At 41.9% G+C, this 461,373-nt stretch carries 373 protein-coding genes, 4 tRNA genes, 8 pseudogenes and 1 CRISPR repeat array (2 of these 386 only partly in view); of the genes and pseudogenes, 167 read left to right on the top strand and 218 right to left on the bottom strand.

Annotation, left to right across the window (positions count from 1 at the left end):
* From BN8908_RS03820 to tssD, 7 genes are all read right to left on the bottom strand, one after another.
* A protein-coding gene (locus BN8908_RS03820; RefSeq protein WP_021988561.1) for a cupin domain-containing protein crosses the window boundary here: on the bottom strand, window positions 1-41 show its start. Its footprint begins 286 nt before the window's first position; only the first 41 of its 327 coding nucleotides appear in the window; the start codon lies at window positions 39-41; the stop codon falls past the left edge of the window.
* Window positions 42-216: 175 nt separating this feature from the next.
* Window positions 217-753, bottom strand: coding sequence for a hypothetical protein (locus tag BN8908_RS03815; RefSeq protein ID WP_068689192.1), 537 nt, complete (start codon window positions 751-753; stop codon window positions 217-219).
* A 71-nt stretch (window positions 754-824) separates the two neighbouring features.
* Entirely contained in the window at window positions 825-1,385 is a 561-nt protein-coding gene (locus BN8908_RS03810; protein WP_068689190.1) for a hypothetical protein, read from the bottom strand.
* A gap of 71 nt (window positions 1,386-1,456) precedes the next feature.
* Complete coding sequence (locus tag BN8908_RS03805) at window positions 1,457-1,993, bottom strand: hypothetical protein (protein WP_068689188.1); 537 nt, start codon at window positions 1,991-1,993, stop codon at window positions 1,457-1,459.
* Between the two features lie 71 nt (window positions 1,994-2,064).
* Complete coding sequence (locus tag BN8908_RS03800) at window positions 2,065-2,631, bottom strand: hypothetical protein (protein ID WP_068689186.1); 567 nt, start codon at window positions 2,629-2,631, stop codon at window positions 2,065-2,067.
* 71 nt (window positions 2,632-2,702) lie between these two features.
* Window positions 2,703-3,263 carry a hypothetical protein gene (locus BN8908_RS03795; protein WP_068689184.1) on the bottom strand — a complete coding sequence of 187 codons (561 nt, stop codon included), beginning with the start codon at window positions 3,261-3,263 and terminating at the stop codon, window positions 2,703-2,705.
* Complete coding sequence (gene tssD / locus BN8908_RS03790) at window positions 3,260-4,966, bottom strand: type VI secretion system tube protein TssD (protein ID WP_068689179.1); 1,707 nt, start codon at window positions 4,964-4,966, stop codon at window positions 3,260-3,262. The genes BN8908_RS03795 and tssD overlap by 4 nt, the downstream gene beginning before the upstream one ends.
* Window positions 4,967-5,302: 336 nt before the next feature.
* On the opposite strand from tssD, the gene BN8908_RS03785 reads away from it, so the two are divergent.
* On the top strand, window positions 5,303-5,986 hold the full coding sequence (locus tag BN8908_RS03785) for an RluA family pseudouridine synthase (RefSeq protein ID WP_068692086.1): 684 nt from the start codon (window positions 5,303-5,305) through the stop codon (window positions 5,984-5,986).
* A 2-nt stretch (window positions 5,987-5,988) separates the two neighbouring features.
* Here BN8908_RS03785 and BN8908_RS03780 read toward each other — a convergent pair whose 3' ends face one another.
* The gene (locus BN8908_RS03780; protein WP_068689177.1) at window positions 5,989-6,981 is read right to left on the bottom strand and encodes a glycosyltransferase; all 993 of its coding nucleotides are present in this window, start codon (window positions 6,979-6,981) and stop codon (window positions 5,989-5,991) included.
* A 165-nt stretch (window positions 6,982-7,146) separates the two neighbouring features.
* Here BN8908_RS03780 and BN8908_RS03775 point away from each other — a divergent pair, with 165 nt between their 5' ends.
* Window positions 7,147-8,106 carry a glycosyltransferase family 2 protein gene (locus tag BN8908_RS03775; RefSeq protein WP_068689175.1) on the top strand — a complete coding sequence of 320 codons (960 nt, stop codon included), beginning with the start codon at window positions 7,147-7,149 and terminating at the stop codon, window positions 8,104-8,106.
* Window positions 8,107-8,170: 64 nt separating this feature from the next.
* On the opposite strand, the gene BN8908_RS03770 is transcribed toward BN8908_RS03775, so the two are convergent.
* The 9 genes from BN8908_RS03770 to cas6 form a co-directional block, all read right to left on the bottom strand.
* On the bottom strand, window positions 8,171-8,947 hold the full coding sequence (locus BN8908_RS03770) for a class I SAM-dependent methyltransferase (protein ID WP_068689173.1): 777 nt from the start codon (window positions 8,945-8,947) through the stop codon (window positions 8,171-8,173).
* 110 nt (window positions 8,948-9,057) lie between these two features.
* Window positions 9,058-11,518: direct repeats of the CRISPR family, unit length 30 nt; unit sequence GTTTCAATTCTACCTTAGTTCAATTAAAAG.
* Between the two features lie 219 nt (window positions 11,519-11,737).
* A complete protein-coding gene (cas2, locus tag BN8908_RS03765; RefSeq protein ID WP_021988552.1) occupies window positions 11,738-11,998 on the bottom strand; it encodes a CRISPR-associated endonuclease Cas2 in 261 nt (86 codons plus the stop codon).
* A gap of 1 nt (window position 11,999) precedes the next feature.
* On the bottom strand, window positions 12,000-13,004 hold the full coding sequence (gene cas1b, locus BN8908_RS03760) for a type I-B CRISPR-associated endonuclease Cas1b (RefSeq protein WP_068689171.1): 1,005 nt from the start codon (window positions 13,002-13,004) through the stop codon (window positions 12,000-12,002).
* 57 nt (window positions 13,005-13,061) lie between these two features.
* The gene (gene cas4, locus BN8908_RS03755) at window positions 13,062-13,571 is read right to left on the bottom strand and encodes a CRISPR-associated protein Cas4 (protein ID WP_068692084.1); all 510 of its coding nucleotides are present in this window, start codon (window positions 13,569-13,571) and stop codon (window positions 13,062-13,064) included.
* Window positions 13,571-16,261, bottom strand: a complete 2,691-nt coding sequence (locus BN8908_RS03750; protein ID WP_021988549.1) for a CRISPR-associated helicase/endonuclease Cas3 — start codon at window positions 16,259-16,261, stop codon at window positions 13,571-13,573. Before BN8908_RS03750 ends, cas4 begins: the two co-directional genes overlap by 1 nt.
* 36 nt (window positions 16,262-16,297) lie before the next feature.
* A complete protein-coding gene (gene cas5b, locus BN8908_RS03745) occupies window positions 16,298-17,083 on the bottom strand; it encodes a type I-B CRISPR-associated protein Cas5b (protein ID WP_068689163.1) in 786 nt (261 codons plus the stop codon).
* A gap of 2 nt (window positions 17,084-17,085) precedes the next feature.
* Entirely contained in the window at window positions 17,086-18,018 is a 933-nt protein-coding gene (locus BN8908_RS03740) for a type I CRISPR-associated protein Cas7 (protein ID WP_068689158.1), read from the bottom strand.
* A gap of 16 nt (window positions 18,019-18,034) precedes the next feature.
* Window positions 18,035-19,870: a hypothetical protein gene (locus BN8908_RS03735; protein WP_068689157.1), complete on the bottom strand. Its 1,836-nt coding sequence runs from the start codon at window positions 19,868-19,870 to the stop codon at window positions 18,035-18,037.
* A gap of 140 nt (window positions 19,871-20,010) precedes the next feature.
* Complete coding sequence (cas6, locus tag BN8908_RS03730; protein WP_068689155.1) at window positions 20,011-20,781, bottom strand: CRISPR-associated endoribonuclease Cas6; 771 nt, start codon at window positions 20,779-20,781, stop codon at window positions 20,011-20,013.
* 651 nt (window positions 20,782-21,432) lie between these two features.
* Between cas6 and eptA the strand changes: the two genes are divergently transcribed.
* A complete protein-coding gene (gene eptA, locus BN8908_RS03725; protein WP_068689153.1) occupies window positions 21,433-22,971 on the top strand; it encodes a phosphoethanolamine--lipid A transferase EptA in 1,539 nt (512 codons plus the stop codon).
* A 93-nt stretch (window positions 22,972-23,064) separates the two neighbouring features.
* Window positions 23,065-23,727 carry a phosphatase PAP2 family protein gene (locus BN8908_RS03720; protein WP_068689151.1) on the top strand — a complete coding sequence of 221 codons (663 nt, stop codon included), beginning with the start codon at window positions 23,065-23,067 and terminating at the stop codon, window positions 23,725-23,727.
* 460 nt (window positions 23,728-24,187) lie between these two features.
* On the opposite strand, the gene BN8908_RS03710 is transcribed toward BN8908_RS03720, so the two are convergent.
* From BN8908_RS03710 to BN8908_RS03665, 10 genes are all read right to left on the bottom strand, one after another.
* Entirely contained in the window at window positions 24,188-24,787 is a 600-nt protein-coding gene (locus BN8908_RS03710; protein WP_068689149.1) for a DUF1287 domain-containing protein, read from the bottom strand.
* A gap of 47 nt (window positions 24,788-24,834) precedes the next feature.
* Window positions 24,835-25,296, bottom strand: coding sequence for a hypothetical protein (locus tag BN8908_RS03705; RefSeq protein WP_068689148.1), 462 nt, complete (start codon window positions 25,294-25,296; stop codon window positions 24,835-24,837).
* A 227-nt stretch (window positions 25,297-25,523) separates the two neighbouring features.
* Complete coding sequence (locus tag BN8908_RS03700) at window positions 25,524-27,107, bottom strand: AsmA family protein (protein WP_068689147.1); 1,584 nt, start codon at window positions 27,105-27,107, stop codon at window positions 25,524-25,526.
* An 82-nt stretch (window positions 27,108-27,189) separates the two neighbouring features.
* A complete protein-coding gene (locus BN8908_RS03695) occupies window positions 27,190-28,188 on the bottom strand; it encodes a DUF362 domain-containing protein (protein ID WP_021988537.1) in 999 nt (332 codons plus the stop codon).
* Window positions 28,189-28,204: 16 nt separating this feature from the next.
* Window positions 28,205-28,744, bottom strand: coding sequence for a flavodoxin family protein (locus tag BN8908_RS03690; protein WP_021988536.1), 540 nt, complete (start codon window positions 28,742-28,744; stop codon window positions 28,205-28,207).
* 332 nt (window positions 28,745-29,076) lie between these two features.
* Window positions 29,077-29,589, bottom strand: coding sequence for an ECF transporter S component (locus BN8908_RS03685; protein WP_068689145.1), 513 nt, complete (start codon window positions 29,587-29,589; stop codon window positions 29,077-29,079).
* Window positions 29,590-29,598: 9 nt separating this feature from the next.
* Window positions 29,599-30,054, bottom strand: coding sequence for a DUF1893 domain-containing protein (locus BN8908_RS03680; RefSeq protein WP_392389375.1), 456 nt, complete (start codon window positions 30,052-30,054; stop codon window positions 29,599-29,601).
* Window positions 30,055-30,066: 12 nt separating this feature from the next.
* Complete coding sequence (locus BN8908_RS03675) at window positions 30,067-31,470, bottom strand: aldo/keto reductase (protein WP_021988533.1); 1,404 nt, start codon at window positions 31,468-31,470, stop codon at window positions 30,067-30,069.
* Between the two features lie 11 nt (window positions 31,471-31,481).
* Window positions 31,482-32,984 (bottom strand): 4Fe-4S binding protein, encoded by a 1,503-nt coding sequence (locus BN8908_RS03670; protein WP_068689143.1) that lies wholly within the window; start codon window positions 32,982-32,984, stop codon window positions 31,482-31,484.
* Between the two features lie 9 nt (window positions 32,985-32,993).
* The gene (locus BN8908_RS03665) at window positions 32,994-33,677 is read right to left on the bottom strand and encodes a flavodoxin (protein WP_021988531.1); all 684 of its coding nucleotides are present in this window, start codon (window positions 33,675-33,677) and stop codon (window positions 32,994-32,996) included.
* 481 nt (window positions 33,678-34,158) lie between these two features.
* Here BN8908_RS03665 and BN8908_RS03655 point away from each other — a divergent pair, with 481 nt between their 5' ends.
* The 6 genes from BN8908_RS03655 to BN8908_RS03630 all read left to right on the top strand — a co-directional run bounded on the left by BN8908_RS03655 (window position 34,159) and on the right by BN8908_RS03630 (window position 39,841).
* The gene (locus tag BN8908_RS03655; protein WP_068689136.1) at window positions 34,159-34,725 is read left to right on the top strand and encodes a sugar O-acetyltransferase; all 567 of its coding nucleotides are present in this window, start codon (window positions 34,159-34,161) and stop codon (window positions 34,723-34,725) included.
* A 313-nt stretch (window positions 34,726-35,038) separates the two neighbouring features.
* Complete coding sequence (locus BN8908_RS03650; protein WP_235837464.1) at window positions 35,039-36,823, top strand: TonB-dependent receptor; 1,785 nt, start codon at window positions 35,039-35,041, stop codon at window positions 36,821-36,823.
* 115 nt (window positions 36,824-36,938) lie between these two features.
* Window positions 36,939-37,703 (top strand): DUF5131 family protein, encoded by a 765-nt coding sequence (locus BN8908_RS03645; protein ID WP_021988528.1) that lies wholly within the window; start codon window positions 36,939-36,941, stop codon window positions 37,701-37,703.
* Window positions 37,704-37,782: 79 nt separating this feature from the next.
* Window positions 37,783-38,232, top strand: coding sequence for a GNAT family N-acetyltransferase (locus BN8908_RS03640; RefSeq protein WP_068689132.1), 450 nt, complete (start codon window positions 37,783-37,785; stop codon window positions 38,230-38,232).
* A 2-nt stretch (window positions 38,233-38,234) separates the two neighbouring features.
* Window positions 38,235-38,807, top strand: a complete 573-nt coding sequence (locus BN8908_RS03635; protein WP_068692078.1) for a DNA-3-methyladenine glycosylase I — start codon at window positions 38,235-38,237, stop codon at window positions 38,805-38,807.
* Window positions 38,808-39,064: 257 nt separating this feature from the next.
* Window positions 39,065-39,841 (top strand): class I SAM-dependent methyltransferase, encoded by a 777-nt coding sequence (locus tag BN8908_RS03630; RefSeq protein WP_068689129.1) that lies wholly within the window; start codon window positions 39,065-39,067, stop codon window positions 39,839-39,841.
* An 83-nt stretch (window positions 39,842-39,924) separates the two neighbouring features.
* On the opposite strand, the gene BN8908_RS03625 is transcribed toward BN8908_RS03630, so the two are convergent.
* Both BN8908_RS03625 and BN8908_RS18875 read right to left on the bottom strand, forming a co-directional pair.
* Complete coding sequence (locus tag BN8908_RS03625) at window positions 39,925-40,707, bottom strand: hypothetical protein (protein WP_148453170.1); 783 nt, start codon at window positions 40,705-40,707, stop codon at window positions 39,925-39,927.
* Between the two features lie 715 nt (window positions 40,708-41,422).
* Window positions 41,423-41,516 (bottom strand): annotated as a pseudogene (locus BN8908_RS18875) (DUF5712 family protein); the annotation flags it as partial.
* A 173-nt stretch (window positions 41,517-41,689) separates the two neighbouring features.
* On the opposite strand from BN8908_RS18875, the gene BN8908_RS03620 reads away from it, so the two are divergent.
* From BN8908_RS03620 to BN8908_RS03600, 5 genes are all read left to right on the top strand, one after another.
* Entirely contained in the window at window positions 41,690-42,016 is a 327-nt protein-coding gene (locus tag BN8908_RS03620; RefSeq protein WP_021988523.1) for an ArsR/SmtB family transcription factor, read from the top strand.
* 148 nt (window positions 42,017-42,164) lie between these two features.
* Window positions 42,165-42,599, top strand: coding sequence for a nitrophenyl compound nitroreductase subunit ArsF family protein (locus BN8908_RS03615; RefSeq protein WP_021988522.1), 435 nt, complete (start codon window positions 42,165-42,167; stop codon window positions 42,597-42,599).
* Between the two features lie 4 nt (window positions 42,600-42,603).
* Window positions 42,604-43,311, top strand: coding sequence for an aromatic aminobenezylarsenical efflux permease ArsG family transporter (locus tag BN8908_RS03610; RefSeq protein WP_021988521.1), 708 nt, complete (start codon window positions 42,604-42,606; stop codon window positions 43,309-43,311).
* A gap of 11 nt (window positions 43,312-43,322) precedes the next feature.
* Window positions 43,323-43,556 carry a thioredoxin family protein gene (locus tag BN8908_RS03605; RefSeq protein WP_021988520.1) on the top strand — a complete coding sequence of 78 codons (234 nt, stop codon included), beginning with the start codon at window positions 43,323-43,325 and terminating at the stop codon, window positions 43,554-43,556.
* 10 nt (window positions 43,557-43,566) lie between these two features.
* A complete protein-coding gene (locus BN8908_RS03600) occupies window positions 43,567-44,907 on the top strand; it encodes a permease (protein ID WP_021988519.1) in 1,341 nt (446 codons plus the stop codon).
* Window positions 44,908-45,206: 299 nt separating this feature from the next.
* Here the strand turns inward: BN8908_RS03600 and BN8908_RS03590 are convergent, their stop codons facing one another.
* Genes BN8908_RS03590 through BN8908_RS03580 form a run of 3 tightly spaced genes read right to left on the bottom strand, consistent with a single transcriptional unit; the run spans window position 45,207 to window position 46,980 of the window.
* A complete protein-coding gene (locus BN8908_RS03590) occupies window positions 45,207-45,857 on the bottom strand; it encodes an HAD family hydrolase (RefSeq protein WP_068689122.1) in 651 nt (216 codons plus the stop codon).
* Entirely contained in the window at window positions 45,851-46,459 is a 609-nt protein-coding gene (locus tag BN8908_RS03585; RefSeq protein ID WP_068689120.1) for a sugar O-acetyltransferase, read from the bottom strand. Before BN8908_RS03585 ends, BN8908_RS03590 begins: the two co-directional genes overlap by 7 nt.
* Before the next feature lie 11 nt (window positions 46,460-46,470).
* Window positions 46,471-46,980: a nitroreductase family protein gene (locus BN8908_RS03580; RefSeq protein ID WP_068689118.1), complete on the bottom strand. Its 510-nt coding sequence runs from the start codon at window positions 46,978-46,980 to the stop codon at window positions 46,471-46,473.
* Between the two features lie 109 nt (window positions 46,981-47,089).
* On the opposite strand from BN8908_RS03580, the gene BN8908_RS03575 reads away from it, so the two are divergent.
* Entirely contained in the window at window positions 47,090-47,932 is an 843-nt protein-coding gene (locus BN8908_RS03575; protein ID WP_068689116.1) for a helix-turn-helix domain-containing protein, read from the top strand.
* A 341-nt stretch (window positions 47,933-48,273) separates the two neighbouring features.
* On the opposite strand, the pseudogene BN8908_RS18870 reads toward BN8908_RS03575, so the two are convergent.
* From BN8908_RS18870 to BN8908_RS03555, 5 genes and pseudogenes are all read right to left on the bottom strand, one after another.
* A pseudogene (locus tag BN8908_RS18870) lies at window positions 48,274-48,495 on the bottom strand (Arm DNA-binding domain-containing protein); the annotation flags it as partial.
* A gap of 509 nt (window positions 48,496-49,004) precedes the next feature.
* Entirely contained in the window at window positions 49,005-49,913 is a 909-nt protein-coding gene (locus BN8908_RS03570) for an Abi family protein (protein ID WP_068689114.1), read from the bottom strand.
* A gap of 197 nt (window positions 49,914-50,110) precedes the next feature.
* A pseudogene (locus BN8908_RS19130) lies at window positions 50,111-50,432 on the bottom strand (transposase); the annotation flags it as partial.
* Window positions 50,433-50,875: 443 nt separating this feature from the next.
* The gene (locus BN8908_RS03560) at window positions 50,876-52,618 is read right to left on the bottom strand and encodes a DUF4365 domain-containing protein (RefSeq protein WP_068689110.1); all 1,743 of its coding nucleotides are present in this window, start codon (window positions 52,616-52,618) and stop codon (window positions 50,876-50,878) included.
* A gap of 940 nt (window positions 52,619-53,558) precedes the next feature.
* Entirely contained in the window at window positions 53,559-53,789 is a 231-nt protein-coding gene (locus tag BN8908_RS03555; protein ID WP_068689108.1) for a helix-turn-helix domain-containing protein, read from the bottom strand.
* A 392-nt stretch (window positions 53,790-54,181) separates the two neighbouring features.
* Here BN8908_RS03555 and BN8908_RS03550 point away from each other — a divergent pair, with 392 nt between their 5' ends.
* The gene (locus BN8908_RS03550; RefSeq protein ID WP_068689106.1) at window positions 54,182-54,589 is read left to right on the top strand and encodes an ATP-binding protein; all 408 of its coding nucleotides are present in this window, start codon (window positions 54,182-54,184) and stop codon (window positions 54,587-54,589) included.
* Between the two features lie 2 nt (window positions 54,590-54,591).
* Complete coding sequence (locus tag BN8908_RS03545; protein ID WP_068689103.1) at window positions 54,592-54,816, top strand: hypothetical protein; 225 nt, start codon at window positions 54,592-54,594, stop codon at window positions 54,814-54,816.
* On the opposite strand, the gene BN8908_RS03540 is transcribed toward BN8908_RS03545, so the two are convergent.
* The 3 genes and pseudogenes from BN8908_RS03540 to BN8908_RS03530 form a co-directional block, all read right to left on the bottom strand.
* Window positions 54,786-55,196 carry a virulence RhuM family protein gene (locus tag BN8908_RS03540; protein ID WP_068689101.1) on the bottom strand — a complete coding sequence of 137 codons (411 nt, stop codon included), beginning with the start codon at window positions 55,194-55,196 and terminating at the stop codon, window positions 54,786-54,788. The genes BN8908_RS03545 and BN8908_RS03540 overlap by 31 nt on opposite strands.
* Before the next feature lie 11 nt (window positions 55,197-55,207).
* Window positions 55,208-56,458: pseudogene (locus BN8908_RS03535) on the bottom strand (site-specific integrase).
* A gap of 271 nt (window positions 56,459-56,729) precedes the next feature.
* Window positions 56,730-56,802: transfer RNA gene (locus tag BN8908_RS03530), tRNA-Lys, on the bottom strand.
* A 218-nt stretch (window positions 56,803-57,020) separates the two neighbouring features.
* On the opposite strand from BN8908_RS03530, the gene BN8908_RS03525 reads away from it, so the two are divergent.
* Complete coding sequence (locus BN8908_RS03525) at window positions 57,021-57,575, top strand: ComEA family DNA-binding protein (RefSeq protein ID WP_068689099.1); 555 nt, start codon at window positions 57,021-57,023, stop codon at window positions 57,573-57,575.
* 53 nt (window positions 57,576-57,628) lie between these two features.
* Window positions 57,629-60,112 (top strand): AsmA-like C-terminal region-containing protein, encoded by a 2,484-nt coding sequence (locus BN8908_RS03520; RefSeq protein WP_068689097.1) that lies wholly within the window; start codon window positions 57,629-57,631, stop codon window positions 60,110-60,112.
* Here BN8908_RS03520 and BN8908_RS03515 read toward each other — a convergent pair.
* Both BN8908_RS03515 and BN8908_RS03510 read right to left on the bottom strand, forming a co-directional pair.
* Entirely contained in the window at window positions 60,105-60,911 is an 807-nt protein-coding gene (locus BN8908_RS03515; RefSeq protein ID WP_068689095.1) for a hypothetical protein, read from the bottom strand. The genes BN8908_RS03520 and BN8908_RS03515 overlap by 8 nt on opposite strands.
* Before the next feature lie 223 nt (window positions 60,912-61,134).
* Window positions 61,135-63,270, bottom strand: a complete 2,136-nt coding sequence (locus BN8908_RS03510; protein WP_021987296.1) for a Tex family protein — start codon at window positions 63,268-63,270, stop codon at window positions 61,135-61,137.
* Window positions 63,271-63,443: 173 nt separating this feature from the next.
* Between BN8908_RS03510 and BN8908_RS03505 the strand changes: the two genes are divergently transcribed.
* The 4 genes from BN8908_RS03505 (at window position 63,444) to BN8908_RS03490 (ending at window position 66,116) form a co-directional block, all read left to right on the top strand.
* Window positions 63,444-64,094 (top strand): ABC transporter ATP-binding protein, encoded by a 651-nt coding sequence (locus BN8908_RS03505; RefSeq protein ID WP_021987295.1) that lies wholly within the window; start codon window positions 63,444-63,446, stop codon window positions 64,092-64,094.
* A gap of 146 nt (window positions 64,095-64,240) precedes the next feature.
* Window positions 64,241-64,843, top strand: a complete 603-nt coding sequence (locus tag BN8908_RS03500) for a BamJ family beta-barrel-assembly machinery protein (RefSeq protein ID WP_021987294.1) — start codon at window positions 64,241-64,243, stop codon at window positions 64,841-64,843.
* An 80-nt stretch (window positions 64,844-64,923) separates the two neighbouring features.
* Entirely contained in the window at window positions 64,924-65,649 is a 726-nt protein-coding gene (locus BN8908_RS03495; protein ID WP_082989208.1) for a BamJ family beta-barrel-assembly machinery protein, read from the top strand.
* A gap of 89 nt (window positions 65,650-65,738) precedes the next feature.
* Window positions 65,739-66,116: a DUF3127 domain-containing protein gene (locus BN8908_RS03490; protein ID WP_021987292.1), complete on the top strand. Its 378-nt coding sequence runs from the start codon at window positions 65,739-65,741 to the stop codon at window positions 66,114-66,116.
* A gap of 50 nt (window positions 66,117-66,166) precedes the next feature.
* On the opposite strand, the gene BN8908_RS03485 is transcribed toward BN8908_RS03490, so the two are convergent.
* The 4 genes from BN8908_RS03485 to mazG all read right to left on the bottom strand — a co-directional run bounded on the left by BN8908_RS03485 (window position 66,167) and on the right by mazG (window position 71,599).
* Window positions 66,167-67,000, bottom strand: a complete 834-nt coding sequence (locus BN8908_RS03485; RefSeq protein ID WP_021987291.1) for a CvfB family protein — start codon at window positions 66,998-67,000, stop codon at window positions 66,167-66,169.
* A 72-nt stretch (window positions 67,001-67,072) separates the two neighbouring features.
* Window positions 67,073-70,303 (bottom strand): FAD-dependent oxidoreductase, encoded by a 3,231-nt coding sequence (locus BN8908_RS03480; RefSeq protein WP_021987290.1) that lies wholly within the window; start codon window positions 70,301-70,303, stop codon window positions 67,073-67,075.
* Window positions 70,304-70,440: 137 nt separating this feature from the next.
* A complete protein-coding gene (locus BN8908_RS03475) occupies window positions 70,441-70,788 on the bottom strand; it encodes a hypothetical protein (protein ID WP_068689094.1) in 348 nt (115 codons plus the stop codon).
* Window positions 70,789-70,813: 25 nt separating this feature from the next.
* Window positions 70,814-71,599: a nucleoside triphosphate pyrophosphohydrolase gene (gene mazG / locus BN8908_RS03470; protein WP_068689092.1), complete on the bottom strand. Its 786-nt coding sequence runs from the start codon at window positions 71,597-71,599 to the stop codon at window positions 70,814-70,816.
* A gap of 131 nt (window positions 71,600-71,730) precedes the next feature.
* On the opposite strand from mazG, the gene BN8908_RS03465 reads away from it, so the two are divergent.
* Entirely contained in the window at window positions 71,731-72,702 is a 972-nt protein-coding gene (locus tag BN8908_RS03465; RefSeq protein WP_068689090.1) for a PhoH family protein, read from the top strand.
* A 145-nt stretch (window positions 72,703-72,847) separates the two neighbouring features.
* Window positions 72,848-73,792, top strand: a complete 945-nt coding sequence (locus BN8908_RS03460; RefSeq protein WP_021987286.1) for a phosphoribosylaminoimidazolesuccinocarboxamide synthase — start codon at window positions 72,848-72,850, stop codon at window positions 73,790-73,792.
* A gap of 95 nt (window positions 73,793-73,887) precedes the next feature.
* Here the strand turns inward: BN8908_RS03460 and BN8908_RS03455 are convergent, their stop codons facing one another.
* The 5 genes from BN8908_RS03455 to BN8908_RS03435 all read right to left on the bottom strand — a co-directional run bounded on the left by BN8908_RS03455 (window position 73,888) and on the right by BN8908_RS03435 (window position 78,165).
* Window positions 73,888-74,526, bottom strand: a complete 639-nt coding sequence (locus tag BN8908_RS03455) for a hypothetical protein (RefSeq protein ID WP_068689088.1) — start codon at window positions 74,524-74,526, stop codon at window positions 73,888-73,890.
* A 28-nt stretch (window positions 74,527-74,554) separates the two neighbouring features.
* Window positions 74,555-75,307, bottom strand: coding sequence for a hypothetical protein (locus BN8908_RS03450; RefSeq protein WP_148453167.1), 753 nt, complete (start codon window positions 75,305-75,307; stop codon window positions 74,555-74,557).
* Between the two features lie 147 nt (window positions 75,308-75,454).
* Entirely contained in the window at window positions 75,455-76,306 is an 852-nt protein-coding gene (locus BN8908_RS03445; RefSeq protein WP_082989207.1) for a TIGR01777 family oxidoreductase, read from the bottom strand.
* 123 nt (window positions 76,307-76,429) lie between these two features.
* Window positions 76,430-77,218, bottom strand: a complete 789-nt coding sequence (gene cdaA, locus BN8908_RS03440) for a diadenylate cyclase CdaA (protein WP_021987283.1) — start codon at window positions 77,216-77,218, stop codon at window positions 76,430-76,432.
* Window positions 77,219-77,262: 44 nt separating this feature from the next.
* On the bottom strand, window positions 77,263-78,165 hold the full coding sequence (locus BN8908_RS03435; protein WP_068689082.1) for a DMT family transporter: 903 nt from the start codon (window positions 78,163-78,165) through the stop codon (window positions 77,263-77,265).
* Window positions 78,166-78,387: 222 nt separating this feature from the next.
* On the opposite strand from BN8908_RS03435, the gene lolA1 reads away from it, so the two are divergent.
* Entirely contained in the window at window positions 78,388-79,017 is a 630-nt protein-coding gene (lolA1, locus tag BN8908_RS03430; RefSeq protein ID WP_021987281.1) for an outer membrane lipoprotein periplasmic chaperone LolA1, read from the top strand.
* An 87-nt stretch (window positions 79,018-79,104) separates the two neighbouring features.
* Here lolA1 and ychF read toward each other — a convergent pair whose 3' ends face one another.
* From ychF to BN8908_RS03385, 9 genes are all read right to left on the bottom strand, one after another.
* A complete protein-coding gene (gene ychF, locus BN8908_RS03425; RefSeq protein WP_068689080.1) occupies window positions 79,105-80,205 on the bottom strand; it encodes a redox-regulated ATPase YchF in 1,101 nt (366 codons plus the stop codon).
* Between the two features lie 273 nt (window positions 80,206-80,478).
* On the bottom strand, window positions 80,479-81,099 hold the full coding sequence (locus tag BN8908_RS03420; RefSeq protein ID WP_068689078.1) for a DUF5715 family protein: 621 nt from the start codon (window positions 81,097-81,099) through the stop codon (window positions 80,479-80,481).
* A 35-nt stretch (window positions 81,100-81,134) separates the two neighbouring features.
* Entirely contained in the window at window positions 81,135-81,614 is a 480-nt protein-coding gene (locus BN8908_RS03415) for a DUF4252 domain-containing protein (RefSeq protein ID WP_068689076.1), read from the bottom strand.
* Window positions 81,615-81,620: 6 nt separating this feature from the next.
* Complete coding sequence (locus tag BN8908_RS03410; protein WP_021987277.1) at window positions 81,621-82,181, bottom strand: DUF4252 domain-containing protein; 561 nt, start codon at window positions 82,179-82,181, stop codon at window positions 81,621-81,623.
* Between the two features lie 20 nt (window positions 82,182-82,201).
* Entirely contained in the window at window positions 82,202-82,681 is a 480-nt protein-coding gene (locus BN8908_RS03405; RefSeq protein ID WP_021987276.1) for a hypothetical protein, read from the bottom strand.
* Complete coding sequence (locus BN8908_RS03400; RefSeq protein ID WP_068689074.1) at window positions 82,662-83,180, bottom strand: RNA polymerase sigma factor; 519 nt, start codon at window positions 83,178-83,180, stop codon at window positions 82,662-82,664. Before BN8908_RS03400 ends, BN8908_RS03405 begins: the two co-directional genes overlap by 20 nt.
* A gap of 254 nt (window positions 83,181-83,434) precedes the next feature.
* The gene (locus BN8908_RS03395) at window positions 83,435-85,471 is read right to left on the bottom strand and encodes a protein-disulfide reductase DsbD family protein (RefSeq protein WP_068689072.1); all 2,037 of its coding nucleotides are present in this window, start codon (window positions 85,469-85,471) and stop codon (window positions 83,435-83,437) included.
* A 178-nt stretch (window positions 85,472-85,649) separates the two neighbouring features.
* Window positions 85,650-87,194 carry an Rne/Rng family ribonuclease gene (locus tag BN8908_RS03390; protein ID WP_021987273.1) on the bottom strand — a complete coding sequence of 515 codons (1,545 nt, stop codon included), beginning with the start codon at window positions 87,192-87,194 and terminating at the stop codon, window positions 85,650-85,652.
* Between the two features lie 180 nt (window positions 87,195-87,374).
* The gene (locus BN8908_RS03385; protein WP_021987272.1) at window positions 87,375-87,662 is read right to left on the bottom strand and encodes an HU family DNA-binding protein; all 288 of its coding nucleotides are present in this window, start codon (window positions 87,660-87,662) and stop codon (window positions 87,375-87,377) included.
* Between the two features lie 550 nt (window positions 87,663-88,212).
* Here BN8908_RS03385 and BN8908_RS03380 point away from each other — a divergent pair.
* The 3 genes from BN8908_RS03380 (at window position 88,213) to gldD (ending at window position 90,643) form a co-directional block, all read left to right on the top strand.
* A complete protein-coding gene (locus BN8908_RS03380; protein ID WP_021987271.1) occupies window positions 88,213-88,647 on the top strand; it encodes a single-stranded DNA-binding protein in 435 nt (144 codons plus the stop codon).
* A 78-nt stretch (window positions 88,648-88,725) separates the two neighbouring features.
* Window positions 88,726-90,036 (top strand): gliding motility-associated protein GldE, encoded by a 1,311-nt coding sequence (gene gldE / locus BN8908_RS03375; protein WP_068689070.1) that lies wholly within the window; start codon window positions 88,726-88,728, stop codon window positions 90,034-90,036.
* 1 nt (window position 90,037) lies between these two features.
* Window positions 90,038-90,643 carry a gliding motility lipoprotein GldD gene (gene gldD / locus BN8908_RS03370; RefSeq protein ID WP_068689068.1) on the top strand — a complete coding sequence of 202 codons (606 nt, stop codon included), beginning with the start codon at window positions 90,038-90,040 and terminating at the stop codon, window positions 90,641-90,643.
* Between the two features lie 2 nt (window positions 90,644-90,645).
* On the opposite strand, the gene BN8908_RS03365 is transcribed toward gldD, so the two are convergent.
* The gene (locus BN8908_RS03365; RefSeq protein ID WP_068689066.1) at window positions 90,646-92,229 is read right to left on the bottom strand and encodes an alkaline phosphatase family protein; all 1,584 of its coding nucleotides are present in this window, start codon (window positions 92,227-92,229) and stop codon (window positions 90,646-90,648) included.
* Window positions 92,230-92,509: 280 nt separating this feature from the next.
* Here BN8908_RS03365 and BN8908_RS03360 point away from each other — a divergent pair, with 280 nt between their 5' ends.
* Entirely contained in the window at window positions 92,510-93,133 is a 624-nt protein-coding gene (locus BN8908_RS03360; protein WP_068689064.1) for a hypothetical protein, read from the top strand.
* A gap of 31 nt (window positions 93,134-93,164) precedes the next feature.
* Window positions 93,165-93,638: an Lrp/AsnC family transcriptional regulator gene (locus BN8908_RS03355; RefSeq protein ID WP_021987266.1), complete on the top strand. Its 474-nt coding sequence runs from the start codon at window positions 93,165-93,167 to the stop codon at window positions 93,636-93,638.
* Window positions 93,639-93,665: 27 nt separating this feature from the next.
* Here the strand turns inward: BN8908_RS03355 and BN8908_RS03350 are convergent, their stop codons facing one another.
* Together BN8908_RS03350 and ligA are read right to left on the bottom strand one after the other, a co-directional pair.
* Entirely contained in the window at window positions 93,666-96,113 is a 2,448-nt protein-coding gene (locus BN8908_RS03350; RefSeq protein WP_021987265.1) for an ATP-dependent Clp protease ATP-binding subunit, read from the bottom strand.
* Window positions 96,114-96,254: 141 nt separating this feature from the next.
* The gene (ligA, locus tag BN8908_RS03345; RefSeq protein ID WP_068689060.1) at window positions 96,255-98,762 is read right to left on the bottom strand and encodes an NAD-dependent DNA ligase LigA; all 2,508 of its coding nucleotides are present in this window, start codon (window positions 98,760-98,762) and stop codon (window positions 96,255-96,257) included.
* 210 nt (window positions 98,763-98,972) lie between these two features.
* On the opposite strand from ligA, the gene BN8908_RS03340 reads away from it, so the two are divergent.
* From BN8908_RS03340 to nuoE, 12 genes are all read left to right on the top strand, one after another.
* Complete coding sequence (locus BN8908_RS03340) at window positions 98,973-101,924, top strand: hypothetical protein (RefSeq protein WP_068689058.1); 2,952 nt, start codon at window positions 98,973-98,975, stop codon at window positions 101,922-101,924.
* 56 nt (window positions 101,925-101,980) lie between these two features.
* Window positions 101,981-102,652: a hypothetical protein gene (locus BN8908_RS03335; protein WP_021987262.1), complete on the top strand. Its 672-nt coding sequence runs from the start codon at window positions 101,981-101,983 to the stop codon at window positions 102,650-102,652.
* Between the two features lie 186 nt (window positions 102,653-102,838).
* Window positions 102,839-103,183, top strand: a complete 345-nt coding sequence (locus BN8908_RS03330; protein ID WP_021987261.1) for a DRTGG domain-containing protein — start codon at window positions 102,839-102,841, stop codon at window positions 103,181-103,183.
* 9 nt (window positions 103,184-103,192) lie between these two features.
* Window positions 103,193-103,606 carry an ATP-binding protein gene (locus BN8908_RS03325; RefSeq protein WP_021987260.1) on the top strand — a complete coding sequence of 138 codons (414 nt, stop codon included), beginning with the start codon at window positions 103,193-103,195 and terminating at the stop codon, window positions 103,604-103,606.
* Between the two features lie 53 nt (window positions 103,607-103,659).
* Complete coding sequence (locus BN8908_RS03320) at window positions 103,660-105,009, top strand: [Fe-Fe] hydrogenase large subunit C-terminal domain-containing protein (RefSeq protein WP_021987259.1); 1,350 nt, start codon at window positions 103,660-103,662, stop codon at window positions 105,007-105,009.
* Between the two features lie 35 nt (window positions 105,010-105,044).
* Window positions 105,045-105,383 carry a DRTGG domain-containing protein gene (locus BN8908_RS03315; protein ID WP_021987258.1) on the top strand — a complete coding sequence of 113 codons (339 nt, stop codon included), beginning with the start codon at window positions 105,045-105,047 and terminating at the stop codon, window positions 105,381-105,383.
* A gap of 46 nt (window positions 105,384-105,429) precedes the next feature.
* On the top strand, window positions 105,430-106,152 hold the full coding sequence (locus BN8908_RS03310) for a PHP domain-containing protein (RefSeq protein WP_021987257.1): 723 nt from the start codon (window positions 105,430-105,432) through the stop codon (window positions 106,150-106,152).
* Window positions 106,153-106,346: 194 nt separating this feature from the next.
* Window positions 106,347-106,889, top strand: coding sequence for an ATP-binding protein (locus BN8908_RS03305; RefSeq protein ID WP_021987256.1), 543 nt, complete (start codon window positions 106,347-106,349; stop codon window positions 106,887-106,889).
* A 42-nt stretch (window positions 106,890-106,931) separates the two neighbouring features.
* The gene (locus BN8908_RS03300) at window positions 106,932-107,327 is read left to right on the top strand and encodes a (2Fe-2S) ferredoxin domain-containing protein (RefSeq protein WP_021987255.1); all 396 of its coding nucleotides are present in this window, start codon (window positions 106,932-106,934) and stop codon (window positions 107,325-107,327) included.
* Window positions 107,328-107,346: 19 nt separating this feature from the next.
* A complete protein-coding gene (locus BN8908_RS03295) occupies window positions 107,347-109,137 on the top strand; it encodes an NADH-quinone oxidoreductase subunit NuoF (RefSeq protein WP_021987254.1) in 1,791 nt (596 codons plus the stop codon).
* Between the two features lie 37 nt (window positions 109,138-109,174).
* On the top strand, window positions 109,175-110,932 hold the full coding sequence (locus BN8908_RS03290; protein WP_021987253.1) for an NADH-dependent [FeFe] hydrogenase, group A6: 1,758 nt from the start codon (window positions 109,175-109,177) through the stop codon (window positions 110,930-110,932).
* Between the two features lie 58 nt (window positions 110,933-110,990).
* Window positions 110,991-111,467, top strand: coding sequence for an NADH-quinone oxidoreductase subunit NuoE (nuoE, locus tag BN8908_RS03285; protein WP_021987252.1), 477 nt, complete (start codon window positions 110,991-110,993; stop codon window positions 111,465-111,467).
* Between the two features lie 207 nt (window positions 111,468-111,674).
* Here nuoE and BN8908_RS03280 read toward each other — a convergent pair whose 3' ends face one another.
* On the bottom strand, window positions 111,675-113,228 hold the full coding sequence (locus BN8908_RS03280; RefSeq protein WP_068689056.1) for a lipopolysaccharide biosynthesis protein: 1,554 nt from the start codon (window positions 113,226-113,228) through the stop codon (window positions 111,675-111,677).
* A gap of 42 nt (window positions 113,229-113,270) precedes the next feature.
* Here BN8908_RS03280 and BN8908_RS03275 point away from each other — a divergent pair, with 42 nt between their 5' ends.
* The 7 genes from BN8908_RS03275 to BN8908_RS03245 all read left to right on the top strand — a co-directional run bounded on the left by BN8908_RS03275 (window position 113,271) and on the right by BN8908_RS03245 (window position 124,137).
* The gene (locus BN8908_RS03275; RefSeq protein WP_068689054.1) at window positions 113,271-114,383 is read left to right on the top strand and encodes a glycosyltransferase family protein; all 1,113 of its coding nucleotides are present in this window, start codon (window positions 113,271-113,273) and stop codon (window positions 114,381-114,383) included.
* Between the two features lie 145 nt (window positions 114,384-114,528).
* Entirely contained in the window at window positions 114,529-115,620 is a 1,092-nt protein-coding gene (locus BN8908_RS03270; protein WP_082989206.1) for an endonuclease/exonuclease/phosphatase family protein, read from the top strand.
* A gap of 107 nt (window positions 115,621-115,727) precedes the next feature.
* Window positions 115,728-117,875, top strand: a complete 2,148-nt coding sequence (locus BN8908_RS03265; RefSeq protein ID WP_068689050.1) for an LruC domain-containing protein — start codon at window positions 115,728-115,730, stop codon at window positions 117,873-117,875.
* Window positions 117,876-117,887: 12 nt separating this feature from the next.
* Complete coding sequence (locus tag BN8908_RS03260; RefSeq protein ID WP_068689048.1) at window positions 117,888-119,072, top strand: glycosyltransferase family 2 protein; 1,185 nt, start codon at window positions 117,888-117,890, stop codon at window positions 119,070-119,072.
* 83 nt (window positions 119,073-119,155) lie between these two features.
* Complete coding sequence (locus tag BN8908_RS03255; protein ID WP_068689046.1) at window positions 119,156-121,513, top strand: PAS domain-containing sensor histidine kinase; 2,358 nt, start codon at window positions 119,156-119,158, stop codon at window positions 121,511-121,513.
* An 89-nt stretch (window positions 121,514-121,602) separates the two neighbouring features.
* Window positions 121,603-123,099, top strand: coding sequence for a hypothetical protein (locus tag BN8908_RS03250; RefSeq protein ID WP_148453164.1), 1,497 nt, complete (start codon window positions 121,603-121,605; stop codon window positions 123,097-123,099).
* A 60-nt stretch (window positions 123,100-123,159) separates the two neighbouring features.
* Complete coding sequence (locus BN8908_RS03245) at window positions 123,160-124,137, top strand: DUF3667 domain-containing protein (RefSeq protein WP_068689042.1); 978 nt, start codon at window positions 123,160-123,162, stop codon at window positions 124,135-124,137.
* A 71-nt stretch (window positions 124,138-124,208) separates the two neighbouring features.
* On the opposite strand, the gene BN8908_RS03240 is transcribed toward BN8908_RS03245, so the two are convergent.
* The 9 genes from BN8908_RS03240 to BN8908_RS03200 all read right to left on the bottom strand — a co-directional run bounded on the left by BN8908_RS03240 (window position 124,209) and on the right by BN8908_RS03200 (window position 137,056).
* Entirely contained in the window at window positions 124,209-125,147 is a 939-nt protein-coding gene (locus tag BN8908_RS03240) for a ribonuclease Z (protein WP_068689040.1), read from the bottom strand.
* 106 nt (window positions 125,148-125,253) lie between these two features.
* Window positions 125,254-127,161 (bottom strand): 30S ribosomal protein S1, encoded by a 1,908-nt coding sequence (rpsA, locus tag BN8908_RS03235; protein WP_021987242.1) that lies wholly within the window; start codon window positions 127,159-127,161, stop codon window positions 125,254-125,256.
* Window positions 127,162-127,408: 247 nt separating this feature from the next.
* On the bottom strand, window positions 127,409-128,650 hold the full coding sequence (locus tag BN8908_RS03230; protein WP_068689035.1) for a mechanosensitive ion channel family protein: 1,242 nt from the start codon (window positions 128,648-128,650) through the stop codon (window positions 127,409-127,411).
* A gap of 74 nt (window positions 128,651-128,724) precedes the next feature.
* Entirely contained in the window at window positions 128,725-129,402 is a 678-nt protein-coding gene (gene trmD / locus BN8908_RS03225; protein WP_021987240.1) for a tRNA (guanosine(37)-N1)-methyltransferase TrmD, read from the bottom strand.
* Between the two features lie 252 nt (window positions 129,403-129,654).
* A complete protein-coding gene (locus tag BN8908_RS03220) occupies window positions 129,655-131,772 on the bottom strand; it encodes a S9 family peptidase (protein WP_068689033.1) in 2,118 nt (705 codons plus the stop codon).
* Between the two features lie 147 nt (window positions 131,773-131,919).
* Complete coding sequence (locus tag BN8908_RS03215; RefSeq protein ID WP_021987238.1) at window positions 131,920-132,735, bottom strand: amidohydrolase; 816 nt, start codon at window positions 132,733-132,735, stop codon at window positions 131,920-131,922.
* A 134-nt stretch (window positions 132,736-132,869) separates the two neighbouring features.
* Window positions 132,870-133,631, bottom strand: a complete 762-nt coding sequence (locus BN8908_RS03210; RefSeq protein ID WP_235837403.1) for a M15 family metallopeptidase — start codon at window positions 133,629-133,631, stop codon at window positions 132,870-132,872.
* A 93-nt stretch (window positions 133,632-133,724) separates the two neighbouring features.
* Window positions 133,725-134,273 (bottom strand): 1-acyl-sn-glycerol-3-phosphate acyltransferase, encoded by a 549-nt coding sequence (locus BN8908_RS03205; RefSeq protein ID WP_021987236.1) that lies wholly within the window; start codon window positions 134,271-134,273, stop codon window positions 133,725-133,727.
* A gap of 173 nt (window positions 134,274-134,446) precedes the next feature.
* Window positions 134,447-137,056, bottom strand: coding sequence for a DUF5686 and carboxypeptidase regulatory-like domain-containing protein (locus tag BN8908_RS03200; RefSeq protein ID WP_068689031.1), 2,610 nt, complete (start codon window positions 137,054-137,056; stop codon window positions 134,447-134,449).
* 275 nt (window positions 137,057-137,331) lie between these two features.
* Between BN8908_RS03200 and rplU the strand changes: the two genes are divergently transcribed.
* The 8 genes from rplU (at window position 137,332) to BN8908_RS03160 (ending at window position 144,736) form a co-directional block, all read left to right on the top strand.
* Window positions 137,332-137,643: a 50S ribosomal protein L21 gene (gene rplU, locus BN8908_RS03195; protein WP_068689029.1), complete on the top strand. Its 312-nt coding sequence runs from the start codon at window positions 137,332-137,334 to the stop codon at window positions 137,641-137,643.
* Between the two features lie 44 nt (window positions 137,644-137,687).
* Window positions 137,688-137,963: a 50S ribosomal protein L27 gene (rpmA, locus tag BN8908_RS03190; protein ID WP_021987233.1), complete on the top strand. Its 276-nt coding sequence runs from the start codon at window positions 137,688-137,690 to the stop codon at window positions 137,961-137,963.
* Between the two features lie 254 nt (window positions 137,964-138,217).
* On the top strand, window positions 138,218-139,492 hold the full coding sequence (serS, locus tag BN8908_RS03185; RefSeq protein WP_068689027.1) for a serine--tRNA ligase: 1,275 nt from the start codon (window positions 138,218-138,220) through the stop codon (window positions 139,490-139,492).
* Window positions 139,493-139,556: 64 nt separating this feature from the next.
* Window positions 139,557-141,383 (top strand): tetratricopeptide repeat protein, encoded by a 1,827-nt coding sequence (locus BN8908_RS03180; RefSeq protein WP_021987231.1) that lies wholly within the window; start codon window positions 139,557-139,559, stop codon window positions 141,381-141,383.
* A gap of 49 nt (window positions 141,384-141,432) precedes the next feature.
* Window positions 141,433-141,735, top strand: coding sequence for a DUF4286 family protein (locus BN8908_RS03175; protein ID WP_021987230.1), 303 nt, complete (start codon window positions 141,433-141,435; stop codon window positions 141,733-141,735).
* Between the two features lie 25 nt (window positions 141,736-141,760).
* Window positions 141,761-142,315 (top strand): crossover junction endodeoxyribonuclease RuvC, encoded by a 555-nt coding sequence (gene ruvC, locus BN8908_RS03170; RefSeq protein WP_068689025.1) that lies wholly within the window; start codon window positions 141,761-141,763, stop codon window positions 142,313-142,315.
* Between the two features lies 1 nt (window position 142,316).
* Entirely contained in the window at window positions 142,317-143,093 is a 777-nt protein-coding gene (locus BN8908_RS03165) for an ABC transporter ATP-binding protein (RefSeq protein ID WP_021987228.1), read from the top strand.
* A 5-nt stretch (window positions 143,094-143,098) separates the two neighbouring features.
* On the top strand, window positions 143,099-144,736 hold the full coding sequence (locus BN8908_RS03160; RefSeq protein WP_068689023.1) for a hypothetical protein: 1,638 nt from the start codon (window positions 143,099-143,101) through the stop codon (window positions 144,734-144,736).
* Window positions 144,737-144,901: 165 nt separating this feature from the next.
* On the opposite strand, the gene BN8908_RS03155 is transcribed toward BN8908_RS03160, so the two are convergent.
* Both BN8908_RS03155 and BN8908_RS03150 read right to left on the bottom strand, forming a co-directional pair.
* The gene (locus tag BN8908_RS03155) at window positions 144,902-146,221 is read right to left on the bottom strand and encodes a DUF5036 family protein (protein WP_082989205.1); all 1,320 of its coding nucleotides are present in this window, start codon (window positions 146,219-146,221) and stop codon (window positions 144,902-144,904) included.
* Between the two features lie 154 nt (window positions 146,222-146,375).
* On the bottom strand, window positions 146,376-148,058 hold the full coding sequence (locus tag BN8908_RS03150; protein ID WP_068689020.1) for a tetratricopeptide repeat protein: 1,683 nt from the start codon (window positions 148,056-148,058) through the stop codon (window positions 146,376-146,378).
* A gap of 312 nt (window positions 148,059-148,370) precedes the next feature.
* Between BN8908_RS03150 and glsA the strand changes: the two genes are divergently transcribed.
* The gene (gene glsA / locus BN8908_RS03145; protein ID WP_068689018.1) at window positions 148,371-149,207 is read left to right on the top strand and encodes a lyso-glycine lipid O-acyltransferase GlsA; all 837 of its coding nucleotides are present in this window, start codon (window positions 148,371-148,373) and stop codon (window positions 149,205-149,207) included.
* A 217-nt stretch (window positions 149,208-149,424) separates the two neighbouring features.
* Window positions 149,425-150,396, top strand: coding sequence for a glycine N(alpha)-acyltransferase GlsB (gene glsB / locus BN8908_RS03135; protein WP_021987223.1), 972 nt, complete (start codon window positions 149,425-149,427; stop codon window positions 150,394-150,396).
* Between the two features lie 600 nt (window positions 150,397-150,996).
* Here the strand turns inward: glsB and BN8908_RS03130 are convergent.
* The 10 genes and pseudogenes from BN8908_RS03130 to BN8908_RS03085 form a co-directional block, all read right to left on the bottom strand.
* Window positions 150,997-151,698 carry a hypothetical protein gene (locus BN8908_RS03130; protein WP_148453161.1) on the bottom strand — a complete coding sequence of 234 codons (702 nt, stop codon included), beginning with the start codon at window positions 151,696-151,698 and terminating at the stop codon, window positions 150,997-150,999.
* Window positions 151,699-151,706: 8 nt separating this feature from the next.
* On the bottom strand, window positions 151,707-153,044 hold the full coding sequence (locus BN8908_RS03125; RefSeq protein WP_068689005.1) for a PhoH family protein: 1,338 nt from the start codon (window positions 153,042-153,044) through the stop codon (window positions 151,707-151,709).
* 222 nt (window positions 153,045-153,266) lie between these two features.
* Window positions 153,267-153,914 (bottom strand): porin family protein, encoded by a 648-nt coding sequence (locus BN8908_RS03120; RefSeq protein ID WP_068689003.1) that lies wholly within the window; start codon window positions 153,912-153,914, stop codon window positions 153,267-153,269.
* A gap of 445 nt (window positions 153,915-154,359) precedes the next feature.
* Window positions 154,360-155,748, bottom strand: coding sequence for a signal peptidase I (gene lepB, locus BN8908_RS03115; protein ID WP_068689001.1), 1,389 nt, complete (start codon window positions 155,746-155,748; stop codon window positions 154,360-154,362).
* A gap of 86 nt (window positions 155,749-155,834) precedes the next feature.
* Window positions 155,835-156,563 carry a 4-hydroxy-tetrahydrodipicolinate reductase gene (gene dapB / locus BN8908_RS03110; protein WP_021987306.1) on the bottom strand — a complete coding sequence of 243 codons (729 nt, stop codon included), beginning with the start codon at window positions 156,561-156,563 and terminating at the stop codon, window positions 155,835-155,837.
* Window positions 156,564-156,718: 155 nt separating this feature from the next.
* Window positions 156,719-157,075 (bottom strand): 50S ribosomal protein L20, encoded by a 357-nt coding sequence (rplT, locus tag BN8908_RS03105; RefSeq protein WP_021987307.1) that lies wholly within the window; start codon window positions 157,073-157,075, stop codon window positions 156,719-156,721.
* 83 nt (window positions 157,076-157,158) lie between these two features.
* The gene (gene rpmI / locus BN8908_RS03100; RefSeq protein WP_021987308.1) at window positions 157,159-157,353 is read right to left on the bottom strand and encodes a 50S ribosomal protein L35; all 195 of its coding nucleotides are present in this window, start codon (window positions 157,351-157,353) and stop codon (window positions 157,159-157,161) included.
* Window positions 157,354-157,497: 144 nt separating this feature from the next.
* Window positions 157,498-158,037, bottom strand: a pseudogene (gene infC, locus BN8908_RS03095) (translation initiation factor IF-3); the annotation flags it as partial.
* A 70-nt stretch (window positions 158,038-158,107) separates the two neighbouring features.
* Window positions 158,108-160,060 (bottom strand): threonine--tRNA ligase, encoded by a 1,953-nt coding sequence (gene thrS, locus BN8908_RS03090; RefSeq protein ID WP_021987310.1) that lies wholly within the window; start codon window positions 160,058-160,060, stop codon window positions 158,108-158,110.
* A gap of 279 nt (window positions 160,061-160,339) precedes the next feature.
* Window positions 160,340-160,972, bottom strand: a complete 633-nt coding sequence (locus BN8908_RS03085) for a redox-sensing transcriptional repressor Rex (protein ID WP_021987311.1) — start codon at window positions 160,970-160,972, stop codon at window positions 160,340-160,342.
* Between the two features lie 381 nt (window positions 160,973-161,353).
* Between BN8908_RS03085 and BN8908_RS03080 the strand changes: the two genes are divergently transcribed.
* Window positions 161,354-162,628 (top strand): bifunctional folylpolyglutamate synthase/dihydrofolate synthase, encoded by a 1,275-nt coding sequence (locus BN8908_RS03080; protein ID WP_068688999.1) that lies wholly within the window; start codon window positions 161,354-161,356, stop codon window positions 162,626-162,628.
* A 63-nt stretch (window positions 162,629-162,691) separates the two neighbouring features.
* Here BN8908_RS03080 and BN8908_RS03075 read toward each other — a convergent pair whose 3' ends face one another.
* The 4 genes and pseudogenes from BN8908_RS03075 to BN8908_RS03060 all read right to left on the bottom strand — a co-directional run bounded on the left by BN8908_RS03075 (window position 162,692) and on the right by BN8908_RS03060 (window position 169,262).
* Window positions 162,692-165,031, bottom strand: coding sequence for an ABC transporter permease (locus BN8908_RS03075; protein WP_068688997.1), 2,340 nt, complete (start codon window positions 165,029-165,031; stop codon window positions 162,692-162,694).
* A gap of 181 nt (window positions 165,032-165,212) precedes the next feature.
* Window positions 165,213-166,526 (bottom strand): annotated as a pseudogene (locus BN8908_RS03070) (Gfo/Idh/MocA family protein); the annotation flags it as partial.
* A gap of 241 nt (window positions 166,527-166,767) precedes the next feature.
* Window positions 166,768-166,959 carry a hypothetical protein gene (locus BN8908_RS03065; RefSeq protein ID WP_021987316.1) on the bottom strand — a complete coding sequence of 64 codons (192 nt, stop codon included), beginning with the start codon at window positions 166,957-166,959 and terminating at the stop codon, window positions 166,768-166,770.
* A gap of 92 nt (window positions 166,960-167,051) precedes the next feature.
* Window positions 167,052-169,262, bottom strand: a complete 2,211-nt coding sequence (locus BN8908_RS03060) for a heavy metal translocating P-type ATPase (protein WP_068688995.1) — start codon at window positions 169,260-169,262, stop codon at window positions 167,052-167,054.
* 413 nt (window positions 169,263-169,675) lie between these two features.
* Here BN8908_RS03060 and ahpC point away from each other — a divergent pair, with 413 nt between their 5' ends.
* Together ahpC and ahpF are read left to right on the top strand one after the other, a co-directional pair.
* A complete protein-coding gene (gene ahpC / locus BN8908_RS03055; protein ID WP_021987318.1) occupies window positions 169,676-170,242 on the top strand; it encodes an alkyl hydroperoxide reductase subunit C in 567 nt (188 codons plus the stop codon).
* Window positions 170,243-170,296: 54 nt separating this feature from the next.
* Window positions 170,297-171,844: an alkyl hydroperoxide reductase subunit F gene (gene ahpF / locus BN8908_RS03050; protein WP_068688993.1), complete on the top strand. Its 1,548-nt coding sequence runs from the start codon at window positions 170,297-170,299 to the stop codon at window positions 171,842-171,844.
* 55 nt (window positions 171,845-171,899) lie between these two features.
* Here the strand turns inward: ahpF and BN8908_RS03045 are convergent, their stop codons facing one another.
* From BN8908_RS03045 to BN8908_RS02970, 16 genes are all read right to left on the bottom strand, one after another.
* Window positions 171,900-172,454, bottom strand: a complete 555-nt coding sequence (locus BN8908_RS03045) for a DJ-1 family glyoxalase III (RefSeq protein ID WP_021987320.1) — start codon at window positions 172,452-172,454, stop codon at window positions 171,900-171,902.
* 114 nt (window positions 172,455-172,568) lie between these two features.
* The gene (locus BN8908_RS03040; protein ID WP_068688991.1) at window positions 172,569-172,886 is read right to left on the bottom strand and encodes a chaperone modulator CbpM; all 318 of its coding nucleotides are present in this window, start codon (window positions 172,884-172,886) and stop codon (window positions 172,569-172,571) included.
* 270 nt (window positions 172,887-173,156) lie between these two features.
* The gene (locus BN8908_RS03035; protein ID WP_021987323.1) at window positions 173,157-174,062 is read right to left on the bottom strand and encodes a DnaJ C-terminal domain-containing protein; all 906 of its coding nucleotides are present in this window, start codon (window positions 174,060-174,062) and stop codon (window positions 173,157-173,159) included.
* Between the two features lie 228 nt (window positions 174,063-174,290).
* Window positions 174,291-174,857: a xanthine phosphoribosyltransferase gene (gene xpt / locus BN8908_RS03030; protein ID WP_021987324.1), complete on the bottom strand. Its 567-nt coding sequence runs from the start codon at window positions 174,855-174,857 to the stop codon at window positions 174,291-174,293.
* A 75-nt stretch (window positions 174,858-174,932) separates the two neighbouring features.
* Complete coding sequence (locus BN8908_RS03025; RefSeq protein WP_021987325.1) at window positions 174,933-175,811, bottom strand: tetratricopeptide repeat protein; 879 nt, start codon at window positions 175,809-175,811, stop codon at window positions 174,933-174,935.
* Window positions 175,812-175,921: 110 nt separating this feature from the next.
* The gene (locus BN8908_RS03020; protein ID WP_021987326.1) at window positions 175,922-176,614 is read right to left on the bottom strand and encodes an SIMPL domain-containing protein; all 693 of its coding nucleotides are present in this window, start codon (window positions 176,612-176,614) and stop codon (window positions 175,922-175,924) included.
* 121 nt (window positions 176,615-176,735) lie between these two features.
* Complete coding sequence (locus BN8908_RS03015; protein ID WP_161945852.1) at window positions 176,736-178,208, bottom strand: sialate O-acetylesterase; 1,473 nt, start codon at window positions 178,206-178,208, stop codon at window positions 176,736-176,738.
* Between the two features lie 212 nt (window positions 178,209-178,420).
* On the bottom strand, window positions 178,421-179,899 hold the full coding sequence (locus BN8908_RS03010; RefSeq protein WP_068688987.1) for a RagB/SusD family nutrient uptake outer membrane protein: 1,479 nt from the start codon (window positions 179,897-179,899) through the stop codon (window positions 178,421-178,423).
* Window positions 179,900-179,924: 25 nt separating this feature from the next.
* Window positions 179,925-183,011: a SusC/RagA family TonB-linked outer membrane protein gene (locus BN8908_RS03005; protein WP_222860026.1), complete on the bottom strand. Its 3,087-nt coding sequence runs from the start codon at window positions 183,009-183,011 to the stop codon at window positions 179,925-179,927.
* A 218-nt stretch (window positions 183,012-183,229) separates the two neighbouring features.
* Window positions 183,230-184,867 (bottom strand): FAD-dependent oxidoreductase, encoded by a 1,638-nt coding sequence (locus tag BN8908_RS03000; RefSeq protein WP_021987330.1) that lies wholly within the window; start codon window positions 184,865-184,867, stop codon window positions 183,230-183,232.
* A 122-nt stretch (window positions 184,868-184,989) separates the two neighbouring features.
* Entirely contained in the window at window positions 184,990-186,627 is a 1,638-nt protein-coding gene (locus BN8908_RS02995; protein ID WP_021987331.1) for an FAD-dependent oxidoreductase, read from the bottom strand.
* A 64-nt stretch (window positions 186,628-186,691) separates the two neighbouring features.
* Window positions 186,692-189,547: a glycoside hydrolase family 2 protein gene (locus BN8908_RS02990; protein ID WP_021987332.1), complete on the bottom strand. Its 2,856-nt coding sequence runs from the start codon at window positions 189,545-189,547 to the stop codon at window positions 186,692-186,694.
* 304 nt (window positions 189,548-189,851) lie between these two features.
* Window positions 189,852-191,069, bottom strand: coding sequence for a hypothetical protein (locus BN8908_RS02985; RefSeq protein ID WP_148453158.1), 1,218 nt, complete (start codon window positions 191,067-191,069; stop codon window positions 189,852-189,854).
* Window positions 191,070-191,073: 4 nt separating this feature from the next.
* Window positions 191,074-192,672 (bottom strand): FAD-dependent oxidoreductase, encoded by a 1,599-nt coding sequence (locus BN8908_RS02980; protein WP_021987334.1) that lies wholly within the window; start codon window positions 192,670-192,672, stop codon window positions 191,074-191,076.
* Window positions 192,673-192,744: 72 nt separating this feature from the next.
* Window positions 192,745-193,773 (bottom strand): glycoside hydrolase family 130 protein, encoded by a 1,029-nt coding sequence (locus BN8908_RS02975; RefSeq protein ID WP_021987335.1) that lies wholly within the window; start codon window positions 193,771-193,773, stop codon window positions 192,745-192,747.
* Between the two features lie 33 nt (window positions 193,774-193,806).
* Window positions 193,807-195,384: a sodium:solute symporter family transporter gene (locus BN8908_RS02970; RefSeq protein ID WP_021987336.1), complete on the bottom strand. Its 1,578-nt coding sequence runs from the start codon at window positions 195,382-195,384 to the stop codon at window positions 193,807-193,809.
* Between the two features lie 134 nt (window positions 195,385-195,518).
* Between BN8908_RS02970 and BN8908_RS02965 the strand changes: the two genes are divergently transcribed.
* Window positions 195,519-196,385, top strand: a complete 867-nt coding sequence (locus tag BN8908_RS02965) for an AraC family transcriptional regulator (RefSeq protein ID WP_021987337.1) — start codon at window positions 195,519-195,521, stop codon at window positions 196,383-196,385.
* A gap of 169 nt (window positions 196,386-196,554) precedes the next feature.
* On the opposite strand, the gene BN8908_RS02960 is transcribed toward BN8908_RS02965, so the two are convergent.
* A complete protein-coding gene (locus BN8908_RS02960; RefSeq protein WP_021987338.1) occupies window positions 196,555-197,595 on the bottom strand; it encodes a YeiH family protein in 1,041 nt (346 codons plus the stop codon).
* A 302-nt stretch (window positions 197,596-197,897) separates the two neighbouring features.
* Window positions 197,898-200,192: an amylo-alpha-1,6-glucosidase gene (locus tag BN8908_RS02955; protein ID WP_021987339.1), complete on the bottom strand. Its 2,295-nt coding sequence runs from the start codon at window positions 200,190-200,192 to the stop codon at window positions 197,898-197,900.
* 292 nt (window positions 200,193-200,484) lie between these two features.
* Here BN8908_RS02955 and BN8908_RS02950 point away from each other — a divergent pair, with 292 nt between their 5' ends.
* The 3 genes from BN8908_RS02950 (at window position 200,485) to creD (ending at window position 202,900) form a co-directional block, all read left to right on the top strand.
* Window positions 200,485-201,135 (top strand): hypothetical protein, encoded by a 651-nt coding sequence (locus BN8908_RS02950; RefSeq protein WP_021987340.1) that lies wholly within the window; start codon window positions 200,485-200,487, stop codon window positions 201,133-201,135.
* 11 nt (window positions 201,136-201,146) lie between these two features.
* A complete protein-coding gene (locus tag BN8908_RS02945; RefSeq protein WP_021987341.1) occupies window positions 201,147-201,452 on the top strand; it encodes a winged helix-turn-helix domain-containing protein in 306 nt (101 codons plus the stop codon).
* Between the two features lie 122 nt (window positions 201,453-201,574).
* Window positions 201,575-202,900 carry a cell envelope integrity protein CreD gene (gene creD / locus BN8908_RS02940; protein ID WP_235837402.1) on the top strand — a complete coding sequence of 442 codons (1,326 nt, stop codon included), beginning with the start codon at window positions 201,575-201,577 and terminating at the stop codon, window positions 202,898-202,900.
* A 100-nt stretch (window positions 202,901-203,000) separates the two neighbouring features.
* Here the strand turns inward: creD and BN8908_RS02935 are convergent, their stop codons facing one another.
* A complete protein-coding gene (locus BN8908_RS02935) occupies window positions 203,001-203,900 on the bottom strand; it encodes an NAD(P)-dependent oxidoreductase (RefSeq protein ID WP_021987343.1) in 900 nt (299 codons plus the stop codon).
* 274 nt (window positions 203,901-204,174) lie between these two features.
* Between BN8908_RS02935 and BN8908_RS02930 the strand changes: the two genes are divergently transcribed.
* Window positions 204,175-204,600, top strand: coding sequence for a SecDF P1 head subdomain-containing protein (locus BN8908_RS02930; protein ID WP_082989204.1), 426 nt, complete (start codon window positions 204,175-204,177; stop codon window positions 204,598-204,600).
* 338 nt (window positions 204,601-204,938) lie between these two features.
* Here the strand turns inward: BN8908_RS02930 and BN8908_RS02925 are convergent, their stop codons facing one another.
* Complete coding sequence (locus BN8908_RS02925; protein WP_068688981.1) at window positions 204,939-206,078, bottom strand: acyltransferase family protein; 1,140 nt, start codon at window positions 206,076-206,078, stop codon at window positions 204,939-204,941.
* A gap of 439 nt (window positions 206,079-206,517) precedes the next feature.
* Between BN8908_RS02925 and BN8908_RS18410 the strand changes: the two genes are divergently transcribed.
* Window positions 206,518-206,724, top strand: a complete 207-nt coding sequence (locus BN8908_RS18410) for a hypothetical protein (protein WP_148453155.1) — start codon at window positions 206,518-206,520, stop codon at window positions 206,722-206,724.
* 201 nt (window positions 206,725-206,925) lie between these two features.
* On the opposite strand, the gene BN8908_RS02920 is transcribed toward BN8908_RS18410, so the two are convergent.
* Window positions 206,926-207,825 (bottom strand): helix-turn-helix domain-containing protein, encoded by a 900-nt coding sequence (locus BN8908_RS02920; RefSeq protein ID WP_118773786.1) that lies wholly within the window; start codon window positions 207,823-207,825, stop codon window positions 206,926-206,928.
* 11 nt (window positions 207,826-207,836) lie between these two features.
* Complete coding sequence (locus BN8908_RS02915; RefSeq protein ID WP_068688978.1) at window positions 207,837-208,736, bottom strand: helix-turn-helix domain-containing protein; 900 nt, start codon at window positions 208,734-208,736, stop codon at window positions 207,837-207,839.
* Between the two features lie 844 nt (window positions 208,737-209,580).
* Between BN8908_RS02915 and BN8908_RS18680 the strand changes: the two genes are divergently transcribed.
* The 6 genes from BN8908_RS18680 (at window position 209,581) to BN8908_RS02885 (ending at window position 213,344) form a co-directional block, all read left to right on the top strand.
* Window positions 209,581-209,853 (top strand): hypothetical protein, encoded by a 273-nt coding sequence (locus BN8908_RS18680; RefSeq protein ID WP_161945851.1) that lies wholly within the window; start codon window positions 209,581-209,583, stop codon window positions 209,851-209,853.
* Window positions 209,854-209,897: 44 nt separating this feature from the next.
* A complete protein-coding gene (locus tag BN8908_RS02905; protein WP_068688975.1) occupies window positions 209,898-211,103 on the top strand; it encodes a fibrobacter succinogenes major paralogous domain-containing protein in 1,206 nt (401 codons plus the stop codon).
* Between the two features lie 31 nt (window positions 211,104-211,134).
* Window positions 211,135-212,139, top strand: coding sequence for a Kelch repeat-containing protein (locus BN8908_RS02900; protein WP_068688974.1), 1,005 nt, complete (start codon window positions 211,135-211,137; stop codon window positions 212,137-212,139).
* Window positions 212,140-212,222: 83 nt separating this feature from the next.
* The gene (locus BN8908_RS19070; RefSeq protein WP_068688973.1) at window positions 212,223-212,459 is read left to right on the top strand and encodes an aldo/keto reductase; all 237 of its coding nucleotides are present in this window, start codon (window positions 212,223-212,225) and stop codon (window positions 212,457-212,459) included.
* 124 nt (window positions 212,460-212,583) lie between these two features.
* Complete coding sequence (locus BN8908_RS02890) at window positions 212,584-212,958, top strand: hypothetical protein (RefSeq protein WP_068688971.1); 375 nt, start codon at window positions 212,584-212,586, stop codon at window positions 212,956-212,958.
* A gap of 59 nt (window positions 212,959-213,017) precedes the next feature.
* On the top strand, window positions 213,018-213,344 hold the full coding sequence (locus tag BN8908_RS02885; protein WP_068688969.1) for a beta C-S lyase family protein: 327 nt from the start codon (window positions 213,018-213,020) through the stop codon (window positions 213,342-213,344).
* 372 nt (window positions 213,345-213,716) lie between these two features.
* On the opposite strand, the gene rhuM is transcribed toward BN8908_RS02885, so the two are convergent.
* The 8 genes from rhuM to BN8908_RS02845 form a co-directional block, all read right to left on the bottom strand.
* Window positions 213,717-213,860, bottom strand: coding sequence for a RhuM family protein (rhuM, locus tag BN8908_RS18750; protein WP_202668890.1), 144 nt, complete (start codon window positions 213,858-213,860; stop codon window positions 213,717-213,719).
* Between the two features lie 655 nt (window positions 213,861-214,515).
* On the bottom strand, window positions 214,516-215,370 hold the full coding sequence (locus BN8908_RS02875; protein WP_068688967.1) for a hypothetical protein: 855 nt from the start codon (window positions 215,368-215,370) through the stop codon (window positions 214,516-214,518).
* A gap of 122 nt (window positions 215,371-215,492) precedes the next feature.
* The gene (locus BN8908_RS02870; RefSeq protein WP_068688965.1) at window positions 215,493-215,912 is read right to left on the bottom strand and encodes an ASCH domain-containing protein; all 420 of its coding nucleotides are present in this window, start codon (window positions 215,910-215,912) and stop codon (window positions 215,493-215,495) included.
* Window positions 215,878-217,383 carry a GNAT family N-acetyltransferase gene (locus BN8908_RS02865; protein WP_068688963.1) on the bottom strand — a complete coding sequence of 502 codons (1,506 nt, stop codon included), beginning with the start codon at window positions 217,381-217,383 and terminating at the stop codon, window positions 215,878-215,880. Before BN8908_RS02865 ends, BN8908_RS02870 begins: the two co-directional genes overlap by 35 nt.
* Before the next feature lie 546 nt (window positions 217,384-217,929).
* Entirely contained in the window at window positions 217,930-218,178 is a 249-nt protein-coding gene (locus BN8908_RS02860) for a hypothetical protein (RefSeq protein WP_068688962.1), read from the bottom strand.
* A 58-nt stretch (window positions 218,179-218,236) separates the two neighbouring features.
* A complete protein-coding gene (locus BN8908_RS02855; RefSeq protein WP_235837463.1) occupies window positions 218,237-219,031 on the bottom strand; it encodes a relaxase/mobilization nuclease domain-containing protein in 795 nt (264 codons plus the stop codon).
* Between the two features lie 397 nt (window positions 219,032-219,428).
* A complete protein-coding gene (locus tag BN8908_RS02850) occupies window positions 219,429-221,735 on the bottom strand; it encodes a hypothetical protein (RefSeq protein WP_068688960.1) in 2,307 nt (768 codons plus the stop codon).
* A gap of 207 nt (window positions 221,736-221,942) precedes the next feature.
* Window positions 221,943-222,380: a phage integrase SAM-like domain-containing protein gene (locus BN8908_RS02845; protein WP_187373426.1), complete on the bottom strand. Its 438-nt coding sequence runs from the start codon at window positions 222,378-222,380 to the stop codon at window positions 221,943-221,945.
* Window positions 222,381-222,421: 41 nt separating this feature from the next.
* On the opposite strand from BN8908_RS02845, the pseudogene BN8908_RS02840 reads away from it, so the two are divergent.
* The 5 genes and pseudogenes from BN8908_RS02840 to BN8908_RS02820 form a co-directional block, all read left to right on the top strand.
* Window positions 222,422-222,691, top strand: a pseudogene (locus BN8908_RS02840) (transposase); the annotation flags it as partial.
* A gap of 590 nt (window positions 222,692-223,281) precedes the next feature.
* Window positions 223,282-223,842 (top strand): RteC domain-containing protein, encoded by a 561-nt coding sequence (locus tag BN8908_RS02835; protein ID WP_082989200.1) that lies wholly within the window; start codon window positions 223,282-223,284, stop codon window positions 223,840-223,842.
* 84 nt (window positions 223,843-223,926) lie between these two features.
* Window positions 223,927-224,268, top strand: coding sequence for a helix-turn-helix domain-containing protein (locus BN8908_RS02830; protein WP_068688953.1), 342 nt, complete (start codon window positions 223,927-223,929; stop codon window positions 224,266-224,268).
* On the top strand, window positions 224,265-224,567 hold the full coding sequence (locus BN8908_RS02825; protein ID WP_068688950.1) for a helix-turn-helix domain-containing protein: 303 nt from the start codon (window positions 224,265-224,267) through the stop codon (window positions 224,565-224,567). Before BN8908_RS02830 ends, BN8908_RS02825 begins: the two co-directional genes overlap by 4 nt.
* Window positions 224,568-224,662: 95 nt before the next feature.
* A complete protein-coding gene (locus BN8908_RS02820; RefSeq protein ID WP_068688949.1) occupies window positions 224,663-225,574 on the top strand; it encodes a hypothetical protein in 912 nt (303 codons plus the stop codon).
* Window positions 225,575-225,801: 227 nt separating this feature from the next.
* On the opposite strand, the gene BN8908_RS02815 is transcribed toward BN8908_RS02820, so the two are convergent.
* The 5 genes from BN8908_RS02815 to BN8908_RS02795 all read right to left on the bottom strand — a co-directional run bounded on the left by BN8908_RS02815 (window position 225,802) and on the right by BN8908_RS02795 (window position 233,094).
* Window positions 225,802-227,904: a type IA DNA topoisomerase gene (locus BN8908_RS02815; RefSeq protein ID WP_068688945.1), complete on the bottom strand. Its 2,103-nt coding sequence runs from the start codon at window positions 227,902-227,904 to the stop codon at window positions 225,802-225,804.
* A 27-nt stretch (window positions 227,905-227,931) separates the two neighbouring features.
* On the bottom strand, window positions 227,932-229,239 hold the full coding sequence (locus BN8908_RS02810) for a DUF3945 domain-containing protein (RefSeq protein ID WP_068688943.1): 1,308 nt from the start codon (window positions 229,237-229,239) through the stop codon (window positions 227,932-227,934).
* A 176-nt stretch (window positions 229,240-229,415) separates the two neighbouring features.
* Window positions 229,416-231,428 (bottom strand): conjugal transfer protein MobC, encoded by a 2,013-nt coding sequence (gene mobC, locus BN8908_RS02805; protein WP_068688941.1) that lies wholly within the window; start codon window positions 231,426-231,428, stop codon window positions 229,416-229,418.
* 89 nt (window positions 231,429-231,517) lie between these two features.
* Window positions 231,518-232,720: a conjugal transfer protein MobB gene (mobB, locus tag BN8908_RS02800; protein ID WP_068688939.1), complete on the bottom strand. Its 1,203-nt coding sequence runs from the start codon at window positions 232,718-232,720 to the stop codon at window positions 231,518-231,520.
* Window positions 232,705-233,094: a plasmid mobilization protein gene (locus BN8908_RS02795; protein ID WP_068688937.1), complete on the bottom strand. Its 390-nt coding sequence runs from the start codon at window positions 233,092-233,094 to the stop codon at window positions 232,705-232,707. The genes mobB and BN8908_RS02795 overlap by 16 nt, the downstream gene beginning before the upstream one ends.
* 849 nt (window positions 233,095-233,943) lie before the next feature.
* Between BN8908_RS02795 and BN8908_RS02790 the strand changes: the two genes are divergently transcribed.
* The 18 genes from BN8908_RS02790 (at window position 233,944) to BN8908_RS02705 (ending at window position 248,353) form a co-directional block, all read left to right on the top strand.
* Window positions 233,944-234,681, top strand: a complete 738-nt coding sequence (locus BN8908_RS02790; protein ID WP_068692065.1) for a ParA family protein — start codon at window positions 233,944-233,946, stop codon at window positions 234,679-234,681.
* Window positions 234,682-234,691: 10 nt separating this feature from the next.
* Complete coding sequence (locus BN8908_RS02785) at window positions 234,692-235,069, top strand: DUF3408 domain-containing protein (protein WP_068688936.1); 378 nt, start codon at window positions 234,692-234,694, stop codon at window positions 235,067-235,069.
* 1 nt (window position 235,070) lies between these two features.
* Window positions 235,071-235,733, top strand: a complete 663-nt coding sequence (locus tag BN8908_RS02780; protein ID WP_068688935.1) for a hypothetical protein — start codon at window positions 235,071-235,073, stop codon at window positions 235,731-235,733.
* Window positions 235,734-235,814: 81 nt separating this feature from the next.
* Window positions 235,815-236,111, top strand: a complete 297-nt coding sequence (locus BN8908_RS02775) for a DUF4134 domain-containing protein (RefSeq protein ID WP_068688934.1) — start codon at window positions 235,815-235,817, stop codon at window positions 236,109-236,111.
* A gap of 3 nt (window positions 236,112-236,114) precedes the next feature.
* Complete coding sequence (locus BN8908_RS02770) at window positions 236,115-236,471, top strand: DUF4133 domain-containing protein (protein WP_068688932.1); 357 nt, start codon at window positions 236,115-236,117, stop codon at window positions 236,469-236,471.
* Window positions 236,434-238,911 (top strand): TraG family conjugative transposon ATPase, encoded by a 2,478-nt coding sequence (locus BN8908_RS02765; RefSeq protein ID WP_068688931.1) that lies wholly within the window; start codon window positions 236,434-236,436, stop codon window positions 238,909-238,911. Before BN8908_RS02770 ends, BN8908_RS02765 begins: the two co-directional genes overlap by 38 nt.
* A gap of 40 nt (window positions 238,912-238,951) precedes the next feature.
* Entirely contained in the window at window positions 238,952-239,287 is a 336-nt protein-coding gene (locus BN8908_RS02760) for a hypothetical protein (protein ID WP_148453152.1), read from the top strand.
* Window positions 239,287-239,913 (top strand): DUF4141 domain-containing protein, encoded by a 627-nt coding sequence (locus BN8908_RS02755; RefSeq protein ID WP_068688928.1) that lies wholly within the window; start codon window positions 239,287-239,289, stop codon window positions 239,911-239,913. Before BN8908_RS02760 ends, BN8908_RS02755 begins: the two co-directional genes overlap by 1 nt.
* A gap of 21 nt (window positions 239,914-239,934) precedes the next feature.
* On the top strand, window positions 239,935-240,936 hold the full coding sequence (traJ, locus tag BN8908_RS02750) for a conjugative transposon protein TraJ (protein ID WP_068688927.1): 1,002 nt from the start codon (window positions 239,935-239,937) through the stop codon (window positions 240,934-240,936).
* 11 nt (window positions 240,937-240,947) lie between these two features.
* Window positions 240,948-241,571 (top strand): conjugative transposon protein TraK, encoded by a 624-nt coding sequence (gene traK / locus BN8908_RS02745; RefSeq protein WP_068688925.1) that lies wholly within the window; start codon window positions 240,948-240,950, stop codon window positions 241,569-241,571.
* The gene (locus tag BN8908_RS02740) at window positions 241,568-241,825 is read left to right on the top strand and encodes a TraL conjugative transposon family protein (protein WP_068688923.1); all 258 of its coding nucleotides are present in this window, start codon (window positions 241,568-241,570) and stop codon (window positions 241,823-241,825) included. Before traK ends, BN8908_RS02740 begins: the two co-directional genes overlap by 4 nt.
* Window positions 241,809-243,119 carry a conjugative transposon protein TraM gene (gene traM / locus BN8908_RS02735; protein ID WP_068688921.1) on the top strand — a complete coding sequence of 437 codons (1,311 nt, stop codon included), beginning with the start codon at window positions 241,809-241,811 and terminating at the stop codon, window positions 243,117-243,119. Before BN8908_RS02740 ends, traM begins: the two co-directional genes overlap by 17 nt.
* An 8-nt stretch (window positions 243,120-243,127) precedes the next feature.
* The gene (gene traN, locus BN8908_RS02730; protein ID WP_068688919.1) at window positions 243,128-244,033 is read left to right on the top strand and encodes a conjugative transposon protein TraN; all 906 of its coding nucleotides are present in this window, start codon (window positions 243,128-243,130) and stop codon (window positions 244,031-244,033) included.
* Between the two features lie 312 nt (window positions 244,034-244,345).
* A complete protein-coding gene (locus BN8908_RS02725) occupies window positions 244,346-244,918 on the top strand; it encodes a conjugal transfer protein TraO (protein ID WP_068692063.1) in 573 nt (190 codons plus the stop codon).
* A gap of 7 nt (window positions 244,919-244,925) precedes the next feature.
* Window positions 244,926-245,792, top strand: a complete 867-nt coding sequence (locus BN8908_RS02720; RefSeq protein WP_068688917.1) for a DUF5119 domain-containing protein — start codon at window positions 244,926-244,928, stop codon at window positions 245,790-245,792.
* Window positions 245,793-245,913: 121 nt separating this feature from the next.
* A complete protein-coding gene (locus tag BN8908_RS02715; RefSeq protein WP_068688916.1) occupies window positions 245,914-246,846 on the top strand; it encodes a fimbrillin family protein in 933 nt (310 codons plus the stop codon).
* A gap of 44 nt (window positions 246,847-246,890) precedes the next feature.
* Window positions 246,891-247,955, top strand: a complete 1,065-nt coding sequence (locus BN8908_RS02710; RefSeq protein WP_068688915.1) for a fimbrillin family protein — start codon at window positions 246,891-246,893, stop codon at window positions 247,953-247,955.
* Window positions 247,952-248,353, top strand: a complete 402-nt coding sequence (locus BN8908_RS02705; protein ID WP_068688910.1) for a TraQ conjugal transfer family protein — start codon at window positions 247,952-247,954, stop codon at window positions 248,351-248,353. The genes BN8908_RS02710 and BN8908_RS02705 overlap by 4 nt, the downstream gene beginning before the upstream one ends.
* A 189-nt stretch (window positions 248,354-248,542) precedes the next feature.
* Here the strand turns inward: BN8908_RS02705 and BN8908_RS02700 are convergent, their stop codons facing one another.
* The 7 genes from BN8908_RS02700 to BN8908_RS02665 form a co-directional block, all read right to left on the bottom strand.
* Window positions 248,543-248,836 carry a hypothetical protein gene (locus BN8908_RS02700; protein WP_068688899.1) on the bottom strand — a complete coding sequence of 98 codons (294 nt, stop codon included), beginning with the start codon at window positions 248,834-248,836 and terminating at the stop codon, window positions 248,543-248,545.
* Between the two features lie 138 nt (window positions 248,837-248,974).
* Window positions 248,975-249,424 carry a JAB domain-containing protein gene (locus BN8908_RS02695; RefSeq protein ID WP_068688894.1) on the bottom strand — a complete coding sequence of 150 codons (450 nt, stop codon included), beginning with the start codon at window positions 249,422-249,424 and terminating at the stop codon, window positions 248,975-248,977.
* 267 nt (window positions 249,425-249,691) lie between these two features.
* Window positions 249,692-250,819 carry a competence protein CoiA family protein gene (locus BN8908_RS02690; protein ID WP_068688892.1) on the bottom strand — a complete coding sequence of 376 codons (1,128 nt, stop codon included), beginning with the start codon at window positions 250,817-250,819 and terminating at the stop codon, window positions 249,692-249,694.
* 294 nt (window positions 250,820-251,113) lie between these two features.
* Window positions 251,114-251,452 carry a hypothetical protein gene (locus tag BN8908_RS02685; RefSeq protein WP_187373439.1) on the bottom strand — a complete coding sequence of 113 codons (339 nt, stop codon included), beginning with the start codon at window positions 251,450-251,452 and terminating at the stop codon, window positions 251,114-251,116.
* On the bottom strand, window positions 251,364-251,702 hold the full coding sequence (locus BN8908_RS19125; protein ID WP_082989199.1) for a DUF3873 family protein: 339 nt from the start codon (window positions 251,700-251,702) through the stop codon (window positions 251,364-251,366). Before BN8908_RS19125 ends, BN8908_RS02685 begins: the two co-directional genes overlap by 89 nt.
* A 54-nt stretch (window positions 251,703-251,756) precedes the next feature.
* Window positions 251,757-253,439: a ParB/RepB/Spo0J family partition protein gene (locus BN8908_RS02675; protein ID WP_068688882.1), complete on the bottom strand. Its 1,683-nt coding sequence runs from the start codon at window positions 253,437-253,439 to the stop codon at window positions 251,757-251,759.
* A 328-nt stretch (window positions 253,440-253,767) separates the two neighbouring features.
* On the bottom strand, window positions 253,768-254,295 hold the full coding sequence (locus BN8908_RS02665; protein ID WP_068688874.1) for an antirestriction protein ArdA: 528 nt from the start codon (window positions 254,293-254,295) through the stop codon (window positions 253,768-253,770).
* 577 nt (window positions 254,296-254,872) lie between these two features.
* On the opposite strand from BN8908_RS02665, the gene BN8908_RS02660 reads away from it, so the two are divergent.
* From BN8908_RS02660 to BN8908_RS18405, 3 genes are all read left to right on the top strand, one after another.
* Window positions 254,873-256,165, top strand: a complete 1,293-nt coding sequence (locus tag BN8908_RS02660) for a C10 family peptidase (RefSeq protein ID WP_082989198.1) — start codon at window positions 254,873-254,875, stop codon at window positions 256,163-256,165.
* A gap of 76 nt (window positions 256,166-256,241) precedes the next feature.
* Complete coding sequence (locus tag BN8908_RS02655) at window positions 256,242-256,778, top strand: hypothetical protein (RefSeq protein WP_148453149.1); 537 nt, start codon at window positions 256,242-256,244, stop codon at window positions 256,776-256,778.
* A gap of 123 nt (window positions 256,779-256,901) precedes the next feature.
* On the top strand, window positions 256,902-257,219 hold the full coding sequence (locus BN8908_RS18405; RefSeq protein WP_148453146.1) for a carboxypeptidase-like regulatory domain-containing protein: 318 nt from the start codon (window positions 256,902-256,904) through the stop codon (window positions 257,217-257,219).
* A gap of 92 nt (window positions 257,220-257,311) precedes the next feature.
* On the opposite strand, the gene BN8908_RS02650 is transcribed toward BN8908_RS18405, so the two are convergent.
* The 7 genes from BN8908_RS02650 to BN8908_RS02610 all read right to left on the bottom strand — a co-directional run bounded on the left by BN8908_RS02650 (window position 257,312) and on the right by BN8908_RS02610 (window position 268,172).
* Window positions 257,312-261,370, bottom strand: a complete 4,059-nt coding sequence (locus BN8908_RS02650; RefSeq protein ID WP_068688857.1) for an NACHT domain-containing protein — start codon at window positions 261,368-261,370, stop codon at window positions 257,312-257,314.
* A 628-nt stretch (window positions 261,371-261,998) separates the two neighbouring features.
* Window positions 261,999-262,307 carry a helix-turn-helix domain-containing protein gene (locus BN8908_RS02640; protein WP_068688854.1) on the bottom strand — a complete coding sequence of 103 codons (309 nt, stop codon included), beginning with the start codon at window positions 262,305-262,307 and terminating at the stop codon, window positions 261,999-262,001.
* Window positions 262,308-263,125: 818 nt separating this feature from the next.
* Window positions 263,126-263,401, bottom strand: coding sequence for a helix-turn-helix domain-containing protein (locus tag BN8908_RS02635; RefSeq protein ID WP_068688850.1), 276 nt, complete (start codon window positions 263,399-263,401; stop codon window positions 263,126-263,128).
* A gap of 1,241 nt (window positions 263,402-264,642) precedes the next feature.
* On the bottom strand, window positions 264,643-265,890 hold the full coding sequence (locus BN8908_RS02625) for a Y-family DNA polymerase (protein ID WP_068688844.1): 1,248 nt from the start codon (window positions 265,888-265,890) through the stop codon (window positions 264,643-264,645).
* A 2-nt stretch (window positions 265,891-265,892) separates the two neighbouring features.
* The gene (locus tag BN8908_RS02620; RefSeq protein WP_068688843.1) at window positions 265,893-266,345 is read right to left on the bottom strand and encodes a LexA family protein; all 453 of its coding nucleotides are present in this window, start codon (window positions 266,343-266,345) and stop codon (window positions 265,893-265,895) included.
* A 120-nt stretch (window positions 266,346-266,465) separates the two neighbouring features.
* Entirely contained in the window at window positions 266,466-267,806 is a 1,341-nt protein-coding gene (locus tag BN8908_RS02615; protein ID WP_068688839.1) for a site-specific integrase, read from the bottom strand.
* 293 nt (window positions 267,807-268,099) lie between these two features.
* Window positions 268,100-268,172: transfer RNA gene (locus BN8908_RS02610), tRNA-Lys, on the bottom strand.
* A 206-nt stretch (window positions 268,173-268,378) separates the two neighbouring features.
* Between BN8908_RS02610 and BN8908_RS02605 the strand changes: the two genes are divergently transcribed.
* Entirely contained in the window at window positions 268,379-268,990 is a 612-nt protein-coding gene (locus BN8908_RS02605) for a thymidine kinase (protein WP_021987355.1), read from the top strand.
* Here the strand turns inward: BN8908_RS02605 and BN8908_RS02600 are convergent.
* The 4 genes from BN8908_RS02600 to BN8908_RS02585 all read right to left on the bottom strand — a co-directional run bounded on the left by BN8908_RS02600 (window position 268,974) and on the right by BN8908_RS02585 (window position 273,775).
* Complete coding sequence (locus BN8908_RS02600) at window positions 268,974-269,570, bottom strand: IMPACT family protein (RefSeq protein WP_068688837.1); 597 nt, start codon at window positions 269,568-269,570, stop codon at window positions 268,974-268,976. The two genes, BN8908_RS02605 and BN8908_RS02600, sit on opposite strands and share 17 nt — an antisense overlap.
* A 74-nt stretch (window positions 269,571-269,644) precedes the next feature.
* Entirely contained in the window at window positions 269,645-271,069 is a 1,425-nt protein-coding gene (gene dnaA, locus BN8908_RS02595; RefSeq protein ID WP_068688836.1) for a chromosomal replication initiator protein DnaA, read from the bottom strand.
* Between the two features lie 380 nt (window positions 271,070-271,449).
* Window positions 271,450-272,640 carry an MlaD family protein gene (locus tag BN8908_RS02590; RefSeq protein ID WP_068688835.1) on the bottom strand — a complete coding sequence of 397 codons (1,191 nt, stop codon included), beginning with the start codon at window positions 272,638-272,640 and terminating at the stop codon, window positions 271,450-271,452.
* Between the two features lies 1 nt (window position 272,641).
* Window positions 272,642-273,775: an N-acetylmuramoyl-L-alanine amidase family protein gene (locus BN8908_RS02585; protein ID WP_068688834.1), complete on the bottom strand. Its 1,134-nt coding sequence runs from the start codon at window positions 273,773-273,775 to the stop codon at window positions 272,642-272,644.
* 173 nt (window positions 273,776-273,948) lie between these two features.
* On the opposite strand from BN8908_RS02585, the gene BN8908_RS02580 reads away from it, so the two are divergent.
* Window positions 273,949-276,549: a putative LPS assembly protein LptD gene (locus BN8908_RS02580; RefSeq protein ID WP_068688833.1), complete on the top strand. Its 2,601-nt coding sequence runs from the start codon at window positions 273,949-273,951 to the stop codon at window positions 276,547-276,549.
* Window positions 276,550-276,669: 120 nt separating this feature from the next.
* Here the strand turns inward: BN8908_RS02580 and rlmB are convergent, their stop codons facing one another.
* Window positions 276,670-277,413: a 23S rRNA (guanosine(2251)-2'-O)-methyltransferase RlmB gene (gene rlmB / locus BN8908_RS02575; RefSeq protein WP_068688832.1), complete on the bottom strand. Its 744-nt coding sequence runs from the start codon at window positions 277,411-277,413 to the stop codon at window positions 276,670-276,672.
* 71 nt (window positions 277,414-277,484) lie between these two features.
* The gene (locus BN8908_RS02570; RefSeq protein WP_068692059.1) at window positions 277,485-279,425 is read right to left on the bottom strand and encodes an ABC-F family ATP-binding cassette domain-containing protein; all 1,941 of its coding nucleotides are present in this window, start codon (window positions 279,423-279,425) and stop codon (window positions 277,485-277,487) included.
* A gap of 347 nt (window positions 279,426-279,772) precedes the next feature.
* Between BN8908_RS02570 and pruA the strand changes: the two genes are divergently transcribed.
* A complete protein-coding gene (pruA, locus tag BN8908_RS02565) occupies window positions 279,773-281,404 on the top strand; it encodes an L-glutamate gamma-semialdehyde dehydrogenase (protein WP_021987363.1) in 1,632 nt (543 codons plus the stop codon).
* Window positions 281,405-281,777: 373 nt separating this feature from the next.
* Window positions 281,778-284,285: a beta-N-acetylglucosaminidase gene (locus BN8908_RS02560; RefSeq protein ID WP_068688830.1), complete on the top strand. Its 2,508-nt coding sequence runs from the start codon at window positions 281,778-281,780 to the stop codon at window positions 284,283-284,285.
* Between the two features lies 1 nt (window position 284,286).
* Here BN8908_RS02560 and BN8908_RS02555 read toward each other — a convergent pair whose 3' ends face one another.
* Window positions 284,287-284,841 carry a cob(I)yrinic acid a,c-diamide adenosyltransferase gene (locus BN8908_RS02555; protein WP_021987366.1) on the bottom strand — a complete coding sequence of 185 codons (555 nt, stop codon included), beginning with the start codon at window positions 284,839-284,841 and terminating at the stop codon, window positions 284,287-284,289.
* A gap of 129 nt (window positions 284,842-284,970) precedes the next feature.
* A complete protein-coding gene (locus BN8908_RS02550; RefSeq protein ID WP_068688829.1) occupies window positions 284,971-285,543 on the bottom strand; it encodes a hypothetical protein in 573 nt (190 codons plus the stop codon).
* A gap of 158 nt (window positions 285,544-285,701) precedes the next feature.
* On the opposite strand from BN8908_RS02550, the gene recG reads away from it, so the two are divergent.
* Window positions 285,702-287,801, top strand: a complete 2,100-nt coding sequence (gene recG, locus BN8908_RS02545; RefSeq protein ID WP_068688828.1) for an ATP-dependent DNA helicase RecG — start codon at window positions 285,702-285,704, stop codon at window positions 287,799-287,801.
* Window positions 287,802-287,952: 151 nt separating this feature from the next.
* On the opposite strand, the gene aspA is transcribed toward recG, so the two are convergent.
* From aspA to BN8908_RS02525, 4 genes are all read right to left on the bottom strand, one after another.
* Window positions 287,953-289,365 carry an aspartate ammonia-lyase gene (gene aspA, locus BN8908_RS02540; RefSeq protein WP_021987369.1) on the bottom strand — a complete coding sequence of 471 codons (1,413 nt, stop codon included), beginning with the start codon at window positions 289,363-289,365 and terminating at the stop codon, window positions 287,953-287,955.
* A gap of 294 nt (window positions 289,366-289,659) precedes the next feature.
* Entirely contained in the window at window positions 289,660-290,145 is a 486-nt protein-coding gene (locus tag BN8908_RS02535) for a DUF4494 domain-containing protein (RefSeq protein ID WP_021987370.1), read from the bottom strand.
* Between the two features lie 77 nt (window positions 290,146-290,222).
* On the bottom strand, window positions 290,223-291,359 hold the full coding sequence (locus tag BN8908_RS02530; protein WP_068692057.1) for an acyltransferase: 1,137 nt from the start codon (window positions 291,357-291,359) through the stop codon (window positions 290,223-290,225).
* Between the two features lie 179 nt (window positions 291,360-291,538).
* A complete protein-coding gene (locus BN8908_RS02525; RefSeq protein WP_068688821.1) occupies window positions 291,539-292,741 on the bottom strand; it encodes a hypothetical protein in 1,203 nt (400 codons plus the stop codon).
* 252 nt (window positions 292,742-292,993) lie between these two features.
* On the opposite strand from BN8908_RS02525, the gene BN8908_RS02520 reads away from it, so the two are divergent.
* Window positions 292,994-294,391, top strand: a complete 1,398-nt coding sequence (locus BN8908_RS02520; protein ID WP_068688819.1) for an MFS transporter — start codon at window positions 292,994-292,996, stop codon at window positions 294,389-294,391.
* Between the two features lie 188 nt (window positions 294,392-294,579).
* A complete protein-coding gene (locus BN8908_RS02515) occupies window positions 294,580-295,221 on the top strand; it encodes a flavodoxin family protein (RefSeq protein ID WP_021987374.1) in 642 nt (213 codons plus the stop codon).
* Between the two features lie 28 nt (window positions 295,222-295,249).
* On the opposite strand, the gene BN8908_RS02510 is transcribed toward BN8908_RS02515, so the two are convergent.
* Entirely contained in the window at window positions 295,250-297,394 is a 2,145-nt protein-coding gene (locus BN8908_RS02510; RefSeq protein WP_068688817.1) for a KamA family radical SAM protein, read from the bottom strand.
* 562 nt (window positions 297,395-297,956) lie between these two features.
* Between BN8908_RS02510 and BN8908_RS02505 the strand changes: the two genes are divergently transcribed.
* The 12 genes from BN8908_RS02505 to BN8908_RS02445 all read left to right on the top strand — a co-directional run bounded on the left by BN8908_RS02505 (window position 297,957) and on the right by BN8908_RS02445 (window position 315,088).
* Window positions 297,957-299,126 (top strand): PP2C family protein-serine/threonine phosphatase, encoded by a 1,170-nt coding sequence (locus BN8908_RS02505; RefSeq protein ID WP_021986917.1) that lies wholly within the window; start codon window positions 297,957-297,959, stop codon window positions 299,124-299,126.
* A 15-nt stretch (window positions 299,127-299,141) separates the two neighbouring features.
* The gene (locus tag BN8908_RS02500) at window positions 299,142-299,456 is read left to right on the top strand and encodes an STAS domain-containing protein (RefSeq protein WP_021986918.1); all 315 of its coding nucleotides are present in this window, start codon (window positions 299,142-299,144) and stop codon (window positions 299,454-299,456) included.
* A 13-nt stretch (window positions 299,457-299,469) separates the two neighbouring features.
* Window positions 299,470-299,874, top strand: a complete 405-nt coding sequence (locus BN8908_RS02495; RefSeq protein ID WP_068688810.1) for an ATP-binding protein — start codon at window positions 299,470-299,472, stop codon at window positions 299,872-299,874.
* A 13-nt stretch (window positions 299,875-299,887) separates the two neighbouring features.
* On the top strand, window positions 299,888-301,486 hold the full coding sequence (locus BN8908_RS02490) for a hypothetical protein (protein ID WP_068692053.1): 1,599 nt from the start codon (window positions 299,888-299,890) through the stop codon (window positions 301,484-301,486).
* On the top strand, window positions 301,483-304,305 hold the full coding sequence (locus tag BN8908_RS02485) for an ATP-binding protein (RefSeq protein WP_068688808.1): 2,823 nt from the start codon (window positions 301,483-301,485) through the stop codon (window positions 304,303-304,305). The genes BN8908_RS02490 and BN8908_RS02485 overlap by 4 nt, the downstream gene beginning before the upstream one ends.
* Before the next feature lie 25 nt (window positions 304,306-304,330).
* The gene (locus BN8908_RS02480; RefSeq protein ID WP_068688806.1) at window positions 304,331-305,167 is read left to right on the top strand and encodes a sensor histidine kinase; all 837 of its coding nucleotides are present in this window, start codon (window positions 304,331-304,333) and stop codon (window positions 305,165-305,167) included.
* On the top strand, window positions 305,164-307,527 hold the full coding sequence (locus BN8908_RS02475; protein ID WP_068688804.1) for a TonB-dependent receptor plug domain-containing protein: 2,364 nt from the start codon (window positions 305,164-305,166) through the stop codon (window positions 307,525-307,527). Before BN8908_RS02480 ends, BN8908_RS02475 begins: the two co-directional genes overlap by 4 nt.
* A gap of 11 nt (window positions 307,528-307,538) precedes the next feature.
* A complete protein-coding gene (locus BN8908_RS02470; protein ID WP_068688801.1) occupies window positions 307,539-309,968 on the top strand; it encodes an amino acid adenylation domain-containing protein in 2,430 nt (809 codons plus the stop codon).
* 4 nt (window positions 309,969-309,972) lie between these two features.
* Window positions 309,973-310,848: a hypothetical protein gene (locus BN8908_RS02465; protein ID WP_068688800.1), complete on the top strand. Its 876-nt coding sequence runs from the start codon at window positions 309,973-309,975 to the stop codon at window positions 310,846-310,848.
* A 226-nt stretch (window positions 310,849-311,074) separates the two neighbouring features.
* On the top strand, window positions 311,075-312,928 hold the full coding sequence (locus BN8908_RS02460) for a radical SAM/SPASM domain-containing protein (protein WP_068688793.1): 1,854 nt from the start codon (window positions 311,075-311,077) through the stop codon (window positions 312,926-312,928).
* Between the two features lie 364 nt (window positions 312,929-313,292).
* Complete coding sequence (locus tag BN8908_RS02450; RefSeq protein ID WP_147379467.1) at window positions 313,293-314,111, top strand: hypothetical protein; 819 nt, start codon at window positions 313,293-313,295, stop codon at window positions 314,109-314,111.
* Window positions 314,112-314,269: 158 nt separating this feature from the next.
* Window positions 314,270-315,088, top strand: coding sequence for a WG repeat-containing protein (locus BN8908_RS02445; RefSeq protein WP_021986927.1), 819 nt, complete (start codon window positions 314,270-314,272; stop codon window positions 315,086-315,088).
* Between the two features lie 190 nt (window positions 315,089-315,278).
* On the opposite strand, the gene BN8908_RS02440 is transcribed toward BN8908_RS02445, so the two are convergent.
* A tRNA-Arg gene (locus tag BN8908_RS02440) sits at window positions 315,279-315,352 on the bottom strand.
* 147 nt (window positions 315,353-315,499) lie between these two features.
* On the opposite strand from BN8908_RS02440, the gene BN8908_RS02435 reads away from it, so the two are divergent.
* Window positions 315,500-316,786: a Na+/H+ antiporter NhaC family protein gene (locus tag BN8908_RS02435; protein WP_148453143.1), complete on the top strand. Its 1,287-nt coding sequence runs from the start codon at window positions 315,500-315,502 to the stop codon at window positions 316,784-316,786.
* A 1-nt stretch (window position 316,787) separates the two neighbouring features.
* On the opposite strand, the gene BN8908_RS02430 is transcribed toward BN8908_RS02435, so the two are convergent.
* The 8 genes from BN8908_RS02430 to BN8908_RS02395 all read right to left on the bottom strand — a co-directional run bounded on the left by BN8908_RS02430 (window position 316,788) and on the right by BN8908_RS02395 (window position 330,696).
* Window positions 316,788-318,050 carry a TolC family protein gene (locus tag BN8908_RS02430; protein ID WP_068688785.1) on the bottom strand — a complete coding sequence of 421 codons (1,263 nt, stop codon included), beginning with the start codon at window positions 318,048-318,050 and terminating at the stop codon, window positions 316,788-316,790.
* 73 nt (window positions 318,051-318,123) lie between these two features.
* Complete coding sequence (locus tag BN8908_RS02425) at window positions 318,124-321,183, bottom strand: efflux RND transporter permease subunit (RefSeq protein WP_068688783.1); 3,060 nt, start codon at window positions 321,181-321,183, stop codon at window positions 318,124-318,126.
* Window positions 321,184-321,199: 16 nt separating this feature from the next.
* Complete coding sequence (locus tag BN8908_RS02420; RefSeq protein WP_148453140.1) at window positions 321,200-322,282, bottom strand: efflux RND transporter periplasmic adaptor subunit; 1,083 nt, start codon at window positions 322,280-322,282, stop codon at window positions 321,200-321,202.
* A 103-nt stretch (window positions 322,283-322,385) separates the two neighbouring features.
* Window positions 322,386-324,779, bottom strand: coding sequence for a gliding motility-associated ABC transporter substrate-binding protein GldG (gldG, locus tag BN8908_RS02415; protein ID WP_068688780.1), 2,394 nt, complete (start codon window positions 324,777-324,779; stop codon window positions 322,386-322,388).
* 9 nt (window positions 324,780-324,788) lie between these two features.
* Window positions 324,789-325,568: a 3'-5' exonuclease gene (locus BN8908_RS02410; protein WP_021986933.1), complete on the bottom strand. Its 780-nt coding sequence runs from the start codon at window positions 325,566-325,568 to the stop codon at window positions 324,789-324,791.
* A gap of 181 nt (window positions 325,569-325,749) precedes the next feature.
* Window positions 325,750-326,874, bottom strand: a complete 1,125-nt coding sequence (gene dnaN, locus BN8908_RS02405; RefSeq protein WP_068688779.1) for a DNA polymerase III subunit beta — start codon at window positions 326,872-326,874, stop codon at window positions 325,750-325,752.
* 90 nt (window positions 326,875-326,964) lie between these two features.
* Window positions 326,965-328,353, bottom strand: a complete 1,389-nt coding sequence (locus tag BN8908_RS02400; protein WP_021986935.1) for an aminopeptidase P family protein — start codon at window positions 328,351-328,353, stop codon at window positions 326,965-326,967.
* A 276-nt stretch (window positions 328,354-328,629) separates the two neighbouring features.
* Entirely contained in the window at window positions 328,630-330,696 is a 2,067-nt protein-coding gene (locus tag BN8908_RS02395; protein WP_068688778.1) for an alpha-L-fucosidase, read from the bottom strand.
* A 505-nt stretch (window positions 330,697-331,201) separates the two neighbouring features.
* Here BN8908_RS02395 and mce point away from each other — a divergent pair.
* From mce to BN8908_RS02370, 5 genes are all read left to right on the top strand, one after another.
* Window positions 331,202-331,606, top strand: a complete 405-nt coding sequence (mce, locus tag BN8908_RS02390; protein ID WP_021986937.1) for a methylmalonyl-CoA epimerase — start codon at window positions 331,202-331,204, stop codon at window positions 331,604-331,606.
* A 114-nt stretch (window positions 331,607-331,720) separates the two neighbouring features.
* On the top strand, window positions 331,721-333,280 hold the full coding sequence (locus BN8908_RS02385; protein ID WP_021986938.1) for an acyl-CoA carboxylase subunit beta: 1,560 nt from the start codon (window positions 331,721-331,723) through the stop codon (window positions 333,278-333,280).
* A 12-nt stretch (window positions 333,281-333,292) separates the two neighbouring features.
* Window positions 333,293-333,658 carry an OadG family protein gene (locus BN8908_RS02380; protein ID WP_068688777.1) on the top strand — a complete coding sequence of 122 codons (366 nt, stop codon included), beginning with the start codon at window positions 333,293-333,295 and terminating at the stop codon, window positions 333,656-333,658.
* Window positions 333,659-333,738: 80 nt separating this feature from the next.
* On the top strand, window positions 333,739-334,167 hold the full coding sequence (locus BN8908_RS02375; RefSeq protein ID WP_021986939.1) for a biotin/lipoyl-containing protein: 429 nt from the start codon (window positions 333,739-333,741) through the stop codon (window positions 334,165-334,167).
* A 488-nt stretch (window positions 334,168-334,655) separates the two neighbouring features.
* Window positions 334,656-335,834 carry a sodium ion-translocating decarboxylase subunit beta gene (locus BN8908_RS02370; protein ID WP_068692051.1) on the top strand — a complete coding sequence of 393 codons (1,179 nt, stop codon included), beginning with the start codon at window positions 334,656-334,658 and terminating at the stop codon, window positions 335,832-335,834.
* Window positions 335,835-335,882: 48 nt separating this feature from the next.
* On the opposite strand, the gene BN8908_RS02365 is transcribed toward BN8908_RS02370, so the two are convergent.
* A complete protein-coding gene (locus BN8908_RS02365; protein ID WP_068688776.1) occupies window positions 335,883-336,314 on the bottom strand; it encodes a DoxX family protein in 432 nt (143 codons plus the stop codon).
* A 220-nt stretch (window positions 336,315-336,534) separates the two neighbouring features.
* Between BN8908_RS02365 and BN8908_RS02360 the strand changes: the two genes are divergently transcribed.
* The 3 genes from BN8908_RS02360 (at window position 336,535) to BN8908_RS02350 (ending at window position 339,107) form a co-directional block, all read left to right on the top strand.
* A complete protein-coding gene (locus BN8908_RS02360) occupies window positions 336,535-337,557 on the top strand; it encodes a threonine aldolase family protein (protein WP_316245217.1) in 1,023 nt (340 codons plus the stop codon).
* Window positions 337,558-337,566: 9 nt separating this feature from the next.
* Complete coding sequence (gene mnmC2 / locus BN8908_RS02355) at window positions 337,567-338,253, top strand: tRNA (5-methylaminomethyl-2-thiouridine)(34)-methyltransferase MnmC2 (protein ID WP_068688771.1); 687 nt, start codon at window positions 337,567-337,569, stop codon at window positions 338,251-338,253.
* 77 nt (window positions 338,254-338,330) lie between these two features.
* Window positions 338,331-339,107: a TIGR02757 family protein gene (locus BN8908_RS02350; RefSeq protein WP_021986944.1), complete on the top strand. Its 777-nt coding sequence runs from the start codon at window positions 338,331-338,333 to the stop codon at window positions 339,105-339,107.
* Window positions 339,108-339,148: 41 nt separating this feature from the next.
* Here BN8908_RS02350 and BN8908_RS02345 read toward each other — a convergent pair whose 3' ends face one another.
* Entirely contained in the window at window positions 339,149-339,703 is a 555-nt protein-coding gene (locus BN8908_RS02345; protein ID WP_287050506.1) for a nitroreductase family protein, read from the bottom strand.
* Window positions 339,704-340,187: 484 nt separating this feature from the next.
* Here BN8908_RS02345 and BN8908_RS02340 point away from each other — a divergent pair, with 484 nt between their 5' ends.
* From BN8908_RS02340 to BN8908_RS02330, 3 genes are read left to right on the top strand one after another with little or no spacing between them, the layout of a single operon-like run.
* A complete protein-coding gene (locus BN8908_RS02340; protein ID WP_068688764.1) occupies window positions 340,188-340,544 on the top strand; it encodes an ankyrin repeat domain-containing protein in 357 nt (118 codons plus the stop codon).
* A gap of 22 nt (window positions 340,545-340,566) precedes the next feature.
* Window positions 340,567-341,913: a hypothetical protein gene (locus BN8908_RS02335; RefSeq protein WP_068688763.1), complete on the top strand. Its 1,347-nt coding sequence runs from the start codon at window positions 340,567-340,569 to the stop codon at window positions 341,911-341,913.
* Between the two features lie 36 nt (window positions 341,914-341,949).
* Window positions 341,950-342,369 carry a beta-N-acetylhexosaminidase family protein gene (locus BN8908_RS02330; RefSeq protein WP_235837401.1) on the top strand — a complete coding sequence of 140 codons (420 nt, stop codon included), beginning with the start codon at window positions 341,950-341,952 and terminating at the stop codon, window positions 342,367-342,369.
* A 145-nt stretch (window positions 342,370-342,514) separates the two neighbouring features.
* Here the strand turns inward: BN8908_RS02330 and BN8908_RS02325 are convergent, their stop codons facing one another.
* The 3 genes from BN8908_RS02325 to BN8908_RS02315 are packed head-to-tail and all read right to left on the bottom strand — an operon-like array spanning window position 342,515 to window position 347,590.
* Window positions 342,515-342,973: a shikimate kinase gene (locus BN8908_RS02325; protein WP_021986948.1), complete on the bottom strand. Its 459-nt coding sequence runs from the start codon at window positions 342,971-342,973 to the stop codon at window positions 342,515-342,517.
* Window positions 342,973-345,723 carry a DNA gyrase/topoisomerase IV subunit A gene (locus tag BN8908_RS02320; protein WP_021986949.1) on the bottom strand — a complete coding sequence of 917 codons (2,751 nt, stop codon included), beginning with the start codon at window positions 345,721-345,723 and terminating at the stop codon, window positions 342,973-342,975. The genes BN8908_RS02325 and BN8908_RS02320 overlap by 1 nt, the downstream gene beginning before the upstream one ends.
* Window positions 345,724-345,754: 31 nt before the next feature.
* Window positions 345,755-347,590, bottom strand: a complete 1,836-nt coding sequence (locus tag BN8908_RS02315; RefSeq protein WP_021986950.1) for a DNA topoisomerase IV subunit B — start codon at window positions 347,588-347,590, stop codon at window positions 345,755-345,757.
* Window positions 347,591-347,744: 154 nt separating this feature from the next.
* On the opposite strand from BN8908_RS02315, the gene BN8908_RS02310 reads away from it, so the two are divergent.
* Window positions 347,745-349,799 carry a family 20 glycosylhydrolase gene (locus tag BN8908_RS02310; RefSeq protein ID WP_082989316.1) on the top strand — a complete coding sequence of 685 codons (2,055 nt, stop codon included), beginning with the start codon at window positions 347,745-347,747 and terminating at the stop codon, window positions 349,797-349,799.
* Between the two features lie 74 nt (window positions 349,800-349,873).
* A complete protein-coding gene (locus BN8908_RS02305) occupies window positions 349,874-351,937 on the top strand; it encodes a GDSL-type esterase/lipase family protein (RefSeq protein WP_068688755.1) in 2,064 nt (687 codons plus the stop codon).
* Between the two features lie 39 nt (window positions 351,938-351,976).
* Here BN8908_RS02305 and BN8908_RS02300 read toward each other — a convergent pair whose 3' ends face one another.
* Window positions 351,977-353,419 carry a TlpA family protein disulfide reductase gene (locus tag BN8908_RS02300; protein ID WP_068688753.1) on the bottom strand — a complete coding sequence of 481 codons (1,443 nt, stop codon included), beginning with the start codon at window positions 353,417-353,419 and terminating at the stop codon, window positions 351,977-351,979.
* A gap of 229 nt (window positions 353,420-353,648) precedes the next feature.
* Here BN8908_RS02300 and BN8908_RS02295 point away from each other — a divergent pair, with 229 nt between their 5' ends.
* Window positions 353,649-354,422, top strand: coding sequence for a fimbrillin family protein (locus tag BN8908_RS02295; RefSeq protein WP_148453137.1), 774 nt, complete (start codon window positions 353,649-353,651; stop codon window positions 354,420-354,422).
* A 135-nt stretch (window positions 354,423-354,557) separates the two neighbouring features.
* On the opposite strand, the gene BN8908_RS02290 is transcribed toward BN8908_RS02295, so the two are convergent.
* The 17 genes from BN8908_RS02290 to BN8908_RS02205 form a co-directional block, all read right to left on the bottom strand.
* Window positions 354,558-355,085 carry a DUF4252 domain-containing protein gene (locus tag BN8908_RS02290; RefSeq protein WP_021986955.1) on the bottom strand — a complete coding sequence of 176 codons (528 nt, stop codon included), beginning with the start codon at window positions 355,083-355,085 and terminating at the stop codon, window positions 354,558-354,560.
* A 78-nt stretch (window positions 355,086-355,163) separates the two neighbouring features.
* Complete coding sequence (locus BN8908_RS02285) at window positions 355,164-356,183, bottom strand: PorP/SprF family type IX secretion system membrane protein (RefSeq protein WP_068688749.1); 1,020 nt, start codon at window positions 356,181-356,183, stop codon at window positions 355,164-355,166.
* The gene (locus BN8908_RS02280) at window positions 356,176-356,523 is read right to left on the bottom strand and encodes a bactofilin family protein (protein ID WP_068688748.1); all 348 of its coding nucleotides are present in this window, start codon (window positions 356,521-356,523) and stop codon (window positions 356,176-356,178) included. The genes BN8908_RS02285 and BN8908_RS02280 overlap by 8 nt, the downstream gene beginning before the upstream one ends.
* 169 nt (window positions 356,524-356,692) lie before the next feature.
* On the bottom strand, window positions 356,693-357,535 hold the full coding sequence (locus tag BN8908_RS02275; RefSeq protein WP_161945850.1) for a helix-turn-helix transcriptional regulator: 843 nt from the start codon (window positions 357,533-357,535) through the stop codon (window positions 356,693-356,695).
* 31 nt (window positions 357,536-357,566) lie between these two features.
* The gene (locus BN8908_RS02270) at window positions 357,567-357,881 is read right to left on the bottom strand and encodes a hypothetical protein (RefSeq protein WP_021986959.1); all 315 of its coding nucleotides are present in this window, start codon (window positions 357,879-357,881) and stop codon (window positions 357,567-357,569) included.
* 95 nt (window positions 357,882-357,976) lie between these two features.
* A complete protein-coding gene (locus BN8908_RS02265) occupies window positions 357,977-358,852 on the bottom strand; it encodes a helix-turn-helix domain-containing protein (RefSeq protein WP_068688746.1) in 876 nt (291 codons plus the stop codon).
* A gap of 16 nt (window positions 358,853-358,868) precedes the next feature.
* A complete protein-coding gene (locus BN8908_RS02260) occupies window positions 358,869-360,350 on the bottom strand; it encodes an SUMF1/EgtB/PvdO family nonheme iron enzyme (RefSeq protein ID WP_021986961.1) in 1,482 nt (493 codons plus the stop codon).
* Window position 360,351: 1 nt separating this feature from the next.
* The gene (locus BN8908_RS02255; protein ID WP_161945849.1) at window positions 360,352-361,323 is read right to left on the bottom strand and encodes a glycoside hydrolase family 16 protein; all 972 of its coding nucleotides are present in this window, start codon (window positions 361,321-361,323) and stop codon (window positions 360,352-360,354) included.
* Between the two features lie 173 nt (window positions 361,324-361,496).
* Window positions 361,497-362,336: a type IX secretion system ring subunit PorN/GldN gene (porN, locus tag BN8908_RS02250; protein ID WP_161945848.1), complete on the bottom strand. Its 840-nt coding sequence runs from the start codon at window positions 362,334-362,336 to the stop codon at window positions 361,497-361,499.
* Between the two features lie 14 nt (window positions 362,337-362,350).
* Complete coding sequence (porM, locus tag BN8908_RS02245; RefSeq protein ID WP_021988516.1) at window positions 362,351-363,889, bottom strand: type IX secretion system motor protein PorM/GldM; 1,539 nt, start codon at window positions 363,887-363,889, stop codon at window positions 362,351-362,353.
* Window positions 363,890-363,902: 13 nt separating this feature from the next.
* A complete protein-coding gene (gene porL / locus BN8908_RS02240; RefSeq protein WP_068688734.1) occupies window positions 363,903-364,856 on the bottom strand; it encodes a type IX secretion system motor protein PorL/GldL in 954 nt (317 codons plus the stop codon).
* A 13-nt stretch (window positions 364,857-364,869) separates the two neighbouring features.
* On the bottom strand, window positions 364,870-366,189 hold the full coding sequence (gene porK, locus BN8908_RS02235) for a T9SS ring complex lipoprotein PorK/GldK (RefSeq protein ID WP_068688733.1): 1,320 nt from the start codon (window positions 366,187-366,189) through the stop codon (window positions 364,870-364,872).
* A gap of 444 nt (window positions 366,190-366,633) precedes the next feature.
* Window positions 366,634-368,208, bottom strand: coding sequence for a hypothetical protein (locus BN8908_RS02230; protein WP_068688732.1), 1,575 nt, complete (start codon window positions 368,206-368,208; stop codon window positions 366,634-366,636).
* A 4-nt stretch (window positions 368,209-368,212) separates the two neighbouring features.
* On the bottom strand, window positions 368,213-369,745 hold the full coding sequence (locus BN8908_RS02225; RefSeq protein ID WP_021987152.1) for a hypothetical protein: 1,533 nt from the start codon (window positions 369,743-369,745) through the stop codon (window positions 368,213-368,215).
* 4 nt (window positions 369,746-369,749) lie between these two features.
* On the bottom strand, window positions 369,750-376,802 hold the full coding sequence (locus tag BN8908_RS02220; protein ID WP_068688731.1) for a T9SS type B sorting domain-containing protein: 7,053 nt from the start codon (window positions 376,800-376,802) through the stop codon (window positions 369,750-369,752).
* A 579-nt stretch (window positions 376,803-377,381) separates the two neighbouring features.
* Window positions 377,382-377,455 (bottom strand) — tRNA-Pro (locus tag BN8908_RS02210).
* Between the two features lie 54 nt (window positions 377,456-377,509).
* Window positions 377,510-378,097: a TetR/AcrR family transcriptional regulator gene (locus tag BN8908_RS02205; RefSeq protein WP_161945847.1), complete on the bottom strand. Its 588-nt coding sequence runs from the start codon at window positions 378,095-378,097 to the stop codon at window positions 377,510-377,512.
* A gap of 103 nt (window positions 378,098-378,200) precedes the next feature.
* Here BN8908_RS02205 and BN8908_RS02200 point away from each other — a divergent pair, with 103 nt between their 5' ends.
* Window positions 378,201-379,604 (top strand): alanine/glycine:cation symporter family protein, encoded by a 1,404-nt coding sequence (locus BN8908_RS02200; protein WP_068688725.1) that lies wholly within the window; start codon window positions 378,201-378,203, stop codon window positions 379,602-379,604.
* Between the two features lie 188 nt (window positions 379,605-379,792).
* Complete coding sequence (locus BN8908_RS02195) at window positions 379,793-380,170, top strand: RidA family protein (protein ID WP_021987156.1); 378 nt, start codon at window positions 379,793-379,795, stop codon at window positions 380,168-380,170.
* 69 nt (window positions 380,171-380,239) lie between these two features.
* Here BN8908_RS02195 and BN8908_RS02190 read toward each other — a convergent pair whose 3' ends face one another.
* Together BN8908_RS02190 and BN8908_RS02185 are read right to left on the bottom strand one after the other, a co-directional pair.
* Window positions 380,240-380,599 (bottom strand): HsmA family protein, encoded by a 360-nt coding sequence (locus BN8908_RS02190; RefSeq protein ID WP_068688723.1) that lies wholly within the window; start codon window positions 380,597-380,599, stop codon window positions 380,240-380,242.
* Window positions 380,600-380,651: 52 nt separating this feature from the next.
* On the bottom strand, window positions 380,652-381,032 hold the full coding sequence (locus tag BN8908_RS02185; protein ID WP_021987158.1) for a hypothetical protein: 381 nt from the start codon (window positions 381,030-381,032) through the stop codon (window positions 380,652-380,654).
* 359 nt (window positions 381,033-381,391) lie between these two features.
* Here BN8908_RS02185 and BN8908_RS02180 point away from each other — a divergent pair, with 359 nt between their 5' ends.
* The 8 genes from BN8908_RS02180 to BN8908_RS02140 all read left to right on the top strand — a co-directional run bounded on the left by BN8908_RS02180 (window position 381,392) and on the right by BN8908_RS02140 (window position 390,240).
* Window positions 381,392-383,041 (top strand): RluA family pseudouridine synthase, encoded by a 1,650-nt coding sequence (locus BN8908_RS02180; protein WP_068688717.1) that lies wholly within the window; start codon window positions 381,392-381,394, stop codon window positions 383,039-383,041.
* Between the two features lie 209 nt (window positions 383,042-383,250).
* Window positions 383,251-383,823, top strand: a complete 573-nt coding sequence (rbr, locus tag BN8908_RS02175) for a rubrerythrin (protein WP_021987160.1) — start codon at window positions 383,251-383,253, stop codon at window positions 383,821-383,823.
* 284 nt (window positions 383,824-384,107) lie between these two features.
* Window positions 384,108-385,526, top strand: coding sequence for an MFS transporter (locus BN8908_RS02165; protein WP_021987161.1), 1,419 nt, complete (start codon window positions 384,108-384,110; stop codon window positions 385,524-385,526).
* A 107-nt stretch (window positions 385,527-385,633) separates the two neighbouring features.
* Window positions 385,634-386,587, top strand: a complete 954-nt coding sequence (locus BN8908_RS02160; protein ID WP_021987162.1) for an NAD(P)H-dependent flavin oxidoreductase — start codon at window positions 385,634-385,636, stop codon at window positions 386,585-386,587.
* A 51-nt stretch (window positions 386,588-386,638) separates the two neighbouring features.
* A complete protein-coding gene (locus BN8908_RS02155; RefSeq protein ID WP_021987163.1) occupies window positions 386,639-387,877 on the top strand; it encodes a M16 family metallopeptidase in 1,239 nt (412 codons plus the stop codon).
* Window positions 387,878-387,909: 32 nt separating this feature from the next.
* Complete coding sequence (locus tag BN8908_RS02150; protein WP_021987164.1) at window positions 387,910-389,193, top strand: M16 family metallopeptidase; 1,284 nt, start codon at window positions 387,910-387,912, stop codon at window positions 389,191-389,193.
* Window positions 389,194-389,208: 15 nt separating this feature from the next.
* The gene (locus BN8908_RS02145; RefSeq protein ID WP_068688712.1) at window positions 389,209-389,712 is read left to right on the top strand and encodes a DUF4251 domain-containing protein; all 504 of its coding nucleotides are present in this window, start codon (window positions 389,209-389,211) and stop codon (window positions 389,710-389,712) included.
* Between the two features lie 39 nt (window positions 389,713-389,751).
* Complete coding sequence (locus BN8908_RS02140) at window positions 389,752-390,240, top strand: DUF4251 domain-containing protein (RefSeq protein ID WP_068688710.1); 489 nt, start codon at window positions 389,752-389,754, stop codon at window positions 390,238-390,240.
* 78 nt (window positions 390,241-390,318) lie between these two features.
* Here the strand turns inward: BN8908_RS02140 and gltA are convergent.
* Window positions 390,319-391,761: pseudogene (gene gltA / locus BN8908_RS02135) on the bottom strand (NADPH-dependent glutamate synthase); the annotation flags it as partial.
* Between the two features lie 74 nt (window positions 391,762-391,835).
* Complete coding sequence (locus BN8908_RS02130) at window positions 391,836-392,648, bottom strand: sulfide/dihydroorotate dehydrogenase-like FAD/NAD-binding protein (protein ID WP_021987168.1); 813 nt, start codon at window positions 392,646-392,648, stop codon at window positions 391,836-391,838.
* 454 nt (window positions 392,649-393,102) lie between these two features.
* Between BN8908_RS02130 and BN8908_RS02125 the strand changes: the two genes are divergently transcribed.
* A complete protein-coding gene (locus BN8908_RS02125) occupies window positions 393,103-393,432 on the top strand; it encodes a translation initiation factor (protein WP_068692049.1) in 330 nt (109 codons plus the stop codon).
* Window positions 393,433-393,815: 383 nt separating this feature from the next.
* Here the strand turns inward: BN8908_RS02125 and BN8908_RS02120 are convergent, their stop codons facing one another.
* From BN8908_RS02120 to BN8908_RS02095, 7 genes are all read right to left on the bottom strand, one after another.
* Entirely contained in the window at window positions 393,816-394,346 is a 531-nt protein-coding gene (locus BN8908_RS02120) for an outer membrane beta-barrel protein (protein ID WP_161945846.1), read from the bottom strand.
* Between the two features lie 13 nt (window positions 394,347-394,359).
* Entirely contained in the window at window positions 394,360-394,710 is a 351-nt protein-coding gene (locus BN8908_RS18400) for a hypothetical protein (protein ID WP_148453131.1), read from the bottom strand.
* 275 nt (window positions 394,711-394,985) lie between these two features.
* Window positions 394,986-399,230 (bottom strand): alpha-glucan family phosphorylase, encoded by a 4,245-nt coding sequence (gene glgP / locus BN8908_RS02115; protein WP_021987170.1) that lies wholly within the window; start codon window positions 399,228-399,230, stop codon window positions 394,986-394,988.
* A gap of 161 nt (window positions 399,231-399,391) precedes the next feature.
* Window positions 399,392-400,750, bottom strand: coding sequence for a glycoside hydrolase family 57 protein (locus tag BN8908_RS02110; protein WP_021987171.1), 1,359 nt, complete (start codon window positions 400,748-400,750; stop codon window positions 399,392-399,394).
* A gap of 67 nt (window positions 400,751-400,817) precedes the next feature.
* The gene (locus BN8908_RS02105; RefSeq protein ID WP_068688704.1) at window positions 400,818-402,104 is read right to left on the bottom strand and encodes a glycosyltransferase family 4 protein; all 1,287 of its coding nucleotides are present in this window, start codon (window positions 402,102-402,104) and stop codon (window positions 400,818-400,820) included.
* A 30-nt stretch (window positions 402,105-402,134) separates the two neighbouring features.
* On the bottom strand, window positions 402,135-404,105 hold the full coding sequence (locus BN8908_RS02100) for an amylo-alpha-1,6-glucosidase (protein WP_068688703.1): 1,971 nt from the start codon (window positions 404,103-404,105) through the stop codon (window positions 402,135-402,137).
* 39 nt (window positions 404,106-404,144) lie between these two features.
* On the bottom strand, window positions 404,145-406,130 hold the full coding sequence (locus tag BN8908_RS02095; protein ID WP_068688702.1) for an alpha amylase C-terminal domain-containing protein: 1,986 nt from the start codon (window positions 406,128-406,130) through the stop codon (window positions 404,145-404,147).
* Window positions 406,131-407,007: 877 nt separating this feature from the next.
* On the opposite strand from BN8908_RS02095, the gene BN8908_RS02090 reads away from it, so the two are divergent.
* The 6 genes from BN8908_RS02090 to BN8908_RS02065 all read left to right on the top strand — a co-directional run bounded on the left by BN8908_RS02090 (window position 407,008) and on the right by BN8908_RS02065 (window position 415,766).
* A complete protein-coding gene (locus tag BN8908_RS02090) occupies window positions 407,008-409,779 on the top strand; it encodes a TonB-dependent receptor (protein WP_068688697.1) in 2,772 nt (923 codons plus the stop codon).
* Between the two features lie 58 nt (window positions 409,780-409,837).
* Complete coding sequence (locus BN8908_RS02085; RefSeq protein ID WP_021987177.1) at window positions 409,838-411,118, top strand: DUF4876 domain-containing protein; 1,281 nt, start codon at window positions 409,838-409,840, stop codon at window positions 411,116-411,118.
* 5 nt (window positions 411,119-411,123) lie between these two features.
* Window positions 411,124-412,650, top strand: a complete 1,527-nt coding sequence (locus tag BN8908_RS02080; protein ID WP_068688695.1) for a DUF6850 family outer membrane beta-barrel protein — start codon at window positions 411,124-411,126, stop codon at window positions 412,648-412,650.
* A 187-nt stretch (window positions 412,651-412,837) separates the two neighbouring features.
* Window positions 412,838-413,719, top strand: coding sequence for an ABC transporter ATP-binding protein (locus BN8908_RS02075; RefSeq protein ID WP_021987180.1), 882 nt, complete (start codon window positions 412,838-412,840; stop codon window positions 413,717-413,719).
* 21 nt (window positions 413,720-413,740) lie between these two features.
* Window positions 413,741-414,412: a hypothetical protein gene (locus tag BN8908_RS02070; RefSeq protein ID WP_068688692.1), complete on the top strand. Its 672-nt coding sequence runs from the start codon at window positions 413,741-413,743 to the stop codon at window positions 414,410-414,412.
* Window positions 414,413-414,557: 145 nt separating this feature from the next.
* A complete protein-coding gene (locus BN8908_RS02065; protein WP_068688691.1) occupies window positions 414,558-415,766 on the top strand; it encodes a DUF4857 domain-containing protein in 1,209 nt (402 codons plus the stop codon).
* A 109-nt stretch (window positions 415,767-415,875) separates the two neighbouring features.
* Here the strand turns inward: BN8908_RS02065 and BN8908_RS02060 are convergent, their stop codons facing one another.
* From BN8908_RS02060 to nrfH, 9 genes are all read right to left on the bottom strand, one after another.
* Window positions 415,876-416,649: a LytR/AlgR family response regulator transcription factor gene (locus tag BN8908_RS02060; RefSeq protein ID WP_068688690.1), complete on the bottom strand. Its 774-nt coding sequence runs from the start codon at window positions 416,647-416,649 to the stop codon at window positions 415,876-415,878.
* Complete coding sequence (locus tag BN8908_RS02055; RefSeq protein ID WP_021987184.1) at window positions 416,646-417,698, bottom strand: sensor histidine kinase; 1,053 nt, start codon at window positions 417,696-417,698, stop codon at window positions 416,646-416,648. The genes BN8908_RS02060 and BN8908_RS02055 overlap by 4 nt, the downstream gene beginning before the upstream one ends.
* Before the next feature lie 89 nt (window positions 417,699-417,787).
* Window positions 417,788-418,684: an efflux RND transporter periplasmic adaptor subunit gene (locus BN8908_RS02050; RefSeq protein WP_068688689.1), complete on the bottom strand. Its 897-nt coding sequence runs from the start codon at window positions 418,682-418,684 to the stop codon at window positions 417,788-417,790.
* A gap of 198 nt (window positions 418,685-418,882) precedes the next feature.
* Window positions 418,883-423,205, bottom strand: coding sequence for a CusA/CzcA family heavy metal efflux RND transporter (locus BN8908_RS02045; RefSeq protein WP_068692047.1), 4,323 nt, complete (start codon window positions 423,203-423,205; stop codon window positions 418,883-418,885).
* Between the two features lie 260 nt (window positions 423,206-423,465).
* The gene (locus tag BN8908_RS02040) at window positions 423,466-424,749 is read right to left on the bottom strand and encodes an alginate export family protein (RefSeq protein ID WP_068688687.1); all 1,284 of its coding nucleotides are present in this window, start codon (window positions 424,747-424,749) and stop codon (window positions 423,466-423,468) included.
* A 55-nt stretch (window positions 424,750-424,804) separates the two neighbouring features.
* Window positions 424,805-425,596, bottom strand: a complete 792-nt coding sequence (ccsA, locus tag BN8908_RS02035) for a cytochrome c biogenesis protein CcsA (protein ID WP_068688685.1) — start codon at window positions 425,594-425,596, stop codon at window positions 424,805-424,807.
* Window positions 425,593-426,831, bottom strand: a complete 1,239-nt coding sequence (locus BN8908_RS02030; RefSeq protein WP_068688683.1) for a cytochrome c biogenesis ResB family protein — start codon at window positions 426,829-426,831, stop codon at window positions 425,593-425,595. Before BN8908_RS02030 ends, ccsA begins: the two co-directional genes overlap by 4 nt.
* Before the next feature lie 4 nt (window positions 426,832-426,835).
* A complete protein-coding gene (gene nrfA / locus BN8908_RS02025; protein WP_068688681.1) occupies window positions 426,836-428,320 on the bottom strand; it encodes an ammonia-forming cytochrome c nitrite reductase in 1,485 nt (494 codons plus the stop codon).
* A gap of 20 nt (window positions 428,321-428,340) precedes the next feature.
* A complete protein-coding gene (gene nrfH / locus BN8908_RS02020; RefSeq protein ID WP_021987191.1) occupies window positions 428,341-428,931 on the bottom strand; it encodes a cytochrome c nitrite reductase small subunit in 591 nt (196 codons plus the stop codon).
* Between the two features lie 120 nt (window positions 428,932-429,051).
* On the opposite strand from nrfH, the gene BN8908_RS02015 reads away from it, so the two are divergent.
* The 3 genes from BN8908_RS02015 (at window position 429,052) to BN8908_RS02005 (ending at window position 431,824) form a co-directional block, all read left to right on the top strand.
* Window positions 429,052-429,741: a Crp/Fnr family transcriptional regulator gene (locus BN8908_RS02015; RefSeq protein ID WP_068688678.1), complete on the top strand. Its 690-nt coding sequence runs from the start codon at window positions 429,052-429,054 to the stop codon at window positions 429,739-429,741.
* A 117-nt stretch (window positions 429,742-429,858) separates the two neighbouring features.
* On the top strand, window positions 429,859-430,854 hold the full coding sequence (locus BN8908_RS02010; protein ID WP_068688676.1) for a fimbrillin family protein: 996 nt from the start codon (window positions 429,859-429,861) through the stop codon (window positions 430,852-430,854).
* A gap of 22 nt (window positions 430,855-430,876) precedes the next feature.
* Window positions 430,877-431,824, top strand: coding sequence for a fimbrillin family protein (locus tag BN8908_RS02005; RefSeq protein ID WP_068688674.1), 948 nt, complete (start codon window positions 430,877-430,879; stop codon window positions 431,822-431,824).
* A gap of 157 nt (window positions 431,825-431,981) precedes the next feature.
* Here the strand turns inward: BN8908_RS02005 and BN8908_RS02000 are convergent, their stop codons facing one another.
* A complete protein-coding gene (locus tag BN8908_RS02000; RefSeq protein ID WP_068688672.1) occupies window positions 431,982-432,626 on the bottom strand; it encodes a Crp/Fnr family transcriptional regulator in 645 nt (214 codons plus the stop codon).
* 238 nt (window positions 432,627-432,864) lie between these two features.
* Between BN8908_RS02000 and hcp the strand changes: the two genes are divergently transcribed.
* Window positions 432,865-434,517: a hydroxylamine reductase gene (gene hcp, locus BN8908_RS01995; protein WP_068688670.1), complete on the top strand. Its 1,653-nt coding sequence runs from the start codon at window positions 432,865-432,867 to the stop codon at window positions 434,515-434,517.
* A gap of 45 nt (window positions 434,518-434,562) precedes the next feature.
* On the opposite strand, the gene BN8908_RS01990 is transcribed toward hcp, so the two are convergent.
* From BN8908_RS01990 to BN8908_RS01950, 8 genes are all read right to left on the bottom strand, one after another.
* Window positions 434,563-435,192, bottom strand: coding sequence for a CatA-like O-acetyltransferase (locus BN8908_RS01990; protein ID WP_068688668.1), 630 nt, complete (start codon window positions 435,190-435,192; stop codon window positions 434,563-434,565).
* Window positions 435,193-435,373: 181 nt separating this feature from the next.
* Complete coding sequence (locus BN8908_RS01985; RefSeq protein WP_161945845.1) at window positions 435,374-436,621, bottom strand: site-specific integrase; 1,248 nt, start codon at window positions 436,619-436,621, stop codon at window positions 435,374-435,376.
* A 1,132-nt stretch (window positions 436,622-437,753) separates the two neighbouring features.
* Window positions 437,754-438,224: a hypothetical protein gene (locus BN8908_RS01975; RefSeq protein ID WP_068688663.1), complete on the bottom strand. Its 471-nt coding sequence runs from the start codon at window positions 438,222-438,224 to the stop codon at window positions 437,754-437,756.
* Window positions 438,225-438,636: 412 nt separating this feature from the next.
* Window positions 438,637-439,572 carry a hypothetical protein gene (locus BN8908_RS01970; RefSeq protein ID WP_068688662.1) on the bottom strand — a complete coding sequence of 312 codons (936 nt, stop codon included), beginning with the start codon at window positions 439,570-439,572 and terminating at the stop codon, window positions 438,637-438,639.
* A 48-nt stretch (window positions 439,573-439,620) separates the two neighbouring features.
* Window positions 439,621-440,145, bottom strand: a complete 525-nt coding sequence (locus tag BN8908_RS01965) for a hypothetical protein (protein ID WP_068688661.1) — start codon at window positions 440,143-440,145, stop codon at window positions 439,621-439,623.
* Window positions 440,142-440,426, bottom strand: coding sequence for a helix-turn-helix transcriptional regulator (locus BN8908_RS01960; RefSeq protein ID WP_068688660.1), 285 nt, complete (start codon window positions 440,424-440,426; stop codon window positions 440,142-440,144). Before BN8908_RS01960 ends, BN8908_RS01965 begins: the two co-directional genes overlap by 4 nt.
* Window positions 440,427-440,640: 214 nt before the next feature.
* Complete coding sequence (locus BN8908_RS01955) at window positions 440,641-441,312, bottom strand: hypothetical protein (protein WP_148453129.1); 672 nt, start codon at window positions 441,310-441,312, stop codon at window positions 440,641-440,643.
* A 10-nt stretch (window positions 441,313-441,322) separates the two neighbouring features.
* Window positions 441,323-442,474, bottom strand: coding sequence for a site-specific integrase (locus BN8908_RS01950; protein ID WP_068688658.1), 1,152 nt, complete (start codon window positions 442,472-442,474; stop codon window positions 441,323-441,325).
* Window positions 442,475-442,792: 318 nt separating this feature from the next.
* Between BN8908_RS01950 and BN8908_RS01945 the strand changes: the two genes are divergently transcribed.
* Window positions 442,793-443,275, top strand: coding sequence for a hypothetical protein (locus BN8908_RS01945; protein WP_148453126.1), 483 nt, complete (start codon window positions 442,793-442,795; stop codon window positions 443,273-443,275).
* A gap of 11 nt (window positions 443,276-443,286) precedes the next feature.
* On the top strand, window positions 443,287-443,874 hold the full coding sequence (locus BN8908_RS01940) for a hypothetical protein (protein WP_068688654.1): 588 nt from the start codon (window positions 443,287-443,289) through the stop codon (window positions 443,872-443,874).
* 59 nt (window positions 443,875-443,933) lie between these two features.
* Here the strand turns inward: BN8908_RS01940 and BN8908_RS01935 are convergent, their stop codons facing one another.
* Window positions 443,934-444,554: a WbqC family protein gene (locus BN8908_RS01935; protein WP_068688653.1), complete on the bottom strand. Its 621-nt coding sequence runs from the start codon at window positions 444,552-444,554 to the stop codon at window positions 443,934-443,936.
* 251 nt (window positions 444,555-444,805) lie between these two features.
* On the opposite strand from BN8908_RS01935, the gene BN8908_RS01930 reads away from it, so the two are divergent.
* Window positions 444,806-447,277 carry an endonuclease MutS2 gene (locus BN8908_RS01930; RefSeq protein WP_068688651.1) on the top strand — a complete coding sequence of 824 codons (2,472 nt, stop codon included), beginning with the start codon at window positions 444,806-444,808 and terminating at the stop codon, window positions 447,275-447,277.
* Window positions 447,278-447,491: 214 nt separating this feature from the next.
* Here BN8908_RS01930 and BN8908_RS01925 read toward each other — a convergent pair whose 3' ends face one another.
* Together BN8908_RS01925 and BN8908_RS01920 are read right to left on the bottom strand one after the other, a co-directional pair.
* The gene (locus tag BN8908_RS01925) at window positions 447,492-449,363 is read right to left on the bottom strand and encodes a M56 family metallopeptidase (RefSeq protein WP_068688649.1); all 1,872 of its coding nucleotides are present in this window, start codon (window positions 449,361-449,363) and stop codon (window positions 447,492-447,494) included.
* 2 nt (window positions 449,364-449,365) lie between these two features.
* The gene (locus BN8908_RS01920) at window positions 449,366-449,731 is read right to left on the bottom strand and encodes a BlaI/MecI/CopY family transcriptional regulator (protein ID WP_021987205.1); all 366 of its coding nucleotides are present in this window, start codon (window positions 449,729-449,731) and stop codon (window positions 449,366-449,368) included.
* Window positions 449,732-450,160: 429 nt separating this feature from the next.
* Here BN8908_RS01920 and BN8908_RS01915 point away from each other — a divergent pair, with 429 nt between their 5' ends.
* Window positions 450,161-451,390: an IS4 family transposase gene (locus BN8908_RS01915; protein ID WP_068688501.1), complete on the top strand. Its 1,230-nt coding sequence runs from the start codon at window positions 450,161-450,163 to the stop codon at window positions 451,388-451,390.
* A 559-nt stretch (window positions 451,391-451,949) separates the two neighbouring features.
* On the opposite strand, the gene kdsA is transcribed toward BN8908_RS01915, so the two are convergent.
* The 3 genes from kdsA to BN8908_RS01900 all read right to left on the bottom strand — a co-directional run bounded on the left by kdsA (window position 451,950) and on the right by BN8908_RS01900 (window position 455,295).
* On the bottom strand, window positions 451,950-452,756 hold the full coding sequence (gene kdsA / locus BN8908_RS01910) for a 3-deoxy-8-phosphooctulonate synthase (RefSeq protein WP_021986724.1): 807 nt from the start codon (window positions 452,754-452,756) through the stop codon (window positions 451,950-451,952).
* 151 nt (window positions 452,757-452,907) lie between these two features.
* Window positions 452,908-454,182 (bottom strand): replication-associated recombination protein A, encoded by a 1,275-nt coding sequence (locus BN8908_RS01905; protein ID WP_021986723.1) that lies wholly within the window; start codon window positions 454,180-454,182, stop codon window positions 452,908-452,910.
* Between the two features lie 66 nt (window positions 454,183-454,248).
* Complete coding sequence (locus BN8908_RS01900; protein ID WP_068692045.1) at window positions 454,249-455,295, bottom strand: DUF2776 domain-containing protein; 1,047 nt, start codon at window positions 455,293-455,295, stop codon at window positions 454,249-454,251.
* Between the two features lie 167 nt (window positions 455,296-455,462).
* On the opposite strand from BN8908_RS01900, the gene BN8908_RS01895 reads away from it, so the two are divergent.
* The 6 genes from BN8908_RS01895 to BN8908_RS01870 form a co-directional block, all read left to right on the top strand.
* A complete protein-coding gene (locus BN8908_RS01895; protein ID WP_068688646.1) occupies window positions 455,463-455,774 on the top strand; it encodes an FtsB family cell division protein in 312 nt (103 codons plus the stop codon).
* Between the two features lie 4 nt (window positions 455,775-455,778).
* Window positions 455,779-456,207 (top strand): Holliday junction resolvase RuvX, encoded by a 429-nt coding sequence (ruvX, locus tag BN8908_RS01890; protein WP_021986720.1) that lies wholly within the window; start codon window positions 455,779-455,781, stop codon window positions 456,205-456,207.
* 13 nt (window positions 456,208-456,220) lie between these two features.
* Window positions 456,221-456,775 carry a peptide deformylase gene (gene def, locus BN8908_RS01885; protein WP_021986719.1) on the top strand — a complete coding sequence of 185 codons (555 nt, stop codon included), beginning with the start codon at window positions 456,221-456,223 and terminating at the stop codon, window positions 456,773-456,775.
* 308 nt (window positions 456,776-457,083) lie between these two features.
* Window positions 457,084-458,979: a ComEC/Rec2 family competence protein gene (locus tag BN8908_RS01880; RefSeq protein WP_068688645.1), complete on the top strand. Its 1,896-nt coding sequence runs from the start codon at window positions 457,084-457,086 to the stop codon at window positions 458,977-458,979.
* A 142-nt stretch (window positions 458,980-459,121) separates the two neighbouring features.
* A complete protein-coding gene (gene trkA / locus BN8908_RS01875; RefSeq protein ID WP_021986717.1) occupies window positions 459,122-460,465 on the top strand; it encodes a Trk system potassium transporter TrkA in 1,344 nt (447 codons plus the stop codon).
* A protein-coding gene (locus BN8908_RS01870; protein WP_021986716.1) for a TrkH family potassium uptake protein crosses the window boundary here: on the top strand, window positions 460,465-461,373 show its 5' portion. Its footprint extends 540 nt past the window's final position; 909 of the gene's 1,449 nt are visible here — the first part of the coding sequence; the start codon lies at window positions 460,465-460,467; its stop codon lies off the right edge, out of view. The genes trkA and BN8908_RS01870 overlap by 1 nt, the downstream gene beginning before the upstream one ends.

The raw sequence follows: 461,373 nt of genomic DNA, 5'->3' as shown, positions 1-461,373 counted from the left end.
AAAGCAATGCCCTGGAATATATTTTTGATCTCTAAATCCATATAAATAATAAATTATAACGCAAATGTAATAAAATTCTTTCATTTTTAAACAATAACCACCCAAAAAGTTCCATTCCTTAATATCTTTCTCCTTATCTGCATTATCCTCTGCCTTCTATCAAAAGCGAATAAAATAGTCATGATTTATAACCATCACAATTATATTTTAACAAAACTAGTCCTCAATTCCATATTCCTTTTTCTTAGCGCAATAAAGGGAATCCAGATTATAAAATACAATCTCAACTTCATTATCATACTTTGCGTCAATATTGTTCCAATAATTCCAATACAACCAGTATCTATAATAACAATCCCCATCACCTACAGGGTTTATACTATACGATGTCGTCATTAAAATATCCTTAAAATGATTTCTATAGTCCTGGGTGTTATCCCACGAACTGTATTCCGGATCATAAGGATCACCCTCCTTAAAATGGCGGGTCATGTATTTCGTTTCACGATAAAACAAACGCCCTCCGCCACCATATTTTTTTAACGAATCGATTGACCAGGTTTCCAGATTAAATTTCTCAATTACTTTTTTTATTTCTAAAGTATCATAAGGTGCATTATGCACTACAAAAATCCCGTCTTCTATTTCATAAAATTCTGTCGGTTTACCTCTATCGTAATCATCCGAAAATAACCACCAGATCACTGCTCCGATCGACACAACCCCCAACAGCCAAATAACCTTTTTCTTCATATGCTAAACGTTAAAGTTTCCTCTGTTTCCATAATCGTCACAAAAGGCTTATAACCACTCAGACATTAAAACTAATTCTCAATTCCATATTCCTTTTTCTTAGCGCAATAAAGGGAATCCAGATTGTAAAATATAATTCGCATTCTGTTATCATACATCGCACTGATGTTTTTTCCATAATTCCAATAAAGCCAATAGTAATAATAACATTTCCCATTGCCTGCTGGATTTATTGAATAGCCAGTTGTCATTAAAATATCATCGTCGTGATTTCTATAATCCTGGGTGTTATCCCACGAACTATATTCAGGATCGTAGGGAACACCCTCTTTAAAATGGCGGGTCATGTATTTCGTTTCACGATAAAACAAACGCCCTCCACCACCATATTTTTTTAACGAATCGATTGACCAGGTTTCCAGATTAAATTTCTCAATTACTTTTTTTATCTCCAAAGTATCGTAAGGTGCATTATGTACAACATAAATTTCGTAAGAAACTCTATCTGTCTTATTTTCTTCTATTTTATAAAATTCTGTCGGTTTACCACTATCGTAATCATCCGAAAATAACCACCAGATCACTGCTCCGATCGACACAATCCCCAACAGCCAAATTACATTTTTCTTCATATGCTAAACGTTAAAGTTTCCTCTGTTTCCATAATCGTCACAAAAGGCTTATAACCACGCAGACATTAAAACTACTCCTCAATTCCATATTCCTTTTTCTTAGCGCGATAAAGAGAATCCAGATTGTAAAATACAATCTTAACTTTATTATCATACTTTGCGTCAATATTGTTCCAATAATTCCAATAAAGCCAATAGTAATAATAACATTTCCCATTGCCGGCAGGGTTTATACTATACGATGTCGTCATTAAAATATCCTTAAAGTGATTTCTGAAATCCTGAGTATTATCCCACGAACTATATTCCGGATCATAAGGATCACCCTCCTTAAAATGACGAGTCATGTATTTCGTTTCACGATAAAACAAACGCCCTCCGCCACCATATTTTTTTAACGAATCGATTGACCAGGTTTCCAAATTAAATTTCTCAATTACTTTTTTTATTTCTAAAGTATCATAAGGTGCATTATGCACTACAAAAATCCCGTCTTCTATTTCATAAAATTCTGTCGGTTTACCTCTATCGTAATCATCCGAAAATAACCACCAGATCACTGCTCCGATCGACACAATCCCTAACAGCCAAATTACATTTTTCTTCATATGCTAAACGTTAAAGTTTCCTCTGTTTCCATAGTCGTCACAAAAGGTTTATAACCACACAGACATTAAAACTACTCCTCAATTCCATATTCCTTTTTCTTAGCGCAATAAAGGGAATCCAGATTGTAAAATACAATTTTAACTTTATTATCATACTTTGCGTCAATATTGTTCCAATAATTCCAATAAAGCCAATAGTAATAATAACATTTCCCATTGCCGGTAGGGTTTATACTATACGATGTCGTCATTAAAATATCCTTAAAGTGATTTCTGAAATCCTGAGTATTATCCCACGAACTGTATTCCGGATCATAAGGATCACCCTCCTTAAAATGACGAGTCATGTATTTCGTTTCACGATAAAAAATACGACCATATCCCCTATATTTTTTCAATGAATCTACAGGCAATGTTTCCAGGTTAAATTTTTCAATGACTTTTTTTATTTCTAAAGTATCGTAAGGTGCATTATGCACTACAAAAATCTCATGTCCGGATTTCTTTATTCTATCCATATTATCAACTATCATATAAAATTCTGTCGGTTTACCACTATCGTAATCATCCGAAAATAACCACCAGATCACTGCTCCGATCGACACAACCCCCAACAGCCAAATTACCTTTTTCTTCATATGCTAAACGTTAAAGTTTCCTCTGTTTCCATAATCGTCACAAAAGATTTGTAACCATACAGATATTAAAACTACTCCTCAATTCCATATTCCTTTTTCTTAGCGCGATAAAGGGAATCCAGATCACGGAATAAAATATGGACTTTATTATCATACTTTGCGTCAATATTGTTCCAATAATTCCAATACAACCAGTATCTATAATAACAGTCCCCATCACCTGCAGGGTTTATACTATACGATGTCGTCATTAAAATATCCTTAAAATGATTTCTGTAATCCTGTGTGTTATCCCACGAACTGTATTTAGGATCGTAAGGTGCACCCTCCTTAAAATGACGGGTCATGTATTTCGTTTCACGATAAAACAAACGCCCTCCGCCACCATACTTTTTTAACGAATCGATTGACCAGGTTTCCAAATTAAATTTCTCAATTACTTTTTTTATCTCCAAAGTATCGTAAGGTGCATTATGTACAACATAAATTTCGTAAGAAACCCTATCCGTCTTACTTTCTTCTATTTTATAAAATTCGGTCGGTTTACCACTATCGTAATCATCCGAATATAACCACCAGATCAGTGCTCCGATCAACACGCACGCCAACAGCCGGATTACATTTTTCTTCATATGCTAAACGTTAAAGTTTCCTCTGTTTCCATAATCGTCACAAAAGGCTTATAACCACGCAAATGTTGTAAAATAAACCAGGCACAAAATCCGTTGGCAATCTCTTCAGCTACCGACCTGGCCACACTTTGCTGTATCAGCGGATTACCCCTCTCGTCGCGAGGCATCGTCATATGATCGGCAATCGTACCGAGACCGCCTGATTTTTTCATCACTTTTTCCTTGGTGCCGTAACTTTCGATATCGTCTGTATCCAATCCGAAATGATCGAAAATTCTATACCTGAGGACGGCAGTACACTCTTTCGTATCCGCATTTAACGAATATCGGGTAATTGTCACCCTGAATCCCCATGTATCATTAAGAGCTATGGTCAAACCTTTCAATCGATCCATTTTACCGGAAAAAGAGGGACGTTTCGGAAAACTTGTATCTTCAAAAGCTTTCAGTATATGAGCCTTATTGAGATTACCTTCACTTTCTGATATTGCATATTTAAATGCATCTGTTATTGTTTTAACAAATTTCATTGTACTCTCATGCCCGAATACCGCCTCGGTAAGTCTTCGGTCTTTATGCTGCATTTGAGGATTTTGATAGGTTTGCTTTTGAACATGGCCGACCATTTCTAAATTATGAGATTCGAGGGAACCCATCGACGTGTAGCGGATAAGCTCCCTGAATAAGTTAAACAATTCCGAATCATTGTACCGTAGATTGAGTTCGTTAATATTTTGCAAAACATTTGCATCTTTGATACTCCCCAACGTGAAATGACCGGTATGTGTCTTTCCATCCCCATAGTGCATATCGACAGCGATCTGAGCACTTACGGGGGTTAGTCCTTTTCCTTCACAGTCCTCATATTCCAATTGCGACCGCTCACTCTTCGTCCCGAATCCCTCTTTTGTCCGGGTCTGGACCAGGACGCGGGGCAAAAACCATCTCTCTACCCTGGTTTTTACACTCACACTCTCTACCGGTTTTTTCAGATATGCCATCACGGTAATTTCTTTGCCCACCCATGCTTCTGCCATGGTTATTCTAATTTTTTCCCCTTGTCCGGTTTGTACATATCTTTTACCGCCGGTCTCTACCACCCATTTGATCCGGAGCTTATTGTGAGAACTTACTTCCCTGATGCTATAATCCGTTACCTCATATTCGGCTTCCGAACCGACCAAAGCCATTTCAGGCCCTTTGATTTTCCTCACCAAAACAGTAACAGGCTTTTTCTCCTCTGTCACTTCCTTTTTTGCGCATTTCATATTTTCCGGCCTATACACCTGCCACCAGAAACCATAAGTTTCAGGCCAGCGACGATCAAGCCGTACCTTGCCGTCAATGTCAAGGCGGACGGGACTGATTACCACTGTGGTCAACATAGGATATACGGAACCGGCAAACATATTTTCCTCCTGCGAACAAATATATGCCGTTTCGAATTCGATGTACCTCATCCGTTGACCATCCTGCCCAGTCACCACCTCGATGCAGCCCCTGACAGGAGGTACATCTTCCAGTAACATTTGCTGAAGAACAGCATTATCTCTTCCCGATTCAAACTGTACACAAAGGCTCCCTCCGCGGACCCCCGAGCCCGGACGCCCCTTACGATCTATTTTCCGATAGAAACCATAATTCATCCGGAGAATATCGTATTCCGAACCGTTGATCTTTAATTTAGCACCCGTAATAAGCATAACTTAAACTTTACTTTTTATCAATGCAACAAAATTACAAATTATATATAGATAATTAATTAACAAAATGTGTCAAACAATTATCATTTCGTCCCATTTTTTCTTTTTACAGATACTCAATTGTTCTGAATGTAGGACAGCTATCCAACAAATACATTCTGATCGATTCAATTTGCCGGATTCAATTAAAAGCGGTTTACTACTGCATTTACTGCCGTTTAGTGAAATATTTCAATTCTATAAAACAAACAAAACGGCTGATTCATGCAGTCAAAAATCGGAAATAGCAAAAGAATTTCGTACTTTTGCACCGATTTCATAAAACTAAATCCAATGCTGGAAATTTTATACGAGGACAACCATATCATTGCTGTCAACAAAAAGAACTCCGACATCGTGCAGGGAGACAAAACCGGAGACACGCCTCTGAGTGAAGAAGTAAAGAGTTACATCAAAAAAAAATACAACAAACCGGGAGACGTATTTCTGGGAGTGCCCCATCGCATCGACCGCCCGGTAAGCGGTGTCGTATTGTTTGCCCGTACCAGCAAAGCCCTGGCCCGACTGAATAAAATGTTTCAGGAACACGACGAGGAAATCTCCAAAAAATACTGGGCCATTGTCGGCAACCTGCCGCCTCAGGACAACGGGACATTGATACATTACATGATCAAAGACTCCGAAAAGAATAAATCCTACGCCTACGAAAAGGAAAAAAAGGGGAGTAAAAAAGCCATTCTGGAATACAAACTGATCGGCCATTCCCAAAGATACTACCTGTTGGAAATCAAATTGTGCACCGGCCGCCACCACCAGATACGCTGCCAGTTGGCCAAGATCGGCTGCCCTATCAAAGGCGACCTGAAATACGGTTTCCCGCGCTCAAATGAAAACGGAGGTATCAGCCTGCACGCCCGCGAAATCAGTTTTATCCATCCCGTCAGTAAAGAGCGTGTCACCATCGCGGCCACACCGCCCTTAAACGACACCTTGTGGAAGGAATTTTACAGCAATCTGTAAATTTATTTCCTTACTTTTTCGAGGATGCGCCTGTAAAAACAATACCAACGGGGCGGTAACAGCAATAACAGGCTAATCCCCAACCGGGACATTCCCCAATAATTCCGTTGTGCAATCACCTGTCGGCGGTTTTCCCGCAAATAACGCATCATATACGAAAAATAGGGTTCTGACAAACGATAGCCGGTCTGTATAATCCTGCCGATCATCATTATGTGGTAACGGATTGTCTGCCGTTTGGCCAAAGAAAGCAATTCCGGATACTCCCTGCGTATCCCAGACTCGATCTTATAAGTACGATACAAGGTGTTGTGCAGGTAACGCCGTAAATCCTTCCTATAAAACATCCGGCATTCCGAATCATCCCGCACATTGTAGGTATACAGGGCCCGGTCGGTAAATACAGTCTGTCCTGCCCGCCGGAAAGCGGCATAATTGAACAAAAAATCCTCATCGTTCCTCCCTTGTTCGAAACGGATACCGTGGGCCTCCAGAAATGTCCGCCTGTATATCTTCGTCCACACATAAATATCCATCTTCTCCCGTGAAAGAAATTGCTCCATCCCTCCCCGGTTCGACAGATAGAGTGTCTCCCCCGAATGCCGGTCGTGCGACACCTTCCCCCGCATATCCCTTTCGTTATACGAACAAGCCGAAATATCGGCCCCGGCTGCGCCGGCATTTTCAAGCAACACCCGGAAAATAGAAGGATGCAGAATATCGTCATTATCACAAAAACCGACATAATCGCCTACGGCAGCATCGATTCCCCGGTTACGGGCCGCTGCCTGTCCGCCGTTAGACTGATGAATCACCCTGATCCGCGGATCACGTACGGCATATTCGTCGCATATCCTCCCCGATCCGTCTGCCGATCCGTCGTCCACCAACACCAGTTCATAATCTGTAAACTCCTGAGCTGCTACCGAATCCAGGCAGGGTTTCAGATAATTTTCCGCATTATAAACCGGTATAACAATAGTCAGTAAAGGCATATTTCAAAGCTAAATTATAAATTAACGACAATTACCGTATCCTCCGATCCTGCTTATCTGAAAAAATAACAAACATTCCAAACAAACCGGCCGACTTATTTACAGCAAAATTAAAGAAATATCGGCGTAGAAAAACTATATTCGCATAAATAAAAAAACGGCGCAATGAACACACCCCTGCTCAGCATCATCATTCCTGTTTACAACGTATCGCCTTACATCGGCGAATGTCTGGACAGTTTACAGGCACAAACTTTCCGTGACTTCGAAGCATTGCTTGTCGACGACGGCTCGACAGACGGTTCGGGCCTGATCTGCGACCGTTATGCCGCAGCCGACTCCCGTTTTAAGGTGATCCGTAAAACCAACGGCGGTGTCAGCAGTGCCCGCAACGCAGCCCTGGACAAATGCACCGGCAAATACCTCACCATGCTCGACCCCGACGACTCCGTTTCACCCGACACTTACGAAAACGTCCGCTATCTCGAAGCTCATCCTGACATAGACATCCTGCAATTTCCCTACATCAATTGCTACGAAAACGGACGGCAGGAAAAGTTGGAAGTACGCCCGCAACTCATCGAGGGGAAAGACCGGATACTGCTTAACTGGTGGGAAGGCAACATCCTCCATTTCGCCAACCTGAACAAAATATTCCGGCGCACCGTATTCGAAGGACTCCGCTACCGGGAAGGCCATGTATCCGAAGACACCTACCTTGTCGCCGACTTCGTCGAACGGGTAAACCGGGTCTGTATCTCCGGCCAGGGCCGTTATTATTACCGCATACGCAACAACTCCCTAACATCCGCCTACACTTTTCCGAAACACATCGACCTGTTTGAAGCCCACCTGCGCACCTATGCCAAAATGACCGAATACCCCCTTCTGCGTCCCGCCCGGGTCACCGCTTTCACCCGGCTTTTCCGCCGCCTGATTTCCGCCCGGCTCAGTTCTCCGCAAACAGACATCCATCCTTACCTGACAGCCGTAAAACCATACGTACCTCGTTGGTCGGACATCACAGCCCATCCTACCGCCTGGATCATCGCCCTGAAAATACTGGGTCCCAAACGTTTTATGCACCTCCTTTGCCGGCGCATTCAAAAAAACGGTAAAAATTAAAAACCGATGCTACCGGAATAAAATACAATTTCTTTTAACCGTCAAACACCTTACCATCTCCAGACTAAGACCGTTGCCGTTCCATATATTCTGCCAGTGTCAAAAGCGGGGGACGTTTGGAAAATTTCTGACGTAGCTTTTGTTTCAAAAGATAATTTAATGCGCCGAGCGTCTTACGCACTTCCTTCGAAGCGGAACGTCTGGGATAGAGCTTTTCCACCATTTCCCGGCTCCACGGCTGTGTAAAAAAAGAAAGGTAATAAGGATCCTGCGGATTAACAACCACCTCGATATTATCCCGCCACTCATAACGATTGAGCATGATATCCCCCTCCGTAAGCCACAAAAGCTTATAGGGTAAAGATTGAAAAGGCAGATAATTCAAAAACAGTTCCCCGTAATTATGGGCATAATTCCCGGGCATCAGCGACTTTTCATACATAACCAGCTTATTATCGATATCCAGGATAACCCATTTATGCGACAACTTGGGAAACAAAAATTCTCCCAACAAACTCGGCGTTTCGATATACCCCCGTTTAGCCACCCGGCATTGCTCGGCAATAAACTTTTCCGGCGATTCCACATGCTCGAGTACTTGGTTACAAATGACATAATCAAACTCCTTATCCTTAAACGGAAGATTTTCACCGTCTGCCTCGATAAATGTCTGGTGAGGATAGATTTTCATATCCCCGCAACGGTGATAATTCGAATCGACAAACTTTTCGGCAATCACATCAGAGCGCACGGAAGGATTGTGCCCCGGCCCAATCTCCAGCACCCTGTCACGTTTCTTGATATGCAAATCACCCCTATCGTATGGAGAACGTATTTTCATAAACACTACCTACTTTTCAGAATATCAAAGATATTATTTTTTCCATAGATAATCACCTATCGACTCAATTAAAAACCGCTTACAAAACAAAAATACACATTAGATCAAAAATCTTAATTCTACCTTAGTTCAATTAAAAGTGATAATGCCAGGAAATTAGGGGATTTGTTGCTAGTTTCAATTCTACCTTAGTTCAATTAAAAGATATACGGAATTTGTTTATCGCACAAATTTTAAAAAGTTTCAATTCTACCTTAGTTCAATTAAAAGAGGAAAGGCAATAGCGATGATGACTTTAAACAGGTGTTTCAATTCTACCTTAGTTCAATTAAAAGGTTGTGTAAAGAAAATGTACAAGTGAATGTACAGGAGTTTCAATTCTACCTTAGTTCAATTAAAAGTAAAGGTGATATGTTTTTAGATAAAAAATATACACCGTTTCAATTCTACCTTAGTTCAATTAAAAGTTTTATTTCCATCTACAAAAGCACATTTTACATCTTGTTTCAATTCTACCTTAGTTCAATTAAAAGTTGTAAGCGTGCCGAAATAAATACTCCTGTTGTTATGTTTCAATTCTACCTTAGTTCAATTAAAAGTGAAGGTGGCAGCCACCGCAATTATTGTTCCCAGAGTTTCAATTCTACCTTAGTTCAATTAAAAGCGAGTTAACTTTGGATCTGTTTAGGAAGGAAATCGAGTTTCAATTCTACCTTAGTTCAATTAAAAGACATAGCCATGCTCTTCGAAAAACTTCCGAAAAGTAGTTTCAATTCTACCTTAGTTCAATTAAAAGCGGATCAGGCAACAATAAAAGCCCTGCTGGAGTGGTTTCAATTCTACCTTAGTTCAATTAAAAGAATAGCCTTTTTATCTGCTTTCATATTTCAAATTGTGTTTCAATTCTACCTTAGTTCAATTAAAAGCCATCAAATTACCGTTAGTCAGGCATTGGAAAGCATGTTTCAATTCTACCTTAGTTCAATTAAAAGAAACGGCGCGTATCCGTTCTACCTCGTGTTTAAACGTTTCAATTCTACCTTAGTTCAATTAAAAGGGAAATGCCGGCCGGATGCAACGCCGTTTGAACCCAGTTTCAATTCTACCTTAGTTCAATTAAAAGCTTGAAAGGGGGGTGTATGAAACCTACGGCGATAAGTTTCAATTCTACCTTAGTTCAATTAAAAGCGGATTTTTTTGTCCTTGGTCTGCAATTGCAAATCATGTTTCAATTCTACCTTAGTTCAATTAAAAGTCCGTATTCGTAGTTCTGGCGGACAACAAATCTCCGTTTCAATTCTACCTTAGTTCAATTAAAAGGAGGAACGGTTACGGGTGTAGCGAATTGGAAACCCGTTTCAATTCTACCTTAGTTCAATTAAAAGATGGGTAAAGGCTGATGGAAAAGGGGATCAGAATATGTTTCAATTCTACCTTAGTTCAATTAAAAGTGGCTTCCATTACCTGTTTCACAGTTTTAGAAGCTTGTTTCAATTCTACCTTAGTTCAATTAAAAGTGACAAAGCCCCTAAAAAGGAATCGAAGGGTGATGTGTTTCAATTCTACCTTAGTTCAATTAAAAGGAATAGGAACCATCCTTAACCCTGTCGTATATCATCGTTTCAATTCTACCTTAGTTCAATTAAAAGTATAGCAACTTACAGTCTGTAACCTATGCGTTCTAAGTTTCAATTCTACCTTAGTTCAATTAAAAGCAATATGTTCCTTACCTAACTTCTCCGTATTAGTAAGTTTCAATTCTACCTTAGTTCAATTAAAAGTTAACCAAGTCAACCTGTGTTTTCCTAAGCTCACTTTGTTTCAATTCTACCTTAGTTCAATTAAAAGATGATTTGCGTGCTGCACAGAAGTTGCAGGAGTGGTGTTTCAATTCTACCTTAGTTCAATTAAAAGATCCTGCTGACCCTTCGGAGCAGGTTAAATATTATGTTTCAATTCTACCTTAGTTCAATTAAAAGTAATCCTGCTGACCCTTCGGAGCAGGTTAAATATTATGTTTCAATTCTACCTTAGTTCAATTAAAAGTTATGTTTCGGCCTTGCCTTTCAGGGCTTACCAGCGTTTCAATTCTACCTTAGTTCAATTAAAAGGGGTTCGACTGGTAATGCTTCATCTGCTCCTCGGTAGTTTCAATTCTACCTTAGTTCAATTAAAAGTTGGAACCATTCGAAACCAAAGTACCCGAAGAAACGTTTCAATTCTACCTTAGTTCAATTAAAAGTCAAACATTTAACAGTTAACATAATATTGACAAAAGTTTCAATTCTACCTTAGTTCAATTAAAAGAAACTTATTCGAACACTGTTATTCGTAAAAGAGCTTGTTTCAATTCTACCTTAGTTCAATTAAAAGATTTATACGGTGTCTATATTTAACATTTTTTAACTGTTTCAATTCTACCTTAGTTCAATTAAAAGTTAAAAAACCTAGACGAAATTTGTTTAATCTTAGTTTGTTTCAATTCTACCTTAGTTCAATTAAAAGATTATGTTTCGGCCTTGCCTTTCAGGGCTTACCAGCGTTTCAATTCTACCTTAGTTCAATTAAAAGCCGTTAAATACTGCCTGGAATATACATGAAAATCAACATCTTATCAACTAAGCAACCGTTAATTTTTACAGTTATTTGCAGTCGACCTCCAATTCTTAGATTTTCCCCGACTTTCGACGACTATTTATAACTTGCTTATTTTCAATATGTCAAAGGACTTTTTTCCCAAGTATCTAATAAATCGGTTTCGAATAGCCAATATCTCTAAATAGGTTGACGCTACAAAAAATTCGAGACACTGGCTTTTTCATCCCCAACAATTTCCTTTTCCAACCATTTTTCATCCCTGCTTTTAAATAAAATCAGACTATCTTTTTCTTTCATTATTTCTTTAGCTTCAACGACCAAATACTTTAATTGAACTTCAGAAATCTCCCCTTCAAATACACTATTCTGAATCCAGGAAAGATAACGTCGACACAACTTCAACATTTTTGCCGTCCTTTTCTGATCCACATCATATACCAAAATCACATACATTTCACCACCATATTTTTAAGGGTTTATACTCTTCCATTCCTAATAAATGCTTTGTCAGTTTATAACATTCCAACTTAATCAGATGCTTATAACTCACACTTCTTCCCAGTTTTCTATGCTTGATCGTCTCTTTTGTCCTTTCCTCCCATTCCTGTGCCACTTTTTTCATGGAAGACGGCTTTAATAAACAACGATTCAAGTTCTGATCGAAATCGGATTCGCGTAACTGTTTCCGGTTAAACATTGAAAACAACAACCGATCCGCCAATATCGGTTTAAAAATCTCGGCAATATCCAAAGCTAATGAATAACGCCGCTCTCCCGGCTCATGCAAAAAACTGATGGTCGGATTCAATTGCGTATGATATATCGCATCCAAACATACCGAATAACACATACTATTGGCAAAAGAAATCATCGCATTTACCTCATTCGAAGGTGGTAATTTTGTCCGGTTGCCCATCGTAAAGCCATCGATTATCGTATCAAACGCCTCATAATACGTTTGCCGGATATTTCCTTCTATCCCCATTAACATGGGAATATCAGTCGCAGTAGAAATCAGAGGTACGTATGCCTCAATACGTTCAATCTGCTGGGTGACATCTTTTCCACGATTTGTATAATACCTCAAATTTTTCAACATATTAAAGGCTGCTCCGTCAATAAAACGCCTGGCAATAAGCATTCGTTTTTCCTGACGAATATGATGTTTCATCTGAGCAATCTGCATTTTCCCCGATAACAGATAATCCTTCGGCATAAACGAACCGGTATAATGCTCGTAATAATCGAAAAAATGCACAGCAACCTGATTTTTCCCCAGAAAATTATACATCATACTATTGGCATCCAGACTTCCGAAAACAAACAGATTATCTACCGTTTCAATCGGAATATAACGCGGTTGTCCTTCACGCCCCTCCTCATCCACGGGCGTAAACTTCAAAGTATTGTCCTTCCGGCTCAATCGCCCCGGATTAAACAGATAGTAAGTCCTTTTCATTGTTTTAAAGTTTCAGTTTCATCTGCTTATTTCATAATTCTCAAAGCTTTCATAATTTTACTCTTCTTCCCCCGAATAACAAAACTCATAATACGAACACTTCCCACATTTTCCCTTCGATAAGACAGGCGGACATATCTCATAACCAATAATCTTCCGGATTTCATCTTCCATATTCCGAAGGGTTTCCCGGTCATTTTCCTCCAATTCTACCCGTACAGTTTCCCGCAACAACGGATATTCCAATAACCCGATAACACCTTCAATCCCTTCCTGCTCAAACAGATACAGGTAATATTTCACTTGCCAGATATAAGCCTCTTCTTTCGACTCCGACTTTTTTATTTCATGAATGACTTTTTCATGCGGATCGTAAAAATCAATCACCGAACCGCCTATCCGTATTTCCTCATAACGTGCAGCCCGATTCGGATAGGATGTTTCATGTACCAGTTTCCCTTCTGTAACAACATCCGAAGTATGTTCCATCCTTATATTATTGGCATGCAACCACATTTCGCGTTTACACACATGATAAAGATTTATCAAAGTACCAGTTACATTCATCATATAAACGGAATATCTTTTAACGCATTTGTATTTAATCCCATATTATAATCATATACCACTCCGTTTCCTCTGTCTTCATCCCAATGTGACAAATAGAAATACCCGTACCGGTCTTCTCCAAAACCACATTTCAATTCACTCAAATCTTTGGATTGATATATCAAAGAAAACGTAAACCATGACATAATTCTCTGGAGCACCTTAAAATGAATCTTTCTATCCAGATTAAAACTCTTTTGATCAGAATGAGAAACAAATTGTTCATATATCTCCCAAACATCACGACCATCTAATTTCCCATCTTTCAGCACAACTCCCAGATTATTTAAAAAATCCAATTCCATTTCTGAGATCAATCTCTCTTTTATTCCTTTATCCTTTGAAGCTATTTCGACAGGTATTTTCAAAGGTACAAAAATGGTCTCATTTTTCTGTTCTATAATCTGGAAACCTTTATCTATGTCAGCAAAATCCAATCTTTCTATACTCTTTAAAAATTCCGAATGAAAATTTTGCACAAGTGTCTCCCGATTGGTTGCATCTATTTTTTCAAAAACCAATTCATACAATCGGGCAAAATTTTTATCAATCAGCATTCGCTCATACTCCTCCGGAGTAATATATTTCTGCACCAGCTTATACCGCTCATCCTTACCATACAAAACCTTGGCCTCATCCAACCGGAATAAATACACCTCGCACCCCGACTTTCGGGCATTGCGGTTTACACGTCCGGCCAATTGCTCATCACTATCCAGCAGTGAACTGTTTTTAAATCCCAGATCCATATCGATATCTACGCCGGCTTCTACTACCTGTGTTGTAATCAGCAGAACATTTCTCTTCCGGTTAGCCGGATTTTTCAAATAATTAATCACTTCCCGCCGTCTCGGCTCCAACACAGTTCCGGACAACACCAATACCTCATCAAAAAAAGAAGCCATATCCCCTATTTGCCTGTAAAATTCAGAAGCTGTCTTTTTATAAATAAATTCAATAATCGTATGAACCGTACCATCCAGAGAATTTTTCAGCGCATACTCCTTAGACTTTTCAAGGACAATCTCTGCCAAACAAACACAATCTGTTTTCTCCTGAAACAGATCGAAACGGAACTTTACACGTCCTGCAAAATTCGGATTGACAATATATTCTCTGGCACGAGGAAGTAAATCCACGAATTCTGTTTTTTGCGTCAACGGAACATTCAGTTTTCCGATCTTAGGCAACGTAGCCGACATTAAAATGAAGCGTACATTGAAAAAACGGGCATATTGTTCAATCAGATAATACATTTTATCCCATAATAAAGGATTGTAGGTCTGCAACTCATCTATAACAACCACAGAGTTTGCCAAACGGTGAAACAAATAATTCATTTCCTTCCGGTTACCTTTGAGCATATCGAAAAACTTCACATGTGACAAAACACAAACCGGATATAAGGCAAACAAACGGTCGATATAATCCTGAGTTTTATCTCCATATATTCCATCCTCATTTTCCTCTTTCTTCACATTGAATGCCGCCTTTGAATGTAATTCAGCCAGCTCTGACGAAGTCAACCCCAAGGCCTTTTGTAAAGTCTGATAAGTCTGCGTTATCAAAGTCGTAAACGGAAAAACATAGAATATTTTCTGAATATCGGAATGTTTTTCCATCAACTCCGTAACTGCAATCATTGATAAATTAGTTTTACCCCCACCTGTCGGTGCTTCTATATAAAATAAGCGGTCATCCGGATGTGCACGGATGGTCTGTATAACTTCCACAGCCATTTCCGTCCGTAAACAATTCAGATGATCTCCGGATTTCTCAACCGGATATTTAAAGGTAAAACCGTTCAGATTTTTATATATCTCCTGATTATGTTTATAATTTTTCAAATGGCCGATCATCTCTTCTACCCGGCTACGATCTTCAAATATACCCAAACTGTCGATTGCACTGGCATTCATATATTCGTGGGTAGCCAGATAGTCGGCAGCAGTCAGTAACGAAGAATTCAATTTAAGCAAAGAAAACAGAGAAAAAGAAGACGATCTGTATTTTTGGGTCTCCTGCTGAATACCTACAATACATTTAAACACACTCTCTATCCTCTGTCCATCGGCTTTATATCCCCAAACCGTTAAGTAATCCCGGAATTCTTCATAACATCCGGCAAATGAATTCAAAAAATACTCTTCACCAGCACAATGAAGACCCGCACTATGATGTTGACGGATCACATAAGAAAAGAAAAAAGCGTAAACAAACAGACACTTTTTCTCTTCATCCGTCATTTGAGAATCATCCCATACACCATCCAGTATAAAAGCAAGAAATAACCAGCTTCCTAAAAAAGAATGTCCATAGGAAGGTTCTAATACTTCAGTTTTGCGTACTGCAAAAATCCGGTTCATCATCCGAAGCCGCTGAAAATTCTCATTCACTTTACCGGTATCATGGAAAACAATAACAGCTGCAAACATCCGTTTCAACCAATTCCGGCTTTTCTGACTATACTCACCAGCCATATCTTCCACCAACCTATCCACAACCCCATCCAGCCTGTGCTTCTTTACTAACAGACAAGCATATTCAGCAACCTTCTCCAAATGTTCCTTCAAAGACTCTGATTTTTTCCCGGCACAAATATGAGCCAGATAAGAGTTGTCATTCAGGCATCCTGATAATAACTCCATCTGACTGTTGATTATTTCTTCAAAACGATCCACTCTTTAAAACAATTGAATAACCTTCTTTTCTCCTTCAACAACAAGATAAAATAAACCGGTTATTTGAGAATCAGCCTGCATCAGCCAATCTGTGTAAGCAAAATCAGCCAATTCGTATTGCATCAGTTCCGGATGAAAACCTATCGGTAAACGCTCGAAATAAACAAAGCTACTCTCATTTTCCATTCCCATGGCTGACAGAGAAAAACTGGCTTCCACCTTTTTCCCCCGAATCACCCCTTCCTTTATAAACAGAGAAGATATCCGGAAAATAGCAGCAGGCTGAAAAACAGAGAACTCATACTCCCGGAATGTATCCCCAAACCAACAGGGATATTCATTTTTGCCCAGATAGGGAATATATTCCGACCAGCCGTTTTTCAGGTAGTCATACAGCTTATGATGATCCTGGTTATCTAAATCCAATAACAGGTAGCAACGATATCCGGGCCGGATCAGCATACTTTCCTCAATCAGCAAATTACCGTCTTGATTAGCATAACCTACCGTATTGGTATACTTTACTACCGACTTCCTGAAATTTCCTTTTTCATGCCGTTTTTCCAATGGCTCGATCCCGACAGATAGCTCTTCCAGACGCTGATAATATTCAGGCAATTCACCCTTTCTCCTATATCCTTGCAGTCCGATCACCGCCCCCAACAAACCCAACAATGCCGGTTTATGCAACATATTGTATGTCAGCAATATTCCATCATTATAATCCGGTTTCTTGAAAAAGCCGAAATCGGCCTGCAAATCAAACGAAATCAGTCGTTGACCACTCATAACTAATTCAATTCAAGTTCGACAGTTCCTTCGGGAAGATTAATCACTTTCGTTATTCCTATATTATAATACAGTTCAATCCGCAAAATTTCATTCTTTACATTTTCTTTCTGCAAAAGAATACGTACCCGCTCGAAATCTATCTCCCGCTCTGCATTTACATTTACTAATTCTACTAACGAGGGTAAAACCAATTTGGAACCTTCTTTTAATTCCACCCACAATAAAGCTTCATTCTCTGTTCCCACTTTAGAAGCAGAATCATAGAACGTAGCCCCACAGCGCAATGCTTCTTTCAATTTGTGAATATCCTCCACTGTAACTCCGTCACAATCGACAAACTCCGTTATATCCGATAAATTTCCGGGATTTACCGAAAAATGGTGCACATAATGTCCTTCTTTTAATTTAAATTGAGTACCCAAGGTAGTCTGCATCGAATCACTACTTTTGTCATTCGAATTCCGGAAAGGCGAGGCAATCTGCTCGGAATAAATAATACTTTCCACAAAACGGTTTACTCCATGGGTTGGTTGTACAACTCCATGTATGGACAAATTAGCATTCTTACTGGCAAAAGTACCCCCGAATAAACGAACATCCAGACAACTCAACAAATTCTCCAAAATAACTTTCCGGGCTTTCGATTCATCTTTTTTATCTGATTTCGGAAATTCCCCGAAATGCCGGACATAATTCTGATCCAAATCCCTCGGTTGCATATCCTCATTCAGGCTTTTAAAGTAAAAGATTTTCTCTTGAGGCCAATTTTTATCCATATAATTCCGGATGGTATATTTCAGGGCTTTATCGGTCGCGTATACAGTCCCATCAGGCAATGTACGGGGTTGATGGGAAAAATCCGCATTATAATTTGAATTGACCGACTTGATAATAGCACAACCAAATACTCTGTTTTTAAATAAATTGCTCATAATCTTTATATTTTAGTTAGTTTTCTTCATCTGATTTATCAGCAGCAAAAAGCTGATTTCCGGAAAAGATTCCGGCAAGCATCATGGGTAAATATTCCCGCAGGTTCGCGCTCGTTTGATATGCCATGACTGAAGCAAATGGATTCCGGAAATTCTTTGAAAAATTTTCATGTTTATAAGTATCAAAAAGCCGGGCAATGGCTTTATTCAATTCAGAAGCATGTACCTGTTGTAAAAAAGGTTCCAGCCGTTTATAACTTTTATCAGCAGTCTTACTTTTGTGTAACAGATAATATATTACCTGTCCGGCAGTAAAAGCGTATTGTTCATCATTTTCCAACTCGGCTTTTTCCTGTGCCAATGCGATAATAAATTCTCTGAGTTCATTCAATTTACTAGCCATAATATCTGTATTTTTAAGTTGTAGATCAAAATTTTCCGACAAACTGAACCAAACGTTCATTTTCACCAATATCCCCCAGCGATGGGAATGTTGACCACCCTTGATTTCATCCTGCCGAATGTCTTCTAAAATTCCAGTCAATAGAATATCATCGAACATTTGCCGGGTAATTGCCTGCTCCCGGGATTTATAGATATAATCATAGAAAGCTTTCCGGTATTTTAAGATCAATAGATAGTTATTTTCCGATTTACAGTATTTCGCATCCAGTTCATCGAAATATTTACGCTGAATCCCACCTGCCTGAGTCTCGACAACAAGCGAATTATTAAAGATAATCTTCAAAACCTTACCTTCCAATTCAAATACATTGTGTATTTTCTCTCCTTTTGCAATATTGAAGTAATCTTTAATCTCCCAGTAATCTTTATTTCCATACTTTAAATTATAGCGGAATTTAGAAACGAAATCAAAATCACAGACCTTTCCTCCATAAAAATACAACAGGTAGTAATCACCCAGATCCTCCTTGTATTTTTCATAGAGTTCCCGGATGATATCCTGATACCCTATCCGTTCTCCTTCATCAAAATACTTTGATAAAACTGCAAACATCCTCTCCTTCAATTCTTCCCTGTATATAAACAAAGGTAATGGACGAGGAAATACATTCCGGGCCATCAAATCCTGAAATTCATATAAATCCCGGGCCATTTGTCCGGATATCCGTCCTGCAATATCGAAAGTTGCCGACTGATGGGATAAAAAAGGTTTCTTCGTGGGAAATCCATTCAGAAAATCACTCGTTCCGTACACCTCATCTCCAATCCCGACATTAAACTCATTGGTATTAAATAATTTATCCGATAAATAGCATTCATTTACCTGACAATATTTTTCTATATCCTCGTCCAGATACAGTATAATGTATTCTTTATCTTTTACCTCATCAAATTCCTGCTGAAAACAACCCAACAGATCATCCAGTTTTTCTTTGGAATTGATAAAATACTGAAATACCTTTATTCTTTCCTTCTCTGCATCTCCCTTCACTAAAGCCAAAGCATTCGCAAAATAAGAATTAATACGATCGTATATTTTAGTCTTGTCTTTTGCGTACTTCCCACCTCCCTCCAGAGATTCACGTTTCAACGCCACACAATAGGGTGAGCAGGAATGTATACCTTTAGCCGGTAAGTCGAAACATTTATTGGTATTCACACACCAACTAACTTGTGTCAATTCAGCACATCGCTGCAAAAAAGGATAGTCGAATTCCGTTGCCTTCCGGGTCAGACAAAACTGAGCAACAGAATTCCGGTCTAAACAGACCGTTCCATCTTTCTCCTGAAACCTTAACAGCACATGCAATCCCTCTTTGGGTTTAAGTCCTGCCTGCTTTAATCCAGCAGGAAGAACATTCATAAAATTATCAATTTCCTGAAGCATTATATTGGGTTATAAAAATTCATTAATATTTAACAACTCCACATCAGCGACATCTGTTATTCGCATTTTACCACCTTCAGCAAGCACTTCCAACTGGCTACAATTTGTAGTCGTTTAATCTCCTTCCATGATAAGCTGAATTATATCCGTATGATCTCCGTACAACCAAATCCCTGGCTGTTCAAACGCCCGAAGCCACCGTAATACCCCAGACGCAATAATTCAGGCTCTCCTTGCAACTCAAAATTGAAAAGATACCCTTTCATTTTCGTTTCCTGGGGAGTTCCTGCCCTCAAAGCAATAGTCTTTGCTTTTGGGGCTGATAATACTTTCAAACGGGTCACAGGCCACTGCGGATCAGGTTCCTGCTGATGAAATGCCCTGTACTTTTCCAGTAAATTCAGATGAAGTAATTCTGCAAACCGGGGATCTCCCGGAGTAAGATGGACTGTCCGGGACGTATCCGGAAACTGCTCTTCCACAAAAACCGGGGAAATAGCTTTAAAAGTCATCTTCGGTGTGAATTCCGGTTCGGGCAAACGTTCCACCGTCATGACTTCAAATGCTACCCGTGATTTACGGTCTCCGATCTCCATCCGCCTGTTCCTGAATACTCCCATTACAAAAGCTTCAATCGCTTCGATCGGATAGAAAGAAACAATCAACTGCACCGTATCTGTCAGAATCCCCAACCGATCCCCCTCGATTTTAAAACGGGGAATGTATAAATTGGAAAAAGTGAATAATTTGAAAGATTTCTTCTCCTTGCAATACCCTTTATCGTGCAGCCAGGTTGTAAAATCAGTATTCCCCTCATTCAAAACTTTATACAAAGCACTCGATAACTCGTACATATAATTACAAGGTAAACAATTACCATCCAATAACTTCAATATCAATTTCAGGCGCATAACAAAAAATTAATTGTTAAAATTAAAAAATCCAATCACAACATCCTAATATTTCGTTGTAAATATTAGAATTCAAAAAAACAAAACAATTGTAAACCGAAATAGCACCCGGGGACGGGGCTAAAGTGCTAATAATTGTGACTTAATCAGACAATTATTTTGAGGCAATTCCCCCTTTATCAGGGTGCAGACTTGACATGAACAAGTCCATGTAGTATAGTGGATTTAACAATATAAAGACAAGAAATAATTCACGGTAAACTTGTATATAAATGCCTTAATTATTCGTCACGGAAAACCCAATTAACTAATTTTAACCTATAGCCATTAAGTTTTTAAACGCAAATTTCTTAGTTTTACGCACAAATTAATTGTCTGTTGGCTACTGGTTAAAAAACACTATTTTAAAATTCGAATTGTAATATACCTCTACGCGTGCCGGAGTAATCTCGGCTTTTATTCTTACAGTGCTTGGCGCTGCACTTTTTCGGCACCAAAAATGCAAAGAGGTATGAATCCGATAATTGCCGCATAGATTTCAAATATTGTTTTGATTGCCATTCCGTTTTTCTTGTACAAAAAGCGTCCAATTGAAAGGCGACAACTTACTCTAATTTATTTATCACTAATTCACATAAAATCTATTGCTGCATGAAGTTATTGTTTCCCCAATTGACAAAAAGTATAAAAATTACTCATTTCGCCTTGTTGATGAGTCTGTTCAACCTTTTGTTTTTCCACTATTCGTTTCTTGCTTTTGTTTTCAATAACCTCAATTATAAAAGTTTCAACGGCATATTACTGGTTATCAGTCTCTTTGTTTTATTATTACTGTTTAATGCTTTTACTTTTTATCTATTTCTTTTCCTGTCGCGTTTTGTAGGGAAGTTTCTGATGGTTGTAACCTTTATAATAAGCTCAATTGCCACCTATTTTGTAAATACTTACAACATTATCATAGACAAGGGAATGATAGGCAACGTTATCAATACAAATTATGATGAAGCAAGCAGTTTTTTCTCGGTAAAGTTACTGCTATACATCTTATTGTTCGGCATATTTCCCTCGATCTACATCATCAAGGCTAAAATAATAACCGTAAAGCTAAAAAAGTTTTTGGTAACGACTTCACTGACACTGCTGTTTTTCGCCGCATTGATATTTGTCAACGCCACGAACTGGCTATGGATTGACAAACACGACACCACTCTGGGCGGGCTTGTAATGCCATGGTCTTACACGGTAAATATCGCACGCTTTTATATCCATAAGCACCAAAGCAACAGAAAAGAAATTCTGTTGCCCGACGCCATCCTAAAAGACAATAAAAAATCGGTATTGGTTCTGGTAATAGGCGAATCGGCAAGAAGTAAAAACTTTTCGCTCTATGGTTACGAAAAGAATACCAACCCCTTGTTGTCCGAAACGCCCAACCTGTTTTATTTCCCGGCGGTATCTTGTGCCACCTACACCACTGCCGGCATGAAATGTATTTTAACACACAAAAAGTCCAATGATTTATACGAGATACTGCCCAACTATTTGTTTCGCAACAATGTGTCGGTTGTGTGGCGAACAACCAACTGGGGAGAACCGCCGGTTCATATAAAGACCTATCAAAACAGAGCGGCCCTGATGCCTGGCTATAAAGGAGAAAACGGCAATTACGACGAAATCCTTTTAAGCGGACTGAAAGAGCAGATATCGGAAAGCGAACACAATAAAGTGTTAATCATTCTGCACACAAGCACAAGCCACGGTCCGACATACAGCAAAAAATATCCTCCTCGTTTCGAAATTTTCACCCCCGTATGCAACAGCGTTGAACTGGCAGACTGTTCGCAAGAGGAGTTGATAAACGCTTACGATAATACCATTGTTTATACCGACTATTTGTTGCACAGCCTGATTGAACTACTGAAAGAACTGAAAGAGTATGACAGCTCGATGATATTTGTTTCGGATCACGGCGAGTCGCTGGGCGAAAAAAATCTCTATATGCATGGCCTACCTATGAGTATTGCTCCGCGGGAGCAGTACGAAATTCCCTTTATCGTTTGGGTATCCGACAGTTTGAGACAACTCAAACCGAATGAATCGTTGACACAAAATCACGTATTTCACAGCGTGCTGAATTTCCTGGGAGTGGAAAGTCCGATTTATAAAGAAGAATTGAATATTTATAACTGACGCATTGCACGTTATCCGGTTATGCCGTTTTACACACTCTCCGTTTGCGTTGTTCGTGCTTTGCACGTAATTACTGAATAACAATTAAGAAAAATGAATAAAAAAACTTTCATCTGCTTTCTTGTTCCATACGCCGTTTTTGCAATAATCTGGTTTTTACTGATTGTAATTTACGAAAAGGGCGAACTACACTTGATGCTCAATGTCTATCGCTCGTCTTTTCTGGATTTTTTTTTCACCTATTTTACCCACCTGGGTGCCAGCATCCCCTTCGTTATTGTTATGGTTTATCTTTTCCTCCGAATAAACCAATCGTTTTACCTGCTGATCACTCTGCTTGTGAACGCTTTGCTTACCAAAGGACTGAAATGGTTCTTCGGTGTGCCGCGCCCCAAAATATTTTTCGAAGAGAACTTCCCTGACGTGGCTTTGCAGTTTGTGGAGGGAATGAAGATACATACCGCCAACAGTTTTCCGTCAGGGCACACCTCCGCCGTTTTTGCCACCATGACCTGTATCACCCTTTTGTCACAAAACCGATACATATCGTTCTTTTGTCTTATGCTGGCGATTGTGGCAGCTTACTCGCGCATTTACCTATCGCAACATTTTGCCGAAGACATTATGTTGGGTTCAATCGTGGGAATGACAACCGCCCTGACAATGTATCCGCTCTACCTGACATCGAAAAACATAGCATGGACGAATAAATCACTTATATCCATCCTTAAAATAAAAAACAAACAAAGTCCGTAGTAGCACCCGGGGACGGGGATAAAGTGCTATGTTCCCCGTATGAGATCAACCGGAGATTCGCCGGGGATTCGCCTTATTAACTCCGGTACAACTCCGGTACAACTCCGGCGGGGACCGTTCATATACCGCAGCTATACCGTTCCTGTACCGTCGTATATGTAGCCATAGGTATACGCAGAGCAAACGTCGTTTATACCCCCGATACCCCAAGGATGTTCTATTATTCTCCTGGTTTTGGATAATTTTAAATTACCGCAAGATCAGATTTTCGGAAGTAATTAGCGGATCTCGGTATTCTCCCGGAATCGGCAAAAACCGAATTTTTCACATTCAATCTTCTGGAATCGGCCGAACTTATCATCCCCTTGGCTTTGAATACATTGACCAAAGACGATAAAGCCGACTTTAAACACAAAACAATCTGCCCAATTTAAGAGCACACTTCTGTAGCGCACTTCCTTCATTCGACTTCTCCGAAATACCTGTAATGACCTATTATTTTCCAGTCAAACAGACAATCTTCCAATACCTGACCGGCGCCGATGTTGTGCATCATCAAAAGACGGTTGTTAGAATCAGGAACCTGCTCCTTTGAAGCGACATTCGAAACGATCCCGATGTGTAATATTCCACGTCCCAAATCCCAGCAAACGATATCTCCCTGTTTATAATCCTCCGGACGATCTGTAATCTCAAGCACTTCACCGTATCTCGAAAAGAATGTCATTAAATTAGGCACTCGCCGATGGTCTATATTCGGATCGGGTCGGGTAAGTCCCCAGTTTTTAGGATACCTGCCAAAGTTAGCTTTCATATCTTCATGGACATTTTTCTGTAAATCAATTCCTAATTTCCGGTAAGCCCTGATCACGACATCTGTACATACACCTTTATCTACCGGCACATCCCCGTTAGGGTAGGAAATCCTAAAATAAGAAGGGTCGTATTGAATCGCAGGATTTTCTATCTGACAAGCAGCTTCTGCCAAGGCCGGATTCTGACCGAATACGGTCTCCAATGTCCAAAAACTGACCAATAGGAATAAAAATAGGCTTTTCATTTCATTACATCGTTTAATATCCGGACAGAAACAGACTACCTATTGTTTTATCCGTCGATAAGTATTTCTTTTGCCTCAAAGTCTGACATAGTTAATGTGAAGGTATGATTTCCGTCATGTTCCGATTCAAAAGCAATTTCCCAAATAACAGGCTGGGTTTCACATCGCGGTAAACTCAAATAGACTGCCTCGAATTCCTTTTGAAAATCAAGTATTCTGAACCCTTCTTTCCAACTCCCGAATTCCTTCTCAATCAAAGGAGCAACCGTTTGGCATATTTTGGAATAATTGTCCTCTATACGCCTAAAAAACCCGATTTGCTCTTTGGTTACTCCTGCCTTATCTCCGTCGATGCCGATTTCTATTATTTTGTCGGTCGGTTTAAAATGACGACTACATTCGAAATAATTTTTATGAGGTTCTCTCTTAAACTCAAAAAAAGTCATTGTTCCGAAAAACTCATTTTCCATTTTATTCGATTTACCGAATATAAAATTTAATAACCCCATTGTATTTACTGTTTCGGTTGAATTTATACAAATATATATTTTTTTGCCATACAGAAATCTATTTTCAGGTTATTTGACAGAGTATCATTACGGAAACCGAAATACGAAAGACACTATCAACCACTACTACTATCGAAGAAATCCATTACTGATGTTTAAAAAGAGCATGAAAATAAAAAGGAAGAGCTTCCGAATCTTTCTTACCCCAATCCTATTTTCCGGCAAAATTAGAGTCCGACAGATTTTTTCAGTCCCTCGAGCATTATTTTCCAAAGGTAATTGAACTGGGAACGATAGGGATCTCTTTCGGCCCAGCCCTCTCCTTTTCGTATTCCCCGGTGATCCGGGTTATTTTCCTTTACAATCATTCCATTAGCCAAAGTTGTAAGAAACGAACTGGTCTCAAGCTTTCCGTCCTTTTCTTTCATTATACGAATCCGGAGCCTCTCATACAAAAACACCATATCTACCCGGGCTTTTTGCGAATTCCCTTTTATTTCAAATGTCATTTTCTCCAAATGTCCGGATGTGACCTTAATTTTTGCCAAAGGTTCCAGTATCGGATTTAAAACAGCTAAATTCAGAGGTCCCATCTCTCCGGCAATTTCAAAAGCCGGTTTTACAGAATCGGCCGGTAAACGGAAAACAGCCTGTATTTTCCCTTGATCCATCAGTCTACCTTCGGCCCTTAAGGTATAAAAAGACTGTCCGGATGGAGGTCTGTTTGTCAGATCGTAAAATATTCCCCGCAAATCACCGAAAGCAATTCTTCCCGGTGAAAGTCCGTGTTTAGCCAACTCCAGGTATTCGACATCGACACGGTTCAGGGCAACCCTCCGGACAGCAAAAGGAAGAGAGAATTCCTGTACCGATTCGTAAAACAAACGTTTTACCCGAGCTTTCTGCTCAATCTGCCGATTTTTAAAACTACTGACAGAAGCCTTTTCCAAAGAAATACTATCGATAAATATAAACCGTTCAGACATCAGTTTTTGTAAACTGAACCCTTCCCCCCGCAATCCGGAGGCCTTGATTCGGATCCAATCCGCATGTCCCGGGGCCTTTTCTGCAAATTCGTACATGCCATACCGGGGCATCAACCGGATATTTCCGACAGCAAAGCGGCCCTTTGCTCCTTGCAGTTTTAATGAATCGATTTCCAATACCTGTGAATTCTCTCCAAACGAATAGTGAAAGGAGGACAAAGCCATTTGTAAATCCCGGCAGGAAAAAGGTAAACCGGTGTTCCGGGAAAGCGTATTCATCTCCCAATCGTTTACTTCCCCGTTAAAATCCTGCAAACGGAATTCGGCGGAATCACGTCCTTCGATTTCACAGCAGTGGATATGACCGAGCCGGACAGCTATTTTTTGTATTTGTAACTGCAAGCGCGGTATATTCCGATCCATAGCCGAGATATCCCGGCTTTTCTTCAATATATCGGCCGACAGCCGCGAAACGTCCAATTCAACCCCCTTTGCCCGTAAGTAAATTACGGAATCTTTTTTTTTAAAACGAATGCCGCGTATCCCCACTTTTTTAAGGTACCCCTCAGCAGTTATCAGAGGCAGACCGTTTTGAAGGCCGGCTCCTGTATCTGAACTGATTTTCACCTCTTTCAGCCATAACGAGCGACTGATCAACCGCAAAGAAACCGAACCGACTTCAGCCTTTACAGTCCCCCGGGTCACTTCATATATCTTTTTTTCAACGAGGTTCCTGATTTTACTTTCCAGTATCCATTGTACTCCGAAATATACAATGACAAGTGCAAAAATGACATAAACAACTATCCTGATTTTCTTTTTCATTCCTTCCGCCTGTTTCTATCCATAGAAACGGAAAAAAGGAAAAGAGGTTACTGTAGCGCGACAATGATAAAATCAATGATTTTCATTTCAACTCCACCAATTCATACTTTTGGCTACCCAATCCGATCCGTTCGGCATAATCCAGCGTATGCATACCATGACGGGAATCTATGCGTTCAATCAGATGTATCTTTCCATGATCTTCCGATGCCCGAACCAAATCGGTGCATGCCTTATCGAGTGCCACCGGGTCAAGTGAGGCCAAAATACCAATATCCCCCATCTGCGGATCGGCCGGATTGGAATCACAATCGCAGTCTACCGACAAATTATTGGCCACACTAATGTATAGGATATTGTCGCCGCAATGCTGAATGACAGCTTGTGCCGCCTCGGCCATAGACTCCAAAAAATCATCCTGGGCGGGATTTCCCCAATCGGTTGTACTTGTCCCAGCCGAATGAATCAGGCGTTTCCCGTCAGAAGAAGCGATTCCGATTGAAATATTCTTGATCGCGCCTCCGAAACCGCCCATAGCATGTCCCTTAAAGTGGGAAAGCACCACCGTAAAATCATAATTCAGATAATGAGAACCGACAATATCTTCCTTCAGATGTTTTCCGTTTTTAACCGGAAGCCTGACTTCTCCGTCAGCATCCATAATATCCACCGGAGCTATGGCTGTAAAACCATGATCTTCGGCTGCCTTAAAGTGAGATTCGGTATCCGAACGTCCGCCCCCGTAAGCGGTATTGCATTCCACAATCGTACCGTTGACCTTTTTTACCAGGTCTTTAATTAAAGCCGGTTGCAGAAAATTATGGCCTCCCGGCTCTCCCGTACTGAGTTTTACGGCTACTTTACCTTTTACCGGACGTCCCAGTGCTTCATAAATCCGGACCAGATTTCCGGCAGTGATGTCTTTACACAAGTATACTTTGGGAAATCCGGAAGTAACGCTATCCTCTCCTGTCTGTTCCGGGTCATTATTTATTACTTTTACCTGAGCAGGATGACAGGCATACATACCGAACGGCAACATAAAAACAAGTATTAATATATTCAACAAATTCCGTTTCATGATCTCATAAATTAAATCAGACCTGTTTTCCCATTTCATACGCTTCGTACATAGCAGGCTTATCTTTTATTTCCCCGACATGCCACACCCCCGTACCCAATACTACCCCTCTGACGAGAGGTTTTTTCAGACAATCGAGAAATCCCTGAAAGGTGTCGACGGTACGTTCCAGCAAGCGGGTATCTTCTTCTGCCGCAGTAACGATAAAATAAAATTCCTTGTTGCTCATCTCCGTATAAAGTCCGCAGCAACGGTCTATCAGCGTTTTCATCTGAGCGCTCATGGTATAGAAATAAACCGGGGTGGCCATGACAATCACGTCGGCTGTCAACATTTTCCCAATAATCCCGGCTGCATCGTCTTTCTGCGGACAAGGCTTTTTATGCAAACTACAAACACTGCATCCCGTACAATAATGAACGGTTTTATCACCCAGAAAAATCTTTTCCGCTTCATTTCCCGCTTCAACAGTTCCCCGCATAAATTCATCGCAAAGGGTGTCGGAATTTCCGCCACGGCGCGGACTAGACGATAAAATCAATACTCTTTTTGCCATAATCGTTTATTTTATAAGTTTAAATTATTTTCTACAGATCAGTAACGGCTACTCTTTAAAATTATCAAGCAGCTTTCAGAATCATTTTACACAACAAAATTACGTTGTCCCGAGAAAAGTTTTAGTAGATGAATTACAGGTATTATAACCCCGATTACAGATTTTCGAAAAAGACCGGATAATATACCGAAAGTTATCAGAAATATATCCGGAAATGTAATTTCCGGATATATCGATTTCGGTTAATTCAGGCAGTAAGCCCGTAAGTGCATTGTTGGAGGAGACCGGTATTTCCTGTATACCGGTAATCTCCCATCAACAACGATACCTTATCATTTACGAATAAAAAATTTAACAACGGCCCAACCGCCGAACACCTGCAACAACATGCCCGGTAATCCGATGCGGAAATCCTGTACGGCCAGGAAAAAATCACCTTTTATCCCCCATTCGCCCAATGTACCTATCGTCTGATAGATACCCACGACTGCGGCAAACAAAAGTAATGAAACTCTTTTGAAACGCATGGCAGCCAAGCCAGCAAGCAATGCCAATAACACCGACTTGAACAAAATAGCCGGTAATACCGCCACAGCAGGCATTCCGAAGAGAATGGAATTGAGCAGAGGGGAAACGACCGCTGTCAGCAATCCGACCCTCCAGCCGTATTTGTATGCTCCGATCAACGTAAAAAAATAAATAGGCAACCACTGTGCTCCTCCCTGCGGTACGAGGTGGCACAATTGCGGCAGTACGATATTCCCCGCCATAAACAAGGCGGCTGTCAGGTATGTTTTCGCATCCGTATACTCCAGCGAATAGAGTTTTACTGTTGTTGTCTGCATAATTTCCGATTATTGATTTTTAAATTGTATATTTATAAATTCTTCAATTTTTATCCGGCATTCCTCCGGCGTTTCCAGGTTTTTACAACGAATTTCCAAAGGACACCAACCTGTCTGCATACGGTTGACGATATAGGGTACTTCGTGTATGCAACCGACCCGCAGGCCGGTTTTCCGGCAAAGCTCAAGAGCCGGAAAGCTGGCCACCCCTGCAAACAGCTCTTTCACCCCGCCCAGTATCATCAATGCCGCAGCCGCCTTACCGACAACCTTATCCGCAACAAAAGCCCCTTTCAAAAATTCCGGTTCCTCTTTCAACAGCCGGTACAAATCTTTCACGCCCCGTTCACGGAACACCCGAATGTCCTTGCCGTTACGGATCACACACGAACACTTTTCAGTAAACAGATATCCAATCAGGCTCTGCCGTTCTTCTTCCGTCATAAACCCCATCTCCTGTCCCATTGTATTCTGCTTTCAGAATTCACGCCCTTGTTTCAAGTCTTCCACAAACCTGTCGATACGTTGCATTTCCTCGGGTATACGGATGTTCTGCGGACAATGATGTACACATTGGTTGCATCCGATACAATGATCGGCCTGCCGCAAACGCGGTACCGAACGGTCGTATCCTACGAGGAAAGCCCGGCGTGCCTTCCGGTAACCGGCATCCTGAGCCGAAGAAGGCATATTACCTTCGTTGATACATTTGTTGAAATGCAGCAATATTCCCGGAATATCCAGTCCATAAGGACAGGGCATACAGTATTTGCAATCATTACAGGGAATCGTCGGGTAGCGCAGCAGAGCCTGAGCTGTTTCTTCCAAAAATTCCATGTCTGCTTCAGTCAGCGGGTCCAAGGGCGCAAAAGTACGCAGATTATCCTGCAGATGTTCCATATAAGTCATACCGCTCAACACAGTCAACACCCCGGGAAACGATCCGGCAAACCGGAATGCCCATGAAGCCACACTTTCGTCGGGACGCCGCTGCTTAAGCTTGGCAGCTATGTGATCGTGTACATTTGAAAGCCGCCCGCCCAGCAAAGGTTCCATGATAACCGCCGGAATATTCAGTTTGGCAAGTTCACCGTAAAGATATTCGGCATCGGTGTTACGCGTATTGACTTCCTTCGCATGTTTCCAGTCGACGTAATTAAGCTGTATTTGCACGAAGTCCCACTTGTATTTTTCGTGCTGCGACAGCAAATAGTCGAATACCCGTATATCACCGTGGTAGGAAAAACCGAGATTACGGATACGTCCCGCCTCACGTTCGGTCATCAGAAAGTCGAGTATTCCGTTATCGATATAACGCGCCTCCAATTCAGCCATGCCATTTCCCATCCCTACGCCGTGCAGCAACATATAGTCGATATAATCGACCTGCAATTCCCTGAATGAATTGTGATACATTTTCAGGGACTCCTCCCGGGTCCAGGTCGATGGAGCAAAATTCGACAACTTGGTAGCAATGAAAAATTTATCGCGCGGATACCGTTTGAGCGCTATCCCGGTTGCCCGTTCCGACCGTCCTTTGCAATAAGCCGGCGACGTATCGAAATAATTCACACCGTGTCCGATGGCAAAATCCACCAAACGGTTCACCGTTTCCTGATCAATAGGCTCATCTCCTCCGGGAAGAGTAGGCCAGCGCATACAGCCGTACCCCAATAACGATACTTTTTCTCCCGTCTTCGGATTGGTGCGGAAAGTCATCCTATCGACCGGAATATCACCCAAAGCCGAACGATCACCCGAAACCGAATTCTTTCCAGAGTTACAGCCGGTCAACGCAACGGTCGAAACAGCCGCCCCTATGCCAAGACGTTTGAGAAACTCCCGGCGGTCTATTTGATTTTTCTTATTTTTCTCTTCCATTACCTGTAATTTTAAATCACTCTGTGACATTCATGACCTTCGACATAAATAGCACTGAACGGACGTGCCGGACAAAGATTCTCACAGGCACCGCACCCGATACAACGCTCGACATTCACAACCGGTATTTTAGGCGAATCCGGCACATCCGGATCGGATGCGACCATCGTAATGGCCCCGACAGAACAATGACGTGCACAATTTCCACAATCCACACCATCAGTCAGAGACACGCAATTTTCTTTTATCCACACGGCATGTCCAACCTGAATAGCCGATTTATCGGCAGTCGTAATTTTCAGAATAGCTCCTGCGGGACAAACTTCACCACACTTCACACATTCGGGCCGGCAATAGCCCCGCTCATACGAAGCCTCTGGCTGCATCAGCGTTCCCGGTTTACCCGACGGACGCAATACCTGATTGGGACATACCGAAACGCAAAGCTGACAACCCGTGCAATGAGCTGCCATATTACGAAGCCCCTGTGCACCGGGCGGTACAACCGGTGTCGTCCGGTTCGGGATCTTCTTTGCAGTAATAACAGCCAATCCGCCATCCACCTTTTTTTCCTGTGCCCGGACAAGCGATGTCGTGCTGAACAATGCGGCAATAGCAAGAAAACCGCGACGCGAAATTCCATCCGCCTCTATCTCCGCAGTTGTCTGTTTTCTTTTTTTTATGCTGTGGCACAAAGCATAAGAAATCGCACCTCTATGACACTTACCGATGCAATCCATACAAACGACACAACGGCTGTAATCAATCACATGCGTTTTGGTATCAATACACGCCGCTTTACAATTCCGGGCACAAAGAGTACAGCCGTTACACTTCGACTGATCGATTACGGGCCGGAAAAGTGAGAAACGGGCCAAAAAACCCAAGACAGTACCTACGGGACAGATCGTATTACAATACGTACGACCGTTACGCCATGCCAAAACCGCCAGGACAACGAAAGAAACGATAGCGACAACAAGCGTTGCCGTGTTCTTTATCCATACGTCAACCGAATAAAAAGCATAGCTATTGACCCGTTCGGCAATATAAGCCAAACCATTATTTCCCCATTGCCAGAACGGAGCAAACAAATCAGACGCTATTCGTCCGTAAGCACTATAAGGGGCCAGCAAAGCCACCAGTGAGCCGATACCGGCAATCAAGGCAACGACAAAAATTCCCAATACCCCATACCGTAACCACGATAAAGCAGGAGAATAGGTATAACGGTTTTTTTTACGTCTTTTTCCCAACCGACCCCAGATATCCTGCATTACCCCCAACGGACAGATCACTGAACAATATACCCGGCCAAACAGCAAGGTCAGTATCACCAGCGCAACCACTACACCGATATTTACGGCCAGCACGGCAGGTAAAAACTGTACTTTCGCCAACCAGCCGAACCAAACATGTATCGTTCCTGTAAAATCCAGAAAAAGTAACGTAATCAGTAGAAAACAGACAATAGCAAGCGCTATTCTTATTTTTCGTAATACATTCGATTTCATCGTTATATTTTAATGTTTCAATAAATTCTGCTTTTCCAGCCAATTCCGCACGGTCTGCCGGGCCTCGGGCACATCCCGTCCGGCAACTGACAACCCGCGCACCACACGGGCGTTTTTCTCCATTCCGGTGATTGTCTCCACGGAACGCGAAAAGCGGCTGCCGCCGTGAGTACAGAATGGAATCACTGTCTTTCCGCTAAAATCATACTCTTCGAAAAAGGTATAAATCGCCATCGGCATATCATACCACCAGTTGGGATACCCCACAAAAATGACATCATAATCTTTTAAATTTTCAATATGCGTGACCAACCGGGGATGTTCTCCGGCTTCGGCTTCCCGTTTAGCCTCGTCGATCAATTCCTTGTGCGAACCCGGATAATTTCTTTCGGTTTTGATGGCAAACAGGTCTCCGCCCGTAGCCTCAGCTATCATTCCGGCGATATACTCCGTGTTGCCGTACACCTTACCGTGGGCGACAACCCGGCTTGCCCCCGACGAAGCATCAACACCGTCCGTTTCAGGCCAGGTGAAATAAGCGACAAGCACCTTACTGTCCGTCGAAGAAGCGGAAGTCTCTGCTGCTTTTAAAGCAGAAGCTTCCACCGTTTCTGCTTTCCCTCCCTTCGGGACACACAACGAGGTTACTGCAGCCAGTCCCGCTATACCGATAATTAAACAAACTTTTTTCATATCTTTGATTTTATTGTTTATTTTCAACAAAAATACCTGTATTCTATCAATATCATGGTATACAAATTACAGATTATTATACCCATATTACAGGTATAAATCCGTATGTAATACGTCTATCGCCCCTCCAATATCTCCCGGTAACGATTCGCCGATCTGTGCAACCGCACCAATCAAAGTTATCAGAACCATAATACCATACAAACCAACCGGAAAACATCCAAGTTAGCGACGAATGCACAAAATCTGTAATTCGGGTAAAATCATCCGTAATCCGTCTACAAAGGAAACGAATCGATCTCTTTATTTTTGCAATACGAAAATCAGAAACTGTTCGGCCGGTTAAAAATTAAAAACAAGAATTACAAAGAATATAATATACAGGGTTTGACTGAAACCAATCCGTTTAATGCTCATGCCATACAAAACAATAATAGTATAAAACAAAACACTTTCGTTTCCTCAATTAAAATAATACATTATGAAAAAGAATATCTTTGAACGCTCACTTGCAGGAGAACCCATCTCTCTGAACGACCCCGAAAATGATAAAATGCAGGAAGCCCTGGAACATGCCCGAATCGTAACGAGCGAACTCAACACCTCTTACCACGAACCGGAGGAAGCTCTGAACCTCATCCGTTTGCTGGGTGCCGAAATCGATAAAACCGCTATGATCCGTCTGCCGTTCTATACCGATTTCGGTAAGTTTATCAGAATAGGTAAACACGTATTCATAAATCAGGCCTGTATTTTCATGGACCGGGGCGGCATTACGATTGAAGAAAATACTAAAATCGGACCGCGTGTAAATCTGATTACGGAAAATCACGGTTTGAAATCTTCCGAAAGGCATATCCTCACTTCCCGTCCTATCTTTATTGGCCGAAACGTATGGATCGGTGCTGCTGCAACCGTTTTACCGGGAGTAACCATCGGAGAAAACTCCGTTGTTGCGGCGGGAGCCGTCGTCAGCCGGGACGTTCCTCCCAATACGGTTGTCGCCGGTGTACCTGCCGAAATAGTAAAAGAGATTCCCGGAGAATAAACGGGAACACTTCAGAAAACTCTGTCCGGCAATTGCCGGTACAAAAGGCTTTTCGAGTCCTTCCAAACGGAATACGGCAGCTTATAATAACAAATGATGTTTTTCCCAAAAAAGACAAATTACACTTATCTTTACACGGCGTATAGGTTTACTGAACAGCTAAAATAAAATTCACCCCATGATTCGAAATTTTACAAGCAAAATAAGGATAAAGAAAAAACGGACTGTTGTTTTAATGTTCTGCACACTTATCGGAACGGCAGTGCATGTAAAAGCCGAAAGCGATACTTCCCGTATTGTCCGTAATCTTACCATGGAAGAAGTAGTCGTAACGGGCACCCGTAATGAGACGGATATCCGTCATCTGCCGATGACGGTTTCTGTCGTAAACCGTTCCCAGATAGAAAAACGTTACGAGCCCTCGTTACTCCCGATACTTACGGAGCAAATCCCGGGACTTTTCACGACCAGCCGGGGCATAATGGGTTACGGAGTATCTACGGGAGCCGCCGGAGGCATAAGCCTGCGCGGCATCGGTGGCAGCCCGACTACCGGATTATTGGTATTGATCGACGGACATCCCCAATACATGGGATTGATGGGACATCCCATTGCCGACGCCTACCAATCGATGCTGGCCGAACGGGTTGAAGTACTGCGCGGTCCGGCCTCCGTACTTTATGGCTCAAATGCGATGGGCGGGGTTATCAATATCGTCACCCGGAAACAACAGCAGGACGGAATAAAAACCGGTGTCAATATAAGTGCCGGTTCGTACGGAACATTACAAAGCGAACTGTCCAACCGCATCAGAAAAGGCCGTTTCAGCAGTGTCGTGACAGGTTCTTACAACCGGACCGACGGACACCGGCCGGATATGGGTTTCGAACAATACGGCGGATACGCCAAAGCGGGATACGACTTTACCTCCCACTGGAAATTGTGGGGCGATGTAAATATTACTCATTTCAACGCTTCCAATCCGGGGACTACCGATGCTCCGTATATTGACAACGACTCGCGCATCACCCGTGGTATGACTTCGTTCGCTTTAGAAAATCATTATGCAAAAACTTCCGGAACATTGAGCTTTTTTTATAACTGGGGACGTCATAAAATAAATGACGGTTATCATCCTGGAGAAGAGCCGCAAAAATCGCATTTCAACTCCAAAGATCAAATGTACGGCATTTCCTGGTACCAGAGCGCGACATTGTTCAGCGGCAATCGCCTGACAACGGGTTTCGATTACCAGCATTTCGGAGGAGAATCATGGAATAAGGTTTTAGCTTCGGGAGAACGTGAACCCGGTGTCGACAAGCAAATGGACGAATTCGCCGGATATGTCGATTTTCGCCAGGATATCGGAAAGCGATTATCGCTGAACGCCGGCGTGCGTATAGATCACCATTCACACGTAGGTACAGAAATTATTCCGCAAGGCGGTCTGGCCGTTCATCTCCCCCGGAACGCAGAACTGAAAGCCATGGCAAGTAAAGGGTTCCGGAACCCGACCATCCGGGAAATGTATATGTTTCCGCCACAAAATCCGGATTTGCGTCCCGAGCGTTTGATGAATTACGAACTCTCGTTCTCGCAGAAACTATTGAAAAATACTTTTTATTACGGTATAAATCTGTATTATATCGACGGAGATAATATGATTACGGTAGACCGTACTTCAGGCAAACCGTTGAATGTAAATACCGGGGAGATCGAAAACTGGGGAGTTGAGATCAATTTTTCCTACCGCCTCCATCCGCAATGGAACCTGTCCGCCAATTACAGTTGGCTGAATATGGAAAATCCGGTGATAGCAGCCCCGGAACACAAGTTATTTGCCGGAGCCGATTTCACCAAAGGCCGCTGGAGCGCATCGACAGGCCTGCAATATGTGAAAAACCTGTATACTGCGGTAACACCAAAGGAAATCACGGAAGATTTCGTACTTTGGAACATCAGGGCAAATTACCGACTGACCCGCCATGCCCATTTGTTCGTCAAAGGTGAAAACCTGCTGGCCCAACATTACGAAGTCAACGCCGGCTTTCCCATGCCCAAAGCAACATTCATGGGTGGCATAAATATTAATTTTTAATCACCGGATAAAGTAAAAAGATTATCCGTACATTTGACGACCGGATCATTTACGAATAGCCCAAAAACGGAACAGTTTACGAAATTACCGGATCAATTGCAAAATAAGAATCCTGATGCCAACGAATGCCATTGCCTCAAAATCTGTCATGTGGAACCTGTGGCACGGTTGCCACAAGGTAAGTCCCGGTTGCCAGCATTGCTACGTTTATCGCGGCGATGCCAAACGAGACGTAAACAGTTCGGTGGTAACACAAACGAAAAATTTCGATCTGCCCATACGAAAAAAACGCAACGGAGAGTACAAAATCCCTCCCGGGACACTCGTATATACCTGTTTTACCTCCGATTTTTTCGTCGAAGATGCCGATGTGTGGCGTTCCCAAGCCTGGGAAATGATACGACTGCGCAATGATCTCAATTTCTTGATGATCACCAAACGGATAGACCGCTTTTCCCGTTGTCTGCCTGCAGACTGGGGAGACGGATACGACAATGTCACCATTTGCTGTACAATCGAAAACCAAGCCTGTGCCGATTACCGTCTGCCAATCTACCAGACCGCCCCCATCAGGCATAAAATCATCATCTGCGAACCGCTTCTGGAACGGATCGACCTGCACCCTTACCGCATCGGCGAATGGATCGAACAGGTCGTTGCAGGCGGCGAATCCGGCTATAACTCCCGTCCCTGTGATTTCGACTGGGTAATGGAACTCCGGAACATCTGCATAAAAAACAACATCGCTTTCTGGTTCAAACAAACCGGGGCAAAATTCATCAAAGACGGCCAACTCTACCACATCAAGCGCCAATTTCAACACTCCCAAGCCCGCAAAGCCGGTATCAACTTCGAACACCACCCCCAAACCTTACAGTAAAAAGCACCCGGGGGACGGGGAAAATGTGCTACTTGAAGACAGAGTAATTTTGCAACATAGTTTATTAATATACAGTAACATGAGCTTTTGCATTAATCAAATAACTAACAATAAGAAACAATACATCGACCTGCTGTTGCTTGCCGACGAACAGGAATCTATGATAGATCGTTATCTGGAACGGGGAGATATGTTTGCACTTGAGGATAATGGTATTAAAGCGGTTTGTGTGGTTACGAATGAGAAGGATGGTGTTTGTGAACTCAAGAATATTGCAGTTACCTCCGAATTCCAAAGGCAGGGATACGGCAAGAAGTTGATAAATCACCTTCTTGTCCACTATGCGGGAAAATATACCCAAATGTTGGTCGGAACAGGTGATGTGCCGAGCACAATCGGATTCTACAACAGTTGTGGGTTTAAGTACTCCCATCGGATCGAAAATTTTTTCACCGACAATTACGACCATCCGATACTTGAGGATGGTGTGTTACTTAAAGATATGATTTATCTGAAACGAAGGATATGATTATGCAAGATATTGTAAACGGACGCTGCGGTTGGTGCGGAACCGACGAGCTTTATGTGAAATACCACGACGAAGAATGGGGACGATTAGTTACCGATGATAAAACGCTTTTTGAATTTCTTGTACTGGAAAGTGCCCAAGCCGGACTGAGTTGGATAACTATTCTCAGAAAAAGAGAAGGCTACCGCAAAGCATTTTGCGACTTTGATGCCGAGAAGGTGGCACAAATGACCGACGAAGATGTGGAACGGTTGATGCAATTCGACGGCATTGTAAAAAACCGCCTGAAAATCAAGGCAACCATTACCAACGCAAGGCTGTTCCTCGCAGTGCAGAAAGAATTCGGCAATTTTTATGATTACACGCTCTCTTTCTTTCCCGACAGGAAACCGATAGTCAATACTTTTAGCTCATTGAACAAGATCCCGGTATCTTCTCCCGAATCGGACGCGATGAGCAAGGATATGAAAAAGCGTGGATTCAAATTCTTCGGCTCGACGATTTGTTATGCACATTTACAGGCCGCAGGGTTTATTAACGATCACCTGACCGATTGTATTTGCCGAAAAAAATAATCTTGCAATACAACTTGTTGTTTGTTAGCGAATTATTTTGCAAACTGAGAAATGTACGCTATCTTTGTAGCGATGACAAAAACATTCTATTGGGATATTGTTTAATAAGCAGTCTGTGTTTTGACACGGATTGTTCTTTTGTTTGCATTCGGATACTCTTCCGATAGCAGTTTTCTATTATAATAATTCAAGTTTAATTTGTGCACAGTAAGCAGGTATTGTTATGCTTTTGCCTGTGCGCAAAACACATTAAAACAATGAGTAACGAAAATAAAACAATCAGCCAATTCGAATTGAATCTAATCTGCGAATATTTTTCCAATCTCGAACGACAAGGGCCAGGTAGTCCCGAAGCAACACTTAAAGCATTGAGTTTTATCGACAATCTGACCGAAAATTCCCGCATTGCCGATATTGGTTGCGGAACGGGAGGTCAGACAATGGTGCTGGCTCAAAATATTCCGGGCCATATTACAGGACTCGATCTGTTTCCCGATTTTATCACCCTTTTCAACCGCAATGCCGGAAGGCTCAGTCTGCAAGAACGGGTAAAAGGCATTGTCGGGTCGATGGAAGAAGCTCTTCCCTTCAAGAAAGAATCATTGGACCTCATCTGGTCGGAAGGAGCTATCTGTAATATCGGTTTCGAGCAGGGGTTGCGTCAGTGGTATGAATACCTCAAACAAGGAGGCTACATTGCCGTTACCGAACCATCGTGGTTTACCGGCGAACGTCCTTCTGAGATTAACAATTTCTGGATGGCGGCAGAACCCGGCATAGATACGATTCCCCGAAAGGTTTCTCAAATGCAGAGAGCCGGATACGTTCCGGTGGCAACCTTTATTCTACCCGAAAACTGCTGGACGGAACACTATTTTGCTCCGCAAGCCGCAGTGCGCGAGAAGATTTTAAAAAAGTACGCAGGTAATCAGGCGGTTGCAGACTTCATTGCTTTCAGCCGACAGGAAGAAGAGCTATACCGCAAATATAAAGCCTTTTACGGATATGTTTTCTATATCGGCAAGAAGATTTAGAGTTACCGGATAACCAATTTCGCTCCCTGTTTTTTACAAAGAGACGGGGAGCGTTTGTTATTGATTATTCGTTCATAATCAGATTATTCCGTATATTTTATGGTTCGTTTCGTCAAAATTTTGAAGCGGCCGTCTACTTGAGTTTTGCTTTCTGTCCAGTTACCACGGTCATCATAACCGGAATAAGAATTAGTATATACCGTGGTATCACCATCCTCAATATGTATCTCTTCTATTACATGGTCATAAGAGTCATATTTATACATACGAAGCACACTGAAGGTATTTGAACTGTCTTTCGTCACGCTCTTGAATTCATCACTCACACTCAATAATTTCCATTTTGTAATGTTGTTATTCTTGTCGGCCCATGCCTCTTTTTTTTCGTATCCCCACTCCCCCTTCCCGGAATAACAACGATATTTTCCCGAAGTTCTGACTTGTTCTTCCCAAATCTCGCTGCCATTATCTATTTTGTATTTCACGGTGTTGTTGTTCCGGGAAACAAATTCATAAACAAGAGCGGCATAAGTTCCATCTGACTGGCGTATTCGGGAACTACTCCACAAAAGCGTATCGCCACTATATAGATACTCTTCTATCTGGAAAGGAACAGAATCCATTCCCAAATACTCATATTGGCTCGTGATATTTCCCCAATCATCAAAACCGATGATTGTGATATGACCGATTTTGTCCGGGGTTCTCAGGGTGTCATAAGAGTACTTGAAACGATATACCGTATCCCGCAAACTCGTGACCTTTCCTTTCAGACCCATATACTTCCGGGGTGTATAGTTTTCACTACACGCTGTTAACATTAAAAGCAATATCCATCCGGAAAGGATAACTATTGTCGTTCTCATATTTTTTCTGTTCCAGGTAATTTTTAATTTCGGAATTCGCTTGGCGGCAATGAGAAAGCGCAGATATAAAACCTGCTTATTTTAATCTCATCCCTATTGTTTACATATTTCAAATTGGTACCATTGCGTTACTTTGTATTAGAGTGTATCTCCGAATGATTCGTAAACCTACTTTCAAAAAACCTGAAATGAAATCATCCTTTCAATAGCCAATCGGTGATAGCGAAATCTTGCCGATTTTCCGGTTTACACATTTGAATCAGTGCAATTATGATAATATTAAATCATCGAATATTGCCAAATATTACTTTCAGCAAAGATAATCAACATTGTCAGCAAAAACTTATCATACAGGATGCAATTTATATTATGAATTGTTTTAAATCAATATTCTTAATTTAAACAAATTTATCTCACTTCTTTTCAACTGTTTCAATATAATTAATCAATCTCTAAAGTCGGTTGATTTTCTTCTGCAAGAGTACAAGGATTTCGAGTGACCCGAAATATTTTAAGTACGCTGAAAACAAGGAATGTAAAAAGAGAAAAATTACGGTAATTTTCTTTTTTTCTCTGATAAACATCTTTTATATGGAGAAAATAAATAAGGCAACGCTTTGAAGAAATTTACTCTTTTTGTGGAATCCAAAGAAAGAAATTTTTCCAAATTCACAGGGCTTAGCATTGACGTTTCAGCCCCGGGATATACCTTTGTATTAAAACCACTTGTTACTATTCCTTTTCTGGTGTTCTTATGATTAGTAAGCAGTGATAGCTTCTTTTTATTCGCGGTCTTTCCGGCTCACTATCTGATCTAAGGAATAAATTAAAATACACACGTAGCGGAATTTTAAATTCGGGCAGGCTGACCGATACAGACACAACGAAAGAAGGGAAATAAAATTCTAAAAAGAAATTCAACATATTATTTTGCTATATAAAATATTGTTCGTTATTTTGCGAACAACAAATAAGAATAGACATGGAAAACAAAGAATATACAACGAAGCAAGAACAAATAGCCCGCTTTGCAAAAGCGATGGGACATCCGGCACGAATTGCAATACTTAACTTTTTGGCCAAACAAGATTGTTGTTTTTTCGGCGATATACACGAAGTATTGCCTATTTCCAAAGCAACGGTATCGCAACATTTGAAAGAGTTGAAAGACGCAGGCCTGATACAAGGAGAGATAGAAACACCGAAAGTGAAATATTGCATCAATCGTGAAAATTGGAAAATTGCCTCTATACTTTTTGCCGAGTTTTTCGGGCAATGTGTATGCAAGAAAGAAAGTTGTTGCGAATAGCGGCAATTTTTTTAGTTCGAATGTTCGTAGTTTGGCGAAATACAAACATCTAAAATACAATGAAAAAAGCAATCTATTTATCAATGAGCAGAGCATTATTTTGATGAATTGATAACCCAAATAACAAAAACCCATTAAATCAAGTGAAATGAAAAATGTAATTTTATTGATGGCCATGTACCTCGGACTGTTTGCATGTGGCAATGGTAATGCAAAAGGAAATAAAGCAACAGAAGAGCAATCTAAAAAAGACCGTGTGGAAGTATTGTATTTTCACGGCAAACAACGGTGTGCCACTTGCATGGCGATAGAAAAGCATGCCAAAGAAGCGATCGAAATGACATTTGCCGATGAATTGAAAAACGGAACGGTAGTTTTCAAATCAATCGACATTTCAAAAGCAGAGAATGAAAAGATTGCCGAAAAATACGAGGTTACCTGGTCGTCTCTGTTCGTCAGCAAATGGAAAGACGGCAAAGAGAGTTACGAGAATCTGACCGAGTACGCTTTTGCCAATGCCCGAACTACTCCCGACGCATTTAAAAGCAAAGTAATCGAGCAAGTCAGAGCCTTACTGAAATAGAGCTATGGAGTGGTTACAGACATTATTGGATAGCAGCACAACACCTGTATTGACGGCTTTTCTGCTGGGACTGCTGACGGCAATTTCTCCGTGTCCGCTGGCAACGAATATCGCCGCAATCGGATTTATCGGCAAAAACATTGAAAATCGCCGCCGGATTTTCCTGAACGGCTTGCTGTACACGCTCGGTCGTGTGCTCGCTTACACGGTGTTGGGTATCGTATTGATACTGATACTCAAAGAGGGTTCCAGCTTATTCGGTATTCAAAAGTTCATCGGGAAATACGGAGAGCTTATTCTCGGACCGGCATTGTTGATTATCGGTTTATTCATGCTGGCCGGCAGCAAACTCAAACTGCCCTCTTTCGGTTTCAAAGGCAACGGCGAGGGCTTGGCACGCAAAGGCAACTGGGGTGGGCTCCTGCTCGGAGTGTTGTTCGCAATGGCATTCTGCCCCACAAGCGGAGTTTTCTACTTCGGAATGCTGATCCCGATGTCGGCCACGGCGACCGCAGGGTATCTTCTCCCCGTGCTTTTCGCCGTGGCTACCGCACTGCCTGTTTTGGCCGTCGCTTGGATCCTGGCATTCAGCGTACAACATATCAGCAATTTTTACGGTAAGATGCAGATCATTCAAAAATGGCTGAATTGGATCGTAGGAGGTCTGTTCGTAATTATCGGTATGTATTATTGTGTAATGATGTATTTATAAAAAATAGAAATATGGAAATCAGAGTTTTGGGAACAGGTTGCGCCAAATGCAAGACAACCTATCAGGCAATCGAAAAAGTAATCAACGAGAATAATCTCGATGTGAAACTTATGAAAGTAGAGGATATTGTGGAGATCCTCAATTCCGGCGTGATGGCTACTCCGGCTGTCATGGTGGACGGTGTGATTAAAATCAAAGGGTACGTCCCCTCCGAAAGCGAAATAAAACAGCTACTCGGCATTTAACAATGTGGCTATGGATACGAAAAAAGAACTGAAAATCCTCTTGTGGGTTGTCATCGTCTTTGCAGCCGTGTTCTTCATGCCGCTCGGTAGTGAGCGGTTTATGACAGCCGTGGATGCCACACTCGACCTTACAAAATGGTATGCGCAGGAACATGTCGTATTGTGTCTGCTGCCTGCCTTCTTCATTGCTGGTGTAATTGCCGTATTCGTCAGTCAGGGTTCGGTACTCAAATATTTCGGTGCGAATGCGAAAAAGTGGCTCTCCTACACGGTGGCTGCCGTTTCGGGAGGTATTCTTGCCGTATGTTCGTGTACGATTCTGCCTCTCTTTACAAGCATCTATAAACGGGGTGCAGGCTTGGGGCCAGCTATTGCATTCCTCTATTCCGGTCCGGCAATCAGTATTCTGTCGATTATTCTGACCTCCCGGATTCTAGGTATGGAGATGGGTATTGCCCGTATAATCGGTGCTGTGCTTTTTTCCGTCGTTATCGGATTGCTGATGTCTTTTATTTTCCGCAAGGAAGAGAAAGCCAAGAAAGAGGAGCAGATGAACATCGTTCCCCCCCCCGAAAAACGACCGATGTGGCAAACCTCCTTCCACTTTTTTACATTGGTGCTTATTCTCGTATTTACAAATTGGGGTGCACCTGCCGCATCCGATACAGGACTATGGTATACTATCTTTGCTTATAAGTGGTATATCACCGGAGCGTTATCGCTTCTGTTGTGCTGGTCGCTAATCAGGATATTGAAATTGTGTACCCTGTGGGTGTTGCTCGGAGCTATGGTGACGGCCGTTTCCATAATTCCCGCCAGCCTGTTCATCGACAATGCTAAATTGGTTCCGCTCGTGCCGATGATAGTGGCTATCACCGCACTCTCCATAATCCTGCTTTTCGACAAACGGGACGAAGAAAATCGAGAATGGGTTTTCTCTTCCTGGGGTTTTGCCAAACAGATATTACCGTTGTTGGCTATCGGCGTGGTTACGGCGGGTTTCCTTTTAGGTTCTACGCATGACAATACGGCTATCGCAGGTATTATCCCGAATAGCTGGATCGAATGGGCGGTCGGCGGAAATTCGTTGCTATCCAACTTTTTCGCAAGTTTTACGGGGGCATTCATGTACTTCGCCACCCTGACTGAAGTACCTATCATTCAGGGATTACTAGCTTCCGGCATGGGTAAAGGCCCTGCTTTGGCTTTGTTGTTAGCCGGACCATCGCTCTCTCTGCCGAATATGCTGGTTATTCGTGGTGTGTTAGGAACAAAGAAAACCGTCGTTTATGTGGCACTCGTCATCTTAATGGCAACGATTTCGGGGTTTGTATTTGGAAATATCTTTTAGGATACAATGAAAAGGACATTCTCCTTAACCATAGGTCTGTTGCTTGGTATTCAAGTTTGTTCCGCCTTTTGAGCGGAACAAACTTTCCAGATTACAGGGAAATCCATATCATTATTAGTTACTTCTTGTGAGGTTTCAGAAAATAGTCCGAACATCCTCATGTTTAACAATACATTCATAAGCATAATTTTAATGGTAAGTATTATATAGAAAGACTTAACGTCTGATTTCATACTTTTATATTACCAATAAATATCCATTATGCCAGAAAATACTAAAATCAATCAACGAATATGAATCTAAACTAAATGAGCTTCTTTCTTTAGAAAAGAATGAAGTGATTTGATAGAACTAAACACATATCCTTGATTTTCCTTTTCTAATTTCTTCATTTTTGAGAGTGAGGCTATCCATGCAGCAGATAAGCATTGTATTCCAACTTTAATACAAGCGGTAATATCGGAAAATTCATCTCCAACATATACCATTTCTGCTGGTTGGATATTATATTTTGACATTAGTTCCGTCATTGATTCCGCTTTTGTGTTTCTATCTGGCGATCCGATTGAAATACTATCAAAAAGAGCTTCCATTTTAAAATGGTGAAGTGTAATATCACAACTCCTTTGCCCTTTACCTGTTATTAAAGATACAATAATTGAGTTCTCCTTCAACTCTGTTATCAATTCTCTTATCCCCACAAATGGTTGAATGTAGACTGTGTGCATTTCTTTGTATATCACATAAAAATCAATCAGAGCTTTTTCCCAATCTTCTGAAACGACCTCTTTAATCATTCCCTCTTCATTAAGTCCGAATGTTTTCACAATATCATCTTCTGACAATATTTTTGATGCATAGGGAGATACTGCCTGCTTAAAGGCTTCGATACACATTGGGATTGTATCGGCAATTGTACCATCCAAATCAAAAGCTACCAGTTTTACCATAGTTTCTTAGTTTGATTGATTTGACGTATTACTTTACATGGATTTCCAACAGCCAAACTATTTGCCGGAATATCTTTTGTAACAACACTACCTGCTCCAATTACACTACCGTAACCAATTGTAATTCCGGGAAGGATTACTACACCGCCACCAATCCAGCATCCGTCCTCAATCGTAATAGGCAAAGCGTAAGTACGGCGAATTCGTTTTATTCCATCTTCTGTTTCAACAGGTGCTAACCGTTCATCTAAATCAATAGGGTGAGTTGCTGTATAAAGCTGAACATTTGGAGCAATAAGAACATTGCTTCCGATAGTGATTTTATTACAATCCACAAAGGTACAACCGGTATTTACAGTAACATTATCTCCTATATGTACATTGCAACCATAATCACAGATAAACGGGCTGGCAACCGAAACTTTCATTCCGATACTACCTAGCATCTTTTTTAGCAAGCTGTGTTTTTCTTCTTTATCCTCATAAGGTAATGAATTATATTTCATCAATAACTTATGTGTTCGGGTTTTTAAATCCAAGAAAACTTGGTTGTGGCAATCATACCATTCACCAGCCAGACATTTTTCCATTTCTGTTTTCATAATTGTTGCGTTTATAAGATTGAAACTATTTCGGTAATATCTTTTCTCTTAGATGATTTTTCGGGTGGTTGTTTTACATAACCTAATGAAATAATTGCCACAGGGTACATATTGGGAGATAAATGAAGATTATTCTTTAGCATATCAGGATCGAAATTACATACCCAGCAGCTACCTAATCCTTGTTCTGCTGCGGCTAAACAAATATGTTCAGTTGCAATTGCCGCATCAATATCGCAATGGTTCTTATTGTCTGATTTTCTTACCCAAGAAATTGAACTGTCAGCGCAAACTACAATATAGAGTGGAGCTTCGGTAAACCATTCACGTGGATAAGATTGTTGAATCAGTCGTTTTTGTTTATTACTTTTTACGACAAAGAAGTGCCAAGGTTGATAGTTTACAGCAGAAGGAGCAAAACGGGCACATTCCAAAATGTAGTCGAGTTTTTCTTGCTCAATCATATCAGAAGAATAGTTTCTTGCAGAATAACGTTGTTTTGATAGTTCTAAAAAGTTCATAAGTAATCTAATTTTGATTTATGGCAAAGTTATACCTATTTTATTTCAAATATAGGTATATATTTTCGCTATATTGGTATAATTCCGCTTTATGTATTATATTTGAAGTATGAAAAAAGAAAATCTTCATCAACCATTTGAGATCAGCTTTAACGAGCATAATGAATCGTTATTGACTGAGCATGAGCATACTTTTTTTGAACTGGTCTACATTTTAACAGGAACAGGTATTCAATGGATTAACAATAATATGTTCCCATATCATGATGGACACTTGTTCTTGATAACTCCAAATGATTCTCATTCCTTTGAGATTCATACAACTACAAAATTCATTAACATCAAGTTTAATGACATCTATATACATTCAGCCATATTTGGTTCAGAGAATATCCAGAGATTAGAATTTATTTTGCAACATGCAAATCATCAACCGGGTTGCATCCTTAGAAATAAGGTGGATAAGTTATTAGTGAAACCAATGATTGAAGCAATTATTCGGGAGTATGTAAATAGGAATCTGTATAGCAAAGAGATTATCACGCAGTTGGTAAATACTATAATTATTGTTGTGGCAAGAAATATAGCTATGTTTTTACCTCAACAAGTCGATGAATGTTCAGATGATAAGTCTCTCGATATTCTTCAATATATTCAAGCAAATATCTATCAAACAGGTAAAATTAGAGCAAAAGAAATCAGTCAGCATTTTGGTATATCTGAAAGTTACTTGGGACGTTATATAAAAAAGCATACCAACGAAACAATGCAGCAATACATATTAAACTATAAACTAAAATTGGTCGAAAGCAGATTGTTACATAGTCAAATGAGAATAAATGAGATTGCCGAAGAACTAGGATTTACTGATGAAAGCCATTTGAGTAAATTCTTTAAGAAAAACAAAGGATGTAGTCCTTCAAGTTTCAGAAAAAGTAATAAGGCAATATGATGCGTATCTATTCTTAATCTAATATGTTTCAGCGATAACATATATACTATTTCCTCTAACATAAATAAAATTAAACGGTTACGGGTACATAGATAACGACCGTAGGTTACATGCGTTAATTCTCCCGCTTCCACTTCCTTTCTCCGAGAGTCTATGTATGTGTCGAAATATTCTAATAAAGTTATTCCGATTTCTTCCAATTCCTTACGTTCCCGTTCTTCTTCAATTTTTCTCTGTTCCTCTTCCTCTTTTGCCTTTTTTATAGCTTCCTCCTTTGCTCTCTTTTCGGGTGTTTTGCTAAGCTCGACATAAGCATCCCGGACAGTAACAGCAGATACGAAACCGTCTTTTAATAATAAGTTGACTTTTAAGTTTTCTATAATCTCTCTTATCTTTATTAACGAAATATTTATCCTTTGCGCTTCCGGGCTGTGTCTTTTAGCTTGGTTACATTTGGCATCCCATATTTTTTCAGATATACGTAAGCCGGTACTGAATTTCCTCCGATCTCCGTTAATAACGATATTTCCGCGAATTGATCTTTTACCTTCCGTATCGAGCATTTAACGGTTAATAAAAAATGTAACTCCGTTGTCTGTGCTTTTTCCCATAAGTTTACATTTAAAGGTTACAAAAATACGTTTACATCCTGATTTTTGATGTTTTAACCCTTAGACAATGTGGGAGTTATGCAGTCATATCGTCTTTTCCCGTCCACGCCATTTTAGGCAAAAAAGGCGAAAAGTACGTGGACGGATAGGATAGTGGACGGATAAGTGACCTTTTTAGGCTTAAATTGTCAATATGCAAAGACGGCGACGGTTTGACAAAAGACACAAAAAAACTGTAATGTCTTAATATTACAGGTTTTACAATAAGTATTGACCGACTTTGACACGGTTTTTGTGATCCAGCTGGGGTTTTATACCCAGTGGTATATCTTACATTTTCAATAAGTTACAAAAACGGTTTTGCAAACCCCACCTATTTCGCAGCAGATAGATTTCTGTTGGTTGCTGCCGTTTACATCATTTGATAATCAAAAGTAGAAAGATTTACTTGAATATGCAAGTTAATTGTTGTCAGATTGCCAAAGTGGATCATTTTCCCAATTAACCGGAAATCCCATGGCTTTTACATCAATGTTCGGATATTCTACAAGCAATTTCTTAAACCTGACAATGAAAGAGTGTTTCGGATTGACTGTGTTTAACATATAGATAACCATACAAAGAATAAAGTATGTTCTCTTATTACTAACTGTCTTATCCTGTATAAATTGTTTTTTAGGAGATCGGGGCATTAAAGGACGTATACTCAACACCCTATTCCATAACCGACAATGATGGGCACAGATATTGCGCAGATATACAATACTATGAAGCCATGATTCCAATACCGTATCAGGTAAACCAAAGTAATTTGCGATTTCTCTTTTTGTCTTTCCCGGTTTCAAATTGCTATATAAAATAGAGAGCGAACCAAAAGAGGTTATTTCCATCGTCATCCAGCTTGGAGGAAATGGATTTGAATATTTATTCTTAAATGCTGTAACAAACTCTTCATCACTACGGTTATATTCCTCGGCAATTTTTATTAAAGCTTTAGCGTGTTTTGTAGGGCTTGTAAAAAGTGCCGCATTCGTAAACCAATAACCGTCATATCGTTGAGATAGAATATGCACAATCTGTGTTCTTACAGCAACTTCTATTTTTTCTAATTCTGTTATAATCAGTTTACGAAGTTTACTATCAAATTTATAGATGGCAAATACAGTATCGAAAGTTGCCCCAGGTTTAAAAACATGATTTTCTTTATCTTCCAAAAGCGGATACCAATATCCACTCAATCTGTAATAACTTACGTTTTGCAAGATATGAACTGCCTTATCTTCATTCTCAACTGACATTCCCCTATCTTTTAATAGATCGACCTGTTCTTCAAATGAAATCAACTGTTTAGTATACGGAATCGTACTCATAGCACTAAAAATAAAAAGCTTACCCTAAGCGCGCTGTTCTAACGGGAAGCGGGGTAAGCATGTTAGTACAAAGATAATAATTATTTTATAAACATCCTATTGTTTCATTAAATCTTCTTTGAACTCTTGATAAATTTTAGACTTTAGATTATCCATAACATCCAACAGTTGTTTCTTCAATTTATTTTTAAATGGTATTGTTCCGTGGTTAAACCGATACAATAAAGACTGCTCACTAGCTTTTGGGCCTCTTCTTCCTGATCTTTCAACACGCCTAGTAACATCGGGTAAAAATTACTCTTACGACTACGAGGGACCCGTAATTCGAATACCTTACCTCCATGACATACCCGACGGCCTCAGAAACCGTTACTCACATCAGATAAAGCTTCATTATGAAGACTTCGTTTCCGAGAGCATTAAACTCTCTAAACCTTGTTTGACTAAACCCGGAAGACCGGATGCTCCATTTGTGATTTCCGAAATTATTTCCGTAATTTGTTCCTGTGTAAATTCCATAATAATTCATTTTTGATGTGCAATTACAAAAATAATCAAAATGGGATTTACACACTTTTTGAAACACTATCACACTTTTCGGGACACTATCCCTATTTCACCAGATTTTCTTACCGGAATCTGTTGTTTTTTGAGGGTTTGCCTGAAAACAAAAACTCCCGAAATTCGTTGAATTTCAGGAGTTTGCTTCGTTTTTTCATCTTGAAAAGTGATCCGCCTGGGATTTTAACCACCAGCGTTTATCTTGCTAATCTTCAAACCTTTTCTAAACTGTTACCCTTGTACCGTAATGATTTAGTAACGTTTTATTGGCATCAACTGGCAGTAAATTGACTTCCGGTTTCTGCTTTGTTTCGTGACCAAATATAGGAAAAAGATTTGAACAGTATTAATATTTCCATTAAATCTTCTATTATATAAAAATAACTTCCACTCTATTCCTTTTATTTCATAAACGAATAAATAGGATAACAATTAAAATCATTCTTATTCTCAATCTGTTCATAATATTGTTTTGCCTTATCTTTTTCATCTAATAACAAATATACGGCTGCAAGTATATTAGGCTTCTTACAATCCTGAGTAATTTCTCTCAAACCAATTATTTCTTTAGCATTTAAAGAACGAAGTCTCCTTATAGCTTGTAATTTGTTTAGTAATCTTATTTCAATTGGTAACGAATCTCCCATCACAAATAACCATTCAGACAATGAAATAGACAAATCTAATAGTTCTTTACTATGTATCTTATCATAAGCCAAAAGCATCGAAAGCATTGAAAGGTTTATCCTTTCTATTAATAGAGCTTCATTTCCATAACTAGTAAGTGATTTAAAAATATGCTTGTAGTATAAATTGGATATTGATTGGTAATCTTTCTGACCCAACAATATACATTGCGGTGCAGGAATTATTTTCCCATTTTCAAAACTTAAAGTTATATCAATATCTGAAGTTAATATATTTATAAATGTATCTGGTTCACCATTTTTACCTTTTACAAATATCAATGGTAAATAGATATTATATATTTTCATATCTACACGTTGGATATCACCCCATTTACTATTGTTATATGGTTCTTTATTTACAAGTACCTTTATTAGTATTTCTAACAAATAATGATTATCATTATACTTACCATATTCAATAATTAAATCCTCTTGAACCTTCAGAATATCAAGTACGACCTGAATACTCTGTAAGCCCTTCAAACGTCTTTCGTAAGTCTTTATATCAAAATTAGCCTTATTACTCAAATGCAATTTTTTATTACCTAAATTAAAACTGGACTTTTTGCATAATTCAATAATAAACTTCAATGCGACAATCTGTTCTTTTAGAGTATGGTTAAGATTTATATTAAATTTACACGGTTTATTATCGAAATAATCTATTATAATACACTTTCCAAGGTTAAAGCTAAACTTTCCCTTAGCTTGTTGTATTACAAACTCATCAAAATAGACGATATTATCTATTGTTACCTTTTTATTAACTACACCTTCAATTTGCTGAATCAAAACTTTGTCAATAGGTTTATTGGGATAACCCTCTACGGGCGATTTGGCATATAGAAACACTTCATTCGTAAACATATAATCAAATACAACCGATAAATCTTTCCCAGAACAAGAAATACTGAATTCTATTGGTAATTGTTCTTCTTTAATAGAGTTAAGGTCAAGCACTTTAAAAGAAGGATTCTTAACAAAAGAAATCTGCTTATGACAATTATCATTAAAATTAATAAGAATTGATGTAATATCCTCATAAGAAGGAACAGCTTTAAATTCTATGTTAGTTCCTTTTTGATTACCTACTCTTGAAATAATACGTTTAATATCAATAGGATGAAACAAATTATAATATATGAATGTATCCTTTTTTTCATTTATTAAAACCACAAAGTATGCTGTTCCATATAATTCATAATTACGTAGATCGGATATATCAACATGGTATTTGTACTTTGATTTATCAATTAGTTTTTTTAAATATTTTCCTTTCACTTGCACAGAAACTCTACCTATAAAATCATCTTTTCTTTTTTGACTACTTCCAAAAAGATAGATATTACCATCCCATGAAGGTTCTTTATCTCCTTCGCTAATAAAAGGAGATAAACAATCTGTTTTTGAGATATATGTTGTTACTGCAGCCGTAGCCAATTTTTCTATGTCCATTATTCTCCGATAATAAATTATTCAAATATTAATGAAATAATATAACACCTCCCTTTTCCTAATGAGGTCATATTTTTGGAATGTTTATACCATACATTTTATACTTATCGCGAATATATATAAAAACATTATCTATGTTGTTCAAATTTAAATTGTTTATTCATTAAATATAGATATATATCTAACTTTAATTTTCTTATGTTCTATTGAAAATTGAATTTTACATATCGTTAGTCATTTTAATCGGCCGACTTTGGAGGTTGATTTTCCCCCTGCAAGGGGCAAGATTTTCGGGTAACCGAAATGTTCCGGGTTACTCGGAACACATCTTGCTGTTAGCTGATGCTAACAAGGTTTACTTTCAGATGATAAAGTATTTCCTTAGATTTTAAGAAGAAGTTAGTTAGATGATACTGCTCAATACTGTGTAGTAAGTATAAATCATTAGCTAACTGTATTACAGATGGATATTCTTCTGTTGGAGCGTCTGGACATCTGGACGTATTGACGTTGGAACGTCTGGACGTCTGGACAGCTATAAGAATGTAATTACAGAGAAATTATATTTTGATAACTTTTGGGGGTATTCAAAGAGTTTTCTACCTTTGTAATCAAAGTCAAGCCTTTATGTAAGAAGGTCTGCGAAATATTATTTATGCTATAATTGAGATATTTATAAACTAAAGAGAGAAAGACATAAAAAATAAAAAACCATTCCTAAATTATCGGAATGGTTCTGTAAACTAAATGGAAATCTTGGCCTAAGAATCTGCAACATTCAAAAGTCCAACCAGATAGACAATTAGTTTCATGTTTCATACGTGGAATTATTGTACTGTTTGTTGGACGGGCTTGTTGCAGAGCCTTTAGGCGGATAGTTAACAATATTCCACGTTTTTAATATGGATAGTCTAAATACCTTTATTGCCTTATATTCTGTTCAAAACGGATGGTCAGGCAAGAAATCTTTAGGAGAGCATTTAAACACTTTAGCAAAGATATTGACGTGTTTAAAGTTGTACTTTTTCCCTCTTTTCCCGGATTCGATATCACCGATAAAACCTTGTGACAACCCGGAGGCAGCAGATAAATCTTCCTGCGTCCAGTCCAGTTCAAGCCTTTTAGCTCTTACTTTATCAATCACATATTGTTCTATATCAGCTAACGCCATTTAAGTTTAAAATTTATGCAATTAAGGCATTTTTCATGGGTCACTTAAACGCCAATAGGCGATAAACGAAACGTAATTTTATTCCTTATGTTTCAATACCATCTTTATAAATATCTGATAATAAAAAACAAAACAAATAATCAAATCATGAAAAGAAACATACCCTATATAAAACGACTTCTCCTCTTACTTGCAGCGTTTGTGCGGCGGAGGAAATTGTTGTAAAAGCCGGAAATAACCCGTCAGGGTTATTCTGACTTTTTCAATGATTTCGGGCGAGGACGGGAAGCTGCGGAGCCCCTCAATCAGGCTCAGGTCAGCTTCCCGGACAGGAGTAAAAGCGAAAATAACAGTAAACCACTTAAATATCAAATCCTATATTCTGAAACCAAATGAACAAATTATCCCTTACCATCCCGTCGGATATGAACAGCACACACCAGGTCGATAACTTTATCGAATTCCTACTCGACCGTTTCGAGTTACCTCAATCCCTTAACGGAAGGATCACCTTATCCATCATTGAGGCTGTACATAATTCGATCCTCTATGGAAACAAACGCGACCCGAAAAAGAAAATCACCATTACGGCCATAAAAAACCCCATAAAAGTGAGCATCACGGTAGAGGACGAAGGTGAAGGTTTCGACCTTAGCAAAATTCCCGATTTCAGCAGGCCGGAAACATTTATGCAATGTACCGGAAGAGGGCTTTACCTGATGATTACCCTTGCGGATAAACTACTCTTTGCTAAAAGAGGAGCCAAAGTGATTATGACCTTTTTTTTAAACTTAAACTAACCATGAAAACGTTCATTGCCATTATTGCCTCTTTCGTTTCAGGTATCCTCATCGGTTATTACTACCGGGAAGCAAGCGTAGAAGAAGAAATCCGGGAAAAACTGTATGAGCAGGAACGGCAGGAAAGCGAGAGGAGAAAACAAGAAAATGGCCGCGCAAAAGCCACCCTGTTTTATTCAGAGTGGCTTTTTCTTTATCAGTTTAGGGCAGAACCCGGACTGAGCTGAATGATAAGCGGTCTTGGAGCAGTGTTATTATTTTCCGGTTGCTTTATCCGGTTATAAACCCATTGCCGGAACGAACGGCAAATCCCCCCTTTCATATAAAAACCTAACGCTATGACCGCATCCAGATTATAAAGTTCCAACGAACATACCCGGCCTTTTGCGTTTATGAACCGATGCATTCGCATTACCTTCGTTTCAAACAACACTCCCCGCTGAAAGAGAGCTTTCAATCCGGCTCTTACCGTCTGAATATATACATCGAACAAATCAGCAATTTCCTCCTTTGTAAGCCAAACCGTTCCATCTTCGGATAACTGAATGTGAACGGATAGCTCCTGTAACGACTCTGAAAAATGAATATCCATTTTACCTCTTTCCATGATGATGGTGTTTATAAGTTTACCACTACGGTTTCCTGTTGTCTTTTACGGCTGTTGATTTTGCGTTCCAATACGCTCATATCATGGCTCACCTTCCGGTCTACCACACGGGCATAAATCTAGGTAGTCTTAATATTGGTATGCCCTAACATTTTCGATACGCTTTCAATGGGCACACCCTGCGTAATGCAGATTTCAGTGGCAAAAGTATGACGGGCAAGGTGGAAAGTAATATGTTTATCTATCCCACAAAGCGCGGCTATTTCACTCAAATAGTCGTTCATCTTTTGATTACTGATTACCGGAAGAAGTTTTCCGTCTTTCAGTTTCCCTTCATATTTTTGAAGTATCTGACGGGGTATTTCAAGCAAAGGGATATCAGAATCTATTCCCGTCTTCTCCCGTTTAGTCATAATCCAGAGCTTTCCGTCGAATCCGGTTCTGATGTTTTCCGCCGTCAGGTTACAAAGGTCAATATAAGATAATCCGGTATAGCAGCTGAAGATAAACATATCCCTTACCTGCTCCAGCCGTTTGGAAGCAAATGCCTTGTTGTAAATCTTATCTATTTCAGCCTGCTCTAAATACCCTCTGTCTACCCGGTCAAAGTTGAATTTATAATTGGCAAAAGGGTCTATAAAATCAAGCCCGGTATTTCTGTCATAACCAAGGACTGTGCGGAAACGCTGCACAAACTTCATGGCGGTGTTGTTATTGATGCCGCACGCATTCCGCAAATAGAGATAGAAGTTTTCAATGAATACCGTATTGAGTTCACGCACGGGCATATCGGATACATGATACTTTTCCTTCATAAAATCAATCAGCCGTTGTTTTGTCAGCTCGTAACGGGAATAAGTCTTTTGTGTGGCGGTTGTTCCTACTTTCTGTTTATACTGCTCGTTAAACTGGGAAAAGTAGGTAATCAGCGTTTTTTCCTTTTCCTCCAACCCTAAGAAAGCGTTGCGGATCTGTTCGGGAAGGGCATAGCCTTTAACGTTCAACAGACGGTTGTAATGAACGGTAAGTTCTGATTTTATGCTTTCCAACAGTCGGTTTAAAGCGGAGTTCTTTGCTCTGTATCCTTTACCTGTTTTGGCTTGTCCCTTGGATACGTCCCAATCATCGGGATGAATATCGAGTTTGCTGCTGAATTGGGTGTTGGAGCCGTCTACGGTTACCCGTATCATGATCGTAACGTGTCCGTTCTTCTTTGGCTCGTTCTTTTTGAGGTAGAACAGAATCCTGAATGTACTTTTCATAGTGTCTTTTCTTTTGTTCACAAAACTATTTTGATTTGGTGAAACAAGAGCAGACATCTGAAAGACAAACAACGCCAAATCAATGACTTATCATTAAAATCGTTACGATTTTGACTTTCCGTTTTTACCGTAACGATTTAGTAACGATTTTCTGTCTTTAGGTGGCTTTTTCGTGGCTCCGGCCTGACTTGCCGGAAAAGAAAAAACCTTTCTAAAACAGTAGTTTAGAAAGGTTTGACTTAGTTTGACCGCCATTTAGCGTATCTTTCCGTGATCCGCCTGGGATTCGAACCCAGGACCCCAACATTAAAAGTGTTGTGCTCTACCTACTGAGCTAGCGAATCAGTCTATTTGCCTAATTGCGGGTGCAAATTTAGACAGATTTCCGAAGAATGCAAATAATACGTTCGTTTTTTATAAGATATTTTATGAGGATAAATTACAATTTACTCATAATCTGAATCCTATATCCAACCATTTTTTACGGTTTTGCTCATGAAAGTGTTTGCTCTTTCCTGAAAATGTCGTAACTTATATTCCGAAACTTCTAAATTCCGGTGTGATGTTACTTTATTACTATGAAAAAAAGGGGTTACTGGTGTTGTTGCTGCTTATCGTCGCTTTTATCGTCATTCCCCGCCAGATCAAACACAAAAAAACGGATGCCTTTTTGCTTCAAACTCCCCATTCGATAGCAGATTCTATCCGGATGACCTTCCCTGCAGAGCAAGAACCGATTGAACTGAATAGTGCCGATAGCACAACGTTGGTAGAAATCCGGGGTATCGGCCCTTATTACGCCGCCAAAATCATCCGCTATCGGGAACGGCTCGGCGGATATTACCGGACCGAACAATTGAAAGAGCTCCGGATGACCTACTTTAATGTCGATTCCTCCGCACACCTGTTTACTGTAAATCCCGGGCTTATCCGTAAAAAGGACTTAAATACACTGACATTCAAAGAAGTATTGAGACATCCGTATCTCGAATACGAAGATGTCAAGCTTATTTTCAATGCCAAAAACAAATACAAAAAAATAAGTATGGATACTTTGGAAAAAAGAAAAATACTACCCGTGTATAAACTAAAAAAAATAAAACCTTATTTCATGTAATTTCTTATCTTTGTCCGAAGTCCGTATAAAACGTATTGAAAATCTTCAACGCTATGAAAAAAATCCTTATTATTTTCTCTGTCATCATCGGTATTTTTATTGTATTTTTATTACTGCTTCCCCTTTTCTTGCAAGGCAATATTTCAGAAATTATAGAAAAACAATCGGCAAAATACCTGAATGCAGAATTGCAAATCGAGGACATGCGTTTGAGTATGTTCAAAAGCTTTCCCGATTTGAATGTCCGGGTAAAAAATATCGTTCTATGCGGCAAAGGGGAATTTGAAGGCGATACGGTAGCGGCCATCAATACGTTCAATGCTTCTGTAAATGTAATGTCGCTCATAAAAGGCGAAGAAATTATCGTTAAAAAGATATACCTGAAAGATGCCCGGCTGAATCCGGAAATCGGGACATCCGGACAAAACAACTGGGACATTCTGATCCGTAAGACCACCGACACAACCAGTATAAAGAAAGCAGAATCTCCCAAAGAAAAGAAAGGCAAAAACGAAATACTTCATTTCAACGACATTCAAATCGAAAACCTTTCACTGAATTACACCGATATTCCGGGCGCGATACAAACGACTGTCGGACAATTGAATCTCAACCTGTCCGGAAATTTGAGTGCTGCCGAAACAATTTTAAAAATCGATTTACAAGTCAAGGATATTTTCTTCCGGCAGCAAAATACGGTATGGATCAGTCATTCCGATTTGCAATGGCAGGCTGAATTGGCTGCCGCATTGCAAGAACGGTCTTTCGACATCCAAAAGAATACGCTTGTTCTCAATGACCTCCGTCTGGATTTAAACGGTAAGGTAGCCCAGGCCGGAGACAAAACTCTGCTCGACTTACGTTTGAATACGCCGGACACCCGTTTTGAAAGCTTATTGGCGTTACTTCCCAAGACATATAAAGAGCAATTGTCAAAACTACAGACCAGCGGCAATTTCACCTTCGAACTGACCGCCAAAGGTGAATATTATAAAGATCATCTCCCGGCATTCGATCTGCATTTCAATATCGACAATGCCCGTGCCAAATATGAAGACTTACCGGAAGCGATAGAAAACATCAATATGGCACTGAATGTAAAAAATCCGGGAGGTCCTTCCGACTCTACGGATATCGATCTCCAAAAACTTTCTTTCACCCTCGGAGGCAATCCGTTTGACGTCCACCTGCAAATATCCGAATTAAACGATCCTCTGCTCAATGGAGGAGCGAAAGGCAGTATCGATTTCAACGATCTCAAAAAGGTTTTACCGCTACAAGGCGTAACCCTGGAAGGCTCGCTTCAGACCAGTCTGACCTTCCAAGGCCGGTATAAATACATCGAGCAAAAGCAATACGAAAAATTTACGGCCAAAGGAGATATACAAGTCAAAGATATATTTTATGCAAATACCGATTTCCCGAAAGGAATACATATTCCGACAGGAACGCTCCGGGTAACCCCGGCTGAATTGCACATCACCGATTTACAAGCCAAGGTTAACTCTTCGGACCTGAAACTCAAAGGTTATGTTTCAGGCTACCTCCCCTATATCTTAAAAAAAGAAACATTAAAAGGGAATTTCACCCTGTCTTCCGACCGCCTGGATCTGAATGAGTTTATAACCCCCAATACGCCGGTAAAAGACACGACGAATACCCAAGCGAAAGGAGATGTCAAAAATGAGGCCCCGATTATTCCGGCGAATCTACAGTTGCAAATCAATACCGACATAAATACCATACTTTTCGATAAGCTGAAAATCAGTAAAGTCAGAGGAAAAGTAAGTCTGGCCAATGCTTCTGCCATACTCGACAGATTGAGTATGAATCTGCTGGAAGGGAATATGGAAGTAAGCGGAAAATACACAACCGAAAAATACAGTTTTCCTCATTTCGACCTGCGGTTGAATGTCTCGGATCTCGACATACATTCTGCTTCCGAATCCTTTTCATTTGTCCGGAATAATTTGCCGATAACCATGAACTGTGAAGGAAAAATATCTTCCGTTCTCAACTTGTCTTCGGATTTGAGTATGGATATGTCCGTGCGTACCAATACCTTGAACGGATCGGGCTATATCGATTCCAAAGGTATTCTGATCAATGAGAATCCGGCTATGCTTAAGCTGGCCTCTGTGGTGAAAAATGACGAATTGAGCCGCTTATCCATCAGTTCTTTGAAAGTCGATTTTAAAATCGACCAGGGGAATATTACCATCGCGCCTTTCACGACCCGTTTAGCCGGTAACCCGGCCACGATTTGGGGTAGCCAAACAGTAGACGGGAAAATCGACTATACGATTTCCATGAATATCGACCGCAAATTTTTCGGCCAAGATATTGAAAATTTATTACGTTCGATACCGGGTTCCAAAAACATACAGAATCTGGATATAGACGCCAAAATCACAGGTACCTTAAACCGGCCACAGGTGCAACCCGATTTGTCGAAAGCCATCAACAAAGTAAGAAAAGCAGCTGAAAAAGATCTGAAAAATAAAGCTCTGAAAGGCTTGGAGAAATTATTTAAATAGTATCGAAACCCGGGCGCAGGAACGTCCGGGCATAAGGAAACTGATAATCGACTTCTTTTTCCAATTGCTCCAATACGACCTTGATGTGTTGAATGTCAACTGCCAGGGGATGACAATATTTTTCAAGCACATTCCAGGCATCTACCGAGCGTATCACACAAATCAGGGCCACTTTAGCCGAACCGTTATATTCTTTCCCGGGCATTGCTTCAGCCACGGCATTGTCTTTCCGAAGGCAATCGAACAAAGCTTCCCGTATCTTCGGCTGGATCGTATCCAAATACCAATTGATAACCTCCAACGCTTCCTCCGTAATTTTCACTTCCTCGCTTCCTTCCTTCCAATCCTGCTCGTCCAGGAAACCGAAGATTTCATCCAGACATTCTTCTGCCAACACCTCATATAACTGACAAATGTTGACAATATCGAAGGTCTCTATATAACTGTATTCATCTTCATCATCGCTGATCTCCGTCCCGAATTTATGCCACAAGCCTTCTTCTCTCAGCGGTTCCGCCAAATAAATATCCTCAATGCCGACACCCCGTTCCTTGGCTATATCTTGTACGACATCATAAGCTGAACGACATATATATTCCCAATAATTCCAAAAACTATCCCTCAAATGCATTACATTCCGTTCCGAATCCTCCCCCTCCCTTTCCTTGAATTTTTTTTCCATCGTATAACTGAGGCAATTCGCCTTATAACTGCATTTCTCACACCAACGATCGCAAAAATTATAAATTCCAGGAATAAAGCCGGAAACCGGATGATTATGTAATTTTTTTTTGGGCACAGTATATAAGATTTCGGTTAGGCAAAATGTAATAAATATCCCAATCTGTTTAGTTTTTATTTACATCTTAAAATTCAGTACAAAGATAGTCTATATGTGTATACGAACAAATTATAGCTATGCTTCTTTTACTAACCCCGATCTTTATGTATAAAAGGAATTGTAATATATTTACACGAATAAGGTTAACCGACATAAATTAATTTACCGCTAAAATACATTTTCAAGCCTGTTTTATCGACAGGCTGATTCTCTTGCGGTCTTTATCTGCCTGTAATACTTTTACGGTTACATGCTGATGAAGGGTTATCACATCTGCCGGATTAGCGATATAACGATCGGCAATCTCCGATATATGTACCAAACCGTCCTGTTTCACACCGACATCTACAAACACCCCGAAATTTGTTATATTCGTCACAATTCCGGGCAAAACCATCCCTTCCTGCAAATCCTCTATTTTCGTGATTCCCTCGGCAAAACTGAAAACCCGGGCCACCGAACGGGGATCGCGTCCCGGCTTTTTCAACTCGTCCAATATATCCTGTAAAGTCGGTAATCCGATTCGTTCATCCACATAACGTTTCAAATCAATCTTATCACACAATACACTATTACCGACCAGTTGTCCGACATTCACATTCAAATCACGGGCCATCTTTTCGACAACGGCATAAGACTCCGGATGCACAGAGGAATTATCCAACGGATTGGCGGCTCCTTCGATACGCAGGAAACCGGCACACTGTTCATAAGCCTTAGCTCCCATACGTTTCACTTTTTTTAATTCATTGCGACTACGGATAGCTCCGTTTTCCCGGATATAATTATCGATATTTTCAGCCAATACAGGTCCCAATCCGGAAATATGCATCAACAGGTATTTCCCTGCGGTGTTCACATTGACTCCGACCCGGTTTACACAGGATTCGACTACCCGGTTCAAACTCTCTTTCAATTTCGTCTGGTCGACATCGTGCTGATACTGACCGACACCTATCGATTTGGGGTCGATTTTCACCAACTCAGCCAAGGGATCCATCAGGCGGCGTCCGATAGATACGGCTCCCCTCACGGTAACGTCATATTCCGGAAATTCTTCCCGTGCAATGGAAGAAGCTGAATATACCGAGGCTCCGCTTTCACTCACCACAAATACCTGCAATTTACGATCGAACCGCAAACTCTGAATAAAAGTTTCCGTTTCCCGCCCTGCAGTACCGTTTCCAATCGCTATCGCCTGTATATCGTAAGTTTCCACCATATTGGTAATTTTCGCTGCCGCTTGTTTGTATTCTCCCCGGGGCGGATGAGGATATATGTTTTCATTATGCAGCAGGTGTCCTGTCTCATCCAGACAGACCACTTTACACCCGGTACGAAATCCGGGGTCTATGGCCAGAATACGCTTATTTCCCAAAGGCGGCGCCAACAATAATTGTCTCAGATTTTCTGCAAATACCCGGATCGCTTCTTCATCGGCTTTCTGCTTCGAAAGGCTCAGGTATTCCGACTCGATGGAAGGAAAAAGTAAACGCTTATACCCGTCTTTCACAGCATCGGATACCTGTACAGCACTATCGTTACGGCCTTTTACAAACAACCGGCCGATCGTATCGAGCAAAATTTCGTCATCTACAATCAAAGTCACTTTCAGTATCCCCTCGTTTTCCCCTCTCCGCATCGCCAGCATCCGGTGAGAAGGGCAACGCCTCAGCAATTCCGTATAATCGAAATAGTCACTGTATTTCTCTCCTTCACTCTCTTTTCCTTTTACCACTTTCGAACGGATATACGCCTCACGTTCTACTTGCCGGCGGGTAATGTTGCGGGCCCGCTCGTGTTCACTGACCCACTCTGCAATGATATCGCGGGCACCCTGTAAAGCCTCCGTTTCGGTTTTTACCTCTCCTTTTACAAAACGGCCGGCTTTCGCCACGACATCCCCGTTTTCCTGGCGCATCAGAATAGCGGCCAAAGGCTCCAGTCCCAAAGCCTTCGCTTTCGACGCCCGGGTTTGCTTTTTCGGCTTATAGGGTAAATAAATATCCTCTAACGTCCGCAATTCCCGGCATTCTTTAATCTGCTTTTCAAGTTGGGACGTCAGTTTTTCCTGCTGCCCGATCGTTTCCAAAACCGAAGTTTTCCGTTTTTCCAACTCCTTGTACTGTACATACCTCTCTTCTATCTCCCCGATACGAACCTCATCCATACTTCCTGTTCTTTCCTTACGATACCGGGCAATAAAAGGGATGGTAGCCCCTTCGTCCAGAAGCGCAAGTAAGTTACGGATATATTTAGCCTCCACACTTGTTTCCTCTGCAATAAAAATAACCGGGTCTATATAAAATTCTGCCATTTTAAATCGTTTTGCTATTGTTGTGATATCTGTGATCAAAGGGATCGTACTTTTCCAATAAAAATGTGTACAAAGATACAAGTTCTACGGTTTATTGCCTATCTTTACAGGGCTTAAAGTTCAGGCCGGCCTAAGAAGACCCCGGAAACAAAATTAAAATTTGCGCAGATCTTATGATCCGGATAAAAAATATCACTAAAAATTACGGAGACCTCCAGGTATTGAAAGGGATAGACCTCACTGTCAATGAAAAAGAGATTGTTACGATTGTCGGCGCCAGCGGAGCTGGGAAAAGCACCCTACTACATATTATCGGAACACTGGATCTTCCGGACTCCGGTGAGCTATGGTTCGGTGAAACAAATATAGCTACCCTTTCTCCTGTCAGACTGGCTGCTTTCCGAAACCACAATATCGGTTTCGTATTTCAATTCCATCACTTACTTCCGGAGTTCACTGCCCTTGAGAATGTCTGTATTCCGGCCTGGATAAAAGGAACGGCCAAAAAGGAAGCTGAAAAAAAAGCCGGGGAATTATTGGAACTTATGGGGCTAAAAGATCGTATTGCACATAAACCCAACGAACTGTCGGGAGGAGAGCAACAACGGGTGTCCGTTGCCAGAGCCCTGATCAACAATCCGCAGGTGATCCTGGCCGACGAACCATCCGGTAATCTGGACTCGCAAACGAAAAACGACCTGCACCGGTTATTTTTTTCACTGAGGGATCAATTGGGTCAGACTTTTGTTATCGTAACCCACGACACGGGATTGGCAGAGATGTCCGACAGACAAATACGGCTGAAGGACGGCAAAATTGCATAAAGTTGAAAACATATTTAAAAAGCTAAAAATACGACTTGTACAACTATATTTTTAACCTTTATATTTTTAGTTTTTAGTTTTCCTTTTATCTTTGCGTGATTTTAAAGAATTTATTACAAAAAAATAGGAATTAAAAAAGAAAATTCATGAAGTATTCAAATGATCTTGATAAGGTAAGTTATTGCCTTGGGCTGAGCATCGCCAGCAACCTGATTTCTTCAGGAGTAGACACCATTAACGCAGAAGCATTCAACGATGCTATGTCTACGGTATTTGCAGGAAAAATGCCGGAAATCATTCCGGACGAAGCAAATAAAATTCTGCAGGATTATTTTGATAAACTTCAGAATAAAAAAGGAGAGGCAGCCCTGAAAGCCGGAGAAAAATTCCTGTCGGAGAACAAATCCAAAGAAGGAGTTGTAACCCTACCCAGCGGCTTGCAATACAAAATATTAAAAGAGGGCAACGGTCCGAAACCCAAAGCTTCGGATACGGTAAAATGCCATTATGAAGGCCGTTTGATAAACGGAGCTGTTTTCGATTCATCGATCCGGAGAGGCGAACCGGCAGAATTCCCGGTAAACGGCGTTATTGCCGGTTGGGTGGAAGCTTTACAACTGATGAATACAGGTTCCAAATGGCAATTGTATATTCCCTCCGAACTGGCTTACGGTGCCCGCGGAGCAGGACAGTCTATCGGTCCGAACGAAACGCTGGTTTTCGATGTCGAACTGTTGGACATCGTTTAACCGGGAAAGCAGAGATCTTTCCCAAAGCGGAAATTACCGAATAAAATAACCTATAATTTATAGTCTTAAATTTTTAAACAATGAATGCAAAAAATTTACTATTAGTACTTGCAGTAGGTACATGCATTTTATCGGGCTGTAACAGCGGCTCTATGACATCTACCACTGCTACTTTAAAGACAGAAGCTGATACGGCTTGCTACTATATCGGTTACATGTACGGAACCGGTATTACACGTTCCGGTATTAAAGAACCAAACATGCAGGCTATCGTTGCCGGTATGAATACAGCTATCGAGAAAAAAGAGACCGGTGCCGATCAAATGCAAATGCAAATGTTTGTCAGCACATATCTGCAAAAAATGGCACAAAAAGTGGCTGAAGAAAACCTGACAAAAGGAGCTGAATTCATGAAGGAAAATGCCAAAAAATCAGGTGTAGATACCTTATCCGACGGCATTCAATACAAAGTGGTTAAAGAAGGCAACGGCCCGAAACCGGTAGCTACCGATATGGTAAAAGTACACTATAAGGGCACTTTGATCGACGGTACTGAATTCGATTCTTCCATCAAACGTAACGAACCGGCAGAATTCCGTCTGAATCAGGTTATCCCGGGCTGGACGAAAGCAATTCAGCAGATGCCTGTAGGATCTAAATGGATTCTTTATATTCCTTCGGATCAGGCTTACGGCCCAAGAGGTGCAGGCGGCGCTATCGGCCCGAACGAAACTCTGATTTTCGAAGTTGAATTACTTGATATCGTAAACCCGGATGCACAACAACCGGCTGCCGACAAAAAGTAATCTGACTACCAAATAAATAGCAGAGCTTGGGGGCAACCCCAGGCTTTGTTATTACATAAAACATCATTTACAGCATTTATTTTTTCCTTATGAATTACGAAATCAAGGGTAAACTCATTTTCAAAGAAGATACACAGCATATCAGTGAAAGATTCCAGAAAAGGGAATTTGTGATTGAGGTGGAAAATGAGAAAAATCCGCAATGGAACGACTTTATCAAAATCCAACTCATCCAGGACAGATGCGATCTATTGGAAAATATCGCTCTGAATGAAAATATAAAAGTATATTTCAATGTCCGCGGACGCAAGTGGGAAAATAAAGGTCAGGTCAGTTATTTCACAAATCTGGAAGGCTGGCGTATCGAAAAACTCCAGGAACAGACATCTGAAATGATGCCCCCGGTTCCGGAATATGCCGTCGAAGATATTCCGCCTATGCCGGAAGCCGACGACCTGCCATTTTAAAAAAATAAAAATTGAAAGTGGAAAATTAATATTTCCCATTTTCAATTTCTTTACTGTTTCAGGCGGATTTCATCTTCGGCAATCTCGATTATCCCCTGCTTATAGAGTGCTCCGATAGCTTTCTTATAATTTTTCTTACTGCATCCGAAAAGATTGTAAATAATTTCCGGAGCACTTTTATCGGAAACATCCAACACACCGCCGTTGTCTTTTATCTTTTCCAGTATCTTAGCCGTCAGCTCATCACTTTGCCCGTAACCGGCCCGCTGTAAAGAGACATCGATTTTACCGTCCGGACGCATCTCTTTAATGTATCCTTTCACTTTCTGACCGACACGTACCGGCTGAAAAATCTCATTACGGTATATCAAGCCCCAATGGGCATTATTAACAATTACACTGTATCCCAAATCGGAAGGGCGGGCGATCAGTAAATCAACTTCCTGTCCGACTTCATAAGCAGCCGGAGTGCGGTCCAGATATTTCTCAATCTTAGCCGTAGCAGCGATGCGATCACTTTCTTCATCGACATAAGCGTATACCAGATAGGTATTACCTTCCTTCATCCGTTCCCGCTGTTCCCGGAAAGGTACCAGCAAATCCTTCCGCAGTCCCCAATCCAGAAAAGCTCCGACAGAACTTGTCGCCACCACTTTCATGCAGGCAAATTCCCCGACAACGATATTCGGTATTTCCGTTGTCGCGATAACCCGGTCTTCGGAATCGAAATATATAAAAACTTTCAATTCGTCGTTCGGGAAACACTTTTCCGGCACATATTCCTTCGGCAACAGTATTTCGCCCCTATCCTCTCCATCCAGGTAGACTCCGAAATCAACAGCTTTGATCACTGTAAGTGTATTGTATTTTCCGATCTCAATCATAAATATTTATTTTATTCACAAAAGTAGTTCAAAAAATAGTTTTACACTTACAGTTCTCCTGCTAATTTCAAATTATTTAAAGGCTTTTTCCGACAAACCGGGTCCGTGAAGCTTCAATTTCTCGAAATACTCCGGCACCGGCCGTCCCATCAATTTGTCGACATACATCTTCGCAATGTACTGGGCAAGCATAAAACCGTGTCCGCGCATACCGACAAACAGCCCCAGTTCCGGATCTACAATATAACGCGGTTCGGTATAATAACCGGCCCATACGGCCTGTATCCCGACACCGGCCAAATCCGGAATCCATTCCACAAACATTTCGCTCACGATTTCCAGAAACGCTTTTGTATTCAGTTTTAAGTTCTTATCGATACGCATAGCATCCAGCTTCGGGGAAGCACAACCGATGATCTGTCCCGTATGGGCAATCTGTTGTCCGTATACGGCAGAAAATCCCTTATAATCCTGACGATCGATGAGCATATCCAGATTAGCTCCGTTCTTCCCCAGCATCGGCAGACGGCGGGTAATAAAAGCCTGATGGCGCACCGGATATAAGCCAGCATCTATTCCCATGCTATCGCACAATTTTCCGGCTCCTCCTCCCAAGGCATTCACAAAATGCTCCGTACGGTATTCCACATATTTTTTATCATGTGTCAATACCAATACACTGGTGTATTTCCCTTCTTTCACCGCCTCTATCACCCGGCAATCCTCCATCACCGTACCTCCGGCCGCGATACCTATATTCCGGACCAGATCGACTACCTTACCGGGCGTCGCCTGCCAGCAATCATCGGTAATCAAAGCCGCCAGGTATTTTTTAGACCTGGGATTAAAATAAGGCGAGATCTCCTCCCGGAATTGCTTGGGAGCGACCATTTCTGCCTTAGACCAGGCTTTACTTGCCTCCAATGCCTTGTACGTTGCTTCATCGTGAGCAAAATTGATATATTTGATCGGACGATAATCGATATTCGACAGGTATTGCAACTCTTTGAAAATAGTGTGATTACGGGTGGCAATCTCAGCCAGTTCCGGAATAGAAAATGCCGTGCGTCCACCGCCGATATTACGCCAGGAAGACCCCCGGTCGGCATTTACCAATACCGGATTCATACCGGCTTCCGCCATATACCTGAACAAAGCACTTCCGGCAATACCGCCGCCGGCAATCAAAGCCCCGACTTCTATTTTTTTAAAACCTTCCCGGTTGGCCACCAGATAAACATTTCCTTTCTTAGCCGGGTGCAATTCCCCCAATGTCAACTGATTGGAAAGCGGTGCACGCGGCGTTGCATCTCCGGTCAACTCGATTCCCCGGCTTCTTAACGCCTGGCGCAAACGCGGAATACACCGTTTTCCGCGGCAAGGTCCCATTCCCAGATGAGTCGTATGCTTCACCTCGTCGATCGAAATAAACTTACGGTCGCCTATCATCTGCAATACTTCTTCCAGTTTCACATCATCACAATGGCAAATATAGGTTTCTCCCTTATCGTCCCGCAACAGAGGTTTTAAATCCAGCGGTTCCGGATAAGAAGTTTTAACGATAAAGCCCCGTACCAGGGTCAGTTCTTCTCCGTGTATCGATAAAGCCCTCACCCGGGCCACATTCGTCTTGTTCGGTTTGGATAATATTTTCTCAATGACTCCTTCTCCCAGTTTCTCTCCGTTATTGTTTACCAGAAATACTTCCTGTCCTTCCTGTGCTTCATACTCTATCGGCAAAAACAGCATATCTTTCTTTACATTGTATCCGAAGATCGCCAGTCCGGGACATTGATATACACATTCCATACAACCGATACACCGGTCGTAATCAACGATCGGCACCGCAGAAGTAGACGACTTGGTAATCGCTCCGTGCGGACACGCAAAGGAACAGGGGTTGCAGGCAAAGCCATAGAGACAGTCAGCCTGTACAAATCCCCGGGCAAACATGCGTTCCGGCTCCGGTAAACGCGGCTCATCCAATATCCTGACAGGATGCTGCTGGGAATCGATGTATTCTTTGGAAAGCAACAAATAATCGTCGTAATTTACCCTCACTCCCAATTCCATCATGATCTGCATGGCCGTATGCCGGCCTTTCAACACGGCACTCGTCCCTTCCCCGATCCGGATGGCATCTCCGGCAGCAAAACATTGTCCGCCGAAAACTTCTTTCCCTTTTGCCCACAACTGATTATCCGGAATCAGCCCGGTACATATATTGATGACATCGATACCCCCTATGATTTTTTCTGTCCCCGGTACCGGTTTAAAATTCTCACAACGGGCAATCACAGCCCCTGTAATACCATTGCGTGCCTTATTCGGAATGGCTTTTAAAAGAATATGGGAAGTCATAACCGGTATGGCCAGGCGACGTACCCGATTGGCCTGCACCGGAAAACCGCCTTCCTGCGGCATTGCTTCAACAATGGCTTTGACATGGGCGCCGGCCTGCATCAACTGGTAGGAGGTCAGATATCCGATATTTCCGGCCCCCACCGTCAACACATTTTTCCCCAACAGGGTCATTTCATTGTTCATCATCTTCTGGACAACGGCAGCCGTGTATACGCCGGGCAGGTCGTCATTCTCAAAAGCCGGCATAAAAGGTACGGCTCCCGTAGCAACAACCAGGTAATCGGCATCGACAAAAAACACCTCCTCCGTATGCACATTCTTTACAGCCACTCTCTTCCCCTCCAACAAATCCCAAACGGTGGAGTTCAGATAAATACCTTCGGCATTGTCACCGGCCAGGGTTTTCGCAATATCGAATCCCCGCATCCCTCCGAATCTCTTTTCTTTTTCAAAAAAGAAAAACTGATGGGTTTGCATCGTAAACTGTCCGCCGATTTTATCATTGTTATCGATAACGATGTTGTCGACACCGTATTTATTGAATTCTTCCCGAACGGCCAGACCGGCAGGACCGGCCCCGACAATTACAACCGTCGTACGCAATATTTTCTTTTTTTCCGGCAATTCACGCTCCTTTTCTTTAGGCATAAAACGATCGGTAATCTCTTCTACTTCTTTCACCCCATCGACCTTCGTAATACATATCCGCCGGATTTTTCCGTCAACGAGCATTTCACACGCTCCGCATTTACCGATACCGCATTCCAGGGAACGCTCACGTCCGTCAAGACTATGACTATGCACAGGATAACCGGCCTGATGGAGAGCCGCTGCTATTGTATAGCCACTTTCAGCTTCAATTTTTTTGCCACGATATACAAAAGTGACTTTACTCCGGACAGGTACGTCCAATATCGGATGATGTTGTATTTTAGACATAAGTTCGTATTTTATTAAGGTTATTTAGATTTGGGTAAACTTATATATTAAAAACAAAAAAAAAGCTGACAATTGTCAACTTTTCATTTTCCGGAATATGCTCTTCAGCATTTCCTGCCCCGATTTCTACACCGGGATCAAATCATCCGCTCAAATACAAAACTTCCTTCTATGCCTTGCAAATCTACACTGATCCCTTTTACCGTACAATCGTCAACCAATAAGCCAAACCACGAGTCGAGCTTGTACTCGATAACCGTATTGGCATGAATAATATCCACTTCTACAGCTTGTAGCTTAACCTTACGGTCTTCGATCTCACCGATCAGGAACTCCTGCACCATCAGTTCATCTTCTTCACTCGTATTATCCATAAAAACGATACGGCCCGAAAGCTTTTCTTCCTCCTGTTTGAGGACAACCTCCCCTTCTGCCGTCCCATAGCCGTAATTTTCCCTGTATCTCCATTTACCGGTTAAATCCATATATCTTCCTGCTATTATCGGTATATTATTCTTCTGTCCGTTTGGCTTCCTGCCAATACGCCTCCATTTCCTCCAGATTCATATCGGCCAGTTTTTTTCCGGCTGCATTGGCTTTATCTTCTACATAAGAGAAGCGTTTGATAAACTTACGATTTGTCTTTTCCAGCGCATTTTCGGGATTAAGGCCGTACAAACGGGCGGCATTGATCACCGCAAACATAAAATCTCCCAGTTCCTCCTCCATTTTCTCCTTGTCTCCTTTCCGAAGCTCTTCTTCAAACTCTCCCAGTTCTTCCCGAACCTTGTCCCACACATCTTCTTTCTGTTTCCAGTCGAATCCGACACCCCTGACCTTATCCTGTATCCGGTAAGCTTTGACCAAAGCCGGTAAAGAAACCGGTACGCCCTCCAATACTTTGTGCTTCCGTCCCTTTTCCTTCAACTTCAACTGTTCCCAATTCCGCAATACGTCCTGCTCGTCTTCTACCTGAATATCTCCGTATATATGCGGATGACGGTAGCGCAATTTATCACAGATCGCCGTCAATACGCCGGCCATGTCAAACTCCCCCTGCTCTTCTGCCAAACGGGCATAAAATACAAGGTGCATAATCAAATCCCCCAATTCTTTTTTTACCTCCTGCATATCCTTGGCCAAAATAGCATCCCCCAACTCGTAAACTTCTTCTATCGTCAGGCTACGCAAAGATTCCAACGTCTGTTTTTTATCCCAGGGGCACTTCTCCCGCAAGGTCTCTATGATTTCTATCAAATCGGCAAAAGCCGCTTTTTTCTGCTCTAAATTATTCATAAACCTAACATTCTCCATCAGTTAGCCGGTCAATACAACAAAGCACGGAAATCTTTATCCCTCAATCGACAATCCTATATTGATTTTTATTAATTTGCACCTGCAAAAATAAAGGTTTTATCTGAAGTTTCATGATCGAGCAAAGAATAAGTATCGGAAATATAGATCCCATTGATTTTTATGGTGTTGGCAATACAAAATTCAATTTACTGAAAGAATTTTTTCCAAAATTAAAAATTACGGCAAGAGGGGACGAGATCATCATACAGGGAGAAGAGAGCGATATAGAAATTCTTCATTCCAAAATTACGGCACTTCTGGAGCATTACCACCGGTACAATATGTTGACGGTGGCAAACTTAAAACGCATTTTACTGGAAGACAACGTACTGGAAAATCCGGAAGACCTGGCATCCGTTATCCTGTTCGGGAATTCAGGCAAAGCCATACGGGCCCGCACTCCCAACCAACGCAAATTAGTTGAATTGGCCCGGGACAACGACCTGCTGTTCGCAACCGGACCGGCAGGTTCCGGAAAGACATATACGGCCATAGCACTGGCAGTAAAGGCATTGCGCAACCGGGAAGTAAAACGTATCATACTCAGCCGGCCGGCAGTGGAAGCCGGCGAAAGCCTGGGCTTTTTACCGGGAGACCTGAAAGAAAAAGTAGATCCGTATCTGCAACCCTTATACGATGCGCTCTCGGATATGATCCCACCGAAGAAACTGGAAGATTATCTGGCGACAGACATTATACAGATCGCCCCTCTGGCTTATATGCGGGGACGGACACTAAACGATGCCTTCGTTATCCTGGACGAAGCACAGAATACCACCCGCAACCAATTGAAAATGTTCCTGACCCGTATGGGTGTCAGTGCCAAATTCGTCATCACCGGCGATATGAGTCAGATCGACCTGCCCCGAAAAAGCGATTCAGGCCTGACACATGCTTTTAAAATCCTGCATAAAATCAGAGGAATTGCTTTTGTAGAGTTCGATGCAGGAGATATCATACGCCACCGTCTGGTCAAGGACATCGTAAAAGCATACGAAAAAGAAGGCGAGAAAGAGGAAAAGAAAAAAGAAAGACAGGGTTGAACGCTGGATTACTGAAACATCACATTTTCAACATCTTGTATTAAACATACCGGTTGAAGAAAAAACCGCAATTCCGGAAACCGAAGTAAAGAATTTTACTTAATTTTGTCTCAATTATATCATTAACAATAATCAGCAAATAAGCATGGAAGCTATTGTAAAAACCGATTTTCACTTTCCCGGCCAAAAAAGCGTTTACAAAGGGAAGGTACGCGATGTGTATAACATCAAGGACGAATATTTAGTCATGTTGGTTTCCGACCGGATATCGGCATTCGACGTCGTTCTTCCGAAAGGTATTCCTTACAAAGGTCAGGTATTGAATCAGATTGCCTCCAAATTTCTGGATGCAACGGCCGATATCGTTCCGAACTGGAAAATCGCAACGCCCGACCCGATGGTTACAATAGGTCACAAATGCGAACCGTTCAAAGTAGAAATGGTTATCCGGGGTTATCTGACCGGTAGTTCCTGGCGCTTGTACAAAGAAGGCGGACGCGACCTTTGCGGGCATCCCCTGCCGGAAGGAATGAAAGAGAATCAGAAGTTCCCGGTTCCGCTGATCACCCCGACGACAAAAGCTGACGAAGGTCACGACGAAAATATATCCAAAGAAGAAATCATCGCCCAGGGATTGGTCAGCCGTGAAGATTACGAATTATTGGAAAAATATACGATGGCCTTATTTGAGAGAGGTACTCAGATGGCTGCCGAAAAAGGACTGATCTTAGTCGATACCAAATACGAATTCGGTAAAAAAGACGGTAAAATTTACCTGATCGACGAAATTCATACACCGGATTCCTCCCGTTATTTCTATGCCGAAGGTTATGAAGCACGGTTTGAAAAAGGAGAAAAGCAAAAACAACTCTCCAAAGAGTTCGTACGTGAATGGCTGATGGACAACGGATTCCAGGGCAAAGAAGGTCAGCAAGTGCCTGAAATGACCCCCGAAATCATCGCCGGTATCACCGACCGCTACATCGAACTGTACGAAAACATCACCGGGGAAAAATTCGTCAAAGGCGAAGGCACCAACGTCCTCCAACGCATCGAAACCAACGTCGACAATTACCTGAAAAGCTTATAATACAGATGTATATTTTAAAATACTCCGTATCGTTTTCAAACGGTACGGAGATTTTTATTCGTTTGTTTTTCCATTCTCCGATTTAAAGCTTATCTCTATCCGTCATAAAGGTATAAGCCGTTTGTTCCCGGAGCCTGCCAAACATTTACATTACCTGTCGGACTTACGGCTGCCGGATCCAGATTGGCAACAGGAAAAGTAGCAGCAGCAGCCCACGCAGGATCATTTATAACCGGATGTACGGCATTCAAACCATTAGCCGGCATATTCGCCAGGTGGGTTGCTATTTGCGCCGCCCCAGCCACCACCTGCCCTGCCGGTTTTATTTCCCCGACAGACCTGATAAATCCTAATCCCGGAGTTCTCAGACTTAAATCGGGAATTTGTCCTGTCGGTGTAGGTATCTCAACTCCTTTAATCCATGTCGGATGAGCCGGATTCGGATGTCCATTCACCAGATAATCAGCCTCCAATATCCCATGAATATGAGTACCGATAGCCATCGCACTCCCAATATTCGGACAATTTATATTCCCAAGTACAGCTCTTTGGATAGCACGATTGTCCAAAGAATTATTTACTCCAAAATTTTTAGCCGGCTCATTCACCTCTTTAAGCTGAGCCAAAACAATAGCAGGGGAAAGCTTATTCACTGATTGCGCACTACGACTACCAACATGTAACCGTTGAATAGTACGAGAAACTTTTTTCCGATACACTTTTTCCGCTTTCATGACCTGAAATATTTACTATTACTATTTTTTACTGAACACTTAATTTTTGTTCTATCGATTCTATTAAGGCAACTATAGTTGGATGCGGAGTACTTGCAGTATGTATATCAATAAAAATTATTGACCCGGTATCTTCTAAAAAACCTTGCGGGTCAGATAATTTTGCATCTCTAGCAGCTACCAGTGCTATTAATCCCAAATTAAGTTTAGTCTCATCGGTAAGTCCACCTACATAACTCTTAAGTTTACCTCCTTTACTTAATTGAAAAAATTCACCTTTTAACTCTGTAGATTCAAAAACACCTACCTCCTTCCCAGGAGTATCAACTATTGTCGCCGGATAATAGTCAACAGGAGCTGCTATCGGCACTTTAAAATTAGAATTTACATTAGTAGTTTCATTATACTCTTTTTGGGCTGTAGCAGTTTTTCCGAATATTTTATAAACACGTCCAGCTTTGATATATATACCACGACTTGCTTCCCGGGATTTTACTTTAGATATCCCGGTAAAGTCAATCACTTCTCTTGATGAACTCCTTTTAAGCTTTAATCTCTGTATAATTTCAGATGAAGCACCTCCCTTTTGATGCACCTTATCCATAAAACAGCCCCATACATTTTTTAGAATTACTCCAGATTGGTCAAGCGTATTTTCTTTTCTTTGAGTAATCTGGCTAAGCAGAGATAAGGGCCGGTTATCCACAAACTGTGCCGTACCACCGCGTACCAATTGAGGGGTACGGTCGTTTTTTTCCTGGTGTACTTTTTCCGCTTCCATAGACTGCATAAAAACAGAGTGATAAAACAAAAATAAGTGTCCGGATTCCACGCAGGAAATTTATTTTTCGAATGACAGGCAAATTTTTCTAAAACGGCATTTCGGATACCCAAACGGCTGTCAACCGTTTCCCGGTTCAGAGGTAGTTTAGTGTACGATCTCCCTCACCGTCCGGTATTTCAGCTCATAACCGGAGGTCATCATACGCATCGGGATAACGTGGGCCGAACGGGTGAGGGTGTAGGCGGATTCCCCCATCAGCAACCACAGCAGCCATTCCGGTAAAACAACCGTAAACAGAGGCTTGCGAATAACAGCCAGGGATCGGACAAACTCCCGGTAAGTAACGGCATTGGGAATAACCAGGTTGTAAACGCCTTCCATATCTCTGTGGTCCAGCACATACATTACGAACCCTGCCACATCTTCCACATGTATCAGCGGGAATTCCTGTTTTCCGTTTCCCATAATCACGGCTACACGTGATTTGATCATCGGCTTTAGTTTATGCAACACCCCTCCGTTTTGTCCGATGACAATACCGAATCTCAGAATAACTTTACGTACCTGCTCCAACTGAGCGACCTCTCCTTCCCATACCTTTATCACTCCGGCCAGAAAATGATGTCCCAGATCGGCAGAATATTCGTCACAAAAGGTATCGGGTTTGTAAACACCGACAGCAGAAGCATTGATCCACAATAGCGGCTTTTTTTCCGATCCCTGTATACACCTGACCAGATTACGGGTGATACAACGTCTGGATTCAACGATTTCAATCATCTTCTCATCGGTCCAACGTCCGGCAATGCTCTCCCCTGCCAGATTTACGACAATATCGGCTCTCCGGGCTGCATCCTTCAATTCCTCATTCCCGGTAAGCAATGCCTCCCTGGAAGCGGTAAATACATGATGTCCGTTCTTTTCAAACGTCTCCTTCAAGACCTGTCCGATAAATCCGTGTAATCCAGTTACCAGTATCTCCATAAGTTCTAACATTCGTAAAACTTATAAACGACTACCGATCTGAAAAGTTCTAAACCGCAACAGATTTTAAACGTATTTTCCCGATTTAATCCGGTCTGTAACCGGTAAGAAAAGTGGTCCGCTTTCCGGCTTCCGTCATTTTACAATAAAAGTTTTGAAATCGCCGTGCAGGAAATTGCGCAACTCGTCGGCCGTAATGCGCACTTTGTAATTGCCGTCTTTGACAAAAGTTATATTACCGGTTTCTTCACTCACCACAATAATAAGCGCATCGCTTACAGCACTCAATCCGAGGGCAGCCCGGTGACGCAACCCCATACTCCCCGGCAGGTCCGTTTTATCCGATACCGGCAGGATACAACGGGCCGCCAAAATTTTATTTTCTGCAATAATAACGGCACCATCGTGTAAGGGAGTATTTTTAAAGAAAATATTCTCGATCAGATCGCTGGTTACCTTCGCCTTCAACATTACCCCGGTCTGGGCATAATTGTACAACTCCGTATTCTGGGCGAAAACAATCAATGCTCCCGTTTTGGTTTGCGAAAAATAGACACACGACTGTACGATGGCTTCGGATACATCGTCCTTGATCACCGGTTTAGCAAAAAGACTTTCAAAATTGAAGATATTCTGTAAATTGTATTTACTACCCACCAGCAACAGGAAACGCCTTACTTCCTGCTGAAATACGATCAGCAAAGCGATTACCCCCATCCCGATAAACTGTCCCAGAATTGAAGAGATCAACTCCATATTGAAAGCCCGTACCAGCAACCATGCGAGGTAAAATATGAAAATCCCGATAAAAATATTGATTGCAGCCGTTCCTTTTACCAATCTGTACACCTGATAAAAAATAAAAGCAACAATCAGTATATCCAATACATCAAATACCCCGAACTTGATAAACAACGATATCATACTGCTGGTCTTTTCAATTCATTATACAAATCTACAATTAATTTTTAATTATTGGCCGTCCTTTCCTTCGATTTCCGATGGCGTTCGTTCATACTTAGTATAACGATCAATACGGACATCAATACCAATAACAGACCGACGAAGTTTTTGATACCCAATTCCTCGTGAAAAGCGTAAACGCCGACAATAATTGCGGTAATCGGTTCCAGGGTTCCCAACACCGAAGTCGCAACAGAACCGATACGCGCTACCGCCGCCACTAACAAGCGGGCAGAAATCACCGTACTCAATATGCCGAGCATCGACATATCGAAGAGAAAATGAGGCGTATAATTTAAAGTAAACGTACCTTTAACCCCGGCAGCAATCCAATAGAACAAAGCGGTAAACAGCAATACATAAAATGTAAGTACGTCAGGGTTCATCGACCGCAGTAACGGACGATTCAAAGCCACAATGTACGTACCGTAAGTAAAGGTCGTCAATATGGCAAACACCAATCCGGCCCATTTGATTTCTCCCCCACTCCACAACATAAAGTAAACCCCGACAATTGCCAGCCCGATAGCTCCTTTCACCAGCAACGACAAATGCTGCCTATAAAATAAAGACATAAAAATAGCCACGACTACCGGATAAAGATAATGAATCGAAGTCGCAATCCCAGTCGGCATATACCGATAGGAAAGGAAAAGAAAATAAGCTGTAATCCCGTATCCCCCGACACCTGCCCATAGCAGCTCGACACAAGCTTTTTTACCGATCCTCAGGTCGGTTTTCCGAAACAGAAGGTATATGCCGTATACGATGGCCGCTATCATATAGCGGTAAACCAATATGGTATCGTTGTTGACTCCTTCCTGCATAGCCGTATTGGCAAATAAAGGTATCATACCAAATGTGGCAGCCGACAAACAGGCATATATTATCCCCCGTATTTTTCCCATTCTTCTATTTTTAGCTCTGCAAAATTAAACAATCCTTGTAAATTCCTTTTTTTTCAACGTAAAAAAGAAAAACAGGCTATAAAATCACTACCTTTGTCATTCGTTTTAAGTCTATTGACTTATTAAAATTTACGTTTCAATTGTATTTTTGTAACTTTATCCGTTGAAGCTTATTATATTCTTAAATATTGCATTTTTTGAGCACTTAAAAACACGACATCTATGCACTACATCATTACACTACTTTCATTTATCGCATTTTGTTTACCCACACTAGGTCAAAATGAAGCGAAAACGATTTTGGATAAATCGGCAGCTAAAATAAAAGCTCTTCCGGCTGTGGAAATCCAATTTACATTGACGATGGAAAACAAAGCCGAAAACATCAATGAGGAGCATGAAGGCAAAGCTTGGATGAAAGGTAATCTGTATAAATTAAACGTCATGGACGTAGAAAACTACTATGATGGAACCAATATTTACACCTATATGCCTGAAGTTCAGGAAGTAAACATTAAAAACCCATCTGACGAAGAAGAGGACATGCTGAATCCGACAAAGATTTTTGACATCCACAACACCGGTTTCAAGCAACAATTGATTTCAACGACAAACGGGATTGCCTATATCGAGCTCTACCCCATCGACCTGAAAAAGAATTTCGTCAAAATAGGCATACGGGTAAAAACAGCCGATTCTTCCATCCAGGAAGTTACCTCTTTCGGTAAAGACGGTAATAATCTAATTATTACCATCAACAGTATAAAACAACCTTCCCCCATTCCTGCCGATTCTTTTTTCAAATTCGATACGGCAAAACATGCTGATGTGGAAGTTGTCGATATGAGATAATAAATTTCTTTCAAAAATAAATACCGGGAGTTGACGATGGTCAGTTCCCGGTATTTTTTATATCGCTTGTCAGGCTATCGCCCGGAATTAAACATTAAAACGGAAATTCATCATATCTCCATCCTGTACCACATAATCCTTGCCTTCTACCGACATTTTTCCGGCTTCTTTGCACTTGGCTTCCGAACCGTAAGTAATAAAATCATTGTATTTGATTACTTCCGCGCGGATAAACCCTTTTTCGAAATCGGTATGTATAATTCCGGCTGTCTGGGGTGCCTTCATTCCTTTGCGGAAAGTCCATGCCCGGACTTCCTTCGGACCGGCAGTGAAATAAGTCTGCAAATTCAACAAATGATAAGCTGTACGGATCAGTTTATTTACCCCTGCTTCTTTCAAACCCAAATCTTCCAGAAACAGCTGTTTTTCCTCGTAGGTCTCCAATTCCGCAATATCGGCTTCGATAGCGGCTCCGATCACCAGTACTTCTGCCCGTTCGTCTTTAACAGCCTCTCTGACAGCTTCCACATATTTATTACCATTGACAACCGAAGCTTCATCCACATTACACACATACAATACCGGTTTGTTGGTCAGCAACTGTAAATCCTTAGCGACATCCTGCTGTAAATCGTCCAGCACAACCGTCCGGGCCGACAACCCTTTTTCCAGGGCATCCTTATACATATGCAACACTTCAACCAAGCGCTTCGCATTGGCATCGCCTCCGGTCATTGCCCTCTTTTCTTCTTTCTGAAGCCGGTTTTCGACCGTTTCCAAATCTTTCAGTTGCAATTCGACATCGATAATTTCTTTATCCCCTACAGGATTTACACGTCCATCCACATGCACAATATTATCGTCATCGAAACAACGTAATACATGGATAATCGCATCCGTTTCCCGGATGTTCGACAGAAATTTATTTCCCAGCCCTTCTCCTTTACTGGCCCCTTTTACCAGGCCGGCAATATCCACAATCTCCACGACAGCCGGTACGACATTCGCGGGCTTCACCAATTCCACCAACTTATTCAATCGCTCATCGGGCACTGTAATCACACCCACATTCGGTTCGATCGTGCAGAACGGGAAATTGGCAGACTGTGCCTTGGCGTTACTCAAACAATTAAACAAGGTCGACTTTCCGACATTCGGCAGTCCGACAATACCACATTGTAAACCCATAAATTTACATTAAATATTTAATATCAATTATTTATATCACTACTCTATTCTTTCCGGAAATATCCGCAGACATAAACGACAGGCCACGGGAATATTCCAGAATTTTCCGTCCGCAAAGATAGCCAAACTTTCGAATAGTCGGTTTTAATTGCGGATTTTAGATTTACGATTTTAAATCCGGCCCATAACCTTTCCCTGAAAAAGAAGAATCAAAAATGTAAAGTTAAATCCTGAAATTAAATTGTCCGATTTACCTACAGATAATTTTATACCTTACCTCACTGTGATATGAAAACATCCTTGTTTATACTCATAGCGGACATAACATTGTTTTGCTTTACGCAAATCCTGCAAAACTTCTGCCAATACCGACTTCAGTTTATCGTTTTCCGTCTTTCCGAAACCGGTTTTCTTAAAACGTGCATAAGCCACATCGAAAGTCGTACCGAAAACATGTGCTGAATTGGCACTGGCATTTATATTTCTTTTCCGGAGTTTCTTTACCGACTCATCTGTCCGCAACACACTGGTCACAATAATCCGGTAAGAAGGTAAGTCTTTAGCCGATAAAGAATCCCGGAAATTCCGCCCTATCGCTTGCAATAAGCCGACGGCCCTGGGCACCAGATAAGGCTGCGAATGGGTCAGTTCGTCTACTTCATACAGCCGGCAAGACCGGATTTCTTCGACCTGCCCTTTCATCCGTTTCAACTCATTCACCGACCCGACCGGTTGTATCCCCCATTTTCGGGCTCCCTGCAGATGTTTGTCATTCAAATCATTGAATGTGCGCGAATAATTCCGGAAATAGGAAAAACGATCGTTTTTTTTATCTCCGCTACATCCACACCACAGAAATATCCCCAATATAACCGCAATTTTAATAATTTGCATCCCTCTCTCATTTTGAGAATGCAAATATAACCAAATTAACGGTTCACTTTAGCCAAATCCTGTATCATCTTCATGGAATATTTTCCTTTCACTTGCAGAAAAACCGCCTCCTTCCCTCCGTCGACAACCGAAATAAACAATTGCCGGATCACTTTTTTATCGTCCAGGGTATAGATCTTTATTTCGTCTTTTTTATCCTTTACATTCAATAATTCTTCCAACTGATCCTTTTTTATATAATTCTTTATCTCTTTCGTAACATCCCTGACGATTTCTCCTTCTGTAACCAAAAGTTGAAAGGAAGAACTGTGACGTATAAAATTACGGACAACCTCACTCTCTTTTCCTGCCGGCATAAACAAGGAGAGAAAAAAACACCCGAACCGATTTACCCGCAAACTTACGACATCTTCGTGCTCTTTGTACTTATCACATATCTCCTGAAATTCCCGGGTCTGCCCCATCCCTGTTAAAGCCACTATGACCAGCAGAGATACCAAAAGAAACCGTTTCATATCCTATCATTTATTTTCATCGATTTTTTTCAACTGTTCAGCCCCTTTCACATTGACCATTTCAGCTATACCGGAAATCTGTTTCAGATCGATTTCTCCCGTAAATCCGATTAAAACAAACTCATTCTCATCGAGAATAACCATCACTAACTCCGAAACCGTCCCTTTCTTCTCCCGCGTATATATCCGGACCCACTCCTTTTTTTCCTTTACGTTCATCAGTTCCTCATATACAGACCCGCTTTTTGTAAGATCTTTCACAGCAGCATCATAATATTTCCGGGCATCCACTTCCGAGGTCAACACTTTCATACCCTTCAATTTCGAAACCATTTTCTGTACCTCCAACTCCCCATCGGCAGAAATCTGATACCTTATCTTCGTCTCCGAATCCGTTTTCTTTTCATCCGCCATCATCGCAATCAACTCAAACATCTTGGAAGAAATATTTACGACCGAAAAATTCTCATTATCGGCATAACGCATCTCGAATTCTTCTACAAAATTTTGTGCGAAGCCACCCCATCCCAGGCAAACAAGCACCACTAGCAATGTTATCTTTTTCATCTTTCTAAGTTTTAAAGTTTTTACTTGATATATTTAATCAGAGTCTCTGTTTTCTCTATATTCCGTTCAGCTTTCTTTTGTCCCTGCATCATTTTATCCGAAACGAGCATTAAAGTCTTCTCAACCTGTGCTAAAGCTTCCGCCGGATTTTGATAGGTATCTGCCGGTTCCGGTTTTTGCATCCGGTCCATATGCCGGTACAACAGTCCCATGCCGATAAACAATACAAATACGGCAGCCAGGCGCATGCCCAACGTCAGCCACATCCTTGCCCCACCCTGTTTCCGGTCGATCTGCCGCAAAATCCTTTCATCAAACGAATCATTCAATCCCACTTTCCGTTCTGTCCGCTGGAATACAAACAGGGAGGTATAGCGGGATAAATGCTCCGGCATCTCTTCTTCTCTGGTAAAAAAAAGACGTAATTCTTCCTCCTCTTCCACTGTTGTTTCACAGCTCCAGTATTTTTCCAACAATTTTTCAATTCTTCCGTAATCCATAACCGTCAATTTTTAAAAACATTTCCCTGATTTCTTTTCTCGCTCTGAACAGATTTACTTTCACCTGTTCTTCCGAAACAGCCATACAAGCGGCAATTTCCCGGTAACTCATACCTTCAATGTCTCTCAACTGTATAACCGTTCTTTGCTTTTCCGGAAGACGGCCGATCAACTCATGCAACCATCTCAGATTATCGTCTTTTTCGATTCTCTCATCCGGCCTCTCTTCCTCCAGCCTCAATTCCCAATGTTCATCCAATGTTTCATTTCCATATTCTTTCAGCCCAATCTTTCCCAACGAAATATTCCGTACCATCCTGCAACAATAGGCCTCTTTGTTCCCGATCCTCTCCCAATCCTCCCGTATATCCCACATTTTAAGCATGACCTCCTGTACAACATCTTCCGCATCTTCCGTACTCCGCATTATTCGTAAAGCCAAGCGAAACAACTTATCCCGTAAAGGCAAAATCTTATTTTTAAATTCTTCTATCTTCATCGTATATACCAGACAGATCAGTCAATCAAAAGTTACATCAATATACAAGAAATTTAAAAATAATAAATCCGGTTTGCCCCGTCCTGCCTTCCAAGCTAAATAAGGATGCAATACATGGATTCCGGTAGCCACAACTTCACACACTCTCTTTTTGTTTTAAAACCGGTTTTCCGGGTATCCTGAACAACCGATAAATAAAAAAGCTCCCAAATAAATCTGATATTTGGGAGCCTTTGAAATACCGAATGAATTTCTTATTGGTTTCTCTGTTTAAACTTTTCCAGTCCTTCTTTGAGAAAATTGTAGAAAGCATCCCGGTTCAGATCATATCCGCGGGCAGGCATCAACATATACTTTTCCAGATCCTTTCCTTCAACATGACTGTCCAATAGAATATAATTGGGTTGAGCATTGGAATTAAAATATTTAATCTGAAAATCGGCATTTTTCTTTCCGAGAGTCTTTTTCTTCTTTCCATCATAGTCAGAAATATACCATTCATTTTCAGGCAAAGTCTTTTTATCGTCCACATGCAAAGCCACAACGACATAATCATTTCTGAGCATATCCAAAATACGGGGATCGGACCATACGGATTGTTCCATTTCCCGGCAATTCACACATCCATGTCCCGTAAAAGCGATAAACAGTGGTTTATTCTGTGCCCGGGCACATTTTAATGCCTGTTCATAATCGAAATATCCGTCGATTCCATGAGGCAAATGTAAGAAGTCTGCATATTTGGGAGATTCACAGGCTTCCTGATTCCTGGATACGGCCGCCGGATTACCGAGAGCCACACCACTCTTCATAATTTCTTTGGCATTGTCGCGTACAATACGGTTAATATCGAAATCGATCGTCTCCTGTGGCGGGAAATAACCGGCCAATGCTTTCAAAGGAGCTCCGAACATACCCGGAATCAGATAAATAACAAAAGCAAAGGTAGCAATAATAAATGCCAGCCGGGTTACACCGATATATTGTAAATCACTGTCATTTCTAAATTTCAGTTTACCCATCAGATACAAGCCCTGTAAAGTGAAAACAGCTACCCAGATGGCGATATATACCTCCCGGTCGAGTAATCCCCAATGATATGTCTGGTCGGCTACCATCAGGAATTTAAAGCCTAAAGCGACTTCAATAAAACCCAAAACCACTTTTACCGAATTCAGCCATCCTCCTGATTTGGGCAAATTTCCCAATTTAGAAGGGAAAAAAGCAAAAAAACCGAAAGGCAAAGCCACTGCTAGCGAAAAACCCAGCATACCGATAACCGGTCTCAATACCGATCCCCGGGCAGCTTCAACGAGCACTGTACCGACAATCGGTGCCGTACACGAGAATGACACCAATACCAAAGTAAAAGCCATAAAAAAAGCACCGATATAACCGCCTTTATCAGCCTGCTTATCGGACTTATTTACAAGCCAGGAAGGAAGTACGATTTCAAAAGCTCCGAAAAACGAAGCAGCAAAGATCATAAAAATGATAAAGAAGAATACATTAGGAACCCAGTTCGTACTCAGCCAATTGATAAAATCCGGTCCAAGCACAACCGAAATAATCAATCCCAGCACCGTGTAAATAGCAATGATCGAGAAAGAAAAAAACAATGCTTTCGCTTTGGCTTTGGCCTTATTAGAATCTCCGTGCATAAAGAAAGATACCGTCATCGGAATCATCGGAAATACACAAGGCATCACGACAGCTGCTAACCCCGCTACAAAAGCAAGCCAGAAAAACATCCACAAAGACTCGTCTTTCTGCGTATCAGATGCCTGCAGATCTCCCGACGGTACCTCCGCTGTTTTTTCGACAACATTTCCCGCCCCCTTCAAAGGAATCGTAAACTCTTCGTCGAACATGACACACTGTCCTTCCTGACATACCTGATATTCCAACGTTCCTTTTACCGAAGTCAATGCCGGATCGGTCACTTTGATTTTCTGGGTAATTACAAATTCCCCTGCAAAATGCCATACATCCACCTCAAATATCGGATCATACTCTTTATGCGGTTCGTTTTCGGTAGCTTTCCCCAGCAATTCGATTCCTTTCCCCGCAGCCTCGAAATTCAAAGAGGTTTGCATCGGTCCGCCTTCGGGAGTATACATGGAATATATCGTCCAACCGGGTTTCAATTCAGCTTTTAATGTCAATTCGTATTCCCCGTTTCCCAAACTCTTCTCGCTATATGACCATGTCGCCGGATTTTCTACCTGAGCAAAGGCTGTTAATATACCTATTGTCCAAAACAATAAAAAAGTAAATAATTTTTTTCTCATAAGTTTCAATTATGCATATGAATGTATAACTACAAATATTTAACTCAAAGACAAAAATAGAATTATTTTATCACGGAATACTATGAATTTGTTAAATTTAACATATAATTAAAACGGCGGAAAAATTCCGCCGTTTTTACATTTTATCATTTGTTTCCCTAAGATACTCCCCGGTTTCTCAATCCACAATTTCCCGCTTATAGGAATTATAAAAATGATATTCATAAATATAATACGACGGGACATCCACGATACGAAGAGATATCTTATACCGGAAAGCCCAGCGACGGCGCATGGAAATAAAACCTTTTTTCAAATAAGCGCCGATAAACGGATGTACTTTCAATACGATATTCCGGCATCTCTTTTCCCGGGCAATGTGTTCCAACTGGTCTTCAATCCGGTCGATAACCAAAATAGCAGGTTCCGCTTTTCCCGTCCCGTGACATACGGGACAAGTTTCCATCGTATCGACAGTCATTTCCGGCCGTACCCGCTGACGGGTGATCTGCATCAATCCGAATTTACTCAACGGCAAAATCGTATGTTTCGCCCGGTCGATTTCCATACAGGCTTTCATTTTATCATACAATTTCTGCCGGTTTTCGGCCAATTGCATATCGATAAAATCAATAACGATGATGCCTCCCATATCCCTCAACTGCAATTGCCGGGCCACCTCTTCTGCGGCCGCCAGATTAACTTCCAGGGCATTTGACTCCTGATCGTCACCCAATTTTGCCCGATTGCCACTGTTCACATCGATGACATGAAAAGCTTCCGTATGTTCGATAATCAAATAAGCCCCGTTCTTAAAGGAAACTGTTTTCCCCAACGAAGATTTTATCTGCTTATCCACACCGAAATGGTCGAGTATCGGTATTTCAGGAGATACATATTTTACGATATCTTCTTTCTCGGGCGCTATCGAGCTAAGATAATGCCGTATTTCCTTACTTAAAGTAATGTCATTGACATATATATTCTCGAAAGAAGAATTCAGAATGTCACGTAAAATAACACTTGTCCGGTCGATTTCCCCTAAAATAAGCTTAGGCGGCTCGATATCCCGGATATGTTTAAATGCACTCTCAAATCTATCCACCAATTCCTTGAGTTCATTGTCGAACTGCGCCACCTTTTTCCCTTCGGCCACCGTCCGCACTATTACCCCGTAGTTTTTAGGCTTGATGCTCTCAATAAGCCGTTTCAACCTTTTCCGTTCTTCAGGAGATTTTATCTTCTGCGAAACGGATACCTTATCCGCAAAGGGCATCAAGACGAGATTACGTCCGGCAATACTCAACTCTGAAGTCAAACGCGGCCCTTTCGTGGAAATAGGCTCTTTGGCCACCTGTACGGCAACCCATTGTCCAACGGTAAGAATATCAGAAATCTTTCCGTTCTTACTGATCTCCGGTTCCAGCTTCAGTTTAGCCAACGGCAGTCCTTTACGGGCAATACACTGTTTGATATAGGTATCCAGAGAATGGAATTGAGGACTCAAATCCAGGTAATGAAGAAATGCATCTTTCTCGTATCCCACATTTACAAATGCCGCATTCAATCCGGGCATGATCTTTTTTACTTTTCCCAGATAAATATCCCCCACGGCAAACTGGACGCTCGTTTTTTCTTTCGTCAACTCCACCAACTTCTTTTCCCGCAGCAAAGCGATAATAACCTCATCTGCCCTGACATCAATAACTAGCTCACTGTTCATGTGTATACATTTTTCTTTTATAATTAAATAAACCTAAAGAACACCGGTTCTTTAGGTTTATCTTCAACTCACAAACTTATTTCTTCTTATGACGATTTTTTCTCAGTCTTTTTTTACGTTTGTGAGTAGCCATCTTATGTCTTTTTCTCTTTTTTCCGCTTGGCATAATCTACTCCTTTCTTATTTTTTAACTTTACCTTTAACTTCCGTTACAAAACTTTTGGAAGGTTTGAATGAAGGAATGAAATGTTCGGGTATTTTGATAGTTACGTTCTTTGAAATGTTACGGGCTGTTTTTTCTGCTCTCTTTTTCACGATAAAACTACCGAATCCTCTCAAATACACGTTCTTACCACCAACCACGGAATTCTTTATTGACTCCATAAAAGCCTCTACTGTAGCCTGAACCGCTACTTTCTCAATCCCGGTTGTTCTCGAAATTTCGTTAACAATATCCGCTTTAGTCATTTTCTATAAATATTTAATATTCAATAATTTATTTCTTCTGATCTGTTTTCAGTCTGCAAATATAAGTGTTTTCCTGGAACAATGAAACAAACCTTTCGATTTTTTCTGAAAAAATATCAGATAGTTGCTTTTCCCACACCCTGTTTCCCCTTCCGCCTTTCACTTTTCACTTTATAATAATATCAAAATTTTTAACCGAAACATATCCTGTTAAGTATAAGATCCATCTTTGCGGTCTGTTTCTACATCCCCGACAGACAGAATCGTTACTATATAAATAAATACGCTTTTCACAATTCACCGAAATTTTCAGTTTAATATCTTCCCTCCGCCAGAATCCAGACCCGGGTAATTCTGCCGGACACTGCGTTTCACCACTCAAACAGAGTACGAAAACAAGGATTTATATCTCCTGAAATAAAAACTTAATATCCGGTCTTTTGTTTCCCACAATTTATTTTTAAATTCGCAATTCGATATTTAATAAGAATAGGGTTTTAAAATTGCCGTCTTTTTCGTAACTTGTGTGAAAATTTAAAGGGTAAGAAGTATGGTTAACAAAGTGATTTTAATCGGAAATGTAGGTGCCGATCCGGAAGTAAGGTACCTCGATGGTGGTGTTGCAGTTGCGAATTTACGGCTGGCAACGACAGAAAGCTACAAAAACAAAAACGGAGAAAAAGTCGATCAAACGGAATGGCATAATATCGTATTATGGCGGGGTTTAGCGGAAATTGTCGAAAAATACGTTAAAAAAGGTATGCGGCTTTATATCGAAGGCCGAATCCGTACCCGTTCCTGGGACGATCAAAACGGAGTAAAACGGTACACCACTGAAATTTACGCCGACAACATGCAAATGTTGTCATTCAACCGCGGAGACAATGCCGATGTTGCGCCTCGCAGTAATTTTTCAGCAGCCCCCTCTGCTCCGGTTCAGAATATTTCTCCGGCTACTGATGAAAGCGACGATCTGCCGTTCTGATACCGAATAAAGAACAGAGATTAAAGAAAGAAGGTAAGGCAAGAGGAGGGTGAAATTGTTTAACTAATAATATAAATTTTGGAAACTGAGCTAATAAGTGCCGTATCGGATGTTGCATATGGACCGTTTAACTTAACCGATGTCATCTTCATTATTATTTTACTGCTGCTGCTTTTTTCTTCGGCCGTCATTTCAGGCTCGGAAGTAGCTTATTTTTCTTTGAGTCCGGGCCAGTTAGAAGAAATCCGGCAAAAAGGTTATGAAAAGGTATGTCACCTCCATCGCAAACCGGAAAAGCTATTAGCGACAATTTTGATATCCAACAATTTCGTCAATGTCGCAATTGTCATATTATCCTCTTATCTGGTAGATTCGTTGTTCGATTTTTCCGGAAACCCTTTATTGGGCTTTGTCATCCAGGTTATCGTCGTCACATTCATCATATTACTATTCGGCGAGATCATTCCCAAACTGTATGCCAACCGCTCCCCGATAAAGATGGCGATATTTATGGCATCGCCCTTAACCGTGTTGAGCTACCTGTTTCGTCCGCTTTCAGCCTTATTAATCAATTCGACTTCGATTATCAGTAAAAAAGTGGCTAAAAAAGACAGTATCTCCATCGACCAGTTGTCAAAAGCCCTGGAATTGACCAAAGATTCCGAAATCAATGAAGAAAAGGACATTCTGGAAGGTATTGTGCGTTTCAGTAATATTTATGCGATCGATATTATTCAGCCCCGTATCAATATTATTGCCATCGACGAAGAAGATTCTTTCAAACACATCCGCGAGCTGATTATCGAACACGGATATTCCCGGCTCCCGGTATATAAAGACAATCTTGATACGATCGTAGGTATATTATATATAAAAGACCTGCTGGCACATTTACAGGAAGACGATCATTTTCAGTGGCAAAGCTTGATACGGCCAGCCTATTTTGTCCCGGAGACCAAAAAAATTAACGACCTGCTGGAAGAATTCCAGACCAAGAAGGTACATCTGGCTATTGTCGTAGATGAATACGGGGGCACGTCGGGTATTGTCACCATGGAAGACATTCTGGAAGAAATCGTAGGAGAAATCAATGACGAAACCGATGAAAAAGAAAAGACATATATCAAAATCAAAAACAACGCCTATATTTTCGAAGGCCATACATTACTGAACGATTTTGAAAAGATTGCAGATATTAAAGACGATTATTTCAAAGACATAGAAGGTGAAGCGGACACGTTAGCCGGTTTAATTCTCGAAATCAAAGGAGAGCTGCCCCGAAAAAATGAAGTCATTACCTACCGGCAGCATAAATTCACCATTCTGGATGTCGATAAGCGAAGAATCAAGAAGATCAAATACGAAGACCTGGACCAAGAGACAGAATAAAATGAAGATAAACACCGGATTTTCAGGAAAAATAATTTTCACGGCCTGCTTATTATCTATTGCCATACTACCGATGAGCTGCCGGGAAAATTACTCTCCGCGTCCTTACGGTTACTACCGGATCGATTTTCCGGAGAAAGCATACTCACCGATGACTGCTCCCGGTTTACCTTACACATTCAATATATCGGACCAGGCCGTAATCGAACCCGATAAATCGCCGGATGCAGAAGCCTACTGGATAAACATCCGTTATCCGGCATACAACGCTATAATCAATCTGTCCTACAAAACCATTGCGAATGATTCTTCTCTCCTTAGTTACGAACAGGATTGTCATCGGCTGGCTTATGCTCATACAGTAAAAGCAGAATCGATAAAAGAACAGTATTTCAGCCGGGACAAAGGATTACACGGTTTGCTTTACCTGATTGAAGGCAATACAGCTTCATCGACACAATTTTATATCACTGATTCCACCCGGCATTTCCTCAGAGGGTCCCTGTATTTTCATACACATCCCAACAAAGATTCCCTGGCCCCGGTCATCGAATATTTACGGAAAGACATCGTCGAACTTATGGAGTCGGCCGAATTTAGCCGGTAAGATCACCGGAAAAGAATTTCCCCTTTAGCCGTATAAGGTACCGGTATCCCTGCCAAATAACACAAGGTCGGCAATAGGTCCGTCATCTTACATTCCGGAGCCAGAGAATGCCCGATACCTGCACCGTAAAAGAATACAGGCACTTTATTACGTTTACTGTAACGAAAATAATTGTCTTCCCTGTCCTTCAATTCCGGAATCCAGGTGGGCTGCAAACAAAACATCACATCTCCGCTCCTCTTCTGGGAAAAAGCATTCTGCATCAACATCTCCTGTCCGTGAGAAAATGCATTCCGGGACAAAGAATAAGCCGTCAATACTTTGGATATTCCCTCGAATTCAACCATAAAATCAGCTACTTTATCCTGTATTTCCTCCAATGACAGTTTGTTTTTCTCTATCAATCCCCGGTTTAAATAAATTTGTCCGGCATCGTAATCAGCTACCCATTCTCCGTCCCCATACACCAGGTTCAGATAAGATTTCAATAAGGCCACAGACTTAAAAATACTGAAATACCCACTCTCTATCCGCATTTTATCCAATTCTTCGGGCAACAACTCCCGGGCTTCCGTATAAGTCAGCACCACCGTATACCCCTCTTTCCCGACCTTACTATCCAAGAATTCCAGCAAACGCTGTATGTCTTTGTCCATACGCAGCACCATATCCTGAAATTCCCGGGCATAAACCCCAAAATCCCGGTTCATATAATCAAGGCTCGAAAAGCCGAGAGCCAGCAAATCCACATCATTGTCTTTGCCCAATCCCTCCGAATTTACCAATTGCTCGGCCAGATCCACCACCATCGTATTAGCATAAGGTGTGGCTTTCAACACCCGGTAAGTATTAAATTTCTTTTTAGCCTGGGCGATATCATAAAAAAAACTATTTCCCATGCCCAACTTATTTTTCATTTTCAACGAAAGTGAATTACTCTGTTCTTCTGCCAAAGGCATCCATCCCCGGCGAATGAGGAAATCACTTTCGATTTTTCCGTTATAAGCCGTCAGCCAGGCCGGGAGAGAATCAGCGTAAAAACCGGAAGAAACCCATTTGCCGCTTTTTTCACTCAGCCACAACGACAGATTGGCACAACTACCACCTCCCAGCACCGCCACTTCCGGATTAACAGCCACACTGTATACCTTGGAAAATACATCATTCATTTTCAATACACAGCCCAGAGTCAACGCCTCCAATCCTTCAGGACTATATCCTTTCAGCGAATCACCGTAACCGATTTCCGGATAATTCACAGTGGCCACATTATTTATCCGGCAGCGTCTCAATCTGTCATACCAGTCATGAGCCACAATCCCGTGAATAATAGGCAGTACACCTGTATATATCGTAGCCTGGTCGACTCCGGTCTGGGAATACAAATAATTGTAATCGGCAACACTCCTTTTTCCCTGATTCATAATCCTTTTGAATCCTCCTTCTTCCAAATCCCCGGCATAAACGGATAACCATTCCGGATAAAACTGATCAATCGTAATAGTGACGATCAGCCTGGTCTTATTTTCCGAAGCATATCCTTTCAACACACAACAAAACAGCAGAAAAACATATATATATTTCATAACCGATTCTATCTGATGACGACAATTTTCTCAAAGCAACAAAGGTAAAAACAATTAAAAACCGAAAAATGAAAATCAAAAAATATTTTAATCGTTACAACAAGATTACCGTGATTTTAATGATGTTTAACACCTCGGATTCCGCATATTATCAACAAAGGATGTCGGAGTTTCGGTTTTAAAGAAAAAGGGAGCAAAATATTATAATTTATAAGTAAGCTTGTGTAGTTTTCCTATTTGTTTACTATATTTACCACTTCAATTAAACCTGAATTAAATTATGGAGGACAAGAAATTTCAGCTGGCAGAAAAACTCAGGACCTATATCAGTCGCTACGGGATCAACGATTTCAGCGAAGAGCATCTACAAAAAGTAGGCTTATCCACAAATGAACTGAAAGAATACTTTACAGATCGTAAAGACATGGTTAATACGATTTTAGCTCATGAAAGAAGGTGTTTCGAAGAAATTTTCAATGAATACAACTTTGAAGGGTGGAATGCAATTGACATCTTACTGATTGTAAGTAACGAGATTAACAATCGTTTTTTCAACGTAACCCCCTCGGTAACAATGGCTTTATCAAAAGCCTATCCGGATCTTTACGAAGAACATAAGAATCTCCGTTCGGATTATATATACGAAAAGATAAAAATCAACATCGAAAAAGGCATGGAACAGGGAATTTATAAACAGGATGCTTCCAGCGAAATGATTGCCCGCATGTTTATTGCCAAATTGAATGATATCCACAATCCGGAAATCTATCCGCCTGAAGGATTTACATTTACGACAATTTTCAACAATCTGATCGACAGCATTATCAAATCAATCACAAATGAGGAAGGAAAAAGATACTACAAGCAACGCAAACAGCTTTACAGTGTTTTAAACTTCCGGTAATTTCCGGTCAATCAGTTTAAAATAAACAACTATGAAATATCAAATAGACGACATAGATAGAAAAATCCTTTCCTATCTGGTAAAAAATGCAAGGGTACCTTTCCTTGAAATAGCGAGAGAATGCGGAATATCCGGAGCTGCCATCCATCAACGTGTAAAAAAAATGGAAGATGCAGGAATTATTGAAGGTTCCCGTTTTATTGTAAAACCCAGAGCCTTAGGGCTTAAGATATGTGCTTTTATCGGTGTTGTTCTTGACAATGCCCATCAATACAAATCTGTGGTTAAAGAGTTAGAAAAAATTCCGGAAATCACGGAATGCCATTTTATTACAGGCCATTATGCCTTTCTTTTGAAGCTTCGGTGTAACAATCATCAGCATCTGATGGATGTTTTGATCAATACCCTTCAGAATATACCGGGGATCGCTAAAACGGAATCTTTTATATCTTTGGATACCATTATCGAAAAACAAGTCGATCTGCTTACAGAAGATCCCAAATAAAAAAAGAGCTTTTTCAAGCTCTTTTTTTTATATAACGATTACTCTGTCGTGTTCCTTGTCACAGTCGACTTTCAACACGCCTCCTTCCGGAACCGTACCTTTAATAATCACCTCTGCCAATTCATCTTCCAGATACTTCTGAATGGCTCGTTTCAAAGGACGCGCCCCATATTGCGGATCATATCCTTTCTCTGTCAGGAATTCCCGGGCTTCCTCCGAAATCTCGACAACATATCCCAAATCGCCGACCCGTTTCATCAGTCCTTTTAATTCGATATCGATAATCTTATGAATATCCTCTTTCGTCAATGCATTGAAGACAATTACATCATCGATACGGTTCAGAAATTCGGGAGCAAATGCATTTTTCAACGCCTTTTGTACTACACCCCGGGCATAATCCTTATCATTCACCCGGTCTTCCCGGCTAAATCCGATGCCTCTGCCGAAATCCTTCAATTGCCGGCTTCCGATATTGGACGTCATGATTATTATGGTATTCTTAAAATCCACCCGCCGTCCAAGGCTATCCGTCAACTGCCCGTCGTCCAGCAACTGCAGCAAAATATTGAAAACATCCGGATGGGCTTTCTCGATCTCATCCAACAGCACCACCGAATAAGGTTTTCTTCTTACCTTTTCCGTCAATTGTCCGCCTTCCTCATATCCGACATATCCGGGAGGTGCTCCGACCAGCCGGGATACGGCAAATTTTTCCATATATTCGCTCATGTCGATACGAATCAAAGCATCGTCTGTATCGAACAGATATTTTGCCAGAACTTTAGCCAACTGGGTTTTTCCGACCCCTGTAGGTCCCAGGAATATAAAAGAACCAATCGGGCGGTTGGGATCTTTCAGACCGGCCCGGTTCCGATGAATCGATTTCACAATCTTTTCAATCGCCTCTTCCTGACCGACAACACTACCCGCCAGCTCGTCCCGCATTTGCAGCAACTTTATACCTTCCGTGCGTGCAATCCGTTTTACAGGCACACCGGTCATCATAGCCACCACTTCGGCAACCTGCTCCTCATCGACAAGAATCGGATTCTCATTCAATTCTTTTTGCCATGACTCGTTTTCCCGCTCCAACAATGAAGTCAGATGACGCTCTTTATCCCGAAAAGCTGCAGCGACCTCGAAGTTCTGTTGTTTTACAGCCTCCTTCTTCTGATACTTTACCTCTTCGATATTCTTTTCCAGGTCCTCAATTACAGCCGGAACGTTGATGTTCGTAATATGCACCCTGGACCCCGCTTCATCCAAAGCATCGATTGCCTTATCAGGCAATGCCCTGTCCGAAATGTAACGCATGGTAAGCTTTACACACGCTTTAATAGCTGCCGGCGTATATTTTACATTATGATGCTCTTCATAACGCGACTTTATATTATTCAGAATCTCTACCGTTTCTTCAAAAGTTGTCGGCTCTACCAATACTTTCTGAAAACGACGTTCCAAAGCACCGTCTTTCTCTATATTCTGACGATATTCGTCCAATGTCGTCGCGCCGATACATTGAATCTCTCCTCTGGCCAGTGCCGGTTTCAGCATATTGGCAGCATCAAGGCTTCCCCCCGATCCTCCGGCTCCGACAATGGTATGAATCTCATCTATAAATAAAATAACGTTTTTATTCTTGGCCAATTCATTCAAAATCGCTTTCAAACGCTCTTCAAACTGTCCCCGGTATTTTGTTCCCGCCACGATAGCAGCAATATCCAAAGCCACAACCCGCTTATCAAACAACACCCGGGACACCTTACGTTGCGTGATACGAATAGCCAACCCCTCTGCTATGGCCGATTTGCCGACACCGGGTTCACCTATCAATACCGGATTATTTTTTTTGCGGCGGCTCAATATCTGTGCCAAACGCTCGATTTCCCGTTCACGACCGACAATCGGGTCCAATGTACCTTCTTCCGCAGCTTTTGTAATATCGATTCCGAAATTATCCAGTACCGGAGTATCTGATTTAGACATTCCCTGCTGACGGTAAGGATTATACAACGGATCTTCATCCTCCATGTCCTCATCCTCGGAATCCTCCTTATAATCCGATTGCATCCGGGCCCGCTCTTTCAGCAACTGCTCCCTGAACACCTCGTAATCGACCCCCATGGATTTGAATAGTTTGGATACAAATACAGCTTCACTTCGCAGTATAGCCAACATGACATGTTCCGAATCCACCTGCTCATCGCCTAATTTCAAAGCTTCCTCCATCACCCGTTTCAAAATACTGTTGGCGGCCAATGTAAAATCCAACTCTGTCAAAGATTCTATTTTTTCTTTTTTCTTTGCCAGTTTTTCTTCTATCCGATCCTTCACCTCATAGAAATCCACCCCCAGAGCCATCAGCACATCTATTGCCCGGCCCCGACTCAACCTCAACAGCCCCAAAAACAAATGTTCGGGATAAATCTTCGAATTACCCAAACGTTTAGCTTCCTCTCCTGCAGAGGTCATTATCTGTTTTAATCTTTTTGTATCGCTTTTACCCATTTTTATTTAATAAGCAACTCTTACTTAAAATCTGAAAAGTCGCATTTGACATCATAAAAATAATACATTCCAATGAAAATCACTATTGAAAAAAAGAAATTATTATTACTTATCGTTAATCATCTCCTTAAATTCATTTTCTCCGATAATCCGGATTCCCAATTTTTCAGCTTTTTTCAATTTACTTCCGGCATTTTCTCCCGCCAGCAAAAAAGTGGTTTTTGAAGATACCGAATCACTGACCTTGCCGCCGGCACTCAATATGATATCTTTAAAATATTCCCGCGGCCGGCTCAATGTCCCTGTTATTACGAAAATCTGTCCTTCAAGGATATTGTTTTCTTCAGCTTGTTCCTCCATCTCTCCGGCAACCCCATATTTCAGCAAACGTTCGATCAGTATCCGATTCTCTATCCGTGCAAAATATTTCAATAAACTATTCGCCATCTGCTCTCCGATATCCTCCACCTCTATCAGTTGTTCATAGTCGGCAGCCATCAATTTCTCCATACTCCGGAAACTTCTGGCCAGATTACGGGAAGCCGTTTCACCGATATAACGAATCCCCAAACCATATAATAAGGCAGGAAATCCGGCGGTTTTCGATTTTTCAATACCGGTGATCAAGTTATCCACTGACTTTTCCTGCATCCGGTATACGTTTAAGGTATTCAATTTCCGTACCATTTTTTCATTACGCAGGAAAAAATTCCGGATATTGACGGCATCCGTATCTGTCATTCCCTCTACCGTTGCTATTTCCGATTCAGAAGCCGTTGCCAATTCATAAATATAATCGTAAGAAGCTGCCAATAATTCCGCTTTATACCTGTCAACCCCGGGTATACAAAAGGCAAAAATGACATCATCCGAAGGAATATCCGCCACCTCTCCGGCTGCTTTCAAACGCTCTAAAGGCTCATTGAAAGGAGTCCGGAAATAATCCAGAATCCGGTTTACGTTCTTCTCTATATCTTTACTCTCTCCCCAAGGCAAGGCCATCAACTCTTCCTTACCGGCCTCGGCTAATGCCTTCAGGCTGGAAAAACGCCCTGCCAGCATCGTTGCCAGACGAGCCGATATGTTTTTCAATCCGATTTCAAAGCCGTAAATCACCTTAGCCAACGGAATACTCGTCATCTCAAAACTTTGAGAATAAATGATTTTCTCCAATCCGATCAATTCGGCCCGCCGTTCCGGTAAAGTATATATATCGGCCACATTTTGTATAAAGTGCCGGCTCAACAATAAATCTATCGTCTCTTCCCCCATACCTTCTATATCCATGGCCCGGCGACTGACAAAATGTTCGATTTTACCGGCAATCTGCGGGGGACAATGTTCTTCATTCGGACAATAATGGTTGGCCTCGCCTTCTATCCGCACCAATTCCGTTCCACATTCGGGACAATGTGTAATAAATTGCACCGGTAACGCATCCGGTTTTCTACGGCTCACATCCACTCCTACAATCTTCGGAATGATTTCTCCCCCTTTCTCGACATACACCGTATCATGCTCATGCAAATCCAAATCGGCTATAATATCCGCATTGTGTAAAGAAGCCCGTTTCACCACCGTTCCGGCCAGATGCACCGGTTCCAGATTAGCAACAGGGGTTATACTCCCCGTTCTGCCTACCTGGTAACTGACCGAAATCAACGGAGTAGCTTCCCGTTCTGCCTTAAACTTGTAAGCGATCGCCCAGCGGGGAGATTTTGCCGTATAGCCTAATAAATGTTGTTTTTCAAGATCATTGACTTTTACGACGATACCATCGATAGGTACCGGCAAATCCACCCTCTTTTTATCCCATTCTTTCACAAAATCCCATACTTCCCCGATGGTATTACAAAGCCGGAGATAAGGCGGTATATAAAATCCCCACTCCTTTGCCTTCATCAGGCTACCGTAATGCGTATCTGCCGGCGTATTCTCTCCGGGTAAATAATAAAGAAAACAATCCAAATGCCGTTTGGCCACCAAAGCCGAATTTTGTAATTTCAACGTACCGGCAGCAGCATTCCGGGGATTGGCAAACAGCGCTTCCCCTGCTTCCGCTTTCTCCTGATTTAAACGGTTGAAAACAGCAAAAGGCATTAAAATTTCACCCCGTATCTCAAATTCGGCAGGATAATCTCCCTGAAGTTTTAAAGGGACCATACGAATGGTCCGGACATTAGCCGTCACATCATCGCCTCTCACCCCGTCCCCACGGGTAACGGCCTGTGTCAATTCCCCACCGGTATAAGTCAGACTGATCGAAGTTCCATCGTATTTCAACTCGCATACATATTGTACTTCACCTGCCGTTTTACGTACCCGGGTATCAAAGTCCCGGATTTCTTCCTCGCTGTATGTATTACTGAGCGAAAGCATCGGATATTTATGCTCCACCTGGGTAAATTCCCGGTTTATATCCTGACCGACCCGCTGTGTCGGAGAATTCGGATCATACCATTCCGGATGAGCTTCTTCCAAAGCTTCCAGCTCATGCATCAAACGATCGAATTCGATATCCGAAATCTCCGGTGCATTATCGATATAGTACTTATTATTATGATATTCCAGTAATTTACGCAACGCCAATAGCCGTTCCTCTGCTTTTTCCATAGTTTCCGTATAAATCTTTACGACAAAGTTACGGAAAAATAATCATTTTCTTTCCTTCTGAAAGAGTTCGAAAAATGCAGGAAAATCCTGAAAAAAAGGTATTTTTCAAACCGGCTTACAGTTATTTTATCAAAATATATTGATGAATTATACAATATTTCAAATCTAAACTATATTTTTAGACACTTAAATAAGACTACAACGTAAACTATGAAGATCAAATTATCCGTCTTTTTTTTACTGTTACTATTTTCCGCAAAAGCTCAGTTTGTCGATTTAGGGCAAGATCCGGCAGGTTTACGCTGGAAACAAATTAAAACAGAAGATTTTCAGATCATTTACCCGGACTATTTCGAAGAAAATGCCCAAAAAATTGCGAATATATACGCAGCCTTGTACCGCCACTCGAATTCTCTGGCACATAAACCCGTAAAAATATCGATGGTCATTCACGCCAGCGGAGGTATTGCCAATGGTAACGTTGCCTGGGCCCCCCGTAAAACCGATCTGTATACGATGCCTCCCCAGGAACCATCCGATACCTGGCTGGAACACCTCTGTGTACATGAATTCCGTCATGTCGTACAAATCGACAAAGTGAACCAGGGACTGACGAAACTGCTATATTACATTTTCGGAGAAGAAATTACGATTGCCGTTACCGGCTTATATCTTCCCCTGTGGTTCCTCGAAGGCGACGCCGTGACATTCGAAACCGCCGTCGGACATATCGGCAGAGGACGTTCTCCTGAATTTCTCAATGAAATGAAAGCACAAATCGTTGAAAAAGGTATATACACCTATTATAAGGCAACCCTCGGATCGGATAAAGACTTTGTCCCCAATCGCTATAACATGGGCTATTTTATGGTGGGCAATGCCCGGGTAAACTACGGTAACGAAATCTGGACCGACGCCTTGAACCGCATCGGCCGCCGTCCTTTTAGCCTGGCCCCTTTTGCCCGCAGCCTGCGTAAAACCCTGGCGCAAAAACGGGACAGCCTGTGGCGGGATTCCACCTTCCGGTCCCTCTTTATCAATGCAGACAGTGTAAAAAAAGCCAATACTTACCGGGATGCCAAACGCACCCTATACCGGGATAATTTTACGGAATTACAACGCATCTGGCAAAAAGAAGTTATACACGATTCCAGTAAATTCGATACCGTTTCCACACACAACCGAACCTATACCCATTACCTTTACCCCATCCGTTTACAGGATGGACGGCTCATTGCTTACAAAAAAGGGTTGCGGGAAACCGGTGCTTTCGTAAGCATCGGCTCAGACAAAGACAAACTACTGACACGCACGGGAGTCATGGACGACAACCGATATGCCATAAACGACGACCGTATCGTCTGGACGGAATACCGGCCGGATATCCGTTGGGAGCACGGCGGCCGCAACACGCTTGTAAGTTACGATCTGCACAGACACAAATACCGTTATCACAAAAGTCGTCACAACCGGTTTTCTCCTTTCTCTGTCGGTGAAAACTGGGGTGTTGTCGAAGTAAACGACAATAACCAGGCCTCACTGGTCATTCTCGACCCGGAAATGAAAAAAGAATTGCAACGCATCAAGGCATCCAAAGATGAGTTATTTATTCACCCGCATTACGATGGTAAAAAGATAACAACCGTCGTTCAGGGTCGGCAAGGCATACATCTGGAATCGATCGACCTGCACAGCGGTACAAGAGAAAAAATCACCGTCCCCGTCTGGTATGAACTGGATAACCCGGTTGTACAGGACAGCCTGCTGCTGTTCCGGGCTTCTTTCAATGCCAATAATTCATTTTATGCCAGAAACAGCCGGACAGGTCACATCGACAATGTCCTGAATGCTCCCTACGGAGTGCGTTTCCCTTCTTTATATACCGATTCCCTGTATTTCTCGTTCTATACTTCCGACGGTTATAAACCCGGACGTATAGCCTTAAAGGACTTAAAAAATATCCCTTTAGACAAAGAACATTTCCGTCTGGCCGACTCTCTCGTTAGAAGAGAAAACTGGAAGATGTCCTGGGATAACGATTCCATATATCCGACCCGGAAATACCGGAAACTTACCCACCTGTTCAATTTCCACAGTTGGGGCCCTTTGTACATAGATCCCAGCAGACAGGAAATCACAGCCGGCATCGTTGCCTATTCCCAAAACAAATTGAGCACGTTGTCCTTATCTGCCGGATATATTCTGGATTCGGACTACGATCACGGCGCCTGGATGCTTAACGCCAGCTACAAAGGAATATGGCCGGTATTCTCCGTCGACATCCGTAGCGGAAGATACGACTATTATACCTTCAACACAAAGGCCGAAAACCTGCACACCGGAACAAAAGATACCCTCTACCTGAAAAACCGGTCGAATTATACCCAGGGTGAATTTACCGTTCAACTCCCCTTCAACATATCCAGAAAAAATTACAACCGTTATATCACCCCTTACGCCCGTTACAAAATCGAGGCCATACACAACAATAAAGTCCGCGAAACCTACCTATTGACAAAAAAGGGCGATATTGGCTACATTCTGCCGGTAAACCCTTCCGACTTCCGTTTCTCGACCCCTTCCAACTATTACCAGATGTTGGAGTACGGCCTGCTGTTAGGCAGCCAAACCCGTATGACGCCACAGGAAATCAACCCCCGCTGGGGGCAATCAATACAAATAGGCTACGCACATACACCCTGGAAAAAACTGGATCTGGGACATGAATGGTGGGTATCCGGCACATTCTATTTTCCCGGCTTTGCAGTCAACAACTCCATTTCTTTATACGGAGGATACCAGGAACGCCCCGATAACAGAGCCTACGGAAAAAAAATACTCCAACCCCGGGGTATTCATTTTTACGGTTCAGAATTGACAACTCTACGGACAAATTATAAATTACCTCTGCTTTTTCCCGACCAGCACATCACTTCCCTCTTTTATATAAAACGTCTGGATGGAGGACTTTTCTTCGATATGGGACATGAAAAATTCCGCCGGGCGGAAAAAAACTATTACTCTTACGGAGCAGAATTGACAGCAGGATTCCATTTTTTGAGATTACCGTTTCCCCTGACCATGGGAATCCGGACAGGTTACGAAACACAAACCAAATCGATGTTTGCAGAGTTTTTATTCAATATTAGTTTTAGTATCTAAATATTTGTTTATTATTTGTTTTTTAGCTTACTTTGAAAAACTAATAAAAAAATGCCATGGCAAATTACGAAATCATTGCATTTTATAAGGACAGTGAGGAAGAAATCACGGTTCTGGCAAACAAAATAGGGATACTATACAACCTGAATGTCAGATTCGAAAAGCTTCCGGCAACTGCGGCCTCCATTGTTACACTCCTTTCCGAAAAAACAGTATTGTGCATACTTAACCGGGATACGTTGAAATTCGGTAAGTTGTTGAAATATGCCTACGAGATCAACAAACCGATGTTGCTTGTCCGGGCGTCTTATCCCGAGGATTCCTACAATCATTTCAATATTCCGGTAGGTTACCTGCAGGAAAACAAAGAAAAAGTAGTCTGGGCGAACTTTTTCCAAAGATACAATACAAAAGCAACGATCGAGTTGACGATTCCGCAGGAAAAAGACGAAGGTATAGCTCATTTGGTTGATAACAACGTCAGCTTTATCGAAAATATTTTCAACAATTCCAATGCCCGGTACACCAAATCCTTCTTCAAAGGGAGTTTCGAGCATATTTTAAAAAATACGTTCATACAAACAGACAATTCCATTGTGTTTATCATGCGGCCTTTCCGTCTGTTTCCATTCTATACACCGCTGAATCTGCGCTTATTCAAACGTTATTCGCACACCCCTACGTTATTAATTCCCAGAGATGATGCCTTGTATATCCCTTGTCATTAATAACAGTTTCCTTTAAGATACGATCCACTTCACAATGAATTAAAATTTACATATACCATCTGATATCAATACCATACATTCCGTCTTTTTCAGTTCCGGACAATGTCTGAAATTCAATCTTTCCTTAAAAAAATTTTTTTAAAACGATTGCAATTGTTATATTCGTAACCATCTAAATTCCGAAAGATGGTATTAAATGATATTGTGCAACTGTTAAAAGCCTCCGTTATATGCGGAGACCAACATCTCGAATGCGAAATAAAACGGGCATTTGCAGCCGATCTTATGAGTGATGTCCTGCGTCTGAATACGGAAGAAATGCTTTTGATCACCGGACTCGCTAATCTTCAGGTGATCCGGACAGCCGAAATGTCCGACATCAATTTCATTCTCTTTGTCCGGGACAAAAAAGTCAGTCCGGATATGCTGGAACTGGCCCGGGAAAACGGTATCGCCGTTTTACAATGTTCCCAAAGTATGTTTAAAGTCTGTGGCGAACTCTATAAAGCCGGACTGGAACCCGTATATTAAAACAGAATTATGGAATTTAATTTCAACATAGAAGGCGGTAACTTTTCACGTGCCGGTACAGCTTCCAGCGAAATAAAAAAAATACTCAAACAACTGAATGTCGACAGCAATTTGATCAAACGTATCGTCGTCGCATTGTACGAAGCCGAAGTCAATGTCGTTGCCCACGCCTGGGAAGGTTCTGTCAAATTACAAATTACGCCGGAAGCGATCCAACTTACCGTAGCTGACAAGGGACCGGGTATTCCGGATATCGGTTTGGCCATGCAGGAAGGATATTCCACGGCTACCCCCGAAGTCAGGGAAATGGGATTCGGAGCGGGAATGGGATTACCCAATATGCAGAAAAACTGTGACAAGCTGGACATTCAATCCGAAATCAACGTGGGTACGACTGTCCGCATGATCACCTATTTAAAGTAAGAACGAAATAACAAATACCCCGTACAAATAAGGGAAATATAAAATAACGAGTAATGAGCGGAGGGGAATTTTATCATGCATTAAAAATCGTGGACGCCGTCTGTACAGGCTGCACCCATTGTATGCATATATGCCCTACCTCCGCCATACGAATCCGGAACGGAAAGGCGTCCTTAAATGAAGCGGCCTGTACAGATTGCGGAATGTGTCTGAAAACCTGTCCTCAACACGCTATTATTGTCGAACAGGACGATTTCAGCCAAATATTCAAGTTCTCTTACCGGATCATTTTGCTCCCCACTGTGCTGATCGGACAATTCCCGGAAGATATCAGCGAAGAGCAAATCTTTTCCGAACTACATAATATGGGTTTTAACTATGTGATGGAAGTGGACAAAGCCACCGGCATTCTGGCAGAAGAAACCCGGAAATACATGGAGAAAAACGCCCACCTGAAACCTTTTATCTCGAATTCCTGTCCGGCTGTCATCCGGCTGATACAAGTCCGGTTCCCGTCCTTGATCGACCACATTATCCGATTGAAGCAAGTCATGGATACGGCAGCCATATATGTACGGAAAAAATTCATCGACAAAGGGATTCCGGAAGAAGAGATCGGTGTATTTTTCGTAACCCAATGTGCCGCAAAAATTGCCGCCATCAAATGCCCGGTAGGAGAAGAAAAATCTTCCGTCGACGGGGTAATCAACATGGATTTCATATACAATAAAATCCTTTTGGCCATTAACAAAAACAAAGACAAACCCATTACCAAAGTACCCGAACAATACCATCTGACTCCGGAATCTATCAACTGGACGCTGACAGGAGGCGAAGCCGCCCATTATACCGGTCGCTGTCTGGCCATCGATGAAATACACAACGTCATCGAAATTCTGGAAAAGCTGGAAAACGATGAAATTACGGACATCGATTTTCTGGAACTACGGGCCTGTGATCATTCCTGTGCCGGAGGAGCCCTCACTATCAACAACCGTTTTTTAACCATCGAACGCCTGCAAAAAAGGATGACAAACTACATCCGGAACAATTACACATCAACCAACAAAATGCCCCAATACCGGGAATTTCTGAATGAACAAATCCGGCTGACGGGAGAGATTCGCCCCCGCTCCATCGAGAAACTGGACGAAAACATGCTGATCGCTATGGAAAAGATGGAAAAGATCAACCGGGTCATGAAGGTGTTGCCGCAAATCGATTGCGGCGCCTGCGGAGCCCCTTCCTGTCAGGCGCTGGCTCAAGATGTCGCACAGGGAAAAGCCAAACTGAACCAATGTGTATTCATGCAGAAAATACTGACAAAAGAAGGTTTGATTACGCCGGAAGAATCCATGGAACTCTCCTGCAAAATCTGGGGAGAGGAAAAATTCGACAAATAAATAACCTGAATCATCAATACAAATAAAATACCATCATGAAAGTCGCAGATATCGTCGAAAAATTAGGACTGGAAATATGTTGCGGAACAGCCGGAATAAACCGCGAAATCAAAGGCGGATACACATCCGATCTGTTGAGTGACGTCATGGGAAACGCCCAGGAAGGAAACTTGTGGATCACCTTGCAGACACATAAAAACGTAATGGCCATCGCTTCGCTGAAAGAACTATCGGCCGTTATTCTGGTGAAAGGTTACAAGCCGGAAGAGGATACCGTCACCGAAAGTGAAGCCGAAGGCATCCCGATACTTTCCACTACAAAACAGACCTTTGAAATTACAGGCGAGATATACGAACTGCTGAAACAAAAATAACGGCTTACGCCATCCTTACACGAAACGGAGTTTTCCGAAACGGTTTATGAAAACACGATATGCCGATTTACATATACACACAGTCCTTTCTCCCTGCGGGGATTTGGAAATGAGTCCGGCAAACATATTGCGAACTGCCCGCCAAAAAGGACTGGATATTATCGGCATAACCGATCATAATTCGACACGGGAAGCAAAAATCATCCGCGATGCAGCTGAAAATACGGGACTATTTGTACTCGCCGGAGCCGAAGTGACCACTCGCGAAGAAGTGCATTGTCTTGCATTCTTTGAAGAAGACGGGCAACTGACAGACTTTCAGACATACCTGGATACATATCTTCCCGATATTCCGAACAATCCGGAAAAATTCGGCTATCAGGTCGTCGCCGATATTCAGGACAATATTATATATGAAGAACCTAAATTATTGATCTCTGCCATCACCCCGGGTTTGGAAGAAATCGAAAAAAAAGTACACAGCCTGCAAGGTATTTTCATTCCCGCTCACATCGACAAAAGTCATTTCAGCATATTGTCACAATTGGGGTTTATTCCTCCCTCTCTACAATGCGATGCGCTGGAATTAAGTCCCCACACAACGTACACATCCTTTATACACAATTACGATTACCTGAAAAACTATCCTTTCATCCGGTCCTCCGATGCACATTATCTGCCGGATATCGGAAAGGTATCGACTCCTTTCGAACTGGACGAAATATCGTTCTCCACTATCCGGGAAGCCATACACAATAGCAGGTTTTAATTTTTGATAAATCAAAAACAGTAAAATGCCCGTTCCGGTAAAAATCCGGAATCAAATTCAACATCTTTTTTCATTTTTAAAAATTCTTTTTCATGCAATCGTTGTAAGTATTCAAATTTAAATTAAATTTGAGGCGTTTTATTACAGATTCATTTCAAAATAAGGCTAAATAAAATAGATCGAAAGAATCACGCGTGAAAGACCTGGCTTCCCATATCATGGATATTGTCCAGAACTCAGTTCGGGCCAATGCACAAAATATAGAAATTACCGTAGAGGAACATTGGTCCGATGATTTATTGACGATCACAGTGAAAGACGATGGAGACGGGATGGACGAAGAAACCCTGCAACGGGTGCGGGATCCTTTTTTTACCAGCCGTACAGTCCGTAAAGTCGGACTCGGCATCCCGCTATTTCAACAAAACGCAGAGCGTACAGGGGGTTCATTAAGTATTACTTCACAGCAAGGGAAAGGGACAATCGTGGAAGCCCGGTTTATGCATTCTCACATAGACCGCCCTCCACTCGGTAACATGGCGGAAACCATCAGTTTACTGATCGCTGCCAACCCTGAAAGAGAATTTTTATATACCCATTGCTCCGATCGCGGTACATTCAGCATCGATACCCGTGAACTGAAAAACATGCTGGAAGGCATTCCGGTCAACCACCCGGAAATCATCATGGGAATACAGGAAATGATAAAAGAAAATGAAAAAGAAATTACAGAATAGTTAACCTGAAACGTCGCCGGGGCGACACAACATTAGAGACTTATGGAAAAAATAAAAACACTCGCCGACCTGAAAAAAATCAGGGACAATGTTCAGGCTAAAATAGACCTGCGCGAAAAAAGCGAACATCCCGAAAACATGATACAGATAAAAGTAGCTATGGCTACCTGCGGTATCGCATCCGGGAGTAAGGAAACAATGAACTATTTCCTTTCTCATCTGGAAGAAAACGGGATTGCAGCCGTGGTGACACAGACGGGTTGTATGGGCTATTGTTTTGCAGAGCCGACAGTAGAAATTACAAAACCCGGAAAAGAACCGATCGTCTTCGGTCATGTCAACTGTGAAAAAGCAGAAGAAATCATCCAGAAATATCTGAAACACGATGAACTGGTAGAAGGAATTATTCCGGTAAATTACGACACTATTGAACATTGAAATCTGAAAACTAAGAATTATGAGTTATAAAATGCATATTCTTGTATGTGGGGGTACCGGATGCCGCGCTTCCTCCAGCAAGAACATCATCAGCAGAATGGAAGATTACCTCAAAGAAAAAAATCTGGAGGATGAAGTACAAGTTATTGCTACCGGTTGTTTCGGTTTCTGCGAAAAAGGGCCGATTGTAAAGATCATGCCCGACAATACGTTTTACACCCAGGTAAAACCGGAAGATGCGGAAGAAATCATCAATGAGCATATCATAAAAGGCCGGAAAGTAGAACGCCTGCTCTACAAAGATCCGGAAAAGAAAGCGGCCGTAAGCGACTCCAAACACATGGGGTTTTATAAAAAGCAATTGCGTATTGCATTGCGTAATTGCGGGTTCATCGATCCGGAAAATATTGAAGAATACATCGGACGGGACGGTTATGCTGCATTGGCAAAATGCCTTTCCGAAATGACGCCGGAGGAAGTCATCAATGAAATTAAACTTTCCGGACTACGCGGACGCGGGGGCGGCGGTTTCCCTACCGGATTGAAATGGGAATTTGCCCGCAAATACCAGTCTGATTGCAAATACGTCGTATGCAATGCCGACGAAGGCGATCCGGGAGCTTTTATGGACCGTTCGATTATGGAGGGCGACCCGCATTCGGTCATCGAAGCGATGGCCATTTGCGGATACAGTATCGGAGCCGACAAAGGTTTGGTATACATCCGGGCCGAATACCCATTGGCCATTGAACGCCTGCGGATAGCCATCCGCCAGGCGGAAGAATTCGGTTTGCTCGGTAAAAATATTATGGGTACCGGCTTCTGTTTCAATATTGAAATCCGGTATGGAGCCGGAGCTTTTGTATGCGGGGAAGAAACCGCCCTGATCCATTCCATGGAAGGAAAACGCGGTGAACCGACAACAAAACCTCCCTTCCCTGCCGAATCGGGTTATTTGAACAAACCGACAAATGTAAACAATGTTGAAACCCTGGCCAATATTCCGGTAATCCTTACCAAAGGAGCCAATTGGTTCAATAAGATCGGTACCGAAAAGTCCAAAGGAACCAAAGTTTTTGCTTTGGCCGGCAAGATCAACAATGTCGGACTTATTGAAGTGCCTATGGGAACAACTTTACGTGAAGTCATTTACGAAATCGGAGGAGGCATCAAAAACGGTAAGAAATTCAAAGCTGTCCAAACCGGAGGCCCTTCCGGCGGATGCCTGACAGAAAAGCACCTGGATACTCCGATCGATTTCGACAATCTGATTGCCGCCGGCTCGATGATGGGCTCCGGAGGTATGATCGTTATGGACGAAGACGACTGTATGGTAGCTGTTGCCAAATTCTATCTGGAATTCATTGTGGAAGAATCCTGCGGAAAATGTTCCCCCTGCCGTATCGGCAATAAACGGTTACTTGAAATCTTAACCCGGATTACGGAAGGCAAAGGCAGCATGGACGACCTGGATATGCTCCGCAACCTCAGTCATGTCATCAAAGACACAGCCCTTTGCGGTCTTGGACAAACTTCTCCTAACCCGGTACTTTCTACCTTGGAAAATTTCTACGATGAATACATTGCTCACATTCAGGATAAGAAGTGTCCTTCCGGAAAATGTAAAGCACTGCTTTCTTTCCGTATCGATCCGCAACTGTGCGTAGGCTGTACCCTTTGCTCCCGCAATTGTCCGGTTGACGCTATCATCGGAGAACGCAAGGAAGCCCACTTTATTGATACCTCCAAATGTATCAAATGCGGTACCTGCATGGAAAAATGTAAATTTAAGGCAATCAGTGCCGTCTAAGAAAAACTATGTACATTGCTTTGAGAAATAGAAAATTATGGAACCTACTATAACATTACAAATAGATCACCACACCGTCGAAGTTGCCAGAGGCACAACTATCCTTGAAGCGGCACGGGGTGTTGGGATCAATATTCCTTCACTTTGTTACATGAACCTGAAGGACATGTGCATCACCAACCTTCCGGCTTCATGCAGAATTTGTGTCGTAGAAGTTGAAGGTCGTCGTAACCTGGCTCCGGCCTGTGCAACCCGCTGTGAAAACGGTATGCAGGTACACACCAGTACGTTACGGGTATTGAATGCCCGCAAAACGGTATTGGAACTGATCCTTTCAGACCATCCCAACGACTGCCTGATCTGTCCGAAATCCGGAAACTGTGAATTACAGAATCTGGCCATAAAATTGAAGATCAGAGAAATGCCGTTTGCCGGCGAACAGTGTTCTTACAAGGTAGAAAGCTCACCTTCCCTGATCCGGGATATGAACAAATGTATCTATTGCCGGAGATGTGAAATGATGTGTAACGAAGTACAGACTGTCGGTGCACTGGGTGCTGTAAACCGGGGCTTTGCCTCCATCATATCCCCGGCATTCGAGCAACCGCTGAGTGAATCCGAATGTACCTTCTGCGGACAATGCGTTGCCGTATGTCCGGTGGGTGCATTGACGGAAATGGACCACACCAACCGTCTTATCAACGACCTCAATAATCCGAAAAAAACTGTGATCGTACAAACGGCTCCCGCCGTACGCGCTGCACTCGGAGAAGAATTCGGCCTGGCATCCGGCACTTCCGTAACCGGAAAAATGGTTGCCGCACTCCGGCAACTGGGTTTTTCGAAAGTATTCGACACCGATTTTGCTGCCGACCTGACCATTATGGAAGAAGGCTCTGAATTACTGGGACGTCTGACAAAATACCTGGAAGGAGACAAAAGCGTACGCCTTCCGATCCTGACATCCTGTTGTCCGGCATGGGTCAATTTCTTCGAACACCAGTTCCCGGATATGCTCGACATCCCCTCTACTGCCCGTTCACCCCAGCAAATGTTCGGCTCTATTGCCAAAACCTTCTGGGCTGAAAAGATGAATATTCCGCGCGAAAACCTGATCGTGGTTTCCATCATGCCGTGTCTGGCTAAGAAATACGAATGCAATCGCGACGAATTCAAGGTAGACGGCGATCCGGATGTAAACTACTCCATCTCCACCCGCGAATTGGCATCGCTTATCAAACGGGCCAACATCGACTTCAACAGTCTGCCTGACGAAGATTTCGATCATCCGTTGGGAGAATCTACCGGAGCGGGTGTTATCTTCGGAGCTTCCGGCGGCGTGATGGAAGCAGCATTACGTACAGCCTACGAATTGTATACGCAAAAGAAACTGGATAAAGTAGACTTCGAAGCCGTACGCGGACTCGAAAACATCAAAAAAGCAACGATAGAACTGAACGGAGTGAAATTGAATGTCGGTATTGCTCACGGTCTGGGAAATGCAAGACGGTTACTGGAAGAAATCCGCGAAGGTAAATCCGAATACCACGCCATCGAAATTATGGCCTGTCCGGGCGGATGCATCGGTGGCGGCGGACAACCTCTGCACCACGGCAATTCAGAATTGCTTAAAGCCCGTACCCGGGCTCTTTATGAGGAAGACCGTAACAAACCGCTTCGCAAATCACACGAGAATCCCGATATTATCAAATTATATGAGGAATTTCTGGGTAAACCGATGAGTGAAAAAGCACACCATCTGTTACATACCCACTATTTCAACAAAAGTAATTAAAACATCTGTCAGACCGGTATGCAAATGCCGGTCTGCAGACAGTCAAATCCGATAAGTTATGTCAGAAATAAAATTATCCGAAAATAAAGTCAAAGAGTTGGTGCAGATCTGTGAATCATTCGGTAACCAACCCGGCGAACTGATCAACATACTTCACAAAGCACAGGATAAATTCGGTTATCTGCCCCGTGAAGTACAGGAAATCATAGCCCGCCAACTGTCTATTCCGGTTTCCAAAGTATACGGTGTCGTTACCTTCTATTCATTCTTTACAATGACCCCCAAAGGCGAACATCCCATTTCCGTATGTATGGGAACCGCCTGTTACGTACGAGGAGCAGAAAAAGTACTCGACGAATTCAAACGTGTACTGGGAATCAACGTCGGCGAAACCACTGCCGACGGTAAATACTCACTCACCAGTCTCCGTTGCGTCGGTGCATGCGGTCTGGCGCCGGTTGTACTCATCGGCGAAAAAGTATTCGGCCGTGTCGTTCCCGGAGATGTCGAAAAAATCGTAAAAGAACTCGAGTAACAATTGTAATTCTTATAAAAAATAGCCCCCGGTCTGTTCACACACATTGACCGGGGGTATTTTTACCGGCATACCTGAAGCCCGGATTGTAAATTGACTGACAATCCGGACAAATACAGAATTATTTCGACTCCTGTAAAGCGATAACAGTTTAGGTTGAGCTAAAATCGTAAATCAAAAATCGTAAATCGTAAATCGTAAATCCTATCAGGCTTTGATTTTAAATTTCAGTTTCAAGCGTTCCTTCACACGTTTCAAAAAATAACGGAATCCTGCACTGAATAAACAAAAGAAGGTAAACAACACTCCCCCCAGAATACCGACGATCACAAGGGCAAACTGTATCCAGTTCCAATAACTCCGGTAAGGATCGATGGAAACATAACGGATAATTCCGGACGTTATGATCCAGGCAACCAAGATCAAAAGAATATACCTGACGATACCCCACCAGTATTCCCGAAGTTTGTCCTGAAAGCCTCTCCGGTATAAAAAATAGGGTTTCCATAAAACCACAATAAAAAACATACTTATCACACTTCCCAACAATACGCCTTCCAACCCCCAATAATATCCTCCGGCCAAAGATATGGAAATACTGACGACCGTCTCCACAATCGGAGCCCATATATCATGAAAAAGACTGTAGGCATATAAAAACTGATCATTCGTACCCCGGGTCTGCATAATAAACATATTCCCCAACAAAATAATCAATACCCAACGACTCAATACATACTCCGGCCCTACCCACAATACAATAAAAGGCTGTATCAGGTGATAAACGGCAAATACAAACAAACCCGCAATAAAATAATTCAAAGCCGTCAATTCCCAATATATTTTCCGGATTTTTACTTTATCCCCTTCCGCCACCAGATTACCCACCCCGGCCCCTGTGCTTCCCAGCATATTTTTGATAAGCAAAATCACCTTATCGATAATCAACGAATAGTTTCCGTAAAAGGCAACAACCTGTAAAGATACAAAACTATAGATCAATAAAGGCTTGATCTGAAATTGTACCAAAGAACCTATTTTGTGTACAAATAATTGCCTCGAATAAGTCATAATCAACGGATAGCGCTTACGCAGCAACCTGCCGTTGCGAATCTCTGAACGCAGCCAGGGATATACTTTCCGAATTTTCCAATTCAATATAATACTATAGATCACCCCGAAACACAACTCAACCGCTACCCAGTAATAATAATTCCGGGTATAATAAGCCAAAGCAATCTGAATGAAAGTCTTAATGAGATTCGAAGTCTGAAAATAGGCGATTACAACATAATTCCGCTGGTCGGCTCCCAGTAATACTTGCTTATAATTTGCAAAATAGCCGATCAATGCCGAAGTCAGAAAAGCATAAAAAGCAAAATAAATCAAAGCCAAGTCAAATTCCGTCTTTGCAAAAATAAGGGGTAAGAAAGCAGATAAAGCAATCCCGCCTCCGGCAATAACAAATCCCACTTTCCGATAAAAATAGCCGAACACCGAGATAATCTCATTGATTTTCTCCCGGTCGCAATCAAAAATCGGCTTATACAATACCGTACCGATAGCAGCCCCGATCCCCAATTCGGCCAGATTCAGAAAATTCAGCAAATTACCCAATGTTCCGGTCAACCCCACAAAATCATCCCCCAGGCAATCTAAAAATATTTTCCGGGAAAAGAACGACAAAAATAAAGTAATAAAATAGAATATTAGATTTACTTTTGCATTCTGGATACTCTTTTGAACTCTTGACTCCGCCATAAATTAAAAAATATCGGCAAAGGTATAAAAACGCGACGACAGATGAAAGCACTTTTTCTCACATTCCACGGTTTCGACGCAGCCAACGGCATCAGCAAAAAGATTCATTATCAAGTCCGTGCATTGGAAGCCAACGGTTTAGAAACTTACCTGTGCTATCTGTCCGAAGAACACGGCCGGAAACAACGCATGGCCGGCAAGCAAGTCATTGCCGATTACGGCACAGGCTGGAGAAGCAAAATAAGCAAACGGATCGAATTCGATTCCATCGTTCGCTTTGTCGTCCGGGAAAAAATAAAATTGGTATATATGCGCTCCGCCCACAATGCCAATCCTTTTACCATCCGACTGGTGCGGCGGCTGAAACAGGAGGGGTGCCGGGTAATCATGGAAATCCCCACCTATCCCTACGACCAGGAATACGTGACCTTCCGCATGAAAATCGGTTTATACCTCGACCGTTATTACCGTAAAAAACTGGCCCGTTGCCTCGACGGTATCGTTACCTTTTCCGACTATAAAACAATCTTCGGTATCCCGACCATACAAATTTCCAATGGTATAGATTTCGAAGCAATCCCCTTGAAACACGCCCTCAATACACCGGAGCGTGAACTGCATCTCATCGGAGTAGCAGAAATCCATTACTGGCACGGATACGACCGCCTGATAAAAGGAATGGCAGAATACTACGCCACGCAACCTGACTATAAAGTATATTTCCACCTTATAGGCGACTTTTTCAGTGCCCGCGAGCGTAATGAAATTGTCCCCCTTATCGGACAATCCGGGCTCGGGCCCTATGTCATTCTCCACGGAGCATTACACGGCAAGGCACTGGATAACCTGTTCGACCGCTGCGATATGGGAATCGGTAGTCTGGGACGCCATCGCAGCGGCATACAGCACATCAAAACCCTGAAAAACAGAGAATATGCAGCCAGAGGTATTCCTTTTATCTACTCGGAAACGGATACTGATTTTGAAAACCGTCCTTACATCCTAAAAGTCCCGGCAAACGAAGCCCCCGTCAACATCGGCCGGCTCATCGCTTTCTACCGGCAACTCTCCGTCTCACCTTCCGGAATCAGAGCTTCCATTCAGGAACTCTCCTGGGAAAGACAGATAAAAAAAGTATTGGAACGAATATTTTAAGATTTTAATATTCTATAAATAATCTTAACTTTGCCAATCCGATCATTAACCTCAATTCAAGCGTAGGAGAGAAAGATTGTGTCAAAAGCACAATCGGTTATTGTGAGTTATTTCACCATGTCAGATAACAATAAGAACGAATAAGATGGCTGCCTTAAGGTTTTTCTTTTACCTTTTAATGAAACCTATAGCCATAGGTATGGCCGTCTTGGGATTAACCGGCATACTGGCACCGTATATTGACCCTAATACATGGTGGGTACCTGCATTTTCCGGATTATTTATGCCTGTCATTCTTATCGGCAACTTCTTTTTACTGATATTCTGGGGATTTCACAAAAAAATATGGCTGGTTTTGCCTTTAATTACAATCTTATTAAATTACAATTACCTTTTTTCCATCTTCCAGAATCCCTGGAAAAAATTACCTGAAATTTCAGATGCGGGAAAAGTTTTGCACATTGCCAGCTACAATGTCGAAGGATTTTACGAAATCAGCCATTCTCCGAAAGGCTATGCACTGCTTCGCAAACTGTCTCTTGAAAATATAGACATTCTCTGTGTACAGGAACATTGCGAAGAAGTCAATCTGGATTCAGCCACCATCCGTGAAAGAATCCCTCTCCCGTTTCGTTGTACGTTTTTCAATCGCCGGACTTCGTGGGCCAATTTCGGTATCAGCGTATACAGCCGTCATCCTATAATACGGCATACCGATATCGACTTTCACTCCGAAACGAATGCTGCCATGTGGGTAGATATCCTGGTAGGCCAGGATACCATACGGGTTTTTAACAACCACCTGCAAACCACGAATGTCAGTCTGAACAAAAAGAAATATTACGAGTACAAAAGTGTAAAAAACTGGAAAGGCCAGGCCCACACCCTCGTCAACCTATTGGAACAACTGAAAGAAAACTTTCAGATCCGTGCCCGCCAATCTCAACTTGTCCGGCAAATAATAGATACGACGAAATACCCCGTGATTGTCTGCGGAGATTTTAACGACACCCCGGTCTCCTATGCTTTCAACCACATCCGCAATCACGACCTTACCGACGGCTTCCGGGCCTGTGGCAAAGGCTACGGCCACTCGTTCAAAGGCATCAAAGGCTTGTTGCGAATCGACTTCATTGCCTATGATTCCCACTTCGTCGGTTTGACATACGACTCTCCCAGCCTTCCGGGAAGCGACCACAATCCGATAGTAATGAAATTACTTAAAAAAAAAGAGTAATATTCTTGAAATGAATCAATAAGAATTGTATATTTGTTACATAATTAAGTAGATTGGGTAGCATGTAAATTCCCAAACACAACCGTCCGGATTTTAATCAAGATACCATGAAACGAATACACAGCAGTATTTTATGCATACTTTGTGGACTATTTCTATTGTGTAGTTGCCACGAAGAAATATATGACCCGGAAGCACTGGGCAAGGATTATTTTATCCAGAATATTCCAAGTGATTTTACCTGGTCGACGACCTCTTCCGTTCAGACGTCCGTAATTCCTTATGACCGGTACGAAGGACAATACCTCTACACGATTGAAATTTTCGATAAAAACCCGCTTACCGATCCGTCGGCTGTATTGTATACTACGGGCTGGTGTACCGGAAAACAACCTCTACAAAAAACGATAACCGTTCCGGCTGTTCAAAAAACCTTGTATATCCGTCAAACGACTCCCGGCGGAAGAAAAAGCATCAAAGAAGCGGAAATCAAAAACAACAAACTCGATTGCAGCTTCTACCCGGAAAAAAATACAAGCAGCGCCCCGGCAACCACCCGGGCATATGCCGATGAAAGAATACCGGAAAATGTACCCGCAGACGCAAACGAAATCAAAGAAGGCCCCAATAACGTAACCTTGGAAGCCAATAAAAATTACGTTATCCGGGAAACGTATACCGGTAAAATTACATTCCCCGGCAGTGGCAACAGTTCTCTGTACATTACGGGTACGTGGATCAACCCGAATAACATGACGGTCCTTAACAAAGGCTCGGATATCTACATTATGGGAACGGGAAAACTGTTATCTTCTGCGGCTTCCTGTACATTTAAATGGAATTCGGCAGGAGGTGTTATGGGTATCGCCCCCGGCGGACAATTGGGTACCCCCGAGCAAAACAATATCGGTCTGGAATTTCATAATCCGGGAGCCGTCATCAATGAAGGAAATTTTTACGGAGATTGGATCACGGCCAATGCTGCCGGCATGTTATTTGTCAACAAGGGAAAATTCTATGCAAACGGACTGACGACATCCGACGTTGCATTTCTATTCCGGAATGAATGTTATGCCCATATCAAAAAATTTAAGCTGAACAACCAAAGTATACTGACCGTTTCTCCGGACTGCTCTTTCGTCAGCGAAGATTTTTCCATGGCAAACTCTTCGGTATATCTGGGCAACTCTGCTATGCTGGAAGTAGGTACACTCACCACAGCCAATTGGGGAAGCCCATTCATCCAGGGAAACGGAAATGACTATGCTTTAGTCCGGATCGACAAAATGATCTGCCCTTCACGGTACGCGCCGTTAAACTTTATTTCTAACCTTTACATCAGTTGCAATCAATATCCGGCAGATCCATGGACTTATAATATTCTGTTTAATTGTATGCTGGAAGATGTTTCTACGGGTGCGACCATCGAGATCAAGCCCAGCGAATGCAGCCAGGGAAACGACTATGTTCCGGAGCAACCGGAAGAACCGGAATTTCCCAAAACGGTAACCTATACCCAGACCTACACATTCGCTTCCGAAGATAACTATCCGAATCCGGGAGATTACGACATGAATGACATCGTTTTAAGTCTGGATTCAACAAGTTATTACTATCCGCAGAAAAACGGAATAGACCGGGTGACTTTGCATTTTACCTTGAGAGCAGTAGGTGCAACCAGACAATTGGGTGCTGCCTTGCAATTAGACCGTCTTGGAAAAGAGAGCGTAAAATCGGTAAGCTATTCCACAGAATTGCCGCTGGATAACTTTTACAGAAACGGTAACTCTACGGAACAAAAACAGAAACAAGCGGTTATTCCGTTATTTGACAATGCCCATCAGATACTGGGGTATAGCAACACGACCACGATCGTCAATACAATCCAGGGAGGCGCAACGGCCAAGCCGGTTTCTTTCGATGTAACGATAGAATTTTCCTCACTGATTCAGGAAGAAGACATTCAATTGGATGCCATAAACTATTTTACAATCGTAGGCACCCGGCTGCCTCGTACAGAAATCCATTTACCCCGGTACAAGCATACGAATTTGAGTGTTACTCCGGCCAAATTACAGGAAGTTACCCAGCAATACATGTGGAGTATCCGCGTTCCGGGCATTTTCCGTTATCCGCAGGAATGGAGAAAAATAACCGATGTATATCCTCAATTTGAAGCATGGGTAAAAAGCAGCGGGAAAGACAATGCAGACTGGTATATCTTTCCCGAAGAACATCTTATATACCGGAATTGAGTCTAAAGTTTCATGTGGCAGTCGTTTTTTGAAATTTTATTCTGGATTTGTCTGGTTATTGTCTTCTATACTTACGTAGGGTATGGCATGCTACTCTATTTATTCGTACGAATAAAAGAGTTCTTTCACCCATATTGTAAACCTGAATGGCAAGAGGAACTTCCCGAAGTGACTCTTCTCATTGCAGCTTATAACGAAGAAAAGATTGTAGAGGAAAAAATGAGGAACTGCAAAGCCCTGAATTATCCTCCCCAAAAATTGACTATCGCCTGGATTACGGACGGCAGCAATGACAATACAAACTCTCTACTGGCCCAATATCCGGAAATAAAACTCTATTTCCATCCGGAAAGAAAAGGGAAAACAGCTGCCCTCAACCGGGCAGTGCCATTTGTTACGACTCCCTATACGATCTTAACCGACGCAAATACCATGCTCAATCCGGAGGCCGTCCGGGAAATTGTCAATGCTTTTGCCGATAAGCAAACAGGTTGTGTTGCCGGTGAAAAACGCATTGAAAACAATACAAAAGACAACGCTGCATCAGGAGGGGAAGGGTTTTACTGGCGTTATGAATCCAAACTAAAGGCATGGGATTCACGGCTGTATTCCACAGTAGGAGCAGCCGGAGAACTTTTTGCAATACAAACCACCCTATTTGAACCCATGCCCGCCGATACCTTATTGGATGACTTCATGATCTCGCTGAGAATTGCTGAAAAGGGGTATAAAATTACATATTGTGCTTCTGCCTATGCTATTGAAAAAGGATCGGCAGATATCAGAAACGAACAAAAAAGAAAAATCCGGATTGCAGCCGGAGGATTGCAAGCCATCTGTAGATTGCGCTCACTTCTGAACCTTTTCAAATACAAGACTCTGAGTTTCCAATACATTTCACACCGGGTGTTACGCTGGTCCGTCACACCCGTAGCCCTTTTATTGCTACTCCCGTTAAATACCGGACTCGCCATTTGCTCACCCTCGCTTATTTACCGGATTATTCTTCTGTTGCAACTGTTATTTTACATCCTGGCCTCAACAGGAGCTTATTTTCAAAGCAAACAAATCAAAATTAAAATTCTTTTCATTCCTTACTACTTTCTATTTATGAACCTGAATGTTATAAAAGCATTCTTTTATTACAAAAAATTCAAAGGGAAAGGTACGTGGGAAAAAGCAAAACGGGCGGAATAAAACATAGAAATTTCATTAATTATGCTACTTTTGTATAATAACAACCGGTCGATCAAAAGACGTATTAACCAATTCCGATAACTATGGAAGTCTACGAACATCTATCGCGTCAGGACTTACTAAATAGAATAGCAGACCTGGAAAAACAAATCGAAAATCTTTCCGGCAAACAAGATTCTTCCATTTGTGCCCGGTCTGTAACTACTGAAAACAAGCGCAACCTGGAAAAACAATTCGGTTCCAAAGCGCTGGAAGCCCTGCCCGATATGCTTTCCGTTCTGGACTACGAAGGAAATTATGTCGAACTTGTGTCTTCTGAGAAAACCGTACACGTAGGTAACAGTTCAGCAGCCATGCTGGGTAAAAATATACGGGATATACTCCCGAAAGATGCCTACGAAATTATCAAGACGAATCTGGATCAGGTAATCCATACGCAAACAACGGGTATTGCCTGCCATTCCCTGCCCTTAAACGGAGAAAAACATTTCTTCGAAAACCGGATCATTCCATTGGATGACAACCATGTACTCTGTATCTGCCGTGATAAGACAGAAGCTATTCAAACACAACAGAAATTAGAAATGGTAAAATCGGCTGTCAATAATTCCATTGAAGAAATATATGCCTGCACGATTGAAGGAAATCTGATTTTTGCCAATGCCCAGTTTTATAACAATTATCATTTAAGCGGCGATATCCGGGAACAAAAAATATACGACATATATCCGGATATCACCCGGGATTCATGGCAGACTCAAATCCAAAATCTCAGGGAAGCAAACGGAACCTTAAAATACACGACAAGCCACAAAAACGCCGACGGCACTTCCATAACTCTCGAAATAACGACTTATATCGTAAAAGAGTATGACGAAGAAAAAGAAATTGTCTGGACCTTCGGACGCAATATTTCAGAAAGACTCCAACAACAGAGAAAAATACGGGAACTCAATTTTATTATGGATACCATACTGAATAATGTTCCGGTATATCTATTCGTTAAAGATACGGGGAATGAATTTCGTTACCTGTATTGGAACAAAGCTTTCGAAGAACATTCCGGTATTCTCGCCGACCATGCATTGGGACACACGGACTACGAAATTTTCCCGAATCCGGAAGATGCCCGCAAATTCAGAGAAGACGATTTACGCCTCTTAACAAACGGAGAAAAAATAGAATACCAGGAAGATTATATGACAACCAGCGGAGAAATCCGGACAGTCAATACCATAAAAACCCTGGTACCCTTTGAAGACAATAAACCCCCTTTTATCATCGGTATTGCCTGGGATATCACTGAATTAAAAAATACGGAAACGGCTTTAATCGAAGCCCGTATAAAAGCAGAACAATCCGACAAATTAAAATCTGCTTTTCTGGCCAATATGAGCCATGAAATCCGGACCCCCTTAAATGCAATCGTCGGTTTTTCCAGATTGATAGCAGAAACACAGGACCCGGAAGAACTCCGGCAATACGACGATATCATCAATTTAAATGCTGAACTATTATTACAATTGATCAACGACATTCTGGATCTCTCCAAAATTGAAGCCGGGACATTGGAATTTGTAATGAAACCCGTAGATTTAAAAGAACTGTGCCAAAGCCTTTACAACACTCACCTCCATAAAACACAGTCAAATGTACGGCTCATATTGGACACCGATGCGCCGGATATGACAATTACCAGTGATAACAACCGGTTGGCTCAGGTTATCTCCAACCTGATAACCAATGCGCAAAAATTTACAACCGAAGGAGAGATTCGTTTCGGATACAAACAGAAAGACAAAAACATCGAATTTTTCGTACAAGATACAGGTATCGGTATTGCACCCCAAAATCTCGAAAGTATATTCAACCGCTTTGTAAAATTGAATAACTTCGCACAAGGTTCCGGACTCGGCCTGTCTATCTGCCAAATGATCATCAACAATCTGGGCGGATATATCGAAGTAGAATCTGCTGTCGGGAAAGGCTCCACATTCCGCTTTACCATTCCGATAGACGGAAAAGAAAAAAACGGAAAGACACCGGAAAGAATAACAAGTATACAAAATAAAGAAAAACATATGGATCAGCACAAAGTAATCTTAATTGCTGAAGATGTAAACAGCAACTTTCTATTGCTAAAAGCAATGATCGGTAAAGAATACGATTTAGTCAGAGCTGTAAACGGGAAAGAGGCTATCGAACTGAACAAAACCGTACATCCGGATTTAATTCTTATGGATATAAAAATGCCGGAAATGGACGGTTTGGAGGCCACCCGTATAATCCGCCAAGAGGACAAAAACATTCCCATCATAGCACTTACAGCCTTTGCCTTTGAATCCGATAAGGCAGAAGCTTTTGCAGCAGGTTGCAATGATTTTTTAACAAAACCCGTTTCTATCGAGCAATTGAAAAAAGCATTGGGAAAATATATCTGACGGCCAAAGAAAAAGAAACCGACAAATCGGAGTCATCCCGAAGACATTGTCATTCTGAATCGTAAGTTCACAATTATCCGTATATTCCGATGAGACATTTCTTACTAATTTGCCTTTTCTTTTCAGGGACTTGTTCATTACAAGCCCAATATCTGACTGTCAGCGATACAACCACATTACGAATAAAAATTACAGATACTCAAAACCGACCGATATTCGGTGTATATGTCATCAATAAAAACAAAAGCTTCCTGATTACCTCCTCGGATATTGACGGCGAATGTATCATCCACAACCGCCTGCTTCATCCGAATGACTCCATTCAATTTCAGGGAATGGGGTACAAACTCGTAACGTATACTCCGGCAGCTTTACAAAAAATCGACCGCATCCAACTCGAAGAATTGAGCTACCAACTGGAAGAAACCATCGTCCAAAGTATCTCAACCGAAGAATTGCTGAATAAAGTAAGTGCTAAATTAAAGAAGTTCCCGCGTAGTACCCTGCCCTATTGCAACTTCTACGGCAATGCTCAATATGAAAAAATTACGAACTACCGGGATACGACTCTAGAATACCGGCGTGAATACGGCTATTACTTTACTTCCGGAGACATCCGTCCTAAAAATATATGGGACCAGAGTTTTCGCTCCTACTTTCTACCTGTATACACGCAAAGAAGTTATAACCTAACCAATAACGGCAGCGATACCCTTTCGCCGCTGTATATTACGACGGAAGACAACCGTTTCGATGCCGGAACGAGAAAGATATTCACATTACTGCGTGCCGTTCAATTATACGGTCCTCTTTTCTCCGGAACACATACATACGAATTTAAACCGGTCGATACCGACAGTCTCGACTACGTTTATTCCTTCCATACCCGTTCCCAGGATTATCCGGACCAAACCCGAATCTCCTGCAAAGGCACCCTCGTCATAGACTTCCATCGTCACATTCTAAAAAGAATGACTTTCGAATACATCGATTACCAATTGCTCCGGCAAGTTTTGCTGACAAACCGCAGAAAGACCAGTTCCCCCTATTCCACCCGGGCGGACCTTACTTTCGGATACGACAAAAACAATCAGATCTACATCCGCTCTTGCCAGACGACCACTCAATGGAAATACGATCTGGGAAATGATTTTCTGGTTTTAGAGCAACCTTCCCGCATGCTTCCCTCTGCCGGAAACCTGATTGAAAAAGAAGCCTTCTGTTGCTACGATTACAAACCTGTTAAAAAAGAGTTTCGCACACATTCAGTCGCTGTAAAAATTCACGTCGCCCAACGCAACCCGCTCGGTACATACGATTCTCTGCTATTCAGCCGGCTTCCCTTATTGTTGGAAAAGGGACGGAGTTTTGACGACCTGAACAGATATGCCGATATCGAACAACAATTCCAACGCAACAATAATAAAACCTATTATCCGGACAATTTCCTCAACGGATTCAATGGATTTGTCGGCGTTGGCAGAGATGACAAGGCATTCCGCGAAAATACATACCAGGTGCGTAAAAAAATTCTGGAACTATTCGGCACCCCGGCCTTACCCGATCAAATAACCGGGCAAAAGTAACCCCACAAAATGATAAATTTAAATAATTAAATTAAATTTGTAGGCAGGAAAGTTAAATTTATGCCTCATATCTGTAAAAACTGCGGTGCCCGATACAAAGGGAATTACTGTAACCAATGCGGTCAAAGAGCTAAAGTCGGGAGACTGACATTACGCTCGGTAATCGATAATTGGGCTTACGGATTGACCAATTGCGACAGAGGGATTTTATTCACATTCAAAGAACTGTTTATCCGCCCCGGACACATGCTGGCCGACTATGTCAGCGGTAAACGCATTATCCATTTCCAACCGTTCCCGATGTTATTCATCACCGCCGGATTCTACGGCTTAATGTCACAGATCCTTTTACCGGCAAAACCGGTTGAAGCAGTCCAGACCGTCACTGATTTAACTTTTTGGGAAAGGTTTTTCAATTTACTGGAACAATGGATCGATTCCAGTATGTCGCTGACGGCTATTGTAACCTTGCCGTTCTTTGCCTGGGCATCACGCCTCGCCTTTTACACCCCTCCTTTTCATCCATACGGACCGGGAACCAGAAAAGGCCTCTCCGCCTGGATGTATTACTATACCCTGCCTCCAAGGAAACGCTCTTACAACTATACCCTTTCGGATTACCGGTTTATTGCCACCTATCATGCACGCTACCGTTACCAAATCCGGAAAAAATATACCTACAATTTCACAGAATATATATTCATATTTGCTTACATAGCATGCCAACGGTTGATTTTAGCTTTATTCATAGCCTTACCGATTATGGTCTGCACCCATACAACGGAACTGACAGATAATTCCTTTCAGATCGTATACAGTCTTTATTTCGCCGTTACCGTTTGGGATCTAAAACAATTATTCAAAATAGGTTTCTGGAAAGCCCTGCGAAAAACAGCACTTATGTTTCTCTACTCAGGATTACTCATCCTGCTCTTTACAATATTGATTACAGCAATTATCATCGGTGTGATTTACATATTGGGCCTTCTGGATCTCCTATCTCCGGATATTTTAAAAGTTATAGAAGAGGACCTTTAATACCGGTATTTCACAGTGTACAGACCGGTACCCCTAGGAAGCCGATCAGAAATTGCAAACAACGGATCAAATCAACCTTCTTTTCTCTTGAGGGCCGGAATATCAAAAACATCCCCATCCGTACAAACGAACGTATCCGGAAAAATAGCCCGGGCCTCCGGCAACATACAAGAGGGATCCGGATAACGGGCTGAGAAATGCCCCAACAACAATTTTTTTGCACCGGCCAAAAGAGCCATCCGGGCCGCTTGCTCTGCCGTGCTATGGTAGGTTTCTTTGGCCAATTGTTCCAGCGTGCGGTCATAAGTCGCCTCATGATACAACAGATCGACCCCTTTAACATAGGCAGCAAAACGTTCCCGGAACAAAGTATCGGTCATATAGGCATAAGAACGGGAAGGCGGAGCGGCAATCGTTAACCGGTCGTTAGCAATCACCTGCCCCTCCGGCGTTACAAAATCAGCTCCTTTTTTAAGGTGTTGCATAAAAGCGACCGGCACATCCCAGGCCAGAGCCATATCTTTGCGTATGGTTCTTTCCCGCTCTCTTTCCCGGAACAGAAAGCCGCACACCGGAGCATCATAACGATGGGACAACGGAAAGGAAGTCACGGTAACCGCTTTATCTTCATAAACAACCTCTTCCTCCCGGCTCAAATGATGGAAAACAAGTGCAAACCCCAAACGGCTGTTCATTACCTTCAATTGAAATTCAATGATCTCCTGCAATCGTCTGTCTGCATAAACATGTACCTCCCCTTTACGTCCCTGGAGCGCCAGACTGGACAATAAGCCGATCAAACCGAAAAAATGATCCCCATGCAAATGGGAAATAAAAATATGACCGATTTTATTATAGGGGATATGAAAACGACGCAATTGATGTTGAGTAGCTTCCGCACAATCAATCAGGAAATAACGTTCCTGAATATTCAATACCTGTGCCGAAGAGTTCCTTCGGGCTGTCGGAACAGCAGAGCCGGCACCGAGAATCGTCAATTCGAATTTCATCCTTTTTTATTTCCGGGTTAATGCTAAAAGAGCCTGAACAGCTAACCGTTCAGACTCTTTTATTATATTCTAAGGTCTGCTATGCAGACCCTAGTTCTTTGACTCATTAAGCTTCTGCCGGAGCTTCTTCTGCTTTGTCTTCAGCAGCTTTAGCTTTCGGAGCTTTTTCAGCCTGTTCTGCTTTAGCAGTCATCTGTTCTTTTAAAGCAGCCAACTCGGTGATATCACCCAAAGTCGTTTTTTCCAGTTTATCTTTTACCTGTTTAACGGCTTTTTTGGTTGTTTTTTCTTCGGCCGATTTCTTAGCTCTCTCATCCGATTTCTGTGCATCTTCGAAAATACGGGAATGAGAAAGAATGATCCGTTTAGCGGCTTTATTGAATTCAATTACCTTGAAGTCCAATTTCTCTTCAACTTTAGCCTGTGATCCGTCTTCTTTTACCAAATGACGCGGAGTAGCAAATCCTTCAACACCATAAGGCAATGCAATCACAGCACCCTTATCGAAAATTTCGGTAATCGTACCTTCGTGAACTGAATCTACAGTGAAAATCGTTTCAAATACATCCCACGGATTTTCTTCCAATTGTTTGTGACCTAAGCTCAAACGACGGTTTTCTTTATCGATTTCCAATACAACAACGTCGATTTCAGCACCGATCTGAGTGAATTCTGCCGGATGTTTTACTTTCTTCGTCCAGGAAAGATCGGAAATATGAATCAATCCGTCAACACCTTCTTCTATTTCAACAAATACACCGAAGTTTGTGAAATTACGTACAGTAGCTTTGTGTTTGCTGCCAACACCATATTTCTCTTCGATATTCTGCCACGGATCAGCTTTCAACTGTTTGATACCCAATGACATTTTTCTTTCGTCACGATCCAAAGTCAGGATAACAGCTTCTACTTCATCCCCTACTTTCATGAAATCCTGAGCAGAACGCAAATGCTGTGACCATGACATCTCAGATACGTGGATCAAACCTTCTACCCCCGGTGCAATTTCAACGAATGCACCGTAGTCAGCCATAACCACAACCTTACCCTTCACTTTGTCACCGACCTTCAAATCTGCATCCAAAGCATCCCACGGATGCGGAGTCAATTGTTTCAGACCTAAAGCAATACGTTTTTTCTCATCATCGAAATCCAAAATAACCACATTCAGTTTCTGATCCAACTGAACGATTTCGTTCGGATGATTTACACGACCCCAAGACAGGTCGGTGATGTGAATCAATCCGTCTACACCGCCCAAATCGATGAATACACCGTAAGAGGTAATATTTTTAACCGTACCTTCAAGTACCTGACCTTTCTCCAGCTTGGAAATAATGTCTTTCTTCTGCTGTTCAAGCTCTGCTTCAATAAGAGCTTTATGAGATACAACCACATTTTTGAATTCCTGGTTAATCTTAACCACCTTGAATTCCATGGTTTTACCTACATAAATATCGTAATCACGGATCGGCTTAACATCGATCTGAGAACCCGGCAAGAACGCTTCGATACCGAATACGTCAACGATCATACCGCCTTTCGTACGACATTTAACAAATCCTTTGATAATTTCGTCTTTTTCCAATGCTTCGTTCACACGATCCCAGCTACGCATTGCACGCGCTTTCTTATGTGACAAAGTCAACTGACCTTTTTTGTCTTCCTGTGTTTCCACATAGACCTCAACCGTATCACCTACTTTCAAATCCGGATTGTAACGGAATTCGTTCAAAGAAATGATACCGTCTGATTTGTAGCCGATATTTACAACGACTTCTCTCTTGTTCATAGAGATTACTTTACCGTCTACCACTTCACGCTCTGCAATCTGCGAAAGTGTACCGGCATACTTTTCTTCCAGTTCTTGTTTCTGGGAAACGGGAGTTACAACATCATTAGCATAAGCATCCCAATCAAAATTTTCATCAGCTTCTGCTGTTGTAACAGGAGCCGTTTTTTTGGTTTCTTTTTCTGCAGCTATAGCCTGCAAATCTTTTTGTTCTTCTGACATAAAAATTAATTCTTTCTTAACTAATAAGTTAGACATTATTTTGAATACGGGCGCAAAGGTAAGAATAATAATCTGTTTCACAATTATTTTCTCAAATAAAAATAAAAAACAGAACTCCTTTAGCCTCCGGAATATACAGAATGAGCCCCGAACCGGAACTGGGCGTAGCAGATTCCTTTCGATTTTCAATCCATTACCAATCTGCGGAACCAATCAAAAATCGTAATCGTAAATCAAAAATCGTAAATCAAAAATTATCCCCCTCTGCTACCCATTTATCGGAAGGATACTGGAATAAGCGAAGATTAAAAAGCGGAACCACAGCATACAAATGGTCGAAAAGATCGGATTGTACTTTCTCATACTCCACCCACTTCTGCCTGGCCGAAAAACAATAAATTTCCAACGGTACGCCGGTCGGACCGGGCTGCAATTGTCTTACCATATGCGTCATATTCTGAGCGATATTAGGATTCTGCGCAATCCAAAGCTCCATATATTCCCGGAAAGTACCGATATTTGTCATCCGAATTCCGTCTAAAGGTGTACTGGCATCTGCATAATTTATATCCAGCTCGGCCTTTTTCGTCAATATATAATCTTTCAACAATTCGGATTTTGCCAATTGTTCTATTTCTCCGGGCGTGAGATAATGAATGGATTGCACATCGATATTTACAGAACGTTTTATACGCCGCCCGTTCGACTCTTCCATTCCCCGCCAATTTGTAAAAGATTCGGATACCATCTTATAAGTCGGTATCGTAGAAATAGTCTTATCCCAATTCTGTACTTTTACGGTCGTCAAATTGATCTCCAGCACTTCTCCGTCGGCATTTGCAGAAGGCATCACGATCCAGTCGCCCAGATTAACCATCTTATTGGCTATCAACTGCACTCCGGCTACAAATCCCAGTATCGCATCTTTGAAAATCAACATCAAAACCGCGGCAAAAGCACTCAAACCGACCAACAATGCTTCCGGATCTTTTCCCAGGATAATGCTGAAAACAATAACCGTCACCACACAATATACAAATATCTTAATCACCTGTATAAACACCTTGATCGGACGATTACGCGCAACGGGATAACTGTTATAAATCCGGTTTACCCCATCCATTACCACAGACAACAGAAATGCCACCGCAAAAACAATCCAGATATCGATAACTTTATTGATAACCACCAGATACTCCAAACCGATCTGAAAAGATACCATCCGGATAACGATAGGGGTAATGAAAAAAGCAAAATAATTGAAAAAACGCTGGTCAAACATCAGATCATCCCAACGTGTATCGGTCCGGCCGGCCAATTTGACAACGATCTTTGCCAACCATTTCCGGGCAATAAAATAAGTAAGCCAAGCTACTATGGCTATAAACAATATCCGGATCGTGAATTCAAGGGTACTCAACAACCAGGAGGAGTGGATACCCAGGCGTTGCAACAAATCGTTTAAAGTTATTCCTTCGATAATTTCCATATCCCTGACAGATTTCTATATACACATCATAAAAACGAATTTACAGAACCAAAATTCTGCCCCATCCGGTAATTTTACTCATCCAATAAATCCGGCCGCAATGCCTTTGTCCGCTCATAAGCCACCTTCTCCTGCCATTCCCGGATTTTAGCGTGATTACCGGACAACAAAATTTCCGGAACCTGCCAACCGTTAAATTCCGCCGGACGGGTATACACGGGTGCCGCCAGCAAATTATCCTGAAATGAATCACTCAATGCAGAACTCTCGTCACTCATCGCACCCGGAATCAAACGTACGATAGCATCCGTCATAATACAAGCCGGCAACTCTCCTCCTGTCAATACGTAATCCCCGACAGATATTTCCCGGGTAACCAGATGTTCCCGGATACGCTGGTCAATTCCTTTATAGTGTCCGCACAATAAAATGATATTCTCTTTCAAAGACAATTCATTCGCCACCCGTTGATTAAACACGGGCGCATCCGGAGAAGTATAGATAATCTCATCGTAATCACGCTGGGATTTCAATTCGTTAATGCAATCGAATACAGGCTGAATCATCATCACCATGCCCGCCTCTCCGCCGAAAGGATAATCATCTACCTTACGGTATTTATCTTTCGACCAGTCCCGGATATTGTGAATGTATATTTCGACAATCCCTTTATCCCGGGCACGCTTTACAATCGAATGATTCAACGGACTCTCCAACAATTCCGGCACAACACTCAGTATATCTATACGCATAATCTTGATTTCTTCGTTTTCCGGTGGTAAAGATAACTATTTTCATCCATTTTCCCCAAAGACAAAGGGAAACAGAAAAATCAGGCAATGCACAGAATGATTTTATAAAATTTCAGCCGATTTCCCACACGCTTCAATAGGAACTTTCTATTTTACCGAAAGCAGGGAAACGTTATTAAATAAAAATGCGGAACCAGGTTTTAAAAGTCCCGGTTCCGCATTATTATGCTATTCCGAACCTCCCCGGAATACCTATTTCAGATAATCGTCGAAATAATCGGTTACTTTCTGCATCAGATGGATACGGTCGCGTCCGAAAACATTGTGTTCTGCACAAGGATAAGGAAAATAATCCACCTGTACCTGATTCTTTATACATTCCCTTATAAAATTCAGGCTATGCTGCCACAGCACCGTATTATCGATAGCTCCCTGGCAAATCAACAGCTTGCCTTTCAAATCTTTCGCCCTATTCATCAGACTTACCTTAGCATATCCCTCGGCATTGCGCTGGGGAGTATCCATATAACGCTCGCCATACATCACCTCATACCATTTCCAATCGATTACAGGTCCGCCTGCAACCCCCACCTTAAACACCTCCGGATAATTCGTAATCAAAGAAATCGTCATAAAACCACCGTAGCTCCATCCATGTACCCCGATACGGCCGGCATCCACCCAAGGCTGAGATTTCAGGAACTCGATGCCTTTCATCTGATCGGCCATTTCAGCCTGACCGCACAAGCCGTATATCGCTTTCTCAAAGTCGGCACCCCGATTGGAAGTTCCGCGGTTATCCATTACATACACGACATATCCTTGCTGTGTCATATACATCTCCCAACGACGCAATTCCGCCTGCCAGGTATTTTTAACCATTTGCGAATGAGGACCTCCGTATACATACACAATGACCGGATATTTCTTCGAAGGATCGAACCCCACCGGTTTGATCAAACGATAATAATTATCAAACCTGCCGTCGGCACTCTTTACCGTTCCCATACTTATCTCTCCGAAATTGTAATCTTTTGTGGGATTTTCCGCCCGCATCAGTTCCCGTACGATTTTACCGTCGGTCTGCCGTACAGCCATAACCCGGGGAACATTCAGACTGCTATAACTATCGACGAAATAATGTCCACCAGGACTTACAGCCGGCGAATGCCATCCTTCTGCATCCGTCAGACGGCTTTTTTTACCGGATTTCAAATCCACCCGGAACAAATGATTTTCGACAGGACTAACCTCTGCCGAAGTATAATATACAAAACGACCGTCCTGAGCCACATATTCTACATCAGCATCCGTATCGGTAAGCCGGCGGACAGATTTACCTTCCGTATCACATAGGTATAAATTACGGAAACCGTCCCGGTTATCCGTGCGGTAAATAAACTTAGACGGATCATTCTTCAAAAACACCAAAGCATTCGACGGCTCTACCCAACGATCGTTTTTCTCTTCCAAAACCGTCCCCAGGTATTTACCTGTCACAGCATTGTATTTGTTCAAACGGACATGCTTCTGATCCCGGTCGACAACCTGTATATAAATTACGTCGGATGCCGGATTCCAGGTAATATTGGTCAGGTATTGCTCCCGTCCGAAATCAGTTACATCCATAAACACCGTCCGTTCTGAAGCCAAATCATATACGCCGAGACTTACCTGCTCTGAAGGCATACCGGCCATCGGATACTTAATCTCACGTAAACTTCCGGTACGGGTCGTTATATCCAACAACGGAAAACTACTCACAGCACTTTCGTCTTTCCGGTAAAAAGCCAACTTTTTGCCATCCGGAGACCAGAAAATACCGTTGGAAATACCCATTTCACTCCGGCTTACAGTCTGACCGTTTACAATATTCGGATCTGAATCCTTCGTCACGGCGTATTCATTTCCCCTTTCGTCCGAATAATACAAATTATTGTCACGCGTAAAAGCAAAAGCATTGTATCCGTTATAGGTTACATTTCCACCTTTTTTCGGCAAGGGAAGCGTACGAAGAACCCGTTTCCCCACGATATCAATCTCGTATCTGTTTCCCTTCCTTACGATTACCAACGTTTCGGCATCCGCCCAGCCATACATAGGCCATCCTTTCAAATCCGCAGTTAATAACCGATTCAGTTCCTCTACGGTCATCAACACCTTTTTCTCTCCTTTCAATACATCCTCCGCAACCAAATCCGTCCCTTCCGTATAGGTCATTATATCCCGGTCGCCCTGCCATTGAATATAACGCGTCTTCGGCCGCAATTCATAACCCAAAACGGCATCTTCCATCGTCAGCATCTTATCCTGTGCCTTTGAACTAAACATCATAGCCATTCCGATACATGTAAGTAATAAATATCTCATATATTTTAAATTTAAGTAAATTAAAGCGATTCAAAACAAATACAGGATTAAAACACAAAGTTTAATAAAACCGAGTTTATAAATTCCGACCACGTTTGCAAAGATATAAAAATTGCCTATTAACCCACCTATCCCCACACGATCTTATCACTCTACTTCCAGCCCGTCAATACCTTTAATTTCAAAAACATCTCTGTCTTCCGACACGGCAAATTTATTCCTGAACCGACGCAATTCTTCCATATCAATCCCGATAATCTTAATTTCCTCTTTATATTCCCGGCATGCTCCCACGACATTTCCTTTAGCATCAATAACGGCAGAATCTCCCGCATACGTCAAGCCGGCAGTGTCGGTACCCACACAATTCACACCCGCCACAAAAGCCTGATTTTCTATTGCCCGGGCCTGTAACAACAACTGCCAAACCTTACGCCTGGATGCCGGCCAATTGGCCACATACACCGCCAGATCATAATTATCGGTATTCCGGCTCCATACCGGGAAGCGCAAATCATAACAGATAAAGGTCGCTATCCGAACTCCCCGGAAATCAAAAAACAGATGCCGCCTACCGGCAGTAAAATGTTCATTTTCTCCCCCCATCCGAAAGCAATGCCGCTTGTCGTAATACAAATTCTTTCCATCCGGAAATGCCACAATCATACGGTTATAATACGACTCTCCTTCGTTATATACCGTAGACCCCATAACCAGCGCATCCCGCTTTTCTGCCCATTCCGACATCAGTCGCCTGACCCGCTCATAACAAGCTGCCGTTTTGTTTTTCTCCGCATCCGCCACCCTTTTATCCTGCTTCACCAACATACTCCCTGACGTAAACATTTCCGGCAACAAAATGACATCACACGCCCCTATCCCGGCTAATTTCCGGTCAAAAAGCGCCAAATTTTTTTCTATATCTCCCCATACCAGAGAAGACTGGACCAATGCTATTTTCATTCAAACCTTCTATTTCAAACCTTAATTACCCCCATCTCCCTCAATCCAAATCATAAACAATGCAATAACTCCGCCCCATTTCTCCTCAATCTAAATCGACAATCTAAAATTTTAAATCTATAATAATATACTCCTCACTCTATTCTTTCCCATTTACCGATCACCTCTCTTCGCGGAAGAGCATTGAAATGCCACCATTCACTCCCGAGCGCAATAAAACCGGCTTCCGTCATTACCTTACGTAACAACTGCCGGTTTTCAAAAGCTTCCGGCGTAATTTTTCCCCGTATAACCAATTCTTCCTCTTTATCTCCCCGGGCTTCCTCTCCGAAATAATCGAATGCCGACCCCATATCCGGGAATCCCCCGGAAGAGTCACATAAAGTTACATCCACTGCCAGTCCGTAATTATGCAATCCGCCTCCCCGACCCGGATTACTGACAAATATATGTCTGGGAGTTCCTTTTACCAACTCCCACATTTCCCGCTGAACCGACATCGGACGCGCGGCATCATACACGACAATTTGCCAACCTGTCCGAATATTTTCCAGTAAATCCTGTGCCCGGATCAACTTTTCCGCTACCAAAGGCCGCATATATGCCTTTCTCAATTCCCGGTACAAAACTTTTCCGGTAAAATTATCCGGTGTGGCATAAACCAACTTCACTTTTATCCGCCGATCCAATTTCCCGATATCCACCAATCCCATACTCAGCATCCTCTTTTCTGTTTCCGTTTCAGAACAGAACATCCGTTCATCCAGTATGAGGGAATCATCCACCTCCACCATCCACCCCGGTTCCACAGCAATTTCAACCGTTTTATTCCGACCTGTACAAGCCAGCAGAAATAAAACAAAAACAAAAATTAAAATGCTTCGCTTATTGGTCATTCCGTTTGATTATTACAAACCGGATACATCATCATCCGGCGAAAACGTTTCCCGACGCCTACATGAATCGCAACGCTCTTTCTCTCTTTTCATTCACTCCCCCCAGGAAAATTTCTCCGGATGTCGCGGATTAGCATCTTTATAAGTACTCATAATGTATTGCAAGTCCGCATCTACATCATCCGTCGGATTAAATAAAGGACCGATTTCACAATACTTTCCTTTATAATCGATTCGTCCCAGATATACGGGGACACCCGCAGCCTTTGCAATGACCAAAAAGCCCTTTTTCCACTTTTTCCGCTTACTCCGGCTTCCTTCGGGTGTGATACACAAATACATGGAATCCCGCTTCTTAAACTCTGTAATCATCTGATCCACCAAATGACTGTCCTTTTTCCCCCGGTCGACCGGAATCACCCGCAATGCCCGTAAAATCATTCCCAGCGGAAAAAAGAAAAATTCTTTTTTCATCAAAATAAAAGCCGGAATACGCTGACTTAAAAAAGCCAATTCCCCCCATACAAAATCCCAATTGGAAGTATGGGGCACAGAAATAATGACAGCCTTTTTCACTTCCGGTAATTCCCCCTTGTACTTCCATCCCCCCAACCACATTATAAATCGTGCTATATATTTCATAACCTATAAATTTATTTCCTGAATACTCTTTAAGAGCTACCTTAATCCTGTATATAAATTGTAAATTTTAGATTGTAAATTTTAAATTACCCGACAAGCCGATTCGTCATCGGATTTATTTAATCTAAAATCGTAAATATACAATTTTAATATGTACATTGTAAATATACAACTTATTTCCAATCCAACGGCAATACAACCCGTACTCCGACACCCCGGTACCCCTCCCGGTCAAACCCGAAAAATACACCTCCCCGGATTTCATCCTCGAATCCCAGCGAATATCCGCACTCCGTATAACTTTTAGTTTCCGGCATCCAGACATACCGGACATGCACAGCCTCATTGAATAAGAAACGTTGCATAAAAGACAATCGCTTGATCAACAAATAAGAAGAAGTATAATTCAGAGCTCCCTGAAACCACTTTTCAGCCGTTGCCAACTCATAGTAGTCCGTCAGGTAAAAGTCGCTGAAAAACATTTCTTTGCTAAAAACCCATCCTGTAGCGCCGAACTGCTTATAATCCGGGAAATACAACTCTTTTACCGAAAAAAACTTACCCGCCTGAACTTTATAAGAAATTTTGTCAAAAAGCCCCAGAGATTTTTTTTGCTGCACTCCGATTGCAATCCGGTTGTAAGCACTGCTCAATCCGGAACCGACGGAAATTCCCCGGTCATAACGCACGGAAAAAGTAGGCCAGTCGGAACGTACATACCGCTTATAGCCGTTTCTGAGCCGGTAAAACGAACGGGGCGTATAATCCAGTTGCCCGTAAACATGCAAAGCCGTGTTGTCGGGCATATCGACTCCCCCTTCGGAAGAAGGCGTATTGGGTTTCGGATCCTTCTTATAAATATTATAAGAGATATGATTCTCCAACACCCGTCTCTTTTCGTAATTTCCACCGACAGACAACACCAAACCGTTACTGATATCGATCCGGTTTTCTAAAGCGACATAACGCTTCCCGTAAAATTTCATAAAATTATCGGCACACACAAGCGAGGTCAACGTATTTTCCAGCCGCCATGCCCCGGCATTCCCTTTATAATCTGCAGAAACATCTCCGAAACGAACCTTTAATAATCCCCGTTTCAAAGGAGCATAAGTATAAGAAGAATAGACCTGCCAGATCCAGGATTTACGGGCCGTTGCATAATAAACCGAAGGTTCTACATACAAACGCTGTCCCGGTGCTACGGCAAGCGACACACCGAACCGTTGCCCTATCCAGAAACCATCCACAAAATTATATTCGGGAAAAGCCTTTACCAGTCCGTCGAACTCAAACCGTCCCTGTTTTCCTAATTTATAAGAACTTCCCCACAATATCTGTCCGAAAACATCCCGATGCGCACGGCGGGTCGTATCCGTTTCTCCCTCCGACTTCTTCACAACAGCCCGCAAACTATCCCTCATCTGATATCCCTTTACCTCTTCCTGTTTCAAGGGTATCGTACGCATCTGTAACCAATAAGCCGAATCGCGCCGCACAGCCATCGAATCGACCGATACCTTTTCCGTAACGACCTCTTCCCGGATCTCAAGCGGAGGTATCGTATCCGGTCGTTCGGGAGTCATCAATTGCTGGGACAAACGGGCCATCCGGTAAGCATCCCGGGTTGTCAGCTCCTCTTTCTCCAGTAAAGCTTCCAGCTTACGTTCCGCCTTTTCCCGTTTCGGAGATTTAGCCGGCTCGGGCAATGCTTTATTTTCAGCAACAACAGACACAGGCTTCACGACAACTCCATTGGTCGTATCCGCCTCCACCTCTTTATATTTGACAGAAGCATAATACTTTCCACCGGCCTTTACTCCGAAAATTTTTACGTCCACATCAATATCGTAAGAAGTCGGAAGAAAAACGGAAGGTTTTACGTCATGAAATACCCCTTTGATGTGCAGGGTCACCCCGGTAAGTTTTGCCGAAAAATCAAAATTCACCACACTCCAGTCATTTTCGACAATATAAATATAACCATCCAGCAATTGACTGTTCTTTTTCCGGGGTTCGACCCGGATTTTATTGATCGTTTTTCCGTCTTCCAGATAACATTCTGCAAAACGGAAACGGTAATACGAAAACGCTCCGGGTGCCAGAGGCGACACCATACCCATCACATCCGGATCGTAAACCGAAGCGGTGACGATCCCCAAAGCTTCATCCGGGCTCAGATCATCCGGGATAGAACTGGAAAAAGCCACTATCTTCCGCTCGTAAGTGTCGGGAGCTTCAAAAGCAACTTCCATCACCGATTCCAGGGTAAATACTTTTCCCAGATAAGGCGTCACCTCTTTCCGTATTTCTTTCGACAACATAAGTAATTTAGGTATCTTTTCCAACTGCATCGTACCTTTTGTATATACCTCCGACAGATAACGCTTCACCTGATGCCGGTGATAAGGTGCCCGGGCAATCGCATGCCGCATAATATAAAAAGCCGGATCTTCCCCTCTGGCATTTACTTTTGCCTCTTGCAACATATACACCATCGGTTTCAGAACCACCCGCAATACATCCCGTTTCTCTCCTACTCCGACCTGCAATGTCTGTTTTTCATATCCCAAAGCGCTCACCTCACATACATAAGTTCCGGAGGGCAGCGCAATCCGAAAATTCCCGTTTTCATCGGCCACACATCCTTGTGCCGTTTCCCGTACATAAACCGTAGCCCCTTCTACCGCCTGTCCCTCGGCATCGGAAACCACCCCCTCCAGTACCTGACACTTCACAACGGAAGCTATAAAAATGCCTAACAGTAATAAAACAACCTTCATATTTTAAATTTTAAGGCACAAATTTAATAAATACATACTTTAATTTTCAATTTAAAATTTAAAATCCAAAATTTAAAATAAACCTCTTCTTTTCCAAAATACACAAACACATCCCCCTCTCTCCCAATCGTAAATCTTAAATCGTAAATCTAAATCCAAATCTCTTTTGCATTTTCAAAACAATTTGTATCTTTGCACCACAAAAATTTTTCCTCAGGGGTTCAATAAGCAGATAAGTATCTCACCCCATGGTAGTAACATTAAAACAATTTACAATGTACGCAATTGTTGAAATTCAAGGACAGCAGTTCAAAGTAGAAAAAGACCGCAAAGTGTATGTCCATCGTCTGGCTGCAGAAGAAGGCACTCAGGTAGAATTTGATAATGTACTTCTCGTTGAAGACGGAAGCAACATTAAAATCGGTACGCCGAAAGTGGAAGGCGCTAAAGTTACCGCAAAAGTATTGGCTCATGTAAAAGCTGACAAAGTTCTTATCTTCAAGAAAAGAAGAAGAAAAACGTATCAGAAATTGAACGGACATCGTCAGTCTATGACACAAATCCAGATCGAAGCGATCAACGCTTAATCTGAAAGAAAAATTATTTAGTAAACTCTAAAATTCAATAAGATATGGCACATAAGAAAGGTGTCGGTAGTTCCAAGAACGGCCGCGAATCCGAAAGCAAACGATTAGGAGTTAAAATATGGGGCGGACAATTTGCCAAAGCCGGTAATATTATCGTTCGTCAGAGAGGTACAGTACACAACCCGGGATTAAACGTGGGTATAGGTAAAGATCACACCTTATTCGCATTGGTTGACGGTGAAGTTGTTTTCACCAAAAAACAAAAAAACAGATCTTATGTATCTGTTAAACCGGCAACTGTAGAAAACGCAGCAGAATAAGCCTGAAATAAAAATTTAAAACTCCTGTATTGTAAGCGATACAGGAGTTTTTTTGTATATTTACCGCTCGGAAAATAATTTATGACTTAAGTCTGTTGACTTATTGACTATTTCAGTAGCTGCCTTGAACAAAGGGAAGTAAACTTTAATAGTTCATTCATTATTTCAGCTTATTTAGAATCGGCTGCCTTACGATATGAAAACAACGTATCGTATGACAACCGGCAATCTGAAAATCCAAACTTATTACGATCATGCTAAATTTAAAATTCATTCAGGAAAACAAAGAAACGGTCATCGAACGTTTAGCTGTAAAAAATTTTGATGCCCGGGAAAGCGTTGAAAAAATCATATATCTGGACGGAGAACGCCGGAAATTACAACAAGATTCCGAAAATAAGCAAGCACGGATGAACGCCATCGCCAAGGAAATCGGAAACCTGATGAAAGCCGGAAAAAAAGAAGAAGCGGAAAAAGCCCGTCAGGAAACGACCCAATTAAAAGAAGAAATAGCAGCATTGGTCCCGCAGGTAAACAACCTGAATGCGGAGGTAACAGAAATTCTGTTGCGTTTACCGAATATGCCGCATACAAGTGTACCCCGCGGTAAATCGGATGCAGACAACGAAATTATCAAAATCGTCAGCGACATCCCTCATCGTCACGAAGACGATGTTCCGCATTGGGAACTGACTAAAAAATACGATCTGATCGATTTCGAAACGGGAGTAAAGATCACAGGAGCCGGATTTCCGGTATACAAAGGCCTCGGAGCCCGCTTGCAAAGAGCTCTGATCAATTTCTTCCTGGATGAAAACATCAAGGCCGGCTATCAGGAAGTAATGCCTCCCCTGATGGTAAATGCAGATTCAGGATACGGCACGGGACAGTTACCCGATAAAGACGGCCAGATGTATTACGTCAACGAAGATAAATTATACCTGATTCCGACAGCCGAAGTCCCGGTTACCAACATTTACCGGGACATGATCGTAGAAGGAGAAAAATTACCGATTAAAAATACGGCTTATACGGCATGTTTCCGCCGCGAAGCGGGTTCCTACGGAAAAGACGTTCGCGGCTTGAACCGGCTTCATCAATTCGACAAGGTAGAAATCGTACAGATCACCAAGCCGGAAATCTCTTACGAAGCCCTCGAAGGCATGGTAGCTCACGTAGAAAGCCTGCTGATCAAACTGGGACTTCCCTACCGCATCGTCCGTCTCTGTGGAGGAGATATCAGCTTCACCTCGGCTCTGACTTATGACTTTGAAGTATTTTCCAAAGCCCAGGAAAAATGGCTGGAAGTCAGCTCGGTATCAAACTTCGAAGATTTCCAGGCCAATCGTCTGAAACTCCGCTACCGGAACAAAGGCGATAAAAAAACGACGATGGTACACACCCTGAACGGAAGCTCCCTGGCATTACCGCGTATCGTGGCCGCATTACTGGAAAACAATCAATGCGCTGAAGGTATACGTCTGCCGGAAGTATTACAACCGTTTATGGGAACCGATATGATCCGATAAAAATTAAGGAGATTTGGAAAGGAGAACATCTTCGGATTTCCAAATCTCCAAATCTTTAAATTCTATGAGATTCATCCTCATTCTGATTTTATTCTGCTTTTCAAACATCGTATTCGCCCAGCAAAGCGATTCCAAACTGGCATATACCTACTACCAGAACAAGGAATATGTAAAAGCGGCAGAAATGTTTTTGCAACTTTACGAACGTACCCGGGCCTCTTACTACCTCGATTATCACATCATCAGCCTGATCAACGCTAAAGAATACGATAGTGCAGAAAAGACATTGAAAAAATACCTGAAAACGGACGATAACAACAAAGATTTTTTAGTGAATCTCGGTTACATTTATACCCAACAAGGCAAAACCAACAAAGCCGAGGAATATTTCAACCGGGCCGTCAAAAAATTGATCCCATACGAAAACGATATCCACAGCCTGGCCAATAAATTCCGGAATATCCGGGAATACAACTGGGCCAACAAAACTTACCTCAAAGGGCGGGAACTGTTAAACCGCCCGTTGGCCTTTACGGCCGAAATGGGCGACAACTATATGATGGACAGGGATTACGACAATATGTTCGCACTCTTTGTAGAAGCCTTGCTTCAAAATCCGGAAAAACTCAGCACCATCACCTCCAAACTCAGTTTTGCGCGTTCTTATGACGTAAACGGCAATGCCGATAAAGTTATCGCCTCCCAGCTGGAAAAAATATTCCGGCAAAAAGATTACCCTTCCGTATTTGACGAACTGGGTGTATGGTATTCCCTGCAAACGGGTGATTATACGCAAGCCTTCAATCACGCTGTAAAGCTCAACGCAAAAAACACGGATAAATTATACATCTACATCGATATTGCCCACGAAGCCGCAAATGCCCGAAAATACGATATCGCCAGACAAGCCTATCAGCGGGTTATTCAAAAAGGGAAAGAAGAAAATCCTTATTATTACACGGCACGCAAAGAAATCCTCAATTGCAAATACCGGCAATACGACCAAGCCCAGCCCCCGGTAGAAAATTACCGCAACCTGGTTTCCGAATGTAAAGATTTTTTACAAGAAACGGGGTATAGCAATGCAAACGCCGATATCATTGTCCTGACAAGTGATCTGTATGCCTACCATCTAAGCCTTCCGGACTCAGCCGATCAGATTTTACAAAAAGGAATCGGTATAAAACGATTGAATACCCTGACCTTAGATATTTTTAAATCGAAACGGGCCGATTTACTGACTTATATGAATAATCCCTGGGAAGCCGTGATTCTCTATACTCAAATTGAAAAAGCGAATCCCAACAACGATATCGGATACGAAGCCAAACTCAAGAAAGCCCGTCTGGCTTACTTCGAAGGAGACTTACTATGGGCAAAAGCCCAATACGATGTTCTGAAAGGTTCTACCAGTAAGCTGATATCCAACGATGCGCTGCAAATGAGTCATTTCCTGAACATGAACTACGAAGAAGAAGGCGATAACAGTGATTTAGAACGACTGGCCACCACAGAATATGCCGTTTACCGCCACCAAAGCGAAGAAGCTCTACCCGTTTTGGATAGCCTGATCCAAAATTCCGCCGCCGGAATTGCCGATTATGCCGCCCTGGTAAAATCCGGGGTTTTACTATCGCAACACCAAGACCAAGAAGCCGCTCTGATATTGGAAAAACTGGCGAAAGCATCCGGACAAACGTATATCCGGGCAAAGGCAATATTCGAACTTGCCAATCTCAAAAATCGTACAGATCAAAAACAGCAGGCCCTCGATTTATATCAGCAACTGGTTTCCGACTATTCCGGCAGCGTATACAGTGTCGAAGCCGGAAAAATATACCGGGAACTGGAAAAGACAATCAAAAACGAAAAAATAACACCCGTCAACTGAATACTACAATAAAATCTGCAATTTCAATCATAAATCGTAAATCAAAAACATGCGCCTTATTTTCAACACCACCTATATCGTCGAAGAAAACATTGAAACCGAATGGCAGGATTTTATGCGCGAACAATATATCGCCTATCTCCGCCGGCAACAATTCGTACAAGACGTGCTCTTTACAAAAGTATCCATCGATCAACCCGACGGTAAAACCTATTCGTTGCAAGTCGTTTTTGATACCCCTGAATCCCTGGAACATTTCACACAACATCATTTACCGCTATTGGAAGAAAAAATAACCGATAAATATAAAAATCGTTATCTTTGTTTCAGCAGTACTTTAACCGAAATCTGATCGGCCGGCCTTCCGGCGTCCGTATATGGAAAAACTAATCATGGGGATCGACCCCGGAACAAACTTTATGGGCTATGCCATTATCCGCACCTTCGGCAAATCTAAAAAACCGCAGTTGGTGATATCCGGTGTATTGGATATGGACAAAATATCCGATCCTTACATTAAATTACAACGGATATTCAAACGGACATTACAGGTCATTGACTCCTATCATCCGGATGAATTGGCAATCGAAGCCCAGTTCTACGGTAAAAACATACAGTCAATGCTCAAACTCGGCCGGGCACAGGGAGTTGCTATCGCCGCCGCCCTGCAACGGGAAATTCCCATCTTCGAGTATGCGCCTAAAAAAATTAAAATGAGCGTAACGGGAAGCGGTACGGCTTCCAAAGAACAAATTGCCCTGCTGCTGGGTAAATTTATGGAAATCCATACGACCTCCGAGAACCTGGACGAAACGGATGCCATTGCCATCGCCTATTGCCACCACTTACAAGGTTCACTCCCGACCACCGGTAGCCCGAAATGCAAAGACTGGGGGGACTATATCAAAAAAAATCCGGATAAAATCGTATAAAATGACAGACAACTGTATTGAAATCAAGAACCTGAAAAAAAGTTTTCGCAAAAACGAAGTACTTAAAGGCATCGACCTTAACATATCGGCCGGAGAAGTCATAGGCTACCTCGGTAGCAACGGAGCCGGCAAATCCACGACGGTAAAAATATTATGCGGACTCATCCGCCAATTCGAAGGCGAAGTTTCCATCCTCGGACACAACCTGCGTACCGACGATCTGGAAATCAAAAAACGCATCGGATATATTCCTGAAAACGCCGTCGTTTACGAACAACTCACACCGGTCGAATACCTTGAATTCGTCAGCACCCTTTACGGTATGCAGCCCGACATCGCCCACCGGAAAATTACGGAATTGCTCGAACTGTTTGAAATGAAATCCCATAACAACGAGCGGATCATTAGTTTTTCAAAAGGTATGAAGCAGAAAATCCATATCATTTCCGGACTGCTCCACAATCCGGACATACTGTTTATGGACGAGCCCCTGAACGGTCTGGATGCCAACGCTGTCATCATTGTCAAAGAAATCATCACGCAACTGGCCAGAGAAGGCAAAACCATTTTCTATTGCTCCCACCTTATGGATATCGTAGAAAAAATATCCAGCAGGATCGTCCTTATCGACGGCGGCCGTATCATCGCCAACGGTACTGTAGAGCAATTAAAACAAGACTCCGGCAGTACTTCGCTGGAAGAACTGTTTTCGAAATTGACCGGGAAAAACGACCATTCGGAAAAAGCCGGACAAATTATAGACGTATTTGAAAAATAATTTTTATGATTCGCTTTTTACTTTTTATATTGCGGCCTTTTCGTCTCCTGTTCTACAAATCCGGGGTCGATTTCGATAAAATGATCACTATCATCCGGACCAAACTGACCATTGACAACCGGACGTCCAAAAACATCAACTCCAACAAAACGAAACAGATCAATTCCGCTTTGTTGCAGCAAGGTTTCAGCATGCTCGTTATGGGTACCTTCGCTCTTCTGATGACCTGGTCTAAAAGCGGACTTACGACAGCTATTCTACTGTACCACAGCATGATATTAGTTATGTTGATCCTTTCCCTGTTATCGGAATACACCCAAATGCTGTTCGACAGCAGAGACACGCATATATTGTTACGTTTACCCGTCGATTCCCGTACCATCTCTACAGCCAAATTGATAACTATCGGATATTACATGCTGTTCCTAAGCTTTTGTTCGGCACTCATCCCTACACTGGTATTTATCTTCACCAAAGGAGTCGCGACCGGCCTGCTGTTATTGTCGGCAACCCTACTCAACACCTTATTTGCCCTGCTATTAACCAATCTGGTCTATATGGGATGTATGCGGTTTGCTTCGGGCGAGAATTTCAGAAATATACTCAGCTATATCCAGATCCTTATGATTGTACTTGTCGTTTGCAGCTATCAATTGGTAGCCAATATCCCCGACAACCTCATACTGGAACTGACAGCATCCGATCCCTGGTGGTTTTATCTCCTGCCTCCGGTATGGTTCACGGCGCTGACCGAACTGTTTCTGGCTCCTTCTGCCACAGTATACCTATATGCAGCCATCGGAATCGTCCTGCCTTTTATTTCGGCCTATGTTACGATCAAATGGTTCGCTCCTTATTTCGCCGCTCACCTCAATCCGGCAAACGAAGCTCCGGTAAAAACCGCCCGGGCGGGCAAGGAAAAAACGGCCCGTTTCCTGGCTGCCTTATTTACCCGGTCGGCCATGCAAAAATCCGGATTTATGCTGAGTTGGCGTCTCGCCGCCGGCAACCGGAAATACAAAGAAGCCATACTCCCTTCAATCGCTTACATCATCGTGCTCATCGGTCTTCAAATCTTTTCCATCTGGAAAAAAGGAGATTTTAATGTCAGCGACTTTATGGGTTTTTTCCCACTTTATCTTACTTTATTAATCGGTTACACGATTATAGACAATATGAAATACAACGAACTCGGAGATTATTTCTGGCTCTACCGCACCAAGCCGCTCTACCGGCCGGGCAGCATTCTGCTGGGCGCTTTCAAAGCCCTCTACCTGAAATATTTCGTTCCGACCTTCCTGTTCGTTTCCATACCCCTGATATACATCGGCGGCATCGCTATTCTCCCGGATATATTGTTTATCTTTACGGCCATCACCATCACCACCCTGGTCGCCACCCTGGGAATATCCCCCGCTTTCCCGTTTTCCCGGGAAAGAAGTACATACAATTCCGGCAAAGTATTGGTATTCATACTTATCACCATGCTCGTCACCGCTGTTTTCAGTGCCATTCACATGGGCTTGCGTTACATTCCCTACGGCATTCCGGCCGGCATCCTCCTGCTATGGAGTATCCTGTTCCTGATCGCCCATAAAATCAGCCGGACCTCCTGGACCCGGCTGGAGAAAATAGCCGGATGACGATTAGAATAAAGTGCCTAATGCTACACCGATTTACAAAATCAAAAATGGGAAATCGAATTTACAAATTATATGTATCTTCAATTTCCCATCCGCTTGAATCAATTACAAAACAGCCTTCTCCTTCTCACTCTAACCCAATTGATTTAGAACAATTACAGCTATTTAAAACGGCCGAACGGCACGGATAATATAATATTTGTAAGAATTATCGGTCTTATTACCATTTGTCACTAAACCATCATAAAATCGTACTCCATTAAAATAGGATGAATTAATTTCAGTAGAACTCATATAGATTAAAGAAGGCACATAAGGTTCTATTACAGTATTGAGCATACCATAACCTCCTTTTTTCCTCAAAGTAGCCTCAAAATTATATCGGGCCTCTCCATATCGTACCGAAGCCTCAGCCTCATACCCCGGATATTCGTCAAGTCCGCAAAAACCGGCGTAAAGTTCTTTCAACTCGTTAATAGACGGCAAATACCAACCACTAACCCCATTCCGATTAAGATCGTCACACCATTTAAAAGCAGGATAGCGGCTTTCCCAATCTGTCAATTGTTTAATTACATCCGTATTATTCATTCCATCATTTTGATCCAAGGCATTAGTAAGAGTTCCTGAAACGGCCCATACAGTACTCGTATTCTTTAACGATGTAATCATCCCATGCATTCCACTATCATTAATTTTGTAAACCATACCAACCACTCCGTTCTCATTATAAAAGTCTCCTATTTTATATGGAGCCTGCGTTTGCCTGCCATCCCTTTCTTGTATGACCCAGAGGTATTCCTGTTTCTCATTAGCATTAATACCAATAAACGCTTCACGGACATTAACAGATTCATTTTCTTCTACTGATACTTTGAGTTGATTTTTTTCTTGCGAAATTTTAAGCCAGGGAACCAAATTGGTTATAATCGTATAATTCCAGGAATCAGCATCAGTGGAAACTACAACCGTAAGATTTCCACCTTCTCGAGGAAAAAGTAAAGAATCCGGCGATACCTCGAGTTTGGTCGGCTCAAACGGGTATTGATATTTCACTTCAGCACCGATAACTCCGTTAGTACCGGCCGCCAGCAACTCCTGTACCACATAAAGACGACAATATCTATTACCCCATTTTGCAACATAACCGTATGCGGGTTTTACAGCTACACTCGATTGCCAACCGGTTTCCGGTATTTTTGTAACGTTACCCAATCCTTTCATCTTACCCAAAGAGACAAACTCAGTCCCATCAATAGATTCAAAATTATCACTATGATTGATCCAGATTCCGGGCCAATTTTCTATACGCAAATAGGTTACTCCATTATTTTCATTCCGCATATTCAGCACCATGGTACCTTCCGGATCGGGTACCTTGCTGCCCGGATCGTCCGGATCACCATCTCCGTCTTTACTGCAAGCCACAAAAGCTGCCGACACGACCAGCATCGCCATCAGCCACATAAATCTATACATTTTCATAATCTCTTTATTTTAGGTTTTAAAATATTTTAAAATTAGAGAGATTTTATGAATTACAGATCAACGATTTAGGTTCAAATTGGTTCAAAACGGTAAAATAAAAAGGGTAAAGCCCAACGCTTTACCCTTTCCCTTGATCTATATGTCTATTCTCTTACTTCACCAACTGCTGATACATTGCATTATTGGCATACGGTTGAAATTCCACATCGGTAGCGGCCCAGGCTTTCAACTTCGGATTCAGTTGAAGCGCCTTTTGCAAAGCCATTGCCATCGTATTGACATCCTTTACCCGGGCAGCTGCTACGGCCATCATATAATAATCGGTTCCGGTTGTCAGCTTCAACTGCTTAAACGTATTGAGAGCGGCATTATTATCACCGGCCATCAACTGTGCATAACCTAAATTGATTCCCGGGGTATCTTTCAAATAAGAAACGGCTTTCCGGTAATCTCCCTGTTGCAACAACATCAATCCCATATTATAACGGGCTTCCTTCTTTACCTGTGCTTTGTTCAGCATCTCCATGGCTTTCGAATTATTCCCTTGTTTGGCATACACAATACCCAGGTTATTCTGAATAGCAGCATCCTGTTTTAATACAATAGCAGATTCCAGTAACTTCTGGGCTTTCTTGTATTCCTTATTCTGAATAGCGATGGCGGCCAAATCGTTCAGTAATTGCCAGTTCCATTGAGTACCCACCGTCGGCGTCTTTTCATCTGCCTGCGGAATGAAATAAGTCATCTGCATTTCTTCCTGTACCATTTCGGGAGTTGTATAGAATACGAAGAAATCAGCGCGGCGTAACCAAGGCAGAATATCGTTCTTTAATTCCGGAATCCGCTTGATATACGATTCGAGTATCGCTTCCCGTTTGTTGTTATTCGGAGCAGCCTTGATTTCACTGATAATCTGTGCTTTATTCTTGATATTGGAATCGTTCAGTAACAAATAAAGTCCGTCCCAGTTTTCCGTTACCATCTGCGGCACGACAAACTTGGCATTCTTTACGATAGGCAAACCCGACAGTCCCAGATCTTTTTCAAAAAAAGTCTTCGCTGCTTTGAAACGGTTATTGGTCAGATTCTTATTCAGGCGTTCGGCGCCTTCCGGAGAACTGGAAGCATATAGCAACATATTGGTTACCGTAGCTCCTTTATCGGCCAATACTTTTTTCATGGCTTCCACAGCTTTATTCATAACGGCAGAATGTTGCTGGGTTTCCGAAATTTTAGACTGTGCCAGCGGGAATAAAACATAACCGCTTACCACTCCTACCTGAGCCACCGGTACATCTTCAACGAAAGTTTCGGTCATAACCGGTACATAATCGGTATCCCCGATACGCAAGGTATAGTTCTGCCATACCCGTACGCCGTTCTGGTTGAGGATAACCGGAGACATTGCAAAAGCTTTATCACCGTGTATCGCCTCAATATCCGCCCAAAGTACGCCGTTTTGCATACCTTCCCGGAAATTCATCGTCATCTTCTGGGTAATTGTCGTAGCACTCTTATAAGCGACAACCGGGTAATTACTACCCTTTACCTTTTCTCCCTGTAAAAATACAGGAGGTAATTTTTCCACGTTATTCCCGTACTGCATGCGAGGCGTTATCTTCAATATCATCTTTTTACCGAACTCTTTCGGTGCAAATTTTACGGTATATTCGAAATTAATTTTACCGTTCACGGACTCGAGCTGGGCCGGAGTTACCTGCCCCATAACAGCCGTCTGGATAACATCCTGTTGTAACTTCTTCATTGAGTTACATCCCGCCAACAGCCCAACTGCCAGAAAAGCCAGCATTGTTATAAAAAAAGTACGCTTCATAATTTTTGATTTTAGTTGAACATATTTGTTTTCATTCAATTATTGCATTGTTTGCTGTCCTGTTTAACGGGAGTTTCCGCAGAACAGTTGTGTTTTATTTATTAAAATAAGTTAGAGAAAGAACGATAGGAAAGAATACGTCAGTTCCCGCATACAATTTCCTCCGGTCCCGATTAAAAATCGTAAATCAAAATTCGTAAATCAAAAATCCAAATAGTTATCTTTGCGGCGGTAAGATGCGTCCCGGCGCAGTTCGAAGAAATATAACCGCATTCCCCCCGGCGTTATCTTTGCCCTATAAAATCAAATACCATGAATCAGACAGCGGAAACAGGAAACGAAACATTAAGCCCCATATACCTGAAAGAAGTATTCAAAAGTAAAAATCCGGCCCTGGCCCGTTGGATTCCGGGTTTTGTCTACTCCTGGCTCAACCGTATCATCTGTATCGACGATATCAACGATTTTATCCGGAAACACGGAGACCGCAAAGGCATCGATTTTGCTGATGCCATTGTCGAATACCTGAATCTCACCTTCCAGACCGAAGGAATCACGAACCTGCCATCCCCCCAGGGACGCTATATTTTTGTCTCCAATCATCCGCTGGGAGGACCGGACGGTATTGCGCTGATCTCCTTTCTAGGTAAATATTATCCGGATTTAAAATTCCCGGTCAACGATATCCTGCTGAACCTGAAAAACCTGAATAATATTTTCCTGCCGGTCAACAAGCACGGAGGCATGTCCCGGGAAGCCGTCAAAGCAATCACATCAGCCTATACATCTGATAATCAGATTATCATGTTCCCTGCCGGTTTATGCAGCCGTAAAATCAAAGGCAAAATAGAGGATCTCGAATGGCAGAAAAATTTTATCGTAGAAGCAGTAAAACACCATCGGGACATCGTACCGATCTACATCAGCGGACAGAATTCGAATTTTTTCTACAACCTTTCTAATTTCCGCAAAAGAATAGGACTCAAAGCCAATATAGAAATGCTTTGGTTACCCAAAGAGGCCTTCAAGAAAAAAAATGAAACCCTGACATTAAAAATCGGTAAACCGATTTCCTGGCAATCGTTCGATAAAAGCAAAAAACCGAAAGAATGGGCCAAAGAAGTGCGTGAAATCTTATACCGATTGTAAAAAAATCCCCATACCGCCAGAGTTTCTGTAGAAAATAGTATATTTGCATAAATATTCAGATGTATAGCACAACACCTGAAAACATACAGTACAGGAATTCAAAGAAATCCTTTGACATATCAAACTGTACATTTCGGTTTCGTTTTTGTAATCTTTATGAATAAAGGTTATCAGAACAATTGAATATATCATTAATTATTAGAGCACTTATAAGCAGATGCAACCTGTAATTTATCCCGTCGAAAAAGAAAAACTTCTTGCCGAACTCACAGAAGAAAAATTTTTACGGAAAACCAACAAAGCGGGGAATGAGATATACACATTCAACGCTTTCAACGCACCGAACCTGATGCGTGAAGTGGGACGTATCCGCGAATTGACATTTCGTACGGCAGGAGGCGGTACCGGAAAAGAGATCGACATCGACGAATTCGACATCACTCCCGATACTCCGTATCAGCAACTGATCGTCTGGGATCCCAAAGAACAGGAAATCATCGGCGGATACCGTTATATTCTGTGTGATCATCTCTCATTAAATGCAGAGGGAGAACCCAATTTAGCCACTACCGAGTTGTTTCGCTTTTCAGAACAGTTCAAAAAACAATACCTGAGTCAGATGATCGAGTTAGGCCGTTCATTCGTCCATCCCCTCTACCAGTCTACCCGTATGGGACGGAAATCCCTGTTCGCCCTTGACAACCTTTGGGACGGCTTGGGAGCGCTTACCGTCGATAATCCCGAAATCAAATACTTTTTCGGAAAAGTGACGATGTATACCAGCTTTAACATGCACGCCCGGGATATGATTCTTTATTTTATGAAAAAATATTTCCGGGATACTGAAAATCTCGTATATCCGATACATCCGTTGGAAATCCACATCGACGAAAATTATATGCAATCGGTTTTCAACGGGGGAAATTACGACGAAGACTACAGAATTCTCTCCCGTAACGTACGCGATCTGGGAGAAAACATTCCTCCGCTGGTAAATGCCTACATGAGCCTCTCTCCTTCTATGCGCACATTCGGCACGGCTACCAATCCCGGATTCGGAGGCGTAGAAGAAACGGCAATATTGATCAATATTGCCGACGTATACGAAGCTAAAAAGTTACGCCACATTGCTACCTACATACCCCGCTTGCTCGGTTTGAAAAAAGGACGAAGTGGCAAAAAAGATTAATACATCTGCTGTGATTTACGAATTTTGATTTACGATAAAGACCCGATAAGACAGGACATCGCCTATTTCAATCAGTAAAACTGACATTGGCTCCCCCACTACCGACCTTATTCCTCACTCAAAAATCGTAAATCAAAAATCGTAAATCGTAAATCAAAAATTACACAACAAGTCCGTCCTGCTGTGTACTATTGTCATGCACATCTCTCAATTTGAGATCTAAAATTACTCCTTACTTTTCCTAAATACACAAACACACCTATCCACCTCCCAATCGTAAATCAAAAATCGTAAATCGTAAATCAAAAATTACACAACAAGTCCGTCCTGCTGTGTACTATTGTCATGCCCATCTCTCAATTTGAAATCTAAAATTACTCCTTACTTTTCCCAAATTCACAAACACACCTATCCACCTCCCAATCGTAAATCATAAATCGTAAATTAAAAATTACACAACAAGTCCATCCTGCTGCGTACTATCGTTATGCCCATCTCTCAATTTGAAATCTAAAATTACTCCTTATTTTTCCCAAATTCACAAACACACCTATCCACCTCCCAATCGTAAATCATAAATCGTAAATCGTAAATCGTAAATCAAAAATCATCAATCCCTTTCTTCTTCACCCGATATACATTATACTTTCCCTCGCTGATCAGAGTATCTGCAGCCTGAACCTCTATCTGGGATTTTTCGGCCTTAATCTGAAGAAAAGAAGCTTTATCGATATCCACGGAAGAATAAGAAGAACGGATCAGGGCTTTCGAACAGCAGTCCACCAATAATTTACCATAGGATACATTCAGATAAATCTCCCTGTCATTCACGGACTGTAAAGAATCGATCCGTATGTCTCCGTATATAGCCGTTAAACTCGTATGTTCACACACGACAAAAGCAGGCACATAAATAAAACTATAACGGCCTACCAAATCCATCACCATCCCCTTCGGCACCCACAACACAGTCTCGACAAGCAGGCTCCCCGCCTGCTCGAATTCCTCTGCTACCTGCGTACGGATATTAATCGTTCCGGGCCACGTTTCCACAAGCAAATCCAACTGTCCGGCCAGCTCTTCCTTTTCCCAATCCTCCGCCCGTTCCACCTGAAACGAAGCCTCCACCAAAACGGAATCTTTCTCCCATTGGTGCAAAGTAATATGTCCGTATATGCTCTCCATATAGAAATCGGTTCCTTCCGCAACAGGAAGAAGCTTCCGGACATACTTTACATATCCGTCGGCATATACGGCACACAGCGTCCCGAAAAAAATCAGAAATGCGCAGAATAATCTCATCGGCCAGATCATAACAAACTACTTGCCAAGTCCGCCAAATGACTACGCTCGCCTTTTTCCAGATGCACATGGGCAAAAATATCCTGTCCCTGCATCTTATCGATCAAGTGGGAAAGTCCGTTGGATTTTTTATCCAGATACGGTGAGTCAATCTGATCGATGTCACCCGTAAAAACCATTTTTGTACCTTCTCCGGCACGGGTGATAATCGTTTTCACCTCATGAGGCGTCAAATTCTGGGCTTCGTCTACAATAAAATAAATATCTGAAAGACTGCGCCCGCGTATAAATGCCAAAGCCGAAATCAACAACTTCTCTTCCTTTTGTAAATCCTCGATCAAACGGTTTTCCTGGCTGTGTATATTAAAACGACGTTTGATAAAGCCTAAATTATCATACAAGGGCTGCATATAAGGGTCAACCTTCTCATTCATATCTCCGGGCAAATACCCCAAATCCCGGTTAGACAAAGCGACAATCGGACGTGCCAGGTAAATCTGTTCGTATAATTTGGCTTGCTGGAGTGCCGAAGCCAGGGCCAACAAAGTTTTTCCGGTACCGGCCTTACCGCTGATCGCCACTAATTGTATATTGGGATTCATCAAGGCATCGATAGCAAACGCCTGTTCTGCATTGCGGGGATATATCCCGAAAATATTGGGTTTATCCACCTTGCGGATCAGTTGTTTCATCGGATCATAAGCAGCCAAAGCAGAAGCATTATCATTTTTCAGGATATAATAATTGTTCCCTCTGATCGCTTCCCGGGGAAACACTTTTTTCACCTCAAGACCTCCGGGATTTTCATGTATAGCCTTAATTATTTCCGGTGCCACACCGTTTATTTCCCTCACACTCCGGTTTATCGCAAAATCCGGGTCTTCTACCTGATCGTTTTTATAATCCTCTGCCAATAGCCCCAATGCCCGTGCTTTCATCCGCATATTCAAATCCTTCGTCACCAGAATCACTTTTTCCTTATCTTCCAGTTCCTGAGCCTTACAGGCTGTAACAGCCAAAATCCGGTGGTCGGGAATATCCTCGTGAAAAAAAGCCCGCACATCCTGCGGAATTTTATTCCCGACCTCGATAAACAAACGTCCCAATTTAGGCCCCAGTTTTCCTCCTTTTTTAAAAAAATCGAGATCGGAAATTTTATCCAACTCCCGCATAAATTCCCGGGCATGATAATTGATCAGATCATTTCCCTTCTTAAACCGGTCCAATTCTTCCAAAACCACGATCGGAATAATAATATCATTATCCTTAAAATTATATATCGCTCTATAATCATGCAAAATCACATTTGTATCCAAAATAAAAGTCTTCTTATTTTTCCCTGCCATACTCCGAATTTTAAATATTATTTCTCAGATTTTAAAATGAACATATTCATTTAAACCGCACAGGCGTCCGCAGAATCCAACCCCTTCAGATAGTCACTTCTTTTAGGTCAGTCTGCCGAAAGAATCCTGTTTAATTATTAATTGTCTCAAATTTACGAACAATTCACAAAAAAAAAGTGGCTTTCGCCACTTTTTAAAACAATCCGTTTACCCCAAAAACAGTTAAAATGTATATCCAACTGATACAGAGAAATTACGGTTATGAATTTTCATATCAGCTTCGTCATAAGAATCTCCGGCAATATTAGAAAATCCAAGGTCATATTTCAAGCCGACATAAACAGCACTGAAATTAACCCCGGCACCGAAACTCCAACCGAAATCAAAACGCTTCAAATCACCTTCATCCTCGTCAAATGCTTTCACATCACCATCCATTAGTTCTTCAAATTCACTCGGCTCGAATTTAAATTTACCACCCAATCCGTATGCCAGATAAGGACCGGTATTGATATGCAATTTCATGTTATCCGACAATTTGAAACGATAAGAAGCCAGAATCGGAATTTCCAGATAACTCAAATTTACTTTTATTTTATAATCGCTGTTTTCATCGGCTTCAAGCTTCATACCTTTGTTACTATAATAAAGTCCCGGTTGAACGTAAAAGTTTTCAGTAATTCCAAGATCGACAAAAGCACCGATATGAAACCCGATTTTCGTCTTCTGATCAAAACCGTCTATAAGATCTTTAAAATCCGACCCCAAACTGGTCATATTCATTCCGGCTTTCACTCCGAATTTAACTTCCTGGGCGTACCCGCCGAATACCCATCCGGCCAATAATACAATTAAAATAATTTTTTTCATAGCATTTAATTTAGCACACTTCTTTGGTTCAAAAGTGTAAGTTTATAATAGATAATTAGGGGTTCAAATCCTATTTCAACATCCGAAAAAATAACATTCGGAAATCAAAATTAACATATATATTCACAAATATATAGATTATTTATTTACATACAAGTCCTAAAGGAATAATTATTTGTTACATTTTAAACAATCAGGAAAGAAACAAACACACAAAATTACACACTGGGACGGACTCATTGTGTAATTTATGATTAGTAAAAAAAAGATTATAAGAACTTTAGGAGGACAGAGATAAATTTTGGTTAATCAGTAATCCCCCCCCAAGTCTATCCAAACCTCCCTTCTGCCATCCCTATTTTTCAATTTTACTCTGACATTCAGAATTAATCCATAGGGACAACAAAATCTGCGGGTCCGATCCGAAATCAAAATTCTATTCCGATCAATGTACAAACCGGAACATCCGGTTCCATCTGATCTTTCCTAAGAAAGATTTATCCTTATCCAAAGACAACCAGATAAAATAGGCTTTCCCGACAATATGGTCTTCCGGTACAAACCCCCAAAAACGGGAATCTGCCGAACGATGACGGTTATCTCCCATCATCCAATAATAATTCATTTGAAAAGTATAGTCATCGGCAGGTTGTCCATTAACATAAATAACCGAATCTTTCACTTCCAGCTTATTGCCTTCAAACACTCCGATAATACGTTCATACAAAGGTAATGTCTTCATATTCAATTCGACTTTATCCCCCTTTTTCGGTATATACAACGGACCGAAATTATCGATATTCCAGGGGTAATCCGCACTAAACGGAAAAATATCCGGATTCACACCGCTATCGTGTACCCGGTTGATTTCAGTGACGTTCGGGAATGCTTTCAATTTCGTAACCATTTCCGCCGTTAACGGGAAATTGTATTCAGCATTGGAAAGCATCCGTATATCTTCATAGGAAATTCCGACATTATCCTTTAATTTCGTTCGATTCAGCGGTGTTCCGTTGGTTTTTACGATATAGTCGAATTGCAGATTTTCAGGACTTTCGGCTGCCACTCCGTTTACATACAGCAAGCCGTCTTTCAATTGTAGCGTATCTCCGGGCATTCCGACCCCACGCTTGATATAGTTTTCCCGCTTATCGACAGGACGGGAAATGATCTCCATACGCTGCTTCATCAACCCCCTTATTTTATCTTCCGCCTCCCGGAAAGAGAGCTCATTTCCCCGGCTCAATTCAACCTGCTGATAATTCCGGGCATTTGCACGCACCTGCGAATAATAATCCGGATTCTCACTGCCTACAATCACAGTATCTCCCGCCGGAAAATTAAAAACAATGATGTCGTTTCGTTTGATTTCCGACGTCCCGGCTATCCGTTTATAGGGCCACTGCACTGCTTCCGAATAGGCTTTCGTACTTGTCGTAAAAGGCAGGGTATGATGAGTGAAAGGTACAGCCAGGGGTGTATTGGGCAACTTCGGCCCGTAAGCCACCTTACTGACAAAAAGATAATCCCCCACCAACATTGATTTTTCCATAGAAGGAGTCGGTATCGTATAGGCTTCAAAAAGAAACATCCGGATCAGGGTGGCTGCAACCACGGCAAAGATCAAAGCATCGATCCATTCGACCAGCTTCGTCTGTTTTTTTACCCCTTTTTTCTTCCAAAAAGCCCAATGCACTTTGCGGGTAATATACACATCCACAATAACCGGAACACCCAGCAATAACCACCAACTGCCGACCCACAATGTCCACAACAGATAAACGATCAATACTACGGTAACCTTAAACCATTTATTACGCAATATATCCCTCATAATCCAAATATTTCCTCTTAATTACTAATGTCTATTTACTCAAAACCATTATCCAACCGGACAAATAAAAATAAAGGCGTATCATCTCAATTCCGGATTTTCAACATATCCTTCATACCGAACACTCCTTTTTTTCCCTGCATAAATTCAGCCGCTAATACGGCACCATGTGCAAACCCTTCCCGGGAAAAAGCCGAATGAGAAATCTCGATCTGATCGACGGCTGATTTATAGGTCACCACATGTATACCGGGCACTTCATCTATCCGTTTAGCCGTAACCGGGATGACATCTGCAGGTAAGACCACACCGTGCTCCAATTCCCAGGACTTATAAGAAGGATGATTTTCCAGAATTCCCTGGGCAATGCTGATCGCCGTTCCGCTGGGGGCATCCAGTTTATGAATATGATGAGTCTCTTCAATATACACCTTATAATCATCAAAACCGCTCATCATCCGGGCCAATGTCGCATTCAACTGAAAAAACAAATTCACCCCGATGCTAAAATTAGAAGCATAAAAGAATCCGCCTGCTTTCGCCTGACAATAATCCGTCACCTCCTGCCAACGTTCCAACCAACCGGTAGTACCCGATACAACAGGTATTCCGTTATCGAAACACCATTTATAATTATCGACAGCAATGACCGGAGTTGAAAAATCAATAGCGATATCAGCTGTCTTCAACTGTTCGTCCGTACATTCCTCCCGGTTATCCAAATCCACTTTCAACACAATCCGGTGTCCACGCTCCAACGCAATCCGTTCAATAGCCTTACCCATCCGGCCGTATCCTAATAATGCAATCTTCATTATCAATCTCCTGCTTTACATGTTAAAGACAAAGTTAATACTAATTTTGGTACAAGTGCAGAATATAGTCCATAAAGTTACAATACCCGCAAACAATCCCGCCTTGAAATAAAAAAAGGCTGCTTCACAGCAGCCTTTCCTTCGATTTTTTATAATTACTTTGCTAATTCTTTTACTTTCGCAACAACAGCTTTGAAAGCCTCCTGGTGGTTCATCGCCAAATCGGCAAGTACTTTACGGTTGATATCGATATCAGCCTTATGTACCAGACCCATAAATTTAGAATAAGACAAACCTTCCATTCTTACAGCAGCGTTAATTCTCTGAATCCACAATGCGCGGAATTCCGACTTTTTCTTACGTCTGTCACGGAACGCATACAATAAACCTTTTTCGTATGTGTTTTTAGCAACCGTCCAAACATTCTTTCTTGCACCAAAGTTACCTTTGGTCTGTTTTAAAACCTTTTTTCTACGTGCTCTTGAAGCAACGGCATTTTTAGCTCTTGGCATAATTCTTGTTTTTTAAATGTCAGCGTTCCGTTCAGCCGGAAACTTAAGGCATAACATTCAGGTTAATAACTCTTTAATTAATCTTACATCAATAACATCTTCTTCACAGACTTCATATTGGCATCATCGACAATCGTGCTGTGAGTAAGATTTCTTTTCTGTTTGGTTGTTTTCTTGGTCAAAATATGACTTTTGAAAGCATGTTTTCTTTTGATCTTTCCGGTAGCGGTCAAAGTAAATCTCTTTTTCGCGCTACTTACTGATTTCATCTTTGGCATTTCTCTTAATTTAATTGTGTTTCAGAAAATATGTAATTATAAAAATCGTTCGTTTTAATTGTAGATTTTAGGTCTACGATTTCAGATTGTATTCACAATCCTTCCCCTGCAAAAAAGAGAAGAATTGTAAATCAAAAACATTTATTTTTTCGGAGCCAATACCACAATCATTTTTTTACCTTCCAATTTCGGTGCAGCTTCCACTTTCCCATACTCTTCAAGCTCTGCAATAAAACGATCCAGGATATTCGTACCTTGCTCTTTAAAAAGGATCGAACGGCCTTTGAAAAATACATAAGCCCGCACTTTCGCCCCTTCCTCAAGGAAGCCTTTCGCATGTTTCACTTTAAAGTTAAAGTCATGCTCATCGGTCTGAGGACCGAAACGGATTTCTTTAATCACCACCTTTACACTCTTGGCTTTGATCTCCTTTTGCTTTTTCTTCAACTGATACAAAAACTTACTGTATTCGATAATACGGCATACAGGCGGTTCTGCATTAGGAGAAATTTCGACCAAATCGGCTCCGGCAGCTTCAGCCATAGCCAGTGCTTCACGCAAAGGATAAACCCCCGGTTCAATATTTTCACCGACCACCCTTACTGTCGGTGCTTTGATTAACTCATTGATTTTGTGTTGTGGTTCTCTGTTAATCTGCCGGTTTCTCGGACCTCTGAATTCCATTCTTGTTGCGATATTAAATCCTCCTTAATTATTAGTTACTACATTATAAAGACTGCCTTCCGGCACAACCTTATTCGTTATAAATAGCGTGCAACTGCTTGTCGACTTCGCTATGTATCATTTCGATAAATTCATCTACCGTCATCGACCCCAAGTCACCTTGCCCCTGCCTGCGGACCGATACTTTGTTTTCACGGGCTTCATTCTCCCCGACAACCAATAGATACGGAATTTTCTTCAATTCGTTATCCCGGATTTTACGCCCGATCTTTTCATTACGATCGTCTAAAACGGTGCGAATATCGGAATTATTTAACAATTCTGAAAGTTTCCGGGCATAATCGTTTGATTTTTCGCTCACTGTCAGGATGACGGCCTGATCCGGAGCCAGCCACAACGGGAATTTACCTCCCGTATGCTCAATCAATACAGCTACGAAACGCTCCATACTTCCAAAAGGAGCCCGGTGAATCATAACAGGACGATGCTTTTGGTTATCGGCTCCGGTATATTCCAACTGAAAGCGTTCCGGCAGGTTATAATCCACCTGAATCGTACCCAATTGCCACTTACGCCCGATTGCATCTTTTATCATAAAATCGAGCTTCGGACCATAGAATGCAGCTTCGCCTAGTTCAACCGTAGTTTTCAAACCTTTTTCAGCAGCAGCTTCTATAATGGCACGTTCTGCCTTTTCCCAATTCTCATCGGTTCCGATATATTTTTCCCGGTCTTTCGGATCACGCAAAGAAACCTGTGCGGTAAACTCCGTAAAATTCAAAGCTTTGAAAATAATAAAAATAATATCTATTACCTTCATAAATTCTTCCTTCAACTGATCGGGAGTACAGAACAAGTGCGCATCATCCTGCGTAAAACCGCGAACCCGCGTCAATCCGTGCAACTCACCGCTCTGCTCGTAACGATAAACCGTACCGAATTCAGCAAAACGTATAGGTAAATCCTTATACGACCGAGGTTTCGTTTTGTAAATCTCACAGTGATGGGGGCAATTCATCGGTTTCAACATAAACTCTTCTCCCTCTTGCGGAGTCGTGATTACCTGAAAACTATCCTTTCCGTACTTCTGATAATGACCGGATGTCTTATACAGATTCACATTTCCGATATGCGGGGTAATCACCTGCTGATAACCGTATTTCTTCTGCACTTTCCGTAAAAAAGTCTCCAGACGGTCTCTCAACATAGCCCCTTTGGGCAACCACAAAGGCAAACCGGCCCCTACTTCCTGCGAAAAAGCAAACAATTCCATTTCCCTACCGATCTTACGATGATCGCGCTGTTTGGCTTCCTCCATCATGACCAACCATTCGTCCAGCATTTTCTGCTTCGGGAAAGTGATACCGTATACACGGGTCAGCATCTTATTGTGTTCGTTACCTCTCCAATAAGCCCCGGCCAAGCTCGTCAGCTTGATTGCCTTAATATAGGATGTATCGGGTAAATGCGGACCGCGGCAAAGGTCTGTAAAAGTACCTTGTTTGTAATATGTGATCTTACCGTCTTCGAGATCGTTGATCAACTCAACCTTATAATTCTCATCTATAGCCGAAAAATGATCCAAGGCTTCCTGTTTGCTGACATTGATACGGCAATATTCCTGCTTCTCCCGGGCCAGTTCGAGCATTTTTTTCTCGATTACTTCCAAATCCTTATCTGTCAATACAACTCCTTCTCCCGGATCAACATCGTAATAAAATCCGTTCTCAATAGCCGGTCCGATACCGAACTTCGTATTCGGATACAATTGCTGCAAAGCCTCTGCCATTAAATGCGCAGACGAATGCCAAAACGCATGACGTCCTTCTTCGTCCTCCCAGGTAAATAATTTCACATCGGCATCATCGGTAATACCACGGGTCAAATCCCAGATCTCACCGTTGACAGATATCGACAACACTTCCTTCGCTAACTTTGGGCTAATCGACTTAGCTATATCAAGGCCGGTCACTCCCGGCTCGAATTCCTTGACACTTTCGTCAGGAAACTTAATCTTTACCATGATATTTTTCTATAAATTAATGATTCTGCATTTTTGCAATGTGCAAAGATAGTAAATAAAAAGCGAAAAGCAAAAGGCCTGCCGGCAATAAAAAACAAGGACTAAAGAAGCAAAAAAGAATTGAAAATCGTAGGCTTTGAATTACAAATTGCAAGACGGGACGACAAGACAACAAAGCGATTCCTGTTTTTAACCGATAATGCATAAAACGACCTTAAAAAATCCGGGTTGTATCGAACAAAATAACTGCCTTCGACCTGGACAAAGGCGTATCCACCCCTATCCCTGGTTATACAACTTATTGAAAAGAATCGCCAGATTCATGTAAATCGTCGTATTCTGCACAACGATATGAGAAGGCACCTTGATTCGGGCCGGTGTAAAATTCCAGATTGCTTTTATCCCCCAGGCAACCATCAAATCCGCCACATTCTGCGCATGCTCAGCCGGTACCGTAATAATTCCGATCACCACATTCCGTTCTGCTGCCATTGCCCGGAATTCGTCGATATGATAAATTTCAATATCGTTTACCTTCGTCCCGACCTTGGCATCATCCACATCAAACGCCGCCTCTATATTCAAACCGAATGCGGCCAATCCCTTGTCCTGCAATAAAGCCGAACCGAGCGACCCCGCCCCCACCAGGAAAGCATTATCCACCTTACTGAATCCCAAAAAATCTTCGAGTACACGCACAAAACTATCCACTTCATATCCGACCCTCGTCTTCCCGGTAAGTCCTGTATGGGATAAATCTTTCGTCACCTGTGTCGAATCTATATCCATATACTCAGCTATACGCGTCGACGACACGTATTTCTCTCCCCGCTTCTGTAAGGTCTTCACAAATGCCAAATAAGAAGGCATTCGTCTCAAAACCGGCACCGGAACACTGCTATCCTCTTTCATTTAAATTCTACTAAATCGTTTCTAACGTAAAAATTTACTTACAAATCAGTTTTTAAACCTACCGTCCCGATATACCCGGATCTCCCAGGCAAAGCGCTTCAATACCTTAAACGGTTCACTCCTTATTTCAGAATGCTTATAACGTCTGCAATTGTAAGAACTAACTTGCAAATATAAGTTTTTTCCCCGGCAACGAAAAAATTAAATTCAAACTTTTACAAGCAAATTTTTTATTTTTCAATTCCCCATCTTCAATTGTTTCGTACTTTTGCAACGTGTTTTCAGACATACCTTATTTTTGATTATTAATTTACGATTGTTCATAAAAAACAAGTATGGAAAATACGTTCAATCCAAAATTCAGTATTTAAAATTCATCTCATGAACTATCAGCAAACATTAGATTGGCTATTCGCACAATTACCCATGTATCAGCGTGAAGGACAGGCAGCATACAAGGCAAACCTGGACAATACGCTGAAATTAGACGAACATTTCGGACACCCGCACCGGCAATTCAAAACCATTCATATCGCAGGAACCAACGGCAAAGGTTCCGTATCCCACATGCTGGCTTCAATCTTACAGGAAGCCGGCTACAAAACCGGACTTTATACCTCTCCCCACCTGAAAGATTTCAGGGAAAGAATCAAAATCAACGGAGAAATGATCCCGGAAGAATACGTGATCGGTTTCGTAGAGCAAAATCAAGAGGTATTTACCGCAGTAAAACCCTCTTTCTTTGAAATGACGGTTGCAATGGCTTTCAAATATTTCGCCGATGCGGAAGTCGATATAGCCGTCATTGAAGTCGGACTGGGAGGGCGGCTGGATTCCACCAATATCATTACTCCACTGGTGTCGGTAATCACCAATATCTCTTTCGACCATATGGCATTACTGGGGAATACATTACCCGAAATCGCCACTGAAAAAGCCGGCATTATAAAACCCGGAATCCCGGCTATAATCGGTGCCAAAGACAGCGCTTACGACTTTGTTTTTGAAAAAAAAGCCCGGGAATGCAATGCTCCGTTGACTTTCGCTTCGGAAGAATGGCAAATAACAAACAACCAGAAGGGAACCTATGATGCCGCAACTTCCAAAGGCAGTATTCTATCTGACATCGAATGCGGGCTGAAAGGATTCTACCAGCGGAAGAACATTCCGGCAGTACTCGAAGCAGCATTCACCCTGCAAAGTTGTGGATTGGCCATATACGAGCAAGACATACGCGAAGGCATTTCAAAAGTAATCTCCAACACCGGACTCCACGGCAGATGGGAACAACTGGCAGAGCATCCTTACACAATCTGCGACACCGGACACAACATAGACGGACTCACCGAAATCACAAATCAACTGCGAACCTGTACCTACCGCGAACTCCATTTTGTTATCGGTATGGTAAACGATAAAGACGTAGACAGCGTACTCCGGATTTTACCTCCGGATGCACGCTACTATTTCTGTAAAGCGTCTATTCCCAGAGCTATGGATGAGAAATTACTGGCCCGGAAGGCTGCCGTACACGGACTGCAGGGAGAAACCTACCCGACCGTTGCCGAAGCCTACGCTGCTGCCCGTAAACAGGCCGCAGCAGAAGACATGATATACATCGGAGGCAGTACATTTGTCGTAGCCGAAGTCCTGTAAGAAGACCGGCACAGAGAAATGTTTTCTCTGTGCCGGTCTTTCTTTCCCCCCAATATTCAAATATTATTCACTTTTCAGGGCATTCACCGGATTTGCTGTTGCAGAATGTATACTTTGATAGAATATCGTGATCAACACGATCAACAGAGTCACCACCAAGGCTCCGGCAAAAATCCACCAGCTCAAAGGAATCGTATAGGCAAAATTCTGCAACCAATTACTCATCATATAATAGCTCAAAGCCAATCCGATCGGTACGGCAGGCAAAATCCGCAGAATAATATACCGGTTCAGATCATATACGATTTCCTTGACCTGGGCACCCATAACCCGGCGTAAGCTGATTTCCTTCCGTTTCTGCTGTGCGACAAATCCCATCAAAGCCACCAAACCCAACAAAGCCAGTAAAATCGCCAAAACCGTACCGCAGATCAATATACGGGAGGTAATCTCATCCTGCCAATACTGATTGTTGACAATATCACGCATCAGCACAGGGCTATACGGTTCGCCTTGGTAATGTTTATTCATAATCTCCGACAAAGCTGTCTTCGCCTGTTGATATTTACCCGGAGCATATTTTATACCCAAAGTACTACCACTGGTTCTGTATGCCGTATAAACCAATTTTCCGATCTTTTCCCGGGCAGATACATAATGAATATCCTTAGCCACTCCGACCACTGTCATCGGCATATCGTTAAATAAAACTTTTTTTCCGATCGGATCTTTCAGGTCCAGTGCCGCTACCGTCGTTTCGGTCAAAACAATACCGGCTGAATCCATCCTTCCCTCATACTTCAAATCGCGTCCCTCGATGATCGGAATACCAAACAAGCGTAAATACCCGGGCCCAGTGCGTCGTTCGTCTATAGTCAATTCTTCAGTCGACGCCTGATCCATACGCCGCAATCCCTGCCCGCTACACCCGTTCAGCGGATGGCCGCCGGATACGGATACATCAATAATATCGGGAAACTGAAGTAAATCCGCACGAAGTCCTTCATACTGCTTGAAAGTACAATTCAATTGCACCGTCATAACATTATCGGCTTCGAATCCCAACGGCATTTTCTTTACATAATCGAGTTGCCGCCAAACAACAAACAAAGCCGATACACAAAAAATCACCACAGAAAATTGCACCACAACTGAAGTTGCCGTCAATTTATATTTCCTCACCGTCGTTTTACGGATCAACTCCGTCGGACTGAAACGGGACAGGTAATAAGCCGGATATCCCCCCGCAATCACCGTTACAAGCAAAAAAAGTAAAATAAAATACCCCCACATAACTCCCGTTATTCCCACATCCGCAGGTAAATTAAAATTAATCAACCGGGCGAAAGGAGTAGAAAATACATAGTAAAACACAATCGCTATGATAAAAGACAGCAAAGTCACTAAAGTCGTCTCACTGAACAACATTTTAACAATATTCGACCGCTCCGCTCCGTTGGTTTTCCGGACACTGATCTCCGTTGCCCTTTTTTCTCCCTGAATAATATTCAAAGATATAAAATTGGACAAGGCTATAGCCAAAATAAATACCGTCACTAAAATAATAAAAATCAGATTCGCCTTACTGGTTTTAGGGGTCAAATCAAAGCTCGATTGTGTTCCGATGTGGATGCCGTTCAACGGTTCGGTAATACTCCCGAATTTACTGTCACCATAACCATTAAAACGTGTTTCCAGCAAATTCTTATTCACTGCATTGCATTTCTCAATGGCTGCGGCATAATCCGTCCCTTCCCGGAATTTCACATACGTATAGTATTCCAGGCCTCCCCAACCGAATTCCGGTAATTTAGTCAGTAAATCAAAACGGAAATGGGTATTTAAAGGTATATCTGCCACAACGGCTTTTATTTCCAGTGCTGTCTTATAATCGTCGTACATCAGGCTTTTTCCTACAGGATTGCTCCCGACACCGAAAAAGCGGTCGGCCATACTCCGGGTAATGACGCAAGTATTGGGTTCGTTCAAAGCCCCGTCCAAATTTCCGTATAGCAAATTAAAATCAAAAATCTGTAAAAACGAGGAATCCACCATATACGACCTGACCGAAGCTTTATCTCCATTCTCATATTTCAGATTCATATTCCCCCATTTATACAAACGACTGGATACTTCGACCTCCGGCACTTCTTTTACCAAGGTGGATGCCAACACACCGAAATTAATCGGATAATTCACCACATTTCCACCCTCGTCCCAAACTGTCAATATCCGGTAAATCCGGTCCGCATCTTTGAAATGTTTATCGTAAGAGTATTCAAAGTGCAAATACACCAATAAAAATAACGCCACGGCCAATCCCGTCCCTAATCCGAGAATATTAATTACCGTCAATCCTTTGTTATGAAAGGCTGTCCTGAATAAACGCGCAAAAAAATTCATATTTCAAGTAATTTAATTATTTCGCATACAAGAAATCAAAAAACATGCCATTCCACATAAAGCACTATAAAACAAATACATACCATTACAACAAAAACATCGGATGTCTAAAAAAAAGACATCCGATGTATAAAAACTTGACACTCTTTTTACAAGAGATCAATATATCCTCTCCGAAAGATTATTCGGCAAAAGCATGGTGATAACCGTCTAACTTCTGCCATCCGCCACGGGTAAAATCAGGTACGGCAACCGGAGCACTGTTATTTTCGATGGAAATCCGGGTCAACTCGGCCATAGAACACCATTCAGCCAAGTCATATACGTCCATATCCAAAGGTAAACCGTTACGTAAGCAATACACCAAACGATAATCCATAATAAAATCCATACCGCCGTGTCCGCCTACTTTTTTAGCCGTTTCTTCCAATTCCCGGTGAATGGGGTGTTTATATTTTTCCATCAACGCTTTTTTCACATTTTCAGGTACAGCACCGTGAGCATTCAAATTCTCGTGATTGGGTACATCATTAGCGTCTACCTGTGCCGGTCTCAAACAATATTCTGCAATCGGATATTTACTTGCAAAACCGTCGGTTCCTACCAATTGATACATACGGCTATACGGACGGGGAGTCATGACATTATGCTGTATCAACATTGTCTTTCCGTTTTCCGTACGGATAATTGTAGTCGTCTGGTCTCCATTCTGGAAATCTTTCACTTCCTCACCCGTTGTTTTCTTAATATATTCAGGGCCGTTTACAGCTTTCGTATCCATAGATACCAGATACTTCATCCGGTCGCCCCGGTGAATATTCAACAACTGACAAGCCGGGCCCATTCCATGAGTAGCATATACATCACCCCGGTGTTTGCGGTTGTAATCCATACGCCAGTTGTTCCAGTAATACGGCCAGAAATCTTCCAGATTATGGATATAGGCACCTTCCACATGAAGTATATCCCCGAAAAGACCTTGCTGTGCCATATTCAATGTCGTCAACTCGAAAAAGTCGTACACGCAATTTTCCAATTGCATACAGTGTTTACGGGTCTTTTCAGAAGTATTGATCAACGACCAGATTTCATCCAAAGTCATAGCTGCAGGCACCTCAATAGCAACATGTTTCCCGTGTTCCATGGCATACACTCCCATTTGAGCATGGTGTACCCAATCCGTTGCTATATACACCAAATCAATATCATCGCGTTCACACAACTGTTTCCATGCATCTTCGCTGCCTGAATAAGCTGCAGCCTCCGGTAAACCTGCATTTTTCAGAATATTCTGACTTCTTTCAACACATTCGGGACGAATGTCACAAAGAGCCACAACCTTAGTTCCGGGAATATGGGTAAAACGCTCAACAGCCCCGGGACCACGCATTCCCAGTCCGATAAAACCGACCCGTACCGTATCCAGCTTCGGTGTAGTCAATCCGACAACATCTTCCTGTCCGGCAGGACGTTCCGGTTGTCCGACCTCGATAGGTTGCACGACACCTGCTTTGTCTTTTTTGGCAGAGGCATCGCAACACGACATAAATAAAATGGCAACTACCAGAAAACTTAAAGATTTCAACATAGATAATAAATTTATGAGTTATTATTAAAAATTTCGGCACACAAATTTCAACCGTTTGCGACGGTAAAGATATATTATTTTTATCATTTTACAACACACCTATGTAAATTTTTTAATAAAGATTCTTTTGTAAAAAAAATCCGGCAAATTAATCTGCCGGATCTGATTTTTCCTGAATATACTGACATAAATCAGGTTCATCCCCCTCTGAATGCAATTTCTCAACATCATTTCCCATGGCCTCCTCTTCTTCTAATTGTGCCCTCATCGACGGACTTCGTCCTTCTTTTGGCTGCCGGTCGGCAGCCTGTACATATTGTCTGTGCTCTTTATCGTTCATATCCTATACTAATTTAACCGTTTATTCATGGAACGACACGAAAGCAAGAAGGTTACCCAACTTTCCTCACAAAACGATAAATGAAGTTATTTTCAGATCTTTTTTGCTTTTATACGTAAACTGTTACTAACAACAGATACGGAGCTAAATGCCATAGCTGCAGCCGCAATCATCGGATTCAACAAAAATCCGCAACAAGGATAAAGTACTCCTGCCGCCAAGGGGATACCGATAAGGTTATAAATAAAAGCCCAAAACAGATTCTGCCGAATGGCATGCGTTGTCTGCCGTGACAATGCAATAGCCTTGGGAATCACATTCAAATCGGAAGTTATAAGCGTAAGTTTCGCCACATCAATAGCAATATCCGATCCCCGTCCCATAGCCATACTGACATCGGACTGCGCCAAGGCTTGCGAATCATTGATGCCGTCACCCACCATAGCCACCTTTATCCCCTGGCGTTGCAACGATTTTACAAATTCAGCTTTATCCGAAGGCATCACCTCGGCCTGATATTTTCCAATGCCGGTCTGATCAGCAACAGCCCTCGCCGTTACGGCATTATCCCCTGTGAGCATATAAACTTCCACGCCCATTTTCTTCAGCCGGCTGACCGCCTCGGCCGAAGTCGGTTTTATCCGGTCGGCAATGCCGATCACGGCCAATACCTTATGCTCATCAGCGAAATGCACGACCGTATTCCCGGCCAATTGCAATTCCTGTACCCAGTCCTGCAACTCTCCGGACACGACAATACTCTGCGCTTCCAGCAGACGGCGGTTTCCGATATAATAATCCTTCCCGGCAATACGTCCCCGTACTCCCTGTCCCGTAATACTTTCAAAACTACCGTCTCTCCCCGCAGTAATACCCATTTCCGTCAGATACGTAACCACCGCTCCGGCCAAAGGATGTTCCGACTGGCTCTCCAGTTCCAATAAAACAGGCATATAAATCCCGGCAGAAATACCTTCATTCCAATATATTCCGGTAACTTCCGGTTTACCTTCCGTTATCGTTCCGGTCTTATCCAGCACAACAGCCCCGACTTTATGCAATTCTTCCAGACTTTCTGCATCTTTTATCAAAATATTATTTTCGGCTCCCTTTCCTATACCGACCATTATGGCCGTCGGAGTCGCCAATCCCAAAGCACAAGGGCAAGCGATCACCAATACCGTAATCGAAGTAAGCAAAGCGTGGGTAAAAGCCTCCCCTCCGCCAACCCACATCCACACAACAAAAGTAATAATCGCAATACCGATAATCACCGGAACGAATATGCCGGCAATCCGGTCCACCAAACGCTGTACCGGAGCTTTACTCCCCTGCGCCTCCTGCACCATCTTTATAATATGGGCCAAAACCGTATCGTTACCGACACGCTCTGCCGTAAAACGGAAACTTCCCTTCTGATTCACCGTACCGGCAAAAACTTTACTTCCCGTTACCTTCTCTACCGGTACCGGTTCTCCGGTGATCATGCTCTCATCGACAAAAGAAACACCCGTATTAATTGTCCCGTCTACAGGTATCCGTTCTCCCGGCCGTACCGACAATACATCCCCTTCCTGAATTACTTTAAGCGGAATCTCTGTTTCAGTGCCGTCATCAGCTACCCGGATGACCGTCTGAGGCTGTAACCCCATCAATTTACGAATAGCCGCAGACGTTCCAGCCTTAGCCCGGCTCTCCAGCAAACGTCCCAATAAAATCAAAGCAATGATCACAGCCGCAGCCTCATAATACACATGAGCCTCCAACCCCCGGGACGTCCAATATTGAGGATAAATCGTCGTAAACAAGCTGAATAAAAAAGCGATTCCCGTGCTTACCGCAACCAACGTATCCATATTGGCGCGGCCGTGTCGCAATTGTTGCCAGGCATTAATATAAAAATGCCGGCCGAAAACCAGGATCACCGGCACGGTACATATCAACATAATCCAATCGCCATAAGGCATATGCATAAAAAACATACCGATAATAAATACCGGTAAAGAAAAAACAATCGCGCCTATCGTATTCTGTCTCAACTTATGGTATTCCTTCCGTTGACGAATCTCTATATCACTTTCCGTTTCCTCCTCCAAAATCAAATCGTATCCGGCAGCCTGTACAGCCTCCTGCAAATCAGTCGGAGTAACAACCGATTCATCGTATTCCACCATAACCATAGAAGCCGCAAAATTAACTTTTGCTTCTTTCACGCCCTTTGATTGAGACAATACCTGTTCTACACTCATAGCACAACCGGCACAACTCATTCCTGTCACATAAAATGTTTCTCTCTTTTCCATAATACATTATTTTATCTCACCTATCTGTACGCCCCCTCCGAAAATTTAGTTTCATACAAAAATAAGCAAAAGAGCCCGAAAATCATTGCAGATTTCAGATTGTCAATTATCGGACTTATCAATTCATCATATCTATTTAACCCGGAATTTACGATCACTTGAAAACATCAATCAAAAATTACACCACGAGTCCGTCCCTTTGCAAAATTTTCACCCTAATCTTATTTTTCAATTTAAAATTTAAAGCTTATGTTTACACACCAACAAACTGATTACAAACAGTTTATCCACACAAAATATATTTTCTCGATATATTTATAAATTAATTCGATCAAAAATATTATTTATATTGAGAAAATTGATATATTTTTGTAATGCAAAAAGAAAACAATAACAATTTAATACAAATAATGATGGAAACAATTATTAATTCTCAACTACCTGAATTCAGTGTTCAAGCTTTTCACAATGGTAAATTCAAAACCGTAACAAACGAAGATGTTAAAGGCAAATGGGCTATTTTCTTCTTCTATCCGGCCGATTTTACATTTGTATGTCCGACCGAACTTGTGGATATGGCTGAAAAATACGCACAATTCCAAGCAATGGGAGTTGAAATCTACTCTGTAAGTACCGATTCTCATTTTGTTCACAAAGCCTGGCACGATGCTTCTGAAAGCATCCGTAAAATCAACTACCCGATGTTGGCAGACCCGACCGGAGCATTAAGCCGCGCTTTCGGAGTTATGATCGAAGAAGAAGGTATGGCTTACCGGGGAACTTTCCTGATAAATCCGGAAGGTAAAATCAAAGTTGCAGAAATCCACGACAACAACATCGGCCGGGACGCTAATGAATTACTGCGGAAAGTAGAAGCCGCTCAATTTGTAGCCACCCATGCCGGAGAAGTTTGTCCGGCCAAATGGAAAAAAGGCGACGCTACGTTAAAGCCGAGTATCGACTTAGTCGGAAAAATTTAATATTCATTTCTAAAGCCGGCACCCCTTAGCCGGCTTTTTTTAACAACACAAACTATGTTAGATACAGCATTAAAAGACCAACTAAACAACATATTTGCGGATCTGGAGGCCAATTACACCCTGGATATTCATGTCGATCCCGAACATGAAAGCCGTCAGGAACTGCTCGAGCTATTGGAAGACGTTGCAAACTGCTCTGAAAAGATCACATGCAATGTAACGACCGGAAAAAATCTCGAATTCCATATATTGAAAAACGGAACCGATACAGGCATAAAATTCAGAGGCATTCCCAACGGACATGAATTTACGTCTTTACTGCTTGCCATTTTAAACAGTGACGGGAAAGGCAAAAATCTACCGGACAGCAATCTGCAAAAACGCATACAGGCATTAAAGGGCCCCATACAGATCAAAACTTACGTATCTCTGACCTGTACCAATTGCCCTGATGTCGTACAAGCTTTGAATATCATTTCAATCTTCAATCCCCAAATCGAGCATGTCATGATAGACGGAGCTCTCCACCGGGAAGAAGCAGACGAACTCAAAATACAGGCCGTTCCCTCCGTCTTTGTCAACGACCGGCTTATACATGTCGGACGCGGAGAACTCGGAGAATTACTGAATAAACTGGAAGAATTTTACGGAACCGCGGATACCCTTTCCGAACCGACCGAGCATCAATATGACGTTATCGTTATCGGCGGCGGTCCTGCCGGTTCTTCTGCCGCGATATATTCAGCCCGCAAAGGCCTGAAAGTAGCCGTTATTGCCGAACGTATCGGAGGACAGGTAAAAGAAACCGTAGGTATTGAAAACCTGATCTCTGTCCCGCTAACAACAGGCAGTAAACTGGCAAACGATTTACTGACCCATATGCAACAATATCCGATCGATATTTTTGAACACCGGAAACTCGAAAAGATAGAAATAGAGGATAAGCAAAAAATCATATCTACCAAAGGCAATGAAAAATTCCGGGCACCGGCTGTAATCATCGCAACCGGTGCAAGCTGGAGAAAATTGAATGTTCCCGGTGAAACCGAACATATCGGTAAAGGCGTTGCCTTCTGTCCCCACTGTGACGGTCCTTTTTACAAAGGACGCCATGTTGCGGTTGTCGGAGGCGGTAACTCGGGAATCGAGGCTGCAATCGACCTCGCCGGTATCTGCTCTCAAGTAACCGTTCTGGAATTTTTAGACGAACTAAAAGCAGATAACGTATTGCAGGAAAAAGCCAAAAGTCTGCCGAATGTCGAAATATTCCGGAGTTCACAAACCATGGAAGTAATCGGCAACGGCGAGAAAATAACGGGAATACGCGTAAAAGACCGCAAAACCGAACAAGAACGGATCATCGCATTAGACGGTGTTTTTGTCCAGATCGGACTCGCCGCCAATAGTGAAATTTTCAAGGGCATCGTAGAAACCAACCGGGTAGGCGAAATCATAATCGACGAACATTGCCGCACCAATGTTCCGGGAATATATGCTGCCGGAGATGTATCGACTGTGCCGTACAAACAAATCATCATTTCCATGGGAGAAGGAGCGAAAGCAGCACTTTCCGCATTTGAAGACCGCATTCGCGGAATATAAAATTTGTTTGTTCTCAACAATAAATGAAAAGTCGCGTTTCCACGCGACTTTTATATTAACCCAATAACATTCCTTCGGCAACTTCCCGGGCCGTCTCCTGCGATCCGGTAATGTGCTCCAACAAAGCCAACCCGAAAGCAAAAGCATAAGCAGGTCCCCGGCCTGTAATTATATTTCCATCTGTCACAACGCCTTCCTGCCGCACATTTATTCCCGGGAGAAACTTTTCAAAACCCGGATAACAAGTCATTCGGATTGACTTATCCAGCGGCAATTTTCCCAATACCAATGCAGGAGCAGCACAAATCGCAGCTATCGGCTTCTTTTTCTCAAAATGCCTGTTCAGCATCTCCATCAATACGGACGATTCAGACAAATGCTGGGCGCCGGGCATTCCTCCCGGAAAAATCATATATTCTGCATCCGCTTCATTTACTTCTCTCAAAAGTCTGTCCGCCGAAACAACCACTCCGTGAGCCCCTTCCACTTCTTTCCTGTCGTAGACAGACACCGTATACACTTCCACCCCACCACGACGCAATACATCCAAAGTACCCAAAGCTTCAACTTCCTCAAATCCGTCTGCTAAAAATAAAAACGATTTTTTCATAAGCTCAAATATAAAAATTATACAACAATCGACATTTCTCCGAGTATTCCGACAATCCGTTTTCCAGCAAAACAAACATACCGGAATCTATAAATTTCATTTATAACAATCGGGTCAAAACTCATAATCAGTTATCCCGTTTTCCCGTTCAAACCTGTTCAAACGATTTTTCAGTCTTCTGATTTCCACCTGCATACTTTCCATACGGTCCAATATATGCCGGATAGCATCTATACCCTCAATATTAATTGATAAATCATAATACATACGGGTATACCGTTCCAAATCCTGTAATTGGGAAACCAACAGATATTCCGTATTCTTTTCTTTGCGGATATCGATCAGTCCCTCATTGTACAACAACACGATAAATGAATGGTCTATATGATTCTGCCGGCAATACTCATTGACAATAATTAAATCCGTTTCCATAATACGGTCGTTTTATTAATTTATTTTCGTCGGTTACTCTATCCTCGTTTTACAACCCCTTTATACTGCATTTCAACCTAAAATTCCTAATACCCTATCCTATAAATCTCAAAATCAATCAATCAATCAATCCTACATCCAATTCCCTATCAAGCCCATTCTCCAATTTGAAATCTAAAACTCCTATAAACACTGCAATTCTCTACTCAATCGTAAATCAAAAATTACACAATAAGTCCGTCCCAATGTGTAATTTTCCCGTCTCTTCCTTTAACTCATACGCTGCAATTCCTGAAACAGTTCTTTTTGTTTCTCCGTCAGATGCGTCGGCACTTCTACCGACCATGTAACGATCAAATCCCCAAACTGCCCCTCTTTCTTGTATACCGGAAAACCTTTTCCTTTCAAACGTACCTTTGTTCCGTTCTGGGTCTCGGGTTTCACTTTCAGTTTCACCTTACCGTTCAACGTATCGATCACCTGTTCTCCGCCCAACACGGCAGTATACAAATTCAGCGGCACATCTACATATAAATCGTTGCCCAAACGCTTAAATACAGGATCTTCCGGTATGACGAAGGTAATATACAAATCGCCTGCAGGTCCTCCGTTTATACCGGGAGCTCCCTGCCCTCCCAATTTAATCGTCTGTCCGTCCTCCACTCCGGCAGGAATCGTAATCCGGATCTTTTTATCATTGACCGTCAATATCTGTTTATGGGTTTGAGCCGCATCCCGCAACGATAACTGCAATTGCGCATTGTAATCCTGTCCCCGGAATCCGGCACTTCTTCCGCCACGACGCCCTCCCCGTGAACCGAATAACGATTCAAAGAAATCTGAAAATTCTCCGTCATCCCCGGAAAATCCCCCGGCCGACGACCAATACCCTCCTCCTCCGGCCCCACCGTATTGCCGCTGCTGCTGTTGCTGTGCCTCAAACTGATCGGCATGTTGCCAATGCTCACCGTACTGATCATACTTCTTCCGTTTTTCCGGATCACTCAATACCTCATTGGCTTCATTTATCTCCTGAAAACGCCGCTTGGCATCCGCATCATTCGGATTCAAATCAGGATGATGCTTCCGGGCTAATTTTTTAAAAGCCTTTTTAATATCATCCTGGGAAGCACTCTTATCAACTCCGAGAATTTTGTAATAATCTATATATGCCATATTTCACATTATAAAAATCCAATATCAAAAAACCGGCACCTTATTACCGGCCTTCTAATCCCCAACAATACATCAATTTTACGGCCAAACCCACAAAAAGATTTTCAAAAATCAGATTAAAATTTACAAAATTCGGAATTCCCTGCATTTTTCGGCGATACACCCCGGCAAGCAACCAAACGCTCACATGACAGAATGTAATCGTTCCCCTCCTCTTCCGTCACTTTGTCAGCGAATCACAATCTGACAATCGTCCAGACTTTCAATGATGGCCAACGATTCTATTCTAATCCCCCGTTCTCTCAACACATTGCCTCCATCCTGAAAAGCCTTCTCTATGATAAAACCCATACCCGCCAATTCTGCTCCGGCCTGGCGGATCAAGTCGATGCACCCACACGCCGCATTGCCGTTTGCCAGAAAATCATCGATAAAGAGCACCCGGTCTCCCGGTTTCAGAAAATCACGGCTGATACATACCGTATACTCCCGGTCCTTTGTAAACGAACGAACGACAGTCGAAAGTATATGTTCCATAGTCTTCGGCTGTTTCTTCTTGGCAAACACCACCGGTAATTCCAGCAAATAGCCCACCATAATTGCCGGAGCAATCCCGCTGGCCTCTATTGTCATTACCTTATTGAAATCCGTTCCGGCAAAACGCCTGACAAACTCGACGGCTACCGATTTCATTAGAATCGGATCCATCTGGTGATTGATAAAACTATCGACCTTCAATATCCCTCCCGGAAAACATTTCCCGTCCTGGAGTATTCTTTTTTTCAGTAATTCCATATTTTAAATATTTCAACGTATTTTATCCGGCCGGCAGCAAAAACACCGCCTTCCTGCCCGTAAATATTCAGTCCTTTATTCCTCCCCGAAAACAAAATTGTACTCTTCAAACTTCGCCTTGAAAAGTTCTTCTTGCCCCTTCGCTTTCATCCCACTATAAACCCCGTCGATCATACGTCCCGTCTCTCCCTGAAACTGTGAATTACTTTCAACATACAAACGATGAGCCGGCAACAGGTAGTCGAGAATATGTTCATAATCCTGTTGCGCATAATACACCCTCGCCGCACCACAGTATCCCTCCGGATTTTCCGGATACAGATGTATATAAAGCTGATAGGATTTCAATGCCGGTTCATATTCCTTCATCGCTTCCAAAAGAATGCCTTTATTGAGTAAAGCGACGCGACCTTCCGGAAAAAGTTTCAAAGAATTGTCGTAACACGCCAAGGCTTTCCGGTATTTCTCTGATTTCCGGTAAACTACCGCCAGATTATCCCAGGCTTTCACAAATTTATCATCCGCTTTCAACGCCTGACGATACTCGGTAATTGCTTTGGCATAATCTTTTTCCATCGAATAAACCACCCCCTGATTGAAGTGTACATTTGCTTCTTTAACCGAAGAAGGAGCATAAAACCGGTCCGTCCTTTCCTGCAATATCAAAGACTTAAACAAAGGGCAATTTTGCACCAAACGGTTTTGTAATTGCTCAATTGTTTTTCTGATGTTTTCTACCCGATTCATCTTCACTCTATCCTCCTCACCCGCCTTTTCCATCGTCACCGCCATTCCCTGCGCCAAACAAACTTTATAATTTATCGAATCTCCGGAAGACAAAGCCAGTGAATCCAAACATTTACAAGCCGCTTCAGCCATCCTGTCGATTAAATCCTGTGCAAAAAGCCCCGGACCTAAAAAAAGAAAAAAGCACCCTATCCAATATCTTTTCATAAATTTCCGATCTGAGATTAATTCTTTTATTTCTGACTTCGCTACCACACGAAAAAAGGTAGCACTTTTACAATCTTAATCACAACGGGCTCAATCCAATACGACAAGTCCTATTTCAGTTCAAACCTCACCACCACCGTATATTTCAACGGTATTTTTTCAAAATCTAAAACAGGCGTACTGTCAACCGAGCCCACACCTCTGACACGCACATTGGCTACTGCATTCTGACGGGGATAATAGCCACCTTCATTTTCACTGATATACAATGCACGCCCGATCTCCTGCCCGACTGCCCCGGCAAAATCTTCGGCTTTCTCCTTCGCTATTTTAACGGCATCTGTCTTTACTTTCCGACGAAACTTTGCTATCTGTGAATGATCCACCCGTAAAATTGAAATATTTGAAATTCCTACCGCTTCCAGATCTGTCAATAAACGACCGATCTTATCTGCTCCATGCATACAAAGCTGGTATTCTTTTTCCGTTTGTATAGCCGTACGCTTCAGCAGATAGTATTTAAAATCACTGGACAAATCCCGGATTGCCAAATCCTTATGCACATCTATCCCCAGATTTTTCAAAATATTTACCATTTCTTTCTCCTGTTCCTCCACACTTTTTTTCCCTTTATCCTTCTCACTGATTACAATACGCAGGTAAATTTCATCCGGTACGATTTCCAGCTCTGCTGTCCCGGTCACTTCTACATAATTCTGGTCGATAAAATTTTTTTCCCCCGTTTGAGCCATACCTCCCCAGCCCCATAAAATCAGGCAACACAATACATATAACACTTTCATAATCGCTATAATTTAAATGATCTGCAAGCAAGATATAAAAAATCCGCCGATTATACAAACCTTACAGATCTCCTTCCGAAACCGGCAAAACTTGTATAATCGACGGATCGTTATACCCGGACTATTCTCCGGTATATACGACATCCGTCCAACTATCCGTCCGGAACGGACAAGCGGGGAAACCCTCTTTATTTTCCAGATTCGTAAGCGGGTAAGTCAGAAAAGCATAACGCACAGCCACAGGTTTCTTCACTGCAGGTGCCGATAATACGACTCGGTCCCCGACAATTTCAGCCTTCGCTTTATAAAAGCGTTTATCGGTCCCCGCCAGGTAAAAATGCGCAGGCATTTGCCCGTCATTTGTACGTAAACCCGTACCCAAAGACCCTTTTTTAAAACACACCTCCACTTGTTTCCCTTTATATTGTACCCTGCTATACATCGGACCTTCACATACCACCGTTTTGTATCCGTACACCCGTCGCATAGCCAATGCCGCCATTCTTTCTCCCACCGGACGCTTATTTACCGGATGAATAGATTCTGTTTCCCCGATATCCATCGTTACCACCATTCCGCTATGGGGCAATAAACGCATTGTCTTCTCCTGAACTTCCCGGAACACAGCGTAATGTCCGCCGTAAAAATCATTCTTTTTCCAGCTATAAGGCGTCATCTGTACAAAATAAAAAGGCAAATCACCCTGCCCGAAAACTTTTCTCCAACCTTTCACCATTTCGGCACACAAAAGTGCATAGCAATTCCCGTCATTACAATTATTTTCACCCTGATACCAGCCGAAACCCCGTATCGAAAGATGACGAAAAGGATAGATCATACCGTTATACAATCTATAAGGCACATTCCCCTCCTTTACCTGCTCCGGAGCCGAAAGCCAGGGATCGAGATATTTCGTTTTCAAAACCGGCACATTTTCCAACACCTCCCGTGACGTAAAAGCCTGACAGGACATCGCTCCCCGGGAGGAAACCACCAATCCCACCGGAACATTCAACGTTTCGAACAATTTACGGCCCATAGAAAAAGCAACGGCACTGAACTTCCGGACGGTTACAGGAGTACATTCCTGCCAGGTCCCTCCCACCCGGTCCGTGGGCAAATCCGAAGGATTCAAAACCGTTGTAAACAGGCGGATATACGGATAATCGGCGGAAGCGATTTCCTGCTCATGATTCAATATACCTTTATGCCAGGGCAAAAAAGGTTCCATCGTCATATTCATATTCGATTGTCCCGAAAAAAACCACACCTCCCCTATTACAAGATTTTCGAGCACGACAGTCGTATCCGTCGCAACCACTTCCAAACGATAAGAAGTAAAATCCCCGGACTTCACGTCCGGTACTTTGATCCGGCACTCCCAGTTCCCGTCCTCATCAGCTTCTACTCTCAACACTTCCGGAGTCCACCCGGCCTGTACCGTCAGTTTCTCACCCGCACGTGCAGTCCCCCATACACAAAACGGTTTTCCCTGTTGTATCACCATATTACTTTGTAATACGGAAGACAACTCAAAACCGGCAACCGGATGACAAAAGCAACATAACAACCAAAAAACAATATATTTTCTCATAACTTTCATTTTAAACAACCGCTTCCCAATAAACAGACAGTCCCGCGAACTGTACTATCAATGATCGGTACATTCGCGGGATCCATCTATCTAACAGATTAATTCAACTCTATATCTACCTACACAAACGACACATGCCCTCACTCCCGCTAACACAAACAGTTTGTGCATCTTAATCCGAAATCATAAATCCGAAAATTTACAATCGTAATTTACCATTCCGGATTCTGGTCGAGCAAAGAATTACTTTCGCGCTCAAGCTGCGGCACAGGTAACAGGTAATGTTTTTCCTCTATTGCAGCAGCGATAGACGGATTCTGGGCTTCCATTGCTTCTTTCAGTTTATGAGTACGCAATAAATCGAATCTCCGCTGACCTTCAAAGGCAAATTCCAAACGCCGCTCATACAAAACAGAATCCAAAAATTCTTCCGGTGATAAACCGGTTTTCAGGTCAATATCGGAAGGTGTATCTATCGGTTTGCCGAAAGCACGTCTTCTGACCTTATTCACACACTCATAAGCCTCCGAACTCCCAGGTGTCAGAGCATGCAACGCTTCAGCCCGCATCAGGTAAATATCCGAATACCTCAGGATTGGATAATTGTTTCCACTGTTCTCTACTGTTGCTTCTTTTGAAAAATCCAGATACTTATTGCAATAATAGGGATAAAGAATAGAACTGGCCATATTGGGATATTCCTCACGGGTATACAACCTTACATTTACATCCCGGCGTAAATCACCCGGTTTATAAGCATCATAATGATTTTTAGTAACCGGATTATCCCCATATCCCGACCAACCGTTAATTTTCACAAAAGGAGGCCGGAAATAGCCGTTATAGGAACTTCCCGGATTACCGGTACCGGCTTTATACTGTATTTCGAAAATAGATTCCTGTCCGTTCTTTTTCGTCAGATCAAAATTATCGGCGTAATTATCCCATAACTGATACCCCATACCCATCACTTCTTCGGTTTTGATCACTACTTTATCATATTTTTTCATTGTCAGGTATACTTTAGCCAACAACCCTTTGGCCGCTCCCTTAGAAGCCCGTCCCAGATCAGCCGAAGCATACTCTCCTTTACGGGGCAGATTCAGTTCTGCAAACTCCAGATCCGAAATAATCTGTGAATACACACTATCCACACTGCTTCTCGCTACCTTCAAATCATTTAAAGAAGTCGTCTCTTTCAATACCAAGGGTACCTTACCATAAGTACGCACTAAATTAAAATACAACAAAGCTCTCAAAAAACGAGCTTCCGCTATAAACTGATTTTTCTTTTTCAAAGAAATCCTGTCCTCGCCCATAACCGAAATATTATCGATGGCATAATTACAGCGATTGATTACGGTATACTGAGTCCGCCAGAACTCATACACCAGTTTGGTCGCCGGACTGAAGGTAAACTTATCCAGATCGTTTTTATCCGCATTGGACGTATTCCGTCCGTTTCCCCATTCGGCATCATCCGTACCCTGCGAATTCATCACTTCTGAGTACTGATTGTAAATATAATGACTACCCAGTCCGGAATAAACCGAAATAACAGCCGAATTCGCATCTCCCTCACTTTTAAAGAAGTTATCGGGAGCCATTGAGCCTTCCGGGACCAAATCCAGATCCACACATCCGGACAATCCCAACAAAGCACCCACCATAAAAATCATATATTTTTTCATCGTTCCAATCTTTTAAAATCATCAATCAAAAATTCAGGTTTAAACCGAATAACACGGTTTTCACCGAAGGATAAGAACCGTAATCATATCCCATACCGACATTATCCTGTCCATAAAGACTGACTTCAGGATCGTATCCGCTGTAATTCGTAAAAGTGAAGAAATTCTGTAACGAAGCATATACCCTGGCCGAACGTATGAGTCGTGTTTTCTTCAGGATTTTCTCCGGAATAGTATATCCCAACTGGATATTCTGGATTCTCAGATAAGAACCGTCTTCGATCAGATAATCCCAGGAACGGCTGGTAGCCTTAGCCGTCAATGCCCTCGGAACAGGGGTATTCTGATGCTCCGGAGTCCAGCGATTCAACACATTCCGGCTTTGATTCCAGGTACCCTGCATATCTTCCAGACGGGCTTTATTGGCATTGTATATATCATTACCGTAAGAGAAAACAATAAACACATTCAAATCAAAATTCTTATACGAGAATGTATTCGTAAAACCGCCGTAGAAATCCGGTTGTGCACAACCGATAATTTTCCGGTCATAATCGTCGATTTTGTTATCCGGTTTTCCATCCGAACCACTGAAATCTTTAAAACGGATGTCTCCCGGTTTTGCTTTCGGCTGAGCCGAATTCTTGATATCATCTGTCGTGCTGAAAGTTCCGTCTCCTACAAAACCGTAGAAAATACCAATCGGTTCTCCTACTTTTAACAAACGCGATACATCCATTCCCTGACTCTTATTCCCTCCCGCCGGTACGATAGATTCCTCTCCACCCAGACTCAACACCTTATTCCGGTTGAATGTAATATTAAAACTGGAATTCCAGGAAAAATCACCTACAAAGGGATCTCCGCTTAAACTCAACTCAAGTCCTTTGTTTTCCACCGATCCGACATTTTTCAAAGCCGAATCGAAACCCGAAGTTGCCGGAATCTTCACATTCAACAACAAATCAGTGGTTTTCTTATAATAAAAATCAGCGGTCAGATTCAAACGGTTGTTAAAGAAACCAAAATCGATACCCAGGTCTGTCTGCCGGGTAGTTTCCCACTTCAAATCGGGATTAGCAACCTGCGAAGGTCCGTATCCCATGTATTTCGTATCTCCGAATACGGCTGCCATCTTATCCAGCAAAGCAATGGAAGGATAAGTTCCGATACCGTCCTGGTTGCCGATCCAACCGTGACTCAACCTGATCTTCAGGTTACTGAACACATTCAGGTCTTTGATAAAACCTTCCTCGGAAGCACGCCAGGCAACGGCTGCCGACGGGAAATAGCCCCAACGGTTATTGGCACCGAAACGAGAGGAACCGTCAGCACGAAAAGAAGCCGTCAACATGTATTTTCCGTTATACGAATAATTGATTCGTGCCAGATAAGACATCAAACTCCATTCGGATACCCCGGTTGAAGGGGTCTTAGCTACTGTCCCCGATCCCAGGTCATTCATCTGCAAATTGTCGTTCAAAAATCCCTGTGCACCTGCTTTCATCATTTCCCAACGGCTTCCCTGCTGTGTAAAACCGACCAACGCATTGACGGCATGTGGTCCGAAATCCCGGATATAAGTCAATGTATTCTCATTTACCCAGGTATACGTCTTGTCATTGCTGGCATTCCCGTCACCGTTCACAACTTCTCCTGCATTGATCGTCATCGACGTATAAGAACGGTTGTCCGAATGTATCAAATCCAGGCCGATCGTCGACTTAAAAGTCAGTCCCTTAATAATCTCCCACTCTCCGAAAGCATTTCCCAAAACACGAAGTTGTTTATTCTTATCTACCTTATCATTCACGACAGCCATCGGATTCGTAAAAATTTCCCCGAGACGGTTCTGCTTCGTATATTTACCTTCCGCATCTTTTACCGGAATATTGGGAGGAGCCACCAACATCATTTCCAAAGCGCTAACCCCGGCTTTATTCGTCGTAACATGAGCCAAAGACAGATTCGTCCCGAATTTCAATCCATGACATACGATACGTTCCAGATTTCCCCGAAAAGTCATACGCTCCAACTCAGTTGCTTTGATAATACCATCCTGCGTCTGATAATTGAAAGAAGTCAAAAACTTCGTTTTCTCATCACCGCCCGATATCGACAACTGGTAATTCTGTGTCAATGCATTGTCATTTCGAACCAGCTTCTGCCAATCCGTCGTCTCCGGAATCACATTGGGGTCATATATTGCCTGTCCGCCTCCGTTTACCGAAGCTTCATTCGCCAACTGTTCGAATTCCGCCGCATTCAGTAACTTATATTTTTTGCGGATATTCTGAAATCCGGCATACATATCGAAAGATACTGACGTACGTCCTGCCTTTCCTTTTTTAGTCGTTATCAGAATAACCCCGTTCGCTCCACGGGCTCCGTAGATCGCTGTAGAAGAAGCATCCTTCAACACCTCTATCGATTCGATATCCGAAGTCGCAATCGTATTCAGCGGACTCAACGTCGTCTGGCTACTTCCTGCCTGTGCATAAACAGGTACCCCGTCGATTACATACAAAGGCTCATTACCACCCGAAATCGAATTTCCTCCCCGGATACGAACCGTAGCTCCGGCTCCCGGCATTCCCGAATTCTGTACCATAAATACTCCGGAAGCACGCCCCTGTATCATCTGATCTACCGATTTTACCGGCAAACCTTTCACACTCTCGGCAGATACCGAAGATACGGCTCCCGTCAAATCTCTCTTCCGTACAACACCGTATCCGATAACCACTACTTCTTCCAGGTTTTCTGTTTCTTCTTCCATCACAACATTCACCAAACTCCGGTTATTTACCCCTACTTCCTGTTTCTTCATTCCTACAAATGAAAACTGCAATACGGCATTCCCGGAAACTCTTATCGAATACTTTCCGTTAACATCCGTAGTTACCCCATTCAATGTTCCTTTTTCCAAAACAGACACCCCGATCAGAGTTTCTCCCTGCTTCGTCGTCACCGTTCCGGTTACCCATCCGTCCTGCGCATAGCCGTAAGATGAAAAACCGAACATTCCCAAAACCAGCAAACATACCATCAACGAAAAATTTCCCGGACGGAAACGTTTTCCTGGTTTGAATGAATCAAATAAGTCAATCATGTGTTTCATAGTTAAAATCTGTTACATTTAAAGAAATCTCGTTGATACAAATGTATCAGTCCCTTTGTTGAATACTTTCACTTTTTTTGTTGCTTTATTATACTTTTTTGAAAATTTCAGCCTCATTTTTTAACATTTCTCATAAAATCCCGATACAATACGACATACATATCCCTATAAATCTGGAAAATAAGCATTAAAACGAACCCACATTCCGTTTACTTCTCTTTCTTCCAATCTACAATCTGATGATACAAAAGCAAGGCTTGCTTCAATTTCAGATAAGACAAACGCTGGACACTCTTATTATTTTCTATGGCCAGAACAGCGGCAACGGCAGCCGACTGACCGAGTACCATATATACGGGCTCCATACGAATCGAACCGTAGGCGGCATGGCTGGCCGAAAGACATACCGGTACCAGCAAATTGGTACATTCATTTTCCTTCGGGCAGATCGAACGATAACTGACCGGATATATATTTTCCTTGTCCCAAAAAGTACCTTCGTCGTGCAATGCCCCTTCTTCATCCACATAACGGCTCACTACATGCGAATCAAACCAATAAGTCGCCAGCCCCACCGATTCGGGAGCCACCTTTTTCCCTGTAACCTCCGCTTCCGTCATAACGTAATCGCTTTGCATCCGCCGGGCTTCCCTGACATAAATCTGATGCGGAAAATTCCCGTTGTTCCGGAACTCGTCTTTCGCCAGTCCCCACAAACGCATCTGCCCCCGTATATCGTCGGGCAAACGGCGGTCATTGGCCAAAAACCACAACAAACCGAGTACATAATCCCGGTGCATCCCGGCAAGCGAATCCCGTATCTCATAGTTTCCTTCCGGCCAAAGATAATTTGCCCCCACAAAGTCAGCATGATTCACATCCGTTTTATCATTAGGCAACGGAGTCAAAGTTAAAATATGATTCAACGTAACACCGGGATTTCCTTTCACCCAACGGTAAATATGCTCGAACCACAAAGGATCGTAATTCTCCGGGCGCTCAATCGGACGCTGATTATCCGGATCACGAGACAAACAAAAACGATAACAATAAGCCTGCACCCGATGATCGCCTTCCCCTTTTACACCAGGTACACGGGCCTCGACAAAAGGCAACAGGCCGGAAGCGGAATTTCCCTCCACCACATAAGGGTCTATCTTTACGTTACTCTTATGGGCAAATTTTCCCGGCAATATCCCGTTCATCGTCTCTCCGTACAAAGCATTCGCTTCCCGTCCCACCGTATACGAAACTCCGGCCAAAGCCATCAAATCCCCTTCATACGTCGCATCGATATACATATGACCTTCATATACACGGCCATTCTCCATTCTTATCCGTACAATCCGGTTTCCCTTTTTCTCTACCCCCACCTGCAAATCCAACCGCTCTCCGAACACAACCTCTACACCAGCCTCCAACAACATATCCTGAAATATCTTTTCCGCCACATGAGGTTCGAACATCCACTGCATCCGCAAACTATCGTTTTTTCCCCTCCAAAAATACTTTCCCAATTGTCTGCTGTAGTATTCCCAGCCTTCCGGATTCGTCCAAACCTCACTTCGGGAATAATAATCATATACCCGTTGATAAAATTCCCGGGACAATCCGCCGATCGCCTCCCGTTGATTAATATCCGTAGCCCCCAAACCGGAAGCCGTCAGTCCACCGACATGCCCGTCCTGACTGATCAACAAAACCCGCTTGCCCATCCGGGCTGTTTGTACCGCCGCCGTAACACCTCCGCTGCTGGCCCCATATACAACCACGTCATATCCGGCTGCCTCCAGACGCAGGCAGCCGAACAGAATCAAAACAATAATTCCCAAGTCATTCCATTTCATCGTATTCTGTTTTAAGTATTTATTTTCATCCGTTATTCCATTCACAAATCACATGCTTCCTCCTTCTGATAAAGATCATCTACACCACGCTCCCTGATCGCATATCGGGATTTCAGACAAAGCTATTTCGTTTCCCATTTTAAAATCTGCCCCTGCTGCTTCAAGCTATCCGCTAACAAGGCATAAGGTAATTCCTGGACAGCTTCTTTCCGTTCCAAAGCCAGTACTCCCGCTATCGCTGCCGATTGCCCTAAAACCATATAGACAGGCTCCATACGAATGGACCCGTAAGCCGCATGTGAAGCCGAAAGACATACCGGAACCAATAAATTTTCACATTCTTTCCGCCGGGGTATAATACTACCGTATGCCACCGGATATACCGTCTGCTTCTTCCAAAAACCGCCCTCATCCCGTAACGCTCCTTTCTCATCTACAAACCGGGATACGATATGCGAATCGAACCAGTATGTAGCCAATCCGACAGCCTCAGGCGCCTCCCTCACGCCGGTCACCTCATGCTCCGTCATGACATATTCCCCGATCATCCGCCGTGCCTCACGTACATACACCTGGTAAGGAAAATTCCCGTTATCCCGATACTCATCCTTTGCCAATCCCCAACGAGACATTTCCTTCCGGATATTTACCGGCACCCGCTCGTCATGAGACAAACACCAAATCAACCCTAACGTAAAAGAACGATGCAAAGCCTTCATCTCTTCCCGCTCTTCATAAGACCCTTCCGGCCAGCCGTAATTCGCTCCGACAAAATCCGCATGATTCACATCTGATTTACCGTTCGGCATCGGAGTTATCGTCAGTATATTTTTCAATGTCCAGTCCAGATTTCCTTGCAAGAGACGGATAATGTATTCATACCATTCGGGACGATAATCCTCCGGACGGGTGATCTCTTTCCGGTTTGCAGCAACATCCGTCAAAGTAAAACGGAAACAATAAGCTTGCAGCCGTTTATCACCTTCCCCTGCTTTTCCGGGCTGACCGACCTCCACATAAGGCAACACCCCCGAAGAAGTATCCCCTTCTATCCGGTAAGGATCGATTTTCACCCGGCTCTTTTTCACATGACCGTTCGGCAATATTCCGTTCACCGATTCTCCGTACACGGTATTCGCCTCCCGGCCGACAATATAGGAAACACCTGCACCTGCCATTAAATCCCCTTCATAGGAAGCATCAATAAACATACCTCCGTTACAACGGGTCCCGTCTGTCAATACAATCGTACCAATACGGCCCCCTTTCTTTATCACTCCCTTTGCCCGGTCCAGTTTCCCGTATATAACCTGTACTCCGGCTTCCAGCAGCATTTCCCGGAAAACCGATTGTGCCACATGCGGTTCAAACACCCATTGCATCTGTGCATCCGTATTCCTTCCCGTAAACACCCGTTTCCGGATAGCATCGAAATAGGTCTCACGCCCCATCACTGTCCAGACACCGGGATTTTGATAATACTGATACACACGCCGGTAAAATTCCCGGCTGATCCCACCGACAGCCCTGTACTCGTTAATATCCGTAGCTCCCAGACCGGAAGCCGTCAAACCTCCCAGACAAGCATCCGAAGCGACCAGCAGAGCTTTTTTCCCCATCCGGGCAACCTGTACGGCAGCGACAACCGCCGAGGACGAATTTCCATACACCACAATATCGGCGGAATATACACGCTCCTTAGCACCGGCAACCATTTCCAGACATAACAACAAAATCAAATACAAACTTCTCTTTCTCATAGTTATTTTATTTCTCTTTCCACAAATATTCCCCTCAACCGGTCTAACTCCCCTGAAATCCGGATCACAGATCGGACAACTCCTGTAATCTCACATTATATCCTTCTGCCGTAATCTGCCGGTTATTTTTCCCATCGGCAGTAAATTCAAGTCCGATCTCTTTCTTTTCAAAAGGCAAAAGGGTAAAATAGCCGTCGGAAAAGTAAGCAGGCAAAACTGCTTTTCCGGTATCCTTGTCCCGGACATTTAATTTTACAGCCAGTGCCACTTTATCGGTCGGATTCTCCACGATAATCCGCGCTTTTACAATTCCATTTTCCTCACGGACACGACATCTCCCCGTCAACCGGGTAACGGGTAAACGATTCAAAACCGTAAAATCCCTTGCCGTACGAGAAGTCGTTTCCCAATAAAAATTTTCCGACAAAAGCTGTTTTCCCGCCCTCAATTCCAGGCGGATAAAATACACTTCCGGCCAATTTGCTTTTTCTTCCAACACAAAAACCTCACACATCCGGTTAGATGCCGACTGTACAGTTCCTCGTTCTTCCCACAACTTCTTTCCCTTCAAATCATATATACAAACTTTTGCCGTAAGATTTTTATATTCCCGAAGCGAAGCATTCACCACCTCTACTTTCCGGGATAACGGATTCCACTGCACATGCAAAGGTTCACACGCTTTTTTTGCCCCGAAATAAGCCCCCGGAGTTTCATAATCCCAACTATAAGTCTGCCACACCATACTGGGCCAGGCCGGATGACTCATCCATAACAACACACCGGTAGCAGAACCGAACAACTTACTGTTCCAGCCTTCGAAAATAGCCCGGTAACTCTCATAATTTAGCAATTGCGCTTTACGGCAGAACTCATCCACCCCGGATGATTCCCCCAATTGCCGGTTTATACCATTCTGATACCCCTGAATCAAAGGACTATCCCCCCATTTCCCCATCAACCAGTCGTGATAATACCATACATCCCCGATCGGCCATAAATCTTCCTCTGCCATCATTTTCCGCACGGATTCCGCTGTCGGCAGCGAGGGCGATCCGACCTCATTCGCAAAACCCGCCGCCATTTTAAAATAGTTCACAGGTAAGGTATATTGCCAGGGACCGCTCTTGATCGTATTCATCGTGCGCGAATTACCGATATAATGGCGGGTGCCGTCCAGACGGGCGATAATATCCGAAATACCGTTCTCCAGATACCCGGGAGCAAATCCCTCATTACGGGGACACCACAAAGCAATAGAAGGATGGTTGCGGTGACGCACCACAATCTGACGAATATTTTCCAGCAATAAATTGAAATCAGCCGGTAACAGATTGATCCCTTCGGTCGACATGCTAAAATCATTGAACACCAGTATTCCGTATTCATCGCATAAATCATAAAACACCTCTTCCGTACTCTCCGCTGTCCAATTACGTATCATATTGAATCCTTGCTCCCTATGCAAACGCATATAAGGTTCCATCCGCTCCCTCGCTACCCGCTTCATCGCATCGTCCATTCCCCAGTTACCCCCTTTGCAAAAAATCCGTTTCCCGTTTACACGGACCACCAGATAAGGCTCCGTACCATCATTTCCCAAAACTGTAATACCCTCTGCATCCAAACCGGTTTTCAGAGAAGGGAAATACAAATTACCGACTTTCCGCCGTTTTAAATTATCGATTACCGGCTTTCCGGCTGCATAAGCCTTCTGCGGATTGAACAGGATGCGTACATCTTCCCGATCCTCAGCATCCACCGTCAACTCATATTCCAATTCCCTCACTCCGAAACGAATTTTCCGGCAATCCGATACCCGGTCTTCCACCCACACCCGGACTTCTGCTTCATACAAACAAGGGTTTCCGTAACCGTTCGGCCACCACAAGCGGGGATTTCGCCATCTCAATTCAGCAAACTCCGTAGGATCAAACCGTAGCCGCTGTTTTGCCGAAGCTTCTAAAACAAAATCCTTCGTCACGACTCCATCGTTTACAGATAATTCGACTTTTCCCCGCTTTGCTACAGCTTCCCGGTTTACAAGCCCGATCTCTGCATACAGATCCGCACGTGTCGTATCCGGTAAAGGCAAATCCGTCATCACCCGTATATCCTCTAAAACAACGGCTCCGGTAAATACCAGCCGGACATCCTGCCACAAACCGATATTCCGGTCACGTATACCCGGAATCCAGTCCCAGCCCTCCGTACATATAAAAGTGGGACCGTCCAGACAAAGTACTCCTCCGTTATTTCCATGATCCATTCCATTCTGTTCCTGCGGTATTCCCGGATTGGAAGGAGGCAAAATACGAACCGCCAACACGTTTTTTCCGGTCGTCTTCATACATCCGGTAGCATCAAACTTTCCCTGTACAAAAGCTCCGTCCATCCGTCCCAGCTTCACTCCGTTCAGCCAGATTTCAGCCCGGTAATTAATGCCGTCCAAGACGATAAAACAACGTTTTCCAATCTGTTCTACCGGACATTCAAATACCAGGCGATACCACCAATCTGTCCGGCAAAGCGAATCCGGAATCGCCAGGTTATTCAATCCCCAATACGGATCGGGGTATACCCCTTCATTCACCAGAGTGGTCAACACCGTTCCAGGTACAGTAGCGTTATACCAATTCTTCGTATTCAAATCCAGGTCGAACACCGACTGTCCGGAAGCCGTCAGTTTTTGTGCTTCGGCAAGCTCCCAGCCCGTCCGTAAAAAATATTCAGCCTCCCCTTTTCGTTCCGGAACACAAACCTCATTCCGCTTCGGCTTACGTTCCGGTTTCTGAAAAGGAACCTTCGACTTAGGCAAATCCGTCCGGCCCTGCGGATAAGCTTCTCCAAAGTTCAACCGTGACTGCGCTCCGGATTCGCCTATCCACAAAGCCAGCACCAAACACCATACATATTTCATTCGCATATTATTTCATTTTTCATTTTAACACCTAAACCTACAACACCTTTTACCTTTGTATTTCAAACCCCGATCAGTATTCTCCCAAATTGCACAGAGAAACCGGTTTGAAACTTATCCGACACCGGCAAATACCGATACCCTCTTCTATAAAGCACGTCCTTATCAAACCCATCCCCAACCGTGAATCAAAAATTATAAATTACACAATGAGTCCGTCCCCTCATGTAATTTTCCCACCGGCTCCATTCTTCAATTTATAATCTAAAACCTAAAATCCTTATGAACTCTATCACCTTGCAACTTATTGACCCATTCTATCATACCTTTCCCCTGCACATTTCAATACCGATTCCAGATATTCCTGAGCCCAGCTTTTCGAGCCATCGGGACGAATCAGCCAAAATCCGCGCATATCGGCGGCAGAGCGGAACGGATATTGCTTGCGGTCGAATTCGTCAGCCTTCAACTCATTACAATACAATTCCCAATGAAAAACATAAGGAATATCCAACGCCAGATACACCGCCATAAACGTATCCCACATCCGGACAACCTCTTCTTTCGTTCGGTTCGCCATATTCTCCGGATAACCGATCTCTCCGATAAACACCACCTTTTTTCCGTTCATTTCAGCCGTAGGGCGCATATTCTGCTTTAAAAAACAAATTCCTTCATACATCTTTACACCGTCTTCAGAAACGCCGTCATACGCCGACCAGGAAACCATATCGATTTCTACCCCGGGAAGTACATGCGTTGCCACCGAGGGCACTCCGTTTCGCCCATCCATCACACGATTGGCCTCGACTGCATGGTATACTTTACACTTCCCCCCCTTCACCTCTGCCCTGGCCCGGTCTACCCCCCGCTGGCGGGCATTTACCCACTTACACATATTTTCCACCCGCAACTTCCAATCTGCCGGAGCTCCGTTTATCTCCCAGTGGGCATCCGGTCCGGTTCCTCCTCTCAACAACCAGTCGCCTTCCCAATTCTGTATGATAAACGTAATCTCCCGGTCCCGATATGTCTGCAACAGATAAAGCGACAACCGATAGATATCCTCTTCCGTCTTAGCGAGAGAGACAGTCAGATCCTTCGTCGAATTCCCCGGAAATCCATCCGAAATACTCAACGCGAATACCGAAAACGGCATATCAAAACAACGGCGGTAATAAGGATGTTCCGCTAACTCCTTCAAAGTCGTTTGTCTGGTCACTTTCCAGTCCGAATGGTACATATATCCTTTCGGATTCCCTTCTCCGTTGGCAAACCACAACTTGATAATACCATACCCCAATTCATTCAGTTTCTTTGCTCCTTCTATAATAAAAGGTTCCTCCGTCAGGCAATATTTTCCCCCTACATGGGTAGCTCCCAGACGGAATTTGATATCCGCCGGAATCCGGCATCCGTTGGTCGGACGAAATTTCTCTATCGTATTTCTGATCTCCGGTTCCTGAGCCATACCCACTCCGACCCACAAAACAAATGCTACTAATAATCCGATTCGTCCCATTTTTTTATTTTTCAAAAGCATTCACCTTATACGCTTCATTATCCGGATTTTCGAGAATTTGCTCCCCCTTCACCAATTCTTTATGCAAATCGGCGTAATCCAAATCCTGTACATCTATTCCTTTCTCTATACACAAAGCCGCTGCCGAAGCCGCCGACTGTCCCAGAATCATAAATACCGGCTCCATACGGATAGAGCCATAAGCCGCATGAGTAGCCGACACACAGACCGGAACCAGCAAATTCGCACACTCTTGCTTTTTGGGTAACATCACCTTATAACTGATCTGGTAAGGCTGCTTCAACGGAAGATAAAAACCGCCTTCCGAACGTACATACCCTTCTTTATCCAGACAATACTGAGTGTGATGTGAATCTATCGCATACGATCCCAATCCCACCGGATCACTCACGGGCTCACGCAAACGAACCACATTTTCCGTCACCACATAGTCTCCTGTCATACGACGGCTCTCGCGGATATACAATTGCGGTGTCCAATGTCCGTTCTCTACAAACTCATCCTTCGGCAATCCCCAGGCCGCATAATACGCACGCACTTCTTGCGGTACCCTCGGATGATTCTGTAAAGTCCACACCAATCCCTTTTGATACGTTTCATGCTGTTTCCGTATCTTTTCCCGTTCCGCATAACCGGCTTCGGGATAATTATGATTACCGCCGTTATAATCGGTCGATACCCCGTAATGATTATTTGAATCCGTTTTCCGGTTGCCGACCAGATGCAGCTTAAAACACCTGTCTTTAGGCATTCCCTTTTCCAGAGCCCGGAACAACAACTCGTATTCCATTTCGTCATATCCTTCCGGTTTCTCGATAAAAATACGGTTCTCCACCGAATCCGTCAGGCACATCCGATAACAATATGCCTGCACCTTCGTATCCTCATCCCCTGCATTTCCTCCGGCATCTGCATTCACCCGGGGTAACAAACCGCTGGCCGGGTCTCCCGCAACGCGATAGGGATCGATACCACCCGGCAATTCATTCTCTCCTTCCGGACGGATACCGTTATTCTTTTCTCCGTACCTGGCATTTCCTTCTCTGCCGACAAAATAAGAAACTCCGGCCTTAGCCATCAGATCTCCTTCGTAAGTCGCATCAATAAAAACTTTTCCTTTATAGACATTTCCCGATTCCATCCGGATAGAAACAATCCGGCTGCCCTCTTTCGCAACTCCGTTATCCAAATCCAAACGTTCATGGTATTTTAAATCCACTTTGTTTTCCGCAATCAACTCCTGAAATACCGCTAAAGCCACCTTCGGCTCGAATTGCCACACAGCCTCCGGTTGTCCGTATTTGACACCTATCCGCCGATAAAAATCCGCGGCCAAGCCGCCTATCGTCGAAATTTTACCGTGATCCGTATCTCCCAGTCCACCTGCCGTCAATCCACCAATCCGGCTTTCCGGCTCCAGTAAGATCACTTTTTTCCCCATTTTCTGTCCCTGTATAGCTGCCATGATCCCGGCCGGCGTACCGCCGTAAACCACAATGTCATACTGCTCCGCTGCCCGTTCACAAGACCACCACAAACCGGAAAATACAACTCCCAATATAAATAGTAAACTCTTATACATACTTTTTATTTTAGCACTTACACACTTATTTTTTGATAAAAATAAAACAATAAAACACACTGCCGGAAATCCTTAACACACTTTACAGTCATTTAACAGGAAATCCGTCAACTCTTCCACCCGGCAGGTAGCCAAACCGATATACTTATCAGCACAACCGTAATACACATACAACATATCCTCCACGATCACATTTCCGGTTGGAAACACACACCCCTGGTAATTACCGCACAACTCATAGTTAAATTCCGGTTCCAGAATACAATCCGGCGTACGCGCCAACACCTTCAAAGGATTTTCTTTATCCAACAATACGGCGCCCACCCGGTAATATCCCCTACCCCCGTGTTCAACACCGTGATACAACATCAGCCATCCTTTATCCGTTTTTAACGGCGGAGTGGCTCCTCCGATCTTTTCCTCCCACGTATTTTCCCGGCCGGTAATCAACAAATGACTCTCCTTATCCTCCCAACTCAATAAATCATCTGAAAACTTCACCCATATCGAAGGGTATTTCACCCCGTACTCCGCACCGGTATATTCTTTCGGACGGTGAAGCATCACATAATATTTCCCCACTTTCTCGGGAAACAAAATCACATCCCGGTCGTCCAACATCGGAGAAGTCAGCCGCCCCAACCGTCTGAATGTATGGAAATCACGGGTAATAGCCAATCCGCTACACCCCAGATTTTTCTTTAAAGCTAACGGAGCCTGTCCTCCGCACTCCGGCAGCAACACCTCATCATGGCCAAACGTCCAATACTGTCCCGGAGGAAAAGGACGATACGCATACGTAATATAATAATCCTCATCAAATTTAACAATCCGGGGATCCTCCACGCATCCCGAATCCGGTCCGTCACTACTGGGTACAAAAACCGGACGTTCGGACACCCGCTTAAAATCATAACCGTTCTTACTCACCGCCAGACCGAAACGAATAACATGCTCCACATCGTTCCCGGCCGCCCGGTATAGCATAAAAAAAGTATCGTTTTCATACCACACCCCCGGATTACATACAATCAAACTTTCCCATTCCACCTCCGGATTCGGCTTTAAAACAGGATTCCCACTAAATTTCATCAATTTCATAATACATACACATTTATTCTGTTTTCCGATTAATCAATAAAGCAATACCCAAATCAAAGCACACCCCGCTAACAATACCAGCGACCAGAAACGATAATTCCGGAACCACTTTACTTCCTTTAAATCTGTCGTTTCCTGTCTGAAATCCGCCATGTTGAAAGTTGTATTTTCCAACTTTTCCGGAGAAGGTTTTTTAAAAAACAAGCTGGCCACAACCATAATCACCATACTCGCTGTCAAAAGATAAGGTACAATCAACAAAAAGTGCATATTGCCGAATATCATTTCTTTAAAAAACAACATACATACCGCTATCCCCAATCCCCCCAACAAACCGATAAATACCCCACTGCCATTCACCCACTTTCCGAATACACCCAAAAGAAAAGCTGCGACCACAGGAGGAGCAATATACGACAACATCTCCTGATAATACTTCAGCAACGAACCGAATTTTCCGATATAAGGTGCCCACAACATCGCCAATACAATAATTACCAAAGAAGCCACTTTCCCGACTTTCACCAAAGATGCCGAATCGGCTTTCTTATTCAACTGAGCATAGAAATCCATCGTAAACAAAGTAGAAGTTGAATTCAATATAGCACTCAGTGTAGACGTCAAGGCGGCCAGCAAAGCGGCCAGCATAACGCCCAACAAACCTACCGGCATCAATTGCATCACCATATTGGGATATACCATATCCGGTTTCTCTAAACCGGGAAACAGATAACGGGATATAATTCCCGGAAAAACGATAATCACCAAAGTCAATAATGTCAGAAACCCCGTCAGAAGAATCCCTTTCCGTCCCTCATCCACACTCTTTGCACTCAATACCCGTTGCACCAAAGTCTGATTGTTCGCCCAAAAATAGATGCCCAACACCGGCATTCCCACAATCAACCCCAACCAGGGCGTAGAAGGATCATCCAACGGACGTATCAGCTTCACGGAAAAATCACCGTCAGCCAACAACCCGGATAAATATGCTCCACCTTCCCGAAAGCAAAACACCGTCAGAATCACCGATCCGACAATCAAAATCACCGCCTGTATCAGTTCGGCATTAATAGCCGACGACAAACCACCCGGAATCGTATAGGAAGCCGCAATAATACCGAAAATAATAATTACCGTCTGCAAATCGGCCTCCGGCAATATCAGCTTGATAATCAAAGCTGCCGCATACAAAGCTCCGGCAGCATCCAGAAATATATTACCGATAATACAAATCCCCGAAAAATAATAGCGGGAACGTTTGTCAAAACGTTTTTCCAGAAACTCCGGGATTGTGAAAATATTCGACTTCAGATATAAAGGAAGCAGAAAGAAAAGAAAAAATACCATGACGATGACACCCGTCAGATTGTAATTGAAAACAGCAATACCTGTGTGATAAGCATCTCCCGATTGTCCGATCAGGGTCGTACTCGAAATACTGGCCGCAAAAAGCGACAGTCCGACAATCCACCAGGGCATACTCCTGCCGGCCAGAAAATAAGAACGGGTATCCCGGCTCATGCCGTGACGCACACCCCACCAAATAATAAAAATTAAATAAACCGCTACAATCAGCAAATCCCAAAAACCGACAGAAACCGACATCATATTCTTCTCGCTTAAAATGAACAATACAAATGTAGACGATAAAATACGCAGAACGATATATTTTTTTGTTGATTAACTATACATTTTTGAAAAAAGACACAACCTTTATTATATTTGTTTCAAATTTTACAGCTATGGAAATCCAAAAAGAAATTACCCCACTGTCCGGTGAAGACCTGTTTATTGTCCTTAATCATCCCAATGCTGATTTTGTGTATCCGGTACACTATCATTCCGAATACGAAATAAATCTGGTAATAAATACCTGTGGAAAACGGATTGTAGGTGATTCCATCAACGAATTCGGAGGACTCGATCTCGTCATGACAGGTCCCAACCTCCCGCACGCCTGGCGAGGAGAAACCATTGAAGGTAATCATGTCATTACGATCCAATTCCACGACCAACTGCTTGATTTTCCGATACTAAACAAACGATTATTCGGTCCCATACGCGAATTACTGGAACGCTCCAAACAAGGCATAGAATTTTCGGAAAATGTCAAAAAAGATATGAAAGAAAAAATTTTGGAACTGACACAAATGCATGGCTTCGACACGGCCTTATCGTTCTTTTCAATTTTGTACGACCTGGCTGTATCCCGCAACCAGCATCTGCTCACCAGTAGTTCTTACGACATCTCAAACATCGTCAGGGAATCCAAAAGCCGGCGTATCTCCAAAGCCTGCGAATACATTCAACAACACATCGAAGACGAAGTCAACCTCGCCGCCGTCGCAGATCTGGTAGGCATGTCGGAATCCGCTTTCAGCCACTTTTTCAAAAAAAGAACCGGACGTACCTTTATCGACTATGTCAACGACCTGCGTATCGGTAAAGCCTGTCAAATGCTTTTCGACACCACACACAGCATTGCTGAAGTATGTTACTCCTGCGGATTCAACAACTTGTCGAACTTCATCCGTATCTTCCGCAAGAAAAAAGGAAGTACCCCCAGCGAATACCGGGAGTACGTACAAAAAATGCTGATCAAATTCTGATAATACCGTTTTCCGGCGTCATCATTTATAAACAAACAACTGTCGATCTTTGATTGAAAGTCAATTTTTCAAATAGGAAAACCTGTCTTCATCTAACCGGAAACCGATCGTTCCTGCCTCTGTACTTTTATGACCTTTCCATCATAAATCTAAAACCTAACATGATCTATTATACGATAAGTTTCACCAGTACATACCCACCTGTCAACAACCAACCGTACAGAATCAACGCCAGTATAAATGGCTTTGCTCCCGCTTTTTTAAACTTCTCGATACTTGTTTCCGCTCCCAATGCCGTCATAGCCATCGTCAATAAAAATGTATCCACATTGTTGATGAAATCAACCAAACTTACAGGCAATAAATCGAAAGAATTGAAGCCGATCACGGCCAGAAACCCCAGCGCAAACCAAGGGATGGTAATCTTTCCGGTAGCTTCGCCTCCGGTAGTTCCGGCCACCGGCTGTAATTTCCGTCTGGCTAACGAAATCAGATAACTAAGTACCAGCAAAACCGGTACCAGCATAATCACCCGGATCATTTTCACAATAATAGCCACATCCGAAATCTCTTTACCCATCGCATTTCCGGCTCCTACCACATGTGCCACCTCATGTAAAGTCGACCCTGTATACAGTCCCATCTGTTCGGACGATAAATCTACAATCCCGTTACGATACAATACCGGATACAAAAACATCGAGATCGTTCCGAAAATCACCACCGTCGATACAGCGACTGCTGTTTTAAACGGTTTACTCTTAATGGTAGCCTCGGCTCCCAATATAGCGGCGGCACCGCATATCCCGCTTCCGATAGAGGTCAGTAAAGCAACATCCTTATCCATTTTCAGCAATCGTCCCACAAACACTCCCCCTATAATAGTAACAGTCACCACAGTAGCATCGATCAAAATTGCCGAAAGTCCGACATCCACGATATTCTGAAAAGTAAGACGAAAACCGTATAATATAATACCCAAACGCAACAGTTGCTTGGAACTGAATAAAATACCGGGCACCCAGGTTTCCGGCAAACGGTTCCGCAAACTATTCGCATACAGCATCCCCAAAATAATACCGATAATCAAAGGGCTGAAAGACAGCTTTCTCATAATAACCGTATCTCCGATATAAAATGCCGCACACGAAAAAAGTGCGATGAGCAGAACCCCGTGAAGCATATTGCTTCTTTTTTCACTTAACTTCATTATTGTCGAATTTAATATTCCCTGACTTTGAAACGATATTCAGACAGATTTTGATAACTCCCCGCCTGAATCCGTCGCAAAAGAACAACATTTTCACGAGATAGACCGAATCGAAATAGTTATACCGTATAACTTCCGGTTATAACAAATCGTTCAGTATGCATAATACATCCGGATCGCTTTCAGCATCTCTTTTAAACCTAATGCCAAATAAAATCGAAGCGTAAAGTTTATTAAATCAACGGATTTAAATAAACAAAAAAGCCGGTTTCCATCATTCGGAAACCGACTTTTCCCCTACTTTACTTTCCCGTATATCGCTTACTCAATGCTTTCAGATTCCCTTGCTTCTCCGGAACAGCAAACCGGGTATCCTTAAAAAATTCATCCCGCAATTGTTTCAGCCGCTTTTTCTCCGGAACAAGCGGATAATCGTGCCGGTAAAGTTCTTTCCCTTGCACATTCGCGACGACCACCGCCAACCGGCTTCCGCTGTCTTTCACCGTCAATCGGTCTCCGGCCTGCAAGCCAACCCTCACATTCCCGAACAGCGGCAAACGGAAATCAATATCCGCCGCCTCATTCAGCAACCGGTAAGTATATTCCGTAACATCGCCACTTCGTTTAAAACAACCTTCCAATACGCCTTTCCCTATCCGTTCCTTAAATTGCAAACCGGTTATTGCTGACGGTAATTTCGGCTCTATCACAATTTCCCCTTTTATCATATCGGGACGAATACCCAGAAAATATTGATACCACACCCGCAACTGCTCGGCATTGCTCCAGGCTTGCAGGAATGTACCCGACCGTTTCGCCCAATTTTTGCCTTCACGGGGATGCGCATCCGCATTTTCCGCAAGACTCCCTACCGCCCCTTCTGCCAAAGCCTGACGATTCATATTCTCAAACAATTTCCAGGCAATATCGGGTTGATCCATCTCTATCATCCGCTGCATAGCATGTCCGTTGTTCCACAACCAAACCGTACCGTTATGATAAGCATCGTCCTTATGATAGTATTCCCAATTTTCATGCTGCGGATGAAAATCCGGATCTTTCTGTGACAAAGAACCCGTCCCCCAGGGATATACCAACTCTTCCCATACTTTCCGGGTAACACCCATTTTTACATCTTCATCTCCGATCAACTCAAACACATAAAGTTGATTCGGCCGCACCTGTACATCCCGCGAACCGTCTGTATTCAGATGATCGGCAATAAAAGCCCGTCCTTTGTCTACATAATCGGCTTCAAAATTCTGTTTCAACCGTTGTGCCACACTGTCCCATTCCCCGGCTTTAACCCGGTCGTGCATATACCCGGCCATATATTTTCCGGCCATCAACTGCTGATACCACAACGATTGTATATCGTTCGCCCGGTTTCCCCGCGGCGATCCGGGAATACCGTTCCGCTTCACATCCATCCACGTATCGGCATCCGCATGCAATAAATACCCCTTTTCATCCGTATAATTACGGATAGCAGCATCTATACTCAAAGCTACAGCCGGATAAATCTGCCGGATAAAAGCCGTATCCCCCGAATATTTAATATAATCTTCAATCTGCATAACAAAACGGGGCGTACCGTCCGTCGTATTATACAATATGCCTTCCGTATTGGCCCGGTTCGGAATCCTGCCCCACGTTTGCGAAACCGAATCTTTATTCTGAAAACGGGAAAAATCCGCTAAAATTTCTTTCGCTGTTTCAAACTGTCCGTTCACCAGTACGGCGCCCGGCATCGAAATAAACATATCCCGTCCCCAATATTCGTTAAACCAGGGCAAACCGGCATAAATACCCTTCCCCTGCTGATCCGTCACCAACTCGTCCGTTGTCAGCAGCAACCAAGCCAATGCCTCATCCAGTGTATCCAGATTACTCCGCACCGGATTCCGTTGCAAAATACCTTCCATACGCTCTTTCCGGGCTGCCAGTTTCAGTTCCCCGGCCGACCGGAAATCCCGGATCAGCGAGTCACATCCGGCAGCCGTTCCGTAAGCAATCAGAAAACCTCCGGCAGCGGCCGGAGTCCAAAGTACACTATCAGTATACTCTATTCTTTCCGGACGGAAAGGCACAACCTTCACTTCTTTCCCCGGCGCTTCCCGGGGAACATAGGTAAGTCCGTCTGTCCCCTGCTTCATTGATGCCAACAAACCGGTATTCAATTGAATCCCGATATACCTGCCCTTTATATCTGTCAGCCGGATATACAAAACAGCTTCATTATCGGACATCAGTAATTCCTCTGTAGCCTGTGCGAATACCCGCTCCAATTTATACGGATACATCTTTGCCTGTGCATTACGACGATCCAGAAAAACCGTATCCACAAATAGTTTGTAATCCGAAAAAATACGCTTTTGACGTACATTCCATCCGGCGAACCATTCCCCGAAATCATTTTCCTGTGTACGTCCGTAATAATACCCCGACTTTTTATCCGTAAACGAATATTCACGGTTTTCGGAAGGAGTCACCGCCACTGCAATTTTGTCGGTATTCAAAGGCTCCATACGGCATTCCTCCTGCTGCTTCGTACAGGCTGTTACCAAAATCACCAATCCGAGTAATAAATATCTCATAACATTCCTTATTTATAATACATTACGCAAATGTAAACCGAATCCTGCCATCTCCGAAACAAAACCAAACCTATATAACGAAAAATTCCTGCAAACCGTTGCAGAAAATCACGTCCTCTTTCCATAGCAACCATTCATATTCATCCGGATGTCACCCAGGATGCTAATAAGCAAATTCCCCCGCACCTTTCTCTACTCTTACTCAATCGGAATGGCAATTAGTAATTTTTTTCTCTTTTTTTACCTATATATTAAAAATATATTTAACTTTGCAAAACAAAGTACTTTTAATATGAACAATCAAGAAGCCCTCGATACCTTAAATGACATCCGGAAGATGATGGAAAAATCTTCCCGTTTTGTGTCGCTGAACGGTGCATCAGCCATCGTCATCGGTCTGTATTCCTGTCTCGCAGCTATTATCGCTTACTATATATTGGGCGGAATATCTCCCCTGTCGGAAACTTCTTCCATACCCATATTACAAATAAATACCCCGGGCCGGCTACGGATTCTATTGATTTTTGCCGCCATTCTGATCGGAATTTGCCTCCTTACCGTCATACTCATGTGCCGTCATAAGGCACTGAAAAACAACCGTCCTTTCGGACTCGACCGGACAGCCAAAAGATTACTATGGAACTTTTTTCTGCCATTGACTGCCGGCGGTATCTTTTGTCTGGCCATGTTATACCAGCAACACTACGGACTAACTTCATCCATCATGCTGATATTTTATGGTATAGCACTGATCAATGCCTCAAACTACACTTATTCCAACACCCGTTATTTAGGTTATACAGAACTGGCCCTGGGATTGGCCGACAGCTTTATAGAAGGATATGCACTATTATTCTGGACAGTAGGTTTCGGAATATTCCACATCATCTACGGCATCTGGTTCCATTTCAAATTTGAAAAACAAGCTGCCTCCGTGGCCTGAACACACAGCACATGAAATTAAACTTAGAAGATATAAACAAAGCCTTTGAAAGTAAAGCCCGCCTCGGAATCATGTCCGTTTTAATGGTCAACGAGACAATCGACTTTGTGTCGCTTAAAAACCTACTCGAACTGACCGACGGCAATCTGGCCAGCCATACCCGGAGTCTGGAAGAATTGGGTTACATCCGGAGTCTTAAACAATTTATAGGACGTAAACCCAATACGACATTCTCCGTAACCCCGGAAGGCCGTGAAGCTTTTAAAAAACATCTGACAGCTCTCGAAAACTTTTTAAAAAACCAAATAGATCAATAAAATACATATATTTTTTACTTTTAAACTTTGAATTTCAAAGTACTTTTAACAACACAATAAATAAGATTATGGAAACACAAATCCCAATTTCAAACCGAGACAAATCAACACATCCGAATTTCATGCAACGTAATGCTCTATCGATAAAAATCATTTTGATCGGAGCCTTAATACTGCTTTTGCTCATTCCGCTGGCGATGATCCGGGGACTGATCACCGAACGTCAATACACCGCCTATGAAGCCGGCAATGAGGTACAGGAAAAGTGGAGCAGTGCACAGCAGGTCGTCGGTCCGTTTATCAGTATTCCCTACTATGAAAAACGGGAAGACATTACTTATGAAAACGGTGAAAGTAAAAGAAAAATTGTAACCGTAGCGAATAATCTCCACATCTTGCCGGAAAGCCTGGAAATTACAGGCAATATCGAAACCGAAAAGCTAAACAGAGGATTATACGAAATTGTCGTCTATAAAACTCCCTTGGAATTGAAAGGCAAATTCATTCTTCCCAAAGACTTCAGCAACGATATTGCTGCCGGCAATCTGTTTACCGGACATGCCAGCCTCAATATCGGTTTATCCGACCTCCGGGGTATCAGCAGACAACCTGAAGTAAAATGGGGAAATGAAACACTTCCGCTCAATCCCGGCCTTCCAGCCAATTCGATCCTACCCTCCGGAATATCCGTTCCATTACCGCTAAACCGCTATCTACAGCCCGGAGATACGGTTGATTTCAGTATCAAGATTCATCTCAAAGGCTCACAATCTTTAAAATTCGCTCCCTTCGGAAAAATCACAAACATAAAAATCAACTCCAACTGTAATACGCCCAGTTTCTGCGGAGCTTTCCTCCCGGAAAACAGAGAAGTCACAGACACCGGTTTTACGGCCGACTGGCAGATATTACATCTCAACCGCAACTACCCGCAAACCTTCAGCGGTAATCGTACTCTCACTTCCGAGGAATTAGCCGTCTTCGGCACCGAATTATTACTGCCGGTACAGCAATACCAACAATCCATGCGTTCGGTAAAATATGCCTCACTTATCATCATCCTCACGTTTGTTGTCAGTTTCTTCGTCGAGGTAATGCAAAAAAAACACATCCATCCCTTTCAATACCTGTTAATCGGATCGGCTCTTTGCCTGTTCTACACCTTACTGATCGCTATCTCCGAGCACCTGGGATTTACCCCGGCCTATCTGATCTCTGCACTGATGACTATTATTCTGATCACACTGTATCTCATCGGAATACTAAAAATCCGAAAAACGGCCTTCACTATCGGAGGCCTGCTGGCACTGCTATACACTTATATCTTTGTACTCATCCGGATGGAAACCTACGCCTTACTCTCAGGCAGCCTCGGACTCTTTGTTATTCTGGCCGTTATTATGTACTACTCTCAAAAAATCAACTGGAATACATCTTCTCCCAATTAAAAAGAACAAGCGGCAGAAAGAAAATAAAATTTTTCTTTCTGCCCCTTCATTTTCTATTGCCGGCATGACGGTCTTCGTCTGAACACAGCCTGTTTTCTCTCTACGAAACAGTCAAAAACGACTCGATATTGGCAATTACCTTTTGCGAAAGCCGCTCCATACACTGTGCCGAATGCCCAGCCACTTTAGGCGTATAAAGTACATTATCGAATTCAGCCAATGCATCGGCGTATGCCCCGATTCCGACACCGTCACACAGGTAAAAATTACGTACATCACTCCGTAACCACTTCGACAGATCAGGCAAAAAAGCCGTAGGCCCTACCGACGTATTAACCAATATCTTTTCCTTACCCAAATTCATAAACTCAGCATCTCCCAAGATAAACGTATTCCGCGGCAGGCAGGTACATACGATATCCGAACGTCGTAAAAGTTCAGCCAACGGATAATAAGTATATCCTTCCTTCTCGGCTTCCCGCTTTCGATTCCGTCCGAAATAAGACACCTCAGCCCCCAGAAAACGGAGTGCATCGCCGATCATCTTTCCAGTACGCCCCAACCCGATAATTCCAACTTTCTGCCCCGTCAGTTCCAATGCTTCCCTTTTCCATTGATGCTCACCGAAACCATGCAATAAACGAACCAGCCCGCTTATCACATATTCCACCACACCTTCGTCTCCGTAATCCCGTATTCCCGACACCACAATTCCCCTCTCCCGTGCCGCAGCAATATCCACATTAGCACTTTCCTCACTGTATAGCGAACAACACATCCCGATATATTTTATCCCGGAACAAGCTTCAATTATCTGCCGCCCGATCCTCGTATTATACGAAACCAATACACCATCCGCATCCCCGATCCGGGATATCGCCTCCTCCTCATCCGCTGGTATATCATCATAACATATCACGTTTTTTGCTAAAGCGGACAAACGTTCCAAAGCCCACGGCCTCAATCCGGTGTCGTCGATTACTACTATTTTTTTAAACATACCCGAACTCTCTTTTAACTTTATATGATTTTCTGAATTTTCCCTATCGCTTCCGAAAACAAATATACGGTTAAATCCTATGCAACACACCACAACCGATTTAAATATCAACACATATCCATATACTTTTCCAAAAATTAAAATAATAATTACCTTTGTTTCAATACACAGATTTGTATCCCTCACGGAAGATGTAAATCAGAGACAACACAACCCCATTTACCCGATCACACCCAAAGCAGACCATACAATTATCCACATAAAACACCTCAATATGAAAACAATTTATCTGATTTTAAGTATATGCTGTACCTTACTTGCAAACGGAGCAAATAAACAGGATGCAAACGGCTGGTACTTCATTACCGACAGCCGGACAAACGCATTCGATCCTTCTCCGATCGTCACGGTCGCCGATTTCGAAATACTACGGATCGACTCCCTGCTCAACACGGAAAATACCATGACTTACGTACTCACCGGAAAAGTAAAAGCCGACAAAATCAAAACCTGGGCTGACGCCACCGAAAAAGCAACAGGCAAACAAATAGGCTTTCTCTACAATGGTAAAATCATCACCGCTCCACAGGTAAACATGAAAATCGAAAACGGCAATTTTTTAATATCTTCTCCCGAACTGATCGAAGACAGAGAAAAAATACTCGCCATCTTCGAACAACTGAAAAAAGAAATGAAATAAGATTCCCCGGCCAATCACAAAGAAATAAATCTCATACCCAAATGACGCTGTTGATAAATAAATTACAAACAGCACGCATAAGCATATGATCATACCCAAAGTTCTGCCTGATGCAGGCTGCGGAAACCGATAAATAAAACATGACAAAAAGTAAAATCACAGGGACGGGGCAATTGTGCTATTAAACCGACCGCCTTTGCTGAAAAAGAAAAAGCCTTGTATTTACAATTAAAAACTTCTGAAATCATTTGAATTTCAGAAGTTTTCCTATCTTATTTTATGTTCCGGCCGGGATGTCTACCCCGATTACATTTCACATGTTCAATAAATTACAAAAATCATCGGTTCCTAGCTTTCAAAAACCACCCGGCCAAATATTTACGAACAGGTTCGTCATACAATTTCAGGCAAATATAAGCTAAAAGCATACTCCCTATAACTACCGCCAAAGCTCCGTATAATGATTCCCCGAATGTAAGTTCTTCATTTTTAACCCATGCATAATACAGATAGATAAAAGGATAATGCACCATATACAAAGGATAGGATATATCTCCCAGAAATTTACATACCCGTTTCGTATATCTATCGGTAATCTTGCCGGAAGCACCCAAATAGACGATAAGGGGGAATAACAGTGCAAAACAAATCGTATCGTATAAGCCGTTCATCCATAAATGTCCGGCTCCCCCCAGGCGCGGAACAGCCAACAGAACAATGACAGCCAAACTGCATATCCAAAATGCCCCTTTTATATGGGTCGGTTTAAACATACGGAATAAAAGCAAACCGGCAGAAAAAGAGTATAGCAAACGAAAAAATCCTCCCGTAAACTCGATTCCTGTCAGCGAAAATCCGGCACAAATATCCCCATAAGGACCGAATATGCTAAAAACAGCCAAGGCACATCCGGCAACAACCACCAACAAAGCAAGCATTGCTGTAGAAAATTTACGGATAAACAAGGCATACAGAATATTTCCGATATACTCGAAAAACAAAGACCAGCTCGGACCGTTCAAAGGATACATTTCCCCCAAACCCCGGATTTCAGTACCGGGCGTAGCCGGTATTAAAAGGGCATTGATAAATGTTGCCACAAACAAGGCACCCACTGTAACTTTTGCAACATCCCATACCGGACATCCCTGAAAATAAAACACAATCGCTCCGATAACAGCCCCCATGACAACCATAGGATGAAGACGTATGATTCTGCGTTTGATGAAATCCTTGGCAGTCACTGTTTTCCACCGGTCGTCATAAGCATAACCGATAACGAAACCGGACAAGATAAAAAAGAAATCCACTGCCAGATAACCGTGATTGATTTTCTGATCTAAATGACTTGTTGCATAAGCTTCGAATATATGAAACCATACGACCATAATAGCAGCCACACCACGTAATCCGTCGAGAATAGCGTAATGTGGTTTTGTATCTGCAAAAGCTGCGGAAGAAAATTGTGTTTTTAACATGAATAGACAGTAATAATTTCAGCTCCTGTTTAAAAATCAAAAGTTATTATAAAAAAGTGCCTTTTCCTGCTGTTAAAATGATTCGTTTTAATTACCAAATATAAAATAATTATGTATACCACCGATTTAGAATAGACACAGCTGTAAAACTATCAATAAAATCCTGAACGTGCAAACGCCAAAGAAAAATATAATTTAACGAAAATTTAAACTTATAGACAAGACAGGAATAAAACACATTTTGTATCCGCTATTTATCCCGGCTGAATTTTAAAAGAAATACCGCCAATTATTAAATTAATAACCCGGAATTTAAAAACACAATTTTCTTCGTCATTTCTGTTATGAGAGACACATACCGACAATCTGAAAACCACCTGTATATGGGTAGGACAATCCGTAATTTATCTACTCCTATTACAATCAAAACGCCGTAATTTTGAAATATCCGATAGAAAATCAATCAGTTACTCAAATGAAAGCGAAAAGAACAATAATGGCAACAACAGCAATGGCACTGTTGTTTCATGCAGCAAATCCGTTAAATGCACAGGATATGAAAAAAGAAAAAATTCCTCAGAACTTAAGTGCATTTCCGGTCGGAAATGCCAACGTGCAGTATGCAAAATTTTTTATCGGCCAATGATGCAGCCTATGCCGAAGCTACGCCCCAAAGCGGAGAACTCTCGGCCAACACACCCCCTGACTGCCCTACTATAAAGCAATAAAATTAAACAACGACATTAAAATACCGGTACCAGATTCAATGTAAGATCAGGTAACCTCTGAAATTAGTCATCTACGATACAGTCAGTAAAAACGGAAGAGGCTGCCCCTCTTCCGTCTTTCAATTTTGCGAATATCGGTATTCACTGGGTGATATCCCCGTTATTTTCTTAAATATCAAACTGAAATACTGCACGCTGGGAAACCCTAACTGGCACGATACGGCAGCAGGTGTAGTGCCTGCTTTCAACAGTAGCCTTTTGGCAATATCCAACCGTTTAAACTGAAAATATTCCGTCAGTGTCTTACCGGTTTCAAACTTCAACACGTCATTAAAATAGGCAACCGACAGATTCAAATCTCCGGCAAAGTACTCAGATGCCGGCTGTTCTCCTCTCTGTAACCTACCGGAAACCATATAGTCATTGAGCAATTTTTCCAGTTTTTCCAAAATAGCTTTGTTTTTGGTTTCCCGGGTAATAAACTGACGCTCGTAGAAGCGGGCGCAATAATCCAGTAACAATTCGATATGACGCGACAAAATAGTACTGCTATGCGTATCGATAGCATGGTGAAGTTCTTCTTCTATATTTTCAAGACAGCATACAACTTTGGACGTTTCACGCTGTGACAAATGCAATGCTTCTTCTTTATCGTAAGCAAAAAAAGTATAACTTTTAATATGATTTTTCAATGAAGTACGAAACAACAGGTCGGGATGAAATGCCAAAAGCCATCCTTTATCGGGTAATGCGCCGGTCTCACTCATACGAAAAATCTCTCCGGGAGCGAGAAACACCATTGTAGCGTTGGAATAATCATAATACTTGCGCCCACAACAATTACAACCACCCGGGCAATCTTCTATCAACAGGACAGCGTAAAACTCAAATTTCACAGCATCTTGTCCTAAATCGGGTTTCTCCAGATTGATAATACTTACCTGTGGATGTAAAGTCTTATTTCCCAGACATTGATTACACTCGCATACCGTTTTTATGTCTAACGTATTCCCTTTCATTCTAAAAACAATCATTCGGTCTGTACACGATATTCGTTAGGAGTACATCCTACGCGCTTCTTAAACAAACGGGAAAAGTGTTGCGGATATTGAAAACCCAACGAATAGGCTATCTGACTGACAGTTTCTTCCGTACCGAGGATGCGTTCTTTGGCAAAATCAATTACCTTTTCCTGAATGTGCTCTTGCGCTGTCTTCCCGGTGATTTTCTTTACCATATCACCGAAATAGTTAGGAGAAAGACAGATTTTACCGGCAAAATACTTTACGGTAGGCAAACCATCAGATTCCGGAACATTACTACTGAAATATTCGTCAAGCAATTCCTCAAATTTTGTCAAAACATCATGACTCTCATTTTCACGAGTAATAAACTGACGCTCATAAAAACGCATACAATAATTAAGCAATAATTCAACATTCATTGCAATCAACGACTTGCTGTGTTTATCAATTGCATGAGTCAATTCCAATTGAATATTTTTTAAGCAATCTATGACAATACTTTTTTCCTGTTCGGACAAATGTAACGCCTCATTAACGGCATAAGAAAAAAAGCCGTACTGCTTGATATTCTTTCCGAGCGTTGTACCACGTATCAGATCGGGATGAAACACCAAACCGAGCACCGGCTGTGAAGCTCCTTCCGAATTAGTGATGGAAACAGACTGATCGGGAGCAAAACAGACGATGGTTCCGTCCTGATAATCATACTTCCTGCGTCCGTAACGGATATCACAACTCTTATACAATTTCAGAAAAACGGCATATAAACCGTAATTCAACTGAACATTATTAAGCGATTTGGTAGCTTTCCGAAGGTCTGCAACTGATACCAAAGGGTGTAACGTTTCAAAACCATACAAAGAATTGTACTGGTCGACACTGGTTAAATTAATAATTTCATCCATAAACGTAAATATCTAATTAAAGCAGAGATATGTACAAATACAGTGCATTCACAGCTTTTTCAACCCATATCCTATAATTTTCCAATAACAAAATTAAAGTATTATTTTCATTTTTCCACAACCCCAATTACAGATATACTTACCCCATTTACAGATTTTACATCTTTTCTGGTTTCTTTCTTCATAAAGTCTCCCATTTTCGATTTTGAATTAACTGATGAGGAAATTGCAGTCATAAATGCGTTTGACCGTAACGAGAAGCATGACTGGTATTAAATTAATTCGAATTATGAAAAAAAATGTTGATTTATAAGAGTTATTAGTAACAAAACAATACTAAAAACAAGGCGGAGAAATCAGGTTGCTGGCGAAGTCTAAAATAAGTTCAAAAGGAACAGCAGCTGATCTGATAGTCTAAAAAACGATAAGTTAGGAAAAGAACTCAAAGTAAGTTTGTAAAACACAAATAAAAAATTCTATCTTTGTAATAAGGGTTGACGTATGCCATACCCGGACATAGTAAAAAAGAGGCGTTATGTCTTCTTCTTGTGTGATTAAAGCTTAGGAAACTGAATATCACGAATGCAAGAGAATGGCGTAATGGTTTCCACGCATATGCGTGGGGCTGTTATCACCACATCTTCATTCATGGGTATTCCTAAGCACCTGATCACAGAGACGTGGCATACGGTCCCACGCTTCTTAATGTTAAATGTTCTTTTGGTGGCCGGAGAACGATCACTAAAATATGCGGAAAAACATTTTAGCATTCTTAGCCATTCTAACGCGATGTACTGTATCATACGCCCGGGAATTAAAAGTCGGAATAAGCAACTTTAAGGCTGTGGCTGAACTTATTCGGCGAGCCATAGATGGAGTATCAGCCACTTTTATCACCTGTTTTATCAATCCCACAGAATACACACTTAAAGAGAGAGCACAAATCAATAAGCTCAGAGAAAAGCAAAACCTCCGGCGAAGCACAATATCCTATTTGTATTCCGGAATCTGCTATGACACCATCCTGCCGCAAGATCCAGGCCAATGGCACGAGGATTACAGACAAGCATTAAGAAATGCTGCAAAATATGGAGACAAACAGTCCCGGGAAATGTGAAAGGCCGCAGAACTGAGTTATTAACATTAACAAATCACATGAATATGAAAAAGTACATTTCCTTTCTTCTTTGTTGTACATTTCTTGCGTTTAATTCAAGCAAGAGTTTGTGCCAAGTGTACCAGCAGAACAAGCAGATTGCCATTCAACAAAATCAGCAGAATGTGAATATCAATGTGCCGGTCATAGAGAAAAAAGTATATGTGGACAGATTCCGGACTGTATACGTGGACAGACCACAGCCTAAAAGGGTTGCGAGAAAACTGTCTGCTCCATTCTGTTTGCATGGCTATCTGTGGGTTTACACTGAAGATATAGGCAACTTCAAAAACCAGGCGGACGCTTGGGAGATAATCCAAAACATCAATGTACAAGCCCCTTTCGGACGCAACACATGGCGCATTCCCACCTCGGCAGAATTAGCAGTATTGGAGCAAAATGCCGATAAGGTAGGGTTGGGAGAAGATATCTACCTGGCCACCGACCATCGTAACGGTGTGCTGAGAATGGTATCTACTGGTCCCACTGCTGCAGAACGAAAGGCGGAAGCTGATAAACTGGCTATGGCGCGACGCATTCAAGAGGAAGAGGTACGACGCAGAGCAGAGCAACAAAGACGACAACAAGAAACAAAACTTGCGATAGAAAGACAGCAACAAGCCGATGCTGCCCGGATTAAAGCCGAAGAACAAAGGAAGGCAGAACAGATCAGACAGCGGATACTTGAGGAAGAATACAGGAAACAAATGGCTGCAGAAGAATTGAAACAACAGACATTCGCCGAAGAACGCAGAGCCGATGCCGCCGCTAGGGTTACAATTAATGGTATTACCTGGGCAACACGTAATGTGTCAGGCAGTGGAACTTTCGTTTCAAGTGTTGAAATGTATGGTGGGTATTTTACTCACATGGATGCAGCGTCTGCGTGCCCTGCCGGATGGAGATTGCCTACAGAGTCAGAAATGAGGCAATTATATTCATTACCTAAAAAAGAAGATACAGTAAACGGAGTGAAAGGAACCCGGTTTGGTGTTGGCGCAAACTCGGTTTTCTTACCTATTGCAGGTGCCTATGGATATGACGGAACGTTCTCGTCATCTACAGCGGTATATTGGTCAGGGACTTCATCATCAAAGTATAATATATATTATCTCAATATAAAGACGGGTTACTATGGTGGAGTGATGAAAAGAGAGTTTTCGGGGAGCAACAAAAGGGTAAGGTACCCTGTGCGTTGTGTACGTAAATAATCATGTTATACTAATTCAAATCAATTCAATTATGAGAAACTTTACTTTACATTTTGCACTTTTGCTATTCAGTATTTGCTGCTATGGACAAACCAACTATCCGAATACTACCGCAAATGTTTATATAGCCGGTAGTTTTATGGATGGAACTGAAGAAAAGGCTTGCTATTGGCAGAATGGTCGGTTAATACCTCTGGCAGATGAGTATTCTGCGGAAGCAATCGCAGTAGAAAATGGGAATGTTTATGTTGCAGGCTATCACTGGGGCGGCAAAAAACCTTGTTATTTATATTACTATGTAAACGGAAGAAAGACAGTGGTAAAAGGAGATCGTCAATATCTTATGGTGAGAGATATGGCAGTCTGCAATGGTAAAATTTATATAACGGGAAATACCAGTGCAGATTATTCCGATGAAACCTGGGTGACTTGGATCGACGGCATCAAGAACAATGGCGGAGGCCGGGCGGTAACGGCATACGATGGAGTGATATACGCCATAAATGCCAACCGGGGAACGAATCAGGATGAATTTAGCGCATATGGGCAGAGAAGCAGACTTGAAGGTATGGCTAATGGAATCACAGTCGCCTATGGCATCGTATATGTGGCCGGATATTTCACCGCCAACCGTCCCAACGGAAGAGGCTATTATTATACGCCTTGCTATTGGCTGGATGGTACGAAAAAATCCTTGCCGATGCCGAACGGCAGCGAAAGTGCATCGTTAGACGGCATTGCGGTCTTGAGCAATGGTCATGTCCATGCGATAGGATCCAGAAGAGCGGGCAACGGTAATTTTCCAATCTATTGGGTAGAAAATACATGGAGATTCATCCCCGATGCGGCAAGTTTCAAAAAAATATATGCCTTTGAAGATAAAATTTATATTCTGGGCACTTGTAAAAGAGGTACATTCTGGATTCCATGCTACTGGGTTATAACTGAAAACAGCACAGGTGGCATCAATATTGAAAAAATGGTGACTCTTTCCAGTGCAAAATCTGCAAATGATATTGTTGTAACAAAAGACTAATTTAAATAAATGAATAGCTACAATTATCAAATTTATAAAAGAATAATTAGGGATATTCAGTAAATGTCCCAATTTTCTATAAAATGGGGAGTAATCCTGTCTTTCAGCAAGTTTTACTCTTCATTTTTTTTATACTTTTCTCCCTTTACCTCCCCAAAAACTTTGGTATGGGCATGACGATGATCGACACGGCCGAGATGTATGAAAACGAGGATTTTATCGGTAAAGCACTTGAGAACGTACGCGACAAAGTTTTTTTCGTCAGTCAGCACCCAAGGACGGGGCCAGTCATGTTGGGAAGAAAAGTCCTTCCAATTTGAAAAAATCAAAAAAACATATCAGTTACTAACAATTATGTAGTACTATTGTTTACAACATATTGTTTTACAATACATTAACCCGTTTTAGTATATATATATATTTGTTTTCATAAACAATAGATATATGTCAACCATCTTTAATCAGAAAATTGATTTGATTCAGCTATTGCGCCAGATTCCTGATGAACATATCCTCAAAATAGCCACCAAAAGTAGGGTCGATCATTATGCCAAAGTATTGAATCTTTTATCTGGCATCCTGCGTACGGATAAATTAAGCCAGCGTGATCTTGCCGATTCTTTTTCCTCGCCTCTTTTCCGGACTTTATTTAATTTTAAAGGTAAACCAACGATATCACACAGTTCTGTATCGGATCGTCTGTCCACAATGAACACCGGTTTTTTCCGTGAATGTTACGAAACAATCTATCATATATTCAGTTCTTTATACAGTACCCGTGAAATCGAAAACCTGTGTCTTCAGCGTGTGAACAAATAAAAATAATACTACAATGTAATCCCCACAATCCCACCGGAAGGGTATGAACATAGGATGAGTTGAAATTCATCGGTGAAATATGCATCCGTGACGGAATAACGGTGATATCGGACGAAATACATTGCGAACTGGTATTTTCCGGATATATATACACGCCTTTTGCTTCTCTTTCGGAAAAATTCTTGATGCATTCGATAACATGTATATCACCATGTAAGGCCTTTAAGATAACAGGATTGCAGATAGTAAACATTATATCCGCCGATGCCAAAATACGGGCTAAAATCGACAGATCCATCAATATCAATGAAGTATGTAACGTCAATCCCTTCGGTATACTGGCTACCATGGCCACCTACAATGAAAACGAAGAATGGCTAAGGTAATTGTTGGATCACCTGCCATATAATTATTTGAACATAAACAAATTACACAAACAACATTTGCCAGACTTCCCGAAAACCTCACTGAAGAGTACTTACTTAGTATGGATGAACTGCCGTACACTGCACAAATCTTCGAAAACACTGGAACATTTATTGATAAAAGAAGCTAGGCTATGGCTTAATGCCGGAACAATATACGGAACGGAAGACGAAGGCTTTATGCGCTAGAACATCGCTTATCCGCGCCCCTTACTGATAAAAGGACTAAAACAATTCAGAAATTTTGTATATAACCTGTAAAGAACCAACAAGATAGTGTTTTCTGTCGATAACATATCCTCAGATCGCATAGTCCTTCAAAATCAGAATCGCCTACTGCCGGCAAGCCTTGGCCCGTTTACGGTTTACCCGGTAACCCACTGCAATTATGACATCCAAATTATAATGCTTGGTCTTATACCTTTTCCCATCGGAGGCAGTTACCGAGAATTCCTCGATAACTGAATTCTCATCCAATTCTTCCTCTTTGAAAATATTTTTTAAGTGCAAGGATATATTATCAGTAGAACAATCAAATAGGACCGCTATTAATTTCTGAATCAACCAGATAATATCATTTTGCACCCTTACTCTATCCCATCCTCTTTCATCTGATTCGTAAAAATCAGAAATTCTGCTGTACTGTTCCGGATTTGAAGCTTCTTATTCGTCATGATAAATAATTGAAAGCATAAAGATACAAAAATTATCAATCCTCTAAAAGGATATTTGATAACATGGTTATGCTTATAATTTAAATCATCGGGACGGGACTAGTCATGTTCGGAACACTATCTTTTCCACTTGATCCGACACTATCGCCGGAATCGGGTATTTTTTGAGGTTTTATCTGAAAATAGAAACTCCCGAAGTTCGTTGAATTTCAGGAGTTTGCTTTGTTTTTTCGCTTGTTTTTGTGATCCAGCTAGGTTTTAACCACCAACGGTTATCTTGCTAAGATTCAAATCTTTTCTAAACTGTTACCCTCGTACCGTAACGATTTAGTAACGTTCTATTGGTATTAACTGTCAATGAATTGACTTCCGGTTTCTGCTTCGTTTCTGGAATAAATATAGAAAAAAGTTTAAATAATTCTATTCAATTATTCTTAAAAATGTAGTAGATATATATTCTATTGTATTTCATTCAAATTCTTAGCCGAAAATTTTTTATCGTATTTTTCTGGTCTTTCACTTATTATATCTTTCTCAATACTATGTAATTCTGCAAAACCTATAAATTGATAAAGATAATCAACAAATGAAACTATTCGATTATTTTGCCTAATTAACTCCTCGATTACTTCTTCTTCTGAAGGTATAATTCCCTTAAGAAAAGAAGGAAGAAATTCATAATCAGTATCGATTTCTTGAAAACTAATTTCGCAGATTGGAGGATAGTTACCACCAAACCAAAAATCACCTGTATGTTTCAGACGATTAGCCCAAGTATCCAATGGTGTTCGTCTATAGAAATCTGTTAAGCGATCGAATAACTCACGTGCAAACTTATTCTCTTCTGCTAACTGTTGAAACTTTTTGTAAAAAGGGGAATTTGGCGAAAAACGACATTTTACTAAATTCCTTCGATAAGTCATTTCCGATTTTACCGGATCATTAAAATCAAATACAAAATAGATAACCTGCAAAATATGATCATAACAAGCATTATACCATAATATCGCATTTTTCAAAAATTCATATTCTGGATATATATATTTGTCCGCAACGTAGCTACAGTTATTTTTTTCTTCAGACGCTTTTTCCAACGCGTAAGATGCACTAAAAAAGACATTTTCAAATTCACAAAATTTAAATGAAGCAATATAAGCATTGATACTTTGCAATTTCATCAAAGATGCAACATGAATATCAAAATTTAAGGATCCCTCCCATTCCCAATAGTCTTTATATCCCAATCGCTGGAATACATCTCTAAAATTATGAGAGAACTTTAAATGTTGTAATATTATTTTGTCAGATTTCATTACATCTATTATACTCAATTTTCATATCAATATCTATAAATCTCTATCGATCTAATTTATCTATTTTAAGATATTGATCAAATTCCAACATGATTTTTGAATCTTCAATGTCATAAAAACATTTACAAAATCTGAGCTGCATTTAATAATTCTGAATTTTCTTCCAGGTAAATATATGACTGTGGTGCACAAAAATTCTCAAAAAAATCAGCAGGATCTATACCTCTGCCAAATTTTTTATATTCTTTTATCAAAATTGAAAAACCTTTTTCAACTTCATTAAAATAATTAAAAAAATCTTTCTCATTTATTCCTCCAATTTCTTTGAATTGGGCCCACAAACGAAGCGGCGAATCTTCAATAATACTATCAATAATAAAAAAACCTATTATTTTTTTTACTGGCGAAGATGAATATACATAAACCTTATTTACGGGCCTTTTAAATATCTTCCTCCTAAATTCCACTCTTTTCTTACCAGACATTATAGCTTTAGCGTATTCTGGTTTAATTGATAATATAACGCTCGTCAAAGTATCCATCTTTTTTCAATTTTTGATAATCACATTCTTTTAGCTTAGTAATCGATTGGAGTTTGTTCTTAAAACTATCTAATTGTTGAATATTTTTATACTGAATTTTCTTTTTCAAATACGTAATTAATCGAAAAGTGATTACATGTAAGGACTTCTTTTCACAAAACCACTCATAAAGTTTATCGCGTGAAAATACTGTTTTTCTTTGTACTATTTTCCACAATTCCTCAAAATCATCAATACGTTGAGCAGATTCTAAAACACCTATAGGCTCTATTACTTTATCAGTTCTTGATGAATAAAATAATAATAAATCTCCCATTTTCAATGAAGTTATTCGTGAATTAGAAATATAGGCTTTTATGATAGTATTTCCTTGAATTTCATTTAAACTATCAATACCTTCATCAAATAAAGTTGGGTATCGTAATTTACCATCCTTGAATAAGGTTCCGTAAAATTCAGGGCGAATAGGAACTACGTATTTGTTAATTTCCTCTCCATCAAAATAGTACGGATGAATAAGTATATTATTCTCTTTCAAAGTAATTTTAGATTTATCTAAACATTTTAATAATCTCAATTCTTGTACTCCCTGTTTATTGATAAATCTTTCTTCTTGAAAACCAAGCTTATTTAATAATTTTCGCAAATGATCTTGTTTTTCATATACCGTTAAATACAAATAATTTATACATTGATTTATACAATATTCAAACATCTTATTAATAAATAATTCACCCAATTTCAATCCGAAAGCATTATCAGCTACTTTTAAAGTACATATTTTCAATACATTTTCATAAAGAGCTGGAATCTGGTGCTCTCCTACATTTTCAACTTTATAAATCAATAGTGCAATAAGATCGTTTTGAACTCGAACAGAATAACATTGACGGTCATCAATAACACATTTCAATAGCCAATTATCAAATAACGCTTGATTATAATCCTCTCTTAAACTGTCAAAAAATGACTGATTAAATTCAGGTTCCAATTCTCTTATACTATGGCCTTTTAAAACAGGATGAGTTGGGAGAACTATTGTAAAAATACTTTTCAAATATTCCAATGCAACCTGTACATTTAACACCTTATTATTCAAGCCTAATTTTTGTGCTTTAGTATGGATTCCATTATCTTGAGTTATAAAAAGATCAACGAAATTACGATATACCTGATAAAGTTGTTCATTATCACACTGATCATTAACACAGTTATTTTTTAATTGAGATTGAAAAAACTGATCAGAGACAGCTGGGTTATTCAATTTCTGATATTTTCCTAATTTAGATAAAATGATATTTCTACGTTCATCATTTTTATCTCTTAAAATATCCTCCGGAACGGCAAAAGGATGATAAAAAATATGACAATTATTGGAAATCGCTAAATTATAAAATTTAGAAAACGTCTCATCTATAACTTTATTATCTTCCAGATGAATCAGTATATTAGTATCTACTAATATCTTCATAAATATTCATTATTACTTTTCTACAAATATAACAATATTTATAACACATATTTAACAATATAAATTTTGATTTTCATCAACTTTAATCAACCGACTTTGGAGGTTGATTTTCCCCTGTAAGAGGCAAGAATTTCGAGTTACTCGAAATGTTCTGAGTAACGATAGACACATCTTGCTGTTAGCTGATGCTAACAAGGTTTACTTTCAGATAATAAAGTATTTCCTTAGATTTTAAGAAGAAGTTAGTTAGGTGATACTGCTCAATACTGTATAGTAAGTATAAATCATTAGCTAACTGTATTGCAGATGGATATTCTTCTGTTGGAGCGTCCGGACATCTGGACGTATTGACGTTGAAACGTCTGGACGTCTGGACAGCTATAAGAATGTAATTACAGAGAAATTATATTTTGATAACTTTTGGGGGTATTCAAAGAGTTTTCTATTTTTGTAATCAAAGTCAAGCCTTTATGTAAGAAGGTCTGCGAAATATTATTTATGCTATAATTGAGATATTTATTAGCACTTTGCCCCCGTCCCCGGGTGCTATTTTTCTAATTTTTCAATCTTTTCATCCTGTTTCTCATTCATCTCCATTACCCTTTGAAATGTACAAGCCAAAAATTGAGCCATAACTTCTTCGGTGACAAACTTCTGACCTGCAAGGTCATTACACGTCTTTTCAATAACTGCTAATCTTGAATTTATCATTTTCTGTTCCGGATTCTTTTTCATGTTGTCCCAGATTTCCTCTAACATGGCATTAATACCCTCTAATATAATTTCCTGTTCCATAATCTTATAATCCTAATTTACGTTTCTTCTTCTTTTTCTTTAGTTCGTTTAATCTCATTTATTCGCCATCGTCAGGCATACTTCCCGAATTGGAAAAACCAAACAGATTTCCATTTTTCCCAAAACCGGAATTCGTTTCTTTCGGTGTCGAATAATCCGGTTTTATTGTAACGGTTTCCTGTTGCTGCTGGCTGTTCCGATTTAGTTGTGCATCTAATTTTGAATAGCTAAAACTCCGGTCTATCTCCGAGCCTTTAAAACTATATTCTCCTTTTGTAAAGGATATTCCTTGTACTTCATTTGTTTGTCCTTTGTATTTGAAGCGGATTTGTATTCCCTCTTTGGATAAATAGCCTTGTAGTAGTTGCCAATCTTTAGCATATTTCAAACCACTTTTAATGACGTTGTAGATTTCATATTTCGTTTTATCCGGTTCTTTCAAGCGGTCTTGTTTTACGTTTTCTTTACCGGGAGCAAAATATAAACCGTATTTTTGTTTAAGCCGTTTACAAACCTGCTCATTCCGGTAACGGTCATTTTGGTCGGTGATGGTTTTACCGTTGTTGTCTATCCAGTTAAAAACGATATGCACATGAGGGTGTTTACGGTCGTGGTGGCAGACAATGATGTACTGGGTGTTCACGATTCCCATTTCTTTCATGTATTCGTGTGCAAGGTCTATCATTTTCAGGTCGGTCAATTTCGGAGCATCCTCTACAGAATAGTTCAGGGAAATATGTCCTACCGGTTTTTTGATGTCGGGGTTCATCAGGCGTTGAGTAGCAAAACTTTGTATAATGCTTTCACGGTAGCACTTTACCCCCGTACCCGGGGCTAGTAAAACTATTTTGATTTTCCGAAACAAATGCAGACATCTAAAAGTCAAACAACGCCAAATCAGCGCATTGACGTTAAAATCGTTATGATTTTACGCTCTGTGATATACCATAACGATTTGGTAACGTTTAGGGGGCTTTAATTGGCTTTTTTGTGTCTTTGACTTGTCTTAGTTGAAAAGAAAAAAGCTTTCTAAAACGTTAATTTAGAAAGCTTTGGCTTAGTTTGACGAGGTTTTGTCTTACCTCTAAGTGATCCAGCTGGGATTTTACACCCCACTGTATATCTTACATTTTCAATAAATTACAAAAAAAATGTTTACAAACTCCACCTATTTCGCTGCAGATAGATTTCTGTTGGTTGCTGCCGTTTACATTAGTAAAGATAGATAAATAAACAATATAAACATAAACTTAAGATTCATTTTTTACTCGTTCTATCAAATTGTCAAATTTTGAATATATATTATCTATCTCTCGACCTTGTTGATAATCATCTATAGCACTTTTTATAATAGTGACAATTTCTGAGATTCTATCATCCAATTGGAAAATGCTTACTAAATCACTAAAGTCATAACTCGATTCGCGAGATTGATAAAATTTTATAAGTTTCATTAAAACTGTATCAATAGGTAAATTATCCGTTTCTCTCCCGAAATCTTCTTTTTTTGTCTGTTCACGCTCACCCTTTCTCAAAAGTGCTATTTCTTTTGCCAAATTCAAATTAGAATTATTGTCAGGAAACATAGAATTCAACATATCATAAAAACTAATCGAATCATTGGATAAAACAAAATTAGTTTCAGAGAGTGTTATAATATTATATGTTAAAGCGTTAGAATTAATATTCAAATTCATAATATCAATTTTATTAGCTAAAACAGTTGGTGCATATAATTTCCAACGATTCAATTCTTTATATTTAGAAAAAAATGTCTTACACATTGCATAAAATGAAGAATCCCAAGTCACAAAAATAGGTGTTATTATTTCATCAACTCCTTCAATATAATGCAGTTCTGTTGATAATGTCAAAAACATTCGTAAATCATATATTCTTGCCCGATAAGTTTTCATTGACCTTGAGTAACTAAGCACATTTTCATATTCTACTTTGTATTTCTCAAAATCTTCAAATCTTGGAGGATGTTGACAATGAATTCCCAAACCTTCAAAAAGATCACATAGTTGAATAATATTTTCATTTAATACTTCTTCATCTAGAGTATCTACGCAAATGCCTAAATTTTCTTCGATAAATTCACTAAAAGATTGGGTGTTATCAATAAAATCATTTTCTCTTAAAAATAAGTAATAATTGAATATCACATTTTTAGATGCTCCAATCTCTTTAATAAAAGAAAGGCTTAAGAAGCGATCAAGTTTTATACCTTCTGCTATATGATAAAAAGCTTCCTCTACATAATCAGTAGAAGTCCTTAACTCTATTTTAAAATTAGAATTATGAATTGCTTCAGTGAGTGATTGAACAGATTTATATAACAAATCTTCCTCATTACTTTCTTTTTCGCAAGCAAGACATATAATCTGTAATAACAATTGTGTATCTAAATAGATTATCAAAGGACTTTGTTTCATATACTCATCCAACATATTGGATTTATATAATTCCATAAACAACATAGACATATTTATATTGTTTAAGAAATCATTTTTCTGGCAAATAGATAATAAATCCAAAATTATTTTTTCAGTCTTTTGGGATTCCCCAATATTAGCTTCTATCCGTTGTTTTAAACTTTTATATATTTTAGATAAACGTCTTCTCTGAGGTTCACGCTCTTGTATATCTTCATTGGTCATCTGATAGCTTGACGAATACAATTCCAAAATATCATCAATAACAGATTGCATAAAACCAACAAGATTTTGTTCTGACAAATATTTTTCAATTTCAAAAATAAAAGCATTCTTTTGTCTATTAGAATTTAGTTCTGCTTCTCTAAATTTTAACTCTCCTAACTCTGTTATATTATATACACGTGGTTTGTCTTTTATACACACGACCAATTCAGATTCAACCAAATCTTCCAGTAAGAGAACTAAAAAATTCTCAGAAATACTACTAGAAAAATCAGTATTTAAATCTGTCTTGATCTGTTTTAAAGTTACATTTGAATGTTCATAAAGGTAGGATAGTATAATTGACTTTGTAAAATTCTTCTTTATATCAGAAGCTTTTTCTCCCTTTACAAAAAGTTCAAATAAATTTCTTTCTTTTTGATTTAATTTCACATTATCCCTTATCGGTATACAACTATACTGGTTAATAAGTTGCCCAATTATTGGGTATGTATCCACTAACTCTGCTAATTGATTCGCATCAAATATTTTCAATGTAATATTATGATTTAAACTCGCCTCTCTTTCTAATTCGTCACGTCCTCGCTTAGAAATAATCTGAGAGCAGAAAAAAAGTAATTCTGATCTATATCCTAGATTTTCATGATTATATTTTGCCTTTTTTACATCTTCCTCGATCTTGAGATTAATATTTAATTTCTGAACAGTTATTTGAATATTTGTCTTCAAATATTCTCCCCGAATTTTAATCTCTATATCATTTCCTCCATCATTAGTTCCATCACATATGAAAACATCACTTGTGGTATAGTAGTTTTTTAAATACTCTTTTATAACATTTCTAAATGCATCAACAGATAATGCTTTTATCAGATTTTTATATTCTTCTCTCATCTTATAACATTTTATCGAAATAGAACAGACTCCCTATATAAAGAACAATTATAAATAAATATCCACAAATATCACTATTAATTCTATCTTTATCAAGTATTCATTAATACGATGTTTTTTGAATTACTTCTGATATTGGATTATTTTTCATGCTGTTTCGGATTTCATCTAATATGGCATTGATACCTTTTAATAAAATTCTGTTTTTCAAAGTTTTATAATCCAAATCTGCATTTTTTTCATCAGTTTATTTAATCTCATTTGTTCATTACAATTAAACAGATTTTCTACATGAATTTCAAAGTTCTTAATGAAAAACAAGTCAATATGCTTTAAGGGCATATCTGACACTTTATATTTTTCTTCCATATAAGTTATCAGACGGTCGCGGGCACTCTCATAACGGGAAAAAGTTTTACCCGTGAGTTGTCCGGCTGCTACTTCATCACGGCGGGATTCAATGTAATTATTAAAATAGTCTATCAGAGAAATACCCCTTTCCCTGCGCTCCTGCTCTTCCCTCTCCTGACGTTCTTTTTCAAGACGTTCGGCTTCCTGCTGCTCTAACTTCTTCCGGTCTTTTTCCTTTTCTTCGGCGGTCTTAGTCAGATTTACATATTTATCCCTGACTTCCACAACAGTCATATATCCTTTATCGGCAATAAAAGCAGTTTTAATATCGTTGACAAAAAAGTTATCCACCATTAAAAAGATATATACATGAAAGGTACAGGTTCTACTTTACATACTTTAAATATGAAAGGGAAATAAGGGGTATGATTTACACAACAAACTGGATTGAAAGACTCAACAGAGATTATAAGAGGGTGATTAATATGAGGGGAGCCATGCCTAATCCACAGGCCGTTATTCTGCTGATGGGCACAGTGGCTCAGAATGCGGATATTTATAAATACCCCATTTATAATTTTTTAGAATCAAAACTATTTTATTAAAAATAAATAATTTTGCAGAAATGAATAAAAAGAGTATGCATACACACTTTTTGAAACACTATCCTATCATCCTATCTTTTCCACTTGATCCGACACTATCGCCGGAATCAGCTATTTTTTGAGGTTTTATCTGAAAATAGAAACTCCCGAAATTCGTTGAATTTCAGGAGTTTGCTTTGTTTTTTTGCTTGTTTTTGTGATCCGCCTGGGGACACTTAGTGATCCAGCTGGGGACATAGAATTTATTCATAATCAACTGATTACTATCCCGATTGTCTTTTGGAAATATTTTAAAATTAACAGGTGGACAAATAGTGGACGACTTATTGTCGTTTCTTGTCTATCTGTTTAAAATATTATTATCAATACTTGTCTGAAAATGACCTATTAAGACTTACATTCCCGACATTTTCTAAGAACTCTGATTTAACAGTGACAAAATACCAAATAAGACAATACAATGCAAATTATACGTAAAAAAAATGGTTTACAAAATTATATAACATAATTTTGTAAAATATGCGTGTAATTCATTTTTTGTTAAGCTTGGGTATATCCTATTATGGGGTATACCCTATTTTATTATTATTATGAGAAATTCATTATTAAAGACTGATCTATTGATTCTACTTAGCACACCCCAAAAAATCGAAACTAAGACGTTAGAAAAAGCCTATGTACAATTCGTAAATAAACTACAGGTTTTTGTAAATAACTCATCTGATTTGGCAACCTCCTATTTCTTACTACATTACACAAGAATTGAATTAGAAGCTATTTTAAAAAAAGATACTACGAATAATATTATATTGAATAAAACCCTTTCAATTATTAATGTTGCTTTAGAATGTTTGAAATTATCAGTACCAATTGAAACAAAAACATTAAAAATAAAAAAGCCCCTACGCTGGACGGCTGACTTATGTAATGCCGTCGAAATAATATATGCACTTTTCCACAGTAAATGTATCAATAATGGAGAAGTTACGATTAAACAACTCGCAGAACTATTTGAAAAGGCTTTCAACATAAATCTCAATAACATTTCATTGTTATACATCCAAATAAGAAGCAGAGTCGGAGAAAGAACAACTTTTTTACGTCGTTTAACGGACAACTTAAACAAGGCAATGTTAGAAAAGGACAAATAATTACTATTAACCTAATATTAAGTTAAATACTTTCCATTTTTTCAACCTGCACTTTTGTAGCAACAAAATTAAAACTAAATAATTATGGAAGTTGTTACATTAGATTCACAGGTGTATCGGAATCTTGTAGAAAAATTAGAAACTATTTTTCTATTCGTCAAATCACAGGGTACAATACAATTAAACGAATCAGAAAAACCGAGAGAAAAAACAGAAAAAGGAATTGCATTAGACAACAAAGATGTATGCAAACTTTTACATGTCAGTTTAAGAACATTAAATCGAATAAGAACCCGGGGAGAAATTGCTTATACCCGTATTGGTGGGAGAATCCGCTATAACATTGAAGATGTAAATAAATACATAGCAGAAGGTAAATATGAAACGGTAAATGAAATTGCTCAACATAATCATTTATCCATATGATCGAAGAATTAGACAAAGCAACATTAGAGCAATGGATGCACCGTTTATTTGATCGTTTAGATCAAACGGATGAAAAAATAAAAAGATTAGCCCTTCAAATAGCCGTTGAAGAGATAAAAGTTTTAGACAACCAGGACATGTGCTTACTTCTGCATGTTAATCGACGAACATTACAGCGTTACCGAAAAGAAAAGATTTTAAAATACTTCAACGTTCGAGGAAAAAATTATTATCGAGTAGTTGATGTAAAAGAGTTTATGGAAAATCGTTTAAAAGAAAAAGATGCAGAGGCTAAATAATTATATATTATTTTGGCATCAAAATAATTTTTAGTATTTTGAAATGATAAATATACATTATATTACTAATATGGAAAATTAAAAACAAGTTGAACATGAGAATACATATTCCCGAATTAAATGCCTTTAACGATTCATATTTTGATTCATATAAAGCAATGTATTGTATGATTAGTTATGAGGTATTGAAATTGAATGAGAAGTTTCAATCAAGAGCTATTAATGATATTCCTGGTTATCAAATTGGAATCTTAATGAAAATCATGCGATGTTTTCACTCATTCATGACAGTTGTTGAAAATAGCAAAGACTATAACACAGCAGCTTCGATAATCAGAATAATTGCAGATACGATAGCTTCATTTCTACTCATATATCATGATAATAGTAAAGATGAAAGATTGTTAAGACATTATCTGTTTATCCTTGATGGATGTGTAAATAGATTAAAAGAATTGGAAAATCGTGAATTAAAGAATAATGGCTCTATTACAAATGAAGAATTCAATGCACTTCAGACACAGGTTGAAAACGCAATAATAGATACAGAAAAAATTAAACATTATTGTGTTCATACAATTTTTAACTTACCAATATATACTAAAAATAAAGATACAATAGATATTTTCATAAAAGACTGTAATTGGAGATATGCGGATATTAAACAACCGAAAAAGAAAATAAACTGGAATACTATGTATCAATTCATTGATACAAAAAAATCAATGACTGATATGATTTCTTTTTTATCCCATTATGTACATGGACTTAGTATTAGCAATTTAATTATTGATTGTAATGATGAAGATTTTGAGCCTTTGGTTAGTTATGGCATTTTGCTGATGGGGAAAATTCATGAAATAGCTAATAATGATTATGGTGTTGATAGGTCTAATCTTATGGATGGATTTCTTGATTCTGAATATGGAAAAGATTTCTTATCTTATTATAGTCCACATAAGCTACAAGAACTAATTGGCATTTTGAACGAAGGCAAGAAAGATTAAACTAATTTTAGTATCTGGACTGGGGTTTGAGTGCTACTGACGAAACAATTGTAGATTTCAATCATTTCCGGTCATCACAATAGAAAGAATGATTCAAACTTATAGATAATGAAGTTAAAAAGAATTGCATTATAAAAAAGCGCCCGGTATCCTACCCCCGGGCGCACCACTTAAAATCCTGAAAACAGTTTAACTGTTGCATGATTTCAAGTACAAAGATAAATAAATTATCTCTTTTTCGGATTAGATTTTTTCATTGGGAACTCGAAAACGGTCTTATAATTTTCATCCAATTTCAATTTAGCATCCATTAATGAACCGTCGCGCTTCTTAAATCCCTTAATAACGCCCGTCTTCCCTTCCTTTATTAACATTATGATCTGTTCGTCCGAAAGCTGCTTATCACATTTATTCCTGAATACTATAAAATCACATTCTACGTTAGCACATTTAACGCATTTAAGAAAAAACAACATTTTACTGTTACATTTAGGGCAGACACAAGACTTATTTTCCGGCAGATTTACAGTAACATTCAATAATTCCGTTGTAACCTGTACGGTATATATTTCCACTTCCTGACGAAAAGTATTAGGTTGTAACACTCCATTTTCAATATTATTCAAAGCAGCTTCCCAACCAGCCGTCAAACCAACATCAGAAATACGCATATCTTTCACAATTTCATAAGTAGTTTGCCCTTTCTCGGTTGGTACAATGTTCTTTTTATCACGTCGGACATATTGCCTGTGAATCAAAACCTCTATTATTCCGGCACGAGTGGCAGGTGTTCCTATTCCCGTTCCTTTTATGACATCCCGTTCTTCTTCATCTTCTAAATCAGTTCCTGCATGCTCCATGAGAGAAAGTAAACTTGCATCGGTCAATATGGGTTTAGGCTGGGTTTGCTTTTCAATATGGCTTACCTCCAAAACAGGTAATAATTCACCTTCTTTACAAATAGGTAATATTGAATTATCTTCTTCGGTTACTTTTGTTTCAAAACAACGAAATACCTCTTTCCAACCGGATTTTTTTATTGTAGAGCCCTTAGCGGAAAATTCGACGTCGTGGCTACGTAATTCGATTACAATTTCATCCTTAATACACGCCTCCGAAACAGCTTCTAACATCCGTCCTGCAATTAAATTGAAAATTCGTTCTTCATCTTCTGCCAAAAAGTTCGGCAAATGTGTAATCGTCGGAATTAATGCATGATGATCGGTTACTTTCGAATTATTTACCGACCTGCTGTTAAGAACCTTATTTTTAAGCGAAATACAATAATTACTAAAAACAGGGTATTGTTCTAAATTCTGGATGATCCCCGGAAGTTCGGCAAACACATCATCGGGCAAGTACCGGCTACCTGTACGGGGGTAACTGATCAACTGTTTTTCATATAATAATTGTGCCACAAATAAGGTTTTATCTGCCGGGAAACCGAATAATTTATTGGCATCCTTCTGTAAGGTTGTCAAATCATAAAACAATGGAGGTTGTACCGTAACCTGATTAACCGTTGCATGAATAACCTCCGCCCGACTATCGGATCGTAATATTTGTAATACGCTTTCCGCATCTGCTTTACAAGGATATTTTATTTTGGAAAGTGCCTTAAACGAAACTCCGAATTTTTCTGCGGTTAATTGCAATTGCCAATACTTAACCGGGATAAAATTTTTATTTTCATTATACCGTTCCACAATCATTTTTAACGTAGGGGTTTGTACGCGTCCTAATGAAAATACACCTTCTCCTGCTGCTAAAGTAAGAGCTTGGCTTGCATTCATCCCGATTAGCCAATCCGATTCTGACCGTGCGCGGGCAGCATAATATAAATTATCATACTGGTTTCCTGGCTTAAGTTCTTTCAAAGCCTTTCGAATAGCTGTATCTGTCAAAGAAGATACCCATAGGCGAAAGAAAGGTTTTTTACATTCCAAATATTGATAAATGTACCGAAATATCAATTCTCCTTCTCTTCCTGCATCTGTGGCAACGATAATCTTATCCGCAGCCTCAAATAATCGCCTGATAACCTCTAATTGATTAACTGCACGTACATCGTCTATAAATCCTTTATCGGATTTAATTTGGCGCGGAATTAATTTAAACATTTCCGGTAACATTGGCAGGCTTGCACGTTCATAACTCTTAAAACCGTAATCCAAAGGTTGTGCCAACGCGACCAAATGACCGTAAGCCCAGGTTACCACATATTCATTGCCGGCGAGAAAACCGTCCATGAAATGATTTTCTTTAGCACCGACAACACTTGCAATTACCCTCGCTACGCTCGGTTTTTCTGCTATAATAACTGTTTTCATAAGGGATTTTTAAGTGGATTATTAAAATTAGTTGGTTATACCTACTTTCTTACCTTTTGTAGCAAACTTTTTACCTTCTTGTTGTTGGCGTGCATTTTGACCTTTATCCTTTTTTGGGTTAGGTTTAAACTTCTGAAAATCGTACCCATACCTGCCGTTTTCTTTTTTCTTCCAACCAATCCAGTTACCGTATGGCTCTACGGTTTTACCGTGTCGTTTGGTCATGCCGTCTATCCAAACATAATTGCCGGCATTCATCTCTTGTAATTGTTTGGGAGTTACTTCTTTTCCATTAATTTGCTTAGCCCTGCATACCTTTTGTACATCTTCGGAAAGTTCCTGATAATATTTTTTACAGTCGATTTTCAATCCTCTTTCTATGGCATCTATATAAGCATAAGCACCGTATGATTCTCCACCCTCTTTAGGTTTCAAATCCGCCATTTTGACTGAAAAACCACCAAGAATCCGTCCTTTTTCATCGACTGTAACTTTATGTCCGTTAATATCATCCCAGATCACCATATTAGGAGATTTAAACATGGGAATGGCTTTGTTCACAAGAGGATCATAAGTAAGATAAGCTTCCCTTACATTGCGTGTACCGGGTTCAACAATATTGATTGTACCTTCTAACCGCCCATTTATAAGCTGCTGCATTTGTTGATCGTTCAAAGGGGTTCCCATTACGTAACGGGACAGTTCATGTGCTACTCCGTCAGCCTTAACACGAATCGTTCCGTCTTGCCTTTTTATAAGCTGCATTACGAACATATCATCTACTGCTATACCGTTCAGATCACCTTTTAAGTGAAAAAGTACATTCGATCTTAACCCTTTTTCCATACGTTCAGTTTGTCCCTTCTCTTCCACAATTTTGCGTGAAAAACCTACTTCTTCCAGTTCTTTCCAATTCACTTTATTGAGATCGATATAAGGTTCTTTTTTCTTTGCCATTTCTTTTTCTTTATTGACTAATTGCGTTAATTCAGAAAGGACTTTTAAGATTTTGTCACCTTCTGGCGTTTTATTTTGCAGTGCATTTTTAATTACTTCTACATTTTCTTTAATCTCTTTTTTATCTGATTTATAAAACTGAAGATGCACTAAAGGCGATCTTATCGATTCAATAAAATTTTTCCAGAAATTAGAAAACATACTTGCATTCTTATCCACCTGCATATAGTGGCTTTCATTTTCTGGGGTAGGCTCAACAGACTGTAAGATTCCTTGTTGATCTACGCCGCTAACAACTCTTACATCTTTTCGGTTCTGATTATAAACCAGAATAACATCGCCGGGTAACTTTTTCGTAGGATTTTGTTTTTTTGCCATAATTGTAAAATTTGAATTAAACAACGATTATCGGAAGCGAAGATAGGCATGTTTGTTGTTAAATGTCTATATATCAATACATACAACATCATTTAGTACCCTAAACAGCTACAATTGTCCCTTTATTAAAGAATAGCTTTATAGAAAAAGCAGCCCTTTTGAAGCTGCTTCTTTTTTTATTCTTCTTCATCCTCTTTTAAAAGATGTCGTAAGTTTGGATCATTCTTAATTCTTTTTTTCTCGTCTTCAATAATTTGAATCACCTCTCTTTTGATTCGGTTATAATTATTTTGAATTTGTTCATCCATTCTATCTATTCCGTTTTCGTCGCAAAAATCGGTAATGACAGGTATTTCCCGGTATGCTTTTTCTTCCTTCTTTACTTGTTCGGTATCTACTAATATTTCACAATGGAAAATCTTTTGTTCAATACGTTGATCGAAATTATCTGCCACAGAGCCTACGAATGTTCCTTGTGTAAGATTAGAGATTTTCGACGGTGGAATAAGTACATCCAATTGAGTGTTGAATGTACTGGAATTATCATTTCTGTTGATTGTATTCGATTGGCGTTCCTGTACAATTTTTCCAAAACGTTCTGATAAAGTTTTAGCCGTATCACCCACAACCTGTCCTGCAAATACATTCCCCACCGTATTAATAATTACTTTCGCCTCTTTCTCCCCATAATCACGGATTAGCTGTGAAAAATCCTGAAAACCTAAAAGTATGGCGACCAAATTTGCCCTCGCAGTGGCAATTAAATTATCAAGTCCTTTAAAAAATATTGTCGGTAATTCATCTATAATTACAGACGATTTAAGGCGGTACTTCTTATTAATCAGTTTTACAACTCTACCATTGTATAAACCTAATGCAGCCCCGTATATACTTTGCCTTTCCGGGTTATTGCCAATACACAGGATTTTAGGCTCGTCCGGGTTATTCACATCTAAAGTAAAGTCATTTCCCGACATTACCCAGTAAAGAGCCGGAGATATAAGACGGGATAGCGGAATCTTTGCACTTGCAATTTGTCCCTGTAATTGATCTTGCGCATTACTCTCCCAGGCATCCATAAAAGCAGACAAATAATTTTCTAACTCTGGATAACTTGTCAGGATTATAAAGGTATCAGCATATTTCCGGTTCAAAAATTCTATTGCATGCGGAAATGTACAATACTTTCCGTTTTCATATATTTTCAAAAACCAAATAATAGCAGCTAACAAGATGATCGGAGATTCAACGAAAAAATCCCCCTGTTTTTCAACCCACGTTCGATTGAGGTTTAGCATAATGGTATAACTGGCTTCGTAGGCATCTGAAATATCGGTCATAAAAATCGGATTCAGCGGATTACAGCGGTGTGATCGCCGGGGATCGTCGAAGTTGATCGTATAAAATTTAGGCGTTACGGTATAACCTGCTGTATGCTGTAAAAGGTGGTTATAGGCTATCTTCGTCAGATCAGGATACTTATAATCGTATAAGTACATGGCAAAGCCTTTTTCAATTTGCTGCTTAATATAACCATTAACGATAGCATAAGATTTACCGCTTCCGGGAGTTCCTAACACCATAGAAGCCCTAAAAACATTAACAACATTAATCCAACCGTTATAATACTTTTTCTTGTAATAAAAACGCGTAGGTAAGTTCACCGAATTAGGATTTGTCATTAGCCGTATCTCCTGCATAAAGCTTTCGTTCTCACGATTGAAAACATCATCCAACCTTTTACTTTTCAGTAAGCGGCTTACCCATACCCCGGCAATCATAAGGAAAATATACCCTCCCGAAAGTGTCAAAGCATATAAAGAAGTAACTACAACCATAGGTAGAGAAGTTGCCAAAAGCCACCCATTGAAAAAATATAGGGAAAAGCCTATTCCTGCATACAAATTGATATTTCTCCAGGTTATTTTTTCATTTTTTATCCCTTGTGTCCCCAAGCAGGATAAAGCCAACAGCAACAGAGCAAAAAGCTTTGTAACTAAGGTAGAAGAGAATAATCCCGACTTTTGAAAATTTATCAGGACTTTATCGATAAGTGAAAGTGTAAAACCGTTAGCCTTAAACCAGGCATAACAGTACCAATAAATATGAATCAGTATTAATAATATGCTTACAGCCCGCAAAAAGTCTACAACTTTTGCCAGCCCTCGCAAATCGTCTTCGTTTTGCATCATGCGAAAATTATGTGCCGGAAGTGGGATTTTCCGGCACGGTTAAACAGTTTGGTTTTAAGTGGGTATGGGGGGGATTAGCCCAATTACTAAATCGAACGTTTTCTTTTTTTGCGTTTTTTGGGTTTCTTCATCTTTTCTTTTTCATAGATTGGAGCCGGGTCCGTTGGTAACAACAGACCGCACCAATCAGTACCGCTTTCTGCCATTTTACCGGGTTCTGCCTTCTGTTCCGTTTGTTTGTATATGGATGTAAAGCTATCACTAAACAATACTTGAAATACATTGGCAGAAAATTGTTTTCCCAGCTTAGAGCCATTGAAAACATATTTGTTACGATGATCTATAAATGTAACTCCATATATCCGGTTCTCCGTGTTCGTTCTAAAGATTACGTCGATGTTCTTGTCTTTAAGTTTTCGTTTAAACTCTTCCATGTTCCGGGCATCCATGCAGGTAAGAATTTCCTGTTTGAGTTGTTCTTTTATTTCCAGAGTTTTATGTTCGTTCTTTGAGTTTTCGATATTATGCAATAGAGTTTCATAACCTATTTGCTTTCCCCAGAGAGAAGCCTTAAACCGTGTTCCCGTGGGTTTTCCTTGTTCGTCCAAAGCAAAATAAATCAAACCGGTATAATACTTACCGTTTACCTCTCCCTTTACCTCTTCACAACCAATGTTATACAAGGAAAGTAAAGCATTAAATTCTTTTACGGACTGAAAGCGGTACTTTATTAACTCCTTAACGGTGTTCCTGATCTGCCTTTTTACATCGTTAGTTTTGTAATGAACCGCTTTTAGTACATTCATCTTTTTTTCTTCTTCGGGTGTAGAAGGTTTAAGCCCATATTTCTTTTCTAACGCATCTGTAATCTGTTTGGAATGGCGGTGTTCGTAACTGTCATTGATTTTTACCCCTTGTTCATCCACACGCACGGAAACAATATGTATATGTTCCCTCTCAATATCCCGGTGCTTAAATACAAGGTAAGGTTGATGACCATACCCCATTTTATTCATATATTCTTGTGCAATTTCTTTTAACCGTTCATCAGATAGATGATCGTCCGGGTGTGGATTCAATGAAACATGAAAGACTGTTTTCTGAGTACGATTATTATTATTCAAATAGGTATTGAAACAATCCAGCATTAAATCCATATCCGGTATTTTGTCATCCCTTTCAATCATATTCTCGCACATGAATACATCAGCTTTATTCTCTTGTACTTTATCCAAATTGTATTTAAGCACCCCATAAATATTACTACCTGATGTTATTTTGGCAACCATTTTTGTTTATATTCTTCCGTTAATTCAATGATTCTTTGCAAATATGTAACAAGTTTAGCCGTTTCTTTTTCCAGTTTAAACAGATAGGATAAAGCTATTTTTTCAGTAAAAGCATGTTTTAAAGATTTCACGACCTGATTATAATTCACTCCGATTTTTCTTATTTCCGCATTAGTGGCACTTAATTTCACACATATATCATAAGCGGATTTATCGGTTGTCACCACTTTAAACGGTTTATTCAATATGCAGTTAGTAATAAATTCCGTAAGTGTTTTTGCCCCGGATTGTTCAAACAGTTTTTTAAATTGTATATCCTCATGTTCGTTCAACCGAAAATTATACCTATGTGTTTTACTGTTCTGGTTTTCCATATGAATATTTATAAAATACGACTTCGGAGTATTCTTACCTCTTTCCCCTCTTCGGGGAAAGCCAGGCTTTTTGTCATACAAAAAGGTCTTTGTATGACAAAGACACACCTGGCTATTTGCTCCACGCAAATAAAATTCTGCTATGAGCAGAATTAAATCGCAGTAAAAATTGAAGGTAAAAAAACACCCTATTTTTTCATGGGGCAAGATAAAACCTATTCAGAAAACAGGACGAATCCCTCCCCCATGTCAAATGCGGTCACTATGCAGACAAATGAGTTTTAGTAACAATTTTGTGGATAGGTACAAGCGTAAACATACACCAACGCACGTATGTATTTCTAAACTTACTTCTATGAATATTGAAGTATGCATAAATTGATTGATTTACGTACATATTTGTACACACATCTATTTACGTACTTACATCTATATGTACGGATGCATGGATTTACTTATTTACGTGGTTACAGGTTTATGCAGGTATGTACTCACTCACATACTTACGTCATAATGGATTCACGTATTTACCTGTTTACACTAATACACATTTATGTATTGGTGTACCCACATCTGTACGGGAACAAATCTACTTCCAAAAAATAAACCGGCACATTTTGACCAATGACCAGCGCCTCGATTGTATTACTTTGTCTATTCTTGTCTAAGTTGATTTACTTCAATAACTTACAAATAAAAGGTAAAATAGAAGACAGTAGGTACACATCAGAGGTCAGGGGGTGGAAAACATGATTGTATTCTAATTTTTTGGTTTTTCTTTGTTTTGTCACCTGCTATAAAAAGGGACAAAAAGGAACAGGATTTATAAATAAAACAAAAAGAGAAACCATGTTAAAAGTAGCTTTTTCAACCCCCAAAGGAGGGATCGGCAAAACAACGATAACGGTAATCGTAGCAAGTTATCTACATTACCAAACTGACAACAGGGTTATCGTATTGGATGCTGATTATCCGCAATTCTCCATACAATCCATGCGGCAACGGGATATAGCACAGGTCAATAAAAATGACTATTATAAAACGCTTGCTTACAATCAATTTACAAACAGCAACAAAAAAGCCTATCCGATTCTAAGCGGAAAACCTATCCATATCTTGCAGGAATTAAATTCCATTTTCCCGGATGATTACGATATTGCTTTATTGGACTTCCCGGGAACAGTCGGCAATGAAGGTGTATTGGAAACAATATCCCAACTGGACTATCTGTTTATTCCTATTACAGCCGATTTTGTTGTTATGGATGTAACTTTGAAATTTGCTACCGTACTTCAGGATTTATTAAAAAGCGGACAAACCCACCTGAAAGGTATATTCTTATTTTGGAACATGATAAATGCCCATGAACGTAGTGGTTTATATCTTGCTTACCAGAATGTTATCGGAGAGTTGGGTTTAAATCTTCTCAAAACTCAACTTCCTGATACCGTACGCTACAAAAAAGAAATTCAGGCAGAAAAGCGAAGTGTTTTCCGTTCAACCCTTTTCCCCCCAAGTTCCCGGTTAATTAAAGGCAGTAATATAGATACTCTGGTTGAAGAGATTCGCGGGATTATTAAACTATAAATTAAAAGTCATGGTTTCAGAAAAGGGAAAAATAGATGAAAACTATTTACAAGAATTGATTGCCGGGGGTATCCCCAAACGTACAAATGAAACTGCAACGGATGAAAAAGAAGAAACTGCGGATAAAAAAGAGTGGAACACACGACGCAAGAAGGGTTTACCGGATTACTCCGTGTTTCTACAACCGAATATTGGAATGCCGACACAAAAGCGAAAATGTGTATATGTCAGTCAGGAACTACAAGAAACAATAAGCCTGATCACTAATATATTAGGTTCAAAAAAATTAACGATCGGAATATATGTCGATCATGTACTGAATGAACATCTATCCATGTACAAAGACACGATCAATGCCTTACTTGACAAGAACAAATTAACAATATAAAATGATCGAATATATTATTACAGGTATTATAGCCTATTATCTGACTATCTTTTTAGTGATATATAAATGTGACTGGCGAAGTATGTTAGGTTGCAGGGGGAAGCCGCCGGATAAATCCCCGAACGTACCCTCTGAAACTGCGGATACTTCCGTTCTGGTGGTCGGGAAGAGTACATTTGTGTACCAACCGCCACCGCCAGAACCCCCATTCGTAGAGGAAAAAGAAAAGTATTCAGCAATAGATCAGGAATCTTTGGATGAAGCAGCGGCGGAAGCGGATCAGGAAGAAATAGAGGGTGCAATTCCTAAGTTGTCCGAAGAAGAAATGTACTACCGTTATCCGCCGGATCAGGAAGATTATTCTTCCTTCGCTGCGGGAGTTGCTTTTGATGATCTGCCCAAGGTCAAAACAGTTTTAACAACAGATGACAATACAGAAGAAGAAGAACGGGAAACTGCTATTATTATTGACCTCAATCGTAATAATTCTTTGATACAGGGTATTATCAGCAACATCCCGGAAGGTGAAAAAAGAGTAGATCGGATATTACATAAACATCTCAATCCATTTTATCAAACAGAAACGGACGAAAATAACGGAGGAAACGGAATAAGCGAAGAAATTAAAAATTTCAACATCAATAACTATATACACACCGGATAAAACCGGGAATGTACCACTTAAAACCAACAGTTTAACCTGTACCGGGGAATCCTACCCCCGGTACATAAATTCAAAAAAAGCATGAAGAAAACAATACTTTTCTTATCGGCTATCCTGATAGCTACTCCATACCTTTACGCACAAGGCAACGGCATAGCTGGAATTACCGAGGCTACGGATATGGTTTCCAGTTATTTTGATCCCCTTACAAAACTGATCCTCGCTATCGGCGCCGTAGTCGGACTTATCGGTGGAATCAAGGTATATAACAAATTTTCTGCCGGTGATCCAGACACGGCCAAAGTTGCGAGTTCATGGTTTGGGGCGTGTATTTTTCTGATTGTGGCAGCGACTATATTACGTTCTTTTTTCCTATAACCTATGGAATATTCTATTAATAAAGGTATAGGCAAAAATGTAGAATTTAAAGGCTTGCAAGCGCAATACCTTATCATTTTTGCAGTTGGTTTACTGGGAATCTTTTTTCTCTTTGCTATGCTGTACCTACTTAGCATACCGATAGCAATATGTATGGTTTTAGGACTTATCGCTTCCACAGTCTTAATCTTCTTTACCTTTCAGCTAAACAGGAAATACGGACAACACGGTCTGATGAAGTTAGCAGCCGGTAAAACACGACCGCAATTTATCACTAACCGGAAACCGATCTATCAGTTATTCATATCAATTTCAAAGGAATATGGAAAACATACTAAGAATAAAAACATTAGAGAATAAATTTCCTTTACTCGCCATAGAAAATAACTATATCGTCAGTAAAAACGCAGACCTGACCGCTGCTTTTCGCGTCGTATTGCCTGAACTATTTACGATCACACCGGACGATTATAAAACAATACATACCACTTGGCTAAAAGCGGTCAAGGTCCTGCCGGATTACACGATTGTACACAAGCAAGATTGGTTCATTAGAGAAGATTACCGACCGGAATTAAAAGAGTATAAAAGTTTCTTATCTCGTTCCTACGAACTGCACTTTAATGAGCGTCCGTATTTACATCATTATTGTTATTTGTTTCTTACAAAAACAACAAAAGAACAAAGTCGCCGGCAAAGTAATTTCAGCACATTAAGCCGGGGGTTCATCATCCCCAAAGAAGTCAATCCTGAAACATACAGCCGTTTTAATGAGGCTGTGGAACAATTTTTGAAAATCGTAAATGATTCTGGACTTCTTACCCTTTACCGCTTATCGGATGAAGAAATCACAGGCTCCCGGGAATGTGCGGGATTGATCGAAAAATACCTTACCCTTACCCATAGGGATAAAACCGTATTACAAGATATAGGCTTATATCCTTCCGGCTTGCATATCGGAGATAACCGGATATGCCTGCACACCCTTAGCGACGTAGACGAATTACCCGGTAACGTGGCTACGGATACGTGTTATGAAAGATTAAGTACCGAACAGACAGCTTGTAAATTATCCTTTGCTTCGCCTATTGGTCTGCTTTTGTCCTGTAATCATATCTATAATCAATACCTCTTTCTGGATCATTCGGGAGAAAATTTAAAATTATTTGAAAAGCGGGCTAAAAACATGAAATCCCTTTCCAGATACAGCCGGGCAAACCAGATCAACCGGGAATGGGCGGAGATGTATTTGAATGAAGCACATGCCAAAGGGCTAATGTCTATCCGGGCACATTATAACATATGCGCATGGGCAGACAATGAGCCGGAATTCAGGCAAATCAAAAATCAATGCGGAAGCCAAATCGCGCTTATGGGCTGTAAGCCTCATTACAACGTAACGGATGCCCCGGCACTCTTTTGGGCGGGTATTCCGGGAAACAGCGGGGATTTCCCTTCGGAAGAATCTTTCTATACATTCCCGGAACAAGCCCTATGTTTTCTAACCAATGAAAGTAATTACCGGGACTCAGCAAGTCCTTTCGGCATCAAACTGGGAGATCGTTTAAGCGGTAAACCGCTATGGATAGATATTTCCGACCTCCCCATGAAAATGGGATACACGACCAACCGGAATAAATTTATCCTCGGGGGAAGCGGCAGCGGAAAATCATTTTTCACCAATCACATGGTAAGACAATACTATGAACAACAAAGCCATATATTAATAGTCGATACAGGGAACAGCTATTGGGGATTGTGTACCCTAATCAACGAACAAACCAAAGGCGAAGACGGTATCTATTTTACCTACACGGAAGAAAATCCGATAGCATTTAACCCGTTTTACACAGATGATAAAGTTTTCGACATTGAGAAGAGGGAAAGTATTAAAACGCTTATCCTGACCTTATGGAAGAAAGACACCGAACCAGCTACCCGGGCGGATGAAACCAACCTTTCCAATAGTGTAAACCTTTATATCAAAAAAATTCAGAGTGACGAACAGATTACTCCCTGCTTTAATACTTATTACGAATTTCTCCAGACGGAATACCGGGAAATATTACAACAGACGCAAGTCCGGGAAAAGGAATTCGACCTGTTAAACCTGTTAAACATTCTCGCTCCTTATTACCGGGGAGGCGAATATGATTATCTACTTAATTCTACGGCTGAAATTGACTTACTGCACAAACGCTTTGTGGTGTTCGAATTGGATAACATCAAAGATCACCCGATATTATTTCCGGTGGTTACACTTATTATCATGGAAAGCTTTATCAACAAAATGCGTCGTCTAAAAGGAATACGGAAGGTATTAATTATTGAGGAAGCCTGGAAAGCTATAACAAAAGCTGGCATGGCGGAATACATACGTTACCTGTTTAAGACTGTCAGGAAATACTACGGAGAGGTTTGTGTTGTTTCACAAGAAGTTGAAGATATTATTTCTTCGCCAATCGTGAAAGAAAGTATTATCAACAATTCAGATTGTAAAATTTTACTCGATCAACGGAAATACCTGAATAAATTTACTCCTATCCAACAATTATTAGGGCTTACAGACAAAGAAAAAGCACAAATATTATCGCTTAATATGGCAAACCGCCCCGATAGAATTTACAAAGAGGTCTTTATCAGTTTAGGTGGAATACACAGCGCGGTTTATGCCGTCGAAGTTTCAAAAGAAGAATACTACATCTACACTACCGAAGAAAAAGAAAAAATGCGTGTCATGGAATTAGTCAAACAAACCGGGAGTCTACAATTGGCAGTAAAACAATTAGCTACCGGTTGATTTTCAATTATAATTTTTAACCACTTAAAATCCTATTATCATGTGTAATTACAACATTCAACACTTCAACCGGGCATGCCGGGAACTCGAAAAAATGTACGCCATGTGCGGTTGTTGGTGGGGTTCTGATTCTGAAACCTGCCACATGCTTATTATTGAAATTGTCAGGGGAAAACTACAAGCGACTTTTCTCTTTTTTGAACAGAGTAAGTTTACAGAAGTTTCTTCTTCTCCAATCATTCAAAAAAGCAGCAAATATTTTATACAAACCCCCATCGGCGACATTCCGCTTTCATACTACAAGGATAGCGATACGGTAAAAACCGACATTCGCTATAAACGGGCGAGTGGTACAATTTTGAAAAAGTTAAGGTAATGCAAGTAAAGTTCCATTTCATCCTATTACTGGCGGCATTTGTGCCGTCAGTAGTTTACGCTCAAATACCCGTTACCGACGGAGCGAATATAGCCCAAAGTATCGTAAACAGTAGTCAGGAACTTGTACAGAGTACGACTACAGCCTCCAATATGGTAAAAAACTTTCAGGAAACTGTAAAGATATATGAACAGGGCAAGAAATATTACGACGCTTTACGAAAGGTAAATAACCTTGTGCGGGATGCCTTAAAAGTACAAAAGACGATACTCATGCTCGGTGAAATCTCGGACATTTATGTAAACTCCTATCAAAAGATGCTTCGCGATAAAAACTATACGGCATTGGAACTGGCAGCCATTGGACGGGGGTACGCTCAACTCTTACAAGAAAGTACGGATATTTTGCTTGAATTGAAGAATGTAGTCAATGCGACAAGCATGAGTATGACAGACAAAGAACGTTTCGATCTGATCGAACGCTCCTATCAATCCATTTTGAGGTATAAAAATCTTGTCAGTTACTATACCAATAAAAATATTTCCATTTCCTATTTACGTTCAGCAAAAACCGGAGAAATCGGACGTTTTCTCCGCCTATACGGTGAAGCAGAACGATATTGGTAAAATAATCTTTAAAATAAAAGTATGATAATATTAGAAATCGGTTTTACAAACCTGCACCAACTTTTAAAGGGGCTATACATCGATATGCTTCCTTTGTGTGACAACCTGACCGGCATTGCGAAAGGAATTGCGGGGCTGGGTGCGTTATTATATATATCATACCGGGTTTGGCAATCTCTGGCAAGGGGTGAAGAATTGGATATATTCCCTATGCTGCGTCCTTTTGCAATCGGTTTATGTATCATGTTCTTTCCTACTTTGGTTATAGGTACGATTAACGGGGTCATGTCCCCGGTAGTCAAGGGATGTCATCAAATTCTGGAAAATCAGGTTTTCGATATGAATAAGTTTCAGCAGTTAAAAGATGAAACAGAGGCAAAAGCTTTATCGGAAATCGGTTTCGGTTTCATGGCAAGTGATGAAGAATTTGACCGTGAAATTCAAAACATGACTTTAAACCCCGTAGATATTGCCGTTTTCGCCGGGATGAACAAGTTAAGGGAACAATTTACAATCCGGGGTATAATTATCAAATGTTTACGTGAAGTATTAGAATTTATTTTTGAAGTAGCGGCACTTATCATAGATACGATCCGCACATTCTTTCTGATCGTCCTAACCCTGTTAGGTCCGATCAGTTTCGCCTTCTCCGTATACGACGGATTCCAGCACACTTTGACGCATTGGCTTTGCAGGTATCTAAGTGTTTATTTATGGTTACCTATTGCGGATCTGTTCGGGGCGATATTAAGCCGGATTCAGATTATTACTTTACAATATGATATAGACAATAACGCCAATCTTATTTCGCAAGGACTATCCGATTTGACTTACCTGTTATTCCTGGCAATCGGTATTGTCGGTTACTTTTCTGTTCCGACGGTATCCACCTGGGTAATTAATTGTTCAGGTATGGGCGGTTTTCTGCGGAATATAAACCACACCGGCAGCGGTGCGGGCAAAACTGCGGGGGCGGCTGCGGGCATGGCAACGGGTAATCCTATCGGTACAATAATACATTAACCTGTTTACTTATGGAATTTAAAAGCTTAAAGAACATTGAGAGTAGTTTTAAAATGATCCGTTTCTTTTGTATGGTGTTTGTCGTTGCATGTGCCGGAATTACGGGTTATGCCGTCTGGAACTCTTATGTGTTTGCAGAGAAACAGCGAGAAAAAATATATGTGTTGGATGAAGGCAAATCCTTAATGCTGGCACTTTCACAAGATATGTCACAGAATCGCCCGGTGGAAGCACGGGAACATGTGAAACGGTTTCACGAACTATTTTTTACACTTGCCCCGGATAAAGCGGCTATTGAAGAAAATATTAAAAGGGCGTTATTCTTGGCAGACAAAAGTGCCTACCTATACTTTAAGAACTTAAGTGAAAAAGGCTATTACAATAAGGTTATCGGAGCAAATATCAATCAGGCCATACAACTCGATAGCGTTGTATGCAATTTCACGGTTTATCCCTATCCGGTAACGACCTATGCCCGCCAGCGCATTATCCGGGAAACAAATATCACGGAACGCACTTTAATTACACAATGTACTTTATTGAATACAGTACGGAGTGATAACAATCCTGCGGGCTTCACTATCGAAAATTTCACAGTTATTGAAAACAAAAACATTCAAGTATTAGAAAGATGAAAAAGATACCAAAAACAGCACAAATAAAGCCCATGTCCGAATACCGGGCAGATTTTGAAAACTGGGTAAAAAAACAATGTAACAAATTAACGAAAAGACAACAAATTGTAATTGTATGGATCATGATGTTTGTATTCATCTGTTTGTCTTTTATGATGTTCACCGTTTCATTGTACAACATCGGAGTAAACCATGGAAAGAAAAATGCAGAGGGACAAATCACGAATATTTTAAGGTATGAAAACAGAGAATAAAGAACAAACTCCCCTGCAAAAACGGCAACGGCAAAAATTATTGGTTTACCCATTGATCGGGAGTGCTTTTCTATTAGCCATGTATTTCATTTTTGCACCGGAAACGCAAAAAAATAAAGTGGACGACGTGCAGGGGTTTAATGCAGATTTACCGTTACCCCAGGATAAAAATTTAATCGGTGACAAAAAAACGGCATATGAACAGGAACAGCAAAAACGGGTTCAGCGTGAACGGATGCGATCATTACAAGATTATGCATTTATCTTGGGGAAGGATTCGATTTCAGATTCTAAAGAATTGGATTTACAGATCAGTGAAAAGGAAATTCAGGAAAATGTTCCTGGTAATGATAAATTACCTTATCGTGCAGTCCGGTCTTCCGGTGTTGCCTATAAAAATATGACACGGGAACTGACTAACTTTTATGAGCCTTCGCGTGAAAATGAAGATACTAAAAGATTAGAAGCAGAAATCGAATCACTGAAAAAGAAGCTGGAACAGGCAGAAGCCACAAGCCAAACGGTTAAGCAGCTTGAACTAATGGAGAAGTCCTATCAAATGGCTTCGAAATACCTTACTACTCCTACCGGGGAAGTTTCAACCCAACTGGATAAAAGGGCAGAAAATTCAGGAAAAAACATAGACCGGGAAAAACATACAACGCTTACGGCGGTATCCGGTATCCCGGAAAATGTCGTTTCCCGATTGCCACAGGAAATTTCAGATTCGGCATTCATGAGAGATTATGTAAGAGAACGGAATATAGATTTTCACACCCCTGTAAAACCAGCAGGGCAAACGGATCGGAATACAATACGAGCCTGTGTGTATCAACAACAGGTATTGGAATTTGGTAACGATGAAAAGCCAAAAGTCCGGTTACGTCTTTTAGAACCCATTAAAGCCGGGATATTATTAATTCCCCGCAATAGCATTATTGCCGGGGATGTAACCTTACAAGGGGGGCGGCTGCATATAAAAATAACAAGTCTTGAATATACAGGGAATATACTACCTGTTGAATTAGAGATATATGATTTGGAAGGGCAAAAGGGTATCGATGCCGCCGGGACAATGGAAACGGAAGCTCTAAAAGAAGCTGCCGGGAATATGGGAAACGATCTTGGCACTTCTATCACCTTTACCCAAAATGCAGGACAACAAGTAGCTGCGGACTTAGCAAAGACAGCCATTCAGACCGGGGCACAATACCTTTCAAAAAAAATCAAAACAGTAAAAATAACTCTTAAACCGGGGCATGAGGTGTTTATCCTTCTGCCGGGGAAACAATAAATAAACCTATGAGAATTATTACAATCAGTTTGATTCTGTTATTAACAGGATCAGGGGGCTTATACGCCCAAAAACCACCTTTTCACGGCATGACGCAAAACATAGGTTACGACAAAATGATTCCTCCATTAGGGATTGAAGTTACCTATAACAAAACCGTACATATCCTTTTCCCTTCCCGGATTAAGTATGTTGATTTGGGAAGTGCTTACCTAATAGCAGGCAAGGCGGACGCAACCGAAAATGTATTGAGGGTTAAGGCTGCTATAGAAAATTTTAGTGGGGAAACGAATTTTTCTGTTGTCTGTGAGAATGGGAATTTCTATACGTTTAATGCCCGTTACGCACAAGAACCGGAATTATTAAGTGTCGAAATTACCGATTTATTGCGGCAGCAAGGAAATAAGGACAAACCGAACCAAATTTCGGTCGGTTTAGCCGATCTCGGTCATAACTCGCCTCCACTCATCGATCTGATTATGCGAACCATATACCGGAACAATGACCGGAAAATCCGGCATTTGGGCTATATGGCTTTCGGCGTACAGACCACGATAAAAGGGCTTTATGTCAATGACGGTCTTTTGTATATACACGTTCAGATCAGGAATACGACAAATATTCCTTTTACGATTGATTTTACTCGTTTTAAAGTCAGCGATAAAAAACTGGTAAGACGAACTGCAACTCAGGAAAAGGTTATTATCCCATTACGGGCTTTTAACGAAGAAATCGAAATCGGAGGAAAATCTACCGTTCGTACGGTGTTTGCCCTTCCTAAATTCACGCTGCCGGATGATAAAGTATTATTGTTTGATCTTATTGAGAAAGACGGTGGGCGGCATCAGTCTGTACGCATAGAAAGTTCCGACCTGCTTTTAGCCAAAACGATTAGTAAATTAAAAACGAATTAACCCCTGAAAAAACAAAAAAATAGACGCCCTCGCGAGCGTCTCAAAAAAATCCCGAAGATCTTTACAGCAATAAAAGAAGCAAAAAAGAAATTGCTCCCACAAGCTTTACCATCTGTTTAATGTCTATTTCTAATTCAAAATGAATTTTCATATAGATGTTTTTAAAATTATAAAAAAAAACATCTGTGTACATATTCACATCTGGTTTCCATTCCTATTTTATTTAGGAATTTCTGGTACAAAAATATATAAAAAATTAACAATATAAAAATGAAAATATTAATAAGTTATATTGGTTTTAATCAATTAAATATGAAAAAGTGGATAGCAATAATCATCTGTCTTGTTCTTATATCCTTACAGGCAGAAGCCCAAAGGCGTATCCCCGGACAAAGGGGTATTCAGGTAAGTGTAGGTGTATCGGACGGGTACGGGTTTCTGAAAAATAAAAAACTTTCTTACCAAATAGGAATATCCCTGTCGCATTACACCTCCAATAAAAACAAATGGTTATACGGAGTGGAATATTGGGAAAAGCAATATTGTTATGGCAACCGTAGTATTCCGGTCATCCAATTTACGGCGGAATACGGTTACTATTATACATTTTGGAGTAACCGGGGGAAAGACATATTCCTTTCCGGCGGTATATCGGGACTGGCAGGTTATGAAGTCCTGAATTGGGGCAAAAAGGAACTACCGGACGGTGCAACCTTAACGGATAACAACGGCTTGATCGGAGGAACAGCTTTAACATTCGAGATTGAAACCTATGTATGTGACCGTATCATTCTCTTAATCCATATCCGCGAAAGAATCCTTTTCGGTTCTTCAATCAATAAATTTCATCATTTAACCGGGCTGGGGATAAAATACATTTTATAAAAAAGATATGAGAAGAACATTATTTTATACAGGCGTATGCCTGACAGGGTTACTCCTCTTTGGATGTAACAACCAGTGCCGGGAGTGTGAAGATCAATTTATAGGCAACGGTAATTTCAGGCTTGTTCTGGACTGGACGAAGCTCTGGCAAGGGATAGAAAAGCCGGAGGAGATGAATGTATATTTCTATCATTCAGATTTAGCACCTCTAAAAGACAAAATCTATACGGATACGACTTATTATAACCTTCCGTCCGGGAGATACAACATCGTAGCTGTGAACAATGCAGGGTTAGAAAATTATACGGGCATGGATCATTATTATACGGCACAAGTCACTTTGCCTGTTTATGTGGTGGACAACCTTGTGACAACAACGGAGGCGCCCCTCTATTTGGCAGCACATCATACGGTTGCAATCGGGAATACTTTTAAAGAGAGTAAGATCATGCCTGCTCCCATTATTAAAATAATCCATTTCACATTTAGAATTAAATCAGGGATAAACATTGAATCAATCCGGGCAGAATTACAGGGGGTACAAACCTCCGCCATGTTGTTTACAGAGGAACAAGCACTTGGTGCAGCCTGCCTGCCATTTATACCTTTGCAAACCCAGGAGAATAATTTTTATAAACCTGTTTCTATATTAGGTTTTGCACCCGGCGAGGTAAACCTGCTTTCGGTACGAATGACCTGCCGGGACGGTTCGACCCTGGAAACCGTGACGGACCTGTCCGGCAAGTTTGACTTTCAAACATCACCTGTACAATCCTGTACCATGTATTACGATCTGGAAAATAATGGTCTTGAACCGGACATTATGATAGAAAGCTGGCAACCGGGAATAAACCAGGACATCCATATCTATTAACCACCTTAAAACTCATGATCATGAAAACGTAATTCTTCAATGAACCTTGTTTTCCGGGGAATGGGAAAACAACTATAAATCAATCATTCCCTAAGAATTATCCACTTAAAATCCTTTTAATATGAAAAATCGTATTTTAATTTTTATTACAGCAGCGTTAGCCGCCTGCTTGATTAGTTGCCATAAAGGCAATCTGACAGAACTTACAAACGACATTCCGGCAGTTTTAGAGATCAATCCGACTGTTTTAGCCTCTGCCGGGACACGGGCAACGATCAGTTCCTTCCCCGATAATTCGGAAATCGGTTTATTTATAACCTCGGGAAATATATCGAATCATTATAATGGGGTAAGTGCATACGCAAACGTAAAAGCGACCCTAAATATAAATCATTGGGTATTATCCCCAACTGTTTATTTAAGTCCTGCTCCTGCTAAAGTTTACGCTTATTATCCGTATACCTCTGAAAATACCGACGGTACAAGCATTCCGATAGAACATAATACGCAAACCGATTACTTAATAGGTACACATACCGCAGGACAAACCGACATTAACAACTCTAATTCCCAGGTTAGCTTGTCAATGCAGCATGCTTTGAGTTTATTAATTTTTGACGTTTATGTGGAGAATTACACCGGTGCTGCGGAATTGACCAAAATAGAAGTAGCTAATTGTATCGGAAGGTCGGTACTATTCAGCGAAGGCAAATTAAATTTAGAAACCGGAGCAATTACGGGAACAGCCGGAAAAAATCAGGCTCATGCACACACCTTATCCCGGATGCTGGGTTCAGCACCTACCGGTCATGAAAAAACATTACCTAAGTTTATGGTCATGCCCGTATCTTCTATTCAGGAAACCGGGAATGTGGTTATCTATTTCACCATTGACGGAAAAGTTTATACCTATTATGTTCCGGCAGGTACGGTTTGGGCTTCGGGTACAAAAAATACTTATACGGTAAAATTATCGGGGAAAGCCCTGATTACATCGAATATAACGATTACAAACTGGACGGACGGTATTAACGGTAGCATCACTTTACCTTAACAGGAACGGGGCAAATTGCCCCGTTCTTCAAAATATAAAAAGATATGAAAAGAGCAATATATACACTATGTCTTTTCCTTGTCATTTTCAGTTGTAAGGAAAATGGATTAAAAGAACAAGAGATCAAAAAGGCAGCAACCTTCTTTGTTGCTCCGGGAACCCCGACACGGACAACAGATACCTCCTTTGAACCGGGGGACGAGATCGGGATATATGCCGTTGAAAGGTTATCCCCCGATATTCCGGGATTGCTGAATACCGCAAGTTATGCCATTAACAGGCGATACCGGATAGATTATAACGGTAACTTGTTACCCGTTTCAAAAGAGGATGAAATATGCCTGTCCCGCATTGATTATTACGATATATACGCTTATTACCCCTATACGGAGAAAAATTATGATCCACAAGCCATAGATTTTAAATTGGATTATCAGCAAAATTCAATGGTAAAATACAAACAGCATGATGTCCTGTTTGCAAAGGCATTAGGTATATGGGGCAATACGTCTTCGGTCGGATTAAATTTTAGCCGCAAAATGGCAGCCGTAGATTTTCAACTTCGCAAAGAGCAGGGTATTAAAATACGTTCTGTTTCCCTGTCTTCTGCCTATTGTAATTGCCGGGGCAATCTTGCAACGGGGACAGTGGAGGCTACCGGGAAAAAATACACGATTAATATGTATCCTTTACATGAAACAACAAACGCATATACATTCAGGGCTTTGCTTCCCGAACAAATTTTGCCGGCTTCAACACAACTTTATATGACAGCCAATAGCAACGATCATTCCCTACCCTTCCAAACAATAACGGACGTTCCTCTAACCTCCGGTACGACAAGTACGTTTCCCGCAGAGATGATGTACCGGGTATATGTCAAACAAAGAGGTTCAGGTCGTGTCAGCGGAGCCGGGATATATAAACACGGAGAAATAGTAACGATAACAGCAATACCCGCTCCCGGTTACCAATTAGAAGGTTGGTATTATACACCTGACGGCATTTGGAGTGAAGAATTACCGAAGGTATCGACGGAATTAAATTATTCTTTCCCGGTAACGAAATACTCCCGCTTTATTGCTAACTTTATTCCTAAAGAAATATGAAAATCATTATAATATGCTTACTGGCTGTTTTATATTCCTGTTCTGACGAGCTAACCATTAAGCAGGATTACGATTATAGTATTCAGACGCTGCCCGTTCCTCAAAAAATCCAGAAAGGGGAAACAGTACCTATTGAGTTTATGATCATAAGGGATGCCGTATATGACAATGCGATCTATTCATTCCGGTTCTTTCAAACGGACGGAAAAGGAACACTAACAAACGATAAGGGACAGCCTTATACGGTAAACCGTTATTACAATGTTGAGGATACTTTTACTCTGCTGTACACCTCCCGTTGTGAAGAAACACAGACGTTAGATTTTGTCTTTACGGATAATTTCGGAAAGGAATTAGCATATCGGGTATCTTTCCAAAATGACGGAAAGAAAGATTGATAATATTCTATGAATCAAATAAGGTGTATAGTCCCATTATACACCTTATTTGATTCTTTCGCTTCTCTGTCAGTATTAAAGAGTAATAATTATGCTACTTCTTTTCTGAACATCAAAACCAAAAAATTTTATAATTGTGGATTCTTCAATCCACATGATTGATGCATCCAATCGTGTAAATTATAGAATCTAATCAGAAAAACTAAACGACGTATTTACTTTCCAATCAATAGCTTTCTTAAATCTCTCCACATATTGTCCAAGCTTAAATTCAATTTCATCTAATGTTTGTCCAAATGGAGCAGAAGGTATATATACATCCATTTCGTCTTCTAATCGGCAATAGTGGCTAAGTGTCCACATATATTGTGCATTAACCCCTATTATAACTTTATAAATTCTTCCGATAATTCTACTATCAATGTCTTCAAATATGTATTGCGTTTCTTTCACAAGTTCATATTGTTCTATTAGTACTCTCATAATTTATCATTTTTTAAGTTATAACAATCTATTTGCAAAGATAGAAACTATGTTTCATTTTGATAACAGCATACATCTTTTATATAAAACAAATTGCAGGATACCGATGTATTCGGGCATTTTACACTAAAAAAGGGGTTAAAGCACCCCTTCATCCGTATAGCTATAATAACTGTCTTCTGTAACAATCAAGTGATCGTATAATCGAATATCCAACAAATGACAGGCATCTTTCAATTTTCCCGTAATCGTATCATCCTGAGTACTCGGATGATTATTCCCTGTCGGATGATTATGTGAAACAATTATCCCTGTCGCGTTCGTTTTAAGGGCAATTTGTAAAACAATGCGGTTATCGATCAACATTTTATCTATACCGCCTTTGGCGACACAGGAAACGCCTAACACCTGGTTTCTCGTGTTCAGATATAACACCCAAAATTCCTCATGGTGCTGCATACATTCTTTATAATAGGGACGTAATATATCAATTGCTTCTGTCGATTTGGTTATACACGGTCTTTTCTCTATATTCTTATCTTTATAATGAATCGTTATTTCCGGGAAAGGTAGATGATTTGTTTTCATAGCAAAAATTTTAAGATGAACACTTATTTTTTTGCTTCTTTCCCTTGTTTGTCAAGAACTTCATGCAAGGTTTTTGTGAAGAATATGCTGCAAAGCGGCATATTGTTTGCAAAACCCGCAGGGCACTGACCTTGCTACTTGTTCTTGACAAACAATAACTTTGTAAAAACAATAAGGGTAAATCAAATACCCATACTTGAATATTGTTATTTTACCCCATAAATCTATGGTATAGGTTATATCAGTTTCGATACGAAGTCAGCCCATTCAAAAGTTTTCGTGATCCCGCAACCATTCCCAATATGTATCGGGGTTGAATGAGGAAATAATACGGCTGCATAAATAATTGTCAGTTTGATAGTTTGAACATGACGATGCAATCTTAGTTCTATCTAAGTCTTTTGAAATTTTATGATTCGGAACACGAATAACCGAAGGTTTACCTGTTTGGGAATTTATTTGTACAGGCAAGCTACAACTTCTGTACCGATTACAGAAAAAACAATTCCTTATTTTAAATCCTTTATTGATTGCTAAAGCCATACCTAAATAATTCAAACTGTATTTCTGTTTGTTTGGAACTGATTTCTCTAAAATTGCAACCTCAAAAAGTGAGAGATCGTTGTGTTCCGTTTCGACATTCTGGCAGGTGATTTTATTTTGTTCGCAACGTCCACGTAATAGCCCGTTCTCGTCACGATACAAACAAAATCGATTTAAAAGGTATTCCGGTGTCACATTTCGCTCGAAATTATAAAATCGTATCGGTGGTATAGTTTTGACATTATAAGGAATATATGGTTTTGGCTCGACCATAGAGCCTTCATTTTCTATAATTGGTCGACGTGCATCTTGTTCTGAATCGATTTTTATCTCAATAATTTTAATCCCCGATGCGATCTTATCGGATTTGCATTCATGAGTCACAAAAATTTCTAAAAAAATCGGTTCACGTTCAGGATACTCACTGTGCGTTAGTTTTAAATCAGCCCGAAATCCCTTGTACCCTGCTTCTTCCTCGCAAGTGTCGTAATTGTTCTTAAGATCAACCGAAAACAATAATTTTGACTGGCATTTCAATTGTCCACAAGACTTTCTCAGCTTGCATTCCTCCCATTTCTGACAGGTACTTTGACCATAATATTGTACAATAAATTCAGTTGACGTTTCAAATCTTTGTTTGATTAATTTTTTGCCTAATTGGTGTAGATAACTTTCCCAACTACAAGTGGCTTCTTTGTGCCTGAAATGGTGTTCCCTCTTTTCACCCAAAACGGCACTCATTTCCTTTCCGCATCCTATACAAAAATAATGTTCGGCACGATTATCCTGTGTCACCTCGTCTATATGGATCATTTTACCGTCTGTATCGGTCGCATTGTGAAACTGAATCATGATCTTATCTTTTATTTCCTTCCTGCTGTCACATCACCATTGAAACTATCCCAATGATGGCTAAAATCAAGCCATTTTTATTTATTAGTGATTTATAACAATCTATTTCCAAAGATACAAATTATGTTTTAATTTGATAATTGCATATAACTTTTATATAAAATCAATTGCCCGGATACGGGCGTATTCGGGCATTTACCCCTTCGGGGTGTAAGTCTTTTTTTTGGTTCTTTTTTTGCGACGACTGGCAAAAAAAGAACTGCCCGCACAGTTTTTTTGTACGGGCAATTCAATTCAGAATCGGGCTATTAAAACTCTTTTTTCGTTCACTTTAATCTTTCCGGGGGTTGTTCTTTGTTTAAGCCAAAAATGGCTGTTTCCGAATCCCCATTTAAAATGCCAACTTAAACTACCCTTCGAATCCCACAACTGTAACGACTTCCTAAAGTCATCCGGTGTTGGTGCATTGCAAAGAATGTTGATAATCGTCACAAAAGCCTCTGATGCTCCGTCACCAGATAGCCATCTTACTCCGTTTTCTATTTCAATTTTCATCATTTTTCTTTTTATGGTTATTACTTTCCAGCCATTGATCCCGGCTTGCCCTGCATTCATTAAGAGTTTGTTTAACACAGGAAAACAGTTTCCCTTCCGGTGTCCTGTAATCGTATTGTACATAGGTTTTCTTTGGATGTGCCGGTTGAAAATAAACAAACTTTTCCTGTCCAGCTTGTGTTGTGCTTACTCCTTGTTTTGTTATCTCAACATTTCGAGCGTTTTTGTGAATAAAGCGTTTACAAACCCGATGACAATACCCCCCGATTTGGCAGGTAGCACAAACGGCATAATTGGCAGGTATATAATAAATACAATCTGATTTCATCTGTTTTGTATATTTATGGGGACGGTCCGATCCGATCCGTCCCCGGTATAAAAATTATGCTACGATTTGCATTTGCTTCTTAGAGGCTTTTTCCTTGTCTTTTTGCTTTTTCAACTGTACTCGGGCTACGGCTGTCCTTTCGTCTATCCGTTCCTGTTGCTGATCAAAAATATCCTGATATGCCTTTTCAACTTCTTTCACTTGTTCGGGAATATGTTGTTTGGTAAACTTCAATAAGAAGTCAGTATATATATTTCCCGGGTAAGCACGCTCCATGCTTGCGCTGATATAGTCCCGTAAAATGAGAATTTTTAGATCTTCGGTCAGGTTAGAGGCAATTTTAAAGCGTTGTTCATCGGTCAAACTATAATAGATTTCTTCTTCTTTAAATCCTAACTCTTTCCAATGAGAACGCTTTAAATACCCCAGCATGATAAAGTAAAGCATCATTTCTTCATCCCCTGAAAATGTACCTTTATACTCCATGTCCGGCACAAGTTTTTTCACGTCTGCAATTGTTTTCTCCTGCCGGATTTCATCGTTTCTTTTACTTTTTGCCTGCAAAAAATCCAACAGTTCCGCCGGGGTTTTAACTTTATTCTTACTGCTTGAATTCGTAACCGTATATAATAATTCAATATCATTTAAAGTAATGCAAAGGCAGGTTATTAACCGGTTACTTTCAGTGAATTGCCTTACTTCTTCCGCTTGATTGGCGTAATTAAGTTTAGCTTGCCGGTATGTTTGCAGGGCTGCTTTGTATTCTTTTTTTCCCTTATAATCCTTCAAATGGGGTTCAACTGGCAAAACAGGAAAGCGGTACAGGTTATCCAGGTGTTTGACTTCATAGCCTTTATCATTCAATTTCTCGACTGCTGTTTGATCGAACTGACAACTCACGCATAAAAGGGCTTCGGGGTGTTCTTGAACTTTTCGCATGGTTTTCTCTACGATATACAATGTATTTTTTGAAGCAAGGCATTTCTGATCCATACACCGTCCGCAATTGTCATTGAAGAGGGTTTGGTTTTGGCTATTCTTAAAACAAGCGGTACAGGCTGTTTTATCGAATTTAAAATGATTCAATTGATTGGTGTATTCCTCATTGATCCGTTTGGATAATTCGGCGGGTTTTAATTCCTTCCAATTCCACCAATTCTGAATATCGGGTTTAAGGTGATCTTGATACACTTGTTTCTGAATTTCTATTGTGTATTTGCAAAGTTCAACCGCTACGGGTAAAGAAACCCTGTTTTCAGCCAGTAATCGTTTTATGGGTTCGATTAGTTCTGTCAGCTTTAAACGTACCCGGATGTATTTTTCAGATTGTCCGCATACCTGCGCTAAACTCTGTACTGTGTAATCCCCTGTTTTCATCAGTTCGTTATATCCTTCGGCTTCTTCCAACGGTAAAACGTCCTTTCTTTGTAAGTTTTCGATAACAGCCGTTTCCCGTGCTTCTTTATCGGCATACCGGCATACAATAGCGGGTATCGTATTTTTCCCAACCTTTTGGGAGGCTCTGTACCTGCGTTCTCCACATATGATCTCAAATTTCCCGTCCTCAACCGGACGTACCCGGATCGGCTGAATTACGCCGCTTACCCGGATACTTTCGGCAAGTTCCGTAATATCTTCATCCGTAAAGGTTTTGCGCGGATTGTAGTTACTGGGTACGATTGCAGAAAGTTCCAACTCTTGTAATTGTTCGTTATTGATTTTGTTTGCTGTTTCCATGATATGTGATTTTAAGTGTTTATAAATAAATGGGTAGGATTACATTTTATCAAAAAAAATGTTGTTCATCGTTCAATAAATTAATCGATTAGTAATAAATTCGCTTCTGACTTGGCATAACCTATCGCTTTCAGCTTTGCAATTTTTTCAACTTTCCGCAGTTTGGAATTGACTACAATTCGGTGTGCCGTTCTCATTTGCCTGCGCAAAGTGTGGAGGCTTGGGGGGAGTTTTCCCCTTTTTAGAGGGGGTAAGTGTTTTTGTTCCATAGATTAAATTTTAAAGGTTTATATAGAGTACAGGCAACGAAACTGCCTGTACTGGTTGTTTAAATTCTCCTAAATACAAAGCCGTCACACATATAGTAATCGGTACAAAACAGGTCACGGGCAAAGGCTTGATAATCAAAATAGGGTAAAATTTCGGCAGGTATATTAAAACATGCTTCTGCCTCATATTGGGCGAAATCTTCTTCGTCATTGTACTGCCCTATATAGGCTTCATTAAATTTTTCAAGGACATCGGAAACATCCATGCGATCAATATCGTAACCGTCATATTCGCACCACTCGAAAAAAGCGTCTTGACGGTTATCATCCATGTTTTCAAGTTCATCCCGTAAAGGGAAAAAGTTGTCGGATAACCAGCTTTCGCCTATCAAACCTTCGGGGATATTTTCATAGCCTTGAAACATAAATTCAGGATCGTTTTCGTCTGCGTGTAATTGCCTGCATGCTTCGTAAAATTCCTCTTTATCGTAGTAGTCAGAAAGTATCAACCATTTACCGAAAATTGAGCCTGCGTTGTATTTGGCATAAGTGCCGACATATATTTGTGCATCTTGTATATGATTCATCGTATTTGATTTGTTAATTTATGTAAACTCGATTTTTTTGAGCCCGAGAGGGATGTTTTGTTTTCATCTTTTTTCTCTGTGTATCAAGGGCTGACCTTTTTTTTCTCGCGCCGAGCCGGGTGTGTTTTGTTACAGGGACTACAAAGGTCATGTGTCAAAGGGTGTGTGTTTTTTTGACAAAAATTTTTCATCCTTCCGGGTGAAAAAATTTTGCAAAACCCGGAGGGCGTTAGAAACATACATCCTGCAAGACACATGAAATACCTTTGTCCCTGAAACAATGAACACCACCCGGCTGGGGGGAAAAAAGGGGAAGCACGCCGGGGAACAGAGAAAGAAGATGTAAGCGAATGGTTTAATCTGCTTACCATAGAATGAGCGTTATGGGATTGAAGTGGAAAGCCCGGAGCTTGTGAGGACTTGTAACGGAAAGCCCGGCACGGCTCGCCGGGCAACGCCCTAAATATGTTTTTATAATATTATGTTAAAATCAACAATATAGCGAATAATTAATTTTATTTATCATAAATTTGATAAAATAATCATTTCCTATTACTAAAACCAAAACCTTTGAACGATGAAAAGATGTATTATTTATTTTGTAATGTTAGCATTGCTGGGCTTTTACAGTTGCCAGAATGATGCTATTTCGGATGATCCTGTCGAACCTAAAGAAAAAATCAAGTATGAACTGACAAACGATGAAGTCGTATCCTTGTTAAGTGGATATTTAAATGTCGTACAAAAAGGAACTCCTGCCACAAGAGGCAGTAGTACGGTTGTAACCCATGTCAATAAGGTACGGTATGATAATCCTGTTTTAACCAGATCGGGCAATGTTGAAGATAACGGATTTACAATTTGTACGGTGGATTTGAAGAACGGCGATAAGGACGGTTTTGCTATTGTTGTGGCTGACAAGCGTATGCCTGTGGTACTTGCTTATTCTCCGAACGGGAAATATGCAGATTTAAAAGAAAAAGGTGGCGAAAATCTCCAGGCGTATGTAGAGAATATTCCGAATGATGTCAAGGCAGTGTTGGCACAGCCCCGTTATTTGCAAGGCGGTTTTACTTCCCCCGACAATCAATATGCACCTTATCCCTATGATAACCGGTATGATGATATTTATGAAACTTCTACAATTGATAGTGTTTGGGAAGATGTTGCTCTTTTAAGAGAATCTGTGTTATGGGGACAGCGTGAGCCGTATAACAAGTTCCTTCCTGTAAATCCGAATACGGGTAATCCTTATCCGGTAGGTTGTGTAAATGTTGCTTTAAGCCAGATTATGGCATATTATAAATACCCGGAGAAATATGACTGGAAATTAATGACAAAACTGGTGAACATTGAGAATAATCCTTTCGCAACCCTGGCTATGGAAGATTCGATTGCAACATTTATAAAAGAACTCACGGTTATGTCGAAGACGACCTTTTACCCAAGTACCGATGATGCAGGGACAAGGATTGAAAATTGTATGCATGCTCTCGATACTTGCAATTACACTTATAACCAGCCTATATATTATAATTCAAATGCGGTAAGGAAGTCTTTAAAAGCCAAGAAATTCGTAATTGCTTTCGGAGAATCCTATTTTGGAGCAGGTCATGCGTTTGTTTTATCCGGCTACTGGAAGTTTACAACCCCTCAAAGCATGAAAGATAAGGGTTTAGAAGACGGTACGAATTTGGGTGTGAATTGGGGTAATGCCGGAGGTTGGGGGGATGGCTGGTATCTGGTGGAATATGGGGATAAGGATATAACAAAATTAGGACTTGCAAAAATCGATCCATACACAGGGGAATATAGTACTGATTATTCTTATAATATGGTACTTTTAACGGGCATATCTCCCAAACGATAACAGCAAAATTATAAACTACGGGGTTATTTTAATTCCGTAGTTTTTATATGATCTGATTAGTGACTATCTTTCGTGTATGAAAAATGTATTAATCATTATATGCCTGATGCTTGTATTGCCGGAGTATGCAAACGCCCAAGATACAGTAAGCCGGGAAGTGTTAAAGAATTATTTATTAACCGTCGATCCGGGACGTGATACTGCCGTTTGTACTTCCCTTGCCTGGGCGGTGTTAAAACCTACATATCCCGGCGGACATAAAGAGCTGATCCGGTATGTGAACCAGCATATCGATTTTCCACAATCTATGGCTGATACAATGGAATCTGCGGAAATATTTTGCCGGACGATCATAGACCGGAAGGGTAAAGTCAAGATCGTATCTCAGGCAGATAAGAACAAAGTGTTATTTGCCAAAGTCAAAAAGTTAATTGAAACCATGCCTTCTTTTATCCCCGGACAAACCCGAAGAGGTAATGCTGATTTTCAAGTTTATCTGATATTTTATTTTACAAAAGATATAACCGCACTTTCTAAAAATAATCCTTATTATATTCCGGTTTTCCCCACCGATAACCCGGAATACCAGAAATTATTGAATCAGGAACCTTGATTACAAAATTTATGTTCTTTATACTTCCACGCAGAAAATTATGTTAAAATAAGTACTTTGTATTGCTTATTTATTTTAGTGATATATCAGTTCTATATTATTGTGTCACTAAACCCAAACCTTATGAAGAAGTTTTTATTTGTTTTAGCATTAGCTCTATGTGGTTTCGGTTTAAATGCTACCGATAGCGAAATTGCGATTTCAGGCTATTTGAGCAACAATTCAGGCGATCCGGTTCAAGGTGCTATTGTAACCTGCGTAGAAACTTCTAAGGCATCCAGACCGTCAGACTTCGAGGGTTTTTATTCCATTAGTGTGCCGAGTAACCGGCAGAACACATTAGTTTATTTCCATGACAGCTATTCCAGTCAAACCCGTACCGTTAATTCATCCAGCAGTCAGCAGATTGACGTAAACATGGGGAGTGAATTGAGTAGGTGAACTTAAGAGAGTAAAATTTAAGGGTGCATAAAAGCACCCTTTTTATTCTATGATTTTTTTGTCAGACTTCGGTTAAAAAAATAAATTTTCTGTTACGCAAACAAATGTTGATACTTTTGTACGGCTTGTTTTATAGATATTTTTTCGCTATTTATTTCATAAAATTTTTCGTACCAGTTTAATGCTGTTCTATTCAAATAAGAATATTTTTTATCAGAACCAGCTATTTGCCGTAACTTAGACAATATATAATCTCTATTTTGTATATCTTTCAGTGCTAATCTTTCAAGAGTATACAATACTGTTTCTGTAATGCTATAAGGTTCTCTCATATACTTCTGCTTTAATCCCAATTCCAAGATAATAAAAATATTATCTACTTGATCATACTCATAATTTTCCAGTGAAAATGAATGATAAGTGAAAGCTCCTGGCTTATTTTTTATATATTCAATACATTGTATAAGTGCTTCTCCACTTCCGCATAAAAGAAGAATTCGTAAAATTCTCTCATTTGGATGCTCAGGATAATTTAGTTTTTCTATATTTTCAAGAATACATTGCCGACCTATAGCAGTGAATAGTTCTTTATTTTGACATATATTCTCCCAAAAATATATTTGAGCTTCTAATTCTAAACTTTTATAAGCTGACATTATCAATTCTACTCCTTCTTCATTTAGAGCCAAAATACGATGAATTAGTTCTATTTGAAAAGATTGCCGGAATCTTTTATCATTATCCCATTCCAATAAAACAATCAAGTATTTATAAAATTGAACTACTTTATTCCTTGTTATATAGCTACATAAACATTTATGTAATTCAAACGAATAATCTTCTTTTATTTTCAATATATGTTCAATTTTAACATCAAGCAAATCTTTATCAACTTTACTCTCAATATATTCAAAAAAACTCACATAACTATTATTTTCCCCATTAGTTGCATTGGAGAAATTCACTGTAATATAAGAATATTTGAGTAAGTTAAGTAAATTTGCTCTGTCTATTTCAAGGTTTAATTTTATTATCAGAAAAATTAGCTGTTCCGCCTCTTGTAATAAATGGACATTGCTTATTTTTAAAGTTACCCATTCCTGTACAATTTCCTTTTGTTTAGCACTAATAATTATATTATATCTGTCTTCATAAAGATATTCATGTACTTTTTGATAAGCAAAATTGTCAAATATTTTTTCATCAAAGATTTCAAGTATTTTCTGGATATCCACAAATTCTTTCTCATCTTCCTCATGATCACATATAAAATCAATGACAGATTCATTCACTCCTTCTTCCCGTTTTTTAGCACAATCTTCCCAGTCTGTTGAAAAAATTTTATATTTCTCGGACAATTTTACAATCTCATTTTTAAAATCTACATAATTAAATAATATATCAAAAGCATTTTGTTTCTCTTTCTGAAAGTTTCTTTTCGTCTTAAAAGCAGCAAATCTACAATCAATTTTATTACGCCAATTTTTATTATTACTTACAAAATTAGATTCTTGAATCCAAGCTATAAATGAATATAAATTTACTTCTTTCCATCCTTGTTCACTTAACAGTAGTTCCAACCGTTCATCTGTCATTAAAGTAGAAATAACCTTAACACATTCTTTAAATTCAAAACATGTTTCTCTATGATTTTCTGATTGTACTAATTGACAAAAAATCTCCTTTGATTTAGCTAAAAATTTATTATAAATACGGTCATCTTCATTTAGATTGATAAAGAATTGTCGATATAACTGCACATTTTCCACAATAGAATCATTATGATTATAGGAAGATATGTCTTCCTTTTTCAAGGCATGAACAATTATATTTATCATTTCAGGCTCGTATATATATTTTTTTTCTGCCTTAGATAAAAGCTGCTTCTTTACTTCAAGGCTCTTTTTATAGTCAATAGCATAATAATTAATTTTCACCAAAATATCTAAAGCTTTACCTATATTAATACTTTTATCTAAGTGACTCAGGACATCATAAATCTCATCTTTACTTACTATGTAAGTACACCCATTTTTTGTAATATTATGAATGTGCTGGAACTTGCCAAAAACCCAATCAGCATATTCATCACATAATTCATTATCAACCAATAAACTAAAAAATGGATTCAATATTTCACTGTTCCTATTATCTTTTATAATAGTATATAATTCGCGAATTGACTCAGGATTCTTAAAATACTGATTATTATAAGGTCTAAACAAACTACTACCTGCGTCTTCGCAATCTTTAAATTTATTTAAACATTGAAATAATAATTTTATATTCGTTTTTTGCTCATCTTCAGAAAGCAGATAAAAATTAGCGTATTCTGATAAACTCAAAGCATTAATCAAATTTGCATCAAATTCTGTCGCCAGACGAATCTCATTTACAAGAAATAAACTAGTATTTCTACCATTTATAAATGTCATCAAAGGTTTTCTAAAGCTATAAGGGAGAAGTATTCCTAACTCTTTATAGTAATTAAATATACTCTTAAATATTTCGAATTTTTTTGTTTGAGATAAAAAGTGACAATCACATTTTACCAATACCTCTTGTTCATTCTCAATAAGCCAATTTATCAAATTTGTATTTAAAGAATGTTCACTTTTTAGTAAACCAACTAATAAAACTACCACATTATACCAAGAAGGTTTTAACTTATTCGTTCCGGTATAACATATGAGTTCTATTAATCTTTCAAACGGTAAATTTATCAGATGCTTTGCTACAAGAAACTCTTTAAAAGCATTATGATAAAAGGTTAGTAAGTTTTCTTTATCTCTTTTAAAAATAGAAAATTTACAACATAACTCTATATTTTCATTCGTAAAACCAAGCTCTTGAAACCATTCCGCATCAGTAAAATATTGCTTATCTGTACATTGTAAATAAAAAGCAATTTTCTTTAGTAACAGTAGACCTTCACTTTTTCTGCTTGCTAATCTGAAAACATCTTGCCCCCTTCTATTGTCAACCCTAAAACTTTCCTCAATTATATAATCATAAATTTCTGTTTTATTCTTCGGCAGCTTCCCTTCTTTATCAAAGTAACTAATTAAAGAGCATAAATAAAAAGGGGAACGGATAAATTCATACAATTGCTTGTGTTCTATCTCTTGACGCAATTTCAAAGGATTATTACTATTGTCGTCTATATATTTAAGTATAGCTTCATAAGATAAACCCTCCAGATAGAGTTTATGAAAATCTCTTATATTATTCGTGTTTTCAAAATTAGTCCGACAAGAAACAATAAAAGACAAATGTGGAAATTCTTCTGATAATACTTCTATCTCATGAATGATATTACTTCTTTCAGTATCTCTCACTTCGTCTAAACCATCCAATAAAACCACTCCTAATTCTTTGCCGAAAAAAACATTATTATCATTTATCTGATTACGCAAAGGAAGGGTTGGGGTGTAATTCCTTAATGTAAATACAACCGGATTATATAATTCACTCTTCTGTAACAGAAAAGCTAATTGGTTCAATTCCGTACTTTTTCCACATTGTGCATCACTATACAAAAGAATCTTCTTGATTTTATCTTCAATCAAATAATCTAAAAGTGGTTTAGATTCATATTGAGATTGATTCAAAAATGGAATAGATGCTTTTTCTTTAATACAATTATATACATTACGGGGTATATAATCCGGTTTTGATTCATAAATTACCTTTGAAAAATCTTGCGGAGAAGATGTATTAATACTTTTGACCTCATTAATCAGGCCCTCTATTTTTTCCCCTAATCCTTTAAACTCTTCTACTTGTATATCCCTAATATTCTTTAGAATAGTATTGTTTTCTGTATTTATACTTAATTCTTCTTTAGCAATAATACATAGAATCAAACTTCTAGCTTGATTATCCTTTTCCAGCTCAATTTCCCATAAGCTTAAAAGCAATTTTATATCTTTATCAGCAATTCTATCCGGTGATATTATATAATCTTTTAAAAGTGTCCAATGAGAAAATTTACTCCGGGCTGTTCTTTCCCTAATGTCATTATTCTTTGTCCATTTTTCCAATGCTTTTTTGTAGGTACGGTCTATCGGGGATAAAGAATTTTTTATTGTATCATATACAGGAGAAACAGCTATTCCGATAATAGTCAAGGTAAGTGATAATATATCCATATTTTAAGTAAACATATTTTACATTTATTACAAATGTAATAGCTTTTCTTTTAAAATACAGCGAATACATAATCATTTAAGCTAAGTATTTCCTTTCTACACCTCTATCTTTAATTACTAAGTAAAAAACAAAACTTTGTATATTTATATTTGGCGATCTTGCCTGTGTTTGTTCAGAGGCGGTTAATTTCTATTCGTAAGCCAACAACTTCTCATTCAGAAATGATAAGGTAGATTTTTCATCGAAAAAATGTATTTCAACAATTAACAAATCAGTGGACAAAGAGTTTTAAAGGACAAAAAGATATAAAGAAAGGGGAAGTAGTTAATTGTAAATCTATATTTCATCCAGGATAGGTGGATGTTCAGGTAACAAAATTATTGCCCCTTCCTATTTTTAGGAGTAAGTCGTAAATAAGAATTTAAGTGAAGTACATATATCTGTTTTTCGGACAATCAAAAGCATCTTTTCGTGATACAGAAACATATTTATTTCTCTTAACTACTAAAAAAATACGCACCAAGCTTACACACAAGAATATAATATATGCGATTAGATTGAAGATATGAAAAATAAAAAGATTGAACCATTTCATAAATAAAAAAACACTCTTTGCGAGTGTTTCTTTCATAGTTTGCGCCGTGTTGTGTTTCTATGTTTGTTTGGATGTAACCGATTATATTCTTCTATACAATCCATATCGACGAATGGATCAGGGAAAAAGTCTGTGATACGGCATTCTAATGCTTTGGCAATCTCATTAAGCTGATTCAGGTTATATTTTTCAATGCTGTTTATGCTTTCGACGTGCCCGACATAAGCAACATCGACATTGATACGCATAGACAGTTCTTTTTGGCTTACACCAATCTCAAGCCGTCTTTTTCTAACCGCATCAATTACATATCTTTCTATTTCTGTCACCCTCTTCTTCATATAACCTATAAAGTGTACGTAAAAGTGACATGTTTATTTTGGTAATTTGGTGAGTAATTAAACAGTATTCGATAATATTAACTACCTTTGTTGTAATAAAGAGAGGTCTAAGAATATAAATACTAAAACCATTAAAAAAATATTGTAGATTGCAAAAGGAATTTGCTGTGAATAAAATTTGCCAAATATGAAAAAATAGCGCAAAAGTGAATATAAAAATAGTATAAGTTTAAATTTTAACCTTCTCATTAAAAGTTTACAAAACTTATTAATTATCAAAATCTTATACTTTAACTCTCGTCTAAAAGGGCGTGGATTGTGATCTATTTGTGAAAAGGGTGTTTGGCGATACCTTGATGGTGGATAGTAAAACAGTTCACGCCTCGTTTTAATTATTATAAACGCCAAACAATATGAAACAGGTTGATCAGTTACAAGATTTAAGTTATTTGACTTTTTTCCTTTCGGTTTATATTTCGATTTATAAAATTCTCTATATGGATCGATGAAACAACAGAAAATACAGAAAAACAACTTATTTATCAAAGTTGATTTTACATGTAACTAACTCGAAATTCAATTTGATATGTTAGAGAAAATTCATATATTTGTTACGCATTTCATTACCAGAAGGCGGGTTAAACCTGCCAAGTTGTGCCAAGCATGGTTTATGCTTGTTACACTTCATACAGCGGTTTCGCCCCCCGTGTGGAGTGTTAATGCACCTACTGCCTTCTGGGTGAAATGCAACGGGTCAGGCGGAACCGTTTCTTTTCGCCCTTATATTAATTATACAAATTTATGAAATAGAATATTACTTATTCATTATTCAATCTCCAATTATACTTTATTTCATCATAATCAAGAAATGGAGAGGGTAATAAATCAGAAAGTGAACAATCTAAGGCTTGTGCTATTGAATTTAATTGATAGATATTAAGTTTTTGCCTGTTACTATCTGTGCGACTTAATGAATGAGAGATAAAATCAGAGTTACGACCAATACGCAAAGACAATTCAGACGCAGTAACATTTTTCTCTTTCATTATTTTTACTAAAGCCGTTGCAATATATTCGTCCAAAGGAGTCCACATAATTTTTTTTATTATTCTGACAGTAAAGGAATAATAATTTAAATCAGGACTCCGACGACATGACGTCGGAAAGAGAATTGAATTATAAGTGAAATAAAAACAAAGGACTACCAAAACCAAATAAAAGTATGAATAGGACAAACTGCCACAGAGAGGGTGCGCGAGTACCGAATGAATCGCCAAGTACCACAAGGACAATCAATTGTCTAACCTTAAAACCACGTCCGCCACCAAAGGAAAAATCACACACTATCAAACTTCTACTATAATTTGAAGTTTGATTAGAATTAAAGAATTAATCAAGGTACTTTTCCGGGAAAAAGTCACGTATTGAACAGTCAAAAATTTTAGCAAGTGCGTTTAAATGTAAAAGGTTATATTTCTGGGGACACTTTTTACTTTCAATTTGCCCAACAAAGCCGTTCGATGCGCCTAATTTATCAGAAAGTTCGGCTTGGGATGTGTTGAATTTTAGCAGCATAAAATTAGGATTTATCTATTTTTTTATATTTCTTTGCTGAGTAAATATACAGCAAAAGAGTGCTGTATATTTTGAAATATTGGAGCGTTGTAAGCTTGTTATCTACGGCAAAACTGGAAATTTTAATTCGGAAGATAACAATAAGTGCAACGCTCACATCTAAACTTCGTATATTTGCAAAATTATCATAAGTTTAGGGTGGGCGTGTCTTGTTGTTCCGAAGGTATTCCAGTACCTGCCGTACAGTAAGCTGTAAGTCCCACCCTATTCTTCTATCCTTGTCGGAACGATCATAGCCGGGACTTCATTAAAATATAACACAGGTTTTCTCACGATTAGAGGTAGCCATAAAAAGGTTATAATCTGAAAGATTGCTTGTTTTAGGCTATCTCTTTTTTAAGTTCTTTGTTTTTTAAGTTATCCTATGTGTTTTTTGTTGTAATGTTTTTCAGAAAAGACAAGCCGGAAACGGTAGCATACACAAATACCCCAGACATTACGCTGCTTATAGATTAGCGGAGCAAATAACGGCATAGGTATAGGGACGGGACTGCTACCTGTCCCTATTTTATAAGAGTTGCATGTTAGCGATCATAGGTTTAAATAAGTGAATTATGCGTAGAATTTAAACCGGGAAATAGCCCGGAATTAGAAATAGTTACCGGGCATTTCTTTTTTAATTGAATACACAACATGGCGTTTGTGTGACTTGGGATACATCGGGGGTGCTTTTACAGCATCCCCCCTTTTTCGCAGACGATTACCGTATCTCAATAATATCGTCTAAATTTGTAGTGTACCGCCGGGAAATATATTCGTTTTTCAATTGCCATTTTTTCCCGTTTCCCTGCGCTGCCATGCGTAAAGTGTTAGCACCGTTTTTTTTGTTAATTGCGTCAAGAACCTGAAATAGTCGCTTTTGCTTATTGCGATCAATCTTATCAAATAGATTACCCTGTATTTCTTTTGCGGGAACGATACCGGAAACTATTACGCCTGCTTTTTTGTATTGATACCCTTTAAAATAAATTAGTTCCAACACTTGACGGGCTACCGTTATTAATTCTGATGCGGCATTAGTAGCGACAGGAAGCTGAATAGATTTTATTTGATAATATTGAGGCAAATCGGGGCGGAAACGGTTTGTAAGTAGAAAAACTGTTAAAGTTCCTGCGGCTGTATTTTGTTCCCGGAGTTTACGGGAGCATGCTGCCGCGAAGTTTGAAACGGCAACCCGTATATCAGAGTAATCTGTAAGCATTTCTGCAAATGACCGGGACGTACAAATACTTTTTTTATTTGACGGAAGCTCAAACTCAAAACAAGGTTCACCCTGCAATTCTTGCCATGTGCGAACGCCGACCACTTTCATATAGCAACGTACCCAACTTTCACGTTTACGAATAAAATCATAAGCTGTTTTTACCCCATGATAATTTAGAAGTTGCCCGTATTTGTCGCCAATTCCCCAAATATCACTGACCGGGAATAATTTTAGTGCTTTTTCCCTTTTTTCCGGCGTATCGATCATACATACCCCCCGGTAACCTTTGTATTTTTTGGCGTATTTTGATGCCATTTTAGCCAACGTCTTTGTTGGAGCAATTCCCAGGCTGACAGGAATCCCCGTTGATCTACGAACAAATTTTGTAAGGTTTTGAGCGAAATTTACCACCTCTGTATCAGGAACTATTGAGAGGTCTAAAAAAGCTTCGTCTATGGAATAAATTTCAATTTTTGGGACAAAATTTTGCAATGTATTCATTACCCGCTGGGACATATCACCATATAAGGTTTGATTTGAAGAAAACGCTATAATATTATCTTTGCCTTCTAATTTAAAGTATGGATCACCCATTGCAATACCGATAGCTTTAGCTTCTTGCGAACGTGCTATCACACATCCGTCATTATTGCTAAGAACGATAACAGGCTTTCCGTTAAGATCAGGACGAAATACTCGCTCACAACTAACAAAGAAGTTATTACAATCGACCAGACCGAACATTTTTATTTCCTTTTCTTAATTGTGTATGTGACAACGCCCCAAACCAAAAATTCATTATCCGGTGTGACCATGATAGGCTGGTAAGCGTCATTAGCAGGCATTAGCCATATTTTATCGGGAGCGGGATTGTTTGATTCAAAATGAATAAATTTCAACGTAAATTCACCGTCTATAAACGCGACTACCATATCGCCATCAGACGGTTGCAGGGATTTGTCGATGACAAGTATATCTCCTTCCTCAACCCCTGCATCACACAAGGAATTACCCCGTACCCTCCCAAAGAAAGTAGACGCATGATGTTTTATTAATTCGGTGTTTAGATCAATGGATAATTCCATATAATCTTGTGCAGGGCTTGGAAACCCGGCAAAGATACCCCCCTCCGCAAAGTTTAGTTTTAATTCAGTTGTTACGTCAGCAGAAAATAATTCAATCACCACATGCTTTTCCATATTGCAAAATTAGCAATTAAAAAAGCTACTACATTGTTAAAGTGTTAATTATAAGATAGTTTATGAATACTTATAAGTTTATGGGTTAAAATTTAAAAGGGAGTTTTAAACTCCCTTATTTCATATGGCGATTGAAATTCGTTGTTTATCTCGCAGACGTTCCGACAGCATATTCATATCTTCGGTTAGCTTTTTATCGACGATTTTTGCATATATCTGTGTCGTGCGGATAGATTTATGCCCTAAAAGTTTCTGTACGGTTTCAAGTGGTACGCCATTTGTCAGACAAATTGTAGTGGCAAAAGTATGACGGGCGGTGTGATAGGTCAGTTTTTTATTTATCCCGACGATTTGGGCTATTTCTTTCAGAAAGCGGTTCGTGTTTTGATTACTTATCATTGGAAATAATTGACCGTCTGGCAATTTGCCTTTATATTTGTCAATAATTTCTGTAGGTACATCTAATAATAAGACCTTAAAGTTTTCTAAAGTTTTTGCACGTTTTTTTATAATGTATTGATTACCGTCGATGTATTTCTGTAAGTCCTTTTGCTCAAAGCTGCTGGCATCAATGTAGCTTAATCCGGTGTAACATGCCATGATGTAACTATCCCGGACGCGGCTCAAAGTTTCGGATGCAAAAGGATATTCATATAATCTGCATAATTCTTCTTCATCTAACCGATCTCTTTCTGTTTCTTCAAAGTGGATTCGGAATAAACTTGCCGGATTGGTTGGGATGATTCCCATATTGAAAGCTAAGTTTATGATAGTACATAATTTTTGTATATTCTTCATTGCGGCATTATGCTGGCAAGGAAAATTTTTAAGCATGAACATTTGAAAATTCTTGATAAAGAATATATCAACTTTTTTTATGGGTATAGCCCAATCCCCGTATTCCTCCAGCATAAATAAAATTAAACGGTTACGGGTGCATAGATAACGACCGTAGGTTACATGCGTTAATTCTCCCGCTTCTACTTCCTTTCTCCGAGAGTCTATGTATGTGTCGAAATATTCTAATAAAGTTATTCCGATTTCTTCCAATTCCTTGCGTTCCCGTTCTTCTTCGATTTTTCTCCGTTCCTCTTCTTCTTTTACTTTTTTTATAGCTTCTTCCTTAGCTCTCTTTTCAGGCGTTTTGCTGAGTTCGACATAAGCATCCCGAACGGTAATAGCAGATATAAAACCGTCTTTTAATAATAAATCAGTTTTTAAATTTTCAATAATCTCCCTGATCTTTATTAATGAAATATTTATCCTTTGTGCTTCCGGGCTGCGCCCTTTAGCTTGGTTACATTTAGCATCCCATATTTTTTCAGATATACGTAAGCCGGTACTGAACTTTCTCCGATCTCCGTTAATAACGATGTTTCCGTGAATTGATCTTTTACCTTCCGTATCGAGCATTTGGCGGTTAATAAAAAATGTAACTCCGTTGTCTGTGCTTCTTCCCATAATTTTACATTTAAAGGTTACAAAAATACGTTTACATCCTGAATGTTTGATGTTTTAACCCTTAGACAATGTGGGAGTTATGCAGTCATGTGGTCTTCTTCCCGTCCACGCCATTTTAGGCAAAAAAGGCGAAAAGTACATGGACGGATAGTGGACGGATAAGTGACCGTTTTAGGCTTAAATTGTCAATATGCAAAGACGGGGACGGCTTGGCAAAAGACACAAAAAAACCTGTAATGTCTTAATATTACAGGTTTTACAATAAGTATTGACCGATTTTGACACGGTTTTTGTGATCCGCCTGGGATTCGAACCCAGGACCCCAACATTAAAAGTGTTGTGCTCTACCTACTGAGCTAGCGAATCAGTCTTTTGCCTAATTGCGGGTGCAAAGATAGGGGGAAAATCCGGAAAATGCAAATTTTATCTGTAATTTTTTACATTTTATTATATCTTACAGTATATCAGACGACAAAACTGTTCATAAATAAACGGATTTTATCAATTCTTTTCATTGCCCGAATATGGGGATTTTTATATTTTTGCCGGGGATAAGATTAATTCAATAAAAGATGTTTTTGGAAAGTGCCAGCAAAGCGGGATGGATAGAAGTGATCTGTGGATCAATGTTTTCAGGTAAGACGGAAGAATTGATTCGGCGCCTGAAACGGGCGCAATTTGCACGACAGCGGGTGGAAATTTTCAAGCCGAAAATTGATATCCGGTATTCGGAGGAGGAAGTTGTATCGCATGATGCCAATTCAATCCGCTCCACCCCTGTGGAAAATTCCGGAAATATCTTACTGCTCACAGGAGAGGTCGATGTCGTGGGAATAGACGAAGCCCAGTTTTTCGACGCCAACATTGTGGCGGTCTGTCAAAAACTGGCCGACAGCGGTATACGGGTCATCGTAGCCGGATTGGATATGGATTTCCTGGGAAAACCCTTCGGGCCGATGCCACAACTCATGGCTATTGCAGAATATGTAACCAAAGTGCATGCCATCTGTGTACATTGCGGTAACATCGCACAGCATTCCCATCGCCTTACAGCCAACGACCGGCTGGTTATGCTGGGGGAAAAAGACACCTACGAGCCTTTATGCAGACATTGTTTCAATAAAGCGAAAAACGAGGAACAGAAGCAGAAAAGTGAAGCCGGAAAACTCAATTTTCAAAACTAAGGAATTCTATTTGCTGTAAGCGGGAACTCAAACGGGAGGCATTCTGTTTACGGATAGATAACGTCATCCGGCATTCCATAGAGAAATCACGGGACATGACTTCCGGTTCTTCTTCCTTTACCACCCGCATGACTTCATTCATAACGGTATAGTCGAATTTAATACGAAAAACCTCGTCATCGGTTTTCTCGACGATCCGGGCATGACCGATAGCATCGGCAGCAGCAGCCCGGTAGGCATTGATCAAACCGGAAACCCCTAATTTTATTCCGCCGAAATAACGCACGACAACAATCAGGATATCTGTCAGATCATAGGAAAGAATCTGCCCCAGAATGGGTTTCCCCGCCGTAGAAGAGGGCTCTCCGTCGTCATTCGCCCGGAATTTTTTCTTATCGACACCCAATCGGTACGCATAACAGTGGTGGCGGGCATCGTAATACCTGACTTTGATTTCCTCCACGATTTCCTTTACAGCTTCTTCTGTACGGACGGGATAAGCCAATGCGATAAATTTACTGCCCTTCTCCTTGTATAATCCCTCTGCCGGAGTTTCTATCGTTTTGTAGACATCTTCCATAGCTTAAAAAAAGGGGCTAAAATTCAGTCCCGGACTAAACTCTAACCCCTCGTTAATTCATTTATACTTTCCGATCAATTGCTGCAATACAATTTTTTCTGAATCTCTTCCACTTCTATACGGAACTTTCTATCAGTCTCCATCAGATCGGTAACAGCTTTACAGGCATACAATACCGTTGCATGATCCTTTTTGCCGATCTGATTTCCGATAAACGACAAAGAAGCTTTCGTATAATTCTTACAAAAATACATTGCCAACTGACGCGCCTGTACCACTTCCCGCTTCCGGGTCTTCGCCTGCAAAGCTTCCGGCTCGATATGGAAATGAGTACATATCACCTGCTGAATTTTATCGACCGTCAAATCCTCGGTTGCCTGTTTCCGAACCATCTTACCCAAAATATCCCTGACCAGCTCAACCGTCAGATCCTTTTTATTAAAGGTAGCCTGCGCCAGCAAAGAAATCATCGCTCCCTCGAGCTCCCGGACATTGTTATTTACAAATTTACAAATATAGGCAATCACATCGTCAGAAAATTCAATACCATCTTTCTTTGCCTTGTACAATACAATTTCTTTACGGGTTTCAAAATCCGGCGATTTGATTTCTGCGGACAACCCCCATTTAAAACGGGACAGCAACCGGTCTTCAATCCCGCTCAACTCAGCCGGAGCCTTATCACAAGTCAGTATCAACTGTTTTCCGAGTTGCTGCAAATGGTTGAATATATGGAAAAAAGTGTTCTGCGTAGCCGTCTTGCCTGCCAATTCGTGAATATCGTCCAAAATCAATACATCTATCAATTGATAGAAATGCAGAAAATCGTTGATTTCATTCTTTCGTACGGCTTCGGTAAACTGTGTCTGAAAAAGATTGGTAGATACATATAATACGATCTTCTCCGGAAAATTTTGCTTTACTTCCAGTCCGATGGCTTGTGCCAGATGGGTTTTTCCCAATCCGGAACCACCGTATATCAGCAAAGGATTAAAAGCGGTTCCTCCCGGATTCTGTCCGATAGCCATACCGGCAGATTTCGCCAAACGGTTACAGCCGCCTTCAACAAAACTTTCCATTGTATAAGCCGGGTTCAATTGAGAATCGATCTGTAAACGGCTCACATTCCGTTCGAACGGATTTTTCAATCCGCCGGAAATCTGATTGTTCAGATAAATGGTATTCGCTTCCGGTTTTTTCTCAGGCGATGAAGACATGGTAACTGATAACGGCTTTTTAGGCTGATTCTCAACAACAACCGAATATTCCAACTTGGCATTCGGACCGATCACTGTCTTCAAAGAACTGCGCAATATATCTATAAAACGCTCTTCCAGGCATTCGTAAACATAGCTACTCGCTACCTGTATCGTCAACACCCCCTCCTTGAACCTCAAAGGACGTATCGGCTCAAACCATGTCTTGTATGTTTTGGGCGGCAACTGCTCCTCAATCAACTTCAAACATTTCGACCAAATTATTTTACAATCTTTTTCCATAGTTCTGTTATACAGATATATATATTATACTCTTCTTCTCTGTTTTGGGAACGCTAATTTCCAAAAAAAAACCAACAAAAAAAAATCGGTTTTTATTTGATTTTTTATAAAAAGCCATTAAGGTTTATTTATCAGCGATTTAGATACACATAACTGATTATCAGTTATATATAAACAAAATCCAAGATTTTTTTAAAGAAAATTTTCTTATATAATACAAGAAAACAGACTCAAAATTTATACGGGATTGTCCTGCCTAAAATATTAAAGCAGAAGGTGAGTGAACGCTTCAACATTTGACATAAAAATAAGTTTCGTTACAACATTATGTCAACTACATCCCTCCCTTAAAACGATCCTATTTAGAAGCGTTCTACATATTAGTTTTGTGATATTTTAACAATAAATGCATCTTTGAAAGCTTTATTAACAATAGTCAAATCCTTCTCTGCCCGCTTCAAAGTAGCATAGCTTCCAATCAAATAAAAGAAACGCCCGTGACGTTTAATTTCCTTTAAATCAGGATATTTCAGATACAACTCGGCTGTCAGCGGAAGCGGCTTCTCCGATTCATAAATGGCAATTCCATAATTGTCTTTCCCCTGTTTTCCCGATCCGCCGAAATCAAAAAGGGACAAATTAACAAACCGTTTGGGATCAGACCTGAAATCGACCAGTAACTTATTCAGGTTCTCACTGACGGCTGTCAGATTATAATACAGATCGTCATCGTTGACCATCTCTCCGAACGTTCCTTTTCCCCGGTTAATTTTCCGGGTAATCGAATCGAGCTGTTCCAATATACCGTTAAGACGATGTACCGTTTGGTTCAGGTTTACACTCCGCAACGAGTCGGAAATAACGACGATATTATCGATACCCCGGGAGATATTATGGTTATTTTCCCGCAAATTGGCTGATATGCTATTGACATTTTCCAATATCGAGGCAATTTGCGAAGATTGCCCTGTAATCAACTGGTCGAGTCCAGCAGAAGCATGCTCTACATTCGACAATGTATTCCGTACACTCTGCAAACTCTTTTCAATATTCCCTTTCGTATTGCTGTTAAATACTTCCTGTATATCGGTCAATACGGAATCGAGGGAAGAAAGTATATTTTCAGCCTTCAGTTTCAGGGGTTGTATCTGCTTATTCATTTGCTCTATCAACCCCAACTCTATTTGGGTTTTCAACGTATCTCCGCTATTGGCATAAGCAAGAGCATTCCCCGGTATAATATTGATAGCTTTCGAGCCCATCAAATCAGTACTCTGTATAGCCGCTATCGAATTAGCCGGGATTTCCAGATTTTTTCCTATTGAAAACTGCACCAATACCCGGTCGAAACGTTTCCCGATAAAGCGGATGGCATTTACCTGTCCCACGTGATATCCTCTATATACAACACTACTGGATACCTTCAGTCCATCCACCCGTTCATACACCCCATAAAACATATTGTTCCGGTCGAACAAGGCTTTCGCTTTCAGAAAATTAATACCCCAAATCAGGATAACCACTGCGGCAATAGCCGTTATGGCCAACTTCACTTCCTTCCTTATTTTCATATCATTTCAATTTCTTTTCTATTTCCCGTGCCTCCGCAATCTTAATTAATTTTCCTTTATGTACGGCTATTATAAAGCAATCTTTTACAATTTTACGAACTTTCCCCAAACTTTTCTTCACGTCATCAAAACTTTGTGCCGCACCGACATAATAGCGGTAGCGATCACCGGTATGTATTTCACAAACAGAAAAAGAAGAACACAACTTAGCCGGTTCCTTGATTTTTGCACCCGCCGAAGCGACTTGCACCGCATAGAAAAAATCGGTCGGAATCACCGTATTCTTTTCTTCATCCGGTACAGAAACCTCCTCTGAATCTTCGGTTCCGGCCTGACTCAAAATAGCGCTGTTTCTTTCGACATGTGCCTTATAGCGAATAAAAGCCGTCACAATAGAATTGGCCATCTTACGCTGTCCGGCAGACGAATTTAAAAAAATTTCTTCCTCCGGATTGGACAAAAATCCCAATTCCACCAAAATAGCCGGCATTGCTACATCCTTCAAAACCAAGTACCCTGCCTGTTGCACACTGCGATCCTTCTTTGCTGTACTCTTGATCAATTCTTCCTGTACCAATCCGGCAAACTCGAGACTTTTGCCGAGATACAGACTCTGCATCATCGAAAAAATAATATAAGACTCTGCATTGGAAGGATCAAAACCGGCATATTTCACCGTATAATCGTCCTCGTATTTGATTACCGAGTTTTCACGCATAGCCACCTTCAAATTCGCCTCCGTCTTGTGTAAACCGAGTATATACGTTTCAATTCCGCGTACCGAACGTTCTTTTACGGCATTCGCATGAATGGAGATAAAAAGATCAGCTTTCTGGTCGTTAGCAAATTTACTCCGGTCTCCCAATTGGACAAATACATCTTTTTGCCGGGTATATACAACTTTTACATCAGGCACTTTTTCCTTGATCAACCGCCCCACTTCCAAAGCCACTTTCAGGGTAATATTCTTTTCATAACTCTTTGATCCGACACAACCGGGATCTTTTCCGCCATGCCCTGCGTCAATGCAAACGCAACGAATTTTGCCCAAATCAGCCTGAGCAACAGCACTTAATGAAAGGATAAAAAACAAAAATACCAACAAAAACCAACCCGCCCCGTATCGAATTATCATGACATTTAAAACTTTTTAAAAAGAATCGTGAGTATTAACAATCAATATTTCTTACATTTGCCCTCCGAATACAGAAAGTAAAACGGCAATTATATTCAATACAAAAATAATACAATAAATTGCAAATTAGAGAATATATATACCAATTTATTAAGGTGTGTTTCATTTTTATAATGACAACATTTTCTTTCTCAATACTTTCTGCACAAGAGAAAGCCGACTCCTTACACCTTCTACGACCTCTTTCCCTACCCCCTGCCGACACCTTAGTCGTCGTAAGCGACACGATACGGGTCGATACGGTCAGCGGAGATTCGGTCAAACCCGACAAACCTCTTTTTAAAGATATCATCTCTTACGATGCCGAAGATTCCATCCGTTTTTCTATCGAGCAAAAAAAAGTATATCTGTACGGAAATGCAAACGTCAAGTATTTAAAAACCGAACTAAACGCCCAATTCATTGAATTGGACATGGATAAGAAACAGGCTTTCGCATCCGGGATGCCGGATACGTCAGGTACGTTGATCGGTACTCCGAAATTTAAAGACGGAGGTCAGGAGTTCGAATCCAAAGAATTGAAATACAATTTCGAAACGGGAAAAGGATTTGTCAAGGAAATCATTACCCAGGAAGGCGACGGCTATGTACAGGGCAAATTGACCAAACGAATGTCCGACTCGATTTATTGTGTGAAAGACGGTTGGTATACAACTTGTGACCAGCACGATCATCCGCATTTCTATATTCATATGCGACGGGCCAAAATGATAAAGGATAAAAAAGTGATCTCCGGTCTGGCAAACCTGGTTATCGAAGATGTTCCTCTTCCGCTCGCTATCCCGTTCGGCTTCTTTCCCATTACCAAAAAAGGGACCTCGGGTATTATCATGCCCACCTATGGAGATGAACGGATGCGTGGTTTTAATCTTAGAAACGGCGGATATTATTTTGCGATCAGCGATTACATTGACCTGTCTTTGACCGGAGATATATATACCAACGGCTCGTGGGGACTGAACGTAATATCCAATTACCGTAAAAAATACAAATACAGCGGTAATCTCAATTTTACGATGAGCCGCAACCATACCAGCGAAAAAGGTATGCCGGACTATACCCAATCCAGCGACTGGTCGATCCGGTGGACCCATTCGCAAGATGCTAAAGCCAATCCGTACAGCACGTTTTCTGCATCGGTAGATATGTCTTCAGCCAACAACAACTATTACAACTCCACTAATATCAATGATATTGCCAACCAGCGTAAACAGTCGAGTATATCCTGGAGTAAAAAATGGCCGGAAAAACCGTTCAGCCTTACGGCAGCGTTCAATCACAACCAAAATAGCCGCGACTCTTCGATTTCATTGACCTTTCCGAACGTCAATTTCCGGGTCAGCCAGTTTTACCCGTTCCGGAAAAAAGGAAAATCGAGTAATCTGAAATGGTACGATAACATTGCCACCTCTTATACGGCGGAATTACGAAACAGCATACAAACAAAAGAAGATCTGCTGTTTAAATCATCCCTGGCAAAAGACTGGCAAAACGGTTTCAAGCATTCGATACCGTTGAGTACGACCATCAACCTGATCAAAGACGTATCCTTGACCCCGAATTTTTCTTATAACGGTGTATTATACCTGCATGCCATCGAAAAAACCTGGGTAAGCGATACCTCTTATGCAGCCGGAGGCTATGTAAAAAAGGATACGACCTATGGGTTACATTATGCCCACAATTACAGCGGATCGTTATCACTGGCTTATAACCCGACGATCTACGGTATGTTTATGTTTAAACCGAACAGCAAGATACATGCTATCCGCCACGTAATCCGCCCGAGTATATCCGTTTCCTATTCTCCGAAAATGGGCGTAAAAAAAAGCAAATATCATAAGGTATATCTGGACCAGAATAATCAGGCACAGGAATATTCCATATTTGAAGACGGTATATACGGTACCCCCACCGGTACGCTGGAATCTTCCGGTACAATCAACTTAAGCCTGGACAACAATGTGGAAATGAAGGTCAGAAACGACCAGGATACGACCGGCGAAGACGAATTTAAAAAGATAAAGCTACTGGAAAGTTTCCGTATCGCCACCAGTTACGACATGTTCAGGGATTCCCTGAACTGGAGTGATATCAGATTGAGTGCCCGCACCAAGCTGTTCAACAACCGAATCAACCTGGACGTAAGCGCAACTCTGGATCCCTATGCCGTCAACGTCAACGGAACGAAAATCAACCGCTATAACGGTGGACTCGGACGTCTCAAAAGCGTCACGGCTTCTACCGGCATACAGTTCTCTTCTGACAACGGCAAAAACAAAGAAGAGAAAAACGACCTGGTAGGTGGATTTTATGACCGGTACACCGATTTCGACGTACCCTGGTCGTTCAATATCGATTACACACTGAACTATTCGAAAAGTTGGACTAAAAACTCGGCAGAAGGTGCCACAAAAGCCCTTTCGAGCAGCACCCTTTCACAAATGTTACGTATCAACGGTGATTTTTCGCTGACTCCAAAAATGAAAATCGGTTTCTCTACGGGATACGATTTCGGTAACCACGAAGTGACAGCTACCAGTTTCAATATCACCCGCGACCTGCATTGCTGGGATATGACATTTTCCTGTATCCCGTTCGGTACACACCAGTCATACAACTTCCAAATCAACGTACGCTCAAGCTTATTGAAAGACCTCAAACTAACGAAAAAAGAATCCTGGTACGATACCGGCAATTTCTATAACAGATAAACGGACTTATACGGCTTTTACTCCGGTAAGAACAAATGGCATCGCGCCTTTATGTCAAAATAAAAAAACGTGTGAATGATAATCTCCACACGTTTTATATTTTCGAAAATATTTTTCCGGTTATCCGCGCTGACGGACCACTTCAAACAACATTACCGCGGCAGCGGCCGACACATTCAGCGATTCAATCTCTCCTTTCAACGGAATCTTAATCTGCTGATTCACGATATTTAATATACCTTCGTCAATACCTTTATCTTCTGCTCCCATAACAATCGCCAGCGGCAGGGTCATATCAGCTCCGGTATACAACTCGGTTGCTTTTTCCGTAGCCGCATACACATAAATCTTCCGGTCGAATTTTAATTCCCGCACTAATTTTTTCAAATTGAGGATCCGGCAGACAGGTATATGATACAATGCTCCGGCAGACGTCTTTATGGCATCCGAGGAAATTTTAGCCGAATTTTTATTCGGAATGACGATCGCATGTACTCCTGCACAAGCCGCACTTCTGGCTATTGCCCCGAAATTGCGTACATCGGTAATCCGGTCGAGAATCAATATAAACGGTACTTCCCCTCTCGCTTCTACAGCATCCAATACCTCATTAAGATCCTGATAAGCCACAGGGGAAACCTCTGCCAACACCCCCTGATGATTGCGGTCGGCAACCGGTTTAAACACTTCATCCGGTACATATTGGAAAGGAATGTTATTTTCCCGGATCAAAGCAAACAACGACTGGAACAATTCGCCGCGCGTACCTTGCTTCAACATCACTTTATCGATTTCTTTCCCCTGCTGTATCGCTTCCATAACAGCCCGGATTCCGAAAATATACTCTTGTTTGTACTTCGCCATATATTTTTATTTCTAATTATTATTAAGGGCACCTCCTTTTCTGTCAATCCAAAAGTTTCCCTTTATGTAAATCAATATTTTTCTTTCAACTCCTCCAAAGCTTCATGTGCCGCTTCCCACTCCGTCAAACACTCTTCCTGACGTTTTTTTACTTCGTCATACTCTTTATAAAGCCGGTCCTCAATTTCTCCCGTAGCCATACGTCTTTCCATCTCCTCCTGCTTTTTTTCCAGAGCGGCGATTTCCTGCTCCACCTTCCCGATCCGCTGTTCGGCTTTCCTGATTTCCCGGTTCCACTGCTTCCGTTCTTCAAACGACACTTTATTCTCTGAAACCGTTTCTTCTGTAATTCCAGCCTCACCCTTCCCCTTTCCGGATTTCCAGCGTTCGTATTCGCTGAAACAAGCTATTTTTTTAGCTGCCAGAAAATCCGTCACTCCTCCCAGATATTCTTTTACGCCATGATTGGCAAATTCATACACTTTATCGGCCAAACCGGACAGGAAATCCCGGTCGTGGGAAACGACAATCACCGTTCCTTCGAAATTACGCAATGCTTCTTTCAATATATCCTTCGTCCGCATATCCAAATGGTTCGTCGGCTCATCGAGTATCAGTACATTATAAGGCTCAAGCAATAAACGTACCATTGCCAAACGGGTGCGCTCCCCTCCGGACAAAACTTCTACCTTTTTATCGACATCTTCTCCGGAAAACAAAAAAGCGCCGAGAATATCCCGTATTTTCTTGCGAATCTCTCCGACAGCCACCCGATCCACCGTATCCAGTACAGTCAGCCGGGTATCCAGTAAATCAGCCTGATTTTGTGCAAAATAGCCGATATTCACATTATGACCGACTTTTAAAAGCCCGTCATAAGGAATTTCGTTCATGATCATCTTAACCAAAGTAGATTTACCTTCACCGTTTTTCCCGACAAAAGCCACTTTTTCTCCCCGCAATATATCAACATCCACCTCTTTTATCACCAGTTTTTCACCATAGGATTTATGCAATCCCCGCCCACTGATAACAATCTCACCGGAACGTACCGCCGGCTGAAAACGGATCCTGATACGAGCCGTATCCTCCTGCTCGACTTCTATCCGATCGATTTTCTCCAATTGCTTAATACGGGATTGTACTTGTACGGCTTTCGTCGCCTTATACCGGAAACGCTCGATAAAATCTTCCATATCCCGGATTTGGTTCTGTTGATTCTGATAGGCCCGTAATTGTTGTTCTACCCGCTCTTTACGCAACTCCGTATATTTGGAATACGATACTTTATAGTCGTATACTTTTCCCAATGAAATTTCAATGGTCCTGGAAGTAACATTATCCAGGAATGCCCGGTCGTGGGAAACCAATACGACTGCTCCCGGATAGCTCTGCAAAAAAGATTCCAGCCAGGAGATTGATTCAATATCCAGGTGATTGGTCGGTTCATCGAGTAAAAAAATGTCGGGCTTTTCCAATAAAATCTTTGCCAGTTCGATACGCATACGCCATCCGCCGCTAAACTCCTCACATTTACGTTCCATATCTTCATTGGTAAATCCAAGTCCTTTCAGCACCAGCTCTACTTCTCCATTCACATTTCCTTCTCCCCGCAACGTCAGTTGTTCCGTTTTATCGTTGATCCGGTCAATCAAATGCATATAGGCCTCTGATTCATAATCGGTACGCTCTGCCAATTCCGCATTCAGCCGGTCAACCTCTTCCCGCAAGGCCAGCAAATCGGAAAAAGCCTTTTCTGCTTCCTTCCGTACCGTATTTCCATCCTTGTATAACATGCTTTGCGGCAAATAGCCCAAACGAAGGTCTGAAGCCATCGAAATATTACCTTCAGAAGGCTGTTGTAATCCGGCCAGCATCTTCAACATCGTCGATTTACCTGCCCCGTTACGCCCCGTCAAACCAATACGGTCTTTCTTATTGATCAGAAAAGAAACCGAATCCAACAGGTAAAAACCCCCGAAAACAACGCTCACATTATTTACCGAAATCATAAATATTTGAAAATGAAAAAATGAAAATGGAAAATTCCGGCGCAAAGATAGGAAATATATTACAAATTGCAGAAAGTAAAAGTCATGGAAAGGATTATTGCTATATTGTTCATTTCCGGTAAACCGGAATTTCAGAACCCGGTTTACCTTATTTATGATATACAAATTCTCCTAAAAGATCTCTTCCCGCATATAAATACAAGCCTCTTACTTTCGTAACCCTATACTTTAGATTCTGTCAAAAATCATCCTTTTAAATCCCAAACCTGTCATTTGTCATATTTTTTATCTGGGAAATATTTTTATATTTGTGAACGTGAAAAAATTAACACTTAAAACATACAAACATGCCTAAAGGAGTATACAAATTACCAAACATGACGAACGAACCGGTAAAAACTTATGCACCCGGTTCTCCCGAGCGTAAAGCATTGCAGGAAAAACTGGCGGAAGTAAAACGCCAGGTAGTCGATTTACCGATGATTATTGACGGCAAAGAAGTACGTACCGGAAAATTAATGGATATTCGTCCGCCTCATGAACACAAACACCTGTTGGGACATTATCATCAGGGAGACGCCAGCCACGTACAAATGGCCATCGACGCTGCTTTGAAGGCTAAACCGGCTTGGGAAAAAATGCACTGGGAAAGCCGTGCGGCCATTTTCTTAAAAGCGGCAGAACTGATCAGCGGTCCTTACCGCCAGTTAATGAATGCCGTGACAATGCTCGGACAATCTAAAAATGCATTTCAGGCTGAAATCGATTGTGTTGCCGAACTGGCAGATTTCTATCGTTTCAACGTAAAAAATATGTACGAAATCTATCATATGCAACCGAACTCAGCCCCCGGTATATGGAATCGCACCGTATGGCGGCCGTTGGAAGGTTTTGTTTTTGCACTAACACCGTTCAACTTCACCTCTATTGCCGGTAATCTTCCGGGTGCTCCGGTTTTAATGGGTAACGTATGTGTTTGGAAACCGTCGAAAACTGCGGTTTATTCTGCACATCTGATCATGCAAATCTTAAAAGAAGCCGGATTACCCGACGGAGTTATCAATCTGGTATATTGCTCCGGCCCTGCTGCATCGGAAGTGATCCTTGGCAGTAAAGATTTTGCCGGAATCCATTTTACAGGCTCTACCGGAGTTTTCAACAGCGTATGGTCGAATATCGTTAAAAACATTGACAAATATCGTACTTATCCGCGTATTGTGGGTGAAACCGGAGGTAAGGACTATATCTTCGCCGACCCGACAGCACCGGCAAAACAAGTAGCCACAGCCATGGTCAGAGGGGCTTTCGAATACCAGGGACAGAAATGTTCGGCTGCTTCCCGTGCTTACATTCCTGCCAACATCTGGCCGGAAGTACGGAAATACGTTGAAGCCGATCTGGCTAAAATAAAAGTAGGCGGCGTGGAAGATTTTACCAATTTTGTCAATGCTGTAATCGATGAAGATTCGTTCGACAAGCTGGCTAAAGCCATTGACGAAGCGAAAGCTTCTCCGGACGCAGAGGTTATTATCGGCGGTAAATACGACAAATCGGAAGGTTATTTTATTTATCCGACCGTTATCCAGGCCAAGAAACCGGATTATGCAACCATGCTGGAAGAATTGTTCGGCCCCGTACTGACCGTTTATGTATACGAACCGGATAAAGTTGCGGAAACACTGGACATCCTGGATAATACCTCTACGTATGCCCTGACAGGAGCCATTTTCTCCCAGGACAGAGCAGCCATCGAAAAAATGACGGAAAGACTGACCCATACAGCGGGTAACTTTTATATCAACGACAAACCGACAGGAGCCGTCGTTGACCAGCAACCGTTCGGTGGCGGCCGTGCTTCCGGTACCAACGATAAAGCCGGTTCCGTATTGAACATGTTACGTTGGGTATCGCCGCAAACCATCAAGGAAACTTTTGTTCCCGCAACGGATTATATGTATCCGAACTTTTTAGAAGATTGATTCACAAATCTACATACAAATTGTAGACTCTGGATTTACGATTTTAGATTGATCTCACAGCTTTCCCGCTAAACAAGAAAAATCATAAATCGTAAATTTAAAATAAAGATAACGAGGATGTGTAAATACATCCTCGTTTTTATTTCCCTAAACTTTATTAAAAATTTTATTATCTTTGGCCAGGCTACTAAAGATTCGTCCCCGGATTTTACGGATTTGAACCAGAAGAGGAAAAAGGACGAAAAAAAGTAAAATAAACTTTTTTACAAAGCATTCTTTATTATCGGAACCGAAGTTTCAGGATAAAGAATTTACAGTTTTATTTAATTTGAGACCGAAAATCAATCATTAATCATAAAATTAAATTCAAAACATGCGTATTCTTTCCTTACTTTTATGTGTGCTGACAATCACATTTCTACAAGCTCAGGATATAAAAATATATCCGACACCCCAATCCGTTAAAACCAATGCCCGGACAATCGTTCTGGACGCCCCGGTATTTTTGAACGGCGCAGCAGAAGCCGACACGACAGCAGTCGAACAACTTCGTCTATTGCTAAAAAGCGGAGCACAAAAGAAAAGCTATACGATTTATATCGGAGAGAGAAACGATCGTGCGGTAAAAAAATACGACAAATTCATTCCACAAGTGGCGGGAGGTTATTATTTATCCATTACCCCTGCCAAAACCGTAATTGCGGGAAATGATGAAAGAGGTACATTTTATGCCGTACAGACGCTAAAGCAATTAGTAAAAAACGACACGCTCCCGGAAATAGAAATCACAGACTATCCGACGGTAGCTTTCCGCGGTGTTGTCGAAGGATTTTACGGGCAGCCCTGGAGCCACAAAGACCGGATCAGCCAGCTCCGTTTCTATGGAGAAAATAAATTGAACACCTACATTTACGGTCCGAAAGACGATCCCTACCACAGTTCTCCCCATTGGCGAAAGGCATATCCGGAAAAAGAAGCCCGCCAGATCAGCGAACTGGTTGCTTTATCCAAAGCCAGTAAAGTCGATTTTGTCTGGGCAGTTCATCCGGGACAAGACATACAATGGAATGACGATGACCGTCAGGCCCTTCTCGACAAATTCGAAAATATGTACAAATTAGGCGTCCGTTCTTTTGCCGTATTCTTCGACGATATTTCCGGTGAAGGAACCGATCCGGTTCGCCAGGCAGAATTACTCAATTTCCTGCACGACCGATTCGTTGCTAAAAAAACAGATGTGACACCCCTTATCATGTGTCCGACCGAATACAACAAAAGCTGGTCAAATCCCAAGCCGGGTACTTATCTCGATATTTTAGGCGACAAACTGTATCCTTCCATTATGATTATGTGGACAGGTGACCGGGTTATCTCAGACATCACAGCCGAAGGGCTGGAGTGGATCAACAAACGCATCAAACGTCCGGCCTATATATGGTGGAATTTCCCTGTCAATGACTACGTACGCGATCACCTTTTAATGGGACCTTCCTACGGGCTGGACCTAACGGTAGGCCAACAAATGTCGGGATTCGTTTCCAATCCGATGGAACGTGCCGAAGCTTCAAAAATTGCTATTTTCAGTGTAGCCGATTATGCCTGGAATCCTGCAAAATACGATTCGAATGCTGCCTGGGAAAAAGCCATTCAGGTGGTCATGCCTCACGCTGCCGACGCTTTCCGTACTTTCGCTGCCCACAACTCCGACCTGGGAAAAAACGGACACCGGTACAGAAGAGACGAATCGGTCGAAATCAAACCCACCATCGAAAAATTTACAGCCGACTATCGTAAAGGCATACTTTCCGACCAATTATTAAAAGAAATTGCAAACGAATACCAAAAAATAGCTGTTGCCGGCACTTCCATTAGAGCTTTCAACGACAATCCGGAACTGATCCGAGAAATCACACCCTGGCTGGAACAATTTACGGTCTTAGGCAAAGCCGGACTAGCCGTAACCCGACTGCTAACCCTGAAAGCTCCTCACGAAATCTGGAAAGCTTATTGCGAATTTTTAAACCTGGAAGCCCAACGACAGGCAATCGATAAAAAAGAAAATCAAAATCCCTACCAACCCGGAGTAAAAACCGGTTCTTTGGTGATGCAACCCTTTATTGATACCATCGCTTCCCTGATTGCCGCCCGGTTTTATATACAGTCGGGCGGTAATACCTTGACTTCAACGGCTACAGCAGAACCGCAATTGTACACAGATATTACCCAATTGAAAAACCAGACCTTACAACAAACCTCAAACACAGTGGCTATCAACCCGGTATTGGAAGTGATCAAAATCGGCGCCGGTCAATACGCAGGAATTGAACTCCCGCAAACACCTGCTGCCCTCCAACTGGAAGCTGAACTAAACACAGCCATTGGTAACTGGGGAAAATTCCAAATCTCGACAGACGGGAAGACTTGGGAAGACAGGACCCCCAACAGCCGGACAAACACAGTTATCACATTGAATGATAAGCCTGTCCGGTTTGTCCGGTTTTGCAATACCGGGAAAAAAGACCGGGAAATTTACCTGAAAAAATTCATATTGACCCTGACAGCATCCGACGACCGCCTAAAAGAACTGGCATTCCTTCAAGACGGTAAACTCAACACGGCTTGTCCCCTGTCACAAAGAGAAAGCATCACTGTAGTCAATCCCTGTTCCGGACAGAATACAACCGTGACCATTTTACAGAACACTTCCGACCCCGTTTCCCTTAAAGTCACAGGTTTCAACAGCAAAGGCAATCCGACAGAACTAGGCATCATTACAGAAGCCTATGCCCGGCTGGATTGCCCTGCCGGTATAACCACCCTTCGTCTGACTTCGGAAAAAGGCGCAACAAACCTGAATGAAATCATCTGGCGGCAAAACTAACTTACTGATGACGGGGAGTCCAGTTTATTTCTCTGACTCCCCGGTCATTTGCGACCTTACGCGACAATACGAACAAATAATCGGAAAGCCGGTTGATATATTTTATCACCGCATCGTCTACCTCAAATTCCCGGTTCATATCGAGAATCCGCCTTTCCACCCGACGGCAAACCGTGCGGGCAATGTGACAAAAGGAAACGGCCTGATCTCCGCCCGGTAAGACAAAACTTTTCAAAGGCGGTAATTGCGCATCCATCCTGTCCATAGCCTTTTCCAACACAGAGATATCCTCTTCTGTCACCCCCAGACGAATCTTCAAGCCTTCGACACTGGTATCTGTAGCCAGATTACCACCGACATCGAACAATATGGTCTGAATCGTTACCAATTCGGATAGTTCCTGTTCTTCCAACGGAAAAGAACGGATCATTCCGATATACGTATTCAGCTCATCTACGCTACCATAGGCTTCAAGCCGTGCACTGTTTTTAGGTACCCGTGTACCTCCGATCAGGGACGTCATCCCTTTATCGCCTGTTTTGGTATATATTTTCATCTTTAATTTTATAAAAGTATTTTACGTTTGGTTTATCCTACACAAGTTGTAACGAACAAATGTCCCGCATTGTTTTTTGTTTGCTCTATGTTTTCGCTGAACCGACACATCCCTTTCAAACCCCTGTCTCTATATGATCAAATTATACCGTCCCTTTTGCAGCTTCTCATCAAAAAACAGTAATCCGTACCACATCATATCCACCGATACCGTCGCTTTTCCTCTCCATTGCTGCCATAAGCGGGCATTAAAACTGTTCTTATATATATCTGTTATTACGATACACTTTTGCCGGACCGTAGCTGTCGGCAGAAAATCGATCACCACATCCTGTAACACGGTCCGGGCATCCTTACCGATATAAATAAAACCGGCCTCCCGCATAAAACGGGGTTGATTGGCCTCCTTCCGGGCTGCACTACCGGAAAGATAAGCAAGTATATCCCCGGAATGAGCACTGAAACACAAAACATAATCCACGTTTAAGAAACAAACCAACCGGCAAATAAGGCGGTAAAGCTTCCGTTGCTTCAGCCGGATTTTCCGGTTATGCTCTGCCTGTTCCGGATAATTGAACTTTTTCTCCTTATCCCGGATTACATTCAGTATCAAATTGAACATAAAAGGAGAATGTACTCCGAATCCTCTCTTATGCCGGAACCGAACCGCATGTTTAATACGCTCTCTCAAATACGAATACATAAAACCGAATCATTTTTCAATACAAAAAAATTGTATGAACGAAAATAAGATATATTCCGCCGAAAGGAAAATAAAACACCGTTTTTTTCAGCATTCTTTTTTCCACCTCCGAAAAACATTATAACTTTGAAACTATTGTAACCAGCAGAAGAGAAACATTGGAAATATCGGGTCTGAACATAAAATACCTCTCGGGTGTCGGAGATAAAAAAGCTGCGATATTACACGAAGAACTAGGGATTGAGAGCTACGAAGATATGTTATATCATATCCCTTACCGGTATATCGACCGTTCCCGGATCTATACAATCTCCGAATTGAATCCTCAGCTTCCTTATATACAGATCAAGGCATACATCCGTGATCTGAAACCGGTGGGGGCCGGTAAAGCCGCCCGGATGGTTGCAACAGCCTATGACGATACCGGCGAGTTGGAACTGGTATGGTTCAACGGCTTCAAATACCTGGCCAGCCAGATAGACGCCCAAAAAGAATACCTGATTTTCGGACAGCCTTCTTCCTTCAACCGGAAGCTGAACATTGTACATCCGGAAATCAATCCTTTTGAAAAAACATCCCCGTTGCTGGTCGGATTTCAAGCCGTCTATCCCACTACGGAGAAAATGAAAAAGGCTTTTCTGAATTCAAAAGCAATCGGTAAAATTCAGGAATCGATTTTCAAAAGTATCAACGGTAAAATTCCGGAAACCCTTCCGGCCTGGTTTCTCACAAAATACAAACTGATTTATCTGCACGAAGCCCTTTTCAACATTCATTTTCCGACCTCCCCGGAAATGTTGCAGAAAGCCATCTTCAGACTGAAATTCGAAGAGTTGTTCTACATACAACTCAATATTCTGAAAATGAAATACAAAAGGAAAACCGTTTTCAAAGGTTGTCCTTTTACCTCCGTCGGGGCGTATTTCAACAACTTCTATAACCGTTATCTTCCTTTCCCCCTCACTGATGCACAAAAACGGGTGATCCGGGAGATACGGCAGGACTGCGGCAGCGGTAAACAAATGAACCGCCTGTTGCAAGGGGATGTCGGTAGCGGTAAAACATTGGTCGCCGTCATGTGCATGCTTATCGCACTGGACAACCATTACCAAACTTGCCTGATGGCCCCCACAGAAATTCTGGCCAACCAACATTTCGACACCGTCAGCCAGATGTTAAAGGACCTGGGTATCACAGTAGCCTTACTGACAGGTTCAACAAAGAAAAAAGAACGGACCGAAATACTACAGCGACTGGCAGCAGGAAACCTGCAAATCATTATCGGAACTCATGCTTTACTGGAAGATGTCGTCGCTTTCAATAACGTAGGACTGGTTATCATCGACGAACAACACCGCTTCGGTGTCGCCCAAAGAGCCAAACTGTGGCATAAAAACAACATTCCGCCGCATGTGCTGGTCATGACTGCTACCCCCATTCCCCGTACACTGGCCATGACCCTATACGGGGATTTGGATGTATCGGTAATCGATGAATTACCTCCGGGACGTAAACCGATCACCACCTTACACGCTTATGAAAACAAATACAAAGAAGTATTTAAATTCATCGAACAGGAGTTACAAAAAGGCCGTCAGGCCTACATCGTATATCCCCTGATTTCCGAATCCGAAAAAATAGACTTTCACAATCTGGAAGAAGGATACGATAAAGTAAATGAATATTTTCTACCCCGAGGCTACTCCTGCAGTATGGTACACGGTAAAATGAAAGCCGTCGACAAAGACGAAGAAATGCGACGTTTTGTAAACGGCGAAACTCAGATACTGGTAGCGACAACGGTCATTGAAGTCGGAGTCAACGTACCGAATGCTTCCATTATGGTCATTGAAAGCGCCGAACGCTTCGGACTTTCCCAATTACATCAGCTAAGAGGACGTGTCGGACGGGGAGCCGAACAATCCTACTGCATTTTGATGACTTCTTATAAAATATCGAACGATTCCCGCAAAAGAATAGAAACCATGACCTCGACAAACGACGGATTCGAAATTGCCGAAGCGGATTTAAAACTCCGGGGGCCGGGAGACATCGAAGGTACACAACAAAGCGGACTTACCTGCAACCTGAAAGTAGCCAACCTGGGAAAAGACGCTCTTATCCTGAACGAAGCCTGCCGGGTTGCAGGAAGTATACTCGAAAACGATCCCGATTTAATCAAAGAAGAAAACGCCGTCTTTGCCTCCCAAATCAAACGCCTTTTCAAAACCAAAATCAACTGGCGGTTTATCAGCTAAATAAAATTGCCCTATCGTTACACAATTCATGCAACTCATAGGGCAATTCTATTAAAAAAGAAATTCCGGTTATTCGGCTCTCTGTATAATGACTCCCGGTATCCGAAAAAGATCATTAAAACAAAAAAACGAACATGCTCCGTTCTAATATTTATTTTTTCCGGTAAAATTTATGCGGTTTTATCATCAGTTCCGGTTTCAGCAATTCATCCAATTCTTCTTTCGTCAACAGCTTTTCTTCCAACACCAGATCATAAACACTTCTGTTTTCTTTTAATGCCCGTTTGGCAATACGGGATGAATTTTCATACCCCAAAGTCGGATTCAAAGCCGTTACGATACCGATGCTGTTCAATACCATTTCACGACAACGGTCAGCATTTGCCGTAATACCGTCTACACACAACACTCTCAACCGTTCCATACCTTTTTGCAACATCTTGATCGAACCGAATAAAGCATGTACAATAATCGGTTCCATCACATTCAATTGCAACTGCCCGGCTTCTGCTGCAAAAGTAACCGTCAGATCATTACCGATAATACGATAGCATATCTGATTCACTACTTCCGGAATAACCGGATTCACTTTTCCCGGCATAATAGAAGATCCCGGCTGCATCGGCGGCAGATTAATTTCATTCAAGCCGCAACGCGGACCGCTGGACAATAAGCGCAAATCGTTACAAATCTTAGACAATTTGACAGCCATACGCTTCAATGCCGAAGAATACATGACGGTAGAACCGGTATCGGGAGTCGCTTCAATCAGATTGGAAGCCAACACGAATTCGTGTCCGCTGATAATCCGCAGATTCTTGATGCACTTCTGGGAATATTCGGGCTCGGAATTGATTCCCGTGCCGATAGCTGTAGCTCCCATATTCACCTCCAAAAACAACTTAGCCATCTGATTCAGGCGGTCGATTTCTTCTTCCAGATTAGCGGCAAAAGCCTCAAATTCCTGTCCCAAAGTCATAGGCACAGCATCCTGCAATTGAGTACGACCCATTTTCAGAATATCTTTAAACTCCTCTCCTTTTTTCCGGAAAGCCTGAATCATCAAACGCAATTCAGCTACCAATTCCTCATTCATAAAAATAAAGGCCAATTTGAAAGAAGTCGGGAACGCATCGTTCGTAGATTGTGATAAATTCACATGGTTGTTGGGATGGCAATATTGATATTCGCCTTTTTTATGCCCCAGAATTTCCAAGGCCCGGTTAGCCACCACCTCATTGATATTCATATTGGTAGACGTACCGGCACCGCCTTGTACCAGATCCACCGGAAACTGATCGTGAAAACGACCGTCAATAATCTCCTCGCAAGCCTCGGTTATGGCTTTGGCAATATCTTCCGGAAGCAATCCCAATTCCAGATTAGCTTTGGCAGCAGCCCATTTCACCATAGCCAAAGCTTTCACATAATTGGGATAATCACCGATTGTAATACCACTGATATTTGCAAAATTCTCAATGCCTCTTAACGTCTGTATTCCGTAATACGCTTCTGCCGGAACTTCTTTTTCGCCCAGCAAATCATGCTCCATACGTGTTTTCATGATATTTTCTTTTATTAGTTTTTGTATGTTATTATTCAGTTACTTCCAAACTGTTATTTTTATTCTCTCCAAAAGAAAGATATCTTAAAAATATAACAATCTCTCCTTTGAGGACGTCAAAGTTAACAAAGAAAAACAGATTAACCCAAACTTTTCAGGAAAGAAATAGATGTTTGATTTTCACGCAATAGAAGGTTTCTCAAACGTTTACGAAGAATTAAAAAATATTTAACAAAAGGACTCCCCGCAGGAAGTCCTTTTTAACCTCATTTATTTGAAATTTTTCCGGAACATTTATTCCTCTTCCAGAGGTTTCAGGTTTTCCGGAATATGCTCCTCGTCATCTGAGAAATAAGGAAAAACATCCATAAACTGTGTATCGGCGATCGCTCCGATTTCATAAGGCACTACAAATGTGGAAAGGGCTTTTTCCAGATTTTCCAATGCTTTGTTTATATTGGCTGCCGCAATCAGATAGTACTGCGAACTCGATTTTTCTTTGCCGCTTACCTCATCGGCATCGATAATCGCTACTTTGGCCTTATACCAACGGTCGTCGTTCTCATCTTCCGATTCCACTAATTCCGTAATATTGGATTTTTTCAATCCGGTTATGTAATAATCGCCTTTGATAACCGATTCCATTTCATGCATAATCCGACTTTCTGCCTCCGTATACGACATGGCATCCAACAGATAAGCCTCGGTCACTTTTTTCTCTCTTCCGTCTTCGTTGACCTTCATATACTTCACTTTCGCTTCAAACCAATTTGCTGTCATAATTTTTTACTTTTCCACATTTAATATATATTCAACATATCTTTATCCCTGTATAAACACAGAGACTTACAAATCATTTACATAACGAGCCGGCGGGTCCACGAAAACGCCTTCATTCCCCATACAAGCAACCAACTGATACCAAAAGCCAGACAAGCCATCCCCAATATACGGACAATCACAGGAAGTCCGCTGACCGTTCCCAGGAGATCATAAGCCACCTGTACAAATACAAAATGGCACAGATAAATTCCGAATGTCAGAGAAGCCAGACGGGACAACCAGGCTGCAGAAGGCACATTCAGCTTTTGTACAATAACAAATACGGGAAATGTCATCATAAACACATTGATCCCGGAAAAATACCAGATGATCTCAAGATTTGCATAACTACCCGGAAAATATTTCTGGGTCAATACAAAGCCCAGTGACGTAACGGTATAACCGATAAGGAACATCGGTAGCGTAATGCCTAACGTACGTTTCCAACTCCAGGTAAGCGGATATTTCACCAGATAGTATGCCAATACCAAATAGCCCACAAATCCGGACATATAGTAAAACATTCCGTAAATATTCCAGTCACACTCTCCCAGTAATCCCATATTACCGTAATTTCCGGTATATCCCAGCAAAGGAGCAGCCATCTTCACATACGGAAGTACCAGCGATATTCCCCAAATCCGCAGAAACAACCGGATATCCTTTTGTTTGGCATGCTCCATCCAGGTATTGAGGATCGGAATAATAAAATACAGACCGATCAACATATACAAATACCATAGCGGAGTCGTATCATAAGTAAAATTGAAAATAAAAGTATATAATTTCGTCAATGTCGCACCCATCGTAAAATTCTCCGGAGCAATAGAAGGGCTTACCGAAGATACCATGAAATTCAAATACACATAATACAAAAGCGGGAGCATCACTGACCAGAAAATAAGCGGTACGACAATCCTGCCGATACGTTTCCGGTAGAATTCTCTCATTTCCAAACGCACAGGAAACAATAACACCCCACTCATCATAACAAACAAAGGCACGCAAGCCCGCACAAAGCTACCTGTAAAAGCTCCGGTCAGAAAAGAAGTACGATCGTTATCAAACTGACCGACAAAAGGATCGCAACAATGAGACAATACGACTAAAAAACAAGCAATAATACGCAACAGGTCTACCCAACCTATATTTTCTCTTTTCTGAAATTCCATCATGTCGTTTTATTATTATATAGTAACGGATAACCGTTTTTTTCATCCGGCTCTCCGCTTTCTTTTTCATAGAGCAGAGTTTGCACAAATTGTGCAAAATTCGGCGCAAAGGTAATGGATTCCCTCAAAAAACGACAAGAAACAAAAGTATTATCCTGAAAAAAATAACAACCGGTAAATTACAATCGTTTATAGATATCTTCGATAATCCGGGTGGCTTCTCCGTACAATTTCTGTATTTCCACTTCGTTCAATCCGTTCTCTTCCCAAGCCGGAACGTGAGGCAGGAAAAGATCGAATATCTTATTCTCGGCTCCCTGTAACTGTTGCATATACCCATTCCCCGTTTCATTCCAAAGTAAACGCCAATGCAGGTATTTTTGTCCGTTTCCCCGGTGAATCGGGTAAACCTTATCCTTCAAACGGGAAGCATAAAAACAAAGCGGCGCTGTCTTCATCTCATCATTATAAACAGCAAGGGAGGGCTGATTTTCTCCCATCTTCACCCATAACGGCAACACCACCGCTGTCGGAGGATAACCGAGAGCCGTCCACAAGGTCGTAAGTTCCGGATCATTTCCCGGCCTTACTCCCTGTATTACGATAGCAGCAGTCGACTCGCTACGCGGAATCATATCCTGCTCCACAAACCAACCGCTCGCCCGGTTCGGACTCTGTGCCTCGTCTTTCAAATCTATACCCAGGCGGCTGTTATAAAATGAACGGGAAGCTTCCTGCAGGATGCGTTGCGGAGTATATCCCTTCTGCTGCATTTTCAGAAAAACGGAAGTCGCATTATCAAAACGGATGTACCCCAGACCTTCGTCTTTTCGTCCCTCAAAAGAAAAATTAGTATAAATCAGATAACCGTTCGGCGCTAAAGACTCGTCATTCACATCTTTTTTAAAATAACAATCGTTCCCGGTTTCAAAGTAAGCGGCTCCGCCATAAGCATCGATCACACCGAAATTAGCCTCGACACGCATCGGTCGTTCAAGAGTATCCAGGAAATGCTCAAAATCCCGGACAGTCCTGCACACGCTCAACGCTTTACGCATCAATGCCCCCTCGTGATCCATCTCTTTTATCTCATCGTTCTTCAAATTAAAAGAAGCCGTATTCATAATACAGAAACCCGCCTCGTTACTTCCGGTCCAGACATCCCCGGAAACTCCGTCACTATTTACCAAACCCAAAAACCGATAACCGCCGTCATTGAAAAAAGCCATATGATTGAACGGCGTCTCCGTATCCCGGTGCTTCCACATCAGAGGCCGCCCGTCAGGAGTCACCCTACCCGAAATAATAACAGACGTACATGCCTCAACATCCTGCATGAAGAGACAAAAAGCAACTGTAATAAATACAATCCGTGTTTTCATAGGTTTCCTCTTATTTACAATTTTCACTCCTGCACAAAACAATACGCTAAAATAAAGGATTTTACCGATGCCCGGGCTAAATATCCGTTTATTTTTTTCAAATAAAAACAGAAATTAAAAAGATCAGGCATTAAAAATAGAAAATGTTAACGTTATTTTATCTTTTCCGAACGAAATTTATACCGAAAGTATCCTTAATACAGGAACATCCGATCGGTGATTTTACTATTTTTGTCACCAGAAAACAATCAAATGAGCAGCGGTACTATATCTATTCAGAACGAACCCGACGGATTACCGTTTCCACGCAGGATATGGGCAGTCATAGCCGCTTCGCTGGCTCTGGTGATGTCGGTGCTCGATGCCAATATCGTGAATATCGTACTTCCGACTCTTTCGAGAGAGTTCGGCACAACGCCTTCCCTTACCATCTGGGTCATGAATGCCTATCAGTTAGCCATTACGATCTCCCTGTTGTCATTTTCTTCTTTAGGAGATATCTACGGTTACCGGAAAGTATTTCTTTCCGGGGTAGCGGTGTTCTGCGTAACTTCGCTCGTGTGTGCACTTTCCACCTCTTTCTGGATGCTGACCATTGCCCGGGTATTGCAAGGCTTCGGAGCTGCGGCTATCACCAGTGTGAATACCGCCCAGTTACGTACGATCTATCCCCGGCAATATCTCGGCCGGGGTATGGGAATCAACGCCATGGTCGTAGCCGTGTCCGCCGTAGCCGGTCCTTCAGTAGCCAGTGCCATACTTTCGCTGGGGAGCTGGCACTGGCTGTTTGCTATCAACATACCGTTAGGACTGGCAGCACTGTGGATGGGTCTGAAATTTCTTCCCAAAAACGAACAGCGCCAAAACCGGAAATTCGACAAGATCAGTGCTATTGCCAATGCCTTCACTTTCGGATTACTGATCTATTCCATGGAAGGATTCGCCCACCATGAAAGTACCGATATGCTTTTGCTGCAACTGGCCTTGCTCGCAGTGGTCGGTACCTATTACATCCGGCGGCAATTCCGGCAGGAAGCTCCGCTTCTCCCCGTCGATTTACTGAAAATTCCGATATTTTCTCTCTCTGTGGTCACCTCCATTTGTTCTTTCACGGCACAAATGCTGGCACTGGTATCCCTGCCCTTCTTCCTCCAGAACATACTGGGACGGACAGAAGTCGCCACCGGGCTATTGCTCACTCCCTGGCCCGTCGCCACCCTGATTACGGCTCCGCTGGCAGGCTATCTGGTCGAAAAAATACATGCCGGGCTATTGGGTTGCCTCGGGATGCTGATATTCGGCTGTGGCCTATACCTGCTTTCCACGTTGACATCTCCTACCGACGGAGCGATCATTTGGCGAATGGCTGTTTGCGGAATCGGTTTCGGACTGTTCCAAACGCCCAATAACAGCACCATTATGTCGTCTGCACCTATCAAGCGCAGCGGAGGAGCAAGCGGAATGATCGGCACAGCCCGGTTGCTGGGCCAAACATCCGGAGCAACTCTTGTCGCTTTGTTATTCAATCTGATTCCCCAGGGACAGAGTATTTCATCCTGTCTGTTGTTGGGAGCCGGATTCGCCGCCGTTGCAGCTATCGTCAGTTGTTTTCGCCTGTCACAGCAAATGCCGCTAAAGCGCAGACTTTAATTGTAAATTTTAATGCGATCTCAGACCGCCAGACAATCTTCCGTTTTAAATGCTACAATTAAGGAAAAAGTCCATCTTAAAAACCCATCGTCCTCCGTTTCTAATATTGCAGACGGAAGCCGGTTCCTCCCTTGTATCCTTTTGAATAAAAATTCTAACTTTGCCGGTGCAAATCAAAATAAGAAAACATGAAAATCGTCGCTTTTAACGGAAGTCCGCGTAAAGGAGGAAACACCGAGCAATTGATCGAAGAAGTATTCAAACCCATCCGAAAAGCCGGTATAGAAACGGAACTCATACAATTAGGCGGACAGCCATTGCGGGGATGCACTTCCTGTTATGCCTGTTTTAAAACAAAAGACGGCCAATGTGCCGTTAAAACCGACAACATGAATACATACATCCGAAAAGCACAGGAAGCCGACGGGATCATCCTGGCCTCTCCGACTTACTATGGAAGCGTAAGTGCAGAAATGAAAGCTTTTATGGACCGTTTAGGCCTGACAACCATCGGACAAGGCCGTACCCTGACACACAAAGTCGGGGCAGCGGTAATCAGTGTCCGCAGAGGCGGTGCCGTAACCGTATTCGATGAACTGAACCGCTTTATGCTGGGCAGCGGTATGATTGTCCCGGGCTCGACCTACTGGAATTTCGGCATAGGAGAAATGCCCGGAGATATACACAACGATACCGAAGGCTTAAACAACATGAAAGACCTCGGTATACAAATCGCCTGGCTGATGGAAGCCGTACAGAACGCCAAAGCCCGCTATAAGAATAATGACCGTCGTAACAGTTACAGCCGCTACACCTCTACGGAAATATAATTCCGATTACCGGAAAATATTCCGCAGCCTACAGGCATCCAGGAAATTTAAAATTCATCAGTTCTTTTGTTATTCCGCTCTCCTGTCGCGGATAGCGGAATATATCTGCAATCGTTTCGGTTTTTCCCTGATTATAATACCATACGGAACCGTAATTTTCCGCCCGTTCTCCCATACACTCCAATTGACGCAAATAATCGGCGACCGACTTACTTTCTGTGATATATACGCCTTCCAACCCGGCAACGACAGGACTATGAAAACGTCCGTTATCAAAGGTAAAATACAACACCCTCCGGCCATCCGGCAAAACAGCAACGGTGGTAAATGTCATACTCTTACCTATTCCCGGTAAATTCATTACATTACGATCCGTAGCTACAAAAGGAAGCCGGCAGGAGTCCAGCAACCAACCCAGATCATTCACGATATTTTCCGGAGACTGTGCAATTTTTCGAAGCATATCGGTTACTTCTGCGGTCAACTGTCCGTAAATTTTCTCTTCCTGCATTTCCTGCATAAGCCGGCAATTCGGAACGGCAAGTGCCCGGTTTTCAGCAAATCCCTTTACCGAAAAAGTATAATAGGACAGAATACCGGCCCGGTTAAGCATTCGCCTCAATGCTGCGCTATGCCCCCGTCTGGAAGTAGCAACGGTAAATACCTGCTGATTGGTAATCATCCAACCGGCCTCCTGTATCTTCCTTAAAGCTGTCAGCACTTCAAGTGTTATTTCGAGAGGCGACTCAAAATGAGTTTGAATGATAAACTGTTTAATGCCGATCTGTTTTGCTTTATCCCGGAAATCCCTCAATAAAGCAACCAGTTCATCGTCAATACGGTAAGGAAGATAGGCCGGCATTCGGGACCCTAAACGTACCCGTTGAATTACCGCATATTTCTGCCCCTCGGGACGATGTACGTTGGCCTCTTTTTTCCTCTGCGCCATCCCCAATATAGCATCCAGAATCTTTTTTAAAGTTACATTGGTACTCATCAAAGCATCTCCTCCGGTAACCAAAATATCCCGCAACTGCGAATCATTCTCAAAATAAGCCATCAACAGACACAAACGATCATTCCAATCTTCACGGGGCGCCAGTTTCTCCAGATCGAAATTAAGCCTTCCTTGCTGAAAGCCATACATCCGCTGACATACGGCACATAAACCTCCACAGGCACGCCCCTTGGAATCCGGAATGAAAATAGCCACCTCCGGATAACGACGGTGAATGCTATGATTATTGGGAAGCAACCAACCGGCCGCATTCGGTTCTCCCGGCCGCACATCGTCCTCTTTTTCCCAGGCCCGTATTTGTCCGAATTCTTTCACTAATTCTGCCGAATAAAGGATATAGCTTCGGATAGCGGCATCATCATATCCGAAAGGTCTGATACTTAACAAAGACAAATAATAAGGAGTTACAAAAAAAGGAATTCCTTTCCGTTCCGCCGTATGAAGAATACGCATTGTCTGATGAGAAAGGGTCATGCCCATAAAGTAATTCAGTTCATCGGCACTGCGAATAGCCATTGTCAACTGAAATTGATAATCAAACCACCAAGCCCGCACCTGCCTCTGTTTATCGGTCAAGCTCATTCCATCCTCAAAACGATAGCGGGAATTCATTTTCTTCCGGCCCTCTATTTTCTTTATCAGTAATTGTTGAATAAAATTCCGGTTACCGTTCCGTTCGTAAAATATATTCTTATCAATTCCGTTCGGCCAGTGATCACGTTCGTTTTCTGCTTGTACAGCAGAACGGACCATATAATTCGTTGCATGCAATTGCTCAAACAAATAATACCAATCAAGCATAAAATCAAGTTTGATTTCCGTATCTTCCTTACGCAACGTTTGCCAAAGCAACCCGACCGATTCAAATTTAATCTCATCATTTGAAGCAAAATCCCGGACAGATATCCCCTCCAGCTCCAACATCCGGTTTATACGCCGGGCAGCGGAATGCAAAGGCAATACTTTCATCGTCTGATTCTTTGTTAACGCTCTCCTACGGCTTCGGGATAACTGAAGAATATACATGCGAAGCAATCGCTTGAACTGTTCCAGTGTATCACTTCTGAGTGCCATCTGAACAATTTCGGGAAATTTATCCTTATAAACTTCCACCAAACGCGATACTGTAAAATAAAGCAGACTTTTTTTCTTCATATTCCTCCTTCTGATTTTTGGCTACAATGAAGAAACTCTCCTTCTGAAACGAGCAGATTTTCAATAACCGGATTCAATACATACAAGCAACATAATACAAGCTACCGAGAGAGATATCATTTATACGAAGATACTGATACCGTAGACCCGGGGAAATCCCCGGACACGACTCCCATGGAAGGGAAAAAGCAGAAAATCACTACAATATGCCGTGGTATTTACAAATATAAGAAAAGAATGAATCAAAAAGAAACTATTTTACATTATTCTTCCATTCCGGTCTTTTTTTACAACATATCAGTACCTTAACAACAATATCAAATCGCCGGCAAAGAGGAGTAAATCGCAAAAATAAATTTAAATCCGAATATTCTCAATCCGATCTTTTATCGTGTTTTACAAGCGAACAAAACTTCGGAACACTATTTTAAAAATCAATACACCCCATACAGAAGAATATTCCGTCCATTCAAAACATTAAATTACAGAAGAGTCCGAAACACTCTATTTTTGTTCGTGTCAAATTTTACATAATCAAAAGATTACACCAACAAATACAAATATGGCAACAAAAATATTAAGCGTGGATGATGAATCAGACCTAGAAATATTGCTTTCCCAATATTTCAGACGGCAAATCCGGAAAGGTGAATATGAATTTACGTTCGCTCACAACGGGCTGGAAGCTTTACAAAAGCTTTTGGAAACCCCGGATTTCGATATTATCCTAAGTGATATCAATATGCCGGAAATGGATGGACTCACATTATTGGCAAAGATCAATGAACTGAAAAACCCGGCTATGAAATGTATCATGGTTTCCGCTTACGGTGATATGGAAAACATTCGCTCCGCTATGAACAAAGGAGCTTTCGATTTTGCAACGAAACCGATAGATCTGGAAGATTTATCCCACACCATAGAGAAAGCCATCGAACAAGTACGCTATATCCGGGAATCCCAGCAAGAACACAGCCAACTGGAATCCATCAGAAACGATCTTGCCATTGCCGGAGAAATCCAGCAAACCATCCTTCCCCGTTTGTTTCCCCCTTTCCCGGAACTGGCAGAATATGTAGATATTTACGCATCCATGACGCCTGCCAGGGATGTCGGCGGCGATTTCTACGATTTTTTCCGGATAGACGACGAAAATATCGGTCTGGTGATTGCAGATGTATCGGGAAAAGGCGTACCTGCCGCTCTGTTTATGGCCGTTAGCCGGACACTGCTCCGGGCTACCGCCTTACGGGGAGTCCCTTCATCCGAATGTCTGACGTACGCTAACAAACTGCTTTGCAAGGAAAGTCTGGACTCCATGTTTGTAACCGTTTTCTATGGAATATACAATTACAAAACCGGAATCATGGACTACACCAATGCCGGACATAACCCACCCTACATTCTGCGGCAAAACCACCATATCGAAACGTTACCGCTCACACCCAACTTCATCGTCGGAGTCTTCGACGATATCTCGTTCGAAAACGGTATGCTGAAACTGGAAACAGGCGATACGCTGCTCATGTATACAGACGGGGTAACGGAGGCCTTCAACGAAGAACGGGAGCAGTTTTCCGAAAACAGGCTGCAAAATGCACTGAAGACCCTGCCGGAAAATCCCCAAACGAAGGATGTCGTCACAGAAATCCTCCGGCAAGTAAAAAATTTTTCAGGCAACTATCCCCAATCGGACGATATTACCTTGCTTTCTCTCCAACGGACGGAATAATAATATCAATTTAATATGAACAACATGAAAAATCAAAAAATTCATCAAGTCGGGCCGGTCTTAGACTCGATGACCAGTAATGACGAACAAACAGCTATTGTCGCATTGATAGAAAAAGGACATTCCATCGCCTTGGACTTATCCCATTGCACCTACGTATCCAGTGCCGGACTACGTGTTATGCTTTATGCTTATAAGATGGCAAAAGCCAAAGGTCAGGAAATCTGTCTCGCAGGAGTGTCCCAAGAAATAAAAGATGTCATGCGAATGACCGGTTTTGACAAATTTTTCCATTTCTATGGAAGTATTGACGAATTATCGAAATTTTAAAATCAACTGAACGATGACCGAACTTCAGTTTCACCCGATTCATGGAAGGCTCGAAGAAATTCTGACCTCATTGATGCATACCCGTGAAGTTGCGGCCCATCCTTCACTGGCCTATACAATCCGGTTAGTCAGTGAAGAAATTATCGCCAATATCATCAAGTATGCCTATTCTCAGAATTCGGAAGCTTATCTATCCCTGTATCTCTGTGATGACAACGGAGCCATCTCCATAGAATTCAGGGACGGCGGCATCCCTTTCAATCCGCTGGACAAAGCCGAACCGGATATTTCCCTACCTCCGGAACAACGGGAAATCGGAGGCTTAGGTATTTTTCTGGTGCGGGAAATGATGGATGATGTAACTTACATCTATCAGGACAGAGAAAACCGGTTGAGAATTACCAAAAAATATGCATAACCGACATTCAATTATGACAAAATCAAGTGTAAATAAATTCCGTTGGATTTCGGTTTCGTTTTGTATACTCCTGGTAGCCTGTTTCGTCTTATTCCAGACATACCGGCAATCGGAACGGGATATAAAACGGTTCATCCATGAATTGGAGGAACTGCGGAACAAAGAAAAACAATCCCAACTGATACAGCGTGTCAGTAAACAAATGGAAGAAATAGCCTATCAACAAAAGGAGATTTCTGAAAAGAGAAGGCAAGAAGCCGTCATACAAACCCATAAAGCCAACCGAATGCAGCTTCAAGCGGAAACGGAACGCGAAAAAGCACTGACGGCCCAAATAGAAACAGAAAAAGCTTACCGGTTAGCAGACAAACAGAAAAAATTAGCAATAGAGAAACAACAACAGGCTGAACACTCCAAAAAAATTGCCGACACCCTGGCTTTTCTGGCTTTGGGACGTTCTTTGGGATCGCTGTCCGGTACACAATACCTATCCGGCAATAAGGAACTGGCTGCATTACTGGCCTATGCCGCCTGGAAATTTACACGAAAATATGACGGAGATATTTACCAACCGGCTATTTTCAACGCTTTATCCCGATCCTGTAAACAAAACCTTTTGTGGGCCGAGCATAAGGAAGCCATTACAGAAATACTCCCGATAGGTCAGCCGCCAAGAGATGCTGAATCGGGGAACGACTCTTTGAAGGGTATCCTCACCCTCAGCAAATATGGAGAAATCGCACATTGGGACTATAACAGCAACCGGATATCCTCCGTAAAATTCCTGATTGCCGACCCAAATTACGATTTCCGTTCAGCACAAATACACCCCTCTTTATCGGTCTATGCCCTGTCATTTAACGGGTATATCGTCTCGGTTACAACCCCTCCCAAGGTATATCCTTTACCTGTGGGGCAATATAAGAAATTAATTTACCCGGATTCCGGACAATTCATAATCGTTGCAGCCGACAAGCTGTATTCTTTCAATTGCACAAACCAGAATATACAAACATGTTATACTCCGGATTGTTCCATTTCTTATGCCGGAAAATCCGGAAACCGCCTTTATGTTTTCTTAAACGACGGAAAGATTGCGATATGCTCACCGGACGGAAACTTTATAAAATATACTTCATTCCGCTTGGAAGGATATACCGTTACCGCCTTCTGTCCCCTACCCGGCGGAGCATTCGTTGCCGGTTGCCGGAACGGTATTATTCTCCTCTGTGACAAAGAAGGAGCTATCATCCGGAAACTTATCGGCCACCAAGCCACCGTCACCGCTATTTGCCGGCAAGAAGACAAACTCTTCTCAGGCAGTTATGACAACACACTACGCTTGTGGAATCTTCAGAATGAAAAAATCGAATCTGCCGTCATCCAAACCAATCCGAACTGGATCTGTTCCCTTTATTTATGCCCGGACGGGAAATACATTTTCATGGGAGACGAAAAAGGCATACTGCAAAAAATCCCCATTTCCCCCGATCACATGGCTGCTGCTATCAGACAAGAACTACAAAGGGATTTTACCCGCGAAGAGTGGGACTATTACATCGGTAATCAGATACCATTTGAATCTTACAGCCTAAAGACATCCTTCCCATGAAAAAGACAATCTTACTGCTGATATTGTTCCATACCATCCATGCCCGTGCCTATGAAGGCGTTCCGTTCTTCACGAACTATCCGTCCTCGGTCTACCGGGCCAACAATCAAAACTTCGATGTCCTTTGCGACAGTTGCGGAAATGTGTATATCGCAAACTTCGAAGGGATACTTCATTACGATTACTGCCGCTGGAACATTCTTTATATGCCCGGATTTTCACGGGTCACCCATCTGTACCGCAGCAGTCAGGGCACGATATGGGCGGGGGGATACAACGTATTCGGACGAATCAACTACGATAAACGCGGATGTCCCGTATTCAAAGTCATCGCCTCCGATCTTGACGAACCGTTTATCGGGGAATTGGAAAATATCACAGAAACCGAAGGACATATCTATTTGAAAATGACATCGGGACAAATCTATACCGTTCAAGCAGACTCTCTGCTTCCTTTAATCTGTCACCCCTCCGAAAAATCGAATAAAAACGTCCCGAAAAATCCTGAAATAAACCAAATTCTTTCCCTGCCCAACAAATGGCAGGTACAAGCCACTGTAAATCATGGTCTGGTTGTCACCGACCTGACGGGTCAACCCCTTTTTTCGTTAAACGAAAAAAACGGTTTATGCAGCAATACCGTTTCCCGCATAGCCACCGATATGCAGGGTAACCTTTGGGGAGTCACCGATAACGGAGTATTCCGAGTGTCTCTCCCCTCTGTTTTCAGTCATTACACCCCCCATGAAGGCCTAAAGGGAGAAGTCATATCCCTCGTCAGGTATAAAGGCACACTATACGCCGGAACCCTACAAGGACTTTATTTCCTGGAAAACAATACATTCAGTCCTGTAAAAGGGATTACTCAAGCCTGCTGGGAGCTTTGCATATCACCACAAGAAAAATTGTATGCAGCTACCAGTGACGGCGTATTTCTCATCCGTGATCCGAATAAAATCCACAAAACATCCCAAGCCAGTGCTTTCTCACTTGCATTTACCGGAAACACGCAATTCCTGATAGGCAGTATCGATGGAATCTACTGGCAAAATTCAATAAACCACCCCGCAAAAAAAATTTCCCAAGTGGAAAAAGCCATTCGTCTGAAAGTACAAAACGACGGTTCAATACTGGCAAAAACAATCTACGGTGAAATCTATGTGCATAGCAACAAAACGTCTTCCTTCGTCCGTCTGCCACGTAAAGCCGATGAGATAATGACGGCCTATACAGACCGAAGCGGCCGCCACTGGCGAACAGATATAAGAGGTAAAAAACTACAGGTAGATTCAGCTTCAATAGGAAACAACCGGTTAAACCGCTATTTAAAAGCCCTTCAAAATCATGTTATCCGGGTTATTTATACCGAAGACGAACGGGCGGCATGGCTGGGGGGTGATTTCGGATTGATCCGTATCGATTTACACGAAATCAAATCCCACGCTTTGGAAAAACCGTCTGTATTTATCCGCGAAATTCGTCTGAATCAAGACTCGGTATACAGAGGAGGATTCTTTCAGGAATATGTTCAAAAAAACAACCGTATGTCCGAAGAAATTCCCCGCTTTGAAAACCGTTTCCACAACATCCGCTTCTCATTTGCAACCCATGCCGCCGGTCTGGGCGAACCCAACCAATACAGATACCAATTGAACGGATATGACACCGAATGGAGTTTATGGAACAGTTTGACCGCAAAAGAATACACGAACCTATCGCCAGGCACTTACACATTCCGGGTACAAACCCGGGATATGTACGGCAACGAAAGTGAAACAAAAGAATTCCGGTTTACTTTACTCCCCCCGCTTTATCTGAAATGGTACAGTCTGCTTTTCTACCTGTTGGCTTTGGCCGGCCTGTTATTTCTAGTATTCAAATGGAGGATGCATAAATTATTGAAAGAAAAAGAGAAATTGGAAAATATCGTCAATCAACGTACCCTTCTATTGATGAAACAAAAAGACGAAATAGAAGAGAAATCCATGAAACTGGAAGAAACACTGACAGAACTGGGAAAAGCTCAGGAAGGACTGGTACGCCAGGAAAAAATGGCAACGGTCGGAAAGCTGACGAAAGGATTGATAGACCGTATCCTGAATCCGCTGAATTATATCAATAACTTTTCCCACCTGACAGCCGGCTTATTGCAGGACCTCTATAAAAATCTGGAAGATATGGGAGAATACCTGAAAGAAGATATTTACGCAGATTCTCTGGATATCCTGAACATGATGGAAAAAAACCTGGGAAAAATAGAAGAGCACGGAAGCAACACCACCCGTATCCTGAAAGCGATGGAAGAGATTCTGAAAGATCGCAACAAACAGATGGAAAAAATGGATTTGGTTGCCTTATACCGGAAAAATATAGAATTACTAGGTAAATATTATGAAAAAGAAACCGAACGGATACCTATTTCAATCGATATCCGCTTACCCGGAGAACCGCTATTCATCGACGGAAATGCCGAACTACTGAGTAAAACGCTGATGAGCCTATTGAACAACGGTATGTATGCCATCATAAAAAAATACAATAAAAAAGAGTATTCTCCGGAAATCCGCCTGGAATTGAAAAGCGAAAACGGACAGGCCGTCACCCGAATATATGACACCGGTATCGGCATCGAACCAAGCATTCTGGACAAAATTTTCGATCCTTTCTTTACGACAAAAACAACCGGAGAAGCAGCAGGGACCGGACTATATCTCAGCAAAGAAATCATACTAAACCACCGCGGACAAATATCGGTACGTTCGGAAAAAAACGAATACACCGAATTCACAATCACACTGCCTCTTCGAAAAGAACAATAAGAAATCAGGATAAAAACAAAAAAATATGGAAATAAATAATTCAAAAGAAAAAAGGATCCGGGAACTGGAAGGCCAAATCAAGGAACAGGAAAAATTGGCCTCATTAGGAATGTTAAGTGCCGGCATCGCTCATGAAATACAAAATCCGTTGAATTTTGTCATTAATTTCAGTAAAATATCCGGTCAACAGCTATCCGATTTAAGCGGCATCATCGACGAAAACAGCAGGCACATACCGGCAGACGACCGTCAAGATATAAAAGATATCCTGACCGGTCTGCAAGAAAACATGAAAAAAATCATGGAGCACGGCAATCGTGCAACCGGCATCATCCGCGGTATTTTACTCTATTCCAGAGGGAAAGAAGGTGAATTCATTCTCTCTCGGGTACAACAACTGACGAAAGAATACGTTTGGCTTGCCTATCACGCAATGCGGGCTAATTACAAAAATTTCAACATAGCCATCCGTGAAAACTACGCCGAAGATATTCCTCCCGTTAAGTTGATCCCACAGGATTTCAGCCGTGCCATACTGAACGTCATGAACAATGCCTGTTATGCCGTATGGAAAAGACAGCAAAATTCTCCGGAGGCATATTCGCCCGAAATCAATGTCACCCTGGAAAAGCAAGGCGACCGATTTATCCTGTCCATCCGGGACAACGGCGAAGGCATGAACGAAGACGTAAAACAACGTATTTTCGATTCGTTCTTTACAACCAAACCGGCCGGTCAAGGCACAGGACTTGGTATGGCTATCGTACGTGATATTATCGAAAACAAACACCACGGAAAAATACAATTCGATTCGATACCGAATGAATACACCTGTTTCCAATTCATTATACCCATTATATGAAACAGACATTGCTCTATATTCTGTCGGTCTTGCTCTCTCTGCAATTAGCGGCACAAAGTACAGACAGTGCCCGGGACTCGTTTTCGAAAGCTGAAATGTGCTACAAAACCGGAAAAATAGAGGAAGCCCTTCGCCTGCTGGAAGAAAACCTACCGGCTTATAAAGATGCCATGCATACAGGAGCCTACCGTCTGACTGCATTGTGCTTATTGGCTTTGGACCGGTTTCAGGAAGCCGACCGCTATGTGACGCTATTATTGAAAGATGAACCCTATTATTACATTTCTTTACAGGATCCGGAGCGTTTTGCAGATATGATCAAAAAACACAGGGAAACCAAAATGACCCTGGTTACAGCATCACAGCAGGTAGAAACTCCGGAAGAAGCGCCTGTTCCCGTCATTCTGATCACGGAAGATATGATAAAAGCAATCGGTGCCGAATGCCTGCAAGACGTACTGATTGCCTACGTACCCGGAATATCCGGATTGGCTTCCAACGAAGAGATGAACATCGCTATGCGGGGAGTCTATTCTTCGGGACAAGAAAATATACTCATCATGCAGGACGGACAACGGTTAAACAGCTACATCACAAATGCCATTTCACCGGATTACAGCATCAGTATGGCAAAAATCAAGCAAATCGAAGTACTCCGCGGACCGGCTTCCTCTCTTTACGGGAGTGTGGCTCTGACAGCAGTCATCAATATCGTCACCAAAAACGGTATGGACATCCGCAACGGTTCCATATCCGTCGGAGCCGGAAGTTACGGCCGGTTGACTGCCGATCTGCTGTTAGGGCGGCACGATATGCAGATGGATTTTATAACCTGGTTTTCTTTGTACCGGGCAACAGGAGAACCCGTCTTTATTCCCGCTAAAAAACAATATGCCCTCTATCCAAAAGACGGGAGCATCCGGCTGGACTGCTACTCCAACTTTCCGGCTATGGATGGAGGCTTTAAGTTACAACGGGGAAATTTTTTGTTGAGTTTCAGCATGAGCTATGCCAAGAAAAGACAACCTTACAGCATGTGGCTGTTTGCATCTCCCTATTCATACGACAAATTCCGCACATTCGACGGCTCCGGTCCCGGCTATTCAAGGTTATCGGCCAGAGAACAGGCCGTTTACAAACGGACATGGCAAAATCTGACCTTCAGCACCTCTTTCTATACAGACTGGAATAAAAATGTCAGATACGAAACCGTCGGAGACACTCTACACGACTATCCCATTTTCCCGGAACACGGTACCGATACTATTTTTCCGGAACACGGACCATTTCAATATATCCGTTGGCAGGACTTTAACATCGGTTTTAACAGCCGGGTAAATTACAACTACGACTGGAGTAAATATGGAAAAGGGAACCTGCTCGGAGGTGCAGAATGGAATCGGTATACCCTATACGACTCCGAGTATCTGGAAGGGATGAATTTCAACGAAATTTTCCGGATCTGGACAAACAAACGACTTTATATCGGAAACGAAATGAATATAAATATGTTTCTCCAGCTCAAACACAATCTGAATAAAAACTGGATTGTAAACGCCGGTGTCCGGTACGACTATAAAAAGCGGAAAAACGGAAAAATCCTGCAAGCGCTTTCTCCACGCTTATCCCTTATTTACATAAGAAATAATCTGAACCTGAAATGCAGTTATTCCAGATCATTTGTCGACGCACCCTACTATTACAGAAATAACGACATGGATACCTACTCGGGAGGTGAAAATCTGAAAGCCGAATATCTGAGTTCTTATCAACTGACCTTTGCTTATCGTCACCAACCGTTTCACGCCGATATAGAATGTAATTTTTTCTACAACCGGGCCTCTCATTTTCTGTTTACGCAGCCCGAAACCCGTGTTTACGAAAACGCCGGCTCACTGGATATGGGAGGTATCGAAATCGTCACCCGTTATAAAACCGGAAGAATAGATGCTAATGCCCATTTCTGTTACCAGAAAGTATTGAAGTATGCCTATTTTTTCGTCACAGACGGTTATGTGAATAATGTACCCGACTTTTCTGCCAATGCCGTAGCCGGATATTTTTGGATAAAAGAACAAAAGCAAACCTTTTCTACCTATCTGAATTTTCATTACAGCAACGGTTGTTATACCCAGGTCAGCGTTCTGGAGAACGGGATCAACGAAAAAGCAGTCAACCATACACTCCACCTGTCCGGCTACGCCGTTTTTTCCGCTACGGCCCGCTACAAATACAAAAATCTGGAAGGAAGTATCAACATCAACAATTTTCTCAATCATAAATACGAATACGGAGGAGCGATGCTCCCTATCCGACAAAAAAGCCGCTGGATATCCGGCAAAATAATGTATAATTTTTAAATCACAAACAGATGAAAAACAACATTCAAAGAATACTTTTTCAAACATTAACCGAACAAGGTAACAAAACAGCCCTCATCGCAAAAGACGGTGTCATTTCTTATCGCCAACTGGACAGTTATTCAGCCGGAATCGCACAGTATCTCAAAGAAAACTTAGCCATACCGGAAGATACGGAATTCCGGAAGATACGCATCGGAATCTGTATGAGCAGAAACAGTACATTGATTCCTTCCATCCTGGCTATCTTCCGGTTGGGCGCGACTTATATTCCGTTAGATCCGGAACTCCCGGAAAAACGCAAACAATATATAGCTGAAAACGCAGGCCTGTCTCTTTTATTGACAGATTCATCGGATAAAACGAAGGAAATTCCCGGTATCCGGCAGCTTTCCGTCGATTTATCGCAAATCCCGCAAAATTGTACCTGCGGATATATACAGACCCGGCCCGACGACTGTGCATACATCATCTATACTTCCGGAACAACCGGAAATCCCAAAGGCGTTCAGATCAGCTATATGAATTTAAGCACCTTTACAGAAAATCTGACGGCCCTGGAAATACATGGCCTAAACCCCGCTACCGACCGATACCTGGCTTTTGCCAGCGTCGGTTTTGATGTCTCCATACTGGAACTGATGCTTTGCCTGCCCACCGGAGGCACGCTGGTTCTCGCAAGCCAGGAAGAGCGAAAGGACATATCCCTATTGACCGAACTGATTAAAAGGGAAAAAGTGAACGTAGCTGCCCTCCCCCCCTCCCTCCTAACCCTGTTTCCCCACCTCGACTTCCCTTCTCTCGAAATATTACTTTTCGGAGGAGAAGCCATCAGCGAAAAGCTACTCGACCGGTTGAAACAGCAATCTTATACCCTGATACACATGTACGGTCCGACTGAAAATACCGTCGCGAGTACGACACGAATTGTAAATGCCCATACCCCCTACGACAACATCGGTTATCCATTGAAAGGAATTACTTGTTACGTACTGGATGAAGAGCGAAAACAAGTCTCCTGTCACATCACGGGAGAACTCTATCTGGGTGGATTACAGGTTTCTCCCGGATACATCGGAAACGAAGAAATAAATGAAAAAGCCTTTATCCTGTACCACGGGGAACGGTTGTACAAAACGGGCGACCTGGTACAAAGGATGCCCGACGGTTCGTTACGCTTTATCGGACGAAAAGACTCCCAAGTCAAAATCAGAGGATTCCGGATCGAACTGAATGAAATTATGGAACATCTGAACAAAGATCCGGAAATAGAGAAGTCTTACGTTACAGTCATCGAACAGAACGGCCGTCAACTATTGGGTGCCTACCTGCAACCGGCAGACAAACATAACTTCCGCCTGGAAGAGGTAAAAGAACGATTACGGGCTGAACTCCCTCAATATATGATTCCCAACCAATGGCAAACAGTAGACTGTTTCCGGCGCAACATCAACGATAAAATAGATACCCGTAGCCTTCCACCTTTTACCCTTACAGCCCAGGAGTATATACCGCCGGTTCATTCCGGAGAAAAGATATTATGCAATATTCTGAAAAACATGCTGGGTATTCCGGAAATCAGTGTTGAAGTGAACCTCATCAATGATTTAGGACTGACCTCACTGGATATTCTGAAGCTCGTCGCCGAAGCCAATGAGCAAGGGTGTCCGGTCACTGTAGCGGCCGTTTATACCGCCGGAACAGTACGCGGGCTACTGACAGCTTCAAGGCAATGCCCCATCTATTGGTATAAACAACAACGCCCCGACAAACCGGTTATCATTCTGGTATGCGGAGCAGCCTACTTCAACCACCTCTATTTTCAGTTTGCAGACCGCCTGTATTCTCAATATGATCTTTTAGTCATCGACGCCATATACGATCATTTCCCGAAAGTAGCAACCGACACCCAAGGTTTACTGGACTATTATGTCCGGACCGTACAACCCTTGATCCAAGGACGTATAGTTTATGCGCTTACAGGCTTTTGTATGGGTGGTGAACTGGCCGTCGGACTGGCAGAAATGCTGCGCCGGTCAGCCGGGATAAATCCCAAAGTCTTTTCCCTGGACGGACAAGCCTGGCAAAATCCTGCTTTGAGTCAAAATTATCCGTTACTGATATTCCCGGGAGACTCCGAAGAAATGATCCGCCGACGGAATGAAATCACAAACACATACCTCCGAACCACGCCCAATCTCATATACCAAGGAGAAGTCGTCGTGATTTTATCCGGACTGTTTCACCAACAAGCCGGAATATCTCCCGACGAGCCCTGGACAGAAGAAAATTACCGGATATTTAAAGAAGAATACGACAATTGCGAAAAGCTATGGAACAAATACTACCCGGATGCTCCTGTTTTCCGCCTACCGACAGACCATTGGAACTTTTTCAAAGACGAATCCCTGGAACAATTACTAACTTTCTTTATCTCATAAAATAATGCAAACCGATAATTTTACAATAGGACGGAAAGAACTTCTCGTCCTATTGGTATTGACACTGCTTCTTCCTTTTCCCATCAACTGGGCCCTGGTAAAAATGAATCCATTGACCTTAATGGCAGGTGCTGACGACGTCCCGACCTGGATCAACTTCGGAGGCAGCTATATCGGCGGTATTATGGGCGGTATTATATCAATTCTCATTCTGAACAAAACGCTGCAACAAACGGGAGTTCTCCACCACGACCTGAAAATACTGCAACTCGACACCATCGTCTATACCCAGCAACAAGAGTGGCTGACCGGCTTTAAACAGGAGATGGCAGAAAACCTGAAAGCCATCGATCTATACGTACTGAACACCGTCGTCTCTTCCATCACTATGAAAAACTATACCTATGCCAAAGAAATACTGACAGAGATCAACAAAAATCTGGAATACCAAATGGTAACCGCCTCCTTCTACTTCACCACCTCTCAATTATCCCCGGAAGAACAAAAATACATGGATCTTGTCCGGCAGGTGCAAACAGAATACAGTTCTTTTATCAAAGACATTCTGTATTACATCCCTTTGGCAGAAACCTTATCTTCCCGTAAAAAACTTACCTACGACAGCCTGATGGACTATACCCTTTCCCAATACGATTATCTGCAGGAAAATACCGGTGCATCCTCCGGTCCGAAAATCGTTATTCCGCAAGTCATGGAAATCGCCCCCACCGACAACATCAGCCGCGAACTCGAACGGATCATGGAAGAACGCCTCACCGAACGCACCCACCTTTACCACCTGAAATCCGCCCTCGCCCAAACCACCCACCACCTCATCCTCTACGAAGAAAAACGCATCAACGCCATCCTCTATAAATAATTTATGAGAAATAATATTTAAACTTAAAACCAAATATATAATCAGATTTTTTTACAAATATTAATCAACTATTCGCTATTTATATTATTTTTGAAAAACATTTAGTTAAAACATTTGTACACCATCATATTCACACTGTAAAATTAATATTTATAAAATCAAAATTGAAAATAAAAATTAAGGAGGTCGACTATATACAATATTTTCTATAATTACTACATATCAAATGAAAAATATCGATTATAAATTCTATATATCAACCGTTATTGGTTTAATAGGGATACTAACGACTCTACCTCAATATACACAATGGATTTTATTTTTTTGGGGGGCTGTATTGCTATTCTGTATTTCCATTACAATCATATGTGTAAAAAATTGGTATAGGATTACTTATTTCCTTCGGATAAATAATATAAAAGGGATTGTAGGATATTACCAGAAACGTTCAAGATTCGACTGGAGCAAATTCTATAACCAATTCAAACAGCCCAAAGAAGTTATCTTTATGGGACAAGCATTAAGTAAAGCATTTTCAGAAAAGCAGATACAATTATTTACCCAATGGTGTAACAAGGGCACTGATTTCAAAATACTACTCTTATCTCCTTCAAACCCCTATTCCCAACAATTGAAATCAGTCAGCGAGGGTATGGAAGAAGCTCCATCGGATTTGCAACCACAATCTATTTTAAGTAAAAAAATATACAAAACTATTGAAGATATCGAAACGAAATTTATCAACCAAATCAAAGGTGAGAAAAGCAAAAAGCCATACTTAAGGTTCTCTACTGTCGATTTACCGTTTTCATTCGTAATGATAGATGGAACTATGATTGTCACTTTATATATGGCAACACAGGCCGAAGCTGATACTTTACCGACATTTACCATTAAAGGCAGTTGGAGTCCTTCATTTAGAGAATTCAAAAAAGAATTCGATAACATCTGGGAAAAACATACAGTTGTCTCGCCTTATAAGGATATTGTTTTGATAAATAATCTGAAATACTGGAAAGACTATCTAACCCTAAAAAAAAGTTACTATAACAATTCCAATATCGACATCAATAAACAAGCACCTAAGCAAGCTATAATCTTCACAACCTATAAATGCAGTAATTCATGTTCATTTTGTATGTTCAAAGAAAAAAGAGATAATATAGCTGTCTCTGCAAATGATTTTAAAAATATTTTAAATCAATTAATCGCATGTAACATAAATAATATCGAACTTTCAGGTGGCGGAGAACCCCTTGAAGCCGATGAAATTAGAGGTATTCTTGATATTATAATGGAAGTCAGAAAAAAATCACCACTCGTAAAGTTCGGTCTTATCACTAATGGACTTCAAATTGAAAGTCTGCTGAAAGATTATGACCTTCTTTATATATTTAACGATTACATCCGAATAAGCAGACTGAACGAAGACGATATCGATGAAAAAAATAATACTTTCAAAGCAAAATATAACACATGGCTCAAAGGTGTCAATTTGCTATATGAAAAAAAACAAAACAATTTCGCAAAGTATAAAAATACAAAAATCGGAATTAAATATCTTTTGAGTTCCACAAACAAAGATTCGTTCGTAAAAACAGTAAATGGTGATATTCATACATTTTTAGATAAAGTCGATCATATAAGATTCAGAAGTGAACGCACTGTAGCTTCCGATGTTATATTTCCTATAGAACAAGAAATATATCAGTCTTTAAGAAATGCAGAAAAAATAAAATCAAGTTTTAAAGACAAAGTGGCCATGTCTTTACCAAATGTATATTATCCCCATAATTTTAAATGTTGGATATCTCCGATGCATGTAATAATTGATCCTAAAGGAGATATCTATATATGCTGTAATTATTTAACAGATTCAAGCAAATCGAAAATTGGGAATATACTAAACACTTCCTTTAAGGCAATCTGGGAAAGTGACGATCATGTAAAAGCCCGACATAATCTAAACAAAGATATGTGTAGTTGTAACACCTATTGTTCGAATTGCAGATACGCAGAATTACAATTCGGATTCGAACATATCATATCTACCCTAGATTATAATTACACAGAAAAATAGAAATTACAGTATCTAAAGTTTAAAACCATAAAAATAGGCGACTATATACCATTTTACAGTATAACACCATTTACAGACGTATTCTATTCATATACCAATGAGAATTGCGTTATCATCGGTACATGGGTAAATTCTAAAAATCCTTTCATATCGAAACACTAGCGAAGATAGGACAAAACAAAAGCTCTGCCGAAAGGGAGATTCTAACTTTGCGACTTTCTTAAAACAACAAAAAAACGAACAATCGTTACAATTTTTTGATTTTTTACAGATATATTTATTTTATTTGTTGAAAAATAGACAAAAGAGCTGTAAAAAGAAAATCAAAAGTAAAAACAATTGCGTCACTTTAATAATTTCGATTATGAAAACAACAAAGATTTTTGTCTCAGTACTTCTGGGAGTAATGTCTTTAGCCATGTGTTCGTGTAATTCGCCCGAATATCGTCCAACAGATGGAAAGTGTTCCTTCATCATCAAAAAAATTGATGGGAAGCGTCAATGGGGAATGGTCAGTTCTGGAAGTGGACAGGAATACATTCCTTGTCAATATGACAGCATTTTTTCTGCCTATGGTCATCCTTATCATATCGATGAACTGTTTATCGCCGTAAAAGACGGAAAAATGTATGCTTGGACATATCGTGGAAAACAGTTATTAAATGGCAGAGGTTTCACCTCTCTGGTTTCCAGCAAATATGATGACAGATTGCATAATAGCAGCGTATACGGGGGAGGTTTGTTCAATGAAGCTCAAACCGATGAGGGAATAATGTTCTTTCATTTACCTTTGGGAGAAATAAAATGGGTAGAATTTGGTCCGGCAGAGTCTGTTTTTTGGGGATCTGAAACAATTCTTAGTAAAAAGGACGGTAAATGGGGAATATTATGGGGAGAAAAAAGTGAAAAGTATCTTTCACCGATTACACCATATATATACGATGCTGTTATTAGCGTGGCGGAAATTTATTTCTGGGTAAAAAAAGATGGCAAATGGTCAGCTATTGACAGAAATAATAAACCGATACGCAAATCATTTTCTCTTTTGAATAAGTACCAAAAGCTTCCCAATTTAGATTTTGATCAACTTATTCAGGCAAAGCGCGATGTAAAAGATGCTAAATTATCTATTCAAGAAGCCTCATATATTGAGGTTAGCGATTCTAAATATACGGCTTGGTAATGCGGTGCGAATCTTTGTAACCAAAACAGTTTTCCCTCTTCGAAGCGAAACCTGTTGGGTTTTTAAAGGTTTATATTTAGTTGTTGAAAATAGACAAAAACGGTAGTAAAGAGAAAATCAAAAGTAAAAACAATTGCGTCACCTTAATAATTTCGATTATGAAAACAACAAAGATTTTTGTCTCAGTACTTCTGGGAATAATGTCTTTAGCCTTGAGTTCGTGCAATTCTCCTGAATATCGTCCAACCGATGGAAACTGTTCCTTCATCATTAAGAAAATTGATGGGAAGCGTCAATGGGGGATAGTTCATAAAAGTGGCAAGACGGAATATATCCCTTGTCAATACGACAGTATCTTCTCAGCCTATAATTCCCCGTATTATATCAAAGATTTATTTATCGGAGTCAAAAACGGTAAAATGTATGCTCTTGATACTTGGCGGGGAGAACTTTTGGGGGGCAGAGGTTTCACATCTTTGGTTTCCAGTAAGCAAAAAGCACCTCATAATAAAAGTGTATCCGGCGGAGGCCCTTTGTTTGAAGAGGCCAAAACCGATGAAGGAATAATGTTTTTTTATTTGCCGACAGGGACAAAATGGGTAGAATTCGGACCGGCCGAGGCTGTTCTTTGGGGTGGTACAATTCTCAGTAAAAAAAATGGCAAATGGGGAATATTATGGGGAAAAGACAGCAAAAAATATCTTTCACCGATTACACCATATATATATGATGCGGTCATAAGTGTAAGAGGGCAATACTTCTGGGTTAAAAAGGACGGCAAATGGTCTGCAATTGATTTAGACGGTAAGCCGGTGCGAAAATCTCAATCGCTGTTGAACAAATATTTGAGCATGCCATCCATGGATAATGAAGAATATCAAAGGAAAGAAAGGTCTGCCTTATTTAGAAAAATAAGTATACAGGAAGCATCATATATTTCTGTTTCGTGGACTGAGGCGGATTACATCTCCTGGTAGTCTGAATAAAATCTTTACAACCAAGCAGAAGGCTGAAAACTAATCATCTGTCTTTATTGTGCGTATAAGCGGCTCTAACCAGCCGCTTATTTTGTTATCCCGTTGCGCATTGGTTGCGCAAATTAACAAAATACACCTTGAAAATAAAGCCCAAAATACTGATTTATAGTATTTTGGGCTTTCTGTTACGTGATCCAGGCGGGATTCGAACCCACGACCTACGGCTTAGAAGGCCGTTGCTCTATCCAGCTGAGCTACTGGACCAACACTTTTACGGTTTGGCGGTGCAAATATAGTTGATTTTCGGACGAATACAAACTTTTGTTTCAGTTTTTTTGCAAACTACAGCATATCAGGATTTTATTTTACGGGGAGAATATGTATTTTTGCAGCTTCAATCAAAAAAACAGCATGGAACATCCTGTAAAAGCTAATTTCTGGGCATTGAGTCCTTTGTTTATATTTCTCGGCGTGTACTTGGTTACCTCATTGATTGTCAATGATTTTTACAAGGTACCTATTACGGTGGCCTTTGTCATTTCTTCGGTGGTGGCCATACTGATGACGAGAAGGGAAAAATTAAGCGACCGGATTGCCCGCTTTTCCGGTGGAGCGTCGGATAAAAACATCATGCTGATGATCTGGATTTTTATCCTGGCGGGAGCATTCGCACAGTCGGCCAAAGCAATGGGTGCCATTGAAGCCACCGTCAATCTGGCATTGCATATCCTCCCGGACAATCTGCTACTGGCCGGTATTTTTATCGCCGCCTGTTTTATTTCCCTTGCCGTAGGCACCTCGGTCGGGACCATCGTAGCCCTAACACCGGTAGCCGTCGGGATTGCAGAAAAGACAGGAGTGGAATTACCGTTTATGGTAGCCATTGTGGTAGGCGGCGCTTTTTTCGGCGACAACCTTTCCTTTATTTCGGACACCACCATTGCTGCGACGAAAACCCAGGGATGCCGGATGAAGGATAAATTCAAAGTCAACAGCATGATCGTCGTACCTGCGGCTGTGCTCGTTCTGCTTTTCTATATTATTGAAGGGGTACAGGTACAGGCTCCGGCACAAATCGCAGAGATCGAATGGGTAAAGGTTATTCCTTACATTGCCGTGCTGGGAACGGCTCTGGCGGGTATTAACGTCATGCTGGTACTGTTGCTGGGAATCGGTATTACGGGATTGATCGGGCTTTGTACTTCGGGCTTCGATCTGTTCGGTTATTTCGGAGCTATGGGAACCGGTATCACCGGCATGGGAGAACTGATCGTTATCACTCTGCTGGCAGGCGGAATGCTGGAAATGATCCGGTACAACGGAGGTATTGCCTACATTATCGAACGCCTTACCCGACATGTAAGTTCCAAACGGTTCGCCGAATTGAGTATTGCAGGACTGGTATGTCTGGCCAACTTATGCACGGCCAACAATACAATCGCCATTATTACAACGGGACCGATAGCCCGTAATATTGCCGAACGTTTTCATATCGACCGCCGGAAATCGGCCAGTATTCTGGATACATTCTCCTGTTTTATCCAGGGCATCATCCCCTACGGCGCCCAAATGCTGATTGCCGCCGAACTGGCCGACCTATCGCCCCTGGCTATTATACGCTATCTGTATTATCCGGTGCTTATCGGTATTTTCGGACTTTTGGCTATCGCTTTCAGATACCCGAGACATTATTCCTGAATCAGAATCCGCTCAAAGCCCTTTCGTATTCAGCCAATGCCACTTTATACTGATAATAAGCGGACACGACATTCGTATAAGCCTGCAGCCAGGTTACCTGTGCCGAAAGCACATCGATAACCGGCAGTTTTCCTTCGTTATAGCTAAACGTATTCAATACCAGATTGTCGTGGGCGATATCCAGAGAAGAAGAAACAATCGCTACTTTTTTCAGGGATTCGGTCAGATTCACCCAGGCATTGTTCAGTTCAAGGCTGATCTGATCGGACAACTTACTTCTTTCCAGCTCTTTCATCTGTTCCTGTACCTCACTGACCCGCACATCCTGCCGCCTCTTGCCCCAATAAAACACCGGAATATTCAAATTGGCAAAAGCAATGGTGGAAAAACGCTTATCTCCGTCGATATTGATCAAGGTCGTTCCCCATTTTTCTTTTATACCGACAGCCAGATTCGGTAAATAACTTGCTTTCATCAAACGGGTCTGTACCCGGGCCAGTTCAATATCCTGTTCCGCCATCAGGTAATCGGGACGCTTTTTCAGGGCTACATCCACCTCCTGACGCAACGGAAGCGCCGAGATATGCTGTATCGAATCAGCCAGCCCTGTATCCGTATCGGCAGCAATTCCCATCATGATATTCAAGGTCTGCAACGAGGTCCGGTAATTGGTGGCACTCGTATTCAATTGCACTTCCGCTTCTTTCAAACGCGACTGCACCATCAGTACATCCGTTTTACTGATAGCGCCTTCCGTAAAGCGCTTACCCACGACATCGAACAATTCGCTGACAATATTTACAAACCGGTCAGCGATATCGTACAGGTTCCGGTTCGCCACTACCGTCCAATAATTGACATCGGCCGCATACAAGATATTGTCTACGGTATATTCCTCTCCCAGGCGGGCTATTGCCTCCTGCAAACGGGCGGCCTCGTATTGCTTGCGGACGGCACTTCCCGCATAGATATTCTGTACCAATCCGGCCTCGGCACTGTAATTATCGTGTTTCAGGTCGGTACCCGACATAAAGGTTACATTCTCAATCTGGTAGGAATAACTGCCGGTGATATCGACCTTCGGGAAGAAACCGGTCTTTACGCTTTTCAGTGCGTATATCGCCGCATTAACGGCTTCCTGCGACTGCTTTATCTCCTGATTATAGTCAAGTACTCTCTGCCGGTATTGCTGTAATGTCAGAGATTGTGCCCGGCTGCTGGCACTCAGGCACAATAATAATCCGATCCATAATATATTTTTCATACTGATTTTTATTTAAGTCTGCCGCCCCTGTTTATATTTTTACATACTCTTTACACAATATGCTTCAAAGATGTTAAGATGTACCTACATCATTTTTTTCACTTGCCGATATTCTATATATCAAACTATAGGTAACCGGCAATACAATAATCGTCAGCAAGCTGGCTACCAGCAAACCGCCCATAATACCTGCCGCCATACCACCGAACATCGCATCGAACAGCAGCGGCAGCATACCGAGAATGGTTGTTCCCGAAGCCATGGCCACCGGGACAATTCTGGACTTGGTAGCCTGTATAACCGCATCCAGAGGCGTCAGGCCGTTTGCCTGCTCGATACCGATCTGATCTACCAGTACAATTGCATTCTTAATATTCATTCCCACCAGGCCGAGCAGACCGAGCAAGGCAAAAAAGTCGAACATCCGCCCCAGCAACAGCAAGCCGAAAACCACGCCGATAAAAATCAGCGGCACCATCAACAGGATGACCACCGGTTTGCGGTAGGTCCGGAAAAGCAATAATAAAACGATAAACATCAGAATAAAAGTCAGAGGCATATTGGCTGCCAAAGCTTGATTGGACTCCACCTGGCTCTCATCTTCCCCGAAAAATTTCATGGTGTATCCCTGCGGGATCTCTATGTTTTGCATTTCCGACCACAATTGCTGAAAAGCCTGTTTGGTATTGGCCCCCCGCTTGGGATCACACTGTGCCATCATAACCCGGTCGCGGTTATAGCGTTTAATAACATTGTAGTTATAATTCAAATCGAAACGATCAATAACCTGTGCCAGTGGAACGACATTTCCGGTTGCAGAGAATACCGGCAAAGTACGCATATTATCCAGATTACCGGCATCGAAATTCTCTTCTTTCAATAAAATAGGCATAAACAAATCTTTCTCCCGGTAATCTCCCAGCGGTAAACCATTGGTCGCAATTTTCAAAGCATAGGCGACAGCCTGACGGGTTATCCCCAGGCGCTGCCCTCTTTCCTGCGAATACACCGGTTCCCAAACCGGAACTTTATTACCCCAGCTATTACGGATATCGGTCACCCTATCATTTTGCCGCATAATGCCCATAGCCTGTTCTGTCAATGCTTTCAGCGTATCCATATTCTCTCCGATAAAACCGATCTCAATGGCGGCTTCTACAGCGGGAGACAGTTTGAACAAAGAAGAACGAATGAGCAGATTGGGATAATTATGCCGGACATAAGTATTCAGGCGTTCTTCCATCACTACTGTGTAAGATTTGTCTTTTAATTCTATCAGTATGTTACCGAAATTCGGCTTCGGTCCGAAAGAGGTACTCGCCAGATAATAACGCAGCGGAGAACCGCCGATCGTCGTCGACACATTCACGACTTCTTCCTGTTGCATCAGATACTGTTCGATATCCGTAAGCATTTTTTCCGACTCCCGGATGCTATAACCTTCAGGCAAAAAACAATCGGCCCGAAAATAGGGTTTGTCCATATTCGGAAAAAAATTCTGCGGCATCAATCCCATGATGATCATGGACACGACAAAAAGACAAACGACGACGATCACCGTTACGATTTTAAAACGGATAAGTTTTCGTAACACCCGGGCAAAACCGTTGTAAAAACGGGTATCATAAGGGTCTTTTCCCCCGGTATCTGCTTGTTTTTTTAAAATAAAACTCCCGAACAACGGGGTCTGGGTCAACGCCAGTATCCAACTCAAACCCAACGATACAGCCAGCACCACAAACAAAGGTTTGACGATTTCCGCTACGGCCGAAGGTGCCAGATACAAGGGCAGGAAAGAAAAAACGGCAATCAGGGTAGCCCCCAGCAATCCCCATTGGGGAATCGTTGCTCCCCGTATCAAAGCTTCCCGGCGTCCGATACCCCGGCGAATCGCTATCTGGGCATTGTCCGTCACTACGATAGCATTATCGACCAGCATCCCCATGGCAATGATAAATGCTGCCAGTGAAGTACGGTTTAGCCCGACTCCCATAAATTGCATGATCAACAAGGTACCGCCGATCGAAAATAAAAGGGAAGAACCGATCAGCATCCCAGCCCGGGCTCCCATTACCAGCAAGATGATAAAAATCACAATTGCCAGCGATTCCGCCAGATTAAGTAAAAAACCGTTATTGGCTTCCCGGGCTATCTGATCTTCCGGATACAAGGTTACCAGGTCAATGCCGACGGGCATTAAAGGCAGCAATTGCTGCAACTTCTCCCTCACCGATTCCCCGGTTTTAACCACGTCTTTCTCCGGTGCCGTAGCGACACCGATTCCGATCGCCCTTTTTCCATTTACCCGCATCAGACTTCCCGGCGGATCCATATAACCTTTTTCGATAACGGTTATATCTCCCAAACGAATTTGCCGTCCGTTGTCCGTTACCACCAATTGATTGCGGATATCGTCGAGCGTTTTATAAGTCCCTTCTGCCAATATTTTCAACTCCAGATAACCGGCCCTTTTTTCCCCGGTATTTATCAACGAGTTTTGGGATTTTATCGTCTGCATCACCCCGTTCAGATCGAGTCCGGAATTGGCCAGTTTAGACATGGATATAAACATATTCACCACCTCCGTTTGCTCACCGTAAAGGGCCACTTTCTGTACCCCGTCCACTGTTACCAGTTCGGTTTTTATCCGCTGTCCCCACTCTCTTAAATCGTGGTATGAAAAACCTTCCGAAGCAGTCAGACCGAAATAAATTCCAAAAACGTCACCGAAGTCGTCCGATACGGTAACTCCGGAAGCCCCCTGCGGCAATTGGGGCTGGATATTAAGTACTTTCCGCCTCAGCTCATCCCACATTTGGGGCATCTCACCGGGAGGCGTCGCCGGGTCGAGTTCGATATTGATCTTCGACATCCCGTAAAACGATTCCGACTTGATCTTATATACCCGCCGCATCGACTGTATCTCCCGCTCGATAGGCTCGGTAATCAGTTGCTCGACTTCCTGCGGTGTTGCTCCCGGGTACCGGGTAATCAATACCGCCGATTTTATTACAAAAGGGGAATCCTCTTTTTTACCCAGGGATTCGAACGCCAATATTCCTCCGATCATCAATATCGCCAGGAAAAAATAAATGACCTTCGGATTGTCCAATGAATATTTCGGAATATTCATACACTTCAATTTATAATCAAAAAACCGTTAATTCTGTTGTCAGTACATCCACTTTCTGCCCTTCTGTAATAAAATTCATCCCGTCCACCACGATAACATCTCCATCCTGTAAACCTTTTGTAATTAACACATTATCACTACCGAACAAGGAACCGATTGTAACCGGCAATGCGGTTACAGTGGAATTTTCCGGGTGATAACGCCAAACTGCTGTCCGTTCGGTCAGTGGATCCATAAACACGGCACTCAACGGAACGACATAATGATCCGCTATCCGATTATCCGTCCTCAGATTTACCCGGACAGAAAAACCGGGATAAACGGGATATTTCGTCTTATCAAAAAGGGAATCATCGAGAATCAGTCTGACCGGAATCCCTGCTCCTCCCGGCGAGGCATCCACAAATTCCTGCACCCGGGCCTGAAAGCGCAGTCCCCGGTAAATATCAAATTCAACAGTCACCTGCATCTGCTCACGGGTAAGCCCGACACTCGTCTCGGGCAAAACAAACCACACCGTCAGCTGATCCGGATTGACCAATCTCACAATTCGTTCCCCCGGTTGTACTTTCTGGTAATTTTCAACATATTTTTGTTCGATAAAGCCATCGAAAGGGGCATACAAACGAGTATCTGACAACGCTTTTTCCGAAGCCCGGTATGCCGAACGGGATTGTATATAGCCGGCCTCCGACATCTCGAATTCCTGCTGCGAAATCGCCTGCATTTCCAATAATCTCCTGTCTCTTTCCAAACGGGAACGGGCCGTAATATAAGCGGCTTTATTGCCGTCATTCTGCAACTGATAATCGGTAGGATCAATCGCCGCCAACAGAGTTCCTTTTCTCACCGTCTCTCCGGCATCGATATTCATCTCCACCAAAGGACCGCCGACTTTAAAAGCCAGATCACTGAATTCTTCAGCCGCCACAATTCCGGTATATACTTTATCTAAAGCACCAGGCAAAGCGACGGTCCGGACCCGGACAGGACGTACGATATCCTGATAGGATTTGCCTTCATTACGGCTACAAGCCGGCAGTAGATACAACAAGGCAATAAAATACAAGAGTTTCATAGCGGGTAGTGTGATTTTCATCGTATAAAACCGTTCCCGGTAAAACCGGATTCAGATCGTATAATGTTACCACCTTATACGCCCGCTACCATAAAATAGTTTGAAAAATAGAAAAGAAAAGTTTTCAGATACGCCCGTATTTTCGTTTCCTGACGAACCAGAAAATACCCCCACCCATCAGTACCAAACCGAGAGGCAGCAATAAATTCAACATCTCCCAATAGGTACGTTCCCCCTTTAAACGGGTTTTATCCAAAAGATAGAGAGAAAGGTTACGTCCCCGCAGAGCCATCCACCCTTCATCGTCACAAAGGGTATTGATGCAATTCAATATAAAATCACGGTTACCGTATACGCGGCCACTGTATTCGTCATAGCCCAACGGAATTGTACGGGCATTCTCCCCCGTCCCGTATACCTTATTTCGCAAAACATCAGCATCGGCAATTACAATCATCCGGTTATAACCGCTTTCCGGCTTAAATTCAGCTTTTACGGCATCTCCGAACCGCCGTCCATAACGGTATACGGATTCGAAACCGCCTTCCAGCATCACGGCGACGGGCAGATAGCGCTTATTGAACCGATCCTCCGTCATCTTTTCTTCCGTGATGGACAAGGACACCGGACAGGGTGTTTTCATTGCAGCAGCATAGCGGGAAGAGGCAAGCAACACACTTTTTTTCAACCCTTCTTTTCCGCCTACCGTGTCTATCGTATTGGCATAATCGACACGTACCGGCTGTATACCGGCAGTCACCGCATTTCTTTGGGGTATCAGCAAAGGAGAAAAATACCAGGGAGCCGGACTATATTCCGGCGTATTCCCATGCATACCCGTCACTACAGGCACCAACACACAATTCCCATCCAGTAAAATGTCGGGATTGATCCGCACCCCGTATTTAAACAGCATATCCTCAATATGGAGAGGCCGGTACACGGCATAAGTCGTTTCCTGCTCTTTCAATACATCGTGATTAACATCCACCTCATCGATACACCACAATATACGCCCACCATTCATCACATACTGATCCAGGATGTATTTATCTTTCTCCGGAAATTCCTTTGTCGGTCCGGCAATAATCAATGCCCGGTAATACGATAAATCGGCAGCCAGGGTATCGGGACTCACAAAGTCGACCCGGTAGTAATAAGCCAATGTCCGTGCTATATCCTCAACCTCCTTATAAGGTAATTCCCCGTGACCGGTCAGGAAGGCCACGGCTTTTTTCTCTTTACGTGTCACCAGACGCAAGGCCTTGGTCAATTCATATTCCAAAGCTTCGATAGAATGGTTGATATTCTCTTCTGCCGCATATCCCGGAACGTTTTGCAACAAACTGAGACTGACTTCCGTCGAATCGTCATACACCAGCAAACCGGGAAAGATAAATTGCTGGGAAAGGGTCTCGTCCTCCGTCGTCCGGCTGAGGTTTACCGGCATAATCCCCCGTTCGGCAAGATAACGAACCAGTTGTTTCTGTTCTTCCTTATCCTGTATCTCTGCCGGATTCGTCACCGAATAGCGCAGTTTATTCCCCGTAATACGCCGGAATTCTTCCAGCATACGGGTCGTAGCGTATTGTAACTTCTGCATGCCGGGAGGCAGATTTCCTGCCAGAAAAATATCCACACCGATCCCCCGGTCTAAATTTTTGAGCAGTTGACGGGTATTTTCAGACAAGGTATAACGTTTATCGTCTGTAATATCGGCCCGTATATACAGATGAACAGCGGCTACATTCAGCAACAGCAATGCCGGTAGTACATAAACCGCTTTCCATTTTCGGGCACCGTGATATTTCCGTACCGTAAGCCATATAAAAAAAGCAATGACAGTCAGAAAATAGGTAACGTCTTCCAACGCAATTACCCCCCGGGACATCGGTTCATAATGGTAATTTACACCCAGTTTCAATATAAAGTTCTGAAATTCGGACAATGCGGGTAAATCACTCAGAAAATCGAATCCGGACAACAATAGGAAGGACAATACCAATCCGTATAAAAAAGCCACGATTTGGTTTTCCGTTACCGAAGAAGCCCATACGCTCGCAGCAACATACATACCGGACAAAAACACAAGGCCGATATAGGACCCCATAATTCCACCGACGTCGATATGTCCTTCCGGCTGTGCCAAGAACCACAAACTGAGCGGATATATCAGGGTCGGCAATATTGAAAACAAGACCAGTAAAAAGCCGGATAAATATTTAGCGGTTACAATCCGGAGAACGGAAACCGGACGGGTAAGCAATAATTCCAGCGTACCCGTTCTTTTTTCCTCTGCAAACAAACGCATACAGAGTACGGGTACCAGAAACAAATACAATACGGGAGCCAGTGAAAAGAAAGGTTGAAGATCGGCCAGGCCGCTTCCGGGAATGTTGTACATTCCGGGAATTACCCAAAGAAACAAACCGTTCGCTACCAGGAAAAAACACAATACGACATACCCCGACAACGAGGCAAAAAAACCCTTTAACTCCTTCCGTATAAGCTCACGCATAATTTTTTATCAGTGGTTCAGCATTCCTGCACTACGCAACTTGATTTCCGTCAAAATTTTCTTGGTATACAAAGGAAAATCACTGTTCAGCATCCACGCATAATAGCCCGGTTGTTCCTTCAACACCTGTTCCACCGGGATACCTTTATTTTTACCGAAATTGAAAACTTCCACCCCCTTATCATTGTATACGATAAATCCGGCAAAATCGGCATTGTTGTTCTGTGTCGAAAATTTACTTAAAAATTCAACATTATTTTCCAATTTCTCGTTATAACGATCCAATTGGGCTTTCAACACCTCATAAGTAGCAAAGGTATCGGCAGCAGCCGTATGTGCATCTTCCAGACACTTGTCACAATAAAACCGGTAAGCAGCGGACAATGTCCGTTGCTCCATTTTATGAAAAATCGTCTGAACGTCTACAAATTTCCGTTTCCGCATATCAAAATCCAATCCCACACGCAAAAATTCCTCTGCCAACAAAGGAATATCGAAGCGATTGGAGTTGTATCCCCCCAGATCACATCCTTCGATATAGCGAGCCAATTCCTTAGCTATTTGCTTAAAAGTAGGGCAATCTTTCACATCTTCGTTCGTAATGCCATGTACCGCAGTTGCCTCTGCCGGGATAGGTATTTCCGGATTCACCCGCATGGTCTTTTGCTCTTCTTTTCCGTTCGGATAAACTTTAAGTACGGAAATCTCAACAATCCGGTCTTTGGCTATATTAATACCCGTTGTCTCTAAATCGAAAAATACAAGAGGATTGGCTAAATTCAATTCCATAATATCAATTATTCAGAAGATTACAAACATATTCCCTCTTCCGGTTACCATCTGCAAATCCGGATTCCCAACCGGAGTGGCCTCTGCTTTCCGGTTATGCATTCAAATCAGGAATATTTATAAGAGTCGTCCGGTCTCCCAAACGACTCTTTCTGTTTATTCAAAAATAAATTCCTTTTTATCAAACCATCATCGGCATCAACAGCATCAGCAAATCTTCCCCGCTATCTTCATTTTCGAAGGGCAGGAACAAGCCGGGCCGGGTAGGATCGGACAATTCCAAAACAACATTTTCCGATTCTATATTGGCCAGAATTTCCTGTACAAAAGGAGATTTAAAGCCAATAGCAATCTCTTCTCCGTCATACTGGCAACTCAAAGTTTCATGACCGGACATGGAATAATCGACATCCTGGGCGGAAATCGTCAGTTTACCGCCTGACAAATCGAATTTCACCAGATTACTGGCCTGATTAGCCATCACAGATACCCGACGCAAAGAATTGTATAATTCTTTTTTCTCGATAATTACTTTCTTCGGATTATTCTGCGGGATGACCGAATTATAGTTCGGGAAACGTCCTTCAACCAAGGTAGAGGTCATTCGGTAGTCTCCGAATATAAAACAAGCCATTTTTTCATTGAAGGAAATCTGCAAGGCAGCATCATCTTTGGGCAGAATATTTTTCAGCATCAAAGCCGGCTTTTTCGGCAATATCAATGAGTACTGTCCGTTTTCGCTCTTGGCATCGAAACGTTTATATCTGACAAGTTTATGAGCATCGGAAGCTACGAAGGTAAAATTATCTTCATTCATTTCGATCAGAATGCAATTCATCACCGGACGCAAATCGTCATTAGCCGTTGCAAAAATCGATTTTACGATACCGTCAAGCATCAGGCCGCATTTGGTTTCGAATGTGGTATTTTCTCCTTCCGGGGCTCCCTGTATCGGATAATCTTCAGCACTTTCCCCCCGCACGGAAAACTCCCCTTTTTCCGAAATGATTCTCACTTCATTCGTTGTTTCGTCGATATCGAATGTCAGAGGTTGCTCCGGAAATTCCTTCAACATATCCAGCAATATCTTTGCCGGAATAGTCATACGTCCTTCCTGTTCCAGACTTTCCAATTCGATTTTCGCTTCCATGGTCGTCTCCTTGTCGGAAGCCGTCGCATATAAAACACCGTCAGCAGCAACCAACAGGATATTATCCAAAATCGGCTGCACCGGTTTTCCACCGATTACTTTACTCACTGCCTGCAAACGGGTAAGCATTGTATTACTTGATACAACAAATTTCATATGTTATATTTTATGTATTAGTATTATCCTTTAAAATAAACGCCTAAATTAATGCTTTTTTTTCTCCCTTTGAAATTTTCAGGATTTTTTTTAGCCCATAATTTCTTCAACTTCTTCGACGGTGATAGGCGTTCTCCGGTCTCCGAGTACACGGCAACCGTCTTCCGTAATCAAAACATCGTCCTCCAGGCGAATTCCTCCGAAATCTTTATAAGTTTCGATCTTATCATAATTCAGGAAATCCTTGTGTAAACCTTTTTCCTTCCATTGATCGATCAAAGCGGGGATAAAATAGCATCCCGGTTCGTCTGTTATAACAAATCCCGGCTGTAATGTTCTGCCCATACGCAAAGAAGACGTTCCGAATTGTTTGACCGGGCGGGTTATCTCATCATACCCGACATAAATCTGCCCCAAATCTTCCATATCATGTACATCCAAACCCATCATATGTCCCAAGCCGTGAGGCATAAACAAGGCATGCGCACCGGCAGCAACAGCGGCATCCACATCTCCCTTCATCAGTCCCAGATCTTTCAGTCCCTGTGCCAACACCTTACATACTTCAAGATGCACCGACAAATAAGTGACTCCCGGACGGGACAACTCCAACGCCCGCTGATTACTGTTAACGACAATATTGTATACATCCTTTTGGCGGGCACTGAATTTACCGTCCACAGGTACGGTACGGGTAAAATCGGAACAATAATTCATGTTGTTTTCCGCTCCCGCATCAGTCAGCATCATCCGGCCTTTCTGTAATATCTGGCTATGGTCATGGTTGTGCAACGTTTCTCCGTTTTGGGAAAGAATCACCGGAAAAGAAACCATACTTCCGTATGAATTGGCAATACCTTCGATCAAACCGGCAATATACTGCTCCTTAACTCCCGAACGGCAATTCCGCATGGCAGTTGTATGCATTTCATAACCGATATTACATGCTTTCGTTATTTCATCGATTTCGCACTGCTCCTTGACAGAACGCAGAGCAACAACAGCTTCGATCAATTCGAGCGATGCATAAGTTTTCAGCAACGAATGATGGATTCCGAGCAAATCTTCCAGCATCTGCATATTCCGGTACCGGTAAGGAGGCAAAAAATGGATTTTCCGCCCCTGTGCAATCGCTTCTCTCAACATATCTGCCAGCTTGGCAAAAGGCCGGGTATTGGAAATGCCGACGGCTGCCCCCAACTCTTTTACCTTTGGTTGCGGTCCCATCCAGATGATATCATCCATATCCACATCGTTGCCGAACAAGTAATCCTTATCGTTATCTACATCCAATACACCTGCGAATCCCGGCATATTCAAACCGAAGAAATACAAAAATGAACTATCCTGACGGAATCTGTAGGTATTGTCCGGATAATTGGCAGGAGCTTCCCCATTACCCAATATTAATATCAAACCTTCCCATACCCTCTCCCGTAACTCTTTTCTTCTCTTTTTATAAACATTTGCTTCAAACATGGCTTTATATTTTTAAGTTAATTATTTTCCGAAAACTGAAATCGGAACCGACCTGTAAACTCACCGGCATTCTGAAAACAACAATCCTTTCTATACCTTTTATAATCTACAATCCAATTCTATAATCCCCAATTTATAATCGTAAATCTAAAATCTAAAATCTAAAATCTAAAATCGTAAATCATAAATCGTAAATCATAAATCGTCCTCCTTCTTTCTACTTTCACTTTACAAATCCGCTAAAGGAGTACTAAGATAAACAATAAAAAATAATGTTTACAATTTTATCCGTAAATTATTCAGGCGCATGGCCGAATTCTTTGCCGGGGTATCGGCAGCCCTGACCCGGCAACGATGCCAGTTTTCAGAACCGAGCGGATAAGACGGTAAAGACAACTCATATGTATTCAATACTCCGACAGGCAAAATACTGTAACAAGATTTTTTTCTAAAACGGTTATACACCTTCAGCAACAATTGGTTTCTTCCTTTTTCCAACGGCAACAGGACAAGCTCGGTATCGCCAGTCGCCTTACGGGGAGAGATATGAGCCGTCAGGCAGTTGCCGTTCAAATAAACCTGTATACCGTCCCCACTCCCGATTTCAACCGGGACGACCTGTTTTTTATCCGACTCAATTTCCTGCAATACAAGGATGGAACTACGTTCCCGGGCCGTTTTTTCATATCGTTTACCGTAAACAAAACCGGGGATATGCGCCCATCCGTCAGCAGTATCTATGGGTACACCGATCTGCTGCCGGCTCCCGAACACACTTCCCGAAGGTTTACTGTAGACATTTCCCCACTTTACTCCTTTTACGCTCCGCTTCTCCGCCAATTTTCCTCCCTCGAGCAAAATCTCCCGTTCCTGTCCGTCAATTCCGACCCGTATTTTCCGGCCGGCTTCCTGACCTGTATAGTAAATCAAAGGACGGACATCCGTTTTACGGCTTTTAAAAACCCAGTTATAAGCAATTATACTTTGAAAACCGGTGTAATAATCGATACTGGAATAAGCATACTCCGGAAAGGCATGCAAAGGCATCAGTTCCCGTTCCCCGGCATAAGGAGATAACGGTTCGATTTGCCAGCCGCTTTCAAGTTCCAGACAAATGACCTCTAACGGACTGTCGGAAGGTCTGTGTCCTTGTCCGTAAAGTCGCCACTCACCTTTTTCGCGGGCAAACGCAACGTCACCCCCTCCGATACGAAAAGCCGATACGATATTTCCCCGCAACCCGTTCAAACAAACACTGTTCAAAGCCACCGAAGGATCAACAAACAGATACATCCGGTTTCCTTTCACCGTTATATCTTGCCAGGCATATTGATCTTCAAAAGGATTCGGCTGTGTTCCATAGATCCCTTCCCCGTATTTTTTCAACCATTTCCCCATCTTCTCCAATACATCCTTTTCAAAAGGTACGACACTTCCGTCTCCTTCCGGACCGATATTGAGCAGATAATTCCCACCGCGGCTCACCACCTTTACCAAACTCCGGATTTTTTCATCTGCCTTCTTTCCGGGCTCTCCTCTTTCCTGCCAGGAACGGTATCCCCAGGTCTCCTCAAAGAACGAAGCAGCAGTCTGCCAAGGCACTCCGATCTTATAATCCGGATATTCATTATCCGCCATCACGCTAAAATCACTGCAATCGTTCCCCAAGCGTCCGCTAATCATACAATCGGGTTGCAAGGAATCCACCAAATCATAAAGCCCCCGGCTTTGCTCCGGCGTAAGAGAGCCCATATCGAACCAAATTTCCGAAATTTTTCCGTATCCCGTCATAATCTCCGTCACCTGTTTCCGGTTAAAAGCATAATGTTCCGGCGTCAGCGGATCAGCATTGTGGCTGGATATCGGATAAGCCTGCGGGAAATGCCAGTCGATCAGCGAAAAGTAAACGCCGAAACGCATCCCTTGCCGACAGCAAGCCTCGGCCAATTCTTTCATGACATCCCGGGCAAAAGGGGTCGCATCGACAATATTGTAATCAGTATACCGGCTATGGTACATACAAAAACCGTCGTGGTGTTTGGAAGTAAAAACAATCGATTTCATCCCGGCTTTTTTAGCCAGTGCGACAACACTGTCGGCATTCCAATGCAACGGTATAAAACGATTTGCCACAGCCGCATACCAATCTCCGAAGATTCCGGCATGTGCCTGAATTTGTTCACTATACCCTCTGGTCACAGGCTGTCCGTCCCACACACCTCCCAATTCGGAATACAGTCCCCAATGAATAAACATGGAAAATTTCTGATTCATCCATACTGAATCCGGTTTATTTGCATAAACCCCGGAAGTGAATAACAATAAAATAATCAGTAATCTCATAGTTGTATAAATATTTCATCCGCAAAATTACAATTCAAAAATTTTCCCTGCTGCTTCCTGCATTTATCCGGCTATAAAAGTAATAATAAAAATTTGAAGATGTAAAAACAGAAAAATATGGGAACGGGAAATTAAAAAAGTAATGTACCGGCGGTGAAACCGGATAAAATTGTATACCTAAAATCAAAAATCGCAGATCATGAAAAATCTACATTTAAATTTTAAATTTGGTACACGAACACCTTTCAGCAGAACAATTTAAAACTATAAATCCAACCTCTGAAATTAAAATCATTACCGTTTCCCGAAAAAAAAGAAAAATTTAAAAATATCTGTTCTTTTTTTTTTGGTAATCGCAAGAACAATCAGTAATTTTGGTCACAAATTGCAGGTAAAACGTTTCCGATTCTTCTTGAATGCGCGAGGTAAAATATGTTATACAGCATAATTATTTGAAAATCAAATACATTAAAATAAAATTTATTTATTCATTAAATTTATTATCATGACGCCGACTCATATTGAACACATTGGCATTGCAGTTGCAAGCTTGGATGAAGCCATTCCCTTTTACGAAAAAGTATTGGGATTGAAATGCTATGCCATCGAAGAAGTCAAAGACCAAAAAGTAAAAACAGCCTTCTTTCAGGTAGGCCAAACCAAGATCGAATTGCTGGAATCTACAGATCCGGAAGGCCCGATCGGTAAATTTGTAGAAAAGAACGGTGGTGGCATGCATCACATTGCTTTTGCAGTTGAAGATGTTGCACAAGCATTAAACGACGCTGCAGAAGCCGGTTGCCAATTGATCGACAAAGCACCGCGTGGTGGTGCTGAAGGTTTGAAAATCGGCTTTTTACACCCGAAATCCACAAACCGGGTATTAACAGAACTTTGCGGTAAAAAATAATTATAAAATCTGAAAATTTAAAAATGTAAAAACATGAAAATGAGACCACTTATACAGCGGATGTCATTTTCATGTCTTTACATTTTTAAACGATCACATTAAATACTATTTATGATGACAAATCAAGATAAAGTAAAAAAACTGATTGATCTTCGCGCGACAGCGAAATTAGGCGGTGGTGAAAAGAGAATTGAGTCACAGCACAAAAAAGGCAAGCAAACTGCCCGCGAAAGAATCGAAATGTTATTGGATGAAGGTAGTTTCGAAGAATTCGACATGTTTGTAACTCATCGTTGCAATAACTTCGATATGGCGAAAACCAAATTCTTAGGCGACGGTGTCGTAACCGGTCAGGGTACAATCGACGGCCGCCTGGTTTTCGTATTTGCACAGGATTTCACCGTATTCGGAGGTGCTTTGTCGGAAACACTGGCACAAAAAATCTGTAAGGTAATGGATAAAGCTATGATTGCCGGTGCTCCGGTAATCGGATTGAACGATTCCGGTGGTGCCCGTATTCAGGAAGGTGTAACTTCATTAGCCGGTTATGCCGAAATTTTCGAACGTAATATTCTGGCTTCCGGTGTAATTCCTCAGATTTCCGCTATTTTCGGACCTTGTGCCGGCGGTGCCGTATATTCTCCGGCATTGACCGACTTTATCCTGATGACTGACGACACATCCTATATGTTTGTTACCGGCCCGAAAGTTGTCAAAACGGTAACGGGTGAAGACATCAGCACGGAAGACCTGGGTGGTGCCAGCGTACATTCTACCAAATCAGGCGTTGCTCATTTCCGCGTAGAAAACGAAGAAGAAGGTATTATGATTATCCGGAAACTGTTGTCTTATCTGCCTTCCAACAACCTGGAAGACGCTCCGATTATTGACTGCAATGATCCGATCGATCGTTTGGAAGACACCTTGAATTCCATTATTCCGGACAATCCGAACCAGCCGTACGATATGCTGCATGTAATCGAAGCCATCGTAGACAACGGTGAATTCCTCGAAGTACACCGCAATTTCGCTAAAAATATCATCGTAGGCTTCTGCCGTATGGGCGGTATTCCGGTAGGTGTAATCGCCAACCAACCTAATTTCCTGGCAGGAGTTCTCGATATACAGGCATCGCGTAAAGCAGCCCGTTTCGTACGTTTCTGCGACTGTTTCAATATTCCGATTCTGACCCTGGTCGACGTTCCGGGATTCTTGCCGGGTAGCGGTCAGGAATACGGCGGTATCATCATTCACGGTGCTAAACTGTTGTTTGCTTACGGTGAAGCTACTGTACCGAAAGTTACCGTAACCTTACGTAAATCATACGGTGGAGCACACGACGTGATGTCCTGCAAACAGTTACGCGGAGATGCCAACTATGCATGGCCTTCTGCCCAGATCGCCGTTATGGGAGCATCCGGAGCTATTGAAGTACTGTACGGTAAAGAAGTAAGCGCAATTGAAAATGCAGAAGAAAAAGCTAAATTCATTCAGGAAAAAGTAGATGCTTATGACGAAGCATTTGCCAACCCTTATCAGGCTGCTTCTTACGGCTATATCGACGATGTTATCGAACCGCGCAACACCCGTTTCCGTGTGATCCGTGCATTCGAAAGCCTACGTACCAAAAAAGTCGTCAATCCGCCTAAGAAACATAGTAACATACCTTTATAAAAATAAAAGCATATGATAAATTTAATCACGCTCTCTGCAGATGTGATCAGGGAAGCCGGTGGATTCACAATTTCTATCGTAAGTATATTCGTGGTATTTATTTCTCTCGGAGTGCTGGTGTTCATCTTTATGTCTATTCCGAAATTACTGGAATTAAACATCAGGAAAAAACTGAAAAAATCCGGTGTACCGGAAGAGCAAACGAATATCAACGTGGAGGGAGATGTAAATGCGGCTATTGCTTTGGGATTACATATGTATTTCAATGAATTACATGATGAAGAAAGCAATATCATCACCATACATACCGCACAGAAGCAATACTCCCCCTGGAGTTCTAAAATCTACGGTGTACAAAATCAACCTGTAAGAAAGTAATAACGACAAACGATGAATGAGCATAAATAGAAAACAATCGTTTTTTCTGCTCGTTCGAAGTTTTTGACAAACAAAAAACGATGAAAAAATATAAGTTTAAAATAAACGGCCAGACTTACGAAGTAGAAGTAGGCGAATTCGACGGAACCAACGCAACAGTTTCTGTTAACGGTACTCCCTATCAAGTAGAAATGCAGGGAGAAGAGAAAAAAGCAAAAACTCCGGTACTTGCACGTAAACCTGTGGTTAACAAACCGGGAGAAGGAGAAATCAAGAAGACTGAAAGTAGCGGTGCTTCTTACAAAATCAACTCTCCGCTGCCCGGAACGATCAAAAAAGTCAATATTACGGTCGGTTCTGCTGTCAAAGCCGGTGATTGTGTTATGATCATGGAAGCGATGAAGATGGATAATAACGTTATAGCAGAAAAAGGCGGTACGGTACAGGCCATCAAAGTAAAAGAAGGAGATGCCGTTCTCCAGGGCGATACATTAGTAGAAATAGCATAATTACACTGTATATGAACAAATTTATTTTCATTATGCTATCTTTTCTGTTTGTGGCCTTAAGCGGAAATTTCTGCCTGGCATCGAACGGAGGTAGTTTAAAAGAACAACTCGTCCATGGAAAATGGATGAACAAAGCTGACGGTTACATACCGAAGGCGATCCGCGCGGCGGATTTAAAACCCGATCAAAAAGAGCGGAAAGTTGCCCGCTACAAAGTTTACAGTTTCAATGACGATGGTACGTTTACGATGGACTCCATTAAACAACGTTATACCGGAGACTGGAGACTGGAAGGCAGCACAGTGATCATGACGTTCAATCCGAAAAAGATTACTGAATTTTCTCCGAATCTGGACCCGAATGCTTCCGGAACCAATTACATTACCCACGACATCATGGTAAATCTGGGTAACCGGACAGCAACACTCCAGGGGGATATGCTGAATTTCGGCACACCCTCACAGAATGCCTACCATAATTCCGATGCTATGGCCGGAATGAAAAATTTCTGGGAATTCACCGGATTTGCCAATGCAACAACAGGAAATCTGATCATGATCGTCGTAGCCCTTATTTTTATCTGGCTGGCTATTCGTTTCGATTATGAACCGATGTTGCTGATCCCGATCGGTATGGGTATCATTATCGGTAACATTCCATTCTATATGGGAGAAGCATTCAACCTGAAATTAGGTATCTACGAACCGGGATCTGTACTGAATATCCTCTATTCAGGAGTTATCAACGGCTGGTATCCGCCCTTGATCTTCCTGGGTATCGGGGCAATGACCGACTTCTCGTCTCTGATTTCCAATCCGAGACTGATGCTATTGGGAGCTGCGGCCCAGATCGGTATTTTCGTAACTTTTATCGGAGCTTTGTGGTTAGGCTTTGCACCACCAGAGGCCGGAGCTATCGGTATTATCGGTGGTGCCGACGGTCCGACGGCTATCTTCCTGTCATCGAAATTGGCTAACGGTGTAAACATGCTGGCCAACGGCGAATTAGTCAAGAACCTGATCGGTCCGATCGCCATTGCAGCTTATTCATACATGGCTTTGGTGCCGGTGATTCAACCGCCTGTAATCAATTTACTGACAACCAAGCACGAAAGAAAAATCAAGATGCGTCCGCCGCGTTCTGTCAGCCGCTTGGAAAAACAATTGTTCCCGATTATCGGTTTATTATTGACTGCGTTCATCGCACCGTCGGCTTTACCGTTGCTGGGTATGTTATTCTTCGGTAACTTACTGAAAGAATCTACGGTAACCAATCGTCTGGCAAATACGGCCAGCAATGCTTTGATCGACACCATTACCATGTTATTGGGTGTTACCGTAGGTGCTTCGACTCAGGCAGATGTGTTCCTGACAAAAGACTCCATCCTGATCTTCGGTCTGGGAGCTTTCTCGTTCGTAATAGCAACCGCCAGCGGTGTATTGGTCGCTAAGATCATGAACTGGCTGTCGTCGAAAAACAATCCGATCAATCCGATGATCGGTGCTGCCGGTGTATCTGCTGTGCCGGATAGTGCCCGTGTCGTTCAAAACATGGGATTGAAAAACGATCCGAGCAATTATCTGTTGATGCACGCCATGGCTCCGAATGTTGCCGGTGTAATCGGTTCTGCCGTTGCTGCCGGTACGTTACTGAGCTTCCTGATGTAAAAATCCAGGTCTACTACATAAAAAAACGCCTCGAAAAGAGGCGTTTTTTTATTCTTTCCATGCAGCCTTACCAAAAATGCGATAATCCAGTGAATAACGTCCCCCTCCTATAAAGAAGAAAAAGACATAAACAGCCAGATACATGACAGCCAACTCTTTTGCCTGAAAAGCATCTCCTCCATGTATGACAAATACAGCTACAAGCATATTAAAAATCAACGGCAAAGTAACCAAACGGGTCAGTATACCGAAAATCAACAATACCGAACAACCGACTTCCGCCGAAACTGAAAGTAACAAAGATACCATAGGAGTTACTCCCAGCGGATCGGGAAACGTATTCATCAACGAACCGAAATTCGCCAGTTTAACTCCGCCATGAGCCAGCATCATTATCCCGACAAACAAACGCAGCAAAAATAAAAACGCAGAAACACCGTTTCCTTTCAAAGGTGTCCCATACAAAAAAAAGCTTTTCATAACTATAACGTATTTAATGATCCTATATTTTTTAAACGTATACGAAAAAAACAAAATATTTGTTTTCAATATACACCGATTTAAATTTCAGATTAAATAACTCCGACGACAAATCAGTTTGTCAAACAATTTAAAATTTACAATTTAAAAGCTAAAATCCACAATATATAATATATTTTCTATCTTTATCCCCGAAAATCAAAATGCAATAAACATGAGTATTCGTGGTTTTGGAAGTGATAATTTTTCAGGAGTTTTACCGGAAGTATTCAATGCTTTGAAAGAAACCTCTTACGGACATCAACATTCATACGGAGAAGACAAATATACGGCTAAAGCCGTGCAGGATTTCAAAAAAATTTTCGGAGAAAGTATAGACGTATATTTTGTATACAATGGTACGGGAGCCAATATTGTCAGTCTCTCGGCTTTCGCCCGCTCCTACAATGCCGTGATATGTGCCGAAACAGCGCATATCAATGTTGACGAATGCGGTGCAATTCAGAAACAAGCAGGCTGCAAATTATTGACAGTTCCGACATTCGACGGAAAGCTGAATGTAGGATTGATACAGAATCATATGCATGGCTTTGACGACCAGCATCACTCCCAGCCCAATATTATTTCGCTCACCCAATGTACGGAACTCGGAACGGTATACACCCCGGAAGAGTTAAAAGAAATATGTGATTTTGCACATGCCAACGGCTTATTCGTGCACATGGACGGAGCACGTTTAGCCAATGCCATAGCTTACCTGCAATGTGACCCGACGGACATCACGACAAAGGTAGGCATTGACGTCCTTAGTTTCGGCGGAACCAAAAACGGTATGATGTTCGGAGAAGCCGTTATTTTCTTCAACACCTCCGTATGCCGGAATGTAAAGTACATCCGCAAACAAGCGATGCAACTGCATTCCAAATCCCGTTTTATCGCAGCCCAGTTCTCCACCCTATTAAAAGACGGCCTATGGTTGAAAACGGCAGCACATGCCAATCGGATGGCACAAAAACTGGCTAATGAAGCCGCTTTGATTTCCGGCATTAAAATCACCCAGAAAGTAGAAGCCAACGAAATTTTCGCCATCATCCCCCGAAGTAAGATTGCTGAACTGCAAGAAGAATGCTTTTTTTACGTATGGGACGAAAATGCGTCCGAAATCAGATGGGTATGCTCTTTCGATACCACGGAAAGCGACGTCATCGAATTTGTCAATCTATTAAGGGAGAAATTACTGTAATATCCGGTTATGGAGCGTATTCTCACGCCGACAGAGGACGGAAGTATGACTTTATACATTCCGGAATTGAACGAACATTACCACTCGATCCACGGAGCCATTCAGGAATCCCGGCACATTTTCATCCGGGCGGGTTTGGAGTACTTCCTGGAAACTCATCCGGATTCGATAAGTCTGCAAAATCCGTTACATATACTGGAAGCAGGCTTCGGTACCGGACTGAATGCCTGGCTGACTTTAATCCGTACCCGGGAACTACAATTGCCGGTGTGTTATCACAGCATTGAAAAATATCCATTGGCAAGCGCTGAAATCGCCTCCCTAAATTATTCCAACTTTACCGCACCCGCAGAACAGGAATTGTTTAACGAATTGCATCGGTGTCCGTGGGAAACGGAACAATCTGTTTCCCCATATTTCAAACTATACAAACACCGGGAAGATTTCCGGAACATTCATTTCCGGTCACAATTCAATATCGTATATTTCGACGCATTCAATCCGGACGTACAACCTCATCTTTGGACAGATGCGGTATTCAATCGCTTCTACGAAGCCCTGAAACCCAACAGTATATTAGTAACTTACTGTGTAAAAGGCATCGTAAAGCAAGCCCTCCGGAATGTCGGTTTTCGTCTGAAACGATTACCCGGTCCTCCGGGAAAACGCGAAATGTTACGGGCGGTCAAACTTTGACTGCTACCGAATTTATTTTCCGATATAGTCCAATACGTTTCCAACTAATATTTACCTTGCAACACAAAATAAATTTCATGAACCGTCAAGAAATAAAACAATTACTCGACGAAAAATATTCGGAATATTGCAAATCGGATTTTTTCATAGAAACTGACCCGATCCAAATACCGAAAATGTTCGAAGAAAAAGAAGACATCGAAATATCCGGATTTTTAGCCGCTTCTCTGGCCTGGGGGCAACGTCCGACAATCATCAGAAAGTGCAGGGAACTCATGCAATTGCTGGATTATGCTCCTTATGATTTTATTCTGAACGCTACCGAAACGGATTACGAGCGTTTTACCCATTTCAAACACCGTACATTCAACGCATACGACTGCTGCTATTTTTTACATGCATTGGCCCATATCTACCGGAATCTGGGAGGGATGGAAAAAATATTTACCGATTCGTTCCGTCAACACGGCGACATGTTAAAAGTATTGAGCGACTGGTACAGACTGTTCACAATCCATCCGGCCGAAAAACGGGTTTTGCGGCATATCGCCAATGTAGAAAAAGGCTCTGCCGCCAAACGCATAAACATGTATATCCGTTGGATGGTGCGTAAAGACCACAGCGGTATAGATTTCGGACTCTGGAAAAATATCCCGGCTTCGGCTCTGCTTATTCCTCTCGATCTGCACACGGGAAACGTCAGCCGCCAACTGGGCCTGCTCACCCGCAATCAAAACGACGCACAGGCCGTTTTGGAACTGACGGAACGTTTACGCGAATTCGATCCGGCCGATCCTATACGCTATGATTTTGCCCTCTTCGGACTCGGAGCATTCGGAAAACAGAATATTTAGATTTATAACTTCAGCTTGCCCTGACAGAAATCTAAAATCAATCAATACTTGCCGTAATGTACTTTCGTTTCGTCCCATTTATTTTTCGGACTATGCGGGATTGCCGGATATCCGACAGGAATGACACATAGGGAAAGAATATGGTCGGGTAAACCGATTTCCTTTTTTACAACAGCCATACGGTCGTCATACGGATAAGTTGCCGTCCAGACAGCTCCCAGTCCAAGTGCTTCCGCCGCCAATAAAATATTTTGAGTAGCCGCAGCACAATCCAGATACCAATAAGAAGATTTGGTTGTATCCCCGCATACGACAATAGCCATGGGAGCATCTTTCAACATTTTGGCATAAGGCAAAGCTGCCGCCATAGAATCCAAAGCTGCCCTTTCCGTTACAACGACAAATTCCCAGGGACGGGTATCTTTACCGGTAGGAGCAGCCATTCCGGCTTTCAGCAACAAATCCGTTTTTTCTTTTTCTACCGGCTTCGGTAAATATTTACGGACACTTTTACGGGCAAAGATATTTTCCAGAGCATCCTGTGTCTGAAACGTTCCTTCTTTTTTCTCTGAATTACAAGCTACCGTCATCATCATTAAAATAAAACCTGAAACAATTAAACTCGTTTTCATTATAATAAGTTACAGTTAATCATATAAGACTATTTTAGATTTCCATTGATTTGACTTAACCAATTGAAGACTAAATTTTTAGCGAATTATTTGAAAAATAGAAGTAACGATTTAGCAACCGTGCGAATTTCAGCGTTTTGCATTGCTATGTTGTCAAATAACTCTTTCAGTTGTAAATATAATATCTTTTTCCGAGAATGCGAAATAAATATTTTGAGAAATACTGATTTGTAAAAAACGAAGAGATGAAGCAATTTGTGAGGCTGTACAGGTATTCACTTCTCCTTGTCACAGTGCAAATTCTTAGGGAAAATCATCGGTGGAATAATAAATATCTGTAACTTTGTTTACGGCAACAGAGTGGTATTATATCTGTAAACCTTGCAATTAGGTAATTCAAGTTTATAGTTTCTATGGTTGATTTTTAATTTATCAACAAATATTTTTTATGGAAGAGCTATTTCGACTGATACGAGATGAAAACGACATTGACAAAGCCTTGTCTCTGATTCGTTCGGGTTACATGCTGGAACCGTCTTATAAGGACGAATACAATTCCGGTCTCTTGTTTTATGCTGTTTGTCGAAAAAGCCCGGTATTGGTAAAAACACTGGTAGAAAAAGGCTTTGACGTGAATGACCGATTGCCCGGTGGTGCGACTCCCTTGATGTATGCGGTCAGGAACAATGCAATCGGTATTGCAGAATACCTGTTGGAAAACGGAGCCGATTTGTCTGTCGGTGGCAAACATATACTGGATATAGTAAAAGATAAAACGATTAAACTATATCTATCTGATTTATAAACCTTATAAATTACAAACGATTATGTCAATGCATGCAATAGAAAGTTTGGTGGAATATTCCGTAATAACCGTGGCCACCGCTTCGCCTGTTCCACCTTTGGCACAAAGTATTTGTTACAGTCTTTATCATTTTCAGAATCAACTGGACTGCGGGTACACGGTCTTACGGGTCCGGGATGAATTGGAGCAGCTTGGTTATCTCTCCCTTCTGTCGCCGGAGCAATTGCCCGAACCAGAGCGTAGCGAAGCAATGGGGCTTGTTGCAGAGGGCGGTTTCTTGAAAGATGATACTTATGTGGACTACCGTTCCGGAAAATGTTGTGTCACCGCAGGGTCTGCATTATGGAAAAAGCTACTTGACACGGGTGTTATTCAAGTGTCGTCCGAAGAGGAATTGCGGCTGCTTGACCCTTTAGAATTGGCGGAGCAGATTGCACCACTGGCTTCCAAGGCACTTGCCCAAGGTGATAAGCGGGGAGCCGACACGCTGGGACATTGGTATGCGTTCTTTCCGCTGTCGTGCGTGGTGGGAGGTTTTGACGATGACAATGCCCCCGGACCGGAAAGAATCCAAGCCTTGCTCCGGTTGCTGGCAGTTCCCGAAGCGTTTGAAGTGGCAGCAGCTTACGGCAATGAGCTGGATGTCGATTATGAAGAAGAGGAAATGTCTTTCCTTGCCGGTTGGGAACAGCCCTATCATAAATGGCTGAAAGAGTGCAAAACAGACGATAAACAACTGCAAACAAAGGAATTAGACTCATTTTACGGACAGGTAATGTATCAATATATTCAACGTCATAATTTTGAAGAAGCAGACCGTTACGCATCTATGATAACGGATGAATATAATCGTTTGCTCCATCGTTGCATAGCCGGTTATGCTTGCCACCAATGGCTGACAACGCAGGAACCGGGCACGTTGCCTCCGTCACGCCTACTCTCTCTCCCTGAGGTCAAAGAGGGGTTTGAACGCCTGAGTGGACTACCCCTGCCCGAAAAAGACCTTGCCACATGCCGGGTTTTTCTGTTACAGACACTTGGGTTGTTGGGCGACTATCCGGCTTTCATCGGAATGCAGCAATCCCTGTTTACGGAAGCCGTCGAGAAACTGGAACAATACCCCGAAGGAGAGACCAAACAGATGCAGCAAATCGCATTGTCTATCAGCTTTTACCAAATACTATACACCAATCTTCCGGACGATTATTCCTCCAAAAAAGGATGGATGCGAAAAGGCTTTCCCGGATTGATGGAACTACCCGATGCCAAGCGGAGATGCGGCGAACTGCTCGCTGAAAATCCGCAAATGGCAGATACGCTGCACGAATACATGGAACAATGCGACACCTTGATACAATATCTTAAATAAAAAGATAATATGGGCTTCGTCTTCAAAAAAATTAAGATGGTATTGCCGCTGCTGTTAGTGGCGGCATATGTTTGGGGACAGGCGACGGATGCAAAGAATTTCACCATTACGCCACAAACCGTAATAAGAACCAATTTGCCCAAACTGTCTCCCTGCTTGTTTGAGCTGCAAGACATATTGAGAGAACGGTTCGGGCAAATTGCTATCGTGGGAGGAATGCGGGCAACAGGAAATTCGGTTATCGAACTTTGGACAGATGTTGAATTGGAAGGGGAAGCCCATTATATACTCGATATATCGGCAAAAAAACTCTCCATCAGAGGAGCTACACAAAAATCTATTCAATGCGGATTGAAGACCTTGGACAAAATCTTACAGGAGGAAACAAGCAATACGGCGAACAAGCAAATAACTCCTCGCCGTATTGAAAATGCATCCGACAGTATTTGCCCCTGATAGCTTGTGTCTATCCCATCAATGTAATTTCTTTTATCTTGCCATCTTCAATAGCGGCATATAGGAAATGTCCGGCAAACGTATCGTCCGTGTCTTGAAAGAAGAGTTCCAATTTGTAATGGGCGAAATTCCGTTTACGATGTGTTTATTTTACTTCTTCCTTCGCCTGTTTGTAATAAGGCAAACGTTCCTCCAAATGCCGACATACGAAATCATATATTTCATCATCGTTGAGTTTACTGACGATCGGACGTTTCTGTTTCCCGCGAATCAAGCGTTCCACAATCGTATCGACAGGCGTATTGATAAAAATCGTATGTCCCTGAGCATTCATATATTGCATATTGTTGTTAAAACAAGGAGCACCTCCGCCGGTCGACATCACAAAATCCCCATATAGCTCACAAACTTCCTGCAAATAACGGGTTTCCAACTTTCGGAACCCAGCCTCCCCTGCTGCTGCAAAAATTTCCGGGATAGAACGTCTTTCCCGATCGACAATATAAGCATCCAGATCGACAAACCGAATCCCCAATTCCGCAGCCATTTCCCGCCCCCGACGGGTTTTCCCGCAAGCCATATACCCAACCAGAAAATATTTCATTATTCGAACTCCAGCTTCATCTGTTCTTCATTATCCGCAATCTCGGAAGGATTGGTCACCTCAAATTCCACATCGGCACTGATTTCATTTTCCTCTTCAATCACCAAAGGCGTTGTTTCCTGTATCCGGTCGACCTCGAAAGTCGTCAAGCGCTTGCCTCTTGCCTTAAACGATTTTTCACCGATAAATTCATCCGCCTGTATAACCTCAACCGGGCGGGTCGCATACTTCCCTCCGAATACAATTTCAAACCGGGGATGCCGCTCGCTACTTAAACCTACCAGATAAGATCCTTCGGCTTCTCCGATAAACGAAAATACTTTATTGCTTTCTTCAAATTTAAAACGCTTCAGGTAATAAAAACCTTGTTCTGCATCAAAAAATACAACCGACCAGACCTTATGCGGATCGAATTTTTCAAAAATAATATATTCTTCCTCATAATGGTTATTGAGGTCAAAATCAGTCGTATAGTATGTACCGTTCTTATTAACGACCAGAATACGGTCCTCTCCCTGGAATTCTCCCAGGTATTTTCCCCGGTTATCCGTATTCAGCCGGCGTACATCCTCATCCAGCCAAATTTTGCACCCGCCCAAAGTAGAAACGCCCTTTTGTACGACATTGATTTTATGAATATCGTTTTTCGACAACAAATTTCCTTGCGAATCCCGGCCTTTGATCGCCAAAGCCGCAAAATCATATTCGAACACCAGTTTCTTCAAATTGGGTTTCGGTTTCAGGCACACTTTAATCACCTCCGCTTCTCCGTTCGGGTTAGCGGAAAAATGAATGATACGGGAACCGGCCGTTCCTTTTGTCACATTGTAAACCTTATCCCGGGTGACACCCGTCACATTAAACCGTTTCACATAATATACACCGTAACGTCCGTCCCGGTAAGCGACGTTGTATATTGTACGTTTATCGTTTTTCTTGAATACATTCACATACAAAACATCCTTACCCACAAAAATCTTGTCAGCAACTTTCGTGACATAATAGCTACCGTCTTTTTTGAAGATGATCACCTCATCCATATCGGAACATTCGCAGATAAATTCATCTTTTTTCAAGGCTGTTCCGATAAATCCTTCTTCCCGGTTTATGTACAATTTTTCGTTGGCAATCACAACTTTAGCCGCTTCGATATTCTCGAAACTCCGGATTTCAGTTTTCCGTTCCCGTCCCTTGCCGTATTTTGCTTTAATACGGGTATAATAGGCTATCGTATACGGAATGATATGTTCTATATCGTGCCTTACCTGTGTCACTTCATCCTCGAGTCCCTGAATATATTGATCGGCTTCTTCGGAATTGAATTTGAGAATCCGCTTCATCTTGATTTCCAACAGCCGTTTGATATCGTCATCGGTCACCTCCCGGTATAATTTCGGTAAAAACGGAGTCAAACGCTTATGCACATGAACAATTACATTCTCTAAGGTAGGACTTTCCTCAAACTCTTTGTCTTTGTAAATACGTTCTTCGATAAAAATCTTTTCCAGAGAAGCAAAATGTAATTCTTCCAAAAGCTCATGAAGCCGGATTTCCAACTCGAGTTTCAACAGAGCCACCGTATCGTCTGCCGATTGGCGGAGAATATCGGAAATCGGCATAAAACAAGGCTTCTCGTCCTCGATAACGCATGAATTCGGAGACACCGACAGTTCACAATCGGTAAAAGCATACAAAGCATCGATCGTCTTATCCGAAGATACACCCGGCGCCAGATAAATCAATATCTCCACATTGGCAGCCGTATTATCGTCAATTTTTTTGATTTTTATCTTGCCTTTATCATTGGCTTTTATAATACTGTCGATCAGGGTTGAGGTCGTACGTCCAAAGGGAATTTCCGTAATCCGGAGGGTTTTATTATTATTGTCTTTCTCGATTTTCGCCCGGATTTTTACCGCCCCTCCCCGCAATCCGTCATTGTATTTTGCCACATCAATCATACCACCGGTCGGAAAATCGGGATATAAAACAAAATCTTCGTGTTGCAGATGTGCAATACAGGCATCGATCAACTCATTAAAATTATGAGGCAATATTTTCGAAGCAAGCCCCACAGCGATTCCTTCCACCCCCTGAGCCAAAAGCAAAGGGAATTTTACAGGCAATGTCACCGGTTCCCGGTTACGTCCATCGTAAGAAAGCTTCCAATTCGTCGTTTTGGGATTAAATACGACATCCAGGGCAAATTTAGACAACCTCGCCTCAATATAACGGGGAGCTGCAGCACCGTCTCCCGTCAATATATTCCCCCAGTTTCCCTGACAATCGACCAATAAATCTTTTTGTCCCAATTGTACAAGGGCGTCCCCGATAGAAGCATCCCCATGCGGGTGATATTTCATCGTATTTCCGATGATATTGGCCACCTTATTGTAACGCCCATCGTCCATTTCACGCATCGAATGAAGAATCCGGCGCTGTACGGGCTTCAAACCGTCATTCACATAAGGCACAGCCCGCTCCAATATAACATACGAAGCATAATCCAAAAACCACTTTTGATACATACCGTCCAGATGTTGTATCGAACGTATCTTCCCGTTTTCCTCTGTATGCTCCTCCGTTTCTCCCGGAGACGTTGATATTTCAAAAGCCTCCGGCTGCGAACCTTCTCCCCCTGCAACTTCTTCCGGAGTCTCCTTTTCTACAGAGCCTTTCAGGCTCTCGTCCGTTGACTCCGGTTGTTGCTCTTCTCCGTTAAAATCGACATCGATGATATCCTCTGCCATGCTGGTTTATATTGTAAATTTTCAATTTTAATTATCTCAACTCGTCTTTCTCGATATACAGGTTCTCTATGATGAAATCCTGACGCTCGGGGGTATTTTTTCCCATATAATACCCCAACACCTCATCGATGGAATCTCCTTTCGTAAGCCTTACCGGTTCCAGACGTATATCCTTACCGATAAAATGCTGAAACTCATTCGGAGAAATTTCCCCTAAACCTTTAAAACGGGTAATTTCAGGCTTCGGACCTAATTTTTTTATCGCCGTTTCCCGCTCGGTATCGGAATAACAATAGCGTGTTTCCTTCTTATTTCTTACCCGGAATAAAGGCGTCTGCAAAATATACACATGTCCGCTTCTTACCAGATCAGGAAAAAATTGTAAAAAGAAAGTCAGTAACAATAACCGGATATGCATACCGTCCACATCCGCATCCGTGGCGATGATAACATTGTTATAACGCAAATCCTCCAATCCGTCCTCGATATTCAATGCCGCCTGCAACAAATTGAATTCCTCATTCTCATATACGATCTTTTTTGTCAATCCATACGAGTTCAGAGGCTTTCCTCTCAAACTGAATACGGCCTGGGTATTGACATCCCTGGATTTTGTAATCGATCCGCTGGCAGAATCCCCCTCTGTAATAAAAATAGAAGATTCGTTTTTCCGCTCGTGGTTGGAATTAAAATGTACCCGGCAATCCCGCAGTTTCCGATTGTGCAAACTGACTTGCTTCGCCCGTTCCCGGGCAATCTTCTGAATACCGGACATCGCTTTCCGTTCTTTCTCCGTCTCTACGATTTTCCGCAGCAGCAACTCTGCCGTGTCCGGATTACGATGCAGGTAATTATCCAATTCTTTCGTAACGAAATCCATGATAAAATTCCGTACGGTCGGTCCTTCCGGTCCTATATCCTTAGACCCCAGTTTTGTCTTAGTCTGGGATTCGAACACCGGTTCCTGCACCTTGATACTGATGGCTCCGATAATAGAAGTCCGGATATCCGATATATCGAAATCTTTCTTGTAAAAATCCCGTATGGTCTTCACCACAGCTTCCCGGAAAGCATTCAGGTGGGTTCCTCCCTGTGTCGTATGCTGACCGTTTACAAACGAATAATACTCTTCGCCATATTGCCGTCCGTGAGTCATAGCCATCTCTATATCATTTCCCCGTAAATGAATAATAGGATAAAGCCCCTCCCCGCTCATATTCTCTGTCAGTAAGTCATACAACCCATGCCTGGAAAAATATTTATGGCTATTGAAAACGATCGTCAAACCGGTATTCAGGAATACATAATTTTTTACCATCGCTTCCAAATACTCGGCAATAAAATGATAATTCCCGAAAATATCCTTATCCGCCAGGAAGGTTACCTGCGTACCGTTCGGCTCATTTGTCGGTTCAAGATCACGCTCCTCTACAATTTTGGCCCGGCAATACCGTACATACTTGGTCTCTCCGTCCCGGAACGATTGTATTTCGAAATTTTCAGACAGAGCATTGACGGCTTTAATACCGACACCGTTCAAACCGACAGATTTTTTAAAAGCTTCAGAATCGTACTTGGCACCGGTATTCATCTTCGAAGAAGCATCCACTAATTTACCCAATGGAATTCCCCGTCCGAAATCCCGGACAACGACTTTACGGTCTTCAACTGTGATAAGGATTTCCGTACCGCATCCCATTGCAAACTCATCGATAGAATTGTCTACTACCTCTTTCACCAAAATATATATACCGTCATCCGGAGCAGAACCGTCTCCCAATTTTCCGATATACATCCCGGGACGTAAACGGATATGCTCCTGCCAATCTAAAGTCCGAATCGAATCTTCTGAATAATTTTCTACCATCTTTCACAGTTTTGTGCAAAAGTAGTGATTTTAATGCAAAAAAAAGAATTCTTATCCGGACAGAACCGATTGTTTCGCCACTTTTTTCAAGAAAAAAATTGTAAAAAAAACTTATATTTGTTCCGTAATGCCAGACGATCAAAATCCGCCGAACATGTATAATAAACTGATTTTTACGATATTATTCAATATACTATTCTTTTCTGTCTCAACCGCTTCGATAAAAGACATTTATCTTCTCCCCCAACCCCGGCAAATCCTATTCAACAATCAAAAATTCCCGATCGGAAAAATACAACTATCGACACCGGTATTAGCAGAAGAGCTGGATTCATTATTCCGGGAATGCGGAGGCAGAATCGTCCCGAAAGCTTCTCTGAATGTCGTCGTCCGCATCACAGACAGTTTACCGGATATAAATTTAAATCCGGAAGAAGGCTATACGTTATCCGTCACCCGTAATCGGATATACATTCAGGCAACAACCTCCACCGGGGTCTACCGGGCTATGCAAACGTTACGTCAGCTTAAAAAATACGGACAGCCGTATTTTACAGGCTGTACAATCACCGATTGGCCCGCTTTCCGTATCCGGGGCTTTATGCACGATGTCGGCAGGAGTTACATTTCCGTAGAAGAACTGAAACGGGAAATTGCGATGCTCGCCCGATACAAAATCAATGTCTTTCATTGGCATCTTACCGAAAATCAGGCCTGGCGACTTGAAAGCCGCCTGTTTCCCGCTTTAAACGACAGTTCGAATATGACACGTATGCCGGGGAAATATTATACACTGGCAGAAGCCCGGGAACTAATCGGTTTTTGCAAAAAACACCACGTATTATTGATCCCGGAAATCGATATACCAGGACACAGCGAAGCTTTTAAACGTACATTCCGGCACGACATGCAAAGCCGGGAAGGAAAAATCATCCTCAAACTGCTATTCGACGAAATTTGCGAAAATTTAGACGTTCCCTATTTGCATATCGGCACCGACGAGGTCTCTTTTACCGATCCGGACTTCGTCCCCGAAATGATTTCCCACATCCGCACAAAGGGGAAAAAGGTTATCTCATGGAATCCGGGATGGACATACCAACCGGGAGAAATAGATATGACACAGCTCTGGAGCTACCGGGGCAAAGCCCAAAAAGGCATCCCGGCCATTGACAGCCGCTTTCACTACCTGAACCATTACGATATCTTCGGCGATCTGGTTGCACTTTACAACAGCCGCATTTACAACTGCAATGAAGGCAGCGACGATATTGCAGGAGTTATCCTTGCCATCTGGAACGACCGGCTGGTCGTCCCGGAAAGAAACATCATACTGGAAAATAACTTCTATCCGGCCATGCTGGCCATTGCCGAGCGTTCCTGGCTGGGAGGCGGCCATGAATACTTCGATGGGAAAGGTACCATATTGCCTGCCGATAATACTCCGGCATTCATCGACTTCGCCGACTTCGAAAAACGTATGTTATGGCACAAAGAACATAACTTCCGGGAATATCCTTTCGCCTATGTCCGTCAAACCGATATCCGGTGGAACATTACAGACCCATTTCCGAATGAAGGTGACCTTTCCCGGAGTTTTCCCCCGGAACAGGCATTACAAACACACTACCAGTACAAAGCCCAGACATATAATGTACATCCGGCAATCGGCGCAGGCATCTATTTACGTCATGTTTGGGGTACACTGGTTCCCGGTTTTTTCTGCAATCCACAGGAAAACCATACGGCCTATGCCTGGACATGGGTATATTCGCCTAAAAATCAGGAAACCGGATTATGGGTAGAATTTCAAAATTACGGACGTTCGGAAAAAGACCTTCCTCCGCTTCCGGGTAAATGGGATTACCGGGAAAGCCGTATCTGGCTCAACAACGAAGAAATACAACCTCCGGAATGGACGGCTACCCACCGTACCCCTTCCAATGAAACAGCTTTAGGCAATGAAAATTGCGTCGCCAGACCTCCTCTGATCGTAAAACTGCATAAAGGATGGAACAACGTATTCCTGAAACTCCCCATAGGACGCTTTTCCACACCGGAAATCCGTTTGCAAAAATGGATGTTTACAGTTGTATTCGTCACTCCCGACGGCCGGAAAGCCGCCGATCTGATTTATTCAGAAAAAAATCCGTACTCCGGAAGTAAAATACGCCCAACCGGAACAAATAATGTATCCCGAATACGATAACGATGGATTATATCCGACCGGTAAAAGCTATTTATTTATCAACATATCATTGCTTTATCTTATATCAACGAATAATGAAAACGATTTTTCTTTGTCTCATTTTTTTATTTTACCTGTCGGCAATCTATGCCGGACAAAAAATCAAAGTAAGCTGTATCGGCAACAGCGTAACTTACGGATATCTGCTGCCCGAACGGGAAGTAAACGCATACCCGGCACAATTGCAGCGGTTATTGGGAGAAAAATACGCCGTCGCCAATTTCGGTAAAAGCGGGGCGACACTGTTACGAAAAGGACACCGCCCATATACCGAGCAGGAGGAGTATCGCCAAGCCCTGGAATACGCAGGAGATATGGTTGTTATCCACCTGGGACTGAACGACACGGACCCCCGTAACTGGCCCAACTACCGGGACGATTTTATACGGGATTACACCGATTTGATCGCATCGTTTCGCAAAGTCAATCCCCGCTGTAAAATATGGATTTGTCGTCTCTCTCCAATCGGTAACAGACATCCCCGCTTTCGTTCCGGCACCCGGGACTGGTATACCGACATCCAGCAGAAAATCGAAAAAATCGCAGCCGACAACAAGGTCGGCCTGATTGATCTGCAAGCCCCTCTGTACCATCGTCCGGACTTGTTACCCGATGCCTTACACCCTGTTACGGAAGGAGCGGCCATACTGGCTAAAACCGTCTACTCCGCCCTTACTGGCGATTATGGCGGACTGCATATGCCTGATATCTATACGGATAACATGGTTTTACAACGTGATCGTCCCCTCCTGATTTCAGGTTCAGCCGACGCCGGACAAAAAGTCAGTGTTTCCATTGCCGGACAAAAACAAAGTACACAAACGACTTCTGACGGTAAATGGAACATCACACTGAAACCGCTCCCGGCCGGAGGCCCCTATACCCTGAAAATAAATACCGACAACCGTACTCTCGTTTATCACAATGTTTTAATCGGAGAAGTATGGCTATGCTCGGGTCAATCGAATATGGCTTTTATGCTGAAACAAGCAGCAACAGCCTCCGAAGATCTTCGACAAGCAAACAATCCACATATCCGTCTTTTCAATATGCGCCCCCGTTGGGAAACCTATGCAATGGAATGGGAGTCGTCGGTACTGGATTCCCTGAACCGGTTGGAGTATTATACCATTCAAGGTTGGACAATATGCAATGCCCGGACATTACCGGATTTTTCCGCTGTAGCCTATCATTTCGGGAAAATGTTAGCGGACAGCCTGAATGTCCCGGTAGGACTGATCTGTAATGCAGTGGGCGGTTCCCCTTGTGAATCCTGGATCAGCCGGCATACCCTCGAATTCGATTTTCCGGATATATTATGCGATTGGAAAAACAACGACATGATTCAGGATTGGGTGCGTGAAAGGGCTTCTCTCAACATTAAAAAGGCCGGAAATCCATTCCAGCGACACCCCTATGAACCTTGTTATCTATTCGAATCGGGCATTTTTCCTTTAATGCAATATCCGATACAAGGCGTTATCTGGTATCAGGGAGAGTCGAACGCTCACAATACCGAATTACACGAAATACTGTTTCCGATGTTGGTAAACGACTGGAGAAATTATTGGCAACAACCCGAAATGCCCTTTTATTATGTACAGCTTTCGAGCCTGAACCGCCCCTCCTGGCCCTGGTTCAGGGACAGCCAGCGGCGTATACTAAAAGCCATCCCCCATTCCGGCATGGCGGTATCATCGGATCTGGGAGACTCCCTGGACGTACACCCCCGACACAAAAAAGAAATCGGGGAACGTCTGGCCCGCCAGGCATTGTGCCACACCTACCATCGGGCAATCCTGCCTTCCGGTCCGCTTTTCCGGAAGATAAAGACCGAAGGGAAACAAGCCATATTGGAATTCGATTATGCCGAAGACTTGAAAACAGCCGACGGACAGGCTTTGCGTACATTTGAAACTGCCGGTGACAATGGTATATTCTATCCAGCAACGGCAATCATAAAAGGTAACCGGATCATCGTCGAATCGGAAAAAGTATCCCGGCCACACGCCGTACGTTACGGCTGGCAACCGTTTACCCGGGGTAATCTGGTCAATAAAGACAATCTCCCGGCTTCAACCTTCAGGACCGACCTGTAAGCGCAAAAAACATAAAACCAAGGGTATCGGAATCCCATATTATTGGACTTCGATACCCATTTTTTTATATTCGTGCTTGAGCAAATCGACCATTTGATCAACAGTCAGACTCTTGGCTATAAACTTTTTATCCTTATCGAGAATATACATAACCGGAGTCGAAAATACATTGTAATATGTCCGGTAATTCGATTGGTTGTTCGGATCCCAACAATTGATAAAATCAAAAAGGTCGTTTTTCTCGACAAACTCTTCCCATTGTTTCTTATCGGTGTGTGTATTGACGGCAAACACCTTCAAGCCATAGGGAGCAAAACGCTCATAAATTTCTTTCCTGACCAACGGGACCTGTGTTTTACAATGTCCGCAATTCGGTTCCCAGAACAGCAGCAATACAAAAGGAGCTTTCACTTCGTACAAGCTGACCCACTCTCCTTCCAACATCGAAAGCTTCAACTCCACAGCCGGATGATTTAATAAATTAAACTGCCGTTTGATCACCTCTTCCCGTATGGTTTTCAACCGCTCAGGCGTCACCCACTCCGGTGTCACATCCACATAATAACGCTGCCCGAACTTTACAAATGCTTCGTCCATCCCCATGATCTTATTCTCGAAAGTGGAAGTAAGGCAATAATCCGTCAGATAACGAAACATCAACTTATTCGGACGTGCTTTTTCGACCAAACGTACACAAGCCCGGTACAATGAGTCGGGATAATTGATTACAAAGTTGGAAAAATAATTATCCAACTGCTTTTTAAAAATATCCGTACGTATCAACATACTATCCGTCAGATTCGCATTGTCCCAATAATGTTCCTGCATATAGAAAAAAGACTTCCGGCGGATTTCCATATCCCGGTCTTTCGTTCCCTCCGGCACCTCTTTTGAAAAGTCGGGAATCTCAACCGGCAGCGTAAACCGGGCAAAGGTAGCCAAAGCCGTTCCGGGAAAACGCTTTAAGATCGTTCCGATATAACTTCTGACCTCCTTATCCAAAACAGCATAACGGGCAGAATACTTCTCCCTCACTTCTGCTTTTTTATTATCGGGATCTTTCCGGAATTCCTCCCGTATAGTACTGTTTTGCCTCCCCATTTCCACCATAAACTTCTGAAACTCCAGGAAAGCCTGATTTTCCGGCGATCCCTCTATCCGCATCGTATTCAAAATCTGACTCGTATCGCAGGAAATACTGAAACTCTGATCACTACCGATCAAAATATCCCAATTACTGGACGGTGAAAAATACAACATATATATTCCGGAGGCCAGTTTCTTCGAGGCATGACGAAAATACCCGACCCCATTATTATCCAGGACCACTGTATCCTGTACCATCAACTGTTCCTCATAATGACAAGCCAGTGAAACCTTTTTTCCTGCCATCTGTTTCACCGTCAATTTAATCGTATACTGGGCCATCGTCTGTCCCCACATCATTGTACCGAACAGCAATAAACCGATTATCCCTTTCATCCTCTCCTTATTTTACATTACACATACACGGAAATATAATTTTTCCATGTACAAATATCCGATTTTTTTAAAGAAAATGTTCCCACATCCCTGAAAAATAAACAACAAAAGCAATAGCATCCGAACCGAAATTCCAAAAACTTATACAACAAAATGTCATATAATTATAAATCATGCCTTTAACCGGAAGATTACTTTTAGTGCTTCAATTATTTAATAGATGACAGATATGACAAAAAAATTCATTTACACATTAAGCTATTCTTTTCTATTTTTTGCCTGTACCGAAAGCCAGCAAGCCCCTTCCGACCAATTGGAAATTAGCTGGAACCCTTTGCCTGATTATCATTACTATCTGTACACGCCGGAGAAAGGTACGCTTCCGGCCGGCAAAAGCGACTACGATTTCTCCAACGGGGAATCTTCTGCTATTTATCCTTGGGACACAAAAGGAATTGAGCTATATGGCCTGGCTTTAGATAAACAAGCGACAGAACACGGCATATATCCGGAAGCCACTCCACAAGGCTTTGTCCATTTAAAATTGTCCGGCCAAAACATATCGCCAACCTACAACGAAATCTTACTGGCAAAACCACAATCCGTAAAAGCCGGTGAAGCTAAAGTCCGTCTCGAATTCAAGCCGGGGATGAGTTTGCTCTATATCGACATAGAAGGGGCTTCGGAATATCAATTTGATATTCGGATCGAGGCTGTTGAAGATGGCTATATCGATTTACAAAAAGGGGAAGTTATTGCAGACGGAAAAATAAAAGAAATTTATTTCTCATCAGCCGGCCGCTCCGTACCGGTTATTCCACAAACACTAGCTTCGGATACAAAAATATACATAACAGGACGTTCCTCTGACGGACAAATGGTAAGAACAAATTACCCCCTGACTGATCTGGAATTGAAAAGCAATCGCAAATACACCTGGACATTCGGTCTCGATTCGGGAAAACTCACTTTCCGAAAATTCTCGGAAACACCCCGGAAGTAATTTAATTTTCGCCCCAACCGTACTTGTACGACAGGGGCGTTTTTTCTGACAAGCAAAAAATTCTGCAAATTATTTTCCATAAACATTCTAACCCGTATTTGGGAAATAACTTGCAGAAATTCAACATGAATCTTATTACATTTTCTTTCCTAACTTTTCGAAAATAGTTATGCTTTTCACGATTGAAGGAATTTTTGCAATATTGAAACTCCCTTCAAACTCAATGATATCCAACATATTTACAGCATCGTATATCATTGTCATTCCTACGGGTTTGTCTTTTTCCATCTTTACAAAAATCCGGAGTGTCGCCCCTCCTTCGGAAGTATTTTTCAACTGGACAAAATTATTATTGGTAAACACAGCATCGAAGTCTTTCAAAATTTTTTCATACACACCCATATCGCCGTGCTCTTTATTGAAAAACATCATATTCAATCTTTCCAGCTTTTTCAATTCGTTCAATAAATCTTCAGAGAAGCCGTTATTATCCAAAATGACAAATAAACTCCGGGGAATAAATGAAATGTTGATATTTTCCACTCCTTCATAATTTACCATGGCCTTTGTTACAGGGCAGGTGGCGCCATCTTTCAGGTTCTGAGCATTTACCGCCATAAATCCACTCACAATAAAAATCAAAATCACAAATAATTTTCTCATAGATATTCTGCTTTTTTGGAAGAACAAATTAAGTATCAACGTATATATATCTTCCATTTATACATACATCTTCTTTATTTAAAAACCATTCAGATAATTCATCTCATTTTTCCGGAAGAATTTCGGACACGGTATCTCTTTATACCGTTTTTTCCGGATTCGTTCACCCATCAGGAAAATCAGCGAAACCTCGTGAGCGCCGCTTCCCACACGGGCCAACCTGGAAAGTCCCCAATCAAAACTATAAGCTACCCGGAAAATACGATTGTCATATCCCAGCATAAAGATCATAGCATTCAACGGACGATCGAAATTTTGACGGAACCAGGCACCTCCCGTAAGATTACTCCAATTGATAAACCCTCCGTAATTCATCTGATGATGGGAAGCCTGCTTCTGAAACATAAACAAAGGATTAATACTATAACGACTCTCCCGTAACCCCCGATGATGTATAGCAAACTCAGCACCGGCATGTAAGGTATATTTCATCGGTAAATGAGCATCTGCCGAAAAAGCCAATGAAGGCTCGCCCAAATGCTGTACAGAGCCACCCACTGTATAATTTCCTGCAAAAAATAGAAATCCAGTCGAAAAATCGACACTCAATTTATTTAAATTCGAAGGGTCATCCCCTGTCTGGTGAGGATATACCGAACCGAAAATCGGATCGATCATATCCGGAAATTCCAGATTGGACAAATCCGCTGAATTTTGAATAACCGAAACACCGACTGCAAAACGTAAACCGGCATGTGGACGCAACTTCACCAAATAAGAATAAATTCCGGAAAAGGTTGTCGTTACCAAAGCCCCTTTTCCTTGCCGGTCCTGCTTGATTTGAATCCCAAAACCACTGTTTATAGCGGCCTGATGCCGGTCATAAGAAACGGCATAGCTGATATAAGGACGTCCGACTTCAGGCCATTGATTCCGGTAGTTCACAATCAACCGATGGTAATATTGCGATCCGGCAAAAGCAGGATTCAAGTCCAACTGGTTGGCAAAAAACTGGGAATACTGAAGATCCTGTGCCACGAGCAAATAACTTCCTCCGAATATCCCGATAAACAATAATAAAATTCTCAATTTATACATTCGCGTTCCGTTCAATACAACAATCCCCGTTAAATTCAGCCCCCGACTCTATTTCAATTTGTGCAGTTGTAATTGTTCCCGTCACCTGAGACGTATTCTTTAAAGATACAAAACCGGAAGAAAAAATATTCCCGTTCACCACCCCGAAAACAACCACACTCGGAGAATTTATATCTCCTTCGATCTGCCCCGTGGTTCCTATGACCAATTTCCGGCAGGCATTGATACTTCCTGAAACCCAACCATGAATACACAAATCATCCTGTGATTCGATATCTCCCGTAAATTGTGTTCCTTCGTTCAACAAACTAACGACGACTTCCTTGGTATTCTTTTTCATAATCTGAAATTTTTAACTAGAAAGGATTATGTTCTGACCTAAAACAAAGTATAATATATATGTGCATGTGTTGTATAAAACTTGAACAAATATGTAGGGGACAAGATATATGTATGTATAAAATTTGAACAAATCTTTAAAGGCAAGAAAGGTCAGAAACATAATCTTTCTAATTTTTCAAACAATCTTTCTGTATATTTAATGTTTTCTTCAAATCTGTCGGCGACATACCGAACCAGGTTTTACAAAACTTATTCAGATGCACAGACGAATCGAACCCCAGTTTATCAATAATTTCTTTAAAAGAACAGTCTGTCACAGACAAATAGTAACGGACTTGCTTTGACTTTTCCCGCAAAATCCATTGCTCGCAAGTCTCCCCGAAAATTTCCTTAAAATGCCGCTGAAAAGCCCGTTTACTCATCAGACACACCTCTGCCAATTCCTCCAGACGCATATCGTTCCTGTAATTAGCCAAAACCATATTTTTAAAATCCATACTCTTAGCAATAATGGGGTAAAAAAACATAGACAACTCTTCCTTGGAATAATAAGCCCGGAAAATAATAAACAGCTCTTTCAATTTATCATCAAACAAATAGCTATCAAACCTATGATTAGAAATATATTCAATCTGCAATTTCAAAAAATCATCCATCGGATAACGAATATCCAATGTATCAAATTCGTACTTTAACATACTTTGAATAGGACTCAAAGCCTGAAAAGTAAATTTATCGCATAAGCTATACAATTCATCGAAGCCCAGAATCAAAAGTTTTGCTTCAGTTTCCAGTGTCAGCATACAATTCGCCTGAATTCCCAGAAACATCATCTCTCCTGTATGTAATTCCCGGTGAATTGATCCATTATAAATATACTTTATTTCACCTTCCAGATTAAAAATCAAATAATTACATTTTTCAAAAGAATCCTTTTCCAGAACCTCTTTAGCCGGAAATTCAAAATATTTAAATATTGAACCTTTTTTCCGGTCACTTCCATCTTTCATATAATAAGTGATATACATAATGCTCAAAAATTCAATTTATTAAACGTGATTTCCAAATCCGAAACCCTCCGTATTTCAATTTACATTTCACTTCCAGTATGTCTTCACTACGGAAAATCAATTCCTGACCCATAAAAAACTCACGGGGTTGTCTGCCTAACGGAATCCGGATCAGACACATCTCAGACTTATGATCGACGATTCGTTCGACACTTCCCCTGACCGGAAAAGTAGAATTGAGATAAAAGGCTGAAGATTCATAAGCATACCATTCCGAACCTTCACGATGGAGATAAATACAGTTTCGATTATCACCTTCCATTTGCAATATCCTGAAAGCATCCATAAACACCAAATATTTTAATACACGCTATCTATATTCAAAAGTATAATCTAACAAGCTCAGTAAATTATATCAAGCCGTCATTCTATTGTAAATTATCAATCCAGTAAATAGGTACAATCCTTCTTCATCCTTTCTATATACTGTGTCGGAGACATTCCTAACCATTTCTGACAAAACTTGTTAAAATGCGAAGGAGAAGAAAATCCCACCGCTGCCATAAGCTCCTTTAAATTCACATTCACGTCCATCAACTGATTTTTGATGTGTTCTACTTTTTGTATTTGCATCCATTGATAAACAGGTGTACCGTAAATTTTAGCAAATGTCTTCTTGAAATAATAGGGATTATGACCGCAAAACTCGATTAATTCATCGACAGAACGTGCATGCAGGCAATGAGACAATACCAGTTTTTTAAAATCCCTGTTTTTATTGACAACGACAGGACGGAATAATTCTGCCAATTCCACCATAGTATAATAATTATACAGTAAATTAAACAACTCTTCCTGTTTTATTTCCTGTAAATGTCCGCACGCAACCCCATCCTCGAGATAAGATTTCAACAAAATCAAAAACAAAAGGAGTTCCTTACGAACCTCGGTCGGATGAAAACGATATTCCACCTTTTCACAGATACTGGATAAACGAAATAAGAGTTCCCCACCCTTATTTCCCGGATGATCCGTTGTAAAAAAAATCAACTTTACCGGAGTAACACATTCAATACGAACTCCTTCGTAAACCAAAAACATTTCATCCTTTCCCGCAATCCAAGGCTCGGTATTTTCATCCCTTACTTTCATTTCACCTTCCAATATAAAGAAGAGAAAGTAGTCGGTTTTATCTTCTTTGAAAACATGAGAACACCCTTGCTCCAAGAGGATCAATTTAAAGCCTCCGGTCAATTTTCGCGTATAATTTATACAAGGTACACAAGCCCACGTATAAAATAGTTTAGCAACATCCATCACCCTATAATTTCTGTTATTTGTAACCTATTTGACTCATTGCACACCGGAAACCGATGTCATTGGCGGCTTTTTTCTGATTAAGATACCGACGGCCTCCCGGAGAAAGCCAATACGTTCCGTCTTTCCAGGAACCTCCTTTGTAAACACGGGCTTCATCATTCAACAATGTCGTAACTTCTTTCTGATTGGCATAATACATTTCAGAAGTTCCCCGATCCATGCCCGACTTCCAATCAATTTCATTTGAAATCCGGGACTGTAAATCTCCGTCCCGATAATTCCGGTTATCAGCAATTCTGTAATTTTCCCGGTTTGCTAATTCAACATCTGTCTGATTACGATAACGGATGCGCCCCAAACTGTCCTTTTCAACTATATTTCCACTTCCGTCCGTCATGGGTACTTTAAATATATTTCCCCGAAAAGGGTTAAACTCCGCCATATCCTGAAAAGACAAAGGACGATATACATCGAACACCCATTCATTTACATTTCCGGCCATATCATATAATCCGAAATCATTCGGCCAGAAAGATTTTACCGGAGCCGTATAGCCCCATCCGTCATTTGCAAAACCAGCCACACCCATATAATCTCCCCGGGCACGCCTGAAATTTGCCATCATTTTTCCCCGGTGTTTTTTTTCGTCATTACGCACCCAACTACCGTTCCAGGGATAAATCCGCGTACCCGCCACTCTTTCGTCTTCTGTATTTCCGATCAAACCGTAAGCAGCATATTCCCATTCCGCCTCAGTAGGTAAACGATATGACGGTAACAATAATCCGTCCTCCCACTTTACAGGACGAGCCTCCCTGCCATTCCCCTTGTAATTTTTATAAACAGCACCTGCATACTGACCACTCAAATAAGCTTCCGTATTAAAATTATTTTCATCCTGCTGCCCTTCCGGATCATGCTTCAAAACCTTTTTATCGACCAGCATCTGTTCATTTACCCGGTCTGTACGCCATATACAATATTCAGTTGCCTGTTCCCAGGAAACTCCGACAACCGGATATTCAGCATAAGCAGGAAAACGCAAATAATTCTTTACCATGGGTTCATTGTATCCCAACTGATCCCTCCATACCAATGTATCAGGCAATGCCCTTTTAGCCACTTCCGGATAGTTGACATACACCCGCCCCAACCAATTCAGATATTCCAGCCAATCTATATTACGAACCTCCGTTTCATCCATATAAAAAGAAGCAACCGTAACCCGTCGTTGAATATTGTTATTTTCTCCCATCACATCTTCCTGCGTACGGCCCATCACAAACGTCCCGCCGGGAATAAAAATCAGACCGGGTCCTGCTTTTGTATGCTTTACCTTCGTGTATTCAATTCCGCCGTTTTCAGGATCATTATAAGCCCAGCCGGTAGTAGCCGATTTTTTCTTGCCAAACAGATTTTTCACTTTCTGACAGGAAGTCAGAGATAAAACACACAAGAGACATATAAGCCCTGCAACATATTTTTCTTTTCTCATATCAATCGAATTTATTCTTTGTATAAAAACGTACCCATTCCACCTTCATCATCTCTGGCAGACGAACTTCCCCCGGTTCCTCTGTCGTTCCCAGACTCAGACAAGCATACAAAGCAGGTGCATCGGGTAAATGTATCTTTAAGGTCTTCACTACACAATCGTTGATCTTCCAAATCATCCGGTCCTCCAGCCAATCAAAAGTAAAAATGTAAAACCCGGATTTCAGACGTACCTTCCTTTTCAATTGTTCCACATCTTGTTCCTCTCCCGGATTACCCAGAAAACATCCGGCTTCATAACCTTTGGAACCGAATTTTACGATATTGATGTGCGGATAAAACCGATCCCCTGTTAACCAAAAACAATAATCCAAAGAAGAATCAGCCGGTATTTCCAGTTTTACTTCAAAACGTCCCAGCTTCTGACGAAAAGACAAAGCTGTATTTACCATTCCGGAAGTATAGCCGTAATCTTTGGTTATAATACCCCAACGGGGATCCCAATATTTACCATTGATTTGCTGCTGACGAAATTCAAGATACAAGTGTCCTTCCCTGACTCTTACATTATCAGGAATAAACAGCTGAACATCTCTCCCTACACCATAGGTAGCCTGAAGAAAACGTTCTCCGGCATAATAACATGTAATCCATTTCGACCGCTCAAACGTGTTAAAATGGTCTTCAAAAGTCAGACTCCAGGAACGATACTGATAAAAAACCGGATCTTTTTTTAATTCGTAATAACGTCGCAACTCCGGGTCCTTTTTCAATCGGCGATATGCTCTCAAATCATGGAATGCTTCGCTCTCTTTCCATCTTTCGGCTTTACGTTTCCACGAAAATTTCCGCAATTGACGACAGCGTATATTGAAATCATCACTCCCTATTTTTTCTTCCAACTTCTGATACCGGTCTGGCAATCCGCTCGCCTTTAAAGCCGTAAAAAAACGGTGATCCTCTCTGAATTTCATTCGTTCGTTTTCAGCTTTCCGGGTAGAACGTATCCGAATCCGTCCGGGAAATAAAAATGGCCACATAAAGCAATCCAAAATTCTTAAAATTTATAAACCCCTCAAGTCACTTATCCCTCTGTATCTTCTATCGATTCTTTCTCATTGACAGTCAACACCCCGCTTTCAATCGGTTAGTATTCCCATAAATCCTGCTCGTAATTAAAAATTTCATCTCTAATCCGGTCAGACTCGAGTACGGCATCCATTCCGACGGCATAACTGCTGATCGTACGGTTATCGTATACATTAGACTCCTGAATGATCCGGGAACTGAAATAACGCTTCAGAAATATATCATCAAAGCTCAAACGAACCGCATCATTAGCCGAATTGAAAACCTTCTGCTTAGACAAAAGATCCCGGAATTCTCCGTAATCCACCCAGAACAACTGACTCTTCAAGATTCCGTCATAACTGTCCTCCTTCGTATATTCACGAACAGGACAAAGGGCGATGATACGGACCTCCAGACGGGAAGTCTTACGGTTTACATACCACAATTCCTTGATCAGCAAACGCTTTACCTCATCCGTATGAATCTCACCCTCTACAACAACCTTCTCCATCTCCCCGGTCACCGTATTGCGCTTCGTTATCGTATCGCTCTGACCGCCGAAACGGGAAAGAATCTCATCATAACTTACAGGGGTCTGCAACTCATCGTCCGCATAAGCCGTCTTAAAGGATTTCTGTATCCCCTTCAGCAACATATCAATCAAAGACATCCGGCCGTCCATCGGACGCGTCGGATAATACAAGGGAAGGTTCATCTTCTCGCGCAATACAAGTTCACGGATGATCGTACGGGCCCAGATTACATCAGAAGGATCGACATAAGGCAATACGATGGGAGCCTTTTCATCATGATCGGGATTCTTGATCACACTGTCAAAAAAAGTCTTCGAAGTCTGACCCGGGCAAAAAAAAGTACCTGCTAAAAGAAGCAGCAACGCCAACAAAATTTTTGTCATATACTTATTCATTATTAATCGATTTTGAATGAGATTGAAGGAAGCTTGCGCACCGAACCGTCAGGGCCTTTGACCATGATCTGCTCGATAACAAGGATCTGATTACGCTTCAGGTTACGGATCATCTTCAACTGCTCGCCAGTAAAGGAACCGCTGCGGGAAGACTGATCCTGGGCATAACCGTCGATAACGGTATACATGCTGAAACTCTGAACAATAAACTTCATATCGAAGTCGAAGTTCTCCATCTCAACATCCACTCCCCCGGCTGCAAGCAAAAGGTTCTTCTTGATCTTACCATCACGCTGACCACCCACCTTGGCTACAGGGTCAGGCACCTCTTTTACCCGGAATTCCTGCGTCTGTAATTTACGCTTCTGACCGTCGATCGTGGCAAAAACAGTGATCTCGCAATTACGGCCGGCAACCTTAGGACGAACGATATAGCTACCGTCAGAAGACTTCCGGATTTCACCGTTGCTGATCTGAGGCTCGATCACATCAGGGGACAAACCGGGAGCTGCAAGAGATACCGGATTATCGACTCCCACATAGAATACATTCATCTTCGTCGGGGAGATCACCACCGCAGGGTCTGCCACCTCGTATTCCATCGAAAACTCCCGCGGCAAGGTGGCACCCGAAGGAGAAACATAGTTGATTACACCCTTTAACCGATGGATGCCCACTTTCGTTGCCGACTCCGTATAGAGGCAATAATCTCCATTATACGATATGGAACGCCCGCCGACAATAACATCTGGACGCTGGGTCGTATCCACTGCTGCAAGCAGGATTCGTGCCTTAAAACGGTCGCCAGTAAGAACATAACGGGAGTCCGGAATAACAAGGGCTTCAAGTTTATTGAATTTAAAAGACTCCGCATCGATCGAAGAATAAAGGTAGCGGATCACATCCGATTCTGTACTCAATACATTAGCCTGGTAAAAAGTCAGCATTGTGACCACTCCCACAAGCGGGATGCCCTCGAATTTCGAAGACTCCCAGGATTTAAACTCTCCGTCGACGGCCTTAGGAGCCTCTGTATCCAGGTTATGACGGATGGATACACGCAGAAGGGAATCCTTAGGATGGATAAAACTAAGCGATTTCTCCTGAAAACGATTCAGCAGTTCACGTAACTTTTTACCCTCGCCCTCTGTGATCATCACCTGACCACCGATATCAAGATTATCACGAGCCTGGATGTGCATCACATCCCCCTCAGGACCATCGGCAAGCAATACCATCTTTTTCTTCAGTTCCTCTATAAACACAAAAATATCCGAAGAAAGAGACTTGATCTCCAGTGCCTTGGCTCGGATAGGGGCGACCTTAGTGGAATTAAGGTTGTAAGCCATATCGATCTCATTGTAAGCCTCCGCATTCTTTTTATAAAAACCGGAAACTGTAGAGGACATCTTCTCCTGCACTCGGGTAAAGGCATCCAGAACGTCTGCCGACACATTCAGAGCAAGCATCGCTGTCAGTACAAGATACATCATGCCGATCATCTTCTGCCTCGGCGTTTCGGGACAATTCTTCGTTGACATCTAATACCCTGCTTTAGTTATTATTGACCACACTCAACATGTTTCCGTAAACGGAATTAAGAGAAGCCACATTATGGGCCAGCTGCTGCGATTCCTGACGGAAGAGCTTCGTACTGTCAAGACCCAGAGAAACATGTTCAAGCATCTCTCCCATATCACTCTGCATTCCACGGAATGACTCAAGGCAAGCTTTGGTCTCATTCACCTGCAATTCGTAGAGCGCATTCAGGGCACTGATATTCTTGTTTACCGAAGACAACTGCTGGGCATAACCAGATGTCTGGGATTTCACCGTCTGCAACTGTTCCTCCATCATTCGGCTCAGGGAATCGAAGCCTGAGGCTGAAGCTCCCATCGTAGAGGCCAGTTTTTCGCAGTTGAGCCTGATCTGAGAAGTCAGACTATCCGCTGAATCATGTAAGATTTTATGAAGATCGCTGCAACCCGTGGAAAAAGTATTCAGGGATACCTCAAGCAATTCCCCGGCCTTCTCTGTCTTCTCGCCCAACTTCTCGAAAGAAGCCGCAGCCGTCGTTATTTTACGTGCAAAATCAGGAACGTTTACAGAAGCTTCGGCAAAATGATCGGCTGTCGCAACAAACTTATCGATCCCCTGACGAAGTTTATCCGCATCCGCATCGTCAAGACCCAGACTGACGCCGCTGACTCCACTTACAGGTGAAGCCGGAGATGAAAGACGGCCAGGACCGGGCTGATTTACGCCCAATTTCTCCCCACTCGTTCCAAGTTCGGGAAAGACACGGGCCCAATCGTAATGCTCCATAACGGGCTCGAAAGCCGAAAGAAAAAATATAAAAGCTTCAACAAGCATTCCCACTGTCAATACTATCCCTGCACCGGGAAAGTGCATAATCTTAAACAAAGCACCCACTATTACTGCAGTAGCACCCCAACCATAAATAAAACCGATAGCAGCCTTATAGGATTTACTTCTAAATAATTTCATAGAATATTATAATTTAAAATTCAATTTTTGTCCTGACAGTCCGGAATCCGATATAACTCCGGGCAGAATCCTGATATTCGTAAGTCCTTACCCCGCATTGCATATAATACGCCACATCTTTCCACGAACCACCCCGGATCACTTTACGCTTGAATATCCGACTATCTGTTTTAGCCGCTGTTTGATAATAATACGGACGCATATCATGTGTAACCTGATAAGCCGATTCATCGTAGGTATCATTAGTCCATTCCGCTACATTCCCGGCCATATCGTACAAACCGTAACCGTTGGGGGCATAAGTTCCGACAGGTACCGTAATACTACCGCCGTCGCCGATATAGTTTCCACGCATCGGTTTGAAATTCGCCATAAAACAACCTTTCTTATTCCGTGTATAATAGCTCCCCCAGGGATAAGTAGCACCACTCAAGCCACCACGGGCTGCATATTCCCACTCGGCCTCCGAAGGCAAACGCCAGTCCTGAACACGGTTGGAAGAGGCATTGTTGAACAAAGCAGTACGCCAGTGACAGAAAGCCTGCGCCTGATGCCAGTTAACGCCCACCACCGGATAATTATCATACCCCACATGTGAAAAATATTCCTTCACATAAGGCTCATTGTAGACATACGTGAAATCCTTCAGCCAGCACAAAGTATCCGGATAGATACGGACAGACTTGCGCATGATAAAAGACGAACGCCCCTTTACCGCTTCCCGTTCGCCATTGGCATTGATTACGGTTCCCCCTTTATAGATTCCGGTTTCCGGATTATAGAAACGGTCATTGGCAGCAGCCTGCTTAAAGTCATACCAACTGAACTTATACACCAGCTTCCGCACATCCAGTTCGCCGGCAACAATCCGGTCGTCCCCGGCGTAATTCATCCCTTCCAGAAGTTCCTTATATTCTTCATTCTTTTTTCCGTCAATACGCATTCTTCTGTCCAAAACAGGCGGCTCCAATACATTGCCTTTCCGGTCTTTCATCAGGAATTCTTCATACCCTTCATCTACCAGCCGTTGTCTTTTCATCGAATCCAGTACGGAATAAACGAATTGACGGTATTCGTCATTGGTGATCTCCGTCTCATCCATCCAGAAAGCTGCCAACGACACCGTACGTTGCGGAGCAGACATCGACCAGGCAATATCCTCATCATTGTTTCCGATAACAAAACTCCCGGTAGGAATTAATACCATCCCATAAGGATCAGGCTCAAACCATCTTTTTACTTTACGGGCTCCTACCAATTCTCCATCATTTTTAAAAGAAGAACAAGAAGCAACTATTCCAATAACAATACAAAAAATAATACGTCGATACATATGTTATTTTATTTAAAAGCGTTCATATAAATTATAAATTTTAGACTGTAAATTTTAAATGACTTGCAATCTGCTTCGTTATCAGTTTTTTTAATTCAAAATCTGCAACTAAAACGTTCCTTTTTATTGGTCAAAGGTTTACACCACCAATAACATCTGCCATCCTTGCAGACATGTTACCCTTTCTCCATTTACAAACAGACTTTTCTTACTTAATTTATATCTGAAAGTCAGATATATATATCCTATTTTTCTGTTTCTCAAACATGTAACTTATCATTTATCGTCACTTGTTTGTCTTTATATCTGTTCGTTAGTCTTCAATTTAGATCAACTAAAATTAAGGAACGTTTTAATTGTAAATTTTAATCGATGATTTTAAAATAAACACATAATCCGGCCCTACGAAAAAAGAAAATCGTAAATCACAACTGAATAAACCTTTTAATCGAACACCACTCCCCCCATATCAACCCGGGCTTCCAAATTCAACCTCAGAGTAAGCCTGGATATCGCATCTATGACTGCAGTTTTACCGGGTGTAGATTTGGCTACAATCTTTAAAACAATCCGTTTGGATTTAGCCAAATATCGTAAATTTTTTTCATTAAATGCAATTAAAATACTTCCGTTTGCAGGACCGGCTTCATTAGCTGCCGGAAAAACAAGATCGGGATTTTCATTCGCAATACGATCAAGCAAACCATTATTCCCATCCAATAGTAACACTTCCGGAATACCAAATTCCATTTGAATCCCGTTCTCCCCTACCATTCTCAACCGGGCTTCCAATATTTTGTCAGCATTCTTCAGATTCAGATCACGGATTGTATCATAATAGACCAACTCTGTAGCGGAAAGCTCCAAAGGTATTTTCAAAGTCAGATCAAAAATAAGCTTACCTCCCGCATACAGCCACATCTCTCCTCCGCCATAACGAAGTTCTCCTCCGCCATATTCAATCTTGTTTCCGGACCATACATCAGTAAATTCCTGTATATTAGAATTTGAAATATCATAAGAAAAATTATTACAAACTTCATTTACATTTTGATTTTCTCCTGCAAACCCAAAAACTTCATCTGTTTGTAACATTTTCCCGGCATTTACAGCTGTAAAAACCATCGGTCGCAGATAAAAATCAGCCCCTAAACCTTTCGTCCGGGCAGTAATCTGCAACTCAGGCCGTACAAACTCAAAATCCCCGGAAAGATCATTGAGCAAAGCAATTTCCGGTATAAAACTTTTCTGTGGTAACGGTATTTCAGCGGAGGGTAAAAACAAATTCACATTTTTATAATCTACTCCAGCCGTCGCAATATCGATCAAAACATTTTGATTATTCTGCATTTGAGCAATATCCGTCACTTTCAATACAAAAGTCAAGGGAACAATATCGGAACCGTTGAGCACAGCTTTCAGATTAGGGACTTCCGTTGAATAAAAAGTAGTCGGCTTTCCCGGTGTTAAAGTCAAAGGAATTGCAATTTTATCCCCGGTTTCCAATGAATACAGATTTTCACAAACTACGGTTAACGTCCCGCCAATATTGGCGTTATTCATCACAATAAACGTCATCGATTTAATAGAAAGCGTAGCCTCCCGGATAGAAACTTCCGGTAACAGTTGTTCTAACTGGAAAGGTACACGCAACGTATCGTAATAAGGATTTTGTACAGTTCCTTTTCCGGCATCAATATAAGAACGATTGATCGGAAAACTACCGTTAAAAAACATATCTTCTGCTTTCATCGAATACAAATCATCCACTTCTATGGTATAGATTTCAGGACGTTTGTATTCGATCAACAACTGCCCGTTCTCATCCTTTTTCAGAGTTGCACTATCTGAAGCGCTTTCTTTGAGAAGATCCCACATAGAGAAATCTCCCCGCGCCAATACAAATGAAAAAGTCGGTTCCCACCCTTGGGGTTTATCCATTTTATCAAAATCCAGCAGATCCCGGTCTCCGCAGCTACAGCACAAACATATGCTTACAATCACAAAAACAATTCTCATCTTATCAATTGTGTTTCGTTTCACCTAATAAAGAATAATTCAATTTCAAAACGGCATCTTGCCGAATACCCAATACATCTACAGAAAGGGAAACTCCCACAATCCCAATACCATAAGTGGCTCCGGTTATTTTTTCCAACATCTCCGGAGTAATCGTCCGGCTTATCGTTCTTCCGCTTATCAATGATTCGTTCCAGTCTACCTTTTCCAGCATATTTCCTGCTCCATCATAAAATTCCAACCGATACAACGACATAGTAAAAGGAATATCTGTAGTCGGCGTCACCGTCAGCTGAGCCGCAGAAAACTCTTTCCCGCTAAAGTCAAACCCTTCCAGCGTATCCCGGTACAACAAAGCGTTCCCTTTCATCACCATAGGCACTTCAATATACGAATCCACCTGTGATAACCCGTCCGCATAGATTACATTGTCTTCAGCAGGTCTGCCGTTCGGATTAAACCGAATCGTACCGTTATAGTCGATATTCCCGTGAGGAGGTAAAGAAAGGAATTCGACCAGATTGGAATTATCGGGTGTAAATACAAAAGTATCTACTCGCAAAACATTTTCCGTATTTGCCTCAAAAGCCATCTCTTCGTAACTTCTCAATTCCACACTCCGGGTACCGGCCACATTCGTCGCATGTAATCTTAAATCATCCACTTCGGCAGGTAACCCCAGCCCTTTATTGCGAACGATCAAATAATACCTCGGAGAAGCAATATCGAAGGCATTGGATAAATTCGCCAGGACATCCAGATTCATTTTCAAATTGTTGCTATCCAATTGCAAAGGAGGTATCGGGAAATAACCGACCGCTTTCTCCAGTTTCATATTCAGCGACTTTATAAATAAATAAATCGTCTGGGGTTCAAATAAAACAGCTTTAGCAGCAATAACGACACGCGTTTCCACTTCCAGTAAATTTCCTTTCGATAAATCGATATCAAACTCTTTCGTCACCTTACGCCGGATTCCTTTCTGATTGTCTTTATTTACAACCTCACTGATCTTCAACGCCTCCCGGGTTCCGCGCACAAAAATATTTTTCAGAGTTATCTCTACCCGGTATTCAAAACCGGTATAAGGAAACACATATTCCAAATCAGCTACATCCTCCATATGCTTGATATTTACGCCCTGCGGAATTGTCGTCAGCCAAATCGTATCCAAATGCCGGAACTTGACTTCCTTTTCCAAAGGTACCCCGAATTCGATGCCACTGGTGGCATCCACCTGAAAATAAGGAGCATGAAGCAATGTATCCGCACTGATATTATATAAAGCCACTGCGGGAATAGTAAGTGCATTCTCCTGTAAATACTGTAAGGTTATATGTATTTCTTCTCCACCCTCAGACGATTGAGGTTCTCCCTTTCCAATCAAATCCCACACAGAAATGGTATTATCGCCCAAAGAAATCAAGGCGTCCGGTTTAAAATCCGGGTCCGGAATATTTTCTGTCACCGGAGAACAGCCGTTCAGGATACCCATAAACAGCCCAATACACCCCATAATAAAAATATACCTTTTCATCTCGTTATTTTATTAAAGTTACAGTCCCCCTCCCCAAGCGTTTACCATTATTAAAAGCAACCCATACATAAGTGCCGACATCACATTTCTTTCCGTTAAAAGTACCGTTCCATCCTCCGTTAAATCCGATCTCATTTGTCTTAAAAATCAACTCACCCCACCGGTTATAAATATACATCTCGAAATCACCGATAAAATTTACCTCCTTCAAATAAAAGCGGGAATTTTCACCGTGACTCTCCGGGAGAAAAGCGTTGGGAGCATAAATACCTTCTATAAAAGTAAGCCTTGCCGTATCCGTGACCGTACAACCGATATTATCCGTTACCCTCACCCAATATTCTCCCTCACGTTCGGCGATATAGACAATAACTGCACTACCGTCCTGCCACACAATATCGTAAGGTCCGTAATCCGGATTCAACTCTAACGGTAATTCCAAACGGTGTCCGCGCAAAAGGAAAGTATCGACCAGATTTGTCTCCGGTAGCGAACGTACCGTATACACAGCTGTTCCTTCACATCCAAACTCATCTTTTACCCACAAGGTATCGGTTCCCACCTGGGTTATCAAGCGTTGTGGCAAAGTGTAACCGTCACTCCAATTAAAATCAATATAACCCGATTGATCCACCCGGATAGAATCACCCAAACAAATTTCACGATCAGCCACATCAGGCCCGGTAGACAAAGTTACCCCAACCGAATCTTCTCCGGTACAACCGAACACATCATACACCTCCACAACAAACACATTCTTTCCCGGAAACATATCCGATACTTTTCCGGAATAATCAGCTTGAAGCTCGACCTGATCAGCCGGCAACCAAGCCATTCGGTCAAAATAGGAGGTAATGTACTGCGCATTCAATGTCAAATCTACAGGTTCCTCCCCGCAGTTACCAATAACGGTATCCCGCATTGCCGTTACCCGGGGCAAATAAACCACCCGAATACGCGTATAATCCGAAGCCTCGCAATCATAGGCATCCGTTACCGTCGCTTCATAATACACATGCTCTGCATCGGCTTCTTCCGGAACAAACAAAGGATTCAAAAGATCGGTCGTATCTAAATACAATCCGCTTCCTTTCCAGGTAATCGTTCCAGGGGTATGCGAAGCCACAGCCAAAGTCAGCGGACGGCAGACCCCGGTCGTATCATTCCGCTTAGCCAACCGGATTTTCGGTTCCACATCGATATCCAACCGCTGAAGCGCTTCATTGCTGCAACGGGTCAAGGGATCGGTATAGACGTACTTTACCTCATATCTCTTATCTTTCACATAAAAACCGAGTGCATGAATCGTATCTCCCTCCGAAACAAAAGCACCTCCCAACGGCCATGCCCTGTTCAATACCAGAGAATCAATACAATAACCGACCGTTTCCGGTAAATCCAGCCATACCTCCGGAAGTGAAACATATCCGACAGCTAAAGTAGAACGGGCAGAACATCCCGTATTCCGGGAAACAGCCGTTACAGTAACGGCAGCCCCGTCTTCACCGTTCCAATACACCTCTACCTGCGGTTTCCCCGCCTGCGAACGAATCATTCCTTTATTTAACTGCCAATTCCACATCAATTCGTCGGTCTGCGGACTTACAGCCGTATATTCCTGCAAATAACTTTCTGCCGATCGGCAGATTAACACCGCTCCATCAACAGCCACTTTCGGTAACTCCAACACACTTACCCGGAAAGAACAGGTATCGGTTCCTCCTTTACCCTCTACAACACATGAAATTTTAATTGCCTTATCCACATTCCTCAATGTATATTCATTATGCCGGGAAGAAGCCATCAAACGCCCTTCGGCATACCATCTGTATATCAGATTCGTACCTATAGCATCCACCCTCAATGTTGTATCGCTGCTGCGGCATACGCCCACAGTGTTATCCATAGGAGAGATAATCACCGTTTTTTGAGTCACTTTCAGACGGGAAGTAGCTGAAACCCGGCTACACTTATTCTCTATTGTCACCCTATATACCCCGGCATCTTCAAATTTTACCGGCAAAAATTGTAAAGATGTTCCTTTCTGAGGAAGCGCAACTGTATCATCCTTTTGCCAGCCATAAAATATAACATCACCTCCCGCTTCTACTTTAATCCGGTGTTCAAAACCTTCAGTCACCGTTGTATCCTTGGGGGAGATCGAAATAAGTTTCGGCACCTCGATCATAGCCAGGCGCAATTCAAACAACGTATCGCGTACATGCAACGTATCCCCGCCATCTATAGGACATCCCCGGTATTTGATCACACATCGGTAAAGTCCGGTATCCACAGGCGTTGCTTCTTTAATCTTGAATAAAGCAGAAGTCATATCACTCTCTATTTCAATTTCTGTTCCCCCTTCCACCTTTTTCCAAAGGTAAGAAACCGGTTCTCCACCGTAACATCCGTAAGGCACAAGCTCTGCAGCGTAAGCATAATTACTTCCTTCGCATATTGTATCCGCCTCACCTCCCAAAATGGGTACATGGATATAATCCCCGATTCTCAATAAGAAAGAAACAGAATCAATCCCACAATCCCCTTCTGCTTTCGCCTGATAAACTACATCCCGTACAACAGACTCCACATCCGGTATATTCAACACCGAATCGCGGCCGATCACGTTTTCTTCCTTCTTCCATTCAAAGGTATTATGAACCCCTTCGGTAATGATAAACAACTGCAAAGAATCATTCATAGAAACATACTTATCGGGCGAACGTCCGGTGATCCGGGTTTGCGGCTTCACCTTCAGTTCAAACTCCGCGTCTTCCGTACCGCAAACGGAAGAAATAGAACAGGTATAAATTCCGCCTTCCCAAGCCTCAATATCGCTAAGGACAAGCAAAGAATCCATAGTTCCCACATCGGTTCCGGTCTTCTGCCAACGGTATTCAACATGAGTCCCGTCCGCCTGCACTCCAAATACAACCGTCTCTCCGATACAGGCTTCTATATAGGCTGGCGTCACCAAACTAAATTCAAGAGGTTGTAAAATAGTCAGCCGGACCGTCTTTTCAACCGTCCCGCATGTATTACCGATCCGGCAAGTATATTCTCCGGCATCTCGTTCTTCTACATTATCTAATTTCAATACAGCATCCGTTCCGACCTGATTTCCGTTAAAAAACCAGGTATAACTCATACCCGGATAACCGCCACCGACAGTAAATTTCACATCTGAAAACAAACAGACTGCCGTATCGGAACTGATTGTCAACCGATCCAGCTCCTCATTTAACGACAAATTCACCGCCGCCACTCTTTCATGTTTACAAATATCACGGGCAATAACCTGGTAACTTCCCGTCTTAGCCATTGTCACATCTTCAACGATAATTATTGCTGTATCTGCTGTAAATCTTCCCGGCCCCATCCATGAATACACCACCTCCGTTCCGGGCATAGCCGCCTCAAAACGGGCTACACTTCCCTCACATACAAAAGCATCCGCCGGACTGACTGTCAACGGACCGGGTTCATTATATACGCCGATACCGATACTATCTTTCAAAACCGAACATCCCCGCGGACTCTCGATCTGAAAGACATAGCGTCCCCGGTCTGCCGTCGTTATCGGATCAAGCGGAACTTCCGGTGTCGTAAAAATCCGCCCGTCCGGAAAAGTCCAGATCCAACGGGCACCGTCCAGATTTACCCGGGCCCAAAGCGTCACGTCCTTCTCTCCGATACAGGCAGCCAAATTCGGAGTTCTGCTTACTAATTCCAGGTCTTTTTCGACATCCACACGGACATATAATGTATCGGTTCCACAACGACTGCTTACCACACAACGATATTGCCCCGTCGCGTCCTGTGAAACACTTCCGTTGCGGTAAACAGCCGCATCCGGAGCACTCCATTCACCGGCAACAGGCCCACCCCAGGCATATACGACACTATCGCCGCTAGCTTCCACCTTTAACTCCGCAGCATTTCCTTTACACAAAGTCAAATCAGCCGGTCTGTTTAATATCTTCAATCCTTTCCGGACCGTTAACCGCACCGTATCCCGGTCTTCACCGCAATGAGCAGACACTTTACATACGTATTGTCCCGCATCACTCAGAGTTACATCGCGGATAATATGCTGTTCTACAGTCGTTCCCAAAAGCAGTCCTTCATGCCGCCATTCGAACATATAATTCCCGGCATTGGCATTCACAGCCGCCGACATATTCACACTCTCACCTTCACACAGGGTATCCGCAGCAGGAGTCACAGACAACACCGGATTCTCATAAACTGTAGCTGTCAAACGCAAAGTCGCCGTTCCGCATGTACCGGCAATCGTACAGGTATATACACCGGCTGTTGCAGTCGTTACATCCGACAAAACCAAAGCCTTCGTATTACTCACCTCCCGTCCGTCCGGCCCTTTCCAACTATACACCAAATTAGCCGTCTGCGTACAACCGGCCGGACGCAATGCAGCCGTATAAGAATAAGCCGAACCGACACAAAGGAAAACCTGCTGATCAGCCGTTACCTCATTAAAATCCCCTACGTTCAGACGGATAGTAGCCTCCGCCCTTCCGCAGCGACCGGTTACCGTACAAATATAAGTCCCGGCATTCTCAAGCGTCACGGCATCATACACCAAAGAAGGATCCCCTAATCCGACATTTCCGCCCCCCACTTTTCTCCATTGATAAGTCAAATCAGAACCTTCAGCCCGTACAAACATATTCACATTTGCTCCGGGGGTAACGTAAAAATCATCACTCTTACCGGTAATAACAGTCGTTTTATGTACAACCAATACATATCTTAAAATCTTACTCTCTCCGCAAGGAGACGATACTACACATTCAAACACACCGTCATCCGCGGCAGTTGCCGCCGCAATCACATAGGACCGGTCAGCCGTTCCAACCTGTACACCGTTTCTCATCCACACATAATGCTCCTCCGGTCTGACCGTTACCGTAAACTCTACCCGCTCCCCCTCGCACACCTCCAAAGGCCGATCCGGAGCCTCTACCGATACCGGAGGATAAAGCGACACATGGGTTTGCAAATCAATATGATTTCCACAAACAGAAGTCAGACGGCAAACATACAAACCTGTATCCTGGGCCCGGATCCGATTTAAAGTCAATACCGACGATAACACTTTCCTACCGGTAGGAGTCGTCCATTCATACTTCAAACCGTTCACTCCACCTACTACCCGTAATTCCCCGTTTTCTCCCAAACACACGTTCAAATCACCGGAAATCACCGGCGAACCGAACTCCTCTATCACGGTTATATTTATAGAATCAGTCAGACTGTTTCCACAATCATCGGTCACCGTCAACCGGTAAAATCCGCTCTGCTCTTTCCGGAAAGCATCTATTTTCAATACTTTGACAGCAGAAACAAAGCCATGAGGTCCTTCCCAACTCCACACCAGATTTTCTCCTCCCCTGGCTTCCGGGGAAACCGTCACATTCGAGTTTTCACATACCGTACGTTCATCTTCAAGTGTCAGACTTTTCAATGTATCCTTCAAAAAAAGCTGAACCACAGGAGCAAGTGATTTCCGGCAAAGAGTATCATTTACAAAAAACGTATAGGTTATATCTGTTCCGTCCGGTATCGTCACTAAAGTATCCGAAAACTCCAAACGGATATTACCGGACTCCTGACCCCAAATCCAACTGAATATTGCAGGCCGGTTGATCTTTCCGGTCAAGGTCACTGAAGTCCCCGGACAATACGTGCCTCCTTTGGAAATTTCAACCACCTCGATATCCGGATAAACCCCTAATCGAGCAGAAACAAGGCGATTTCCGCATTTGCTGCTTACCGTACAGGTATATATTCCGCTATCGGCAGCTACAACCTGCTGTTTCAGATAACCGTCCGAATATTGACCTACCCAGTTCTGGGCTTGAGCCGGTTGGCTCCACTGATAACGCTCTGCATGTCCCTCCTTTACAACTACCCGCCAAAAAGCTTCGTTAGCACGACAAACGTCCAGATTATTCAACGGTTCCAATATCAACGAATCCTGAACAGCCAGCGTAAACCGTCCCGAACCTTCTCCGCAAACGCCACCGGAAACTTTACATTCGTAAACTCCGGAATCATCCCTTTTTACCTTATTCAACAACAAATTTAAAGTGTTTTTTCCATCCAGCTTAACCCCATCTTTATACCACTCATATACATTAGCCTCCCCATAGATAACAGGCTGAACGTTGACATCCGTCCCGGCACATACGTCCCGGTCGGCCATTTTATCCATATTAAAACGCGGAATCAATTGCAACGTTATCTTTCCGGTCAAATTCAATACGGGTGCAAAAACAAAATCGTCTACGGCAAAATCATTGCCGGAACGTTCTGTCGTCTGGTCAATCAATGTAATACAAGCATTCGTTCCCCAACCAACAGGAGCTTTCCACATTCTAAACAAAGAAGTCCAGTCGTTTTTTGGGGAAAAAGTTTCATACATTCCTCCTACAACATTATAATTATCGTCTTTCGAAATACTGAACTGAAACCGAGGTTTTGCTCCAGTAGAAACATTCATACCCCACACCGAAAAAGCATATTCCGTACCAGGCCGGATACCGGTAATATCTTGCTGCCATACTTTTGCATTTTTTAAAGGATGCCCGTTGATCACCATCATCTTTCCCTTCCCCGTCGTATGATCTTTCCGGTCAAAGAAATGAAAATGATAAGTATTCGAATTAGCAGCAAACTTAAAGACACCTTCCGGCCATAAAGCTCTATCCCCCCCAGCCGCAGTCCAGGTATAATCCGTTTTAAAAGGCAGAGAAGCCTGATTCGGAAACAGACCTCCCGGACCATCCGGAATCCCCTCGAAATCTCCGTATTGAATCAAATTATTTTTCATATCGAGATATTGGATAATCAGACGGTAGCTTGTCTCCCTCAAAGGCTGTACCGTCACAGAACGCCCCGTACTTATCATCACGGAGTCATTCGCACCCCTATACTCGAACCACTCATAAGTAAGCACTTTTCTTGCGGGTATTGAATCCGGACAGGTAAGCACTATTTTTTCACCGACGCAAATTTTCACATTTGCATCCATATGTACTTGAATTCTTGTATCCCCTTGTGCCGAAACGACAAGCCAGGCAAATAAAAATAAACAACTTAACCCTATCGTTCTATACATAAACACTACTTAATTCGTGAGACGACTATTGCTACACCCACTAAAAGATGACACTTATTTTTTACGATATAAAAGTAGAGCTTATACAAAAGACGATTGTTATACCAAAAAGACGGATTGTTGTAAATTTAAAACAGCCTTCTATCCAGGGGGCTAATTACCATTCAGCAGTAAATCAATATAATGGGAATATAGTCAAATTTAAAGGCAGAAGAAATTATATCAAAATATAAAACAATCCCTGTGAAAATACATCTAAAAAAGTTCTTAAAAATACAAAAATAACCAAATAAAACTTATAACCATATCCAATCCTTATACAACAAAGAGATTCATAACTACAACCTAAAACATTGGTAAAAAATTTCTGAAATGACTTAAAAACCATCGTTGGCCTTCCGGTTTAAACCTCAGTTTAAACAAAGTGTACAAAACCACAGAAAATCGCAGAAAAGAAAAAACCAGCTACGTTCGTAACTGGCTCTTTATCAGTCGGGGTGACAGGATTCGAACCTGCGACCCTCTGCTCCCAAAGCAGATGCGCTACCGGACTGCGCTACGCCCCGATTCTTGTTTTCGAGCCACAAAAGTAACAATAGAAATCAAAAATACAAAACAAATTATCTTTTTATGATTTCAAAAAATTCCCACAGTCCTTTCTCGATTTCATAAACCGTGTCCTGCCCCTCTTTCGTTGTGGCTATTATACCTCCCTGAACTATATATACGAAATGACGGGCCACAGATTCCATATTCAAGCCGCTGCGCAATTCGCCTTTGGCAAAACTGTTCAATAAAGCCGTTTTCCAAACGGCAAACCAATCTTCTTTGTTTTTTTTCAGTTGCCGGGCAAACGCCTCATCATGCTCCGCAGCCTGATAAAGCAAAAGGAAACCGTCTGCCACAGTCAACTGCCGTCCTGCTCCTGCCGGTAAACCCTGAAAGATATCGGTCAGGAAACGGGAAGCAAAAACAATCATTTCACCGATGGCATTCGCTTTTAAAACGTCCCGGTCCAATTGATAATAGCGGATAAATACATCCTGTACGATTTCGCCGAACAGGTCTTCTTTATTGCGAAAATAATGGTACAACAAACCACGGGCCATCTCTGTCGCCTTGCAAATATCCGAAACCGAAACGCCGTCGTACCCCTTTTCCAGCAACAAACACCACGTCTTTTCTTTAATCAGTTCTTTTGTTTTCATTATTGAACTATTGTTCATCAAAGATAAAAACGATAAATTTAATACGCAAAAATTCAATCATTTTTAATCATCCGGCGTATATTTGTAAATAAAACAATATGCTATGCAAGAAACATTGAATAATTGGGTTATTATGCTCAACGACTGGATATGGACATTCCTGATCATTATCCCGCTGATCGGTGCCGGTTTATATTTCACTTTCCGGACACGTTTCGTACAATTCCGAAAAATCCGTGAAATGTTTCGTTTATTGGGAGAAGGGATTGCAGGGAGTAACAGCAAAAACTCCGTATCCTCCTTTCAGGCATTCTGCATCGCCACGGCTTCCAGAGTAGGAACCGGTAATTTAGCAGGTGTAGCGACAGCCATAGCCCTAGGAGGACCGGGAGCCGTTTTCTGGATGTGGCTGATTGCCTTGATCGGTTCGGCTTCTGCATTCGTCGAATCAACCCTGGCCCAGATATATAAAGAAAAAGGAGAAAAATCATTTATCGGCGGTCCCGCTTTTTACATGAAAAAAGGCTTGAAAAAGAAATGGATGGGTACTCTTTTTGCATTGATTATCATTGTCACTTTCGGACTGGTATTCAATTCCGTTCAGGCCAACACCATCTCTCTGGCATTTAATGAAAGTTTCGGATTCAGCAGAATCTGGTTGGCCGTTATACTGACATTTTTCACTTTTCTGACCATATTCGGCGGTATTCATCGGGTAGCCAGGGTATCGGGTATCATCGTTCCCATCATGGCTATTGCCTATATGCTGGTAGCTGTGTTTATTTTATCGATCAATATCACCCATATCCCTGCCCTTTTCGAACATATTTTCGCCAATGCATTCGGATTCGAACAAGTAATCGGCGGTGGCCTGGGAGCAACGATTATGCAAGGAGTCCGCCGGGGACTATTTTCCAACGAAGCCGGCATGGGATCAGCTCCCAATGCAGCAGCCACAGCCACGGTCAGTCATCCGGCCAAACAAGGCCTTATTCAGGCTTTGAGCGTTTTTACCGACACCCTCATTATTTGCAGTTGTACTTCATTTATCATTCTGCTCTCCGATCTCTCGGCAGAAAGCGGTTTAAAAGGGATACAACTGACTCAGGCAGCCCTTTCGAATGAAATCGGAGCTTTCGGCAGCCCGTTTATTGCCGTATGTATCCTGCTTTTTGCTTTCAGTTCCATTGTAGGCAACTATTCCTACTGTGAAACCAACTTGTTTTTTATTTCCTCAAAACCTTTTTATTTACAATTATACCGCATTGCTGTAGGCGCAATGGTATTATTCGGCTCTCTCGCCGGACTTGATCTGGTGTGGAATCTGGCTGATTTATTCATGGCGATAATGACGCTGACCAACCTCATCGCCATTATCCTGCTCAGTAAAATCGCCTTTAAAGCATTGGGAGATTATAACCGTCAGAAAAAAGCCGGTATCAAGAGCCCCGTATTCCATGCCTCTGCTATTCCCGAACTCGGGGAAGAGGTAACAGAATGGAAATAAAAGTACACCGCCGATAAAGGCGGTTTGCTATGTCGCATAACAATAAACGTCTTCGATTTTTGAATTGTGAGACTTGACTTTTAATTTTAAGTTCCTACTTTTGTACAAAATAAAACATGTCCGTAAAGACAGGAAAAAATGTGGAAAACAAAACGTTAAAATAACAATCAATCATTAACAAAAAGATTATGAAAAAAATCATCAACTCTCCGAAAGCACCGAAAGCCATCGGCCCCTATAGCCAGGCTGTAGAAGTCAACGGTACACTTTATATCAGCGGTCAGCTTCCGATCGACGCGTCCACCGGCAAATTTGCCGAAGGCGGTATCAAAGAACAAACCGAACAGGCACTGAAAAATATAGGCTACATTCTGGAAGAAGCCGGATATACTTTCGATCATGTCGTAAAATCAACCTGTTTGTTGAGTGACATCAGTGATTTTGCTGCCATGAATGAGGTATATGCCAGATACTACACCAAAGACTGTCCTGCCCGTGCAGCTTTTGCCGTGAAATCATTGCCTATGGGGGCATTGGTTGAAATAGAAACCATTGCTGCAAAATAAATACAAATAAAGCTAATGTGCCGGCATATTCTCTGCCGCAGCACATTAGCCCCGTTTACAACTGCGTTTTCATTCCCAGATACTCCAAACGGCTATACTGAACCGGCTGAAATTATGTTTCATACGGGGTGTCCCTTTCCGGAAAGTCCAAAAGGCCCAGCCGGCATGAATGGCCATCAGGAATATCGCTATACTTCCCAATGTGGCATGCAGGCTATTGTCGTGTCCCGTCAACCTCACCAACTCGGCCATAAAAGCAGTACCGACAAAATCACACAACAACCCCAAGCCGAAAGCGACCACATGCCAGCCTTTCAAACGTCCTTGTATCCGCTCGCTCCAGACACCTACCGAATAAAAAATCAAGGCCATCGAAATAATAACGATAGCCGCTAATAAAAACTGATCATCATAAGAGGTAAGATGCATATTCTCGTAATATTGGTTTTCCCTGTATTACGTATACGGAATAAACTTAGTTTTATCCCAGCAATTGTTTCAACTCCGCTACCCGGTTCATCCGTTCTACCGAAAACTCCATGCTCCGCGCATCGATAACATCGTACAACTCTATAATCTTCCGATACATAGCCCCCTGAATTTCCGCATCCGTCAACCTCCGGGCATCCCGGTAGATCAATTCGGTCAGCATTTCCAGCTTATAAATCGGATCGTCTGCAAAAAAAGTGGTAATTTCCTTAACCGAGGCCTGAATAAACCAATCCCGGTCCCTGGCAAAATACGAGGAATAAAATCCGGCGTACAGCGACTCGTCTCCGTTTCGTTTTCCTCCGTCCCGGACATCATCCAGTTCCTCAAAAAATGTTTTGATTACTGTAGCAATGAGATCTCTTGAAAGCATAAACTGACTAATTATTTTGTTTTATCTCCCCTTCGTGATACTCAAAAGTATACAAAATTCCGGTCTATCAAAAATCAATTTAAATTTAATTTACCGCATCAACTCCCATCCCGGTTTCGAATCAAAAATTACACAATTGAGTCCGTCCCAGTGTGTAATTTTGCCACTGGTTTTATACGTCACCTTTAACCTCTTTCCCAGGTATTCAAACACATTAATTTTTCCCCAACAATCGGAAATCAAAAATCATAAACCGTAAAACTGCTTTGCCGATCGTTTCTTTTGCCATTGAACAAATTCGTCGTACTTTTATACCCGTTTTAGGCTTATCCGTTTAACTTAATAAAGACGGTCAGTATATGTCAGTGAAAAAAGAGAACAAAATATCCGGATTCCATCCTTTTTCAACACCGGTGACACACATCGTCCTACCCCAAAAATTTACCTGTCCTTTTCACTACACCCCCCATCCGCTTTGTATCATTGCCTCAGAAGAGATTCAGGACTATCTTTCCCGGCAAAAACAATGGGAAGAGGAATTGAATAAAGGTAAAATGTTCGGGGTATTGGTCGTTCGGACCGAAACAGGCAGGATCGGCTATCTGGCAGCATTTTCCGGTATTCTGGCAGGCCGGAATATACATCCTTATTTCGTACCTCCGGTTTATGATCTACAGCAACCTCAAGGCTTTTTCAAAAAAGAAGAGGCAAATATAACGGCCCTCAACGAACGGATAAACATCCTGGAAAATGATACTCATTACCTGAATATCCGGCAGAAAATCAGCGATATCAATCAAAAAGCCGGACAAATACTGGCCGATGCCAAAGACAATTTAAAAAAAGCCAAGGCAGACCGGGACGTCCGTCGTAAAAATCCCCTCACAGAGGCAGAGCAAGCCGATTTACTCAAAGAAAGTCAATTCCGGAAAGCAGAATTCAGACGACTGAAACAGTATTGGGAAAAACAAATCGATGCAATTCAAGCTGAAACAGACCGTTTCACTTTACAGATAGAAACACTAAAAGAAGAACGCAAAAACCGTTCTGCCGCTTTACAACAAAAACTTTTCGAGCAATTTCAGCTACTAAACGCCCGGGGCGAAATAAGAAATCTGTGTGATATCTTTAAAGAGACCGTACATAAGACACCGCCCGCAGGCGCCGGTGAATGCGCTGCCCCCAAATTATTGCAATATGCCTATCTCAATCGTCTCCACCCCATTGCCATGGCAGAATTCTGGTGGGGCAATTCCCCGAAAACGGAGCTCCGCCGGCACGGATACTATTACCCTGCCTGTAAGGGAAAATGCGAACCGATTTTAAAGCATATGCTTCAGGGACTGGATGTCGAAGACAACCTTCTACCTGAAAATACGCCCGACAGGTATGAATTGGAAATCCTGTATGAAGATCAATGGTTACTGATTGTCAATAAACCGGCAGGCATGTTGTCCGTCCCCGGAAAATCAAGTCAGGCTTCCGTTTGTCAATTACTCCAAAAACACCATCCCGCCCTTACCGGCCTGACGACCGTTCACCGCCTGGATATGGCAACTTCCGGCTTGCTGCTGATTGCCAAGACCAAAGATATCCATTACCATTTACAGCGACAATTCAAAAACCGAACTATAAAAAAAAGTTACGTCGCTATCCTGGACGGTAACATCGACAGCGACGAAGGAATTATTGAACTTCCTCTTTGTCTCGATCCCTGGGATCGTCCGCGGCAGATCGTCAGCCCCGAGCACGGTAAACCGTCCGTTACCCGATACCGGGTTGTGGAGCACAATGCCAACCGAACCCGCATCGTATTTTACCCCCTTACCGGCAGAACCCACCAACTACGTGTCCATGCTGCCCATCCGCTTGGCTTAAACACGCCTATCCTGGGCGACACCTTATACGGCCGGGAAGCAGAACGCCTTTACCTTCACGCCGAAAGTCTCGAATTCCGGCATCCCGTATCTCATGAGATTATCCGGATAGAAAAAAAGGCTGAATTTTAAAAAACGGACATCTGTATCCCGGAATAAATCTTCAACAAATGCTGTTTATCTTATTTAAATTCATTCTTAATAACCTGTATTCGCATTATAGACAAAGCATATAGATAAAAACTATAATTTTATAAAAACAAAGTATTTGTTTGCTATCTTTGTTCATACTAAACTTGCATAAACAAATTGAAGTGCCAAATCATTTAATCTATAACGTTATGAGTATTAAAGGAACCAGAACAGAACAAAACCTGCTGAAATCATTTGCAGGAGAATCTCAGGCCAGAAGTCGTTATACATTCTTTGCCAGTGTAGCTAAAAAAGAAGGTTACGAACAGATCAGCGGCGTATTTATGGAAACGGCGGAACAGGAAAAAGAACATGCTAAGAAGTTTTTCAAGTACCTGGAAGGAGGAATGGTTGAAATCACTGCAAGTTATCCGGCCGGTATCATCGGAACGACAGCCGAAAACCTGAAAGCAGCAGCCGAAGGAGAAAACGAAGAATGGGCAGATCTATACCCTGAATTTGCAAAGATTGCAGACGAAGAAGGTTTTCCTCAGATTGCCAATACATTTCGTCAAATAGCTAAAGTAGAGGCAGAACACGAAGCCCGCTACCGGACTTTGTTGGCACGCGTTGAGGCCGGTAAAGTGTTCGAACGCGACGAAGAGATCGAATGGCAATGCCGTAACTGCGGATATGTACTGAAAGGTAAAAAAGCTCCGATGAAATGTCCGGCTTGCGAACATCCCCAAGCTTATTTTGAACCGAAAAAGAATAACTATTAAAGTTCATCGCATCTAAAGAACAACAGGCCTGTTTTAAAAATAAAACAGGCCTGTTGTTTTTTACGTAATCCAAACCGATACTCTTTCATCCGAAAGCTACGGAAAAAAATCCGGAAAAGAAAAGCCGTATACGGGAACTTCTCCCAGCGGTATGATCTGTGCCGGAAAGGGTTGTTAAATCGTTTGAAATCTAAAAAAGAGTGATCGAAAACCACTCTTTTTTATTTATTTCTTATAACTTTGACGGCAATGCGCGAAAATATATTTAATCTAAATAAAAAACTATGACAGAAAAAATCAACAAACTATTGAAAGACTCTGCGGCAGCACGTTGGACTGCCTTGATCTTATTGGCCTCGGCAATGTTTTTTGCTTATATGTTCGTAGATATATTGTCTCCGTTACAGGCCATGTTACAAGAAACTCATGGCTGGGACCCCACTGCTTACGGAACTTATCAGGGAAGTGAAACCTTTTTGAATGTATTTGTATTCTTTCTGATTTTTGCCGGTATTATCCTGGATAAAATCGGAGTACGTTACACGGCTTTACTTTCCGGAGCATTGATGGTCATCGGTGCATACATTAAATATTTCGCCGTATCCTCGGCTTTTAGCGGCTGTGCTGCCGATGAATTTTTAAAAGGTTTCTGGAATTTCTTCCCCTTCTATGAAGGCATGCCTTCTTCCGCTAAAATGGCGGCGTTAGGTTTTATGATTTTCGGTTGCGGTGTGGAAATGGCAGGTATCACGGTTTCCAAAGGTATCGTAAAATGGTTTAAAGGCAAAGAAATGGCTCTTGCCATGGGACTTGAAATGGCTATCGCACGTATCGGAGTTGCAGCAGCCGTTCTCGTATCACCGGCAATCGCCAACATGGGGGGAGTCAGCGATGCTTCCCGTTCCGTGATGTTCTGCGTCATTCTTTTGCTTGTCGGTTTTATTTCTTTCTGCGTATATTTCTTCATGGATAAAAAACTGGAGAAACAGATGGGAGAAAGCGGGGAAGAACCTGAAGAACCGTTTAAAATCAGCGATTTGGGTAAAATCTTTACCAGTAAAGTATTCTGGCTTGTCGCTTTATTATGTGTGTTGTACTATTCAGCTATTTTCCCCTTCCAGAAATATGCCATCAATATGTTGCAATGTAATCTGGATTTCACGGCAGAAAAGGCAGGTTTGATTTTTTCTGTATTCCCTTTGGGCGCTGCTGCAATTACACCCATTTTGGGTAACTATCTGGACCGGAAAGGAAAGGGGGCTTCCATGCTTATATTCGGAGCTCTCCTGATGATTATCTGTCACCTTACATTTGCGCTCGCATTACCGGTATTGAAAGGCAGTATGGCAGGGCCGGTCATTGCATTTACAGCCATCATCCTACTCGGAATTTCCTTCTCACTCGTTCCTGCGGCGTTGTGGCCGAGTGTCCCGAAATTAGTTGACGATCGTCTGTTGGGATCGGCTTATGCCGTCATTTTCTGGATTCAGAATATAGGTTTATTTGCATTCCCGATGATTATCGGCAATGTTTTGGCGGCAGTAAACCCGGGCATCACCGACCCGCTACAATACAATTACACCGTTCCGATGCTGGTATTTGCCAGCTTGGGTGTATTTGCCCTATTATTGGGTCTCTGGTTGAAAAAAGAAGATAAAATCAAAGGTTACGGTTTGGAATTACCGAATATCAAAAAGGATTAATCTATCTTCAATACTGTAGAGATAGCGGAAATTACATGGTAATTTCCGCTATTTTTTTGTAGATTTGCGAAAATAGGAATATACTTATATTTAACTACCATAAACTTATGAATCGAATCACAAAACTCTTTCGCATAAAATACCCGATCATACAAGGCGGGATGGTTTGGTGCAGCGGTTGGCGCCTTGCATCGGCTGTCAGCAATCAAGGCGGATTGGGCTTACTCGGAGCCGGCTCTATGCATCCGGAAACTTTACTGGAACACATCCGGAAAATGCACACAGCCACCACGAAGCCCTGGGGCGTTAATGTCCCGCTTTTATATCCGGAAATTGACAATCTGATCGATATGTTAATCCGTGAAAAAGTTAAAATCGTATTTACATCTGCCGGAAGTCCGAAAAAATATACCCCTTTGCTGAAGGCTCACGACATAACGGTAGTACATGTCGTCAGCAGCGCTACCTTCGCCCTGAAAAGCCAGGAAGCCGGAGTCGATGCCGTCGTAGCAGAAGGGTTTGAGGCCGGCGGACATAACGGCCGGGAAGAAACCACAACCCTGACTCTGATTCCCGATGTCGTCAGTCAATGTAATCTGCCGGTCATAGCTGCCGGCGGTATAGCCTCCGGAAAAGCCATGCTGGCTGCTTTCGCTTTAGGTGCTGCAGGTGTACAAATCGGTTCCCGCTTTGCAGTCGCAACCGAATCGTCCGCACATCAGGCATTCAAGCAAAGAGTATGGGATACCCCGGAAGGAGGAACGATGTTAGCATTGAAGAAAATCGCCCCGACCCGTCTCATTAAAAATGAATTTTACGAACAGGTAAAAGCATTGGAAGAAAAAGGCGCCGATACCGAAAAGTTAAAAGAATTACTAGGAAAAGGACGGGCTAAAATGGGTATTTTCGAAGGCGATATGAAGGAAGGCGAACTGGAAATCGGCCAAATTTCATCCATGCTTACCAAAGAAGAAAATGTGGAAGAAATTTTCAAAGCACTCCTTTCAGACTATAACAATACCCTGAAAACACTGAAATCTGATAATTTCCGGATGGAATAAGATAATCTTTCCTCCCTGAATTTCACATTTCCCAACTTTCAAATCTTTATTATGATTAAATTTTCACGCCATATTCTGGACAACGGTCTCACATTGCTATGCAGCTACGATGCAGGTACTCCGTTCGTATCCGTCAACATATTGTACAAAGTAGGCTCCAAGAACGAAAACGCCGATAAAACGGGTTTTGCCCATCTTTTTGAGCACCTGATGTTCGGCGGCTCGCTCAATATACCGGATTTCGACCGGGAAATACAGCTTGCCGGCGGAGACAGCAATGCTTATACGACAAATGACTATACAAACTATTACATCACCGTCCCGGCTGCCAATATTGAAACCGCTCTCTGGCTGGAATCCGACCGTATGTTGAACCTGAATTTCTCTCCGCAGAGTCTGCATGTTCAGCAACAAGTCGTTACGGAGGAATACAAGCAACGTTACCTGAATGCACCATACGGAGATATCTGGCTGCGTTTGCGACCGCTGGCCTATAAAGTACATCCCTACCGCTGGCCTACGATCGGTATGTCGCTCGGGCACATCGAACAGGCTACATTGGAAGACGTGAAAGATTTTTTCAATAAATACTATACTCCGGACAATGCGATCATCAGCATTTGCGGCAATATAACCGAAGATAAAGCAGTAGCGCTCGTAAAAAAATGGTTCGGCGATATTCCTCCCGCCCATTACAGAAAGCCCTTGTTGCCGGCAGAACCGGAACAACAGGAAGCCCGGAGACTTGTTCTGGAAAACAACCCGGTACCTGCCGATATGATCTGGAAAGTATACCACATGGGAAATCGTTTATCCGAAAATTTTTACCACTGTGACATCATCTCCGATATCTTATCCAACGGACAGTCATCACGCCTTTATCTCCACCTGATCAAAAACAGCGGCATTTTCTCGGATGTCGATGCTTATGTCAGCGGTGATACCGACCCGGGCCTGTTTATTTTCAGCGGTAAACTATCCGAAGGTGTTTCTGTTGAAGAAGCGGAAAAAGCGATGGAATCGGAATTGGAACATTTTATCAGTGATCCGATTTCCGAACGGGAACTACAAAAAATCATCCACAAAACGGAAGCCCGGATTTGCTACAGCGAGATCAGCTATCAAACCAAGGCCGGCAATCTGGCTTTCTTTGAATTTTTAGGAGACGCCGGGCTTATCAATTGTGAAAACAAAAAATACGAAGGGATCACCGTCGACAAATTGAAAAATACCGCCCGGGAATTATTCCGGCCGGAAAACTCATCGACACTGATTTACCGAAAAAAATAAATAATCCGACAAGCATTTAATCTTTTTATCCCATGAATATCAATCGAAAAATAAGTCCGGTAATCTCTGAATTAAGTGTTCCCACCCTTCTTTCATACACCCGTGAGACTTTTGCAAACGGAACGGAAGTGATCTGGGTACACGATCCCAATCAGGAAGTATTCAAAATGGACATAACTTTCGATGCAGGTGCATACTATCAGCCTCAGCCTTTAACAGCCTCCGCTACGATCAATATGCTGAATGAAGGCACAAAACGACACAGCTCCTCCCAAATAGCTGAAATTTTCGATTATTACGGAGCCTACACCGATTTCAACTCGGGTATGCACAAGGCCGAAGTCAATTTGTTTTCCATGAACAAATTTGCCGGAGAAACCATCCCGGTAGTAGCGGAACTGATAACCGAAAGTACGATTCCGGCCAACGAACTGGAAATATACCTTCGGAACAAATTACAGCAATTCAGGATAGAAAAGCAAAAAACAGCCTGGCTGGCCCGGAAAGAAATGTACCGGGTAATGTTCGGTACACGACACCCTTACGGCAATCAAATCTCCGAACAGGATTATACCCGGATAACCCCCGAATTGATCCGTCAATTCTATACCGCACGAATCCTGAGCGGTAAAAGCCGGATAATACTCTCCGGTAATATCACGGAAACAATACGGAAACGGGTACAGGAATCATTTGCCATCTCTAACCGGCCGGTAAACGATTTACCGGAACCGGAACATGTATTCGAACCGGCAAAACCGGGCCGGTATCATATCGAAAAAGCCGATGCCGTACAAACCAGCATCCGGATCGGCAAAAAAGGTGTCGGTCTGGCAGACAAGGACTACGCCGGCTTTCTGCTGCTAAACACGGTGTTGGGCGGCTATTTCGGTTCCCGCCTGATGTCCAACATACGGGAGGAAAAAGGCTACACCTACGGTATACAATCGTTTAATGTATCCCTTCCTCTGACAGCCTATTGGGGTATCAGCACCGATGTAGACAACAAACACACCCGGGCTGCTATCGACGAGATATTGAAAGAAATCGAAAAGATCAGGCAGGAACCGATTCCTTCGGACGAATTAAACCGGGTTAAAAGTTTTTTTTATGGAGACCTGTTACGGGAAATCGACGGTGTTTTCTCTCAGGCAGATTCCCTGAAACAGAAATTAATCTACGGCAAAGACAACCGTTTCTATATCGACATTATCGACCGGGTAAAGCACTGTACTCCTGACGAACTACAGGAATTAGCCCAACGTTATCTGGATCCGGCAGAATTATACATTGTTACCGCAGGAAAAACAATATAAACCAAAACCGATGCCATGAAAAACATTTTTCTTTTATTATTGCTCTCCGTAAGTTTCACCTTACAAGCGCAGAATCATGTGGCCAAAGACAGCACATTTGAGCAATTACGAACTTTAATCGAAAGCGGGAACTTCCGCATCGAGGTAAACCGGGCATATCCCTCCGGAGGCCGGAGTGTCGACCTGTTTTCCAACCGGGGTTTTGTTAACGTAAAAGATTCCGTTGCCACAGGTTTCTTTCCTTTTTTCGGACGGGCCTACTCAGCTCCCCTCAACGGAGAAGGAGGAATAGAATTCAATGCTCCCATGAAAAAAATTACCCTGACCGTAAAAAATAAAAAGAAGAACAAACGTATTCTATACCATTTTCAGGTAAAAGGGACAAACGACACGTATGACATTTATGTAGACGCTTCTGCAAGCGGCAGTTGTATGGTATCTGTACGAAGCAACCAGAAAAGTCATATTTCTTACAGCGGGGATATCTTCCCACTTCCGGAAAAAAGTTCCAAACCTTAAAAATCACTTCATCGTATACGGAGAAAAAACTCCGTAACGATGAAACTTATCCTGCTTCTCTCTTTATTTTACATCTGTCAGTATTCCTACGGACAGAACGAAACCGAACGTATACAGAACGACTTTCAAAAAACCAAAGAAATCGTCGACGGCAATCATTTCAAAATCGTTTTCAGCATCGCAACGCCTTTAAGCGGTGTCAATGTTCGTATTGACAGTGCCTGGGTAGCTGTAAACGGGAAAAAAGCCTCCGGTTATCTCCCTTACTACACTGGAAATTACGGTTTCTCCATGACCGGAAATAAAGGTATTCTTTTCGACAACGAAATGCTCAACCGTACAGAAAAAATCAAAGGCCGGAAGGTAAAAAAAGCCATCAAATACAGTTTCGATATTGTCGGTAAAAACGATATCTACCGGCTCGAAATGGATATTCAATACGACAGAACCTGCTATCTTTATGTAACCAGCAACCGTCGTAGTCCGATCTCTTACATAGGTACCATTTATAAAACCGGCAGCCAATAACCGCCGGTTTTATATCCCGATTTTTTCTTTCAGGCAATTGAAACGCCCAATCAAAAACCGTACATCCGTAATCTATCTTTACAATTTCATCCGTTCATCCATACAGGCAGCAGCCCGGCGGCCATCCCCCATAGCCAGGATTACCGTAGCTCCCCCCCGGACAATATCGCCTCCGGCATACAAGCCCGGGATATTGGATTCCATCGTATTTTCGTCTACGACGATCGTTCCTTTTCTGGACACTTCCAATCCCGGTACCGAGTTCGGAATAATCGGATTCGGAGAAACACCGACAGCTACGACTACGACATCGGCATCGATCAGATATTCCGATCCTTCCACGGCTACCGGACTCCTCCGTCCGCTCTCATCCGGCTCTCCCAATTCCATTTTCTGCACCTTCACCTGTTTCACCCGTCCCCGCTCGTCCTGAATATATTCAACCGGATTCGTCAGTGTAATAAATTCACACCCTTCCTCCTTGGCATGTTTTACCTCTTCGATACGGGCAGGCATCTCCGCCTCACTCCGCCGGTATACGATCATAGCCTTATCCGCCCCCAGGCGAAGGGCTGTACGCACCGAATCCATAGCCGTATTTCCACCACCGACGACAACCACATTTTTCCCCCGGAAGACAGGTGTATCGGCATCCTCCTGATCGGCACCCATCAAATTAACCCGTGTCAGGTATTCATTGGATGACAACACCCCGTTCGCATTTTCTCCCGGAATATTCATAAAACGCGGCAATCCGGCTCCCGAACCGACATAAAATCCCCGGAATCCTTCGGCTTTCAGGTCTTCGATTGACGCTGTCTGACCGACAATAAAATTCGTAATGAATTTTACCCCCATTTGTCTCAAATTATCAATCTCTACATCTACAATCCGGTTGGGAAGACGAAATTCGGGTATACCGTACTTCAAAACACCTCCGATTTCGTGAAGGGCTTCGAATACCGTCACATCGTATCCCCGCTTGGCCATATCTCCGGCAAACGACAGTCCGGAAGGCCCGGAACCGATCACAGCTACTTTCATTCCATTGGAAGCAGCCACTTCAGGCACGGAAATATGTCCGGACTCCCGTTCGTAATCAGCGGCAAAACGTTCCAGATAACCGATCGCTACCGGATCTTTTTTCAATTTCTGCAAATAAAAACATTTCGACTCGCATTGCTTTTCCTGGGGACATACCCGACCGCACACAGCCGGTAAAGCACTCGTCTGCTTTAATACAGCCGCCGCTTCCCCTATTTCTCCCCGTTCTATATTTTTGATAAATCCCGGAATATCAATTCCGACGGGGCAACCTTCCATACAAGTCGGATTGACACAATCCATACAACGGGAAGCTTCCCGGCGGGCCATTTCTTCGGTTAAACCGGTATTTACTTCCAAACGCTGGCTTTTTACACGTTCCGAAGCCGCTCTTTCAGGCATCTTCACCCGTTCGATCTCCGTTCTTGCTTTACCCTTTATTTCTTCCCGGAGTTTCTTTCTCCAATCTGTATTTCTATCGCTTACGCTCATATATCCTAAATTTAAATCCCAAACGACGTCAACTTTCGGTTATCCGTAATCCAAGATTATTATATATGTTTCATTTTTTCAGTCTCTATATTCTTATATCCTCCCAATCTCGACATCATCTCATCGAAATCGATCTGGTGCGCATCAAATTCAGGGCCATCGACACAAGTAAATTTCGTTTTTCCGCCGACAGTTACCCGACAGGCACCGCACATCCCCGTACCATCCACCATAATAGCATTCAGACTCGCAATTGTCGGAATATCATACTTCTTTGTCAGTAAGGCACAAAATTTCATCATAACTGCCGGTCCGATCGTCACGGCCAAATCCACTTTTTCCCTTTGGATCACTTCCTCCATGCCTTCCGTAACCAATCCTTTCCGGCCGTAGCTACCGTCATCCGTCATCACAATTACCTCATCCGAATACCGTCTGATCTCATCTTCCAGTATAACCAAATCTTTATTGCGGGCCGCAATAACCGAAACCACCCGATTCCCGGCTTCTTTAAATCCCTGAACAATAGGCAGTAAAGGAGCAACACCGACACCTCCGCCACAAGCAAGCACTGTTCCGACCTTCTCGATATGAGTCGCTTTACCCAGCGGGCCGACCAAATCCGTAATATAATCCCCCTCGTTCAGATCACATAATTTTGTCGAAGAAACCCCCATCTTTTGAATAACCAAAGTGATACTTCCGCGCACGGTATCCGCCTCTGAAATCGTCAAAGGAACACGTTCGCCCCGTTCTCCGACCCTCACAATTACAAAATTTCCCGGCTTACGGGCCTTGGCAATCAACGGAGCCTCCACTTCCAGTTGTATGACCCGGTCAGAAAAATGTCTTTTTTTCAAAATTTTATTCATAGTTTTCTATCGGTTATAGTTTTTATCGTCTATATACAGTTGTTCAGACTTACAAAAATAAGTGGTATTTTTAACCTTACAAGTCTTCCGTAAATTTATTTTTAATTTATCCTCTTTGATTTACGCTTCCGGAAGAATCACAAAACCGTTCTGATTTTTAATTGTGCATTCCAACCGCATTTCCGGTCTTATTCCCTATTTTTAATTCTCCGGATATTCTGATTGTTATCTTCCAACCGGAATAAATAAAAACGGCTGCCCGACAAAAGCAATTTTAAAATATAAAACGCCCGAAAAGGAAAACCGGAAGACAGAAAACAAAATTTAAAAAATAAAATCCTCAGATAAAATCGTACATTTGCCGTATCGTTATTTATGAAAATCCATGCCGGACAATCCCATCGACAAAACCGGCAAAACCATTTCAGGAATAAACAAAACAACACGGAAAACCATGGCAAATAAAAAAGACAGAATCAATATCGTATATTCGACCAATCCCGATTTCAACTACGAATACAATCAGGAAGAAGCACAGGAAACCCTGAGTCCGGAAAAGCAAAATTTACGGGTAACACTGGACACCAAACAACGGGCCGGCAAAGTTGTCACACTGGTTCAAGGGTTTGTGGGTACGGAGAATGACCTGAAAGAACTCGCCAAACTACTGAAAAACAAATGCGGAGTAGGCGGCAGCATCAAAGACGGAATCATCATCATCCAGGGAGCCTTACGGGATAAAGTCCTGGCCATCCTCCAAGCCAACCGCTACCGCGCCAAATAAATTCAAGATTGTAGGTTTCGGATCGACGATTTGAAATTATCCCCACAATTCCCCTTAAATCTTTATGCTTCCAAATCTTCATCTCTGTTTAACACATCCTGTTATTTCCAAAATATAGAATATTTTATTCAAACGAAAAAAGAGATCGAAAAACAAAACTTCCCGATCTCTTTTTGATTTAAAACAGCTCTATAAACTACAGTTTAATTAAAAATTTTATCACCTTCAATTAAAAAGATAGACTGATACTTTTACGTATTTCTTTATTTCCAACCGAAACCATAATGTAAATAAAAACATACTTATCATCAGAAACTCTCTTAATTCAGTTCAAATATATGTTCCTCAAAAACTATCCATAATTTACAAAAGCAATTGGAATCCTAATTTTGCTTTTTATTACCTCCTCCGAAAACAATACCAATGGAACATCCCCAAAAACTATAATCAGTCCTTAACAAACGATATTCAAATGTAACCCGGGCATGATGAAAAAACTCTGCTCCGATACGGGGATTTACACAATACGACTTCTCAACAACTCTATCGTTATCAATATCTATCGCTGCTAAACCGATTCCCAAACCGACAAAGGGATTGACTTTCTTACCTTGTCGGAAATTATAATCGGCAACCGGTTGGATAATAACATTCCGATATATTGTCTCCGAATTATCATTATTATTCAACCGTTCGTAAGCACCGACAAAAAATTGCATTCCGAAATCAAAACATACCTTGTAATTATAACGCATTTCCATAAATACATTTAATCCTGTCCGCACATCTTCTCCCTTTTGTTTCTGTATTCCCCAATTCGGTCCTATAGCTACTTCAAACTCAAATGGGGTAACAGTCTCCTGAGAAAAAGCAATAACAGGAATTAATACCAAAAACATAATAATTATTTTCATAGTGATCATATATTTAATCTCCTGTATAAATTCTGGCAGCTCTCCATTTCCCATTCCATTTAGCTGCCCCGTACACACAACCACGCTCGATATGGGCTCTATAAGGCTGACTATAACTTACAGAAGCATAAGCTATATTAGGATATAATTGTACTCCAACGGTATAACTTCCCGACCACCATGAGGTATCGAAACGATATACTTCCCTGCCGTCATTACGAGTATAACGCTCAATCTGAGGTATTACAACACGCAGGAAATTATCTTTCGGTTTGGGTTCACGGGTAAAGACCTGATATATATACAGGAGATACTCACCAAAACAAACAGACAGACAATCCCAAAATACTTTACTCCACCACACATTTTGTTACATATTTGGGATTAGGAGATTCCTTAATTTTACAAATATAAACTAAAATACATATACTCCAATAACTTTATTTATACAATTATAATCAAATAACTATACATTGGTAAATATTCCATTCAGTGATACACATAAAAATGTCATGCTGAACTTTGCCGGTAATTTTTTGTTTTATGGAAAAAATAAAAACGAGGTCCCTTTTCAGGGATCTCGTTTTAATGTGAAAAGCAGGCTTGATTAAACTGCTTTATTATTGTATCTGCACCGGATTACAGCCATTTTACTAAGGCGAAATCCTGACGGTGAGGCAGTAACGGATTTTTCGGATAAATACGCAATGCCAGATTGAGTACTCCCGGAGCATCGGCTGTCACATCGATATGATAAACAGCTTTTCCATCCTCCTGGGATACCGGTGTAAAATCGTGTTTCTCGCGAATCACCAGCTTGTCGTTATGTTGTTCGGCAGCTACCAGTTCCACACCTACATCTTCCATGGAAAGATCTCCGATTTCCAACGTCACTTTCCCCCAATACGATTTTCCGAGAGCGATAATCTGCTTGGAACGGCTCGGGATATCGAGGCTTACAATTTCAATGTTATCCCACTCCTGACTGACTTTTTTCTTCCAGGTTGCAATGTCCGTAGCCATGGCGAAATTATCGGCAATCATCTGATGATACCGTTCGGACATCGGAATATAGTATTGATTTTCGTAGTCGATCAGCATCCGGTTTGTGGTAAAATTAGAAGCCACTTTAGCGATCGTATTTTTGATGTAGCTGATCCAGCGCGGTGACATGCCGGCTGCATTCTTATCGTAGAACAAAGGAGCGATATCGTCGTCGATGATGTTATATATCATTTCAGAATCGAGTTCATCCTGATAAGCCTGGTTTTCATACGTCCGCTCCATCGGCAACATCCATCCGGCATCCGGACGATACCCTTCTACCCACCAGCCGTCGAGTACACTGAAATGCATAACGCCGTTCATGGCGGCTTTTTCCCCACTGGTACCGGAAGCTTCCTGGGGACGGGTAGGCGTATTCATCCATACATCCACCCCTTGTACCAGATTCTTCGCTAAATCCATATCGTAATTCGGCAAAAACAACACTTTACCGATGAATTTCGGATGTTTGGAGATTTCCACAATCCGTTTTATCAGATCCTGTCCTGCTTTATCGGCCGGATGCGCTTTACCGGCAAATATAAACTGTACCGGATGTTTCGGATTATTCACGATCTCATCCAGGCGGTCCAGATTCCGGAACAACAGATGAGCCCGTTTATAGGTAGCAAAGCGACGGGCAAAACCGATTGTAAGGATATCGTCACGCAATGTATCGTGAATCTCGATCACCTGACGCGGTGTAAAATAAGAAGCTGCCACGCCATTGGTCAGCATATGCTTGATATGGTCGATCAGACGCTTGCGCAAACTGTTACGCACCTGGAATACCGTTTCGTCGGGCACTTTATAGATTTCCTCAAAGCAACTCTTATCGTAATGGTGTGTCTGGAAAGCCTCTCCGAATATACGGGATTCGATCTTCTTCCATTCCGGAGCCGTCCATGTCGGATAGTGTACTCCGTTGGTTACATAGCTAATGTGCAATTCTTCCGGGAAATAACCGGGCCACAAGCCTTTGAAAATATCCCGGCTTACCTCACCGTGCAACCAGCTTACGCCGTTTACTTCCTGCGACAAGTTGGCCGCCAGGAAGCTCATCGAAAACTTCTCGTTCGGATCGGCTACATTGATCTTACCCAGTCCCAACAACTGCTCCCAACTGATTTTCAATCGATCGGCATAATGGGAAATGTAAGTACGCAACATGTTTTCAGAAAAAGCATCGTGTCCGGCAGGCACAGGCGTATGGGTCGTAAACAAAGAAGACGAACGGACAACCTCCATGGCTTCTGCAAACGACAGATTCTGTTCCGTAATATACTCTTTCAAGCGTTCGAGTCCGGTAAAAGCCGCATGTCCTTCATTGCAATGATAAGTCGAAGCTTCAATACCCAGTTTACGCAATGCCTGAATACCACCGCATCCCAGCAATAACTCCTGTTTCAGACGGTTTTCCCAATCTCCGCCGTACAAATGGTGTGTAATGGAACGGTCTTCCTGTAAATTATCCTCAAAATCGGTATCCAACAGATAAAGCTCAATCCGGCCCACATCTACCCGCCACATCCGGGCATATACGTTACGTCCCGGAAATACCAGGCTGACGGTCAACCAATTTCCGTCTTTATCCCGCACCGGCGTTACGGCAATCTTCATAAAATCCTGCGCCTCGTATTCGGCTTCCTGATCCCCCATTGCCGATAATTTCTGGGTAAAATAACCGTATCGGTACAACAGGCCGACAGCCGTAATTTTAGTGCCTTTATCACTGGCTTCTTTCAGATAGTCACCGGCCAGGATTCCAAGCCCTCCTGAATAAATCTTAAGGGAAGTATGCAAACCGTATTCCATACTGAAGTATGCGACTCCGGCCCCGCTCATATTCTCTTTAGCAGCCATATACGCCTTAAAATGCTCGTACACCGTCTGTAATTTACCCACAAATACCGGGTCATTTTCCAATTCTTTGTAACGGCTCAACGAAATCTTATCCAGCAAAGCAATCGGATTGTGACCGCAAGCCCGCCACTGGTCGATATCGATACTCCGGAAGAGTTCCCGGGCTTCATCATTCCAGCACCACCAAAGATTTTTCGCCAGTTCCTCGAGAGCTATCAGTTTTTCGGGTATCGAGCGATGAATCATCACACTCACCCAATGCGGGGTATTTACCGAAAGTTGTTTTTCTATATAAGAAACCTGCTCATTGACCGTAGCCGGCATATCTTTCAACCGGTCGTTTACACGATTCAAGGCAATCTCATACGCTTTTTTATAATATATGATCAGGTTATCCCACAAAGCAATCCGCGAAACATCCTTTGCATTCTCCTTATTATTCAATACCTCCTGACCACTTTGCAGGCTATATGATTTAATCCGTTCTGCAATTGCATCGATAACGGTATCGCTGTTTCCGTCTTCCCGGTGAATAACGTCTATCCCGGGATGATCCATATTGTAATGTTCTTTTACCCACAAACCGAAACCGGCCAAAGTCGTCGTAATCGTCGGCACTTTAAAGGCAAGGCTCTCAAGCGGAGTATATCCCCACGGTTCATAATAAGAAGGGAATATCGTCAAATCCATTCCAATCAGCAAATCGTAATAAGGCATATTGAAAATACCGTCGTCTCCGTTCAGATAACTCGGCACAAAGAATACTTTCACCATATCTCCTTCCCCGTTATACAATTTCTGCATCCGGATATTGTTCAGCACAGGATCGTGCATCGGATCGGTGAGGTAATGCGTAAGATAAGGATCGCCTACATTTACCGGTGAATTCGGAGTTTCCATATTGTGCTGCAAGTCCTTATTCGGACCGTTTTGTCCGGCAGGCACCAATACAAATGCCAAGACTTCCCGGCTTGTCCCGTGCTTCCGGTTCAAACGCCCCAAGGCTTCGATAAATACATCTATTCCCTTATTTTTAAACTCATACCGGCCGCTGATTCCGACAATCAAGGCATTGTCCGCCACCGGACGCCCCAATATGGCTTGGGCCACCTGCAAAAATTTTTCCCGGCCGGCTTCTCTTTTCTTCTCAAATTCAGAATCTTTCGGGGTAAATACGTTTTCAAATCCGTTCGGAGTAACAATATCTACCTCTTTATCCAGAAAATAAGCACATTCCGTCGCCGTAATTTCACTTACAGTCGTAAAACAATCCGCATTTTGGGCAGCGGTTTTTTCCAACGACTGTTTGGACACGACATTAAAGCGTCTGGCCAGTTCTTCCGGCACGTAATTTTTCATCTCACTGTACAACGGCAAGTTATTTCCCGCCACACAACGTCCCAATACTGTAGCATGAGTTGTAAACACACAACCCACTTGCGGCATGGCATATTTCAGATACAACAAACCGGTTCCTGTCATCCATTCGTGGAACTGCGCAATAATCCGCTGCCGCATCGTCGTATTGAAACGTACAAAACTTTCAATCACTTTTCCCGAAGCATACCCGAAAAGTGCCGGTTCGATATAATCCCACTGTCCGCTGATGGAGTCCAACTTATATTTTTCCCAGAAAGAAGAAAATATCGCATCTTTTTGTGTAATAAAAGTCGTAAAATCAACCAAAATCACGATCGGTTGGCCGGCCACATTCCAGCGTCCCACCTTGATACGCAACCCCTCCTGGGCCGCTCTAAGCCGCCAGGATCTGAACAAACGGGGATCATCGATAAATTCCGGATTCTGTTCCGTATATCTCCACACATCCGGACCGATTAAAATATGGCTGTTGCTGTATTCTTTCACCATATTCAATGCTTTCGTCGAAATCACGGTATGTATTCCTCCGACCTTATTACAAACTTCCCAACTTACCTCAAACAAATAGGCAGGATTCTTTAATTTATTGTTATCCATAATATTATATTTTACTTCAAGTGAGCGCAAAGGTATAAAAAAATAATTTTTGAACCACAAATCACGACTGAAAAGGAAGCTTAAAAATAGAAGCCAAGGAATAAGCGGCCTTACAGCCTTCTCATTCCCTGGCTTCCCCTATATCTCCCTTCAACTCATTCTCACTTTTTCTTCGTCTTTTTTACTTCAGATTCTACTTTTTTACCCGTCGTTTTCCGGGTTGTTTTTCCTTCCTCTTTTTTTACAGTTGCCGCTTTCTTCGTCACTTTGGCAGCCTGCGGCTCTGCCACTTTTTTAGCTACCGCCTTTGCCGGTTTCCCCTTCTTCTCGTCTTCCTCATCAACCCGGGCAATAAAATCACTCAATACATTCATGTAATTGATAAATGCCTCATAAGGTGAATCGTAAGGCGTAAAGTACTGATGCACAATTCCGTCGGCAAACAGTTTGGTACACATATAGTAAAAATGATCGCTGGCTTGCAGGCACTTGTAATCGTCGTTCAAAACCGGATCTTTCAACGCTTCTACCTTATGACGTATTTTGTACAATTCTTCAAAAGCTTCCATCTGTAATTCATTTCCCAGCCAAGCTGTCAGATCCCGTTCTTCATCCGCCCAGGAAATTGCAAAAGGAACGTGCAAAGGAGCCACCGGTAAATGTTTGGCAACCACTTCACGGGGTGTTAGAAATTCGAATGAACCGGTCGATAATACCTGTTCCGGCAAATTATATATAAAATCGAAAATTCCGGTATCAGAACTCTGATGTTCGCCCAAAGTCTCATAATCCATAAACAGATTGACAACATCGTCATCCTTTACAGCCTCACTCAGCCAACCGGTATATTTATCAGCACTCAAAGGCCATTCACTCCAGGATTTATCAGAAAAACGAAATGCTATATCATCGCTCAACCGGAAATTTTTCAACAATAATTTCAATTTAGGATTCAAGGCATTCGTATAGACATAATTAGGACTCTTCCAACCGAGAATATGTTTGGCTCCTTCGGTCAACATCGTCGTATATCCCATATGCGCTACCATTTCTCCGATCTTGTCCGAATATACCAACTCCGTATTCCGGAAGGTCACAGGGGTATAACCGAACAGTTTTTTAATCAGGTCGGCATGCATCTTTACCTGCAATTTGAATTCTTTCTCATCCACTAAACTTGCCAGAGAATGTGAATAAGTTTCGGCCAGAAATTCTACACATCCGGTTTTTGCCAATGCCTTAAAACTATCGATCACTTCCGGCGCGTATTTCTCGAATTGTTCGATTGCCAAACCGGATATGGAAAAAGTAACCTTAAAATTTTTTCCATATTTTTTTATCAGATCCAGCATCATCCTATTAGCCGGTAAATAACAGCGTTTAGCTACTTTTTGGGTAATAGTCCGATTGGCGAAGTCATCATAATATTCATGACTCTTACCGATATCAAAAAAGTGATATTTTTTTAAGCGTACCGGCTGATGAACCTGAAAGTACAAGCATAATGTCTTCTTATCCATAATATTATCAATTTATTGTTTATTTCGTATTGGTTCCCCCGTGATAAAAGCCTGTCTCCCTGTTGTTTTATTTCTTTACGTCTTCGTATATTTGCTTCAATAAATAAGCTGCATTTTCCCATTTCAGCGTATTTACTTCTTCCAAACCGCATCTTCCTGACATTTGCGATAATGCCGGATATTTCAGCAAACCGTAAATAGCATCTGCCAATGCGTCCACATCCCAGAAATCGACTTTCAAAGCATGTTTCAACACTTCCGCTACTCCGGATTGTTTGGAAATAATGGTCGGCACTCCGGAACGCATAGCTTCCAGCGGAGATATTCCGAACGGTTCGGAAACAGAGGGCATAACATATACGTCACTCTGAGCAAACATTTTCTGTACATCCTGTCCCCGGAGAAATCCCGTAAAATGAAAATGAGTAGCCATTCTCAATTTAGCGACCCTTCGGATGGAACGATTCATCAAATCCCCGCTTCCCGCCATTACAAAACGTACATCCGGATATGCCTTCAGTACTTTGTGGGCAGCTTCGATAAAATACTCCGGTCCTTTCTGATATGTGATACGTCCGAGGAAGGTAACGACTTTTTCCTTCACTCCGCGTTCCACATTCATATCTTTATACGACTGAAAATCAACAGCGTTATGTACAGTCACCACTTTTGCCGGATCTATTCCATAACGATTGACAACAATATTACGGGTCAGGTTACTTACTGTAATCACCCGATCGGCTGCAAGCATACCCTGACGTTCCAGATCAAACACCAACTGATTCACGTTTTCTCCGCTACGGTCGAATTCGGTAGCATGCACATGAATCACCAAAGGTTTTCCGGATACTTTCTTAGCAGCAATTCCGGCTGCATAAGTCAGCCAGTCGTGAGCATGTATAACATCAAACTGCTGCTGACGGGCGATAGTCGCAGCCACAATAGCATAACGGGCGACTTCTTCCATCAGGTTTGCCCCATATTTACCCGAAAATGTATACTTATTCTTAAAACCGATACGATTTTCCTGATGACCGGTTTTCAACTGCTCGTTCACTTCTCTCTCAAAACGTTCCGGATCCATGTATGGAATCAGGTTCGACCCGATCTCCATAAAATTGATATTCTTCCAGTATTCCTCGATATCGACAACGTCGAACAAAGCTTCTACATCACTTGCATTGATAATTCTGGCGGCGCTCTGATCCTCATCCCCACTGGCTTTCGGCATCACAAACAAAACCTCAACACCCTGCTTGGCAAGCCCTTTCGTCAATCCCAAACAGGCAGTTCCCAATCCCCCGGCAATATGAGGCGGGAACTCCCAACCGAACATTAAAACTCTTGTTTTCATATATTCCTGATTTCTGATAATTAACAACCTTTATTTCTTCTTTCCCTTCGAAGCGCCCTTCTCAAACTTATGGATCAACGCCAGTCCTCTGAGAATTTCCCCAACACTCCAGGCCTGCGAGATGCAACCGTTAGGTGCATAAGGAGGATTACCGTCATATACTTCCGACACGGAACATACACCGTACAGAGTCATGTCTTCCTCAAAGCCGGCAAGCAATTCTTTCGCCTTAGATGCAAAAGACGTGCCATACAGCCTGAAATTAGCCTCAATATACGGTCCCGTCAACCAAGGCCATACCGTTCCCTGATGATAAGCTTCGTCCCGATCGGGCTGGCTTCCGCCATACAATCCCTTGTAATTGGGATTTTTCGGCGACAAAGTACGTAAACCCCTCGGGGTCAACAACTCTCTCTTTACAACGTCCAGAATCTTCCGCTTCATTTCATCAGTCAGCATGGAATATTCCAACGAACAGGCAATGACCTGATTCGGACGTACGAATATATTTTGTCCCTCCTGGCTTACATAATCAGCCAGATACTCTTTTTCTTCGTTCCAGAATATTTTCAGGAAACTGTCTTTTATACGCTCGGGCATCTGTTCCCAGGCATTCACAAATTTCGTGTCTCCGGCCTCTTGTGCCAATTTTAAGGTATAGCAAACGGCATTATACCACAAAGCATTGATCTCAACCTGATAACCGCCTCTCGGAGTTACCGGACGTCCATTTACGATGGCATCCATCCAGGTCAATGCTTTACCGGGCTCATCCGCCCATATCAAACCGTTCTCATGCATCTGCACATAAGCATTGACTCCTGCACGATAGGCCGTCAGGATAGATTTCATCCTGGAACCGTAATTTTTCCAAATCAATGCCGTATCACCGATTGCCTCGCCGTATTCCTGCAATGCCTTAAAATACCACATCGGAGCATCTACGGAATTGTAGGCGGCATTCTTGCCTTTTCCGACATTCGGGAACAATCCGTTGCACAACTGACGCGACATGGTATCGAGTACGTCTTTACACGTCCTGGTATCCCCGGCAGCAGACAATGTTACGCCCGGCAAAGCGATAAATGTATCCCGTCCCCAGGCTCCGAACCACGGATAACCGGCGATAATCTCCGTATCTTTCCCCTCTTTTACGACAAACTGGGAAGCTGAATATTTCAAACAATTCACAAAACTGTTTCGGGGAGCACGGGCATCAACCAGCTTCTGAAATTTGCTCTTCAGCCTGCCCGTTGCTGCAGGTACGGTGGAAGCCGAGAAAATAATACTTTCCCCCTTCTTGATCGGTACTTCAAAATAGCCCGGTACAAATAAATCTTCCCGGAAGTCATATCCCCGGTTTTCTTCTTCCATATACTCGATATTCTTATACCAATCCGGGGTCGCAACAAACTCATTCCCCTTGCTCAACTGCATATGCAGGTAAGGGAAACCGTTATATAATTTAGAACGGATGCCGTTTTCTACCAACTCATATTTCGTATTGGCCATCATATTGGCCTTACACAGGCTATTCACATTGCGATATGCCAGGAACGGCTTCAGACGAAGTAAGGTTTCCGAATGGGCATCCACCAATGTATAACGGATAACGACCTGATCTTCATTATGCACCAGTACAATCTCTTTCTTCAAAACCACACCGCCGACCCTGTATGTCAGAGTATATACCGGCTCATATTCAAAATCAACAATATATTTATGTCCCCTGGGCTCATAATTACCCGGATATTTATGAATACCGAGATTAAAAGCCTGTCCGTGTTGTATCACAGTTTCATCCAGGGAAGACAATAACACGTGGTTCTCATTGTTGAACTCCTCGATAGGTACAATCAACAATCCATGATATTTTCGGGTATTACAGCAAATAATCGTGGAGGACATATAGCCACCCGCCCGGTTTGTTGCGAGAACCTCACGCTTCAGTGAATATTCCAGATTCACCAATTCATCTTTGTTAAATTTTAAATAGGCCATAATGAAATGATATCTTTTAATTTATTTTGATCTCGGTTATTAATCCTGTAATTTCAATACCAAAGCCGAACGGGCCGGTAAGTATATGCTCATCTGATTTCCGTCACTCTCATCATACAATGTAAAATGTGCTGTTTTCTTATCGATCCGGCCGAATCCGTCGAATAACGTATCGTCAGTATCCAGTACATCCACGTATTTCCCCGGCTGTGTCCCGAAACGGTAATCGGAAAAAGACCGGGTCGGATTGAAATTAAAGGCCAGTACCAGACTTCCTCTGGAAAAAATCAGAATTTGCCTCTCATTATCCCTCACCATCGGTTCCGGACGATACCGGAATATTTTCTCCTTTTTCACCAACTTCAACATGGCCTTATCGAAAGCATTCAGATAACGGTAACGCAAATTGTCATCATCGACCAGATGCCATAACCGGCGTGCATGTTCATAGCTCCAGCCATTCCCTTCCCGGGGAAAATCAATCCATTCCGGATGTCCCCATTCATTGCCCATAAAATTCAGATAACCGTCTCCGGCGGTTGTAATCGTCAGCAAACGGATCATTTTATGCAAAGCCATTCCCCGGTCGACTACCATATTCCGCTGAAACACATTCATCGAAGAATAGATTTCCTTATCCAGTAAACGGAACAAAATCGTTTTATCTCCAACCATCGCCTGATCGTGGCTCTCGGCATAACTGACCGTATGCTCGTCCGCCCGTTTATTCGTCATCTGATAAAACAAATCCCCCACATGCCACTCTTCATCCTTCTTATCCTCAATCAATTTTATCCAGTAATCCGGGACTCCCATGCTCATCCGGAAATCAAACCCGATCCCCTCCTCCTCGATCGGGGCTGCCAATCCCGGCATCCCGCTCATATCCTCCGCAATCGTAACAGCATTCTTGTTGATCTGATGTATCAGCCGGTTGGCCATTGTCAGGTAAATAATCGCATCCTCATCCTGATTCCCGTCATAATAATATTTATACTCCGTAAAATCCCGGCCTAACCCATGATCCCAATACAACATACTGGTTATACCGTCGAAACGGAATCCGTCGAAACGGTATTCCTCCTGCCAATATTTACAATTCGATAACAGGAAATTCAACACTTCATTTTTCCCATAATCAAAACAACGCGAATTCCAAAGCTTATGTTCACCCTGTTCCCCGGAATGGAAATACAGATCATATGCTCCGTCAAAACGACTCAATCCTTCCATCTCATTTTTTACGGCATGAGAATGGACAATATCCATAATCACGGCTATTCCCCGGCCATGTGCATCATCGATCAACCGCTTTAAATCCTCCGGTGTTCCGAAACGCGAACTCACCGCAAAAAAATTGGCCACCTGATAACCAAAAGAACCGTAATAGGGATGCTCCTGAACAGCCATCAATTGTATAGCATTATATCCCAAACCGGCCACCCGGGGCAGCACTTCATCCCGGAATTCTTCAAAGGTGGAAACACCCGGCTTTTCAGTACTCATTCCGACATGAGCCTCATAGATCAATGGATTTTTCAACTTTTTCGAAAAGTCATTCTGCCATTCATACACATGTTCAGGATACCATACCTCTGCCGAAAAAATCTTAGTCTGTTCGTCCTGCACAGCCCGGGTTGTATGACTCGGCAAACGTTCCCCATATCCTCCGTCCCACTCTACCCACAAACGGTATTTCATGCCATGCCGGAGCTGCCCGTCAACCAACGCAATCTCCCAATTTCCATTTCCGACAGGATACAAACGAAATTCTTCTTTCTTCTGCCAATCCGTAAAATCTCCGATCAGATAAAGAGCAGTCGCGTGCGGAGCCCATTCCCGAAAAACCCATCCCCCTTCTGTCCGATGCAAACCATAATACAGATATGAATTAAATGTATCCGCCAATTTCCGTTTTCCTTCGGTAAAACCAATCTCACGCAACACAAAGTTTTCATAACGCTTCCTGATTATGTTACGAAAGGGCTCAAGCAAAACATCTCGATCGGCAAAACTACATTTCATTTTTTTATCTGATAATTATATTCAAACTGTTTTATCAACCCATGGGTTCTTTTTAAAATAATTAAAAAAGATACACCATCTTTGACAAACTTTTATCTGCATACAAAAGTAATACATTTATAATAATATCAATTCCAATCACTCAACTAATTACGAATTTATTCGCGCATACGTTTCCTATACCTCTTTTCAATCTGTTTTCACATTATTAACATATTATACGACACTATGAGTAAAAATAACATTTAATATACATCACATCCTGCATCGGCAAGATCTGAAGTGCATTCGCAATATAACATTTATTAGTTTTATTTGCAAATTTTAAGTGTATTTTTATGTGCAAAATTTCCCGAATATTTGACTTTGATGACAAATACTACATATCATACTTGTAAATCAAATTATTATACAAACAAAAGTATTAATGAATTTTTAATATAATTTTACACAAAATCACATTACAATTTCATCGTAATTTATTCACCACTTATTACTAATTAAAATAATAAGGTTAAAATTTGATTTATACAAACGGAAAATAAGTTCGAAAAGTTTCTTTTCCAAGTTCATTTTCCAGGTTTTTAAATCGTTTTAACATTCTTTGATTTAAGACTATTTTCTGTAAATCACCAGTAAAGTATTCTGAAACATTCAAATACTTATGTTCACCTGAAAGCAACACAAACACTCAACGCATCTGTTTTTCTTCCCCCGTCCTCTTCCTGTAAAATACCAATATATTAGGATTTCAGATTCTTTCCGTTTCAGTCACATTTGTATATCTATAAAATGAAAAAACGGTATGATACGGAAAATTACCAAAAGCTTGTCTGCAAAAGATAAACTCACCCAAACTCCGGTTTATAGGTAAAGTATGAAAACAAGTGTGAAAAAAATAATATTTATTCTGTTCTCCCTATTTATTGCGATATCGGTACAAGCACAAGCCGGAAAAGTCGTTTCCTTTTCCGGCCGGGTCGTATCGGCGCAAACCCAAGACCCTCTGGAGTCGGCTACATTACAACTCTACTCTGAGAAAGGCGTCTTTTTCGGTACGACGACAGATGTAAAAGGAATTTTCCGGGTAAAAATCCCCACAGGCAAATACCGGGTTACCGTTTCTTACATCGGTTATAATTCCCTGACCCGAAATATCGAACTCGTCCGGAACGATTCGGTTACATACCATTTAGCCCTTTCCACCGAAAATCTGGACGAAGTTATTGTTACGGCTACCGAAGCTAAAGGCAGCAGCAGTACTACAAAAATCGACCGGGAAGCGATGCAGCACCGGCAACCCACGAGTTTCGGAGACCTGTTATCTCTTTTGCCCGGCGGTATGTCCGCCGTTCCCGCAATCGGTTCGGCTTCACTGATCATCCTGCGGCAGGCAGGTACGGCAGGAGAAGACTATGACATCAGTTCCCTGGGGACCGCTTTCCTTGTCGACGGCCATCGTCTGGCAACGGATGCCAATATGCAAAAAGTCGTCCAGATATCCGGTTCCAGTACAGACAGTCACAGCGCACTGGAATTTGCCAATCGCGGAATAGACATGCGTTCCCTGTCGACAGACCAGATCGAAAGCGTCGAAATCGTCAGAGGCTTGGCCTCTGTAGAATATGGAGACCTGACCAGCGGTTTGGTAAAAATCAATCGCAAAAAGGGATTCACTCCCTGGGAAGCCCGCTTCAAAGCCGATCAATACGGGAAACTGTTTGCTTTAGGAAAAGGTATTGAGTTTAAAAATCGCCGGTTAAGCCTCAATGCAGGACTCGATTACACCGATGCCCGCCCCGACCCCCGGGATGCCTTCTCTTCTTACAAACGCCTGACGGCCTCCATCCGTTTAAATAAACAGTGGGACATTACCGGTTATCGGTTGTCCTGGTCAATGACCGGTGATTATACCGGTTCTTTCGACGATCGGAAATCCGATCCGGAAATTACAAAACAAAAGGAAGACCGTTATAAAGCTTCTTACAATGCCCTCTCATTAGGAAATACCCTGCGTGCTGATTATAATCACGATCAGACGATAAAATTTCTGGAACTGACAACATCCCTGAGTTCTCAGACAGACAAAATCAAACAAACCAAAGTCGTCCAGCTGGACCGGGACCGGACCGTTCCGAACTCGCTCGAAGCCGGAGAACACGACGGCTTGTTTCTCCCCTATAAATACACGGCCCATCTGCTGGTCGACGGAAAACCTTTCCGGGCTGCCGCCAAACTAAAAACCGGACTGTCTTTTTCCGGACAGCGCATAACCCACCGGGTTCTTCTGGGAACAGAGTGGAGTATGGATAAAAACTACGGCCGGGGACAAGTATACGACATCAACCGACCCTTAAATCCGACGACGGCCTTACGTCCTACCTCATTTAGGGAAATTCCGGCAGGACACAAACTGTCCCTGTTTGCCGAAGACAATATAAACCTTTCTTTCGGAGCTCATCTTTTCAGATTTACAGCCGGTGTACGGGGGCAAATGCAAATGAATCTGAACCGACGCTATCTGCTCCGGAATAAAATGTATTTCGATCCCCGGATTTCAGCCCAATGGCATTTACCCGCCATCGGTCCTAAAATAACTGCCGTATTATCCGGAGGCATCGGTTGGCAAACCAAAATGCCGACCTTACAACAATTACATCCCTATAAAATATATAACGACATCACTCAACTCAACTATTTCCATTTAAATCCGGACTACAGACGTATCAATATCCGGACGTATATTATTGATCCGACCAATTACGACCTCAAACCGGCCCGTAACCGCAAATGGGAAATTAAATCTGATCTTAGCTATGCCGGCAACAATCTGGTTGTCACTTATTTTCAGGAGGCTACACATTCCGGTTTCCGTTCATCTACCGAAGTCGCCCCTTACAGTTATAAAAAATACAACACCGACAATATCGATCCGAATGCCTTACAAGGACCGCCTGATCTGGCTGACTTGCAATGGCAAGCGGATACGATTCTGCAAAGCTACGGCAAAACCACAAACGGCAGTTCCCTGTTGAAAAAAGGAATAGAGTTCCAGTTCGTCTCCCACCGGATAGAAGTATTGAAAACCAAACTGACCGTCAACGGCGCCTGGTTTCATACTACCTACAAAAATAGCCGTCCCATGTATTACTCTGTAAGTAAAGTGATCAACAACGTCGCTCTCAACGATAAATACATCGGTTACTACAACTGGAACGACGGATCTGTAAAACAGCAGTTCAATACGACATTCATACTGGATACCCGACTGAAACAACTGGGACTGACACTTTCCACCTGGATCGAATGCATGTGGTTCAGCAGCTCGCGGCGAATGCGGCAAAACGGTGTTCCCACAGCTTATATGGACGTTACGGGTACCCTACATCCCTATACCGAAGCCGACAGGGAAGACATATATAAAAAATGGCTAGTCCGGGAATACAATGACGAGTTATTCAAAAAAACGACAGAACCGTTTTACATGTATCTCAATTTCAAAGCCAGTAAGGATTTCGGGAAATACCTGAATCTTTCACTTTTTGTCGATCGGATACTCGACTATACACCGAATTATGATTCAAACGGTTACACGATACGGCGTAACGTCAATCCCTATTTCGGTATGGAACTGAATTTCAGACTATAACAAAATAATATTACAAAATTAAAACTCAATTATATTGTTTAACTCAAAATAAATAAACATGAAAACACATTACTTAATGTTAGTATTTGCACTTCTTATCGGCTTTACAGCCTGTGACGACGACAAGAACAGTGTACCGCAAGTTACCGTCCCCATCAGTTTAAGTGCTCCGGACAGTGTACAAAATGCCGTAATTTCGAATGTAACGGCCACTCTGAAAAACATCACTACCGGCAAGGAATCGACCGTCGTTGCCGCCCCTAATAACGTAAGAGCCACAACAACGTTTGATTTTACCGTTACAATAGATGAAGGTCTGTATAACATTACAGTTGAAGGAGATATTGCCTATACCTTCCAGGACAAAGAATGGACCAGCAGAGTAAGAGGATACAAAGGGAACGTTCAATTGACAGGTAATTCAGGCAGTACGACACCAACTGTTGCGTTGGAAGGTTTTCTGTATACCGACAATACGACGACCGGAGGGGATTTTGTCATCGCCGAAATATTCTTTACCGGAACTGAAACTCCTGAAGGCAAGCAATACACCGGAGATAAATATTTTCGCATCTTTAACAATTCTTCCGACACCTTGTATGCCGACAGGCTGATGATCGCCGAATCCCAATTCCAAACCGTAAAAAAATACGATTATACACCGGATATCACAGCCAATGCCCTGGCTGTCCAAGCCGTATATGTCGTCCCAGGTAACGGTAAGGATTATCCTGTAGCTCCCGGCAAATCAATCCTGATCTGCGACAATGCCATTGATCATACCAAGGCCAATACCAACTCATTCGACCTGACCAAAGCCGATTTCGAGTGGTACGATGAGTCGAGCAATCCGAATTTCACGGATGTCAACAACCCTGATGTACCCGATATGGATAAATACTACTGTTACACCGCAACGATCTGGGGACCGCACAACCGGGGTTTCCATGCATATGCATTGGCTCGCCTAGGCGAAAACGAGACCAAAACCTCTTATCTGAAAAATTATGCACACGCCTACACCTACAACATGGTCATCGGAGGAAATACCTACCCCATGTCCGATGACGGATACAAAATCCCGAATAGTTGGATTTTAGACGCCGTCAATTGCAGTATCAAATCCGAATTTGTCTGGCTGGTAACCTCACCCTCGTTAGACCTGGGCTGGACTTATTGCGGAACAGTCGATAAAGATGCCAGCCGTTACGGTAAAAGCGTACGCCGGAAAGTGGAATCCATTACTGAAGACGGAAGGGTTATCTTAAAAGATACCAATAATTCCAGCGTAGATTTCGACGCAGAAGTAAAAGCCGATCCTTATTATGTGTTTAAATAAACCCGATGAACTTACGTTTTTTTCTATTTCTCATAATTCTAATAACCAATGAAGTCGGTCAGGCTCAAAATACCATTCCTAGCCTGGCCCGGGTGACAGAATATCTGTCACCCGTCCCCGATTTCACACCCCTGGCCACATTAAATCCCGCCCTTCAATATTACCATTACGAATATTCGCATACCGAACTGTCACTGACCGGGAATTACCGGAAAGCCGATCGGGCGCAAATTATGCAAGAGGGTAACGGCTGGAAAGGTTTTCATATTCAGGCCCGTTCGTGGAACAAATTAAACAACAATTCCTGCGTATGGGGAGAAGCTCTGTATCAAAACGGCCGGACCGCCAATGTCCGCTGGAACGAAACGTCCGACTTCCAAACCGTCTATCCTTATATCATGGCGGACACAATAGGAGGTGACCTGCAATCCGAAACATACCGTTTTCAAGGGGGATATGCCCGGGATCACCGCCATTTCACCTGGGGAGCGGTACTTGCTTACAAGGCCATTATGGAATATCGGAAAAAAGACCCACGTCCCCGCAACATCGTTTCGGACCTGGATATCAAAGCAGGAATCGCATGGAAAATCGGTGGAAATTATGTCGTTGGTACTTCTATCCGGGCCCACAAATACAAGCAGACCAACAACGTCAGATTTTTCAGCGAACTGGGAGTATACGAAGTCTATCACATGACCGGACTCGGCATGAATTATGTCCGTTTTTCCGGTACGAACAACAACACTTATTACAAAGGTCATACATTAGACGGAAGTATCGAACTCTATCCCCGGACAAAGCAAGGAATATCGCTTTCTGTTCGTTACGATCGCTTTACTTTCGAAAAGATATTGTCCGACCTGAACAATTTACCCCTGAATAAAGTCACAGAAAACGACTTACAGGGAGAAGCCGGCTGGCAACACCGGTACGGTTTACAATACTGGGGCATCCGGTTATCCGGTCGTATCAAAAAACGCAAAGGCACTGAAAATCTGTTCGGTGATCCGGTAAGCAATGCTTACCCGCAAATCGGTAAGGTCGAACAATATACCGACCGGCAAATCGAAGCCAATGTCATCCTGCTTTATGAAAACAGGCAAAAAACACGATTCGGATGGAATATCCGACCTACCGCAGGCTACCGTAAAATCAAAGAAAGTTATCTTTCTCCGGCACGGCAGATGATATACGACGAAATAAATGCAGGACTGCAATTACAAACCGTCCACATCTTTGGGAAAGCCTGCCTGCTGCATCTTACGGCCACGGGTACACATTTCCAAAACCTGAGTTCCGATCTACAGTTAAACTCACTGGATGACAACCACAAACTCAATGAAATGTTATACAGCAATTACGAAATGTTAAGTTCCAACCGAACGACCCTTGCTTTATCCGCCCGCTGTGATTACAGCGGCTGGCTCAACAATAAAACCGTATTCACTCAGATACAATGGCAATACAATCGATGGAAATCCGATATAAAATCCGACTATTTCTCGGTTTCATTAGGGATCATATTATAGAGAAATTGCAGATTTCAGACGGAAAGATAAGATTGAAAAATCAGTGTGTCAGATGGAAAAGTTTCAATTACCCAACAGACTCACTTTACCGAAATATCAAAATATGAGAATCAGAACAGCTTATACCGATAAAATTTACAGTCTGAAATTCTTACAGACTTTGTGACTTATAATTAAAATAAATACAATGGAAAACGTGATCGAATGTAAAAACCTCACTCATTACTACGGTAAAAGGTTGATATATGATAATTTAAGCTTTAACGTTCCTCGCGGGCGTATTCTCGGTTTACTGGGAAAAAACGGCACCGGAAAAACCACAACTATCAACATACTCAGCGGTTACCTGCAACCCCAAGCCGGAGATTGTCTGATTTTCGGAGAAAACATCCGGCAGATGAATCCGCTTACCCGCCGGAGAATCGCCTTACAATTAGAAGGACATGTACAATACACTTTTATGAACATCGAGCAAATCGAAAAGTTCTATGCTGCTTTCTATCCGAAATGGGATCGGGCTGCTTATTATGAGTTAATGAAAAAACTGAAAGTCGCTCCCCGCCAAATGATTTCCCGTATGTCCTGCGGTCAGCGGTCACAAGTTGCACTCGGCCTGATTCTGGCACAAAATGCCGACCTTCTGATTCTGGATGATTTTTCCCTGGGCCTGGACCCGGGCTACCGCCGGTTGTTCATCGACTATCTCAAGGAATATGCCAAAGCCGAAGAAAAAACCGTTTTTCTAACCTCTCACATCATTCAGGATATGGAAAAACTCGTCGACGACTGCATTATCATGGATTACGGTCATATTCTGCTGCAAATGCCAGTGACGGAACTATTGCAAACTTTTCATAAATACACCTTCCGGACCCCCGTTTCCGAACTCCCGGAAAACCCGAAATTATACCATCCGACAGTCATCAGAAACGAGGCCGAAGTATACTCCTTCCAAGCAATCGGATACGTAAAAGAATGGCTATATCAACATCAGATTCAGCACGAAAATTTATCCTCCACTCTGTTAAATCTGGAAGATACCTTTATCGGACTGACCGGAAAATATTAATCACATTTACATCTCATTAGTATGAAAAAAGCAATATTTATAAAGGAATGGATCAAAATGCGGATATTCTGGCTGATAGCCACAGTTGCCGGATCGGGCTTTATCGGCTACGCATTGTTTCAAATATACCGGATCACTCAATTTAAAGGAGTGGGACATGTATGGGAAATACTATTACAGAAAGACACCGTCTTTATCGATCTGCTTCAATACCTTCCCCTGTTTATCGGAATATTGGCAGGTATTGTGCAATTCGTACCTGAAATGCAAATGAATCGGCTGAAATTGACTCTCCACCTGCCTTACTCACATCTGCGAATGATTCTCATGATGCAGTGTATCGGATTCATGATGCTGATGTCACTCTTCATTCTGCATTACTTATTATTAGGCGGATATCTATATACAATCCTTGCATCGGAACTGGTTTCCCGTATCCTACTGACAACTTTACCCTGGTATATGGCCGGTCTTGTAGCTTACCTGTTGACTGCCTGGTTATGTCTGGAACCCACCTGGAAAGGCAGAGTCATCAATGCAATCATTACCGCAGCAACACTAAGGCTCTTTTTCCTATCCGATATTCCGGAAGCCTATAATCCGATGATTCTGATATTACTTATACTTACGGTATGTGTCGTCGGTTTTCCCTGGTTATCGGTACTACGTTTCACTGCCGGAAAACAAGATTGACCAGCTCCGGATTATGACTAAAACTCAATTCAATATCTGATTCAACATTTATACCTGATTTACGATTCTTCTCTTTACAGAAAAAGATTGCGGAATCAATCTAAAATCGTAAATCTGTAATCAAAAATCTAAATATGCATTTATCATGACTAAATTCAGCAAAATCATATTATTCATCCTAATTACTGCTCTTTCGGCATGGTTACTCCCTTGGAGCTATCGTTTCGCAACAGTCCGTCCGGACTCTTATCCTTTTACTTTATACAGTCCGATTGTACATTCTTTTGCCTTTCCGGATTACGCTAACGGGAAAGTCGAATACAAAGATGTTTTGGGACGTACCTATTCAGAACATCAATTCGACAGCATATTGCCCACATTCTACTATCGTCAATTATTATCCGACGGACGTTTACCGGCAACGATCGAAGGTATTCCGGTTGACGGCCGCTCCATACAACGCGAATACTTCATATTCCGGAGCAACACCACCCATATCAACACCGCAAAAACGCCGCTTTATCCCCTGCTCGAAGCAATGCCCGAACGGGTCGACCTGGAAATGCCCGACGACGTATTCCGGATGACCGACCGGATGGAATTTGTCGAAATGGCTACCAATCGGATACGGGAAGAAAAAAGCGGACATTTTACCCGCGCACTGCAAGAAAAAGGCTTTACTTTTCCCGCGCGTATCGTTGCCGGCAATCCGACAGCCCGCAAGGACTACGACGAAGGTTATCTTATTACAGATCGTAATCATCGCTTATTCCATGTTAAAAAACTTCGGGACCGTCCCTACGTACGCCCTATCGAAATTCCGGTGGAAATACATCCGCAACACTTGTATGTCACCGAATATCCCGGCCGGCATTACCTCGGCTTTCTCACGGACGATCAAAACCGGTTCTACGTTCTCGAATCGGGAAGCTATAAACTTCAACAATTACCTATTCCGGGCTTCGACCCCCAAACAGAAGATATGATGATTATCGGAGATGCTTTTTACTGGACGATCCGGATCAGCGGAAAAAAAAGCGAAAAGATATATGCCGTAAATCCCCGGAATTACAACCTACAGGACAGTTTAAACATAGCACACCGGGAACAGGTTAGCACAGAAATCGCACAATACCTTTTCCCTTTTCAATTGTCGTTCACCTCTTACGAAGACCGCTTTGTCACCCCCAGGATTTCGGATATCTCTTACAAAGCACTGGTTCTTAATTTCGGATTAGCCGTTATCTGTCTTCTGATCTGTCCCGGAAAATTCCGGTTTCGTTTGAAAAACGCCGTGATACTATGTATCTTGGGACTGTTCGGGTTAATTCCCTTATTCCTTCGGAAAAAATAAATACCAAGTGAAAAAAACGGTTTAACAATTTACGATTCTTTGATTAACTCCCTACAGGTATCGCGAACTCAGCGAAATCTGTAGGAACAACAAGAATCGCAAATTCCATTCATTCTCCGTGTACGAACCATTCTTTAAATTCTGCCACGCGTACCCTGCTGATCAGAATCTTTTCAGGAACAGGAACGATCAAATTGACAGACAAACGGCCGTTAAACCACAAATCAATGTCTTTTATGGCTTTACGGGCAATAAGGTATTGACGATTGACCCGGAAAAAACGTATGGGATTCAAAGAATCAGCTATTTCATCCAATGTATGGGAAACCGGGTATTCTTTCCCCTCCATCGTAACGGCTTTCACAATCCCTTCATTGATATAAAAATAGTAAACAGACTCTACAGACAACGGGAGTAATTTATCTCCCTTTTGGGGGACCAGAAAATGAGTTTTGTAACTCTCCTGTCGTCTCAACATCCGGATTAATCCTTGTATATCTTCTCCGGACTCCGGTTCTCCGGTCGCCGTACGAAAAAGCTCCAGCTTTTTCAATGCATTACGCACATCTTCCGCGCCTATGGGCTTTAACAGATAATCCACGCTATTCACCTTAAAAGCTTTCAAAGCATATTCGTCATAAGCAGTTGTAAAAATCACAGGACAGGCTATTTCGATGTGCCTGAAAATCTCAAATGCCGATCCGTCCGCCAAATGAATATCCATAAATACCAGATCGGGACTTTTGTGTTCTTTAAACCATTCCACCGATTCGGAAATACTGTCCAAAACAGCGATTATTTCCATTTCGGGCGTCACATCCGTCAACAAAGCCGTAAGATTACGTACGGCAGCCCTTTCGTCCTCAACAATTACCGCTTTCATAACAATGGAATTTTTACACAAAAGACATTATCCGAAGTTTCTATTACGATTTGTCGCTGAAACAGCAATTCATAACGTTTATTCAAATTTGCCAATCCGACACCAGTGGTCGATTCTCCTGTAATTTTCGGTTGGATCGGATTGCATACACTTAACCATGCTTCCTTTTCGTTCCGAATCGTTATGGTCAGCGGACGACGGTTGCTGATTTCATTGTGTTTTATGGCATTTTCTATCAGAAGTTGCACAGCCATCGGCGGAACCTGTTTGTCATACAATCTTTTGTCGACCTTTATATCGAATGTCAGATTGTCTTCATACCGCATCATTTGCAGAAAGATATAAGCGTTCACAAATTCCATCTCTCCGGACAAAGGCACCTGATGCATTTCATTTCCCTGCAACGTATACCGCAACACCCGCGACAACTCCTGAATATACTCCTGAGCCTTATCCTGGGATTCCCGCACCAGCGAGCGTAACGTATTCAATGAATTGAAAAGCATATGCGGATTCATCTGACTTTTCAACGCCTCATATTGATTTTGCAGACTCTCGGCCCTCAACTGTTCATTTTCCAACTGTATCGATTGCTGACGTCCGACCAGATGAATGATATAACAACTTCCCGTTACAATACTGGTAATAATAAAATCCCGCAACGGATGCAAATAATGATGTACCATCGCGTCGATGGCTGGAATATCAAAATGCTCGTGTAAATAAACGAAAAACTGTCCCAGGCAACTACTCGATATCCAGGTAATCACAAAAGAAAATGCAATATGCCCGATTCCGATCTTCACATTTTTATCGTCAAACCTGAAAACCAATGTATTTATGGCAAACAAAACTAACAGAGAAAGAAAGGTAAAGATAATTTCAAAAGCCACATCCAGTCCTCTCATCCCCGGAAAAAGGCTGAACGCCTCATAGACATCGAAAAGCGATATCAATTCAGGAAAATGAATCAAGGATGCGACGACTGCCGATATGATGGTTATAATCAGCAAAAAACGCCTTCTGAAAATAACGGGATATAGTTTCATCGAAGGTCAAAATTAATAAATTTATCCTTGTTGTAAAACAACGCATATATTTTACACCGCCGATAAGGTTCCGGACTCATTTAGGTCTGTCAATGAAGAATCCGCGCCGTGACATACATTCCGGGACGAAACATCTCTTCAACCGTATCCACCCGGGCATAAATCTCCAGCGAACGACTGATTTCGTCTACCTGCTGACCGACAGAAATCAATGTACCCCGGAAAACCTGATTCCCGATACCGTTCACGGTAAATTCGACTACGGCTCCTTTTTGTATATATGCCAGATCTTTTTCATAAGCCACCAAGCGTAACAATGTCCGCTCTTTATTGATCACATCACATACCGGCTCTCCGGCCGCAATATGTTTTCCCGGATTGATGCGCACATTTCCCACATACCCGTCTATAGGGGATTTTACCTCCAAATAAGGACGTATCCCGCTTTCTTCTATGCGGATTGGATCGATCCCCAACAATTGCAATTGGGCTGCTGCCGCCTGTTCCTTACTCTTCATCGATAAATAATCGGCTTTACTCTGTTGCAGTTTTTTCTGCGAAGCGGCTTGTTCTTTAGCCAGTGTCTGTTGTCGCCTGTATTCCGCTTCCAGGTATTCCAACTGTGCACGACTATCCAAATACGACTGTTGCAGGTCGATAAAAGCCGGATTCTCAAGTATCACCAATACCTGTCCTTTTCGGACAACCGTTCCGGACAACAGACTGCTGTTTTTCACCGTTCCTCCCATAAGGACGGTAACGGTCGCCTGACAATCGGGCGGCACGATCATCGTTCCGTTAAACAATACCTCATTCGGCTTCGATGTTGCAGAAGTGACGGCATCCGTCTTTATCGTATCCGGATCGGCTAAAGTCGTCAAAACAGTGTCCGTTGTAACGGCCGTTTCTTTTTCAGCCCGGTTGCCGGAACCGCTACATGCCGCTAATACGGATAACAACAACGGTAAAACTATTCTTTGTTTCATCTTATATTAAATTTAATCATATTCCTATTTGTTGAACTTCTCCTTCTCCGGATCGGTTTCTTTAATTTACTGCTTTCGTCGCTTCCTCAAAAACACCCGGAATTCGCAGATCGGCTTTTCAATTACAAATAAAAGACACTATCTTTCCTAAAATCCTTAAATCTACGACAGCCGGCAGATGCTCCCCGATTATTAATTTCACCTATATAATTCATATTCCAAAGCCGCAATATTATACTGATATACGGCCTCGATATATCCTCTGCGTATTTCCTTAACAGCATTCAGGCTCTGTATATATTCAACGATATCCGTCTCGCTTTCCCGAAACATCAGATCAGCGGCTTTCATCAATTCCTCCGCTTCACGAAGGGCAGAAGAACGGTAATATCTCACGCTTTCTCCATATTTATTCAACTGCACCCTCAATTCATCGACCCGGTTGTGCAATTCCCGGATACTCCGGTCGGTTTCTATCCGGCTGATATCGGCAGCTATCCGCGCTTGTCTGATTTTACTACGCTGAGGTACAAAATAAAGCGGTACGGCAACACCGACAGTCCACGAGTTCAATCCCTTCAACGGCATTATATTCTGACGTACATATCCGAACGACAGTTCCGGGAAAAAACGGCTCCGCTCCACATTCAGCATTGCCTTCTTCTCATTTGTCAGGCTATTGTAATAATTCCGGTATACGTCGTTTTCCATTACGGAATCTACTGCATACAATGACATATCCACCCGTACCGGCTCGATCAGCGTATCCGTATAGCAAGCCCATTGCAAACGCCGGGCTGCCACTTTCAATTCTTCCTGTGCCTGAAACAGACGGGTTCGCATATCCGCCGCCAACGTAGAGGTCATGCTCTTTTCCAACAAGGTAATCTCCCCCTGCCGGTAACGTAACTCCCCGGCCTGCTGTAAGCGATCAGCCAAACCGGATTGCTCCCGGTATAACTCCGACAGATGGTAAGCATATACATAATAACTCCAGGCCCTTTTGGCTTCGGCCTTTACTTCCCTCTCTACCAATAGCTTATAATTTTTACCGGTTTCCAGTTGCCGTTTTACCAAAACATTCTTATAAAAAGGAGTCAATACCGAACCCAAACTCTGACTGACTTCCAGTTGATAATCGTCACGTCCTTCGCCGTTCAGCTGGCCCCATGAATAATTAAATTCCGTTGCAGGTAACTCGGCAATCTCTCCCCGTCCTATCCGGTTGCTCTCCATCTGCGCCTCTGCAATTTTCAAACGGGGGCTGTTTTTTACGGCCAAATCCACCACCTGTTCTAAAGTCAAACGCCGTACCTGATCCTGCGCCTGCATCCGTCCCGGCAACAGTAACATCAATCCCAGCATAACGACACCGAAAAATCGCTTTAATAAATACCCTCTTTTCAACATAACAACGGAATGGACAATCTGATAAAATACCGGAATAACAATCAACGTCAGGATTGTCGAAACAACCAACCCGCCAATCACAACCGTAGCCAAAGGCCGTTGTACTTCCGCCCCGGCCGAAGTAGCAATAGCCATAGGTACAAAACCCAGCGAAGCGACCAACCCGGTCAGAAATACCGGACGTAACAAATGAGGAGTACTCTCCCGGATCACGACCCGGGTGGTCTTCTCATACCGGCTTTCCTTCCGGCATTCGGTAAAACGATTGATCATCAATATACCGTTTAACACAGCGACTCCGAAAAGAGCGATAAACCCGACACCGGCCGAAATACTAAAAGGCAGTCCCCGCAACCACAAAGCCAGTATACCCCCGATCAGCGACAGGGGTACCGTACTGAACACCACCAGTGTATAGGTCACACTACGGAAAGCAAAGAACAACAACAACAGTATCAATGCCAATGCTACCGGAATCACAATCAGCAGTGTACTGATAGCATTCTGCAAATTCTCAAACTGACCTCCGTACTCGAAATAATATCCCGGTTTCAGACGTACATTCTTATCCAATGTTTCCTGAATCTGCGCTACCACCTGCTGAATATCAGCATCCCGCACATTCACCCCGATCACAATCCGTCGTTTGGTAGCATCCCGGTTGATTTGCAAAGGCCCGTTCACCAAATCGATCCTGGCCACCTCACTCAAAGGAAGTTGTATGCCTTCCGACGTGTGTACGAACAACTTATCGATGTTAAAATCAGCAACCTTATCCTTATCCAAACGCACCACCAAATCAAAACGCCGCTCATTCTCAAACACGACCCCGGCAATCTCTCCGGCGTAAGCCGTACGGATCACCGTATTCAACTCCTCGATATTAATTCCGTAACGGGCCAGTTTCGTCCGGTCGTATTCCACTACCAACTGAGGTAATCCCATTGTCTGCTCTACAATGACATCGGCTGCACCGGGAATCTTTTCCACATATGCGGCGGCTTCTTTTGCCCGGGCATACAATTCATGCACATCTTCCCCATAAAGTTTGACGGCAATATCCGCTTTGGCACCCGTCATCAGCTCATTGAAACGCAATTGTATCGGCTGGCTGAAGTTAAATTCCGCTTTAGATTCCAGCGGTTCCAGTGCTTTTTTCATCTTCTCCACCATTTCGGCACGACTTGCAGCACTCGTCCACTCATCGAAAGGTTTCATGATAATCATTACATCTGCATCTTCTACCGCCATCGGATCCGTCGGAACTTCCGCCGTACCGATTTTAGCCACCACATGTTTAATTTCAGGAAATTTTTTCATCAGGACATCCTGCGCCTGCGTGGAGATTTCGATACTATTGCTCAATGAACTTCCGGCAGGTAAAGTCATCTGCATGGCAAAATCGCCCTCGTCCAATGTCGGAATAAATTCGGCCCCCAATCTGGTAAAAAGCAATACACTCCCGATCAAAGCAGAAAAAGCAACCACCACAGTACTCCACTTAAACCGCAGACAAAATGTCAATGTCCGCTGATATACTTTATTCAAACCGTTAAAAAACCGATCGCTCCAGGTTTGTTTGTCCCTGATTTCTTTCTTTAAAAACAGCGAAGCCATCATCGGTACGTAAGTCAACGACAACAATAAGGCTCCGATAATACAAAACACCAAAGTCTTCGCCATCGGAATAAAATATTTTCCCTCGATGCCCGTCAACGTCAGGATCGGGAAAAATACAATCAGAATAATCAGTACGGCAAAAGTAGCGGAACGTACGACACTTCCGGCACCTTCAGCAACCTCCGTATCCATTTCTGCCTGTGTAAGATGTCTTCCCCGGAATTGCCGGCTATAAATATGAGCCAATATTCCTTCCAGAATCACAATAGAACCATCCACCACAATCCCGAAGTCAATCGCTCCCAAACTCATCAGATTAGCCGAAACCCCGAACACCCGCATCAGAATAAAAGCAAACAGCATCGCCAACGGTATCACAGAAGCCACAATCAAGCCCCCCCGCAAATTTCCTAAAAACAAAATCAATACTAAAAATACGATAACGGCTCCATCTATCAGATTGGATATTACCGTAGAAATATTCCGGTTTACCAGAGCGGAACGGTTCAGGTAAGGTTCGATAGAAATACCCTCCGGCAGTATCTTTTGCAACTTTTCAACCCGTTTTTCCAATTCCTGAGTCACCACATTGGCATTAGCTCCTTTCAGCATCATGGCAATACCGCCGACACATTCTCCCTGCCCGTCCATTGTCATCGCCCCAAAACGCTTCGGTGCCCCAAAACGTACTTTTGCCAAATCGTTAATATGAACAGGTATACCATTTCGGTTAGCCACGACAATATGCTCGATATCCTTCAGGCTATTGATCATACCTTCCGAACGGATATAATAAGCATGGTTTACTTTCTCTATATAACTGCCTCCCGTATTCTGGTTGTTTTTCGTCAAAGCATCGAATACATCACTAATGGTAATATTCAACGAATACAAAGCCGACGGATCAACCGCCACCTCGTATTGCTTTAAATAGCCTCCGAAACTATTGATTTCCACAATCCCGGGGATTCCGGATAACTGCCGTTTAACGATCCAATCCTGAATCGTCCGCAACTCCATCGCATCATACCTCTTCTCATATCCCGGAGCAACCTTCAAAATATATTGATAAATCTCTCCTAACCCTGTCGTAATCGGCATCAACTCCGGCATTCCCAATTCCGAAGGAATCTCTCCGGCCACAGCCTGTATCTGCTCGTTGATCAACTGCCGGGCATCCAATGTCGGTACTTTTTCATCAAATACCACCGTCACAAGCGATAGTCCGAAACGAGACACTGAACGGATTTCCGTTACATTCATGATATTACTCATGGCTATTTCGACCGGGGAGGTAATCAGTTGCTCCACTTCCTGTGGAGCCAAGGTCGGAGACACCGTCACAATTTGCACCTGATTATTGGTAATATCGGGAACGGCATCTACCGGTAAAGTCATCATCGCATACAAACCTCCGAGCAATAAGAACAATGTCGTCAATCCGACAAACAATTTGTTTCTGATTGAAAAATGTACAATGGCGTGAAACATCTGAAATATTTTATATAGTTCGGAACAAAAATATTTTTTTCCGAAAGACAATGAATCCGGAATCCATTGAAACAGATATTTTCAATACTGAAACGACAAAACCGACGGTTAAATGGAAATAACGCAAAAGAAGAAACAGGAAAACGGTTGTATAAAAATCTGAAGGGACATCAGATTCCCGCCGTTCAAAATAGAAATTAAATACATTCTTTATTTACGACAGAATCCGCAAATTTTGCGGATTCTGTCGTAAATAAAACCTACCATTTCACAAACAATACTTTCGGATTGATATTAAGGGAGAGCCATCCCCAATCCTGCCAGCATTTATGGTCTCCCCCCTTCACGATATCCATCGTCTTTGAACCTGCCATAAATGAATAACCGGCAGAAAGTTTTACGTCTTTCATCACCGTCACATCCAGCTGAAAATCAAGTTCCGATCCCAATCCCTTATCGTATTTTTTCCCGGCCGATTCGACCTTGGCTGTCGTAGCAAAATAATGGTAATTAAGGCTCAATCCGACTTTAGAGCAAGGCTTAAAGCCCACTCCCAATTGGTTGTCCCACAACCCCGGGTTAAAACCGGCCGCAAAATTGGAAGCATAAAAATAGTCCATACCGCCATAAAATTTATGGTGCGTACCATACAACGGATCAAAAGCCTTGAATTTTTTACCTCCAGGTTTATTACCGCTCAGATAATCGCTGGCGGCCATAAAATTCCAACGCTCATTCAGATTATATTGTGCCCGCAGATTCCACATATAAGCCGTAACACTCCGGTTTGTCTTATTTTTTCCTCCCTGATAATACAATGCTCCCGATAAATTCCATCTCCCCGGCCGACAGGTCAGATAAGTTCCCATCGTTTGCAAATAGCGGGTCCGGGCATCTTCCTCCGTCCCTGTCTCCAATCCCAGATTGATAAAAAGCAAAGAAGCGTTAAAATCCTGTTTACCGCTTTTATAATGATACCACAGAGTCTCCATATTCTTATAAGGTTGTCCGCCGTCTTTATAATAGGTTCCGCCGATCGTTTTCTCATCATTCTGATTGAAAGCCAGAATCAGGTGTAACTGATGTTTTCCGGCAGCATATCCCAATTTCAATGCATCGTGATAACGCCCTGCCACATTCCAATCCAATCCACCCAAAATCCGTTCGTCATCGTACGACAATGTCTGCCGTCCCAACTGTGCGAAAAATCCGGCTCCGAAGTTCAGCTTTGCCCAAGCCTCGTTCAATGCCAACCGGGCATCTCCCTTTTTATCCACCTGCGGTGACTGCCCCCATACCCCGACATGCTGTCCGGAAATTTTCATCGAAAGATCGTGCCGACGGTATTCCATGGAAAGCCGTGCCCGGTTATAGATAAAATAAGCAGGTACTTCTCCCTCCGAACGGGGAGATAAAGCTCCGTTGCGATACTCTGCACGCGGTCGTATCTGGGCCGTCATATCAAATTCGTTTTGCTGTTTCTCATTCTGCGCCCACACAGCGGCAGACATGAGCAGCAAGCAAGCTGTCAATACTTTTCTCATAAACCAATATATTTAGATTAATACTATCCCGTAAAATTATCCGGACAACCCGAATTTATCCCACATTATAAGTATGCACACTCACGCCCTGTGCAGCAGGCAGATAATTGATGCCGTACCAGCACATCTGCAACAACACGAAAGAGACGAGCATAACCACCAATGCCCGGCGATAAAAAACCGGATGATGACGCCGGAAATGAATATACACCAGATAAGCCAGCCACGTAGCGGCAGCCCAGGTCTCTTTCGGATCCCAGCTCCAATAATGTCCCCAGGCCTCTTTAGCCCATAAAGCCCCGAAAAGCATCCCCAATGTCATAAATGCCAGTCCCACATATACTAAATTATCCGTCAATTCCATTTCACGGCAATCAGCCTCCCCTCTTTTTATCCACAACAGGTAAACCGCCATAACGACAGCAGCCCCCAGCATGGCGTACGCAAACATATACACGATAACATGGGGAGCGAACCAAGGACTCTGTAAAGCCGGCATCAATGTTTTATTGTGTATCTCCGGTTTAAACAGATTGATGCAGATAAATACACAGGCAAGTATAAAACTGAACATAAGAATCCATTTGTATTTCCAGCGGACATAGGTGATCAATCCGACCAGAGGCAGAAAAAACGAATACCACAAACGGGTTTCTCCCATCGTACGCATAGGCGGTCTTTCCAAAGAAATCCACAAACCTAAAATAAAAGCAAAAAACACAACCAATCCGGTACCGGTCAGCACCAGAGACACCCAGGGACTCTTCTGTCGCCAGGCAACCACGGCTCCGGCCAGCCAACACCCCATTGCCACAAAAGCAAACCACAAAAAATAATCCCAACTCATAACTGCTCCTCCTTTCTTTTAGAAGCTGTAACAAACATCCATACTGCCCCCGCTATCAACATCCAGATTCCAATATACACCAACGGCAGCCAAGGATCGCGCACCAACTCAAACACACTGATATCGCTCCATTTTCCTTTACTCTCATCGTAACTCAACTGATATACTTTCCACCCCTCTACGGTCAAAGGCCGATTCACTTCGATAACCGCCTCCAGCTTTCTTCCCGACTGCGTATAAAGTTTCACATCAGAAGCAAAGCGCTGAGGTTCCCGCTCCGGCATTACCAGACTAACCTGTTCATCCAATCGCAAAGCTTTATACGGGAAAAGGAAACTCCCGCAACTTACCCAGCCTTCCCGCCGCACACCCGTAAGCCTGTTGTCAGCTTCAATATACACCGCATACGTCGCTCCTATTGAATGAAATGCGACAAACTTTACCGTATCTTCCGTAGCCACCCGCGCCGACTCAGCCATCTGTCGTACAACCCGGATACGCCAGTCTGCCAATTGTCCCTCCTGTTCCCCGGACCCCAATAACAGATGCTCCGGTTTTCCTTCCGGCAACACCTTACCCGTCCCGTTATCTATAAGCATCAGTTTGGGAGGGTATTCATCGATCGTAAAATGTTGAAGTTCTATTGCCAAAGGCAATTCCGACTGTTGTCCGGCCTCGTCATAGGCACGCCATTCAGCCTTTCCGACAACAGTGGTCATCTTCAGCCGCTGCAGATCTGCATTTCCCAAAACCGCCGCCACCACAGCTACGAACAATCCCAAATGATTCAACAAAAAAGGAATATTCCGCCAACGAAAAGGATACAAATGCCGGAAAGCAGTCAATCCCAATACGGTGATCAACCAAGTGAACAACAAGGCAAACGGCCAGGCCGACAACATCTGTGAAAAACCCAGCCAGGGAGCCACGCCGCTCACCGTTTGCGGTCCGGTTTGCCGGATCAATCCCATAATAACCGTCATCACCACGACCGCAGCCAGCGAAGTTACAGCGGCGGCATAGCTTCCCAGCCAACGGAACAGATATATCCGTCCCGACAAACCGGATACCATCGCCAACACAATGATATAAACGAGCAGCAGAATAATATTGACAGGCCAGGACAACAACTCCCAATCGATTTTCCCGACAGACCCCTGCAATAATATGCCTGTCAACAGCAACCCGGCAGCAATCGTTGCTCCTTCTCTATATCCCCAAGGCTTTTTCCACATATCATCAATTGCAAACGATCAGTTTCCCTTCCTCTTTTGCTTTTTGCAGCCATTGCGGAACCACCGTTTTCAGGAATTTCTCCTTGGCTTCACGCTCCTGCTTTATATCCAGTCCGATATATTTCTGCGCTTTCTCTTTTGTCGAGATATCCGGCATAGGAACATCTTCGGTAATCCCATGCTTCGCCAACACTTTAGCTACCGTCAAACGTGCCTGTAAAGCTTTGTCCAGACCGTGGGAAAGAATACGCTGTATCTCCTGTGGGGCATGAAATGCCCCCCCGTGTGAAGCGACCCCGAAATCCCAACGCCATTGAGCCTGACGGATCAGTTTCAGCACATCCTTCATTTGTTCCTCCGTAGCTCCGTGATCCCAGGCATATTTTGCTTCGATATGTGCCTTAACCAATTCCGTCTCCAGGCGATTACGGGCCTCGTTTGCCTTTCTCTGTCGTTCGTATACATTATTACGCAACGTCTCTTCACTCTCCCGGTGACACACCTGACACGTACGGTCGATCATTGCCAAAGGACTCTGAATATGGTGGTCGCTGAACTTTACGCCCCCCTCACTCTTATACGGCATATGGCAATCGGCACAGGAAACTCCCCGCTGGGCATGAATACCCATTTGCGATATTTCATAATCCGGATGCTGCGCTTTCAAAATCGGTGTCTTACTCAATGAATGTTTGTAGTCAAAAAAATCAGCCTCATCATAATAAGCTTCCATATCTTCAACCGTAAAACCCTTGTCCCACGGGAACGTCAAATACTTCCCGTCCCCTTTAAAATAATACTCTACGTGACATTGGGCACATACCAACGAACGCATTTCCTGAGGAGTCGCTTTTGTAATATCCTTTCCCTGACGGGCAAAAGCTTCAATCAAGGCCGGACGGCTGATATGCAGATTCATATTCTCCGGCTCATGACAATCGGCACAACCGATCGGATTGACAATTTCACTGCCCAATGCAGCCCATTTATTATTATAGAATGCCTCCACACCGAGGGCTTCCATCATACGGGGTACGTCCGGACTCTTACAAGTCCAGCAGGTAGAAGGTTGAGGACCGCTCTTATCGTCCATCGGAGCGCCTGTACGCAACGATTGGCGGATATCTTCCACAGCATGCATATGTCCGCGAGGCGTGGAATAATCCTTAGAAAAAGCGTATCCGGCCCACAATATCACCATTTCGGGCCGTTTCTCCAACATATCCACCATTACGTTCCCGTTAAATTCACTCTCGAAATCCGTACGGGCCGTTTCTGTCCATGTCTGATATTCCCGGGGATAATCCGGCTTAAACTCTTCATTACGCGATTCGATTCCCGTAATCACCTTACGTTTGTTATTGAACACACTGGCCACTTCTGCCCGTCTTTCCATCAGAGCCGATACAGCCAATCCCAGACAAAATACGACAGCCATTGTTCCGCCGAACAACAGCCAACCTTGCCATGACTTTAATTTCTTTTCCATATCACGAGGTATTATTATATTTATTTTAGCATTTTCTTCAACCAATCAGGAGCCGGAGCGTCCGGATAAGGCACCAGCGCATTCGGGGTCATCGCCAGATTACTCTGTCCGCCATGAGGCACATCACGATGGCAATCCCAGCAAGCTTTACCTTCCCCGACTTTCGTTTTCATATAATCAATCTTTCCGGTCTTTACAAACTCCGTATTCAACTGGGTATGACAACGGATGCAGTTTTCCATAATCACCTGCGAACTCTGGTCGTTCGGCCGGATGACCTGCGGCTCTCCATTGGTCAGGAAAACCGCTACATGCCGCATACCGTCCATCCCTTTGAAGGCCCATTTTTTTATCCTATTTTCATGCGGTACATGACAATCGTTACAAGTTGCATTCCGGCTATGCGAACTATGAAACCAGGTAGCATAATAAGGAGCCATAATATGACAATTCACACAAGCCGACGGACTGTCTCCCAGATAAGTATGTGCCCGAAGCATGTAAAGGAATAAACCTCCCCCGCCTGCCAGCATACCCGCCAGGACGATCGCTCCGATCTTCCGTCTCCGGGTCGGAAAAAGGTATCCTATCAATCGTTTCAATTTTATCATTGCTTATCTTTTTTTACAAAAATAAAGGAATCATCCATCCGAATATGTAATTTAAATTACACTTCAAACATTTTTCTTTACTTTATTTTATTATTTTTGTAAAAACATCATAGCTGTTCCATGGATAAAATTGAATGTACAGATAAAATACAGGAATTACTTTTCAATATTCCGTTATTCAAAGACCTGCCGTCCAATATCAAACAGACTCTGTTAGAAAAACTCGATTGCCAGTTTTTTCATATTGGCAAAAAAGAAGTCATAGCCCGGCAAAATACCCCCTGTAAATATCTGTACGTCTTGCTGGAAGGAAAATTACGGACAGATATTATCGATGCTTTGGGAAACGAAATCCTGATCGAATACATCGAAGCACCACGGACATTTGCTACCCCTCATTTATTCAGTGCCGATTGTACCCTGCCCGCAACTTTTACCGTTTTGGAAGAAGGTATATTGCTTACCGCTACCAAAGAATCCTTTTTCCGGCTTTTTGCACAGGAACCGGGAATATTACGTAATTTTCTCCGGATCACGGGAAATTGCACGCATTGTACCGTCAAACGGCTACGCATGCTTTCCTATAAAAGTATCCGCAGCCGTATCACCGCTTATCTGATGGAACATCGCCAGGCAGGCAGCGATACGGTTACAATGGTACACAATCAGCAGCAACTCGCCGAATACCTCGGTGTCACCCGTCCGGCACTTTCCAAAGAAATCAACAAAATGGCCAAAGAAAACCTCATTCGCCTGGACACGCCTAAAGTGCATCTTCTCGCCCCTGACCTACTACAGCAATTCATATAATATAACCGGTCTTTATCTTTTCACCCCACATATTAAATAAACATAATTAACACAGAATAACTAACCTATCGACTTTTAGAAACGTTTCTATACACATATTTACGTATAATAAAAACGATGAATTATTCATGGTTTTTCAGAAATTGTATCCAAAAGCCGGTCGTGTTTGTTCTGACACTCCTGCTCCTCACTTGCTGTACAGACACAATCGGATTGTCCGTACCGGACAATTCCATTCATTTTTCCAACGACATCGGTATTCCCTCGTCACGTACCAATATGAACGGAAGTAACGCATCTTTTACGGCGAACGACCAGATCGGCGTATTCGAAACCCTGACCAACCGGGATAACGTACTTTACACTTACGACACCCCCAACTGGACGACCACCACTCCTATGTATTGGAGAAACAACATATCCCTGCACAAATTCTATGCCTATTATCCGTACAACTCCTCCTCTACCGGCCAGGCCGTCGCCGTTCCTGCCCTCTCGGGACAAACAATCTCCTCTTCCCCCGATGCCCGCTATGATTTACTGACTGCTTCCCTGAATACAACACATACCGCATCCGTCAACTTCAATTTCAACCACGCCCTGACCTTACTGAAATTCAATGTCTCTTTTGCCACAAGTCTCTTATCCACCTTAGCCTCAAGTAAGATAACCATTACCGGCGGAAATTCCACGACAAGCACGTATCCTTCGGGATTATTCAACACAACAGCCAGCCTGAGCAATCTCAGCTACAATTTAATCAATCAGCAACTGGTTATCGCTAACAATACAAGCAGTACTTTCCAGCAAAGTTTTACAGCTACCCTTCCCACCCTCGTTTCCGGAGCTACGACCATTTATGTTTTAATACTCCCGGGCACTTACACCAATCCGGCTCCCTATGTCAAATTCAGTGTAAAGCTTATCAGTTTAATCGAACTCTCCACCTCCAGCCCTTCGCTCAATACAACAACCTTTCAACCTAACACGGTATATGAATATAATGTACAAGTTATTCCGAAACTTCTTTCCAGAGCAAATTCACCGGCCGATTCTATTGAGGTATTTATCACTCCTGTAAAGGAATTTTCCGGCACACACACGATTCAATAATGTATCACTTAAACTTTAAACTATGAAAACACTTCTATTTATCGCGTCCATAGCTGTATTATTTACAGCTTGCACAAAAGACGATTCTTACGACAATTGCAAAGACAACGACAAAGTATCTATTTCGGCACTAATGGCCGGATTAGCTCCCAACAGCCGGACCACAGACGACGGAACGAATGCGAATTGGGTAACCAACGATTCCATCGGACTCTTTTGCACACAATCGAATCCGGTTGCCAATAATCTGAAATACACCTACTCGGGTAGTAGTTGGTCAACCGTAACACCGATCTTTTGGAAGGATTATACCACACTTCATCAATTTTACGCCTACGCTCCATATGCCGGCGGAAACACGTTGACAGCCGTAAAGATTCCGGTTTTAAACACCCAAACCGGAACAATTAACCCCACGCACAATGTCCTTTATTCGAATAACCAAAGAGCCGGTATCAACCGACCGGCAAATAACGGAAGCGTTCCTTTGACATTCAAGCACGTCCTGGCATTAATACAACTGAATATCAAAATCGACGGGACCGTACCCGCAAACACGACATTAACAAGTGTGACTATCAACGGACAAGCCGGAGAAGGGTTAACAACATCGGCCACAGGAGCCACTTTCAGCTTATCGGACAGCACCTATACGGCAAACGGAGCAACAAACAACCTGATTACCGTCCAGCCGTCGTCCGCGCCCACACTCTCTACGTCGACAGCAACGACCCTGAATATATTGGTATTTCCAATCGCTACCACCACTCCTACCCTGACGATAAATTGTACTTTTCCGAACTCCACAACCGGTAGCGCCAGCATTTCTCTCGGCAGCAATCTTACCTTTACAAGGTCCACCAAATACATTTATACGGTCACTCTTTCCAGAAATGCCATCGTTATCACCAACGTAACCATTAATCCATGGCTTCCCGGAGGCAGCAGCACCATCAACCCGATATTATAAAACAAAATAAGCCCGCTGATTTCGCTGATTGATTTACGAGTGAAGATCCGATAAAATGTTAATTTAAAATTTGCAAAAATTACGATCTCATCCGAAGAAGTAATCGCCCATTTTAAATCTGAAATTCATTAGCGAAATCAGCGGGTCCCATCCGGAATCAAAAATATCGTCTCAAAATCTCCCGGTCTGTAACAACCACTTTCCGTTGTTTGAATTCCACTGCCCCCTCTTTTGCCAATTCTGTCAATACCCGGACCAAAGAAGGACGAGCCACGCCTAAACGGTCCGCTAATTGTTGCTGATTCCGGATCTCTCCGTTTTCATATAGCCAAACCGATAAACGCCCTTTTAAATCTTGCAACGCAAAAGCATTGACTTTACGACTCAAGAAAATACTCCGATCGGAAATCAGTCGCAGAAAATTCATCATCACGACCGGTTCCTGATGCATAAACCTGGCCATTTCCTCCCGGTTGACGACCCGGATCCTGCATTCCGCCAAGGTCACGATACTCACAGGAAAACGGTTATCCGTTGCAAATACAAATGCAGGCGCCAATACATCCGGAGCATCCAGTTCCTCCACGATAATCTGCTTTCCGTCACTTCCTGTCATATACGAGCGTACCCGACCGCTACACAGCAAATAAAACCCCGTACAACGGGAATCCTGCATAGCAACGAATTCTCCTGCCGAATAATGTTTCACACCCAATGAAACCGAACCCGAAAAACGACGCAGATTCTCTTCCGGTAAACCCCGGAAAACAGATATTTCCAACAAATCTTCTATATTCTCCATACCGATTTATATAAAACAACGGTTCGACATGACAAAATTAAACACATTGTCTCTTCCGACGTGTAATCAAAAATACAAAGTAATCCGGAAATTCTATATTTCCCCGGCTATAAATATATTCCCACCACCTTAACTGACAAATTTCATTCTAAAACAAAGGATTGTAACATATGTGACAGTCCCGGAGTAAAAAAAACAGAATATTTGCCACCAGAAATAACCTAAAATTTCAGAAAATATGAAAGAAAACATGTTTTGCTTCCAGTGTCAGGAAACCGCCAAAGGTACAGGATGTACCGTTAAAGGCGTATGCGGGAAAATGAGTAGTACGTCGGCCATGATGGATATGTTGTTATTCTCCGTCCGTGGAATTGCTATCGTAGCCAATACGCTAAGAAACGGCCATCGCAAGATAGACGAAAAAATCAACCGGTTTATTGTCGACGCACTATTTACCACAATTACCAATGCCAATTTCGACGATCAGCGTATTATCCGGCTCATACGCAAAGGCATGGAACTCCGGAACGAACTGATAAACCAAGCCCTTCAAGCCGGCATCCCCCTACCCGAAACAGACGAATTACAATGGCAGGGCACAGAAGAGGAATATACCGCCAAAGCCTCACAAGTCGGCGTACTCCGGGAAACGGACGAAAACCTGCGTTCTCTGAAAGAACTCACCCTATACGGCTTAAAAGGCATGGCTGCCTATACGGAGCACGCCATGCACCTCGGCTTCAATGACGAATCTATACACACATTCATACAACAGGCCTTATCCGATATGACGACCCAAAAACTCACCGTTCCGGAGCTCACCCAACTGGTACTCGAAACAGGAAAATACGGCGTAAGCGCTATGGCCCTGCTCGACAAAGCCAATACCCAAAGCTACGGTAATCCGGAAATAACGAAAGTCGATATCGGCGTTCGTTCCAACCCGGGTATCCTGATCAGCGGTCATGACCTGAAAGACCTGGAAGAATTGCTCGAACAAACGGAAGGTACAGGCGTAGACGTTTATACCCACAGCGAGATGCTCCCGGCCCACTATTATCCGGCATTCAAAAAATACAGCCACTTCGCCGGTAATTACGGGAATTCATGGTGGCGTCAACGGGAAGAATTCGAGACATTCAACGGCCCGATTTACTTCACAACCAATTGCATCGTTCCCCCGCTGCCTTCAGCTTCCTATATCAACCGGATGTATACCGGAAATTCTACCGGATATCCCGGATGCAAACACATTCAGGAAAATACGGATGGCTACAAAGACTTTTCGGAGATTATCGCGCAAGCTAAAAAATGCCCGCCGCCTACGGAAATAGAAACAGGCCATATTACCGGCGGTTTTGCCCACAATCAGGTTGTACAACTAGCACCTCAGATTATCGAAGCCGTACGCAGCGGAGCCATCCGCAAATTCATCGTTATGGCCGGTTGCGACGGACGAATGAAAAACCGCGAATATTACACGGAATTTGCCGAAGCGCTCCCAAAAAATACAGTTATCCTTACCGCCGGTTGTGCCAAATACCGTTACAACAAACTGGGATTAGGCGATATCAACGGCATTCCGCGTGTCCTGGACGCCGGACAATGCAACGACAGTTACTCCCTGGCTCTTATTGCCCTAAAATTAAAAGAGATATTCGGCCTGGCAAATGTCAACGACTTGCCCATCGCCTTCAACATCGCCTGGTATGAGCAAAAAGCTGTCATCGTTCTTTTAGCTTTACTTAGCCTCGGTTTTAAAAACATACACATCGGTCCGACTCTTCCGGCTTTCGTATCTCCGGCTATACTGAACGCACTCGCCGAACAGTTCAATCTCGGAGGTATTACCGATGTAAAACAAGACCTCCAACGACTCCACATTGCCTGATACATCCGACCGCAGACTGTGCTTTAACCGGCACAGTCGTGTCTTTTAGCGATCGAGCATTTGCTGAAACTCTTTCAGAAAGCAACCGATCTGAAAGCCGCTGACAAAACCGTGATTCACCGACAAAGCGACGGGCATCACCCGTTTCCCATATTCTTCAGTTACCTTACCAAAAGTAAAAATAGGGATATTCTCATGCGGCACCTGAGGTATTCCTACCTGCACACTCGTAAAGCGATACCACGGATTTACACTGATCAGAATAAAATCCCGGTTATGATCTTTCTCTTCGTGAGCCTGTCCCTCTCCCCGCTTGGCACGCTCGACAACCGGCAAAGCCTTTTCAAGAAAAACGTCCAAATCGTCTTCCAGCGGCAACAGCACCGACCGGTAGCTCCCGTCGGCAATAGAAATAGGGGTAAATAAATTTACCCGATCGTATAAAACCACCTCTTCCCCCTCCTGCCGGTAGCGCAATTCTTCAATACGATTGGCTGCCACCAATGCCGCATGCATATAATACAGCGAAAAAGGCACGCCCAACTCTTTAGCCCGCTGATATGCCAAGGTACAATCCACCTCGACCGTCACCGACACCATCGGATTCTGGAAGGTCCGGAAAAATAAAAATTCCTCCTTCCGCTTCCAATTTTCAATATCGATCACCTGTCTCATATTCAAATTTATAAAAAATCTCACTTCAAATCTGCAAACAAATGCTTACCTCTGCCGGCAAGCTACAAACGACAGAACCGGAACACAGCCTGCCCTCTATTCCGTCTTCAAAAATAAGGATAAAATAAGACTTTTACCGGCATTCGGACATTTTAACAAAACAACCGGTATATACCGAAGATCAATTACCGGGCACACTTTCAAGCCGGGCCACCAACTGATCACATTCATCCAAAACCTTTTGATCGAATTCTTTCAGATAAATCCGCGTTGTTTTTTCCGAGGTATGTCCGAGTCCTTCACTGATCACCGAAACAGGAATACCACACTCTTTGGCCTGAGTTGCCCAGCTATGGCGGGCGACATAGGTGGTCAACCCGACCTCATATCCCAACCGGTCTCCCAATAGCTTGAGCTTCCGCTCCACCTTGCTGAGCGCACGGCGATATTGCCGGTAAGGCGACAGATAGGAAGATTCATCTATAACCGGAAATATGTAATCCGAGTCGCTCTGATAACGCGAGATAATCTCTTTCAATTTATCCGTCAGACTGACCCGGATAAGCTGCCGTGTCTTATGACGGTAATATTCGATAAAATTACATTTTATATTCTCCTTTTTTAAAAAAACCATATCCACAAAAGACATTCCCCGGGCATAAAAGCTGAACATAAACAGATTACGGATAAAATTAAGATCAGGAACATCCTCCAGCGGAAGCTGCATCAAACGACGGATATGATCACGGCTCATCGCCCGCTTGACAGTCTTGGCAGGACGGGTCTGCACATGCCGGAAAGGATTCACAGCCGGCTCTATTTCCCCCTCCAAAACGGCCTGATTATAGATAGCCCGCAGATTACGCATATAAAAACTCACCGTATTGCAACATACCCCGCTTTTTAATAGGTGTCTCTCATAAGTTCTGACAAAAGCGGGAGTCACCTCGGAAACAGCCATCTTTTCTTTACCGGTAAAATGCAACAGAGATGAACGGGTACTGCGGTAGGCTGCCGCAGTACCATATTTGCCCAGTTCCTCTTTCTGCCGGACACAACCGTCTATAAAGGCAAACAATCCTTCCCCTCTTATTTGTCCCTCGTAATATCCGGCAATATCGGCTACGGTAAAATCCGGCATACACTTTTTCAACTCACCGATCAGGCCGTTCAGCTTTTTTCGCTCCTTGATGATCCAACGATTGATACTGCGGACTTCACGGTGGGTCAACCTGTCCTTACAGTAAACTACTTTTTCTTTTACCGTATCAAACTCCGGACCAGCAACCCGGAACGGACTATAAATCAATTTTTTACGCCTAGAATGTATAATCTGGAACACCAAAGGATAAGTTCCATTCAATAAAACACGATCTTTGTTTAATTTCAGTTTGACAGACGTCATATTTCTACCATTAATAAGTGCCATAAAACACTTCATATGAACATACGGCTTCGTAGTAAACAAAAATCCGGGAATAATTATCGGCAAATGAGGTTAAAAAGCTCAATTTCAAACCTAATATCAAGAAAAAAAACAACGCTTAAAACCCTGCACATACGCGGACAAATATGCAAAATAATTCCAAATCTACAAACAAAAACAGAATATTTGACACAGCAACCAATGGATTGTAAATAGTACATTATAGACTATAAACATGGAATTATTTGACAAACGGATCTGTTGCCGGATTCATTCAGAATCTGTCTTTATCTTTGATTTACGATTGGGAAAAAATTACACACTGGGACGGACTCATTGTGTAATTTTTGGTTTACGATTTTTGATTGAATCCCGTAGATTTAAGGGATTTTGCAGATGGATTACAAATATAAAAGCGTTGGCCGACTGATTCGTCGTCGGATTCACTTAATCTAAAATTTAAAATCTGTCTGCGGGATTAAAAAATAATGTAAATAAACTTTATAGATCTCCGATAAGTAACACATAAAGAAAATAAGGGCAAAAATAAAATAATAGAAAGAAACTAAGAACCAACTTCCCAAAAAGTTATTGAACCAATCGGATAAATATAGATATTGTAAAATAGGAAAAGACACCATCAACTTCAGAAACGATTGAAATCCTACAGTTTTTTTCCTATAAAATTACGTTAGGATTTATTCATAAAACATACTATATTTGTAAAAATAGAAATTTCAAAATCCAATTGCCTATGGAAAAATAACAAAAATTAAACACAACCCGAACATGCGCTTTAAAGCGCATAACATATAAAAAACGTTAACTTTAATCTTGCTTCCGAAAATCGCCAATTTACAGAAGTATCCAAGAGTAAGGTATATACGTTCACGTTTCATAACGTGGGCTTTACTTTATTTGGATACGAAGGTGTTTGGCGATTACCAATAGTTTTTACTGTAATTTATTGGTATTTAAATAAAAAGCCCACTTTGTTTTGAAAGTGGGTAACAAATCAGTAACAAAATAGCCTTTTTATTAGGCTTGTGGGCTTTTCTGATACAAATATAGGGAATCTAAATTAAACAGCCTAATTAAAAATGTCCAACCTCTATTAGTGTTCAATAACAGAGTTTTATTCCATAATGATTAAACGATTATAAATCTGTCCATTATAAACATATTCTTCCATCTTTCCAATCACTATTTTCCATTGACTTTTAAGTTGCATATTTAAAGTAGATGTTATGGGATATGAAAAATGTATATCTGCAATAAGGTAATATCTAAAATTCTGACTATCCAAGTTTTCGTTTAATTTTATTTCCTCATTTCTCAAATCAACCGGGGGGCAAATCTCGTAAAAACCAACTTCGTTATCTTTGATTGTGAAAGATAGTCTATTACAAGAAGAAATGATATTACATCCGGTTCCTGTTTTATTCTTCTCACTATAAATAAAATGGCTCCCAAAATAGAAAGTTTGAGTATATTCCTTTCCATTAACAAACTCAATTTGATAAGCGTCATTTGATTTATCTTCATTGTCCTTGTTACATCCATAGAAGAAAACTACTACTACGAATAAAAATAAAATCTTTCTCATAATCTGTATATTTTTTATTGATAATCGTAATACAGACCATGTAAAAAATAACGTGGGCTTGCACGTTATCGGAGTAAAGGTACGACCAAGTAACCCACAGACCAATAATAAGTACAGCCCACGCATAGCACGGGCGTTCACTCATTACTCAACGGTCTGTAATTTTTATTGGTCGTTTTTTACTCCATTGAATAATAGCTAACGCTAATATTTCCAAATTTTACGAGGCAAAGATAAGTATAAGTCAATAAAGGACAAAGAAAAAGGGCTAAATCTGTATCATTATAGAATACTACATAACCATATAGAATATTTTGTGATTTTAGGGATATACTCTAAAATTTGCACTTGGAGGCTCTACCTGTTACCATTTTTGGGTAACAACATACAACTTATTATAAGGGTTTTGCAATTACACATACGCCCCAACATTCTTAATCTCATCGTCAAGTTCCCTTATATCTTCATCGGATATAGAAACGCCTGTCTTGTTTGCCACTTCGATAATTTTCTTCTTTAGCCTTGTGTAATACTTCCTGTCATCAAACACTTTTGCATCTTTCAGCTCTTCCAAAAAAGCCGTTATTTGGCTTTGGTCGCTTTGGCTTATTAAACGTGCCACTAACACATCAAAAGCATCTGACACGGTCTTAATTTCACTCATAACCTCTGTTTTTAGCTGGTTCAACTTGGATATTGAAAAATAGTGTGCCTGCCACTTCTTTACAAGTAGCTTGTAAAACTCGCTTTCTGATAATGTTGAGGCTTGCACCTCTGGAACTCCTATTTGTTGAGATAACCGCCCGTTCAATCTCATTTCATACTTTAGCAAGTTGGTTTCAATAAAACCATCTGGCATTATTAACCCTTTTGCTTTAGCATCAGCCCTTTTATCATAAAAACAAAATACTTTGGGCTGCTGCTTCCCTTTGTGTTTGTAGTAAAGTGTACCTATATCAAAGTGATAACGTGCCAACTTAGGCATATCGCCTAACTTTTTCAGATACTCATCTACAGGCTTCCTCATCACAAACTGTGCCCCAAATTCAAGCCCTGTAACTTTTGCCTCTCTCATGTCTATGTGCAAAGCGTCTGATAACTTTTCTATCGCTTGGACGGTGCTATGTCTGTCAAGTGGGTAAACATTGCTTGGATATAGGTATTTTGCCAAACTGCCTATAATGGAGTAACCGCCTGTATAGATAGACACTTTTAGCCCCTCCATACTACCAAAGGTGCAAACTTCCCCCGTTTTAAGGTCGGTTTGCTCCTTTGCCTTATCCAGATAACCGCTTATGTCTGGTGTGTCTCTCATCCTTGGATAGAATAGCTTTAACTTATCATACATTGTTACCAAAATTTGGGTACAACCTACAACTTATTATAAGGAACTTATTTATTGGGCTTGTTTCCTCAAAGCGTCCAACACTTCATTAAATCCACCCATCACAAGTTGTTTGCAATAAGAGGAAATCAAGACTTTTGCACCATCTAAAACAATCAATTCAATAAAAGACGGTCTAATCTTTTCCGTTTCTGTTACCGCTTTATCGTCTTGGTGAACAATAAACAAAAAGCCATCATCTTTATACTCAAAGAACGGGTTAATCTTGTTCTTGGCGCTGTATGTCTTATCTGCCAACGGGTAGCCATAAGCAAAGCCACTTAGTTTACCGTCCACAAAATAATCTTTCAAACCTGTAAAATTCAAGCCATTTTTAGCCTGTAGCCTTATAGATGGAACATTTGTGTTCTCTTTCAGCTTTTCCATAAGGTACATTGACACTTTACTATTCCTGCCTGTAATAGCTTCTATCGGTGGATAATAACCCGCCTGTGCTGTTACTACATATTTAGGTGTTTTCTTGCTTGTTGCATCAAATTCCAGACGTGCATAATAAAGAATATTGGGGGTTATCATAAGTTCCCCCCTTTCTTTCCTGTAACCACATAGGCAATAGCCTGTTGCTCTGTTTCTTTAATGGTCGCAACTCGGTTCTGTTTCATCCACGCTTCCACCTCTGAACGGTCAAAGTATATTTGTTTCCCGTTTGGACGATAATAGGGTATCTGGTGGGTGCACGTTAAACGGTACAAGTGGGATTTACTTAGCCCCGTCAATAAGGCTACATCTTCCAATGTTAGCATATTCTTTGCAGCCAACAAGGAATAAACCAATATCTTGTTAATCTTTTCTTCCATTGTCTTTGTATTTATATGAAAGTTGTGCCTTAATGCAGTACGTTGGTCGGTTCTGTCTATTTGCACATTCAAAGCGGTGTTACCAACTATCACCGTTGTAAGAACAATGCAAACATAAACAAGAAAATCAGCCTAATGGCAAACAAAAAAATAGCACTTAATAGCCACCTATTTGTGCCTATTAAATGCTACTAAATACCACTTTTAAAGTACTCTAATTGGATAATAGGGTATTCTTCATGCCGTCTATTTCATCGTTGGTAAACCTATCCTCATTGATATACTTGTTGTAGTTGCTTCTATTTCCAATATCGCCAAACTCATTTTCTACGGCTTTGAAAGTGGGTTTTGTTATCCAACCTATTTGTATTGCTACTTTTATAGTTAATGCTGCCTCTTTTCCTTTTTTCCCTTTCATTACAGCGTGTAACCTTTGAAGTCTGAAACCATCATCGTTTTGCAGACATTTTTTGAATGGCTTACTCTGCCGCCCTTGTTTTTGAACGGATTTTTGTTTATTTGGTAAACGAAATGATTTTTCTATTGGCAGACTTTCTTGGTTGTTATTTATTGCAAATTTGCCGTTTAAGGCATTTTCTATCTGCCTGTAGATGGTATCACGCTCTTTTTCTTTTTCTTCAATCATAGCGAGCGTTACACGTTCATACGGAGATGCTCCATTGTTCAACCATCTATTAATATTTCTCCATTTGCAAAGAAGTTCTGTAAAATACTCTTTCTCTGCAAGCCGTTTTTGGTCTTTATAGCCTAATATAAAGCCGTTTTCATCAATAATATAGTATTCATGGTTTTGCTTATAAATACTATCTACCATGTCCGTTATTTCTCTGTCAGATAGAATGCAATTAATTTCTGGAATTTTCACGTTACCCACTTTATTTGTTAAACACGTTATTTACAAGGTTTACCGCCTCATCCTTTTTCTTGTCAACTATCTTTGCATAAATGGTAGTAGTTTTCACCTGTGTATGTCCTAACAGTTTGCTTGTTGTGTACAAATCAGCCCCTAAAGTAAGCATCATAGTTGCAAAGGTGTGGCGGGCGGTGTGAAAAGTTATCGATTTTGTGATACCGCTATTTTGTGCCCACGTTTTCAGTACCACATTGATATAAGTTGCATAAGGCAAATGAAAGACTTTATCAGTGTCCTTTGCATCGTCCCGTTTCGGCATCCACTTTAAAGCCTCATTAGACAAAGGCAAATACAAAGTCTTTTGAGTTTTCTTCATTACAATCTTTACTCTGTATTGGCTACCGTCTAAAATAACATCGCCCCACGTTAAAGCCTGTATGTCGCCTAATCTCAAACCACAAAAGCAACTGAACAAATAAGCCTGTTTGGTGGGTTCATTGATACACTTGGAGGTTATCAGCAATTTTATCTCATCAACCGTCAAATATTCACGTGTGCTTTCTGGTATTTTTATCCTATCGTCTGGATTAATCTTTGTGATAGGGTTGTAAGGTATGATTTCTTCTTTTACAGCAAGGTTTAAGGCACAATTCAAGCATCTAAAATAACCTGCTGTTGTTACTTTAGCCATTAGTTTACCATCTTTCCTTTTGGCTTTATTCAGATAGTCAATAAAGCCCAAACAATAGGGCTTATCAACTTCTTTCATTGTAACGGTATCGCCTTTGTACTTTATAAGGTGCTTTATTGCTTTATCTATCTGGATATGAAAAGCGGCACTTTGCCCCGTCTTTAGTTTGTGGTCGCTATAATGCCTCATCCAGTCAATCAAAAGCATCTTAGAACGTGAGGCATTTTTTGTTACTCCTGCCTCATCGTTTGTAAGTTCTATAATCTTTTGTGCCTTGATAGCGTTTGCTGCCTGTAAGGTATTTGCATTTCTTGCCTTTGCCATTTCATCCACTTCTGGGATGATATACAGCTTTAAAAATTCATAGGTTCTTTTACCATCCTTGTAAATATCCAGATAGAGGCTTTTATTGCCATTGGATAGACTTTTTGCCCTTAGCTTGATAGGCTCTTTGGCTTTGAGGGCTTTTTTTTTCTTTGCCATAGCTATAATGTTGATTTGTTACCACTGGCAAATATAGGCATTTTTTGTTACCCAACAAATATAAGTAACAAACAAGTAACAAAAATAACTCAATAATCACCAAAAGAAAGACAAATTAAGCCTTGTTTTCTATTGTAATAAATCACACAAGTATTTGATAATAATTGTTTTTAGTTGTAGTTTAATTGGTATTGATTTTTTAAGTGTAGGTTATTGGCGATACCGCGGAAGCAGATAAGGGTTTAGTCCCACGTTTTTTATGTGCTTTCAAGAATCTACAAACAGCTGAAGGGACCGGCAAAATAATACACAAAAATCATGAAACGAAATCTTATTCTACTGGTAGGTGCATTTTTAATGACAGCCTGCGCCGTTCAGAAAACCACGTATCGCGAATCTTCAGCCCGTGTTATCGAACCCGGCCTAAGTGTAATCGTCACCCCCTTAATTGCCGATCTGCAAGTCATCTCCCAAGAAAAAATCACACCGTATGTCGAGGTCTTTCCATACGAAGTGACATTATTTAATCTGAAATACGTCGATAATTTCAAACGTACGGCTCTACTGAATGCAGCTAAAAAATATAATGCAGATGTCATTGTAGGAGCGATTATCGATGTCGAGACTACTCCCCAAGGTAAATTCCAGGTTTCTGTAAGCGGTTACCCCGCCCGTTGGATAAACTTCCGAAATGCAACGGCTGCCGATACCTGGATGGTCGATATGTTTCAGATGACACCCGGCAACAACGCCGCAATTCTGCACAGCTCAGAGAAAAAACCGATCAAAATCGATAAGTAAATTCCAAATATATGAAACAAATTATTTTAACCCTCGGCATTCTGGCTTATTGCAGTGGTGTGTTTGGTCAGATGATTCACGGATCCACACTGATCACCGAACGCAACCACCAAAATGAACCACTACAGACCGGATCGCGCGGTTTTGCCGAACTCAGCCCGATGTACAATTTTGACGACGAAGCCTTCATGATAGAAGCCTCCGGCACTTACGGTTTTCAATTCAATTCATGGCTCTACGCAGGAGCCGGTCTCGGCGTTATCAGATGGGATGATAGTTACGGCCTTCCCCTCTTCGCCAATACACGGCTCTATGCCGGACAACGAAAAATAAAACCTTATTTCAATCTTCGGGCCGGTTATGTAATCTCTGCTACTAGTGAATATTACAATCCTAGCTATACACAACGAATAAAGGGATTTTATTTTTCTCCCTCTGTCGGCTTGGAAATCGGTCGGTTTAATCTATCGTTGGGAACCACAGAATTCAACGAGGAACAAAAATATACGAACAAAGTATACGGCGATACGGAAAATTATTCCATCTGGTCCCTATTTCTGGGATTCGGATATAATTTTAATTTTTCCAGTCGAAGGTAATTCTCTTCAACCCCTGTGTACAACAGGGGTTTTTTAAAACACCCCCAATTTATGATGATTTAAAGATAATCAACAGCTTCCGGACCTGTATTAAAAAGTAAATCCAATATACTTAAATCCGGCGTAAACGGGAAACGGTCGGCAAACGTCTGGGTATAGGGTTTTGCTTTAAACAGAATGTCCTCCTTTTCCTGGCGGGCCGGTTTCGGATGGATCACACCACGCATATCACATACTTCTTCGGGGTAAGTTTGATAATCCGTTGTAAAAACAAGGGATCGCCGAATCTGTAAAATACCGAGTACCGTTTCCAGAATCGCCGTATTTAAATCGAGCAGATATTTTTCTTTCTTCTCAAAAAACGGAATAAAATCTTCCATGTAATAATCGTAATACGGAGAATTCTTATAGGCAGACTCGATTCCCTTGAAATGCAATTTCTGCCAACGGGTCGAATAATCAATACATGCCTCCTTTGTCAGAAATTTAACTTCGTTCGTCTTTTTCACGGGCACGGTAAGAGACAGAATACCATTGGCGGACAAAATCTCACAGCGGTTACGGTAACTTTGCTTCCCGTAGCTTTCCCATTGCTCTATACCAACCTCATCGTATCGATTCACACAGGCGAGATATTGTACCGGAGGAAAATAAGCCGTATTCAGTATTACTTTTGACATTGTATTGCTTAAAATCAAACACAAAAATAATTGTAAATTTACGATTTCAGATTAAATGAATCCCGCAACGGATCAGTTTGTCGAACGATTTACAATCTGTCTGCAAAATCTGCAGAATTCAATCAAAAATCGCAAATCAAAAATCAAGTTTTCACGGCAAAATTAATAAAATTCGAGTATTTTTCCCTCATCCTTCCGTATTCCCGGTTTTCTCTTTAATTTTGCAATACTAAACAAAACAGGAAAACGAAGTGATATATCCGGAAAATTTTGAGAGTAAGATAAAGTTCGACAGAATCCGGGAAATGCTTACCGGCAGATGCCGAAGTGATATGGGACGGGAACTGGTAAAAGCCATGACCTTTTCGGAGGAGGACATTTTTATCCGGGAAAATCTGGAAGAAACGGCCGAATTTATGCGTATTGTGCGGGAAGAAGAGTTTCCGGGAGACTACTATGCCGATGCCCGTCCTTTTCTGAATAAGATCCGCATCGAAGGACTTTATCTGGATATCCCCGAATTGGTTGCATTAAAAAACTCATTGGAAAGTCTGACCGCCATTGTCCGTTTTTTCAACGGTAAAAATGAACAGTATCCCCACCTGACTCAAAAAGCCGGACAGATACAGTTGTTTCCTTATGTTTTACAACGCCTGGACTCGATTGTTTCCAAACACGGTACGATTAAGGATAACGCCTCTTCTGAACTGAACGACATACGCCGCAATATCCTGAAAAAACAGTCAGGTATATCCCGGCGCATGCAATCCTTATTACAGCAGGCCCAATCTGAAGGATGGGCAGAAAAGGACTCTTCTATCGCCATCCGTGACGGACGCATGGTTATTCCTGTTCCCTCGGCCTACAAACGACGAATCAACGGTATCGTACACGACGAATCGACGACCGGAAAAACCTCCTATATCGAACCGGCAGAAATCATCGAAACGAACAACGAGATACGGGAACTTCAACTGGAAGAAAAACGGGAGATCATCCGGATATTGCGTAAGTTCTCTGACGATATACGTCCTTACATCGACCACCTGATTCCGGCCTACAATTTTTTGGCCCATGTCGATTTCGTCAAGGCCAAAGCACTGTTTTCCATTGAAATCGAAGCCATTGTTCCGGTATTTCAAAATCTTCCCGAAATGTGGTGGTATGAAGCCAGGCATCCCTTGTTGTACCTGGCTTTTAAAAATACGGAAAAAAAACTGATTCCCTTAAAACTGGAAGTCAACGACGAACAACGAATCATACTGATTTCCGGACCGAATGCAGGAGGAAAATCCGTGTGTCTGCAAACAGCCGGACTTCTGCAATACATGTTTCAGTGCGGTTTACCGGTACCGGTAAGCGAGGCGAGTCGTTTCGGTATCTTTAAAAAAATTCTGATCGATATCGGTGACGAGCAATCCATCGAAAACGATTTGAGTACTTACAGTTCACACCTGATCAACATGAAAAACTTTGTCCGTTACGGCGACAAAGACACCTTGATATTGATCGACGAATTCGGCACCGGTACAGAGCCCATGCTGGGTGGCGCCATTGCCGAAGCAATTCTGCATGCTTTAAACAACAAAGAAGTAAAAGGAGTTATCACCACACACTATACCAACCTCAAACATTTTGCTTCAGCCACTCCCGGTATTGAAAACGGAGCCATGCTATACGACAACCACCGGATGATGCCCCTTTTCGAACTGCAAATCGGCAAACCGGGTTCATCCTTTGCTTTCGAGATTGCCAATAAAATCGGCTTGCCAAAAGAAATACTGGACGAAGCTGCCGGAAAAATAGGCGAAGACCATATCAATTATGATAAACACCTGAAAGACATTGCCCGGGATAAACGCTATTGGGAAGAAAAGCGAAGGAAAATCCACGAAAATGAAAAACGCCTGGATGATGTCGTCGCAAAATACAGTAACGAACTCCAGGAAGCCTCCCGGCTACGAAAAGAAATCATCCGGGAAGCCCAGCTTAAAGCACAGGAAATTATTGCTAATGCCAACAAAACAATAGAAACTACCATCCGGGAAATCCGGGAAAGCCAGGCCGAGAAAGAAAAAACCCGGATTGTACGTGCACAACTGGAAGCAGAAAAACAAAAATTGCTCTCTGAAGAAGAGGAAGAAGAACGCCTGAAACGGAAAATCGAAAAAATAAAAGACCGGGAAAACCGGAAAAAGAAAAAAAACGAAAAAGAAACCGTTTCTGAATATGACAAGAAAGAAACATCCCTCCTCCTGCAAAAAGGAGATTATGTCAAGCTACCCAACCAGGCCATCGGAGAAATTCTGGACATCAAAGCCGGAAAAGCACTGATAGCACTCGGTAACATTCGTACCCAGATTGCAGTAGAACAACTCCGTAAAGCCTCTGCCAACCAGATCAAAAAGCAAACCCGCCCGGCAAACAGGTCTGCCTATCCGGATTTCCGGGAAAATATGAGTCAGAAACGCCTGATGTTCAAACCGGAAATCGATGTTCGTGGCCTTCGGGGAGACGAAGCCCTGCAAAAGGTCACCGAATTTATCGATGAAGCCGTAATGCTCGATTCCAAAAACCTGCGCATCCTCCACGGCACAGGCACCGGGGCCTTGCGGCAAATCATCCGCGAATACCTTAGTACCAATCCCGTCGTCGGTTCTTACTCCGACGAACAAGTACAACTAGGAGGGGCAGGCATTACAGTCGTCAAACTGGATATCTGACATTTTGGTCGACCGAAATTATACGACAGTCCGGCAACTCTATGTGTATCTCCCGGACAAAACAGATATCCCCCCCACTGGAATACCTCCAAAAAATACTGAAAAAAATCAGATTATAAAGGAAGCCCGCAGATTTCGGTGTTCTCGCAGATAATTAATTTAAAATCAATATATCTCCCGAATCTGTGGGCCACTCAATATTATCTCTGCCTCATTATTTAAATAATATTTTCTTTTCCGATATATTCGTTATGCCTTTCGACTGCAAATAGGCTCTTACTTTGGCAATAGTTTCCGGCCGGACCTTTTCAAAAATTTCAAGTTCCACATTTTTCACCTTGTCTGTACGAATCTGATCGATAAAAGAAACTGCATTTTCATATTTCCATACATCCCGCCTGGCCTGTAACCCGGAATTATAGGTAAATACCATCGTCAACTGGGGAAGTGCCCCTGTTTCCTGTGATATCAAGGTAGGCTGAATGCCTTTATCCTTCAAAAAAGAAACGATTTTATCCTTTGATAACCGACCTTTTATCTGCAGTTCGATATCTCCTTGTGATATCGGCCGGCCCTCTTTTTCCAACTTTTCTCCAAGTTGTTCGATATTTACAGCCCTAAGATGTACCGCCTTGCCTTCAGCCGTCTTATAGATCAGATTGATCGGATAAGCAGGTGGAGGTGGAGGAGCCTGAACCAGAGAAGGATCGAGGTACGGCTCTGTAATATGCGGCTTTGCAATATTCACCAATACAGGAAATTTTTTATCCATTTTATCCCGGTCGGACCCCGGAAGCTGCTGCCGCACCTCCGTTGTAAATCTATCACACACTTCACCGACAATATTTAACAGATCCTGCCACTTCTTATCGGAAGTTTCCTTATCCCTCATCATCACAATATATACCGGAGAAAAACGGGTATGCATCCCTTTGAGTTGTGCCGCCAATTTATCCGCTAACTGATCCCAGGTAACATTATCGGCTAATAAATTATTGACAATTAAAAGGATGTTTTTGCGATTGATGTATAAATTAAGAACACGCTCTTTCTCCAATTTCACGTTTTCAACACGGTCACCGAAATATTCCTTCCAGGTCTGCTGAAAAAAATCTTCCGTCCATTTTTCGGGCTTATCCGGAATTTGATTAACTTTGTCAAAGGAAGCCAGTTTCTCCATGGAAGAAGCTACTTCCGGACGAGCAAAAGCCTGCGCTATCAGCACTGCTAACGGTAAGAAAAGTAAAATTTTCAACCGTGCCCAACGATTTGATTTTTCTTTTAACATCATAGTAATTCGATTTTTTAGTTTACTGTGATTAAAGCTGTTGGCAATAGATTCGACCCTGGAGCCGACAGCTTTTTTCACCAATAATAATTGATATTTAGTTGCATCGATGCCTTGTTTGATAACGCCTTCGTCAGCCTCATACTCATGAATATCCTGCAATTCCCGCCTTAACAGCCACACGGCCGGATTGAACCAATGAAACACGAGTAACAACTGAATCAGATATAAATCCCAAGTGTGTTTCTTACGAATATGGATACATTCGTGTGCAATGATTTCCTTATACCCTTCATAATCCTGGCGGGATAATACAATATAATTCCGCCAACTGAAAGGACAAATTTTCCCTGAAACAACGACTAATGTATACCCTTCTCTGGGTATAGACTCCCCGCTGCGAAGAATACCGAACATTCTCCGATAAGCAAGTAGCCAAAACAAAAGGCAGATACCCATTCCCCCTACATAAATCCATCCGGTATAAGGAATATTTCCTTTGCTTTCTGTCAGGACTTCTGTATCGGTTGTTGGCAGCGCATAAATCATGGCAGTCTGTTCTTCTTCCGGTACATAACCCGTTATGACTTTTTCCAATTCATTCAGATGCTGGCGGAAAGGCGACGGTTCGGCTTCAAACTCAACAAAAGGCCATACCAGACAAAACAGTATCCCTCCCAGCAAAATAAAGCGATTCCATCTGAAAAAAGTATCCCGGCACAACAATACCTTAAAAAATATCAAAAACAAAGTCAGGCAAATCGTCGAACGAAAAATATAAAGTAAAAAAGCTTCCATAACTACCGTTTTCTTTTATTCTCGATCTGACGGATCAGGTCCTTCAGTTCATTTACAGAAATATTTTCTTCCTCAATCAAGGCCGATACAACCCGCGTATAAGAGTTATTGAAATATTTCGATACCACATTCTTAAGCGTGCCACGCCGGTACTCTTCGCGGGATACGGCTGCATAATACTGATAGGTATTACCATAAACCGTATAAGCAATAAAACCTTTTTCCTCCAATCCCCGTACGATGGTCGACAGCGTATTATAATGCGGTTTCGGCTCTTTGTAAAATTCCAGCAATTGTTTTACAAATAAAGGTCCCTTATCCCAAAAGAACCCCATAATTTCTTCTTCTTTAGCCGTTAATCTTTCCATTACCCAATTATTTAATAAGAACATTACAAATATAACTATATTTTTTAATTACACAACTACATAAAATAGTTTTTCAACTAAATAATTTAGTTGTTATTCGGAATAAAAAATAAAGGAGGAAGACATCTCCTCCTTTTATTCAGATTTTCATCACTCAAACCCGATAAATACTACACTCACAACTTCCGGAGACAGCTTGCAAACTTTAAATCAAGCATACAATCCCCCTTATTAAAAGAATCGTAAATCAAAAATTACACACTGGGACGGACTCAGTCATGTTCGGAAGAACAGTCCCTCCAATTTTGGAAATCAAAAAAAACATACCAGTTATTAACAATCATGTATTATTTTGTTAGTAACTAATTGTTTTATAATGTATTGACTTGTATTTAAATATCTATATTTGTTTTCATAAACAATAGATATATGTCAACCATCTTTAATCAGAAAATTGATTTGATTCAGCTATTGCGTCAGATTCCTGATGAACATATCCTAAAAATAGCCACTAAAAGTAAAGTTGATCATTATGCCAAAGTATTGAATGGCCGTTTGATGTTTTATTTGCTTTTATCAGGAATCCTTCGTACAGATAAATTGAGCCAGCGTGGTCTGGCTGATTCCTTTTCCTCTCCTCTTTTTCGTACTTTATTTAATTTTAAAGGTAAACCAACGATATCCCATAGTTCCATATCCGATCGTCTGTCCACCATGAATACTGATTTCTTCCGGGAGTGCTACGAAACGATCTATCATATTTTCAGTTCTTTATACAGTACGAAAGAGATCGAAAACTTATGTCTTCAGCGTGTGGACAGTACTCTTGTAAGTGAAGCCTGCAATCACCTCAAACAGGGAATGCCGTGCGGCAATCTTTACGGGAAAAAGAAAATGATGAAATATACCATCAATTTTGACGGAATGTTTGCTTCTTTTGCAACGACTCATTCGGGTGATAGTGAAGCCAGCGAATCCCATGTACTTCCTGAGAATGTGCTCAGCCATTTTCAAAAGATAAAGGATCACTCTTCTGTTTATATCCTTGACCGCGGTCAGAATTCTGCCGAAGCATTCAGGACAATGAAAAGTCAGGATGGACTCCTTTTTGTAGGCAGACTGACCGATAAACGGAAAATGCTGGTGGTGGAGGACCTGAAAAAGGGAAATGATGTTTTCACAGACGGAGACCTTCTTGAAGACAAATTGGTTAAACTTTATAAACGGGAAGAAAAACTCAATAAAGAAGGAAGAAAAGTAGTAACAACCAGACTCGTTGATGAAACTTTCCGGGTAGTGCGTTTTAAACCTCAGGGTAAAGGCGAAATTTTACTCATAACTAACTGTCTGGAACTTACAGCTCAGACTATTACTCAGATATACCGTCGACGGTGGGATATTGAAGTCTTTTTTCGTTTTATCAAACAGGAACTGAATTTCAGCCATTTTCTCTCCATGAATGAAAACGGAATACAGATTGTGATGTATATGACCCTGATTACGGCTATGCTGGTGATGATTTATAAACGGGAAAATAATATCGGATATACCACGGCTGTCAGAAGAATGGGCATTGAACTCGAAAATCTGATTATGGCCATTATCGTTATTGAAAGCGGGGGAGATCTGAATAAAACGCAACTCAGACCTCCTGTCTGAAAATTTAGGAGCACTTGAGAAGACCAGAAAAAAAGAATATATGGAAAAAGACAACCATGGACAATATTTTTTCTTCCGAACATGACTGGGACGGACTCATTGTGTAACTTTCACCTCCCTGTTCTCAATTTAAAATTTAAAATCTAAAATTTAAAATCATAAACAACCTCCTCGAAAACCCGCTACAAATCAAAAATCTCCACAATCGTAAATCAAAAATCAAAAATCGTAATTACACAATGAGTCCGTCCCACTGTGTAATTTTCTCCCTACCCATTTTTCAATTTTAAATCTAAAATCTAAAATTTAAAATCATAAACAACCTCTTCGAAAACCCGCTACAAATCAGCATTCACCCCAATCGCAAATCAAAAATCATAAATCGTAAATTACACAATGAGTCCGTCCCGCTGTGTAATTTTCTCCCTACCCATTTTTCAATTTTAAATCTAAAATCTAAAATTTAAAATCATAAACAACCTCTTCGAAAACCCCCTACGAATCAGCAATCTCCACAATCGTAAATCAAAAATCGTAAATCGTAAATCGTAAGCCTCCCCTATATCACAGCTTTTCGTATACGCACTAATTTTTCCAACAATCCTTCCATCAAATCCAGACGCAACATATTTGCTCCGTCAGACTTGGCACAAGAAGGATTACTATGGGTTTCGATAAACAAACCATCGGCACCGACAGCAATTCCTGCTTTAGCGATGGTCTCTATCAGTTCCGGTTGTCCGCCGGTCACTCCGCTTCCCTGATTGGGCTGTTGCAAGGAGTGTGTCACATCAACCACAACCGGACAATGACAACTGTCCTGCATAATCCGTATTCCCCGGTAATCGACGATCAGGTCCTGATAGCCGAATGTCGTACCCCTCTCCGTCACCATAACATTCTGATTGTGGGAATCCCTTACTTTCTGCACAGCAAAACGCATCGCATCCGGTGAAAGGAACTGTCCTTTTTTTATATTAACCAATTTTCCGGTTTTGGCAGCAGCAACCAATAAATCGGTTTGCCGGCACAAAAAAGCCGGGATCTGCAATACATCTACATAAGGAGCTGCCAGCTCTGCATCTTCCGGGGAATGAATATCTGTTACCACAGGAATTCCGAATGTTTCCTTCACCTTTGCCAGTATCTTCAATGCTTTTTCATCTCCGATACCGGTGAAAGAATCAATCCGGGAACGGTTGGCTTTTTTAAACGAACCTTTAAACACATAGGGTATATCCAGACGTTCGGTAATTTTTACGACATGCTCTGCAATCTGCATGGCCATTTCCTCTCCCTCAATCACACACGGCCCGGCCAAAAGAAAAAACATGTCCGACTGCTTAAATTTTTCCAATACTTCCATATATTTTAATTGTAAACTTTAGATTCCAAACTAAACAAAGAGTTATAAAACGATTCTAACTGTAGATTGCAGATCAGCCATCATGCCTCACCTATACCGATCATCAGTTCTAAGGCCATACCCTGCTACCTGACAAAAATCTATTCAAAATCTATTTATATTTCCTTTTCCACCAATTTTTCAATCGTTCCAGTATTTTCACCTCTTGCGTATTGTTTTGAGGTTTATAAAAAACAGCCGTCTTCACCTCCTCAGGCATGTATTCCTGATCGACGAAATTCCCTGGAAAATCATGGGCATATTTGTAATCTCTCCCATAATTCAATTCCTTCATCAGTTTTGTCGGAGCATTTCTCAAATGCAAAGGTACCGGTACATTTCCTGTCTGCCTTACCAACCGGATGGCTTCGTCGATCGCCAGATATGCCGAGTTGCTTTTCGGAGATGTTGCCAGATAAATCAGACATTCCGACAGGGGAATACGGGCTTCCGGCATTCCGATTTTATGTACGGCCTCAAAACATACATTTGCAATCAGCATGGCATTAGGATTCGCCAAGCCAATATCTTCCGAAGCGGAAATAATCAGTCGCCGGGCAATGAATTTCGGATCTTCTCCTCCCTCCAACATCCGGGCCATATAATACAAAGCCGCATTCGGATCACTCCCCCGGATCGATTTTATCATAGCCGAGATGATATCATAATGCTGCTCACCGTCCTTGTCATACATCAAGGGATTTTCCTGTAACTCTTTACGGACAATCTCATTATCAACAATGATCTCCTTTCCTGTCTGGGCATTTACCACCAATTCCAGAATATTGAGCAATTTCCGGGCATCTCCGCCACTAAAAGAAATCAAAGCCTCCTTCTCCCTGACCTGTATATTTTTCTCTTTCAGGTAAAAATCTTTCGTAATCGCCTTATCGACCAATTCTTCCAGATCGGCTTTTTCCTGCGCTTTCAGAACATATACCTGACAACGGGATAAAAGCGGTGAAATCACTTCAAAAGAAGGATTTTCCGTCGTTGCCCCGATCAAGGTAACTGTTCCTTTTTCGACGGCAGCCAACAAAGAGTCTTGCTGTGCTTTCGAAAAACGATGGATTTCATCGATAAACAAAATCGGATTAGGCGTATTGAAAAAACGCTGGCTTTCAGCTTTCTGAATCACCTCCCGCACATCTTTCACCCCGGAGCTCACAGCACTCAATACATAAAAGGGCCTTTTCAATTGCTCGGCAATAATCATCGCCAGGGTTGTTTTCCCTACCCCCGGAGGTCCCCACAAAATAAACGACGACACCACGCCCGATTCTATCATCTTGCGCAATACTTTCCCCTCTCCTACCAAATGCTTCTGTCCGATATAATCATCCAATGTCTTCGGACGCATCCGTTCTGCCAAAGGTTTATTTTCCATAACCCAAAATCCTTATCTTTTTGCAAAGATAAGGATTTAAGGATAAAAGGAAGGTACCCCTTCCGCTTATTTTTTCGATGTTCCGCTTTCCAGAATACTGACGATAGAAAACAGACAAAAACAAATAGCTCCTAAACCGGTCAGTACCCTTGCCGGTACGAAAAAAGCATTATCATATAGTCCTTCTTCAAAAAGAAAGGCTGCTAAAAACAAACACAAAAGGGCCGTAATGACCGGAATTAAAGGAATTCGATTGGCTAATGCATACTCTTGCCGCCATACCTTAGCTAACAATAAAACTTTACTGGAAATACTGAAACATACCAATCCCAAACCGATCATAATAAATCCGGTGGTATTAGCCGCATTTCCGATCATAGCCAAGATCAGGACAATCCCCCAAATGACACTGATCGTTCCGAAAAAAAAGACCAGCTTAGGCCAGAATTTACGATCCTGCTCCCCATAATCGTTCCGGATCTGGCGGGCAATACTGGCCACCAAAGCCACTAAACTGGACGCGATACAAGCCAAACCTCCCATCACCGTGCCGGCAACCAGATAAGCCGAACCCAAACTCGTCCGGGAAAGTAAAACGATACACCATACCCAGGCTGTCAAGGCAAACAAAACCGTTAAAACAATCAAAATTTTTTCCGTCACAGCCGTAAATCCTTCTTTATTGATCTCCGTGCTTCCTGAATGGGAATTTTGCGGAATCAGATAGAATTTCGTCGAAGAGGTCGCCGCTGTAGATACACAAGCCGTGATCAGAGCAACGCCGCATATCACATGTCCGGAAACGAGGTAATTAGTCGTCCCCAGCCCAAATATCCATATCCCTGAAATAAAGGTTACAATAGCCACCAGATATCCGAATCCGGGAAGCAGATATTTAAACACGGGACGATAAGTGTGAATCAATTGCCGTATTATTGTCCCGGCTGTAGCAAACAAAGCCAAACAAATCGCCCCTAAAAAGAATACGACAGGGCCCGCCACATATTTCGCCGGATCCGGTCCGTAAAGAAATATGAAACCTCCCAGAAAAAAGCAAATAAAAGCCATAAATACCGGAATGGCCCTGAACAAAACACTGATACCGTAATTCATCATCTTAAAATTAAAGTTATTTACTTACCAATTTCACCTCATATACGCTGTGATTATTTCAAAAGTTGCTCTTTCCGTATACTTCCGTTAGATGTTTTTATGTAAAAATCAAGTCATTAAATCTTTTCGCATTTGTTTCTATGATTCCTTTTTTATAAATTTGCAGCATGCTGAAAGAATCAGAACATCCTTTGAGGCAAATATTCCGGAAGTTTACAAACAAATATACATTTGTCGGACTTCTCTTTCTGGTATGGATTGCCTTCTTCGACAGAAACAGTTTCGTCGAAAAGGCACAACTACGCAGTAAAATCACGACACTGACAAAAGAAAAAGAATACTACCAGAAAAAAATAGAAGAAGACAACCGCAAAATGAAAGAACTATTGAGTAACCGCGATAATCTCGAAAAATTTGCCCGGGAACAATATCTGATGAAAAACAGCAACGAAGACATTTTTATCATCATAGACAAATAAGGACGTGGGTAGAATTTTAGCCATTGATTACGGGAAAAAAAGAGTAGGCATTGCAGTTTCCGATCCCGGACGTATTATCGCCACTGGTCTTCAAACGGTCCTTTCGCATGAAGTCTTAAAATTTCTCCAGGATTACACGGCCAAAGAAACAATCGATCTTTTTGTAGTCGGCTATCCCAAGCAAATGGATAACACCGACTCGGAAAGCATGATCTATGTAAAACCGTTTCTCACAGCCTTGAAACGTAAATTTCCCACAATTCCGATAGAAATGTTCGATGAACGCTTTACTTCGGTTATCGCCCACAAAGCCCTGATCGAAGGAGGAGCTTCTAAAAAGAAACGTCAGGATAAAGCTCTCATAGATACAATGAGCGCCACTTTGATCCTTACATCCTATATGGAAAGTATAAGAATAAAAAACAACCGATAAATACAAATTAATTATGTTATTACCCATACTCATATACGGTCATCCGACCTTAAGAAAGGTGTCCGAAGACATTCCGACCGACTATCCGGACTTAGATAAATTCCTCAAAGACATGTGGCAAACCATGGAGGAATCGGACGGAGTAGGGCTGGCCGCTCCTCAAGTCGGTAAAAATATCCGTATCTTCGTAGTCAATGCCGACGCCTTTGCCGATATCGACCCGGATTGCACGGGATTCCGGAAGGCTTTCATCAATGCCCATATCCTGGAACGTACGGGAGAAGAAATAAGCCGGAACGAAGGTTGCTTAAGTGTTCCGGGTATTCATGAGGATGTAAGACGAAAAGATAAAATCCGGATTGCATACCGGGATGAAGACGGAGTGGAAAGAGAAGAAGAATACGAAGGTATTAAAGCCTGGATCATACAACACGAATACGACCACCTCGAAGGAATACTCTTTACCGACCACCTGTCCGGCTTAAAAAAGAGACTGTTGAAAAATAAACTCAACAACATCAGTCTCGGCAAATTTAAAGCCACATACCGGGTTATTTTACCCAAGTAAAAAATTACACACCGGGACGGACTCATTGTGTAATTTTGGATCGACGGCTTCGGGTTGAATCCCTGGGATTTCGCAGATAGATTTATAATTAGGCGTCCAATAAAAATGTAATTTAAAATTTGCAGAATTTACAATTCTTGCTTTTACAAACAGGATTATGTGCTTAATCTAAAATTTGTAATTTATCTGCGGAATTTTCCCATCCGTTTTTCCCGGATTTTTTGTAACTTGTATACCTCGAGTTTCAAATCCGGATTTTTTATGGTGTAAACAATTTTCGTCATCGCACGCCTTTCCTAATACCTCTGATGCTGCTAGCCGGAGGTATAGCACTTGCTCCTGTTTTCCGTATACCGGCCATCGTATTCTATTCCTTTCTGAGTACAGCCTTTTTATGCGGTATATTCTTTTTTAAACACTCCTTTTCCGGTATACTCCTACACATTTCCATTCTCCTTTGCGGGCAGCATTTAGCGATACCTCCTCCCTTCCATCCGGATACGTCTGACATTTCTACTTTACATTGCCGGTGCAAAGAAGTCCTTTCTTCCAATAGCTATATTCTATCGGTAGCAGACCGGCTTTTGTATCTCCGGTTGCCGGACACAGCTTGCAATTACCGGGCAGGAGACTCGTTAACGGTACAGGGACGGCTGATCCGGCTTAAAATAACAGCCAATATTGATGCTTTCAACTACAATCGCCACCTAAAGCAAAAAAACATTCATTTTCGTATATATCCCGTCGCTCCGGTTATTAAAACCGGACATTCGACAAATTTGTATACTTTTTTTCAAGACATCCGGCAAAAATTAATCTCAAAGATTGACCGTCTGATTTCCCTTCCCCGGCAACAAGCTGTCGTCAAAGCACTATGTCTGGGATACAAAAATGAATTGGATAAAGATACCCGTACCCTCTTTTCTTCCACCGGAACCATTCATCTTTTGGCAGTATCCGGACTGCATACCGGAGCTGTCTACCTGTTACTTTGCTATTTTTTCAGATTTTTGGGATTAAAACACCCCAAAAGTCATTTAGTCATCATCCCCTTACTTTGGTGCTATGCCTGTCTTACAGGTCTGTCACCTTCCGTTATCCGGGCCGCTAACATCCTCTCGTTTATCATCATCGGCAAGGCTTTTGCCCAAGATTATACCCCGCTTAATTCTATAGCAGCCTCAGCTTTTTTCACACTGATATTTCAACCGGAAGCCCTTTATTCCATCAGTATGCAAATGTCATACGCCGCTTATACCGGTATCGTTCTTTTATATCCGCTTTCCAAAAAATTTTCTTCTCATATACCGGCATTCCTGAAACCGGTATATGCCCTGCTTAGTGTCACTTTATCGGCTCAACTGGCAACAGCCCCCCTAAGCATTTACTATTTCCATACTTTCAATCCGGGCAGTCCCCTGATCAATCTCATAGCCGTACCGCTCACAACCCTGCTTTTTTACATTGCTTTACTCACACTGTTACTACCTTTATGTATCGGACTAAAAATAAATTTCATCACCGAATACCTGTGCAGTACATTATTCTTCTGCCTCGATAAGTCCGGCATTTCCTATCTGAATATGAACAATCTTTATCCCACAATAGGACATATTCTATTCTTTTACTTTCAGTTATTTCTGCTTGTTTTTTATTTGTCAGAACGTAAAAAAGCGGTATTCCGGTTGCTCCTTCTAAACTGCTGTTGCTGGCTGATATACATTTGCTTTTTTAATATACATATCCGGAATCGCCGGGAAATTATTACTTACCACCTGTATGGGAAAAGTTGTATTTTATTGAATCACAACGGTTATTACACCTTCCTTCACAATACCTCCGATTCATCCGACCGGGAAACGATATACCCTTATATCCATTACAACCGGCTTCTTTCCTCCAAACGGGAGTTTACAGGAACAGATTTTTTACACCTGTTTCCGCAATTTATAAACAAAAAATACGACATCGGTTTAATAACATCGGATAAGGATTTTCCGTATCCCAATACAAGCTCATGGATTGTCAGCGATAATATTTTCCCTGATCAGGTCAGAGACACGTCCCTGCTTCCCCGACAAATCATCGTGGACGCATCCAACCGTTCCACCTGTATCCGGAAATGGGAATCTTTTTGCCGAAACCACTCCATCGCACTTTTAAAGACCGAAGAATATGGATCCATACGAATTCCTTTAAAATAAACTTTTTATACTTGTAAATATACAGTCATCACACAAAAATGAAGTTTTTTATACAAAAAATAAATAAATAATCTTTTATCATCGAAATCAAAGGCAATTAGTTTAAATTTGCGACCTTGAACACACTATAAAAAACATATTCATGAATATCGTCATCGCAGGAGCAGGAGCTGTCGGAACGCATCTGGCAAAGATGCTCAGCAGGCAGGAACATAATATATTACTCATCGACTCAGACCAGGAAAAGGTCGAAGCCCTCGAAAGTCAACTGGACATAATGTCGGTTGTCGGCTCATGTACTTCTATCGGTGCACTGAAAGATGCTGAAGTCGGTAAATGCGATCTCTACATTGCAGTAAATCCTCTGGAAGACCAAAATATTAATTCCGCTATCCTGGCTAAAAAGCTGGGAGCGAAACGCACCATCGCCCGTGTCAACAACAGCGAATACCTGGAGAGCGAAAATGCAGAATACCTGAAATCCATCGGCATCGATACCCTGATATACCCCGAGCGTCTGGCTGCGGAAGAAATTGTAGCCTCCCTCAAACAAATCGGTTCACGTCAACTGCACGAATTCTCTGACGGCCGTCTGCAATTGATCGGTATAAAACTGTGGGATAAAGCGCTTATTCTAAATCATACACTGGCCAAGATGGGCGAAATATACGGGGCAGATCAGTTTCGGCTGGTAGCCATAAAACGCGATAACAAAACATTGATTCCCCGGGGAAACGATGTTCTGAAATACGGAGACCTTATTTTTGTCGTTACCAAACCTTCGTTCATCCAAAACGTTTTTGCCCTTTGCGGTAAAGAACAATTCGAAATAAAAAATATCGTTATTGTCGGGGCTTCCCGCATCGGTATCAAAACAGCCTCATTGCTGGAAAAACATTACAACGTCAAAATCATCGAGAAAGACCGGGAAAAATGTATCCAACTGGCCGATAAACTGAAATATACACTCATTATTAACGGGGACGGTCGTGACCTCACCCTGTTGCGTGAAGAGGGCATCAAAAACATAGACGCTTTTATCAGTGTCACAAAATCTTCGGAAACCAATATTCTCTCCTGTTTACTGGCCAAAAAAATGGGAGTAAAGAAAAGTGTCGCCGAGGTGGAAAACATCGATTATATCGACCTGGCAGAAAACATCGGTATCGGAACACTGATCAATACAAAATTGATTGCGGCCTCACACATTTACCGCTATACGATGAATGTCGATGTCAAGCATTTGAAATTCCTGACCTTTTCCGAAGCCGAAGTATTCGAATTGCAAGCTGAAGCCGGTTCAAAAATCACCCGGCACCAGTTGAAAGACATGAATTTTCCGGAAGATGCAACAATCGGCGGCATTATCCGGGGGAACACGACTATCATAGCCAAAGGAGACGTACAAATCCAGGCCGGTGATAACGTTGTCGTGTTTGCGCTTCAAAGTGCCATTAAAAAAGTCATTAAGTATTTCCAGAAATAATGATAAATATACGATTTATCACAAACATCATCGGCAAGCTATTGCTCATCGAATGCGTCTGTTTTCTATTGTGCGTATTGATTTCCCTTTTGTATGGGGAAAGTGACACCTTGGCATTTCTGTATTCCGCTATCATTACGGGTATTACAGGAATGTGTATGGCCTATATTGTAAAGGCTCCCGATCAGATACTGGCCAAAAAAGACGGTTATTTTACTGTCACCTGTATCTGGCTTTTTTTCTCCCTTTTCGGCTGTTTGCCTTTTATTATCGGCAACACCATTCCCTCTTTCACCGATGCCTTTTTTGAAACCATGTCCGGTTTTACAACAACCGGTTCCTCTATACTTAACGACATAGAGTCCTTGCCCCATGCTACACTTTTCTGGCGGTCGATGACCCAATGGCTGGGAGGTTTGGGGATTGCCGTACTCTTTTTAGCCATCCTGCCGAGCCTCGGTATCGAAGGACGGGATCTATACGTAGCGGAAGTACCCGGCCCCACACACAATAAAATGGCCGCAACCTTTTATTCTTCTGCCCGGAAACTATGGCTGTTCTATTTATCCTTCACCGCTTTGGAAACGATTCTGCTCATGTTCGGCGGCATGTCTCTTTTCGACGCGATATGTCATTCTTTCAGCACTATGGCAACAGGAGGATTCTCGACCAAACAAGATAGTATTGCTTATTGGAACTCCCCGTACATCCAATATGTAATCATGTTGTTTATGTTTATCGCAGCCATCAATTTCGGCCTCTACCTGACAGCTTTAAAAGGAGATTTCAAAAGAATATTTCATGATGAAGAACTCAGGTGGTATACCATTATCATTGCCGTATGCAGTATCGTCATTGCTTGCGGCCTTTATTTCAACGGATGGGCCGGTGCGGAAAAATGTTTCCGG

Source organism: Culturomica massiliensis (genome assembly GCF_900091655.1).
Classification (GTDB): Bacteria; Bacteroidota; Bacteroidia; order Bacteroidales; family Marinifilaceae; genus Culturomica; species Culturomica massiliensis.
The sequence above is the reverse complement of the archived record's forward strand: the minus strand, read 5'-3'. Positions and strand labels throughout refer to the sequence as shown.

Bases quoted from the DNA above. Each gene is read 5' to 3' on its own strand.
- BN8908_RS03280 (WP_068689056.1), bottom strand. From the start codon at position 113,228: ATGGCGGAGTCAAGAGTTCAAAAGAGTATCCAGAATGCAAAAGTAAAT.
- BN8908_RS02310 (WP_082989316.1), top strand. From the start codon at position 347,745: ATGTATAATAAACTGATTTTTACGATATTATTCAATATACTATTCTTT.
- BN8908_RS01900 (WP_068692045.1), bottom strand. From the start codon at position 455,295: ATGAATTACGGTATCAGTGTTTTGTTCAGGGCCATTCCGGTATTTATG.
- BN8908_RS02085 (WP_021987177.1), top strand. From the start codon at position 409,838: ATGAAAACACATTACTTAATGTTAGTATTTGCACTTCTTATCGGCTTT.
- BN8908_RS02525 (WP_068688821.1), bottom strand. From the start codon at position 292,741: ATGAAAACACGGATTGTATTTATTACAGTTGCTTTTTGTCTCTTCATG.
- BN8908_RS03275 (WP_068689054.1), top strand. From the start codon at position 113,271: ATGAAAGCACTTTTTCTCACATTCCACGGTTTCGACGCAGCCAACGGC.
- BN8908_RS02945 (WP_021987341.1), top strand. From the start codon at position 201,147: ATGAAATTAAACTTAGAAGATATAAACAAAGCCTTTGAAAGTAAAGCC.
- BN8908_RS02790 (WP_068692065.1), top strand. From the start codon at position 233,944: ATGTTAAAAGTAGCTTTTTCAACCCCCAAAGGAGGGATCGGCAAAACA.
- BN8908_RS02380 (WP_068688777.1), top strand. From the start codon at position 333,293: ATGATAAATTTAATCACGCTCTCTGCAGATGTGATCAGGGAAGCCGGT.
- BN8908_RS02095 (WP_068688702.1), bottom strand. From the start codon at position 406,130: ATGAAATGTAGTTTTGCCGATCGAGATGTTTTGCTTGAGCCCTTTCGT.
- BN8908_RS03015 (WP_161945852.1), bottom strand. From the start codon at position 178,208: ATGAGAAAATATATTGTTTTTTGGTTGTTATGTTGCTTTTGTCATCCG.
- BN8908_RS02770 (WP_068688932.1), top strand. From the start codon at position 236,115: ATGGAATATTCTATTAATAAAGGTATAGGCAAAAATGTAGAATTTAAA.
- traM (WP_068688921.1), top strand. From the start codon at position 241,809: ATGAAAACAGAGAATAAAGAACAAACTCCCCTGCAAAAACGGCAACGG.
- BN8908_RS01990 (WP_068688668.1), bottom strand. From the start codon at position 435,192: ATGAGACAGGTGATCGATATTGAAAATTGGAAGCGGAAGGAGGAATTT.
- BN8908_RS02605 (WP_021987355.1), top strand. From the start codon at position 268,379: ATGTTTTTGGAAAGTGCCAGCAAAGCGGGATGGATAGAAGTGATCTGT.
- mobC (WP_068688941.1), bottom strand. From the start codon at position 231,428: ATGCAAAACGAAGACGATTTGCGAGGGCTGGCAAAAGTTGTAGACTTT.
- BN8908_RS03600 (WP_021988519.1), top strand. From the start codon at position 43,567: ATGGATACGAAAAAAGAACTGAAAATCCTCTTGTGGGTTGTCATCGTC.
- BN8908_RS02435 (WP_148453143.1), top strand. From the start codon at position 315,500: ATGGAACATCCTGTAAAAGCTAATTTCTGGGCATTGAGTCCTTTGTTT.
- BN8908_RS03450 (WP_148453167.1), bottom strand. From the start codon at position 75,307: ATGGAAGCGGAAAAAGTACACCAGGAAAAAAACGACCGTACCCCTCAA.
- lolA1 (WP_021987281.1), top strand. From the start codon at position 78,388: ATGCACTACATCATTACACTACTTTCATTTATCGCATTTTGTTTACCC.
- BN8908_RS02955 (WP_021987339.1), bottom strand. From the start codon at position 200,192: ATGAGATATTTATTACTCGGATTGGTGATTTTGGTAACAGCCTGTACG.
- BN8908_RS02935 (WP_021987343.1), bottom strand. From the start codon at position 203,900: ATGTTTAAAAAAATAGTAGTAATCGACGACACCGGATTGAGGCCGTGG.
- BN8908_RS03690 (WP_021988536.1), bottom strand. From the start codon at position 28,744: ATGGCAAAAAGAGTATTGATTTTATCGTCTAGTCCGCGCCGTGGCGGA.
- BN8908_RS02140 (WP_068688710.1), top strand. From the start codon at position 389,752: ATGAAACTTATCCTGCTTCTCTCTTTATTTTACATCTGTCAGTATTCC.
- BN8908_RS01940 (WP_068688654.1), top strand. From the start codon at position 443,287: ATGAAACAAATTATTTTAACCCTCGGCATTCTGGCTTATTGCAGTGGT.
- BN8908_RS03620 (WP_021988523.1), top strand. From the start codon at position 41,690: ATGGAAAACAAAGAATATACAACGAAGCAAGAACAAATAGCCCGCTTT.
- BN8908_RS03005 (WP_222860026.1), bottom strand. From the start codon at position 183,011: ATGATTGACTTATTTGATTCATTCAAACCAGGAAAACGTTTCCGTCCG.
- BN8908_RS02470 (WP_068688801.1), top strand. From the start codon at position 307,539: ATGAAAAACAACATTCAAAGAATACTTTTTCAAACATTAACCGAACAA.
- rpmI (WP_021987308.1), bottom strand. From the start codon at position 157,353: ATGCCAAAGATGAAATCAGTAAGTAGCGCGAAAAAGAGATTTACTTTG.
- BN8908_RS02385 (WP_021986938.1), top strand. From the start codon at position 331,721: ATGACAAATCAAGATAAAGTAAAAAAACTGATTGATCTTCGCGCGACA.
- porM (WP_021988516.1), bottom strand. From the start codon at position 363,889: ATGTCAACGAAGAATTGTCCCGAAACGCCGAGGCAGAAGATGATCGGC.
- BN8908_RS03800 (WP_068689186.1), bottom strand. From the start codon at position 2,631: ATGAAGAAAAAGGTAATTTGGCTGTTGGGGGTTGTGTCGATCGGAGCA.
- BN8908_RS03650 (WP_235837464.1), top strand. From the start codon at position 35,039: ATGGAAGAAGTAGTCGTAACGGGCACCCGTAATGAGACGGATATCCGT.
- BN8908_RS03655 (WP_068689136.1), top strand. From the start codon at position 34,159: ATGAAAAAGAATATCTTTGAACGCTCACTTGCAGGAGAACCCATCTCT.
- BN8908_RS02145 (WP_068688712.1), top strand. From the start codon at position 389,209: ATGAAAAACATTTTTCTTTTATTATTGCTCTCCGTAAGTTTCACCTTA.
- BN8908_RS02515 (WP_021987374.1), top strand. From the start codon at position 294,580: ATGAAAATCGTCGCTTTTAACGGAAGTCCGCGTAAAGGAGGAAACACC.
- BN8908_RS03300 (WP_021987255.1), top strand. From the start codon at position 106,932: ATGGAAAAAATAAAAACACTCGCCGACCTGAAAAAAATCAGGGACAAT.
- mnmC2 (WP_068688771.1), top strand. From the start codon at position 337,567: ATGGAGCGTATTCTCACGCCGACAGAGGACGGAAGTATGACTTTATAC.
- BN8908_RS02860 (WP_068688962.1), bottom strand. From the start codon at position 218,178: ATGGAACAGGAAATTATATTAGAGGGTATTAATGCCATGTTAGAGGAA.
- BN8908_RS02165 (WP_021987161.1), top strand. From the start codon at position 384,108: ATGACAGAAAAAATCAACAAACTATTGAAAGACTCTGCGGCAGCACGT.
- BN8908_RS19070 (WP_068688973.1), top strand. From the start codon at position 212,223: ATGGGGAGTAATCCTGTCTTTCAGCAAGTTTTACTCTTCATTTTTTTT.
- BN8908_RS02070 (WP_068688692.1), top strand. From the start codon at position 413,741: ATGAAAAAAGCAATATTTATAAAGGAATGGATCAAAATGCGGATATTC.
- BN8908_RS03360 (WP_068689064.1), top strand. From the start codon at position 92,510: ATGGAGGACAAGAAATTTCAGCTGGCAGAAAAACTCAGGACCTATATC.
- BN8908_RS02075 (WP_021987180.1), top strand. From the start codon at position 412,838: ATGGAAAACGTGATCGAATGTAAAAACCTCACTCATTACTACGGTAAA.
- BN8908_RS01950 (WP_068688658.1), bottom strand. From the start codon at position 442,474: ATGGCAAAGAAAAAAAAAGCCCTCAAAGCCAAAGAGCCTATCAAGCTA.
- porK (WP_068688733.1), bottom strand. From the start codon at position 366,189: ATGTATCGACGTATTATTTTTTGTATTGTTATTGGAATAGTTGCTTCT.
- BN8908_RS03215 (WP_021987238.1), bottom strand. From the start codon at position 132,735: ATGAAAATAGCATTGGTCCAGTCTTCTCTGGTATGGGGAGATATAGAA.
- dnaA (WP_068688836.1), bottom strand. From the start codon at position 271,069: ATGGAAAAAGATTGTAAAATAATTTGGTCGAAATGTTTGAAGTTGATT.
- BN8908_RS02280 (WP_068688748.1), bottom strand. From the start codon at position 356,523: ATGAAAAAGAATACCAAGGAAGTCGTCGTTAGTTTGTTGAACGAAGGA.
- BN8908_RS02120 (WP_161945846.1), bottom strand. From the start codon at position 394,346: ATGAAAATAATTATTATGTTTTTGGTATTAATTCCTGTTATTGCTTTT.
- BN8908_RS03610 (WP_021988521.1), top strand. From the start codon at position 42,604: ATGGAGTGGTTACAGACATTATTGGATAGCAGCACAACACCTGTATTG.
- BN8908_RS03340 (WP_068689058.1), top strand. From the start codon at position 98,973: ATGAAGATCAAATTATCCGTCTTTTTTTTACTGTTACTATTTTCCGCA.
- BN8908_RS02450 (WP_147379467.1), top strand. From the start codon at position 313,293: ATGAAAACAACAAAGATTTTTGTCTCAGTACTTCTGGGAGTAATGTCT.
- BN8908_RS02510 (WP_068688817.1), bottom strand. From the start codon at position 297,394: ATGAAGAAAAAAAGTCTGCTTTATTTTACAGTATCGCGTTTGGTGGAA.
- BN8908_RS02290 (WP_021986955.1), bottom strand. From the start codon at position 355,085: ATGAGAAAATTATTTGTGATTTTGATTTTTATTGTGAGTGGATTTATG.
- BN8908_RS02365 (WP_068688776.1), bottom strand. From the start codon at position 336,314: ATGAAAAGCTTTTTTTTGTATGGGACACCTTTGAAAGGAAACGGTGTT.
- BN8908_RS02780 (WP_068688935.1), top strand. From the start codon at position 235,071: ATGATCGAATATATTATTACAGGTATTATAGCCTATTATCTGACTATC.
- BN8908_RS02690 (WP_068688892.1), bottom strand. From the start codon at position 250,819: ATGATTCAGTTTCACAATGCGACCGATACAGACGGTAAAATGATCCAT.
- nrfH (WP_021987191.1), bottom strand. From the start codon at position 428,931: ATGATAAAATTGAAACGATTGATAGGATACCTTTTTCCGACCCGGAGA.
- BN8908_RS02490 (WP_068692053.1), top strand. From the start codon at position 299,888: ATGACAAAATCAAGTGTAAATAAATTCCGTTGGATTTCGGTTTCGTTT.
- BN8908_RS03205 (WP_021987236.1), bottom strand. From the start codon at position 134,273: ATGAAATATATAGCACGATTTATAATGTGGTTGGGGGGATGGAAGTAC.
- rlmB (WP_068688832.1), bottom strand. From the start codon at position 277,413: ATGGCGAAGTACAAACAAGAGTATATTTTCGGAATCCGGGCTGTTATG.
- hcp (WP_068688670.1), top strand. From the start codon at position 432,865: ATGAAAGAAAACATGTTTTGCTTCCAGTGTCAGGAAACCGCCAAAGGT.
- BN8908_RS03355 (WP_021987266.1), top strand. From the start codon at position 93,165: ATGAAATATCAAATAGACGACATAGATAGAAAAATCCTTTCCTATCTG.
- BN8908_RS02420 (WP_148453140.1), bottom strand. From the start codon at position 322,282: ATGAAAATCACACTACCCGCTATGAAACTCTTGTATTTTATTGCCTTG.
- rpmA (WP_021987233.1), top strand. From the start codon at position 137,688: ATGGCACATAAGAAAGGTGTCGGTAGTTCCAAGAACGGCCGCGAATCC.
- BN8908_RS02760 (WP_148453152.1), top strand. From the start codon at position 238,952: ATGTGTAATTACAACATTCAACACTTCAACCGGGCATGCCGGGAACTC.
- BN8908_RS03295 (WP_021987254.1), top strand. From the start codon at position 107,347: ATGAGTTATAAAATGCATATTCTTGTATGTGGGGGTACCGGATGCCGC.
- BN8908_RS03585 (WP_068689120.1), bottom strand. From the start codon at position 46,459: ATGAAAACAGAAATGGAAAAATGTCTGGCTGGTGAATGGTATGATTGC.
- BN8908_RS01935 (WP_068688653.1), bottom strand. From the start codon at position 444,554: ATGTCAAAAGTAATACTGAATACGGCTTATTTTCCTCCGGTACAATAT.
- cas5b (WP_068689163.1), bottom strand. From the start codon at position 17,083: ATGAGTGGTCAACGACTGATTTCGTTTGATTTGCAGGCCGATTTCGGC.
- BN8908_RS03230 (WP_068689035.1), bottom strand. From the start codon at position 128,650: ATGGAAATTATCGAAGGAATAACTTTAAACGATTTGTTGCAACGCCTG.
- BN8908_RS03130 (WP_148453161.1), bottom strand. From the start codon at position 151,698: ATGAGATTATTCTGCGCATTTCTGATTTTTTTCGGGACGCTGTGTGCC.
- cas4 (WP_068692084.1), bottom strand. From the start codon at position 13,571: ATGAATGTAACTGGTACTTTGATAAATCTTTATCATGTGTGTAAACGC.
- BN8908_RS02560 (WP_068688830.1), top strand. From the start codon at position 281,778: ATGCGTATTCTTTCCTTACTTTTATGTGTGCTGACAATCACATTTCTA.
- BN8908_RS03815 (WP_068689192.1), bottom strand. From the start codon at position 753: ATGAAGAAAAAGGTTATTTGGCTGTTGGGGGTTGTGTCGATCGGAGCA.
- BN8908_RS03350 (WP_021987265.1), bottom strand. From the start codon at position 96,113: ATGACCTCTGCAGGAGAGGAAGCTAAACGTTTGGGTAATTCGAAGATT.
- BN8908_RS02270 (WP_021986959.1), bottom strand. From the start codon at position 357,881: ATGGATGCTTTCAGGATATTGCAAATGGAAGGTGATAATCGAAACTGT.
- BN8908_RS03380 (WP_021987271.1), top strand. From the start codon at position 88,213: ATGGTTAACAAAGTGATTTTAATCGGAAATGTAGGTGCCGATCCGGAA.
- BN8908_RS02200 (WP_068688725.1), top strand. From the start codon at position 378,201: ATGCAAGAAACATTGAATAATTGGGTTATTATGCTCAACGACTGGATA.
- BN8908_RS02500 (WP_021986918.1), top strand. From the start codon at position 299,142: ATGAACAACATGAAAAATCAAAAAATTCATCAAGTCGGGCCGGTCTTA.
- BN8908_RS02480 (WP_068688806.1), top strand. From the start codon at position 304,331: ATGGAAATAAATAATTCAAAAGAAAAAAGGATCCGGGAACTGGAAGGC.
- BN8908_RS03445 (WP_082989207.1), bottom strand. From the start codon at position 76,306: ATGTTAGAACTTATGGAGATACTGGTAACTGGATTACACGGATTTATC.
- BN8908_RS02715 (WP_068688916.1), top strand. From the start codon at position 245,914: ATGAAAAATCGTATTTTAATTTTTATTACAGCAGCGTTAGCCGCCTGC.
- BN8908_RS03065 (WP_021987316.1), bottom strand. From the start codon at position 166,959: ATGAACGATAAAGAGCACAGACAATATGTACAGGCTGCCGACCGGCAG.
- BN8908_RS02710 (WP_068688915.1), top strand. From the start codon at position 246,891: ATGAAAAGAGCAATATATACACTATGTCTTTTCCTTGTCATTTTCAGT.
- BN8908_RS02980 (WP_021987334.1), bottom strand. From the start codon at position 192,672: ATGTATAAGAGTTTACTATTTATATTGGGAGTTGTATTTTCCGGTTTG.
- BN8908_RS03260 (WP_068689048.1), top strand. From the start codon at position 117,888: ATGTGGCAGTCGTTTTTTGAAATTTTATTCTGGATTTGTCTGGTTATT.
- BN8908_RS03525 (WP_068689099.1), top strand. From the start codon at position 57,021: ATGTTACTTTATTACTATGAAAAAAAGGGGTTACTGGTGTTGTTGCTG.
- BN8908_RS02185 (WP_021987158.1), bottom strand. From the start codon at position 381,032: ATGCTTTCAAGAGATCTCATTGCTACAGTAATCAAAACATTTTTTGAG.
- creD (WP_235837402.1), top strand. From the start codon at position 201,575: ATGCAACGTAATGCTCTATCGATAAAAATCATTTTGATCGGAGCCTTA.
- BN8908_RS03640 (WP_068689132.1), top strand. From the start codon at position 37,783: ATGAGCTTTTGCATTAATCAAATAACTAACAATAAGAAACAATACATC.
- BN8908_RS02535 (WP_021987370.1), bottom strand. From the start codon at position 290,145: ATGACAGCAAATTGGTTTGAAGCGAAAGTGAAGTATATGAAGGTCAAC.
- BN8908_RS02205 (WP_161945847.1), bottom strand. From the start codon at position 378,097: ATGAAAACAAAAGAACTGATTAAAGAAAAGACGTGGTGTTTGTTGCTG.
- BN8908_RS02155 (WP_021987163.1), top strand. From the start codon at position 386,639: ATGATTAAATTTTCACGCCATATTCTGGACAACGGTCTCACATTGCTA.
- BN8908_RS01985 (WP_161945845.1), bottom strand. From the start codon at position 436,621: ATGGCACTTATTAATGGTAGAAATATGACGTCTGTCAAACTGAAATTA.
- traN (WP_068688919.1), top strand. From the start codon at position 243,128: ATGAGAATTATTACAATCAGTTTGATTCTGTTATTAACAGGATCAGGG.
- BN8908_RS02465 (WP_068688800.1), top strand. From the start codon at position 309,973: ATGCAAACCGATAATTTTACAATAGGACGGAAAGAACTTCTCGTCCTA.
- trmD (WP_021987240.1), bottom strand. From the start codon at position 129,402: ATGCGTATAGATATACTGAGTGTTGTGCCGGAATTGTTGGAGAGTCCG.
- BN8908_RS03575 (WP_068689116.1), top strand. From the start codon at position 47,090: ATGAAAAAAGAAAATCTTCATCAACCATTTGAGATCAGCTTTAACGAG.
- BN8908_RS02410 (WP_021986933.1), bottom strand. From the start codon at position 325,568: ATGGAATTGAATTTAGCCAATCCTCTTGTATTTTTCGATTTAGAGACA.
- mobB (WP_068688939.1), bottom strand. From the start codon at position 232,720: ATGGTTGCCAAAATAACATCAGGTAGTAATATTTATGGGGTGCTTAAA.
- BN8908_RS02890 (WP_068688971.1), top strand. From the start codon at position 212,584: ATGTCAACCATCTTTAATCAGAAAATTGATTTGATTCAGCTATTGCGC.
- BN8908_RS02740 (WP_068688923.1), top strand. From the start codon at position 241,568: ATGAAAAAGATACCAAAAACAGCACAAATAAAGCCCATGTCCGAATAC.
- BN8908_RS02015 (WP_068688678.1), top strand. From the start codon at position 429,052: ATGGATAAAATTGAATGTACAGATAAAATACAGGAATTACTTTTCAAT.
- BN8908_RS02815 (WP_068688945.1), bottom strand. From the start codon at position 227,904: ATGAAAACAGTTATTATAGCAGAAAAACCGAGCGTAGCGAGGGTAATT.
- BN8908_RS03400 (WP_068689074.1), bottom strand. From the start codon at position 83,180: ATGAAGATAGAAGAATTTAAAAATAAGATTTTGCCTTTACGGGATAAG.
- BN8908_RS02040 (WP_068688687.1), bottom strand. From the start codon at position 424,749: ATGAGAAAAGTATTGACAGCTTGCTTGCTGCTCATGTCTGCCGCTGTG.
- BN8908_RS02195 (WP_021987156.1), top strand. From the start codon at position 379,793: ATGAAAAAAATCATCAACTCTCCGAAAGCACCGAAAGCCATCGGCCCC.
- BN8908_RS02475 (WP_068688804.1), top strand. From the start codon at position 305,164: ATGAAACAGACATTGCTCTATATTCTGTCGGTCTTGCTCTCTCTGCAA.
- BN8908_RS02930 (WP_082989204.1), top strand. From the start codon at position 204,175: ATGAAAACAATTTATCTGATTTTAAGTATATGCTGTACCTTACTTGCA.
- BN8908_RS01975 (WP_068688663.1), bottom strand. From the start codon at position 438,224: ATGAGAAAGATTTTATTTTTATTCGTAGTAGTAGTTTTCTTCTATGGA.
- ahpF (WP_068688993.1), top strand. From the start codon at position 170,297: ATGTTAGATACAGCATTAAAAGACCAACTAAACAACATATTTGCGGAT.
- BN8908_RS01895 (WP_068688646.1), top strand. From the start codon at position 455,463: ATGCTGAAAGAATCAGAACATCCTTTGAGGCAAATATTCCGGAAGTTT.
- BN8908_RS03020 (WP_021987326.1), bottom strand. From the start codon at position 176,614: ATGAAAGTGTTATATGTATTGTGTTGCCTGATTTTATGGGGCTGGGGA.
- BN8908_RS02295 (WP_148453137.1), top strand. From the start codon at position 353,649: ATGACAAAAAAATTCATTTACACATTAAGCTATTCTTTTCTATTTTTT.
- BN8908_RS02725 (WP_068692063.1), top strand. From the start codon at position 244,346: ATGAAAAAGTGGATAGCAATAATCATCTGTCTTGTTCTTATATCCTTA.
- BN8908_RS02660 (WP_082989198.1), top strand. From the start codon at position 254,873: ATGAAAAGATGTATTATTTATTTTGTAATGTTAGCATTGCTGGGCTTT.
- BN8908_RS02275 (WP_161945850.1), bottom strand. From the start codon at position 357,535: ATGAAAGATGGAAGTGACCGGAAAAAAGGTTCAATATTTAAATATTTT.
- BN8908_RS02225 (WP_021987152.1), bottom strand. From the start codon at position 369,745: ATGAAAAGGTATATTTTTATTATGGGGTGTATTGGGCTGTTTATGGGT.
- BN8908_RS02520 (WP_068688819.1), top strand. From the start codon at position 292,994: ATGAGCAGCGGTACTATATCTATTCAGAACGAACCCGACGGATTACCG.
- BN8908_RS02620 (WP_068688843.1), bottom strand. From the start codon at position 266,345: ATGGAAAAGCATGTGGTGATTGAATTATTTTCTGCTGACGTAACAACT.
- BN8908_RS02960 (WP_021987338.1), bottom strand. From the start codon at position 197,595: ATGAAGTTAAGTGAAAAAAGAAGCAATATGCTTCACGGGGTTCTGCTC.
- porL (WP_068688734.1), bottom strand. From the start codon at position 364,856: ATGAAATTATTTAGAAGTAAATCCTATAAGGCTGCTATCGGTTTTATT.
- BN8908_RS02580 (WP_068688833.1), top strand. From the start codon at position 273,949: ATGACAACATTTTCTTTCTCAATACTTTCTGCACAAGAGAAAGCCGAC.
- BN8908_RS03010 (WP_068688987.1), bottom strand. From the start codon at position 179,899: ATGAAAAAATATATGATTTTTATGGTGGGTGCTTTGTTGGGATTGTCC.
- BN8908_RS02050 (WP_068688689.1), bottom strand. From the start codon at position 418,684: ATGAAACAAAGAATAGTTTTACCGTTGTTGTTATCCGTATTAGCGGCA.
- BN8908_RS03635 (WP_068692078.1), top strand. From the start codon at position 38,235: ATGCAAGATATTGTAAACGGACGCTGCGGTTGGTGCGGAACCGACGAG.
- BN8908_RS03405 (WP_021987276.1), bottom strand. From the start codon at position 82,681: ATGGATTACGGAAGAATTGAAAAATTGTTGGAAAAATACTGGAGCTGT.
- BN8908_RS19125 (WP_082989199.1), bottom strand. From the start codon at position 251,702: ATGAAATCAGATTGTATTTATTATATACCTGCCAATTATGCCGTTTGT.
- BN8908_RS02625 (WP_068688844.1), bottom strand. From the start codon at position 265,890: ATGTTCGGTCTGGTCGATTGTAATAACTTCTTTGTTAGTTGTGAGCGA.
- BN8908_RS02105 (WP_068688704.1), bottom strand. From the start codon at position 402,104: ATGAAAACAAGAGTTTTAATGTTCGGTTGGGAGTTCCCGCCTCATATT.
- BN8908_RS03160 (WP_068689023.1), top strand. From the start codon at position 143,099: ATGATTCGCTTTTTACTTTTTATATTGCGGCCTTTTCGTCTCCTGTTC.
- nrfA (WP_068688681.1), bottom strand. From the start codon at position 428,320: ATGGAAAAGAAATTAAAGTCATGGCAAGGTTGGCTGTTGTTCGGCGGA.
- BN8908_RS03665 (WP_021988531.1), bottom strand. From the start codon at position 33,677: ATGAAAAAAGTTTGTTTAATTATCGGTATAGCGGGACTGGCTGCAGTA.
- BN8908_RS02635 (WP_068688850.1), bottom strand. From the start codon at position 263,401: ATGTGGACTCCTTTGGACGAATATATTGCAACGGCTTTAGTAAAAATA.
- BN8908_RS02835 (WP_082989200.1), top strand. From the start codon at position 223,282: ATGAGAAATTCATTATTAAAGACTGATCTATTGATTCTACTTAGCACA.
- BN8908_RS02900 (WP_068688974.1), top strand. From the start codon at position 211,135: ATGAGAAACTTTACTTTACATTTTGCACTTTTGCTATTCAGTATTTGC.
- BN8908_RS02590 (WP_068688835.1), bottom strand. From the start codon at position 272,640: ATGAAAATAAGGAAGGAAGTGAAGTTGGCCATAACGGCTATTGCCGCA.
- BN8908_RS03365 (WP_068689066.1), bottom strand. From the start codon at position 92,229: ATGAAATATATATATGTTTTTCTGCTGTTTTGTTGTGTGTTGAAAGGA.
- BN8908_RS01925 (WP_068688649.1), bottom strand. From the start codon at position 449,363: ATGGAAGCTTTTTTACTTTATATTTTTCGTTCGACGATTTGCCTGACT.
- traK (WP_068688925.1), top strand. From the start codon at position 240,948: ATGGAATTTAAAAGCTTAAAGAACATTGAGAGTAGTTTTAAAATGATC.
- BN8908_RS03320 (WP_021987259.1), top strand. From the start codon at position 103,660: ATGAGCGGAGGGGAATTTTATCATGCATTAAAAATCGTGGACGCCGTC.
- BN8908_RS02325 (WP_021986948.1), bottom strand. From the start codon at position 342,973: ATGAAATATTTTCTGGTTGGGTATATGGCTTGCGGGAAAACCCGTCGG.
- BN8908_RS03035 (WP_021987323.1), bottom strand. From the start codon at position 174,062: ATGGCATATATAGATTATTACAAAATTCTCGGAGTTGATAAGAGTGCT.
- BN8908_RS02530 (WP_068692057.1), bottom strand. From the start codon at position 291,359: ATGGAATTTCAGAAAAGAGAAAATATAGGTTGGGTAGACCTGTTGCGT.
- BN8908_RS02220 (WP_068688731.1), bottom strand. From the start codon at position 376,802: ATGGATGCAAATGTGAAAATTTGCGTCGGTGAAAAAATAGTGCTTACC.
- BN8908_RS02700 (WP_068688899.1), bottom strand. From the start codon at position 248,836: ATGAGAGTACTAATAGAACAATATGAACTTGTGAAAGAAACGCAATAC.
- BN8908_RS03165 (WP_021987228.1), top strand. From the start codon at position 142,317: ATGACAGACAACTGTATTGAAATCAAGAACCTGAAAAAAAGTTTTCGC.
- BN8908_RS03240 (WP_068689040.1), bottom strand. From the start codon at position 125,147: ATGAAATTCGAATTGACGATTCTCGGTGCCGGCTCTGCTGTTCCGACA.
- dnaN (WP_068688779.1), bottom strand. From the start codon at position 326,874: ATGAAATTTGTTGTATCAAGTAATACAATGCTTACCCGTTTGCAGGCA.
- BN8908_RS02255 (WP_161945849.1), bottom strand. From the start codon at position 361,323: ATGAAATTCAGAGAGGATCACCGTTTTTTTACGGCTTTAAAGGCGAGC.
- BN8908_RS03720 (WP_068689151.1), top strand. From the start codon at position 23,065: ATGAATAAAAAAACTTTCATCTGCTTTCTTGTTCCATACGCCGTTTTT.
- BN8908_RS03770 (WP_068689173.1), bottom strand. From the start codon at position 8,947: ATGAAAATACGTTCTCCATACGATAGGGGTGATTTGCATATCAAGAAA.
- BN8908_RS03510 (WP_021987296.1), bottom strand. From the start codon at position 63,270: ATGGCAGAATTTTATATAGACCCGGTTATTTTTATTGCAGAGGAAACA.
- cas6 (WP_068689155.1), bottom strand. From the start codon at position 20,781: ATGCGCCTGAAATTGATATTGAAGTTATTGGATGGTAATTGTTTACCT.
- gldG (WP_068688780.1), bottom strand. From the start codon at position 324,779: ATGCGTGAGCTTATACGGAAGGAGTTAAAGGGTTTTTTTGCCTCGTTG.
- BN8908_RS02260 (WP_021986961.1), bottom strand. From the start codon at position 360,350: ATGAGAAAAGAAAAATATGTTGCAGGGCTTATATGTCTCTTGTGTGTT.
- BN8908_RS03795 (WP_068689184.1), bottom strand. From the start codon at position 3,263: ATGAAGAAAAATGTAATCCGGCTGTTGGCGTGCGTGTTGATCGGAGCA.
- BN8908_RS02825 (WP_068688950.1), top strand. From the start codon at position 224,265: ATGATCGAAGAATTAGACAAAGCAACATTAGAGCAATGGATGCACCGT.
- BN8908_RS03645 (WP_021988528.1), top strand. From the start codon at position 36,939: ATGCCAACGAATGCCATTGCCTCAAAATCTGTCATGTGGAACCTGTGG.
- trkA (WP_021986717.1), top strand. From the start codon at position 459,122: ATGAATATCGTCATCGCAGGAGCAGGAGCTGTCGGAACGCATCTGGCA.
- BN8908_RS03555 (WP_068689108.1), bottom strand. From the start codon at position 53,789: ATGGCGTTAGCTGATATAGAACAATATGTGATTGATAAAGTAAGAGCT.
- BN8908_RS02460 (WP_068688793.1), top strand. From the start codon at position 311,075: ATGAAAAATATCGATTATAAATTCTATATATCAACCGTTATTGGTTTA.
- BN8908_RS02345 (WP_287050506.1), bottom strand. From the start codon at position 339,703: ATGATGATGACGGTAGCTTGTAATTCAGAGAAAAAAGAAGGAACGTTT.
- BN8908_RS02150 (WP_021987164.1), top strand. From the start codon at position 387,910: ATGAATATCAATCGAAAAATAAGTCCGGTAATCTCTGAATTAAGTGTT.
- BN8908_RS01915 (WP_068688501.1), top strand. From the start codon at position 450,161: ATGTCAACCATCTTTAATCAGAAAATTGATTTGATTCAGCTATTGCGT.
- BN8908_RS03250 (WP_148453164.1), top strand. From the start codon at position 121,603: ATGAGACATTTCTTACTAATTTGCCTTTTCTTTTCAGGGACTTGTTCA.
- BN8908_RS02340 (WP_068688764.1), top strand. From the start codon at position 340,188: ATGGAAGAGCTATTTCGACTGATACGAGATGAAAACGACATTGACAAA.
- BN8908_RS02920 (WP_118773786.1), bottom strand. From the start codon at position 207,825: ATGAAAGGGAATACGTTAGACATAAAAACGGTATGCGAGTGTAATCAA.
- BN8908_RS03245 (WP_068689042.1), top strand. From the start codon at position 123,160: ATGCCTCATATCTGTAAAAACTGCGGTGCCCGATACAAAGGGAATTAC.
- def (WP_021986719.1), top strand. From the start codon at position 456,221: ATGTTATTACCCATACTCATATACGGTCATCCGACCTTAAGAAAGGTG.
- BN8908_RS02230 (WP_068688732.1), bottom strand. From the start codon at position 368,208: ATGAGAATTGTTTTTGTGATTGTAAGCATATGTTTGTGCTGTAGCTGC.
- BN8908_RS03560 (WP_068689110.1), bottom strand. From the start codon at position 52,618: ATGGACATAGAAAAATTGGCTACGGCTGCAGTAACAACATATATCTCA.
- traJ (WP_068688927.1), top strand. From the start codon at position 239,935: ATGATAATATTAGAAATCGGTTTTACAAACCTGCACCAACTTTTAAAG.
- BN8908_RS01880 (WP_068688645.1), top strand. From the start codon at position 457,084: ATGCTGCTAGCCGGAGGTATAGCACTTGCTCCTGTTTTCCGTATACCG.
- BN8908_RS03315 (WP_021987258.1), top strand. From the start codon at position 105,045: ATGAAAGTCGCAGATATCGTCGAAAAATTAGGACTGGAAATATGTTGC.
- BN8908_RS02950 (WP_021987340.1), top strand. From the start codon at position 200,485: ATGAACAATCAAGAAGCCCTCGATACCTTAAATGACATCCGGAAGATG.
- cas2 (WP_021988552.1), bottom strand. From the start codon at position 11,998: ATGTATGTGATTTTGGTATATGATGTGGATCAGAAAAGGACGGCAAAA.
- BN8908_RS02065 (WP_068688691.1), top strand. From the start codon at position 414,558: ATGACTAAATTCAGCAAAATCATATTATTCATCCTAATTACTGCTCTT.
- aspA (WP_021987369.1), bottom strand. From the start codon at position 289,365: ATGAAAACACGTATGGAGCATGATTTGCTGGGCGAAAAAGAAGTTCCG.
- BN8908_RS02180 (WP_068688717.1), top strand. From the start codon at position 381,392: ATGTCAGTGAAAAAAGAGAACAAAATATCCGGATTCCATCCTTTTTCA.
- BN8908_RS03125 (WP_068689005.1), bottom strand. From the start codon at position 153,044: ATGGCAGGGAAAAATAAGAAGACTTTTATTTTGGATACAAATGTGATT.
- eptA (WP_068689153.1), top strand. From the start codon at position 21,433: ATGAAGTTATTGTTTCCCCAATTGACAAAAAGTATAAAAATTACTCAT.
- BN8908_RS03695 (WP_021988537.1), bottom strand. From the start codon at position 28,188: ATGAAACGGAATTTGTTGAATATATTAATACTTGTTTTTATGTTGCCG.
- BN8908_RS02970 (WP_021987336.1), bottom strand. From the start codon at position 195,384: ATGATGTCGGTTTCTGTCGGTTTTTGGGATTTGCTGATTGTAGCGGTT.
- BN8908_RS02330 (WP_235837401.1), top strand. From the start codon at position 341,950: ATGGTATTGCCGCTGCTGTTAGTGGCGGCATATGTTTGGGGACAGGCG.
- BN8908_RS03625 (WP_148453170.1), bottom strand. From the start codon at position 40,707: ATGAGAACGACAATAGTTATCCTTTCCGGATGGATATTGCTTTTAATG.
- BN8908_RS02265 (WP_068688746.1), bottom strand. From the start codon at position 358,852: ATGGATGTTGCTAAACTATTTTATACGTGGGCTTGTGTACCTTGTATA.
- BN8908_RS03025 (WP_021987325.1), bottom strand. From the start codon at position 175,811: ATGAAAAGATATTGGATAGGGTGCTTTTTTCTTTTTTTAGGTCCGGGG.
- BN8908_RS02755 (WP_068688928.1), top strand. From the start codon at position 239,287: ATGCAAGTAAAGTTCCATTTCATCCTATTACTGGCGGCATTTGTGCCG.
- BN8908_RS03780 (WP_068689177.1), bottom strand. From the start codon at position 6,981: ATGCCTTTACTGACTATTGTTATACCGGTTTATAATGCGGAAAATTAT.
- BN8908_RS03085 (WP_021987311.1), bottom strand. From the start codon at position 160,972: ATGAAAGAGGATAGCAGTGTTCCGGTGCCGGTTTTGAGACGAATGCCT.
- BN8908_RS02100 (WP_068688703.1), bottom strand. From the start codon at position 404,105: ATGGCCTATTTAAAATTTAACAAAGATGAATTGGTGAATCTGGAATAT.
- BN8908_RS02300 (WP_068688753.1), bottom strand. From the start codon at position 353,419: ATGAAAGGGATAATCGGTTTATTGCTGTTCGGTACAATGATGTGGGGA.
- nuoE (WP_021987252.1), top strand. From the start codon at position 110,991: ATGTCAGAAATAAAATTATCCGAAAATAAAGTCAAAGAGTTGGTGCAG.
- tssD (WP_068689179.1), bottom strand. From the start codon at position 4,966: ATGCTTATTACGGGTGCTAAATTAAAGATCAACGGTTCGGAATACGAT.
- BN8908_RS03120 (WP_068689003.1), bottom strand. From the start codon at position 153,914: ATGAAAAAAATTATTTTAATTGTATTATTGGCCGGATGGGTATTCGGC.
- pruA (WP_021987363.1), top strand. From the start codon at position 279,773: ATGCCTAAAGGAGTATACAAATTACCAAACATGACGAACGAACCGGTA.
- BN8908_RS02850 (WP_068688960.1), bottom strand. From the start codon at position 221,735: ATGAGAGAAGAATATAAAAATCTGATAAAAGCATTATCTGTTGATGCA.
- glsB (WP_021987223.1), top strand. From the start codon at position 149,425: ATGCAACCTGTAATTTATCCCGTCGAAAAAGAAAAACTTCTTGCCGAA.
- BN8908_RS03590 (WP_068689122.1), bottom strand. From the start codon at position 45,857: ATGGTAAAACTGGTAGCTTTTGATTTGGATGGTACAATTGCCGATACA.
- BN8908_RS03490 (WP_021987292.1), top strand. From the start codon at position 65,739: ATGAATTACGAAATCAAGGGTAAACTCATTTTCAAAGAAGATACACAG.
- BN8908_RS02130 (WP_021987168.1), bottom strand. From the start codon at position 392,648: ATGAATAAAATTTTGAAAAAAAGACATTTTTCTGACCGGGTCATACAA.
- BN8908_RS03290 (WP_021987253.1), top strand. From the start codon at position 109,175: ATGGAACCTACTATAACATTACAAATAGATCACCACACCGTCGAAGTT.
- BN8908_RS03700 (WP_068689147.1), bottom strand. From the start codon at position 27,107: ATGAAAAAGAAAATCAGGATAGTTGTTTATGTCATTTTTGCACTTGTC.
- BN8908_RS02485 (WP_068688808.1), top strand. From the start codon at position 301,483: ATGAAAAAGACAATCTTACTGCTGATATTGTTCCATACCATCCATGCC.
- BN8908_RS02810 (WP_068688943.1), bottom strand. From the start codon at position 229,239: ATGGCAAAAAAACAAAATCCTACGAAAAAGTTACCCGGCGATGTTATT.
- BN8908_RS03810 (WP_068689190.1), bottom strand. From the start codon at position 1,385: ATGAAGAAAAATGTAATTTGGCTGTTGGGGATTGTGTCGATCGGAGCA.
- BN8908_RS02585 (WP_068688834.1), bottom strand. From the start codon at position 273,775: ATGATAATTCGATACGGGGCGGGTTGGTTTTTGTTGGTATTTTTGTTT.
- BN8908_RS03630 (WP_068689129.1), top strand. From the start codon at position 39,065: ATGAGTAACGAAAATAAAACAATCAGCCAATTCGAATTGAATCTAATC.
- BN8908_RS03680 (WP_392389375.1), bottom strand. From the start codon at position 30,054: ATGGGACAGGAGATGGGGTTTATGACGGAAGAAGAACGGCAGAGCCTG.
- BN8908_RS01905 (WP_021986723.1), bottom strand. From the start codon at position 454,182: ATGGAAAATAAACCTTTGGCAGAACGGATGCGTCCGAAGACATTGGAT.
- serS (WP_068689027.1), top strand. From the start codon at position 138,218: ATGCTAAATTTAAAATTCATTCAGGAAAACAAAGAAACGGTCATCGAA.
- cas1b (WP_068689171.1), bottom strand. From the start codon at position 13,004: ATGAAAAGGACTTACTATCTGTTTAATCCGGGGCGATTGAGCCGGAAG.
- BN8908_RS02600 (WP_068688837.1), bottom strand. From the start codon at position 269,570: ATGGAAGATGTCTACAAAACGATAGAAACTCCGGCAGAGGGATTATAC.
- BN8908_RS02915 (WP_068688978.1), bottom strand. From the start codon at position 208,736: ATGGATGAAATTATTAATTTAACCAGTGTCGACCAGTACAATTCTTTG.
- xpt (WP_021987324.1), bottom strand. From the start codon at position 174,857: ATGGAATTACTGAAAAAAAGAATACTCCAGGACGGGAAATGTTTTCCG.
- BN8908_RS03540 (WP_068689101.1), bottom strand. From the start codon at position 55,196: ATGGAAAGAGGTAAAATGGATATTCATTTTTCAGAGTCGTTACAGGAG.
- BN8908_RS02995 (WP_021987331.1), bottom strand. From the start codon at position 186,627: ATGAGAAAGAGAAGTTTGTATTTGATTTTGTTGTTATGTCTGGAAATG.
- BN8908_RS02335 (WP_068688763.1), top strand. From the start codon at position 340,567: ATGTCAATGCATGCAATAGAAAGTTTGGTGGAATATTCCGTAATAACC.
- BN8908_RS02060 (WP_068688690.1), bottom strand. From the start codon at position 416,649: ATGAAAGCGGTAATTGTTGAGGACGAAAGGGCTGCCGTACGTAATCTT.
- BN8908_RS03175 (WP_021987230.1), top strand. From the start codon at position 141,433: ATGCGCCTTATTTTCAACACCACCTATATCGTCGAAGAAAACATTGAA.
- BN8908_RS03685 (WP_068689145.1), bottom strand. From the start codon at position 29,589: ATGCAGACAACAACAGTAAAACTCTATTCGCTGGAGTATACGGATGCG.
- BN8908_RS03200 (WP_068689031.1), bottom strand. From the start codon at position 137,056: ATGAAGGTTGTTTTATTACTGTTAGGCATTTTTATAGCTTCCGTTGTG.
- BN8908_RS02550 (WP_068688829.1), bottom strand. From the start codon at position 285,543: ATGTATTCGTATTTGAGAGAGCGTATTAAACATGCGGTTCGGTTCCGG.
- BN8908_RS02975 (WP_021987335.1), bottom strand. From the start codon at position 193,773: ATGAAATTGATGAAATTTAGTGGGAATCCTGTTTTAAAGCCGAATCCG.
- BN8908_RS03580 (WP_068689118.1), bottom strand. From the start codon at position 46,980: ATGAACTTTTTAGAACTATCAAAACAACGTTATTCTGCAAGAAACTAT.
- BN8908_RS03080 (WP_068688999.1), top strand. From the start codon at position 161,354: ATGAACTATCAGCAAACATTAGATTGGCTATTCGCACAATTACCCATG.
- BN8908_RS03330 (WP_021987261.1), top strand. From the start codon at position 102,839: ATGGTATTAAATGATATTGTGCAACTGTTAAAAGCCTCCGTTATATGC.
- BN8908_RS03705 (WP_068689148.1), bottom strand. From the start codon at position 25,296: ATGGGGTTATTAAATTTTATATTCGGTAAATCGAATAAAATGGAAAAT.
- BN8908_RS03415 (WP_068689076.1), bottom strand. From the start codon at position 81,614: ATGAAACGGTTTCTTTTGGTATCTCTGCTGGTCATAGTGGCTTTAACA.
- BN8908_RS18405 (WP_148453146.1), top strand. From the start codon at position 256,902: ATGAAGAAGTTTTTATTTGTTTTAGCATTAGCTCTATGTGGTTTCGGT.
- ruvC (WP_068689025.1), top strand. From the start codon at position 141,761: ATGGAAAAACTAATCATGGGGATCGACCCCGGAACAAACTTTATGGGC.
- BN8908_RS02875 (WP_068688967.1), bottom strand. From the start codon at position 215,370: ATGAAATCTGACAAAATAATATTACAACATTTAAAGTTCTCTCATAAT.
- BN8908_RS01960 (WP_068688660.1), bottom strand. From the start codon at position 440,426: ATGGAAGAAAAGATTAACAAGATATTGGTTTATTCCTTGTTGGCTGCA.
- BN8908_RS02820 (WP_068688949.1), top strand. From the start codon at position 224,663: ATGAGAATACATATTCCCGAATTAAATGCCTTTAACGATTCATATTTT.
- BN8908_RS03310 (WP_021987257.1), top strand. From the start codon at position 105,430: ATGAAAACACGATATGCCGATTTACATATACACACAGTCCTTTCTCCC.
- BN8908_RS02010 (WP_068688676.1), top strand. From the start codon at position 429,859: ATGAATTATTCATGGTTTTTCAGAAATTGTATCCAAAAGCCGGTCGTG.
- BN8908_RS03325 (WP_021987260.1), top strand. From the start codon at position 103,193: ATGGAATTTAATTTCAACATAGAAGGCGGTAACTTTTCACGTGCCGGT.
- BN8908_RS02695 (WP_068688894.1), bottom strand. From the start codon at position 249,424: ATGAAAACAAATCATCTACCTTTCCCGGAAATAACGATTCATTATAAA.
- BN8908_RS03410 (WP_021987277.1), bottom strand. From the start codon at position 82,181: ATGAAAAAGATAACATTGCTAGTGGTGCTTGTTTGCCTGGGATGGGGT.
- BN8908_RS03180 (WP_021987231.1), top strand. From the start codon at position 139,557: ATGAGATTCATCCTCATTCTGATTTTATTCTGCTTTTCAAACATCGTA.
- BN8908_RS03735 (WP_068689157.1), bottom strand. From the start codon at position 19,870: ATGCTTCAGGAAATTGATAATTTTATGAATGTTCTTCCTGCTGGATTA.
- BN8908_RS02030 (WP_068688683.1), bottom strand. From the start codon at position 426,831: ATGTGGAAAAAGCCTTGGGGATATAGAGAAGGAGCAACGATTGCTGCC.
- BN8908_RS02640 (WP_068688854.1), bottom strand. From the start codon at position 262,307: ATGAAGAAGAGGGTGACAGAAATAGAAAGATATGTAATTGATGCGGTT.
- BN8908_RS03670 (WP_068689143.1), bottom strand. From the start codon at position 32,984: ATGAAATCGAATGTATTACGAAAAATAAGAATAGCGCTTGCTATTGTC.
- BN8908_RS02795 (WP_068688937.1), bottom strand. From the start codon at position 233,094: ATGGAAAACCAGAACAGTAAAACACATAGGTATAATTTTCGGTTGAAC.
- BN8908_RS02110 (WP_021987171.1), bottom strand. From the start codon at position 400,750: ATGGATAAGAAGACATTATGCTTGTACTTTCAGGTTCATCAGCCGGTA.
- BN8908_RS03675 (WP_021988533.1), bottom strand. From the start codon at position 31,470: ATGGAAGAGAAAAATAAGAAAAATCAAATAGACCGCCGGGAGTTTCTC.
- ligA (WP_068689060.1), bottom strand. From the start codon at position 98,762: ATGGAAAAAGCAGAGGAACGGCTATTGGCGTTGCGTAAATTACTGGAA.
- BN8908_RS02045 (WP_068692047.1), bottom strand. From the start codon at position 423,205: ATGTTTCACGCCATTGTACATTTTTCAATCAGAAACAAATTGTTTGTC.
- BN8908_RS03040 (WP_068688991.1), bottom strand. From the start codon at position 172,886: ATGGAAACGGATTTAATTATTGTCAATGAGTATTGCCGGCAGAATCAT.
- BN8908_RS01920 (WP_021987205.1), bottom strand. From the start codon at position 449,731: ATGGAAAGATTAACGGCTAAAGAAGAAGAAATTATGGGGTTCTTTTGG.
- BN8908_RS02445 (WP_021986927.1), top strand. From the start codon at position 314,270: ATGAAAACAACAAAGATTTTTGTCTCAGTACTTCTGGGAATAATGTCT.
- rpsA (WP_021987242.1), bottom strand. From the start codon at position 127,161: ATGTCAGAAGAACAAAAAGATTTGCAGGCTATAGCTGCAGAAAAAGAA.
- BN8908_RS03550 (WP_068689106.1), top strand. From the start codon at position 54,182: ATGAACAAATTATCCCTTACCATCCCGTCGGATATGAACAGCACACAC.
- BN8908_RS03455 (WP_068689088.1), bottom strand. From the start codon at position 74,526: ATGAAAGCGGAAAAAGTGTATCGGAAAAAAGTTTCTCGTACTATTCAA.
- BN8908_RS03390 (WP_021987273.1), bottom strand. From the start codon at position 87,194: ATGAACAGTGAGCTAGTTATTGATGTCAGGGCAGATGAGGTTATTATC.
- BN8908_RS02005 (WP_068688674.1), top strand. From the start codon at position 430,877: ATGAAAACACTTCTATTTATCGCGTCCATAGCTGTATTATTTACAGCT.
- BN8908_RS02675 (WP_068688882.1), bottom strand. From the start codon at position 253,439: ATGGAAACAGCAAACAAAATCAATAACGAACAATTACAAGAGTTGGAA.
- BN8908_RS02615 (WP_068688839.1), bottom strand. From the start codon at position 267,806: ATGGGAAGAAGCACAGACAACGGAGTTACATTTTTTATTAACCGCCAA.
- BN8908_RS02285 (WP_068688749.1), bottom strand. From the start codon at position 356,183: ATGTATAAATTGAGAATTTTATTATTGTTTATCGGGATATTCGGAGGA.
- BN8908_RS03150 (WP_068689020.1), bottom strand. From the start codon at position 148,058: ATGAAGCGTACTTTTTTTATAACAATGCTGGCTTTTCTGGCAGTTGGG.
- BN8908_RS02495 (WP_068688810.1), top strand. From the start codon at position 299,470: ATGACCGAACTTCAGTTTCACCCGATTCATGGAAGGCTCGAAGAAATT.
- BN8908_RS03750 (WP_021988549.1), bottom strand. From the start codon at position 16,261: ATGGAGTTATTATCAGGATGCCTGAATGACAACTCTTATCTGGCTCAT.
- BN8908_RS03460 (WP_021987286.1), top strand. From the start codon at position 72,848: ATGGAAGCTATTGTAAAAACCGATTTTCACTTTCCCGGCCAAAAAAGC.
- BN8908_RS03500 (WP_021987294.1), top strand. From the start codon at position 64,241: ATGAAGTATTCAAATGATCTTGATAAGGTAAGTTATTGCCTTGGGCTG.
- BN8908_RS02125 (WP_068692049.1), top strand. From the start codon at position 393,103: ATGGCAAATAAAAAAGACAGAATCAATATCGTATATTCGACCAATCCC.
- BN8908_RS02400 (WP_021986935.1), bottom strand. From the start codon at position 328,353: ATGTTTGAAGCAAATGTTTATAAAAAGAGAAGAAAAGAGTTACGGGAG.
- BN8908_RS02190 (WP_068688723.1), bottom strand. From the start codon at position 380,599: ATGCATCTTACCTCTTATGATGATCAGTTTTTATTAGCGGCTATCGTT.
- glgP (WP_021987170.1), bottom strand. From the start codon at position 399,230: ATGGATAACAATAAATTAAAGAATCCTGCCTATTTGTTTGAGGTAAGT.
- lepB (WP_068689001.1), bottom strand. From the start codon at position 155,748: ATGAGGGATATATTGCGTAATAAATGGTTTAAGGTTACCGTAGTATTG.
- BN8908_RS02870 (WP_068688965.1), bottom strand. From the start codon at position 215,912: ATGGATACTTTGACGAGCGTTATATTATCAATTAAACCAGAATACGCT.
- rbr (WP_021987160.1), top strand. From the start codon at position 383,251: ATGAGTATTAAAGGAACCAGAACAGAACAAAACCTGCTGAAATCATTT.
- BN8908_RS02905 (WP_068688975.1), top strand. From the start codon at position 209,898: ATGAAAAAGTACATTTCCTTTCTTCTTTGTTGTACATTTCTTGCGTTT.
- kdsA (WP_021986724.1), bottom strand. From the start codon at position 452,756: ATGGAAGTATTGGAAAAATTTAAGCAGTCGGACATGTTTTTTCTTTTG.
- ccsA (WP_068688685.1), bottom strand. From the start codon at position 425,596: ATGAGTTGGGATTATTTTTTGTGGTTTGCTTTTGTGGCAATGGGGTGT.
- BN8908_RS02320 (WP_021986949.1), bottom strand. From the start codon at position 345,723: ATGGCAGAGGATATCATCGATGTCGATTTTAACGGAGAAGAGCAACAA.
- glsA (WP_068689018.1), top strand. From the start codon at position 148,371: ATGAATCAGACAGCGGAAACAGGAAACGAAACATTAAGCCCCATATAC.
- dapB (WP_021987306.1), bottom strand. From the start codon at position 156,563: ATGAAGATTGCATTATTAGGATACGGCCGGATGGGTAAGGCTATTGAA.
- BN8908_RS03000 (WP_021987330.1), bottom strand. From the start codon at position 184,867: ATGAAATGGAATGACTTGGGAATTATTGTTTTGATTCTGTTCGGCTGC.
- BN8908_RS03255 (WP_068689046.1), top strand. From the start codon at position 119,156: ATGGAAGTCTACGAACATCTATCGCGTCAGGACTTACTAAATAGAATA.
- BN8908_RS02925 (WP_068688981.1), bottom strand. From the start codon at position 206,078: ATGTTAAAAACACAATTTTCTTCCGCAGCTTTTGCAGATACAAAACCA.
- BN8908_RS02990 (WP_021987332.1), bottom strand. From the start codon at position 189,547: ATGAAATATGTATGGTGTTTGGTGCTGGCTTTGTGGATAGGCGAATCC.
- BN8908_RS02425 (WP_068688783.1), bottom strand. From the start codon at position 321,183: ATGAATATTCCGAAATATTCATTGGACAATCCGAAGGTCATTTATTTT.
- BN8908_RS03495 (WP_082989208.1), top strand. From the start codon at position 64,924: ATGAATGCAAAAAATTTACTATTAGTACTTGCAGTAGGTACATGCATT.
- BN8908_RS03775 (WP_068689175.1), top strand. From the start codon at position 7,147: ATGAACACACCCCTGCTCAGCATCATCATTCCTGTTTACAACGTATCG.
- gldD (WP_068689068.1), top strand. From the start codon at position 90,038: ATGAAGATAAACACCGGATTTTCAGGAAAAATAATTTTCACGGCCTGC.
- rplU (WP_068689029.1), top strand. From the start codon at position 137,332: ATGTACGCAATTGTTGAAATTCAAGGACAGCAGTTCAAAGTAGAAAAA.
- BN8908_RS02705 (WP_068688910.1), top strand. From the start codon at position 247,952: ATGAAAATCATTATAATATGCTTACTGGCTGTTTTATATTCCTGTTCT.
- BN8908_RS02830 (WP_068688953.1), top strand. From the start codon at position 223,927: ATGGAAGTTGTTACATTAGATTCACAGGTGTATCGGAATCTTGTAGAA.
- BN8908_RS02865 (WP_068688963.1), bottom strand. From the start codon at position 217,383: ATGAAGATATTAGTAGATACTAATATACTGATTCATCTGGAAGATAAT.
- BN8908_RS02650 (WP_068688857.1), bottom strand. From the start codon at position 261,370: ATGGATATATTATCACTTACCTTGACTATTATCGGAATAGCTGTTTCT.
- BN8908_RS02765 (WP_068688931.1), top strand. From the start codon at position 236,434: ATGGAAAACATACTAAGAATAAAAACATTAGAGAATAAATTTCCTTTA.
- BN8908_RS02570 (WP_068692059.1), bottom strand. From the start codon at position 279,425: ATGATTTCGGTAAATAATGTGAGCGTTGTTTTCGGGGGTTTTTACCTG.
- BN8908_RS02505 (WP_021986917.1), top strand. From the start codon at position 297,957: ATGGCAACAAAAATATTAAGCGTGGATGATGAATCAGACCTAGAAATA.
- BN8908_RS03210 (WP_235837403.1), bottom strand. From the start codon at position 133,631: ATGACCAATAAGCGAAGCATTTTAATTTTTGTTTTTGTTTTATTTCTG.
- rplT (WP_021987307.1), bottom strand. From the start codon at position 157,075: ATGCCAAGAGCTAAAAATGCCGTTGCTTCAAGAGCACGTAGAAAAAAG.
- BN8908_RS02370 (WP_068692051.1), top strand. From the start codon at position 334,656: ATGGCCGGAATGAAAAATTTCTGGGAATTCACCGGATTTGCCAATGCA.
- BN8908_RS03570 (WP_068689114.1), bottom strand. From the start codon at position 49,913: ATGAGTACGATTCCGTATACTAAACAGTTGATTTCATTTGAAGAACAG.
- BN8908_RS03435 (WP_068689082.1), bottom strand. From the start codon at position 78,165: ATGGGAAAAATACGGGGGATAATATATGCCTGTTTGTCGGCTGCCACA.
- BN8908_RS03805 (WP_068689188.1), bottom strand. From the start codon at position 1,993: ATGAAGAAAAATGTAATTTGGCTGTTAGGGATTGTGTCGATCGGAGCA.
- BN8908_RS02965 (WP_021987337.1), top strand. From the start codon at position 195,519: ATGGAAATCCAAAAAGAAATTACCCCACTGTCCGGTGAAGACCTGTTT.
- BN8908_RS03220 (WP_068689033.1), bottom strand. From the start codon at position 131,772: ATGAGATATTTATTACTTACATGTATCGGAATGGCTATGATGTTTAGT.
- thrS (WP_021987310.1), bottom strand. From the start codon at position 160,060: ATGGTAAAGATTAAGTTTCCTGACGAAAGTGTCAAGGAATTCGAGCCG.
- BN8908_RS03335 (WP_021987262.1), top strand. From the start codon at position 101,981: ATGGCAAATTACGAAATCATTGCATTTTATAAGGACAGTGAGGAAGAA.
- BN8908_RS02375 (WP_021986939.1), top strand. From the start codon at position 333,739: ATGAAAAAATATAAGTTTAAAATAAACGGCCAGACTTACGAAGTAGAA.
- BN8908_RS02430 (WP_068688785.1), bottom strand. From the start codon at position 318,050: ATGAAAAATATATTATGGATCGGATTATTATTGTGCCTGAGTGCCAGC.
- BN8908_RS02395 (WP_068688778.1), bottom strand. From the start codon at position 330,696: ATGAGATTACTGATTATTTTATTGTTATTCACTTCCGGGGTTTATGCA.
- BN8908_RS02080 (WP_068688695.1), top strand. From the start codon at position 411,124: ATGAACTTACGTTTTTTTCTATTTCTCATAATTCTAATAACCAATGAA.
- cdaA (WP_021987283.1), bottom strand. From the start codon at position 77,218: ATGATATCGTTGTTTATCAAGTTCGGGGTATTTGATGTATTGGATATA.
- BN8908_RS02350 (WP_021986944.1), top strand. From the start codon at position 338,331: ATGAACCGTCAAGAAATAAAACAATTACTCGACGAAAAATATTCGGAA.
- BN8908_RS03075 (WP_068688997.1), bottom strand. From the start codon at position 165,031: ATGAATTTTTTTGCGCGTTTATTCAGGACAGCCTTTCATAACAAAGGA.
- BN8908_RS02090 (WP_068688697.1), top strand. From the start codon at position 407,008: ATGAAAACAAGTGTGAAAAAAATAATATTTATTCTGTTCTCCCTATTT.
- BN8908_RS03155 (WP_082989205.1), bottom strand. From the start codon at position 146,221: ATGAAAATGTATAGATTTATGTGGCTGATGGCGATGCTGGTCGTGTCG.
- BN8908_RS02655 (WP_148453149.1), top strand. From the start codon at position 256,242: ATGAAAAATGTATTAATCATTATATGCCTGATGCTTGTATTGCCGGAG.
- BN8908_RS03520 (WP_068689097.1), top strand. From the start codon at position 57,629: ATGAAAAAAATCCTTATTATTTTCTCTGTCATCATCGGTATTTTTATT.
- BN8908_RS03060 (WP_068688995.1), bottom strand. From the start codon at position 169,262: ATGGAAAAGAGAGAAACATTTTATGTGACAGGAATGAGTTGTGCCGGT.
- BN8908_RS02845 (WP_187373426.1), bottom strand. From the start codon at position 222,380: ATGACTGTTGTGGAAGTCAGGGATAAATATGTAAATCTGACTAAGACC.
- BN8908_RS02775 (WP_068688934.1), top strand. From the start codon at position 235,815: ATGAAGAAAACAATACTTTTCTTATCGGCTATCCTGATAGCTACTCCA.
- mazG (WP_068689092.1), bottom strand. From the start codon at position 71,599: ATGAATAATTTAGAGCAGAAAAAAGCGGCTTTTGCCGATTTGATAGAA.
- BN8908_RS03505 (WP_021987295.1), top strand. From the start codon at position 63,444: ATGATCCGGATAAAAAATATCACTAAAAATTACGGAGACCTCCAGGTA.
- BN8908_RS01970 (WP_068688662.1), bottom strand. From the start codon at position 439,572: ATGTATGATAAGTTAAAGCTATTCTATCCAAGGATGAGAGACACACCA.
- BN8908_RS03265 (WP_068689050.1), top strand. From the start codon at position 115,728: ATGAAACGAATACACAGCAGTATTTTATGCATACTTTGTGGACTATTT.
- ahpC (WP_021987318.1), top strand. From the start codon at position 169,676: ATGGAAACAATTATTAATTCTCAACTACCTGAATTCAGTGTTCAAGCT.
- BN8908_RS02985 (WP_148453158.1), bottom strand. From the start codon at position 191,069: ATGGGACGAATCGGATTATTAGTAGCATTTGTTTTGTGGGTCGGAGTG.
- porN (WP_161945848.1), bottom strand. From the start codon at position 362,336: ATGACAAAAATTTTGTTGGCGTTGCTGCTTCTTTTAGCAGGTACTTTT.
- BN8908_RS03605 (WP_021988520.1), top strand. From the start codon at position 43,323: ATGGAAATCAGAGTTTTGGGAACAGGTTGCGCCAAATGCAAGACAACC.
- BN8908_RS02305 (WP_068688755.1), top strand. From the start codon at position 349,874: ATGAAAACGATTTTTCTTTGTCTCATTTTTTTATTTTACCTGTCGGCA.
- BN8908_RS03475 (WP_068689094.1), bottom strand. From the start codon at position 70,788: ATGGATTTAACCGGTAAATGGAGATACAGGGAAAATTACGGCTATGGG.
- BN8908_RS02785 (WP_068688936.1), top strand. From the start codon at position 234,692: ATGGTTTCAGAAAAGGGAAAAATAGATGAAAACTATTTACAAGAATTG.
- BN8908_RS03270 (WP_082989206.1), top strand. From the start codon at position 114,529: ATGGCTGCCTTAAGGTTTTTCTTTTACCTTTTAATGAAACCTATAGCC.
- BN8908_RS03615 (WP_021988522.1), top strand. From the start codon at position 42,165: ATGAAAAATGTAATTTTATTGATGGCCATGTACCTCGGACTGTTTGCA.
- BN8908_RS03740 (WP_068689158.1), bottom strand. From the start codon at position 18,018: ATGAGCAATTTATTTAAAAACAGAGTATTTGGTTGTGCTATTATCAAG.
- BN8908_RS02315 (WP_021986950.1), bottom strand. From the start codon at position 347,590: ATGGTAGAAAATTATTCAGAAGATTCGATTCGGACTTTAGATTGGCAG.
- ychF (WP_068689080.1), bottom strand. From the start codon at position 80,205: ATGGGTTTACAATGTGGTATTGTCGGACTGCCGAATGTCGGAAAGTCG.
- BN8908_RS03465 (WP_068689090.1), top strand. From the start codon at position 71,731: ATGATCGAGCAAAGAATAAGTATCGGAAATATAGATCCCATTGATTTT.
- mce (WP_021986937.1), top strand. From the start codon at position 331,202: ATGACGCCGACTCATATTGAACACATTGGCATTGCAGTTGCAAGCTTG.
- BN8908_RS02000 (WP_068688672.1), bottom strand. From the start codon at position 432,626: ATGGAGAATATAGAAGATTTGTTGGAAATATCTGTTTTCCGGGGTTTA.
- BN8908_RS03420 (WP_068689078.1), bottom strand. From the start codon at position 81,099: ATGCAAATTATTAAAATTGCGGTTATATTGGGGATATTTCTGTGGTGT.
- BN8908_RS03710 (WP_068689149.1), bottom strand. From the start codon at position 24,787: ATGAAAAGCCTATTTTTATTCCTATTGGTCAGTTTTTGGACATTGGAG.
- BN8908_RS03045 (WP_021987320.1), bottom strand. From the start codon at position 172,454: ATGAAAAAATCGTTTTTATTTTTAGCAGACGGATTTGAGGAAGTTGAA.
- BN8908_RS02055 (WP_021987184.1), bottom strand. From the start codon at position 417,698: ATGAAACTATATCCCGTTATTTTCAGAAGGCGTTTTTTGCTGATTATA.
- BN8908_RS03395 (WP_068689072.1), bottom strand. From the start codon at position 85,471: ATGAGAAAAAAATTATTTACTTTTTTATTGTTTTGGACAATAGGTATA.
- BN8908_RS01945 (WP_148453126.1), top strand. From the start codon at position 442,793: ATGAAACGAAATCTTATTCTACTGGTAGGTGCATTTTTAATGACAGCC.
- BN8908_RS01965 (WP_068688661.1), bottom strand. From the start codon at position 440,145: ATGATAACCCCCAATATTCTTTATTATGCACGTCTGGAATTTGATGCA.
- BN8908_RS03545 (WP_068689103.1), top strand. From the start codon at position 54,592: ATGAAAACGTTCATTGCCATTATTGCCTCTTTCGTTTCAGGTATCCTC.
- BN8908_RS02160 (WP_021987162.1), top strand. From the start codon at position 385,634: ATGAATCGAATCACAAAACTCTTTCGCATAAAATACCCGATCATACAA.
- BN8908_RS03485 (WP_021987291.1), bottom strand. From the start codon at position 67,000: ATGATTGAGATCGGAAAATACAATACACTTACAGTGATCAAAGCTGTT.
- BN8908_RS03385 (WP_021987272.1), bottom strand. From the start codon at position 87,662: ATGACTAAAGCGGATATTGTTAACGAAATTTCGAGAACAACCGGGATT.
- BN8908_RS02665 (WP_068688874.1), bottom strand. From the start codon at position 254,295: ATGAATCATATACAAGATGCACAAATATATGTCGGCACTTATGCCAAA.
- BN8908_RS02555 (WP_021987366.1), bottom strand. From the start codon at position 284,841: ATGAAAATATATACCAAAACAGGCGATAAAGGGATGACGTCCCTGATC.
- BN8908_RS02720 (WP_068688917.1), top strand. From the start codon at position 244,926: ATGAGAAGAACATTATTTTATACAGGCGTATGCCTGACAGGGTTACTC.
- BN8908_RS03480 (WP_021987290.1), bottom strand. From the start codon at position 70,303: ATGTCTAAAATACAACATCATCCGATATTGGACGTACCTGTCCGGAGT.